Source organism: Paenibacillus ottowii, assembly GCF_006874425.1.
Classification (GTDB): Bacteria; Bacillota; Bacilli; order Paenibacillales; family Paenibacillaceae; genus Paenibacillus; species Paenibacillus ottowii.
Map to the genome: position 1 here is coordinate 1 of NZ_VIJZ01000005.1, position 376,240 is coordinate 376,240.

A 376,240-nucleotide genomic window follows, 5' to 3' on the forward strand; every position below is an offset into this window, starting at 1 on the left:
CCCAAGCAAACGCAATCGGCGGGTAAAGCGCCCGTTAGATTCTGAAACGTATAAAGAGCGACACTTAATTGAATGCTTTTTCAACAAAGTAAAAAACTATCGACGCTTGGCCACTCGCTATGAAAAACAGCGAACATGTTCATGGCTTTTTTGACGCTGCTTTCAATTCGTTTATGGCTCAAATAGGTTTGCGTACAGGCCCTAGCAAAATTCCAACCAATTGTTCCAACTAACATATAAATATAAAATTCGAAATAAAGACCTATTAAATTACTTATAAGTAGATAAAAAGAATAGATCACAAAGAAAAGCAGCCAGCCTTTAATTCCATTCATACTATTCTGAGATAATTGCATTATTGGCTCCTTAATTTTTGTCTTTTATTTCATTGAGCATTGGTTTCAGATAACGTTCCTATATTCACGAACCCTCACACCTTAAGAGACGAAGTCCCGACCGCGACGCGGTTAGGTGGTGCAGGGTTGTTCGCTTGAGTCCGCTTCCCTGTTTATCTCCTCTAGCGAACCAAGGGATGAATTAACCGCAGCGTGAATACGATGTTATCAGATTCCGGCACTTCATTGAATAACATTCAAATGGTTTTAATATTTTTTTCCAGCAACGCGGTAAGCTCAAATCTTCGATAATTTTGGGTTTGTCCGGATCTCCTGTGCCAAAGATAATTCTACCAAGCTCCCAATCCATTAAAATCTTGTTTACTAATTTTGTTACCTGTGTTCTTACGCTTGTTTTTTTTAAAAATAGAGAGCGAGTCCTCGAAATTATCACATATATAATGAAGTGTATTATTTTTACATCGGTGCAAGCTCCCGGAATATATCATGTCATCCTTCAGAAATATTGTAATTGCCAATGAGGGCTGCATTGGGTTTATATATATCGTGCAGATAGAATCTTGCTTCCACGAGGTACTGCTCAATTTCTTAGTTACATTACTATTAATAGTATTACTATAACTACTATTGCAGCATGGACAGTATTCAATCTCTAGTGGACTATCGACCAATAACAACTGTATTTCCTTACCAACCCAAACAATCTCTTCGAGGACTTTATCCAATAATAAATCCATAGGGCCTCCTAATAAATGAAATACACGTTCAAATTCAATTTTTTCGTCATCCCATTGAAAAATTAATCTTAATGAATGGATTCTATCATAGTCCCCATAAGTATTTAATACTGCAAAAACTTTTGGGTTCTTTTGTGAAGCTTCTTTTACAAAGGCTTCCCAAGAACGCTTATACTCTCGAATTTCAACTTCTGTTAATTCAAGATGATTAGGTTCGTTATATGCTTGTGGTCTATGGTGTAGATCGTGATCCTTTACACAGAGAACAGCCAGATTTTCCTCAACTGTATTAGAATTATCACCATCAACGTGATGGAAATGAACACCTAGTCCTCTCTTTTTACAAACACAACAGACACCTACGTTTTTTTGAATCAGTATCTCCTTTAGTTTTGGATTCGGAGATACTCTCATTTAGGCTCCCCTTTTTGCTGGTTTCTGATAACGTTCCTGTATTCATGAACCCCGAAGGGGTTGTCTGCTGAAATGCTTCCCTGAAATCCTTCTCGCAGACCAAGGCTCCAAAGGAGCCGCTGCTTGAATATTATGTTATGTGATGCGACATCTTCTTCGAACTTTCTATCTACAATTATTTATGGATTTGAACCTTGATTTTAGAAACTTGTTTATCTATTAAATTATAGATTTTTTCGATTTCATCTTCTTTGATCTTATTTTTTACCAATTCATTTTTAATTTCTTGTTGAAGTTCAATTAACGCTTCAAGTTTCAATGTTATATACCAGCCTGTCCATTCCGTAACTAGGCTATCATCAAAGCATTCGCCATTGGTATAAAAGAACATTCTATAATAACCTATTCTCTCTTTTTTTTGTAGTAAATGTCTAACGTAGATATAACCTGCTGGGAATAGTGACTGTCTACAATCTGATAATCGGAATGAAAAATAGTTTTATACTCAATTGTATCTATTGAAGGCTTAATATCTTCTAGATTCAATTCATCAAAAAACAAACTAATTTCTTCTGGAGATTCTTTCATGTAGTTATTGAATGTAACCCAAAAACCCTCTAAGGTTCTATCCATAATTTTATGTGTATCAATCCAGCTCTCTAGCGCTAAATTATCCAATTGAATCATCCATCCTTTAAAATCTTATGTGATTTCACATAACATTTCTGTATTCATGACCCAACAAATGGGTGTCCGGCGAATGCCGGACCAAGGGCGTATGCCCGCAGCGTGAATATTATATTAGGCCTCAATGAATTACTTACAAAAATCTTTCAAATAATATTTACTTACCTTGCTAGAAAAATCGATTAGTGTCCCTATAGATTCTTTAATACTTATTATTAACTCTGCTACAGGCAACTCCTGTTCTAACTTGAGTTCATTAGAAGAAAATAATGACCTTAATAAAATTGTATTCTTACGTGCTCTGCAAACAAAAACCTTTGATCTTTTTCTTCATAAAATACAATTTCATTACTCACCTCTTCTAAAGCTTCTGAAAGTTCATTCCTTTGAGGTTTAGAGTAGTGATAAGTTATGTTTCTTGTGTTTGATAATTTTTGCAACAAATCTGCTTTTTCGCCATTTCTAAATAGTAGTTTAAGAATCTTATATATCTGGATTATATGCTCGGGTAAAGAATCAATATATATTCTTACTTCTTCTAATTTCTCAGACTCTTCTAAATAGAAAATAGCTTCTCTTAGGGAGGCAGTGAGAATTTTAAGAATAGATGGTGCTTCTGAAATCAAGTACGAAAGCTCGTCTGAACTTTTGAATAATTTTTTCTTTAGAAAAATAAAAGCGTTATGTATGATTGCCAATCCAACTACCCACTTAGCAACAGCATTATCACTTGGAAAAACCTCGTTCATGCGGATAAGAGCATATTCCATCATTGTAGTCCCCTTTATTTACTCTCTACTACGAGGTTTCGCCTAACGTCTAGTTTATATACTTCGTAGATACCACACATCTTGTATGATATCAGAACTACGTATATGATAATCCATATTGTTACATTTACGAAGAAATAATTGGCGAGCAAGAAATATCTCTGCTAATGGTGAAAGAGCAGGCATTGTAATAGAATTAGAGCACACTCAACTGAAATGCTGAAACAAAAGGAAGGCCTTTCTCCATCCCCTAGGGAATTAGACTACTCCTCATATCCATAATAACTAATTTAAAAAAATCCATTTTTGAAAATATTAATTCTAGTATTTTACAATCTGTATCATAGTATATCACAACTTGTTCCAGATACGAAGACAAGAATAGAGAAAAAACAGCCCCTGAACTGACCTTTTGTTAGACTTCACTAACAAAGTAGGTACAGTTTAATGTCTGGGCTGTTCTTTCGCATGTACTCCAAATATGCAGGATGGATTTCGAAGAGGCATTTATGCAGACAACCCTTTTGGGATTCGTAAATACAGGAAGCGAGAAGAAGCTCAGTGAGAATTTAATTAAAGAATCATGTACTAAATAAAGTGAAATGATGCCTTATGATTGCAGGATAGATGGTATTCTTTACTCATTTCATTTAGTGTATTTGAGGTGGCTTCGAGTGTCCAATTTGGATCAGGGGGTCTTTAAAGAAATCTATCTTTAATATGTTCTTTAACTCTTAAACAAGCATTCTTATAACCTTCACTTCTCATATTGTCCGAAAGAAAAATCATTTCAATTATTGGATCACTTGGTTCAAACTCGTATGCTTTTGACAGCATGTTTTCCCTATGCTATCCCAATACTCATAGTCTCCAAAATGAAGAGGAGACAAGGTGATCATGTAACCGAAAATCAATATAACCTGTGTTTCTATCGAGAAATTACGTATACCTTCTTCTGTAACTTCGCTTAATGTCATTTCAATCAATTCATAATCGTTATCATTAACCCTCTGAGTAACAAACAAATATCCCTAGATTCGACACTAAAATACAAAGATATAAAACCTAAATTCAAGCATATATTCAAATCATAGTTACCTTTATCCCAAACCTTTTTTCGTTGACAAAAGGCTTGATAATTTTTTGGAGGTTTGGCAGATAGATGCCTATTTCATTTGCATTTGTTCATGCCTGCAAGTGTTACTGCGGCAAGTCCAACGCAAAATAGTAAACTAATGCAACTAAGCATGACCTGAGTTGTCGATGCTTCATAGTAGCCAGATATGGTAAATACAGCTGTAATAGGATATAAAGCTTTTAGGGTATTTGACGTACTTGCAAATAGTCCAATAAAAGAATAAAATTCAGTGATAACTAACGCAATCCAATATCCCTTTTTCATGTATGATACCAAAGCAATAATAGGTGAGATTGCAAGAAATATACATATACCATCTAAAAAATAAGCTTTCAAAAAATTCATGACCATCCCTATGGATAAATCAGAAAAATGTAAAGTTGCTTCAGCGAAAAATGTTATAGCAAAGAGTAACAAGTAAAAAAGAATACTATATACAAGGGTTATAATCATTTTTGCGATTGTCAACTTTGCTTCATTCACGGGGATAAGTCGAAGTGAATCGATTATATGCTCCTGTTCTTCACGACAAATCATGTAACTACCTAAGAGAGCAATTACCGCTGGAAGAACGAAAAATGTTGCCAGTGGTTGAGCCACCGCCATATACCAACCTATAGTATCTATATCTCGAACACCGTCATTGTCTGTTAATCCGGATAAAAAAACAATAACTGCTACCATAACCGTCGCAAAAATTGCAATCCAAACAAAACTTAACCGGCGAATCTTTTGATGTTCCGCCCAAAGTAATGTTCGCATTATTACCACCTCACTTTCTTCTTGCTAATGCAACGTTTGCAAGGAGTACAGATACAATCCCCCAGACAAAAATGCTAAGGAACGCCAAGGGTATGCTAATTACCTGTGTATAGTTCAGTCCTGGAATATCTCCGTTTCGAGCAACGATTACTGCCATGCTGGATAACGGATGTATATACATATTTATCGACACTATAATAGAACCAAGAAAAGTATAAACTAGTGTTATAGCAACTGGAAGAATATATCCTTTTTGCGTTGTAGCAATTGCCAAAATCGGCAGCATTGCAAAAGCTGTAATAACACCAATCTCCAAACACTTTCTTATCAAAAACAAAACGTTTTGCCAATCAAATGCGATATCTCCGAGAAGTATACTAAATATAACGGAACCTACAGCTGTAACTAACATGAAGCAAACAGAATAAATCAAAACTACAAAAAATTTACTAAAAAAATATCTCATTTTGCTGACAGGCACAATCCAAAGTTGTTTAAGCATATCGTATTGATTTTCATTGTACATTAGCATTGTGCTTAATATTCCTAAAACAACAGGTAAGACAATAAAAAGTGTAAGTCCGAACGCTGACCATTTATAAAACTGTACAGGGTCACCGCCTGTATCCCACGCATATTTAAATAATAAGTACGCTAGGAATGGCATGATGAGAGCTGAAAACATCATAATCCACACAAATGTTCTGCGTCGTAACTTAAGAAATTCTATTTGAATAAGTTTAAGCAATGCCATCTCCTCCCGTAATTTTCCTGAAATAGTCCTCTAAAGTATCATTACAAAGCTGAGAACTAATAACCAACACATCTCCCAATATTAGTGCCTTATTAACAGAAGCCATATCCAGAGAATTATTATAGATTTGCAACGTATGATCGTCTTTCACAGAATAACTTTTCAAACCGAATTGACGTTCCAAGATCAAGCTAGCTTTAGCAGCATCAGAAACTTGAAGTAGAATGTACTTACCATTTTTTCGTTTAAGTTCCTCCATACTATTTTCTTCTAACAGAATACCCTTGTCGATAATTCCAATATCATCAGCAAGCAATGAAATTTCCGAAAGAATATGGCTGGAAATAAGAATTGTTTTCCCACGTTCAACACTCAAACTCTTAATAAAATCCCTGACTTCTGCTATACCTATAGGGTCCAGACCGTTTGTAGGTTCATCTAAAATCAATAGTTCAGGGTCATGCAAAATAGCATTAGCAATACCCAGACGTTGTTTCATACCGAGAGAATACTCACCGAACAGCTTCTTATCCTTATACGGTAATCTTACAACTTCCAATGCATTCTTCACAGCGTTAGGAGCAGATGTACCACGCAGTTTTGCAAAAATGTTCAAATTTTCTGTTCCAGTTAAGTTTGGATAGAATCCGGGCGTTTCGATAATCGCTCCAATTCTGGGATATAGCTGCTTTTCTCTACCTTTAATGTTCTTACCAAATACGTCTACCTCACCGGAAGAGGTAGACGTTAACCCTAAGATCATTTTCATAATTGTCGTTTTACCGGCGCCATTACGACCGAGCAATCCGTAAATACGTCCTTTTTTTACATGGATATTTACATTATTTACAGCTTTCTGATCCTTATAGATTTTAGTAAGTTGTTTAGTTTCTATGGTATACTTTGTCATATGAATACCTCCTTTATTTAAAGTTTATCAAACAAATCTTGCCAAAATCTTGCCGAAATCTTGTTTGTTTCTTGCTAATAAAAAAGCTTTCAAAAATATTAAAGAGCTTTCGGAAGTTTTACTATAAACGTCGTACCACCAGATAATAAATTTTGAGCATTAATTGTTCCTTTATGTAGATGGACAAGTTCTCTAACAATAGCAAGCCCTAAACCATTTCCGTTAGTCGAACGTGATTCATCACTTTGATACAGTCTATCAAATATATGTGGCAGGTCATTAGGAGAAATCCCTTTTCCATTATCACTTATCTGAACCATAACGTTTTGTTCATTTCCGCTTATTTGTAGATCAATTCTAGTCCCGTCACTATGTGCAATAGCATTTTGAATTAAATTATTAACAATTCTTATATAAGCATTTGGATCTAATCGGATAAAGCATTCTTTGTCAGAAATATCAATATTATATTCAAAATGCTTTTCCTCAAAGGTTGGTATCCAATTTACCAAGATATCACGAGTGAATTCGTTTATATCATGTTCTTCCAGTTTAAACACTTGCTCTTTAGCATCAAGTTTGACCCAATCAAATAAAACTTCAACAAACCCCTTCAAATGATGTGCTTTATTTAAAGCGATTTCAAGATATTCTTCTTTTTCTTTGCCTGTAACAAACTTCTCTTGAATTGCTTCTAAATAGCCAACTAAAGAAGTTAAAGGTGTTCTTACATCATGGGATAAACTCGTCATAAGTCGCTTATAAGCCTGTTCGGATTGCTTTAACTGTATGAGTTGAGTTTGACTATTCATTGCTATATCATTTATGGAATAACAAATTGTTTTAGTGATATCATTTTCATTTACCAAAATACGACGATTCCAATTTCCTTTTTTTATATCGGCTAAAGAATCTTCAATAATTGAAAGTTGTTCAGAAACCTTATACAGTTTTGTTACCAAATAAATGATAACAATAAGACAAAAAACTAGAGCCATAAGTAGAATATAGATCCATTCCATAATTAATTAAGCCTCCTTATTAAAACGATAACCTACTCCATGTACCGTTATAATATAAAATGGCTGTTCTGAATTGGGTTCTATTTTCTTTCTCAACTTACTTATAAAGGACATAATATTATTGTCATCAAAAGAATAATCATCTTTCCAAACTTGTGTATAGATTTGTTTCTTCGTAAACACACGACCCTTATTCGAAGCTAAAAATACTAATAAATCAAATTCCTTGCCTGTTAAATCAATTAGCTTGTCCTCAACATGAACAGTTCTTATTTCTTTATCAATAACAATTCCTTTAAAGGTAAGAATGCTTACAGAATCCCCAGAATTAAAAGTAGTATATCTTCTAATCAAAGATTGCACTCTAGCAATGAGTTCCTTGATACTGAACGGTTTTGTTAAATAGTCATCTGCTCCAAGGCTAAGACCTGTTACCTTATCCGGCTCACTTCCTTTAGCTGTCAGCATAAGTACGGGTACATTACTATATTTTCTTATTTCAGATAATACTTGAAAACCGTCCATATTAGGTAACATTACATCCAAAATAATTAGGGAATAAGAGTCGTTTTCATTCATGACTTGAAGTAATCCTGTTTGCCCGTTATACGCTATATCGGCTTCTAGGTTTACTTGTGATACGCATTTTTTTACTAATGAGCACAATTCCATATCATCATCTATTATGAGTATCCTATTTGTCATAAGGTTTCTTCGCCCCTTTTTTTTCTTTCAAACTAAGTGCAGCTGATTTAACATACTATTTTTCAAAGCTTATATATATCTATGCTTTCCTGAACCTGCAACATTCTTATATTCGTTATCAAAAATTATCCGACACAGGAGATTAGTTAGTACCATGAAGTCCCTTGCGGAAGAGTTAATATCACTACTATTCAAACCTAAGAATTTTCTCAAAACGTCTTTGTATCCATGAAACAACCCAGCCTTAGATAGCTCTTATCTTTGGGTGGGCCGTTTGTTGCCTGATCTTATTCCATTATTTTATATATTTAACTGAGAAACAAAAATACAAATTTCAATCCAATCCTAATTACAGAATAAAAAGGATCAGCGTTTAATGTTATGCCAAAAATACCATTATAGCAAGAATATAGAATCCCATTGTGTTTTAACAGGTCTATAACAAGACAGTAGTGTTAGAATCACTCCACTAGTTCCATTTAACAGCCCTATCTCGTCTTTATTGACCAATTTTCCTTTATCAAATTCTGTGTCTTTAAAACCCAGTGAATTTTGGTCATCGTATGAATTTAGTATATATTCAAATATTCCTGCATACATTTCTTTAAAATATATATCATCCGTATATTCATAAAATTTTCTAGCTAAACAACATATTCCTGAAAGACCGTGACAAAACGTAGGAGATACGACGTCACGTAATCTCTTTAGAGACAACTTCATACTTTGTATTGCCAAATTACGCATTTCATTATCATTTAATATCCTTGAAGCTATCAATAGTGAATATGCAACTCCTGGTGTTCCATAACACCAGGCATCTCTTGACTGTACCGGTTTATCTCCATCAAATCCTATTATTTTTTGAGTTTCCCAAAAAAGTTCATCACCAATTTTCACACAGCCATCAGAGATATAATTTGATAAACACTTTATAGCCTCAAGCTGATCCTCAAAATATATTCCTGACTCATAGGACTTTGATAACACTAAAAGTATTCCAGGTATCCCATGAGATACTCCAAAATTTACATACCGAACCTTAGGATCATTTGCTAAATGGAACAGTTGACTATGATCTGACCTAATCGCAAATTTTGGAATTCCACTTTCATCTGTATTACAGATACTTGTTAAATACTGCAAAATAGACAGCAGTGTATTTTTAACTTTAGTTTCAGATTTAAAATTTATTAAATAATTAGCTGTACCAGCTAATCCATACATAATATCATATGAAAATTCGTTAAATGGTACACTTTTATACTCTGATATATTTTTGTCAGCTATACTCACAATATATTCGTTCAAATTCTCAATGAATTTTTGATAGTACTCACCATTATTAGACATACAATTTGCTGCAAAACCTACGCCGCATAACCCATCAAATAGAGAAATATCCCCTGTACTGATCTTCCCAAGTTCATAATTTACTATCTCTAAATATTTATGGGCAGCTGTATCAAACCCACAGTTTGGAAAATTTAATTCAAGCTCAGAAAATAAAATACATAAAGCTGGATATGAAACTGCAACTGAGGTACTTTTGTATTCTACGGCCTTAGAGCCTAAAATATGTTGAACAAACTCTACATCTGACAATTTTTTTGCTAAAGTTATGATTAAATTGTCTATTTCATGTTTTTTTTGCTCCAATTTATCCATATTCCCCTCCATTTGACATGACATTAAATTCTAAATTATATATTTCCTCATAAGATGGGCAGACCCTCAATAATTCTTCATGTGTGCCTTCTGCCACTATTCTTCCTTCATCTAAATAAATTATTTTATCGGCTAACAGTACATGTGAAATTTTGTGAGAAATGAATATACCTATATTATTTTCAGTTAATTCAAAAAATGTATTCATAATCTTTTTCTCACCTATTTTATCAAGTGCTGCATCAGGTTCATCCAAAATATACAATTGCGCATCTCTTAAAAAGCATCGTGCTAGTGCAACCCTCTGCCACTGTCCACCAGAAAGCTGAATTCCATCTGAAAACCATTTTCCTAATTGCTGATTTAAATCTGAGGAAAGGAAATCAACATCAGCCTTCTTTAGAGATTTTATTATTTGAGAATCATTTTCAATTTCATCAATATTCCCGAACCCAACATTATCTCTAACTGGGAGTTCAAACTTACAGTAATCCTGAAATAATATACCTGTTAGTTTGTGCAGACTTTCCATATCGATATTATTTAGTGAAACTCCATTGATCTTAATCATGTCATCATCGACTAAATAATATCCCATTAATAATTTTACTAATGTACTTTTCCCTGAGCCGTTTCTTCCAAAAATAGCAACTCTTTCACCTTTCTTAATTTTCAAATTTATATTTTTAAGAGCTTTTTTATTTGCATTAGGGTAACTGAAATTCAAATTATTTATTTGAATTTCAGTTATATGACTAAGTTTTTTCGTTTCTTCACTTCTATTATTCGACTTTAATTTATTATCACTTAAAAAGCCTATCAATTTAGACATGTACAAACTATTTTGATTTATGCTGTAAATAATATTCATTATATTGTTAAAATTATCAAACACCATACCGATAACCCTGAGAAGCGCAACTGCACTACCTATTAAGATTTTCCCACTAACTACTGTTATGATTATTAATACCATAAGTGCTGCCATACACAATTGATTAACAAAATCAAATACAGTTGAAATAATCAAACGTATTTTGGAATTATACAAATTCTCATTAATTACACTTTTCTTTAATTTATTATGCCGATCTATAATATGCTTGGCTAAGTTAAAAATCTTAACTTCTTTGAATGACTGATCCTTAGTAAGCAAAAATTCATAATACCAAATGCTTCTAGCTTTTTTGGAGTTCCTTTCTTCCGTTTGGAATTCTCTTTTGTTTATTGATAAATTGAATATTGAAAAAAGCAAAACAGGAGTAATAATAAGTAATACAGATAGAGGCTGCCATATTATTACCATAAAAATGGACGAAAGTATGGTCGTTATTGCAGTAATCATTGCCAATATTGAAGTGAAAATACTATATGGTCTAAAACCAATTTGTTGTTGAATATGCTGCAATTGATCCTGTACTTCAGAATTTTCAAATTCCTCTAAAGACATACTCGCACATTTGTTCATCAACCGATTAAACAATTCAAAATCTAACAGGTATTGATATTTTGCAAACAAAAAATCTTTTATGCTCGAAATGACATCTATTAAAAAACTAATTCCAATATAAACTGCTAATATTTTTAATGAATCATTAAAGTCCATACTTGAAACTGTATTTATCAAAATACCGAAAACGTTTACAGAAACTACAGGAACAATACCAGCAATAATATTTATTATTATGCTAAAAACAAATATTGTCTTATTAGCTTGAAAGAAAATTTTAATAGCTTTTGGTATCACCTTCAGAGATGAAAACAATTCTTTCATCTCCGAAATAGTTAATAGTTTAAATTTTTGCATTCACTTTACCTTCCAATATTCCTGTTTTTTTGTTTCTATGGTAGACACTATAAAATATATGCCTAGATAATGTTCTCATTTTTCTTTCAAATTCGACATTTGGTCCAAACAATCTATTCATATGCATATGCAAAATACTATCAAGGATACTAAATTTAACATTTTTACTTTCCGGATAAAATTTTTCTATTCCTTCTAAATATGTTTCCATCGATGCACTTTTTATCAGCAGTATCCTAAAAATGAAATCAATTTCTGGAGTCAACTTCTCTCCAGATAAAAATTTTATTACAAAATCAAGATAAGAATTCTTATTTTTTTTAAATTCATCTTGTTCTTCTTGATCAAGCTTAATATGCTTTTGACAATTAAGAAAAATAAATATCTCATCTAAGCTCAATCCAAATCTTTTCACATGGAAAAATATGCTTATTACAGCTAAAAGTTCATCTGATATTTTTACATTATTATTGTTTTTCTCGTAAATAATTGATTGAATTGCTATGCTATCTTTGTGAAATACCTCATGAGCATAATCCATCAAATCATATCCGCCATACCTTTCTAATTCTAGATCATAGCAGTCAATACTATATTTGGATATAATTGAATTTTTAATGAGTTGGCTAAAAATGTTTAAAAGCTTGGGCTGAACCATAAGCAGCCGATTATAATCAGCTTTTATTCTCAATCGCAAATGCAAGTCTGGGTCTTTATATTGAATAAAAAAGTAGCTATCTATTTCTTTATTTTCAAGTAATTGCTGCAAAGGGGTGAATAAAGCATCACCTAATAAATAATCTATATTTTCTCCAACTCCATAAATTTTAAAATAAAGCCATTCATCCAGCGGAACTTTAATTCTACTATTTCCAAAATTTTCAGATATCTCAAAGTCATCAATACTTGATTCAACTTCTGAAACTGAAATTAAAGGTATAACCAGTTCACAACAATAAGAATTATCATTATGTTTAACTGGATGTTCTACTTCAACATTATATTTTTCTAATACAATTTCAGATTTAATAAGCATTTTTTGTAGTACTGACAAACATCTGTCCTCTTCAAGATTTAACAATAATTTTTGATCAGCTTCTACAACATTTATCCAACGAGAAATATTTCTACTTTCCAAGTGCTCTCTCAGTTTAATTTTAAATTCATCAAAACTGAAGTGGGCAGGTAAATCTAAATCATCTATCTTTAATATCCATTTTTCTTGCTCTAGTATAAAGTTCTTATATCGAATTGTTGGAAGATAAGCAAATTTTTCAAGCAAGTACTGCCAAGGTTTATTATAAAATTTGATTCCATCAGAAGAAATATCATCAATAAATCTTAATATTTCAGGTTTTAATTGTGGATTAAACATATTCGTTGAGGTCGGAATTATAATTTTGTTATCAATTGCGGATTTTAAATAGAATTTATTGTTTTTAATACCGACTAAAATCTCATTTAATTTTAGCTTACGCGTATTATTTTTAGAATTCGTCGTTCCAAAACTTGTTTCATATGTGGAACCGTGCATATTTCTAATAACATTTGCAGTAACCAAACTATCTGGTAGAAAAGTGAATTCACAAGATTTATATTTATCATTGGAATCGTATACTGCATTGATTTTTTTATAGAAATCAATTGGGTCCTTCATTAGATGAGAGAACCTACCAAAAGATTTCCCTGCAAAAGTTGAACCAAAGATATTGCTTAGATGAAATATATCGTTCCCATTTTCTTTGGTATAATTAAAGTAAATTTCCATAGATTTTGGCAACAATTCTTCATCTAAATCTTCAGACATAAGTTTCTTGATATCTGCGTCTTTTATTTCAATTTCTTGGTTAAATCTTATAGATTCTATATACTTTCTTTCAAAGAATCTAACCCATGGATTTATATATTCTCCTAAGCTATTAAAAGTTCTAGTGTTAGCAGAAGGAAAACCTAATCCCAAATCTGGATCAACGAGTTCAGTTAAAGGGACGCACATAGATAGACCATATTTTTCTATAAATCTATTTTTATAATCATTTAATTTATCAAATGATTCATTAACATTAAATTGTAAAAATAGATTAATGAGCTCATTTATTTTCTTGATATCATTTTTATTTAAATTACATTCTTTATATTCAAAAGATGAATCAACAGTTAAATAATTTTTTGAAGGATGTACTTCCTTCATGCTGTGAAAAACATTAGTTAAGCAGCTTATCTTATCACTTTTATCTCCATTAGTATAATCTTCAATGTGCTTTTGTATAGAAATCAAAGTGTCAGCATTTATATCATATTGTTTAAGCTTATAAATAAAATACTCTAATTGGTTATTTACTGTTAACGGTGGGCGAAGATCAGAAATTAAGTATTCTTCTTTTATTAAAGATTGAACATATTCATGTAAAATAGATTGATCCATGCCAGGATATGCTTCTTCAAGTTTTTCTACAATTTCAACATAACTCAAATAGTCATTTGATATTTTAAAAATAATTTCAAGCGGTTTGGTATAATTTACAGTTTTTTTGTTGATTTTTTCCTTATCTTTGTTTTTTGTACATCCAAATAAAATTGCTTTGTTTCTGTGAATTGCAACACCTTCATTTGGCGTGTATTTAAGTTCTTTTAAATACTTAGCTTCATACATAAAAACCACTTCAAATAACCAATTAGAATCTACCAAAGGTTTTCGTTGTATGTCTGTTCCACTTAATTCAAACGAAGTTTCTCCAGAATTAATATTCCCAAATGCAACAGCAGAAAACAAACCAAACGGAGTACACCTGGAACAGTTTCTGCTGAAATATTTATATAGAGAATTTAATAAATAATTTGTATCTCTCACTTCACTTCCTTTTTCATAATGCCTCATAAACTCATATAAATCATGACTTGCCACCAATATAGCTTCATCAAATTGTTTCTTGTAATAAGGAAAATCCAATAATGGTATAGTATTTTCTTGATTGTCTGCACTATTAATATTGTCTACTAACAAATTAATTGGTAGACTTGGAACCCTTATCATAAATGAACCTATATCTTTAAATAAATGTTTCATATTTTACCCACACCTTCCTCGATTTACTTTTGCATGTGGATTATCGATCTCCGGAACATGAAATGAACTCTCTGAAAACATTCTCGTCGGTAAATTCCAGAAGTAATTCTGCTTACCCTTGTTTATGAATCTCCTGAAAAGGTATCCAGATCATGTTAGTTTGGAAGAAGTTTTGTTAAGTGCAGCCGTCCTCCCATGTTGTACAGATGATCAAACAAAGCTTCGAGACTGCGAAAGGTTGCGACAAATATATACTGCTATAGATCGATATCGATGCTTCTTATCCGTTCCATCCTTGGAGTGGCTGAATGCATGCTTCCGTTGTTTGCCAAGCTCACATGCATATGGTGACAAAAACCAAATCGAACGTAACATTCTCCTGCAAAAAAAGCCGGGACGTGCCCGACCACCGAAAAATGCTAAATGTTCCTACCACAAAATTTTAATCAGAATTCCGTTTCATGCTGGTGATGAATTAGAATCACAATTTGGCCAGCACGTATGTAAGCTCGGCAGCTGCTTAAATCGTCCGCTTTTTACAGCCATCGTTTGAAAAGTGAGTCTAAGGTTCAGGAAATGAAGCAAGTTATCCCACGCTTCCGGTTACATCTTTTGGTGTTAGCCCATGTCGAAATTAAAGTAGTTTTTGAGAAATCAAGAAACGCAACGCCCAAAGTCGTAACAAACGAACAAGAACGTCAGCGGATGCAGAAAATGATTCAGCGATTGATGAATTTGTCATGTGCCAGTATATTCCGATGGGAATTCCCCTACTCGCCCCTTACAGTCTTTAGCCGCTCAATTTATAAAAGTCCATTTTCTACTTATTTTCATAAAAATAATTAAATTCAAACAGGATATGTTCTATGATAATTGAAAATTCTTTGATTCTTTGGCTTCTTAGAGCTATAGAATTTTTCCCCGTTCATTAGATCATCAACTGTATATTTTAAACTATAATCACTCGCCAATTACTTTCTAAAAACATAAACGCCATGCATTCAAGCGTTTGCTTAAATGCATGGACGTTTACATTATTTAACCGCACAACCATGTATTTGTGCAATTTCTTGTCAAACCGCACTCACTTGTTCCACATGTGCTGCCTGTGTTACATCCTGGCGTGCAATATGCAACACTTGTAACTTGTGGTTTAACATCCTTATCAGTACTCTTTGCAATCTTAAGATTCAAATCAAAATCTTTATTCATAGATTTACCCTCCCTTCGATTTTTAGATTTTTTAACTTAAGTAAAATAACTTCTTGCTGCCATATATGGTAATGGTGAAATTAATCACTCTATCACCCAAAACAAAAGAGCGCATAAAAAGGAATAAATAAGAAAATATCACTTTTCTATACCAAATTTACTGTAAATGTTGATATCCCTTTATTTTGAATGAAATATATTAAAAATGTTTATTTTGTTTTTCTAAAGCAATAATATACCAATCATATAGTTTGTGCAACATTTTTTAACACAAAAAACCAAGATTTGTAATAAAATGTGACAATTTTGCAACAACTGTGAGTGAACGCCTGTTTATTATGTAAGTATCTCAACTTTCTCACCTGGAAAATGAACTTAAACCCTTGAGCTCGTAAGAAGAATTCAATAGATTTACTTGTATTGACAAAAAACACCTCGCTTGTTTGGTATCATGGAAGTACGACTAACCATGCCAACAAGAAAGGTGTGTAACTCTATGTTACAACAACATTCCCTGTCTGAACAGTCTCGTTTTTCCAAACTTTTTGCCACGCTTCGCATCGAGAAAGCTCTACGAAACGCAGGTATTTCCAAATCGTTCGGTCTTTCAAGTCTAGCCATCTTTCGGATCGTATTCTCGCTGATCTTCAAAGAAAAAAACTGGTTTCGTCTTTTGGAGAGTGACCAGGGAGCATATCTTCCAGGTAAAGATGTCGTTTACTTGCCCAGTTCCTCCATCACATCCACCACAGAAACAAAAGAAGAGCCCGATTATTTTATTAAGAAATAAGGATAAGCCGCTAAAAAGCCCGCGCTGAACGCGGGCTTTGCTGCATATTAGTCAAAATCATGCCTATACTTGCTACTCCACCTTAAACTGTTTTAATTCGTCTTGAAGCCTATTGGACAATTGGTTTAATTGTTTGGATAGTTCAGCAACCTGTTCGAAGCTCTCCAATTGTTCCTGCGTGCTGGCGCTGACCTCTTCGGTTGAAGCGGAATTCTCTTCTGTGGTGGAAGAGATGATTTCCAGCGCCTGCAAAATCTCATCTTTGTGCTTGTGGACTTTGGAGGTGTTGGTGCTGATCTGGATCATTCGTGATTTCAAATCTTCCAAATCCTTGTTAATGCTAAAGAACACTTGCTTCGTGTCCTCTACCGATCTCGCATTTTCTTCTGCAATTTTCAGACCGTGAACGGTATGCTCAACCGATACGCTGGTTTTTTCCTCAATCACACGGACCTTCTTGTAGATTTCCTGTGTCGCCAGCGCCGTCTGCTCAGCCAGCTTGCGAACCTCTCCGGCAACCACAGCAAACCCTTTGCCCTGTTCTCCTGCACGCGCAGCTTCAATAGAAGCATTGAGCGCCAGCAGGTTGGTCTGTGTTGCAATTTGGTTGACCGTATCCACAATGCCTGAAATCTCGTGACGGCTCAGATCGATATCCTGAATAATAGCCGACATCGCCTGTGTGGAATTATGATTTTCTTCGGCCCATTTGGATAGCTGGTCTACTACTGCAAGCCCTTGCCCGCTTTGCTCGGCCGAAGTTTGTACCATCGATTCGATGGCTTTGGTATCATTGGCAATTTCGTCAATTTGGCCGGATAAGGCTCCGGTTTTTTGTAAAATGTTATCCGTCTCGATGGACTGGTAGTTCGTCGCATTGGCAATTTCATTAATTGCTGTCGCAGTATCGTTCATCGTGATTGCGGTTCTGGAAGAAATGGATTGCAAATCGTGAGAAGACTGATTCAAGACTTGAGCTGAATTTCCCACCATTTGGAGCATGCCTTGAATTTTTTGAACCATATTGTAAACCCCTTGAGAAATTTGCCCGATTTCGTTATAGGAATTCGTATCAAACTGAACGGTCAAATCGCCATTTTCAATCAGCTTGATTTTGGCGAGCAATTTCGGAATGGATCTCAGCAAGTAACGGAGCGTTATATAACAAATTATAACCAGCAGGATGGTGGCTGCGGCAAAACCGCCAATCGTAATCCAGGTAAAGGTTCTTAATTCTGAAAGCGCCTCTTGTTCAGAAATGGTTAAGCCTACGGACCATCCCGTATCTTTACTGGTTGCGTACCCGATATAGCGACGTTCGCCATTATCATTAATTAGCTGTACTCCAGACTCGCCAGCAACCATTTTCTTACCGATCTCGCCAAGATCACCTGTGCTTTCGTTAATCTTTTCTTTCAGCACTTTATTTTGATCAGGGTGATACAAAATATCACCTGTTTTGGATGCAAGAATCGAATAGCCCGTGCTTCCAAGCGAATAGCTTTGCATAACAGCAGGAATGTCTTTGAAAGCAATATCGACAGCAGCAAATCCGATTAATTGGTTACTGCTGTCTTTGATTGGATAGAAAATGCCCATGACCACATTCCCCGTATTGACGTCCTTATAGGGTTCTGAGTAGTATAAACCGTCCGCTTCAACAGCTGGCTTGAAGTATGGGCGTGTATGGATATCGAAATCCGGCTTGGAAGCAGCACCATCATTCTGAAGAAAGAAGCCTTTGCCATGTATCCCTGCAATCCAGGCGTCGGCAAAAGATGGCTCTTCCTTGACAATGGCTGCCAGAGTCGCTTCAGTTTCCGCAGCATGTGGGGAAGTTTTCACCGTCTCTGCTGATTCGGTGGTTTCTATATATTGTCTAAACAAAGTGTTCGTTGACATTTGTTTGACTAGCGAGCCCTTTTCCTTAAATAACGCGTCAAATTGACTGACAGTGGCCTGCGTCTTGGTTTGGAGCATGGCCTCTTGCTGCTTGACAAGCATGCTTTGCGTGCTCGCATACATGAACGTCCCCAAGGTTGCAAAGACGACAACGATAATAACTAACAAGACCATGGCCAATGTATTGGCGATGCTGGATGATCTGAATACGCGCTTCTTCATATTTTGTGACATGCTGCCATCTCCCCGAGGAATATTGAGCGAAAAGCTCTTAGATAATATGTCGGAAGTTTGCAGCTGTTTTAATAGGTTTTTAGTATTTACAATTTAAGGTTTTGCTATCTGATTCCTCATAGATTTCCTCCCAACCTGTTCGGTAACTCTAGCAAAAGATTAGGGTAGCACAAAGAGCCTCCGTCAGGCGTAGGCTCCTTACTAAAAGCTATGTATGAGAACGCAGGGTTATGCAGACTTAAAGTGTACGAGCGATCAGTAAGCTCACCCCCTTTATTCTCTGTCGTTAACCTAGCTTCATCGTTGTAATACATGTATCGTCTTTCTCATATGTAGAGAATTCCGTTTGGGCCGTTTTACCTTCATGATTCACGCTAATGCGGTAGGTTTTGTCCCTTGGCAGCCATAGATCAATAAAACCATTGGGTTGTGATTTCATAGCAGCATTCTCCATAATGACATTCCCTTCGGAGTCGTGAACGGTCACATTGAACTCTCCATTTTTTATTTCGCCTTGGCAGCCGGTTAGACTATGAGTTGCACAAGGGTGCGTCTGGTCTACATATGGCGCTATCGAAACAAAAAACTCGTTGTCAGGCAAATCATAAGTTATGGGTTGTGTATGGTCTCCATTAACAATTAACTGACTGGAATTAATGGAAGCGGATTGGGCTGTTGCCTTGCCTGCGCTGAAATCATGCACCAATTGCTTGATATCTGTTGTCCCGAGCCTGTCCGCTCCTTCTTTTTGCATATTTCCTGCAATCAGGTATGTGCCCAATGCTGCAACAACCAACCCTGATGCGACCAAGATTCCTTTTTTCATCTGGAGTTCATCTCCTTGTCCGTTTTAAATCATTATAATAGAGAACGCGCCGTAACGGACAAAATTCGGCACTAAAGTCACCAGATATTCACATCTTTGCTTGTTTATTCAGACGTATTGGCATCACATTAGACCCAGAAGCAAAACAACATAGACAGCATGGAGTAATGCAAAATACTGAAGTGCCCTCTGCAACTACGAGGTTATGAATAGATTATATCCTACTATAAATATGCTACAATTTCAGAGTAGAACGAACATAATGATAGGGAGGCATAACGTTGAGTATTAGTCTAGTTAAAGGACAGAAGGTAGACCTAACCAAAAATAATCCACATTTATCCGTGCTAAAAGTAGGGCTTGGCTGGGACCCTATGAGGGGCAGATCCATGGATATTGATGCGTCAGCACTGCTTCTTGATGAGAACGGCAAGCTGACTCAGACGAAAAACCTAGTATATTTCGGAAATAAAAATAGCCCTTGCGGGGCCGTCGTACATAGTGGTGACAACTTGACAGGACATGGGGACGGTGATGATGAAGTCATTACCGTATCCCTCCAACAACTACCACCTGAAGTGCATAGAGTCGTATTTATAGTGAATATATTCCGTTTTTTTAGTTTTGGTAGACGTAAGGATTTCAGTATGGTGGACAATGCTTATATTCGAGTATTGGATGCGTCGCAAGATGAAGAGATTCTCCGATACAACTTGACAGAGGACTATAAAGGGATGTGTAGCATCCGTGTAGGTGAAGTCTACCGCTATGGAGGAGAGTGGAAATTCGGTGCCATTGGGGAAGGAAGCACCATTACCTCCCTGAATGAGCTTGTCAAAACGTATGAATAAGTATTTTTGGTGTTAAGGAAAAACCCACGTCTGACGTGGGTTTTTACGCTAACTCTCCTATAGTCACCTGATACAGCAGAGAACCTTCTCGGAGCAGCAGGCGGTCTTTTCTGAAATCCTGTTCGTGCGGCTGAAGGAACTCTTGCTCGTCATTTAAAAATCGAATGTGTTGTCCTTTGCTTAAGCTGCCTGGCTTTACATTCTTTTTCAAGACATATTGTCCGTTCTTTCCATACCCGCCGTCGAACAAAAAGTGAACCCCATCTGTAGCCACCCCGGAGCAGCCGGAAATCCTCGGATTCATAAACGTAAAATTCGTACGGTCGCTACCGGAAATATGTCCTAATGAAAAGTCTGAATAGTAGTAAAACCAGATTTCCTGTTCGCTAACCACGTTCAAAGCATAGCAATCATGAATGTCTGCCGCTTGGTTTTCATATATTTTGTGTCCTTCTTTATTCCAGGCGACAAGGCCGGAGGACCCCACAGGATCATTCCAACCATAATTTCCGAATATACCTTCATCAAAATAACTGGTCCAGATCGTACCTTCTCCTGTAACCTGAACACTCTGAATACCGTCTCCAAGTAGTAGTTCATTCACGGTACGGCCTTCATAGTCAATGATTTTACCATTTAAATCGTATTGGTCGGGTCCATAATAATGACACCGCGCTCCGACGAGCAGTAGATGATGATGTAGAGGCTGTACATAATGATAGTTAAACTGCTGCCCCTCCACACATACTTCTTCAATGTGATCGTCTATAATGAGTATCTTGTAAGTACGTCTCTCTTTAAGAGAGGCAGGCGGGAACATCCCCCGCACTCGTTCTGGGACTTTATCAATTAGCAAAATATACACGCGTCTATCAGGGCCAAATTGGGTCGAAACGATCTCAAACCCTTTCATATAATTGGAAATATCAGCAAATGAATGAAGCTGTTTATCTAGATGTGACAATGTAGTTCCTCCTCTAAAAGATCAGTAAAGTGAAGTATGATTTGTAGTTGACTTCATTTTGTCATAACGACATGCAATTGAGGAGGGTGGAAGTATGGCGATATGGATAGTAACCCTTAGAAATGAGGCATCGGCAAAAATATAGTGAACAAAAAAACAAGCTGGACCTGCTTCATCATAAAAGCAACCCAGCTTGATGTTTATGGATATTCCCTTAAAGTGTCTGGCCCTTGTCGGCTTTCTGCCATAAAGCCTCAGTCAGCTCATCGATCGTCTCCTTCATCGCCAGCTTCTCGCGCCAGTGACTCGGGATACTGCTTAGCCCGTAATAAGCTCCTGCAATTTGCCCATACACCGCCCCAGTCGTATCGGCGTCATCCCCCAAATTTACAGCCAGCAGTGCCCCCTCTTCAAATGAAGCCGAATGGTGAAATGCCCACAGCGCAGCCTCAAGGGAACGAATGACGTAACCAGTTCCTTGTATTTCAGGCGGCTCCTTAACCTTGTAAGATCCCTGAATGATTTCTTTAATGGCTGCCGAATAAGCTGGCTGTTCCTGCCGCCACTTATAGCAAACGTCGGATGATAACATGGATTCTTTGTCCGCTCCCCGCAGACCTGCCACAAGAATGGAAGCAAGCACAGCACAGGCCTCCACACTTTCGGCTGCCCCATGAGTAGTTCGCGAGCTCAGTTCAGCGTACCTCACGGCCTCTTCCGGGAGGTTCGCATAGGCCATGGCAACAGGTGCGAGCCTCATAATCGAGCCATTACCGGCAGTCATGGGGTCAACGGACCCACTATACGGCTCTCCAGTGGCCTCGAAGCGATGCAGTGCTGCTCTCGTCGCACCACCGATATCAAAGCACGTTCCCGTACTACTCATATATCCCAGGTGGTACCAATTCGTGTAACGGCGCATTTGGTCTGCTGGATCAAAGCTATCTTTTTGCACCATACTCTCACCCAAACAGAGCGCCATAGACGTATCGTCCGTCCACTGCCCCGCCTTCAATCCAAATACACCGCCGCCTACAATATCCGTTACAGGTTCAAACGTGCCTGGACTGCTAAATTCTACTGTGGTTCCCAAAGCATCACCCACAGCCAGTCCAACCAGGCATCCCAAAAAACGGTCCTTGATCAGTGTCATTTTGATGTAAACTCCTTTAATAGTTGTTATAGCTAATGCATATTTCCCCATACACCTAGGAGGGAAGAAAGTCCGATACCGTCGTTTATTCGTAGCTTAAGGCTGTACAACGGCTATCCGATTTCAATTCAACGAAAATTCCTGCCTCATGATGGTAAATGAGTGGAAATCGCTCCGTATCTACATGTTCCCGCACACCGCTTGAAAGCCGCCATACCTGAAGCGGGGCCCCTTTTCCCCATAAGAATAATCGGTCGCCGCAAACGGCCATATCGGCTTGGGGATATGGATAAATCCCGTCTTCTTCAGGCTTACAATTTAGAGGCGGGATCGCAGGAAGCACACGTCGGTACCCAGGCTGAGTCATATCGAATAGGACAACCGCCGGTTCCACTCCTTCCTCTCCCCAATCTTCCTCCTCCAGTAAATCGGCATCCATCTGTCCCCATACCGCCAATGTATCGGGTCCTGTCCAGCATACTGGCCCATCCCAATCTATGGTTTGCCAAAGATGGCGAACTGACGAACCATTCTCCGATTCCCATGGGTTCAGCAGCCAATCCGATAAGGACCAAGTTCGAACCACTCCTAAGGGAGCCCATATCCATCCCGTATCCGCAATCCACTTTCCCTCTGGAGAAGCCAGCAGCCTCCCATGAAAATAATCTAGATAATGCTCATCTTTACTTTCATTGTTATAAATAGGGGTTGGTCTTGATGCCAAAAGCATTCCGGTTTCTACATCCGTCAAATCCAAACGATTCCATTCCGTTCCGTGAACAAGGATACATGCACCGTCTTGATGTACAAATGCCAGGGGAAACATACTTTTATCATAGTGGTATTCGTCCCGTGATAATTGCATTTTTTCTTGAGCATGGACTAAATCATACACTGCCGCATGTCGTCCAAATCGATTGGAGATCGCCGCGTACTTGCCATCAGGACTAGTCACCATTTGGACAGGTTGCAGAGGATTAAAATCAGGGATACAAATATGTGTACATAATTCTGCGCTGCCAGAGCGAAGTTCTAGTCTCCACAGTTCTGCCTGTGTGTTCAATGCCAGCAAGGTTATGCTTCCCTGAGAGCCACCTTTTACAGGATGAATGGCCGTAAGACGTCCGATAGTCTGTGGTAAATCGGGTAAAGAAACGTGATGAAATGGCATCATTTAACCCCTTTTAATCTGGATAAATAATAATTTATACCCGTATTTGTGAAGCTGGATTTATCGACAAAAAATCTGAGTTCAAGCAATGCAGATAATACTTTCATAAAAACTCCCGGTTTTTTCTTGCAAAAACATTTAAAATATGTAATTTCGCTAGGATTACTTTTGAGAACAAAATAGGAATAATTCATCCAGATCATAGTGGAGATGAACTGCTCTGTTGGAGATTGATGCTCATTGATACAGTCGATCAGAACCTCTAATACCCTATTTTTATTAGAGTTATAGGCTTGTATAAACATCGTTGCTTCTGCAAACGGCTTGTTAAAATCGTCATACGGAAAATCATACACATCATGACTGCCCAGGATGAAGTTCACCAACTGACCTTGCAAAATTTTTATTTTTCCTAGCGCTGCCCGGGTATCCATATCCATCTCATTTTTGTTAATATGCTCATGCAAAATGTCAATTAGAATGTGCAAATCATACTGCTGTGCGTCTTCCATACTGTACATCAGCTTATTATTTTCAATCGTTAGACGATCATAAATATCATCCCCTAAACCCAGTTCAAATAAGAGCTGGTGAAGAAAAAATAGCCTGTCCTGAGTAAGCGAGAATTCATTGCCTCCCTCTGCTAGATGTGAAACTTGATATTGATAATAAACACAACATAAATTTTTCCGGCTATAAGCAGCATCTTTATGTATATCAAAAACGTTAAACATGAGCGATAGCAATCGAATCAGACGTTCAGCATCCGTTATGCTTAGAATGGGATGATCCATTTTTGTAAATAGCGACCTGTCAAACAGATCGTGCCATCGCACTAAAGAAATATGATCCTGCTCGTTTATATTCAGAGTTAATACTCTTAAATTTTGCTCTTGATCAGGATAGGAATAAAATAGATATTCATGATCTGCATCAGAAATACGCTCATTAAAATAGGCTCTTAATTTGTAATCGTATATTTTAGAAAATGACATTTCTCTCCTCCTTGCATAGCAAGCCAAACTTCATGTTGAACCTGGCATCACACATTAATCCGAACTCCTATATTGTAAAATTAATCTGGATCGACTGGCAAGGCGGCATAAATACAGAAACATATGTTCTTCCTTTCTATATTATGATATCTTTATGCTAGGAATGAAACGTTATGACGAAGATCATAGCCTACGATTAGAAAGGAATGAACACCTATGAAACAGCTAAGCGAAGCTCTGACCCGGTTTGTACAACAACAAAACCTGTATAATGCAACCTACGGGCTGTTCCAAGACCACGACATCCAGCCCCGGACGGAGAACCTGACAGATTGCTGGGACAACCGCATACCTATATCCCCTGAGCTTGAGTACCTATATAGCCATTATGAAATGATCGATGCTAAGGCAGCGGGAACACACAAATTAAAAAATGCAGCCGTTGAAATCGGGGATGCTGCTGTTCTCTTTTTTGTCGCACCAGAACATTTATATCGCCAGCAGCTGGGCTATCGCTTCATTACATCTGGAGAGCTTGTTCATGAGTCATCTTCATGGCCATCCCATCATGTTGTAATTGCCACGTTTAATGATGATCCAGTCATTGTCGATACTAGTGCACCCGGTTCGCCTGTATATGCTGCAATTGAAGGTGGGGCAGCGCAGCAAGTTGCTGACTCTTTAGCTAACTTCTTTATTGCTCTTTCCATCCTGATTGAAGGTGCCTGTACCTTTAAGGGAGAATTGATAGATGAAGATACATACGAACCCAAAGCAGCATATATCGAGCACGTAAAACCATTGCTGCATCATTTGTTGAGCGAAAACCAAACCACGTATTTGCTGAATTACCTATCCTTTTGTTAGAAAGCTATTGGTTAAAGAGAGGTGAGGCTTTTTATGATCTATATCGCATTACTGCGGGGCATCAATGTCGGCGGCAACAACAAGATCGAGATGAAGAAGCTCAAGCAAACGTTTGAACATGCAGGTATGGGGCATGTGACGACTTATATTAATTCTGGAAACATTATTTTTTCCAGTCAGGAGCGGCCCAACCAGGAGCTATCGCTCGTACTGGAACAGGCGATTCTGGAGGATTTTAGCTTACCTATCCGCGTCATCGTCCGTAATATGAAGGAGATTCAGAGCATTATGGAGGCCCTGCCGAATGAATGGGCTAATGATACACAGATGAAAAGTGATGTAATGTTTCTGTGGGATGAAATTAACGATATTTCCGTTCTGGACAAGCTTCCCTTGAAACCGGGAATTGGGCATGTCATCTATACGACCGGGGCCGTTCTGTTTTCTGTCAGCAAGGAACAAGTCACAAAAAGCGGGTTAACGAAATTAGTCGGCACCAAGCTGTATCAGCAAATGACGGTGCGGAATGTGAACACAGCACGCCAGATTTATAAGCTGATGCAATTGGCTGAACAGGAAGAGTTGCAGGATACGAGCTCCTGACGGTAGTCGTGATTAAATAGGGATAGGCAAGATCAAAAACTCGCCAAAACTCATTAAAAAAATTATCTATATAAATCAACAATTTCTGATACTATAGGCATAGAGATTTTGCTAAACTGGAAGGATTCTCAGACGAAGAGGGACACCTATCATAAGCATGAACTAAACACTGAATAATGGGAGAAAAAACACTGTGACAAACCTACAAAATCAAAAACAAGTATATATAATCCACGGCTACACAGCTTCGCCAACAGATCATTGGTTTCCTTGGTTACAAGATAAATTACAGGAAGACGGGGTTTCGGTAAATATACTAGATATGCCCAACTCGCAAGCCCCCAAACTTAATGAGTGGATTGAGCACCTATTGCAAAATATTAAAGCCCTACATAAAGACACCTATTTTATTGGTCATAGCTTGGGTTGTGTATCCATATTAAGATACCTGCAGCAAGTCAACATCCCGGAACCACTAGGTGGCGCCGTTTTCGTTTCCGGTTTTACTGACCCAGTGCCAAGCCTGCCTTCATTAGATGAATTTACAAATGACCATTTAGATCATCAGCAGATCACGGATTCGCTAAAAGCGCGTGCAGTTATAGCTTCAAAGGACGACGCAATTGTCCCCTTTGCACTTAGTAAGAAACTAGCGGAAGATGTTCAGGCTGATTTTCACGAATTAGATCATGGAGGGCATTTTTTACAAAGTGACGGCTTTACCACTTTACCGATCGTCTATCAAGTTTTAATAGAAATGATGAATGAAAATAAGTAGCGTTAAAAACCCGCAAGATAGACCTGGCAAAAAGGGTCCAGCTTGCGGGTTTTACATTTCCCCACTGGATGAATTAGGAAGAATAAAGCGTATGTTAAGTCAAGATATCAATATAAAGCCCATTTTTCTGTACACAGCTCAATAAAAGAATGAGCAACCTGTTCACATTCGTCATATCCCAGACTACCAGAATGAGCAAAAAGAATGGGATATTCGTTATTTCTTTTTTCCTCTCTCATATCAAACATATAGTGGTTTCCGCACCCATCCATCGCAAACGACACGGCACCTGGCATATACTCTGGCAGTTCGTAGGCAAGGTTCATTTCTCTCAAATCTTCGGTATCGAAAAACTGAAAATAACGTTCTCCATTTTGAAATTCGCCGCCGTTAGAGTATTTCAGGAATTCTATGTAACGATCAGGAAATTGTCCTTGAGGCAAGTGCCAGCTAACAGGATCTAGCGGTTTATATTGATCATAAAATGGAGACGATTTCGGAAAAGGGTTCACTTGTCTTTGTTGGATTTCGTGAATCTCCTGCTCCGATAGCTTGATATTCCATGTCTTCAAGAAAGTCGCGATTTGTTCAGCCGTTGCTTCCGGACATTTTACAAACTGTTGCTCAAAGCGAATACTCCACATCATAACCACCCTCCCTACCTTGGTGTCTCTAAGAGTTGTTATTTCTACCTTCCCTATCTTTTTCAACCCATTCAGCCAAACTTTCATGAGGTTGAAGGTTCTCACGTTTATAGTAATAAACAGTTTTGAGCTCGTAATCCCAGCTTTCCGCAGCAATAAAAAATCGGGTGCCAAACGTTTGATCTTCCATACAAATCACAGGCCCCTCATGAAATCCGTAAGAGACGGTTTTTAATAATTCCAATTCCTTGTCATTCGCCAGTCTAAAGCACTCAATTGAAAACACACCGCCTGGACAGGAAAGGAACGAGACCTCGTAAAATGTGATCTCTATGTTGTGATAATAGCTAAAGTCAAAGCTCCCTGCTAGTACCAGCTTGGGGCGACTTGTATAATCATAAATGTAAAAATGATCAATGTTATTTTGAGAAAGTATTGCATTCAGTTGCATCAGTTTGGATGGAATGGAATGATTCATGATCTACGCCTCCTCTCCTTTAGCGGGGTTAGCCCCTATCTATTACCGTCTGCCACGCTTCTGTTACATTTATAGGAGATTTATGGCTGGTCTCTCCGCCACCTTCCTGAGTCCATAGCGGTGGATAATAAGCAAATACCTCTCCTGGCTGAAGTTGCTCCATATCCGCCTGCCAACCATTCCAGCGGAATGTCTGGTAGAATAAGCTCAAATCTCCCTCAGCCAACCAATTCAAGAAACCGGAATAGGCCAGCTCTGTGGATTCCCACTCCAATGTATCCGGTGCAAAATAATAGATATGGCCGCTGCGTCCAAACTTCCCTGTGTCCAGCCCAAAGAAGCCACCTGCTGCATCATAGGCTACAATCAGCATTCCCTCAAGTGCAGAAACGCTTGCTGGCTCTTGCAGCCCATTCCACGAAGTCAAGCTACCGTAAATTCCGGCCCCGCCTGCACCCAGTAAAGTGATCCACCCGTGATCAAATATGATCCCGCCTGTTTCATAGGCCACCGTTCCCAAGTACGATTTTGTACTCACCTGCAAACGGTAGAGCGTATCTACTCTCGCAGATTCCGATTCTGCCGATACAATGCGATATGGATTATCCCCTTCTTGCAGAATATTTTTGACCTCTTCCCATGCATGGTTGTCCTGATCCACCAGCTCATCAACCGTTAACGTACGCATGTTCATTCCCCTTCCTGTATTTCAATGTCCATCTTTCAACCCGTGAACTGATTTTTGAAAACCTGCGTTTGCTCTAGAATCACCCACTGATTCTGCTCGTCGTACCCTTGTACAATCGCTGTGACCTCATGTCTTGGATACATCCACTCGGATGGGGTCTTTTCCGCATATGAATGGGTGTCTGCCAATCCGACTGCATTGTGCTGGAAAATATGAATAAGTGTGCCATGTGGGAAAAAGGCTTCAATATACCCCTTTACCTTAGTCCCAACGGGTAGTGCATTTTTGATTTGCTGCCATTCCTTGTTGAAAGTGCGAAGATTGTTGGACCAGACTTCTTCAAACTCTTTTTTTGTGATTTTCGTATAATAAGGCTCTGTATCATCAATCGCTTTCTCGGCCAACAAGAAATGATACTGCTCATGCTTGCGATTAGAAGCAATATACGTACCGTCATCCTGGATAACAATTTGCCGATAAGCTACGCCATCTGAATCTATTTCAAAGTACCAGGTTCCCATGCCTGGTTCCGGACAATCTTTAAGATATTTCATTCGTACCTCCTAAAAGGATGTATAACCGTGTCATTTCATCTTTCTTTTTCCGCTATAGATTCTTGTCAAATATGCGAGATATTCCGAACGCGTCAGTCCTCCTGTTTGGCGATTGAACTCATCGTACGAAATGTCTTCCGGGAATCCGAATTCGGCCAGTGCTTTTCGGCGCTCTTCCCGATACAACGGGTTATCCAGCGTGTGGTGCCACTCCCGCTCTTCCCAAGGACCAAAACAGTCTGCAATGACACCTGAATATACACCGTTATTTAACAATTCGCGCGAAGACTTGAACACTGTCTTCCCTTCCGGTTTGGAAATTGTGCCCGTTCCCCAGGAGAGTCTATATATTCTTTCTTTACTGCTATCTATGCTACTGCCGTAACCAATCGGAAACACAATATCCTCTTCCGCCAACGATTTATGCCCTATCCGCTCGTAGGACCCTCGCATAAAGGAATCATCCATGACAATCCAGGTTGTATCCGATAACGGGGCGGCCGTGATGGATTCCAAAGTTATTGAACGGTCACGACTTGTACACAAATACGGACGTACGAATAAAGGCATCGTCATGACACTGTTCCATATGCTCTCCTTTGCAAACAGCTGATCCTTTTGCATTTGGCGCAGATCACCGACGACCAGTACATAGCCATCTGTAAAAAGGTCTATTTCCACGCGGAAGATGTCTCCCGGAATGGTTTTATAACGCAGGTTTTTCATATGCTTCAATCGTTCCAGCTTACGATCATAGTCGTTAGGCACAAGCGACGGGTAACGTTGAAGCCAATCGATGATCTCTTCTTTACTATGTAAATGCTCACATCCAGTGATGGGCAATCTTACGCCAGTTTTGCTATTCACAGCAGTAACATAACTAATAGGACGATCTCTTCGGATGCCTGCTGAAAAGGACACACCTTCTGCTGTGATGCTCGAAACACTTGTATAATTCAGTTTTTTCTCTTTGCCACGAGCCGTTTTAGGCAGAACAAATACCCGATCACGGGTAAAAATCTCTACATCCGCTTCTCCATAAGCATCCTCAGTGGAAGAAATTCGCTTGCGAATAACATCTCCATCCATACAAATAAAATATCCTTCTTTAATTTCTACCACGTCCCAATGCTCCTCCAGTGTCTCCAGCCCGAAGTAGGGTCGTAACGCGTTGGTTAACCAACTATTCATCTGCTCCTCCTGTTCCGAGTACCATTCAGTAGACTTCATCTCTGTTATTCCAAAAATTATAACATAATACGGCGTGCAACTCGTTTATTCCTATACTGTTCCAGCTTGAGCCAACTCCTCCTGAATCCAGCTACTGCTGGTAGACAGTTGCAGCAAGTCGTCCGCAATCTGTTTGACCTGTTCTTGCAGCACGTGTGGCTGATCGGTTCCTTCCAGAAAACGACTTAAAAAATGAAGAAATACGTCTACCTTTCTAAGCAGCATTAACACAGGCAAAGCATCAATCTCAGCGTGGCTCAAACGAACCTGGCGGCAGAAGCCTCGGCAAAACTCACGAACAGCTGTCGTCTCCTCCAGTTGTCCCAAAAATCCTGATAAGATGACCGCCGGCTCCATCACCCGAACGTCTAGCGTGCAAAATTCAAAATCAAGCAGTGCAGCGACCTGGCTAGGATCGGAGTCTTTTACCAATAAATTGGAAGCATTCAAATCACCATGTACAAGCTGATGCGGCAACTCTTCCAATGCATGAAGTGAATCTGTTATCTCTTCACATGCTTTTCCTATCAGACGCAGTTCCTTATGTAGATCTTGAAAATGCTCCGATGGGTTGAAACAGAAACCTTGTACCGTTTCTAGGTTACATAATGGATAGGATTGCTGCAAAGCATAATAAGGACGATAGACTGGGATCATACCAAGTTTGAATGTTGCAAGCAAAGCAGATAGTTCACCAGCAGCCTCGCCAAAAGAATAGGCAAAGCTTGCATCCTGCTCGGTTGGAGATATGCCTTCTATGTATTCGAACAGACACACATATTTGCCCCTTTCCTCCTCAACCTGTGCAAGTGTCTCTCCTGTAATCGTTCGGATTGGCATTGGAACCCTGAATGATAGAGAACGCCTGCTCAGCTCCTGCAAAACCGCATGCTCAAATTCGATTTTGTTCCGATCCCTGTGCGTATCGTAGATGCGTAGTACCCCACTTCGCCCACCATTCTTAACAAAATACGTCGTGTTGTTCCAGCCTCCAGCTCGTCTCTGCAATGTTCCATTCCACTCTGGCCAGTTTCGTCTTAGTATCGCTTCCAAGGTTCTCCCCCCTGTACATCCTAGCTTATGAATTTGCAGCTATTATAACAAATAGAGTCACCCATTAGAATTGGACGTCTATCCCATTTGGCACACTCCTCTCACAAAAGGAAATCGCTTGTTTTTTGTACATATGGATTGTAGTATTAAGCCGATCAGTGAAAGGAGAATTACAGTAATGGAAACGAACTACAAAAACCTGCTGGATCAGATGATGGCACCCTATGATGAAATGCTGCAGAGTCTAATAAGTGATCACACCGATTTTTCGAAGGTTGACTATTTGGAGCAACACAGTGAGGAATATGGAAAAAGTGATGCCAATTATACCAATCGTTTGAAGGTGCTTTTGGCTTTGTATAATCGTGAGGATCGAGATTCCCCGCATTACGAACCGATTGTGAGAAGACTGCTCGTTAATGAGATTATAGACAGGGAAACGAACAGTTTTCAGGGGATTGGCGATGCTCTATACTACGCCGTTTTTTTACTGCAAAAATATGAGCGTGAGCAGGACCAAGTTTTGTTCCAGCAGGCCAAGAAAGCCAATTTCGATACATACGCCGGGTTTGACCCTGAGTTGATTTTGGAAACATATTTGTTCAGCAAAGATTCAGCTGATCTTGAAGATTGCATCAATATCGCGAGTGAACTCGGGGAAGATGTATACCTATCTTTATTTATTGATTTGTGGATCAGAGAGCAGACGGATTGGGACAAAGAAAATTTGCGGACACTCGTTTATCATGAGAGATGGCGCAACCATGCAGAAGGTGAAATTGAAGCTCTCAAAAAGCTGGCCGAAATGGAGAAAATAGAAGAAAATTCCAGTAACTACTGTTCTACTGCATCCAGCTTGGCAGAAAAGCTCATTGAAACAGGACAATGGGATGAAGCTCGGGAAACGATGGCAACCATCATTCCGCTTATTACGAAGGAAAAAGAATGGTTCCTGTACGGACTTGGCCGCAATATAATTACAGCCTGTATCCACATCATCATGCATTTTGGAGCAAAAAGCCGACAGGCTACTTCGTTATGGCAAACGATAAAAGGGGTTCTTCAACCTGCCGCTAACAATATGGGGACCATTCAATATCAGCTTGCTATATCCGTTAGCAAATTTATGGGTGATACCAAATTGGAGCAAAAGTTACTCAGGATTCAGAAGCACCGTCAATAATCCAGTTGCCATAAGGAGCCTGTCGCATGCAATGTAAAGAACGAGGCATTTGACCCAGCGGCTCGCTTTCCAGTTGCCCCTCGAAGCGAGGGGCAGCGAAAATACGGATTGCAGTGCATTGCCTTCCTCTACAGATTTCCGGTCACGATAATACCATCTGCTTGCTTCAAATGCGCTCTGACCCATGCTGTAAAGGAATCGATAAATATGCGTAATTCTGGCTCCTTGGCAGGCCAAGCATCCAATTCTGTTAATATTTCATGCCATACCGACGCCTGAATCGGATTATCCCAGCAAGGATCAAAGGCCTCATACGTTTCCCCCGTATCAGGATCGACAAGTGGATATTTGGACTTTAACGCAGACAGCACGATATCAAAGTCATCTGCGTAAATAAAGAGCATCTCTTCCAGCTTTGGCTCATCTATATCCCCATAGCGCAGCGGTTCAAAGGTATATCCAATATTGGCTCGTGGTCCCTTATAGCGATAGATTAGTGTCTCAATCTCTTTTTTGTCCTTCTTACTCAATCTCACCCACTCCTTTCTTCGGCTATAACTCGAACCAATCCGCAGCGCATTTCTCTTCTTCCAGCACCCTGCACATTCCTTCCCTCAACCTCATCGCATCTTCACCCCCGATATGAAATAGACAATAGATATAAGGTTCATTGTCTTCTAACCCTTCAATATTTCTTGCCTCTTCCACTGAAATCTGGAGCGCTTCAGGCCAATCAGAATTATTTTGAAACAGGACAAAGCCATCCTCATCCCTTTGCATCCGATATCCGTCAATCCCAGGCAATGCTTCAGCTAAGCGTTCCATTAGTGCTTTAATATCCTTAACATCTGCGACCTTAATTCCATACTCCCACCCCATCTGCATTCCTCCAATTTTATGAACTCCTCCTTAATTAGGACCACCCCTAAATCGGGTTTCACTTTCTCATTCACCTCAGAAAATTCACTTGGGTTCAGTCATAGTCCGCATATAAGAGGTATTCCTTACAATGGCTGCATTGAAATAAATAGCCTCGGAATGATCCGTCACGTTCCATGCTTTCCTGCATTCGGTTCTTAGCTTCTTCTTCATGACCCAAAGACAAAATAGGCATAAACATCAGGTTGACATCATTTTCTATCCCTCTACTGACAAGCTCCTTCCAGCCCACAAAATCTATAAAAACACAGTAGTCATCGCAGTGATCCAGCCACGCGGCGGTCTGTCCTGCCTCATAACCGGGAGTCCGATGCAGTAGCTCATCCAGTTTTGCTTCCTCTAGTTGTGCACAGCAAGCAGGATCATGAAATGTTCCCTGTAGCATGCTCGCAGCGCTGCCATTCGCAATACACCAAGGACAGATCGCCTCATATGAAATTACTGTATAAAAGGGACCTGAGTACCAGATATCAGTCTGCCGTCCACAACAGGAACACGTTTTTAAAAAGCCTGATTTAAAGACCTGAGTACGTACAGGGTCTTGATGATAAGTAAACACAGGGAGATCGGGAGTTTTCTTGCGCCTCGCTGCTTTGATTAAAGGCTTAATCACCGGCGGTCGAATCGGGCTATCAATCATCCCTTGAATACTCCACTGTTTCTTCAAATCTGCTTTACTTTTCCGATTCATGACAGACATAAAAATCTCTAGTGCCTCTTCGTATTGATGCAGATGAAGATATAACTCTGTTAAAATTCTGGCAGCCTGCTCGCTTCCTAGGTCCTCAAGCTCTTCCTTCAATTGGTACATGGCTTGGATAGCCTCGGGACTGGGTGCATACAAGCTGTGTTTTTTGTTTAAAGCCACCCATTTTTGCTAGATGTCCACAAGCTCTTCACTTCCTTCTGATTTTCCTGAAATTTCTTATAACTTATTATAATAGATATAGGCTTCCGGAGAGTATACCCCGGAAGCCTATGGATTCATCTAACCACTCTTTTATTTACTTAGCCTTCTGAGCCACAGGCTTACGATTTTCGTTTCTTTTTCTAACGCCCAACATAAGAACAGCCATAACAGCAACCAAGGCTGCTATAAGCGTAAAGGGAATATATTTGTCCACTCGATACAAGGTGGTCGTCAAAATAGGAGCAATGATCGCGGAAATTCCCTGTACCGCAGCTACCAGCCCCGCCGCTCCCCCTTGCTGTTCCTGACTGACTGCAAGCGAAGCACCTGCCATAAATCCGGGCATCAGTAAGCCCGTACCTATGCCAAACATAAAGAATGCTGCATAGTAAACAACCAAGCTGGCTGAAATCAGAAATGATACCATTCCAGCAATCAGAAATAGAGAACCGAGCAAAATCATCGGCTTAGGCTGCCATTTAAGCCACTTCATCTGGATGATCTGCACAATCAACATCGCTGCCCCGGAGAACATAAGTCCAAAGGAAACGACTCTTGCCGTTTCGTTGGATGTAAGACCTAACTGATCTTGAAAATAAAAACCACCTATAACCTGAATCGTCACAATACTTATCATTGTAACTAAACCCACAAACAAATACATTCTTAGTCCTGGAAGGAGGGGGTTAATTCTAGCGGGTTTTTGCTGAATAACGGGCTGGGCAGCCGGAATCGCCAGCAGAGACACCACGAATGCGACAGCGGCAATGACAATCCCAAAATATAAGGGCCATAACAGCCCTATTAGAGTAAAAGCACCTGCAATCGCGGGACCAAAAACCAGACCAAGCCCATTGGCCGCACTAATAATAGCCATCCCACTCCCACGCTCTTCTCCTTCCGTTACATCCCCCATGTAAGCTTGATTCGATGACAATACCGCTGGGATAAAACCGCCTATTAAGCCGCGCGTAACAATCAGCAGGATTAACAGCAGCCCCCCACTGAGCCAACCATTTAATCCTGCAAATAGAGTAAGCGTAAATAACAAGCAGCTTACACACATATCTATAGATTTTCTCTATGCAGAAGTATACGGGGCATGCTAAGAAACTACTGCCTGCATACGGAAAAAATTGCGGTTAAACGGATTAAATTTAGCATATAAAACAGCAACCAGGCTTCAGGACTGTAAAGGTAGTCTGCATTCAACCAATGAACGCCGTCGATTATTCACCCCCCCTATATCGTTGTTAGATGAACTTTATTGTTCTCTTCATCGCTGACTATATGAGAGAGCTTAATTTCCTAGCATGATATTACGATATATGATGTAAAGTCTTGTATGCTTTTGAACTACTATAGTAATGGATTGAGTCTGTACATCGATGTCTAAGGGGGAATCGCAGTGAAAACAAAGATAGGATCAAACATGAAGGTGAGATCACTAAGAACGAAGTTAACCATAATGTGCTTGATTATTTTAATTGTACCTACTTTCGTGATTGGAAGCAGTTCTTATTTTGTTTCCAAGAATGAAATGAATGAATCAGGCAAAGTGGCACTTAAGAATAGTGTGCAAATGGTAATTGGTATGATTAGTTTCCTCAATGGGCAAGTCGAAGCCGGTAATTTAACATTGGAGGAAGCACAGGAAAAACTGCGCATCGAGCTCCTCGGTGTAAAAGATGCTAATAATAAAAGACCGATAAAGATTAAATATACAGTAGGTAAAACAGGTTATCCGTGGGCAGTCAACCAAGATGCCGTTTCAGTGATGAACCCTTCAAATGAAGGTCAGAATTTAATGAATGCCGTGTCGGAAGACGGTGTGCAAGTGGGAAAAGAGTTTGTAGAAGTCGGTACAAACGGCGGGGGATTCGTCACTTACAAATGGGCTTTACCTGGTACAGATCAAGTGGAAACGAAAATTTCTTATGTTGAAAAGGATCCTTATTGGGGATGGATCATCGGTTCTGGAGCATATTTTAACGAATTTAACAGCGGAGCGACCAAAGTCCTTTATATTGTCCTGATTATTACGACTGTTGCGGTTATTCTGGGAGCAATTATCGTAGGCTTTGTTTCGGGACGTTTTACGAAGCCTATCATCATGATTGCAAAGCGGCTTAACGCAGTTGCGGACGGTGATTTAACGGTCGAAGAAGTCAAAATTCGTTCAAAAGATGAGATCGGCGAGCTTGCACAGGACTTCAATCATATGATTAAAAATATTAGATTTTTGATCGGTGAGGTAAACCTGTCCACAAAGCAGGTCGCTGCTTCCTCGAAAGAATTGACCCTTGGAGCAGAACACACGGGGCAAGCAACCGAGCATATCACCGTCGCAATTCAGGAATCGGCGGCTGGTGCAAAGGAGCAGCAGTTGATGCTCCAGAAGACAACCAGCTCGCTTGAGGAAATTTCAATAGGTATGCAGCGGATCACAGACAGCTCCTTGACCATCGCTGAATCGTCTGCAGACGCGATGGAAATGGCGAGCCTTGGCGGTACTGCTGTACAACATACAGTGAAGCAAATGGACCTGATTAACCATTCCGTCAATGAAACCGATGCGGTTATGAGGATGCTGGATGAACGCACTCAACAGATCGACACGATGCTGCATGCCATTACGGATATCGCACAGCAGACCAATCTGCTTGCCTTAAATGCTTCGATTGAGGCTGCCCGTGCAGGCGAAGAAGGTCGCGGTTTCTCCGTAGTTGCTTCAGAGGTGAGAAAGCTGGCCGAACAATCGAACCAATCTTCCGGGCAGATTTCCGAGTTGATTCAGAATATGCGCAAAGATATGGAGCATTCGCTTAAGACCATGGAACGCGTAAAACAGGATGTCGACTCTGGCATTAAAATTGCCAATGAGACAGAGCAGCAGTTTAACAAAATTGTGGCATCCACCAATCATATTGCACAGCAAACGGAAGAGCTCTCGAGCATCACGCAGCAAATAACCGCAAGTGTCCAGGAAATTTCGGCGAGCGGAGAGAACGTATCCAGTCTGGCACTCCAAGCGGCAGACAACTCGCAGAATATTGCAGCGTCTGCAGAAGAGCAGCTGGCTTCAATGCAGCAGATCACCGGCCTGGCAACGACCTTGTCAGATATGTCACAGAAATTACAGGAACTAACGGTCAAATTCAAATACTAGCGGATTAAGTTTCTCCAGAACATCACGCTAAACTGTTATTTATATTTATGAGGTCAACCAGTTCTTTGGGGTTGGCCCTTTTTGCATTTGTTCTGAGGAGACGATTTGAATTGGACACGGTTATAGTTGATTTGGTTCAGAATTGGTTCAGAGACATTTAGTATAGTAATTCGGTAGTGTAAGAAAATCATATTAGAAGGTTAGTCATCATGGAGGATCTTAGTAAGCTCATCGTGACACCGGAAAAAACTTATGGAGGAAGTTTATGAGTAAATTCAAGTCTTTTTGTTTAACTTATCTTGCTGTTATCGTCTTATTGGGGACCTGGACATGGAGCTTTTCCGAGAGTGCCGTGTATGCAACCTCTTCACCAGTATCTAGTGTAACGGACGCTGTGTATGCTACTGAAACTACGGTAACGAGTTGGACAAATCCTTCTAACCAAGGTCAATCTGTAACGTTTAGCATCAAAACCATCTCAACCCCACAAATTTCAAAAGATTTAACCGGAACAGTTACCCTTATGGACGGTACGGATATACTAGATACGCTGACGATGAGGCCAAATGGCATTGCGAATGGATATGCCACCGCGACCTACACTACAAGCGATTTAAGTGTGGGAAGTCACCCGATTACGGCTATATACAGTGGGGATGCCCGATTTACCCCCAGTACATCTGAGCCATACATTCAGGTCGTAAATGCGTCTTCACCTTCACCTACTCCTACACTGCGACCTACAGTAACTACAGTGTTGAGTGAGCTGAATCCGTCTAATCACGGTCAAGAAGTAAGGTTTAGCGTGAGGACAACCTCGAACCCTCAAACTTCGGGCGATTTAACTGGAACGGTCATCCTAATGGACGGCACGAATATATTAGATACGCTGACGATGGAGCCGGTGGGCATTTCGAATGGATATGCTAATGCATACTATACTACAAGCGACTTGAGTGTAGGAAGCCACTCGATTACTGCTATATACAGTGGAGATGCTCGATTCGCACCGAGTACATCTGAAGCGTATATACAGGTTGTAAATGAAGATACAGGTACTGGAAATACGGGCGGAACTGGTACTACTAGCAGTAAAAAAGATAAGAAGGATAGTACAGATAGCAGTGAGTCTATTGCTTCCAGCGAAACAACCACACCTTTATCGCCATCGACTTTACCGACAGATTTACCGACTCCGGAAATCACGCCAGTAGAGCAATCAGAGGTGGTGCATGAGAAATATATAACGGGTTATCAGGATGGTACATTCCGACCCGACCAATCGATTACGCGGGCTGAAACCGCTGCGATGATGGCTAGAATTATGAAGCTGGAGACAAAAGAAAATACAACGACTTACAAAGATGTACCTGGCACGTATTGGGCAAAAGATTCGATTATAGCACTCACGACACAGCACCTCATGAATGGATATTCAGATGGAACATTTCACCCAGAGCAACCCATTACCCGTGCTGAAATGGCAGCAATAATCGCATCCTGGAAGCAGCTTAAAGGAACGCAAACCGCAGCGTCTCCTTATACCGATATCGAAAAGCATTGGGCAAGAGATTCCATTGTAGCGCTAGCTAATGCAGGATGGATTACCGGTTATAACGACAACAGCTTCCAACCGAATAAATATATAACAAGAGTAGAAACTGTTACAATTTTGAACACGATCTTAAAACGTGGGCCTCTGGAAGGAACAATTCAGGCTACGTGGAAGGATGTACCAGCAAATTACTGGGCATTTAGAAATATTGAAGAAGCGTCTCGTCCCCATACTTCAACCATCAATTTAGAGGGTACAGAAACTTTTGTAAAATAAGCATCACATAAAAAAGCTGGAATCCTATCTATATAGGCTCCAGCTTTTTGCTTACTTGATATTTTGGGGAATGGTCACAAAAGAAATTTAAAATGCTTTCTTCAAGGACGATGGTTTCACTCCGTATTCCCGGAAAAATTGCTCTGAAAAGGCACTCACATTGCTGTATCCTACAGCCAGCGCAGCTTCTGTCAACTTTCTGACATCTTCTTTAGATAAGCCTTCGGGCATGGAGGTTAAATCAAATAATTGAATCATAAATCGATTTAAAATCTCCAGTGCTGCTGCTTCCATTAATAAATGCGATCTATGCACACTTTTCAAGTCTTTGATCAAATGTTCAATCATCACTATACTTCGGTGATCCAGTTCAAAACCAAGGTGATGGAATGCAGCACCCTTCAGAATTTGATTAAATTCAATAGCTGCCTGGTGACGAGCCGCCAACTGTGAAGCCGCATAATTAAACAACGAAACAGGAATGCCAAGTGCAAATGATCGGTATTGTTCGTTAACTGGAGGATGGAAACGTGCTTTGAAATCCTGTAAAAAAATAAGAGCACCCTGTCCCATCGGGAGTGTATAATCCAGACCGGATATATTACATTTCGTCGTCCCGAAAGTGCAAATTGAAGTTTAATCATTTGTCCTTTGGAAGCAAAATACGTCGGGTACGGCTCGTGATATTGAATGTGCGAATAGACAATCTCGATTCCGCTGTAAGTTGTAACTCGGTAGATATATCCGTTATCCGCTTCCGGTAACATCATATACGTATGCTCATTTTGTTTTCTAAACGGAGTTTTTTCTAAGTAATGCTGATATATTAATGATAACGCATTTGAATTCACAAGCGCACACCTCAAATGTTTTCATTCATTCTGATGATTCAAATGAGAATCGTTATCATTAATATTAACCGAATTTGAATGGTTTGACCAGACTTATTGGAGTATGCTGTAGAGATGTTCGGGGAATCTACTAATCCCAATCCATATAAAACGTTGCCTTCAATTTACCCTTTTCACATGCTGGGCAGCTTAAATGAACATGCGCATTGTTCTCAATGTGTTCCTGTTCCATAACACTCGCGCATTTAGGACAAGCATAAGAAATTTTATAATGTGATGAGTCCGATATCATCTCAATAAACAGTTCATTGCGGATGTCCTGACAGACCGGACATACATATATCGCGTCATAAGCATCATATCTCGTCGAAGGGTTGCCTGTGAATTCTTCTATGCACCGCTTAAGGGCAGCATCCTGCACAAATGAAGCAATAGATTCCAAACTCATATATGAAAAACCGAATCCCACAAATATGTTCTTAGTAAAAACACAGGTATCACAATCCAGCTTGTACGCTTCCCCCATGTTTATCCCTCCACATCACTCATTCTTTTTATAATAAAAAGCCCGCCGTAAGAGACAGGCTAGGCTAATTAGCTCTAAGGCGCGTCGGCTCTTATTCCCTTTATTAAGCCTCTATCTATTTCTCTACAAGACTTGCTGAATGTGTAACCCGGTTTCTCCCACCACTCTTGGAGGCATACAGAGCCAAATCTGCTTGATGAACGATCGATTGTTCCGTATCCGCTTGCGTGACCGTTGCCACACCAATACTCACAGTAATGCTGTATTCTTCCCAATCCCTTGAAGCCGTCATGGTGCGGTATCTTTCGGCTGTACGAATAGCTTCCTGTTGATCGTTGCCGGGAAGGATAATTACAAATTCCTCGCCACCGTAACGAGCGACAATATCCACGTCCCGTGACAGGGATTGTAGTAATTCAGCCAGATGAGTAAGCACCAGGTCGCCCACCGGATGACCGTAAGTGTCGTTAATGCTTTTGAAATGATCAATATCAATGATCAGCAGGGAAAAGGGGATCCCTGTCTCCTGAAAGGAGGCTAGGCTAGCCAGTAACTGATCTTGAAAATATCTTCTATTCTTTAGCCCAGTTAACGGATCGGTTGACGCCATCGTTTCTAGCTGGAGATTGATCCTCACTAATTCCTGCTGCTTGATTTCATATTCTTCGTGCAACCGTTCAAGCTCCTGGTTGGCTTCATTCGTCGCCTGATATAATTCCTGAAGCTTGGTTTTGGTCTGTAGTATATCTTTTTCGTGTTCAATACGCTTACGCATCACAAGCACTACACAGTCAATCACTGCTTCTCCATTTCGTTCATGGCGAATTCCGTTTAGTAGTACAGGCATATCCTGTCGATCACTTGTGCGAAACGAAAAGTACATCTCATCGACACGCCCGTACAACTGAATGTAGGGATAAAAATAAGTATGAAAAAATAGCTTGTTAGTAACAGACATGGTCATTTCAATCGGCCGTCCGAGCAATTGATCGCGTTCATAAAGAAGCATGTCCAACAAAGTTTGATTTACCGATTGTATGATCCCAGCATCCGAAATTGAAAAGTATCCACAGGGAGCTTTATCTAATTGAATATCCATTGCATGACTGCCTTTCATACGATATTACACACTGGCTAAATATTCTTTGATTAAATTGCTTGTTTCTCCTGGTTGGCTTAAATGAGGATAATGTCCCTTTGCTCTCATCTGCTGAAGTCTGCTATTTCTAAGATGGGCATGTAAATAATCCCCTACCTCAATTGGAGCAATACTATCGTCCGAGCACTGGAGAATAAGTGTAGGAACCGAAGCATGCTGAAGATCGAAACGGCAATCTGAAAAGAATGTAACCTCTGCGAATTGCCGTGCAATATGAGGATCTCTGGAGCAAAATGCCTTTTCCAATTCTTCGGTTAAGTCCTGTCGCTCGGGATTCTGCATAGCAATGGGCGCCATATAACTGGCCCAGCCAATAAAGTTCATTTGCATCATATCCAATAATTCATCAATATCACTTTTATCGAAACCACCATAATAAGAAGGCAGGTCATTCACATAGCGTGGAGAAGGACCGAGCATGACAATGCGTTCAAAATATTGAGGGCTGCGGATGGAGGCGAGCATTCCGATCATGCTGCTAACGGAGTGTCCGACGAACATGGTATTTCTTAAGTCTAACGCTTCCATAATATCCAGCACATCTTGGGCATACCCTTGCAAGTCACTGTATTTTTTCGAGTCATAATACTTTATTTGAGAATCTCCGGAACCTACGTAATCAAACAAGACGATTTGGTAGTTGTCGATAAAGCTAGGGACGATATAACGCCACATATCCTGGTCGCATCCAAAGCCGTGAGCAAACACAATCGTCTGGCTACCTGTGCCTAGCACTTTTACATTATTACGTCGGAGAATATCAACGGTCATTGTGAATCACCTCTCTGAGGTAGTATCTGTTCTATGGCTTCTCTTGCCTATTATATCGGAAAAGTTTCGATTATGGATAATGACTCTCATTCATAAATCCAGCGTTCAATGATCCCCTTTACTTTTCGCACATGTTGCTGTGACAAGGGACAAATAATAACTAATTCGTTTTTCCCATTCGTATCTAACCAATAGTGAACGTCATCTTCTTCATGATCCGTTTCATGAATGATTCTGATGGATTTATGATTTATTTTTGATTTAGCCGAAAAAATAGGGTTCATATCTATGATTTTCTGACCATTAGAATAGGTTGTGTTGTAATAAGGAATCACCCAGTTCTCCTTATCCTGATCTTGTACTACATTTAGAAACACACGCACCCAATAATCCTCTAGTTCTGTGTAACTCTGTTCATTTAACTCATTCAAATTCATACATGTATCCACTCCAAGTTATTTATCTCCATAAACTAAAAAAAGTCCCGCCCTGTGATCTACATTACCATGACGGAATGCACAATTCACAGACCGAGACTTTTTTTAAAATCTTTATTTTGCATTAACATCATTCGTGATTTTCTCTATTAAACCTCTCAAACCTTGATTGGTTTCATTTAATTGATCGATAATATTCATAAACTCCGACACAAGCTTGGCTTGCTCTTGGGAGGATACGGTAATCTGCGTGATCTCTTCTTCCATCTTATACACTGATTGTCTAACGGCTTGCAAGGATTGCTCAATGCGCCCTGTTGCTTCCTTGGTGCCTGTAGACATTTTGCGGATTTCTGTAGCGACAACCCCAAAACCCGCTCCTGTCTCACCCACCCGGGCAGCTTCAATCGCAGCATTTAAACCAAGCAGGTTAGTCTGTTCTGAGATTTCCTTGATGTAGCCAGCCACCTCAGTCACGTTACCGGAGTCCTCAACCGCTTTTTTCGTATTGCTTAAAATTTCCTGTGCTGTTGCACTAAGCTCCTCCGAATGGGTCGCCACATGCTGAATCCCTTCAACCAGAGACACACACGAAGCATTAATCCAGCTGTTCTCCATTGGTTTCGATCACGCTCTTATACCAATAGAAGCTTTTCTTTCTGGATCTGGCAAGTGTCCCTTTCCCCTCATTATCCTTATCCACATATATGAATCCATAGCGTTTTTTCATTTCCCCGGTTCCTGCACTTACCAGATCAATACATCCCCAAGGGGTGTAGCCTATTAAATCTACTCCATCAGCAATCGCTTCTTTCATTTGCTCAATGTGTTGCTTTAGATAATCAATTCGATAATCATCCTGAATGGAGCCATCTTCTTCCACGGCATCCACGGCGCCCAGACCATTTTCCACAACCATTAACGGAATTTCATATCGGTTATAAATGTTATTGAGCGACCATCTCAATCCCTGCGGATCGATTTGCCAGTCCCAGGCGCTTGCTTTTAAGTAGGGATTCTTTAATCCCATGGATAAATTCCCACCCACCTTTTCCTGATTGGGGTCTGCACTGACACAAGTAGATGAATAATAGCTAAAGGTATAAAAATCTACGCAACCTTCTTTTAGGACGTCCTCGTCATTGTCCTGCATCGTAATTTGGATATGATGTTCTTTAAAATATCGTTTGGCAAACCCGGGATAAACACCTCTTACTTGAACATCTGAGCATAGGAAATTACTCAAGTTATCCTTTTGTTGGGCCAGCAAAACATCATCAGGGTTACAGGTAAGTGGATAAGAGCACATATAAGCAATCATACAGCCGATTTTAAAATCCTTATTAATTTCATGCCCCAGCTTTACTGCCTTTGCGCTGGCTACAAATTGATGGTGCAATGCTTGATACAGCACCTGCTCATCCTTCACTGTAGCATGGGCGAGCTCTCCATTTCCCTCTGGCATCATCGCTCCGGCCATGAACGCTCCGAAAGACAAGGTTAAGATATTAATTTCATTAAAGGTGAGCCAGTATTTTACGACATCCTTGTATCGGTTAAAGAGCACTTCGCAATACCTTACATAAAAATCGACGACTCTGCGATCAGACCAGCCATTATATTTCTCAGTTAAATGAAACGGTGCCTCATAATGCGAGATTGTAACCAACGGCTCAATGTTGTACTTTTTTAATTCTGCGAATACACGATCATAAAACTGCAAGCCTTGCTCATTCGGCTCGGTATCATCTCCGTTTGGAAATATTCGGGACCAAGCAATCGACATTCTAAAGACCTTAAACCCCATTTCAGCAAATAATCGGATATCCTCTTTATAATGATGGTAGAAATCAATCGCCTCGTGACTTGGATAGTTCATGCCTTCTTCCAACACTGGCGTAATTCTTCGGGAAATGGTATGCGTCCCGGCTGTTATGACATCAGCAGTGCTTAGTCCCTTACCACCCACGTTATATCCACCTTCAAATTGGTTGGCAGCCGTGGCCCCTCCCCATAAAAATCCTTGTGGAAACTTCTTGGTTATATTATTACTCATTGTTTATTCCTCCTAAAATATTGGTAGTTTAAACCATCACCGTCAATAAATCCTCTTTATAACCAATCGTCTTCTTCTCCGTTTCAATGACATCCAAGTAATTAGCCGTGTTGGCAACGATTACAGGGGTAGTCAGAACGTAACCAGCCTCTTTGATCGCCTCCATATCAAACTCCATCAGCAATTGTCCCTTTTTGACGGCTTCTCCTTGTTTTACTTTGGGATAAAAATGTTTGCCTTTTAATTTGACCGTATCCTTGCCTACATGGATGAGGATCTCCACACCTTGATCACTGGTAATTCCGATGGCGTGACCTGACGAAAATAAGGAGGTTAATACACCATCTACAGGTGAAACGACCTTACCTTCAGCAGGCTCAATGGCAATCCCTTTCCCCAGAGCACCTGTCGAAAAGGCTTCATCAGTTACCTCAGATAACGGTTTTACGTCACCCCTTAACGGACTGATCACCGTCTCCTGTCTGATTAAGACTTCTCCTCCTTTTGCTGCACCTGTTGTACTCGCTTCTTTTTTCGTTTCTTTTACCTCATCATCTCTGAATCCACCAAAGAACATAAGCAAGAAGCCTAATACGAAACTTACCAGAATACCAATAACAGCCCCATAAAATCCGCTGTCTATTCCTGACGGACTGATATAGCTTGGAATCGCGAAAATACCCAGGCCACCAATGATATAGCCTTTCGTTCCCATCATTCCGATGATACCGCCGCCTACTGCAGACGCTATACAGCTTAAAATGAATGGTTTCTTACGTGGTAATGTAATCCCGTAAATCGCGGGTTCTGTTACACCAAAAATCCCGGAGATGACAGCTGGAATGGAAAGTGATCTCAGTTTTACGTTTTTGGTTTTGAACAAAATCGCCAGCACCACACCTGTTTGAGCAAAGGAGGCCCCCAGCGTCGCAGCAAGGATCGGGTCGAATTTGAGCACCGCCAAGTTGTTCATAGCGATAGGAACGAGACCCCAGTGCAGTCCAAAAATAACAAATACCTGCCAGAAAGCCCCCATGATAATACCTTCAATAATCGGGCTTAGGTTATACACAAAGAGGGTGGCTGCACCCAGCAGTTGACCTGCCCAAGTCGAGAGCGGTCCAATCACAATCAGAGCTAAGGGAACAATAACTAACAAGGTGAAAAACGGAACCAAAAAAGTTCTTACTACGCTAGGGATGACCTTTTTAAAGAAATTTTCTATTTTTGAGCCGACATAGGTGGATACAATAATCGGAAGCACAGTTGATGCATAGCTCATGAGAATGACCGGAATACCTAAGAAGGTGATATATACCGGTGACTCAAATATGGTGCCGCTAAATAGAGTGTATAGCGGTTTACCCGAGGCTGTTATCGCGCTAAAGGTTGGATAAACAAGTGACGCACCGATCGCCATACCTATAAAAATGTTGGCATTGAACTTTTTGGCCGACGTATACCCCAGGAAAACTGGGAAGAAGTAGAACAAGCAATCTCCTAAAGCATTGAGAATTTGATAGGTACCTGAGGTAACGGTCAGCCATCCTAAAGCTACAAACAAGGCCGTGAAGCCCTTAATCATACCCGTGGCACTCAAGACACCCAGCGTGGGTGTAAATACACCTGAAATGGTATCAATAAACTTATTGAACAAACTCACTTTTTCACCTGATGTTTCTTCTGCATCACCTGCCTGGAAGCCACCTATCGCGGTAACATCCGCATAAACCTCAGGCACATGATTACCGATCACCACTTGGTATTGTCCGCCGCTTTTTACCACAGTGACCACACCATCCATATTTTTCAGAACCTCTGTATCGGCCTTACTTTCATCCTTTAGTTTGAAGCGCAAGCGTGTAATACAATGAGTTAGACTATTTACATTTTCTTTGCCGCCGACATTTCTGATGATGTCTTTTGCTAATGTCTCATACTTCATTGTAACTGCCCCTTTATTTGTATTTATAAAAAAAGGCGGAACCAAAACAGATCAAATTCGATCTAGGTTGGTTTCGCCTGCATTACCAGTAACAATCCAAGGAGTTATTCAATTGGTCATTGAGTTACGCGCTGAATATGAATCGTTATATACAGTTTTTCTTCATCTGACAATACCGTGTCCAAGTATCTCTCAATCTTTAGCATACAGTTGTAGGCTTTTTTGTACTTTGCTTTCACTTGCCTTAATAGAAAATCATCTTCCAGTGCTAATTTTTTTTCTTTTTGAATTAATCGCTGAAAGAAAAACCTTAAATGCGTAATAAATCGTTCATAGCTGGTCGATTGCTCATCCAGAGTAATATTGTAAGAATATTTAATAATATTTAAGATATCCTGTATTTTTTGAGTTTGTTGAGCAACATCAGCTACTTTATGGTAGGAGCTATTGACTTGAGCATTGATTAAATGAAGAGCTATGTTACCTGCCTCATCTTCAGACAATCGTTTACCTGTTTCCTCTTCAATAAAATCTAATGCTTTTAAGCCAACTCCGAATTCTTTAGGATAAAATTTTCTGATTTCCCAAATGAGCGGGTTCGCATTTTTGAACCCTTCATCAAACATTTTAAATGCATTGTTCATGTGATCTGTAAGCGAAACATATACATAGTCACTCAGCTGTGCTTCCAATATGCTTTTTCCATATTCAATGATGTCATAGCATAACGAAACATATTCTGTAGGAACATCCTCTAACAATAATTTAAATTTCTCGGAGGCATCTTTTTGTTTTAGGACAAAAACCTTTTCAATTAAATGCTCTTCTACTTGTTCCCCTGCATTCTTTTTAAAAGCAATTCCACGCCCCATAACAACAAATTCATGCCTTTTTGAATCTTTGGCTATTATGGCGTTATTATTAAATATCTTTGTTATGATCATTCTGGCTGCCCCCTGATCCCGCAATAATTTAAAAAAGGAATTAGATGCTGGGCGATATTTCAGATAGGTCACAAGACGGTAATAGCCGATCAAACTTTCGCTGTAAACCAACCATAATGTGCAGATTTACAACCCTTACCTTGAAAGCGTATTCATAAAGAGAGATAAGCCCTACGTTTTCCCTTTAACCAAGGTCCTACGACATTATTCTGGGCTGCTGTTTTGTTGGTCGACGTTATTACCATTGTTGTTCAGCACTTGTAAGGCTCATCATCACTCACCTTTCTGCGTTACTGCAAACCTGTATTCAAAAAGAAAAGGCAAAACCCAACACATGGAAATCCAGTTCCATGTCCCGGGTTTTGCCTTTTCAGTAACAATCCCAAGATCATAATAACATCAAATTTAAGTTTTGCCAACAAAAATGTTTGCGCTTTCTTTTTTGGGGGCAGCACCTTGAATACGGCACATTGCCATGATAAAAATGTCAGCCGCCAATGTAGGACATGTTAATCTTTTTTCGGTTGTTTGCAGTCTGTTCAGTACGTTCATCGGAATACCGGTCTATGCGTTGCTCCCATACGGAAGTAACGGCATCGAGTAGTTCCTGATCATTCGCCCCGCCACGAAGCATCTGGCGCAAATCAAATCCGTCTGAAGCAAACAAACACGTATAAAACTTGCCATCCGAAGATAGACGGGCACGCGTGCAGGATGAGCAAAACGAATCAGAGACCGAGGTAATAAAGCCAACCTGCGCGTCGCTGTCTTTATAACGGTAACGTTTGGCCACTTCTCCAAAGTAATTCTGATCTATCGGCTCCAGCTCGTACGCATTCTTAAGTTGTTCAATAATCTCTTCTTTGGTAACTACCTTCTTGAAGCTCCAACCGGTATCGTTACCTACATCCATAAACTCAATAAAACGAAGGGTTATTCCCTGCTCCTTAAAATAAGCAGCCATCGGCAAAATTTCAGAATCATTAACACCTTTTTGAACTACCATATTGACCTTGATCTCAAAACCGATTTTTCTAGCATAATCAATCTGTTTCAAAATGAAAGCAGGCTTAATGCCTCGTCCATTCATCCGCCCGAATAGTTCCGGGTTCAGAGCATCCACACTGACATTAAGGCGTCGCAGCCCTGCGTCATACAGGCGCTCTGCCTGTTGCCCTAATAGCAAGCCATTTGTGGTCAACCCCATATCCTCCACGCCGTTGATCGACAAAATACGGGAAACAAGGTCGGAAAGATTGGGCCGCATTAATGGCTCACCGCCAGTGAGTCGGATTTTTTGGACCCCAAGGCCCACAAAGAGCTCCGTAAGTCGATGAATTTCTTCAAACGACAGGCATTCGCTTTTGGGAAGAAAGGCAAAGTCGTCACCGAAAATTTCTTTTGGCATACAGTAGGAACAGCGAAAATTGCAACGGTCCGTCACGGATATACGTAAATCACGGATCGGACGCCGCAAAGAGTCTTTAAGTGGATGTGAACTCATGTGACCACCTTCTTTTTTTCATTAGCTGTAGTTGACGTTGCAGAAATGGACACATGACGAGCATTTTTTCACTAGCCACCGCTGACAGGCGGAATAAAAGCTGCGGTATCTCCATTCTGCAGTACATCTGTTGGCAACGCATATTCTTCATTTACTGCAACTCGTATAGACTCGATCGACATATCCCGATATTTGTCTGTGATCCAACTGCACAATTCTTCCACAGTTTGGCCTGCCAGGTCGGCCATTTCTTCGGATTTTCCCGTCACCTCACGGAGTCCTGCAAAATAGTACAGCTTAATCATGACTGATTTCCCCCGGTTTTTTCTTTTGTTGTCCGACCCATTGCGTGCCGTCTTCCCAAATCTCTCGTTTCCAGATCGGAACGATTTCCTTGATTCGTTCGATTGCATATTCATTCGCTTCATACGCATCCGAGCGGTGTGGTGATGAGACAGCAATGACAACCGCAATATCTCCAATGTGAAGCTCACCAATCCGATGCGCGATTGCTACTTTTGTTCCTTCCCATTTCTGTTCGATTTCGTGGCCAATTTCCGCAAGCTTTTTCTCGGCCATAGGTACATAAGCTTCGTAAGCTAGGGATAACGTCCGTACGCCTTGGGTCCACTCTCTTACATGCCCTGTAAATAAAGTCACTGCTCCTGCTTCCGGTCTTAAGACATAGTCCGCATAGGTCTGTGGGAGAATGGGCTCCGTCACGATTTCAAATACACTCATTTTTTCCACCTTCCAGCCACACGGCACGCTACTTCCCTTTGAAAATTCTATGAACTATTTCTATTTCTTAGATCTATATCTCTTGTTCAGCCGAACAACTGATGATATAACTTTTGGCCCCTGGCAACACTTCCGATCCCGTGAATAAGGAGTCTTCCGTTTTTAAATAAAATCATTCGATGCTTAAAGGCATAAAATTCAACGAAATAAGGAGTCCTTTTGACATGTTCCGCCATAAGCCTACCCATCTTCTCTGCATCGTCCAAAGTGATCGGACGATGAGGGTCTGGAAGAACCTGAACCACATCCCGCCCGCACAGCGCAGCATACGCCGAGCGATGGGGTGCTGTCAGTGCAGGAAATACGGGCTGTTCCCCACAGGTTGGACAATCCGGATTATGGATACGGGAAATCCCTATGTCCATTTGCGTATTCTCCCATAGATCAAATAGATGAACCTTGCTGCGCATCTGATCACGTTTGCCGCTCAGCCACTTCATGGCTTCTGCACTTTGGAGGGCTGCCGTCACTTGGACTGCGGGCGAAATGATTCCAGCCGTATCGCAGGTCTGATTGATTGCTGGCAGCGAGGGCAGAAGGCAGCGAAAACAAGCCGACTTGCCCGGCACGAACGGAAAAACAACGCCTGTGCTTCCAACACAGGCGCCGTAAATCCATGGAATTTCAGCCTTTAGTGCAGCATCGTTTATAAGCAGCCGGGTTTCAAAATTGTCCGTTGCATCCATCAGCAATGTGCTTTTACCAGCAAGCTCTTGAGCAAGCCCGGCATCCAGACTGTCGAGATAGGTATACAAGCGCACGTCTTCTCGTATCGCCTTCAACCTTTTTTCAGCAGCCGTTACCTTGGGGAGCATTTGTGCAGCATCCTGCTCCGTGAATAACTGCTGGCGTTGCAGATTCGACGTCTCCACATAATCACGGTCAACCAGGTGAATCTCTCCGACGCCCGCTCTTACTAATGTTTCAGCGATGGCGGAGCCTAGTGCCCCGCAGCCGATAATGGTAACAATAGCTTCAGACAGATTACGTTGTCCTTCACTGCCGATGGGTCTAAATAAAATCTGTCTTGAATAACGTTCCTTCATCACAATGTCCCCCTAACGTTGAAGAGCGATCGTTAACTTTGTGCTTATTCCTGTGGCTCTCGCTAGAAACGTTAAAGGTGCCTTTATAATTTCTTCACTCTTAATGCTTTACTGCTGAAATTCCTTTTGTTTCTCAAAGCGGTTCTGCTCGGCAGCTACAGGGAAACGTGCTTGATAATATAGCCATATGACGAGAATCAGGCTAGCCAGTGCCACTTGGGAGAGCAGCATGAACCCAATGGAATATTGGCCAGTAGCGGCATGAATCGTCGATAGCAAGATCGGAGGGAAAAAGCCACCCAGGCCACCCATCATGGATACAATTCCGTTCACTATGCCTGCCTGTTTATTAAAATAAAATGGAACTAGTTTGAAAATGACACCGTTCCCGATTCCTGCACTCACAGCGATAGCCAAGCACCCTACGGTATACAAGGTGATGTCTGGTGAAAAAGCCAGAAGAATCGCAGCAACCGTATACACAGCAAACGTACCTACCAGCAGGAACAAGGGCTGAAAACGATCCGCCAGCCAGCCACCGATTGGACGGAAGAATGTAGCAATCGCGATAAAGCCTGCTGTGCGCATCCCTGCATCCACTTTATCCAGTTCAAAGTTCGATACGAGGAAATTCGGTAGATACACCGTAAAAGCTACAAATGAGCCAAACGTAATAAAATAAAAGAGTGAGAAAAACCAAAGCTTTTCATTTTTGTAAACCCCTTTGATTTGCTCCATAATGGGGGTTTTGACTTTAGTTTCATGACGGTCCCCAAAGAAGAAATTCAAAACGATAAAAACAAGCAACAAGATAAGATACAGCTTAACTGTAAGTGCCCATCCTACCTGCGTCGCTACAATCGGAGCGGAGAAGGTCGTTACCGCTGTCCCCAGGTTGCCCACACCATACATCCCATTGACAAAGCCATGTCTTTCCTTCGGATAATACTTAGGCAACGAAGTCACCCCAACCGAGAACACCGCTCCCCCAATTCCAAGGAACAAGCCACCGATAATTAAATCCATCATCGTAGAAGCTTCACTGATATAGTAGACCGGAAACAAAAGCAACACAAAGCTAACGAGAAAAACGATTCTTGCCCCGAAAATATTGGCATAATAACCAAGCGGAATGCGCAGAATCGATCCAAGCACGACCGGAATCGCCGTAACCATAGCCAATTTTCCGGGTGGAATAGCAATATCCTCCGTAATGAACGGCATGAGAGATGAAATGATAACCCATACCATAAATCCAAGAATCAGGTTCAATGTTTGTAGTGGCAACTGCATTTTTCTAATCATTTAACTCACCTTTTCAACTTTATTCTGTCGAATGTTTGATTTGTATTTTTCTGTTCCCATTGTAGCCGCTAGCCCTTCCTTTCGAATATAGGGGACTCCCCTTTCCCGGTCAGGGGAGTCCCTGAAAATAAAAAAAGCCGCTTCTCGTAAGAAGCTGCTTGATTTATTCTAGCTGTATTATTGGATTAAAAATAATTTTCTTCATCAACTAAAAATCCAGCATTTTTTTCTTTAAAGCATATTGGACCAGTTCAGGCCGGCTTTTTAAATTTAATTTCTCCATGATTTTAGCTTTGTTCGCTTCCACGGTCTTGACAGAGATGAACAACTTTTCGGCAACCTCCTTGTTACCGTATCCCTTTGCGACCAGAGGGAGAATCTCCAGCTCACGCTTGGACAGGATCTCATACGGATCCTCTGTTTGTGATGTTGTGTCTTTTTTGATGAACTCACGCACGAGAGAAGTGGCCATTTTAGGATGGATATACGTCCCGCCCCCATGAATGGTGCGTATGGCAAGCAATAGCTCCTCATCGGGTGCATTTTTCAAAACATACCCTGAAGCACCGTTCTTCAAAATATGAAATAGATATTCTTCGTCGTCATGCATGGTCAAAATCAGAATTTTAGTGTCAGGGTGGTCTTCTTTAATTTTGCCTGTGGCAATCAATCCACTTTCGCCTGGCGGCATACTAAGGTCCATAATGAGAATATCCGGCTTATGCTTAGCTACCATAGTATACGCTTCAATACCGTCTGCAGCTGTCCCGACAACCTCCATATCCGATTGGAAGTTGAGGATCATGGAAAATCCGCTTCGTACAATGGCATGGTCATCCGCTAATACAATTTTGATCAAGTTTCTATTCCTCCTCATGTCCAATCGGAATTTGTAAAAAGACTTTGGTGCCTTGACCGACATTCGAAAGGACGCCAAAACTTCCGCCTACCAGCTCTGCCCGCTCCTGCATACCATACAAGCCAAGTCCCGTTCCAATAGGCTTGCCTCCCTTTTCAAAGCCAATCCCATTATCCTCTACAGTCAAACGAAGGGAATGTTCATGCTCGGACAAAGAAACTTTAATGGTATCGACCTGTGCATACTTCAACGCATTAAGCACAGCTTCCTGGCAGACACGGTATATGACTGTTTCTTTTTCACTTCCATACCGCTTTTGGGGAAGATCAGACACAAACTCAACCACTAGACCAAAGCTTTGCTCGATCCGCTTAAAGTGAGAGCGGAAGGCCGCTTCAAGCCCAAAATCATCAAGGGTGGCCGGGCGAAGTTCCACAGACAGGTTACGGATATCATCCAATAATCGGGTCATGGATGCTTCCGTCTGCTTCATGTTTTTAATGAGCTGCTCATCATTCGTCATGTATTTTAGCACTCGTAGTTCAACAACCGCGCTCATCAATTCCTGGGCGACACTGTCGTGCAGTTCCCTGGAAAGCCGTTTTCGCTCATTTTCCTGTGCTTCAATGACATGCTTCATCATTTTGTTTTGATATAATTTTTCCTGTGTCTGAAATTGCGGGGTCAAGTCTCTCAGCATCAGCACCCGGATTCCATTTGTAGAATCAACGGTGTGAAAAGAAGCGGCATAGGGAACCATGCCATTGCTTTTGGTTTCCAAATAGACTTGAAAAGAAGCAAATTTGTCGGATTCAGGCACATTGAAATAACAGTCAAGGCAGGTGCGGGGCTCTGTGTCGCTTGTATAACCCCTGCATGTTCCGCATAAAGCCTTGTCCTGTCCTTCATAGAGTTGAATGAGAACGTCATCGCCTACAATCTCCTCAGCCGCCGGGTTCATGGCTAGGGTTTTCCCTTCCCTATCAAAAAAGAAGATAGCTTCTGTGCTGTTCTCAAACATCTTCACCATTAGCGCACTCAAAGAGTCTGTCCCTATAGACAATGTCAATTCAGATCACTTCCTTCCCGTTCAACTCTCCAAATCCCTCATGTGCCAAGGTTTCCAAATCACGCATCATGGCTTCGGTCATCCGTTGTTCTTCTCGAAATCCACCCAATAGTACGCCCGCGACGCGAGCATCGTTCCACAAAGGCACAGCCCCGAGACTCTTGAGCTTTTCGGATTGAACGATTGGATAATTAAATAGGTTCTCTGCCCCAACATATTGATGAACAGATGGAATAAAGACAGATTTCCCGGTTTTAAACACGACTCCTGCTATGCCTTTTCCAGATTGCAGCACAATCCGCTTAAATCGATCATTTAAATTGCCAGCGGCATTTTTCCATTTAATGACGTACTGATATTCGGCTGGTTCAACCAGAGCAAGTGCCATAAAATCATAACCGAAATGTTCGCGTATTCGCTCAAGCTCCCTTTGATAATCCATCTTATTATTCATCACTCTCTCCTAATAAAACTAGGAAAGAAGGCAGGGCCCGCTTTCCTAGTTCGTTTTATGTCTTCTGTACAGGATATAACTTCTGCGTACATAATTCAACGGAACGCTCCATACATGTACAAGCCGGGTAAACGGCCAGAATGCAAAAATCGCAAAACCCATAAGTACATGTAGCTTGAAAGAGATCGGTACATCTCTCATCAGTGTCGGGTCGACACGGAATATGAACAGACCACGGAACCAGATTGAGATCGTCTCCCGATAATCGAATTCAGGCTGTACCGCATTCGTTACAAGAGTTGCAAACATCCCTAGGCATACAAGAGCTAATAGCAATACGTTTACAATTAAATCAGAAGCTGTGCTTAAACGGCGCACATTACGAATTGTAAACCGTCGCGAGGTAAGTATCAACATCCCAAGGAACGTCATAGCTCCAAATATTCCACCAATATAGACTGCTCCAATGTGGTATAGATGATCGTTTACACCCAGCGCATGCATCCACGTTTTGGGTATACCCAGACCAGACACGTGACCGAAAATAACTGGAATGATCCCCAGGTGGAATAAGAGACTGCCTATCATCAATTGTTTCTTTTCAATAAATTCACTTGATTTTGCCGTCCAATTGAACTGGTCCGTTCTATAACGGAAGATATGACCTACGATAAAAATGACCACGCACATATAAGGGAAAATGACCCATAAAAATTGTTCCAACATCATAGCGTGGCCGCCTCCTGTTCTACGCAAGCTTTAAGCGTTTCGCGCAGTCCCTTGATCAGATGAAAATACGGACTTTCCATTTTTTCCAGTGCCTTAAGCAAATGATAGGTGCCGTCCTCCAGAATCGCGATCGGCATGCGGAAGTTTTCTGTCGTCTTTGCATCCTGCACCCATTCGGCGGCATACAGAAATTCACACATGAGCGGCAGATAATCAGGCAGCTCTCCATCTGGCATTTCAAGACCATACATTTCATAGAGGACCTTTAATTTGACCAGCATTTGTCCTCTTTCTTTTGCATCTTCAAACTTGAAGTAAGTCATATATAGTGCGCAATTTTTTTGAAAATCAAAAGTTTCGGTATACATTTCCTGGATCTCTTCCATACTAAACTCTTGCATCAGAGACCAGTACGTATGAGCATGCGTATACGCAGGATGACTCTGATCAAAGGATGCTTCCAGAAAAGCTGGATGAAAATCCAGCTTTTCTGGGTACATGAGTTGTTGGGCGAAAAACCCGAATGAAGGCTTGAATTCATACAGTTTCGCTACATTAATCACGCCAAATACCCCCGTAGAAGTTTTCTTCATACATTTGCTTGCCTGTTTTCGAAGGCTCTTCCATTCCTGTGGAGCTTCCCAGGCTACAACCGCTACAGCCAGCTCCTTGAACTCCACAACCATCCATATTCCCTAAGGTGTCACCGTATCCAGCAGCTCCCTGGGCGCGATATGGATTGGCATAACCCTCTTTATGCGACGTCGGAATGACGAAACGGTCCTCGTATTTGGCAATGGCCAGAAGCCGGTACATCTGTTCAGCCTGACGTGCTGTCATGCCAGTGCGTTCCAGACGACTTTCATCGAAAGATTGTCCTGTGGACTGGGCACGCATATAGGAGCGCATCATAGCCATCCGCTGCAGCGATTCCTTCACCGTCTGCGTGTCGCCCGCCGTCAACATATTGGCAAGATACTGAATTGGCGTGCGCATTTCTTCGATAGCTGGAAAGATCATATCCGGATTCTCGATAGAATCTTTTCCTTCAAAGTAATTCATGATCGGACTAAGTGGTGGGACATACCAGACCATTGGCAGCGTGCGGTATTCCGGATGAAGCGGGAATGCCAGCTTATATTCAATAGCAAGCTTGTAGACTGGTGAATTCTGTGCTGCCTCAATCCAGTCTTGCGAGACGCCATCTTTTTTGGCCTGTGCAATTACCGCCGGATCGCTTGGGTCCAGGAACAAATCACACTGTGCTTTGTACAGATCTTTCTCATCCTCTTTAGAAGCAGCCTCCTGCACCTTATCGGCGTCATACAATAGAACGCCAAGGTAACGAATTCGTCCAGTACATGTCTCGGAGCAGACGGTTGGCAACCCGGCTTCCACGCGCGGGAAGCAGAAGGTACATTTTTCTGCTTTGTTCGTCTGCCAGTTGAAGTACACTTTCTTGTATGGGCAACCCGTCATGCAATATCGCCAGCCGCGACATGCTTCCTGATCCACGAGCACGATGCCATCCTCGTCCCGCTTGTACATGGCACCCGAAGGGCAAGATGCGACGCAGCTCGGATTCAGACAGTGCTCACAAAGCCGAGGGAGATACAGCATGAACGACTTCTCGAAATTAAATTTAATCTCTTCTTCGATTTTCTGAATATTGGGATCAAGAGGCCCTGTCACATGGGTACCTGCCAAATCATCTTCCCAGTTTGGTCCCCAATTCAGATCCATTTTTTCGCCCGTTACAGCAGATTGTGCACGTGCTACCGGAGAATGCTTCTGCTCTTTAGCGTTGGTCAAATGTTCATAATTGTAGGTCCAGGGCTCATAATAATCCTTCATTTCAGGCATATCGGGGTTGTAGAAAATTTTACCAAGTGCTATCTTGGATAGCTTGTTACCTGACTTCAGTTCAAGCTTCCCTTTGCGAAGCTGCCAGCCGCCCTTATACTGCTCCTGGTCTTCCCAACGCTTCGGATACCCAATACCTGGCTTGGTTTCCACGTTGTTAAACCACATATATTCCGCACCTTTGCGGTTGGTCCAAGTTGTTTTGCACGTCACGCTGCACGTATGGCAGCCAATACATTTATCCAGGTTCATGACCATGGCAATTTGAGCTTTAATTTTCAAGCCAGTTAACCTCCTTCATTTTGCGTACCGCTACGTATACATCGCGCTGGTTGCCAATCGGTCCGTAATAGTTGAACCCGTAGCTAAGCTGAGCGTATCCGCCAACCATCTGGGTCGGTTTGAGATGAATTCTTGTTGGCGCATTATGACTGCCCCCGCGTGTTTCCGTGATTTCGGAGCCTGGCACTTGAATGTGCTTATCTTGAGCATGGTACATAAACATCGTCCCTCTTGGCATCCGGTGGCTGACAACTGCCCGGGCGGTAACGACACCGTTACGGTTGTACACCTCTACCCAATCATTGTCGGCCAGATCGTGGGCTGCTGCGTCTTCGTTATTAATCCATACCGTTGGCCCTCCACGGAACAGCGTAAGCATATGCTGGTTATCCTGATAAGTGGAGTGAATATTCCATTTCCCGTGTGGAGTCAGATAACGAAGCACCAGCGAATCCTGACCGCCCTTGATTTCCCGATCACGCGTACCAAATACCATCGGTGGTAAAGTCGGTTTATAGATAGGCAGCGACTCTCCAAACTGCTGGAAGATTTCATGATCGATATAGAAATGCTGTCTGCCTGTCAAAGTCCGGAACGGAACGAGACGCTCAATATTCGTGGTAAATGGCGAGTAGCGACGTCCCTGTTTGTTAGAGCCACTGAATACCGGCGTCGGTATAACTTCACGCGGCTGTGCTGTAATGCTTTGGAACGTTATTTTCTCGGCGGCGCGATCGGCTGAGATGTCCATCAGCTTCACCCCGTGATCCTTTTCCGCCTCTTCGTAGGCTTTTTGGGAGACACGACCATTGGTTGCCGACGACAGATGGAGAATCGTATCGGCCACTTGGCGAGCTGTCTGGATCTTCGGCAGTCCATCTTTAATGGATTCATCGTAATAGACCCCGTTTAGCTTCTTCAATTCCTCATATTCCTCCGCTACCGAGAAGCTAACACCGTGCGCGCCCGTTTTTCCTGTAGCCAAATTAGGACCGAGCGAGACATACTTATCATAAATTTCCGTGTAATCGCGTTCTACGATACTGAAATTAGGCATAGTTCTACCCGGCACAGCAGCGACCTCACCCTTCGTCCAATCCTTGACAAGACCCATCGGCTGCGAAATTTCGCCTATAGAATCATGTCCAAGCGGTGCAGTTACAAGGTCTTTATATATTCCTGGCAGATGTACTTTGGCCATATTCGAGAAGGTTTCAGATAACTGACGGTAAATATCCCAGTCTGAGCGGGATTCCCAAAGTGGGTTAACCGCAGGATTAAATGGATGTACGAACGGATGCATGTCTGTCGAGGACAAATCCGTTTTCTCATACCAGGTTGCCGCCGGAAGTACGACATCCGCGTACAATGGCGTTGTAGTCATCCGGAAATCAAGCGCGACCATTAAATCAAGCTTTCCTTCTACATCTTCCCGCCAAATGATTTCCTCTGGCTTCTGATCTTCATTCGGCTGGGCCAGCAACGCGTCGGAAGCTCCGAGCAAATGCTTCATGAAATATTCCTGTCCCTTGGCCGAACTGGAAATGAGGTTGGACCGCCAAATAAAGAGTGAACGCGGGAAGTTCTCTGCTGCTCCTGGGTCTTCAATAGCGAAACGGGTCTTGCGCGATTTAATCTCTTCCACAGTGTGGTTGATGATTTCCTCGTTTGACTTCTTGCCTAATTGCGCTGCTTCTTCAGCGAATAGCAGGCTGTTTTTATTAAACTGCGGATAAGAAGGCATCCAACCCAACCGGGCAGCGAGTACATTGTAGTCCGCTGGATGTTGGTAACTGACATCTCCCGCAGTCGGTGATTTCAATGTGTCGGTGCCACTTTCTTCATAGCGCCACTGTTCTGTTGCAAAATAGAAGAATGAAGTAGCATTTTGCAATCGAGCCGGTCCCTGCCAGTCTTTGGCAAAGGCAATCGTTGACCAACCTTCAATAGGACGGCACTTTTCTTGACCTACATAATGCGCCCAGCCTCCGCCGTTAACACCTTGGGAAGCAGTCAGCACGACCAGGTTCAAGATGGAGCGATAAATGGTGTCACTGTTGAACCAGTGATTGATCCCCGCCCCCATAATGATCATGGAACGTCCTTGGGTATCGATGGCGTTCTGAGCAAATTCGCGAGCAACTTGCACGACAACTGATGCCTTGACTCCCGTGATCTTTTCCTGCCAGGCAGGCGTATAATGACAAGCTGCATCATAATAATCCTTTGCATTATGAGGGCTATCATTGCGAGCCACACCATACTGACTCATCATCAAGTCATATACGGTGGCTACGAAACGCTCTGTGCCATCAGCTAGACGTACTTTTTTCGCCGGTATGACACGTTTAAACGTTCCGTTACCTGCGTTATCAAAATAAGGGAATACGATTTCTTCCCATTGCTCGTCATGACCTACCACCGTGAGCGCAGGCTCAACCTTTGTTCCGTCTTCCCGCTCCAGGATCAGATTCCATTTCTTATCCTGCTCCCAGCGCTGTCCCATGGTACCGTTCGGAACCATCATTTCCCCTGCTACTTCATCGAATATGACCGGTTTCCAATCTGCATGCTGTGAAGCATCCCCCAGATCGCTGGCTCGCAGAAAACGTCCGCCTTTCCAGGCTCCTTCGTGGGGATCAAGCAGAATCATGAATGGCATATCTGTATATTGCTTGGCATAGTTAATGAACATGGGTTCCTGGCGTTCTTGATAGAACTCATCCAGAATGACATGCGTCATCGCCTGTGCCACAGCGGCGTCTGTACCTGGATTGGGTGCAAGCCAGTTGTCAGCGAACTTCACATTTTCCGCCAAATCCGGAGCCACGGATACAACCTTGGTTCCTTTATAGCGTACTTCCGTCATAAAGTGAGCATCTGGCGTCCGGGTAAGTGGTACATTCGATCCCCACATGATCAGATAACCTGCGTTGTACCAATCTGAGGATTCAGGTACGTCCGTTTGCTCACCCCAAATTTGAGGAGAAGCAGGCGGAAGATCGGCATACCAATCGTAAAAGCTCAACATCTCCCCACCAAGCAGAGAAATGAACCGAGCTCCCGAGGCGTAGCTAATCATTGACATCGCCGGAATAGGGGTGAAGCCTGCAATCCGGTCAGGACCGTACTTGCGAATCGTGTAAATTAATTGCGCCGAAATCAGGTGCAGAACATCATCCCAAGCCACACGAACATGCCCGCCTTTGCCGCGAGCCGATTTGTAGAGCTTGGCTTTCTCCGGATCTTCCACAATGCTGGCCCATGCGTCTACTGGGTTGCTATGCTCCTTGAGAGCAGCTTGCCAGAGTCGCAATAGCTTACCGCGCATATATGGGTATTTCACACGTAACGGGCTGTATTCATACCAGGAAAATGAAGCTCCACGCGGGCATCCACGCGGCTCAAATTCCGGCATGTCCGGACCGCAGGAAGGATAATCAATTTGCTGATTTTCCCAAGTGATGATGCCGTTCTTTACAAAAACCTTCCAGCTACAGGAGCCAGTACAGTTAACACCATGCGTCGTGCGAATTACTTTGTCGTGAGACCAACGCTGGCGGTACACGTTTTCCCATTCTCTATTTTTTTCTTCAAGGATTGACCAATTTCCGGAATAGCTCTCGATTGGTTTGAAGAAGTTGAGACTGTATTTCTTTTTCATCGGTGATCAACGCTCCTTTTCAGAATGAATCAGTCCATCGCAAGCCCATGGAAAAGATTCATTCGCTTACTCTCATTATGAAATTCATTCATCTCTGTTCCCATTAGGGAATGTCCTATAGCGCTATAGAAAATCCCTCGTTCTATGGAATCATACAAAAAAAGCCCCCTCTGTCAGAGGGAAGCTTGTATGAATAGATTAATTGTTCTTTTGGCCTGTTAACAGGAGCATCATAAAGGAAATCAGTATAATAGAGCATGTCCAAGCCCAGGCCATGGGAAGATGACCAGCATCCACTGCAATATAGATGGCAGTCGGGATCGTTTGTGTTTTACCCGGAATATTCCCAGCAATCATCAGCGTAGCACCGAATTCGCCCAGTCCACGGGCAAAACCGAGTATAAAGGCCGCTTTAAAAGCAGGGAAGATCAACGGAAAGGTGATATAACGGAAGACCTGCCATTCATTTGCACCCATCGAGCGCCCTGCGCTCTCCAAATCCCTGTCCACTGAAGCGAATCCCATTCTCAGTGTCCGGTAGACGAGAGGAAAAGCCACAACTACCGCTGCCACAACCCCAGCCCACCATGAGAAAATAATAGGCTCGCCAAACCATTGCTCCATCAACTGTCCAAACCAACTTTTTCGTCCGAGTAAGATTAACAGTAGAAACCCAACTACAGTCGGCGGGAGCACCAGAGGCAGCATAAGCACAGTTTCAACGAGAGTTTTCCCTTTGAATAATCCTAACCGCGACATGGACCATGCCGAAAACAAACCTAATAGGATCACCAAAATACTGGATAACAGCGCAACCTGCAGCGATAATCGGATTGGAGGCCAATATTCGTTCCAATCTATAGCTTGCATACTCACTTCGGTATGGTAAATCCATACTTAGCCATAATATTCAAAGATTCTTGCGATTGAAGGTATTCATAAAAGTTTTCGGCTTCTTGAATATGCTTGGAAGCTTTGACAATGCCGATAGGATACTCAACCGTAGAATAGGTTTTAGGATCGACCTCAAAGGCAATTTTCGCCTTTTGCGAAGTTAACGCATCTGTCTTATACACAAACCCCACATCAGCGTTACCTGTTTCTACGTATTGCAGCACTTGTCTAACATCTTTCGCCTGAACGAGCTTGTCCTGCAGCACATCCCAAAGCTTTACGTTTGTCAGTGCTTCCTGTGCATATTTGCCTGCAGGAACACTTTCAGGAATACCGATTGCTACCTTTTTCACTTCGTTTTTCGTTAGATCCTTGATATTCGTGATGCTCATCGTCCCATCTGCAGGGACCACCGCTACCAGCTCGTTCGTCAGCCATGTTTTTTGTTGATTGCTATCGATTAACTGCTGATCTACGAGCGACTTCATGTTTTTCTTTGAAGCAGACAAAAACAAGTCCGATGGTGCCCCTTGCTCAATCTGCTTTTCCAATGCACCGGAACCACCAAAGTTGAAATTCAATTTAATACCTTTATGGGATGATTCGTACAACGGCTGGATTTCTTTGAGTGCATCTGTTAAGCTCGCAGCTGCGGAAATGGTCAGTTCAACAGTTTCAGCCTTTTTCGATGATTCCTGGCTGGAGACCTCGTTTTGAGTCGTGCTATTTCCACCTGAAGCTGGTTGTTGCCCCGCGCCGCATCCTGCAAGTACTAACACAATGGCAAAAATAAAAAAGAAGACCTGACTTTGTTTAATAATTTTCTTCATGTTGGATCGGCTCCTTACGTTCTGCCTATCATAAGGGATAGGTTCCATTATGAATGAAGTTGTGCCTGTTTGGTGCGTTCAACCAACGTACAATTCTCAAGCAGAATATGATTATAAATGTCCGCTTCCAGGTCCTCCAAACGCTTCAATACAAGTCGGTGTGTACCACACGCTTCCTGTAGCGGCTCAAAGCCATTGGTAATCAAGCGCAGCTCCTGCAATAAATCCACAACCGCTTGATGCTCACCCTGCAACTCGGACAAATGAAAATGAAGTGCATCCACACGTTCAAATGCCGAGTCTTGAAGAAACGCTTGAATCAACGGAAACAGAAGGTTTTCCTTGAATTGAATATGTGCCGATAGCTTCTGCTTAAGCAAGGTATAAAGTTCATTCACTCGCTTTAGGTGCGAATAACGTTCGCCATGGACCCGCGTTAGTTTGGTAATATACGGTGTGAGCGCCGCTAGTTCTTCACATAATTTTGTGTGATACTCATCCTGAATATAGGCGATTAGTTCTTTGGGTTCCAGCGAGGAAGGCTGCATTTGCTTATGCTGTGCCTGGCTTTCCTCCACTTCATGCACCCGCTCCAGCAGTTCATTAGCATGAAGACCTCGGCTCTCTGCTGCTTCGCGGAGCGGTATTTTCCCGCCACAGCAGAAGTCAATCCGTAGTTTACGGAACAAGTCACTAGTTTTGGGCACTTCTTTCACTATGTCCGCTACCCATGTTTCCACCGTTAGCTGGCTCATTTTTCATTCCCCCATCTTACTTCATTTTTATACTTAATTCTCATTCTATGTTTCTCTCAAGACTGAGCCAATAAGGGTGTTCCCTTTTTCACTCATGGAAACAGCCTGCTTATAAAAAACCTGCGACCAGCTGTTCAGCTGCTTCTTTGCCTTGAGCGATACAGTCCGGAATGCCAACGCCTCCATAACCAGCGCCACACAGAAACACATTCGGAAAATACCGGGACAAATCGTGTCTTACCTTCGCCATATGCTCTTTGTGCCCAATCGGATATTGCGGCATCGATTGAATACACCGACTGACCTCAGTCATTTCAGGTTGAGCCTCGATCCCCATTAAATCTTTCAGGTCTTTGCGGGCCTCTTCCACCAGTTCCTCGTCTGTCATCTGAACCCATTCCTGTGCACCTGCATGACCAATGTAAGTCCGTAAGAGTGTATATCCTTCAGGTGCGGTATGGCTCCACTTTGTCGATGACCAAGTACAGGCCGTAATCATTTTTCCTTCTTTGCGGGGAACGAGAAATCCAGTTCCCTCATAGGCCAAGCGAAGGTCTAAATTTTTATAAGCCAAGGAAATATTCGCTACCGAAACGTAATTGATCTGATGGAGCCAGCTCACACTTTCGATATCGGAAAATAATGTAGCCGCCTCAAAGGCTGGAACAGCGCAAATCACTGCATCTGCCTCTAACATTTGGCCATTATCCAGGATTACCTGATAAGCGTCCTCTTTTCTTACTTCAGAGGCACGCTGTCCCATCACAAATTGAACGGTGTCAAGCTTTTCCTTTAACCGCTCCACGATGGTGGATAATCCTTGCCGATAGGAAAGAAACATGCTTTTCTTGGCAATTTCCGGGTATTTGTTAGATATCCCCGACTTTCTCCCCGCTCCTTTAGCCATACCTATAATCAGACTTCTATGCTTTTGTTCCATCTGCTTAAATTGAGGGAAGGTTGACTTGAGGCTAAGAGAATACGTATCGCCAGCGTAAATACCAGATAGCAAGGGTTCCGTAATCTGGTTCAACACTTCTTCGCCAAGACGCCGCTTGATGAAATCTCCCAAAGATTCATCCATATCGCCTTTCTTGGCTGGAAGGATCAAATCCAGGGCTGCGCGCGCTTTTCCCAGCGGAGAAATTAACCCTGTACGAATGAAGGGAGTTAGCTTTGTTGGAATACCTAAAATAAAGCCCATCGGCATCGTGTGCAGCTTGCCTTTATGCAAAATGGAGGCTGACTTGGCCTTCGGGTTTGTTGATACCAAATCGGCTTCCAGTCCCAACTCCATAGTCAGATCCAATATAGCCGTCTTTCTGGCCAGAAAAGCATCCGGTCCTTTTTCGATCATAAAATGGTTTTGGCGTACCGTTTGCAGTTTTCCTCCCAGACGGTCGCTTTTCTCCACTAACGTAATCTCCACTTCAAGCTGTCTGTCCTCCGCCAGCTTTTTCACATAAAAAGCGGCACTTAAACCGCTTATTCCTCCACCAAGGATCACAACTTTTTTAGCATTTTTATTCATGAGAACACACTTTCCTTCCCACTCCGGGCATATATGCACAATAAGGGTCACTCTCCAAGTAATCTCCGGTGATGGCAAAAGCCCTTGCTCTGGAGCCTCCACAGATTGTATTAAATTCGCAGACTCCACATTTGCCTTTAAGCAGAGATTTATCTCGAAGATTATTCATAATCGGAGAGTGCCTATAAATATGGGCCAAACTGTCATTCCGTACATTCCCGCATGACAGCGGTAGGAAGCCACTTGGGTACACCTCGCCGATATGACTGATAAAAACAAATCCATCTCCATCATTTACGCCTTGGGGAGCGCGACCCAGAACATCTACCCTTTTTTGTTCGGACGTTGCGTTATGCTGTCCTGCTTTATGCTTTTCCTGTAGGACAACCCTTCGATAGTGAGGTGCTTCGGTAGCCTTTACACCGTAGGGCATCTGTTGCTGTATCTGATACAACCACTTCATTACCGCCTCATGCTCATCAGGAGTAATCATATCTTTTTCCATACCACGTCCGGTTGGAACGAGAAAAAACAAGCTCCATAACACCGCCTGCATTTCCTTGACCTTCTCTGCGATTTTCTCCAAGTCATGAAGATTGTATCGGGACACCGTTGTGTTCACTTGGATAGGAATGTTCAATTCCTTCAAATAGCCAATTCCCCGCATAGTCGTATTGTAAGAACCCACGGTCCCACGAAAATGATCGTGAATGTCCGCACATGAACCATCGAGGCTAAAAGCCCATCGTGATAAGCCAACCTGCTTTGCTTTTTCGACTGCTGCTCGTGTCACTTTCGGGGTCGCACTGGGAGTCATGGAAACCGACAGCTTTTTCTCCTCAATGGCATATTGAGCCAGCTCAAACAAGTCGGGACGCGCTAACGGATCTCCCCCTGTGAAAACCACCAGCGGATGATTCATTTCAGCGATTTGATCGAGCAGCTTTTTGCCCTCTTCCAATGTCAGCTGACGAGGGTCAGGCTTATATTGGGCTTCCGCTCTGCAGTGAAGGCATTTTAATGCGCAAGCTCTCGTTACCTCCCAAATGACAATAAACGGGTCTACACGATAATTTCGTGGCGTTTGCAAAGATATCATTGATGTCTCTCCTTTTTAAAAATATAAAAACAGCACAGATACATAGAGCATCAATGAAAATCCAATTTCAGCCATGCCTACATGTTTTGCCTTTAACTCGAATTTAGGAAGCCATATAGCTCGTATGAACAAAATTAAAAATGGAATAATCAAAAACACCTTGATCCAGGCGGCAAACAGCACAATGATCAGATGATAGATAATAGACGCATAATAGTAACGTGGATTTTTTCTTTCACGGATGATCGTTTTAACATAAAGAGCCGTTCCTATGAAATAACACACCAATAGCAAAAACAGCTCTGTAGTCAGTATCCAATCTCCGCCTTCTCCAATATGAACAACAGGATATATAAAAGAACAGAAGAGCAAAATCGCGGTAATGTCATTTAACAGAGCACGCTCATTCTTGATTTTGGCGTAATACATATTAGCCAAAAAAAAGAATAGGAGCAGAACTCCGTACCAGATCAACGCAGGTCTAACCCATACTAGAGAAGCTAAAAGAGGAAGGAGTATTGCTCCGTATATAACAACAGGTTTACGGTATCTTTTACTGTTTCCTGTTTTGATCCATTGGAGAACAGGAAAACTAAATAAATAGATAAAAAACCAGCATACGAATAGAGGTATATGAATGAATTGTTTTGGAGAAGCAGCTAAGCCAAACAAAAATGGAAGGATGAGCATTGCCCAGGCTCCATGCTGATTGGGGATGTATCTACTGGTCCCTTTCAACGTCTTGACCCTTTTTTCACAATGTTTAACACCTTTATAGCTTCGGTTAATCGACTCATCATCCATTCCCCCAAAATTCAATTTTTCACCCTACTTTAATTCTAAGTATTCTGTCCAATTGAACCAATCAGGGAGTTCCCTTTTTTGTTTGGGGGAATAGCCTAACCTGAAGATAAACCTTCACTTTCTTTATAAAAACGCACCAAAGTAATCGTTCAGCACTTCCTGGGAGTATCCGTCATCTCCTTGCCAACTTGCTACGGAATAAAAATCATCATTACCGCCACGGCGTCTACGAGGTGTGTCCCGCGGTACCAGCAATCCCGCATACCCCCACACTTCCATAGCCACATCGCGTTCATTTTTGCTGGATGGGAGCACATCTTTCCAGCGCTTCTCCAATTGTCGTGGACCGTTCTGAGCCTCACAGGCCTGAACAGCTTCCAGCATATTGCGAAGGATAGCCAAATCCTCATCAGAAACCTGAATCTCCTCTTCTTGGCTAAACAATTCAAGGTCCATCCAACAATAAAGAAGGTGATTCAGCCGAATACCACCCCATTTGATTCGTTCAAAATTCAGTACATTCAAATCCGCATTGATGTATTCCTTATCAGACATTAGTTTATGAAAATTACAATCCCCACAGCTACTGTAATTGGGCAAGACGACAGGCCGCTCACTATAGGTGTGCAAAGGCAGTTGTGCGGTTAATGCCCAGCTCGATAAGGCGCTTCGCAAATGGACTTTTTTCGTGGAAAGACTGTGCAAAAACGCTGCGACCACTCGCTCTTTTGTAGCCTTTTGCTGGTGCAGCTCATGTAACCTTTTTATCATCTCATCATGTGTAATGGTGATCGGATCGAACATCAAGCCCTTACTTTTGGCGTATTCAAAATCCTCACCCGAAAAGGGTCCCCGTTCCTGCTTCCAGCCATTGGACGACCAGAAAGTGTTCATGAGTATTTTCTTGGCTTTTTTATCCATCACACTTCTCCTTACTCATCTGACACTCTCACCTTCAACATTCATTTTTATACTTAAAAGCAATCGCCGTATTTCCAGATCGGGGATCAAAATAGGAGCAGATTTTTCCCCAGATTAGTTTATATTCCTTGTAAGGATAGGGCTTGGTTTGTCGGTAGCTTGGCTTTATGGACAAATGCCGCTCTAACAAACGATCATGCTCCCTTTGCCGCTTTCGCTCCCCTTCCTCAGACCAATTATCCCATGAAGTTGGAAATTCATTGCCCTGAAGTGAAATCTCCACAACCATTAGGCTTGTATCCTTAAAGCATACAGACACAAAAAAAAGCCGATCCAGCAAAGGAACCTGATCAAAATGATACCAAATGTACCCATTTCCCAGCTTTCTTACAGAATGAAAATAGTTCAAATAGAAAGCAGTCTCTAACAACTGCTCTTCTGTTAAAGAAGAATCAATCGCGTGTTCATCATTGACCTGGATGATTCCCGATTCCCAGTCATTCATTGCTGCCACTCCCTAAGCTGATATGACGATCTTCTACGGCTACTCTTTGTCCTTATTTATCCACATGGTGGAAAATGGCCTGCCAGGCCCGATCCAGCACACGTGTATGTAAACGTCCGGCATAAATATTTCTCACGATGGCAAGAACGATCACACCCACAAATACAACGCTAAGTATGGTAATAGAGGGAACCCAGTGGTCGAACATGGCATTCGCCAACACTTGCATCAGATCTCGCTCCGGCTGCAAATATTCCACCGCCGCAACGATGCCTGCTGCCAGCAATATAATCACAGATATAATCAAAAGCATTGCATTAATTACTTTGTATCTGGCAAGCCCTTGTTGAAAAATACGAGTGCCGGCATATTGCTCCAGCAAGATGATCTGCTGGTGAAAATCATCCTCCACCTGTTCTACTGGCAGGTCGTGCTTCTGAATCAAAGCATGTGCTTTCTTCAGTTCGGATTGAATAAATAGACTGTTCTGGATGGCAGATCCTAACTGACCTAAAACGTTCATATCTTTTTTACCTCATTTCAATATTTAGTAAAAATCAAAGTAACCTCGCCAGGCCCCTTCATTCTGAAGCTTGGCAAAATAAAAGCAGCCCCCGTCGACAATGTTCAATCCAGCTTTGGCATCTGACGCAATCTGAAACACAAATTCACAGCCTTCGCCAAAGTCGATGCCTGATTGAATAAAGCTGGGATAGCCACCGATTTTGTGAACCACATGGATTCCCTCTACAATGTCCTCAAAATAGTCGGGTTCCTCTTCATCCATGTTGTTGATGGCATCACCATACTCTTCAGGGATGTCTTCCCCGTCCCAAACGGGATAGTCATTCTCTAGGAGCTCAGGGAATAACGGGAATGCCTTGATGTGCATGAATGCTGGACCAAAATCTTTTTCAACCAAATCCTCTACCGACGTATACTCACGAATACACATATATCCTTCCATGTCCTCATGATCCAGTACATCGGGAGACAGGAAGACCGTCAACAGCTTGACATCACGCATAGCTTGAGGAACAAAAGGCATGGCAGACAAATACAATTGCATGATCGGAGCCATAGCATTCCCCTGTACATCAATGGGTTGTTCTTCCGCCGGCAAAGCCACTGTAACTCTGCCAATCCAGCTCTGTTCCAGGGAATCTAACGGTCTGTGGCCCCCTGTATGAAAAATAGTAGCTTTACGCTTTAGAATCGTTCTTAGCTTCTCGATAGAGTTGCTGGACAACGAAATCACCCCTTTCTAGGCTAGAGTAGAAACGCAACAGCATACGAGCCTGCTTTAAATCCAAACTCACTTAATCGGTCTTCCATCTCTTGAATTTGACGAAGATAATCTTCCGGTACAGCTGGCAGATCCTGTTCATTGACTAATGTTCCGCCGAGTCTAGCGCATGCATATTCGGCACTTTTCCACATCGCCTCAAACACAACTTGCGGCTGCACTGTTCTTACCACATCCATACTGAAAATCAAATCTGCAAACTGATCCTCTGCAAGTGTACTCAGCCAAAAAAATCCAGGCTCTGTTCCCGTATGTACGCTAAATAGTTCATCATTGCCTCCCGGGCCGTGATGGTGTGCATGGAAAATATCCATATCTCCCCACTCCATTCCAAGGCTCAGCATGACATCCCAAATGTCCGCTCCACGGTAAGATTGACCTTGATCCGCTACCAGTCTAAGCATGACAGTGTGTTCCCACTCATCTTCCTGATCTGTAAATGCTTGAAGTTTTTCCGCTTTTGCACGAGCATGGGCAGCATCCTCCCGAGGAAGCACACGAATGGTCCCCTTCTCCTGAAATCGCGCCGGTAGTGTGTTCATAAAATCAGCAACCTTGGCTTCTTCCAAACAAATCTGCATCTCTACATTATTGAATACATCCACACAAATACATATTTTATCATAACAGCATTCGCCTTCTAGTCTACGCCCGACGCCAGTCCATATCTGCAAATCTTGAACATGCCCGTATACGATATATCCTTTGAGCAATTGCAAAATGTCTTCATCTGACAACGTAAAATCACAGAATTCCACATCTATCAGCCAGTAGATATTAGAATCAGGCTCCACTTCATGGATTCCTTTTATCATCTTTCTAGGCGCATGATCCAACTCTATGGCAAGAATGCTCGATACGTCCTCACTCCCATACTCAGGCAAATTCAAAACATACTCCTCCTTATTACCTGTTTTTTACTTTATAGTTTCCTATAACTCTCAATATATATTAAACTATAAACCACCAAGCACAAAATAGGTTAAAAGTGCTGGGTTGTTGAACATGACTCGTAGAAACTCAAAGCTTCGAAAGGAGAAACGCATGATGCAAAAACTGTGGCAAAAAGGAAAAGCTCTGTCCCTGCCTATTATCGTGTCGGCATCGCTGATTTCTGGAGCGCTGTCTGTAAGTATACCTGCGGCCAATGCCGCTGCAACCAAGGAATTGCTTCAGCTATCCGGACAGACGACTTACTTCGGAGAGGTTGTGAATGGTCAGCCGCACGGACGTGGTACGATCAAATGGAGCGAATACAAGCAGTATTCGGGCGATTTTGTGAATGGAAAACGCTCAGGAACTGGAAAATATATAAATCAATATACAGATGCAGATGGACAACATCATAAAGTCGTATACAACGGAACATGGAGCAATGACACGATGAGCGGCAAGGGTACGCAGACTGAAAAGGTGACACAAATGGACGGAACGATACGTTCGAATGAGATCCAAGCGGGTACTTTTCAGAACAATGGATTACAGAACGGCTACCAAGTGATCCATGCTGTAGCCGACCCGGACTATAGCTTTACTTATAAAAATGGAAATGAAGTGCTAGCTATTTTGCACACTAATCGTGATCTGGTCCAAAGATGGCAGCAAGGAGAACTTTTCTCCGTAAATTATAAAAATGGCTCCGTCCAAAAGAAATATTCCATTTTCCCTGAAGAAATTGCTGCCAAAGAACGTCAACGACAAGCGGCCATCAAATATCTCAAGGGGATTACCGCCAAGGTCACCCCTCACTTGCAGCAGTTTGAAAAACTGTCCAAGCAGGTCCCTCTGAAATAAGCTAGAATGCCGCACAATTTATAATTAGCCTCTACGCAAAAAGCCCTCTCTTTCTTATGGGAATATCTACAAGAAAGAGAGGCTTTTTCTTTTTCATTATCGAAAACAAGTAAGAACTTCGGATCATAACAACTCCTACTATTCTCCCTGATATACTCTCATGAACTCATACAAATGACTTATTTTTTGCATAAACCCCCTCCTTTTTTTGCTAACTAACGCTAGAATCACTAAAATATTAAGTAATTATTTTAATCATCCGAGGTGGACATCATGGCTAAAATTATGGTTCCTCCTGAGAAACTAGAGGCGGTTTCCAGGCAGTTCGCACAGGCACGTGAGCTGGGGGCACAAATTTGCGGACAACTGTCACAGCAGATCCAAATGCTAGAAAATAGCTGGGCAGGAACGACACAGCAGCGCTTTTATCAGGATTTTCATAAAGCACGTGGACAAATGGACGCTTTCACTCAAACGGTTGGTTCTGTCAGCGCAGAGCTGCGTTCGATTGCAGTAAAATTCAAGGAAACAGATGCCCAAGCAGACACGGGGATTAACCAAGGCGATCAGAGCGGACAGATGAAGAGCAGTGAAGGAACAACTTCCGGAAAAAAAGGAAAAGATCCAGCAGATATAGCCATTAACAGCCTGTCAGAGGCCAACAAGTGGCGGGGGCAACTTGGCTTTGCCGGAACAGCGATTTATAGCGGTCTGGCTTCCACACTTGTACTCACCAAAACAGTAGAATTCAAGAAAAGCCTGAAAAATCCCACTCGGGCGGTTATACATAATGCGGCTTGGGTGAAAGGCAAGGGTAACAATGCTTTTATGCGTAATTTGGGCAAAAGCATAAACCGCCAATTCGCTAAACCAGGTATTGTGATGAAGGGCTTGAAAGGCTTTGATCGTTTAGCTGGGAAGCTACAAATGGGTAAGCTCGGCCTTGGATTTAACAAAGCCAATAGCTTTCCTCAGTGGACACGGAACGTCATCGCAGGGGTAGAAAAAGGCCGTTACGGCATAGCTACACGCCAAATTCCCGGCATGATCGCCAAAAAACTATACCCTATTAATGCCACCATGAATATTGTAGGCGAGGGAATCAACCTGGCTGGAAAATGGAAAAGCGGGACGCTTACCGGAACGGATGTGGCTGTATCCGCTTCTAACGTAGCGATTAAAACTGCCGCGACATATGGCGGTGCAGTTGTTTTGGGGTCCATAGGCGGTGCCATTGGCGGTCCGGTTGGTGCAGCCGTCGGTGCATACGTTGGCGGTACAGTGGGGAGCTGGGCAGGTGGAAAAGTCGCCAAATTCGCCGAAAAAGGGATACGCTGGGCCAGCAAGTTATTTAAATGATATATACACCTAACAGATGGAGAAGGAGCCTGACTATGGATAAACAAACGGTAATTTTAACGCTTGAGGAACTGGGCTTTGCCTTGACCGCACTGGGCGCAGAAGATATGGCTTCTGGTCTGCTCCAATCCTATTACGGGGAACTGACTGAAGATCGCTGGGAATTGCTTTTTCACGCTGCAACACATAGCCTGATATCCAAGGGTTTGATGGAACAGCGGGATGACGAACAACAGCAACTTGAATTTGATGAATTCATTGTTGATATGCTGGCTCATCTGGCACAAAGCCGTCAGATGCTGCGTGGATACAAAGAGCAGCAGGACAAGCAAAATACATTAACGATACACCATGGAAACGAACGTTTTCTATATCATTTTTCCAGCCACAATGAACTCCATTTCTTTCGCTGGTCTTCCCCAGAAGACTGGCATCACGACATTGATCAATTGTTTGGTCTGTCGGCTTCCAGCTTCAATGCCCACAACCAATACGTCGATTTGACAGAAGAGCAGTGGAATGAGCTGACCTCATCCAACTTCACAATGCAGCAATTGGCAACATGGAAGCTTCAAGTGTCGGATCAACTAATGATACAAGACTGGCGAGAGGATTTTAATCGAAATCACTGCAGCCTGGATAATTTGAGCCAGATGGTATACACAGATACAGATAAAGAGGGGCCTTCCGTTACAAATCTGCTATTTGTTCTTACAGGAACGAATCATGTGTGGGTTGTAAGAAATACAGAACTGGATATGCAGGCCACCCCACGTCTGCGCATTGAAAGTGTGACCGAAGCTGACTGGAGAGAACGGATCACTCACTTCATTCAGGCGTTTGTACCCGACGAGGCGGTATTCCGTGGATAAAATTGTATACCGCAGATCTTTGGCATTTTGGAAAGCTTTGGGTAGCTTGATGTTTGTGCTGATTTGTCTGTTTCTGCTGCTGCTCATTTTTATCGACGAAGATATCTCTGCTCTGCAAATCTTTTTCTTTATTACGTCCGCTATGGTCGGAATCCCTTTTTTCGGAAGTTATTTGGTAGTTTGTTTGAGCAGAACACTTCGCAAGAATACCTTCCTGTTCATCTTTGACGAACATAGTATTTCCGATGGTGTCCGAACTGTTCCGTGGTCTGCAATCACTAAAGTCGAATTCGAGGGAGCGTCCATTCGCAAATGGCTGCGTCCTCGCTTCCCCGCCTTTATTTTTCACTTGAATGATCGCAGCACCTGGGAAGTGAGCACCGATTATGTGCTGAACGATATGGAGCTGAATCAGACAAACAAACAACTTCGAAGTCTCATTAATCAGTATGGCAAGCCGAAAACCAAACGTTCCTGAACATTGCCATGGTTGCAGCCAAACAATTTCCTTGCCCTGAGGATGACCCTTATAAAAAATCCCATTCGCATTCCGGGTCATCTTTATCCCTTCGATTTGTGCTCTTTAACCTGCGATTCCTTCTTCCATGGCTCCATAACGCCTATACTCAAAAAGCCTTCACCAATAGCAACCGCAACATGCGCCTCGTCCAATAAAAAGTTTGCAAAGGTAGTCGATGCAGGTCCCTTCGGCATCAGCTGACCCGATTTCCAGGTTTGTGACATATTTTCGTTTCGCAAATACCCCTATGGGGTATAATTGAAATGAAAATACAATCTTAAAGGAGCTATTGAATATGAGAAAACAATGGGCTTTGCTTGCTGGTGCAGTCATGATTATTTTGAGCGGGTGCGGAAACAGTAACACGCCGAACCAGGAGCATACGACAAACAGCAGTCAACAGCACGATACATCGGAAATGAACCACTCCACTTCCAGTGAGCTTCCTGCCGGACTACAAGAAGCTGAACATCCAGCCTTCAAAGTTGGCAGCCAAGCGATTATCCGAGCTGACCATATGCCAGGCATGAACGGCGCTAAGGCCACGATCGTGGGTGCTTATTCGACTACTGCTTATACAGTCTCTTATACTCCAACGATTGGAGGAGAAAAAGTGACTAATCATAAGTGGGTTATTCATGAAGAGATTAAGGATGCAGGCAGCGAGCCCTATACACCGGGAACGGAAGTTATCTTGGCGGCAGATCATATGAAGGGGATGGATGGGGCTAAGGCTACCATAGATTCCGCCGAACCAACGACCGTATATATGGTAGATTACACGCCGACTACAGGAGGAGAGCCGGTCAAGAATCATAAATGGGTGACGGAGAGTGAGCTTTCAGCCAATTAAAACTCTTGTATCACTGGTTGCTTATGACCACCAAAGGGAGCCGGCAATGGCTCCCTTTGTACGGATGGATTGGGGTTTTGACGTGTTCATATTTATTTCCTTGGAGTCAGTTGATTTAACGCGGCATACGCAGAATGGCTGCCTTCAGTGCCTTAATCCCTTCTTCGCTTTTTAAATAATCCGACGGGGTTTCGTGCCAAGTGCGGGGACCTCCAGATCCATCCAAGTCAGCAAATATTCGCCCATGTCAGGCAGCAGCACAATCTGAATCTCCTTTGGAATATGACTTTGGGCCACCTTTGCCCTTATCGCCGGATCTACCTGATCATATCGCTCCTGATAGATCTGGACCATGTGGGCCCAGCTTTCCGGTTTAAACTCTTTCAAATATATCTCTCTCATCCATGAACCCTCCTTATGATCCCAGACAACGCTTCTCGTGCTGGAGCAACCATTCTTTTCTCCATAGGCCCCCTGCATAGCCAGTTAGTTTCTGGTTGGACCCAATAATTCGGTGACATGGAATCACAATGCTCAGCTTATTTTTGCCATTCGCACTGCCAACGGCTCGGATCGCTTTTTCATTTCCAATAGCAAGAGCAATATCTTTATAAGCTGTCGTTTTACCATAACCCACGTTCACCAGCGCATTCCATACTTTTTGCTGGAAGTCTGTACCTTCATAAGCATAAGGAAACGAAAACTCAAAGCGCTCGCCTTTAAAATACTCGTCAAGCTGGCTGGCGCATTCCTTTAATACTTGGACTGGAGCCTCTTCTATAACCCTCGTTGAAGGCTCATTCCGATTAGAGAACATAATAGAATAGACCGCCTCATGGGTGCCCTGTATCTCTATCTCTCCAATCGGTGATACATAACTCAATGCATATAACTTGCTCATCAAAGGATACTCACCTTCCATTTCTAATTCCTATTCTTGTGCAACTTTCTATACTCACTAGGAGAACATTGGTTCAAGCTGCGAAACGACTTATAAAAATTAGAGGGGCTTTGGAAGCCGGTCTCATAGCAAATTTCAAGATTCGTAAGATCTGTACTTTTAAGAAGGTAAGCTGCCTTATCTACTCTTATTTTTTCCAAATACGTACGCGGGGTTTCAGAGGTTTCCTGTTTAAAAATCCGATCCAAATAAAAAGGGCTTATTCCAACATAGTCCGCAATATCCTGCAATACTAGTTTTTCTTTATAATGATTGATTAAAAAAGCAACTACCTTCTGGACAAGCCTGATATACGGCGAATGTTCTGTATGAGGCTGGCATCTTTTGCAAGCGCGAAAACCTGCTTTTTCCACGGTGTTTACATCCAAGTAAAACTCGACATTGATTTTTTTCGGCTTTCGGGATCGACAGGAAGGTCGGCAATATATGCGGGTTGTTTTTACAGCGGTAAAAAACAACCCGTCATATTTACGATCACATGCTATAATTTTTTCCCACATTTCTTCAAAGGAAAGACTAAGGTGAGCCATGATCGAACATTCCATCCTTTCTTTAGTTCATACTCATCTAGTTCAGGATTTTGCAAAATCCTCATATAAATGTGATGTATTTGGTGATATATCTCATTCTAACAAGAGGCTGTATTGGTTTCGTCCTCATTCTTGCGTTTATGGTCTGTGTTAATCTAATTAAAAAACAGAAGATTTGGGCCTATGTATCTAATTGCAACTCACAAAATTGGAATAAAAATGGTTATTCAAGCGCTGTTCTATCCTATGTTTCTTATCTATAATCTTACTAAATCAATTCGAGTTAGATGCTAATCTACGCTGAGGTTTAAAAGTGTAGTTGGTGTTGCTACTTACTACTGACACAGCATCACTTTTTCTAGTTGTAACATTTCTTTTAGCCTTTCACAATTACATTATTAAGGAGGAGCTATATGTTTAAAATCAGCAATAAACTCATTTCCCATAAAACGAAGTTTTTTATGATATTGCTAAGCTTTTCTGTAATCGCCTCATTCTCTAGCTTGTACGGCCCCTCGCCTGCCAAGGCTCTTGCTGAAGAGAACGGAACACCATTACAGGAAACAACTGAAGCAAATATACAGCAAATCCCCACCACCAGCGAGGATACTACTAGCCAAACAGCGGTTACAGCTATTGATCATGATGCTAATTTCTCCCCTTCAACACTTCAGTTTCTGAAGGACAATACAGGACTCGACGGTGAGCAATGGGATAATATTATGAAGCTAGTGAACAAGCCAGAGCAGGATTCTTTAAAATGGACTGAGTTCTATGGCTATGTTGAAGATATTGGCGATGATCGTGGATATACCATTGGTATTTTCGGAGCAACAACAGGCGGTTCCAATGATACGGGACCAGATGGCCCCGCCTTATTCAAAGCTTTTGATGCTGCTAGTGGAGCTAGCAATCCTTCTATTGTAGGTGGACTAGCACGTGCTGGACTGAAGGGAAAAATGAGTGGCTCGATTCTAAAACTTAGCGATACCGATAGTGTAATCAAAAAGAAGATCAAGGCTCTCCAAAATAATGAAGCTTGGAGAGAGGCCATGTGGCGTACGTTTTATGACACCTATATCGAATATAGTGTGCAGCAAGCCCAAAAACGCGGATTTAATACTGCTTTGACGATTGGATCATTTGTCGACACAGCACTCAATCAAGGCGCTACGGGTGATTATGGTAGTCTTGAAGGAGTCCTCTCACGTTCCGGCAATAGTACAAATGAAAAGACGTTCATGACAAACTTCTATGCTAAACGTACATTGGTTGTCGATACCAACGATTATAACCAACCTCCTAATGGTAAGAATCGGGTGAAACAATGGAGTTCTCTTTTAGCTTCTGGCGAAACAGATCTTAAGAACGCAGATGCAGCCATAATCAAAGTAACAAGTTGGGAAATGAAGTAAATCATCATATACGTAATAAGGAGAGCATATCGAATGCCCTCCTTTTTTTATTTTCATGAAATTAACATACCATTCATTCTGCCTCACAGCCCTTCTAATCGTTCTATATGTAGGTCGGTGTACAAAAAGAAAAACTGCTCCAAAAGCCCGAAAGTTGCAAGCCCCTGAAGCAGTCTTGTAAAATGTTTATTGTGTCGAATGGAGTCTGTTAGATGATTCGATAGCCGACAGGCACCCACATCATTCCCGCGAATCAGATCATCCAGGTCGGCGATGCTGTGGTTGCCTCTATACACACGAAAGTTACCTCTAAACCGCGTGCCGGTAAAGAGTACAAGTGTAGCTTTGCTGCTGGTAAAAAAGAAACGTAGACTTGAAAAAGGAACATATGTTCTGTATAATTTAGCTTAGTAATTTGGAAAATCCTGAACTAACGGAGATGCAGACATGGACGATAAGTTTATTGAGGAACTACGTGAAATTAGCAGAAACGATAAGCGAAGATCCGAATTTCTGATTAAGGGGATGAAGGAAACGCTTCAGGAAAGAAAAGAAAAAAACTTTATCGAAAGATGGATTTGGCGGCAAAAGAATAAGAAGCTTATAGCACGGAAGTTTAAATCCTAGTAGAGATATAACAGCAGCACTTCGAAGAACTCAAACGAGCATATGATTGCTCTTTCAGATCAAAGGAGGCCGCAATGTCACCTTCATCACTGGGCCTCCTCTTCACTTATCTATACACTTTACTCCGTAACACCTACTTGCGATTGAACTGAGAATCTTCGTATAAGTAAATACGTAGCCACAATAGCGATACCGACTCCGGCTGCTCCAAACCAGGTGATGGAGGCCAGGGAAACCTGACCAACAACTACACCGCCAATTCCGGCCCCGGCTGCCATAGCAAGCTGCATAGTAGACTGGTTGAGACTCAGCATTACACCTGAAGATTCCGGTACAAGAGTGACCAAGTTATATTGTTGAGTAGGTCCCGTTGTCCACGCTGCGAACGACCATAGGATCAATAAAGCAAATAATGTAATCAGGGAATGCGCGGCAAAAGGAATTAAGAGTAACGAAATACCGTGCAATATCATACCTCCTAATAATGTAAAGGGTATACCCTTTTTATCCGCGCTGTATCCACCGATTTTTGACCCGATCAGGCTGGCGATCCCGAAAACAAGTAATACTGAGCTTAGCATATCCTCTCCTACACCTGATACATTCAACAAGTACGGTGAGATGTAAGTATACGCGAGTGAATAACCTCCTACCCAAAAGAAGGTGATGCCTAATCCCAAAGCAACTTCAGGCTTTTTCAGAAGAGCAAACTGCTGTAGTAAGGGTACAGGTTGATCTCCTTTCAAGCGGGGAAGCGTCATTGCAATAACAATTAGGGCAATAATTCCTGTCAATGCGATACCAAGAAATACGGTTTTCCAACCAAATGCAGAAGAGATCATTCTCCCAAGCGGCACCCCGATAATCAGCGAGGCTGTAAAACCCATAGTGACTGTAGCAATAGAACTAGCTTGCTTGCCGGCTGGGGCTATTTTTGCAGCAATGCTCAGTGCAGTAACCACGACCATCCCCGCCCCGAGGGCCATCAGAATACGGGCAGCAATAAACATTCCAAAACCTGGAAGAGCAAAAGAGAGCACATTGGCTACTGCAAATAATCCGAGGGAACTCAAAAGCAGCTTGCGTCTGTCCCATTTAGCGGTTACTGCCATCAGAATCGGCGTGCCAATCGCGTAAGCAAGAGAAAAGACAGTAATCAGCTGCCCCGCTGCGGGCACCGTAATCCCCATGGTTGTTGCAATCCGATCCAAAATACCTGAGATAATGTACTCAGATGTGCCTACCAAAAAACTGACAATGGCCAAAATGTATACCTTCCACGTGCTCTGCATTTTAAAAAACGCCTCTTTTCTTTCAGTATTTTTATATTTTTATATTTTTACAAATATCGAAATTAAAACTAAAAAAAATTATGTTAATAGGAACGGGGCATATTTCTGTGCTGCTTCCACATCCAAGCTGTAATAAATAAACGTTCCTTCTTTGCGGTATGTGAGCAGTCCCGATTCTGCCATTTGCTTCAAATGGTGTGATAGCGTTGAAATCGCCACACTGTTCAGCTTCTCGCCCAGCACAGAGCAGCATTGACCACTTTCCTCTTTTAGCAGAAGTGCTATCTTGAGACGAGTTGGTTCTCCAAGTGCTTTATATATTTTTACAGCTTGCTGCATCTCTGTTGTCTCTTTCACCCTGTTCGTCCCCCTTCAGTCCCAGTCTTAATTTCGATGTTTGTCGAAATTAACTTAACACAAACTTTAGTAAAAGTAAACTCGCTTATTTTAAAATCACATTTCCTTCTACTCTGCACGTGATCCTCTTTTTCATCTCATAAATAAACCCCATCCTTACAGGATGGGGAAAATGTTTCTAGAGGCAAAGAATAAAATCACGGATTTCATTGCATGAGGTTAGTTCGGACTTGCCGTGGGTCTGACAATGATTTCATTCACATCTACATCTGCTGGCTGCTCCATGGCATATAGAATGGAACGAGCGATCGCATCCGGTGAAATCGAAATACGTCGGTATTCTATCATTCCCTGCCGAGCCTCTTCATCTGAAATACTGTCGGCAAGCTCGGATTCGGTTACTCCTGGTGATACCAGTGTTACACGAATATCTCCTCCAACCTCCATACGCAAACCCTCAGAAATCGCCCGAACCGCATACTTCGTTGCGCAGTATACTGCTGCAGTCGGTGTTACACTATACGCGCCGATAGAGGCAATATTGATAAACTGACCAAAGCCTTGCTTTTTCATAATGGGAAGACCTGCCGCAATTCCATGCAGAACACCCCGTATATTTACATCAATCATGCGATCCCACTCTTCTACCTTCAGGGCTTCCAATTTCGAAAGAGGCATCACTCCCGCATTGTTCAAGATTACATCCACACGCCCGAATCTTTTTTCCGCAAATTTGATGAACGTGTCCATCTGATCCCTCTTCGTTACATCCAGTTGCTGATAATCTGCCGTTCCACCTTTTGAACGAATCTCCGAAGTCAGCGCTTCCAATCGTTCCGTACGTCTGGCCCCTAATACCACATGAGCCCCATAATGAGCAAGTAAACGGGCAGTAGCCTCACCGATTCCACTGCTTGCTCCTGTAATTGCTACGACTTTTCCTTTAATATTCAACATGCTTGTTCCTCCTCTAGTTCAAAATATCACTGAAGCAGATGACTCTTCATTTCTTTGCACTTCTAATTTTTTCTCCATTGCTCATGAGGTGTTGTACCTGCATCTTATTATGAGAGGAATATCCATCACACTGGTAGAAAAATCAGAGCAAATTATTGCCTAATCCTCCAAAGACAATTAATATGAATTCAAATTCATATCCAAAAACAAAGCCCGTCTTAGAGTGTCATTAGCTATTAAAAAAGTGATGATTAGCATATGGTGAAGAAGGGAGAGACATGGTGAAAACGACCGAAATTGAGCATTCTACTATAGAAAAACAAGCCGAATTGGCAAGGCTCATAGAACGATTTTCAAGTCAAGACGGAGTTCATGCTACAGACATATCTTCGCTTTACTTCATCCGAAGTTCAAATACAACCGTCCCGATTTACCAAGTCCATGAACCCGCCTTATGTATTGTGGCACAGGGAAAAAAAGTCGTGATGCTCGCAGAGGAAAGTCACCATTACGGCATATCCGACTACCTCGTGGTATCGGTGGATCTACCCATTTCCGGGCAGATCATACAAGCATCTGCTGAAGCTCCTTATTTGTGTCTTAGACTCAATTTTGATCCACATCAGGTTTTGGATCTGATCAACGAACCTGCTTGCTCTGCAAACCCAAGCACGGGTTCCAGACGTGGCTTGTATGTAAGCCAAACCAACCTCCCGCTGCTGGATGCCGTGGTAAGGCTCGTGCGTCTTTTGGAAAATCCGCAGGACGTTGCAGTGCTGGCTCCGTTAGTCATTCGTGAGATACTGTATAGGATTTTACAGGGGAATCAGGGGGAATCCTTAAAACAACTGGTCATGACCGGCAGCCATTCCAACCGCATTACAGAAGTCATACAGCGGATTAAACAGGATTATGATAAGCCGTTGCGAATTGAAGAATTGTCCCAGCTGGCTAATATGAGTCCTTCGTCGCTACATCGTCATTTTAAAGAGGTTACGGCTATGAGCCCCATGCAATATCAAAAACAATTACGTCTGCAAGAGGCCCGTCGTCTGCTGTTATCTGCATCAGCGGATGCAGCAGATATCGGTTTTCAGGTAGGTTATGAGAGTCCCTCACAATTCAGTCGTGAATACGCCCGCTTGTTCGGTCTGCCTCCCATTAGTGACATCAAGCGCTTGCGTAGAGATCAAGGTCACTGGTCCTATTAGTACTAACCCCAATTTATAAGGACATGTATTCAAACCGCACAAAACAGCCGCTCCTCCAGTAGAGAAGCGGCTGTTGATTTATATCTGCTATGCAATGCACAAGGTCACTTTTTCAGCATCAATACGGATCATCGAGCTTGGCGAACAGGGCACGAATAACATCCTTCTCTGCCGGAGTAAGCTGCTGTCCTGCCTGCCATTGCTGAATCTCTTTCTTGACTTCCTTGGAGTCTCTATAGCTGAGAGCATACCCGATGCCACCTATACCATGTACACGGTTGGTTTTGTCCATATTTGCCAATGCTCGGATCATCGTAGTTTTGTCCCTTGTAAACAAATCTCCCATAAGTGCATCATAGCTTTCAGTCAGCGCTCCGTCCAAGCCAGCAGTGCCCTTGATCACATTCGGGAAACTTTCCGAAGGAATCAAAGCGCGCTGCTTATACAAATAATCGATAATTTCCATGCTTCGATGTTCACTAATTTCGTTCATCTTCCCCCAATGGATACCTGCCAAATGGTCCGTAATATGACGTACTTTGGTGTAGTACAAGCTCCAGAAACGAACACGCTACCTTTTGACATGAACCCACTCTCCTATTCATATCCATTACGCCTAGCCTGCAGCTACCCATCCATGGATATAACGGAGTAGAGATTGGAGCTAGACTTATCTTCTACTCATCATGTCCAACCGTAGGCTTACGGATCACAGAGACGCTGGATTCTCTGACAATCAGGCGAGGCTCGAACTGTACACGCTCATAATCTCCCACGGTCTGTTCCTGAATTCGCTTAAGCAGCAGCTCCGCAGCCAAGCGTGCCACCTCTTCCCCCATGATGGAGACTGAGCTGATCTGCGGAGTCGTTACCGTAGCCCACAGATTATTATCAATACCAACCACCGCAACCTCTTGCGGTACTTTTACACCCAAATCCTTAAAACGGTTCACGATTCCTATCGCCACCATATCATTAACTGCATAAATCGCATCTGGCATATTTTTTAAACTATAAAAATAATCGGCTGCCCGCAGTCCTGTCTCGAAGGAGAAATCATCGCCAAAATACACGAGTGAAGGGTTCACGTGCTGGAGGGACTGCTCGTAAGCGAAATATCTCTCCTCGATTTTATCCTTCGCCGCGCCTGCATAAGCAATTCTTGTTCTCCCGATTTTAAGCAAATGCTCCATCACGAGTCTTCCCTCTTGCCGGGCCAGACTGACGATATCCGCTTTGACGTCTTCACCCAGCTTCTTGCCATAGTTAATAATCGACACCGGAACGCTGGCTTTATTAATCAGGTCTACCAGCATTTTAGGATATGCAAGCGGCATAATGATAAGCCCGTCTACATGCAGCTTCTTAACCTCACGCACCGTTTCAAGCTCCATCCTGGCATTCCCGGCCGTATTAATTTGCACGACACGATAACCATGCTGCTTGGCAGCCTGTTCTACAGACCAAGCAATCTCTGGAATGATCGCGTTCCGGATATCCGGTACAGCCAGCGCAATTTGCCGTGTTTGCCGCACCTTTAGACTTTGAGCTGAGGTGTTGGGTGTAAAACCCATTTCTTCAATTACTTGCAAAATAAATGCCTTCGTCTTGGGACTGATGCCCTCGCTATCATTAATAGCCCTGGAGACAGTTGCAATACCAACCCCTGCCCGCTTGGCTACATCCTCTATGGTTACTTTCTTTTGCTCTGACACACCCAAAATCCTTTCACGCTCGGAATCGTTTTCTCTCTATGCACATAAACTTTCTAATATAGTTATTATACCACAGAATGGGTCTCTAAAAATTGAATTCGTTTTCTTCTAGCCTCTGCTTCACCTGCAAAATTCGCAAAAATTCTTTTGTACTAAGCAACGAGTCAAATATAGCGCCATAGTCACAAGTGATTATATTCACAAAAAAATCAAGTGCTTTTTGCATTATTTTGGTTTGACAATGTGTAAAAATTGTGACATATTATTTTTCGGAAACGTTTCCTTATTCATTTACTTTTATAGCGGCAATGATCATATAATCATCAAGGAGATGACAAGACATGCAAGCATTGAGATGGCATGGAGTAAAAGACTTACGTTTGGAAAACATTGAGCAGCCCGCTGCTCTTCCAGGAAAAGTAAAGATCAAAGTAGAATGGTGTGGCATTTGCGGAAGCGATCTTCACGAATATGTAGCAGGACCAATCTTCATTCCTGAAAATGCTCAGCATCCACTGACTGGCGAAAAAGCTCCGATCGTGATGGGACATGAATTTTCTGGACAGGTCGTTGAAATCGGTGAAGGCGTAACCAAGATTCAGGTTGGCGACCGTGTAGTCGTAGAACCTGTATTTGCATGTGGAAAATGCGATGCATGTAAACAAGGAAAGTATAACCTTTGCGATAAAATGGGCTTCCTCGGTTTGGCAGGCGGCGGCGGTGGATTTTCTGAATATGTGGCTGCTGACGAGCACATGGTTCACAAAATTCCAGAAAGCGTATCTTTCGAGCAAGGCGCTTTGGTAGAGCCTTCGGCCGTTGCTTTGTATGCTGTACGTCAAAGCCAATTGAAAGTCGGCGATAAAGCTGTCGTATTTGGCGCTGGTCCTATCGGCTTGCTCGTGATTGAAGCATTGAAAGCTTCGGGCGCATCTGAGATTTATGCAGTAGAGCTTTCCGAAGAGCGTAAAGCCAAAGCTGCAGAACTGGGTGCTATCGTGCTTGATCCTAAAACTTATGATGTGGTGGAAGAGCTGCACAAACGCACCAACGGCGGCGTAGACGTAGCTTATGAAGTCACTGGAGTACCTCCTGTGCTGACTCAAGCAATTGAATCCACTAAAATCAGCGGACAAATCATGATCGTCAGCATTTTTGAAAAAGAAGCTCCAATTAAACCGAACAATATTGTCATGAAGGAACGCAATCTGACTGGTATTATCGGCTACCGCGATGTATTCCCAGCTGTGATCAGCTTGATGGAAAAGGGATATTTCCCTGCTGACAAGCTTGTAACCAAACGTATCAAGCTCGAAGAAGTGATCGAGCAAGGCTTTGAAGGTCTCCTGAAAGAGAAAAATCAGGTTAAAATCCTGGTATCTCCGCAATCCTAATATCGAAAAAAACAGATGTCTGCCCTGTGCAGGCATCTTTTATTATAAAACCAGGTTGCACGGCAAGAGTTCATGTAAATGAAAAGACAAAACAGCGCTCTCCTACTTTGGTCTCTGCCGTTAAGTAAGAATAGCGCTGTTTTATTATAATCTAGATTATTGAGTTACATTATTTCATTACATTGTTCAGAACATCATCAATCATTTGGCTGTTTGCGATTGTACCTGTATACAACCAGCTGGAATGCTTGCCAAAATCGTATACGTGGCCTTCTTTGACAGCCGGAATTCCTGCCCAGACTGGATCTTTAATAATCTCATCCTTGCTCACATTTTTGCTGTTCACGATAAAGATATAATCAGCGTCCAGCTCAGCTAGTTTTTCCAGGGATAAGTTGCTCCAGTTCGCCTTGGCCGTTTTGGAAATCTCTTGTACGACCTGTGGAATCTTGAATCCCAAATCCTTGTATAATACATCCCCGCTGGATAGATTTTGGTTCACCACATATACGTTTTTATCCGTTACCCACAATGCCGCAGCCGTTTTTTGTCCCACCGTCTGACTCAGCTTGGCTTTCGCTTCTGCCGCTTTTTTGTCATAGTTGCTCAATACCTGCTTCGCTTCACTGCTCTTATTCAGCACCTCACCCACGGTCAGCAGTTCTTGACGCCAATCATTATTCATATTACTGCCTACAACATAGGTCGGAGCAATTTTGGAGTATTGATTATATTTGTCGCCTTCGACCATGCTCGCACTGTCCATAATGATCAAGTCAGGCTTGAAGCTCAACACCGCTTCGAACGGAAGATCCGAAGCGATGGGAGGAACATCCTTCAGTTCTTTTTGCAGGTAAGCCTGAACTGAGTTTTTACCTACCGACCATTGGGCTACCGGTTTAACACCCAGCGCCACCAGATGGTCCTCCAGATAAGAAGCAAGCACACGCTGAGGCTGAGCCGGAATCTTCACTTCATGCCCAAGTGCATCCTTCAGCACCCTTTCCTGTGATGCTGGTTCCGTTGATGTATTATTGTTCCCTTGTGCAGCGCCATCCGTTGCCATAGGACTGGATGAGCCTGAGCACGCGCTTAGCAGCAAGGTAAAACTAAGCAATAAAATAAATGCCATGGAATGCTTTGCATTTCTATTCATTCGTAAAATCCCTTCATCATAGTTTTGATAATGATTATTATCCTCAATAACAGTATGCAGGCCGCTACTTATTGAATCAATGGAACATTCAGACATGCTTGATGGATTATCCAGACGCATATCACTATCAAAAACAGCTGAATATAGGCTATCCCGATAATGCACCGGGGATACCCCGGTATGTTTTTTGAATGCCCGGCTAAAGAAATACACATCCGGATACCCCACACTCACAGCAATATCCTGTAAAGTGGCATCCGTCTTCCGCAAAAGCTCCTTCGCCTTGTCCATCCGTAGTTGAATCAGATACATAATCGGGCTGCAATCCGTTTGTTTTTTAAATAATCGAGTCAGGTGTCGCGGGCTGCATTCCAATAATCCGGCCAGACGTTCCAGTGTGATGGATTCCGCATAATGAGCCTGCATAAATCGAATCGCCTGTGCCACGACATCCCGCGTGGAAGTCCGAGCCTGCGGTTCCTGCCATTGGCGCATACATTCATATGCAAAATCATAGAACCGACCCTGAGCCTGGATCTTCGATAACCCCTCTTGATCCTGCCATGCGTCCGCCAATAGTTGCAGCTTTTGGTATAGTATAACCGGATAGGACGGTATGAAACCATAAGCTGCCGAAGGATGATGATAAACTGTGTGTCCCGATAGAGAGGTCGCTTTATATAGAACAAGAATATATTCGATCCCGCATGGCGCGGGCTTTATGTTCAGTTCAAAACCTTTGCTGCCATGCAGCACATACCCGGAATGGGATGCATCCTTCCAATCACCAGCCAAGTGCACGCTACCCTGTAGCATAAACACAAAAGCATGCGCTGGGAAACAATAGGATTGAACCAGCTCTACAGCTTCCAGTCGAATGTGCCGGACATCCATGACACGGATCGACGAATGGAGCCATACGGACAGCAGCTTGTTCAGCCCATCAGCTTCATGCCCCTTGCTCATCCCGGTATGGGAACCTGCCTGTTTTTGCCGATCCTGCTTCACGTATCCAAGCCTCCGCTTCATAAATATCTTACTTTTTTTTCAAACCAATCTCATTATATATCATAAAGACAGAATGATATCGATCATACAACAATCGTCAACGATATCATTCTTCTGCCTACGTTCCTACAGTTTATCCTCTATCTATTCACAATCTTCCTACCAGATCCTATTTCTTTCATTTCCTAATTGGATATTTTCATGTAGTATAAGTCTAATTGAAGTAACCCTGCTTGGGCTATGCTGAGGCTATATACTATGATGAAGGAGGATTTCATATTGAAATCAAATGAAGAACCCACTCTGCACAAAAAGCTTCGACCACGACATATTACCTTTATGGCTATGGGTGGAGTCATCGGGACGGGGATTTTTAAAGGAAGTACCGAAACGATTAGCTTGGCAGGACCTGGAGTTATTTTGTCCTATGTCTTCGCAGGACTCCTGCTATTGGTCGTTATGGGCGCGATTGCCGAGATGGCTACCGTCTACCCCAACATGAATATGAAGGATTTTATCCGCAAGGCTTTTGGAGAACGGCTTTCCTTTATTATCGGCTGGTTGTATTGCTTTATGTGGCTGGCTGTCTGTGTCATTGAGGTCATTGCTGCGGGGAGCTTTCTGCAATATTGGTTGCCAGATGTTCCTCTATGGCTCCTCAGTTTAGCAAGTGCGGCTTTCATTATTGTCGTCAACATGCTGAGTGTCGGCGGTTTAGGGGAGCTGGAATTTTGGCTGGCGGGTATTAAGATCGCCATGATTATTATCTTTATCGCCTTGGGTGGCTGTATACTATTCGGAATTATTCCCACTGAAACTCCACCTTATCTGAGCAACTACGCGCAGCACGGCGGGTTTCTCCCCAATGGGTGGCTGGCTATCTTTTCGGCGTTACTGGTCGTTACCTTTTCTTACGGAGGGTCTGAGCTGATCGGATTGACGTTGACGGAGACTGAAAATCCAGAAAAGGTACTGCCTAAAGTGGTTAAAAGTTTTATTCTTCGCGTTGTTTTGTTCTATACGCTGCCAATTCTCATTATTTGTGGCTTGATCCCCTGGAATCAGCTGGATGCGAATACCAGCCCATTTGTACAGGTGTTGTCTTCTGTAGGACTTCAAGGCTCGGCTCATGTCATGAACTTTATTCTGATCACTGCTGTACTGTCTGCTGCCAATTCGGGGATCTACGGAGCAACACGTATGCTCCATTCGTTGGCTGTTAATGGGGAAGGTCCCAAGTCACTCGCGCGCTTGTCCTCAAATGGGGTCCCAGTGAACAGTCTCAAACTGTGCGCAGTCATCCTGATTGTTGGCTCCATGGTCGCATACGTCGCTCAGGACGGGCTGTTCCGTATTTTGATGGCTGTACCTGGCTTTGTTGTACTGCTCGTCTGGAGTTGCATCTGTCTGTCCCAATTGAAACTGCGTAAATCTTATCCAGTAGAGCCTACTTTCAAGATATGGGGATACCCTTATATAACGGCGGTAACAGTGGGATGCCTATGGGTCATTGCCTTCCTGTTCTTGATTGACCCGCAAAATCGAATCAGCATAAGTGTATGCGTGTCGTTCATGGCATTTTTGATCATCTGGTCTTTGGTGAAGTTCCGGAGAAAGCAGGCTTAAACAGCTCATGATTCAATCGTATCTATTTCCTGTTTCATATGCTTTTTTAGCCTTCCCAGTTGCTGCGTTATTGTTTACACTTCCGTTCCTTATCGTGCAATATCGCAGACATGGCTATATTCACAAGGCTAGAGCATGGTTGCTTTACTTGATGCTGTTATACTTGATGAACGCCTTCTTTTTGGTCATACTTCCGCTCCCGGCATCACGTCACAATGCGGCCTTGGCCGGGGGAGCGTTGCAATTGATCCCCTTGCAATTCGTGCAAGACATTATAAGAGAAACATCCGTTTCACCTGCTCATCCCTCCAGTTATGTTCATTTGCTGAAGGAGCGTGCTTTTCTGCAAGTCGTTTTTAACGTGATCATGACCTTGCCTTTCGGTATGTTCTTACGTTATTATTTCCGTGCACGATGGGGTTGGTGTCTGATTCTATCCTTCGCCTTGTCCCTCTTCTTTGAGGTGACACAGCTGACGGGACTGTATGGATTTTTTGACCATGCGTATCGTGTGTTTGATGTGGATGATCTGATGGCTAACACATTGGGCGGTATGCTGGGCTTTCTGCTCGGCGAATGGTTTTCACGCTTCCTTCCCCGTTTGGAACATCTGGACAAGCACTTGGATATTACGACCAAACGGGTGTCCTATACAAGACGAGGGGTAGCCTTTTTAGTGGATTCTATCCTTTGGACAGGGTTACTCGGTATCACGGAGTTTCTGCATGTATCTGCTGCTTTCTGGGTTTCCAGCGGGATATATTTTATGGTAGTTCCTTACCTGACCCATGGACGAACTCCAGGGAAATGGCTGGTACGCATACATCTTACAGGGAGAGGAATAAGAGTTTCCCTGTGGGAGCTCATGAAGCGGTACAGTCTCTTGTATTGGTTGTATTTTGGACTGAATTACGTACTAGGTGGATCTGTGCTGGGATCTCATGTGTCTCCTTGGGTCATGATTCCGATTGGTCTTGTGCTGTTGGTGTTGAACGGGTGGTTGTTTCTCCATTTCGTCATACGCCTGTTCAAGAAAGCACCGTTATTTTACGAAGAGCTTAGCCATACTTCACACCAGATTATATGGCCCAAGCGCTATCACCCTCTTCAAAATGACGCCGCTGACTCTGGACAGACTTCGGGAACGGATACAGATCCAAAATAACCGGAAGACCGACAACGTGATAAGCATGGCGTTCTGTTTTCCTATCTAAGCAAAATAAAAAACAGGCGAAGCAAAGGGGAGCCCTTTGTTCGCCTGTTTTTTATTTTGTGTATCGACGTTAATTCATTTTGTTTATTTCCACTGTGCAATTTGATCAATTGGTAAACGTGTGGACGGATGACCCTCGTTGATTCCTTTACCCATGGAAATGAGCATGACAGGAACATAACGATCTTTGTCCAGACCAAAGGCTTCAGCAATTTTATCCTTCTCATAACCGCCGATAGCGTTAGTGTCGTACCCATGAGCACGTGCCACCAGCATAAGCTGCATAGACACCAATCCACCGTCGATCAGGACCGTTTCTCTATTCACAACTGGATCAAGGGCAGCAAAATGGGCTGTTACTTTTTCCTGTTGCATTTCTTTAATGTCTTTTGGCATATAGCCCAGTTCTACAGCTTCTCCGAAGATTTGTTCGAAATTATCAAAGTTGTTCAAATCTCCAAACACAGCGATCACGGCCGAAGATGTCTCTACTTGACGTTGGTTGAAACGAGCCAATGGCGCCAGTGTTGCTTTACCTTCAGGGCTTTCGATGACGAGAAAACGCCAAGGTTGCAGGTTAATGGAAGATGGAGCGCGTGTAGCTTCCGTCAAAATCTCAGTCATTTCCTCGCGGCTGATCTTCACGGACGGGTCGTATACTTTTACCGAACGGCGTCCCAGTGCGATTTCCTTAAAATCATTTGTTTTCACAATATTGGTTGTATTTGTATTACTCATTCCAATCTCTCCTTTGTCCCTCTGGGGAATCGTAATATTCACATGTCGTCAGTCCATATTGGATATATGACTATTCATCACTTGCAGCATATCAGCTAGCTGTTGCCGCTGGGTCTCGTCGAAGCTCTGTAGCAGCTGAGCTACAAACTGCGAGCGCTCCTGCTTAAAGATGACAATGCGTGCACGTCCATAATCGGTCAAGCTTACCAAGGTAACCCTGTTGTCCTCTGGTTTTGTGCGTCGTGTGACCATTTCGGTCGCCTCTAGCTGTTTCAAATGGCGCGTTACGGCCGCACCGTCGATGCCAACCTCTTTTTGCAGCAGCGTTTGGCTAATCTCCTCCACCTGATACAACTTGCACAACAACTGCAATCTGGAGGCGCTGATTCCTGCACACCGCTCAAACTTGGAGCTAATCTGTTTGTTCAGCAGCAGCAGCAGATCAAAAATATACTCAGCCTCGGATGGTGTCTGGGTGATATCAATCTCTCCTCCCTTAAGCATATCGCTGGGCTTTATGATCTAACCGTTGATCCATCAATCATTGATCTATCAAGTAATATACAACTTCTTTAACAATAAATCAAGTCCCTGAGAAAAATAAAGTGCCTCATTCCAAATAAAAGCTGAGCGACTCGCACGGAGCCGCTCAGCTTTTATTTTGCTTTTATACGCTAGGTTATTCAATCTTTGTACAATTAAGATAAGGAAATGGGATGTTGAATTAGATAATTCCGTGAGACAGCATAGCATCAGCCACACGCACAAATCCGGCGATGTTCGCTCCAACCACCAGGTTGCCCGGTACGCCGTACTCCTCAGCTGCCTTCACGCTGTTAGCATAAATATTTTTCATAATATCATGCAGCTTGGCATCCACTTCTTCAAAGGTCCATGACAGGCGCATGCTGTTCTGCGACATTTCGAGCGCCGACACCGCAACTCCGCCTGCATTGGCTGCTTTGGCTGGTCCAAACAAAACCCCGCTCTCCAAAAATACTTCAATGGCCTGTAGTGAGGACGGCATATTTGCACCTTCGCCGATAGCCTTTACGCCATTGCTGACCAACAACTGCGCTGCATGCTCGTCAATTTCATTCTGTGTTGCACACGGCAGTGCGATGTCACAAGGGATTGACCAGATTCCCGAGCAGCCTTCTGTATAGATTGCGCCTGGACGCTCTTTTGTATACTCGCTAATCCGTAGACGATTCACTTCTTTAAGCTGCTTCACCAGCTTGAGATCAATACCGTCTGGATCATAGACATAGCCATTAGAGTCACTACATGCCACGACTGTAGCACCGAGCTGCTGTGCTTTTTCAATCGCATAAATGGATACGTTGCCCGAGCCTGACACGACGACACGTTGTCCTTCAAAGGACAAACCTTGGGCTTGCAGCATCTCGTTGACAAAATACACACAACCGTAGCCAGTTGCCTCCGTACGTGTGAGACTGCCTCCGTAATGAATCCCTTTACCCGTCAGGACGCCGCCCTCATGTCCTCCGCGAATCCGCTTGTACTGCCCAAACATGTAACCGATCTCACGGCCACCTACGCCAATATCCCCTGCCGGAACGTCGGCATCTGGGCCGATATATTTATACAATTCCGTCATGAAGCTTTGTGTAAAACGCATCACTTCGTTATCTGATTTTCCTTTGGGGTCAAAATCCGAACCGCCTTTACCACCACCGATGGGAAGACCCGTCAACGCATTTTTGAAAATTTGTTCAAAACCCAAAAATTTGACGATACCCAGATACACGGAAGGATGGAAACGGAGTCCACCTTTATAAGGACCAATCGCACTGTTAAACTGTACGCGGAAGCCACGGTTGACCTGTACATTGCCTGCATCGTCTACCCAAGGTACACGGAAGGTAATGACACGTTCTGGCTCCACCAGCCGCTCCAAAAGCCCCTGCTGCATATACTTAGGATGCTTAGCCAATACCGGAATTAGCGAATCCAAAATTTCCTTGACGGCCTGATGGAATTCATTCTCATGAGGATTGCGCGCGATAACCTTCTCAAAAACGGACTGCACATATTCGGCTGCTGCTTGTTGACTCTGCTCTGGACGGATCATGGTCATTATTTAATACACCCCTTTTATAATTAGCCCCTCTGTTAAACGACGGAATGACTTTATTCTGCCCCCTCGAGAGTGGAACTTTATGTATTCATAAAATTTAGTTTACTATACATGATTTTTTATAATAATACATCAAAATCGCCTATAAAAGATTTTTGTATCCTTCATTAAATAACTCTATGAACCTACCATTGCCTGTCATATTCCTAAAGCCAAAACCCTTGATTTACGGGCTTTTTTCACGATTTTCCAAGCTCTAACACCTTACTCGATATGGCATTAATATGTGAACAAATTGAAAATAAAACATACATCATATCTGGAAAAAATGGAAACAAGAAAAAGGCTAGCGCACAGGGCGCAGCCTCTTTTCCCATCCGTAAGAAGGTAACAACTCACCATTACAGAAATATTCTATTACGCATAAAAGGCTTCAAGCTGACGCACAATTTCGGCCTCGTCATGCTCTACCACTTGCTGATGTTGCGGCTTGGAAAACAATTGTTCAATTTGTTCCGGGAACTCCTGCTTGATGTCCACCAGACGAATCGCCTCATCGAACTTGGCTGGATGCGCTGTCGCGAAGGTCACACAGACTTCGTCCGCGCCATTATACGCCTCATACGCAGCAATACCGCAAGCCGTATGCGGGTCGAGCAAATAATCATATTCAGCCTTGTATTTCTTGATCAGCTCCAGACACTGCTCATTCGAAGCACCCAGCGCTTCAAAATCTTGCTGAACTCGCTTCAAATCCTCTGCCCCGATCACAATCCGCCCCTCGGTTTTGAGGTTATTCATGTATTCAGATACCTTAGTCGCATCCTCTCCGAGGAAGTAGTACAGGTATCTTTCGAAATTGCTTGCCACCTGAATGTCCATCGAAGGACTGTATGTGCTCTTAAAGTCACCTGGCTGGTATTCGCCTGTCTTCACGAAACGCTCCAAAATATTATTTTCGTTCGTGGCAATGATCAGCTTATGGATCGGCAGGCCCATTTTCTTCGCAAGAAAGCCGGAAAAGATATTGCCAAAGTTGCCGGATGGCACACTGACATTGATCTTCTTCGTACCCGCAGACTCCAGCGCCCGGAAATAAGCATAGAAGTAATATACCGTCTGCGCCAAAATACGCACAAAGTTAATCGAATTAATCGCCCGCAGATGATGTTTGGCTTTGAAGTCCAAATCAGCGAACAGGTCCTTAATCACTTTTTGACAATCGTCAAAGTTTCCTTTTACAGATAGATTCAGCACGTTTTCATCGTCTACCGTCGTCATTTGCAGTTCTTGTACCTTGCTCACTTTTTGATGCGGATGCAAAATACAGATTTTGATGCCTTCCTTGCCTCGTACGCCCTGAATGGCTGCCGCCCCGGTATCGCCTGAGGTTGCTCCCAAAATGTGAATGATCTCATTCTGCTTTTTGGAAACATAGGAATAAAATTCACCCATAAATTGCAGCGCCACATCCTTGAACGCAAACGTAGGTCCATGGAACAACTCCAAAATAGACAGGGAATCGTTGATCTTCTTCACTGGCGTAACTTCCGGATGACGGAAGCTTGCATAGCTGCGCTCTACCAGTTGCTTCAAATCTTCACGAGGAATCTCATCATTGATATACAGCGCAAAAACTTCCAGCAGCAGCTCTCTGTAGCTCAATGTCGCCCATTGCTCCAGCGTAGCTCCCGACACCGTCGGAATCTGCTCCGGTACCATCAGACCTCCATCGTCAGCTAACCCCATGAGCACGGTATCAATAAATCCCTTGGCTTCTACTCGACCTCTAGTGCTTATATATCTCATATACATCCCCCAATAAAAATTCAATTCGAACCTTTTTTCGAATATATTATTGTCTATAATACCCTGTCGCGGTGCTGTAACCAAGCCTTTTTTTCATATTTCAAAGACTTTCTCCTACTTTACCATACCCTGATGCATCAAGCATCTATCATCACTAGTCAATTAGAACGTCAGGAACAGGCCGTAAGTGTGAAAAGGAAGGCTGCTCCAGCCACTAGGAGCCTGAAATCGAGAGTGCAGCCAGCTTGAGCGAAGGAGATGTGCAGCTTCCCGTAAAACGCAAATCGTTGCCAACTTCCTCTACCTGCTGCAATACGTCAAAGAAGTTGCCCGATACCGTAATCTGATTGACTGCTCTGACCACTTGCCCTTGCTCAATCCAGTAGCCCAGACAAGCTAGCGAAAAATTACCAGACGCCGTATTCGTACCTGCATGCAGCCCTTGCAGCTCTACGATCATCAACCCGCGATCCGTCTTGCGAATCATGTCTTCTAACGTAGACGTGCCTGGAGCCACGTACAGATTATGATACGACACCCCGATTTTACCGTTATAGCTACCTTTGGAAGCATGAGAGGTACTCTGCACCCCAGCCTTGCGAGCCGTCTTGCGGTTATGGAAATACGTCCGTAGTTCGCCATCCTTGATAATCTCATTGCGGCGTGTCGCACTGCCTTCAGCATCAAACGTGCTGCCTGCCGGAACGTTTTCCATCAGCGGATCATCAATCAGCGTAATACACTCGCTTGCCACCTTTTGTCCCAGTTTCCCAGCCAAGCGTGAAAAGCCTTTATCCACTGACTCCGCTGAAAATACCGACGTATACGCAGCCAGCAATTGCGCTGCTGCATCATGACGGAAAATGACCGGATAGTTATCCGATTGGATCGTGCGCGCCCCCAGCTTGGAAACAGCCTCTTGTACGGCTTTATGCGCCACATCCGCAATATCGATCTCCTCCACGCTCCGCAGCGAATAATCATGCCAGCCCCCGGTAACCGTCTCGCCATGGTCTGCTGCAATCACATACACATAAGCGGTCGCCAGACTTTTGCGACGATGACAATTCAGTCCTTTAGTATTCACAATCAGGACCTCATTTTCACGAATGCTGACCGAGCAATGCCGAGCCATCACAATCCGTGGGTCTGCGGCAAGCGCTGTACGCTCCATTTCCAGCGCCGCTTCGATCAGAATTTCAGGAACTGTGTCAGCCAACGCTACGGCATAGGCAGGCTGCTCAGGATAGCTCTCAGAGCCTTCAAACAGCTCATCCTGCTCCTCGCTCTCCAATATGTCCGCGTTACTGCGTGCTTCTTCCAATAAGAAGTCGATCACATCCGGTTCCAGCTTTTCTGTAGAGGCATAGCCCATTTTTCCGTTAATGACACCACGAAAGGAAAGTCCACCGTTTTCAACGATGGTATATTGGTCAATCTCTCCCTTTAGCACCTTTACCGAGGTAGAACGTCCATTTACATAGTAGATTTCCATATCCGCATAGCCCATTTCCCGACCTTTGGTGAATAATGCTTCCTGAAATTGCTGAATATTCATCGCCTATTCCCCCTTCCGTCCGCCGACAGTCATCTCGGACACCCGTATAGTAGGCTGTCCGCAGTTGACCGGAAGACTTCCACTGACCGAGCCGCACATCCCCTGACCATGGTCCAGATTGTTGCCGACCCTATCAATATTTTGCAGGGTTTCAATCCCTTTGCCGATCAGCGTTGCGCCTTTGACCGGCTCGGCAATTTTGCCGTTACGAATCATGTACGCCTCTTCGACTGCAAAATTAAACTCGCTCGTCGAGGTGTTCACCGAACCACCGCCCAGCGATTTGGCATAGATGCCGTACTCTGTATCCGCAATGATCTCTTCACGAGTAGACTCACCATTCGCAATAAACGTATTGTTCATACGCGATGCAGGCGCGAATTTATAGGATTGTCTTCGTCCTGACCCTGTCGCAGGTACACCCATCTGGCGCGAACCCATGCGGTCGATCAGATATCCTTTTAAAATGCCGTTCTCGATTAATACGTTGCGCTGTGTCGGCGCTCCTTCGTCATCGATATTGAGCGAGCCCCACGCATTCGGAATCGTTCCATCATCTATAGCCGTGACGAGCGGTGAAGCCACCTGCTGCCCGATCTTATTGGCAAACACGGAAGTTCCATGCGCCACCGCCGTAGATTCCAGCCCGTGTCCACACGCCTCGTGGAAAAGAACGCCGCCGAAGCCATTTTCAATCACGACCGGCAGTCTGCCGCTAGGCGCATATCCTGCTTTCACCATCGTGGACGCAATCCGAGCGGCGTGTCTGGCATTTTCTTCGATATTCAGGTTCTCCAGGAATTCAGTCCCAGCATACGCTCCCGGCCCACGGAAACCGGACTGTCTATGCTCCCCATCCGTCGCAATCGCGCTTATTCTCATGCGGGTATACGTACGGGTATCCTCCACCAGCAGCCCGTTGCTATTGGCGATCAAGACGTTCTGGATCGAGTTGCTAATCCCAACAGAGGTTTGCGTGATGGAAGGGTCATATTGGCTTGCCGCCTCATGCGCCCGTCTCATCATGTCGATCTTGGCACGTTTCTGCGAACCGTCAGGGATGATCGCAATTGGGTGTTGGTTAGGGATCGCATGGGGATGGAGGGTAATGGTGTGTGTACCTGGCGTTCCACCACCGCGAATAGCCTTGGCAGCCGATTTGGCCAGTCGAATCAGGCTCTGTTCGCTCATATCGCTGGTGTACGCATACACCGAAAAATGCTCCTTCATGATCCGAATACCAATCCCAAAATCTCGGCCTGACAGCGCCGTATCCACGACGCCCCCGGTCATGCCCAGTTGTCCATTGGTACGGTCCTCGACGAACACCTCTGCAAAATCCCCGCCCGTCTCCAGCGCGGCTTGCAGCATATCCTGAATCTGTGTTGGATGTATCATCACGTTCCTCCTCGTTTTTGCCATGTTTCATATTGTACGTCTAAGCGATTAAGATCATATGCGGGTACATGTTTATTTCCCATAACTTTACTATACATGATGTTGGGAGTGGGTGTAACTATCTGGGTGGCAAGTGGTTTGGAAGGGAGTGAAAATTTCATGTGTGGGATGGAGGGATTGAAATGAGAAAACCCGACCGGACCGTGAAGGGTCATGTCAGGTTTGCTTGAGTTGCTTGATTACTGGGTGAGTTGAGCAAGTACGTGCCTATGAGGCCGCTACGTAGACGGATCATTCTTCCGATCGCTGTTGACCCCAGATTTTTTTGATTATAGTTTAACAGTAAAAATCCGGTGAAGGTTATACTTACGAAGCAGCTTTCCTACGGAAAGCTTTCACCCAAACGCTCCGCTTCTTCAAAACGATTCCGTCCCCTCCGCTGCTATGCTTGGGTTTACTTCATTTTGTTTGCCAAAATACTTTTTTTCAATCGAACTTTAAACAGTTCTCTTCGTAAATCTAGTTCCATGATATGAAGATGATCGGCCGCTTCTTTGACGGTTTCCATGTGCAGTACACTTGCCTTTTGAGAAATAATAGTTAGCGCATCCCAAATGAGCTTTGTGCATGTTTTAAGTCTCTCTATGTGTTCGTCTTCTTGCTGTACCAAACTTTCGTATTCTTTAGCCGTATTTTCAGATAAGTTTGTATGTTCCACGTTCTTTGGTATCTTGGGTTGGGTATCCAAGGTTATCATCTCCTTTTTATTCAAAGTGTAGCAAAGGATGATAACGGATGTGGTACGTGTATACGTAATATTGGAAGAATTAAATGCTATTCCTTTTATCCAAAGTCCAATGTGCTCCCCAAAACCTTTGTATTCCATTTTACTTAGTTAAAGAGTTTTCACAATTTAATTTACAGGCTCTGTATTCTCCTCAATAAATTAACTTCTACTTTGCCAACAGAAAAAGAAACCCTGCGTTCCCTTAATAATTTCCGGTAAATTTGGTAAAGCACACTTTTAAACTCAGACAAAATAGCATCTTGAATTTTTGATTCAAATATAAGTTTTTCTTCCACTATCTCACAACCAAATTCTTCAATAAAGAATCCTGAATTACCAGCTTAGTTTCGCATTTTTTTCTGCTTTTAAATTCAATAGCAACATCTATATTTTGGGCACTTTCAATATTTTCAAATCTCATAGCGCCATGGAAAAGTAGAATCCGTTGTCTAACGTACCCTTTACAAAACTATTTTCAATAAGATTTTTCCCATCTATTCTATAATTGCTGAGTTTATACCTTGAAGCTGATTTGCGGATATTGAACTTTCCTCCGAGTTAGCTCATCATCATCACGTTTAACTTTCAGTTTTATTATTTCTTCAAATTTCCATGGTGAGTGGTCATGTTGAAAAGATTCATTAAATAACTGAATCCTTTTCTCACAAGACAACATTCTCAAACTTATTTCAGAAAAGTCAAACTTTATGTCATTATTCTTTTGATGGATATAGTTAATTACTTGTGTAACTTTGCTATAATCATTGCTAGCTAAAGTATCGAAATCCAAACTACAAGTATCTTTTTGTTGGTTCACAGTTACTTCTACTCTTCTGTCAGTTCTATCTAACAAATCAATCATACTCGGTTTATATTCTGTATAATTTATAGTAAAATGCTTTTCCTCTCGATAAATTACTACCACACACTCCACGTGTGTTGAGTTAATATTAATGACAAATCAAAAAGATGTGATTACAAAATTATCCCATATAAAAACTAATAGGAGCCTTGACCAAGGCTCCCTTCTACTGAGATAGATACTTCCCCCTAGTGCAAGTACACTTGGAGCATCTGCTATTAATCATAGGCTTTATGATTTGATTATTACAATAATTCTATGCAAAGCATTATAGGAGTTCAGTTTAGTTTACATCCTCTAGAAAATTCCTACACTTAGCAAAAACACTCAGGTACATCATTAGATCCCTTTTGAGACTTATTTTCCTCACCTTCTTCATAGGATATCAGAGCGTTAACTCCGTGGCTGAGAATGGCACCGGCTCGTGTTGATGCTGCCACAAGAAGGGCTTCCATTATCTCTTCCATGGTACCTCCCAGAGCCTTATATTTTTTCACATGAACATCGATGCAATAGGGACATCCCGTTACGTGGGCTACTGTTACGGCAATTAATTCCTTTGTCTTTTGGGGTAATGTATTTGCTGTTTGATAAACTTGATGCTCGAAATGAAAATAAGAAGCGGCCGCCTCGGGACTAAATTTGATTAATTCCGGAATCCGTTGTAGATTAGTTGGGGATAGGTATGATTTCATATCATTTATCTCCTTTTCAATATGATTTGGTAGAGCATGTACGGACGCCAAGAATCCGATAGACGAAGCAGGTACCTAGCAGACTAGTCAGTATAAATGGAATACCTATTAGTCCTACGTATTTCCATGTACTTTCGACAAATACAAGCATTGATACCAGAACAATCCCAATTATGAATCGTATAGTTCGATCCAAATATCCGACGTTTTTCATGTTTTCATCCCTCCTGTGGTCATTTTAAGGGATAAAAACGCTTTGCTTCTGTGACATAATCACTTTACTTGAGCCAACTGTTCAAGCTCGAAGCGCTGAAGCAAATAAATTTTACCTCGTCCCAATTGAATCCATCCAAGCCTCTCAAATTCCTTCAGTACCCTGCTTACTACCTCCCTTGCTGTGCCTAATTCCAAAGACAATGCCTCATGGGTAGCATACAGGGGTGCTTCTGAATTGGTATTGGTATTCGTTTTCCGTAGTAACAGTTCCGCCACTCTGCGGTCCATAGGAAGGAACGTAATATCTTCAATAAGACTAGTAACCGAAATCATTCTTTTAATGAACAGACGGTAAATGAATTGATTTAGCTCTTTATATGTATCCATCCAGTGTTTAAACAAGGCGACGGGAAGTACGAGCAATTCCGTTTCTTCTTCCGTTTCCGCTAACGCTTCGTACCCTGTTTCACCTAGAATGCTGGCCATCATAATGACGCAAACTTCGCCACTTTTCACCCGATACAGTGTCAATTCTTTCCCAGACGGGCTTATTTTGTAGATGCGCACACTCCCCCGTAACACGAAAGAGGCATGTTCGAAAATGTGTCCCTCCTCCAGAACCGGTTGGGCGGAAAGACTTATGATGGAAGCCCCTGTATTTTGCCACTTTTCGAGAGGCACTACGGAGAAGCAGGGGAATTTGGATACAATGTTAGCGAATTTCTCAGGATCCATGCAAAGCAAAACCTCCTAATAGTTTGTTTTTAAACATATGCAAAAACGATAGATTCCATTTTTTCTAAAAAACCCTTCCGTCATTGCAGAAAGGGACTAGGCATCGATGCTTCTTGTTAAACATCTCACCTTACTCGTTTCTGCAAAGCAACCGACTTCACATGTATGGATTACGTATTATTGACAACAAGGATGTGGCAATTACAACAATACAGGATTAGCAGATGTTTTTCCATTTTCAACCTCTGTTTAGTGACCATCATCACATTCCAGCCTATAAGCTAAGGTTAAAATATACAGAACTAGCGTATCCTTTATTTTCATCCATTCCTTTTCGCTCAATTTTCATCGTTTTCAAGTATAAACAACTTTCCATAATGAACTTTTCGTATTCTCTTCTTTAGTGCTAAAGCCGTACTCTTCATAACAATTTTTCAACCAAAACATTATTATTTTGAGAATAAAGAATTGGAATAAAAACAGGGGAAAACTTGAGGTTGTTGGTTTTCCCGTTTTCCTCAATCATTTACCCTGTCAGTGTCAGATGTTTATTTTGAATGTCAAAAGTTTATTGCTTGGCTACACCTTAATTTCATCAGCACCACGCACTCCACATGTGTCGAGACAATGATAGGGATATATTCCTTTTTATTATATATATTACCTATAATATCAAAAGCCGCTCCTTCTCACAACACCCCCTTTTTCCAGATGATACCCGTTTTCCCTTCACTTCTATCGATCCCACTAATTCCATATGAGCCTGTATTTAATTTACCCGAATCCATAATCACAATTAAATCAGCTCAGTTCCTGACTTTGGAAGACAATTGCTCAAAATTACTTTCAGCTTTCTCTCTTCCCATACCTCTCCCTTCCAGTATTACACATAGTAAATACCCCAACGAATGGGTCATTCTGTAAACTAAATCTCTCTTTTGACCGATAAATACATATACTGGACTGTTTATTAAATATCACCTCCTGTTCTTTTATACCTTGAAAGAATACTTACTTGGGACAACTGTATCCGATTAAGAATGTTTTTGTACCCAACAAACTCAATGATACATATTGGTCTTGAGCCAAAGCACCCATCCGTATTCAATAACCAGAACCGAATTAACGATGACGTATTTACTTGTAACCAGCCATCACACCTAGAAAGGAGACATGAACTCACTTGAGCGTATTATCAGATGGGATCGGATATGAAAGCCTACGCTTTTATGGTCCCTTTCAGCCACTACACATCCAACAACTTCAAATAACACGTGCTATCAACGACCATTCCTTTTTACATATCAGTGGGTTGCTCTCTGAAGAACAAGGAGCTGCATGCATCGGACAGGATATGGAGCAAGAGCAGATTGTGATTCGTCAGTTGGATGATCAGGGACAATCGTTGAGAAGACTGTTCCATGGGATTGTTACACGTATGTCCGTACACTGCGTGCGAGGCGTGTATACGTTTGAACTGGAGGCCGCTTCCCATTCGTACCAGATGGATATCAAACGTAAAAGACGCTCCTACCAAGATATTCACCGCACCTATGATGATCTGGTCACTGCGCTGGTTCGAAAGTATCAATATGGAGATGCCATTGATACGGTAAGCAACTATGCCAAACTGGAGACATTTGTTTTACAATATGAGGAGACGGATTGGGTGTTTTTAAAGCGTCTCGCCTCTCGCTTTGGTTCCGTACTTGTGCCAGAGGTAACTGCAGCCTCGCCCAAGGTTTTCTTTGGGATGCCAGAAGGCAAGCAGCATAAGGTGGAGCGGGATGTATTCTATCGGGTACGGAAAACGTTTCATGAACTGGATGCGGAAAAGCTAGGAGAACAACGTGCTGGCTCGTATATCACCTATAGGATTGAAAGTCAGCAATACTATGCGCTCGGCGACCTCATTACGTTACCCATCGGACAAGGAAAAGAACTGGTCGTGGTTCGCGCAGTGACACAGTTAGCGGATGGCTTACTACGTATCCGCTATGATCTTCAAGCTGAACAGGATATTCGCTATGCCCGGTATGAAAACAATCAGGCCATCGGAATTTCGCTGACAGGAACGGTGCTCAAGGTACAGCAGGATTTTGTACAGCTTCAACTGGACATCGACCCGAAACAAGATCCTGCTAAAGCCTGCTGGTTCCCTGTGGCGACTAGATATGTCGCCGAAGAACACAGTGGCTGGTACGATATGCCTGAAATCGGGGAACAGGTGGAATTGTATCTGCCTACCCACCGCGAACAAGATGCCTATGTGACAGATTCGCTACGACAACAACGCCACGCGAATGGACAGCCGAATGTGAAGGTATGGCAACATGTGCAAGGTAGCGGCGTAGAAATGTCTGAGCAAGAACTGACCCTGTCTACCTCTGGGGAATTTTCGATTACACTGCATGAAGTTAACGGCATCACCATCAACAGTCCGGGGAATGTGCAGATTCAGGGTGGTCACGTGAAGCTTGATGCAGGTGAGGAACTTTCGCTCGAAGCTGGAACGGCGCTGTATCTGAAAGGCGGAGCCAGCAGCATGGTACTGGATGGTGAGACGGATACCAAAGCTCCAGTGATTTATCAGGAAGGAACGGTGAAAGCTCCTGTTTTCGTAGCTGACCTCCCTCCTGTGCCTGAGCCGCCACTCATGAGCATAAAAGCCTATGAAGCAGCCCAGTCAGCAGCCAAGGATTCATCTAGCAGCCAAGCCTCTACCCCTAAAGCAAAAGTCACAAGTCCAGCAGAGCTTAAACAGGCGAATGCCTTGATGGGTACGGTGTCCAAGCTATTAGGCTCCATTCCAGTGATGGGAAAAGTGGCTGGTGTTGTAGCGGGTGCGCTAAGTGGACCTGCGGGTGGTGTGATTCTGAGAGCAACCGCTATGATCCCCGTTCGGAGCAAAGGAACAAATCACGCTGTAGGTAGTGCTCCTAAAGGTGGTTTGCATCCACTGAAGCATCTGGCTAGTTTAGCGCTCCAAGGGCTAATAAGCCAATACGAGCATGAACGGGCTAAGGAAGCTTATTATAGCAAGTGGATTTTAGGCAAAGTGTATACGAGTGCACGTCACATAGCGCTTTCGGGTGGCCCACTGGAACTGGTCCAAAACCTGTTAAAAGAGTCAAATGCCATGGCTCATGCATATCAGCAGGTTCCTAAAAATATTCAGGAGAAATGGCTCCGGGATAATGAAGAAAAACAACGTATTCAAGCAGCACAAACACAGAAACATGAGAATTCTAAACTTGCATTATGGCGAGAAAGAAAAACTAGTGAATATACTTCATATTGGAATCAAACTGATTATTTTACAGCAAACTGGTGGCAGGATGAAAATAAGCTAAAACAAGCAGAGCAAGCACTGCGCACTGAAATTACAATGAAGCGCAAACTATCACTGTATGATATTAAAGATCCTAATAAATTGGCCGCGATCCAGCGTATCGTCAACGCAAAACGAACGCAAGTATGGGATGAAGGAACTCTCAATGCCATTGAAGATGGTTTGGTATCGATGGGTGTGGATTCTTCAAATGCTATTGAGTTGGACAAAGAGAAAATGGATGCACTCATTTCTCGATACAATCAAGGCTTCATTGGACAAAAATCTGGAGATTACATGGAAAGGACAGGCTTAAGCGATTTAGTCGAAGACACGACCTATGGAATTGTGGCAACCCGAATCGGTATAGGGAGTGCTGGAAGTTCTCCTGCCAGGTCCAGCCAACCACCTATTGCAGAAAATCCGCCTGGAAAACCCAATCCAAAGGGTGGCCCAGGTGTAAACAGACCCATTGATGAGTTCAATGATTCGGCGGTTTATAATGGGGCAAATTCAAGTAGACCTAAGGAGTCACCTAAACTACCAAATTCGAGCAAGCCTCCTGAGAGTACTGGTAAAGGTCCAAGCAAATATTTAGATAAACCTGCTGATGAAAATGGAACACTAAATATTGGGGCACGAGGTAAACCTACAGAAGGCGCATATAATATTGATATAGACCCTAAGGCTCCTGGTGTTTATTATGGAGATGCAACAAAATTAACTAATATTAAGACAGGGAGTCAGAGTAAAATCATTATTGAAAACCCATATGGCTATGACCCATTGAACCCTGAAGTATTAAGAGGGTTATCAAGAGACGGGGAAATTATAATTACTGGGTCGCGCTCTAATATGAACAAGCTGGTGAGAACATTAGAGGATAAAGGGTTGAAGGTAAAGGGTGAGAGACGAGAAATACCCAATGATGGCAAATATCTAACTACAGATGGGCAAAATATTAAATCACCAATGCTAGATCAGTATACCTTTATAAGAAAGTGAGGTTATAGAGAAATGATACTTACTCTTGATATAAGTAATGAAGAATTTGATGGAATTATAGATGGTGATGGAGAATTTACACCGACTATTTTTTTGAATTTTCCAAGTGATATTAGAGGCATATATGAATTTGAACTCATAAATACAGTGATAGATATTTATAATTTTAAAGATCATATACAAAATCTAGGACTTCCTGTAAAAGATGATTCACTTTTTGTATTTGGAAAAATGAAAGTTCGAATTGAGGGGGTCAAGGGGGCAGATTTCAAACTAATTGAAGGTAACCTCCTTGCAGGACGTGAGCAATATTACAGTTGGCCCTATACAATTGATAGCGGTGATATTGTATGTAAATGCGGGGGGAAGTTATCTTTCCTAGAGGATTGCTACGTAGCATTAATGATTGTTACTGAAAGTAAGCCTAAAATAACATTAACATTTGATATTAAAGAAACAGTTCCTTTTGATTTTATGAATAGCAATAGCATAGAGCAAGCAAATTTAAAAAAAGTAGAGTCTAAACAAATGAGATCTCAAGGGAAGTTGTTTGATTTCGACTTTTTTCAAGAGTATTTTGGATCTGGGAGAAGAGCTATTAAGAGTGAGTAGTTCAAATGTTAAATAAAAGGATCATATAATGGCTCATTCTATCTGAAACGATGAGTAGGAATGAGCCTTTTTTCCACAAAAAAAATAATTTTTCATCCCTCCCTATTATTAGTCTACTAAAAGAACAAATTAAATGATTAAGATGACTTTTAAACTAAGCCTGTGAGGAAGAAATGTATGGTTGAAAAAATTATACAGCTATTAACAAACGCTACTTTAGATGAAGATGATAGTGTTATAGTAGCTGCTCTGAAATTATTAAAGAATGATTGCAATTTAGAAGAATTAGAAGGTGACTACTTTGCTAAACTTGTTAGTATGATTCCTCTGGTTAAAGAACAGAGTACAAAGGCACTTTTAATCGAAACAATTGTGGAATCTCCAGAATTCGTTAGCGACGATACGATACTGGACGAATATGTGAAACTTATATCAGAAGGTGCGACTAACGTTCAGGAAGCTGCAAGATGTTTAGGTGCATTTACCGCCTCCGGCTCTACAAACAATCAGATATTCTTACAATTGGCCAATAAATTAAATAGTAAATTTGCCGTTGAAATACTAGTTTCAATGGGGCGTTCTAATTGGGGAGAAATCCCTCATTACCTAGAATCATTTGCTCAAGAGGTTCAAATAGCACAAAGAATAAAATATCGTTCAGGAATAATTGCAGCTTTTTTATTAATTGCTCATCCTCTGTGTTCAAAATATGCTCATATCAGTTCGTTAGCTTTTGGGTATCCATTTACTGAAGCGGCTGTAAGTGATTGGGCGTGGGTAACTCCAAAAAACACAGAAAATATAGTACAAAAGAAAATAGTAACTTCAAGGGAAGCCGATGTATTAGTGAAATTAGGGGGCTTATTACGATATAATACGAACTTAAATTCAAACGAAGCTGCAAAGCTTTACACCGAATTTTTTGAAGATAAAAATCCATTTGATGTTATTTACACTTTACCAAAATAAAAAAATTAACGCCCAAGAAGCCGCTGCGGGAGGCGTTTCGTTTTCTATTAGACTTAGTCTTGTGTAGGTAAATAGAGGAAATATCCTCGCTCAAATGATTATTGCATCTTTAGCTTATAAGTTCATGTTGTATAATCTGTGTAAGAAATATGAAACATATCATCTTCCACACAAAACAATGACTTGCCATCCCTCCTCATCAGAGTTAACATACACACACTTCAACCACGGGAGGGAATCATAATATGTCAAATTGGCCAGATTGGTTTCTCGAAGCATTGCGTCAACGATTTTATCAACTAGAACTTGCCAGTGAACAACAGGCTTCTTTTTCATCAGAAGATGAGCCTCTGTTCACTCAAATGGATCAATTCAAAATGAACCAAAACGAGGATATCCAATGTCTATTATCTGAATGGGAAGAAGCCATAGGCTATCGGCTAAGTCAGGATAAACAATCCATCTATATGGAAGGAGTAAAAGACGGGATTCGATTGATTCTTCCCGTCATGCAGTCGACAGTTATTCGTTAGCCCATTGATCGTTTTAGCCTATGATTCTATTAGTCCAATATTTCATCTATGCTCATTCCACTTTTCAAGGTAAAAACAAAATGCGCTGGTGAGAGAATCGTGATCTTCTCCACCAACGCATTAAATAGGTTATCATCAAATTGCTTCAGTATATCTTGTCGCGAGCTTAAAAGTTGAATAATTTCATCGATTTGTTCCTTGATTTTTTCCTTCTGATCCTCTTCCTCCTCTAATTTCAGCATCTGTTGCCGTAGCTCGTTGAGTTCACTGGAAAGTCTGTTCGTCTCTTCATCATAAACCGTCTCATCCATCTGATTTCGCAGCTTGAGATTCACTAATTCCTTCAAGTCGGATTTCAATTGTTGCATCTTTCCTTCAATGTCCAATAGCTGTTCTTGCCCTGGTTTGCTGGAAAGTACCGATATAATATTGGCTTTCAGAGTCTTCATGAATCTTTCCTTGTTCTCATACATCCGGTTGAACAATCGTACAAACGCGGAATGTACAACTTGTTCATCGACTGCTTTAGCAGCACATGCTGCTTTACCTTCATTGACATTGGTTCGACATTGCCATACGACCTTCTTGGATGGGTTATTGCTGTTCCAGGTTCGGCGTTTAAAAATGACTCCACAGCGTCCACAATATACTTTACTGCTCAGTGCGTATTTATTCGAGTATCTTTTGCTCTCCCCCATCACACTCCCTTTCAGCTTGGCTCTCCGTTTCTTCTCCTTTTGCACCGCTTCAAATATTTCCTTGGATACAATCGGTTCGTGGTTATCCTCTATAAAATATTGCTGCTCTTGTCCTTTATTCTTGATCCGTTTATGGGTTAGAAAGTCAACAGTTACCGTCTTTTGCTGAAGCAAGGCTCCGTAATATTTCTCATTCGTCAAGATTAATGTAATGGAGGAATCCCACCATCTACTGCCTCCCGCAGCCGTTTTGATGTGATCTCGCATCAATCCTCTAGCAATCGCCTGATAGCTTTTGCCATCCAAATACTCCTCGTATATACGCCGCACAATCTCGGCTTCCTTCTCATTAATGACCAGTTCACCATGTTCATCCTTATCATAGCCAAGGAAGCGAGTCGTATTGCAGAAGACCTTGCCGTTTTGGAAGCCTCGTAATATGCCCCATCGACTGTTTTCAGAAATGTTTCGACTCTCGTCTTGGGCAAGGGAACTCAGGATGGTCAGCAATACTTCACCTGTGGTATCCAGTGTATTAATATTCTCCCGTTCAAAGAATACAGCCACTCCAAGACTTTTAAGTTCCCGTACATATTTCAATAAATCCAGTGTATTCCTAGCAAATCTCGAAATCGACTTGACCAGTATAAGATCCAGTTTACCGTTTCGTGCGTCCTTTATCATGCGATTAAAGTGCGTTCTATTTTTAGTGCTGGTCCCGGTGATGCCTTCATCTGCGAAAATATCCGCCATTTCCCATTCCAAGTTGTTTTGAATGTATTGAGTATAGTGATTCACCTGATTGGTATAGCTCTCCTTTTGCTCCTCGGAATCGGTACTAACTCGGCAATAGGCGGCGACTTTCTTCTTTTGAATAGATTGGATTCCCTCTACGATGTCCATCGTTTTAATGGGAACGATCACGACTTTTTTTGCGGTTGCGGCTTGTGCCATAGACGTTTCTCCTTTCGATATCTTCTTTATACGGTCACATGTTATAATGCGTGCGGTACATCATCAAGTCCATTTCTGTCCATGTGATAGCTACTTGAAAGACTTTTTATTCAGCTCATCAATCGCTATGAACTCTTCTTCTGTAATGACATTTTGTAATCTCAATTGCTTCAATAGACTTAGACTCAGTAAATAATCAATAGATTTTCGTTGCATATGTATGTGCTCCTTTGAAATAAAAATGGCTCACCACGAAGGCAAGCCAATAGATATAAAACTTAGAATAAATTCTTAAGGCTAATGGTCTTTTCTATGGTAATACTAGGATCACTTACTAAGGTGGCTGTCAGTACAAGGGCTTTATTGTTCGCTCCACTACTGCTTCCGGCTTTCACCGTAACACTATTTCCTGTACTCGCTGTCATACTTCCCTTAGTAGGAGGAGTCGAATCATCTTGATTCCGCAGGCTCCACTCCACCGACTGGTCAAACACTTCCGTTCCATGATCATAGATATGGCTGACGTATGAGGTGCTTTGGCCTGTTTTGAGTATAGGATTACCTGTAATGGCTATCGAATAGATATGCGTTCCTGTTTCGACGACTCTCTTTTCAATGGTGCTTTGTACTGCGGGGTGATACGTTAATTTTGCGGTGATGCTTGCTTGTCCCAAAGCGATACCCATCACCTGGCCTTGCTGGTCTACGCTAATTACACTCGGATCACTGGATGTATAGGTAATCGGCGGATGGGCTATCTCATTTCCATTATCCGTAGCAGACACATTCAACGGTATTGTTTCGTTTAAAGGTACATGGGCCATCGTTCCCTGATGAATATGTAATGCATATGTATGAGCAATCTCGTACTTCCATCTATCTGCAATGTTATGTTCCACGTCATCATAAGCTGTATTTATGCTATCCAATGTACAGCTTAACTGGATGATGCCATTCATCGTGCGATCAATTCCAGTCACTTTAAAAGGCTGATGAGTCATATAAAATCGTTGGCTTAATGTAATGCCCCTCGTATCTGTATTGTCTTGTACGGTAATCAGGATGTTGCCCTCTGGCATGGAGATAACTTTACCTGTTTCCGTTGAAAAAGTTCTGGCTTCTACCACAGCATCAAACCATTTCACCTGTCCATTCCAATTTAAAGCTAGTCGTTGATTACATTTTCGCATCTTGCCTCGACACGACTTTTCATTTTGATCCACCTGACTGGTAATTAAATATCGTTCATCACGATAGTCTACGATATCTCCTGTATTTAAAGGTGTTGCTGCCCGAATAATTTTTTCATCGGTCATTTGAATGGTATTTGTCGCATCTTGAATTGGAGCAAGCTGTCGCATACCATTAATATGCACAAGCTCTCCCTTCTCTCGCAGGAAGAAATCCAGCATGGGTCCTAAGCTTCGTGTCACTCCTTCACCTCCAATGCAAAATCCTGCTTGCAGCGATACAGATACAACTCCACATAATCGCTCCATTCCTTCATGTCCAAAATAATAAAGACAGCCTTGCCAATTCGAACATAGCCGTTTAATTGCAATAAAGATTCCAGTGGACAGAAAGCTCGATATGTTGTCTCTAGTATGTAACCATCTTCAAATGAAAAGCTTTTGCGATAAGGTTGTACATCTGCCATCATCGGCAGAACAGGTGTGAAATTGGCGTTATCCAAAATTTCCAGCTTCGTATCGTAGAACATTAATTTGTCCCGACCTTGATTTTAGGTAAAGGAAGAGCAAGCCGTATACTTGTCGGAATGCCTGTTTCATAGGTAGCTGAGCGTTCACCTTCCTGCTTATCTATTAGACCAACCGAATCCCTATTTTTATATAGATATACAGCATAATCGACCATAACGTCATCATATTCCACTGGCAGTGTTACCACGTTACAATAACCCAGAATATTTCCTCTAGCTTTATTCAAATAGTGGATCATGATATCATCCTTGGATATATCTATTAGCTCTATGCCCAAAAACCGTTTAAGTAAAATCAATGAATCATTCATGTGCTGCCTCCTGTTCCTCCTTTACCTGCTCCTTCCCGGTACGCTTCATGCTCTTGGTAGCTTGTACTTTCGTTTGGGCTGCTTCTTGCTTAGTCTCATTTGGTTGAGATTCCTCCACTTGCTCATAATGCCCACTAGTCTGTAACCGCAGCATTAACTCCTGATCTGTGACTTCCCATGTGCAGCCTGTCTCTTGATTCAAAAACCACATCTTATCACCCTCCAAAAATGAAATTAAGGGTATCCAAAACGGACACCCTAAACGTGTTTCTTCTATTATAATGTGTTCTCATATCATCCACTTGCAATTAAGATTTATTGGCTGTGAGTACAGTGAGAGCTTCCGGCTTGATACATTTAGCTCCGAATACCTGCAATCCTTTCACTGCATCTGAAAATTGCTTCTCTGGTCTGAAGGCTTCCACTGAATCCACTTGACCCGCAAACGATATGGCGCTCTTATGACCCGCAATAATTTTATACTTGGCTCCTCCAGTATTCGGCACATTGTTGGATTGTAAACCGTCATGCCATCGATATCTCCGACATAGCCTGTGCGAATAACATTCGGGTCTTTCGTGAAACGAGCATCCTTCAAAAGCAAGCCATAATACCATGCGGGAACCACCACAAATCGTTCCGTTTCAGGCACATTGTTCTCATCCAATAGTACGCCTAAATCAATCAGTAAATCATACGCCGTTGAAGAAGTTGGAATAATGGGCGTTGCATCGTTACCCATCGTATTCTCAGCTTTAACCTCTGTGTAGAATCCAGCAAGATACTGATCCACTACATTGGCAAGTCCATACGAAGCTTCCACGATTCCACCATCCAATAAGTTTACATTCGCTTGAGCAGCATCGACATCATCCACTTGAAAGTTGAAATACTTCGCTTGATCAATCACCAACGTTTTTTGCGTGGCATCCAGTTCCTGCGGATTACCGATCCCTGCAATTTTATCATAATTACCAATCGTTACTGCCCCAATGGAATTGATTTTTACGGTGGAGCCTTGACCTCGGATCTCACCTTCATAATCGGTATTGATCACATTTCCATACACCAGATTCTTCTTCAGACTTTCATTTAAACGTGCGCTCCAAATGGTAGGAATAAAATGTTGTACTGTCATATTCTAATCACCCTGTCCTTTTCTATTGATTATTATTTGTTTTGTAATGCTTGTTTGACTTGATCCCAATGCTGATTAATTTCGTTTGGGGACATCCCTTTAATTGAATCCAATGTAAATGTGCTACTCGTTGAACTAGCCGGGGGTGTATATCCATCCCCTTTGAGCCGTAGCTCGACTTGCTGTTGGATAGCCATTTGCAACGATTGTTCCAACACAGCTAAATTTGCTGTCGTCGCTTCTTCATCTGCACCAATAAAAAAATCCACTAAAGGGAGTGGAAGTTTCTTCTCAGATGCTATTTTTACCGCTTGGCTGGTTAACCGTTCACGCTGCTTCTCTAGCTTCATATTCTCGACTTCGGCTCGTAGCTTCTCAACTTCGATTTCTTTCTCATCCTTCGCCGGGAATCGCTTCTTGATCTCAGCATCCACTGCACTTTCCAGATGATTGGCCTTCCACGTTTCAAGCGATTTAGCGGATCGCTTGTCCACCGTGCTATCGAACCAACTTTTTGCTTCCTTGTTGGATTGGATATATCGCTCTATCCCTTCTACGCTATACGGATTCAAACCCTGAAGATACGTTTGCCATTCCTCGTTTGTTTGGTTTTCCTCAATCAACTGCTTCATTTGTTCTAAATTCATTTTCGTTAATCTCCTTTATTGCCCATCCGACTCCTCAGAACCGGACACGCTTATGTATGTATGGAGCCTTTTTATGTCATGCTCAGGACAGGGATGTTACGCTTTAGAAATCACAAAAACGAGGAAAAGGTACAAACATACCAACTCCCCACTTTTGCCTGTTTTTCATCCTTTGTTTATGCATATTTTGGATAGCCTAAAGCGTTACATCCACCCTATTGCTTACCTAAACCTCAGAAACGTATATGTATGGTGAAACTGTATCATATTGAATATCATGTTCAAGACAATCATGTAACGCATTAGAAAACGCAAAAGTGACGAAAAGGTACAAGCATACCAACTCCTCATTTTCGCCTATTTTTAATCCTTTGTTTATATGACTTTTTCAACCTCTAAAGCGTTACATCGAGCTGTCTTTTTGTCTGAACTTCCGAACACGCGTCCTGATACTTTCTTTTCTCGCCCTACCTCTACACTTGTCACAATATTTCTGCCGATTCGAATTTGCCGAAAATGTTCCTCCACAACGTGTACAGTTCACCCTCGGCTTTGCTGTCTTAGGCTCAGTCTCTACATTACGTTTAAACTTATATTCTTGATCCAGCTTCTCGTCCATTGGCAAAACCCCATTTTCAAAATATGTACAACGGGGCAGAGCATCATTTTGACTAAAGAATATACATGGGCTATCTTGTAAACAGCAATAATTCGGGATGCCATGTTTCGTTCCGAGATAACACGCACAATTATTCTTAACCAGCCGCTTGATGCTATTTTTATTCTGCATTCGTTACCTTCTTATCCGTACCAACTAATCGTTGTTGTTCTGCATGAAATTTATTGAATTCCAGCTTGGGATTCTCTACAAACGGAAGCAACGTCAGCAGTGTTTCCTGTGAGACCACTTCTTTCAGTTTCACAATCACATCTGCCATCCCCACCAAATCTGTTGGCAGGTTCCTTGTGAATTTTACGGCGATATCTCGATAATCATATTGAACGCCTTCTTTAATGTGCAGGAACGTAAAGAAATTTCGTAGACGCTGCTTGATCACCTTTTCCATCAACGCTTCACGCATCGCCACTCGATTCTCCAAATTTAGCAACTTATTTCGCAGTGCCAAGGAGGACGTATTACTGGCCCAATTCTCATTAAAGTTGACCTGATCCATCATGTCGAAGATTTTGCGTTCAATATTGTCCAACTCATTTTTCACAAAAGAATCATTAATCTCCTTCGTAAGCCAACTTACCTTTCCTCCAGCCGGAACCTGAATAATGCCCATCTTCTTCATATTCAATAAGTCCTCAGCTTCCAGCTTGGCATTTTCAATCACCAGATAGGCATTGCGATGATCTGCGATTTCATTGACCAAATCAGAATTCAAAGCGTTATAAGCATCAAATAAAGAAATCACATCATGGAAGCCGCTTTTCCTCTCCGTATTGGCTGGACAAGAGATAAGCGGTACTCTTCCAAAGATGTGTTTATGTTTGCCGATATATTTTAATTCAGATACTTGGTTCGACCTACTCCGATTGTGTTTGTCGTCGTTGCCGATTGTATAATGTAGAATTTCATGGTCGGTATACACGTCCAAATACACTTGCTTATCAAAACGTTTTGTAAATTTATGTAGTCCTAGTAGTACATTTTGTTCTGCTGTTCCATCTTCCAACATATACGCATTCAAAGGAGATAGCACCGTGGCTGAAAACTGGCCATACGAGTCGATATAATTCAACTCAAAGCTCTCTCCAAAGATTTCGGATTGTTTTCGAAGCTGTAGATTATGCTCCTTATCCCAATAACTCATATGTACATCGATATTATGTATGGCTTCATCCTGATCCGACTTGGACACATAGTTTACTGGCTTACCGAGCAGATAACCCACTTCGTTATCTACAAACTTACGTGGAAAATTGAAGATAAGCTTTTGATTACTTCGACTTTCTTGCATCGCATAGTTCTTAAGAATGGCATGCTGACCATTGTAGTAATCTGAATATTTCTGTTTGGCTAATGCAGACGATTGGAGTTGGTTTAGGCACTCTAATATGATTTGTTCGGTTATTTGCAAATAGGTTCTTCCTTTCAAAATAGATAAAGTAATTGTTGCTTAAATACATAAAAGAACCACCTTTAATAAGATGGTTCCTTGTTGAATTAACGTTCTCCGTTAGTTTAGTGAATCAAAGGAACCTCCTCCCTTCTAAACAGATAACCTTTCTAGGTACCGCGCTACAAGGGCCAGTCTCAATTTCACAGTGAGTGAGGCTATAAGGAGAGGCAAAACTGTTTCCCCATGAGTCACCCCCTACCACTGAACCTTTTGATCGCTTCCTCGGTCACCGGCTTGAAGAGGTTAATGAGGTTGCCGTCGGGATCACGAAACAACACAGCACGGTTCCCCCACGGCATCGTGGTCGGTTCCTTTACCCACTCGCCGACAAACGGCTTCAAGCGCTCGTATTCGGCATCGACATCATGGACGAGGAACTCGAGTATGACAGTGCGATTGTCTGCCGCCACTGCGGAACCAATGCCGAACAGCGGCACAGTATGGGAGTGACCGATCGCCAGGGTGCACGATGGCACAACGAGTTCGGCAAAGGCTGCCGCGGGACGTTCCGCTGAAACACCCATGACTCTCTCATAGAACTCTACAAGACGATCCACATCGTCGGTAATGATACGTACAGAAGCAAAATTCATAAAATACCATCCTTTCTATAATAAATGATACAGTATCTTATCAGGGCAAGAACAAGCTATCCACCCCATTATGTTTACCTAATCGATAATAAACTAACGCTACTGACAACGTTATGTCAGTAGCATTTTAACATTTTCGGGTATTCTCTCTGCTAAAGTTGATACCCGTTTATATATTCTGCCTGTTAGCTTAACGAGATTGGGTAAAATAAAAACTTGAGTTTTTAGCAAAACCATTAAAATAACAAGCTGCGATCATAAAACTTTAAACTCTTAACAGACTGAATCAATTGAACAGCCCCATATAAACTATCCGGCGCATCATCGTATGTACAGTTTCGATTATAGTCCTTCACCTGATGGTTATATCTAAGGTTATCTGCATTGAACAGAATATGACCCTTCTTAACCTCTGGTTCCAAGCTAATAATGCGTTCATGCTTCTGTCCCTTGGAATGCACACTTTCTACGGGTGTATGTATCTTCGCTTTCCATAGCTCTTCTTCAAACTTTTGCTTCATATAGCTTTGCGCTTGATTGACTTCAAATCCCAGCTTATCTACAGGATAAAGCTTCAATTTTTCAATAGCCACTTGGAACAAATCATCCGGCAGCAGTTTATAGATATTACCATCAATCACGTACATCTGCTTCGTCTTCCGATGCTGCCCAATAATTGAAACCGCAGAATAGTCATTTTTCTTCCCTGCTTTAATCGCTGGGTCAATATACATGGCAAGTTCCATGTCTTCGAACTCAGGCAACCTTTCCCAATACATCAGATTCTGAAATATGTATTCATCAGTTGAGCGCGGATCATTCTGCAATTCTTTATAGAAGCTCTTTTCGCCCATCGCTTGCTTCTTGCACATCAAATAATAGTAGTCCAAATACTCGCTCCACAGTATTTCCGTACCCTCTAACATTTCCTCCTCATTCGCCATAAAAAAAGACAAGGCCGTATTGATCCTGTCTTCGTCTTGCAAGTTATTATACATTCGTTCCCACTCTGACCACAGATCATCCCGTTCTGAAAATTGAAGCACGGCTGCTTTACGAACACTTCGCACACCTGGGATTTTACCTTTGAGCAGATCGGCCATAATATCTTCTTCATTCAAAATGGTTCCACAGATCAGAATATTCGTATCCCTTGTTCCAATAGGCAGAATAACATCTGTAAATGTATTTTTAATTTGTTCTCGTTTGGCTTCGGATCGTGCAGTGTCCTCCTTGAGTAAATCATCCATTAGAACCAGTGTGGGACGATGATGCTTATAGTGAATACCTCTCAAGCTGCCATCTATGCCACGAATCATAATACATGAGTCCAGCCCACCTTTACTCTTGAGCCATATTTCATTGTTGTTCCAGCGGCTCCCTTTTCGAATCCCAAAATCCTCAATCAGCATCTGATTCGTTTCCAATTCATCTTTGATCATATCCAAGAAGGGTAATGCAATTTGTTCTGTGGCAGATATGATCAATGTAAATTGTGATTTATCATATAAAGTTGCATACAGCGGAAATAAAAAAGAACTGATCGTTGACTTTCCATGCTCCCTTGGGAGGCCGAAAGCCGTAATCAGTCCAGTATGGGCAAGCATATGTTTTAATTCTGAAAATAACTCTTGATGAAACTTGCCAAATGCTCGATCAAAATATTTAGGAAAATAGGCCAATGCAAAAAATTCAATATCCATCTCACCTATAAGCTTCCGTAATTCAGAGAAGGAGAACGTTTCGATCAGTTGTTTCATTTTCGGTGCTTTAAAATGTTTCTCCATGTATTGTTTCATTAATTCGGTTTGGCGTTGTTGTTCTTGGTTTATCGTTTCAATTGTTGCGGCTTCTTTTTATTGATTTGTTGTATTCATTTCATTGTAAAACTTTAAAAATCACACTCATCTATCGTACTGGTCAACTCAGCCCATCTGGCCGATAGCAACTTCGCATAGTCCAAAGAAAACAATCCATAATGCCCTAAGGAATAACCGTCATTAACTTCTACTAATAATGTTTCTCCTTTATCTGTTAGTCCAAAATCCACCGCATACCCTTTAGGAGCAGCTTGAAATTGTGAGACCACATTTTCAACTACCTTATAGTCAAAGTGTGCTCTCCAGTTTCCTTTATACCTTCGAATGTCTAATATATTCCCATACCGAACAAAACATCTCCACTCTGCCACAAAATTCACAATATCTGAACATAATATTTCCGGGTCTTCACCATATGTACTGCAGCCAACTAAATCCTTCGTGCTTCTAACGACAACGCCAGTAAACTTCTTATCCTCGACAGGCTTAATAAAAACATTCCAGTTCTCAGGGTTATTTGCTATGAAACTTAGTTTAGACTTCCAGATCTTCCTGCCCAAGTAAGCTGTTAACTCTTGCGGATAATCAATTTCAGATGCAACAATGTCATGTATATGGAGTGCTGTTCGTACATCATCCACATAGCTAACTACGATATCTTCTTTGTTATGATCAGTTAGCTTATTTATATTTTCAAAATAACGTATTTCAAATCCCATCTGCTTAAACCCATCAAAAGCTGCATAAAAATTGTGATTTGCAATTTCATGATCAAGACCTTTTCTAATATATACCTTCATGAAGACCTCCTACCCATACATTTCCGATGTGAACCTCTTACTCTTATTCAAACAATACAGTCAGTCCTAAAATGATTTCACCATAAATTCATCACAAAAACTTCTTCACTCTTTGCTGGCGGCTTCGTTTTCACCGTTGGAAGCCCCCCCCTGCTAAGCAACGATAAAAAGAAGTGGTTCATTACCACTCAATATTCGACAAAGCCATTTCCATATCCTGCTGTGTTGTTAGGGTATAAATATTGGTTGTTGCTACGTGATCATGTCCAAGGATTTGCTGGATGGTGGTCAAAGGAGTCGTTTTGACCAGCTTATAACCAAGTGTATGTCTCAGCATATGTGGTGTGACCTTAACGTTGATCCGATCCCCGTATTTGTTCAAAATCAGATTAATCGCATTTCGCTCCAAAGGCCCTCGCTGTCCAATAAATAAATATTCTGATTCCACTTGTGGTCTGACTTCGAGATACCGAGTAATGGCTTTTCGCACATCCTTATTCAATGGTATGGTTCGAAAGGAGTTCCCTTTACCGAATACCTTCAATATTCCTTTGCGTTCACTTATTTCAATATCCCTTAGCTTGATACCAACCAATTCGCTTACCCGTATCCCTGTTCCCAGCAACAATTCAATCATACAGATATGCATTCGATTCCCCATACGGTGAATTTCATTTCGTAGCTTCCACAAATCCTTTTCCGCTAACCCTTTGTATTGCCGAACGACCTTATTCCTGACCGCTTCGATATGTATTTCTTCCTTTATATAGCCTTGCTGATGCATCCACTGTGCAAATACATTGATACTGGCGATCTTGCGGTTGATGGTCAGTATCGCTTGATTGGTGCTTTGCAGATATTTCTTGTATTCTACGCCATCCAGTTCAATCCACTTGTTCAGTCCATATTCCGTCTTGCCCCCATACCAGGCTATAAACTGCAATACGTCCCTAATATAACAGGAAATCGTATTTTCACTCCGATCCTTGCTCCGTAAATATGCTTCAAACCCTTGTATATACTTCATTTTCTCCCCCACCTTTCGCTCGTGTGTCACATCATAGCGTTGATTCGGGGGAAAGTCCACTCATTACATAACTTATCTTATGCACTTAGTCTGGGCAATTTACTGGCTAATTCAGGGCTGAAACTGGCGTTTATCTATACAAATACTAACGACATAACGTTACGGCTGCGAATCATCCGGCTCCATATATCCTTCCTCCATCTCGACCGATTCCTCAATAGCTTCATAATCGGCATCCACTACATCGGCTTCAATCATATCCAGAAATAGCTGCTTGCGTTCCTGTTCTAGCGCTTTCGTATTGACCAGCAGTTCACGGCGATCATTCCACTCGTTAGGTGCACGGTTCTTTAAGTAGAAGATCATCGCTGTCGGATTGGGAGGCTGATATCGCTTGACTTTCTCGATACGCGTCTTCTTTTTTCCATTTTTGTCCTCTTCAATAATCGTTTTTATTTCTTCATATTCATACCCCGTAGCAGCTTTCAAAAGTGAATTTTCTACGTGTGAAATAGGGACAGATCTGCTCCATTTGACTAGTTCAGCCAGCATCGGATGTTTATTAATATACTCGTACCAAGTCGTTTTACCAATATCGAGTTTCCTGATTATGTCCTCTGCATTCACGCCTTCTTCGAACCATTGCTGAATCTCCGCTAACCGAGGATATACATGGGTCTCCCACTTGGTTGGACGTTCTAATGCTTCAGCAAATTTGGGATGCTTTCTACGATAATCGCCTAATGTCCAAATATGAATATTTAATCGTTTCGCAATCTCCTCATCTGTTGCTCCTTCACGTACCCAAACGGGAATATCCCTGAGCCTTGGCACAACAAATTGATCATACTTGGTCAATATCTTTGGCCTGTTTCTTTTTGGTTTGTCATTATTTTTGCTCATTCTGCTCACCTCCAGCACGAAAAAAGGGAACAGCCAAATATCGACCATTCCCCATATGTATCAGCTTATCCTTCTAACTCAGCCTCGTAAAACAATTCGATATCCTCGATCACCTTTTGAATCAACTCATTGTCCTCCGTAGCTTCCACAGCCCCTAGCACACTTACCTTTTCGATTTGCATGCCTTTTAGGAATCGAATCACCATATTCACTTTTGCCTTACCCAATTCAATCACCCTTTCGGTTTAGTCAGCACATGATACCTCTGACCTTGCCGACTCAGCAACCACTTCCTGATAGTCATACTGCTTACCATCTCGGATCAAATATACGCCGTTATCGCTGCCAACATGGGCAATATATCGCCTCACAATCACATCTACATATTTGGGATCAAGCTCACAGGTATAGCAAATCCGACCCGTTTCCTCACAAGCAATCAACGTTGAACCTGAACCACCAAAAGGATCAAACACGATATCACCAAGCTTACTGGAATTTTTAATTGGGTAGCTAATCAAGGGAATCGGCTTCATCGTGGGATGATATTCATTCCGAAATGGGCGATCAAATTGCCATAATGTCGTTTGCTTTCGATCACTATTCCAATAGTGTCCACCTGTCGGCTTCCAACCGTACAATACGGGTTCGTGCATCCAGTGATAATCACTTCTGCCCATTACCATCGCTTGCTTAGCCCATATACAACACTGTGCCAGTTTGAATCCAGCTTCGATAAATGACTTCCTAAAATTCAAACCTTCACTATCCGCATGGAACACATAAATACTTGCTCCGTCATCTGCTACTTCAAACATTTGAGTATAGGCAGCCAATAGGAAATCATAAAACTGGTCATTGTCCATTTTATCGTTCTCTATTTTCAATGCAGCCTTCGCCTTGCCCGTATAGTCCACATTATAAGGTGGATCAGTTACAATAAGCTGAGCCTTCTTACCATCCATCAATGTTGCGATATCCTGCGGATTAGTCGAGTCACCGCATATGAGCCTATGCTTACCAAGTAACCAGATGTCACCTTTACGAGTGATCGGATGTTCAGACAATGCTTCCTCTACATTAAAATCATCCTCATCATCGGCTGTTTCTTCATGTAATGTATCCAGCAACTTCTCACACTCGCTCATATCAAATCCAGTTAGAGAAAGATCATAATCAGCCAGCTTTAATTCTTCCAGTTCCTGCGCCAACAATTCAAAATTCCAATCTGCATACTCAGCCGTTTTGTTATCAGCTATTCTAAAAGCTTTGACCTGTTCTGGTGTTAAATCATCAACCAGTATTGTTGGGACTTCCTTTAGTCCGAGCTTCTTGGCTGCTAACAGTCGTGTATGTCCTGCTATGATTTCATGATTGCTGTCAATTAGAATGGGATTTTTAAATCCATAACTTTGAATACTCGTTGCTACATAATCTACAGCTTTTTCATTATTTCTGGCGTTTTTTATGTACGGAATTAACGTTTCTACGTTTACGAATTTGATTTCCAATCCACTTGATCCCCCTTTCTACCTTCATTTTTAAAAAGGCTGCAATCCACATCCAGGTAAAAAACACACCAACCGCAGTGATAAATCGTAATATTTCTATGATTATTGCTTGTAACATTAATAGCATTGTTGTTGCTCCTCTCTAAATAAAAAAGGAACCCTAGCTCATAGCCAGAGTTCCCGTGTAGCCTAAATTGTAATTGTAAATCTGCTCATTGTGTCACGTGACACATTTTACTCTTTGTAAGCTCGACTTTTTCAATTTTAAAATTTTGCAAATATAAACGTACATTCAACAAGATTAATTTCAATCTGTAAAACGAGAATTTTAAAATAAGCAGCCTGACTACAAATGAATATATGTCTTAGACATGAGGTAAAGACCATTTCTCCATTTCATTCTTTCTAAGTTTAGGCTATATCAATGGACTGACCTCAGTTTCCCCTATATATAGAAAAGTAGGGCCACGTCCAATCAATCACGTTCAAGAAAAATAAAATGAAGACAGCCAACGATGTTGGATGGCTACGGAAAGAAATAATTTGTTTACAAATTTTTGTTGACGGCTTCTTTTGATCTTAACGTTTGTACCCACATAAAGGGAAACTCTCTCACCATCTCGATAAAAACCACTTCGCTACGCTTCGTAAACGGTATTCATCGACCTGCCGCCGTTTCCCCTCTTGCCTTCGGCAATTCACCCTTTTGCGGCTCATTATGAACAATTTATTTGCAAATTTATCATAAGAGGAAGAAATCTTCCCTTAATATTAGGGAGAAAATCTTCCTTTCCACTCTATGATAGTTTACGATAATGCTCGCTAACCACGTGATCGGTGAATGCATCTTGATCCACTAGCATAAACAACCAATATTGTCGTCCAACTTTTGAGGTTCTTTCATATAACAATATATTATGATTCTTTAACTCACTCAAAATGAATTGCTTTCTATTTCCCTTCCAATTATCTCTAAACCACTGATATAGTGCTTTTCCACCTATTTCCTTAGCGGTAAGCTTGATATTCTTTTTGCCCACCATGAGCTTAACCATTTCGATCATTTTCTTGGAACAAGCTTTCTTAAATCGAAGCTCATTATGTAATTGATGCATATGGACTCGTTCATCCGGCAATCTAAATTCCTGTTGTACTAATGTTAACCATTCTGTCCGTTTCGAGTACATCACAATATCCACTTCTTCGGGTAAATTTACATTGCGTAGGGATGTTCTATGAATAATTTGCGAGAGATTAGCCAGCACATCTTCTATACATAGTTTTTGTATTCTCTCATCTGTAAACCAGTTCCCTTTATTTCGATTCTCATTTAAGGATATATCGATGTCTACACCATACATGGCTACAGCGATTTCCCGATAATGCCTAGGTGGGCGAATGGGAACACCAAACAAGGCCATCGCATTAAAGCTAGAAAAATCATTATTACCTACCACATTGAAAAGATGTTTCCTCATATCATCATCTGGCTTCTGCTTGATTGTGAAAAATTGCTTGAGCTGCTCGTCCGTAATTACACCCTCAGCGTGATAAAATGCGATATCATCCTGTTTAGGTAATGCAATCATTTTGAAATTTGGACGTTTTTCTTGTAGTTTACTTTGTATCTCCAAGAAATCTCCTGCTATTGCTTCCTTGACTTCTTTCAGTTCACGGTAAGATAATGTTGTGGACGTATTTATATTTTTCCATCGAATATTCAACCGCTCAGCATATCGATGAACATTTGTCATGGGGATCAGTTCAAATCCAGAACGCTCATATATACTTTGGCTGATATGTGCTGTCCCGTCCAAAGTCAGCATATGGGTATGTAAACGACTATAGTCCAGCCACTCTGAACAAATAATAGCTTGCTTATTCGTTCGTTCTATACAGCCGATATGATCCTTTGAATACATCTTCATAAACCACGTGTATCTTCTCATATCCTCAAGTTCACCTTTAGCATCAGCCAATTTAGCCAGGATGGTATTGAAGAACCGTTCTCTTTCTGAACCCTCTATAAATCGATTCAATCGTAATGTTGAATGGGAAGTTACATTGTCCTTTAATTCCAAATTGATCAACTCACTCAGGATATCTCTAGCTTCCTTAAATTCTCGATTACTTAAATGAATGCGGTCTGCCAAATGCTCAAACCAGTCAAATGAATTATCTTTACTGCCAATATCCCAGACACAACTGTCGTAGTAAATAGGCATCTCGTCTATGATCACCAATCGTTTCCACTTATGTACTTCTTTTTGTCGAGCATCATCTTTCGTATTCTTAGCTCGCTGCGGGTAATATAATAAATAGTTATTTATGTGCTCATCATCTAACATCAAATCTCGAAGTCTCTGCTGAGGAATACATAAAATTTGATATTTTCTCATGGTATCTATCATTTTATGAATCTCATCAGAATTGACATATGCAATAGCGTCTGGTATTTCATGTTGCTTGGCAAATTCAGAGACATCCTTGTATACATTATTCTTCATCGTGTCGTTATTATTAAACACAAGCAATAGCGGATACTTTTCATGTTGATTTGAAGCATTTTTCTTTAATAGACTCTTGCATAGAACATTTAATGCTGTACTTTTCCCTGTACCGGGAGCAGAATTAACTACCCATGACAAATAGGATTCTTCACGTTCAGATTCATCCATATTCATTTGATATCCCTTATGTATAAAACTCGTTAATGCATGATATGTTTCCATAAACGCCTCTTCGTGGAGACTGTTCATATGCGAACGAGAAATATAAGCTTCCAGATCGCTCCATTGATTCACTGCCAAATCAGATTCACTCTTTATATTTTCAGTTGCTTAATTTCCTCTAAAGCCTGTTGAAATTCTTCATTAATAGCATACAACCAAAACTTTTGATGCTTATCAATCGTCAAAGCGCGAGTAATATACCGGATATTTTTATCCTGTAATTTCCGCATCATCTGACCATCATAACAATAAAAATAGCTCATTCAGATTCACTCCTCTCATTGTGGAATTGCATCCATATATTAGGTGTCACCCAAGCGCCCGTGTTAACAGGCGCATAGCATGGCCTAAGAATGTGTCACGTGACACTATTTACTCCATGGCCAGCAAGTCATCCAGTATGTCATCCGTTGAAACATTATTCTCTTTGGCAATATGATCTAATTGTTGCTTATAAAATTTGATTTCTTCCGTTATCGTTTCCAATGATTTATCCTCTAAAGAAGCGCTGTAATTTTCGCACTTTTTCAATTCATCTTGAAAACGATTTAGATTCCATTTTTCTTCTATATTAATATCAGAGTGAAAAAGTTCATTACGGATATCATCCCAAAATTTCTCAAGCATCCACGGTCTTACTTCAGAATTAAAATGTTCTTTACAACGTTCCATATCATAACCAATTGCAAAATCAATATCTTCTTCTGCAATGTTGGAGATATGAAGATGATTGATGATACAATCCATTTGAGCCGTTAAAGCGAATCCTCTATTTTTAGAAACAACCATAGAACCAAGTCTCTTATAATTCAAAATAGGCGAGATTATTAAACCGTAATGCCAACCATCCACCCAACTCTTGACTTCGTTTACGGTTAGCTTTTCTTTTTTTATGTCATGCTTCTCCCAAAATGAACTATGAAATTTCAATTGATAGTTTTCAAAATGACTTTTTCTTTCTGTGAACCGTCTTCATGAATGAATTTTGATGTCGGTTTGTTTTTTAGCAATCTGTTCAAAAACGATTCCATTTTCAATAATTGCTTGGCATGACCATCTGAAATATACCCCTCTGCAATCCAATCGTGAATAAAAGGTAATAGTTTCAATAGTCTTAAGCGGCTTGTAACAAAGGCTCTGTTTTTGCTCACTTTTTTGGCAATTTGGTCATGCGTGTATCCTCTTTGTACATACTCATAAAATGCGTGAGCTTCTTCAATAGGCGTCATTTGTTCCCGTTGGATATTTTCAATGACAGATAGATGAAAAGCTTCTTCATCGCTCAATTCTTTTACTTTCACTGCAATCGTATCCAGTCCAGCCATTTGACTTGCTCGATATCTGCGCTCCCCTTGAACAATTTCATACTGACTTCCCAGTGGTCTGACCAATATGGCTTCTTGTAAACCATCGCTTACAATGGATGCTGCAAGTTCCTGCAAAGACTCCTCGTTAAAATGCTTGCGTGGCTGATTTGGATTGGTAACGATCTGGCTTAATTTTAATGTGATGTTCAAATGATGATATCTCCTTTATTTTTGGATTCGTATATATAACGTTCTAGCTGTCACCCAAGCGCCAGTGTTAACAGGCGCCTATCATGACAGACAAATGATTCACGTTAGTCGATATGGACTATAGCCTTAAAGCTCGATTTCGTGACTTTCTCGATAGATAAAAATTCAATTTCTGTACCATCAAAATCCAGTAAGGATAACCCCTCATCTCGGCGAATGACCTGATCTCTTGGAATTATACATTTTAATTCCCCCTGCTCATCCACAATATGAACATATCGGTACTCGACCACCTGAATTTGCAATTTCTTACCCAATACATCGTCAGCTATCAACTGTGATTCTTCCTGAGACTTTTTCAATGTGCTGAAGCCAAACGAATAATTCCTCAATGTTCGTCTTGTACTTTTTCCATCCAGCAAAGAAGGCGTATGACTGGTTTGTACTACGCTTTCCCGTTCAGCTTCATACCATATGAAGAACTGTCCCATAATCTCAAATAACGAATAAACACCGTCCGGCACATGGAGTGGAAACTCCAGATCATCTATTGTAGCGATGCCAACTTGAACGGTAAGCTCCTTACCTTCCACATTTCGATTCGTAAGCCGGTTCACCTTTCGTACTTCCCTCTTCAAAACATTTTCACGCTGCTTTAGATTTTCCAGTAGCCCATCTACAAACAGCCATGCAAAGGAGTACGTTCTGTAGTTTTGATATGCGATCTCAACAGCAACACTCGCAAGTACCGAAGGATAAGGGCAGATCTCTTCACACCGAGTTTTGTATTCCTCTCTTAACCTGGCGTATTCTGCGCTGATTGCTTTTCGGGTGTCATTATCCCGTTCCCATTTTTTCAGTTCGTTAAATTCCTTTTGGCGATGATCAACTGTTTTTTTCTGCTCGTTGTATTCTTTATACAGTGGCTCAATACGAGCTAAATAGCTCAGAAACTTGGGCTGACTAACCTTGCTCATATCCTGTAACAATTCTTTCGTACTCTCGATGCTGAAAATAGACTGATCCAATTTCCCATCTTTCATGTTAAACGTGTCATCTATGTACTTTTCTGCCACAACGCAAAATTGATTAAATGGTGATTTCTTCGAGTGCTGATAATCCTCGGCTTTGCCACCATTCACAAAACGGAAGAAATACGGCATCTGAATAGCCAGACGATCCAGTACATATGGAATCTCTACCTCTAGTCCATTTTTGGTCGCATCAATGATTTGACCTTGGAGAAATTTTAAGACCGAGTTTTCTAAAACGCGTCCTTGAAGGCTACCTTCCTCCAAAGCCAGATTCTGAAAATACGTATTCACATTCGTACATCTGCCCGTCAGGTTATGTAGACTTTTTAGCTCCATCTTGACGATGCTGTCCATATTATTGGATACAGGTGCAGCTACTTTTTTATCATCTTCATTGATGATGGTAGGCGCATCGATCACTGCTGAGAGTATGGTAGGATCGTTGGTACATAGAGCTGTATCTCCGTCCACATCTCCTAGTCCGAGCCTTGCAAGTGTTAAATCACAACAGTTCAGAACAATCACATTCTCTAAATGACGCATATATCGGTTATGTACGTGTACAAAATCTAGCTTACCGACTTCATTAAATATCGTTAACGGTGAACGGAATAGCGCATGCATTCCACGTTTCCGATTCATAAAAGCCTGGTTCTTCTTCAGCACACCTTTTACTGAATATCCGCTAGCATGCTCCATAAAAGCTATTGGATCATTGGTCAGATAAAAGTAGCTACCGCGAATCGGGATGCGACCTTTCAACATATCCTGTACTTTCAGCATCGCTTGCTTCACGATAAATTTGCGAACGTTTCCGTCATACAGCATCAGTTCATTTAGATCAATAGCTTGGATAATTTCATTGATAAACTCTTTCTTCTGACCCCGTTCTATTTCATTTTCCTGTTCATCGGGTTCTTCATCTATATCTTTGGGTTCATCGTCTTCTTGGACTAGCATATGTAGGAACGCTTTCGTGTACGCGATATCTCGAAGCCACTTTCCATGGATGTCATTCTTTTGTCCATGTAATACTCGTTTGACGACATCCATTAGAGGCGTAGCTAATTGATATAAATCGTTCAGTGTAAGATTCAGCGCATGAATATATTGGTATGTCAGTGGTGTATAGGCGTTCATCTGGTATGCTGGTCTCGCATAATTGGCGACCCAGAAATTGTTATGATTATGTACTCTCAGTAATTCTTCATATTCCGTTATATTTTCAAACAAACATTTAGGCTTAGCTTCTCCCTCACTGTATTGATGCCATGCTTTGAAGCAGGATTTGGTGAGGATGAGATCAATAGGACGACCCTGTTTGTCGATGATCGGTTGTGATTCACCAAAAACATCTATTATTTGTGTTACGTTGTTTTCCTTAAACCATTTCATCAAATCGAATCGGATAAAGTTACCTTTGATATATGGAAGTCTTCCCTGAACTGCATTAGGTGAATAGGATAGGTTCAGATGTTGTCCAATACGCTCTGCAAACTGGAAGCTCATTAAACCTTGACCATCAAAAAATTGGACATTCTTATTTTCATACTGTAGGTACTCCACTCGCTTAAATCCAATGGACTCTTCATTGATCGCTATAACTGGGATTTCTTCTGTTTGCTCGATGGAATAGCAAGGGTATAGTTCGTCATTATACATAACCGAACGAGCAGGAAAAGGAATTGCTTCTAGTTTCACACGACGATTCTGGTTATTCCACCCATTGAAGGTTTTATAGTCTTTTGGATTGGGAACAGACTTCGTGCGACCATTCCACGAGATCGTTTTATTCTGTATACGTTCTAACTTATGTAATTGTTCCTTGGATGGCTTCAATTCTTTCTTCGCTTTGAAATATTCACGTTGCTTAGCCTTTTCATCAAATATCAACTTCTGTTGCTCCAAATTTTCAGCACACTTTTCTACTTTCCATACATCCTCAATGATCGTTTCCTTTTCATAATCTGGTATGACGATAATACGTGGAATATACGGGACTGGTTGTGCTGCCGAACGACTCACACCCAAGGCTGCTTCCCACTTATGGATATTGGTGAGTGGTGGCATTTTACCGAGTGTAATGTGGTTATATAGATCAGCAACATACTTTTCTTGGATGAATTCTGTTCGCTGTGTACGTCCCATAGCAGGTGACTTGATCGAACGAACATATTTTCTTCCATTATAGTAGATGCCCTCTCGTAACATACGTTCAAACAGAGCAAGTTGGGATGGATCGTCTTCGTCAATTTGATCAGCTTTGAGCATAAAGGTGACTTCGGTAACATCGGTGGAAGGATCACGTTCTGCTACGACTCGCTTGAGTTGATCAAAGTAGATGCTGTCTGATACGGTGATGGTACGAGTACTGGATTGTGGTGTGTAAAGTTGATCGTCTACAATAGTGATCTCATTAAAGTGGAACAGTTTGATTTGGTATTGATTTCTTGTTGGATTAGTGGACAAGTTTTAGCCTCCTGTTTGTTGGTTTGAGTGATATCGTTGTGAACGTTCTATCCTAATGGGTCTTGTCTATACGAAATAAGTAGAAACAAATGTTCGTATATACTATATCGAATATACGTTCTAGTTTCAAGTGAACACTGAATATTGATTATAAAGAGGAGGAAGAAAATTTTTGGAGGAACGTAAAAGAACCAAGAACAATGTGCTCTCGGCTCTGATTAAATATCATTATATCTGAACGTAGCAGTATCTAGCTACCCCAATCTTATGGTGGTACTGCACCAAAAATAATAAAAAAACTCACTCGAAAATAGTCTAAAATGCATGTTTAACCCCTGTTTTAACTGGTGCTTAATTTAGGGTTGCCGCTTCAATAGCAGTAGAAACCCTCCTAAAGTAAATTTGGTTGACTTCACTTTGAATAAGAGGCATAAATCTATTTATTTTTTAAAACTATTAAAACGGTATTTCGATGTTTTCACATATTCCTCATCAATTTCTGAAGAGATCCAAAATCGTGCCGTTGATTCCGCAGCTTCCCCTGTTACACAACTTCCACCAAATGGGTCAAATATCACATCCCCTGGTTCAGTAAGAAAATTAATGAAAAATAACGGTAACAGCATAGGGAACCTTGCAGGGTGAGGAGGTATTCCATTTTCTTTACACTTAGTTAAATATTTGTCATTCGATATGGTGTTAGCAATTTCAAGCAAATTATCTTGTTGCATCATGTCTATTAATTCATTGTAACAAAGTAAATTGGGAGGTATGGCTCCACCATTATCTTTTCCCCATTGATCAGATACATTATGCCCAGATGGGCGCGGTCCTTCGTTGTAACCCTCTTTCATCAGTTTCTTCATACTGGCTTTATAAGGTGATAAGACTCTTCTATTGTCTGCCTTAGGATTTTCAGATTTCGAGAGCCACCAAATAGGATTAATTGAATCTTTTACTCGCACTCGATCAATATTAACCCACTGAGCGGGACTTGGCATTTTTGCAGGATTGTACCAATAAAATTCTTGAGCAAGATTAAATCCAACATCTTTAGAACAAAGTTTGAGTAGCATCTCAAAATGGTAAAGAGATCTAGTAGGATTACCTTGATTCCAAGAACCACCGATATCAATAACTAGACTTCCAGATGGCTTTAATATTCTCTTAAACTCCGCGGCAAAATTTTTAATAAACCATTCCACATAATTATCCGAGGATTCATTCCCGTAACTTTTTTTCTTTATTAGTGCAAAGGGTGGAGATGTGACAATTAAATCGACACTTTCTTTCGGCAAGCTTTTTATAAATTCTATGGAGTCTGCAAAGAAGGCTCTACCGAAATCTGTTTTATAATACGGCTTAAAATTTTTGAAACGAACCGGAAATCTTTTCATATTCACCATTCCACTTATCCTCTTTTTAATATATGCATAATTCATCTTTTCATCTAAGAGCTCCCAACATTATAACACAGTAGAAAAATATGCTCTACAAAAAGAATTTCTATTACTAATTGCCTATTTCTAGTATAATAAATTTACGTGCTTCAGTCCCATAACTATCTTATTTTAGGAGGAACTATGAGCCTTATTACTGCTATAAAAAAACTTGCAAGTGTCGATATTTTCACACAGGCAAAACAACCAGATAAATTTGTTGGTCGCCCATTTAGTTTAGATTACGATAGAGCTCTATTACTTGTGGCTGATTCGTGGAAATACAATGTAGGCGGAATTGCACAAGGGTCATTTTTGTTAGCTTTTTATGAAAATGAAGATATAATCAGCGAAGCATTACTTATCCGAGTGATTAAACCCACAAAGTTACCTACTGACAACGACGTAATTAGTTCAATGATCGAATACTATAAAGACAATATGAAAACTAGCGGAAAAGAAAGTAAATTGGACGAATACACCAGATATGAATTTAGTTTTTCCGGAGTTGAATGTAGAATATTAGGAACCTTTTATAAAGACGATAATGATAAAACACTATTTGGTGCTGATGTCGAAAACTTTTACAGCGCTCATAATTACAGTGTCTATAAGCCGACTGAAGACGTACTTGAATTTATTGCAAATCTGAGAGATGGAGATAAAATTCCTGGATCAGAATGCGATATTAAAATTGGCAAAGTACGTTATAGTTCAAGTTCTCGATTCCAACAAAAAGCCACCGATGTACCAGTTTACGTAAATTCCCAAGACTTTTTAGGGAAAAGGACTGCCATGTTCGGGATGACTCGGACAGGTAAATCCAATACAGTTAAAAAAGTTATTCAATCTGTTGAGGACTTAAGCCAAAAAGCCGACTCTGATATAACAAAAGCCCACGTAAATCCAAATAATAACCTTGATCCTTTTGATGATCGTGGAATCCCAAAATTCCCTGTAGGGCAAATTATATTTGATATAAATGGAGAATACGCAAACGCAAATATGCAAGATGAAGGTACAGCAATATTTGAATTGTATAAAGATAAGGTCGTTAGATATAGCGTTTTGGAAAAAGAAGACTTTAATATAATGAAAGTTAATTTTTTTGCTGATATAGAATCGGGTTTTGGATTAATTGGAAATCATTTTAAGCAAGTAAATGAAAAAGCTGATTATGTCAGTAGTTTCCTTTCTGTTAGTTTAGAAAAACCGGATGATTATGATCAGGATCGTTCAGTAAAAATACGCTATGACAGAAAACTGGCTGCATACTTATGCTGCCTTTATAAGGCTGGCTTCCCACTTCCAAATAATTTTAAGATTCGGTTTCAAGGTCAAAAAGATTTAAATGAACTTGTTCGAAAAGTACCTATTACTCCTGAAATTGGCATCAGTCCTGATGAAGCAACAATTTGGTTTAGCCAAGTGTGGGAGAACTATAAAACTTTGGAATATTTCAAAAAGTACTCTTCTGATAAGGGACGTGAGTGGGCTGACGAAGAACTAAAAGCAATTTTAGGTTTTTTGACAAGGCATAAAGAGCCAGGTACATCTTCACTTGTAAGTGGCTATTTAAAACTAAAACCACTAATAAAACTTCACTCCGAAAAATCTAATAAATCCTTCGAAGAGAAAATTTCTACAGAACTTAGACAAGGGAAAATAGTAATTATTGATTTATCTCAAGGAGATCCTGAGATACAAAGACTTTATTCTGAAAGAATTTGCCATAAGATTTTCTCAGAGTCTATGAGTAATTTTATTAATAATAAACCCAATAATTTTATACAGTTTTACTTCGAGGAAGCACATAATCTGTTCCCTAAAAAAGATGATAAAGATCTAAGCCAAATCTATAATAGGATTGCAAAAGAAGGAGCAAAGTTATATTTAGGGTTAACATATGCCACACAAGAGGTAAGTTCTATAAGTTCGAATATCTTAAAGAATACTCAAAATTGGTTTATAGCTCATTTAAATAACGATGATGAGTTGAAAGAATTAAGAAAATACTATGACTTTGCTGATTTTACTGATGGATTGGTTCGATTCAGTGCTGGCAGCGACAAAGGATTTGTTCGAATTAAAACTTATTCCAATCCCTTTATTGTTCCAGTTCAAATAGATCGATTTTCAGCGAAAAAGGTGAAATGATATGGGATATATGAGCAAAAATGGTAGGAGACCTAATGAATTAGCAAGTAAAACATCACATATTCATATTGTTAACGACCCAGTCGTTGAAAGTTTTATAAATGACTGTGTCTTGCCTAAAAGTGGTGATGAAGTAGATTTTCCATCTTATAACATGCATTCAGTGCAAAGTGACGTTAAATCACCTATTAATCATGTTTTTGCTATTGATGGAGGGTATACGGAAATTTTTGTGAAAAATGAATTTCCTTCCTCAAATATAAGTTTTTTTCAGTTTGGAGCATCAGGTTTTAGTATGGATGATTTGAATGAGATAGCTAACAAAGCATTTATTAGTCCTGATGATATTTCAAAATTAAAAAATATTGAACGTTTTAAATTAGTGTTACCTACAAAAAATATTATCATTAAGAGTGAAAAAAATCTAACAAACTCTGTTAGAACAACGATTTACAATTTTTTTATGAATGAGCCAAAAGAACAGGGAGACTCTAAGAAGAGTAATTTCTTAAAAACTTTATCATGGTTTTTGTTTGAAGAGTATAGAGAGAAGGAACTACAGATTAATAAATGGAATTTATCAACTTGCCCATGTTGTGGCAGTTCAAATATAAATTTAATAAAAGAAACTATGTCTACATCATTTACTTTCCAATGTACCGAATGTAAAGATACTATTTACTTAACTGATGTCTTTAGATTGCATGAGGCTATAGATAACGAGTTAGGTGCAGGTGGAATTTTAGGCTACTTAACCAACCTTCTTGAACACGTTATTCTAATTCACCTAATTAAAACTGTTCTAGAAATTAAAAAAAGCTTGCTTAATGAAATGCTATTAATTAAAGATGGTCCATTGGGGTTTTTCGGACAAACAGCTAATTTGCATAAGCCAATGCGATCTCTAACCAATTATCTGTTAACAACACATAATCTATTTTTGGCTGGGCTTGAAAAAAGCGGAGCATTTGTTGAGCATGCTAATGAAATCTCAAAAGAAATGAAGCCAGATACTTTTTTGTTACTGAATAATAAATACATTTATAAATACATTATACCTGGGGACCCAGAAAGCAAAGAACCGTACGCACGAACTTCTTATTATAGTGGCAAGCTCATATATAAATCAAAAGATGATCGGATGTACGTTGTAACAGTTCCTATTGATAATGCTGAAATTTTGATTGCTCCTAAGATAACAGATTATAAAAACATTGACGTCATATTAAAGAGCATTGAAAAATTGAAATGTGATATGTATGACAATGCTTTAATCCCAATAGCATTGGTTAATAAACTAGTCTCTTTATCGAATCATCCAAGTTCAGTCATTCTGGAAAAATTCGCAAAAAAGTCTATTGGATGAGCCACTATTAATAGTAATTTCAACCCACAATTTTTTATTTAATTTTTAAATATTCCCCCAATAGTAAGAGCAAACATTTTATAGGAAAAACAAAAATAAAATGAATAGAAACCCTTAAAGAGAACGAACCTCTTTAGGGGCCTTCACCCTGACATTTTTGGAGGTCATCATGAAACAATTATCGAAAGAAATTATTTTAGATTTTAGTGAAGTTACTACATCTCACAGCGAAGGATTTTCGATTGATGATCTAATTTATGACACTTCATTTTTCATTAAGACTTCAAAAAAATTCAAAAAATGGTCAGTAAAAAATATAGATATGGCATCTAACGATCAGATCAATATAATAAATAATATTAAACATATCAAAGAACAGTATGTAGAAGAATATAAATCTGAAGACCGCGATCCCGAATTTATTTATAAATACAATATAGCAGGCTTATTATTAAATACTAATAGAATCCAAAGCTTTTTTACTGACAAAAATTTAGATTCGTCAGACACTACTGATGAACAAGTCAACACATCTGTTAGTTCTTCTGATTCAAATGAAATTATTGCTAAAAAGTTGTCTCACGAAGAACTGGTTATCGAGAACTATGAAGGAACTGGTTATCCCCCAAGTGATGAGGTCAATTTGATTATTCATAGATTGAAGCTTAAGGGGTCAACTTTACTTGTATTTTGTAACCAGTCTAGGACTTCATTAGCAAAAACGGATCTACGAACAATTATAAACAATAAATTAACTAGTGTCGAAAAAAAAGGGTTTTACAAAATTAATAATGATATTTCATTTATTCTTACTCCCGAAAATTATTATATATTGTCTATGGATTTTTTTGAAAAGATTTTTTGTTTTGAAAACTACACAAAAATAAAAAAACAGATGGCTATGGAATCCCTGAGTGAGTCAAATGTAATAATAGGTTATAAAAAACTTGAAGTAGAATTAAATAAAGGCTACATGGCTCGTTCTGTAGCAAAAATATCTTTAAATAAAAATGAGATACCAACCTTTATTATAAAAAATAAAGAAGCAATTTCAAAATACTGTGAAGGCTATAAAGTTGGCCTGAATTTTAATAAACATACAAATAATTTTACTGTTACTGATGAAAAAATCGCCCCACTTTTTATAACTTATTTATTTTCAGAAAGAGTTGCTGAAAATATTATAGGTGAGCTAGTTTATTATAAAACATTCAATAAACTAAATAAAAATTAGAAATTCAGGAACATAGGTTCCCACTCTTTGCGTAATCATGATATAATAATTATATTATTAAATGGAGATAAAGAAAGGGGGTTGAACTTTATCTATTTCATTTTTTATTTCTTGTATTTAATAGCAGCTCAATTCCCTCTCTTCCTTCTTTTGATAATAAGAAACATGAATGAAACACACAATCTATTTCTATCTCTTTTTATATTATCAATTTTAATATTAATTATTCTAATATTTTTCTTAAAGTTGAGAATAAAAAACAAAAAGCAACCTAGCTCCAATATCATAATTAATTCAGAAAACTTAGCAAATAACACAATGAGTGAATTTTTCTCTTTTTTTCTACTTCCATTTTTCACTTTTAATTTAAATTTATCTAATTCCCTTTCACAACAGTTAATTGAAATTTCTTTTATTTTTGTTATCCTCACCATTTTTTTGTATCGTAGTGGTAACTTATTAATTAACCCAATATTGTTTATGTCATTTAATTTATATAAAGGACATTCAAATGGCGCAAATTACACTATATTACTTCCTAAAATAAGAACTAGTAGTAGTGTAGACAGCGATAAAGAGCATTTTATTATAATAACAAATAAAATTGTTTACTTTTATTATGACACCAAGGACTATGAAAACACTTTAAAATTTTTAAACAGGACAATACTCGCCTTAATCTCTTTATTGGTATTTTGTACCTTCTTTACATTTTAAAAATTCAAAAAAACTCTTTTGATGCTAAACAGCCCCAACATGTAAAGGGCAAATATACCATTTTGAGATGACATAATCTAATTTTTTGTGTATTTATTAACTTTTTTGTACTATGTAATAGAATTTAACAATTAAATCAAAATGGTTTGCAATCGTCCTCGCAAAGCCAGCATTTCTATTTAAATGTAGAGGTGACTGACTTCCATAGTTATGCTCTCTAAGGCTTTTTTTACAGCCTCTACCAATTCAATGCTATTTTACGTCCATTGTGTAACCCAAACTTCTTAATAAGTTTGAACTAATTGTAATTTGATTAACTCTGATACATCCTAATTACTTCGAAAATATCAATACCATCGACTTCACGTACCTTCTGTATGTAAATAAAATATGTTCCCGCACTCAACCCTAAAGCATTTTTTGAATGCAGGAACATATCCAAGTTACTCTTAAACCCTAGTCCATCAATGCTTCTGATCTCGATATATTACTACCACGCACTCTACATGCCTTGAGTGTACAAAAATGATGACCCTAAGGCCTGGTCGCCCCTTGGCGGAAAATCTATCGTTTTTAGATCAGAGTCTTATGTCTTTCTTTTTTTATTTTCTACTGAAAGTGTCCCTCCTGATCCATCTGCCCCAAGGCAGTCTTGGTTTTTCTGACTTTCTGACAATCCTGTCAAACATAAAACCAGTAAAATAATTTATTGCTCAACTACCCCAAAATCATCCACATAAACATATGCTGTACCAGGATTCTTGTAAGCATACACTGTTGCCCTGGTAGCGCCTGCTCCGGTTGTAAAAGGAATGTTTACCATTGTCCAGGATGTACTGTCAGATGTTGCGGATGCATCCGTTCCTTCAAAGCCATTAACGCCAATCTGAATCCGCTCGCCTATGTCTGCCTTAACCCAGGCGGTACACATATAGCTGGTATTAGGACTTAGCCCCGTAAGTACCTGCTCGATACCATCTTCTCCGGGTCCCAATCTAACACTCTTAGAGCCGCTTCTTGGTACCGATACACTTGCAGCAGTATCTGAATATGTTGCTGCCCATGGTGAGATTATTCCTTTCTCGAAATCAGATTGCCTTACGTTATTAACATAAGGTAAGCTGACACTCTCAAAAACCGGGTCCGGAGGTGAAGAAAAATCATGCCCGGCAGTCCAGTCAGTTCCACCGAACTCATATGCTCCAATATCCGGTGCCGCACCAACATAATCATTCGTGATTCCAGATATTACAACCCCTGCATTAATAGCTGGAGAAGTAGACTGCAACCTGAAATCATATGCTGTGGGATTCACAAATAACGGATTGGTTTCTGAGGTAATATTATTTCCCTCTATATGAGTACCAGGCAGTGTAAAGGCTGTAGTAAAGATATTGTTGAAAATTCTGTCACCGTACATATCTGACTGAAAATTACTTCCCCAATATCCTACATTTCCGTTACTGTAGGTGGTATTGTTATAAATCAGGTTAAAATTACTGGGTGTATTCAATCTTATCCCTGTATAGTTTCCCCATACAACATTATGATGCACAATATAGCCCTTGCTACCGTTATCCAGATAGATACCAGTGCCGGAATAATTCTTTGCCAGATTATCATGGATGTAATTATGATGAATTACCGTCCCTTGCCCATCCCAAGCAAATTCATAGAGTATTCCGCAGTCTTTTGTCAGCTTTCCTGCATTGTACAGATTATTATATTGTATCTGGCTGTTTTGGGTAGGCATAAATATCAGATGACGCCCAGCGTTATATACCGTATTATGACTGATTAGATGGTTTGCCCCCAATAGATAGATTGCCGGAATATCCGCTGCCGAATAATTTGCTTCATGAATAAGATTATTAATTACCTTATTTCCTGTTCCCTCTATACTCACCAGATTACCGGAACTGTAGGTCAAAGTACTGTCTCTAAGCTCATTATTGGTACCGGACATAAATATCCCTGTACTGTATTGTCTGGTAACATCCGAATCATGACTGACATATTCCGCAATCATATTAGAAACTTTACAATAATTAGAATTAGACATTTTAATGCTGGAGGCAAAGATATTAATTCCGGTAATATTTATGTAAGAGCGGGAACTTAAATCAAATGCATAAGTCCGCTTCTTTGCTTCTACTGTCAAAGTATTCGGATCAACTCCACCAGGTGCCCATAAATAAAGTCTGCCAGTAATGCTGTCATAATACCATTCTCCCGCACTGTCAAGATCTTCAAGATTACCAGTAATATAATAGCTGTTACCGCCTGTCGCTGCAGTATCTATTTGATCAAAGGTAATGGAGCCGTCACTTGAGCTGGTAATGGTACTTTTATAAGATTTGTAGCCTGTTCCCGGAACACTCCAAACCGTTTTGCCAACCCAGTATCCAGGTGCCTGAGTTAAGTTTCCATCCTTGATGGTTGTAGTGGAACCGGAATCAACTGTTGCATATTTTGAATTTAAGGGATCAAGTGTTGGTGAATTGGGCCATCTGGCTTCAAATTGCATTTGCTTATTAACAAATAGCTGATTTTTTGTTCCAAGGGAACCCTTCATTTCCGCATAATAGATGGATCCGGAGTAATTTTTCCAGCCAGTAACCGGATCGGCACCGGATACCGTTACGTTCTCTCCTGTATAAGCCTCAAAGTTTATGGGTTTTGCAGAAGTTCCGGAAGTATGAAGTGTTACTGTTTCTCGGTATGCACCACCTCGTATGATGCAGGTATCTCCGGCTGTCATGGTATCTGCTGCCTTTTGTATGGTTTTCCATGGATTTGATAGTGTACCGGTTCCAGTGATGTCATTCCCCGTTGTAGAAACATAATATACGGAATTTGCCTTTACAGTTTCCACACCCAGATTAAAAGTAAATACATAAATCATCATAATTACAACTAAAAATCTAAAGCCTGTTCTCTTATTCATAGCTTACCTCCTGGAATGAATTCTATTTTTAGATACGGCTTCTATGCCTGGGCCTAAGTTCACTGCTAGGTATGTTCTAATATAGAAATTTGTGTATATATAAGCCCTTAATTATTTAATCGACTTATACCGACTTAAAGTTTATGATTCTTTCGGCGAAGCTTCTCCGATAATGAACCCATCCAGCTATTTCATTGACCATGCATGGTATTATTTTCTTTCCGAAATGGGTGCATGTGCATCCAGAGATTAAAGTACGCTATCAAAATGATTTCATCCCTCTGATGGAAGAATCGCGTGAAAAGTATGAGACTTATCCGAAGCATGTAGTTCCTGAATTCGCATATTACTTTCATTGAAAATGCAGGTGTGAACAACGAGAAGTTGATTGTCCAGGCACCTTACGTAGGCATGACAGATGATATTCGTGCGGGTAAGTTGCAAGCATAGTCATCAAGACGAATTGAACTAAAAGGACTGAGCCTGTGTCCCATAACGTAAGACAAATTAAAAAACCTACCAACTTGGTCATACCCTGTCTACTTGACAGGGGTATGACCAGGTTCATAGGTGCCCAGCGTTCAATTTCCTTCTATTTCTTTTTCAGCTAAGCTAGCATGCTCTCTTTTTAGCAAAGAATAATGATATTGATCGCATATCGAACCATCACTAAACCAGTAATGCTCTCGATAAGTCCCTTCCAGCTTAAAATGGAATTTTTCTAATAATTTTATGGATACTTGATTACACGCTGCAACCGTCGCGTAAATTTTATTCAACTCTAAATCCTTACGTTCAACATTGTGCTTAAAAATAACTCAAGTAATACATTTGCATATCCTTGCTTCCTATGCCTTAAAGGCAAGTAGTATCCGATCTCGGCACTTTTATTCCGAGAATTATAGTCAAAAAGCTGTATCTTTCCTATCCGCTTATTACTGTTACTTTTATCAACCAAGATATATATTAATTGCCCATTTGCAAGCCTTTTCAGTACATTCTCTTTATAATTGTTATATGGAGGAAGTTCGATTATGGGTCGGCAAGTATGTTGCTCTTTTTCGCTTTCAGTATGACTCCACTCATATAAGTCTGGTAAGTAATCTTCAATATTCCCACCAGTTAAAAGTACAAGTCCTCTTATCATTCTATCACTCCTTTATTTTTAAATTTAGATCGTTTGGATAGGGCATCATTTTAGTTTTAAGTATCTGTTTTGGCAGCATGAAAAAGCATTGAAATAGCAAACCATGTGGCGTATTACCATATTCCTATATTAACTCATGTTACACTTCCCTCTCATCCTCCTACTTCCAAAAATAAACATATTAAATCCCCCAACCAATGGGTCATTCTGTAAACTAAATCCTTCTTTTAACCGATAAATACATATGCTGGGTGGTTTATTAAATATCACCTCTCGTCCCTTTAAAGCGTACAAACCTTGTAATACATATCTATTTTGACTCACTGTTGTACTCATCTGCAGCTTCGATAATTCAGAAGCAAATGCAAGATGACGTGCTTCACTTGGAAATACCCATCGCATCTAGAAAGGAGTCATGAACTCACTTGAGCGTATTATCAGATGGGATCGGATATGAAAGCCTACGCTTTTATGGTCCCTTTCAGCCCCTACACATCGAACAACTTCAAATAACATGCACCATTAATGATCATGCCTTTTTACATATCAGTGGCATGCTCTCCGAAGAACAGGGAGCAGCTTGTATCGGTCAAAATATGGAGCAAGAGCCCATTGTGATTCGTCAGTTGGATGAGCAAGGACAATCGCTGAGAAGGCTGTTCCATGGGATTGTTACACGTATGTCCGTACACTGCGTGCGAGGCGTGTATACGTTTGAACTGGAGGCCGCTTCCCATTCATACCAGATGGATATTAAGTGTAAAAGGCGCTCCTATCAAGATATTCACCGTACTTATGATAATCTGGTCACAGCACTGGTTCGAAAATATCAGTACGGAGATGCCATTGACACGGTAAGCAACCATGCCAAATTGGAGACATTTGTTTTACAATATGATGAGACCGATTGGGCGTTTTTAAAACGTCTCGCTTCTCGCTTTGGTTCCGTACTTGTGCCAGAGGTAACCGCAGCCTCGCCCAAGGTTTTCTTTGGGATGCCAGAAGGCAAGCAGCATAAGGTGGAGCGGGATGTATTCTATCGGGTACGGAAAACGTTTCATGAACTGGATGCGGAAAAGCTAGGAGAACAACGTGCTGGCTCGTATATCACCTATAGGATTGAAAGTCAGCAATACTATGCGCTCGGCGACCTCATTACGTTACCCATTGGACAAGGTAAAGAGTTGGTCGTGGTTCGAGCCGTGACTACGCTAGCGGACGGCCTACTGCGCACCCGTTATGATCTTCAAGCTGAACAAGATATCCGCTATGCGCGGTATGAAAACGATCAGGCTACTGGAATTTCGCTGATAGGAACGGTACTGAAGGTACAGCAGGATTTCGTCCAGCTTCAACTCGACATTGATCCCAAGCAAGACCCGGCTAAAGCGTGCTGGTTCCCTGTAGCCACCCGTTATGTTGCCGAAGAACATAGCGGCTGGTACGATATGCCTGAGATCGGGGAACAGGTGGAATTGTATCTGCCAACACACCGCGAACAGGATGCCTATGTAACGGATTCGCTGCGACAACAACGCCACACCAATGGACAGCCGAATGTGAAGGTATGGCAACATATCCAAGGTAGCGGCGTAGAAATGTCTGAACATGAACTGACCCTATCCACCTCCGGTGAATTTTCCATTACACTGCATGAAAGTAGCGGCATTACCATCGACAGTCCGGGGAATGTGCAGATTCAGGGTGGTCATGTGAAGCTGGGTGCTGGGCAGGAGCTTTCACTTGAAGCTGGAATAGCACTGTATTTAAAAGGCGGAGCCAGCAGCATGGTACTGGATGGTGAGACGAATACCAAGGCTCCAGTGATTTATCAGGAAGGAACGGTGAAAGCTCCTGTTTTCGTGGCCGACCTCCCTCCTGTGCCTGAGCCACCATTAATGAGCATCAAAGCATACGAGGCGGCGCAAGCTCCATCAGCAGCTAAGACATCATCAAGTAGCCAAGCCTCTCCTCCTAAAGCAAAAGTCACCAGTCCAGCAAAGCTTCAACAGGCGAATGCCATGATAGGGATAGTATCCAAGCTATTAGGCTCCATTCCAGTGATGGGAAAAGTGGCTGGCGTTGTTGCAGGAGCGCTAAGTGGACCTGCAGGAAGTGTGATTCTGAGAGCAACCGCAGCGATCCCTGTTCGGAGCAAAGGAACCCCTTCCGTTGGAGGCAGTAAGGGGAACGGCATTCATCCGTTGAAACACTTGGCTGGTTTGGCTATACAAGGGTTGATTAGTATACACGAGCATGAGAAAGCTAAACAAGCCTATTATAGCAAATGGATTCTTGGGAAAGTGTTTACGAGCGCCCGTCATATAGCGCATTCCGGAGGCCCATTGGAACTAGTACAGAACCTGCTTAAAGAATCGAATGCCATGGTTCATGCGTATCAGCAGGTTCCTGTAGATCTGAGACAACGTTGGAGAGCCAATTATGACAGCTACATGGCAGCTGAAAAAGCCAAAGTATCCTATAATTTCGATGAGTATGATAAAAAATTTATGGGTACTATGTGGGTTCTCAGTAAAAATGGAGTTACCGATCAGAAAGCAGCTCAAGCCACTCTTGCCTATAACGAAGCTATCAAAAATGGGGAAATCAAATTAAATCACGAACCAGAAAATGTGGATATTTTTATAGAACAGATCAAAGCAGCTAGAGAAGGAAAGAACTATTGGACAGGCGAAGAAATCCCAAAATGGCAGGCAAATGCGATTATTGTCAGCAGCGTATTTTCTGAATTTCAGATGGTTGGAAGTTTATACGGTGCTAAATTTGGTAGGAACATAAAGATACCTTCTAAATCAATTAAAACTCCAGTATCTATCGTTGAAGAACCAGGAGTCGTAAAATCTGCGCCTTTTAAACCTATTGAACCACCCAAAAGTGGGGGAGTACCTAAACAAAGCCGTTTGGAGGAACTAAGAGCTAAATATGGGAAACTGAGTTCTACTGAACTTCATCAACGAATTAATTTGAGGGGAGCAGTGCACGAGGAACTAGACAGGGTAAAAAAGACAGGATTAAGTAAAAATGAGTTAGGTCCAGCCTTAGCAGGGGTATTAGATAAGAAAACAGGGCAGTACTATTTTGATATTAATAATCCTAAAGGAGATCTACCTTCGAAACAGCACAAAATAATTAACGAAAGAATTACTAATATGCCTGCAAAGATAAAGGAAGAATATATAAAGACGGCTGGAGCAGGATCTCATGCAGAAGTAAAAGCCTTAAACAGAGCTTTATTGAAAAGGCCAGATGCCCGATTATCTGATTTTATGATCTTTGTTATTTCTGCCAGAAAAATAAATAAAAAAATGCCTATAGGGACCCCTATGCCACGTTGCCCTCATTGCGAATATATAACACAGGGAACGAATTTTATACCGGAGGTTTTGAAACATAATCATGGAAAACAAAAATGAATTATACACTTTAGATTATGTCAAGAAAAATGGGGTGGATTTTGAAGACTTGTGGTTTTCTTCTACTAGTGATGAAATTTTGGACAACCCTGAAGATGAGGGTGGAACTCCTTTTACAGGATTAGCCTATGAATTATACGATAACGGTCAATTACGATATTTTAGTTTTTATAAAGATGGTTTTAAACATGGATTACTTCGAGAGTTTTATAATACCGGGGAGAGAAAATCTGAAGAAATTATGCATTATGGTCAGACGAAGGGAAAAAGGACTCAATGGTATGAGAATGGACAACTTAAATCGGTAAGCGAACACGAGTTGGGGGTGGAGTTAAGTTATCAGGAATGGGACGATAAAAACAATTTGATTAAGTCTAGTAAGTTACAAGAAACAAGTGAGATTTTTAATTATTTATTAACCAAAAGAAAGCTGAATAGTAAATTAGGAAGAGACTAGAATAATTCTTAAAAGTGTTTATCTTCTCCGAATTTCGGTTGCTGTATCAGTTGATCACTATGTACAAAATTAGCTTTATCGTGATGGGCGTTTAGCTATCACGATAAAGCTAATTAGTCTATTAATATATCTTTGATAAAACTTTTTTCACCAATTGGTCAGCTTGTCGAGTTGTTTCTGGTAAGCGATAACGTGGAGAGAGCTTTAGAATCCAATTGCAGGCTGTTTCTAATGAAATACGATGACCTACGGATACAAAAAGAGGTTTAATGTTTTCTTGGGTTCTTAATACACTTCCGATGATTTCCTCACGGTCCATTAATAATGAACATGCACCTCTTTCTTTAGATGGTTCTTGGAAATCCCCCAATAACTTCGTTTTGCCACAGCCAATTGTAGGAATATCAAAGATTACTCCTAAGTGACTGGCTAATCCAAATCGTCTTGGATGAGCAATTCCTTGACCATCGCAAACTACAAGCTGAGGAAAGGTCTTTATTTGTCTAAATGCTTTAACTATAGATGGTAGCTCCCTGAATGAAAACAATCCGGAGATATAAGGGAATTGCACAGAATCTTCAACTATTACTGATTCCACTATATTTAAAGAGTGTGCTTCTAAAATAACGATTGCTGCAACTAATAAATCACTTTGTTCACTATATGCCACGTCTACCCCAGCCACGTAATGAATTTCAGGGAATTGATCCTCTTTTGTAACTTTTTTAGATAACTCCTGTTGTAACTTTATCGCTTCCGTTTCAGCTAAATCCCAATTATGCTTTAAGACTGGTTTCATTTTGTTTTCCCCATTTTTAGAATATTAGATTTAAAATTAATGAAAAATGAAAGATGTTAAACATGCAAAAAACTGGATGATTTTATGCCAACTACTGCTTATGAGATGGCAATCCAAAAAAAATGATGTCTGATGCTTCAGTCTGTATTATCCTGATATCATTAAATAATTCCAAAAATTTACAATAAAACCGGAGAAATTTCTGTTTATTATATTAATGATTACGTTAATCCGAATGGGAAGAAGCTATAGGATATTAGCTAAGTCAGGATAAGCAATTCATCTATATGGAAGGGGTAAAAGACGGGATTCGCTTGACCCTCCCGTCATGCACTTCACAAATATTCTCTAGCCTATTGATCGCATTATCTAAGATTTTTTAGGTTTACATTTTAAAAGCAGATCGTACACTGCAACAAACTAGACATACTACAACTTAATAAGCGCTTATTTTATATTGCAAGAAATTTTAATGCTGATCAAGGATGACGACCCAGATTTATATTTAGATAGGGCTAATTCTCTATTAGAAAAATTAAGTTAAAAAGGGGATCTGGCTGATTTACATACACACAGTTAGCTCTATAATAGATTTCGCAAAATATTGTCGTGATCACAATCACGGTTTAGACTGTAAATTTAAGTTAAAATACAAACAATTTTAAATTTATTTCAGCTGAAACCAAAGATACTGTGATCGATCACAAAGAAAAAACAAGGAAGTGTACAAAGATGAAAAGAACTGATTTACCTCTTGTCTATTCTTGTTCTGGATGTTCCTCCGCAGCACAAACCGCTAACATGATCGCTATACAAATGGATCGAGAAAAAGTCGCTGAAATGTCCTGCATAGCTGGTGTTGGTGGTGATGTCAAACCCCTTGTCAGAACAGCCAAATCGGGACGTGACATCATTGCAATTGACGGCTGTCCCTTGTCCTGTTGCAAGAGTTGCTTAGCAAGGCATGAGGTTCAACCCAAACACCATTTCCTGCTGTCTGACTTTGACGTACCCAAGATCATAGGAGAAGATCCTAACCCCGATCATTATAGGAATGCTTACACACAAATCTTAGAACAAATTGGACAATAATTCTTAGTCAAGATTAAGGTCTGTATCGAAAGATAGCTTTTATTATGTAACAATATCATAAATAGTTTGTACTGGTGGCTCCTAATACATCTTTAAGGGCCACCAGTATTTTTTTACTCCCAGTTTAAACATTGGATATAAAAATCCAAAAAAATTTGGAGCTCTAATTAGTGTCATTTTTCAAATTCTTAAGCAGCTCATTTGCAACATATGGCAAAGCGTTTTCGAACCCTTTTCTTACAAGTGACTATACATTCTTTTTTTAATACTTTTCAGATAACTAAGGTTCCCCCTCCTATATTCAAGCTCCCCCGCCTCCTTGCTGCCTTGTAAAATTAAGTCGTTACCATCCAATCAACACAGCAACTATGTATCTGCCTGCTTACCAGGTTTGAGTCGGAGTACTATATCGGTTCCCAACATCACGTTTCCAGCATTTGCACTGAACGGCGATTTTACAGCCATCTTTGCCCTTGAAAATTACTTTACGTAATAGCGAAGTGCATAAAAATAAACGTAATGATGAAATCGGTAAATATCACAAAATGACAACAGATGTTATATTATACTTTGGTTGAAGTTAAACAAAGGAGATGCTTATGATGAATCAAGAACCAAATCAGCAATTAGGTGAGATTATTGAGGAGTTCATACATTCATACATGGCAGAAAACAATAACATTCGATCTCAAAAAGTAATCAACATTGCAGATGAGGATACAATAGCTCATTTAAGGGAAATTGGCTTTCCCAAAAAAGGAAGACCCGTAAAAGAGGTTGTCGATGAAATGAGGAAAAACGTCTATCCTCATCAAGCCTTCATGCAACACCCTCGTTTTTTTGCAATGGTTCCTAGCCCCGTGTCTGTTTACTCTTGGTTAGGAGATATCATGACCTGTGCGTATAATACCCACGCCGGAAGCTGGATGCAGAGCTCGAGCGCAAGCCTTTTAGAGGGGGAAGTGATCCGATGGATGTGTGACCAAGCAGGATATCCTGATACTGCTGGGGGCTTATTTCTGTCGGGCGGATCACTTTCGAATTTGACCGCTTTAGCCGCTGCACGTAATGCAAGGTTATCCGAGCAGGAATATGCCATTGGAACTGCTTATGTTTCAGATCAAACTCATTCATCGGTCGCCAAAGGGCTACGCATCCTCGGATTCCGTAGTGATCAAATCAGAAAGGTTCCAAGTGATAAAAATTTTCGTATGGATGTTTCAGCCTTAGAGAAAAAAATAATGGATGATCAGGCGGCTGGCATGAAGCCTTTTGCGATCATTGCCACGGCGGGCACAACCAATACAGGAAGCATTGACCCGTTAAACGAAATTGCTGACCTATGTGAAAAACATAATATTTGGTTACACGTGGATGGAGCTTACGGTGCGTCGATTTTGGCTTCTTCGAAATATAAGTCTCTTTTGAGCGGGATATCGCGTTCAGATAGTATCACCTGGGATGCACACAAATGGCTAATGCAGACCTATTCCTGTAGCGTGGTTTTAGCCAAAGATAAGCAGCAACTCAAAAACTGCTTCAGCACACGCCCAGAATATTTGAAGGATGCCGAGTCTGATGAAGAACATATTAATTATTGGGATTTGGGGCCTGAGTTAACCCGGCCTGCTCGAAGTCTGAAACTATGGGTGACACTGCAAGCTTTAGGCACGAATGCTGTCGGTGAAGTGATAGAGCATGGAGTTCAACTCGCAGAATGGGCTGAAGATGAAATCAAAAAACATAATCATTGGGAAATTGTATGCCCCGCGCAATTAGCGATTGTTAATTTTCGATATGCACCACCTGGGCTATCCGACCAGGAATTAGATTCACTCAATAAAAGGATCTCCCAAGAAATGGTGACCAACGGGTACGCCACAGTGCTTACGACACAACTCAATGGAAAGACTGTTCTCAGAATCTGTGCAATTCACCCGGACACTACGGAAGATGAGATAAGGAATACAGTTCAGCTTTTATCGAATATAGCAAGATCATTGAATGAGAAAAAAGTTTTTTTATGATGTTCAATTGTGAAAATGAAGTGCTGCACTTTCTGTAAATAAATAAAAATGCTCAGCATTACGAAAATAAGAGGGGCGCGCCGCCCCTCTTTACTGTCTTTCCTGTATATCTTCCAAATTATTTGCCATTGTGTAATGCAGTAACAGTGAACAGCACTCAATCCTAAAACGTACGCACTCCACATGCGTTCAAGAAGGACAAACCTATCACTGCTCCAAAGCAAACATGCGATTTTATACAACCTATCTCAATTCAACGGAGGGTGAAAAATGAAGCGAAAATATTTTTATAGCACGGCTGTAGTATCCTTTGCAGTTCTTGTGAGTGCTATATTTGGAACCTCTTCTTATAACGCTAATGCAGCACCGATTAATCGCTCTATTCATGTCAATGGAACCTCTTTGCTCAAAGTGAATGACTATGACGTTTTGTACTGTACACCGATTGGTCCCTACGTTAATGAAGAAAAACGTCTTATGGTTCCGCTTCGTTCCGTTGCCGAGCTTCTTGGCGCAAAAGTCGATTATAACACTAAACTTCAAGAAGCAAAAATCAGGTGGAGGTCAAATGAAATTGTTTTTCAAAAGGGAGCAAAAACATATAAACTGAACGATACTTTAGCACAGATGGACACTCAGCCCGAAGTGATTCAGGATGCCTTTGTCATTCCGCTTGGAGTATTGCTGAGAAGTATGAATATCCCGTTTGAGTACAGGAACAACAAAGTGATTTTAAAAAATCCGTCTTTTGACCAAAGCAAGATTTTTCAAAAAGTAATAGAAGCGGACCGAGGAAGCTTCATTCTTGACAATCCTTCTGCACTGGATATTCAAAATTTCAGGCTTGTGGAAGAGAAAAACTCAGCAGGCGAAACCAGAGGGAGTATTACGGAGAGTGGATTAAATCGGACAGGCTCTACGATTAGAGAAGGGAAAGAAGATTTGCACATCATTTGCTTATTTAATCAAACGTTGGATATGGATGCAGACTTCGCGTCTATAGATATCCCGGATCGAAAACGTCCAAAAGTTAATCCGGAAGACAGCGTGTCTCAAAGTCTGTCGTATCTCAAAATAAATGATGACCCTTTGCAGTATATACTAACTGCCGGAAGAACATTAAAAACGAAGAATGAACGAAAATAGGAATATTGGAGAAGTTTAAACTCAATACAAACACTTGAAAGTCGGCAGAGTATGCATACTTAAATCACGGGAGGGCAAAAACCCGCTCAAGAGCGGGTTTCACGGCCCAAGACTTAAAGAAGCAATTAGTTTGTTACCCATTCCCAAGCAATCAAGTATTATTTTTCAATGTCAACATGTAATGTTCCATTGACTGTCGTTGTATTTACTGTAGCTCCCACAACTTCCGAAACAAATCTAAGAGGAACCATAACCCGATTTGGATATTCTTGCATAACGGGAGCATTCGGCATCATCTTTTCTTCATCGTTCACGTATGCAACTTTGCTACCCACGGTTAATCGTATAATTGTACCATTCTTCGATTTAATTGTAACTTCTTGTGTAGGCCTGTTCCACGAGACAGACTCTCCCAAACCCTCAGATATGAATTTAATAGGGACGTATACTGTGTTGGTGGATTTCTCTATATACGGACTGGTGTCTGTTGTCAAAGTGCTATTATTGGGATTTGTGGATTTCTCTCCAAATGGATTTAATGTCAAAACATTGTTATTTACAGCAACTTCAACATTATATCTAAATTTAGATCCCGCATGCGCGCTCTCAACTGAAACAGAAGAAACGAACACAAAGATAACAGCTAAGGGTAAAATTATACGTTTTAACATGGCTTATTACCTCTCCCCATTTATCAACTAGACACATATCGAGGAACTAAAACACTGATACATCCTGTTATTCTCCACTAAAGCTTTTGGCCCATTCAGCAACCCTTCGACTGCTTTCTTCTTCGGACAAATCCTCGATCCTGGTCATAATCGACCATCTTACTCCACAGGGATCCAATATACTTGCGAATCGATCGCCTGAAACAAAGTTTGTAACGGGTTCCCTTACTTTCGCTCCTCTTGCTACCGCATTTTCAATGACCTGATCCACATTCATTACATAAATTCCGAAAGAATAACACGCATTTCCTTCATCTGGCGGCAAGACCAATTGATATGTCGGATTCGCTGCCCCCAGCTGCAAAAAACCATTTCCAAAATCTAATTCCGCATGAACAATGATTTTATTGCCATTCTCATCAGGATATCCAGTAATATCCTTAACTCTTGCATTAAAAACCGCTTTATAAAACTCTATCGCTTCTGGAGGATTCTTCACGGTTATAAACGGGGTAATAGATGTAAAGCCGTTGGGCACCCCCTTCTTTGTATATTTACCTGACACTCCCATGTGTTCTCTGCTTTCAGTCATTTTAACTCCTCCTTTAAATGCTCGTAACAGTTCAGTTTAATACTTATACCTTCATTGAATTGAATCCATCAACTCATAGTAATATTTGGGTGCACGTGTCTTATTAAGACTATACCAGGCTTCTAATGTTTTAGAAGAAAACACACCCAGAGCTTTCAAAACGTGTACGGAAAATTCCAACGGAGCCGTTCCAGATGCAGTGATCAGTCTTCCATCCGTCACAGCAGACTCTATTTTGTAATACTTTCCGCCCGTATAGGTGGGACAGATCATTTTAAGGTATTCCAGATCATTGCTTGTATGCCAACGTGCATTCAGCAGTCCTGCCTGGGCAAGTCCGATGGTAGCACCACAAATCGCCGCCACCCATATACCTTCCTCTAAACATCTCTCAGCAATTTTTAAGATCGGTTGATGAATGGTTTCTGTCCATGTATTTCCACCGGGTAAAATCAATGCATCTGTGCTTTCAATACTGCACTCATCCAGTTTGATGTCAGGCAGGATTTTCAATCCGCCCATGGTAGTGACAGGAGTCTTCTCCATTCCCACGGTAACTATTTTGGATGGGACCAGCCCCTTTTTATAATATCTCCCCGAGTTCAGTTCGGCAGTTAAGTAACCGATCTCCCAGTCTGCCATAGTGTCAAATACATAAAGATATACCGTCCTATTCATTCACAGGTTCTCCTTATTTTATAATTTATCAAGTGATACCAGCCCTCGGTAACCCGTGATTATCCCCATTATAAAAAAGCTTCACTGACATCTACTGTCAGTGAAGCTTTTAGCGTTGATAATATTCTATTAACTCCGACGCAACAGCAACTAGTTTTTCCTTCAAGCTCTGTGGCTCGATGACTTGAATGGATTTCCCGTAGGGTAGGAGTAAATAAGGGACATATGTATGAAGTGATTTTTCCTCAAGCAAAAAGATGGCTTGGTTAGCGGTTCGCTCTTTCAGATGATGCCCCAAAAACCAATGCAAACATAAGTCATCCAATGCCTCTGACCTGCCTTTAATCGTTAAAGAAATTAAACCATCCTTACCTACTAAATCAGGTAACAGATTTTGCATAAAAAATTCACGAGCCGAAAAAGCCTCAGGACGCTTAAATAGGTTTGGAGTACGCTTGATCTGTAAAATCCGCTCTGCCCTAAAACTACGGATCTCATTCCTTAGGTGACAAAATGCAACAGTATACCATTTGTTGTTCCAGTACACCATCCCATAGGGGTCTATCACCCTATTCTTGGGTTGTTCTTCATGACCTGTGCGATAATCCATTTCAACAGAGAATTGGTTGGCTACAGCCTGCTCCAATTCGATCAATACCGGCTGAAGAGAAGGATCTCCCATGCGGTTTATCACTTCAAATCCGGCTAAATGACGGCTAAGTATACTTTCCTGCTCTTGATTCGAGTACATTTTCAACTTTGACGTCGCACTGCTTAATGCCTCACTTAAAGGATATCCAGCCTCTTTTGCAAAAACAGCAGCATGAAGGAGTGCCTTTTTTTCCTCCATATCAAATAGTAAGGGTGCTCTAATATAATTATTCAGCAAGCTATACCCGCCATGATGACCCGTGTCGGATATTATAGGCACTCCACTGGCACATAGAGCGTCAATATACCGATAAACTGTCCTTATATTGATTTCTAACTTTTCGGATATTTGTTTTGCGGTCATTTTTACACCCGAATTCAGCATCCATAAAATGGCCAGCATATTATCGTTTTTTGGCATAACCTGAACCCCCCTCTCTCATTAAAGCTCAATCTTTTATAAATAACTCTTTGGAATCTTCTTACCACCTATTATATGCTTTTTTCCATTTTATACGTCCCTCTCATAACTTCCAATTCCAGATTTACACATAGTAAATACCATAATGAATGGGTCATTCTGTAAACTAAATCTCTCTTTTAACCGATAAATACATATGCTGGGTTGTTTATTAAATATCACCTATCATTTCTTAATACAAAACACCCCCAGAATACATTACATATCTATCTTGACTCACAAATTATACTCATCTACTGCATCTGTAATCAGAAGCGAATGCAAGATGACGTACTTTACTTGGAAATACCCATCGCATCTAGAAAGGAGTTATGAACTCACTTGAGCGTATTATCAGCTTGGATCGGATATGAAAGCCTACGCTTTTATGGTCCCTTTCAGCCATTACACATCGAACAACTTCAAATAACACGTACCATTAACGATCATGCCTATTTACATATCAGTGGCATACTCTCCGAAGAACAGGGAGCCGCTTGTATCGGTCAAAATATGGAGCAAGAACCGACTGTGATTCGTCAGTTGAATGATCAGGGACAATCGCTGAGAAGGCTGTTCCATGGGATTGTTACACGTATGTCTGTACACTGTGTGCGAGGCGTGTATACATTTGAACTGGAGGCCGCTTCCCATTCATACCAGATGGATATTAAACGTAAAAGACGCTCCTATCAAGATATTCACCGTACTTATGATGATCTGGTCACTACGCTGGTTCGAAAATATCAGTACGGAGATGCCATTGATACGGTAAGCCACTATGCCAAACTAGAGACATTTGTTTTACAATATGAGGAAACTGATTGGGCGTTTTTAAAACGCCTCGCTTCTCGCTTTGGTTCCGTACTTGTGCCAGAGGTAACCGCAGCTTCGCCCAAGGTTTTCTTCGGGATGCCCGAAGGCAAGCAGCATAAGGTAGAACGGGATGTATTTTATCGTGTACGAAAAACGTTTCATGAACGGGATGCGGAAAAGCTGAGAGAACGTGCTGGCTCATATATCACCTATATGATCGAAAGCCTGCAATACTATGCGTTGGGCGACCTCATCACGTTACCTATCGGGCAAGGAAAAGAACTGGTCGTGGTTCGAGCCGTGACAACCTTAGCAGATGGCTTACTGCGTACCCGTTACGATCTTCAAGCCGAACAAGATATCCGCTATGCACGGTATGAAAACGATCAGGCTACTGGAATTTCGCTGACAGGAACGGTGCTGAAGGTACAGCAGGATTTTGTACAGCTTCAACTGGACATCGATCCGAAACAAGATTCTGTCAAAGCCTGCTGGTTTCCGGTGTCTACCCGTTATGTCGCCGAAGAACACAGTGGCTGGTACGATATGCCTGAGATCGGGGAACAGGTGGAATTGTATCTGCCCACACACCGCGAACAGGATGCCTATGTCACTGATTCGCTGCGACAACAACGCCACACAAATGGACAGCCAAATGTAAAGGTATGGCAACATGTGCAAGGTAGCGGTGTCAAAATGTCTGAGCATGAACTGAACCTATCCACCTCCGGTGAATTTTCCATAACACTGAATGAAAGTAATGGAATTACGATTGACAGTCCCGGGAATGTGCAAATTCAAGGTGGTCACGTGAAGCTTGTTGCTGGACAGGAACTTTCACTGGAAGCTGGAACGGCGCTATACTTAAAAGGTGGAGCCAGCAGCATGGTATTGGATGGTGAGACAGACACCAAAGCCCCAGTGATTTATCAAGAAGGTACGGTAAAAGCTCCAGTTTTCGTTGCTGACCTCCCTCCTGTTCCAGAACCTCCATTGATGAGCATCAAAGCATATCAGGCGGCGCAAGCTCCATCAGCAGCTAAGACATCATCAAGCAGCCAAGCCTCTCCTCCTAAAGCAAAAGTCACCAGTCCAGCAAAGCTTCAACAAGCGAATGCCATGATGGGGACAGTATCCAAGCTATTAGGCTCCATTCCGGTAATGGGGAAAGTGGCTGGCGTTGTTGTAGGAGCGCTAAGTGGACCTGCGGGAGGTGTAATTCTGAGAGCAACCGCAGCGATCCCTGTTCGGAGCAAAGGAACCCCTACCGTTGGAGGCAGTAAGGGGAACGGCATTCATCCTTTGAAACACTTGGCTGGTTTGGCCATGCAAGGGTTGATTAGTATACACGAGCATGAGAAAGCTAAACAAGCCTATTATAGCAAATGGATTCTTGGGAAAGTGTTTACGAGCGCCCGTCATATAGCGCATTCCGGCGGCACATTGGAACTAGTACAGAACCTGCTTAAAGAATCGAATGCCATGGTTCATGCGTATCAGCAGGTTCCGGAAGAAGTAAGAAAACGCTGGAGAGCCGATTACGACAGTCGCATGGCACAGCAACAGCCTAAACAACAAGCTGAGAAGCCTAAGTCTTGGTGGGATCGTTACCTGGATTATACAGGTAGCAGCGCGATGATAAAAAGTCAATTAGCCATGGAGCAGGCACATGCTTCTCAAAAAACAGCAAACAGCCTAGCTGAATTATACAAAGGCATAGAGCAGGCTAATAACGTAAGGTCTCAAAATCAATTAAACTCCATTGGTGAATTTTTAGATTATTGGTCATTTGGTATACCTAAAGGATTGTATCAAGCCTATATGGAGCGCGCACGTAATCAAGGTAACTCTGGTAGTGACGCAATCAATTTTGCTACATTTGGAATAACAGAAGCTATACGCGGAGCTTTGACACCTGAAGACCCTTTGTCACCAGACCATTTGTCCAATATCATTAGTGTAGCAGCGATCGTTGAGGGAGCCGGTTCATTTTTCAAGCCGAAAACTATACTAAATCCGCCAGTTAAAGAACCGGTTTATCCAAGACCTAAAATTATAAACGAAAAAACAGAGTCACCCCACCCTTCAAATTCAAAACCTAATAAAGTTGAGAAGCCAGGCGGTGTTGCTCAGGGAACAGTAAACAGATTTCCAACTAGCCGAATCGATTCTGTAATGGATCAACATTTTATTGATGAGGTCGCGAAGGCTAGAGGTCGATTGTCAAACAAATACAAAGAAACAGGTAACTTCGCATATGCAGAAGTGAAGGTGTCCGGGGTTAAGAAGGAAGACTTTTATGCCCATAGTAAAATTCATAGCTCTGCTAAAAAAATACCTGGAACTGAAGAGTTCTCTTTCAAACCCGACAATCCAAAATTCAAGGCAACTGAAGCTCCAGATGCAGAAGGAAATATATATATGAGAGATGGGGATACAGAGTATAAAATTTTAAATGATGTAGCAGATCGATTAGGTGATAACCACAATGCATCAGGAAATATCAAACTCTTCACTGAAAAAGATACATGTGGAAGTTGTAACGAAATCATCCAACAATTTGACAAAGAATATCCTAACGTTAAAATTGAGGTTATCCATAATAATAACATAACTATTAACCCTAAATAATTGAATAAGGTGGTTAAGAAATGGCTTGGAATTATGATGAGTTAATTGATAGTATTCTTGAGAATTACCAGGATTATAAAAACGAGGAAATGATGAGTAGTAAAGAAGCAATTGCAAGAACATTCTATGATTTTGAAGGATTGATGAATAGAAGTGAAACAGATAAGGCTTTAATTAATGTCGTTTACGGGGAGATATTATTAACTCTTCCAAGAGTTTTGTATACTGTTAAAAATAATTTAAGCAAAAGATTATCTGAACTGGATTTTAATTTAATTGAGCAAGAACAAAAATTAACCACTGAGCAATACAGTGACTTATTTAATCGTAAGAATTTTGTATTACAAGAGTTGGAAAATAAGATGTTAGACTATTATCCAAGAGTATGTTGGTATTACGGTGAATTGACAAATGAAGTTAATGTTTTCTTTAACCAAATTTACGAAGAGAATGTCTTGCCCGATGAAATTTTTTCTAGTGTATTTCAGCGATTTGAACGTGATTGTAAAAATACATTAAGTGAAAAAATAATCGTGTATACCACACTAGCTGAAAACTTATTAAACCAAAGACTACCAAAGATCGATGGATTAAAACTAATTAAACAAGAATTACAGCAGTTTAACATAGCAGATATTTTTGAAGAACAATTGCTAGAAAAAGAAAAATTAGAACTAGAAATGCGAATTAAAAAAGTATTAAGTCGACTTTCCTAATAGTGGAATAACTCTTTTAAAAATCCATTGAAATTTCCCCATAACTAAACGAAATTTCACGAAGCTTATTCCAACTTGAATCTTAAAAGTAGGAACGAGCTTTTTTGGTACAATCGAAATCTAAGACAAAAAAGTAAAATAGTCCAGCTTGTCTGCAGACAACGATAAATTTCCATTCCTCTCTCTTAACACATGGGAGAGAGATAACGAAATGTCAGATTGATTTCTCGAAGCGTTACGCAAACGATTTTATCAAAAAATGGGAATTTTTTCCTTATTTTAAACAAAAATAGGGAATAAACAATTAAAAAAAGATGAACTTGGACTAAAAAATTAATCCTTAAATGAAGTTCCACATCCTAATAAAGAGGAATAAAAATGGATCATAAAGAAATTGAGAATTTACCCTATCTATTACCAACAGAAACATTAGCGTTGATGTTTCAATACGTATTGAATGAATTTGATACTGGTAAAATTGAGAAAAAGGATTTTTTATTAATTCTTAGTCAATTAACAGATAGACAAGTTATGACCTACGAATTATTGAAATCGAAGTAAGAAATAGTATAGATAAGGTGCTTCACAGGTTGTGGAATACTGACTCTTATGATGATGTAGATATCATTCTTTCAATTGTTGTAAACCTCGGACTAAAAAATTGCTTTCAAAAAATTAAAGATTCAATAAATCAAGATAAGGATATAGACGAATTAATTTTAAAAGAAATTATAGAAACAATTGATGAAGTTGGTGGAAATATTTCGAATCCATATCATAGTTTAGAAAGATTCAAATAAGCCATGTCAATAGTTTGTCGATAAATTCGGATAATTTTTCTAAAAAGGCTTAACATTATGGGTTTTCTACTTCATTTTCCTTCAACTCAACTAAACTCAACAAAAATGCATCCCCTAGCATTCATCGGACAAACCAAAAGGTTTGATCCAATGTCTACACTAGGGGGTGCTCTTCTAATCAGGGAAAATTTGATTTACCCCTTAACCGATCCGGCTGCGATCCCTTCCACAATCCGGTCACTCATGATGAGGAACACGAGCAGTATGGGCAAAATGCTGATCATCAACGTGGCTCCGATTGCGCCCCAGTCGGTCGTATATTGTCCGATAAAGTTCTGAACGCCGACGGTCAGTGTTTTGTTTTCGTCCGAGCTGATAAACGTATTGACGAAAATAAACTCATTCCAGTTGTAGATCATGTTAATAATAGACGTCGTTGCCATGACGGGGGTGGTCATAGGCAGTACAATGCGGAAGAACATCCGGTTGACGGAGCAACCATCCATAACGGCCGCCTCTTCCACTTCACGGGGCAGGGCATAATAGAAGCCTAGCAAGATCATCATCGTTGTCGGCAGATTAAAAGCGACATACGACAGGATGATGGATACCGAAGTGTCTGTTAAATGCAATTTGAGAAACATACTGAATAGCGGAATCAAGGTGGAATGGACTGGAATCATGAGTCCGACCATAAAAAGCCCTAGAACCAGCTGACTCCCTCTCCACCGCATACGTGTAATGGCAAACGTAACAAAGCTAGCCAGCAGCACTGTCAACGCCACAGATATGACTGTGATCCACACACTATTGAAGAAATACTGTCCGATATTGCCGCTGGTCCACACATTCATATAGTTCTCCCAATGCGGCTGGGATGGGAGTGCAAACGGTGGAAGGTTAAACACTTCCTGATTATTTTTAAGCGAAAATAGCATCAGCCACACTAGTGGCAAAAGCTGTGTCACCGCCAAGATGATTAAAATGATATACAAAGCGGCATAACCGACCCGAGTTAACATTTTGCCGCGGGTAGCGACTCCAAGCGGATAGTTGGCGGCTGCCTGGGTTTTCATATCCGTTCCTCCCTCTTTCTGTCCTCTGTTACCCCTGATCTAATGGCATGAGTGTTCTATGAATACTGGATGGTATCATTAGTAGCGGTCACCTTACGAATCACCCACGTAGCAATCAGGCAGATGAGCAGCAGAGCAAAGGCTGTAGCGCTGCCATATCCGAAATCAAAGCTGCGGAACGCCTGGTGGTACATGTACGAAGCCATCACTTCACTGGCGCCGTTTGGCCCACCGTCTGTCATGACGTAGATCAGGTCAAAATATTTGAGCGAGCCGACAATGGACAATATGATCGTCACGTTAATCACCTCGCGCAGCAGAGGCAATTTGATACGCGTCGCGATCTGCCAAGCACTGGCTCCGTCGATGCGGGCAGCCTCCATCAGCGTTTCGGGAATGTTTTTCAGCCCGGCATAATAGATCAGGATATAAAAGCCTGCATATTGCCAAATAATCGGGATGAACAAGGCAAGCAGCACCAGCGACGGATTAGCTAGCCACTCGGGCGGGTTGTGAACTCCGACTGACGTCAGCAAAGAATTTAGCACGCCGTTGGTCGGATGATACATTTTGAGCCACAATTGAGCGATTGCTACAGAGGACAGCAGCATGGGAATCAAATAAATTTTCCGCAGCAGGTTCGCTCCCTTGATTTTTCCTGACAAAATCATTGCAACGACCAGATAACCGATCAAGCTAATGCCTGAAAACAAGGCTAATAGCAGCGAATGCCAGGCACTTTGCCAAAACGCCTTGTCTGTGAACAAATGTTGATAGTTATCCAGCCCTACGAAAGTCATAGCGCCGATTCCATTCCACTGATTCAGACCGTAATAGCCGGTCAGTACGATGGGCACATAAATCACGGCAAATAACAGCAGCAGGGAAGGCAACACATAGAGAGCAATGACGAGCTTATTAGACATGACCTTATCCACGGTCAGACCTCCTCAGGTGGTCAATTTCAATTTCCTTTCTCGATGGCAGCCTTATGCTGGTCGGCAAATTGCTGCGGTGTCACCGCTTTACCAAACAATGCCTGAATCATGTTCAAATGCACTTGCGCCGCATTCGGCTTCATCTGTACATCGGCGAACAATGTAATGTTGCTGGCTTGGTTCAGCCCATTCAGCAGATCGACATACAGCTTGGGCAATTTTTCTTTGGAGGTGTCCACTTTCGTCGCTGGAATAACGCCTGCCTGTGTGACCGATTGCTCTCCCCATTTTTCTACGAAGTATTCAACGAACGCTTTGGCTTCTTCTTTCACTTTAGAATTTTCCGAAACGAACAAGCCGACTCCCGGGCCTCCTACCCAACTGTTCTCGTTACCCTTGCCGCCTGCAACCATCGGGAATTTAAAGAAGCCGACTTGATCTTTAAACGCTTGCGGGATTTCGGGATTAGTCGTAAAATTCGGCAGCTCCCAAGTAGCCATCAAATACATCGCCGCTTTGTCGTTCATAAACTCGGATTTTCCTTCATCATTGGACAAGCCGTTAAATCCTTTGTTAAAGGCATTCATATCCACCAGGGTCTGGATTTCGGAGGCCGCCTGGATTAAACCAGGGTCATCGAACGAGCCTGAGCCGTCAATTGCTTTTTTCAGCGTTTCGCTACCTGCTATACGGTCTGCCAGATACATGTACCAAAGCGAACCCGTCCAGCGGTCTTTATTGCCCAATGCAATCGGTGCAACTCCATGATCTACAAGTGTCTTCACCACCTGCTTAAATTCATCAAATGTCGCAGGCACCTTCAAGTTGTATTTTTGGAATATGGCTTTGTTGTAATAAATGGGGGTTATGTTCAATTCGATTGGAAGCGCATATGTTTTGCCGTTCAGCGCATACGCTTCGGTCGTTCCTGGTACGAATTTGTCTTTCAGCTTGGAAGCTTGCAACAGGTCATCCAGCGGCGTAAATAATCCACCTTTAACGTAAGGCTCCATAAAGCCCGCTGCCCAGGTGATGCCGATATCCGGTAATTCATTGGAAGCTGACAGCACTTTGAGTTTATTTTTATATTGTTCATTTTCCAGCACTTCCTGCTGTATGACGACATTCGGATGATCCTTTTCGTATTGATCTATAATCTGAGTCACAAGCTTACTTTGCTGTGCCGAGCTTCCCTCTGGCCACAGGTGCATCATTTTGAGTGTAACCTTTCCTCCTGCTCCGCTGGAACCACCTTGACCATCCTTACCACCACAACCAGACAGCACTAGCATGAATGACAGCAGCAGGGTCAACCCAGCAACCCATTTCCGGTGAGAGCGCTTACGCAAAAAAGACTTATTGGACATCGTTAGACCTCCGTTTGTTGTAATATATTTTTTGTAACCGTTATCATTTGTAAGTTTAGCACTCCATTTTTGCTTCCGACAGGGTACGCTCATTGGGTATAATTCCACTTTTATTGGATTGTGAGCATCCGCTACTGTCAATCGATATTCTCCGGTCCTGTACGCATCTGCTGTCTATACCGGCTGGGACTGACTCCCTCGGTCGCTTTGAATACTTTAATAAAATATTTATCTGTCCGGTAGCCTGAGCGCTCGCCGATTTGGGCAATTGTTAACTGAGTATGCAGTAGCAGCTCCTTGGCTCGTTGAATCCGTAGCCGGTGCAGATATTCGCTAAAGGACAAACCACTTTGCTCCTTAAACAAAACGCTAAAATAGCTCGCATTCAGGTGTGAATGCGCCGCAGTCTGCGCCATCGTAATGGGCTCGTGAAGATGCTCCGCCATATAGGCAAAGGCTTGCCGTACCGGATCACTAAGCGTAGCTGTTTGGAGGTCAAGCTCCAGCAGAACAGGGTCAGCCAGCTTGTCCAGCTTCTTGTACCGCTGCCGTTCCTCTTCCAGCTGCAGCGCTTCATTCACCGCATTCAGCAGCTCCTGCTTATCAATCGGCTTGAGCAAATAATTAACGGCTCCGAGACGAAGCGCCTGCTGGACATAATCAAACTCCGCATATCCCGAGATCACAATGATCGCTGGTCGATGTGAATCCCGTTCCAGAGAACGGATTAAATCCAGCCCGCTGAATTCCGGCAACCGGACATCTGTAATCAGCAGATGCACCTTCTCTGCTTGCAGCATATGTGATGCCTCCAGGCCATTACCTGATGTCATAATCCGGTATTTCCCGGCGGCCCACTGCTCCAGTGTTTGATGTATCCCCTGACGTGTTCTTTGTTCATCATCTACAATGACAATGGTCTTGGATGAAATGCTCATGCCTATCGCCCTCCATATTCATCAGGAATTTCAAAAGTAACCACTGTTCCTTCCTGCACAGCACTATGGATCAGCACGCCGTCTGTTCGATAAGCTGCGCTGTCATAGTAGAGAGCAAGCCGACGCTGCACATTAACCAGCCCCATACCGGTTCCCTTGCTCTGGCAGGCAGCCCCCTCCATCAGTGCTGTACGCACAGCTGCAAGTCCCTCCTCTGTCATTCCAGGTCCGTTATCTGTAACCTCAATTTTGGTCCAACCCAATCTCTCCGAAGGAGTGACTCGAATCTCAACCCGGCCGTTGCCGATACGATTTTCGACGCCATGTAAGATTGCATTTTCAAGAATCGGCTGGATCAACAGTTTTGGAAGCGGAATTCTCGCCGCCTCTGACGGCATATGAATTTGCCAGCTCAGGCGTTCACCCAGACGCATCTCCATCAGTTCCAGATAACGACGGACTTGTGCCATTTCTTCCCCTAGTGTCACCCAAGAGTCATGATGAGCCGGTTCGATCACATAACGAAACAGCCGCGACATGGACACCATCAGCCCGGCAAGCTCCTCTTCCCCCTTCTCCTGTAGCGACCAGTTAAAAGCATCCAGTGTATTAAAAAGAAAATGCGGATTAATCTGCGCCTGCAGTGCTTTAAGCTCGGTTTGGCTTTGCAAAGCCTCCTTTTCACAAATGACGCGGATCAGATCATTGATATCAACAATCATCGTGTTGTACTCTGCGTTTAATTCCCGTAATTCAACTGCTGCTGCAGGTTCTGGATTCAAGACTAACGCCCCTTCCCGTGAACGGCGCATCGCCTGAATCAACTGACCTATCGGTCTTGTAATCAACGTGGACAGCATAAAGGACATGAACAGGAATAATACGGCCCCTAGAGACGCAGAAATAATAAGTGTCGTCCGTAAAACCGTAATTCCGTCTGTGACGACGCTAACCGGAATCAGGATCAGCAGCGACCAGCCTGTCCGCTCTGACTGCTGAACCGCCTTGACATATTCCCGTTCCCCAATATGAACCGTCTGTGTCTTGCTGTGCAGAATATCTAATAAATTGGTTCGATCCATAGGCTCACCCGACAGCAGCTGCCCTCGGCGATCTATAAGCAGCATGGTTTCATTCGCTTCTTCATTAGTTGCTGGTGCACCATTCAGCCCAAAATAACTTCGTTCCATGCGGGTAATCAGATATCCGCCGCGTGAAAACCAGCGATCCACCAGGCTCACCTGCCGGATTGCCAGCAGTGACCGAGGGTCCTCAGGATCTATGCCGATCCAGACCAGCCTGCCTTTCATTTGATTTGCTTCCCGGATGTCCGCCTGTCCGATCCGATCCTCCAGGCTGCCCTCTCGAATTGGAAACAACATCTTCCCTTCGGCGGTGTACAGCTCCAATGAACCAACACTCGGCATGTAGGCCTGATAGCTATGCATCACTTGCAGTAGCGATTGGCGCTGTTCGAAAGTCACCTGACTCCCATTGCGTTCCTCCAGCAAAATATGCTGAACAGACGGGTGATTCGCCACCTGCTCGGTCAGGCTGTCCATCTGGCCGATTAAAGCATCCAGCCTGCCGCTTGCTTGTACTGCAGTCTGACCAATGTGCCGCTCTGCGCTGTCCTTTAACAAGTGAGAGACATTAAGGTAAATGAACGCCCCCGCCACACTCATCATAATGAGCATCACCAATATAAAGCCGATAAAAATTTGATTACGCAACGTGTTGAATGGTTGAAACCTTGAACGCATATGCCGTCTCCCCCTGAATCATCGCAGAAAAGCCGATAATGATAACGCTTTCTATTTTTCTATTCTAGCGCATCGTTCTCCTTTGTTGGCATATTTTTAGCAGAGTTGGATCAAACGGACAGCTCTCCTTGGAATTATTTCGCTTAATGTATTGGGAAAATAAAGTATTAGACTTCCGATGCGTCCTTAAGCTAACGAGCAGCCAATGGCTTGAACTATGCGATGGTTATTATTTGTGAGCCGCAAAAAGCTTCTTGTGACGGAATTTACGTCCCAAGAGCTTTTTCACTATTATACGGTTAGATGTTAATTCTAAGACGTAATTCCGCCATCATAGCCTCAGCTTGCTGTGGATCTTCATTCAGCAGCTTCCTGTATGTCAGCATCCAATTCAGCGTTACATAACATAACTGGGTGATTATCTGCACCCTTTTTTATTGACATTACTTGGATGATGCATTATTATAAGTATACATATAATAAGTGAACTTATAAAGGAGTTGTGATAATGAAAATTGGGATTAAGATTGCTTTTAATGCACCAAGAGAGAAAATTTGGGAACACTATATTGACAAAGAAAAACGTGCTTTATGGGAGGAAGACTTAGAAGAGCTTCAATTTGATGGGGAAATAAAAAATGGCACTACTGGGCGAATGAAATTGAAGGACATGCCAGCAATGGAATTTGTTTTATCAAAGATAGTTGAAAACGAAGTCTATCACGATAAGTATACTATCCCAGACGCAGGTACATTTTATTTTTGCCATGATATCACCGAAGAAGACGGACAACTATTTGTAAAACATTCAATTTCTTCTGATGAGGATAATGAAATTGCATTAAATGTTTTGACTCAAATTTTTTCGGATTTCCCAAAAGTATTGTGGAAATTTAAAGAAGTAGTTGAAGCTTAATGGAATTTAACTCCATGTTTAAGAACAATGCTGATGAATCAACTGGATTGCTGTTTGTTAAAACATATAATAAGTGGCATGGCAGAATAAAGTCAGCATTAAGCAATTTAGGAATAACCCATCCTCAGTTTGTTGTGTTGAGTACTCTTAATTATTTAAGTCAATTTGAAAAACATATAACGCAGGCCAAAATATCGAGTGTTTCAGAAATTGATGTAATGACAGTTTCACAAATGCTCCGTACACTTGAAAAAAATGGACTTGTAAGTAGAAAGCAAAGTCCTATAGATTCAAGGGCCAATTCCATTGAAATTGTCCAAAAAGGTGTAGAAATTATCAGTAAAGCTGTACCCATTGTTGAATCTATAGATTTAGAGTTCTTTGGGACATTAGGGCCTGAATTGGCACAGTTTAAAGATTCTCTACGAAAATTGGTTAAATGATTATATTTTAAAAACATAATGCTGCAGCAAAAGGGCAGGATACTTTCGAGTATTCCTGTCCTTTTTAAATATTTACCTTTTATTTATTCGATGAGCCCGAGTTCTTCATATACTGCTCCTGCAGGCTCACGACTGGATGGCGTGAACGACGAAGGCATTCCCGTTCAGCGACATTGCCGGCGTCATCGGTTGTCACCTGGATGTGCCTGTAGTCAGCATCCCGCGTGAAGAGGCACATGCGATTTTCAGTTTTCTAGGCATGGTCGCGTCACTTGACTTAGCAAGATCAAGTGATGGGACGAAGGAGTTGCTCGGCTGGAAGCCTGTCCAAGATGGACTTCTCGCAGATCTGGAGCAAGGACATTATTTCACAAAATAGCGTTAGATAACTTGTCCTGTAGACTAATAGATAAACCGATTCGGTATTTGGATTACCGGTATCATTTTGTACTTTTTATGGCCTTATTTGGATCTTACCGAATTTGGTCCTGGATTAGACAGGGCAAGCTATAAACACACAGATCATTAAGCTATCGTAGGAACGTTAGTTCAATGAAACAGCGACAGTCTAGGACTTTATTTTCTCGTTCTTAGCTGTCGCTGTTTCAATTTCTAAGTCAGTCTAACACTTATTTTATGGAGTCTGGCGGTGTTACAATTCGAAAAAACGCGTGAAATAAAGAAATCTAGTCTAATACTTTATTTTCTGCTGACACTTGATAGAGCTACTACCCCCGCTGTTCCTCCAAGTTTATGTATAGTTTGTTTCTCATTTTTTTCTTCCGAATATTAAAAAGCCTTAACAAAGATATACCCTAATCCTTGTTAAGACTTGGTTTGCATTAGCAACAGTAATAGCAGTCCTCAGAAATACATCAATGGCAGGGTTCAGGCATTATCTTGTCGATAACGAAGCCCATTTTTGTTCTAGCCACTGATCAAATTCAGCACCCTTGTTGCCTTCATAGATATCATAAATATCGACTCTCATCTTACGCAGCTTCTCGCGAAAATCGTTATAGGTATGGTCGGCTGGCAGACTTTTTTTAATCCGCACCAGGATCTTCGTCAACCCCTTAACAAGCTCACCCTCTTTGCGCACAGGCGGCTGTACATTCTCGCCCCATTCCTGAAGTGTGCGGTAAGCGGCTTCCTGCACAGCATATACTGTATCATTGTTCAAACGGTGTGTCAGCAAGTCAATCGTTTGCTGGTTTTTCCATGCCCCTAGTTCATTCACCGCAGCTAGACGCGTTTTCCAATCGGAGGTGCGGTTTGCAGCTACTTTAAGCTGCTCATATACTTCTGTAAATTCCTGTTGCGTTTCATTGTTTTCCAAAATAATCTCATCCTTTTCTAAAAATCACTATATATCTGTTCATCACGATTGCCGTTTGTTAAATATAACATACTTGCAGGTCTTCTTCTAAAAAAGATTATCATGAAATGTGTAGGGGAAAACTTAACCTTCCGTTGTTAAAAATCTAATGAGTTCGAACAAAATCTTAAAAATATACGAATTTTATGAACTTGTCTGATGGAAGATTTGAACATAAAATGAAAATGTAATCGGTTACAAATAAATTTAATCAAGGAGGAAGCAGAATTATGAAGAAAAAAGGGTTAAAAAAAACATTTTTCGTCATTGCCTCCCTCGTCATGGGCTTTACGCTGTATAGCTACAGTCCCCCTTCAGCAGATGCAGCCAGTGTGAAAGGATATTACCACACTCAAGGAAACAAGATTGTAGATGAAACCGGGAAAGAAGCTGCATTTAACGGTCTGAACTGGTTCGGTCTGGAAACCCCTAATTACACCTTGCATGGACTGTGGAGCCGCTCAATGGACGACATGCTGGATCAGGTGAAGAAGGAAGGCTATAATCTCATCCGTCTGCCTTATAGCAATCAGCTATTCGATTCCAGTTCCCGTGCGGACAGTATTGATTACTACAAAAATCCTGATCTGGTCGGATTGACCCCGATTCAAATTATGGACAAGCTGATCGAAAAAGCTGGACAACGCGGTATCCAGATTATCCTTGACCGTCACCGTCCAGGCTCAGGTGGGCAATCGGAGCTCTGGTATACCTCCCAGTACCCTGAGTCCCGCTGGATTAGTGACTGGAAGATGTTGGCCGAACGATATAAAAACAATCCTACCGTTATTGGTGCAGATTTACACAACGAGCCACACGGTCAGGCAAGCTGGGGGACAGGCGATGTCTCCACAGACTGGCGTCTTGCGGCGCAGCGTGCAGGGAATGCCATTCTGTCCGTGAATCCGAATTGGCTGATTCTCGTAGAAGGTGTGGATCACAATGTCAAAGGCAACAACAGCCAATACTGGTGGGGCGGCAACTTGACAGGTGTAGCTAATTATCCTGTCGTTCTGGACGTACCGAACCGTGTCGTCTATTCTCCACATGACTACGGCCCTGGTGTGTCTTCACAGCCATGGTTCAACGACTCGACCTTCCCATCCAACCTGCCAGCGATCTGGGATCAAACCTGGGGCTACATCAGCAAGCAAAACATTGCCCCAGTGCTGGTCGGTGAATTCGGCGGCCGCAATGTTGATTTGTCGTCCCCTGAGGGGAAATGGCAAAATGCGCTTGTTGACTATATCGGTGCCAACAACCTGTACTTTACGTATTGGTCCCTCAATCCGAATAGCGGCGACACAGGCGGTCTACTGCTGGATGACTGGACTACCTGGAATCGTCCGAAACAGGACATGCTGAGCCGGATTATGAAGCCTGTTCATTTCATAGCAGAGCAAGCAAAAGCAGCCGCCGAATAGGCATAGGACTTCACTTTGTTTATTCAAAAAGCCGATTTTCCTCCTTCAGGTCAGATTATGCTGAGACTATGAAGAGGTGGAGAAACGGTTTTTTTGTTCTTCCAGTTTTACACATTGTAAATCCCACATTGAATGGGGCATTTTGTAAACTAAATCTCTCTTTTAACCGATAAATACATATGTTGGATTTGAAATTTATTTCGACGCAGGACGCACCATGAACGTAAACTAATCAGAAAGGAAGTTTGCAAGTGATTATTTGGAAGGGTTTCGGTATTTTAAACGTCATTATTCCAGCAATTTTATTTTTTATTGTCGGGAGTTTGGTATCCGCTCTAGGGCTTGACTCTATAGATTCAAGACTGCCAATGGCTTTTGTGTTCATTGTGTCAGGAGTTATTATCTGGCATTTGGGAAAAGCACTCAACGCCGACTCAGACAAAGTGCTAGTTGATATGGAAACAGGGCAACGCTATCGGATGGGAACTCAACACAGTTTGTTTTTTATCCCCATGCACTATTGGGGCCCTGCCGGTCTAGTGATCGGATTTGTTTTAATCGTTGCATCCATATTTATATAACGTGGATTGGAAAACATGAGTGATTCCAAACACCGCAATGCGAGCTAGTTGCTCCCCTTGCGGTGTTTTTCTTTTTGAAGTCAATCTAGCCTTTTCGCTACATTCGCCGTTCGAGGATCAGCGAAGTTAGCTGATACCGAGCTGTTAAGGAGGAAAGGATCAGCACTGTGTTTGATTATTGGGCCGAGTCATAGCCTGTTATGGTTTTCGTCTCCAAACATTCCTCCAGCCCATGTAATCCGTATTCTCTGCCGATACCCGATTGCTTGAATCCCCCGAACGGTGCCTTCATTTCAAAACCTGCTCCGTTAATGAGTACAACACCAGCAGCAATTTGGGCTGCCACTTCATTGGCTTTTTTAATGTCCGAGGAACTCACGTAGGCACCGAGGCCATACTCTGTATTGTTAGCCATTTCGATGGCTTCCTCTTCCGTCTCGTAAGTTAAAATCGATAAGACGGGACCAAAGATTTCTTCCTTGGCGATCGTCATGTCTTCTGTCACCTGAGCGAAAACTGTTGGTTTAACAAAATATCCTTGTTCCAACCCCTCTGGATGCCCTACACCTCCAATGACCAGTTCAGCACCCTCATCAATACCAGACTGAATATATCGCTGAACCTGATTGTATTGCTTCTCTGTTACGATTGGACCAAGTTCAGTGCCTTCTTCCCAGGGATTGCCGACTTTAATGCGTTCCACAGTTTCTTTAGCTACCTGTTTCACTTCTTCCAGCCGTTGCTTGGGGACCAAAAGGCGGGTCCCTGCAACGCAGGCTTGCCCATTATTGTTATAACACTGTCTTACTGCGGTCGGAATTGCCGTGGAAAAATCAGCATCATCTAAGATGATGTTCGGCGATTTGCCGCCCAGTTCCAGCGTGACCCGCTTCATCGAATCTACAGCACCTCGCCGAATTTCCTTTCCTGTTCGAGTGGAACCAGTGAAGGTGATCATTGCAATATCCGGATTGCGGGTCAGTTCGAATCCAACCGTTTGGCCAAGACCATGAACTACATTGATAACACCAGCTGGAATATCAGCCTCATGGAAACATTCAGTAATCAGATGTGCCTGAATCGCGCTAAGTTCACTTGGCTTGATTACCACTGGACAGCCAGCAGCTATGGCAGAAGCTAGCTTTGCAGTAATCTGAGAATAGGTTGCATTCCAGGGGGTAATAATTCCAATAACTCCAATTGGCTCTGCTACTACTTTCGCTTTCCCGATATACTTAAAGAAATTGAATTCCTCAAGTGCTTCTTTCGTGTCCAAAAAATTTGTAGCTGCCAGTTTGACTCGGCCAATGGCAGCGGGCTTCGGAGCACCATATTCATTGATGTTAGCCTCCATCATTACTTCTAATTTTGTCATCACCGCGTCATGTAGTCTTTGCAGCATTTGACTGCGCTCCTCCACTGAAGTTCGTGAGAAAGTCTTGAATGCTTTCTTTGCTGCCGCGATTGCTCGTTTGGCATCCTCTTCGTTCCCTAAAGTAACACGTCCGATGATTTCTCTAGTTGAAGGATTAATAAGTTCTTGTACCTCTGTGCCATAAGGCTTTACAAATTCCCCGTTAATATAAATTCGATTAATTGTTCTCATTTAAAAAACTCCTTTGAATTCATTTAGGATGTACTATTCTCGAACCCAGAATCGGCATATACAGCATAGAGGTGAAGTGAAACAATATCCTTTCCCGCAAAACCTCATATAAAAACAGAATTGCTACCGTAAGTGCAGTATAGCAACCCGATCTACTGGCCCATTCTTTGAAGCCCCCTTCGCACTCTGCTAAAAAGAATGATAGCACACAACAAAAACTAAGTAAACAAAATACATATAAATTGTCTATAATGTATAATTTGTTTATGACCTATTGGAAACGTGTATAATAGAAGGAACAGATAAAGGGGGAGCGTAAATGTCAATGGAGAATCAGCAAGATAAAGTAAAAAACAAGCTGCTGAAAAAACTGATTCCGTCCCTCATGAAAGACGGGTTTCAACAAATGAGGATGGACGATATTGCTAAATTTATGGATGTTAGCAGGGCAACGATGTACAAGAATTTTTCTTCAAAAGAGGAAGTCATCGAGGGTGTCGTTCGCATTTTTGTTGACTATATAGAGCAGCTAGAGGACCGTACCAATGAGGATGACGATCAATCATTTGGGGTTTGGTTTCAGCAATTGTTTGAACAATCGGTATCGTTAGTTGGTAAAATATCTGATGTGTTTCTGAAGGATTTACAAACGGTATTTCCAGATATGTACGATGTTTTGAAGACTGCGTTGGATAAAAGGGAACAGCAGACCCTTAAATTTTATCAAGATGGGAAGAACAAGGGGGTTTTTAATCCGATTAATGAGAAGTTCATTTTACTTCAAGACGATATTTTGCTCCGGGAAATCCTGAATGTGAAGTATTTGCTTTATAACCAAATAACCATTCAACAAGTCCTCCATGATTATTACCATTTAAAAAAAATTCAATTGTTTAAACCGGAAAAGATGTCCTTAGTGGACGACTCACGAATTCACCCTGTCATTGAACATTTTGTCGAGAAATTCAATCGTGCTTTATAAATCAAGAGGCTGTCCCAAACTACCATGGCTTTACGGCCACCACCATGAATGAAAATGAACTGGGCCTGTGAATCTGTATGTTCCATACTGGAACTGTAGGTCACAGGCCGTTACTTTTGAAGTAGGACAAACACGCTGGTCCCCAAACCGGCTGACTGTATCACGAGCACGCCTATTATCGCTACGAGCACGTGTATAAACATTCTTATCTCTGAGGGTACATGACCCTGTACTATTACAAGAGTGATACGCGGGATACAGGCGAATTTGGAAAAGTGTGCTGGACTTGAAGTATACAAGAGACAGTGGTTGCCTGTCCGGGCAGACCACACTTCTCAATCTGCTGCTGGCGAGCTTGTTTTTGAGGAAGAACCGTTTTCTACTCATTGACAGGCCGACCAACCATCTGAATCTGCATGCTCGGAAGCTGGTCAGCGATTATTTGAACGACAAGTGCTGTTTTATTTTGGTGTCGTACGACCAGGCGTTTCTCGACAATTGCGTGAACCACATTCTTTCGATCAACAAGACCAACATCGAAGTCCAGAATTAAATTGTAGCTTCCCAAAAGCTTATAGGTTAATGGATCAGCGTATTTGCTATTGTGATGCGAAAACTTAGCTCATGCTTCGACCTAGCTGCTCGATCTTGCTCAGCCACTCGTTACGCTGTTGGTCTGTCCTCTTATTCATGAGGTCAATAGTCGTAGCACGTACCGGCTTGACACCGCATAAATGTAACGTGGAATCCTTCATCATCCGGTGCCCAGGCTGTCCCTGAAAAAGTCGGTAATACCAGTGCGGACCATCCATCGTGCTGATCAGGCGGGCCGTTCTTCCCTTTAAGAGCCTGTCAGGCAGGGGTTTTCCTTTTTGATATTTAAACGCAAATCCTGGCATAAAGGTACGGTCAATAAACCCTTTCATTAATGCAGGCAAGCTGCCCCACCAGATCGGAAAGACAAATACGAGATGTTCTGCCCATTTAATCCATTCCTGTGCTTGAATTAAATCAGGCTCTAGCGCCAGCTTATTCCGATAACCTCCTGATAGATTGGGATTAAACTCCAACGCGGACAGCTGCAACAAACGAACCTCAGCTCCCGCACCTTCCGCTCCTTTTACATAGGATTGAGCCAGCGCTTCTCCGTAACTGTCAGCGATCGGATTCCCCTGAATCACCAGTATTCTTTTAGACATATAAGCCACTCCCTACTCCATATAATAATTTTGGTTAGAAAACACTAACTTTATATTCAAAAGAAAAGGCCACTACTGACCTTTACTTAATAAAGCCGTTAAACGTTGTTTGATCTCTGCTGCCAATGGAACTAGCCGCTGTGGCAGTTCACCTTCCAGGCTGGACACGGACAAGCGTGTAATGGCTCCAATCACGAGCACGCCGGATAGCTGAGCATCCTGCTTCGGCAGTTCACCTTGTTGAATCCCCTGTTCGATAAATTCAGTCAACGCCTCCAGCGGCTGACGTACATTCTGACTCTGGCTTGCTTCGACATACAGCTCATGATGCTGTGACAGTAAAAGCAATCCATATTGGTCCTCATCATGCATATTCAGTACTTCATCCACCAGTTGGTGGAAACGACTGAGAAAGCTCCCACTTTGCTTGCGATAAAAGTCAATTAAAGTGGTGTAGCTATTGCAATACTGTCCGAATACTTCCAAAGCCATTGCGTCTTTACTCTTAAAATGCTTATAAATGGCGGCATCCGTCACACCGGCAGCCTCTGCAATTTCTTTGACCGAAATCCCGTCAATTCCTTTGGTTGCAAATAAACACATCGCTGCCTGCAGAATATCCTTCTTTTTGCTGTCTACATGAGTTTTCTTATTCATAGGATAATAGTAAGTGATTACTAACTAAAATGCAAATCTTATTTATGCATATTCATCCTGTCTGTATGCTTTAATTTAAAAATCCATTGGAATGAACCTAAAATATCATGTTTTTATAAATGAATGGTCATGAATACGTTAAATGATACGTGTATCGCCTCGTTTTATTCCTATAAAATATATATGTAACCGAATAAAAGCGGGCGTTTTGAACCGTTAATAAAAAGGAGTAAACTAATTGAGGACGCAAGGACTCATGGTCTCAAGAGGCTGCTGTATCCGCCTCTGGTTTGCCTCACCACGAACGGGCGACCTATGCGCTGTCTATAACACAAATCCATGAAGTACTGATCACGAGCGATGTCATGCACTATAGAGCACACTAAATTGAACAATTTCCACAATAATAGGTGTACCGGAAGAAATGGTCTCCCCTTCGCCGAGGTGAATCGTGAGCGATGAAGGTGTCAAGCTGAACAATGTCCTTTCTTGTAACATGCCATTAATGTACAGATTGGCGTAACTATTGCTTCCGACATGAAACCGCTGAGAAGGCCCCTGCACACCATCTACAGAAAATTGATCCGCCATAATCGTGACTGAAGATTCAATCGGGTCAGGAGTAAAATAAAAATACCGCTCAGCTGTAGGGACAATTTCAATATTGGAGATGTCAGGTGCCGGACCGGTTGGACCAGTTATACCTTGGGCTCCCGTTGGACCGGTTACACCCTGGGCTCCGGAAGGACCGGGTATGCCTTGGGCTCCGGGAGGACCAGGCATGCCCTGGGCTCCGGGAGGGCCTGGTATACCCTGTGCCCCGGAAGAACCGGGTGCGCCTGCACGACCTGGAGCTCCAGCTGGACCGGGCACTCCGGGTGCTCCCTGTATTCCTGCTGGACCCTGTATTCCTGGTGCTCCCGCAGTTCCCGGTACGCCTGGCGCTCCTGTCACCCCGGCTTCGCCCGGCATTCCTGCTGAACCCGGTAGACCTTGCTTTTCTGTCTGCCCCGATCCCCTCCTCCGCTTGGCAGAAGTATTTTTGAAGCGCGGGTGTATAATAATTAGCTTTGGATGCTTTCGGGCATGCAACCCTGTTTTTGTTTTACCTTTGGATGGATGCCTGGATTTACACTTTTTACATTTGTTAATCTTGCAATGTATCGTCCTCTTTCCCTGCCTCCTTAGTGATGCATCACGTCTCCTCATACCAGCCGTATCCCCCTCCTCTCATGCTTATGTATTGTATGCACATCTCCCCTTAGAGTCTTAGGCATTTGTAGCATACAGATACCAAGTATTCGCTTACATTTTTGGCGCAGCAAATTAGGGCCTTCTTCATTTACCCTATTATTAATTAGGAAGGTTCATATGCCGTTTCCGAATTGGTTGAAAAATCATTTATTGATTAAGAGCCACTTAGTGGCTCATACCAGTATAGAAAGGAGATGAGAACTATGCCAATCATAAAACCTGTGTACACAGCAGTAGCTACTGCTCCCGTAGCAACGGGTGGTGCTATAAGCACGACTGTAACCCCAGCCGTGACTCGTTTTTTTGCAACAATTACAGCCGGGATGATCGGAGCAACAACAACAACTATTCCTGCTGCCAGCTTCGTAGATGACTCCGATACTCCAGTTGTTGCTTTGCCAACATTAACGGCTACTGATTCTGCTAATTATTATATTAATGGAGTTATTCAGCAGAGCTCCTTATTCACCTTAACCACGGCAAGTCTGGTCATTGCCTCCGTAGATATTACACCAGGTGTCCCCGCTGTCATAGAAATATCTGATTTTAGCGGCACAACCTCCACCATCACAACCCAGCCTACCATCTCTGCCCCTACCGTAACAATTATCACATAAGGCGTTTCAATAATGTTGAACCTACCTGGACTGAATGGTGATTCATGCTGGACACTACCCCGAATAAGCAAGAAAAAGACCGATTCAGATGTTAATATCTGCATCGGTCTTTTAAATTCTCAATAATCTAGTCTATTTTCAAATTGACTGGATACTGCATGATTAAGGCAAAATGGCAAAAGAGCGCACCGGAAATCCGGGAGAATCCTGAATGCTCGGAACAATATTATAAATGACTGCACCCGTCGGGGGCAGCTTGTCCAAATTCTTCAGCACCTCAACTTGATACCGATCCTGCTCTAATATGTAGTATTCTCCTACCAGCTTGCCCGCTTTTCGATAAGCTACAGAGGAGTCAGTATCCAGTGTTTCATGTCCGATCGCAGCAACATTTCGTTCCTCTACCAAAAAGCGCAGCGCATCCAGCGACCAACCCGGGCAATGTGCGTCTCCGGCGGTGTCTTTGTTCGAGAAGGCATCAGGGTCAGGCCAACGCTTGCTCCAATCACTGCGAAAGGCGACAAAGGACTGATCGGCAATGCGTCCGTGCTCTTTTTCAAAATCCAGAATATCAGCAACCGTAAGCTCATAGTCGGAATGGGCTGCCACGGCTGCTGAACGGTCGATAACAACGAGCGGCAAAACTAGCTCCTTCAACGAAAGCTCATGTAAATAACGTTTACCCTTCACAAAATGAACGGGAGCATCGATATGAGTTCCATACTGCCCTGGAAAGCAATATTGTTTTACAAAAAAGCCATCGTCATGGGTAAACAGGGTATCCACCTGAACATTATCAAAAACCGGAAAATGAGGGATTTCGGGATAAAAGGCGTGAGACAAGTCCACCCACTCTTTCTGCTTCAACAACTTCAAGATATCTGCTAAATGCTCTGCCATAATGCCCATTCCTCCTCAGCTTGATTAAAAGCATTGTACCTGAGGATTCTACAAAAATCCATAATTCCCCTGTCATTTTTTTTCGCATTTTGACTTGAAATCGTTAACATTACGAGAAAAATGATTCTATCTTTATTCACCGAAAAATTCCATATAATCATATATACAATTCTTATTTCGTGTGATTGTTAACGTTTTCATTCTTGTATATGCGTTTTGATTGAAAAAAACAGGACTATATTGAATTATATAAAAAATTAGACAAAAATTTTAGCATGTAACTTTTATTATATTAACAAATACTGGAACACAAAGTATGATAGAACATGTAGAAACTACAGGAGTACCCGGGACTCCCTTCGTTCGTCTACTCTATTAATTCAATATACGGAGGTATTTTATGAAAAAAAGATGTTCACTCGCCATCGCAGCCGTGTTACTGTTCGCTACTCTGGCTCCTATGGATGCACCTGCACATGCAGCCAGCGATATCGGCAAGGAGACACTCGGCAGCAAAAACGGCTGGGCCGCCTTTTCTACGGGTACAACAGGTGGAGCTGCTGCTACTTCCTCCAATATTTTCACCGTAACGAACCGTAAACAACTTGTCGATGCCTTAGGTAAAAGCAGCAACACTACGCCTAAAATCATTTATGTTAAAGGCACAATCAATGCCAACGTCGATGATAACAATAAACCGTTAGGACTGAATGATTATAAGGACCCTAAATATGATTTTAACGCATATCTCAAGGCGTATGATCCATCTACATGGGGGAAAAAGGTTCCTTCCGGTACATTAGAAGACGCACGTAAGGCTTCACAGAAAAATCAAGCCAGTCGTGTCGTTATTGATATCCCCTCCAATACAACGATAGTTGGTCTGGGCAATAACGCCGTCATTAACGGTGCGAACTTCCAATTGAAAAAGGGTACAGACAACGTTATTATCCGTAATATTGAATTTCAGGACGCCTACGATTATTTCCCGCAGTGGGACCCAACGGATGGCAGCACAGGCAACTGGAATTCAGAGTATGACAGCATTACAATTAATGGAGCTACACATGTATGGGTGGACCACAACACGTTCAACGACGGGTCTCACCCCGATAGCGGAAATGGCACCTTCTACGGTCAAGAATACCAGCATCATGATGGACTGCTCGATGTGACTAACCAAGGCGATCTGGTTACTATTTCATACAACCACTTTTACGATCATGACAAAACATCCATTATCGGCAACAGCGACAGCAAAACAGCAGATGAAGGAGCTTTACGTGTAACCCTGCATCACAATTATTATGAGAACACAGTACAACGAACACCGCGCGTACGTTATGGACAGGTTCATCTATATAACAATTACTATTCAGGGGATGTGAATCGCTCTGAATACCCTACGCTGTATATTTGGGGTGCGGGCAAATCCTCCAAAATCTTTGCTGAAAACAATGTCATTGACGTTGCGGGACTATCCGCAGCCAAAATTGTGTCTGTTTTTGGTGGAACCGCCTTGTCAGATACGGGCACACTTCTGAATGGACAGGCCGTTAACGCAGGCTCCAGTGCGGGTCTTAGCTCCTCTGTTGGCTGGAAGCCATCCTTGAATGATAAAATCTCCCCATCCGCCAGCGTGAAGGCAGAAGTCACTTCCCAAGCCGGTTCTGGCAAGTTGTAAGTGGTGCCGTATAATACAAAGCACCACAGGCCCATGTAGCCTGCGGTGTTACAGCAAAAAGGCTGTTTCTCCGTAATATGAATCCACATGGAGAAACAGCCTTTTTCATTTATTATTTGAGATTATTTACAAATTATATCGTACCTTAACTGCCGTATTGTTCAACTAAAACTGGCTTTTCAAATGCATTATCCAGCTTGCGAAGTTTAGCCTTCACCGCTTCTGGTGGCTCAACCGCAGGTGCATCTGGATGAAGCAGCCACGATTTCACAAAGTGTGTATCGGACAATTGATAGAGTGGTGGCTCTTTCTCAAAGTCAATTTTCATAGCATACGAACTACGGGCTGCAAAGGCATCCCCTACAGGTGGGTGAAGCAGATCCGGTGGTGTTCCCGGGATCGCAGCCAGCTTCTGACCATGGCTGTCCAAACTAGGCATGGAAGCGAGGAGTCCCCATGTATATGGATGTTTCGGGTTATAGAAAATTTCATTAACCGTACCTGTTTCCACGATTTGTCCTGCATACATAACAGCTACACGATCTGCCATCTTTGCCACAACACCAAGGTCATGAGTAATAAAGATGATAGAGGTATCGATCTTTTTCTGAAGGTCCTTCATCAGTTCCAAGATTTGAGCTTGAATGGTTACATCCAACGCAGTCGTCGGCTCATCGGCAATCAGAAGTTTAGGATTAGCAGCCAAAGCCATCGCAATAACGACACGTTGACGCATACCACCACTGAACTCATGCGGATATTGGTTGAAACGCTGTTCAGGGTGTGGAATACCTACCAGGTTCAGCAACTCAATGCCCCGCTTGCGAGCAGCATCTTTAGATATCTTTTCATGCTTGAAAAGCACTTCCGTGATCTGCTTGCCGACTTTCATCGTCGGGTTAAGCGAAGTCATAGGGTCCTGAGAAATCAACCCAATTTCCTTACCACGAATTTTTTGCATTTGCTTTTCCGTTTTATGAATCAACTCTTCCCCGTCAAACAAAATTTGACCCTTTTGATAAACGCCCGGAGGAGTTGGGATCAGCTTCATAACAGCTTGCGAGGTTACACTTTTGCCTGAGCCGGATTCGCCGACAATCGCCAGCGTCTCTCCTTTATTGACATGAAAGTTTACGCCACGAATGGCCTGCACTAGTCCCTGACGGGTCTTGAAAGATATCGTTAAGTCCTTCACTTCCAAAAGGCGGTTCATCTCATCACTCTTTCATTTATTATTCATCATTATTATTGACCACTATCTAAAAAAACGACGTTCATGAGTCAAGGTATATACGAATAATTTTACTCATTTTAGTGCTCGCCAGTCAAGCAATATCTAAAATATCACCAAAAACCTGACATGATACGTCATATTAGCGGTATATTTTAGCGATAAATTGATCATTTTTAACCATTTTTGCCTCATTTATAACATGTGTCATGACATGCGTTGAATGTAGCTGAAGCGTGCCCCACCTAATGGCGACCGTGTACAAAGTAATTCTCCATTCAGTCGGGAGGCTATTTGACGGCAGATAGCCAATCCTAGACCCGTGACACCATTTGATCCCGTATAGAATCTTCCGAACACCTCGGCTGCTTCAGACTCGGTTAGGCCTTTCCCATCATCATCTACATGCATAGCCCACACAACCTCCGGTGTTGTCCCTGTCTCCAAATGAATGACAACCTCCGTAGAGGTATGTCGAACTGCATTTTGCAGCAAATTCAATATCATGCGGAATAATTGCTCGGCCGGCACGGCCACATGCAGCCCCTCTCCCTCCACTCGCAGCGAGATAGAGCGTTCACTGGCCATCGGCATCAACAGATGAACAGCGTCCTCTGCCATACTTCTCAGATCAACCAGAGAGACAGGCCATTCCTCAGTTAGCGCCTCCAGCCTCGATAGCTGAAGCAACTTTTCCACCATATCAATTAATCGCTGGGATTGCACTCTGATAATGCTCAGTCCCTCATCCTGAGATACCACTTGATCCTGAATGGCATATACATAGCCTTGAATGGACATTAACGGTGTCCTTAACTCGTGTGATACATTTTGTAGAAATTCAATTTGGCTGTGGTGGTGCTGCTGAATGCGGGCGGACATGGAATGAAAGGTGCCAATCAATTCGCCAATTTCGCTTTTGTCCGCCTGTGGAAAATCACTATCCTGTGGCTGATTCGGCTCATAGTTGCCTACCGCCTCCTTCAATCGTTTGAGCGGACGTACCAGACGTGAAACAACCAACAGACCAATAACGAGAATCACCAGAAAGCTCGCGATGATCGACAGCAGCGTAGTTCTCATTAACGGTACATAAAGAGCTCTTAAAGAAGATAAGGGTGAATATACAAAAATACGAAAAGGTTGCCCGGGCAATTCTTCATTCGTAAACAGTATCTTTTTACCTGAAAGGACAGCAACGCCTTCATGTGTAGTAACCAAATCGTGGGCAGACGGATGGACCGATGCAAAAAAGCCCTGGCGGACCAAAAGCAAACGCTCGAGCTTTTTGCCTTCCATTCCAGCGACGCTGGAGTCGATGATGCGATTATCCGTGCTTAAAATAAAATAATCGGCAGATAAAAGCACACCCTTGATAACATAGTGAAATTCAGCATTATCCAGCCGATCAAATCCTCCGTCACTCATAATATGGACGGCTTTCCGTGCCTGATCATGGAGCTTGGATTTGGCCTGATTCACCAGAATGTCATCAATGAGCCTAATGAACAAGACCACCGTTATACAGACCGTAATCAGCATGGCAATGGAGAGGGACAGCAGAATTTTAGCTCTCATCGTACGCATGGCTTACTTCTCCTGAACCGTTGCTTTATATCCGAAGCCCCATACCGTGTTAATGACGAGTGTGGAGTGGTATTCTGCCAACTTTTTGCGAATCCGTTTGACCAGATCATCTACGACCCTCACATCTCCTATAAAATCATAGCTCCACACCTGCTGAATCAAATGCTCTCGGCCAAAAGGTCGTTCCAGATGATTCGCAAGAAACAGCAGTAGATCGAATTCACGTGAGGTCAAATTCACCGCTTGTCCGTCTACTGTAACTTTACGAAAGTCAGCAAAAATGCATAGATTGCCCGCATGGCAAAGATTTGCGCTCTCTGTTACTTGCTTGTCATCAGATGCGGACGTGCCCGCCTTGCTAAGCCTCAGCATCGCTTTGACCCTTCCCACCAGCTCTCTTGGATTAAAGGGCTTGGTCAAAAAATCACTGCATCCCAATTCCAGCCCGTGGATGCGGTCACTTTCCTCTCCGCGTGCGGAGATCATAATGATTGGCATTTCTGTAAACTCACGAAGCTGAGTCAATAGAGAAAGCCCATCAATGCCTGGCATCATAATATCAAGCACGAGACAATCCGGACGGTTGGTTCGGATATGCTCTACCAGTGTTTTCCCACTGGAAAAGGAAGTTACCTCATAGGACTCTTTTTTCAAATATTCAGATATTAGTTGTAAAATGAACACATCGTCATCCACTACTACTATTTTTGTCATAGCCTTAACCCCTTGCTGTTGTTCTGAATGCTAGCATCCTTTCCTAAGCTTAACAGAAGCCCCGCAGAATAGACAAAAGACGGGTATACCGTTCCCGGTCCCGTCTTTTCTTATCATGAATCGCTGCTGTATATGCCAGGTGAACTGAAAGCTAACTAACTTCTACCTTCTACCTTATTTTTTGTTTGTTACTACTTTAGCTGCTGCTTTTGGAGCTGTTTTCACCGTTTTTGGAGCTGTTTTTGCTGGAACTGCTTTTTTTACTGGAGCTTTATGGGTCACTTTTTTAGCTACGACATGGTGTGCACGGGTTTTATGTGCTGCTGCCTTGCGTTGAACAGCTTTATGTTTTTTTGCATGATGTTTAACTGTGCGGTGTTTTGCTTTCACTGCTTTTACTTTGTGGCTTGCCACTTTTTTCGCAACGGCTTTTTTGGCAGGAGCCTTTTTGGCTTTAGTTGTTGCTTTATGAGCTGTTGCAGCTTTTTTAACAGGTGCTTTCACCTCAGGGGTTTTCGTTACAGGTGCTTTTGCCGGTGTTTTGCTAGCAGGAGTCGTAACCACAGAAGCTTTGGCGGCAGGTGCAGTGGTGGCTGGAGTTGTAGTTGCTGTAGCAGCGAATGCACTGCTTGCTCCTCCCAGTACGCTTACTACGGTTAATACGGCTGCTGCATTTTTAGTCCATTTTTTCATGATTGAATCACCTCTCCTTTAAAGTATCTTTAGCTTATCAGGAGAATTCGGGATAATTGTGGAAGAAATATGTGAAAAGTATATGAAAAAAGCGTACAGCTCTGTATCTGAAAAATACATGAGTCTGCACGCTATAAGTGTTACATCATTACCTACGCTAACCGATGGCAATCCAGGAAACAATCCCGTAGTTATGCGCGGTTTCACTCCACTTGGTTACGACGATCACCGCTCCGTGAGTCGTCTGAGATTTCAGCGTCGCATGAAAGAGAGGATGGTTCGTCATCGCTACCAATGTGTAGTCCGGGTTCACAAACGGCTCCCCAAATACAATGGTTACTTCTGTCTCTCCTTCGCTTCCTTTTAAAAGAAACGGCGCTCTACCAAACTGCTGCAATGCAGGCTGATTGGCACAAGTACGGACCGGGGTGATGCTCAAATGCTCTGGCTTCACTGCGTTCAGTTCCAGCTCACGTGAGCCCACGGAACCTTCTACCAGATGATGACCTTCGATGCTCTGTTCTGCCACATGATGACTTTGTACCGCAGCAGCCTGTAGATGCTCTGGACCTACAGCTTCTGGACTCAGCACCTCACTGTCGACGACCTGAGCTTGCAGATGACTGCGGGATATACTGTTCGCCTGGAGTCTGTCGCCACTGACCCCTTCCTCCGGCAAAAGCCCCGAGAGATGAATATCTGTGGACAATTGCGCCAGTGTCACCGAGCCGGGTTTCAGATGATGCGAATCAATGACTTCCTCTGCAATATGACGGCCTTCAATTGCCGCTTCAGCCACATGGCGGGACTCCACCGTTCCAGTTGCGAGTTTGCCGGACGTCACTGCTCCATCTTGTATAGTTTGCTCTGACACCGCCTGCCAGCCGATATGCTGTGATTGAATAGCTCCTGCTTGCAAATGCTCGGACTGGACAGAATCCGGGGCAATGTGCCGGGACTGCACAACCCCCTCAGCCAGTGCTGACTCGTGAACCGCCCCATCGAACAAATGCTGGGAGTGGACGGCATGCTCTGTCAAATGCACGGAGCCTACGCTGGCTTCCGCCAAATGCGAAGCACGTACTGCCCGAAGCGCGAGCTTCTCAGCGTTCACGCTGCCTGCCTGGAGCGCGTGAACAGATACACTCCCTGGCGCAATATGCTGGGTCGTCACTGCTGAAGGCTGCAAGTGGGCTGAGGTGACACTTTCCGGCGCCAAATGGCTCGACTGGATCGTCTCTTCTGCCAAATGATGGGCTTGCACCGCTTCATCCGTAATGTGCCATGGCTGTACAGAATGTGGAGATATTTTGGCGGCAGTCACGACCTCATCTGCCAGTTTGTCGGATGTAACGGACGCATCCTGTAATGTATCGGTTGATATGGCCTGGGATGCGATATGTTCTCCGTAAATGGTTCCATTTTGCAGATGATGGGGTTGAATCGATTCCGGAGCAATATGCGCAGACTTCACTGCACCCTCGGCCAGCGCTGTGTCCTGTACTGCTCCAGCTGCCAAATGTTGGGCGTGGACCGACTGTGCAGACAAATGTGAAGGACCCACGCTGCCTTCCGCCAGATTTGTTCCTTGCACCGAGTGGGCTGCCAGCTTCTCCGAGGTGACGCTTTCCGCTTGTAGCGCACGACTGGATACACTATCTGGAGCCAGATGGCTCGCAAGTATAGTCGAAGACTGCAAGTGAGCTGAGGTGACACTTTCTGGTGACAGATGGCTCGACTGAACGACTTCTTCTGCCAAATGATTGGCCTGCACCGCTTCATCCGTGATATGCCATGGCTGTACGGAATGTGGAGATATTTTGGCAGCAGTCACGACCTCATCCGCCAATTTATCAGACGTAACGGACGCATCCTGTAATGCATCGGTCGATATGGCCCGGGATGCAATATGCCCTCCCTGAATGGTTCCAGCGTGCAGATGGTGCGGCTGGATCGATTCCGAGGCAATGTGTACCGACTTCACTGCTCCCTCGGCCAGCGCTGTGTCCTGTACTGCTCCGGCCGCCAAATGCAGGGTGTGGACCGACTGTGCAGACAAATGTGAAGGACCCACGCTGCCTTCCGCCAGATTCGTTCCTTGCACCGAGTGGGCTGCCAACTTCTCCGAGGTGACACTTTCCGCTTGTAGCGCACGACTAGACACACTATCTGGAGCCAGATGGCTCGCCAGTACAGCCGAAGACTGCAAGTGAGCTGAGGTAACACTTTCTGGTGACAGATGGCTCGACTGAACGACCTCTTCTGCCAAATGATGGGCTTGCACCGCTTCGTCCGTAATGTGCCACGGCTGTACGGAATGTGGAGATAAATTGGCGGCAGTCACGACCTCATCCGCCAATTTATCGGATGTAACGGACGCATCCTGTAATGCATCGGTCGATATAGCCTGGGATGCGATATGCTCTGCCTGAATGGTTCCAGTATGCAGATGATGCGACTGGATCGATTCGGGGGCAATGTGTACCGACTTCACTGCACCCTCGGCTAGCGCGGTATCCTGTACTGCTCCATTCGCCAAGTGCTGGGTGTGCACCGACTGTGCGGACAAATGCGAAGGACCGACGCTGCCTTCCGCCAAATTCGCCCCTTGCACCGAGTGGGCTGCCAGCTTCTCCGAGGTGACGCTTTCCGCTTGTAGCGCACGACTGGACACACTATCTGCAGCCAGATGGCTCGCAAGTACAGCCGAAGACTGCAAGTGGGCTGAGGTGACACTTTCCGGGGACAGATGGCTCGACTGAATCGTCCCTTCTGCCAAATGATTGGCTTGCACCGCTTCATCTGTAATGTGCCACGGCTGTACCGAGTGCACTGACAGCTTAGCGGCAGTCACGCCCTCATCCGCCAATTTATCAGACGTAACGGACGCATCCTGTAATGCATCGGTCGATATGGCCTGGAATGCGATGTGTTCGTCCTGAATGGTTCCAGTATGCAGATGGTGCGACTGGATCGATTCTGGGGCAATGTGCACGGATTTCACCGCCCCCTCGGCTAGCGCGGTATCCTGCACTGCGCCGTCTGCCAAATGCTGGGTGTGGACCGACTGTGCGGACAAATGCGAAGGACCGACGCTATCTTCCGCCAGATTCGTCCCTTGCACCGAGCGCGCTGCGAGCTTCTCCGAAGTGACGCTTTCCGCTTGTAGCGCATGACCAGATACACTATCCGGCGCCAAATGGCTTGCAAGTATCACCGAAGACTGCAAGTGTGCTGAGGTAACACTTTCCGGGGACAGATGGCTCGACTGAATGGCCTCTTCTGCCAAATGATGGGCTTGCACCGATTCATCTGCAATGTGCCACGGCTGTACCGAGTGCGCCGACAACTTGGCGGCAGTCACACCCTCATCCGCCAATTTATCAGACGTAACGGACGCATCCTGTAATGCATCAGTCGATATCGACTGGGATGCCAGATGCTCGCCCTGGATGACTCCAGTGAACAGATGGTGGGACTGGATCGATTCTGGAGCGATATGCACGGACTTCACTGCTCCCTCGGCTAGCGCCCTATCCTGTACCGCTCCGGCTACCAGATGCCGGCTGTGTACGGACTGAGCAGACAGATGTGACGGGCCGATGCTGCCTTCCGCCAGATTCGTCCCTTGTACTGAGCGGGCCGCCAGCTTTTCCGAGGTGACGCTTTCCGCTTGTAGCGCATGACCAGATACACTATCCGGCGCCAGATGGCTCGTAAGGACTGAGGAAGCCTGCAAATGGCGAGAGGTAACAGATTCCGAGGCCAGATGGCTTGACTGGATGGCTTCTGCTGCCAAATGATTGGCTTGCACCGCTTCATCTGTAATGTGCCATGGCTGTACCGAGTCGACTGACAGCTTGGCGGCAGTCACACTCTCATCCGCCAATTTATCAGGCGTAACGGACGCGTCCTGCAACGCATCAGTCGATATGGCCTGAGATGCGATATGCTCGCCCTGAATGATTCCAGCGTGCAGATGATGCGGCTGGATCGACCCCGGGGAGATGTGTACCGACTTCACTGCACCCTTCGCCAGCGTTGTATCCTGTACTGCGCCAGTTGCCAAATGTCGGGCGTGTACGGACTGTGCAGACAAATGTGAGGGGCCAACGCTGTCTTCCGCCAGATTCGTTCCCTGCACCGAGTGGGCTGCGAGCTTCTCAGAAGTGACGCTTTCTGCTTGTAGCGCACGACCAGACACACTATCTGGCGCCAGATGGTTCGTGAGCACTGACGCGGACTGCAAGTGGGCTGAGGTGACACTTTCCGGCGCCAGATGGTTTGACTGAATGGTCTCTTCTGCCAAATGATTTCCCCGCACCGCTTCGTCTGTAATGTGCCACGACTGTACCGAGTGGGCCGACAGCTTGGCGGCAGTCACACCCTCATCCGCCAGTTTGTCAGATGTCACAGACTCATCTTGTAAAGCATCGGTCGATATGGCCTGGGATGCAATATGCTCTCCCTGAATGGTTTCAGTTTGCAGATGGTGCGGCTGGATCGATTCGCGGGCAATGTGCACCGACTTCACCGCTCCTTCTGCCAGCACTCTATCCTGTACCGATCCAGCTGCCAAATGCCGCGTGTGTACAGACTGCACAGATAGATGTGAAGGGCCAATACTGCCTTCTGCAAGGTTCATTCCTTGTACCGAGCGGGCCGCCAGCTTTTCCGAGGTAACACTTTCCGCTTGTAGTGCACGACCAGACACACTATCCGGAGCCAAGTGTCTCGTAAGCACCGAGGAGGCCTGTAGGTGCACCGAGGTGACCGCTCCAGATGCCAGATGTGTCGAGTCTACAACCGCCACGGCCAAGTGATTGCTTTGTACAGCTTCGTCCATAATATGCTCGGACTGCACTGCATGGGCTGACAGCTTGGTGGAAGTCACACCCTCATCCGCCAATTTATCGGACGTAACAGACGCATCCTGCAAAGCATCAGTTGATATGGCCTGCAATGCAATATGTTCTTCCTGAATGATCCCGCTTTGTAGGTGCTCTGATTGGACGGATTCTGCTGCAAGATGCTCTGACTTCACAGCATTCTGGGCTAATATCGTCTCCTCTACTGCTCCTGCGGCCAAATGTCTGGTCTGTACGGCCTGTGAAGCCAGATGTCCAGGTCCCACGCTATTTTCTGCCAGATTGGAAGCCTGCACAGCCCGAGCCGCTAACTTCTCGGAAGTGACACTTTCCGACTGAAGTGCATGGCCGGACACACTATCTGGGGCGAGATGTTTGGTTTGGATCGAAGCAGATTGCAAATGGTTGGAGGTAATGGATTCCGGAGCGAGATGAGACGCCTCCACTGCCTCAACAGCCAGATGGTTGCTCAGCACTGCTTTATCTGTAATATGCCATGGCTGCACCGAACGAGCAGACAGCTTGGAGGAAGTGACACTGCCCTCAGCTAGCTTAGGCGCAGTAATCGCCAAATCATTAATTTTATCCGTAGCCACACTTTCCGGCGATAATTTCAACGAAGTAACGGCATGATCCTGCAAATGGTGGGAGTATACCGCTCCGCTGGCCAAATGCGCGGTTTGAACAGCGCCTTCGCCTAGTATGTCTGCGGTAACGGACTGTTCCTGCAACGCTGCGGTTCCGACACTGTTTTCCCCAAGATGCTTGCTCTGTACAGAGCTTTGGGCCAAATGGGTCGAATCAACCGCTTGAGGCTGTAACGCCTTTCCACCCACACTGTTGTCGGCAAGATGGTTTTCACGGATGACTCCGGATGCAATGTGTACGTGGGTAACGGCTTGAGACGCAATTTTATTGCTGGTGACCGCACCTGTACCAATTTTAGTTTCTATCACTGCTTCATCAGCGATTTTGTCAGATTTAATAGCGCTCGGAGCAACGTGATTTTCCTTGACAGCCTGATTTGCCACATGATGATCCAGAATTGCACCCTTCCTTATTTTCTCGCTTGTCACAGCCCCGGTATGCAAATGTTGCTCCGTAACCGCCTCAGGTGCAATATGATCTTTCCGAATAATTTCGGATTGAAGATGCACGGAAGAGATCGCCTCCGGAGAAATCTGAGCTCCTTGTATAGCTGCTGTTGCAATATGTCTGGTAAGTACTGCCTCATCGGCAATTTTGTGTGGGAGAATGCTCTGATCCGATATTTTGGATGAAGTGACGGATTGATCCACAATTTGCAATGAGCCTACAGACTGATCTGCCAGTTTATTGGATTGAATACTCCGATCTGCGATATGCCGGGCTGTCACTTGGCCCGTTCCAAGCTGCTCTTCCCCAATGGAGCCAGGACTGAGATGCTTTCTTTCAATCGCTCCTGCCTGAATATGCACACTGGTGACTGCCTCAGATTCCAGATGACGCCCGCTGACAACACCTTCTTCCAATTGTTCTCTGCCCACAATTCCGTCGGTCAGCTGCTGGCGATTAATCGAACCAGGAGCTAGATGCCGGGCATGAACGGCATGCTCGGTCAGGTGTGCGCTCTCAATGCTGCCTGCCTGGATTTTAGTTCCATCCACAGCCCCATCCCGCAGTTTGGAGGTGGTCACAGACTGATCGCCCAGCTTGGAGCTGTCGACAGCTTCATTTGCCAAATTGTTTGATTGAATCGTACCGCTGCGAATTTTATCAGAGGTGACCGACTGATCTTGAAGCATATCTGAGGACACGATCCATTGCTTGAAATGACGGCTCTCAATCGAGCCATTTGCAATATGATCGCCGCTGATAATTTTATCCGCCAGCTTTTCTGGAGTGATGCTGCCATCCCGAAGTTTTTCACCACTGATGGATCGATCCTGCAATTTACTGCCTGCCACAGATGCGTCCGACAAATGTTCGACCGTAATGGAGTCGGGAGCAATCTTCGAGGCAGTCACAGCACCGTCAGCTATTTTAATTGTATGAACAGCATAATCTGCTAGAAATTCCGTTTGGATACTCTCTTGTTTCAGCTTGCTGGAATCTATGGAAGCGGGAGCGATCTTTTCACCTGTCACAGCGAAATCACTCAAATCGTCTGTATAGATGAAAGCGTTGTTTACATGCGGAGCTTTCTTATTGTTCAAAATTTCTTCCACATCAATTGGATCTGGTTCTGGTTCTGGCTCCGGCTCAGGTTCTGAGACTGGTTCTGGTTCTAGCTCAGGCTCAGGCAGTGGGGATTCCTCTATCGCAACTGGAATCTCCTCCGTATCTGCAACCTCAATCTCCTTCTCGTGCAGAGCCTCGACATCAGGCTCGACAACTGTCTGTAGCTCCGACTCCTCTGTAGTTGGGGGAGGCGGAGAAGCAACTTGATGAATTCTTGCTTCTGTCTCCCTCTCCGCAGGCAGTGGTTTTGAGCGTTGTATCATACTTAACTCATTCATATCCGGGTCAATTACACGATAGAGCGGCTTTTTGTTTCTATTGGTTTTGCGGCTCTTGTTCTTCAAGCAGCTCTCTCCCTTCTCATGTTTATCGTTACAGCATCATATGCAGACTCTTAGGCACTTGCCACCCTGTACAGGGATTCACTTTTGGGCAAAAAGAATACTCACTGAAATCCACGTTTGAAAAAAAATTGTTAAAAGTTAAAATAGTAAGGGTGAAGATTGCTACAAGAAGAGAGGAACTACAATAATATGATTATCAAACCAAGAACACGTGGCTTTATCTGCACCACTGCTCATCCGGTGGGCTGTGCCCAACATGTTCAGGAGCAAATTGACTATGTACAAGCCCGTCCGGCTATCCAGGGACCTCGTAATGTACTTGTGATCGGGGCATCTGCCGGATATGGGTTGGCTTCTCGAATTACGGCTGCTTTTGGGGCGCGTGCCAATACAATTGGTGTATATCGTCCTAGCAATGCTACGGCTACACGCACAGCATCTGCAGGCTGGTACAATTCTGCTGCATTTGAGAAAGCTGCTCAGGAAGCCGGACTTAAATCTTTGAGCGTGACCGGGGATGCCTTCTCGGATGAAGTCAAAGCCAAAACGGTGGAAGCCATTCGCGAAGAACTGGGACAAGTCGATCTGGTAGTTTACAGTGTTGCTTCAGGTCGCCGCATCAATCCCCGCACAGGCGAAACATCTAATTCCGTGCTCAAGCCTATTGGTAAACCCTACACGAATAAGACCGTTAACTTCCACACCGGTGAAATCAGCAGCGTGACGCTTGAACCAGCTACAGAAGAAGAAGTACAAGGGACTGTAGAGGTTATGGGCGGCGAGGATTGGAAATTGTGGATTGACGCCCTACGTGCAGGCGGTGTACTCGCAGATAACGCCACTACCTTCTCTTTTTCGTATATCGGTTCAGATATTACCCAAGCCATCTACCGAGAAGGCAGTATCGGAAGTGCAAAAGATCATCTGGAAGCGACAGCACGTCAGCTGAACGACCAGCTGAAATCTACAGGGGGACGCGCCTTTGTCGCAGTCACCAAAGGACTCGTGACCCAATCCAGCTCTGCCATCCCTGTCGTTCCTCTGTATATTTCCGCTTTATACAAGGTGATGAAGGAAAAAGGGCTGCATGAAGGGTGCATAGAACAGAGCTACCGTCTGTTTGCCGAGCGTCTGTACGCACCAGAAACGGCTGTAGATGAAGAAGGTCGTATTCGCATTGATGATTGGGAACTGCGCGAGGATGTGCAGACAGAAGTAGCGAAAATATGGGAGGAACTGACGACCCAAAATATCTATGAATTGTCCGATCTTGAGGGATATCGTCGCGAATTTTTCCAACTGTTCGGTTTTGAGTTCGAGGGTGTGGACTATGAGGCTGATATTGATCCTATCGTAAATATTCCTAACGTGCGCTAAGTCCTTTAGTGCCGCCATTCGATTGGAAAAACAAAAAAAGCTGTCTCCAGCAGAAGAGCATTTCGTTCTGCATAGGGACAGCTTTTGTTTTACTGCTACATGACGTAACATTGCAATTTTAAAATGGTTTTGATATTGTACGGGTAGGCATAGCAAAATCCCTCTTCTTGCCAAGAGGGTAGACACAGTTGGACAAGTCCTACCTTGACTGACTGTGATTGTATTGCTCAGCCCATCACATCCTTACAAGGAGGTGAACAATATGGCAAAAGACGTTCTGTGCGAAGTCAACTCATGCACGTACTGGGCTCAAGATAATAAATGCAGCGCAAGCTCCATTTATATCGTAAGCAACAAGCCTGCGGACACTCACACGTCCGAAGAAACAGACTGCAAAACCTTTGAAGCAAAGTAGACCTTAGTTTTAGTTTTTGAACCAAACTATAGCTTTATAATGAGGGAGCCCCTGCCAGGGTTCCTTCTTTCTTATCATTCTAACAAGAATGATAATTATTATCAAGTCCCTTTTGGCCTATGTATAATGCTATTCGAAGTTTTTCGACTTCGATCAAGACAAAAAAAAGAAGCGTCACCCTGAACGAGTCGCTTCTTGTGCTTGACCTTTTGTAATTGTTCCTGCTTAGTTGGCTTCATTCGCGTGTGCTGTGAAATCTCTGCATAATGATCGTTTGTTTTGCGGCTCTGTGCCGGACAATAGATCCCCGCGCGCTTCGCCTTGCTCAACGCCTTTTGTGTTTGAGTACGTGCCATACAGCTTCACTCTCCTTAATTGGACTCCTTTTATCATAGCATCCAATAGGCAAATCGTGAATGGTTTGTCTAACTCAAGCATTCATAATTTATTAAATGTCTGAAAAAATATCCGAATCGCCACTGGAGGCCGCCACAACAACCACGATAACCAAGAAAATAATGATCAGTGCATATATCAGTGTGCCGATAATACTACATACCAGTCCAGCGATGGCCATACCTCTGCCTTGCTCACCATATCGATTAATTTCCTTCAGGGAAAGACTGGACAAAATAATGCCCACAATTCCGATAATCAACCCAAGATAGGGTATGACAACAGATAAAATCCCGAGCACCATCGAGGCAACAGCTTTACTGTTAGTAGGTGGGACCACCGGGGGCTGGTTAAATGGGGCGTTATAATCGTTCGACTCCTGAAAAGGATCGGAAGATCGAGGCTCCTTGTACAAGTCACTCATCTGTTTAATTCAACTCCATTATGTAAAATAGCAATATATACGTTCTAGGGTACCACAATCTTACAAATCAGGACAGTACTTATTTCAATTTTTCAACTGAGAACGCTAAAAGGAAGAAGCATAGCATCTGAGCACTTTTTGGGATAACCGGGCATACAGTATACCTAATTACAGATAAAATGTGCTCCATGAGAGCATCCTGCCAAGGAGGACGGAGCTATGCCATATCGTGGAACATCTCGCAAGAAGGGCTCACCTCACCAACGCTTACATGCAAAAACACTTCAGAAAATATCCGCCGCCATGCTGCCATTTTACAAAGCTATCGCAATCCGCCGTACTTTTGCCATCCAATGGTCGCGAGCTGTCGTTCAAGGCAACCTGGATCGGATGAAATCCCTTCTTTGCTCGGTAGCGCCGTTTGCCGCCAAACAAGGCTTAGGCACGAATGGCATCGGCTACTTTATTTCCTTTTTCACTCAGCCACCGATGCTCTATTATACGAACGGTACGACGATTCCACCGGGGACGGTGCAGTTTACATTTGAACCGAAGGTTCATCGCGCTATTGCCAAAGCCGTTTTTCCGCTGTATCGCGAATTGGCACGCAATCAAAGCTTTGCTTCTGCCCTAGCCAAAGCGATCAACAGGCAAGACCAGCGGGCCGTTCATGTCATGATCCGCAGTTTAATTCCCTCCTCTGCGCTAAAATCCGTACACATTGAGGATGATGGCTTTGCATTGCTTTTTAAATACCCCTTTAGTAAGTATCCCTATCGCCATCTACTCTTTCGGGAGTTCACTTAGAAAAGTCTCTATAAGCGTGCTCGCTTAAGTTCTTCAATGAGCTCTTTTCCCAATTGTATAGCCATATCTGTCAGCACTCGGATTTCGTCCTTGGTGGCATGATCCAAATGCGTCCCGCAGCAAATGGCAAAGTTGCCTGCAAACTCTTTTCGCAAGCGGACTGCAATTTCTTCGGTAATATAAAATTCCTTGTGGTTTTGTAATTGAACGGTTTGAACCGGCTCAAGCCTAGCCCCTGCTGTAATCGTTCCCAAGTGAGGCTGATCACCGCCTGATATGAGCACCACGATATCTTCCCCCATAAAATAGGCATCCAGCATAAGACGGATACGTCCGCTTTCTTTTTGCAAATGAATCAATATGATCCTCTCCTGCTAAAAAATATTGTTGTGAAACGATTCACTTCATAGATTAATGTTCATTGTATCGCTTCCCGGGCTGTTCGACAATTTAAAAATAGCCCACAGCAGTCTCTATGAATAGGGACTTGCTGTGGGCTTGCTTGCATTGCTGTTCTAAAAAGGGAATTTCATCCCTTACTGCTAGCGGATTGTGATGGTATGCACTGCCTTACCGCTTGCGCCGTCATTATCCGTCACCGTAAGCTCCACGGTATACGTTCCGGCTGTGGTGAATTTATGCTTCACCTTCGAACCAACCCCTGTATCGCCATCGCCAAAATCCCAACTGTAACTGACGATTTCACCATCTGCAGCACGGGAAGCTTTGGCGTTAAATTGTACATTTTTGTTTTTCTTGGCTGAATCATTCGCCTGAATAATAGCTACCGGCTTTTCATTCGATGTAGGTGGATTCGGATCAGGGCCCTCTCCTCCGCCAGGGGTTACATACAATCTTCCAGGCGCCTCCGTCTCCACTTCATTCCCCGCTGCATCCCTTGCCCGGATCACGATGACTCCGCCTTCCAGGTTCAGAGAAGATGAAGTGAGATACGTACCTTCATAGTGGCCTGACGAAGTTTCATTTAATGGAATTTCGTTGCGGGCCAGAGTGGATAGGTTAAAGGGCAGCTCCACATGGAAGGACGCCTCCAAGCCAGACGCACTGTCAAAAGATACTCGTACCGGCTGCCCTGGTATGATACGTACATCCTCGGCAGGATTAATATTTTCAAGCTTCGGCAGCGCTGTATCGACATACACCGAGCGTGTAACAGTCGTTTCATTTTCGGCAAGATCTTTGGCCGTCACTGTAATTTGATTTTCACCTTCGTTAATAAGCAACCGCTTGTTAAAGCTGCCGTCACTTCCGAATTCAGCAGGCTCGCCGTTAATCGTCAATTCGCTAAGGAACTCGTCGTACACCGTACCGGTTACACTGACGACACCCGCATTCGTACGGGCTCCTTCAGCCGGTGAAGTCAGGATCAGACCCGGTTTGGTCTGATCGAGCGTCACAACCACTGGCTCGGAACGATCTGTTACTTTACCGTATACCGCCGCTTGGACACTTAGCAGATTAGCACCTGGCTGAAGATCAACCGCCAAACTGAACTGACGATCCTTCACTTTCGTTGTGCCGGCCAGCTCCTTGCCGTTAAAGAGCTGAATATCGGCTCCTTCAGCCGGAGAAGTCCCTGTGACGGTAATCGTATCCTCCTGTGTATACGTTGCCTTCGTAGGAGTCGTAATCGTTGGAGCATTCACCGGATATCTGACGATCGCCCGGATCATGTAGTTCCCTTCCGCTTCGGGTGATTGACTCCATGTGCCGCTTACACCTTGCCAGCTGCGAAGCGCATTGGGACTGTTTTCATCTGTAGCAAGACCCGGTGACTGTGTGCCTACAGCAGACTGCGTATATACAATGTAGAAATCGCCTTGAACCGTCACCGGCTCTGGAAGCTGTACCGTCGTCCACTGTGTCTCATCCCGAACGGCAGTCCCGTCGAATGGACCAGCCAATAGTCGTCCAGGTGCTCCTGCTGCACCAGAGGCGTCATAGACAGAATATTGGAATGCCGTTCCTCCCGGATTCGGGAAGGCTGAGTTCCAGAACAGTAGCGATGCCCCTGTTACTTGTGCCACTTTGGACTCAGGTGTCATTCTCACTGCCCATGAATTACCTGCTGCGTTAAAGGCTCTGGCATTTTCCCCCGTCCCGTCATCATAGGCGATGCCTCCTTGGAAGCCGATGAAAGGCTTCAACGTGACATTCGCTTCTACACTGCTGTTGGGAGGAGCCGTAACGGAAATACTGTCACTATAATAATTTTCGGCCGCAATGGATAATGTGTATGTTCCCTCCAACACGTCCAACGTGAATTCTCCAGCCTCATTCGTCTCTACCGGAGCAACACGTGCATCCTCCAGCACCAATACCTTCGCTTTTTGGATCGGTTCACCGGACTGCTTGTCGGTAATAACCCCGTGAATCGTACCATGAGGGACAGCTTGGAGACTAAAGTTTGCTCTGATGACTTTATTATTCTCAATCGTAACTGCTTTCGTCTGAGGCACGTAGCCGTAGGCTTCGGCCTTTAGCGTATAGTCACCCGCTACATGAGTGAAGCTGTATTTGCCTGTGGTCGGGTCTGTTTTCACCGAACGTCCGGTTTCCAGTACTGTAACCGTAGCACTAGCTGGAAGACTATCGAGACCAACACGTCCACGCTCCATGGATGCTTCTGCCGATTTCACCTTCTCTTGGAATTCGCTCTTTTCAGTGCTTGTAATTTTGAACAATGGGAATTGTTCTTCCGCTTTTTCCGGCTTGATCTTGGACTCAGGTACGATATCCTTGGTCACGGTCGAAGCTGGAACACCCAGCACACGAAAATCGTCAATATACCAGCCATTTTTGTTCACACTGTTGTCCGATTTCAAGTGGAAGCGAACTTGAATTTCATTGCCAGTATAGCTATCCAAGTTGTAATAAACAGGGCTCCATTTTTTGCCATTGGTATTATGCGAGAATTTGCCCAGCTCACTCCATGTGTCGCCATTATTTTTGGACACTTCTACATATCCATAATCATAGCCGCCTTCAATTTCAAACCAGTGATTGAAGGTCAGTGTTGCGTTGCGTATACCATTCAAATTAATTTTTGGAGAAACCAGTGAAAAGTCGGCACCATTCTCATAGTTGCCGTCAAGATCAGTGGCCCACACATTCGGTTTGGACAATGCGCTCTCCGGTCCTACTTCCTTAGGAACGCCGCGTTCCCACTCATCCTTGGTACCGGAATGAGTCCAGCCATTGTCTGAGCTGCCGTCAAAATGATCGCTATACAGCGTATCCGGCACGTCCACTCTTAGTGAAGCCTCGTTCGACTTTGCACTTTCGTTACCGCTGTAATCCTCGGCCGACACTGCATAATGATAGGTCGCACCACTGACGGTGATTGTATCTGTGTAAGTCAGTCCAGAGGTTGTACCGATAGAAGTATAATTTTTGCCGGACTGGGTAGAACGATACACCTTATACTGCTTCACATCCTCATCAGAGGAAGCATTCCAAGCGAGTGTGACGTTACCTACCGTATCTGCCTCTGCCGTCAAATGACCAGGTGCAGCAGGCGCAACAGCATCTGGCTCCTGAATGGACAGGTCGTCAATGTACCAGCCATCTTTCACGATTGTATTGTCACTAGTAAAGTTGAACAGGAGGTATACCTTTTGACCCGCAAATGCTCGCAAATCAAGATATTGTGTTTTCCAGCCGTTGCTGGTGCCAGTAAACGATAAAACCTGTTCAAACGCATTCTGATTGTTTGTGGTCGCTACATACACTTTGCCGAAATCAGAATTATTTTCAAGATCATACCAATGCTTGAAGCTGACCAGCGCCCCCTTGGAACTCTTGGTCAGATCAATGGGAGGGGCCATAAAATAACTGTTGGTATTAGTCTGGTATTGGCCTTCGAGATTGGTCGCAATGACCTTTGTACCCGAATGTGCGCTTTTAGGGCCGCTTGTCGGGGTTCCCCATTTCCAAACACTACCTTGACCCCCGATATTGATACCGGCGATGTCTTTTTCAAAGTCTTGCGTGTAGCCTGGTGTAACACCCTTGGAGACATTCACCTTATATACTTCCGTTTCAAAACCGTTATTACCGTAATCATTTACACGGATATAGTATTCCAGACCTGCGCTATCCACCAAAAAGGTCGGAATGGACGCTTGATATGTACCGTCTTTGCTGTCTCCGGAGGTCCGCTCCAACGGAATATATACATAGTTTGACGAACCCGCTGTTTTGGCAAATGCCTCAACGGCTGTCACGCCGACATTATCTGTTACATGAGCCGTCAAAGGTATATCAAGACCATCGAATGCAGCTGCAGGCGGGGTATGCTCAAGAACAGGTGCTTCCAGATCGTCGCCGCCCGTTACGACTTTACCGGATACGGAGCCTAGACCCTGGATAACAGATCCGACTGCATCGAGTGCATTAATGACACCATGTCCATATCCATTGTTTGGCGAAGTAGGATAAGTGCTGTCCGTGCGTGGTGTAGCTGTGTTCATCAAAATTTCCTCCAGCTGGTCTACTGTAAGAGAATGATTCGCTTGCAGTAATAGAGCAGCAAGACCGGCAACATGAGGGCCCGCCATGGAAGTACCATTATACCCGCCTTTATAGCCGCCACCGGCTACGGATGATCGGATATTTACTCCTGGCGCGGAAACTTCGGGCTTGATCTCACCATAAGGTGAGGGTCCCAGCAATGAAAAACTGCCTAGTTTGTCATTGATATCGGTTGCCCCAGTGGCAAAGGATTCCGGATAGTTGGCTGGATTGGCTACTGATCCAGGTCCACCCGGATTGGAGAGAGAGGTATTCCCTGCGGAGAATTCAGGGAAGATTTGAGCATCCCGCCATGCCTGAACTACAGGCCGGAACCATTCGTCAAGGCCCGGTCCGCCTCCCCACGAGTTGTTCACTACGTCTGGAGCAAGCTCGGGATGAAGATTACCTTGTGCGTCTTTTGGCGCAAGCAGCCATTGACCGCCGTCCAGTATAATCGCATCCGTCGTTTCCGGATTAAAAATCCGAACCGCAATCCACTTCGCACCAGGGGCAACGCCCACTCGGTTCGTTCCATTTTCCTCGGAGCCGACCATCGTGCCCATCGTATGTGTCCCATGGGAATCGTCTTCTTGGTCGACCGGAAGCGGCGCATGACTATGCGGATCGTACCAGCTCAGCTCAGGATTCACGATATTGCCTGCCGCGTCCAGACCACGCCATTTGCGATGCAGGGCCGGATGCGTGTAGTCAACGCCTGTATCGAGATTGGCGACCACGATTCCGGTTCCGTCAATTCCCTTTTCCCACACTTGAGGTGCGTTAATATGGGATATGTTCCATTCCACCGTAGATGGGTCTACAGCGTTCTTACCTGTATTGCCAGGCAATGCCGATGTTTTGCCATCGTCCTTTTTCGGTTCTACAGCTTTCTGTGCTGTGTCAGACTTTGCTGTTCCTGCTGTTGCTGCCGTTGCTGTTTCAGCCGCTTTGGCGCCTGTGTTCTCTGACTGCTTATCAACCGTTACCTTTTGCAGATAACGTGTTTCATTTGGCAAAATTTTATCAACTTCGGGCAGCTTCGAAATATGATCCAGCACCTCCTTGGTGCTCGTGACAGCCAAAGCATTGACTATAAAATAGCTTTTATATTCCTTTACTCCGCCGCTCTCCGATTGCTTGTCCAAATAACTTTCAAGCCCATATTGGGTTCTGGAAGCCGTTTCACGCAGAGAGCTGATTACATGGCTGCGCGCAGCCATTTTGGCAGCGGAAGGTGTTATTTTCTCAAGTGAGGCCTTTTGGAGAGCATTTTTGGAAACCTTATTGGTATCAACCTGTTCTTTTAATTTGACCAAATAAGTAACATAGTTGTTCTCCTCAAACTGTTGGGTCAGTTTCGGGGACACCTTCGCGGTCGTGACCTTGTGTGAGGCTGATTTCAGCTCCAGCTTGGAGCCATCCGGGGTGTTATTCGCTAAAGCGGGTTGAACAAATGAAAAGGCCATAAGCAAAGAGAGTCCAATAGACAACGGTTTCTTGAAACGTCTAGGTTTAATCAATTACTTCTCCACTCCTTTTACTAGGTTTAATGCTTCCGAAATAACCTGTACAGAGTCAGACCTCATGCCTTGCACATCAAACACGCGGGTTGCGCAATACGATGTGTTGGCGACCACCTCCTTCATAGATTATAGTGAAACACAAAACTATTAGGCGATTCATAGATGGAAGTACTTCATAGGTGAGTTTAAAATCCAATAGAAAAGCGATAAAACTCTAGTAGATACCTAGGAGAAAGAGCAGGAGCGATTCGAAGAAAAAAACATGTTATATCATTACATTTTATATTAAAAATTGATATAAAATCATATATTATGGATAGTATAAAGTTACCAAAACAGATATACAAGTCATTTTTTTGCATTTTTCTTGAAATTCTATGACTTTTATGTTCATTTATGTACGAAAACCCCTTTTAAGCCGCTACGTCATGATTGCAACACACGGTTAGCCGTTGCGTGCAATCCTTATACGAGCCACCAAAGGGATTTTCGGGGATCTTTCTTTAACCTGTCTGATTATTTTTAGTTAAGTACGGAATTCACCGCAGCAAGCGCATCGATCAGACCATTTCCATAGCCGTTGTTGGGTGAAGTCGGATACTGGCTGTCAGTCAGCGGTGTTGCGGTTTTCGAAATCACATCCTCCAGTTGATCCACCGTCAATGATGGTTTGGCCTGAAGAAGCAGCGCCACCAATCCGACTGTATGCGGACCTGCCATGGAAGTACCGTTCCATCCCCCCTCATACACTCCACCCCGTACAGAAGAACGGATGTTGACACCAGGAGCCGAAATTTCAGGCTTCACTTCGTCATAAGGAGAAGGACCGCGCAGCGAGAAGCTGGCCAGCTTGTTGTTAACGTCCGTGGCCCCTGTGGCATAAGCCTCCGGCAAATTCGCCGGATTGGCTACAGACCCGGCTCCGCCTGGATTTGACCATGTTGTGTTCCCTGCGGAGAATTCGGGGAATATCTGAGCCGCTCTCCACGCCTTGATCATTGGGCGATACCATTCGTTCAGGCCAGGTCCACCACCCCAAGAATTATTCACCACATCCGGGGCAAGTTCAGGATGCTTTTCGCCGTTTTTATCTACAGGTGCAAGAATCCACTGCCCACCATCCAGCAAGATGGAATCTGTGGTAGATGGATTAAATACTCGCACGGCAATCCACTTGGCCCCTGGGGCAACACCGATTTGATTCGTACCGTCGCTGTCTGAGCCAACGATTGTCCCCATCGTATGTGTACCATGTCCATGGGAATCGGTTGGCAGCGCTGCGCCTCTCACCGCATCATACCAGCTCAGCTCTGGATTTACGACTTGACCAGAAGCATTCAGCCCGCGCCATTTTCTTTTCAATGCCGGGTGAGTATACTCAACACCTGTATCCAAACTAGCAACGACAATGCCTTTGCCGTCAATACCTTTGGCCCAAACCTCTGGTGCTTTAATTTTAGAAATATTCCACTCCACACGACTTGGCGTTACCGCATCTTTATATACGGATTCTTGCACCGATTTTTGTGCATTCTCTTCCGTCACAGCCGGGTCGACAGCAGTTTGATCTGCAACTGCTTGATCTGTTGTTGATTGCTCCCCTGCCGGCTGGGCATCCTTATTGATTTCTACCTTTTGCAGCTCGCGCTTTTCATCCGGTAAAATTTTGTCGATCTCAGGCAGGGTGGCGAGATTATCCATGACCTCTTTGGTACTGGTTACCGCAAATGCATTCACGATAAAGTAACTCTTATACTTTTTAACGTTTCCGTTATTGACTTCCTTCTTTAAGTATTCTTCCACGGAGGGTTGAGTTTTCTCTGCGGTATCCATGAGAGAATTAACAACCGTTTTACGTACAGAAAGCTTGGCAGCAGCGGGGGAAATCTGCTCGGCAGAAGCCTTCTGAAAAGCATGCTTAGCCACAGACTCCGTATCTACCTGATCTTTTAATTTAACTAGATAGGTGACATACTCGCTGGTACTGAATTGTTGATTCAACTTGGCTGAAACCTTGGCGGAAATCGTCGATGCCCCTGCTAAAGAAGTTGTGCTGGAATCCGCATACACCGGAGAAATCAGAGAAAAAGCAAGAATAGCGGTAAAACTGGCCGACAGCGTCTTTTTGATACGTTTCGACTTAATCAATACTTTTCATCTCCTTATACTTGTTTTTTGTTTCTCAATGACAGCCTTAAGGGCAGCAACGTAAAAAGCCAACAAATAGCCTCTGGTACTCACCTCCTTTAAAAATATAGATCCCGAGGTGAAATCATAGGTCATATTCTGAGGTGAACCATCTTTGGCGCAGACCGCAAGGAAAGACATTCGATTAAGAATTGTGAACAAGTCTAGGAAAAAGCAAGTGAAAAAGCTGAAGAAAAAGGTAGGGTAAAATACTAGAAGTGATCGAGGAGGTTGATATAACATATACTAAAATACAATTTTAAACAAAAGTATGAAACAATTGGTATCTTTTGAATCTAGTATAGTGTCATAAAAACAGATATTCAAGCTTTTTTTGAATTTTATTCCTTTTTTTCTTGAAAGAGTGAAAAACCTCTTCTATGATCCGAAACCAAATGCAACGTGAAGACTCGCATTTATTTTCGAAAATGGAAGAGGTTTTTAGCCAATCAGCAACAATTGTAGAAGAACGCTATCTGCCGCTATTTACAGGTATGGGAACCGAAACGGCTCCTTCTGGAAAGGAAGATTTGGTTTCCTGGGTTCTGCGGCACAGGCCCGTACATTCTCGAAAAGCCATTTGCCTGCACCCCCTGCACCGATCCTGATTTACTATTGCAAGAGCTGCCGTCAGAGCCTCCCCTGTATGTTCAAAAAAATGATTTTGCCCGATCATGTCGTAGCATCCGGTTTTCTGTAGTAGTTCTAGCGGTTGAGGCTGGAGTCCGGACACAAGCACAGTCCCACCAGACTTGCGGTATTTTTGTATTAATGCAGTAAAGTTAGCTTCTCCCGTCATATCCATAAAAGGGACCTTTCCCATTCGCAACAACAAAATCCCCTGCTGGTGGCCAGTCTGTCCCCCTACCCCCGAGTTTTCCAACGCCGAGGCTGCACCGAAAAATAGGGGACCTTCCACATTGTAAATAGCCACCTGCGGGCAATCGTGCTGCTCTGTAACCATATGTGCACCTACTTTTTCATGCTTCACAGAAGGGTCGGGAAGCACCTTATCGACCGAAAGTGTACTGCTCATACGTTTGACAAACAATACAACTGCCAAGATCAGACCTACCTCCACAGCCGTTGTCAGTGTCGTAAAAACCGTCAGCAAAAAGGTGACGACCAGCACAATTGAGTCCGCTGTCCGTGTTTTGAGAATGTGCGCAAAATGCTTGCGTTCACTCATATTCCAGGCGACTACCATCAACACGGGTGCCATACTGGCCAATGGAATATTAGATGCATAAGGCGCAAAAAGCATCAGAATGAGGAGCACAACGACCCCATGCACAATGCCTGACATAGGAGAAACTGCGTTGTTGCGGATATTGGTTGCCGTACGAGCAATCGCCCCTGTCGCAGGAATGCCGCCAAATAGTGGTGTCAGCAAATTGGCAATCCCTTGTCCAACCAGTTCGCGATTGCTGTTATGGCGGGTACCCGTCATCCCGTCAGCTACCACCGCTGAAAGCAGCGATTCAATAGCCCCCAGCATCGCTATAACCAGTGCTGGCGGCAACAGCTTCACGATTAATTCCCACGTTATCGCAGGAATATGCAGCTCAGGCAAAGATGCCGGAATTGCGCCATAAGCAGAGCCAATCGTAGCCACCTGCCCTGGAAAAAACAAGGCTGCCACCAGCGTTGACAAGAGTAGGCCGACCAGCGAGCCAGGTATCTTGGGCCATTTTTTAGGCACCACAATAAGCCCAGCAAGACAGATGCAAGCTGTCAGGATGCTGTACACATTGAGTGAAGGAAGCCGATGGATGATCTCTGCCATCGAAGGCAGAAAGGTTTCATGTCGCTCTACCCCGCGCAAGCCGAGAAAGTTAGCAATTTGACCACTGAAGATCGTCACGGCAATCCCGGCCGTAAAGCCAATGGTTACAGGCTTGGGAATAAATTTGATCAATGCCCCCAACCTTAGAACACCCATTAAAATGAGTATAATACCTGCCATAAAACCAGCTATCAGTAAATTCTCATAGCCGTACTGCATGACTATAGCGAGCAAAATCGGAATAAACGCGCCTGTAGGGCCTCCGATCTGAAATTTAGACCCCCCCAGCAGTGAAATCAAAATTCCCGCTATGATGGTTGTGTACAGACCATATTCCGGCTTTACCCCCGATGCAATGGCGAACGCCATACCGAGCGGGATCGCCACAATTGCTACGATGCTTCCAGAAATTAAATCCTTTCGTAAAGCCCCTGCGTTATAGCCTTCAAACCTTCCTCTCCACTTCATCCCTGTAACCCTTCTTTTCTGTAGTAGCATTACTTCTCGTTACGTATGCCTTCCAGCAACGAGATCGCTTCGACTAAATGATTGTCAAAAATTTGCCGCGCCACCGCTAGCAGCTCCGTTAAGAGCGGATCACGTAGTGAATACACGACCGTTGTGCCTTCCTTAAAGCTGTTCACCAAATTTTTAGCCCGTAAAACAGCCAATTGCTGCGATACGGCAGAACCTTCGGAACCAAGCGCAGTCTGCAGCTCGTTCACATTCCGTTCCCCTTCACTCAGCACCTCCAAAATGCGGATGCGCAGAGGGTGAGCCAATGCTTTGAAAAAATCAGCCTTAAACTTCTGGAGATCTCCTTCCATGCTGCGCCGTCCCCCTTCACAGAATTGTTTTCATAACGATCAACAATATCTGAATATTTGAATATTCAGTACAATAACAGCTTTGGGTCAATTGAACTATGATGTTGCTCACACTTCACCATGCGCATAGTCACATTTTTCCACCCTTTTATCTTTTGGGGTTGACAGCTTCCACAGCTTTCCATTAACATAGCAATTAACTTTAAGAAAAGGGGGCCGACAGACATGACCAAGCTTTACACGCTAATGACGATTAGTCAGCATGATCCAATCATATATTCAAAATTTCGTCTCATCGGCCCCGTTCGGGCGACATGATGGGGGTATCACGCTGTCTGGCGGCGTGATGAACCAGGCTTTTTTAATTTTGTATGCTATTGAAAGAACAGGTTATTTATGTTTTTATGATGTATTGATCATAAAATGTAATGACACTTTCGGTGCAGGAAGCCGTAGACGACAAGTCTGCGGCTTTTTTTGTTTTTTAATCTTTCTATACGATGTTATGAATTTACATGAAGAAGGGAACTACCCATTTATTATGAATACACAATCTACGACCGACTCATTTTTTCCTGAAGGACCATACAGTCACCTGATGAAGCTTCCAGCTGGGGATCTGACGGTGTACGCTTCGCAGCAACTTTTCGCCTCACTTGATTACAAAGTGTTCGAGATGGCTAATAACAATTTACAAATTCCAGGTATCCGCTATATGGGATACACACCGGATGTACATGTAGGCGTCGGAACCTGCATCGGTACAACTGCGGTATGGGGGATGGAAGACGGCTATGTATCTCCCTCCATCGTCGGAAGCGATATCGGCTGTGGCATGCGCGTACACCTGACCAATCTGCACAAGGATGCTTTGAAGGAAATCAAGCTGCGCCGCAAGCTGGTTAAGACGATCGACAAATACTTGCCGATGGAAGCCCACCAACGCGGACATTATTCGGATATACGACTGGAGCATATTGTACGCAAAGGCCTGCATGGCTTGCCTAATAAATATATTCCGGATAGCTACACTCCTAAAAAATCCACCTCACTGACCCATGTAGAGCACAGTAAGTTCTCCTTTGACGAGGAAGTGTTGAATCTCGTCGAAGACCGTACTTGGCACCGCGCTCATCGGCAGCTGGGCACGCTGGGTGGAGGCAATCATTTCGTCGAAATTCAGGCGATTGAAATTGCGGAAGAAAATAGAGAAATCGCTGAAGCTTGGGGGATGTTCGATGGTCAAGTGGCTGTGATGATTCATTCGGGATCACGCGCTTGGGGTGGAGCAGTCAGCCAGGCCAGTTCATCTGCCATTGCCAAAGCGATGAGTCGTCTCGGTCTCGGCACCTCCGACCCGCGACTGGTATTCGCACCGCTGGATCATCCCGAGGCAGCACATTATGTGAATATGATGTACTCAGCGCTGAATTATGCTGTGGTGAACCGACATCTGATTGCATACTCCGTGCGAGAAGCCTTCCGCGATGTCTTTGGTACAAAGTGCGAGTTGCGCACTCTGTACGATCTGATGCACAATTATGCTTGGGATGAGTCCCATCCGGATCATGGCAGCGTGTTTGTACATCGTAAAGGTGCGACGCGCGCGCTTCCAGCAGGACACCCCGACAATCCGCGACCCTATCAGGCGACAGGGCATCCGGCGCTGATCCCTGGTTCGATGGGGACTGCCTCTTATATTATGGTAGGTTTACCGGGTGGTCAGGATAACTTTCATTCCATTTGTCATGGAGCAGGCCGTATTCGCTCACGTTCTGCGACCAAACGGCTCGTGAGTGTAGACGATTTTGCAGGCGCCCTGGGTGTAGGGACGGACGACGAAATTGTGGTGAACCAGGCCTCTCTGGAAAGTATTATCGACGAATCTCCACAAGCCTACAAAAATGTAGATGATATTATCGAAAGTGTTACCGGGGCAGGACTCGCAGCTGTTGTAGCCAAATGCAAACCGCTGGCCGCCCTGAAAGGAGCAAAATAATGTTGAGTATAGACACCCCAGCTATTTATGAATTTGACGAACGTACAGATGGACGCATTACCGGTTATGCTGCTTATGCCCGTCTGATCGACGGTATCAGTGAAGCACTTTATAACCGCTATGGCGTAAAATACGAGCTGTATGCCAGCGACGATCCCAATATTGAATATTGGGATCTGCTAGAGGAGGATATTCGTTCAGGCAGCCCTGAGCTGGAGCATGTGGCACGAGTCTTCGATCGTTTGGAGGAACGCACTATCCAGTATGACGATGACGGACCGACTCCTGAATACGGTGTGCATCTGTCGATGCGTAATAATGTATTTGCCTATCCCAAGTGGGGGATTGCACTGGCACGAGTTCCCTTTTTCCGTGAGAATGGCGTATACAATGAAGATTACGTATTTGCTACAGGCGACCAGGAGCTGCAAAGCTTCCTCGCAGGCGTACGCGGGCGTGAACGCAAGCAAAATATGAAGCGTGTCACCGTCTTCACCGATACAAGCCGAGGACTCTCCCGGCAGGCAGAGCCGATAACCCGTGCCATTACTCGGGATGATGTGATTTTGAAAGCGGAAATCAAGCGGGATATCTTCCGATCACTCGATCAGTTTTTTGAAGCGGATCGTACCTTCTATCAGACTTATAACATCCCTTACAAGCGTGGGATTCTGCTATACGGCCATCCGGGCAACGGTAAAACAACTCTTGTGAAATCTATTGCCAGCAGTGTACCGGGTCCGGCCGCTTACTGGCAAATTACCGAATATACAACCAGCGAATCGGTCAAAGAGGTGTTTGAGGCAGCGACTCGCCTAGCGCCGATGGTGCTGGTCATTGAAGACATCGATTCCATGCCTCAGGAGGTTCGTTCCTTTTTCCTGAATACGCTTGACGGCGCTACATCCAAGGAGGGCATCTTCCTGATTGGAACGACCAATTATCCAGAAAAAATCGACCCAGGTCTGATGAACCGGGCAGGTCGCTTCGACCGGGCTTATGAAATCAGTTTGCCTGACGAAGAGCTGCGACTCGCGTATCTCAAGCTCCGTAACTTCCTTGTTTTTGCAGGTGAGACAGGTACACAGAAGGCAGCTGCGATGACGGACGGCTTCTCCCTGGCTCAGCTCGGAGAACTGTATGTCAGTACGGCGCTGGAATGGCATGAGCAAGGAAAAGCCGATATTGAGCTGATTATTAAGGGCATGCGAGGCGAGCTTGATAAAAGCCGCAAGCAGGACTGGCTAAAAAATGCCTCCGAAGGTCGAGTTGGGTTCTTCTGATCAAACCTTTTATTTCCTTATTATCAAATTTATGTCACAATAATAAACAATAAAGTATGAAAGGGTGACCTTAAGCCAATGATCTACTAATCCTATTTCCAAAGAAAAACGTAATCTTACGAATTTTCTGGATAGGATTAGTGTAGGCTTTTGGGGATTAACAATAAGATAGATCATTGCCTCGTTGATCGGGAGCAGTGTGTCTTCTTGTTCGCATGTCTGCCTCCTATCCAGAAACCAATGGATAAGGAGGTTTTTTTGTATGAAAAGAATACTCGCAATTCTCATGATCAATATATTTATTGTGATGGTCGGCGTTGGCTTAATTACCCCTATTCTGCCTGAACTGATCATTGAATTTGGTGCCAGTGGGCGGGCCATCGGTTTATTGGTAGCATCCTATGGCATAACGCAATTCCTGCTCTCGCCCATGACTGGGCAGCTGTCTGATCGATATGGGAGAAAAGTTTTTATCGTCGTAGGTGTTATTGTTTTTGCTGTAGCTAAATTTATGTTTGCTATTGGAGATGAGCTGTGGATGCTGTATACCTCAAGACTTCTGGAAGGAGTGGCAGCAGCCCTGATTATTCCGCCCATGATGGCATATGTAGCTGATATCACTACAATCGAAGAACGTGCCAAAGGGAATAGTCTACTAGCAGCAGCGATGTCATTTGGATTTGTTATTGGTCCAGGACTTGGTGGCCTTCTTGCAGCATATGGAACGAGAGTACCGCTGTATACAGCAACAGGTGCGGCTATGATTGCAGTTATTTTTTCAATTGTTTGTTTACCTGAAAGTTTATCCAAAGAACAAATGAAGGCAGCACGGGCAACAATTCATCAAAGAGAGTCTATTTTCAAACAGTATGCAAGGTCTTTAAAGTCAAAATATGCGATGTTCTTTATCATTGTCCTGGTGATGACTTTTGGACTCGCTAACTTTGAATCCGTTCTTGGCTTATATGTAACGAACCGCTTCCAATTCTCACCGCAAAATATTTCAATCCTTCTAACCGCAGGGGCTGTGATCGGTGTCGGTATGCAGGCATTGGTTGTTGCTAAAATGATCAAGCAGTTTGGTGAAAAAAGGTTGATCAAAGGCTCGCTTCTCTTCACCTCTGCTGCTTATATTTTATTTCTCTTCGCCAAAGACTTTTGGAGTATCTTTCTTGTGACTTCCCTTATTTTCTTTGCCACAGCTACGCTTCGTCCAGCTCTAAATACACTATTGTCGAAGATGGCAGGCAATGAGCAGGGATATGTAGCTGGTATAAATAATGCCTATATGAGTGTCGGGAATATTTTAGGCCCCACTCTAGCGGGTTTTTTATTTGATGCGAATATGTTCGCTCCATTTTTAACAGGCTGTTGTATTCTTTTGATGACCTTCTTAATTACATTAAAAATGAAAGTAAAATAAAAGAGGATCACTGATGAAAAAAAGGCAGCTACTGACCTGGGGGCGTTATTTTTAACCCCCGGCTATAGCTGCCTGTCTGTTCAGTTTATTCCGTTTCCCCACTCAGTCGATCCAGAAACTGGATAGCCCGTGGACTGGTAGGCTGCTCCAGCACCTGATATGGCGTACCCTGCTCAATGATCACGCCCTGATCCATTAAGATTACATGGTCCGCTACCTCTGCCGCAAATTTCATTTCGTGGGTGACAATAACCATCGTCATCCCTTCGGCAGCCAATTGCTTCATGACCTTGAGCACCTCACCTACCAATTCGGGATCAAGAGCAGAGGTGGGCTCGTCGAACAAAAGCACCTCTGGTTCAACCGCCATTGCCCGGGCAATACCGACCCGTTGCTGCTGTCCTCCCGACAATTGATGTGGATAGGATTCGGCTTTCTCAGCCAAACCTACCTTCTTCAGCAGCACCAATGCCTGTTTGCGCGCCTCGTCCTTGCTCTTTTTCTGAACCGTGACTTGCCCCTCCATCACATTTTGTACGGCAGTCATATGCGGGAAGAGGTTGTAGGATTGAAATACCATCCCTGTCCGTTTACGCAGCGCCAAAATGTTTTCTTGCCGGAGCTTCGTTCCTTTCGCAAAATTCAGGGCAATATCACCTACCTGAATTTCTCCCTGGTCGGGAACCTCCAGTAAATTCAAGCAGCGTAAAAGCGTTGTTTTACCCGAACCGGAAGGACCGATAATCACGAGCACTTTCCCTTTATCCAAGGTCACGTCAATCCCCTTAAGCACTTCCAGCGAGCCGAACGACTTGTGTATATTCCGAATTTGGATCACCGGTACAATCTCCTTTATCTAACGGAAAAACGGCTCAGGCGCTTTTCCAAATAATTTTGCAGCACAGTCAATATCGTGCTAAACAGCAGGTAAATAACTCCAGCCTCAGTATACACTAGTAACGGTTCGTAGGTGGTAGCTACAATCTGATTAGCCGTTCTGAACATTTCCACATAGGTGATGGTGGCAGCCAGTGAGGTATCCTTTACCAAGCTGATGAATGAATTGGCCAGCGGAGGTACGGACACTCGGGAAGCTTGAGGAAGCACGATCCGCCGCAGCACTTGCCAGCGTGTCATCCCCAAGGAATATCCCGCCTCCCACTGCCCCTCCTGAATGGAAATAATAGCCGCACGCATAATTTCAGAGCTGTAGGCCCCAACGCTAAGCGTAAATCCGATCACGGAAGCAATAAAGGGGTCCAGTGTAATACCCACAGAAGGTAAACCGTAGAAAATAATATACAATTGCACCAGCAAAGGAGTTCCTCGAATCACCCATACATAGAAGCCGAAAATCAGCTTGAGTATTCTCCATTTGGACAACCGGGCGAGTGCAGTGATCAGCGCCAGCACCAGTCCCAGAGCAAATGAGATCAGGGTGAGCGGAATCGTAAAAGAAACCCCTGCTTTTAGCAGAGGCAATAATGAATCCATAATAATTTGTATTTGGCGATCATCCATTGTACAGACATCCTTTAAAAAGAAGGTTTGGTCTTCATTTATTATTTGGAAACGTCGGCTCCGAAATATTTCTCGGAAATTTTCAAGTACGTACCGTCAGCCTTCATATCAGCCAATGCTTTGTTGACTGCCTTGATCAAATCTTCGCTGCCTTTATTAAATACAGCTGCACTGTGTGACGCATCCGCAGATTCGTCCACCTTTTTGATCGGAGCATCAGGCTTTTGCTTTTTCAAATCCAGATAGGATAATCCGTCGTTGACGGTTGCGTCTACCCGTTTGGAAGTGAGAAGATCAATAGCTTGGTTGAAGCCTTCGGTTGCTACAATTTCCGCCCCGTTGCTTTTCGCGATTTGAGTCAGGTTGCTGGTCAGGGATTGTCCTGCCTTTTTACCTTTTAGGTCAGCAAATTTGTGGATGTCGGTATTATCTTCACTCACGATCAGAACCGCCTTGGAGACGATGTACGGATCGGAGAAATCATATTTTTGCTTACGCTTATCTGTAATGGACACTTCATTAAATACCGTGTCAAACCGCTTGGAGTTCAAGCCTGCAAAAATGCCGTCCCATTGTGTCTCGATAAATTCCGGTTGCACACCCAGACGCTTACTTACTTCAGTTGCAATATCAACGTCAAAGCCTGTCAGTTTTCCAGTAGCATCATGGTACGTAAACGGAGCATAGGTACCTTCAGTACCGATTCTCAGCTTGCCACTCGCTTTGACAGATTCAAGCGTTGCCGCAGCAGTTGTATCTGCTTTTCCATTATTAGAACCGTTCTCTCCAGTAGATGCATTATTCGTGCTAGCGCCCTTATCATTGTTGCCGCAAGCCGAAACCAGCAATGCCATCACGAGGAGTACAATCGGTAAAAAATTAAGTTTTCTCATGTTATCCACACTCTTTCCTTTTTCTTAATAACCTAGCGCAGGCTGGTCATTGAATATTACATCATTCATTTTCACACGTCAATGCTTTTATCCAATAATCCCTATCCAAAAGGTTTGTTATATTATTTTTATCATGCAATACGATTCTAGGTTGACTCAATCATAGGTAGACTATTCATTTAAGCTCTCTTCGCAGTAACTTTTTGTGTACCATTACATAAGAGATTTCGTATAATAGGTTTTAATATGCAGATTAGAAATATTTACCGGAGTGTGATTATGGATACCCAAAACTCAACTTTATCCCCCGAAGGAAGGCACTCAGCCTGGGCTACCTTTACTTCACCATTAAAGCAGTCCAAAGCGTTCACCCTCTTGTGGCTTGGACATTGGATCGCTATGTTAGGGAGCTCCGTCACGACAGTCATTTTGCCACTGGTTATCTATTCTCTGACAGGCTCGACCACCATCATGGGACTGGCGATGACGGTTTATATGCTGCCAAACGTACTTATTCTTCCTTTCGCAGGAATGATTGTGGACCGAATTGACCGGATTCGTCTCCTTCTGTTCACGAATATCGCCCGCTTTGGTCTGATGTTCGTTGCAGCTGTGCTGATGTTTACGGGCGGAATGAAATTGCCGTTTCTATTCGTAGGCCTTGCATTGTACGGATTGATGGATGGTATCTTTAATCCGGCTTATTCGGCCTTACGTGCACAGATCTTCACACCGGACATCCGCAATGCTGCCAATGCGCTAAGTCAAATCAGTATACAAGCCGTTCGTTTACTCGGTCCTCCGTTAGGAGGCTTTATTGTATCCTTTTCCTCCCCAGGTGTCGGCTTTGGACTGGATTCTATCGCTTATCTAGTATCCTTCTCCTGTTTTTGGATGCTAAGCGCTCATTTGGCCTCCGTCATTGGCAAACGTCAATCCGATTCAGAACAAGAGGATCAGGGTGGACAACATTTTCTCAAGGATTTTATAGCAGGCTTCGCTATTCTCAAAAGCCATCCTTGGCTATGGATTACGATTCTTGCCTTTTCCTTCATTAATATTTGTTATTCCGGTATTATCGCTGTACTCATTCCGTGGCTGTTCAAGGTTCATCATGGCTATAATCCAGTCGTATATGGCACGGCAATGGCAAGCAGTGGTATTGGTGCCATGCTGGGAGCCTTTGTGTATGGATCACGCAAGCATTGGAAGCACCGCGGCCTGCTCGCTTACTTAGGAGCTTTTGTCAGCGGTCTTGCCTTGCTGCTGTTGTCTATAGTCACCTGGATGCCAGGATTGATTCTAAGCATGATGCTCGAAGGATTTGGCATTATGATCTTTGCGATCATCTGGGAGACAAGTCTGCAAGAATTAGTTCCCGCTGAATCCTTTGGACGTGTAGCGAGTCTGGATCTGATGTTCTCCTTTGCACTGCTTCCTGTTGGCTATCTGGCCGTAGGTGCCGTGGCGGACAAGCTTGGGGGTATCCTCACCATTGCCATGTTTGCAACCATCGGCATGTGTATCGTATTGGGAGTTCTAATTGTTCCTCATATCAGGCGTTTTCAATAGGAAACTATATAAACTCTTCGCAAAAAAAGCTGCTCCCACAGGTCATTTGTAAACCTTGTGGAAGCAGCCTTTTTCATTTTGCCTGCGCCCCATAGGGCACGTCTATTCACTGATTCGTAAAGTTAGCCTCTGCTCCGTCCAACGGAACGGAAGATCAAGCTTACAATTACGACCAGCACAATCGCACCAATCAATGCAGGAACGATGTAGAACGATCCGATTTCAGGACCCCAGTCACCCAGAATCAAGCTACCTAACCATCCACCGATAAAACCAGCGATGATGTTACCAATCACACCACCCGGAACATCACGACCTGCGATAATTCCTGCCAACCAACCAATAATACCACCAACAATCAATGCCCATAACCAACTCATTTTGCGTCACCTCGTTTTAGTTTTTATCGTTGTGTTCTATTATTAACCACTCGAACTCCTTTTGAATACACAGAGACCAATTGGTTAATATTACCACTCAATGGAACGCTGATTTGGAAGCTCGATACCATCCTACGTTCCCCCCCAGACTATTTATGCTCTTTGTGTGGAAAGTGTGTCTCCTATCCGTTTTATCCTTGTATTCCTGCCTTTTTTGTGCCATCCTCACATTATGGCTTCATTGAAGTCACTTCATGCATAAGGTACAAAAATAACAGATTAGAAGGAGTGACCCTATTGGAGTGTCGAGTAGGATGTGCTGCATGTTGTATTGCCATTACAATTTCTTCCCCCATACCCGGCATGCCAAATGGAAAACCCGCTGGTGTTCCTTGCCCTCAGCTCACGCCCGATTACCGTTGCCAATTATTCGGCAAACCTGAGCGACCCGCTGTATGCAGTGGCTTTCATGCTGATGAGGATACATGCGGAAATACTAATGAACAAGCATTTGAGCTGCTAAGAGAGCTGGAGAAGTCCACTTTACCGAGTAAAGCATAAGTCGAACTCATTCGATATGAAGGAGAATTTTTGATTATGAATGTTATTGAAAAAAGAATTGCCGAATTGAAGCAGTATGGTCCTGATCTTACCACCCCTAAAGATATGCATTTATTCTGGGACAAAACACTGGAGGAAGTTCAAGCCAAACCTGTACGTGCGTTCAAAACGCCCATAGAAACACCGTATCCTCATATGACGGCCTATCGGGTTACTTTTGAGGGGGTCGATGATACGCCTCTGCATGCCTGGTATGTCCGCCCCCGATTTGCTGGAGATCAAAAGCTGCCGTGCATCGTTCTATTTCATGGCTACACAGGCGGAAAAGGCTATCCTGAAGATTATTCATCCTGGCTAATGCTGGGCTTTGCTGTATTGGCGGTAGATGTCCGTGGTCAGGGAGGAGAAACGGGAGATCATCGGAAAGATCCTCACGGGACGGTTAAAGGCTGGGTCACAAAAGGAATATTGGACAAGGATACCTGCTACTACAAAACGATTACAACCGATGCCCTTAGAGCTGTAGATTGGGCGGCGGAGCAGTCCGATGTCGACTCAGCTAAAATCGCCATTAGCGGCGCGAGCCAGGGCGGTGGGCTTGCATTAATGGTGGCTGCGCTCAGCGATAAAGCTGCAACTACAGTAGCAGACATTCCCAATATGTGTCATATGGATTTTGGTATGATGAATTCTACCAGTTCACTGACCGAAGCTGCCGAATTCGCAAACCGCTTCCCCGAGCATTTGGAGCAGGTACTACATACATTAAGTTATTTTGACGTGATGAATCTGGCTCATCGCATTCGTATCCCGGTCATGGTATCTGTAGGGCTGAAGGATACGGTGTGCATGCCAGAGACGATTTTCGCCGCTTATAACCGCATTGAATCACCCAAAACGATTGAAGTTTATCCGTTCACCGGACATTGGGTTGAAGGTTTCCACAGACGCAAGACGGCTGAATTTTTAGTTCAAACCCTAGCATTACATTGAGTTAACGGTTTCCCCCGGGTTTTCGGTGCATAAAAAAAAGAAAGAACACCACGCACCATCTGCGCAATGTTCTTTCTACTGCATCGGAGCAAGTCCCGCTTCCACAGACAGGAGACAAAAGACAAACTCCTATGGCCCTCACAACAAAACACCTCTACCAGGTTTACGATGCAGTTCGCTGTTCTGCTGCCGAGTCCCCTGTCCATTTTCTCACCCAAACAAAATCCATAATCATTAGACCAAACGGAATGAAGGAGGCAAACATAATAAAAAGAGGTCTTCGTATAGACCAATGCAATGCGGTTTTTCCATAGATCAAAGCAACGAGGAGCAACAGAAAGCTCACCCTGTATATGTTACCAATCACCATAACCGCCTGGGTCATGCCCGCAGCTTGCAGCGGCTGGTGGGTGAATAGTATCGCCAAATACGCTATAGCTTGAATCCAGAGCATGAGCCGTACACGCCCCAAAGGTGTTCTTAACACAAATTCAATCCCCTCTCCATGAGCAGGGATGTTCTCTCATCCCTTATGCATCTTTTATTATAACGAAAAGATCCTCAAACTCCAACCTATCCATTTTGGGTTTTGACCTAATGAGTTGTGTTTGATACAGTTGTGTAAGAGGTGATTGCAAAATGCTTAAACTGGGTATACTGGACCAGTCTCATATTCCTGAAGGCGGTACCGCTCAAGATGCATTATCTAATACAACCCATTTAGCACGTGAAGCTGATCAACTGGGGTACAGCCGTTATTGGGTATCCGAGCATCATGCGTCCAAGACACTAGCGCACTCCAGCCCCGAGGTGCTGATCGCGCATTTGGCTGCTCATACATCGCGCATTCGTGTGGGTTCAGGCGGGATTATGCTTCCACACTATAGCGCATATAAAGTAGCTGAAAATTTCCGCTTGCTGGAAGCGCTCCACCCAGGACGTATTGACTTGGGAATAGGGCGTGCTCCAGGCGGCTTGCCACTGGCTACCCGCGCTTTGCAGGAAGGGAAATACCAAGCTGTCGAACAATATCCGCAGCAGATTTTAGATTTAATAGACTACTTCCATGATTCGGTGCCTGACAATCATCGGTTTGCCGGTCTTCACGCTTCCCCGATGATATCGACCGTACCTGAGTTATGGTTGCTTGGCTCCAGCGGGGAGAGTGCCCGATTGGCCGCCATGATGGGCGCCTCCTATGCCTTTGCCCAATTTTTTGGTACTCCGGGCGGCATAGAAGCTACTGCGCGTTATCACGAGCAATTCATGCCTTCGATCTTAGGAGATAAGCCCCATTCCATGGCAGCAGTTACAGTAGCCTGCGCTGAAACCGAAGAGGAAGCTGAACAGTTGGCGTCCAGTGCTAGTTTGTATTTCCTTTTACTCATGCAGGGTAAAGAAATGGATTCTCTTCCGTCGGCGGAAACAGCCATGTCCTATCCATATACAGAATTTGATCGTGAGCGGCTGCGTCAGTCCGCAGCATCGCGTGTTGTGGGTACACCTGAACAGTGTAAGGAACAACTGCTGAGACTGGCTGAGCAGTATCGTACTGATGAGTTACTGATCGTTTCATCGATTCATGACTTTGATAAGCGTGTTCAGTCCTATCGGCTGCTGGCCAAAGCTTTTAATTTGGTATAAACAGAAGGTTGAACTAAGGCTAATTTTCAGCACATTAAAACCCCCGCCTGCCTATAATGGCAACAGCGGGGGTTTGTTGTAGAGGATCGGTTCATTAGAACCAACCCATCCGTACTATAGAAGTAGTGTAGACACCACTAAAGTTGAATGCCGTATGGTACTTTGGTAGTATATACCATACACCAAAGGCGTACACACTGTACTTCATATCTTCAAAAGACCGCAACCAAAAGTCCTATATATCTTACTCGTTCAGTAGTTAGTAGTAGCTACAGCATATCCTAGGGTTCTATGCCCCATACCAGCTTACCTTGCTGATATACGGTGCCGTGGTCCCAGTCTGCAAATGCTGTTTGGGTTGCTCCATAGGAGTAATCGTTAGTCTCATCAAAATTGCTCCAATTCGCTGCGTGAATACGAGATTGAATTTCTCCGGTTTCGCCGCCGGGCTGAATCGTTCCCGCTCCATCTGTGAAGGAAATCTCCACATATTTATCAGCCTTGGACTTCGGATTTGGCAAAGTTACAAAAGTTGCTTTTACCTTTTCATTACCAATCTTGGCCCAATCTACAAAAAACTGCTGAGCTTGTTTGCTCTCATCTGTGTAATAGTAGCGAATTTTCAGGTCACTCAACTTCACAGCTGTTTTTCCGGTATTTTTGATATTAAATTGAGGCCGGATTGCATTATCCTTGGCGTTCGTGTCATCGGTGCGATATTGAAGCACAATCCCTTCATTATTACCGCCTGGTGTACTTCCACTGTGATCGCCACCGTTATTTCCACCATTGTTATTACTACCATTGTTATTACCACCATTGTTGCCATCTCCGCCGCTATTCCCGCCGTTGCTTCCTCCACCATGATTGCTGGAGCCTTCCAGAATCGCCTGTTTTACAAATTTGCCGGAAGCCGTTAATTGTGAATCAGGCCATCCACCCTTGCGGTCGGCACCAGGCAACAGGGCAGCAGAGGTCTCATTTTTGTCGGAAAGCGACCAATTGGCCCAACTGATTTTGCGACTGGCCATAAAATCAGTCCATACTTTGGATTCATTCAGGAACGGACCACCGTTACCCGAAGCGTCACTTGTACCCCACTCGGTAGCAAAAATGCCTACACCTTTGTTCAGGGCATAATCAATCCGATCACGTAAAGATTGTCCATGTGTACCTGCATAGAAATGCACGGTATACATTGTATTTTTATCTGGAAGCGGATGGTCTGCTGCATCTTGTACATCCTGGCTCCAGGTACCTGTTCCTACAATAATAATATTATCCGGATCCTTAGCGCGGATCACCTGAGTTACCTCAGATGCATAAGGCCGGATTTGATTGTTCCAGTTCACATTCCCATTTGGCTCATTAGCGAGTTCATAGATAACGTTGGGCAAATGACCATACTTGGTGGAAAATTCATTAAAGAAAGCTTTCGCTTCATTTTTATGAATGTTCGGATCGCCATCAGAGAGAATGTGCCAGTCAATAATGACGTACAGACCCAGTTTCTGTGCTGCCTCAATCGCTTCCTTCACTTTGTTTTTCAATGAAGGGTTGGCAATATATCCGTTTTCTTCAGTGTACAATGCAACTCGAAATACGGAAATGCCCCAATCGTCCCGCAACCATTTCATGGTGTCCTGATTTACCAGATCCCCAAACCACTGTACGCCATGAGAACTAATACCTTTGAGCTGTACAGGTTGTCCATTTTTATCCACCAATTTACCGTTCTTTACTGAAAGTTGTCCGTAACGTTCCACTGGGGTCGTCCCGGCCGCCGCTGCTGTTGGCGCATTCCAATTGAATCCATTCGTTAATGTTAATAGCATCACTGCTGTTAACAGTACTGCTACTCTTTTTGCGATCCTTGGCAGGACCCATTGCCTGTTCATCATTTACACGTTCCTTCCTTTTTATAAATTAGATGAGACTTATCAGTGCGTTGTTCTCTGCTTTTTCACCCCCTCCTTCGTACAATAAGAGGATCAGGTCCAACATTCGCTGTCACTTACCTGTATATGGATGCTACTACTATTATAGTTATTTCTATATTGTATTACGACTTTATCTCAGAAAATGAATAAGAAGTCACGGTTTTGGGATATGTATCCCTTGGTTGGCTCCTGTAGAGTACTAAAGGGACAAAAGCCTCATAGCCTATTGAAAAATTTGGCTAGTCTTAGCTGATTAAATGGCTAAAAAAAGACTGCTTCCCGATGCCTAGGCCCGGTACAGCAGTCTTGTCATGATCTTATATGTGAGCGAATAATGTAAAAAATATCGTCTTATCGTGTGATGTCCCTATTACCCCTTAGCGGCAGCTTGAGGTTCTTGGGTTGCCTGATCTTCGTTCATCTCGCCGCCATCCGTCGCTTGATCTGTCAGTACAGTCTCAGATGAGTTACCTATTACCTTGTCTATAAGTTGTAGCCAAGGTTCTTCACTTCCTCCACAGCTCTCAATATCACCGAGCAGGGATTCTAGTGTGGTTCCTTCTTCTGGCAAATCAATAACTAAACTGTCTTCGTCAACTTGGATGGTGCAGCAGGTTTTCATTGTAAATCCCTCGCTTAATTCTTATTTGAGCATGCAGTAGGCTTGCTCAGATGGGATAAACTCCCTCGGATTCACGGATAAGCCCTTTGAATCCGTCTGAAATTATAACGCTAATGCACCCCAATTGCAATGAACAAACCTTGAATTTTTAAGAATTAGCGAGTATAGAAGAACGAAGGGTTCATGGCAGTAATTTGGATATATAGACAATCAGCTCAAACATTCAGCAAGCTCTGTAAAAATTACTCCAAGCGCATAAGCCCCCGCATCTGGATAACCAAGACTTCTCTCTCCGACCGCTCCGGCACGTCCCATACGTGCCACGATGTCTTCTGTCTTTTTGGCCCCCAGTACAGCAGCTTGAGCACCTCGTACAAAGGCTGCCTTCACGTCAACATTTGATTTCGCGCTCTCTATCCAGCTATCGGCACAGGGCACTAATGCATCAATAAGCGTTTTATCACCAACGACGGCTCCTCTCCCGAAAGAACGTTCACCTGTCGATTGAATGCCTTGCACCGCAGCCTGCATCATATCTGCGAATTCGGCAACGGTCAGTTCGCTTCGATCGCCCGCAGATCGTGCCGCCGCGCGAAATGCCGAACCCCAGATTGGACCCGAAGCCCCACCACAGTATTCCATGATGACGAGCGAGCATGAATGTAGAAAGGTTCCCATCGTCAAAGATTCTTGGTCCAGGATGTCTCTCCATTCCCGTTTCAGCTGACGAAATCCCTTCGCCACACTCATGCCAAAGTCGCCGTCGCCTGCATGAGAATCAAGCTCGCAGAAAGGCACCTCATTCTTGATGATAACCGCACTCATTTTGTCAACCAGATAGATTAGATTGTTCAATGTAACTTTGTTATTCTCAATAGCCGCAAAATCAGGGGCGGTTTCCACCTCGAAAGATACCTGCCGATGTTCGTCTGCTACAGTTGAAAGATCCGTGAATTCAACGTGATCTACAGGTCCGGTTACCTTGAACGCAGGCGCGCTGCTTTCCTGGGAAAGTAGCGTTTTCAGTTCGTCGTCCAGCTTCATGATCGAAACTGAGATGCCCGCCATATCGATACTCGTCATATAATTGTTGACGAAAGCTCGATTGGTCTTGACCCCCTTCGCTGCTAGTTTGCGAGTGACCGCATAGTTGAAAAGGTACAGTTCTTGCAGAGGGGTACCTCCAAAACCATTGATTAGCAGAGCGATTTCCCCGCTGAATCCGTTTTCGATCTGCATGTCTCGAAGGAGATCACTTACCATTCTGTCTGCCAGCGTATCCGCATCCGTCAGCTTTTCCCGTCTGATACCAGGCTCACCGTGGATGCCGACGCCGTACTCCATTTCATCATCCCCAAGCTCAAACGTTGGCGAGCCCTTCGCCGGCACGGTACATGATGTCAAGGCGAATCCGATACTACGTACATTGGCCGCTGCTTTCTCGGCCACTGTTTTGACTTCCGCCAGACTACGCCCCTCTTCAGCCGCTGCACCCGCGATCTTATGCACAAGCACCGTACCTGCTACACCGCGCCGCCCAACCGTGTATAGGCTGTCTTCTACAGCGATGTCGTCTTCAACCTTTACATAATCCACTTCCAGACCGTCTTCAGCAGCGAGATGAGCGCCGTTTCTAAAGTTCATGATATCACCACTGTAGTTTTTGATAATCAGCAGTGTGCCTTTTTTCCCAGCTGTTGCTCGGATGGCCTGATACACCTGAATTTGCGAAGGCGAGGCAAAGACATCACCACAGACCGCCGCATCGAGCATCCCTTTGCCGACAAAGCCGGCATGTGCAGGCTCGTGCCCACTGCCGCCGCCGCTGATGAGCGTTACTTTCTCCGCGTTCAGTTCCTTTTTCTTGAGTACTTTATATTTGGGCAGGAATTCCAACTCGGGATGCGCGAGCGCAATACCGCTGCACATCTCAAGGACCAAGTTCTCCGTACGGTTGATGACTTTTTTCATGCTACTTTACCTCCGCTTTGTATTGGCTGCCGATTCGATCGGCCTCAGCAATGGCCGCCGCAACCTGCTCCACCGTGATCGGAAACGGCATCGCATGAATCGATTCCTCCTCAATGCAGGCCTTGGCAGCCACTTCCATCAGTTCTTCCGGACTGATATGATCAACGCCGATATCAGCCAGGCAGACTGGCAAACCGACAGTTAGACAGAAATCTAGCACCTGATGCAATTCCTCTGTCGGTGCGTTTTCGAGCACCAGCTGTGCGATCGTACCGAAGGCGACTTTCTCTCCATGGTAATAGTGGTGCGTACCTTCCAAAATGGTGAGTCCATCATGAATCGCATGGGCCGCAGCAAGTCCGCCGCTTTCGAAGCCAAGGCCTGAGAGTAAAATATTAGTTTCAACGATATTTTCGAGTGCTTGTGTAACTTGATTTTCATCGCATGCCGCTTTGGCTTTGGCGCCGTCTTTTAAGAGCATTTCATAACATAACGTTGCAAGTGCCATCGCCGCATTCGTCCCTACGGCTGGAGCACACTGACCTTCGCATACTCCGTTAGGTAGTCCGGCGTTAACCCTGGAGTAAGAACGGGAGGTCGCACGGGCTTCAAAGTAAGTCGAAAGTGCATCCCCCATACCTGATACGAGGAATCGGGTTGGTGCATTAGTGATTACAGTGGTGTCGACTAATACGACACTTGGGCTTTGTTTAAAATAAGCGTAATCGTCAAAGGCGCCTTCCGGGGTATAAAGAACGGCCGAATGACTTGTGGGCGCATCCGTCGCAGCAATCGTCGGACAGATAATAAGCGCTTCCCCTTGTGCCACACATTTCGCTGCATCAATCGCTTTGCCACCACCGAGACCAACGATGCAATCACATCCATTCGCAGTGGCGATTTCCTGAAGTCTAGACACTTCCTGTCTGGAACACTCACCCATAAAACCGCTTTCAACAAAGGTTACGTTATACTTTTCCGTAGTGGAATCAAGCTTATCTTTCACCCGTGCCACATCAGCAGGATGCGCGATCAGTAAAGCAGATTTGCCGAAAGTGCTCACATAGTAACCCAAATTCAACAATTCGTTTTCACCTTGTACATATTTGCTTGGGCTAATAAATGCTTTTCTCATCTATAATTCCTCCCTTTATTGTGTTGGTTTCGTTCTGAATTAAACTATAAACGAACCGTGTAAACTTTACATTGGAGGAATCAAGGAATATATTATAATCTGCAATCGTATTTTTTTGCACTGAAGAATGCAAATTGTACTTTCTTGTTGTTGCTTACAGGATAATTTACCACTAAGGGATGAGAAGCTTGCTACGTGAACATTTGAGCATCCAGAAAATCTTTGATTTGAAAAAGTGGGAGCAGTTGCAGGATTCATTGGCATCCGTTACCAAATTGGCCATTCTCACCGTCGATTATAGAGGAAATCCGGTAACCAGCCACAGCCAATGCCAATCGTTCTGCAAGAAGGTTCGCCAAGATGAGAATCTCCTTCCTTATTGCCAAAAATGTGACTCTCGTGGTGGACTTGAGGCCGTGCGTTCTAACAAACCTTACATTTATCTCTGTCATTATGACATCGTTGACATCGCGGTACCGATCATTATCGACGATAAGTATATCGGCGCCGTCATGGCAGGCCAGGTTCGCCTAGCCGATCCTTCGAGCGCTTTACATTTGGAACAGATCCTCACGTCCAAAAATGAAAAGCTGTACAGCTCCAAATGGGAGGAACTTAAGGACTACTACGCCGATCTGCCGACAATGACCTATCAGGAAATTCAGATGATCTCCAACATGTTATCCTTATTATGTAATTATATTGTTGAAGAAGCGATGAACAAAAATCTTCTTGCGGAAATGTTTGAAAAGGCTTCGGCCATCAAGTCCACTCCGCAGTTGTCCGAGATCCTTCCTGGCTACTCGCTGAAGCATATCGAAAGCCTTAAGAAAGAAATGAATAATATCTTAGCAGATGCCTATCTGAACTCCTCAGGGGATGAGGATATTCTGTGCGGAAATCCTGTACTCAAACCCGCCTTTGAATATATTTACGAGCACAAGGGTGAAAATTTTTCTCTAAAAGCCATGGCTGACTTGTGTCACATTAGTCCAAGCTATTTTAGCCGGCTGTTTGCCAAAGAAACGGGCGAAAATTTCTCCAGCTATCTTTCCCGCTTGAAGATGAAATGGGCGAAGCAACTGCTCGAAGCTACAGATATTCCGGTATCACAGATCAGTAGCGAGCTCGGCTTCAATGAGCCGGGGTATTTTATTAAAATATTCAAAAAGTATGAAGGTACGACACCTGCGGTGTACCGAAAGTATTACAAGGGATAAATAAACGAAAAAACAGATGATTCATGGGTCTTGTCATCACCAGAATCATCTGTTTATATTGGTCTTGGCTAAGCTTCATAATCTGTGTGTACTGATCAGACTGCCTGAGCCCGAGCCAAATCGGTAAGAATGGCATGAGAATGAAGAATAGCAAAACGTTTATTATCCAATTTATAAATTTGCTTTTTCCCATCATCATGAACGGACATCTATATTCCCCTACTTATAATGGCGTGTTTTCTTTATTGCTACTGTAAGGTTCTGACTGATCCTGAGCATTCGGTTCATTGTGCATGGACTCAGTTTTTTTCTTACGGAATAATTTAGCAAAAAACTTACCTATCACACCAAACACACCTGCACAAGCCGCACCAATGAGTACGAGCACCTTAATTCCTGCGCCCTTAAAAAAAGCAATGATTAATGCCAACAAGCCCACCTTTTTAGCTACTGCCAAGCCGGCTCCTCCCAAGATCAGTCCAGTCAGACCATACTCAGAAATTTTGTCGGTTGATGCATTAAAATCCTCGTATCGCTCCCCTGATTTCACGGTCAGCTTGGGTAGTATGCTATCATTCAAAAACTTCTTATCCGCATCCAAATGCGCAGGATCGGATACTAATATGGCAGAGATATAACCCTGACGAGTGAGCACACGAACGTTATAATTGATCAGCTTTTCCTTGTTCCCATCTTCGGCCAACATAGACCAGGTCAGATTATGGGTCGCTTCATTATAAAAAGGCTCCACATCCCAGCCCTTAACATACAGGCGATCACTTTCGGCTTTTTCCTTGTTACTCTCTTCTGTACCTTTTTTATAACTATCTAGAATGGCATCTGCGTCGATGTCTTCTTTTTCATCATCCTTGATGTGTCCAAGTTCATAGTATTCAAAAATAACTTCCCAATTTTGATTTTCATCCTTCGGAAATATACTTCCAATCTCCTTGCCAGATGGTTTCTCGTGATTCATCTCACTTACTTTTGCTGTGTTAGCCGCATCCAAGAAAAGAAGAGATGAGTCCAGATCAACCGTAGCCATTTTTCCCAGGTCTACCTTTCGGCCACCCTCAATCCATTTTAACTGTTCACTGGACGAAGCCCACGCATGACCCCCACTGAGTAATACCAGACTAAGCGCCAACAACGCTCCAAAAATCGTTTGGCCCCATCTCATTTTGTTGTTACATCTGTTATCTAGTCTCTTGTTCAAAACTCATTACCCCTTTTTAAATTCCAATATCTCCCGTGTCCCCAACCATATTATCCACTGTATTACATTTTGTCAATTCACAGTAGCAAAGGGAGTTTCTGAGACTTAATACTCATTTTTATACATATGTATGCAAATCTTCTAATCTAATCGAACTGATTTTACAAGGCGTGGATGAGCGATATGAAAAGATTCATAATGGACAAGCATAATTGCGCAATGGCACTACTTATCCGTTACAGTGTCCTTTTTTATAGGCTCCTAAAAGGGATTATTCCTTGATACGACAACCCCGTTGATTTCAAGCTTAATCTCGAACACATTCATCTAGCATAAAAAATGTCGAATTTCAGCAGATTAAGGTATGCATACTTCACCAAACAAGCGACTATAGTCTTAGTGACTTTCTTCCTGTTTTTAAACATATGTCATCTTTTTTATTTAAAAGAATGTATAGGCTTTCAAAGGGGATAATTATTAGAAATAGGGAATTATAAATAGACAGCCCCTAAGGGGTTCATAGACACAAGGTTGTCCTATTGCCGCATTAGGGGCTTACTGACTGAATTTTAAGACTAATCTGGTTTGAATAAGAATAAAATTTATAAACTCACTAAACTGAAAAATAAAGATTGATTTACATTAGAATAAGCATTTGAAATTTATCTATTAAAACTGAATTCATTTATTACCTATTTGACTTGTAAAAACACTATAATTCATTCCTTACAAATTATCTTTAGCTCTTTACTCTCACATAAATTATTCATAGCTTCATATACATTATTTCCAAATATAATAGTCGTCTATGATACCGTATACTTTTCCTATCTTAGACATAAACATAGTTGCATTACCGTCATATGCCAATCCGATTAGAACTAGCTCTTCTCCAATTATCTTTTCGTACCTGCTATAGTGTTTCCTTTCGATTCCTTCCCTTAAAAATTCAGGGTCTATCTGAAAGTCATCTGATTCATCACTAGGCACTGAATACTTTAGCCCTCCGAAATGTTCAAATGCCTTTTTAGCAGGATAAAATACTTCAAATTCTCTTTTTTCTAAGAAGTTTATTGTTGAGCCGATCTCTATTTTTCTTACGGGATACCAACCAGCATCCTTTAAAATATTAATAGTTCTTGTGGAAAAAATCATTCTGTGCGTACAACTCAATTCGTAACTAATTGGATTATATCCTTTATACAAGGTTAAGTGGCTCATTGAGCACCGCATAACCTTTCTCATGTTGCCAAAGTCTTTGATAAATGACTGAACTTTATTATTCTATTTCTTCCGGTTTCCTAAATAAACAAAGAGTGTCTAGTGCCTCCAAAATGTTATCTCCGAACTTAAATAATGAATACCCATTTTTCCCAAATACCTTCCCTGATTTCGAGATAAACATTATTAAATTCCCACGGTATGCCTCTCCAACTATAACAAGCGGCTCTTTCACTCGCGCCTCAAATTCCTCAAAGTCTTCTTTTTCATAGTAATCCCCAACAGCTTCTTCAGGGATAAAATGAAACGTCTCTAAACTTCCATCCGGATGCTTAAATTTATATTCAATTCCACCAAATAGACTTAATGCTTCAATAACTGGATTGAATACTTCATATCCCATTGCCTCCAAAAAACTAACTGTCTCGGTTAAATCAAGCTTATTATTTGGATTCCATCCTGCTTGTAGCAGTATTTCTCTCGTTTCATCTGATATGTTTCGCATGAAGCAACCTCCTATTTATTCAAAAATATTATTCATGAAAATCATTAATGAAATCGAAAAATGTCTTCTGACAGTTTTTACATGGTGGTTTATATTTTCCTTTACCGTTAACAGTACTTATCAGTATATCTTCTATTTTTGAACCTGACCATAAAAGCTGATTGACCGCCTGAATTTCAGCACAATTCTCAACATGCCATAGCTCGAAACTTTCGTCGTCTTTGTACGGATTATTAGGGTCGTTTTTAGCTTTCTTCCTTGTCTCTTTTGCTATGTCAGCTAAGTCAGGATGCAGTTCCGTTACACTTGGATTGAATTGTCCTTCTCTAGCCCCGTTATAGCCAAATTTTATTTTAGTTTTTTTACTACCTACCGTTGTTATGTCTACTGCGGCACTTATTACGTCCGGTTTATATTTTCCGCCACCAAATCCATTTTCATCAAGAGGTTTTTTTATTCCACCGTCCTTAATGAACTGAATATGCTTGTCTAACTGCTCTCTAGCAAAATCTTTAGAATCCTCTATTAGCTTTTGCCTGCTAGCAGCATCACCAGCGCCCTCAACCTTTTTCGCTGCTTTTTCTTCCATTTCCTTCATGACCTTATTGTAATTCTTCTGGACATCCGTCTGCGGAAGTGGTCCGCTGTCTATCTTATTAACGTGCGGAACTGGCGCTCCGTTGGCCGTAGCTAACTTCCCGTGGCTAAGGCCGTCTGCCATTTTACTCAGTTGCTCATTAAATTTCTGACCCAGTTTACTACCAGCCTGCTCCAGCTTGTTTACAGCTTTGCCAAAGCCTGCCCCGACTGCATCTACACCCTTGCTAATCCATTGCGGTGTAACCTTACTGCCTACCTTTTCCGCGAATCCGCCGATAGCCTTGCCTACTTTGGAGTCCAGTAAGCCTACGGTGACAAAACCCAAGCCCGCATCTTTCGCTACTGAACCCCAGTTAATCTTTTCACCACTTAGCACCTGACTCGCCAGATTTTCTGCTGCATTTGTCACACCGCCGATCGCTGCTTTTCTTAGCAGTGTTCCTCCTACACCGAGTGGACCAAAAATCGCTCCAGACACTGCCCCGATCCCCGCTTCTCTTAAGCCGGTCAGGGCATAGTCACTAAAGTCACTCACTTCCCCTCGGGCAATATCTGATGCCGCCAAACTGGCTACACCCAAACCTCCCGCCAGCATCGCTCCTCCGGCTACAGCCGCAATGACTACCGTACCCGCTCCAAGCGTAGCTACTGTAACAGCCGCTACTACAGCCACAGCTGCCACGACCGCCAAACCGCCCAATATATTCATCCCCAGCTTTCCCCAGTTAAACGGTTCAGGGGGAGGCGGCGGTGGAGGGGGCTCTCCTTCTTTTGGTTCATCATCAAATGGAGGATACGCGGTTCGGTCGCTGCCATCAGCCCAGACGTTTCCTCCTAACACGTGGTATTCGTTCTCTACCGAAACCCCCGTGCTTCCTCCCGTCTGGTACGCCATGACCTGGCTCGTTCCATTAATAATGATTTTCTTAGGCGTATTTAGAATAATTTCCTGCTCTGCTTCTAACGTCAGCTTTTTGGGACTGGTAATTTCAATGCCAACAGCATCATCCAGACTCATCTGCAATGCCCCACCCGGATCACCTATGATATGGATGCGATCCGGTGCCAATTTCAGCTCACTACCATGCTCTGTACCAAAATATCGATCATTGGGATTACTCGTCTTAGCACAACTGTCACCATTTGTACGAACCGCACCCAAAATCATTGCTCTGGAACCAGATGCATCCGGAAAATACAGGCTCGCCTGTGTCCCTACCTTCGGCATGCTATACATCGCGCTTCCTGTCGGGGGAGCAAACGGGTACCAATGCGGCTCGGATACCCCATCGTCCTTATCAATCGCCAGCCGCAGCTTTACTTCCTCTCCCCGAACCGCGAGAACCTCTCCTTCCAGTGAAATCCCGATCATTTTGGGATTAGGGATGAAATCACTGCGTATACCCTCCGCACGAGCCAACACATAACTGAATAGCAAATGACCCCTTTCCATTCGACTCCACAATTCAGTTACAATCATCGTTTTCTGACGAAATTGCACTTCATCTCCAAGAGCATACCGCTCTCCGCTTTCAATCTGGTATTTGAAAAAGTCGGTATCATGTAGCCCGGCTGACGTCCCGCCTGCCCGCTGATAGCCCCTTAAATCTTTACTTGCCGTATAAGGCGTATCCTGCCGAATCGTTCGCTGTGTGCCAGCAGGCATTCCGAAATACAGCTTCGGCGATGCGGACTCCCATATGTCACTGACCACCACTGTATGTAAACGGCTTGCCATCCGTTTCATAAGCTCCCAATCGGTTTCATCATATTGTAAAATGGCTTCGTCTACCGACTGCTCTCCGGTCTGGTATAGGACATCACTTTGCTCATAGCCTTGAGCAAGCTTATTTATTAACTGTTTATATGTTTGTTTTTCTTCAGGGAAAGACCGCTTTCTTTTGACAATATCCAATTCAAACGAAGCGCTGATTCCTTCCAATGTAAATGTATATACTCCATTACAGTTCTCAACTTCCACTGTATGGACGATACCCTTAAACAAGCTGATTTCCTCTTGTCCATCCTGCGCATACACATGTAGCTGGTCCTCTGAGGTCGCATCCAGCGCAGCTGTGACATGGCTAGACTCCTTGCATATGCCTGTGAGTGTAATTCGCCCATGTTCACCAGGCTTCCACTCAATTCGAACATCCTGTAAGACCTGAATAGGGTAAGGCGAATCTATTCGAATCTGATCATATCCTATCATGTTTTCAAACCTCCCTTCCAGCTACTCCTCCTGCTGGCCATTCGTATGAAATTCGATAAATCCATGATATAAACAAGTCTGAAAAGAGGAGGTCGTCAAGGCTGGTAGCCCTCCCACCTTGGTCTGTTCTTTTGTATTTTTCCATGTATCCGTCAGCATCGGCAGACATGGCTTTCCTGAGATCGTAGAACCATCTTCTGCGATCAGGTATATAGTCTCGGTACTTGGTTGCTCCGAACTGCTGCAAATTCCAAAATGAGGGACGTTTTCTGGAGAATAGTCGCCTTCATTCATCATGGGTTTACCATTAACATATGCCCCGTGGCTGTTCGGCAAATTGATCTTCCGAGGATGAGTCCCACATGTACAACGCATACAGGCTCCCCGTACCACATAATACTCATTGCCTGACATGTTCTTATCCCTCCTTATTTCACCCGGACTTGTTCCAATGAGATCCCGGTAAAATCACGCCGCAATATGCTTTCCGCCACGTCTAGACGGACGACGATCAACGGGGCAGCACTCTCCTGAACTCTAAATATCTTGTGCCCTCGAATAGCATCTGCGTGTAATACCAGATTTCTAATCACATTTTGATTCACATTCCATTCGCTTTCCGGATGTACAGCTTTCAGCTGCGCTATAAAAGGAATATAGTAATTCTTCTGTATCTTCTGTTCGATCTGTGTAAGTATGGTTAATTTCAAGGGCAACTCCGGCATATAGGCTTGGATAAGGCGTTTTAAAGCATCTGAAAAGAGAGGAATAGGCCCTTCTAAATAATCAATAAAAATACTTTCTGCATCCGCCTTCACATGGAACATCAATGGTTTGACAATATCCTCGGGCCGTAAATCATACAGTTTCCAAGGATCAATCGTTTCTCTCACCTTGAGTAGCGCAGGAACATTGGTATACCGCACGTCCTGCTTTAAGAGGAAATAATCCATGAAGATCCCCCCTCTCGCTTCTCGGCTCCCCCATCACTTGTAAACCGGCATAATATTTTGCTATCATCGCGAAACTCTCCAGCAAATATCGTGCATACCTCAGCTTTCGGCATCCTTGCTAACGAAGGGGAAACAACAAAGACTGGCATCTGACTTTTTAAAAACTCAACAGTAAGCAGATGGTATTTGACCGCCTCAATTTGTTGAATTTGTTCAATGTCCATCGTAGTGATCTTACGAGCATAATTTGATTTAAGTTGTTCCAGTTTAGCCATGCGGTTGAACAAAGGCTGGAAAATAAAGCCTGCCGACCATTCGACAGCGCATTCAGCCTCATCCAGAAACCAATTCTCATCATAGGCATCAATACGGTAAATCGCTCTATTTTTCATAACACGGGTTCTGAGCAAAGAGATATAAATATATCGAATCTTCCCTTTTCGACCTTGTTCATGCTGTACGGTAGCAAGCTGGCATAACGACTCTAAAGCTGCTATAAGCTCATCTTCAATGGCTTGCTGGCGTGACAGAAAGTTGTTTTCAATAAGGGCCAAATCCTGTATCCATTCCGTGAATACGTGTTTTTCCAGTAAATCTTGCAATGCAGCATCCCGATCCATGAGCTTCATTCAATGTTCACCTTACCCCCGGTTAATCTCACATCGTCTATGATGTCGAGTTTGGCTCCAGATTGAATGAAACTTACGCCTTCTTTTCCCTCCATAATAATTTTTGTTCCACCCGTAATTTGGATATCTTCCTGAGCAGACAGGGTTATTTTTTTGTTACTGTTAATCTCGATCCCGCCTTCATCCGTCAGGCGCATGAGCATTTGTCCACTGTTGATAATTTCGACTGCACCTGGTTTGAAAACGACTTGTTTGCCGTATTTGGTGCTAATACTTTTGACCGCAGGATCACTTCTTTTAACAGGATCAGAGGAGGCAAGATCGACAGAACTAGCAGCAAAGGCATGCTGTTCGCGTTCATCTGGAAAGTACAGACGAATTTGATCCCCTACTTCCGGCATAACATACCAGCCGCTTCCATCAGGAGATGAATAGACAGTAGAATAGGGGAACCACATAGCCCCAGATGCAGTTGAGCCTTGGTCAATTTCCAGCTTGATTTTCACTTTTTCTTTGGAAATATCAATCACCTTGCCAAACAGAGAGGCTCCTGATAAATCATAGGCATAAACGGTTGGGCATTTTAACCCATGTGCATCCCGTAAAATGTAACGATTCACGATCAGATTTCCTTCGGTGACCGTCTCCGCCCTAGCTATGTAAAGCGTTCTTTTATGAAAAATAACAGAACTGCCAAGCTCTAGAATTTTGTTGCTGGTCACTTCGTAGCTCAAACTGTTAGACTCGCCATATTCCGGCAGTCCGTTACGAGACATAAGCTTATGCTCTTTCAAGTCTTTTTTTATGGAATAATTATGTTCGTTCAGCGGTTGAGGGGAACTAGAATGAGGGACACCAATCACATATTTTAATCCTTGTTGCATCGTAATTGGAATTAAGGCAGCATGCAGCCGAGAAGCAATTCGTTTGATAAAGGCCCAGTCTGTTTCATTGTATTGCACCAATAATTCACCGATCGCTGCGCCACGAGAAGCCTCATCTATCACTTCTGCATTAGTATATGAACTTGTAACATACGAAAATAGATTGTTATAGGATTCCGCTGTTTTTTGGAACGAACGACGTTTAGGGCGAATGTCCATCATTAAGGTTTCACTGCTAGCCTCAATCGTAAGCTCGCGTACTCCGTTTACAGCTTTTACAGCAATATTCGTCACGATTCCCTGGAAAAACCGAATCTCCTTACCTTCACTTTTTAAGAAGATTTCGATGTGTTCATCTTCATCTGCTTTCTCTACGTATCGATCCAGCTTGTCTTCCGAAACAATGCCACGTATGCAGAAGCTTACATGTTCGTTTAACTGTTTAATAAGATGAATACTTAATACACGCTGAAACTGATAAGGGGCCACCTGAACATCTGCTGTGGTGTAAATGGGGTTACTCATTCATTTCCCTCCTTTTCTGCCTCGTCAACCGTTTGAATGGTACGAATCATCTGCAAGGCAACATCTCGCCATTCAGCATACTGCTTATACGGACAACAAAATGTTCCCATGACCGTCTGTCCTTCCAGCTCAAAGTAGAACATATTGTGGTATATGGGCTGGTCCAGCGCAGGACTTTTAAAGTCAAAGTAGCCAATTTGCTTTCCATGAATCTCTTCCACATTTTCTTCATAAAACACATGGGCTGGATTCATATTTTTCATCATTGCCTTCATTCCTGAAGTGAGTTGTTTCACCCATTCATCTTGTAATGTCTGATCCACCCGATTGAGCGTAACATCCACACTTCCCAAATCATTTGTCAAAATTATTTCTGGACGTTGCTCATGAGGATATTTAATCTTTTGTAAATGCTTGGGCATAGGAGTAAAGTTAGAGGGGACATGCATTTTTAGCCGGTCGCTAAAGAAAGATCGCTCTTCAAACCTATAGGATTGACCGTCAATGATTAGGGGACATGCTAAAATATCGCTAGGCCTCTTCAGCTTCTCCATCTCGTGGAGCAGATCCAAAATTTTCTCATCCTCGTATTTCATAACGCACACTCCTCTACCTAATTTTCTAATCCACAATCATCCGTCCGGCTCCGCCGCCCTGCCAACGGCCTGCTGCTCGTTTTCCACGTCCGGCGCCTTCTAAAATTAGGACTAACTGTCTATGCAACTGAGCATGAGAATACTCTCTGTATTCCGTAGCGTTTCGGTTTGCAATATAATGCTGAATGGATTCCCTGCCTACAACTTCCGAGTTTAGGCACATCAACGCAAACATACAATCCATCGGATCTGTTGCACCACTTTTAAGCAGCTCGGATGCGAAATAGCGTATCGTTTCCGGTCGCAATGTACTCTGCTTCAGGCCTGCAAAGGGGGCATGGATATCACTCCATGTATTGAATTCTGTAGCCATGTCGGCAAAATCCTGATACTTCGAGCGAAGCACGGCACCGTCTTTAAGTTTGAATCGGCCGAGCTCCAATTCATCCAGACTGAATTCTGCCTCTTCCTCCAGCACGATATCTGCATGGTGAGCGACGAAATCCGGACGATCTGTTGGCTCTAAAAAGTGCAGCTTCAACACCGACAGCCTTCCCGTGGCTGCATACGGCACTTCGTACTCCTGCTCCAGCAGGTACAATTTATCGTTGTGCTTCACAATGCCTCTGCCTACGGTCAGCGTGTGCTCCCCGACAGTTACGTTCATCCCTGTAATGATGCCATCCGAATAATCCTGATACCGGATATCCAGAAAACTACGGGGGTAGTCCCGCAGGTTTTCCAGCATCTCGGTTTTGAGAATACGACCTTTTTCAAACTTCGGAACGATATGCGTTAACAAGGTACTCTCCTCCTTTCTTTCTCTAATCTTCTTTATTCAGGGGAACAGATAGCCGATTCACACCGGGCGCGGGAGGCGGTACCGTTACCTCCGGAATCTGTGAGTTAAGCTTTTTGCACTCTGAGTAATAGAGCCATTTTTTGTTTACCACATAGGAACAAGCGATTTTGTCATGCAGTGCCTGCTTTTTAGCCGTGAAGGCCACCATAATGTAACCGGCAAGAATAGTGACTAAGCTGACGATTTTACTCCAGTAGCGGGCGTTGGCCCGACCAAAAGATATTTTTTTATTATTTTCATCTACAATAACAATCCCTGCAGCCAGCTTACCTACCGTTCCTCTGCAATTTGATGATTCCATGATCGTATGGTATAGCCAATCCAATAGAAGAGGGCCAAAAAGAGTAATAGCTCCCACAATTCTCAACGATTCATCGTCTATGAGTGAACCATGCTCCAAAAACTTTGGCACTTTTAAGAAGGCAGATACAAATCCTATCGCTACAAATAGCAATGTAGAAAATAAACGAATAATCACAAATAAAATGGTATAATCTAGCAAAGTGGCGAAAAACCTTTTCCAAAAACCAGCGTACATCCTGCTGCTCCCCCTGATTGAAAACTACAGTTCATCGTAACCTTTGAATCTGTTGATATCCTTACATCCCGGCTGCACGTTGCTCCTGCTCGCGAAGTATATAATTCAGCTCGCGTTTATCCAAAACATAGGTGCGGGCGATTAGATCGTGAAGGGCCTGTTTTCTCGCCGTAAAGCCTGCCATGATAAAGCCGACGAACAAAATGATGAACGATAAAAGCTTACTCCAGTAGCGTGCACTTGCCCGTGCAAAGCTAAGCTTGTGGTTAAACTCATCGAGCACAACAATGCCGAGGGCCAGTTTGCCCACTGTGGCTTTGCATTTGGACGATTCCATGAGCGCATAATACAGCCATATAACTCCCCAGTTCAGCAATGTCCGTCCGACCGTTTTCATTGTCAAAATAAAATTCGCTCCATCTGACAGCAAAGAGGTTTCTGCGGGGGATGGTATCCAATCTCCCAAAGCCCGAATCACAATCCAGATCAAGCCAATGATGAAAAATACAAATCCTAAAAGAATGCTATCAATGATATAAGCTAAGGTTCGTTTCCAAAAACCTGCATACAGCACGTTATTCCCTCCAAGCGTTGTGTATATTTCTGATTCGGCATTTTGCAAAATCTTAATTTCCTACTTAGTACCATCAAAGAAATCCAGCTCGGAGAGATCATTTTCGAAGGCAAAAAAGCGCTTGGGACCCAGATACAGCAATTCATCACGGCGGGTAATCGGCACTACATAAAAACCCCAACGGCTATCCCCGACAAAAACAAAATATTTCGTCTCCTCATTGCGAATGGAGTCCGTATCATCCTGTGGGATATCCTGCCCGTACAGCCCAGCAATTTCCTCATACGGCATGGGTTCAAAAGCATCTGGCCGACTGCGGTACACATGACGCTGACGCAACTTGCCGCCGTTGGCCGTTAGAAAGAATTCCACTTCGGCTGCTTGAGACGGCCGGGAAATCGAACCGCGTACCCGATTGCTTTCCAAACTCGCAATCAGCTCCTTCTCCCGTCCCGTATGTGTCCATGCGCTGACTGTATACGGAATAGATGGAATATGATTGGTAATGACAGGCTCAATCGTCCCCATTTTTTTCGCGTTCAGATAGCGGATAGCCCCGCGCAGACAGGCCATTTTCAACTCAGGTACCCGGCTCAGGTCTTCTGCCTTTTGTCGGAACTCAATACTGCGCCCTGGCACAAATTCCTTGAGTGCTTCGCGGAACACGTCTATCCGGCAGGACTGTCCGGTCAGTTTGATAATCGAATAATCCTGCAAGCGTCCCTCCAAATAAAAGTCATCCAAAAACTTGCGCACAATATTATAGATATCTGCCTTAAGAAGCTGCTGTATTTCCCGAATGTTAAACACCACGTCAGGCAAGCCATATTCATCACGGAACCGTCCGTTCTCGATGACTGAGACCAGCCAACGATCCATGACTGCAATGTTCAGGTCGCTTTCAGCGGATAATACCTGCTCGGATTCGAAGCGGCTGCGCAAGATCCCTGTACGTAGAAAAAATTCCTTTTTCATATTTTCTGCTGCACTCCACAACAGTTGAAAATTGCTCAGCACCCGCTGATATTCATCCCGTGTAGCATGCTCATACCGTTTGTACGCGGTAGGCAAAATCGCCTCTGCCTCACGGTAGCGTTCCTCCAACCCTGCATAGACAGCATCTACACCAAACTCATCCACATGACGGTACAAATCTCCCGAAGGAATGCCGATCAGGGCATCAATATCCGTGTCAGGCAAACGCGTCTCGGCAGCATAATACCCTGCAAATACAATTTTCATAAACTGCATAATCCGATACGTCAGATTGTTGCCGCCAAAATTGGTATCCCCGTTTTCATACGTTGTGTGAATATCCAGCTTGTAGGCAATCCGTCCGTCTTCAATCCGGAAGCGACAGGAAGACAAATCTGTAGTCCCTCCACCACAGTCAATGACAAGTGCCTGGTACTCCTCACCATCAGCGAAAGTTCCTCGTTCCATCTGGTCTGCCAGCGTGTTGTACAGTACGGCCAGCCCTTCGTCCAGCGCATCCTCCGCTTCAATCCGGTAATCAGGCAAAATATCGCTAAACATTTCAATAAATTGGGGCTGCAGCTTGACCGGAGCAGAAAAGTGAAGGTTGCGAAATCGACACTTAAATTGCTGCTCCGCAGTAGCAATCACATAACGGATAAACGCCGCCAGAATATCGCTGCGGGAAGCGGTTGCTGTATTCCCCTCAGAATCCATTAACTCTTCGATTCGCTTATAGTCATTGACCCAACGCTTGATCCCGCGCAATACCGTGGCACGGCTGCCTGCCACATCGCTTCCACGTAGTGCCTCTTCCCCAAAACCATAAACGATATGCTCAGGATTGGAGCAGTCCGCGACGCGAATGGCGGTCGGCAACACTTCGATCCATTCGCCTTCCGTACCCTCCGGTCCGGGGAATGATACATAATTAATGGCGTTCAACCTTACCGTGCTGCTCAAGCCTGTATCAGGAGCCGTAACGTAGGAACTGTCCAAATAAGCACCTGCCGTGGTGTTCGAGGTACCAAAATCAATCGCCAGTACCGCATCGGTTGTTTCCGTGCCCCGAATAATCAGTTCGGCCACCGGAATGCGGTGAACTTGAAGCTTCAGCGGCAGCATCGGCTTATCTCCATAGTAGAGGTTATAAAAGTATTCTGATTCCTGTCTTCGTAGAAACAGCAGGCTATAACTATGATTGGATGTCTCTCGCAGTTCAGCATCGCGATGACGAGAAAGATAATATACGCCTGCTCGCCCCTCATCCTTCACCAAATTCAAAACACCGCACAGTTCTCCTGTCGCATTTACCAGCAGCACATTAGAAGAGCTCAGCCACGGCAAATCGGACTCGATCCGGTAGTTGTCCATGCGACCTGTGCGCACTCCCTGATACAACGTGATTTTGGCGGGAACCCGGATACCACCGCTTTCCTGCCGGCGGTCATTCCAGTTGCGTTGTAGTGCCGATTCCATACGTTCAAAACCGCCAGGATTCGGCCTTGTGATGAGTAGATGCTCCTCTGCGCTTCGAAATCGCAAAATCACACGAATTAATTCTTCACGTGCCAGACGATTCGCAAAGCCCTCGACCAGTCGCTCCTTATCACATATCCCGCGCAACTGAAAGGTCGTCATTTGCTCCAATTCCGCCCGCGTGTATTTCGTCATACTGCGGACGCTTTTTCGATCGGTGAGCGGGTCTAGCAACCTGTATGTATAGGGTCCGTTCATCGTTCACATATCCTTTCTTAGCCATTCAGCCTTAATAGAGGGCGATAGCGTCTATTTTCATCGTAGGATCTTCCTCCAAAATGCCAAAATGGCTTGTCCAATACAATTCCGTCGTAAATCGTGCCGGGAGAAACAAATCCAGAATCAAATCCACCTTGATTCGCGACAGCGTCGTCTCCTCCTGGCCGATATATATGAGCAGTTCGTCTTTTTCCTCACAGTTAGTGTAAATGATCGAGCGATGGAAAACGCGGCGCAACGTTTGTTTTAGCAGATGCACGGCCTCCCCTGTTTCATAGAGACGCAGCAGTCCTTCCCCAATCGCATCCCGATCCTCACGGTTTAATTGGCCAAAGCCTTCTTTTACCTTCGGCCCAAAGATACCGTCCGCAATATCACGCTGAACAAACCTTATATGATACTCTCGTCGATTCATCCCTTGATACAAATCGATTTCCGCCAAAAAATGAATCATGATATCAAATAACGATTCTCTCAGTTCCAGACACTCTGCTGCATCCGGTGGAAACAAATCCCGAAAAATAGAATAAAAGCGGTAGTATGGATTAATCTCTACTACCTGCTCCAAATGGGACGTATTCAACTCTGCCAAACTAAGCTCCATATACGGGGAGTAGCTGACAGCGGGTACAAAGCGGAATTTATCTACATCCAGTCCCTGTTCCCTCGCCCGCATGAGCAAATCCCAGACGTAATTCACACCCATTCTCCTTCACACTTGTACTCGGGAAAATACATTTGCACTTCCGATACTAGAAAGCTCATTAAATCGGATAACATGTAAGCAGGTGCGAGGGGCAAAACATCCTCCGTGCCACGTCTAAACCCCAAACGCATGATCTGCTTGCCATCTTCTGTGCGTACATTATCGCTGACAAATGGATTAAGTGGGTAGGTCTGGGTTTGGGTTACAAGGTTGCTTATATCATTTCTTCCTGCGCCTCCCCAGATGTTCACACACTCCAGTTCAAGCCCCTGTGCCGCTTCAAACGAATTGACGATGCGTGTGATCTCTGCTTTGGCACGGACAATCACGGCCTGTTTCCCTGCATAGCGGCCCAAAAAGCTGTCCTGCCGCCGATTGGACAATACCGGGTAAGTCTGACGACTAAGTTTTGTGGTCATTGGTTTCGTAACCTTCAGCACATTCCATTCGCCAGATTTATCACGTGGCGTAACAATCGTCATTTCTTCTTCTGTCCGCTTGATATAGCGAATATCGCTTTCAGTCCCGTCAACCAGGTAGCCATGCTCTGGTCCTGTTTTACGCAAAGGCAGCACATGCTCATAGTTCACACGATCCATAGCGGGTATAGGAAAACCGCTGTTCTTTAGAGCCAGCCTTTCAATGTTCCACAGCGGAAAAACATCGGCTTTCTTAAAATTGTCGAATTCCTCCAACGAAATCGTAATTTCATGAATTTCCTCATGGGCAGCCAGCTCGCCGTCCCCACCAATCAATACACAATCCACAAATTTATAAGCGTATGGGTGATTAATCGTTTTCCACGGCATGCCGTTTTGCATAAACGTATGATATAACTGCTCAATCTCCAAAATATAAGAGCGGTTATGCTCCAGACGAAAACGAATCGGATAGTGTCCGGTTTCCGTGACCAGCATTCCTGAGAAAATTCGTTTACTGCGTACCAGTGCCGAGATTCGTTCGGTCTCCATCTCAAGAAAAAGCGTAAAGAGCGGCATCTCCCCGCCCTCGCGAACCACTTCTGCCACCTGACTGATGTCTACCTGTTTTTCTTCTGCATCAGAAGGCAACACAGGATATAAAAATTCATGAATCGGGTCATAGTCCTCACGTGAAGTCAATGACACATACACATCAAACTTTTCTTCCGTATTCTCAATTTCCTCAAATACCCGCCGTTCTAGCTGGCGGGTCATTTCTTCCTGATATTCAACGAGGTTCATAAATACCCCGGCCATCATGTTTTTCAGCAAACGTCTCTGCTCTAAATCGTCCATCTTGCTCAAACGGTCCTGTACCAGCTCTTTCACGACGTCTCACTCCTTTCCGGCTCCAGCATTCATTGAACATTAAAAACTTTATTTCCCGTCAGCCGCAGGCCGATCCTGACTTGGTGGATCAGATTCCCCGGCTGCTTTAGCAGCGGAATCAGCAGTTCCTTGCTCTTTGCTGGTGTCCGCCTTGGTCGAAGAGGCGTTGCCATTTCCCGTACCACTGCCCTTTGCAGCCGGAGAAGCTTCCTTTTTAGCGGGCGTCGTACCCGCTGAAGCTGTCGGCGCAGCCTTCGTTTGCGATGCTGTGGCCGGGGTTGCCGCAGCGGAAGATGGAGCTACATTCGCCGCGCCCCCTGCGTCCATTTCATTCATCGCTCCGTCAGACAATCCCAACCCAGCAGGAAGCTGACCATTTTTCTGCTGCTCTGCGCTCTGCTTTTCCTCCGCTTTGGCTATGCTCCGCTCCATTGCCAGAACGCTTTCGAGCTTATCAATCTCCTGATAAATCTCCTGGGCTCCGCTATAGGCGTCAATGGCTCCTTCATAATCGAGATCCTTCATCATCCGATCCCCTTTGGCCTGAAGCTTGCCAGCTTGAATCTCCTTGAGCTGCTGCTGGATGGATGTTAATTTGTCGTTGGTCTCGGTTATTTTCTTTTCCAGCTCTTTTTGTGCGGACGTATAACCAGATTCCATCGCTGCCTTGTTTGCTTTTTTGTACAGCTTAAGCGCATTGGTATAATCGCCACCCTGGAATTTTAAATCTCCGTCCTTCATCCAACTCGCGGTCTCAGCATAGCTGTCCAGTTGGTCGATTTTATGCTCAATGTCCTTCACATTAAACGGTGGATATAGCCCGGCACTTTTCCGTGCTTTCTCGTAGCTGGCTTCAGCTTTGGTAAAGTCCGCCTTTTCCACATAGCCGTCTCCATCAACCATCAATTGAGATACTTTCTGCTCAGCTGTATACAGTCGCTTGTGAATTTTATCGTTAATCTTAATCGCCGCATTTTTCGCTTCACTGTAGGATTTGAGCGCTTTCGCATAATCCCCCGTCCTTGCGTAATCATCTGCAGCCTGGGCTGACTCGATCATCGCTTCCAGCGCAGCCGCCTTATTCGCAGCCATACGTGCCAGTGTAATCCATGCTCCCGTGCCCATCACAATAAAAACAAGCAATGCAATCAGAATTCGTTTGATCAGCTTGCGGCGATTTTTAGGCTTTTCCTGAAACACTTTATTGACATAAATAGCGGCAGCTGTGTAATTATTCACCGTCCGGCGCTGCTTGCTCAGCAGAACCTCTTCCAATGTATCCGTCAGCATGACCGGGTCCTTCGCTTCCTCCAGCGCACCCAGCATTTCCGCCAGCTCAACGTCCTCCCACATCCCAGATGTTGCAAGCAGCAGGACATCGCCATCTGCAAGCTGTGTCTTTTTGGCATAATGGGCATGAACCCCATTCGGATTTCCCAGGTATTCCAGCAGATTGCCTCGTTCCTCATGTGTACTGGTCGCTTCATCTGGAATACGTCCATCATCTGCCAGTGATTGAGCCAGGCTATGGTCCTTACTGCGAAAGTTAAGTCTTCCATTGCGAAAATGATATAGCCGCACATTACCGCACGAAACGTACACCATTTTGTTGTAGTTGGTTACGACCATCAGCAAACTGGCCTTGAGCCGAACGCGACGACTTTCAAATTGCAACCATTCCTGCGCTTCACGCAGATCTCTCATCAAGCGCCGTTTGGACATGGTGGGCTTCTCCATGAAGTTTTCCAGCACCGTTTTGACAGCCATTTCTGCGCTGCGCAGCTCTTGATCCGAATCCAGACCGTCTGCGAGGACATAACAGGCCATGTCGTCCGTCTCCATGAATGCAAAATAGTCCCGGTTGTCTATGTAAGAGCCCGCTTCCGACACAAAGGCGGTACTAAAATCGCTGTTGTCCTTGCGCATCGCTATCCCCGTCTTTCTTGTTTCATCCTATCGCCAAAATAAGTACTGTCGCATTATCCTGACTTTTATAGCCTTTATCATTAATAGCGTCGATCATGGCATCCGCCGCTTCCTGCGGTGTTCCACCCCTGCGCATGATCTCTTCCATTTCAATCTCCGTTAGCGCCTCCTGAATACCGTCACTACACAGCAGCACATGATCACCGGAATACAGACGAATGGGTGCAGTCCCTAGTTCCATGCTCTCAAAGCCTTCATAGCCCAAGTAGTTGACCAGCTGATTCCGTACAGGACTCGTTTTGGCCTCCTCCGAAGTCATTTGTCCAGCAAGCACTCGCTCCTCCAGCAGTGTTTCCGCTGTATGCTTGGAATTGACTGTCTGAAAATGACCATTGCGGTAAATGGTAATCAGGCTGTCGCCCACCGCTCCGTAATACAGCTGATAGCCGCACACAATGACCGCCGCCAGCGTCGTTCCTCCGCCCTGCCCGTTTAAATTTTGCAAAATGCCGCGATTGCTTTGAGTTGCCGCCTCGGCAAAATATCTGTTCAAATTCGTTGCATCATCCAGCTTGGCAAACGCCTTCGTAAAAGTCGTCACAGCCAAGGTACTGGACATGCGTCCATTGGCCAGCCCGCTGATCCCATCTGCGACAACAGCCAGCGTACCGACAGGGGTGGTCATACTGGAAAAATAATCATCCTGCTCACTTCGACTCCCGATCGTTTGACCATTTCCGATCTCAATTCCACTCATGGTACGGCTGCCAGAACTTCGCGTCAGTCGTATACGGATGATGAGAAGAACGGCGAATAGCACCGCAGCTCCACATACAACAAAATAAGGCTGCATATCGTTACCTCCCTGCACCATTGCCTACTTCCGTTCTAGTTTTCGTTATCCCACTCAAAATGAGCACCACACAGCGGAATAAAAATAAATTTGCTGCGCCCAAGCTGAATCACATCATAAGCAGCCAGCTCCACTGGTGAATATACCGCCTCGTTATTGTGATACGCCAAGCCTGACGAATCGCCTGGCAGCAGGTAAAAGTTGCGTTTCTTCGGATCATACACAATGACCGCATGATTTCTGCGGGAAATTGTGTTGTCTCCGATAATACGAACATGCATTTCCTCAGCGCGCCCGATAAAGTTTTTTTCCGCCATAATGCGATAGTCCTGACCCACCTGTGCGCCTTCGATGCATACCAGCCACCCGGTTACCGGATGAATCCCCACCGTCTCGCCTAGATATGGCATGGTTTTGTCATCGTCTCCTGCCACATTTGTTTTCGCTGCTGGTTCGGCGTTCTTGGGTGCGGCTATATTTACTACTGTATTGCAATAGGGACACGCATTTCCGTGCTTTCGTGTACTAAACATGTGTCCGTTCGGGCATCTTGTCAAACTCATAGTCGTTTCCTTCCCCCATTGTCATGATTGTCTTCACAGCGATCTAAGGATGTCGCAACTTCTTCATCTATTTAACGAGCAGTCTGGTATTGGCAATATATAATAAATCACCTGAGTAAATTCGGTAAGGCTCGCCACTTTCCAGCCTCTTGGTGACACTTTCGTTTGCAGACCGTAACCCGGTCCCATTGCCGGAATCCACATCCTCCACAAACCAGTCGCTGTTTACCCGGTTGAGTACCGCATGCTCCATACTTACCAAGGAGGCATAATCTGTACCTGCTAAATCAATATCCGCCTCAGAGCGCGATGTTGTTTTGCCGATTAACAGCGACGTTTCGCCTTCGATATACCATTCTTTAATGGACTCACCTTCTTCATCAATCAACACCAGCTTGGCAATCCGTTTACGCTCTGTCTTGGGCTTGGGCACAGGTACAACGGACACCAGATTGCGCAGTATGTATACAAGCACGCTGATTCCAATACCGATCGCGACCACGGTCTTCAAACCGCTGTAGCCTGTACGATTAAACACATAAAAGGCGATCGCCAGCATCAGCCCGAACATGGCAACATCTATGATGAAAACCCATCTGCTCTGTGCCTTTTTCACTGCTTGCTTCCCCCGTTTCTATCCTGAAATCATCACTTCTTACGAATACCAAAAAATTGGTTGAACATCGCCGAGGTATCCGTCGGATCACCGGATTTTTTCGTTTTCTTCCCTGGTGAGCCCTCCTTGGTTTTCGGATGAAAGCCGAAAAATTGCTCAAAATCAGTGCCAATGTCAGCCGGATTGAATCCTTTAGTCGTCTTGCGCGTACCGCCAGAAGGTGCTGCCCCTCTCGCTCTCTCCTGCCGTTCTCCGCTAGTCCCCGTTGCTTTTCGGATGAGCTCAGCATCGTATGCCTGCCGCAATGCTTCGTCACGCAAGGTATTGTAAGCCTCGTGAATCAGCTTGAACTTGCGCGTTGCTTCCTCGCTTCCCTGGTTCGTATCTGGATGATACTGTTTGGCCAGTTTACGATAAGCCTTCTTAATCTCTGCCTCCGAAGCATCCCGGCCGACACCGAGCAGCTCATAGTAGTTGGTCATTGTGTGATGTTCCCCTCTCCGAAAAAATAAATATTAAGAGACCCGTAGGCCTCTTAATATTTATCCACCCTGCACTTGTGTGCCGGGTGAGTGTGTGTGTTTAAGCTGCGCTTAACGTTAAGACGTTAAGCTTAAACTGGATAACCGCCGTCGATAGTAGCCAACTCGGTTTTGTCTTTCTTTTGTTTGATGTAGAGTGTAAATGCACCTACACCTTCTGTGTCGCCGAAGTGTTCATTGTAGTCTACAACGAACGCATTCGGGAAGTAGATTTTACGAACCACTTGGTCCGCTGCGATAACTTCCAGTGTTACTTTACGGTAGCTGTCTGCTTTTTCAGCAGGGACCAGAGACCACAAAGCCAGTTTCAGCGTGTCATCTGCGCTGTCACCATCTACTGCTGTGATGATTTTACCGCTGATGCGCAGCGTGGAGCCTACGTCAGTGGAGCGTGCATTGGAATCGTCCGGTGTATCGGTGTCATAAATAACCGTTTGGATGTTATCCAAGCCCAGCTCGATTGTTTCTTGTCCTTCTACTTTCAATCTGAATCCCATGTGTGTTGCCTCCTTGAAATTAGGTAATATAATGGCGGAAGAAGCAGAGCTTCTTCGCGATTTATGTATAAAGGCGGTCCTGGATAGAAACGCCTCTAACATCTTTCGTAGTGCTCGGATCATGATTTGACCGAACTGGTTCCCTTAGTGATCATGACTTCCAGGTTCTTCACATTGCCATTGAAGACCAGATCGATATGACACATATTGCTTTTCTCATCAATAATGAAGCTCATATCGTCTCCGTCCTGAATGATCGAGTTCACAGATCCTCTGCTGCTCAGCCACTTGCTCTTCTGGCTGCTCGGATTGTTACTGAAGAAGCGGACGATATTCTCGTGCTTGAAGTCTCCTGTTTGGTAGCGCAAAATACGCTCAATGTACGTGCTGACCAGCGTCTTGTAGATGGAGTCAAAGCCATCCTCAGACATCGCCATGCTTCTCGCCTTGTAGACGGTAATCCGGCGGATATCCTTTTCCTGAATCTGTGCATTCTCGGATGAGAATACAAAGCCAAAGTTTTTACGGTTGATGGCATCCTTGATCGTGTTGGTGAAGCCGGTGATTTCCTTGGCCATCGTTGTTACCGTGCGCAGACTGTTGTCTCCCGCTTCGATGTCAAAGCGTACGCCAGGGAAGTTTTTATTGACCGTCTTGAACGTTTCACGCAGGTATTCAGGACACTGATAGGCAGCGACCAAGCCAGCGGCCACGTAGGCAGCGCCCACATATACGCCCTCGATCCACAGCTTGAGAATATCTTCTTTCTCCTTGGAAAGCTGCACACCGTCTTCGGTCTGTAGCATTTTGCTATCAATAATGACACCCGATTTATCCTTCGGAATAATCGTAAAGTTTGGTACACAAGGAATCGCAAATTCACTGTATTCTCTGCGTACAAGGCTTGCACATTTATCGACATATTTGTCGATGCCTGCTGTCGCCATACTGTTGAAGGTCGTCTCTTCACCGGATTCAAAGTTAAAGAACATTTGAATTTTGTAATCCTTCACGACCTGCAGCAGCATCGAGAGCGATTCCATTGAATTTCCGCCTTGCTTCACGACTTTCTCGTTGCCCTTAAAGCGTTCACGAGACACCTTCACCTTACCAGCTGCTTCCAGCTCAATCGATGGAACGATCCCGAACCAAATGGTGTCGCTGAATTCATTTTTGGCATTTACCGTGTTCAGGTAGGTTTCCAAGCGCGGGATATTGCTGCTTTTCACCAGCATGTCCAGCTTGTTATTCGCCACCAGCATTGTTGGCAGCATTCCTTTGCTCTTCGTCGCATATTGGTCAAAGAACATTTTGACACCGAGGATTTTTTCTACCAGCGGCTTAACCGCCTTCACGAAATCATCCTTGGCATTTTTATAGAACTCCAGATACGTGTTGTAGTTCTGAACTTCAACCGCTGTGTCAACCTTGGTCTGAACGGCTGGAAGTGGCACAAACGTGCGAACCACCAAGTCCTTCACATAATCAGAAGGCGTATCTGTGATAGAGTTGTAATCTTCTTCGAATACTTGAGAGAGATCACCAGTGCTGTTCTCATCCAACAGCATCAGCTCAGTACTTTCGCTCTTCGGCGCTTCAATAATTTTCAGTTCGCCGCTTTCCCCAATGGAGAGCATACCCACCTGGATCAACTCACCCGCATTTTCCTCTTGGGCGCCCCCGAGCAGAAGTCGGGTTTTGATGTCCTCAATGGCCAGCGGCAGCATAGCCATGACGTTGTTATAGTTCTGGCTGGCTTCCTCGAACATGGCATTCAGCTTGTCACCCATGTCGAGTTTCTTTGGATCGCCATCATCCAGCTTGTCGTATTCACCGTACATATAGTGAATTTCTTTGCGGACTTGACGAATATCGTCCATAACCTTTTTCGGTGAGATCATATCCAGCAGATTTTCAAATTTGAAATCTACATTGGTAATTCCCTGACTGCGTTTGGTATCGATGAGCGTAAACAACATTTTCAGAAAATCATTACTTTGGTTTATACGAATCTCTGAAATGCTGTCCTCATCAATCCCCTCAGGCTTTTTAAGGGTGTAGACAACTTTTTGATTGGCCGCGTTAAAAAACGAATACACGGTCGGTGAAAACTTATCCAGAAATTCATCAAAGCTGCGCACCAGAAGGTGCTGATTAATTTCCTTGATCTTCTCATCACTCAAGCTGTCGATACCCTTCACATCACCTACAATGGTGATCAGGTCCAGCTTTTCCGGGTTAATCTCTTCAAAAAGCATAGTCCGGTTGGTTTGATAAATGATTTCCATCGCTGTCGGCAAATGAATAAAGTATGAGTTATAGGTCCATTGCTCCAGATACGGACATGGAATGTCCAATTTGAAACAGACGAATACCCATTTTTAGTTCTTTTGCCTCCTCCCCCCTACTTAACATTTAAATTCGCCAAAGGATTGAGCTTATACCACATTTACGGTACAGGCATGTAACCTCAAAAATCGTTCCGAAGTGTCATTCGGCTTTTAACGGCAGGCATATAAACGAGATATAATTTCAAAATCAAAAGTCAGATAACACAGAAATTTCAAATTTATGATTTCGTATTCCTAACTTCAATCCCAATTTTTGCCGTTGATACGAAAGCTATCATACAAAGCACCCTTCAGTTTTGTCAATTTCTGTAGTCTCAGATTGAAACAGGGCATTTTGACTCATTTTATGCGTACATACGTAACTTTTATGATATGTTAGACCTGTTTCTTCAGGGAAATATTCACAAATGGAATCCAATGACCGATAGAAGTTCATTGGATATTTCTGAGAGGCGTAAAAGTATCAAATTCATGGCTAATGTGAGGTTTTTCAGCTATTTCGGTCCTTTATCCCTTATATCCCAAGGATTGGGAGAGTTGGCACACCCGTATCGGCCTCGCTGAAGGAGGAGCTTATGTTCAGAATAAGGAAACTTGGAATTATCATTTTCATGACTTTTGTACTATTTTTTCAAAATGGCTTAAATGGGGTCATTTGCCCTGAGAATCGGGCTGGTGCAGCATCTTTAGGAGCAGTCCCGATCGAGGGTTATGATGCGGTGTTTGTATTGGATACCAGTTATTCCATGCGGGATACCGATCCTGAGGGGATTGCCGCCGAAGTCATCAGTATGTTTATGGACTTGAGTGATGCAGACCGTACACGCGTGGGATTCGTTGCTTACAATCACCACATTGTCGCCTCCAAACCACTGACCTCGATTGGCGTGGCGGCGCAAAAATCCCAGATCCAGCAGGAAATCAGAACCCTTCACCGTTCCGGCTATACAGATTTGGGACTCGGACTGCGCAAAGGCTCGGAACTGCTAGCCGCAGGAGCATCCCAAGGGCGTCAGCCTTTTATAATCTTATTATCAGATGGAGAAACTGATTTTGGTGCCTCTTCTGGTGCTCGTTCCAAAGGTGACTCCAATAACGATGTATCCTCTGTCATCAAATCTGCACAGACCAAGGGATACCCGGTGTATACGATTGGTCTGAACCATGACGGCACGGTGAACCGACAAGAACTCGAACGGATCGCTTCTCAGACGGGAGGAGCTTCTTTTATTACAAGCAGCGCCGAGGATCTGCCGGAAATTCTGAACCGGATTTTTGCCAGTCAAATTCGCTCCAAGCTCGTTCCCGTTGCTGCAATTACGACTACTGGCGAGATGCAAGAGCTAACGGTGACTCTACCGGATTCTAGTATGGAGGAAGCCAACCTGGTGCTTTTGTCGGAGCATCCCCTTCTGGAAACCCAGCTCTACTCCAATTCAGAAAATGTCCGCAGGTACAAGTCGAGCCGATATGCGATTTTGAAAATTGAGCATCCACAGGCAGGTAAGGTGAAGCTGAAATTGCGGGGCATTCGCGGGGATCTAGTTAAAATCAATTTACTTGGCAGCTATCGCCTGGAAGCTGAAGCTACTATGGGGGGAGCGCAAGCAACAGCAACTCATGGCGACAAGCCTATACCATTGCTGAAAGGACAAGCGACACCATTTCAAGCTCAGCTCCTGTTACCGGATGGGCAAAAGCTTACAGATGAAGCTGTTTATACATCTCTCCAAGCCCATCTTATAGTTACCCCTGTAAAGGGAGGTACAGCTAAAAAGGTGCCTATGACCTATAAGTCAGGAGCCTTTCATACCGAATATGCGTTCCCACAAACCGGTGATTATACATGGCAGCTATCCCTAGATAGTCCGCAGTGGTACCGTAAGGGAACAGTACATAAGGTTCATGCCATCAATGCAGCACCCCAGGCCTTAAAAGACCTGTCGATTCGCCTGGTAAAAGAAGACGGTGATTCCCGTCGAAGCTTATCGGATTTTATTGTTGATCCCAATCACGACAAGCTGAGCTATAAACTCGATTCAGAAGCCTCCGGGGATGCGATTCATGCTGAGATTAACGGTAATGACCTGCTGCTATCCGAGCTTCACACTGGTGACACGAAGCTAAAGATCACCGCTACAGACCCGGAAGGAGCGTCCAGCAGCGCTATACTGACCGTATCTGTCCAATCGCGGTATACAGCCATTAAATGGACGATAGCTATCAGTATTGTGATCGCCGCTCTTCTGTATTGGTACTTGCGTCCGAAGCCGCAGTTTGCCGGAAGAATCGAAGGATATTTTCTCGCTACAGCAAGTGGACAGGAGATTCCGGTAAAATCTTGGCCGCTCACCTCCTTTCCGGGCCGTAAGGTCAGCTTGCAGGAGTTGTTCCGTACCCTTGACGTTCACGAACCCTTGCCAGAAGCGGAACGTATCCTGTTCTCCGCAGGTAAGAAAGGGACTCTGATCGTGAAGCATGATACACGCTGCGCCCTGCAGCATGGAAAAGTCAGATTGACCCGCAACAAAAAAGCGGTCATGGCGTATGGTGATAAGCTGTACATCACGTTTGAGGACGGTGTCACTGAAATTGAGCTGCGCTACAAAGCGATTAAGCCGAATACTTCAGTCTACACCGACCATATTCAAGCTCCGACAGGATAACGTCCATCCGAAAAAAAGAGAAGCACCGTCTCTTACGATTAACGAACCGTAAGAGGTGGGCGCTTCCCTTTTTTTATCCAATATTCCGCACGTAGGGCGGCTTTAAACCATCGAAGTGAGCGGCAACGCTTGGTAGCCTGTACTTCCAGACCGCGCCGAATGACATACGGCAGTAATGAAATTCCTGCATTTTCGATCCGAATCCGTTCGGTCCGGTCTGCAAATAATCTGCCAGGCACATCCGGTGGCGGCGATCCTTTTTGGCAATAATACAGCGTGGCGGCCAAGCTATAAATATCCGACACCGGTCCCTGCCGTGAACGGTTAGAGTAAAATTCCAGTGGAGAATAGCCTGCCGTGGTGAAGATTGGATGCTCCTTGCCTTCAAAATGTACAGCAGAGCCAAAATCAATCAGCTTGATGTTGCCATTGTCCCCAATCATAATATTGCCTGGCTTAATATCCCGATGAATAATTCCTTTGCTGTGAATATACTCCAGGGCATCGATTAAAGGCAGCAGCGTTTGGTATAAAAAAACAGGATCAGACGTAGGCACCGCCTCTTCTTTCATCATTCGGTCCAGCGTCTTGCCTGCACAGTATTCCATGACCAGATAGGCAGTTCCATTTTCCTCAAAATGATCTATGTAACCGACAACCCCCGGGTGATTTAATTCCTTTAACATCTGCCCTTCACGCAAAAAATAATGCATAAACTCCACATATTTGGATTGCATCGAAGCGCTGCAAGTGACCGTTTTTCGATCCAGCCCCCGCAAAGCCAGCGCATTCGGAAAAAATTCCTTTACAATGACCTTTTCTCGATTATCCAACAGCCTTGCCGTATACACGATGGCCAGCTCACTGCGGGACAAGGCGCTTCGAATTTGATATGTATTTCGCAGCTTCGTATTGCGGGCAAGCAGATTCCCGCTTGTATCCACGATCATGACTCGTCCTCCTGTCAGGTTCTTAGCTTATGTCTTTTGTATATATCGGCTTATTACACGTCTTTTTATTATACCGTAAATTAAGTTATACGAAAAACAAATAACCTGCCATAATCTCCCTTAGAGAAATGATGACAGGCCTTTTGGCTCTTATCTGGTCCTATTTTCTCAAATCATTTAACCTAATTTTGTACCTGGCTTCATACTGCGCACACCGTTGGTATTTTTCTTCCGTTCGCTGCGCAGTTTGCCTTTACCTTGTTCGGGAGTGCGAATGGTGAGGGCAATCAGGAACGATACGACACACAGCACAGCAATCGTGGTAAAGGTCGGGATGAATCCGCCGAGCAAGGCTGCGATACATGATCCCGCCAGCGCACCAAGACCAAAGCCCTGATACACAATCCCATAGTTTTTGCTCTGGTTCTTCAGTCCGAAGAAGTCAGCTACAATGGCAGGAAAGACTGTAATGTTGCCGCCAAAGCAAAAAGCAATTCCTGCTACACAGGCAAAGAACAAGCCAAAATTTAGCGGTACCAGACTCAGTACTGTAACTGCAATTGCCGTTGTTAAAAGTGCACCTGCTACCACTTTCAGACGACCTACCTTATCAGATAGCGCACCCAAAATAATCCGACCCGCCGTATTGAAAATAGCGACCATAGCGACCGCATTAGCAGCTGTGGCTACATCTAAGCCGGCCATCCGTACGCCGATATCTTTGACCACTCCAATCAAGTAGAGGCCACTCATACAAGCGGTAAAGAACATGACGAACAGCAGGTAGGCCTGCTTGGTGCGCAGCATTTCTTTAACGGTGTAGTCCCGCTGTACAGCTCCATCTTGTACCGAAGGTTTATTCAGAACTACTGCTTCTTTCACTAGGAAAGAACCACCTACAATCATGATCAACACGATGATTCCCCAATACAAAAACGCTTGCGATACGCCAACGGACTGAATCAGCGACCCGTTAATATATTTGAATACCAGACTGCCTGTTCCGTAGGCCCCAACTGAAATACCGGAAATAAGTCCTTTTTTCTCAGGAAACCATTTAATCAAATTCGATAGTGATGTAATATATGCCGTTCCATCCGCAAAACCTACGACAATACCTGCCAAAATGTAAAGCAGGGATAACGAAGTTACCTGTGAACTGAGCATGAGCCCTGCCCCTAGCACCACACCTGCACACAAAATCAGACGACGAAGTCCCCATTTATCCTGTAGCTTGCCTGCGAATAACGTAGCAAACGCTAGGGCAAAGCTGGTAATTGAAAATGTAATAGCGACTGAACTGAGGTTCCAGCCAAAGCGGTCTACTAACGGTTGATTAAATAAACTCCATGTATAAATGGTACCTAACCCCATCTGAACAATAATTGTTCCAAGCACGACCAGCAGGCGATTTCCGCTGTTTGATTTCATTATAATCTCCTCTTTTCATTCCGGCTCTACAGCATCAATTATCATGGATTCTCTCTACACGGGTTATTATAACCCTGCATGTCAGCCAGAAATCATTTGAGGAATGAAATGCACCTATTGCGGAATGAAATGCCTTTAAAGTCGCATAATTTGCCGAAATTCCTTGGCCTTACTACGGCTTACCGGAATTTCAGCTTCTAGTCCACGCAAGCGCAGGAGGTACGTATGATTGAACCAAGGTACAATTTCACGGATCTGCGACAGATTCACCGTGTAAGATCGGTGACAGCGAAAAAAATCCTGCTGCGGCAGCCGGGCATGAAATTCCGAAATGCTCATCGGCATCGTATATTCTTCGTGCCTTGTAAAGACACGAGTTACCTTTTCCTGCGCACACGCATAGTAAATATCGTTCGCATCCGTTACGATAATTTTGTCATTTTTCAGCAAATTAATACGTCCCGGAGCAACAACGGTGTTGGTTTCAGCCACGCGAGTTTGCCCAGCCTGGACAGGCTCCTGTATTTGAGCGTTCCGCTGTTCATAAGCATTTTCCAGCTTACGTAACATCGATGCGATCCGTTTTTCATCATAGGGTTTGAGAATATAGTCAAATGCCTCCAGTTCAAAGGCCTGCGCCGCATGTTCTTTATAGGCAGTCGTAAAAATAATATAGGGCTTTTTGACAAATTTGCTAATGTTCTGCGCCAACAGCATCCCGTCCAACGAAGGAATGTTAATGTCCAGGAAGATCGCGTCCGTCTCCTGATCTTGCAGAAACCGGAACACATCCAATCCATCCTCAAAACTGTCGGTCACCTCAATGCTGCTATGCGTCTGAATAAGATACTCCAGCTCTTCACGCGCCGGAAGCTCGTCTTCCACAATTATGGCCTTCATGACTTCTCCTTTGGTATGTCAAAATAAACTTCGGTGCCCGGATCATGTTTAAGAATAATAACTCCTTCACCATACATCAGCTTGAGTCTTCTGTGCACATTGTACAAGCCGATCTGTTTAGCCGGAACCTGATCATGATAAAGGTTATCCACCACATCGTCCCGTATACCCACCCCGGTATCAGCTACAGAAATACGCACTTTTTCGCCACGGTCCTTTACAGAAATGGTTACTGTACCTGGCCCCTTTTTCTTGAGAATTCCATGGTTAATCGCATTTTCAACCAAGGGCTGGATGATTAGGCTTGGAATACGCACGGAAACCTCATCCATTACATACTCCACCTGAAGCCGATTACCGAAGCGGGCTTTTTCAATTTCCACGTAATCGGATACCTGCTGAAGCTCCTTATGGATTTCGATCAAGTCATCATTCAACTCCAAATTATATCGCAGATAGCCTGACAAATTAATAATCAGTTCGCGCGCTTTATCTGGCTTAGTGCGTGTCGTCGAGGCAATAGCATTTAACGCGTTGAATAGAAAATGAGGATTGATCTTAGTCTGGAGTGCCTTTAGCTCGGCCTTATTTGCCGCTTCCTTAATTTGCTCCACACGCGACACTTCCATTAACGTAGATATGATTTGAGACAAGCCAATCGCCATCGTCTGCAACGGATACGTGATTTTATAAGCTTTTCGGTAGTAAATCTTCAGGGTCCCGGTCACTTCTCCCCGCTCCTCTAAAGGGATAATGAGCAGAGACTGGATTTGGGGCGTTTTATCGTCAGCAATATGGTTACGGATCGTGATTTTACCGCTGCGGATCGTCGCTTTAGTCACATCGCTAATGATTTCATCCCCAATATGATAGCGTTCTTCGCCAAAACCGACATAAGCCAGCACGTCTCGGGTATCCGTAATCGCCACCGCGTCAGCCTTGATGTCTTCTTTTATAATCGAGCAAATCGTATGCAAGGATTCCGCATTAATTGAACGAAAATAAGGCAGCGTCTTGTTGGCAATATCCAATGCCAGCTTGGCCTGTCTGGCTGCGATATTCTCCTTTTCCCCCTCCACACTCTGGATCAACAGAACAATTAAGCCAATACTGACTTCTCCGATAATCATCGGTAAACCGATCTTGGCCACAATGTCCACTCCAAGGCTATGGGGTTGTGCCATCACCAGAATGAGCAGCATCGTCAACGCTTCGCAGACCATACCTGCGGCGATACCGACCAGCCATCTCTTAGAACGATTGACCCGGCGACCGATATATCCTGACACCACGCCTGCCAGAATACTTGTAATCAGACACGGAATCGAGGTGATTCCCCCGATATCTATCAGATAACGGTGAATCCCCGATACAATACCTGTAATGATCCCAACCCAGGGTCCAAACAAAATACCGCCCGCCATAATTGCGATGATGCGAACGTTAACCAGCGAACCTTCGACTTCAATCCCGGTGTAGGTGCCAAACAATGCAAACATGCAAAAAATCAATGTTAGGATCGTCAGCTCCGCTGGTGAATGACTGTTCTTCTGCAAGGTTTCCTTAAATCGGGGGATACGTGTAATAAAAAACAAACAAATCAGCAACAATGCTGCGCGTTCAAATAGCTGCATCAGCATTTCCAACAAGGCGTTCACATGCGTTCCTCCCAAATCAAAACAGATATGCCTACCACTACTCACATATTTCAATACTCACCCTGTCACTATAAGCCCGAATAATCGCCTTCCCGCCAATCGGGTATGTAAACTGCGGCGTGGTGTGGCCAAAATCGGCATCTGCAATCACAGGAATAGAGGCCAATTCTCTTTTTGAACTAATGATTTGCCTCAGCAACTCCTCTGTCATATGCGACGCCTTCTGAAACCTACCTATGATAATCCCCTTGACCTGATCAAATTCAGGCTGGTGCAACAATGATTGCAAATCCCGGTCAAATGTAGCGGGTGAGCTTTCGTAATCATCCTCAACAAATAGAATGGTTCCTTTTAGACTAGGCATGTACGGGGTTCCCTGTAACAAATTCAGAGTACACAAGTTTCCCCCCACAATCGTACCCTCTGCTTCTCCTTCATGAATCGCATATGGACCCGCATTGCGGTGAAAGCTTCTTCTATCCTGATCCAGATACCAAGTATCGTCACTCCACTCTGGCGAAGATTGGATTTGAATGCTACCCTCCCCCAACATTAACCGTTGAAAATAAGTCGTTGTATAGTCATTTCCTCGCAACATAGCGAACGTCAAAAAGTGAGGTCCTGCATATGTGATAATCCCCGTTTTAGCATAAATCGCATGACTTAACGCCGTTATATCCGAATAACCACATAATCGTTTAGGATGAGCGCTGATCAGCTCATAATCCAAATGGGCAAGGAGCTGATTGGCATTATAGCCCCCAATCGAAGTCAGGATGCCCTTTACCTTTGGATCAATAAAAGCTTCATGCAAATCTGCTACTCTAGACTCGATCGAAGAAGATGCAAAGTCATCGTTTTCCAGCACATGCTGCGAAAAGCTCACTTTAAATCCAAGCCCCTCCAGCTTATTCAGGGCAATCAGACGATTTTCCTTAGAAACGATAGACAAGCTTCTGGACGGTGAAAGAATGCGTATCTCGTCTCCAGCTTTTAATTTAGGTGCTTGCTTCCCCATGATCATGGTCATTCCCCCCTGTTACAAAGCGTTTAAACTGCAAACGGTTCGATTATTTACTATTGCTGATTTTGGTAGGTTTGCTATTCTCATTCTGATCATGAACCAGTTCTTTCAACTGAATGATCAATCCCTCCAGTTCACTAAATCCAGCCACCATATTGGAGGTTATATTTCGTTGCTCCTCAACTCCAGCCAATATTTGTTCTGATGCTGCACTCGCTTGTTCTGTCACACTGGAAAATTCCATCATCTCTTGAACGACCTGAGACGAGAATTGCTGCATACTATTCGTACTGGACTCTACCTCCACGGCCTGCGTCAATACTTTACTGGCATTTTGCAGGATATCCTCTAGTACAATTTCGGTCGAATGTGCAGACTCCATACTTTGCTGTAGTCTTTCCTGTCCCATATCGAATTGGCTTACGACGGAATCCATCTGCATTCTCAGCTGGTTCAAAATACCTTCCATTGCTACCGAGGTGTTCCCAACCATTTCAGCCAAATTGCGCACTTCTCCAGCTACAATTGCAAATCCTTTTCCATGCTCTCCCGCTCTGGCGGCCTCAATGGATGCATTCAAGGACAGCAAATTGGTTTGCTTTGAGATTTGAGTAATATCTTTAAGCATGGCAGACATATTGTCACTCTGCACTTTAAACTCATCCAATTCTTCTTTGGTACGACTCATCACCTGACCCAAATCCTTAATTTGAGACGTTAATGCAAGCAGTTGACTGCTCCCTCTGCTCCCGGCACTCTTCGTATCCTCGGAGAGCTGCTTCAACTCTCGAGAATGATCGGCAACCTCGCGTACGTGCCGGTCAGACTGAGCCAAGTTATCGGTTACCTCAGTGATATTCGAAGCTTGCATCTCTACCCCTTTGGCAACCTCCTGAAACCCGATGGCGACTTCATTCGTCACGCTACCTGTAGCATCTACTTGATTCCTGAATCGCTCTGTAAAACTATGTAATCCCGTTACCGCTTGTCTTACCTGCTCAAACAGAAATTCAATACGTTGCCTTGTGGCATCCATATTTTTATGTTGTTCTTCCGTTATCTTAAACTGCTTTTGATTTAACACCGATACCACTAGCAATAGCAACCCAATCAGCAATACAATAATAAACTCATGCACATAACGCAAAGAACCGGTAGCTGGCAGAGTTGCAGGCGTACCGATCGTAATTTGTACAAATATATTACATAGATTTAAAGTCATAGCTGCCGAAAAATATCGGTAAGATGGGTAGAGCAGCAACAATGAACAAATAAAGATCGTAGTCACTACCTCCACGCTAGATAAGTTCACCAATATACATATTAATGCACTATAAAATGTAATAATCCAAGGAATAAGCCGGATTCCCATCTTTTGTATATTCAAAATCATCAAAACTGCCGCGACTACAAATCCTACACCGCTAGATATCCACATCGAGGGATTAGATACTGCCGGGACGATGCTGCTCAAAGTCATAATCCAAAAAATAATGATCACCAATTTGTTTCTTTGCCACAACAATTCATTCGTTCTGTCCATGATTGTGTACGCGCTCCTTAGAGAGATATATTAGGTATTCATAAAATAAATATGTAAATGCCTACTATATATATCGTCATATCATTACGCGTATTGAATGAATGGTCGTGCTTTCAAGAAAAAACCGCACCCTAACAGGGAGCGGTTTTGACTTATGGTTGGATCAACTTCTTAAATTAGCAGACGTTCATGTCCCCGCTGATTATTTAGGATTCCTTGTTTTCGGAAGCCTCTCCAGCACCTTCCGTTGCCGCTGCATCACCTTCCACAGCAGCGTTCTCTACCTCGACTGCACGCGGAACGATCACAGATGCCAGCAGTTCTTCTTCAGAGACATGCAGCGTCACACCTTTAGGAAGCTTCAAGTCGCTTGCGCTCAGCTTGTCCCCAATATCCAATGCGGATACATCCACTTCAATCGTGGACGGCAAGTCAGAAGGCAACCCTTCAACTTCGACCTCTGTTTCTTGAATTTGCAGAATACCGCCTGCTTTTGTACCTACAGGTATACCCTGATAATCAATAGAGACACGCACGCGAAGTGGTTTGTTTTTGGAAATCTTTAGAAAATCAGCATGCAACCATTGGTTGTCACGCTGTTGATAATCTTTAATAATAACCGGAATCGTGTCTCCGCCTTCCACTGCGAGGTTAAACACCTCTGAACGTCCGGTTTTGACTACTTTGTTAAATTCCTTGGCATCCACATGTACAGGAGTACCCTCAATCTCAGAGCCGTAAACCACAGCTGGAATCCGTCCTTTTAACCTTAGTCCACGAATGGCCGAACCCTTCTTCTCTGTTCTCGGCTGGGCGGTCAGTTGAATACTTCCTCCATTAGAACTCATGATTACAACCTCCTTTAGGTTACCTTACAAATGTCTTTCTCCAAGAATCTTGCTTGTTTACCAGTTATACTACAGAATATAAGCCAGCAAGCTGGCAAAACTAAACAAGTCCATAAATCTATTTTACCCCTTTTTTCTGAAAGTGAAGCACGTTTGCAAAAAAAATAGCATCTCTCGAATTGATCGAAAAATGCTATTTTCTCGTGTATATATGCAACCAGGCCTACAAATCTATCCCGCCCGGTTATCGTTAACCAGTAATAAATATTCTTCTCTGCCACTATGAATCAACACCTGCATCACCGACCGGGTCAGGTCTACATCAATATATCGATCTGCCTCCACATCCTTGGCATCCCAGTGATTCAGACGGACAATGTAGCCTATTCGCTGGACATCAGGAGCCACCTGAATATGGGCTATTGCCCGACCGTCATCTAAATCTTGAAATTCAACATGTCCGTCACGATACCCAGTGCCCCATACCCACACGTTCCAGCCGGAGTATTGCCGGTCTGCACGCTCGTAGATCAATTCAATTGTGCGAAACGGGGTAGCTCCTCCATCATTTTCAAGGAGACTCTCTGCCCGCGCAGTACCTGCAATTTCCAGATCTATCTGCTTATCCAAACCTTTTGCTTCATTATCCGTCTGCTGATTGGCTTGATTTTCTTCAGTTACAGAGAAGACTCGCGCAGGTTCTTCCTGATCGTACAACACCATCATAGACCAACGGGATACCGTCACACGATGGCCTACCACTTCATATCGTGTCTCATTCCCGGCCCCGTGTGCATCCACGACTACATGCCAACGATCCGATTCCGCAGGCAATAATAGGGTCTGCTCTGTATCCGAGCCGTTATAAATCACCACAATATGATTCCAGGCATCGCCGTTAGCATGATGCCTCAATGCAAAAGCCACCACATGCCCACTGCTTTGCAGGACTTCCATATGCTGCTCCACGAGCTCACGACGATCCATGCGGAATGCCGGGTGATTTCGCCGTAAAGCAATTAAGCCCTGGTAGTAATCAAACACGGGGCGAAACCTTGCCTTGTTATCCCAACGGATAGCGTTCACCGCATCAGAGCTTCGATAGCTGTTGTGATCTCCATATTTGGAGCGCAGCAGTTCATCTCCTGCATGGATAAAAGGAATGCCTTGCGAGGTCAAGACCATGCCGTTAGCCAACAGGGACTTGCGTACAGTTTCGTTTTCAAGCAGATTACTTTCATCCAGTTCCTGATAGGGATCAGCTTCGGCTACAGCTTGCTTAGCTGTTCTTCCATCTTTGGGGTTCCCCTGCTCCCATTGCGGAAAACGGCAATTCTCCCGCAAATGTCTAACCGTCAAAATTTTATCCCACAGATTGAGATTATCGTGGGCCGTTACATAATTGACGGTCTCTGATGGCTGAGCTGTGAAATCATAAATAGCTCCAAAAGCACCTTGCAGTACCCGATCCTCCTGATTTTCTGCCCCTGTGGCAAATCCGCTTCCTGTACCGTCGCTATCTCCCTTAATGGCAGAGCGGTAATTGTCGTTAAAAACGGCAAAACCTTTGTCCCGCTGCGTTCCTTTTAACGTAAGCAAAGGCTGCGGGGACTCCCCTCCTGTCCAAGGCTCACCATAGATCAGCAGATCGGGACGTATTTCAGAGCGAAGCTCTCGTGTAAGCTGCTCTACAGTCGGTGTATCAATCAACGCCATCAAATCAAACCGGAAGCCATCTATGTGATATTCTTCTGCCCAAAAGCGTAATGAATCCTTAATATACTTGCGCACCATAGGACGTTCGGTTGCAACCTCATTACCTACACCTGATCCATTGGTAAGCTTCCCTTGCTCATCCGTACGGTAATAATACCCTGGTACTACAGGCTCAAATGGACCCTTTTCCACCGAATACGTATGATTGTACACGACGTCCATAATGACACCGATGCCAGCCGCATGCAGAGACTGTACCAGCTGTTTCAGCTCGCGTATACGCGCCTCCGGGTCAGCTGGATTGGAAGAGTAAGACCCCTCCGGCACATTATAATGCTGTGGATCATAGCCCCAGTTATATTCCGTTCCTAATTCCACAAAGTCATTCACCGTATGAAAATCAGCCACTGGAAGCAAATGAACATGTGTAATACCCAGCTCCAGCAAGTGATCCAGTCCGATACGGTTACCCTCGGAATCCGTTAAGCCCGTATACGTAAAGGCTGCAAATCGCCCTTGAGCAGCAGATAAACCTTTTATACCCGTATTAAAATGAGGGTCCATCGAGAAATCACGCACATGAAGCTCATAGATAATGGCGTCTGTCGCACGCTCAAGTACAGGTCCCTTATCCCTTTCCCATCCATTCGGGTTGGTTTGATCCAAATCAATGATAGCTGTACGCTGCCCGTTGGCTGATACCGCTGTGGCATATGGATCGGCAGCATAATGAACAGTGTGGTCTGCCCACTCCAGCCTGTACATGTAATAATATCTGTTCCAGTCGCCTTCCAGTTCTATAGACCAGACACCTTGACCATCACGACTCATGGGAAATTCCTGACCCCCGCCGTGCTCCTGAACGATTCCTTCCTGATCGTAGACCCCCGCGTCGTTATACAACGCTATATGAACCTGCTGGGCAGTCGGTGCCCATACCTTAAAATTGCTGCCTGCAGGCGTATAAGTAAGACCCAAATCATTGCCTTCATATATGGGATATGCTGTGTGCTCAAGCCCCTTGAGCTGATTGAAATCAGACATTCCTGTTCACCACCCATTTTTATACATCGGCTTATAGCCTCTGTTCATCCATCATTTATGATGTTTATGACTTGTCATTATACCTCAGGATTTGCAAAATCCTCACCTCATAGGCTATCAAAATAAGACAAGCTTGAAAAGCTGGATGATTTAAATAAGGATGACGCTCCATTTTAGCACGTACACTCCATTTTATGACAAAACGATGAACAGGCTACAGCTTTCGCCTTTAAAACATCACATTTATTTCCTTGCTTTTATCACTTAAAGAATAGGCAGAAAAAAGTATGCTATAACATGCAAAATTCTCAGGAGAGTCGACGGTGATCCATTTGAAAAATTTCGTCAGCTATTCGCATAGTAGAGCTTCGATGCGAAACAAGAATAATCGTTTCATCTTGCTGCTGTTCTTTTAGCGATTTTAAAATAATCGCTTCATTCAGACTGTCCAAATTGCTAGTAGGTTCGTCCAGCAGTAGGAGGGGCGCATCATGGACAAAGGCTCGGGCTAGCCCCAAGCGCTGACGTTCTCCACCAGACAGCCTGTCCCCCAGCTCTCCGACCCGGCTGTCATATCCCTGAGGCAATGTCATAATAAAATCGTGCACTGATGCCTTACGGGCAGCTTCTACAACCTGTTGATGTGTAGCATCAGGCTTTCCAATTTTGATATTAGCTGCAATGGAATCATCAAACAGGAATGTATGCTGATCGACGTAGCTCTGCAAGCTTCTCAAATGCCGGGTCTCAATGTCCTTCAAATCGTGTTCAGATAGCAAAATCCCACCTTGCTGCGGGTCCCTGAATCGCAGCAGCAACTTGAGCAACGTTGACTTGCCGGAGCCGCTTTTACCCTGAATCCCTATAATTCGCTTATGCGGGATTGTGAGACTTACATTATTCAGTACCGTTTGACCATCATATGCAAAAGTCACCTTGTCTAGCCGCGCTCCAGCAAAGCCAACATTCATTCCATCGATATTTTCTTCTACCTCCGGGGTCTCCTCTAGCAGACTCAGCACTCGCTCCCCGCTTGCCAGCGTTTGAAGCAAATTGTTGGACAAATTGCTCAGCGAAACTACCGGGCCAAATGAACTGAACAGGGCAATGACTGAAATCAGCATACTTGTAACATCTATCTGTCCCTCAGACATGCCATACAATCCAGCTAGCAGCATCAAAAATGAAAATCCAACTACAGCCGCATCTGTGACCGCTCTTGTGATGCCTTCATGATGCTTCAAGTCCTTCTGTTTGGCATCCAACTGATCCGTGCGACGGTTAATCTCATTCAATCGTTGCTCCCCTTGCCCATATTGCACAATTTCCTTCATCCCGCGTAAGCTGTCCAAAAAATAACTACTCAGCTGACCGAAGCTACTTCGGTATTCCATCCCCTGACGCTTGCCCATACGTGACGTAAGCAGGGGAATGAACAAACCAACGGTTATGTATGCAAGCGCAGCGATCCCACCTAGCAGAGGCTCATAAGAACCTATAAAAGATACCATGAGCAGTGAAGTGAGGATGCCGATCATAACGGGCGCAATCGTATGCGCATAAAACACTTCCAACAGCTCAATATCACTTGTAATCAGTGATATCAGATTCCCTTTGTCCTTGCCTTCGAGCTTGGCTGGAGCCAATCTACGCAAAGCTAGAAGCACCTTATCTCGCAGCACGGCCAATAGCTTAAAAGCGAGATAATGACCACTCATTTGCTCGCCATAACGAAATATACCGCGCAATACAGCACATAGCACGATGATAGTCAGCAAAAATGTTATGCTGTAGCCTGTCGCAATGCCTGTTGCTGTCAATAGGGCAAGCACCCCGTATACAATAATGCCAATAGCACACACAAAGCCAAGCACTCCTGTAGCGATCGTGATGAGCAGTACAGGTAAAAGAGGTCCCGCCAAGACCAACAATTGACCCATGATCCGTAAACCGTGTCTACGCATATACAGTCCCCCCTTTTACAAACTGTTCCATCCTATGCTGACTAAGATACATCTCCGCATAATGTCCCTGCTGTCTCAATAGCTCCTGATGCGTTCCGGATTCTGCCACCAAACCATTTTGCAGCACATAAAGAGGTCAGTTCAGTTCCTCCAATCGTCAGGCTTCCTTGATACCCTCCATGATGTCCAACGATCAATCCGGCTACTGTACTTTTACCTGAGCCTGATTCTCCAACAATGGAAACAAAGCTGCCTTGAGGAATATTCATGGATATATTACGCAAGGTATCTCTTTCGTCGTAAGCAAAACTTACCCGTTCCAATCGAATGTCTGTGGCTTGTATGCTTTGTTGTCCCTGTACAAGGTCCTCTGTATTCAGCATTTGAAATATTTGGTCGCTTGCTGCCATTCCGTTCATGGCGATATGAAAGTAAGAACCGAGCAAACGCAGCGGAATGAAAAACTCTGCTGACAACAAAACAATGATGAGCGCTCCTGCCAAGCCGATGTGACCCGAAGAATATTCGCTTATCGCGACCAGTACACCAGCGGCAGCGCCGCCAAATGCGATAAGATCCATGACAGCTACGGAGTTTAACTGCATAGTCAGCACTTTCATTGTCATTTTGCGAAAATCCTCAGCCGCCGTGTTCATCTCTTGATGTTTATCCTGGTCTGTCCCGTAAATTTTGAGCGTGGTCAGACCTTGTACATTTTCCAAAAAGCTGTGGCCCAGATTGACGTAGCTGCCCCAATATTTCCGAAACAGCTTTTTAGCCATCCTCATAATGACAATAATGGACACTGGAATTAAGGGAACACAGATCAATAAAATAATGGCCGCTTTGAAGCTGACAAAAGAGAGGGTAATGAACAACGTTACGGGTGCAAGCAGACTGTAAAATAGCTGAGGCATGTATCTTCCAAAATAGGTTTCAAGCTGCTCCACCCCTTCTACAGCAACCTGAATAACCCCCGAGGTGGAGGTATAGTCCGTATATGAGGGTCCCAGCTTTAGCAGCTTGCTGTAAATCTGCGAGCGTAGCGTTTTCTTGGCATTGATTGAAGCCCGATAGGACAGCATACTGGCTGCATAATTACTCAGGAAACGAACGGCAATAGCAGCCATAACAATGACCGTTATGGATAGAATTAGCTTGCGAGTCGCTTGTCCTTCCCATGCCTGCTGTATCCCAAAGGCCATAGACAAAACAGCGGCTATACTCCCTAAAAGTCCAATCCACTGTACAAGCACACCCAGGATGATATATTTTCGAGAATGTTCCACCAGGCCTAGCAGACGACCGTCGACCATTTTAGATCTTTTTTTCGGAAGAGGGGTGGCTTCAGTTGAAGAAGGAGTTTCCGTCGCACCTTCCCTCAAAGTTCCGACTCGAAATATAAAATAATAATATTTGAACAGGATGACCAAGACGATAAGCGTTTTGCCCCATATATTAGGCGTAAAGATAAAGCCTGCAATCAGCATAGCTGACGCCAAGCCCAATGACGTAATTTTTGTAGACAGCTTCAACGACCTGGTTTGAACAAAACTCTCCAAATATTTTTGATACAGTGACGTATTTGAAAACCACTCATGAATCCTTTTAGACCCCCGCATAAAGAAAAACGTTGATAGCAGCAGAAACGGTGTAGTCGGCAGCAACGGTACCACTACGCCAATAACTCCCAGCGCCAAAAATAAAAACCCTAAGGTAATATAAATTGGTTTCACAGTAAGCCCCCTAATATATATAGTTGATAATATTTTATAGATAATGATAATCATTATCAATATATAAAATTTAATCAGGTTGTTATGTGATGTAAATCACGCATTAAAAAATCCTCCTGAAGTTCAACTTTACAGAACACTTTAGTGTGCATGTAGAAGTTTTGACTTCAAGAGGATAATTAAAATGAGTGCGTGTTATTACGTTGTTTTATGAATTTATAATATCATATTTCTCCACAACCTGCCGAAGTAACGGGTCATCTGCAGGTATGGATGTATATCGTGTCAGCGCCACGCTCACTCCATGGCTGCGAATCACCTGCTGAAGCTCAACTGCTTCAGGGTCTTCCGTAATATCAAATTTACAGGCAGCTGCCATTCCTAATGCCAGATGATCAGTTGGAATGCCATACTCCTGCGCTTGCAGCGCGGGACGTACAAGACGGTCATTGGGAGACAGCTTGCGCAGCGGTGATCGTCCGACCCGAGTAACCTCGTCTGTCAGATTTGGATTGCGGAAGCGATCCAAAATCTTGGCGATGTACTTCTTATGCTCCCCTTGATTCAAACCGAAACGCCTCACAAGCACCGCTCCTGTTTCCTCCAGCGCCCCTTGGATCGAATCCACCACCTTCTTATCCTTCATAGCTTCCTGGATCGTGGCATAACCTGCGATATAACCAATATAGGCCGCCACGCAATGCCCCGTATTCACCGTGAACAGCTTGCGTTCAATATAAGGCTCCAGATCCTGCACATAAAGAATGCCCTCGATTTCCTCATGGTCAGGAGCCATTTGCGAGCGATCCACAACCCACTCGTAAAAAGGCTCTACCTGCACATGCAAGGGGTCCTCATGATGCTGGATCGGCACAATCCGGTCTACCGCAGCATTGGGGAAATATACCAAAACCTCTGCCTTGGCACGAGTCGCCTCATCCAGTAGCGCAAAAACATGCTCTTTCAGTTGGGCGCTGCCTCCGATTGCATTTTCACAGGCGATAACATGCAGCGGGCCCGCCCCTCGTGCTACTCGCCTTGCTATCCCCTCGGCAATACCTGCGGCAATATGCCTGAGGATGCTGACACCTACCGCGGTCGTTACCAGATCGGCATGGTCTACCGCATCCGCTACAGCGGATGCATCTTTGCCATCAATTGCGGTTACATTCGTCACCGTCTCCGTATCCTTCGTATCATTCGCCAACTCTACCGTATATTGCTTGCGGCGGCGTAACTCGGATACAAGAGTTTCATTGACATCTGAAAAGACAACCTCATAGCCTGCGCGCGACAAAATCAGCCCAATAAAGCCACGACCGATATTTCCTGCTCCAAAGTGGACGGCTCTCATAGCTCCAGCTCACTTTCGAACAGATCAATAATTTCCTGCGCAGTCACCGCATTGCGAAGTTTTTCCATATTCTCTTCCTCCGCACATACTACAGCGATATTAGTCAAAATCTCCATATGATCGCCACCTTGGGCTGCAATGCCGATCACCATGTAAGCTTTTTCTTCCCCGAAATCTACGCCTTGCGGGAACTGAACGATGGAGATGCCTGTAGACTGAACAAGCATCTTGGATTCCTTGGTACCATGTGGAATCGCCAGCCCATTCCCGATATAGGTGGATACAATCTCCTCGCGTTCAAGCATCTTGTCAATGTACTCACTTGTAATATGTCCTGCATCCAGCAGGATTTGCCCTGCCATACGGATCGCCTCATATTTGTCTTTGGCGGTTGCGTTCATTTTTATTTTGTCTATCGTCATAATACTCACGTTAGATTCCTCCCTGTCCCTAATTTACTGTGAAAAAATTCAGCCAGTTCACTCGATATATAATTGGCAATCTGATCCCTGCTACCATGTTCCAGTAGCGTAATCATGTCTTCCTGCAACAGTAATGCACTAATCTCGCTCAATACCTCCAAGCTTTCCTTCGGCAACTCACGAGGTCCCAACATCAGCAGGACGCATTCTACCTGCTCATCTACATCCGCCAGCAGCGGCTCAGCCAACCTATACAAGGTCAGCGAAGGCTGGCGAACATAGGGACTGCGCGTATGAATCAAAGCAACGGAAGTATCAGAAATCACCTGACTCCCTTGACGCTCTCTTTCTATAAGTTGTTCAGCAACAACAGAAGGCTCTGTGACATTTCCCCGCACTGCCTCCATCATGCAGATAGCCTCTATAGTAGCTGACATATCCATCCCTTGGTTTTCCAGCGGGTATACTTGAAATTGCTGTACAATGTGTACAATCTCCTCAAGGCTTTTCCGTAGACCGGTAAGCCATTCCATGCCCTGGCCGGACTGAACGGCCTGTTCCTGAGGATGGTCATTAAGTTGATTGAGTGTAATATGCTGGATGAAATGACGCAGACGGTCACTCTCCTCTTGCGTCAGCAGCGGACTGATTTTGAGATAACGATCCGGTTCAAGCGGTAGCTCCACTGTCGAAATGATCAGATCATAATCCTCCTTCGGAATCCGCGTCGCCTCGTACCATGAGGCTCTATCCACGATTTTGATCTGTGGCAACTCCTTGGCCAGTCTTGTTGCCAGAAGTCTGGAGGAGCCAATTCCGCTCGTGCAGACTACGATGGCTCGAACCTCCCGCTGCAATTGTCGCAGCCGCTCCAACGAAGCGCCAAAATGCATGACCAGAAATCCGATCTCTTCATCCGGTACTTCCATTTCTGTCATATCCGCCGCAGCCTTTTTGACCGATTCGAACAAGCTACCGTAATCCTTGCGGATTTGCTGAAGGAGAGGGTTGCGGATGGACTTCCCCTCCCTCAAACGTTTGAGTACCGGAGCCATATGGGCTATCAGTCCTTCACGCAAAACGCGGTCCTCGGCAAGTAGTGTGCCTGTCTCTGCCTCCACACGACGAATCAACTCATGAACCAACTCCAGCAGTACAAGATCATCCAGTGGCAGCAACCGTGTGGAATGATCCTCAGCATCACGGAACAGTAACCTGAAATAACTTCGTTCCTGGTCTGGAAAGTCAATAGCCAGCGCCGCCGACAACTCTGCGCATATGCGTTCTACCATAGCTGTGCGCAGCATGATATTCTCCTCCGAATCTGTCTTCAAATACGGGAGGGAGGGACGATGTTCTACAACGTACCCGAGTCGCAGACGTGCCAGCGACACGCAAATTTGAATCAGTAACTCCATATATTTGCTTTCCACCATGTTTTTCAGCCATTGATCATGAGGCTGCCAGAGGGCGTTCTCCACGGTTAGCAAGTTCTCCCTGCCAATCATCTCCAGCAACTTTTCAGTGACACGTGTCACCGGTCGAAGCTCCTCACGACCAGAAAACAGATCCGATTCATCCAAATATTCGAGAGCCAGCTCAGAAATCGCCCGTCTTTTGTCTATTTCCCGTCCTGTAATCTCGACACCGTATCCCCGTCTGCGCACAAGCACGAGTCCTCGATCTTTGATCCATCCTTGTAATTCGTCCAGATCATGACTGACCGTAGTTACTGTGACTTTCAAATCCGATGCCAGCGCCAGCAGCTTGATCGGCTCCTGTGTGTCCAGCAGCATGCACAGAACTACAATCTTTCTCTCCTCAGCCGAGTAATCGTCTGACTTCGTATACAGCAACTGCTCTCGTAGACTTGCAAGCTGAGTCGGGTCGACATCCACATAGATACCGATCCCTGATTTTTTCTCCAGCTTTACCTCATGAGCCGCCAACCAACACTCGACTGCGCCAAGTTCCCGATGGACCGTCCTTGTGCTGACATTGATCTTCTCGGCAATTTCCCCGGCTGTAACCTCATGGGGCTGCTCCAAAAGATACTCCACGATGTCAGATTGTCGTTTCGTAATATTCATAAGCGCATACCGTTCCTTCCCAAGCTCTATTCCCTTTCAGCAGGAAATACAAACTGTACACAGACGGCTGACTTTATAGGGATTAAGAGTCGGATTTCAGACGGTCAACCAGCGCTTCGTATTCAGGGCTTTTCAGAAAATTGTCAATGGAAATGTGCTCAGCATTCGGGGCTACCGTTTTAGCCCGGTCTGTCAACGTTTTTTGCGTAATGACAATGTCCGCATCCTGTGGAATTTCACTGATTGCCGTATTTGTTACCGTAACGTCCACGCCCGCCTGTTTCATTTTCTTGCGTAAAATGGAAGCTCCCATGGCACTTGAGCCCATACCTGCATCACAGGAAAAGACAATTTTGTTCACTTCGGATTTATCCTTGAACAGCCGATCTGTAGCAGCCTCGACAGTACGACCAGATGCTTGGTTACTTTCCGCTACAGTGGCGCTAGCACTTGCACCTTTGCTTTGATTTTTCATATCTTTCAGGCGGGATGCAGCTTCCTCCAGCCCCTCTTCCTTCTGCTTACCTGTCTTGAGCAATACTGCGGCCACAGCAAAGGATACGACCGCAGCAGCGACCACACCGCTCAGCATCGGCAAATATCCACCTTTTGGTGTCATCAGGAAATAAGCGATGATACTGCCTGGTGAAGGAGCAGCAACCAGTCCGGCACCTGTCAACATAAAACAGAAGGTTCCCACAACGCCCCCTGCTATAGCAGCAAGAATCAGAATCGGCTTCATCAAAATGTAAGGGAAATAAATTTCATGAATCCCGCCGAAAAAATGAATGATGACTGCACCAGGAGCAGACGACTTCGCAGAGCCTTTACCAAACAGGCAATAGGCCAACAAAATACCGAGGCCCGGCCCAGGATTGGATTCAAGCATGAACAAAACGGATTTCCCGCTTCTTGAAGCTTCCTCCAGCGCAATCGGACTCAATACTCCGTGATTCAATGCGTTGTTGAGAAATAATACTTTTCCGGGCTCAATAATGAGATTGACAAGCGGCAAAAGCCCTGCATTTACGAGAAACTGTACCCCTGCCGACAATACTTGGCTGATGGTTTGTACGACCGGACCGATGCCCACATGAGCGAGTAGTGCTAGAATGGCACCGATAATCCCAGCCGAGAAATTATTGACCAGCATTTCAAAACCGGATTTGACTTTGCCTTCAACGGCCTTATCGAACTTCTTCAATATCCATGCAGCCAGCGGACCAGCTACCATTGCGCCCAGGAACATCGGGATATCGGCCCCCACAATGACACCCATCGTCATAATGGCACCGATCACACCTCCACGCTGTCCGTGAATCATTGTGCCTCCTGTATAACCAATTAACAGCGGCAGCAAATAATTTTTCATTGGATCAACCAGTTGTGCAAAACCCTCGTTCGGGAACCACCCGGTCGGAATAAAGAGTGCTGTAATTAATCCCCACGCAATAAAGGCTCCCATATTCGGCATAACCATACCGCTGAGAAAACGGCCAAAACGTTGTACGGCAACACGAGCGCCACCGCTTGAACTGGACTTTGTGTCCACTGTGCTCATATTCATATCCTCCTTGTGAGTAAATAGCATCACTACCTTTTCTTAAAATTCATACTAAATGACAGCGCTATCTTCATCAACGAAATGAAAACGTACTTTCGTCATGAACGTTGATGACAACATTTAAATTTAAAGTAACGCCAAGGCATTATCCCTGCATAATTCTTCATAATATGGCCGATAACAATAGAAATTAGTCGAAAAAACATAGTTGTAAATCTGCATAGTTTTTAATGGGACACCCTTCTAAATCTGAGGAAATGACGCAATTACGTCTTCTAAAACAACAAAAAAATAGCCGCTATGTCAGGTCATAGCGACTATTTTATACAAAAACCGAGCGGACTCACGATGCTCTTATTTAATTCAAGATCCATACAGAAAATCAAAATAAAAGGTAGTAATTCATGCTGTATTACTTATTACTGCTCATCCGAAATCAACTGTTCGTACTGCTCCGCAGACAGCAGCTTGCCCACAGCTTCCTCGACATCATTGTTCAATTCTACTTCGATCATCCAACCCTTTTCATAGGGAGATTCATTCACCATTTCAGGTGTGCTTTCCAGAGCTTCATTCACTTTCATAACGGTTCCCGCCACCGGGGCAAAAAGATCGGAGACTGTCTTCACCGATTCAATTGTGCCGACCTCCGCCCCCTGTTCAATCGTTGTTCCCACCCCAGGTAATTCCACAAAAACAATATCACCCAGTTGATGCTGTGCAAAGTCTGTAATGCCGATTCGCAACGTTCCATCCGCTGTGCGCTGGACCCACTCATGTTCGTCTGTATACCAAAGTTCCTGTTTCACTTCACTCATCCGTTTCGCCTCATTTCCACATGAATAAAATGCTTTTGATCACTTGTATTAGACAGGTTAAGATTATGACAACAAGAACATCCATGTCAATAATACTAACAAAAATACTTCATACCAACCTATATAGCATAGTCTATCAAAAATAATAACTTGTAACAAACGCTTACATATCCTTATTTATACATTAAATGTTTTTCATATTGTTTCATATGACATTTTTATTGACATTTTGAATGAATTTGCGTATTAATGGGTTATAGCAAATGCTTTTGGAAATACATCGACAACTGCAAACGCGGATGAACGCGGAGGGAGAGACTGCCAAAAGGATTCTCATAGCTGTTGTCGTTTGTGAGACAGTTATGCACGCGAATCGGATCCAAGTTGTTACCTGCAGGACCGGGTAGCATACCATTGATCCAAAAGGTAGCGCCGAAGGAGTAAACTTGCATTGCAGGTGAATCTCTCAGGCAAAAGGACCTCTGCCGGACGCATCTCTGGAGAGCATTCGCGATTAGAGCGGATCACCCAAGGGGAAACCCGGTACATGCCGGGGTAACTTTCTGGTATCAAGGACAGAGCTGAAAAAAGAGTATGGACCGCCGTCTATACGTTTCTTTCAGCCTGTCTTTTTGTTTTGGCCGATTACACTGGATAGGAGTGGAAAAATGTCTAATTTGCGAAGAACACCACTATATTCGTCCTACGGGACGCAACCCGGAGTTCGTTGTATTGACTTTGGCGGATGGGAGCTCCCCGTTCAGTTTAGCGGCATCCAAAAAGAACATGAGGCCGTCCGCCAACGCGCGGGCTTATTCGATGTCTCGCATATGGGCGAGTTTTTGGTTGAGGGCAAAGAAGCCGAGGCTTTTTTGCAGCGAGTAACCACAAATGATGTCAGCCAGTTGGAACCGGGTCAGGCACAATATTCACTCCTTTGTTACCCCGACGGAGGCGTAGTGGATGACTTGCTTGTATATCGCAAAGGACCAGAGCGCTACATGCTCGTTGTGAATGCTTCCAACATCGACAAAGATTGGGATTGGCTTATTCGCCACGCACCTGCATCGGTTCATCTGGAGAATGTGTCTGACGCAATAGCATTGCTGGCATTGCAAGGACCAGAAGCAGCACGTATTGCCGCTGCCGCGACAGATACAGATATAACGAATCTGGCATCTTTCCGATTCCAGGAGAACGTGCAATTGTTTGGAGCAAAAGCGCTTGTCTCGCGAACCGGATATACCGGCGAAGACGGCTTTGAATTTTATATACCTGCTGAGGAAGCACCTGCCGTCTGGGATGGTTTGCTTCGTTGCGGTGAGTCGTATGGGCTGATTCCTGCTGGACTTGGTGCTCGCGATACGCTGCGCTTTGAGGCGCGGCTGCCGCTGTACGGGCAAGAGTTATCTGCGACCATTTCACCGCTTGAGGCTGGTTTAGGTTTCTTCGTCAAGCTGAACAAAGGAGATTTTATCGGCAGGGAAGCACTGCAACGCCAGAAAGAACAAGGAATTCCTCGCAAGTTGATTGGGCTGGAAATGATGGACCGCGGCATCCCGCGCGCTCATTATCCGGTATTTGCTGAAGGCCAACACATCGGTGAGGTCACCACCGGCACCCAATCGCCCACCTTGAAGCGCAATCTAGGGCTGGCCCTGGTGGACAGTCGTTATAGTACCCTATCTACACCGCTGGAGGTCGAAATTCGTGGTAAACTCCTACGTGCGGAGGTGGTCGCAGCCCCCTTTTATAAACGGCCACGCTGATCTTAAACTCTCTTCATTCCTGAAAAAACGATCATATCGTATATGAAATTCTGGATTTTCCAATTCCGTTTATGTATTAGCTAATTTATTATCTAAATTTTGCTTTTCGAAAGGAGCCAGAACCTATGAAGCAGCATCGCTATCTCCCCATGACCGAACAAGACCAAACCGAAATGCTGCGTGTGGTAGGCGTATCATCCATTGATGAGCTATTTAGTGACATTCCAGAGGCTATTCGATACCAAGGGGAACTCCCTCTTTCCTCTCGGCTCGACGAAAGAGCCTTAACCCGCCACATGGCCAGACTGGCCGGACACAATGCCAATACAGATACACATGCCAGCTTTCTTGGTGCAGGCATTTATGATCATCATATTCCGTCCGTTATCCAACACATCACCTCACGATCCGAATTTTACACAGCCTATACCCCTTATCAGCCGGAAGTAAGCCAGGGCGAGCTGCAAGCCATCTTCGAGTTCCAGTCGTATATTTGCGAATTGACAGGCATGGCTGTAGCTAATGCCAGTATGTACGATGGGGCGACAGCTCTGGCGGAAGCAGGCTCATTGGCTACCGCAGCCACGCGCCGTAAACAGCTCATCGTATCAAGGTCTGTCCATCCAGAGGCACGTCAGGTATTGGCAGCCTATGCACGCGGATTGGATTTGGACATCGTGGAGATTGGCTGTTCAGACGGCGTAACGGATGTCGATGCGCTAGCCGCAGCTATATCGGAACAGACAGCGGCTGTTTTGGTTCAGAGCCCCAACTTTTTCGGAGCCGTCGAAAATTTGAAGCCGATGGCTGAACTCATCCATGCGCAGCAAGGACTTATGGTTGTCAGTGCCAACCCACTGGCGCTTGGCTTATTGGAGGCACCTGGCAAGCAAGGCGCAGATATTGTGGTAGGCGACGCACAGCCGCTTGGGATCTCGTCCTCGCTCGGCGGTCCGACCTGCGGTTACTTTGCCGTGTCACAGGCGCATATGCGCCGTATCCCTGGACGGATTGTAGGCCAAACCACAGACCGTAACGGCAAACGCGGTTTCGTGCTGACCTTGCAAGCGAGAGAACAACATATCCGCCGCGAAAAGGCTACCTCTAACATTTGCTCCAATCAAGCGTTGCTTGCTTTATCGGCATCAGTGTACTTGTCCGTCATGGGAAGACAGGGTATCCAGGAAGTAGCCGAGCTGAATGTGCATAAAAGTCGCTATGCATTAGAGCAATTGCTGAGCTTGAAAGGCGTAACTGCCTCGTTTCATGCACCGACCTTTAATGAGTTTGCCCTTAGACTGCCTGAAGGCACAGATATGAGCAAACTTCAGGACAATCTGCTGGCTGCCGGATTTATTGCAGGCTATGATTTGGGCCGGGACTATCCGGAGCTTGCTGGTCATATGCTGATTGCCGTAACGGAGCAAAGAACCAAAGAAGAGATCGACCAATTTGTACACACCTTGGAGGGATTGCTATGACACACGCCGGACAGGATCAGAAACAAGAGCTGTTGCAGGAACACGATCAGGCGCTCATTTTTGAATTGAGCCGTCCGGGTCGCATCGCCTATTCCCTTCCTGAGTGCGATGTCCCTCGTCGCCCGGTAGCAGAGCTTTTGCCAGATTACGCGCTGCGCAGCGAGCCTGTGGCACTACCCGAGGTATACGAAGTAGATGTTATTCGCCATTATACCGCCCTGTCCCAGCGTAATTTTGGCGTCGACAACGGATTTTATCCGCTTGGCTCCTGTACGATGAAATACAACCCGAAGGTGAACGAGGATGTCGCCCGTTACGCAGGCTTTGCTAAAATCCATCCCTATCAGCCGGAGGGTAGCATCCAGGGTGCTATGGAGCTGCTGTATACGCTCCAAAACGATCTGGCTGCGTTGACCGGCATGGATGCCGTCACGCTTCAGCCCGCTGCTGGCGCCCATGGCGAATGGACCGGGCTGATGATGATCCGCTCGTACCACGAAGCACGTGGTGAGCGACGTACCAAGGTGCTCGTGCCGGATTCCTCGCACGGAACGAACCCCGCCAGTGCAACTGTCGCGGGCTTCGAAACAGTCACCCTACCCTCCACCCCAGAGGGGCTGGTGGATCTGGATGCGCTGCGTCAAGCCGTAGGCAACGACACCGCTGCGCTCATGCTGACCAATCCAAACACGCTGGGCCTGTTTGAGAAGCAAATTACTGACATTGCCGCGATCGTGCATGACGCAGGTGGTCTGCTTTACTATGACGGGGCAAATTCCAACGCCATCATGGGAATTACCCGCCCCGGGGATATGGGCTTCGATGTGGTGCATCTCAATCTGCACAAAACGATGAGCACCCCTCACGGCGGAGGCGGCCCTGGCGCGGGACCTGTCGGCGTAAAGCAGCGACTGATTCCCTATTTGCCCAAGCCGCTTGTTGTACGTGATTCGCAGGGGATGTACCGCTGGGACCGGGAGCAGGGAGATTCTATTGGACGGGTCAAAGCCTTTTACGGCAACTTTGGCATTCTCGTCCGTGCCTATGCCTATATCCGCAGCTACGGTCCTGATGGCTTGAAGCGAGTATCCGAATGCGCTGTACTCAATGCCAACTACATGATGCATCGGTTGGCTCCGCATTTTGACCTGCCTTACCCTGGGCATTGCAAACACGAATTTGTCATGTCAGGGCGAGGCTTGAAGAAATTTGGAGTGCGTACGCTGGATGTAGCCAAACGATTGCTTGATTTCGGTTATCATCCACCTACCATTTATTTTCCGCTAAATGTAGAGGAATGCATCATGATCGAGCCGACGGAAACAGAAAGCAAAGAGACGCTGGATGCTTTTGTCGACACTATGATTCAAATTGCGCGCGAAGCCGAGGAGAATCCTGAGCTGGTGCTCAATGCACCCTATACCACTCCCGTCACGCGCCTGGATGAAACCACTGCAGCCCGTAAACCTGTGTTGAATTGTGCATGTAGTTAAAAATAAATTTCGACCTAGTCACCCAAAGCATACAAAAAAGCCGGTATCTGTTTAGATACCGGCTGCTGTATGTATACAGCAATTTTTGTTGGAAAAAGATATAACCTTTGAAAATGTGATACCCTTCCTTATGCTTCGATGCTTTGAACCAATTCAACAACTTGCTCAGCTGTTTGCATATCCAGAGCTTTTGCAGCCAATTTCTCCATGTCTGCACGGGACAATTTGGAAATTTGGCTACGTGCTGGCAGAATGGAAGTTGCGCTCATGCTGAACTCATCAAGTCCCAGACCCAGCAGCAACGGAATTGCTGTTGCGTCTCCTGCCATTTCACCGCACATACCAACCCAACGTCCTTCACGGTGAGCGGCATCAATAACCATTTTCACCAGACGCAGAATGGATGGATTGTATGGTTGATACAGGTAAGATACTCGTTCGTTCATTCGATCCGCTGCCATTGTGTATTGAATCAGATCGTTAGTACCGATACTGAAGAAATCCACTTCTTTTGCAAATTGGTCAGCCAATACTGCAGTAGAAGGAATTTCAACCATGATGCCCAACTGAATTTCTTCAGATACGGCTACACCCTCGGCTACCAACTTTTCTTTTTCTTCCAACAAAACAGCTTTCGCTTCACGGAATTCGTTCAGCGTAGCAATCATTGGGAACATAATGCGCAAATTACCATGCACGCTTGCACGCAACAAAGCACGCAATTGAGTGCGGAAAATATCCTGGCGATCCAGACACAGACGAATCGCGCGGAATCCGAGGAACGGGTTCATTTCTTTTGGCAGATCCAGATAAGGAAGTTCTTTGTCGCCACCGATGTCCAAAGTACGGACTACAACTGGCTTACCTTCCATTTTTTCCAGAACGGTTTTGTAAGCAGTGTACTGTACTTCTTCGGATGGGAGCTTGTCGCGTCCCATGTACAAGAACTCCGTACGGTACAAGCCGACGCCTTCACCACCGTTGTCCAGAACACCAGCTACATCGTTAGGCGTACCAATATTGGCTGCCAGTTCGACATGAACACCATCAACGGAAACCGTAGCTTCGCCACGCAGCTTGCGCCACTCTTCGCGTTGCTTGTCATAGGCTACCTGTTTAGCGCGGTATTCCGCAACAATTTCTTCGGTAGGATTCACGAATACATGACCATCCAGACCATCGACGATAATCAAATCTCCGCTTTTCGCTTGAGACAATATATTTTTTGTTCCTACAACAGCAGGAATTTCTAATGAACGAGCCATAATAGCCGAGTGCGAAGTGCGTCCGCCGATGTTTGTTGCAAAGCCTTTAACAAATTCACGGTTCAGCTGAGCTGTATCGGAAGGTGTCAAATCTTCTGCAAGTACAATTGTTTCTTCGGCAATTTCTGCAGGGCTGACAAAATGAACACCAAGCAGATGATTGAGCACCCGTTTGGTTACATCACGCATGTCCGATGCGCGTTCTTGCAAATACGCACTTTTCATGTTTTCAAACATGGAAATAAACTGTGTAGCTACTTCATCCAAAGCATAGTCAGCATTGAGCTGCTCGTCTCTGATTTTAGCTTTAACCGGATCGATCAATTCAGGATCGTTCAGGATCAGCAGGTGAGATGCAAAAATTTCTGCCTTCTTCTCACCTAGCTCCCGAAGTGTTTTCTCCTTAATCGATTCCAATTCGGTTTGAGATTCAGCCAAAGCCGCATCCAATCTTGCGATTTCAGCTTCAACATCACCAACCGCGCGTCTCTCTACAGCGTAATTCGGATGCTCCAAGATAAACGCCCGGGCAATGGCTATGCCTGCCGAAGCGGCAATCCCGGAAATTTTAAGCATGAACTTCGCCCAGCCCTTCGTTAACGATTACATTTTCAAGAGCTTTCAATGCTTCAGCAGCTTCAGCGCCTTCGCAGATAATGTTAATAGTATCACCTTGTTCCAGACCCAGAGACAATACACCCAGAATGGATTTCAAAGTTACTTTTTTACCGTTAGCTTCAGCGAAAGATTCAGCACCGCTGAATTTGTTAGCTGTATTTACCAGCGCAGTTGCAGGACGTGCATGGATACCGTCTTCATCCGTGATTCTAAAAGTTGTTTGCATAATTTGTTCCTCCCACTTTCCTAAAGATAATATTTGTTTACACGCAGTATACCGGACAGATGACCAGGCGGCCTAAGCCGCCTCATCAACTAAACCGAAACACATAGAGTTTATTTTATCGTAATTATACCATCTTCGCCAGCCTTCAATACTCCAGTTTTGTTTAAAGTTACCGAAGAACCTTCTGGAAGGTTGGTGAAAATGACAGGTGAAATGATGGATTTAGCGTTGGCCTTTACATATTCCAGGTCTACTTTCATGATAGGCTGACCGGCTGACACAAGATCGCCTTCGTTCACCAAAACGTCAAATCCTTGGCCTTTAAGCTTCACTGTATTTACCCCGATATGAACAAGCACTTCTTTACCACCATCGGATTGAATACCCACCGCATGCTTGCTTGGGAATACATTGAATACTTTACCATAGACAGGGGAAACAATGGTTCCATCATTTGGCACTACCGCAAAGCCGTCACCTGTCATGCGTTCTGCAAAGACCGGATCGGGAACGGTCGAGATGTCAACCAATTCACCGTTAACTGGCATTACGATATCTTCTACAACAATCGTTTGCTTTTGTTCTCCGGCTTCCTTTTCCTCCTGTGGAGCTGGCTCTGAAGGAGCAGGTGCAGGTGTACGTCCTGCCATGATATCAGCCATTTGAGTTTTAATCGTATCGGAACGAGTACCGAAGATCGCCTGTACATTGTTACCCACTTCAAGGACACCCGATGCGCCCAGTTGTTTCAGACGAGCTTTGTCAACGTTTGATTTCTCATTAACTTCGATCCGAAGACGTGTAATACATGCATCCAGATGCTTGATATTCGATGAACCACCGAAGGCAGCCAAAATGTTATGTGGAAGCTCATCACTGCTACCGCTTGCTGCACCATCCACATTTTCTGTAGCTTCTTCACGTCCTGGTGTTTTCAAGTTGAACTTCCGTATGATGAATCGGAAACCGAAGTAGTAAATAACCGCCAAAATCAGACCGACGATAATTACATACCACCATGGCGTACGGGTTGGAATAATCCCGAAAATCAGGAAGTCAATAAATCCACCAGAGAACGTCATACCGATTTTAACATTCAAAATTTGCATCGTCATAAATGACAAACCTGCAAATACACAGTGTACTGCGAACAGCAATGGAGCTACGAACAGGAAGGAAAACTCCAGTGGCTCCGTAATACCTGTCAGGAACGAAGTCAATGCAGCTGAACCCATGATACCTGCTACATATTTTTTGTGTTCCGGTCTTGCTTCATGATACATCGCAAGTGCTGCTGCTGGTAATCCGAACATCATGAATGGGAACTTACCTACTTGGAACGTACTTGCTGTCAGTGCTACGCCGTCGCGAAGCTGACTAAAGAAGATCTGCTGGTCACCGTGAACGGTTTGACCTGCTTTGTTAACATATTCACCAAACTCAAACCAGAATGGTGAGTACCAGATGTGGTGCAGACCAAACGGAATCAGCGCACGTTCGATAACACCGAACAGGAACGCCGACAAGGTCGGGTTGGAGTATACCATAAAGTGAGATACTGCATTAAGTCCTTGCTGAACTGGAGGCCAGATCAGGACCAGTGCCAATCCGACAATCAGTGAAGATACTGCCGTTGCAATTGGAACAAAGCGCTTACCCGCGAAAAAGCCCAGGTACGAGGGAAGCTCGATTTTGAAAAAGCGATTGTACATAGCAGCGGCCAGTATACCAATGATGATTCCGCCGAACACCCCGGTTTGAAGTGTAGGAATACCCAACACATTCGCATAACCCGGTATTTTTTGAGCAATCAGACCAGGTGTAACTCCCACAGCTGTACCCAGCGTAATATTCATTACGAGGTAACCGATGATCGCAGCCAAACCTGCTACACCTTCGCCACCCGCCAAACCGACGGCTACGCCGACTGCAAACAACAGCGCCAGATTATCAAAAACAATTTGTCCGGCATTCATCATGATCGTCGCTACCGATTGAACCCAGCCCGCATTTAATGCCGGAATGTACTGGAGAAAATCAGGATTGACCAGCATGTTGCCGATACCCAATAAAAGCCCCGCAGCTGGCAAGATGGCTACAGGAAGCATTAATGCTTTACCGACACGCTGTAAAACGCCGAAAAGCTTTTTAAACATACCTTCCACATCCTTCTCTGAAATTTAGAAGAGAGGTAAAACAACAAAAAAGGCATGAGCCGATTTAAGTATGTTTGAACACAACCTTGGGATATAGCTTACCCCAGTAGGCTGTAAACAATCATAACTTAAAGCAACTCATGCCTGATCGAATCAGTAACACGTTAAATGTTTAGTTGTTGTCTTCCTCATTGCAGAATTGATTATAGCACCACGCTAAATGCGAGGCAATACTTTTTTATTCAGGTTTTATCACGGTTTGTTATCTCCTTGCTCCTTGCGCTGGGACAAACGCTGCAGATGCATCGTCAAATAGCTAACTTCAGCTGGATACACTGGTTTTCGCAGCCTCTTCTCCATAATCTTCGTAAGTTTCCAAGCTAGCATATACATTTCTGGGTATTCTTCGTTCAAAAGCTTGTCCAATCGGTAAATCTCCTGCACAATCTCTCCTCGACGTACACGTTCAATCGCAAATCTCAGATGGGTCAACAGACGAGAATAATCAAGGGATTGGAGAGGAATTCGGTAATCCAGCGTCGTCTCGACGACCTGAACCATGTCAGCAATCAGACGAGAATCTTTCCTAACCTCGGAGATATGCTGGTTTGTCATCGCGCTATAAATATGCAGAGCTACGAATCCGATTTCATCTTCTCCCAGATCCACGCCCATCTTATCCTTGATTAAAGCAACAGCTTGCTCAGCCATCTTGTATTCCTGGGGATATATTTCCCTAGTTTCATACAAGAATGGATTATGAATCGTAATCCCCTGTTTATGACGATTAATGGAAAACGCAATATGGTCGGTTAAAGCAATCAATATGTGCTCATTAAGAGGCTTTTTGGCTTGAAGCTGAACAAGATGAAGCACCTCACCGATGACCTCAATGAGCTTTTCATCCAGCTCAGGAAGCAATCGTTTGTATTGCTCCTGCTCTTCATGGCTTTTTAATATAAATAATTTTTCAACTGAATCCAACGGCATTAGATCGCCGGGTTTGCGATTGAAACCGATTCCTTTTCCAATCACGACAACCTCATCATGCTCGGGATGCATCCCTATAATCACATTGTTATTCAGCGCTTTGGCCACTTTTAGGCTGCTCACATCCGCACCTCTTTTATCAGAACCTTGATCCTAAGAATTATAGCATGAAGCTCAGAGGAATCCACGTTAAAGTACCAAATATTCCGCTAAAGGTCAATAAAAAGAAAACGCTTTTCATCACATTTTCCAGGAAATGCTGTGATGAAAAGCGGTCTTTTGGGTTCTGAAAGTTTTACTTCCCAAAGGCTTATCGTTATTCTTTATCCGTTAGTGCTACCTCAACCGGGGTTGGATGGTGCAGCTTGTTTGCATCATCGGAGGAGGGTACGGGATGAATGCTTTTTTTTCCAGTGGTTAGTCCCTTGATCAACTGCTCTACATCGATACCCGATACACTTTTAAGCATCTCGGGAGCCGTTGCCATCAGTTCTGTGACATAATTGCTGACACGCGTTGCTCCTTCCCCTTTACCTGTATCCACAACAGTCAGTTTATCAATGGATGCTATCGGTTCGGCAATGCGTCCAGCCAAATCCGGCAGCATTTTCACGATAATATCGAGCACAGCGGCCTCTCCAAACTTCTGGAAAGCCTCTGCCAATTTTTCCTTGGCCTCGGCTTCCGCGAGACCACGCAAACGGATGACGTCCGCATCTGCCGTACCCTTGGCCCGTTCTGCATCCGCTTCTGCTTGCCCGTTCAGACGTTTTTGTTCAGCTGACGCTTTAGCCTGTGTTTCAATCGAGTATTGCAGCGATTCCGCCTCACGCATTTTACGCGCTTTGTCGGCTTCCGCCGCTTGTTCTACCGCATATCGATCCGCTTCCGCCTTCTTCTTCACTTCCGCATCATATTGCTTTTCACGTACCTGTATTTCCTTGGCTTGAATATCAATCTCCCGTTCCTTACGTACCAACTCGACCTTCATCTGTTCCTCGACAGCAGTCTGCTTGGCACGGGCCTCCTGAATGTGATAAGCCTGATCGGCTTCCGCCCTGGCTGTATCCTGTTCTTTCTTAAACGAAGCCACTTTCAGTTCCTTCTCCTTGGCTGCCTCGGCGATATTCGTATCCCGCAGCAGTTCGGCCTTCTGACCTTCCTGTTCTGCCTGCGCCTTCTGAATTCGGGCATCCCGCACAGCCTCGGCTTCTGCAATCTCTGCATCCCGTTTCACAGCAGCAATTCTCGGCTTACCGAGCGCATCCAGATATCCATGTTTATCACGTACATCTTTGATGGTGAAAGAGACGATCTGCAAACCCATCTTTTTCAGATCGCGAGCAGCTACGCCTTGCACTTCCTGCGCAAACCGATCCCGATTACGGTATACTTCCTCCACTGTCATGGAGCCGAGGATTGCCCGCAAATGTCCCTCCAGCACTTCCTGAGCCTCTCCTCTAAGAGCTTCCAGCGGCTTTCCGATGAACTGTTCGGCTGCTGTGGCTACATCCTCGATGGAACTGCCGACCTTGATAATTGCCACACCATCCGCGATGACGGGCACTCCCTGCTCTGTATATACTTCCGGTGTGGTTACGTCCAATTTGTGAGATAACAGAGAAATAAATTCGGACTGCTGGAAAATGGGCCATATGAAGGCCCCGCCACCACGTACAATTTTAATCTTGCGGCCTGATTCATCCTCGGAAATATTTTTATTCCCCAGAAAAGAACCGGTCACAATCATTCCTTCATCCGGTCCTACCGTTTTATAACGGGCCCAAAAAGCGATCCCTAATATGACGATAACAATGACAACAATTCCAGGGACCAACACAATATCCTGCAAATTTGACACTCCCGATCACGCTCCCTTCAAGTTAAGCGAATGCGCCGTCTATGTGTCCAGGTACGCTACGCGGACGACGCCCTCTGCGACCTCAACCACGACGATACGGGTTCCCGCAGCTAGCGGTTTGTGATCAAAGCTCGATGCTGTATGTATGGTGTTGCCTGCACCCAAGCGGATCATAACTTCCCCGTAACCAACCTCAGGTACAGGAATGGTGACCTCACCGATTCTGCCAGTCAGTTCACGCATTGAGAAGCCGCTGGATACCTCTGAATTGGCCATGGGCTTGATAAATGCAAAAAATACTAGCACTCCAATCACAAATGCAATCCCTAAAGCTAGCACAACGACCCAGCCCATGTTCAACCCGGTATACTTTGTAAGTAGTACCCCAGCTCCGCCAAAAGCAGTCAAAGCCCCAAGCAGAACGACAGGTCTAAACCAATCAAGTCCCGGTAGCTCCAATGCCCCATGCAGCCAGCTACCGAGTACATCCCCGATCAACACACTGACCACAGTAAAGATTGCGCCTCCTGCCAACAACCACCAAAATAAGGTTTCCATACGACTCCTCCTTCCATGTACCTTTTCAGCCTGGTTTCCAGTCTATAACTATGTTTACGTATTCAACCTTAAAAAGTTTCAAAATTTTCCTCTTATATCTCAACTTAAACCCAAAAAAGCACGTTCGTACGTCTAATGACGTACAAACGTGCCTACAGAGCTTCGAAGATCGTTTACAGGGATGCTTTGTAAATTTCAACTACATCTTCGCGATTGAGCTTGTTAAAGCCACCAAAAGGTCCAAATTTCACAGCTTTATCAGCCATTACGTCAATTTTGGACGCATCAATATCGTAATCAGCCAGACGGCTTGGTGCACCAATCGAGTTCCAGAAATCACGCAACGCCTGAATACCTTCCAACGCTACTTCTTCATCACTTTTACCTTCTGGGTTTACGTGGAACACATTCACTGCCAGTTGCTTGAAGCGTTCAGGCTTGACATGCAGATTGTGTTTCATCCAGTTCGGGAACAAAATAGCCAGTCCTCCACCGTGTGGGATATCATAAACAGCAGACACAGCATGCTCAATATTATGAGTAGCCCAATCACCTGCCAGTCCCATGTTCAGGAAACCGTTCAGTGCCATCGTACCACAATACATAATCGTTTCACGCAGCTCATAGTTTTCCAGATCGTTGACCAGTCCTGGAGCCGCATCTATCACTGTGCGCAAAATCGTTTCACACCAGCCCAGTTGAACCGGAGTATTGGATTCCAAATGGAAATAATGCTCCAGCGTATGTGACATCATATCCACAATTCCGTAGACAGTTTGATTTTTGGGCAGAGAGTATGTGTTCACCGGATCAAGAATGGAGAAAGCAGGAAACGCATGTACACTACCCCATCCCAATTTTTCCTGTGTTTTTTCGTTTGTAATTACAGAACCTGCGTTCATTTCAGAACCGGTTGCCGCCATAGTCAAAACCGTACCTAATGGCAAGGCTGCTTGTGGAGTTGCTTTACGCTCTGCAAAATCCCACATATCGCCATCATATTTTGCACCAACAGCAATAGCTTTGGAGCAATCCAGTACACTGCCACCGCCTACAGCCAATACAAGGTCGATCTGGTTGGTTTTACACAATTCAACGCCTTTATGTACTGTAGACAAGCGTGGATTTGGTTCTACACCAGCCAGTTCGGTTACCTCTGCACCGATTTCACTAAGCAATTTTATTACATTATCGTACAAACCGCTGCGCTTAATACTGCCGCCGCCATATACAAGCAATACACGTTTTCCGTATTTAGGAACTTCACGCTTGAGAGCCTCCAATTGTCCTTTACCGAAGATCAATTGTGTAGGATTATAAAATTCGAATGCTTTCATCGCAAACGCTCGCCTCCAATATTTCTAAAGTTTAATGTTAAGAAACTACTCTATTATAACCTTTACGGTTACAGGAAACAAATTGCATTCATTTCAGAAAAAAAACCATACTCCTTAAGGAGTATGGTTACATTCACATCTTGGGAGGGTTCTCGTATTGTATTATGTGCAGTCTAAAGCTACATTATTCTCCCAAGGTGTATCCCAATCGTTTCATAAAGCGACCAAACGCCTGCTGACCGGATGGATTCCGTTTATATACTCCTGCATGCTCCAAAATTTCACTGAATTTCAGTCCAACCTCATTTTGAACGGTACGAACAGCCGTCTCCTTGTCAGACAGACGACCAAACCGGGTATTCAACTGGTAAATCCAGTCTGCATGTTTAAACAGTGGATGTCCTTCTTGCTGCATAGCCACGGCCAATTCATCGTTCCCACACAAAATATCAGCAATTCCATCCAGCTCATCTTTGAGTCGTCCCGGTAGGATGGCAAGTCCCATCACTTCGATCAGACCGATATTTTCCTTTTTGATATGATGCATCTCGCGATGGGGATGAAAAATACCTTCCGGGTACTCTTCACTCGTTCGGTTGTTGCGCAGTACGAGATCCATCTGATATCTTCCTTCGGAATCCCGGCGTACAATCGGCGTTACTGTATTATGCGGAATCGTTTCCCCCTCCGATTCGGTATGAGAGAGAACGTCTACCTCTGGATCACTATACGCCTTCCAAGCTTCAAAAGCAGCATTTCCCGCCTTCAATAGTGCCTCGGCATCTGTTGACGTGAAACGAATGACCGACATGGGCCAGTTTACAATCCCTGCCGTAACCTGCGGAAATGCTTCATTATGGTATACGTCGTCCACACCCGCTTTTTCAATCGGGAATGTATGACGACCACCCTGAAAATGATCGTGAGTCAGGATCGACCCACCGACAATGGGCAGGTCCGCGTTAGAGCCAATGAAATAGTGCGGAAACGCTTTCGTAAAGGCCAGCAACCGCCGCAGCGTATCCTTTGTAAGCTTCATCGGTACATGATCGTGATGAAATACAATGCAATGCTCGTTGTAATACACATAGGGTGAATATTGAAAGAACCACGGTTCCCCATTCAATTCGACCGGTATGATACGCAAATTTTGACGGGATGGATGATTTACCCTTCCGGCATATCCAACGTTTTCACGGCACAATTGACATTTGGGGTAAACAGGCGGCGGCAAAAGCTTCGCCATGGCAATTTCCTTAGGGCTTTTTTCTGGCTTGGACAGATTAATCGTAATTTCCATATCACCATAAGGTGTTGCCTGATTCCAGTACACATTGCTGGCTACCCGATCCATACGAATGTAGTTTGAATTGATGGATAATTGATAAAAAGCATCTGTAGCCGCCTCTATCCCATGTGCTGCCTCCGTTTGATGAAAGTTACGGATAACTTCAGACGGTCTCGCCATAAGCAAACCCATGATTTTGGAATCCAGCAAATCACGATACGTATCCGTGTTTTCAGGAATAAGCCCAATAGCAAAACCATAATCGATCAATACATTAAGCACAGGCTGGAGAGCTTCGGGGGCAATCATGCCCCCTGCTTCCCCACCGGAGTAAGGTTCCGAAAACCCGAACTGCTCTAAAAGCAGATTACGACTGTAATCTGTATCTTGCGGACCGATCAAGCCCCTCTTCTGTGCGAATGCAACCAGCTGTTCCACCGCATATAGAGCCGATTGCTGTACAGCTTCGTCGATGTCATGGACCAGAGGCCGGGAAAGTTCCTGGTTTTGGCCTTTATCTACGGATTGGCGCTCGCTCATATGTCATCGTCTCCTGTCTATTCGTCGCCGTAGCCTTGAGGGTGCGACTGATGCCATCCCCATGCTCCGCTAATAATATCCTCCAGTTGAGTACGTTTTGGGCTCCAGCCCAGTACCGAACGGGCCTTGTCAGACGATGCAACCAATATCGCTGGGTCGCCTGCACGGCGAGGTTCAACAACAACTGGAATGTCGAGCCCAGTGACCTTGCGTGCCGTTTCAATCACTTCCTTCACCGAGAAGCCCTGTCCGTTGCCAAGGTTGAATACGTTGCTCTCATTACCCTCACGCAAGTAATTTACTGCACGCACATGAGCATCCGCAAGATCACTTACATGAATGTAATCACGGACACACGTTCCATCCGGTGTGGCATAATCCTCGCCAAACACAGCGATATGCGAACGCTGTTTCAATGCTGTCTGGAGCACCAATGGGATCAGATGGCTTTCTGGTCGGTGATCTTCACCGATCTTGCCGCTTTCATGGGCACCAGCCGCATTAAAATACCGTAAGGATACGTATTTGATGCCTAATACTTTATCAAACCAGGACATCATGCGCTCCATCATCAGCTTTGTTTCACCATACACGTTGGTTGGCTCAGTCCGGTCGCCTTCTTCAATCGGCACCTTTTCCGGTTCGCCATAGGTAGCCGCAGTAGAGGAAAATACGATCTTGCTTACGCCGGCATCTTTCATCGCCTCCAGCAAGCTCAACGTGCCAAATACGTTGTTGTCATAATATTTTCCTGGATTTTGCATACTTTCCCCAACCAGCGAGTTGGCTGCAAAATGAATAACGGCGTCAATATTGTTTTCAGAGAACAGTTTGGACAGAAGTTCTTTATCCCTCAAATCCCCTTCATACAACTTGCCTCCAAGCAATGCTCCTTTGTGTCCAGTTTGCAAATTGTCCAATACAACAACTTCTTCTCCAAGATCCAACAATTCTGCTACGGTATGTGAACCGATATATCCAGCTCCGCCTGTGACTAAAATGGCCATGTTATTCGTCCTCCTTCAGTTCTTTAACTCCGTCCCCTGCCTTGCATACATAAAAGCTGGCTTCCAGCCCTGTACGGGTCTGATAAGCTTCTCCAACTTCCTTCACAAAACGTTCCACATCGTCCTCATGAACCAATGAAACCGTACAACCTCCAAACCCAGCGCCTGTCATACGAGCACCCAGCGTGCCCGGAATGCGTCGTGCTTCTTCGACCATGACATCAAGCTCAGTACAGCTGACTTCATACAAGTCGCGTAGTGAATCATGCGAGGCGTTCATCAACTGACCGAAAGCTGCAAGTTCATTCGCTGCGAGAGCATCGACTGAGGCCAGCACACGAGCGTTTTCCTCCACCACATGCTGTGCCCGGCGGCGCACGGTTTCATCTGCAATATGATGCTGAAGCTCTCCAAACCGAGCTTCATCCAGTTGTGCCAGATACTCCAGTGACGGCTCCTGCTGCTGCAAAATGGACAGTGCTTCGGCACATTGACTGCGACGCTCGTTATAGGCTGAATCCACCAATCCGCGGCGCTTGTTTGTGTTGCCGATTACGAGCTTGTAAGACCCCGTGCGGAATGGCACTCTGCGGTACTCCAGCGTATCGCACATCAGCAGGATTGCATGATCAGCCGCTCCGTTCGCTACAGCGAACTGGTCCATGATGCCGCAATTGACACCCACGTAGTTGTTTTCAGCCCGCTGGGATAACAAAGCAATTTCGACTGTGTCGGTTTTTTGCTTCTCGGTAGTCAGAAACGCGTAGCCTGTCACGACCTCAATCGAGGCTGAGGAAGATAATCCGGCTCCGTTCGGGATTTCTCCATGATAGAGCAAGTCGTATCCTCTAGATGGGTAAACTCCCTTTTCAGCCAACTCCACCAGCACACCCACCGGATAGTCCACCCACTCATCCGTCTTGCTTTTACCTATCTCTGTGCGGGGGATCGACACTTCATACGACAGGTTTGTGGAAGCAAAATGAATTTGATCATCATTGCGTGCACGAAGGATCAGCGTCGTACCAAATTCCAGCGCAGCCGGGAGTACATAACCACCATTATAGTCGATATGCTCTCCAATGAGGTTAACACGCCCAGGTGCATGAAATATCAGCAGTTCATTGCTGCTTTCACCATATTTTTCAATAAAATGTTTCTTTAATTCAGTAGAGTTCATATCCGCATCCACCTCATTCACCGTTAGTAAAAGTCTCCCTGATTTCCCTGTAATACCTTAATCAGGTTGACATCTCTTATGAGTTCAGTATAAATGAAAGCGTCACCCAATGTAATGCATCCATGTGTTTAAGCTATGGATAAATGTGACTTGGATATGTACAATGTAAGTATAACGCATCTACTAAACTATTCACAAATGCAGGAAGGATGACCCTATTTTGCAAGCGTATTCATATAGTTATGCTGTCGCATCTAATCCGGTGTTTTATGAAAATAGCCCGCTGCATGTGCTTTTTGCAGGAGAGAGCCAAACCAAATCTGGTCATGCTGTGGGACCGAAAATCTATGATTATTATCTGCTTCACTTTGTGGAGTCAGGCAAAGGTATCTTTCGAACAGAACAGCATACGTATCAGCTTAAAAAAAACGATTTTTTTCTTATTCATCCAGGTCAACTGGTGAGCTATACCTCTGATGAAGAGGAACCGTGGCGTTATCGTTGGTCTGCCTTTACTGGACACCATACGGAGCAAGTTGTGCAAGAGGCAGGACTGCGTGTACATCAACCTGTTTTCCATGCTGCCGATCAAAGTCCCATTCCCGGTTATCTGGAGCAAATGCAATTGGCCTTTTACAGCAGAAAATCTAGCTCTCACCTTTCAGCATTAGGCTATTTGTACCTGATTATGGGAGAAGCAAGCAATTACCTGAGTGACTGGGCCGATCCGTCCGGAACTGATTCGCAAATTCGACGCACAGTCAAACAAATGGTCCAATATATGTCCACTCAGTATGCACACCCTGTTTCCATTGAGCAAATGTCTGAAGGGCTTGGTTATAATCGTGCATACTTATCACGAATATTCAAAAAGGAAACGGGTGTCTCCCCCGTCACCTATCTGCTTAAGCTACGGATTGACAAATCACGTCAACTGCTGCGTGAGCGTCCTGAACTGTCGGTTGAGCAAGTGGCTGCTTCTGTCGGATTAACTGATGCTTTATATTTCTCACGTCAATTCAAACGCTTCTGCGGTCAGTCTCCAACCGAGTACCGGAGCAAGGTTAAGCAGTATCCACACTCGTAAAGTAAGCTTTAACAGGCTTCCCTAGCTCCCAGCCATGACGCAAACAGCCCGCATTCTTCAAACGAATGCGGGCTGTTAAGTAATATATCATACAAGAGTATGTGAATTAGGTTAATGACTCCAGGTTATCTTTTGTCATTAGGCTGTGCCACCGTCTTGTCCGTGCCCGGCATTCAGGATCGAATCAATCCGATCCAGCTCCTCCTGTGAAAACTCCAGATTAGATAGAGCTTTAACATTTTCTTCAATTTGGCTTACACGGCTAGCCCCAATCAGGACAGAGGTCAGACGTTCACCGCGTAGGGCCCATGCCAGTGAGAATTGAGCCAAACTTTGACCACGTGCAGCAGCCATCTGATTCAAAGCGCGCACCTTGCGCAGCGTTTCTGGTGTCACATGGTTCTCATTCAGGAAAACCGATGTGCTTGCTGCGCGTGAATCCTCGGGAATTCCGTTCAAATATTTGTTGGTCAGCAGTCCCTGAGCCAGTGGACAAAAGGCAATGCTGCCTATCCCGTTTTCATCCAGTACATCTTGCAATCCATTTTCAATCCAGCGGTCAAGCAAAGAGTATCTCGGCTGATGGATCAACATGGGTGTTCCAAGCTCCTTCAAAATGCGAGCTGCTTCGGCCGTTTGCTCTGCACTATAATTAGACACACCCACATACAGCGCTTTACCCGAACGTACGATATGATCCAGTGCTCCCATCGTTTCTTCCAGCGGCGTATTGGGATCGAATCGATGCGAGTAGAATATATCGACATAGTCCAGCCCCATTCGCTTCAAACTCTGATCCAGGCTGGATATCATATACTTGCGAGATCCCCAGTCGCCATAAGGACCTGCCCACATATGGTAACCCGCTTTAGTAGAGATGACCAGCTCATCCCGGTACGGTTTCATATCACTGGCTAACACTTGTCCGAAAAATTCCTCGGCTGAGCCTGCAGGAGGACCATAGTTGTTAGCTAAATCAAAATGCGTAATGCCCAGATCAAAGGAGCGAGTAATCATGCTGCGACCATTCTCTGCGTTGTTAATTCCGCCGAAGTTGTGCCACAAGCCCAGCGAAATAGCGGGCAGCTTAAGACCCGATCTGCCGGTACGGTTATATTTCATACTTTCATAACGATCTTCGCCAGCTAAATAAACCATGCTATCACAGCCTCTCTCGAAACATTGTTATGTCCATCACAACATCATCATAGCGCTTTTATCCGGGCATTGACAAGAAAACGATTACAAGCCCAATTGATGAGCGAGTTTTTCCATAACCTTACCGATCGGTTCAGTGAGCAAAAGATCCGCCTTGTGATCATATGAGGTGGGATCTGTATTTAGCAGCACCGTATGTTTACCGCGAAAATAAGTAATCAAGCCTGCCGCAGGATGGACTGTCAGTGACGTCCCTCCAATTAACAGCAAATCTGCTTCAGAAATGGCTTGAATGGATTGAATAAGGGTGTCGTGATTCAATTCCTCTTCATATAAAACAACATCCGGTTTGATAATTCCTCCATCTACCGGACATTTAGGTACAACCTCGGAGCTGCTCATCACTTCATCCAGACTGTAAAAGCATCCACATTCCATACAGTAGTTGCGATGTACCGAGCCGTGAAGCTCCAGTACATTTACGCTGCCTGCTGCCTGATGTAATCCGTCAATATTTTGCGTCACAACCGCTTTAAGACGGCCCTGCTTTTCCAAAGACGCAAGGAAATGATGACAGCCGTTCGGCTTCGCCTCGGGATGCAGCATTTTACCGCGATAGAAGTCGAAAAAGACTTCAGGATGCTTCACAAAAAAAGAGCGGCTAAGCATAACCTCAGGGGAATAAGGCAATTTTTCCTCACTCTGATACAAGCCTGCTGCCGAACGAAAATCTGGTATACCGCTTTCCGTTGATGTCCCTGCTCCGCCAAAAAAAACAATATTCTGCGATTCCTGTATCCATTCGACCAACGTATTTTCTTTCATGCTCTACGCACCTCCAGCTCTTCATATCCACGAACAACCTTATCCGCATCCAGCAAATGTCTGGAACGTTCCGGTTCAGGCGCAAATCCAATGGCTAACCTTACTCCGGCACGCTTGCCCATCTGCATATCCCCATTACTGTCTCCGATCACTACCACGTCCAACGGCGATAGCCCTAGTAACTCGCAAGCTTTTTCAGCCATTTCCGGGTCAGGTTTGCCGTATGTAACCCTATCATGTCCGATGATCACATCAAAATAGGGTGTTAGCCCCATCCATTCCAAATGCTCTTGTGCAGCCTCTGTACTATCAGAGGTCACAACCGCCAGCTTCATTCCGGCGCGGCGACTTTGTTCCAATAAGGTCCGTAGCCCCGGGAACACCTTTGCTGCCCGCTGTCGGCGGACGTCAGCCATCGCTGTTTTATTAAATTCTCGAACAAGCTGCACAGCTTCATTCCACGGTATACCCGCAGTATAAAGCTGCCAAGCCAGTACACCCGTGCTTTCGTCTACCGTCCCCATCGCCAGCGGGCCAGAAGGATCGTAACCAATCACGCGTCCCTCCTGATCGTGAACAGTGCCTAGAACGTCGCCTTTTTCCATCGTGAAACCGGCTCCCGCTACAGCCAGATGCTGCTCCATCATATCCAGTATAGAACGAGCCCAAGGGCCCCACAACTGAATAAAATCCAGCAACGTGCCATCTTTATCAAATAAGATGCCACGGCATGGATACCGCATTCCCTGCACGATCAGCTCAGACATGCATCATACCTCCTTTACGGGTTCTTAGAAGCTGAATCTACACTTTCTTTCATCCAGTCCTGTAAAGCAGCTACCGTTTGGTTCCATTGCTCAACGGCACTAATTTGCGCGGGATTATCCCCTTTCTGGGCACCGTAACTGCCAAATTGGGCATGGTTCCCCCCTTCGACTGTAAAATACAGCGTGTTGGCGGGTAAATAAGTTCTCCCGCTTTGGACATTTTCCATCTGAATGACCCCATCATCACTTCCTAGTAAAGAAATCACTGGCAGATTTTTATCCTTTAAATTACCCTTGTTATCCGGATAGGAAGCAAGGAAAAATACACCTTTGACCTGATCAGAATGTGCAGCTGCGTATCGGGCAGCCATCACACCACCTAACGAATGGCCGCCAATAACAAATGCTTCTTGGGGATACGCCTTTAGCACTTCATTCGCCAAATCCGGAGAGATCAAGGCTAGGTTCAGTGGCATTTTTCCAATGATCACATGATGACCCTTTTCTGCCAGAAGGCGTGCCAAGGGCGCATAACTTTCGGGCTTAACCAACGCCCCTGGGTACAAAATGACGCCTGCTCCGCTTCTCTTGGCAGGCTCAAAACTTATCCAGTGCTCTTGCTCATTTACTTTCACAGTATCCGCTATGTCGGCTAATGCAGCAGCAGCCGCCTCATCAGGCTGGTAGGGCGTAAATACCTTCCAGGCTCCCCAACCGGCAAATAGCACAATGACAATCAGGAAACCTAAAAGAATTTTCCATATTTTCCGAGAACCGCGTGTCCCATAAGCATTGTATGATCTTCTTGTTCTTCTTCTCATTATAAAAGTTCCTTTCGCCTTTCGTACCTCGTGATTCTTAGCTTGAATGTAAAAGGTTTCGCTGTATTCGTTTAGCATAACTATAACCTTGTTAGGGTAACATCGTTGCACATACAGGGTCAAATGAGCACATGTTTCCAGGCGTAAGCCCATCTTTATCGTCTGTTCAAGCTTTCGCCATATAAAAAGGATATGATAACGCTTACTAATGTGAATAAAATCACAATGTTAAGGTCCTGAGTATCGTACCTTGTTCCTTGTAAAGATTATTTTTTAAATAGTTTAGTCGGCAGAAGCCGTTCGGAGGGAGACACATGACGACAAGCCATGATGTACAAGGGGAAAGCTTCTTTCTCAATTTGCGATTTCTGTTGATTATATGCGTATTTGCAGGAAACGCTTTGGAGCCATTAGTCGCTTCACTTCAGCTTGCCCAACAGTGGTTTAGCTGGATATTCATGTTTCATATGCCGTTATTTGTACTCGTTACAGGCTACTTTGCCAAAACATCTTTGACAGGTCTCGCAGGACAAAAAGTTCTGCTTCAGATCGGTATGCAATATTTGATTTTTCAATCCCTTTATTCCATTTTGGATATCGTAATCTTCCACGTTCCCCATATCCATCATTCTTTTTTTGCACCTTATCTGTTACTCTGGTTTCTCGCAAGTCACATCTGTTGGAGACTGCTGATGCTGTCTTTTCAGAAGATTCCACCTGTCGTCCAGTTGGGTATATCCGTGCTACTGGGGATCCTTGTCGGATATCTTCCCGTAGACGGCATATGGCTAAGCGTATGCAGAACCTTTGTTTATCTTCCTTACTTTGTAGCAGGCTATCATTTGAAATATGTGGACATTCGCCGCTTCTTCACAACACCCGTCCGTATAATCGCCGGCATTGTATCTCTTCTGTTAATGGTACTGGCGGGAACGTCCTATTTTGGCATCCCGGCTGGCTGGCTGTATGGCAACATGACTTATGGTGAACTGGGCCATACCGAATGGTACGCAGGGATTTACCGTATCGGCATTTATGGAGTTCAATGGATAGCATCTCTGGCGTTTCTAAGCTTTGTTCCAACCGTCACAGGACGTATAACCGAGATGGGACGGCGTACATTATATGTCTTTTTGCTCCATGGCTTAATCGTCCGTACCGTTGTGGCAAAAGGAGTTTACGAATATATAGATACCCCTGTGGAAGTCCTGTTGATTCTAGTGTGTGCTGCAGGTCTGTGCTGTCTGTTGACCATGCCTTGGGTTCGAACTGCAACACGACCTCTGATTGAGCCACAGGTAGAATGGATGTTGAAGCCCACTCCTTATCTTTTTAGACGGTCTGCATAATTTTTTATTACATCTTTATTTCCCGATCAACACACGACAACCCGCTTACGGACGAGAATGGAGGTGGTTATACCCTTCTTTACTTGGCGCATAGTGCCTGTTTCATACAGACAAAATGTGGTAAGTAAAAGATACGCGCAACAAAAAACAACTTTTGAATAAGGAGTGATTTGTAATGGCACGTAATCAAAATCAGGGTAAAATGAGTCGCGAAGAAGCAGGCCGTATGGGCGGAGAAGCTACTTCCAAGAAGCACAATAAGGAGTTTTACCAAGAGATTGGCAAGAAGGGCGGACAAGCAACCGCCAACTCACATGATAAAGAATTTTATCAGGAAATCGGTAAAAAGGGCGGCGATGCTACAGCTGAGTCGCATGACAAAGATTTCTACAGAGACATCGGACGTAAAGGTGGCAGAAATTAAAAGGTAGCCTCAATATTCCGCCCTCTTTTCATATAAAAACAAGCAGGAGCCCATCCGTTTGACTACGGAATGGGCTTTTTCTATTTTTTCCGAACCGCCAGCAGATCAGAAAAAGAGAGTCTCGAAGAATTAGATTCAAATCCTCGCAGATGCAATATATAGATTAAAAAAACTATTCATATCTATATATTGTTGCTTACAGTACAATTCAATCCTCTTTCAAAAATCCTTATATATGTAGAAAAATGCGCACAACTGTGATAGACTCTTTAGAAAACATCTGCGCTACTACGGTGTTCATTGAACGCCATACCATTTTATACTTTGGGGGGAAACCAGCATCATGACAGCTAAGACGAAAATGCGTTCCGATATGATTAAAAAAGGCTTTGACCGCGCTCCTCACCGCAGCTTGCTGCGCGCAGCGGGTGTCAAGGAAGAAGATTTTGACAAACCGTTTATTGCGGTATGCAACTCGTATATTGACATCGTACCGGGCCACGTCCATTTACAGGAATTTGGCAAAATTGTCAAGCAGGCCATTCGTGACGCAGGCGGTGTACCTTTCGAATTTAACACTATCGGTGTAGATGACGGTATTGCCATGGGACACATCGGTATGCGTTACTCTCTGCCAAGTCGCGAAATTATTGCAGACTCTCTGGAAACTGTCGTTTCCGCTCACTGGTTTGACGGCATGGTTTGTATTCCTAACTGCGATAAAATTACCCCTGGCATGATGATGGGGGCATTGCGTGTTAACATTCCAACTATTTTCGTCAGCGGCGGTCCTATGAAAGCTGGGAAAGACAAGAACGGACGCTCTATTTCCCTGACTTCGGTCTTCGAAGGTGTAGGCGCTTATCAGGCTGGTAAAATCGATGATCAAAGTTTGCTTGAGCTGGAACAATACGGCTGTCCAACCTGCGGCTCCTGTTCCGGAATGTTTACAGCGAACTCCATGAACTGTCTTGCAGAAGCATTGGGTCTGGCAATGCCGGGTAACGGCACCATCCTCGCAGTAGCAGAAGAACGCAAAGAATTTGTTAAACAATCTGCACGCCAATTGATGGAATTGATTAAGCTCGATCTTAAACCACGTGATATCGTGACCAAAGAAGCGATTGATAATGCATTTGCACTGGATATGGCAATGGGTGGTTCTACGAACACCGTATTGCATACATTGGCACTTGCCCATGAAGCTGAAGTTGACTACCCTATTGAACGCATCAATGAAGTTGCAAACCGTGTCCCTCATTTGTCCAAATTGGCCCCTGCTTCCGACTATCACATTGAGGATGTCCATAATGCAGGCGGCGTAAGCGCAGTGCTGAATGAACTGTTGAAAAAACCTGGCGCATTACATGGTGACTGTATTACAGTAACCGGAAAAACTCTTCGTGAAAACGTAGAGGGGCAGGAAATTCTCGACACTAACGTCATCCACAAATTGGACAACCCTTATTCCGAGCGCGGTGGTCTGGCTGTATTATTCGGAAATTTGGCACCAGAAGGCTCCATTATTAAAGTCGGTGCGGTTGATCCTTCTGTTGGCGGTTATCACAAAGGTCCTGCCATCTGCTTTGATTCACAGGACGATGCGCTGGCTGGCATCGCTAATGGTAAAATCGTCGAAGGGCATGTTGTTGTAATTCGCTATGAAGGTCCTAAGGGCGGGCCTGGTATGCCTGAAATGTTGGCGCCAACTTCACAAATCGTGGGCATGGGACTTGGTGCCAAAGTGGGTCTGATTACAGACGGACGCTTCTCAGGTGCTTCCCGTGGTATCTCCATCGGTCATATTTCCCCCGAAGCAGCAGAAGGCGGACCAATCGCTTTTGTTGAGGACGGCGATATCATTGAGCTAGACCTGAACAATCGCAAGATTGAGCTTCATATTACGGACGAAGAATTTGAACGTCGTCGCGCCAACTGGAAAGGTTTTGAGCCGAAAGTGAAGACGGGCTACCTGGCACGTTATTCCAAGCTGGTGACGAACGCAAGTAACGGCGGAATTATGAAAATCTAGATGCATTGCCAAGCTAGGATATTTTGATAAAACACTGAAAAGCCTCTCGACTCCTAACCAAGGTTCGAGAGGCTTTTATTATGAAGTCAATTGCCTGATCCTGTATCGGCTGTTTTTGAAGCCCGGATTGAAGCGTGAACAGCGTCTTCTTCGGCCAGTTCATTGTTACGTGTATGAACTACATCCCTTTGATCTGTCGGATCAAAAGCATGGTCTGTCTGATGTGAATCTACTTGTTGGAAACGATCAAATAAGGTGTCAATGGGCATTACGATTAGCTTTGGTACCATGACCTCTTTTTTTTCAATCAATTGCTCCGAACCCGAAGGGTGGATGATACGAAATAACAGCTTTAAATATACCGTAGACATATGCTTAAACAGTCCTTGGGGGATCTCTCGAATTTGAAATCCTAATTTTTCAGGCCCTCGATGAATCATACTTACTGCATAGATCGCCTTGACACCCTTCATTCCAGAGTCATGCACGACCCGTTGGGCAAGATCAGGTAGTTGTGTTTTCACAATCCGAATCAATTGAATAGCTAAATGTACCATGGACTTTGCCGTCGATCCCAAACGAAACAACACTTTATTGTCAAAATGAAGCTCAATGATGGGGTCCCCTTTTTCCAGCCACCTACCGTTCTCCATATTTATATTGGGGCCATGATAGATACGGCGACGATAATAAAAGATTGTATTATTCTTGCTGACAGGACGAAGACGGAACAAGGCATGAAATAGCCGCTCGTATTGTAGCCATCCGAACACCATCGTTTTTTTCATCCAATCCCTACTGGACAAGCTGGAGACAGTCGATTGATTTCCAGACTGGCGGCAAAGTAGTGTATCCACGCGTACACTACGTAATTGCCGTTCCTGGGCGACCATCAGTAGCTTCTCTAGCGCAATTAGCATATTCCTTGGCGCTTCTGCATCTGCCCCCAATGTTGTACCACAGTCATGGAGTAGCATGACCTCGCCACCCCTCAGCTTTTTGAGCATTCTTTCCGCTAGTTGTTTCGCTCCAACGCTGGCCTTCCAGTCACCAAACATGGAGGACCATAATACGATTCGACGACCATTGTTTTTGGAAATATCAAATAAGTTCACAATCCCCCAAGGTGGACGATAAAAGGTCGTCCCTTCGCCAGTTACTCGACGAATGACTGACTCCGTCTGGGCAATTTGTTTTCTAACCGTAACAGGCCGCATGAGCCAATTCGATTTGTGCACATAATTGTGAATACCAATCAGATGACCTTCATCATGCATGCGTTTCAAAAGCTCAGGATGCTTTTCGGCATTTATCCCTACAACAAAAAAAGTGGCCTTGGCATCAAAACGCTTGAGTAAATCAAGCAACTGCGATGTATAGACTGGATCAGGACCATCATCAAAAGTGAGTGCATATTCTCGTTCACTTTTGCCGCGCCGGAACACCCGGAAACCAAATATACGACTTACCAGCGCCGGAATAAAAGCATAAAAAGTTGAAATGTAAAACATCCATAACAGCAAAGTCTGCACGTTTTATCCCCACTTTTCTATTCTGAACTTCCAAGCAGGCTTCCTGAGGAAAACTCACTTACTTATATGTTATCACAATGACGTAAGCATGCCGAGATTTTGCTGTTGCATAGGGTCAGGCACCAAGGTCCAATTTAGTGTACAATAAATAAAAATCTTAAAGGAGTCGTTGTATACATATGCTTCCATTGTACAAAAAATATTGGCGTACTGTTTTTGATATCGGTCTGATCGTCTTAACCGTGTATTTAATTATGTTCGTCTCCAGCAAACTTTATCAGCTAGCCGCACCTGTGTTCCTTTCATTCGTCGTATTTTGGTGCATTGAACCTGCTGCTCGTTATTTTCACCGCAAAGGCATGAAAAAGCCCTTTGCCTCCGCACTCTCCGTCTTGTTGTTTATCATCTTATTACTGGCTATTTTTTTCGGATTGGGCCTGATCCTGGTGACCCAATTTACAAAAGTCGCGCAAAACCTCCCACATTATACCCAGATTATCCAAACAGAATTCACGCGGTTTCTTCATCTTTCTCAAGATAAAATCGCTGCATTACCTCCGGGTGTGACTGAACGTGTAAATGAGTATTTTGCGACTGCTACCACCATTGCTACAAAGTGGGCACAGCTAGGGTTATCTTTTTTCATACAATTCCTCAGCTCTTTCACTGTTTTTATGGGCAACTTCGCGGTTGCAATCATTTTAGCGTTCTTTTTGAGTATGGAAATTAATCTCTGGAAGGGGATTGCCCGCAGTAAAACACCTAAGACACTAAAAACGGCGTACCTTTTTCTGAAAAATCACGTACTCAAAGCCATTTCCGCCTTTCTCAAGGCTCAAGCTTTACTGGTAGGAATTACCTTTATCCTCGTATTTATAGGTTTACTCATTTTACAAGTGGATAATGCCCTATCGTTGGCGCTCGTAGCAGCTTTATTTGATATCCTGCCGTTGTTGGGTGTGCCTGTTATTTTTATTCCATGGGCCGTGTATTTGTTCATCACAGGCAACACTGGCTTGGCGGTAGGTTTGCTTATTGTCATGGCTGTCACTGTGATTGTGCGCCAGCTGGCAGAACCTAAAATTACTGGTAATTCTATCGGCGTTTCGTCTGCCTATCTAATGCTTTCCTTTGCCATTATATCGTTATCTATCTTCGGATTGGCCGGATTAATTCTGTCCCCCATTCTGATCATTTTGCTCAAGGAATTGTGGCAACAAGGTTACCTGCAGCAATGGATTCGGTTTCCGATTGAGGAATTTGACGAGCCTCCGTTTATCGTCAAAATTCAGGAGGAAGAGCGTGCAGCTACTCGTGGAACTCAAGAGGATTGAGCTAGCAAATCCATTACTTGACCGAAGAGTGCTGTGGCTCGATTCGCAGCACGCGTTGAAGCATTTTGCACAAGAACGGCAACTGCATAACGGGGCCGTTCTATCGGACCGTAACCAATAAACCACTGGTGATTTATGGGACGGCCGTTTTTTAAAGCTTGAGCCGTACCCGATTTACCAGCCAGCCTCCAAATTTTATTGCGCAAGGAGGCACCAGTCCCCTGTGCCACAACCTGTTCCATTGCATCACGAAGTGTATGTGCTGTGGATGTGTGAATCGAGCGGCCGCCTTTGAGTAAAGGTGCAGCATGAGCAGGTAGTTCCAGCAAGGTGCGTCCATCTGCGTAGCTGATGCGTTTTACGATGCGCGGTGCATGTACTTGACCATCATGCAGCAAGGTAACCATGAGGTTGGCTGCTTGAAGAGGCGTCACCAGTACATCACGCTGACCGATAGCTGTCTGTACACGTACGCCCGGGTCAGACGTATTCGTATGGGAGCCAAATACGGCTCCCTTTTCTTCGTGATCCAGCGGTCTGAATTGAGGTAGCCCTGCCAGGTTGCGGTCTTGCCAGCCCACAGTTCGACTCAATCCCAGTGCGGAGGCTGCGGCCTGAATTTGCTCCGCGTTAAGCCGTTCGCCGAGATGAGCGAACACACTATTACAGGATACGACAAGCCCTTCCTCCAGGTTCAGGGTGCCGTGTCCTTCTTTTTTCCAGCATGACAATCCATACTTGCCATAGGCTCCATGACAATGAAATTGCTCCTGCGGTTGAACCACGCCTGATTCAAGCGCAGCCGCAGCTGTAACCAACTTGAAAATGGAACCAGGCGTTACCGCTTTGAGAGCACGATTAGACCAGTCTGTTTGTTGCTGCGGATCCACATGCGCGGGATTATAAAAGGGGCGAGACACCATTGCCAGCACATCCGCGTTACCTGCATCAAGCACAACCACTGCCCCTTCTGCCAAATGATTCGATTCTGTCAGTTTCTCAACCTGCTCCTGCAACGGGAGATCAATCGTAGTCTGCACCTGTAATGGATAATGAGCATTAGATGGGGCACTGACACGAAGCGGCATATGAGCCAATGGCCGACGTTGCGCATCTACAGACCGAGAGACGAACGTCTCGCCAACACCGCTCAGCAGCGGCTCCAGCGTTCTTTCCAGACCAGCTGCTCCCATCGGAAGTTCACCTGCTCGTTCGCCACGTTCATACAGAAAACCAAGCCATTGTCTGCCATTGGGCAAGTTCGTATAACGTTGCGCATACGGTACAAGCTCTATGAGCGAAGGGGCCAACTTCAGCAGTTTGCCCGCTTCATTCGGATGGATTTGCACGGGCTCTCCGCGCCCATCGCGCCATATAAGCGGGGATTGCAGCCCCTTCCAACGCGTCAGCAATTGCTCCTTCCTTGTATGCAGCAGCTTGGCCAGTTCCTGACCATGCATGGCTGCTTTGCCATCTACATCGGGAAAAAGCACTGGCGTCCATACGATCCCACCCGTTAAGGGTTGTCCATGTCGGTCCGTAAACTGTCCACGCCCAGAATCAATGGCGATTCCTTCCTGTCGCTGACGTGCTGACATTTCTTTAAGCGAATGCCCTCCGTAAAATGACAAATGAATGCCCGCTGTCGCCTGAATCCAAGCCAATCGGAAACATAAGATCAGCAGCAATACCATGATCCCCAAGGCTATGTATGCAATTCGACGTTGACGTATGAAACTGCTATGACGCCTTAACACATTCATCCTCCTTTCATCATTTTTCCAGTAGTATGTCCGGTGATGGAAAAAGAAAACCCACTCAACATGTAATGTTGAATGGGTTGCCGAATTATTGATAGCTAATGATGTCTGTTTCTGGGCTCCAATCTAGAATTTCGTCTAACGAATAATAGACTGTTATAAAAATAGTAAGGGCTAGAATCACCCAAGCTACCTTTGTATTTGTATGCATCCTTCGCTTTCCTTCTTGATAGATTTTGATACTACGGGGATCAAATGACTGACAATCCTGATTTCCTCGGTTTTGCGACACCTACACTGTAAATCTTGAAAGCTGTTCTTTCAAATTCACCGATACCCCTTCCAGCTTATCAGACAAGCCTACCAGCTGATTACCGATATTGGCCTGCTCAGTACTGAGAGAAGCGACTTCCTGCGAAGTAGCAGAAGATTGCTCAGCTACCGCGCTTACATTCGTCATGGCCTCGGACAAAGTAGTCTGCGATTCACTTAGATGATGAATGGAGGCGGTGACCGTGCCCAACCGAAGCGCGAATTCTCCCATTTGCTGCTGCACTGATTGGAAGATGTCTGTCGTATCTTGTACGGCCCCCATCTGCTCCCGGAACAGTGGGTACACTTGAGATAACGCTTGCACCGTTTCATTCATCTCATTAACGATGTTATTCGTAATACCGGTAGCCGTACGAATGGCTTGACGTGATTGTTCAGCCAACTGACGAACCTCATTGGCTACCACCATAAAACCACGCCCGGCTGTTCCCGCTCGTGCTGCTTCAATGGTCGCATTCAGTGATAGAATATTCGTTTGTTTAGCAATATCCTGTAATACGTCCAGCACCTTAAAGACATCGGAAGTTGTCTGCTTCAGTTCCTCTACTTTACCCACCAGAGCATGCGTAGTTTCTTCTGTAACCTTAGTCTTGCTTAATAGATTTTTCAGTTGAATTGTCCCTTTTTCACTGGATTGTTCAACTTCTTGTGCAACCAGACTCATTTCATAATTGGAAGTCATCACCGTATCCATTTGCTGTGATATATTGCCAGTAAGCTCGCTGCCACGTTCCGCCTCTGTTGCCAAACTGGCGGCGCCATGAGCAATCTCTTCTGTTGCGGCAGCAATTTCTTTAGCTGAAAGGGCTGTCTTCTTCGAGGCATCACTCAGTTCCGTTGCTGTATTCAGTACCTCCTGTGCTGATGCATTTGTCTGTTCTACCAGCAGTGTAATTTGCTCCATCATCGTATCAAAACTTTCAGACAACTGTCCAATTTCATCCTGCGCCCTATACTTCGTTCGGATTTGCAAGTTGCCTTTAGCGCCTTCAATCATTAAATTCTTTAGGTGTGTCAGTGGGCGAGCCACAAGACGTACCATCCACAGACCAATGAACAATGCAATCAGTGCCGCTACCGCAGCAAATATCCAGGTTGTGGTAAGAATCCCCCTCGCGTCTCTCACCAATTCAGATACAGGTACTACACCCACGAGAATCCACTTGGAAGTTCCCAATGTATTATGAACTGTAAGCACACTTTGCTTTTTTCCATCTGCTTCCTGCTCCATAATTTGATTCCCTTCGACCCCTTCAAGCTTGGAAACGTAATCCAGCTTTGTCTTTCCTCCTGCCAAGCTCTCATTGTTAGAGCCTACAAACTCACCCTTGTCTGTCACAAGGCTAATCATACTACCTGAGCCCAAATTAACACCTTTCAACTCGTCCTCCACCGCACTGGCCTTTAAATCCATAACCAGAACATAAGTCCCTCCTAACCCGGACATGCTGTTCATGGAGCGTGCCAGACGAAAGGTCTTGCTGCCATTGTCATTCACTTGCGTAGGTAGCCAAACCATTCCCTTGTTTTTTAAAATATCCTTAAACCACTCTTCCTGCCGTACATCCTTCTGTGTTCCGGTACCCATTGCAGCTAAACTGGTTTCTTCCGGGTACAAGTACAATGAATCAATCGCTTTATTTGTAAAAGCAATATTTGTTAATTTCTTGTTTACTTCGCCCATAGCAACAAAAGATGCAAAGGGATTTTTATCTTGCTTTACAGCCTTTTGCAATTGATCACTTAATTCAGTATCGAAAAATACCTGTGTCGATGTGTCTTGAAAGCGCTCTAAAATAATATCAAGCTTTTCCGAAGTTTGCTGAACGGTTTGCTGATACGCGGTAGCTGCATTTTGTTCAATCGTACTTTTAGCTTTGTAGTACGAAAGCATCCCCAGACTGACCACGAATAACATAATGGCTGCAAAAAAGATCAGAAACAACTTCATCCCAACCGAACGGATTGGATTATAGTTTTTGACCAAATGCATAAAATCCTTACTGTATCTTTCAGGCTTAAGTAAACGCTTTAAATTGTATGTGCATTTACGTAAGGCCTTAGCTAGCCAGGGAGTATCCTTCGAAGACATCACAACCGTCTCCTCCCCTTTATCCGTTGTTACTTTACTTCCTTTCAAGCCTTTCATCGGATCCGTTTTCTTAGATTGCCTGTTTGTTGTATTCCTCTCTTTTTTCCAAAAACCCATTCCTCTCACCTACCACCATATAATTAGTTTCCTATTCCACGTTATCCTTTATGTATCTATTATCTATATAGTCTCTATCGGAACTATTCGACAAGGAATGTAGCTTTCCTTTGAGTACCCACTAAATTTTGTGAAACTTTTTTCCTAGAAAACTATTCAAAAAAAAGCCTCTCCAACCGATAGGAGAGGCTTTTGAATCTTTTCACCTGTGACTTAAGGCTTATTTACTTCTTTTTACGCATCATATCAAAATACGATACTGGCTGATCTACCTTCATTTTAATTCGTTGAAGCGGGTGACGTGCAGCATCTAATTCGTTGCCTTCCTCATCCCAGATCGTTCCGACCGTTTGTTTGAAAAACGTTCCGTTCGGACCAAAAAATTCAATCTCATGTCCTGGTTTAAAATGGTTGCGTTGTTGAATCGTTGCGATCCCACTTGCGGCATCATAATCCATCACCAGTCCGGCAAAATCATAAGGGACTGCTTTTTCTTCCGGTTCATAAATATGATCCTCATGATCTGGGGTATCATAGAAAAATCCTGTATTCAACGGACGATTGGCAGCCTTGTTAATTTCTTCAATCCATTCTGGTTTGAGGACATAATTTTCCGGATCAGCCATATAGGAATCAATTGCTTGACGGTAGACATTCACGACCGTAGCCACATAGTGGATGGACTTCATACGTCCCTCTACTTTAAAGCTGTCTACACCCACATCAATCAGATCAGGGATATTCTCAATCATACACAGATCCTTAGACCCCATAGAAAAAGCATTATCACTCTCTTCAAACAATGGAAGCTGGTTAACGCCGAGCTGGAACTGTTTTAGTACATTGTTATCCTGTGCCTCTTCCTCAGATATCCAAACCTCACCTGGGCGGGCATCTTCAAACAAATCATATTTCCAACGGCAAGACTGACAACAACCACCACGATTAGAATCCCGGTCTGTAAAGTGATTGGACAACACGCAGCGACCGGAGAATGAAGAGCACATCGCACCATGGACAAAAGCTTCGATTTCGATATCCACATGCTTTTTAATTTCTTCGATTTCCTCCAAGCTGGTTTCACGTCCTAGTACCACACGCGGCAGTCCCTCGTCTTTCCAGAACTTTACCGCTTGCCAATTCAGCGTGGACTGCTGTGTGCTCAAATGTACTTCCAACCCGGGAACTGCCCGCAATGCCACAGATACGATGGCCGGATCAGCAACGATAACCGCATGAATTCCCACTTCGTACAGATTACGCAGGTATTCCTCGATTCCGGCAATATCTTCATTGTGAGCATAGATATTAGTCGCCACAAGCACCTTCGCACCGTACTTGTTGGCGAATTCTACACCTTCACGCATTTCTTCAAAGCTGAAATTATCGGCGTTAGAACGCAGACCGTATTTTTGCCCACCAATATATACAGCATCCGCGCCATAGTGAACGGCAAACTTCAGCTTTTCTAGATTTCCGGCAGGAGCCAACAGCTCCGGCTTATCCAAACGATTTCGTTTACCTGTATATTTTCTCGTTTTGGTGATCGTTCCCATGACGTTCCCCCCTCTGTAAAATATTTTTGTAATTAATAAACCTGCTCTTTGTAGAAAAATCCGAAGGAAAGTTCCCGTTCAGGGTCTTGCAGACGGCGCACTTCATCCAGCCAGCTTTCATCATAAACATAAGCATCTGGGTCGGCTGTATAACTATCTATTGCTTTACGATAAGCACGGACAACTGCCTCATTGTAAGCGGTAGGTTTCAACAAGCCCTCGATTTTAAAGCTATGCACGCCCGCCTCCATCAAAATATGCAGGTCCTCCATAATACAAAAATCATCCGAACTCATAATATGTGTACCGTTGATATCTTCATAAATCGGGAACTTCTCTTCCTGCCGCTCCGCTTCAATCAGAAACAAACCACGTCCTCTGCCGAGATCACCTTCTACCGTGCGACCCTGGTGCAGCATATAGCTTTGAACAAGCTTACGCTTGGAGTGATAAATATTAGTCATTCCATGTACCTGAACCTGTGCTTCTATATTCAACTTTGGAATCATTTCCGTAATTTCATCCATACTGAGCTCACGGGCCAAGATGACACGTGATGCCCCTTTTTCGCCCCAATAGTTGGCGGTTGCGAAGTTGGTTGAAATCATCTCTCCGTTCCAGAAAAGTTTCAGATGAGGAGCATGTTCCTTCACCGCCATGAGCACTGCTGGATCGTTAAACTCAATGGCGTCTATGCCGCATTCAGCTATGGTCTGCACATACTTCGGAAGAAGTGGCAACAGCTCGTTCGTCATCAAATTCGTCATAGATACATATACCTGTGCAGCATGCTTCCGTGCTTCTTCCACAACCTCACGGATTTGGTCCGGTGTAAAATTTCCTGGCAACCGCATTCCAAAGCGGTCATCTCCAATCAGCAATGCATTAGCTCCAGCCTCCAGCATATGGCGGGCATCCTCCGGAGAGCTGGCAGTTGCCAGCAGTTCGGGTTTGTAAGCCATAGGCTCACCTCCTAATTTGTCTTACGGTTACTTACCTAAATGTTATGCAAATGTTCTTTATACGTTTTGGCAAACAAATGTTTATGTGTTCCATCTTTTTTAGTCACATAAAATAAATAATCTGTAGCTTTCGGCTCTAGAGCTGCCACTACTGATTTCAGACTGGGACTTGCAATCGGTCCTGGTGGAAGTCCCTCATGCATATACGTATTATACGGACTTTCTACAGCCAAATCCTTGTAATACAGTCGTTCCTTTTGCTTGTCCAGCATATATTGAACTGTAGCATCAATTTCCAGCTTTTTATCCTGTTGTAGACGGTTATAAATAACTCCAGCTACGATAGGCCGCTCATCATCTACAACCACCTCGCGCTCTACCAGAGAAGCAACCGTCAGCAACTGATGCAGTGTTTCACCTCGTTGCTGCAGGTGAGCATCCAAGTCAGAAATAGTATTCAGGCGTTTTTGCGTCTGCTCTAGCATCGTCTGAATAATATCCTTGGTCGTGCTTCCTTTTTTCAGTTCATAGGTTTCTGGGAAAAGATAGCCTTCCAGCGCATAGCGAAGCCCCGCCTGCTTGGGTATGTCCCGCACTAGCGCGACGTCAAAAGCGGACGGATCGTTGGCTAGCTGCAAAAATTGCTGCCGGTCTGCCAGTCCTTCCTTTTGCAGCTTATCAGCCATCTGTCTAATCGTAAAACCCTCCGGAATTGTAAAACGAATCATTTCCTCTTTGACTACGTCCCCGGCCGATAGCTTGGCAATCAGCTGATCAAAGGTTACGCCAGGCTTCGCCTCATATTTTCCAGCCTGAAATGCATTGCCTTGCTGTTTGAATTTTACATAAGCCTTAAACACAAGCGCGTTACGTATAAGTCCTTTTTGCTCCAGCGTATCTGCAATAGCCGATGTTCCCGTACCCCTTACCACCGTAAAAGCAACGGGTTGTGTTTTCGGCTGAACAGGCTGCATGGCATTCCATATATAGAGGGTTGCACCTCCTGCTATACAAACAAGCAGTAGAAGCAACGTAAGCATCCTTGTCCTTCGCTTCACATCCACCCAACTCCTTCACAGCCAAAAAGGGCGGACTGGTCTCCGCCCTTTCAGGTTTGATCTCCTCGTTATCCAGACTTACAGCTCTTCCGGCAACGTACATTCGTCGTACAGCTCGGAAATATCTTCCCATTCATCGTCATCTTCAATGGTGGTGATGGAGATTTCGCCGTCTGTGGATGAGCTTACATGATATAATTCATGTTCGCCAGCAGCAGCACCAGGTCTACGCAAAACGGCGTACCGTTGCTCGCCTACCTTGAACTCTGCTTCCAACTCCATGCGTATCGCATGCCCCTGTTCATCCTGCAACTCTACATCGCCGTCAAACGCTTCCTTCAAATCAGAGGTCCAACTCAGGTCTTCACGTGAATAACTCGTCATTTCCCGTCTTCCTCTTCTTCTTCCTCTACAAATGTATTAAAGGTCTCTTCGACGATTTCCCATTCGGCATCGTCTTGGATCACAAACAATTTAATATCATCGCCTTCTTCTTCGTAGCGGAAGGCGTACACATCGGACTCATCAGCTTCAGGGTCCACTGGCGCAACCATCATGTACTTTGCTTCGGAACCATCTACCTCAAACTTCATAATGACCTCGAACTCTTCCTCGTTGCCCTCGTCATCGGCAATATAAATAATTTCCGGCTCTTCTTCCATACCCACTTGATTTTCAGCCATTACGAAATCCCCCTCACCTTGTACTGTGTGCGTCCAAATAATTTTGCAAGATCAGGCTTGCGGCCAGCTTATCTACCACCTGCTTGCGTTTTTTGCGGCTGACGTCGGCCTCCAGAAGCGCACGCTCTGCCGAACGCGTCGTCAGCCGTTCATCCCAAAGGTGAACGGGTAAACCCAGTAACTCCTTGAGCCGGTTCGCAAACTCAATGCAAATCTCACCGCGTGGACCCACGGTTCCGTTCATATTTTTCGGCAAGCCTACAACTACCTCGCCAATTTCATGTTCACGAACCAAATTTGCAATTTTACCGAACTCGCTGTCGTCACCACGTCGTTCTATGACTTCCAATCCTTGGGCGGTCCAGCCGAAGGCATCACTTACGGCGATCCCAATTCGGCGATCCCCGTAATCCAATCCCATTACTTTCATGCCTGTCTCCTAACGGTGCTTAGCGAGATAGAAACGAACCAGTTCTTCAATCAATTCATCGCGTTCTTTTTTACGCACCAGGCTTCTGGCATTATTATGCCTTGGCACATAAGCCGGATCACCGGATAGCAAATACCCGACGATTTGATTGATCGGATTGTATTCTTTTTCTACCAGCGCATCATATACGGTCAACAAAATCTCCTGAGCAGAAGCTTCCTTCTCATCCGCCTTGACATTAAATTTGACCGTTTTGTCCATGGAATCCATTGTTGACACCTCGCTTTTACAAAACATGTGTACATGTTTATGCCAGCTTATTCTTTTATATCATACCATAAGCAAAGCCCTTCAAGTAAATGTCTAAGTCCGTTTTTTTCCAAAAACCCGCAAAATTTATCGAACTTTATCCTTGTGAGGCCGCTGACACTAGTTCATGTGCACGTTGAAGTGCTTGATCCAGCTTGCTTGCATCCTTGCCTCCGGCTTGCGCCATGTCAGGCCGTCCGCCGCCACCGCCGCCACATACAGCCGCAATTTCTTTTACGAGTTTGCCTGCATGAAGCCCTGCCTTGGTAAGCTCAGCCGGGACAGCAACGACAAAATTAACTTTGTCGTCCATTGCAGCGCCTAACACCAGCACAGCTGTAGGAAGCTTACTCTTCAGCTCATCAGCAATAGCACGTAGCGCATCCATGCTCGAAGCCTGCACGCGTGCAGCCAACAACTGTACTCCACCAGCCTGCACAACCTGATCGGTCAGCTGACCTGCCTCAATAGCACTCAGCTTGCTTTGCAGTGATTCATTTTCACGACTGAGGTCTTTAATTTGTTGCTGCAAAGATTCGATGCGTTTTGGCACCTCGGACAGCTTGGATTTAACAAGCCCAGCCGACACTTTCAACAGCTCCAATTGACCTTCCATATACTCAAATCCAAAACGACCAGTCACTGCTTCAATACGACGCACACCTGATCCGATGCCGCTCTCGCTGACAAGCTTGAACAAGCCAATTTGCGAAGTATTGCTGACATGGCATCCTCCGCACAGTTCGATGCTGTAATCGCCAACTTTAACGACCCGTACGATATCACCATATTTTTCACCAAACAGCGCCATCGCTCCAAGAGCTTTGGCTTCATCAATTGGCTTCAGTTCAATCGTCACATCCAGCTGGTTCCAGATGGCACGGTTAACCCGCAGTTCAATATCCGTCAGCTCTTCTGGAGTAATGCTTCCAAAATGAGAGAAGTCAAAACGCAGACGCCCAGGTTCTACCAAGGAACCCGCCTGATTGACATGGTCACCCAGCACTTCTTTAAGCGCTTTGTGAAGCAGATGCGTAGCCGTATGGTTTTTCTCAATTTCTCCACGTGAAGCCTGATCCACTTCAGCTTTTACCGTATCACCTACATTCAGCTCACCGGCTTCTACGACAACCTGATGCACATGCTGACCTTGCGGCGCCTTGAACAATCCTTCAACCTTCGCGGTTACCGTTCCGCCACGCAGTAAGCCATGGTCACTCACTTGCCCGCCGCTTTCAGCATAGAAAGGAGTCACATCCAGCACAACCTGACAGGACTTTCCTTCACTAACACTGTTCACCAGCATATCATCATATACAATCGCCACAATTTTTGACTCAGTTACGAGGTCATTATATCCAACAAAATCACTTTTAACCGCTAGATCCGCCAAAGCTCCGCCCTGAATCTTCATGCTGGCATTGTCTTGGTGAGCATCACGCGCACGTTGACGCTGTTCCTGCATCGCTTCATCAAAGCCTTCACGATCTACTTTCAAGCCCTGCTCGTCCGCATAATCCTCTGTGAGGTCAAATGGGAACCCATACGTATCATACAGTTTGAAAGCATCGGCTCCGCTAATGACATTGCGGCCTTCGGCCTTTGCCTGAGCACTGATATCGGCCAAAATAGCTAATCCGTCTGTCAGTGTTTCATGGAAACGCTCTTCTTCTGTTTTAATCACTTTGATGATGAAATCACGCTTGTCCACGACCTCAGGGTAGTATACGCCCATGATATCCCCCACGGTTTCCACCAGTTCAAACATAAATGGACGGTTCATGCCCAACATTTTTCCATAACGAACAGCCCGGCGCAGCAAACGGCGAATGACGTAACCCCGTCCTTCATTGGAAGGAAGAACACCGTCACCAATCGCAAAAGTAACGGTACGAACATGATCGGCAATGACCTTGAGAGCCACATCACTGTCTACATTGTCGTTATATTTAACGCCTGCCATCGCAGCCGTTTTCTGGATTAGTGGCTGGAAAATATCCGTATCAAAGTTGGAATCGACATTTTGCAAAATGGATGCAAACCGTTCCAAACCAGCCCCTGTATCTATATTTTTATTGGGAAGCGGCGTGTAGCTGCCATCTTTGTTATGGTTGAATTGTGAGAATACGAGGTTCCACACTTCCAGATAACGTTCATTTTCTCCCCCTGGATACATTTCAGGGTCTGTCATGTCGCTGCCATAGGCTTCGCCACGATCATAAAAGATTTCCGTACAAGGTCCGCAAGGGCCTTCACCGATATCCCAGAAGTTGTCCTCCAGCTTGACGATACGTTCAGCCGGAAGTCCAACTTTTTCGTTCCACAGCTTGTACGCTTCTTCATCCTCAGGGTATACCGTTACAGCCAGACGTTCCGGATCAAAGCCGATCCATTTCGGGTCTGTCAGAAACTCCCATGCCCATGTGATGACTTCTTCCTTAAAATAGTCGCCAATGGAAAAGTTACCGAGCATTTCGAAAAACGTATGGTGACGGCGCGTTTTACCAACATTTTCGATGTCGTTCGTCCGAATACATTTTTGCGAATTGGCGATACGTGGATTTTCTGGTTTTACACGTCCATCAAAATAAGGCTTAAGCGGCGCCATACCCGCATTAATCCACAGCAGGGAAGGATCTTTATGTGGAACAAGCGGTGCGCTTGGTTCAATCACATGCCCTTTGCTTTCAAAAAACTCCAGCCATTTGGAGCGGATTTCACTAGCTTTCATATAAGTAGCCTCCTAATTATGGTGTCACTGGTTTCTGGCACAGGCCATAAAAAATAGAAAAACGCCCCTGAACGGATCAGGGACGATTGTATCGCGGTACCACCCTGGTTATCGCCGTCCCTTCTGTACGAAATGCCACATGTGCAAGCGCACACCAACATCTGCTTAACGGACGATCGATCGCCTTGTTTTCACTGGTAACGGGAGCATCCCGGCGGGTTCAGCCCGCACTCCGAAATGAGCTTTCCCTACTGGATAAACACATTTAAACATACTCAATTCAGTATATCCGTGTCATTTAGCCGTGTCAACGCGATTCAGACAGCATGCATACGGGCTATAGACGAAACTAGATCGTTTTTCGCTTCACATAATAGGCAAAAAAATGCTGCAGCCCTACCTTCAAAACCGCCATCACAGGAACTGCCAAGATCAAGCCAGTGACTCCTGCAATTTCCCCACCCACTAGCAGCGCGAAAATAATAGATAACGGATGCAGATGCAGCGTGCGTCCCACCACTTGGGGAGATATCACATTACTTTCCAACACTTGAATACAGGCATTAACGACTACGACTAATAACACCATTTTTAAGGAAACCGTAGAAGCCATAATAACTGCCGGTGCAGCGCCCAAAAAGGGGCCTAAATAGGGAACAATATTAAAAAGAGCCACCACTCCGGCCAGCAGCAATGCATAAGGCATGCCAATCAGCATATATCCGATATAAGCCATCACGCCAATAATGACACATACCAGCAATTGGCCCCTCACATAGTTGCCAAGCGCCTGATCAATTTCTTTAAGCACCGATACAATCGCCTTACGACGAGACCGCGGGAGATAAGATACAATCGTCCGTTCAAATACGTCAAAATCCTTTAAAATATAAAAAATAAGAAAAGGAACAATGAACACATTGAACAGTATATTGATCATCCCACCGATGTTGTCCATAAAATTAGAAATCCCAGTAGCCATCCGGTTCTCCAGTTGAAAAAACCATTGGTTCATCCCGGTCCGTACTCCTTGAGGTAAAATACCGTTGTCTATATTGGTCATGAGTCCCTGTGCATGCATAGTCAATTCAGGCAGATGCTCGTTCAGCTCATCCAGTTGTTCAATGAACATTGGAATCAGATTCATCAGGATTACAATAAGACTGGTCAAAAACACAGCGTATATGAGCAGAACAGCTACACTACGAGGCACCTTTCGCCCGCCCAGCATACTAACTACAGGATTAAGTACATAGGAGATGATCATCGCTACTGCAAATGGAGCAATGATTGTTTTCAGAAAATCATACAAATGCAAAAACAAAGGTCTCAGCAGCCAGATAAAATATAGAATGACAAGTCCCAGCAGCGTCCATATGCCGTACCGGAACAGTCTACTTTTCGTTAATTGGTCCATTTTGTGCCCCCTTACTGGACTAGCCTCCTTTAAGTATATGCCTGTACCTCTACTTTAATCCTTCCCGCCAGTCCGAGATATCCCATAAATAACCATTGTGAAAAATTGATGAAAATGGATGAAAACAATAAACAAAGTTATACGATCTGACGATATAAGTACAAAGCACTATCCTAAGCTTTCACATTTTTGAAACATCGGGGGGTCGTTACATGAACTTAAAAATGAAGCTTATTCTTCTTTTCACTTGCATTGTAATCGTTGCAGCTGGGCCTTTATCCGTCATTAGCATGACAAGTGTTAAAAATCAGGCCAATCACGATATCCAAGATCTTATGAACAGCAAGGCTTCCGAAACTGTTAATCAGCTTGATGGATGGATAGGCGGCAAAGCCGCAATTATTGAAACATTAGCTGCGAGTCTGCAAACCAGCGATATTTCATCAGATGCCAAATTAGCATCTCTGAAAGCAGCTTTTCGGAACTATAAGGATCAAAATATTTCCAACGTCTATGCAGGCTTTGAAGATGGTTCTTACTGGGATGGATCTAGCTGGTTCGAAAAAGGTTATGATCCTCGCACTCGTCCGTGGTACAAGGACGCCAAAACTAAGGGAGAAATGTATTATTCCTCACCCTACGCTGATGCAGGCAGCAACGACTTCACCATTTCCATTGCCAAACCCCTTAAAGATTCCAACGGCTCAATCACCGGCGTAGTCAGCGAGGATATTATGCTCAACGACATGACCAAAATGATCAAAGGCATAGACCTGAACGGATTGGGCTACGCATTTCTGATTGACCAAAAGGGAGTCGTAATCGCGCATCCAGACAGCAAGCTGGCTGGCCAAAACCTCAAGGAGACCCCGGAGTTAGGATCATCCACCGTGACCCTGCTTAGCACAGCCTCGGGAAAAACAGACTATAGCTACAACGGCAGTGACCGTCAGCTTTATTTTAAAAAAATGCCTAGCACAGGCTGGATTGTAGGCCTGTCTATTTCTAAAGATACTGCTTTTCAGGAGTATTACTCCACTCGTAATCAGTTGATTATTACGGTTGCTATCATTTTAGTCGTTGCTATGCTGCTGGCGACCTGGGCGGCCAACAACTTTATCAAGCCGATTCGCAGACTCCAAGCCAATGTCAAACGGATAGCTGAAGGCGATATGACCGCTCGTGTGGATATTAAGGGTAAAGATGAAATTGCCAGCCTGGGGACAGATTTTAACCTCATGTCAGACAATCTCACTCACCTGTTGCGTAAGGTATCAGATACAGCTAGCGATGTCAGTTCCGCTTCCCATGATATGCATCAACACGCCAAAGATACGGGAACCATTGCCTCACAAATTTCCAGTGCAGTTCAGGAGTTGGCTCAAGGAGCAAGCGACCAAGCTGAGGCCGTGTATTCCGGTTCTGAAAAGCTGACACACATGACAGGCTCCATCAACCAGATTGGCGAAAGTGTCAAACGAACCCAAACTGCTGTATTCGAAACAGATTCTGCTGTGCTGGCCGGATATGAAACGGCAGAGCGTCAAGCGAAATTGGCAGCCGAGTCCAGACAAACCACCACTGCGGCAGGAGAAGCGGTAGATTCACTCACGCTGAAAACTCAGGATATTGAGCGGCTGGCCGGAGCCATCCACGATATCGCTGCCCAAACAAATCTGCTGGCCCTCAATGCATCCATCGAAGCGGCACGGGCCGGGGAACACGGACGAGGTTTTGCCGTCGTCGCGGGAGAAGTGAGAAAGCTAGCCGAACAAGCGGGCAATTCCAGTGACAATATCATGAGTAAGCTGGAAGAAATTAAAATTGCGGGAGTACAAAGCGCAGAGGAAATGAAGAAGGCTCTTGCTGTTACTGTAGAACAGGAACATGCTGCTATCGCAACGAGACAGGCGTTTGAATCCATACGTGGGGCATCTCAGCATATGCTTGCCCAAATTGAGGACGTTTCTGCCGCTGCAGATCATCTCCGTGTGAATGCCGGGCATATTTCCGATGTCATCTCCAGCGTTGTCGCTGTCTCTGAGCAAAGCGCAGCCTCTACCGAGGAAGTAGCTTCCTCCGTGCAAGAACAAGGTCATGCCATGAACAAAATTGCCGACCTTTCTGCCAAACTTGATTCTCATGCAGACCTTCTATTAGAAGAGGTCAAACGTTTTAAATTGTAGAACTAGCCGTTTTTACAAAAAAGGATACACAAAAGAGGGTGTCCCTAGGCCAATAGGCCGTCGGGACACCCTCTTCATTCTTTATCAAGCATGATCCAATCCATTAAGCTCTATTTTTAAGCATTAGATGGTAGATCACACCTCTTCATAAGCAGCCTGTCCACTTCTTGTGTCAAGCTTAGGAAGAAGCGTGAATTTGCGGCAAGTCCTGTTGTGCCATCTCATCTCCAAAGAATAAGTCGTCCAGCGAACTAAGCGTTCCATCTTCTTCCACCTGGTAGACAGACATTTTTTCACCATTCACCTGAAGTTCGATAAAGCATCCCCAGCAATAAAATTGATGGGAACCAATTTTGCCAATATCTTTGGAATTACAATTCGGACATCTCAATAAACTCACCCTATCCATTAACAGAATATATGGCTTTTTCCAGACGCTGCTCGCTTAACGGGGGAACCATAACAGCATTTTCCCCGATGGACATATCTTCGGTGCAGGGCAGCCATTTCCGCCCTTCTATAATATCCGATACAAAACCATCGCTGATTTCCAAGCCTATTATGTTATTGCCCATTTCCTGGTCAAAATAAACATCCGAGATGTGCCCGAGCATAAGCCCTTCCTCCGTTAGCACGGATAAATCCTTCAGTTTACCGGGTCCAAGCAAGTACGTATGTTGTATATCATGAGCCTCTGTTTTACGAACAGCCTGCTGATTGCGAATCATGATCGCATCCTCGCCATAAGCAACGATGTCATCCCAAGCCACCATTTTGACATGAGATGAAAAAAGTCCTTTACCTTCCAGCTCGATTCCTGTAATTCGCCAATCAGCTGTCAGCATAAAGTCATGTATTTTGCCAATCTGCTTTCCGTCCTCAACATCGAAAACAGCAAGTCCAATCATATCTTGAAGCTTCATATATAGGGTCCCTCCTTACTCTGCAGTCCGAACGAAGGTGCGGTGCTTTTCCTACATGCCTGTCAATACCTTGCTTCCGTTCATGCAATGAAATGGAAACCGCTCCTCCCTTCTTCTAAAATGCGGAGAAATCCCTAGTACCTAGTACGCAGCCGCTTCCATATGGTTTCAATTTTCTTGGCCGTGTATTCCATTTCTTCCGTAGTATTACCCAAACCGAAGCTAAATCGAATCGCCGAATTCAAAACATCTTCAGGGAGATCCATCGCCTGTAATACATGCGATAGTTCTAGAGATCCAGAAGTGCATGCGGAGCCGCTGGCTGCTGCGATTCCTTCCATATCGAGATTCATCAGCATGGTCTCTGTACCAATGCCTGGAAAGCTAATATTTAGCACATTAGGCACAAAATATTCAGGATCGCCATTGATTATAAACTCATCGCTGCCCAGAGAGGTTTCCAACGCTTTGAGCAGCGTTTGACGAAGAGCGGTATCGTGCGCCCTACGCTCCCCAATGGAAGCATTGGCAAGAGATGCGGCTTTAGCCAGCCCAGTAATGCCAGCGATATTTTCCGTTCCGGCACGACGTTTCTTCTCTTGAAGGCCTCCATGCATTAGCGGCTGAATGCGTGTACCCTGACGGATATACAATGCACCCACCCCTTGCGGCCCGTTGATCTTATGGCCAGATACGCTAAGTAAGTCAATCGGGAGGTTCTCGCAGTCGATGGATATATGCCCGAAGGCTTGAACAGCATCAACATGAAATATGATCCCATGTTCTCTCGCAATCTGTCCTACTTCTTGGACTGGCTGAATGACGCCCACCTCATTGTTGGCATACATCATGCTGATCAAAAAGGTATCTGGACGAATAGCTGCCTCAATATCCGCAGGGTTCACACGCCCAAAACCATTGACCGGGACATAGGTCACCTCGTATCCCGCTTTTTCCAGCTCATCGCAAGCATGAAGCACGGCGTGATGTTCAATCGCGGTTGTAATGATATGACCGGAAGTACGACCATCTGCCGTAGCCGTCCCAAACAAGGCCAGATTATCGCTCTCTGTCCCTCCGCTTGTAAATATAATTTCTTCAGGCTTGCAGCCCAAAGAGGCCGCAACGGCATCCCGCGCTGCGCTGACGGTGCGCTTGGCATCACGGCCAAAGGCATGGACGCTTGAAGCGTTGCCAAATTGACCGGTCATGATGTCCATCATAGTCTGCGCAACCTCAGGATGCATAGGAGTCGATGCGGCATGATCCAGATAAATTCTGTTCATGTTATCCACCTCAAATATAGAACATGTAATTATCCAATTCATCATGTTCTTGGTATGTGATCAAGTCCTTAAGTGTAGTAGAATCCAGCACTTCAGCAATGCTGTCACGAATTCGCAGCCAGAGCTGGCGTTTAGCTGGATCGTCTTCTTCCGTAAAATCGACCGGAGAAATCGGACCTTCCAGTACACGAATGATGTCTCCCGCTGTTACCCCAGACGGTTCATTCGCCAAAATATAACCGCCGTAAGCACCACGGATACTTTTTACCAAACCTGCATTACGCAATGGCGCAATGAGCTGTTCCAAATAATGCTCTGATAGCTGATTTTTTTCGGCAATACTTTTCAAAGAAGTTGGACCTTCGCCAAACCTGGCTGCAAGCTCCATCATAATGGTCAGGCCGTAACGGCCTTTCGTTGATATTTTCAATTGTGGCACCTCGCTTATAGTAACAATTCCGTTAAACACGCGGAATAATTGGAGTTGTAAACCTCTCTATTCCGATCCTAACCCTCAGCTTATGTTAACATATTAGGGCAGGTAAAGGGAAACATTACGGTAACATTCTTAAAAAAAGTTGTTTTCGAGCGATTAGGAACAGTTTTAACCCGTTTTATATAGCTTTCTTTCATCGTTCGCCGTGTCGTTTGTTCGTCCAAACATCGTAACTTATTATCGTTTATGTTATAATAGGTGGGTTCTACAACAATATTGAAAGAATTGGGTGATGACCATGGCTAAAGCCAATCATGAAACCCGTGTCGTCGTCGGCATGTCCGGTGGCGTCGACTCATCCGTTACCGCGCTGCTGCTAAAGGAGCAGGGCTATGACGTAATCGGCATCTTCATGAAAAATTGGGATGACACGGATGAATTTGGCCGTTGTACGGCTGAAGAGGATGCGGAGGATGTGCGCCGCGTCTGTGAACAGATCGACATTCCTTACTATACAGTCAATTTTGAAAAAGAATACTTCGATAAAGTATTCTCCTATTTTCTTGATGAATATAAAGCTGGACGCACACCCAATCCGGATGTCATGTGCAACCGGGAAATTAAATTTGGCGAGTTTCTGAACAAAGCGCTGGATTTGGGAGCAGATTATGTCGCTACTGGACATTATGCACGGGTTGTGGAAGAAGACGGCCGCTTTACTTTGCTGCGAGGTGTGGACAGCAACAAAGATCAGACTTATTTCCTGAATGCATTAAGCCAAACACAGTTGTCGCGAACCATGTTCCCAATCGGTCATCTGCCGAAACCAGAAGTACGTAAGATTGCAGAAGCTGCGGGACTTTATACAGCCAAGAAAAAAGACAGCACGGGTGTATGTTTTATCGGCGAGCGCAATTTTAAGGAGTTTCTGAGCGGGTATCTGCCTGCAAAAGGTGGAGATATGGTGGATATCGCTACAGGTGAAGTCAAAGGACGCCACGATGGTCTGATGTACTATACACTGGGTCAACGACAAGGCTTGGGCATTGGCGGCTCAGGTTCAGGCGAACCGTGGTTCGTAGCAGATAAGGATCTGGAGAAGAATATCCTGTATGTGGTACAAGGTGATCGTCACCACAGCCTGTATTCTACCAGCCTGATTGCAACGGATGTGAACTGGATCGAAGGCGCAGATACACGCCCAACCGGCGAATTCCGCTGCACAGCCAAGTTCCGTTACCGTCAGCCTGACCAGCAAGTCACTTTACAATGGCTTGCGGATGGAACCGTGCATGTCGTGTTCGATGTACATCAAAAGGCCATTACCCCTGGGCAAGCAGTTGTATTTTATGACGGGGAACGGTGCCTGGGTGGCGGAACCATTGATAAGGTTGAAAAACTCCAGCCTGAAACAGTTTAAATGAATGGCTATTAACATTGAATAGCCATAATTAAAAAGTCGTCTCTCCAGTTTTGGGAGAGGCGACTTTTTCTGTTAGACGTTAATAGTCCATGCTTTGGAGAGAATTAACGATCTGCTCTTTATGATGTCTGTCATGCTGGACAAACATTTCATGTAAAAAGGTTTCCAAAGTGTATATGCTATTAGGAACTGGACGCATAAAATCTGATTCTGATACCATTTGGAGTTTGACAATCATTTGCTTATGCTGAGCAATAGCTTCATTTAGCAAATCATGTGGTTTCATAGTTCTACTGAGCGCTACAGATGAATCACTGAATGCCTGTACATCGGGATCCTCCTTGAGCATGACTTGTCCCTTATCGATAATCTGTATAAGCGCCTTAGTGAAGTTTTTATCCCAGCCCATAACATGACTGACCACATCTTGAATCGACCATTTACCTGCTATAGGTTCACAAAGTAACTCATCTGAGTACGGAGATAAAGCAGCAAGAAATGCAATCCATCCTTCTAAATTTTCAGAAATCTTAGCTATCGTAGCCAAGTGAATTTCTCCCATCTGATAGGATTAGCATGGATACTTAAGTACTACCAACACTTCTTTTTAACTTCATGCAAATAGTAGCTTCATTAGATACAGCAATCAATAGCTCTTTTATTTCATCATTTATTTTCCATTATCAAGTAGAACTCCTCATACAAAAAAAGCCTAACTATGGACTTCAAAAAATGAACACTAACTTATTCCCTCTGTAATTCTTTCAACTATTCCTTTATCAAAATCGTCGAGTTCAGACATTAACAGCTCGTACTGTTTTATAGATTCAGAAGTGTTCAATACTCGAAGCACAGCAATACTATAGTGTCCAAGCGTATCAATACCAAAAAGCTTATTTACCTTAGGGTCTCTGAACTGGCTAATATGTTTCAATTTTTTGATTATTTTCTCATTGCATAGTTTCTTTTTAGCGATCTGACTCATTGCATTCAACTGTACCTGATTATGTTGGATATCCAAACACTCGACCAATTGATCGTCGCCTATTTTTCCCTCTCGTATTTCCTTTGATAAAGTAAGTAGCTTCATTTTGTTATCTCCCATCAATCTAGTTTAACTGGCCCATAATTCTCTAAAAGATACTGCCGTTCATCTCTGTAATTGTTCCAAAGGTGTTCTGCAAGGTCCTTATTTCCAATCCTCTCTGCTTCTTTTATCTCGACCATATAGGCTCTAAGTTCCATGATAATCCTATTTTTGAATTCATATGTTACATCCAAACTAGGAAAACCTTTAGCTTTATCATCAAGAAAATGTTGATACTCATGCCGCAGTGCACTAATTGAAGCATCCTCATATATATTCAATTGCCCAGGCTTTCCTGATCCTTTGGGTGCATACGCCATAATATCTCTATCTAGAATTCTAACTTCTACCCCAGCTTCTTGCGTATTCTTAATAATGGTGCTCCACTCTTCTGGATGAGAAAGTCGTCCAGGACCATATATATCCCTAAATGGATCAGCATCATTCTTACCTAACATCGTATCAGATAATCGATTCGAAGTCCCTTTAACTTCAAGACTAGCCCCAGATTTCACCCCATATTTCATTGACGAGCCCAATCCAATCTTAGGCTTAATTACTGAACTGACTCCCCCAAATATTCCCGCTGTACCGATCATGTTAGCCCAATGTTCCTTTGACCATGCATTTGTAGGAAACATTGCTTCTCTGATTGTTCCATGTACACCAAAAGTCCAAAAGTTTAAAAAATCATTCCCTGAATCAAACTGCTTGGATGCACGCTCTGCATATCCTTGATACAAACCTTTCGGAATTCCAAACGTCCAATAGTCTAAAAATCCGCCTACAGAGTCATAGCGTTTTTCGTACCTGTCCTCCGCAGCAGACATAAAATCCCCACCAAGTTCTACCAAACTATCTGCTGATTTTTCCAAAGCATTTCTAGTATCTGGAGCAGGGGGAGCACATGAATTAGGTGGAGGTGGTAAGCAGCTTGAATCAATATTACCTGCTTCCAGCAAATCAGCTAACCTGAATTTATCCGCATGACGACGCAATTCTTTTGCAACAGAATCTGTCAGTGTAACAAAGCCATTCATATTCTTCTGAGATGTTTGGAAACTATAATAGAACTGCTCTTTGGTCACTCCATCCCAGAATCGTTCCATAGATGAAATTTGTTGTATTAAATTTCTGTTCATTTGGGTCACTTTTTGCTGTGCAAGTTCAAATTGCTTGGAGATAGTCATAAGCTGCTCAGGTGTTACTTTAATAGTTGTCATATTATACCTCTGTTGAGAGTTCGTCATGACATAATAACACTCTTCAACTTTATGGAGAACCTTCTTAATTCCTAATTGTTATAAGAAATATTAACCTTACTGCCTATGTCTAAAGACTTAAAACTTAACTTTTTAATTGTTGAACCTGAAAATTTCGTGACCAGAGGCCTCACCAGTAGAAAAATCGCTAATAAAGACCATACATACGAAATTTTTGATAACGCCCCCATTTGGGTATATGATGTAGACAGAATCATTACTTCAATTGAAAAGGAGCGTGCCTTTATGTCTGATTCACTAGGAATGTTGACACCGGGTAAAAAAGTTTCTTTGAAAGAATGGGACCCCAAGGATACGGAGAATATAAAAAATAAAGAAGAAATCCGACAGGAAACAGATCAATTGAAGGAACGCTTCGCGGAATTACAAAGTAAATTATTTACAGAGAAAAAACAAGCTGTTTTGTTTGTATTCCAGGGTATGGATTGCAGCGGAAAAGATGGCGTGATCAAGCAGGTGTTTTCCAACCTTAACCCTGCTGGGGTGACTGTACACAGCTTTAAGTCACCTACAACTGAGGAATTAAGCCATGATTTTCTATGGCGTGCGCATAGCGTAACTCCAGGACGAGGATATATCGCAGCATTCAATCGTTCTTACTACGAGGATGTGCTAATCACACGTGTTCACGGGCAGGTATCCGATAAGCAGGCCAAGCGGAATATAAAGCACATCAAGCATTTTGAACAGTTGCTGCTGGATAGTGGTGTAAAGGTGGTTAAAATCTTTTTACATATTTCAAAGCAATTCCAGCTGGAAAAGCTGATTGACCGGATTGAGAAGCCCCACAAAAACTGGAAGCTCGACCCGAGTGATTTGCAGGAACGGAAATTTTGGAAGCAATATACCCAATACTATGAGGATGTGCTAGAGCTGAGCGCAACCAAGCAAGCTCCTTGGTATGTTGTTCCCTCAGACAATCGTTGGTACAGAGATTATACTGTACTGCGAATTGCCGTTCAAACGCTAGAGGAAATGAAACTGTCTGACCCTGATCCAAGACCTGAACTCAAAGCCCTTTTACCTGAATTATACAAAGAACGAGATAAAAAATAGTTAAATAGGCACAGCACTAAGCTTCCAAACTTCCTATTGCCAGCTGACAACGCGCTGATTGAGGGTTTGGAAGCTTTTATTGTGTGCTTACATGCCACTTCGAAATTTATAAGGTATAACTTACATTGTACCCGATGGCCGCAGCTATAACTCCTACTATTACAGAAGAAAGTAAATACATAACCATACGTCGGTATTTTTTATGTTCCATCAGTTGAATAGATTCATAGCCAAATGTGGAAAAGGTGGTGTAGCCGCCACAAAAACCCGTTCCTAGCAGCATCCAGAGTGCAGGAGACAGATGATGTTGTGTAAACTCACCATACAGCCAGCCGAGCAACAATGAACCGCTAATATTAATAATCCAGGTCCCCCACGGAAATACAGTACCCAACCTTTTTCCAGCCCACATGCCAAGCCCGTATCTCGCTATTGTACCTACCATTCCGCCCGCTGCCGCCCACCAGATCATAAGCGTTTCTCCTTGGGGGCAGTCTGCGTCATCTGTGTGCCTAAACGGATACCTGCCCACGTGAAAAACAAACCCACGCCTACGCTCAGCAGCAGGTACAACACTGCCGTCAACATACGATCATGAACCGTGAGGCGTACAGCATCCACCGCAAAGGTGGAAAAGGTGGTAAATCCTCCTGTAAAGCCTGTTCCGATGGCAAGTCGCCAGCGTGGGTTGATCCGCCATGATCGCAAGGTTACCGTAAAGAACCAGCCGAGAAACAGGCAGCCGAGCCAATTTATTAGCAACACACCAAGCGGAAAATCTGCCCCAGCCGCAGGCAATAGTACTTGCAGGCTATAGCGAGCAGAGGTTCCGATCGCTCCACCTGCGGCGACGAATAGTACGTCTTTCATTTTTTTATTCCCTTCTTCGCTATATTAAAGTCACTGATATTAAGACTGTGAATCCCGCCAACGCTGGTTTTGCCTGATTTTAGACTCATTTCCCTGCTCAGTGGCCTGGTAAAAGGTCTGATCTGCTATCGAATCGGGCAAATATTGCTGCCTTACATAGTGATTCGGAAAATTATGCGGATATTGATAGCCAACATGGCCGAGTTTTTCCGAGCCTTTGTAGTGTGCATCACGCAGATGCAGCGGCACCTCGGCCGATTTCATATCGTCCATGGCCGACATGGCCCGTGAAATCGCCGTGTATACGGCATTCGACTTGGGACTTTCCACAGCGAACAAAATGGCTTGTGCAATGTTCAGTTTGGCCTCGGGCCAGCCGTTATTGCGGTAGGCTTCAAGCGCGCTCACTGCTTGGACCATCGCCTGCGGATTCGCCAGGCCAATGTCCTCACTGCTGGCTGCGATGAGGCGTCGAATAAAGGTCATCGGGTCCATGCCGAGCTTTTCTACGGCATACAGGAACCAGAACAACGCTGCGTCACTGGAACCGCGAATGCTTTTGTGAAAGGCGGACAGTACGTCATACTGTGTAGACTCGTCTGCCTTGACGATCGGGCGGCGGATGGATTCCTCTGCCACTTCCAGCGTCACATGAACTGTGCCGTCTGCCAGTGGAGGTGTCGTGAGCGCCGCCAGTTCCAGCGCGTTCAAAGCACGGCGGATATCACCGTTCGCCATCGACGCGATGTGATCCAGCGCAGCTTCGTCTACCCGAAGCTGCATATAACCGAGGCCCTTGTCCGCATCGCTCAGGGCACGGCGCATAGCAGCCAGCGAATGCTCCTGGGTTAGCGCTTCAAGCTGAAATAACGTAGAACGACTCATTAAAGCGCCGTTGACGTAGTGAAAGGGGTTTTCCGTCGTGGCGCCAATAAACACGATTGTTCCCTTTTCCACCGCAGGCAGCAATGCATCCTGGCGCGAACTGTTGAAACGATGTACCTCGTCAAGAAACAGAATGGTCTTTTTGCCATACATCGATTTATTCGTCTGTGCAAGGTCAATCACTTCCCTTACATCCTTTACAGAGGCTTCTACTGCATTTAGGCGGACGAAATCGCCTTGTGTGTGTTGAGAAATGATATGTGCCAGTGTCGTTTTGCCGCACCCGGGTGGTCCGTATAGCAATATAGAAGAGACCTGATCTGCCTCTATAGCTCTTCGCAGCAGCTTGCCTGGACCTACAACATGCTCTTGTCCAATATATTCATCCAGCGAAGTCGGACGCAGACGATCTGCAAGCAATCGATTGTTGGGCGTTGACTCCTGGGAATATGAAAATAAGTCCATTCCATTCACTTCCTTATCATTTATGAACGAACACGTTCTTTTTCATTAAAAACCTATCCGTCCATACCGTTAAAAGTATCAAAATTCAAGTCATCTACTACAGTAAAATGATCATAAACCGCTTCTTATTCTACCATATCGGTTAACAGGTTGCAGATAGCCTGGTCACGGTATAACTGTTGCCTTACATGTGATTCATCCTAAAAAAGAAAGAACAGCCTGGGACGAAAAGTGAATTTCGTGGCTGTTCTTTGGTTGGCATGACATACAGCGTTTTATTTACTCCGTTTGCGCCTGTACGTAACTTGGAAGTGGACCATCATGCAAGAGCCACAGCTCATGCAGCGCACGCGTACATCCTACATACAACAGCTTGGCATCCCATGTCCGTTCTCCATAATGACCCTGGTCGGCATCGGCTACAATAACTGCATCGAACTCCAGACCTTTGGACAAGTATACAGGCAGTACAGATAAGCCGCCTTCATATTGCTTTTTACCACCGTCAATCAAATGGACATCCAACCCCGCACTTGTGAAAATCTCATGCAGCTCCGCAGCTTCTTTTAAGGTACGTGTCAGCACAGAAACCGTACGATACTCCTTGGAGGAAAGCTCTTTTAGAGCGGTAAGCAAGCTCTGCTCACGTACGGACGAGTCGTAAGACACAGTACGCACCGGATCACCACTACGAAATACCGGAACTGCTGTAATACCGCCACGCACTCCCTGCTCCAAAATCGTATTTGCAAATTCTATAATTTCCAAAGTTGATCTATAACTCCGTGTAAGTGCAAAATACCCCGTTTGTTCAGACGCAAAAAGAGAACTCATTTCCTCCCATGCATGTACACCACGATATTCATGAATTCCCTGCGATAGATCACCCAATATGGTAAAGGAATGCCCTTTTACAAACAAATCCAGCAAGGCGATATGGAATGGTGAGAAATCCTGCGCTTCATCAATGACCACATGGTCAAAACGCTGTGATGGATCTACCTCATGAACCAGCACGTGAAGATATACCAATGCAGTCAGATCCTCTTCACGGATGATCTGATTTCGTAAGTCCGATTGTGTAGCCTTAAAAATAGTCCCCGGCAGAGAAGCTTTCATCTCCGCAGCAGTATCCGCGGGTAACCCTTTAGCTGCCTGAAAAAGCTGCTTGTAAAGCGTCAACGCGTCGTATTGAGGCCATTTTTTAGCATACGCCTTTTCACGAGTTCCTGCTTTTTTCTTCCGATCCTTGAGCGCAGCCGCCGAAGGTGACTTTTTCAATTCCATTTCGATCCAGCGATGGACTCTTGCCAGCACACGCTCCTTCCGTTTTGCGAGCGGATAGGGCTTATATTCCTCATTGAACCAATTCAAAATCTCAGCTCGTGGCAGCACCGCCCCATCCCAAGGTGAAAAGTCGCCTTCAGGCACCGAGATAGGCTCTAGCCGTTCTACGAAAGCTTGCAGCAGCTTCATAAAGTGAATCGAACCCTTAAATCGACCCGGTGCCTCATCCATGGATTCCGTTCTCAAGTCGCCACTCTCAAACCAATAAGCTAACGTTTCGGCAGGGTCTGCCAGCGTTAAATCCAGCCCCAACAAACCCAGCGCCCAGTCTGCAAATGTACTTTGCTGAATATTTCCGACCCCCAGCTCTGGAAGCACATCTGAAATATAATCGAGAAACATATGGTTGGGTGCAAAAATAACCATTTTGTCTGCTGAAACCTGCTCCTTGTATTGATACAGCAAAAATGCGAGTCGATGCAGCGCTACTGTCGTCTTGCCACTCCCCGCTACCCCCTGAATAACAAGGGCAGTATTTTTAGCCGCGCGGATGATCTGATCCTGCTCCGCCTGAATGGTAGATACGATATCCCGTAAACGGTTGTCCTTGTTTTCTCCCAAACGATAAACGAGAAACTCATCGGAAACGGCTGGCTCGTCGCTTTCACGGTTGTATGTATCCGCTACCCGTTCCAGAATTCTTTTACGGATGACCACGTTGCGCTTCAGATACACCAAGCCCTCAATCGTTCCCTCAGGGGCTTCATACGAAGCGGTTTCTTCTCCGCCAGTAAAGGAGTAAAACAAGCTGGCAATCGGTGCACGCCAATCAATCACAAGTGGGTACGCTGATGTTTCTTCCCGCTCTACCCCGACTTTACCGATATAAAGCTGTTTGCGCTGCCCTCTACCGCGTTCGTCAAAATCCATACGTCCAAAATAAGGCTCCTGCGAGCTTTTGGCCAAAGCCTGGCGTTTTTCCTCCCGTGCGGATTCCAGTACTTGCTCCGTAAAATCATGCCCAGTGTACACTGGCGTATTGCGAAGCCGTTCCAATCTCCGATCAATTTCCTCCATAGCAAGCGACAGCCTGTGCTGTTCTTCTTGATAGGCACTTTGAAACTCATTCTCCATTTCAGTTACCTCCTAAGAATATCAAGTCTCGATTTCTGCATCTTATTCACTTGCTCCGACACAAAAAAAGGAAAGTAAGCGTAACACATTTAGCCATAAAAATCCAATCTTATTTTCTTTATACGCCTGTTTTCTTATATGAAAGACCTCTAACTAAAACACAAACGAATAGTTTACATAAAAAAGTCCCCCTTACAGCAGCAGGTTTTACAAAAAACCTTTCTGGTGTAAAGGGAACCTTTCACTTTGGGGAAGACAGCCCTTTTAAACTCTCCAACATGATTGTGACTGCCAGTAAATCAGCGGAGCCACCAGGACTAACATTTTGCTGCACAAAATCATCGTTCATCTGATGAATCATGGCGACACCTCTTTCAGACAAGATACCGCCCGCCTCTAGCACCTGCTTGGCATATTGCTGGACATAGGCTAGCATCTCCCGGTCGTGTCTGCCAACAATATTCGTATCTTCGTTGACAACCATCAGTTGTAAGAGTGTTTGAACACAGATATCATTCACGTGGTAACATTGTGATGAATTCAACTTACGATAGATGGGCAGAGCATACGCTCGCACGGTAGGAAAGCCTGCTTCCACCTCGCCACGTATGCCCATCATCCCCCACTCCTTATACAACCGTTCGCCGACCGTTAAGCCTGTTGATTTTTTTAGGGATGCAAGCTCTCTCGCACATAAACCTTTGGTCATCTGAGCAATGGTCTTACAAATGACTTGTTCATCCAGCCTGCTAACAATTGCTCGTGTCGTACAACAATACGCGGCGGCGGCACAAATAATACCTAGCGAAAAAATAAGACCTTTATGTGTGTTTACCCCACCAGTTGCGGCAAACATAGCCCGTTCCGCTTCCTGTCCCAAAGGGCGCAGGTTCTCAAATAGTATACGGAGATCCTGTCCATGAAAGGAATCTCCCGCCTTTGCACATCTTTCAAAATAGCCGGAAAGTGAGGCCGCACTAGACATAAACGTAAAGAAGTCCATATCCTTGTGGGCACCACGATCCAATCGGTCTACCAGTCCCGGTTTTGGGCTGGCAGAGACTTCTGTTAGCAGCGCAAGGACAGCCTGTTGAGCAAGGCTTTCACTTAATAGGCTTGTTGGCATCATAGTTGCTCCTCGCCGTTCATACTCGTTTGACCACTTGACGGTTTCGCATATAACTGTCCACCAGTGCTTTGATAGCTTCCAGTAATTTGGGAAGTTCGTGCGCTCTACTCCGTCCACATATATGCGCAGCTTGCCCGCACATGAGGCATTTTCGCTTGTCCAGGCCAAGCTCATCTCTGGAGATTGCCCTTCCATTGGGTCCAATCACATCCAGATCCAGTAATCTTCCTAGTGGATGTTCATTTTCAATCGCAATGGCCCACTTTTTCAATATTTGTGTGTCTGCCTGAACGGCAATATATGCTTCTGGACCTGTCGGCAGATGATACGCTTCACGGTGCAGCGGTGTCATTTGGTTCACTGCCAGTTGACACATCAAGATACGGTAGCCTTCATGAAAAACGTATTTACTAGTTGGAGAGGACTTCTGTGGTCCTGGGATATTGATCGTCATGCTGAGCAAAGGTACCGCGTACCTGCTGATCAGCTGTCTTTGTCTGTTTGCCCGGTTTTCGCGTGCCTGTAGCATTTCCTCAAGGGTAACCTCATACGAATACATGTTATGACATCCTTCTAATACGCCTGATGATTTCTCCAGCTTCCCCTGACAATAAAAACCGATAGGTTGTGTCCGGTACAAGCTGCTTCACTTTTTCCATGTGACCCAGACGAATATATTTACGAACTGCAGAGGCGCTAATGGCCTCCCCTTCCCGTAGCAATCGCGGTATTTCCTCTACGTCGATTCCAGTGGAAGGCAGTAATTTTTTCATGATCGTGTTGTACCTTCGGGTCAAGACACAGTTTGGCTCCTGACCAATATACCGTTTTTTAATATTTAGCAATGGAGCCATATACTGGATAAAAATTTTTAAATCAAGTGATATATGCGTGCTTGCCGCGTCTTCATCATTTTTAAAGAAGTAAGAAGGAAACGTTGCGCCGGAGATGATATAGTCTTTGCCTTTGTGCAGGACCACATTGTCCAAATGCCTCACGCCTTCTTCAACTAGTCTGTATCTAACAGCTGATGGAAAAATGGATCGATCCTCCCAGACTACAAACAGATGTACCTTTTCCCAAACCGCTGCTGCATACTCGACTAAGTGCAAATGTCCCAATGTGAATGGATTACAGTTCATGACAATCGTAGCCGAAGGCACGAGATCGCCCGATTCCTGCAAAAGCTCTTGCTGATACTGCCTGACACCATCCCAACGGTTTTCCAACAGGACAGCCTTGAAGGATTCCTCCACGATTGGATAAAAGCCAAGATCCTTGAAAATTTGTTTATTTAGTGGCTTTGTATAAATAAACAGGTGATCCCTTCCCCGCCTATATTCTTCATTTACTAAATGGCTAACAATTTGTGCAGATAGCCCCTGATTTTTATAAGCTTCATCCACAGCAATACACTTCAGTACACTGCCTGAAAAGGAACCCGTAGCGGCAATGTCGCCGCCATCTACAATTTCCATCGTATATTCAATTGGATGGTCTATTCTAAGACCTTGGCGCTTAAGGAAATCGCGAAGCTTTCTTTGAGCGTCTTCAGAGGCTGGATTTATAATCTCTTCACGCAAATGTTCCATCCACATAGCCATCATGATCACCGTTTTTTCTCGATGGTTTTATTTTCTTACGACACCGCTTTGTTCTGCGACGATTTTTACTGCTTTACTAACCGCAGCACTTACTCTTTTGTCAATCGCATCTGGAACGATATAGGTATCGTCAAGTTCCTCATCTGTTACCAGAGCTGCGATGCTTCTGGCCGCCGCTAATTTCATTTCCAGCGTGATGTCCGTAGCTTTGGCATCAAACGCGCCTCTGAAAATACCGGGGAATGCCAGCAGGTTATTGATTTGGTTGTGAAAATCCGATCTGCCGGTCGCAACAATTCGTGCTCCGCCTTTGTATGCTTCCTCCGGCAAAATTTCTGGAATCGGATTGGCAAGGGCAAAAATGATGCTTTCATTGCTCATGGTTTGCACCATTTCTTTGGTCATCACATCTGCAACCGATAATCCAATAAAGATGTCCTTGTCCTTGATGACTTCTGCAAGGCTGCCGGTTTCTTTATCACGATTCGTCAGCTTGGCAATTTGCTGCTGAGGCTTATTGAGAGAGGTGTCTCCTTCGACCAGGGCACCATTTATATCGCAGAGAACCATATGCTTTGCTCCTGCAGCGAGCAATAGCTTGGCGGTGGCGATCCCCGAAGCTCCCGCTCCATTGATGAGAATTCGCACATCCTCCACTTTTTTGCCCACAAGTTTCAAGGCGTTCAATAACCCTGCAAGCACAGCAACTGCCGTTCCATGTTGATCATCATGATAAATCGGAATGTTCAGTTTTTCTTTTAATTTGTCTTCAATATAAAAGCATTCCGGGGCCTTGATGTCTTCAAGATGAATGCCTCCAAAACCTGGGGCAATTACTTCAACCGTGCGCACAAACTCGTCTGGATCAGTGGTGTCGATACAAATAGGGAACGCATTCACCCCACCAAATTCTTTGAGCAACAAGGCCTTGCCCTCTATGACAGGCAGCCCTGCCTCGGGGCCAATATCCCCCAGGCCCAGCACTGCTGTCCCATTCGTCACAATCGCTACGCTGCTCCCTTTAATCGTGTATTCATAGGCTTTGCTCTTATCTTTGGCGATTTCCTTGCATGGTTCGGCAACACCAGGTGTATAGGCTATCGCTAAGTCCTGTTTACTTACAACCGGTACTGTTCCTGTAATCTCCAGTTTACCGTTTCTAAGGCGGTGTGCCTGTAAGGCGGCTTCTTTTATACTCATAAGTTTGTTCGTACTGAGCAGTTGCTCAATACTTCCTCCCCTTGGTTTATAATTTTAGCGTCCTTGTTTCACTTGACGAATGACATCAATTACAGAACCATCACGATATTTAACAACACCTACAATTTTATCTTCCCATTGTATCGGCTCCGGTTTGCCGACAATCCATGTTGCCTTCTCTTGCATCTCTTCGATCGTGAAGACAGGGAGCTTGGCTGCTTTTAAGTTAGCCAGGAGATCTTGGCGGGTAGGGTTCACAGCGATGCCTTGATCCGTAACAAGTACGTCAACCGTATGGCCTGGTGTGATAATGGTATTGACACGATCAAGAATAGCAGGCATTCTTCCGCGAATCAGCGGAGCGACGATGATCGATACTGCAGCACCTGCGGCAGTGTCGCAGTGTCCGCCGGAAGCTCCCCGGATGATCCCATCAGACCCGGTAATTACATTCACATTAAAATTCAAATCAATCTCCAGCGCACTCAGCACAACAACATCCAGTTGGTGAGCAGCACAGCCTATATTTTCAGGGCTTGCATAATATTCCGCACAAATTTGTTGATGGAATTTATTCTTTCTCAGCGATTCTACAGCACGCAGGTCAAAGCTCTGCACGTCCAAAAGCTTTTCAATCAATCCTTCTTCATGCAGGTCAACGATTTGTTGGGTAATCCCCCCCAGGGCAAAGCCTGCTTTGATATTGGCGGCAAGCATTTTTTCCCGCAGAAATCTGGTTGTTGCAAGCGAAGCCCCCCCGGACCCGGTTTGCAATGAGAAACCATCCGTGAAATATCCGGATGCTTCAATCACATCTGCCGCGTTTTTAGCAATTAACAGTTCCTTCGGATTCTTGGTGTAACGGGTAGCCCCTGAGACAATCCCCTTCTGATCACCGATGCGATCCACGACGACCACATAATCCACCAGAGTTTCAGGAATGGCGAATGGAGTGTTCGGATAAGGGACCAAATGGTCAGTAATCATCACAACATTGCGCGCATACTGTGCATCTACCATGGCATATCCCATGGAGCCGCATGCCGATGGAGCTTCGTTTATGCTGCAAGTTCCGTTTGCATTGCCGTATGCATCGCAAGAAGGAGCGCCCAAAAAGGCGACGTCAATCGGGCATTCTCCTGATGCAATCGCTCTTGCGCGGCCACCGTGAGAGTTAATCGTCACCGGAATATCAAACCATCCATAGGAGTATGCCTGAGCCAGCTCACCTCTGAGGCCACTGGTCTCAATTCTGCGGATGACACCGTTTCGCACGTGCTCTATCAATGGGGCATGGATATCTGTCAAGGAGCTAGCTGCCAGGACAAGATCACGAATCCCCATTTTGGCGATTTTATCCATGACCCTATTCACGATAAAATCCCCATTGCGAAAATGGTGGTGGAAGGAGATCGTCATCCCACTGCGCAAGCCAGTAGCTTCAATGGCCTTCTCTATCGAATCAATGATTTTATTTTGGGCAGGATTTTGCTGGCGGTCTTTTAACCGCTCTGTATTTTTAAATTGCCCGTAAGTCGATTTGCGATCAAAGGGAGTTACCGCATCAAGTCCTTCAATAGCTAAAGGAATTTCTCTCCCAGCACCGTTTAGCATAACACTCACCTTACTCTACGTTTATTTTTGCCGCTTCCGCCAGATCAAGTACTCTGCGTGCACGTTCTACAATCGGACGGTCAATCATTTTACCGTCGAGACTGATCACACCTGAGCCATTTGCCTCCGCTTCGAGGCTGGCCTCAATGATCCGCTTTGATTTTTGGATCTCTGTTTTTGTCGGCGTATAGATGCGGTTTACAATCTCGATCTGACGTGGGTTAATAATGGATTTGCCGTCAAAGCCCAGCTGTTTGATCAACTTCACCTCGTTAGCAAAGCCCTCCTCATTATTTACATCTGAGTAGACTGTATCGACAGCAGCAATGCCAGCAGCTCTTGCCGCAAATAGTATAAGGCTTCGTGCTGTCAATAGCTCAATGCCTTCTGGCGAGCGCGTTGTCTTCAAGTCTGTGACGAAATCCTCCGCTCCAATGGCGATGCCGATTAGTCGCTTGCTGGCAACCGCAATTTGCGCTGCATTCAATGCGCCCTTACCACTCTCAACCGCTGCAAAAAGCTTGATCGTCCCAAGCTCCATGCCGATCTTTTGTTCAATTCCGGTAATCAATTCATCCGCCTCCATCACATCATCGGCGGTCTCTGTTTTCGGTAATCGAATAGCAGTTGGCTTCGCTCGTACAATCGCTTCAAAATCGTCTCTGCCGTATGGCGTATTGAGCGGGTTGACCCTGACCAGCACCTCGATGCCTCCGAAATCAAAGGTTTTCAAAGCCTGGTAAACCAGCAAACGTGCTGCATCTTTTTCGTATAGGGAAACGGAATCCTCAAGGTCGATCATAATCGAATCTGCCCCATAGATATGGGCGTCCCGGATCATCCCTGGGTTATTCCCGGGTACATACAACATGGTCCTTCTCAGTTTCTGCATCTATTCCGCCTCCCATGGTCGGCAGCCACCCTCGACCACTCTGTTTACGGCTGTCATGACTCTAGCTTTAATGGCACAATCTAGTGCCCCTTTATCATTCGCTTGGACATATGCGTGTTCAATGCCCATTTCTTGTAATGTTTCGAGAATCACTTTGCGAATCTGGTTCCCAAACTGGTTCTCTACCGTACTTTTTAACTCGATTTCAATCCCCTTCGTGCCGTTCGGCTCAATGGAAATCATAATATCGCTTGATTCCAGTGTGCCGGCCATGCCTACTTGCTGAATAATCAATGTCTACACCTCTTTTTCCAATTGGATGGTAGATACTCTCCATCTTCAGGATTGCAGAACCTTATAAATCATTTGTGCCATATCTGAACCTGCTGCAGGCTTACACATATATTCATCAATGATCAATCTCTCCTTGTATGCCACCACATGATCCTCGACGTAACCGGTAATCAGGATAATCTTCATACTTGGATTGATTACCTTGATACGTTCAGCCAATTCCGTACCCGTCAGATAAGGCATAGCCTGATCCGTAATGACCAGATCGTAGTGGTTTGGAGACTTTTCAAACCGCTGTAATGCTGCCATGCTGTCTACTTCTGTCTCAACCTGGAAACCATACAATTCCAGCCCTTTTCTCATCGCTTTCAACACACGCTGTTTATCATCGACCAGAAGGATGCGCTTTTGTTCAGTAAACACAGGGCTCTTATCGATCTCTGTATCTTTGGCTACAAACTCCGTTTTCGGCAGATATACCGTAAAGGTACTACCCTTGCCCAGCTCTGAATCCACGGCAATAAATCCTTGATGTTTTTCGAGAATGCTTTGAACGATATACAATCCAAGCCCCGTACCCTCTCCTGCCGGTTTGGTTGTGAAAAAAGGATCAAAGATTTTCTGCAAGGTTTCGTCACTCATCCCTTTGCCCGTATCGGAAACAGATAAAGTAACGTAATCGCTGACTTCCAGAACGCTCTCCCGGATTTTTTTCACTTCTTTCAGGGGCATGGTATCCAATATAATTTTTAGTTCGCCCCCGGTTGTTTTCATAGCTTGATAGGCATTGTTGCACAGGTTCATAATGATTTGATGAATCTGTACTTTATTTGCAAAGATAACGGCTGACTCTACCTGTTTTTTGAACACAGCTTTCACGCTGGGCGAGAGAAAGGATTTTATGAGTCCCAGCGCTTCTTCGACCTGCTCTTCTACTTTGACCGGAGCGTTTTTCTTGACCTTCCCACTCTCCAGCCTGCTCAATAGCAGGATTTCCTCGATTATTAATCTTGCATTCTCGGAAGCATCATAAATCTCACTGACGTAATCATAAATTTCTTCAGTAGGTTCTATACTGCTGAGCATAATTTCTGCATAACCTTTGATAGGAGTCAAAAAATTATTGAAATCATGAGCAATTTCCCCTGATAGCGTGCCGATTAACTGTAGCTTTTGCGAGTGCTGCAATTGAAGGTCCTTTTTCCGGAGCAGCTCGTTTTTGTTATTCAGTTCCCGCAAATATCTTGTCTCATATTCCAAAGCCTCTTTATTTTTCTTCGTCTTCATGATGATATAAACGGCACAAGCCAACGTCAGGACGATCATAGAAAAGATTTCAATGGTTTTAGTTCGATTTCGTGCAATCGGTTCTCTCACATCTTCGTAGTTCATGGCCGCGGCCACCACCCAAAACGAGTCACCCAGATGAACACGGGAAAAGGCCTCAATCTTTTTCGTCTTGGTATAGCATTCGTCCCCCCACCAATACGAATGGTAGAAAGCTGAGCCTTGTTCCTGGGTAAGCTGCATTTTGAACAGTTTTTCCAGATCGCCGTAATCAAGCCCCGGGTGTTTGTCCTTCATCGCTGATAGCGATAGCCCGATATTTTCTTCGCTTGGGTGCATGAGATAGTGGCCTTGCTGATCCTTGACATGAATATAACCCTTGCTCCCAACACGAATCGGCTTCAACAGCTTCTCATACACCGCGTTTAGATTTACCACACTGATCAGCGCACCTTGAAATTTCCCATCAAGATAAACAGGCTGAAACAGATGCACAATATAATTGCCTCGCCTCTCCAGCTTGGCCCTTGCGATGAACGGTTTTTTTTCTCGCAGCATCCTTTGAATATCATCCTTGATAAATTCATAGGCTTTAATCGCATCTGTACGATTGCGCTTCGGAAAAGTGTGTACTACTCTTCCTTCCAGGTTCACCTGGCTAATCTGATAAATGCTATCTTTTTTGGCGGTATAATAAGCAGATAGGTTTTCGTCAATCACAGTTTCATTTTTATTGGATATGGCGAGCGACATCTGCTGGTTTCCTGCTAATATTTGCAGGGAGTGCATTTGTTCGTCGAAAAAGGACTCAATAGACATGCTGTTTAACTTGGCAATCGTCAGCAATTGCTGCTGCTGTTGTTCAATTACGGTACGTTCTCCGTCCATATACGAGCCATAGGCCATCCATAGAAGAACTAGAAAAGAAATCGGAAGCACTAGCATAGTGAGAAATGAAAAATGGCTTCGATAATGAAATAGTATCTCTCGTGAACATCTCATCCTGTTTTACCTTCTCCATCGAGCTAGTAGCCCATCAGTCCCTAACCCTAGTACTAGGGCCAGTTCGCTTCCGAGTATATCAGTTATTCACGTTCGCCTACTAAATGGTGTCTCAAGACAACTTCATTGTAATAACAAGATCTTAAAGTACCCTGTAAAATTATTAATTTTTTTTAAGATTTCACCACTTTAGTGTGTAAGGTATCGCAGCAGGAAAATAGCAAGTGTTACCGTTGCTGCTCCCCCGAGACGGGTGGATACCTGGGCAAATGGCATGAGTACCATTCTATCGGCTGCAGAAAGAATCGCAACATCCCCTGTTCCACCTTGGCTGCATCGAGTAGAAGTTATAATCGCGGCTTCAACTGGGTACATTTTCATCCACTTGCCAGCAAAATATCCACCCACAACCACAGCTAATACAGTTACTAAAATGGTGATGAAATAAGCAGGGCTAATTACAGAAATCAGTGCCTCCCATGGTGTTTTGGCTACACCTACGGCAAGCAGAAGCGGGTACGTTACAGCGATAACAAAGAAACGTTGCATTTGTTGCGCTCCATCTTCAAGGAATTTTGGCAACCAGCCAAAATATTTTGCCAAAAATGCCGCAAAAAGCATTACAATCGGACCAGGTAGACCAACAAACTCAGCGGTTAAGGTACCTAACATGAAGAACCCGAAAGCTAAAATTGCTCCAGCGGCCATTTGGTAAAGATCAAGCGGCTTTTTATTTTTATCCTCTGCAAGTCCCAAAACATCGCTATCCCCTGTTTTGAGTAGCGTGCCGTTACCAGTAAGCTCCGGTCTTCTATCTCCCAGTTGTTTCAACAAGCCGGACAAAATAATAGCACACAAGCTACCCAGCATGACCGCAGGAATAACCATGGCAAATTGCTCACCTTGAGTCGAACCCAAAATTTGGCTGTAGCCGATAGAGAGTGGAATTGCACCTTCACCAACGCCTCCAGCCATGATAGGAACAAGAATGTAAAACAAGGTATCATACGCTGAGATTCCTAAAGCCACACCTGTAAGCAATCCGACGCCTGTTCCGACAATAGATCCGACCGCCAAAGGGACTGCCAATCTAACGACCGCTTTGATCATGAGTTCCCGGTTCATGCCAAGGATACTGCCAGCGATAACAATTGCGATGTACACATACAGAAAATTGGTATTATCCATAAAAACAGTAACAGAATCAATGGCTGACTGCGGGAGAAGATGAGCATACACCATGTATGAAGGTACAAACGTTGCCATAATTGCAGCGCCGCCGATATCCTTTAGAATAGGGATGCGCTTTCCGATTTCCGCCAGAATAAAGCCATATAAGACCATGACAGATACAGCCCCAGGCATATCACTAGCGAGCTTTCCAGTGTTCATCAGCATGTAGACAACAGCCATAAACGGGATATAAAGGCCTACAGGAATGACTCCTCCAATCTTGTAATTCAACACCTTTTGCCATTTGGACTCTGTTGGCGGCTGTAGCTTAAGTTCTGCGGCTTCTTGTAGATTATTAGTGACCACTTCATCGCCTCCTAGATAATCAATCTGCTTTTATCCTCGAATCAATCGCTCGCCCGGGTTTTTACAAGATTTTCAGTAACGCTCTCGCTCATTGGATGATTCGAGATAACTAAATTGTAAAAAGTAAATCTTAAAGTATTCTGAGTAATCCTTAAATGTTTTTAAGAATCCTGTGACAAAAATATGTCAGCGCTTTCAAAAACAAAAAGTCATGATTTGTGTGAGGGTGATGCCACGCCCCAAAGTTATGTATCCCCTTTTATACCTAAAATAGAGATGGTGTTAAAAATCATCACCTATAAAAAAAGCTCCCCGAACCATCGGGGTGCCTTCGAGAGAGCGTATACAATTAGACAGAAGTATAGAGTTAATCTATCTTTCAACGGAAAAACGATATCCGATTCCCCAAACGGTTTTGATATATTTCGGATTCGTGGGATTTTCCTCAATTTTGGTGCGCAGGTGCCTGATATAAACCATAATCGTATTATTATCGACAACCGTATCATTCCAGATGTTTTGATATAGCTGTTCTTTCGAGAAAACCTGATTGGGGTGTTCCATAAAAAATTTCATAAGTTGTAATTCTTTTGATGACAACGCGATTTCTTGATTATTTTTTTGAAACGTAAAGGTATGATGATTGAATAGAAATGGTCCCAACGCAATGCGCGAAGCTTGTTGTTTTGATTCCTGAAGCTGGCGATATCTTTTAATCTGGTTCTTTACCTGAGCACAAAGCACAGGAGGACTAAACGGCTTGGTAATATAGGCATCTGCCCCAAGTCCAAGTCCAATGATCTGATCTGTGTCTTCTTTTTTCCCGCTCAGAAAAATGATTGGCGTATGGATGCCCATATTACGTGATTGACCTAGCACATCATAGCCATCCATATCTTCCATCATAATGTCCAAGAGGACGAGATCGAATGGTTCCTCGCTAATCATCCGCATCGCTTCCGTGCCATTTTCAGCCTGAAGCACAACCATCCCATCGGCTTCAAGAACTGTTTTAATCAATTTTCTAACAGCCCTTTCGTCATCAACGACCAATACTCTCGGTTTGCTCATTCTTCTTAGCCCATTCCTTTCTAAAAAGTCCTCCTACGAAAACCCTTTATATCAACACAAAAAACATAGCTTTACTATTTATAACCAACATTTTTCAGATATTTGCTATATAAATGAGTTTATTCTCGCTTCTCATGTTCACCTTTTAGTCTAGCATCATTTTAACTAATCCTATATGTTGTATGTCATACAAGTTAAAAAAACTAAATCCTTGTCAAATATCTTTGTAAATCCTTTTCATTAATATTTTGGAAAAAATTTTTATCTCACTTGTTGTTGTGAGTGAACATCTACCTCATGGTTCAGTGAAATTGATCTTCCCTGCCCTTTCATGAGGCAACAGCGATCGGAGGATCATATCACTCGCGCGGAGAAGCCTCTAAAGCTCCCACTTTTTCTCCGATCTCCACAAACTGCTTTTGAGCTAGCTCGCGGTACACCTGATGGGTCTCTAATAACTCGGTATGGGTTCCTGCACCAGTGACATTGCCCTTGTCCAACACAATAATTTGATCAGAGTGGACCACCGTAGACAAACGGTGAGCAATGACAATTGTCGTGCGTCCTTCCATCAAGTTCGCCAGGGCCTTCTGCACCTCATGCTCGGATGAGCTGTCCAGGCTAGAGGTAGCCTCATCCAGCATGAGGATGTCAGGGCTGCGGAGAAGCGCACGCGCAATGGCGATCCGTTGACGCTGGCCGCCGGACAGTTTCATTCCCCGCTCCCCTACCTCCGTATCGTAACCTTGAGGCAGATCCATAATAAATGTATCCGCATACGCCATCATGGCGGCTCGTCTCACTTCGTCCAGATCGGCTTCGCGCCCCAAGCCATACGTAATATTATCTCTGACCGTTCCGGTCATCATTGAGCTTTCTTGCGATACATACCCAATTTTGGAGCGCCAGGAGGAAAGTGTATATGATGATATCAGTTCGTCTCCATAACGAATTTCACCTGTATCTGGCACATAAAAGCGCTCCAACAATGAAAATAAGGTAGATTTCCCACTCCCACTCGGTCCCACGAAGGCTGTCGTTTGATTAGCTGGGATGACCAGGTTTGCCTGATGAAGAACCTCTTCACCTTCAGTATAGGAAAAAGCAACGTCATGAAACACAATATCTCTGCTCTCTTTTGCCGCTTCCTGCTTCAACTCTAGCGGTTCCTCTTCATGGTCTAAAATAGTCTGAATCCGTTCCGTGGCTCCAACCACCTTTTGCAGACGTGAATACAAGGTCGTGAATTGGGCCATCGGTGTAATCACCTGAAATAGGAGTAGAATAAAAGCCACCAAGTCTCCCGCGGTCAGTACACCCGATGCGACGCGAACACCGCCAACACCCAATATAATAACCAGCACTGCAGTCAGCAAAAAGGTAGAAATCGGACCTACCAGAGCCAAAATACGTGACTCTTGCAACCCGAAGCGGAACATACGGTAAATGCGATCTTCCCCAGCCTGTGCCTCTCTGCTTTCTGTTCCGTAGGCCTTAACCAGTCTGATTTCGCCGATCACCTGACTCAATACTGAGGTCAGATCTGCCATCTCATCCTGCTGTTTTTTGGAGATACGATACATTTTTCTGCCTACCGGAAATAAAATTAGTGCTGTTAGCGGAACAATGGTCAGAATAATGAGCGTCATCACCCAATCCAGATAAAATAACAACGCAATCCCACCAATAATCGCGATCACATTAGAGATCAGATTGACAAGATATTCGGTAATTAAGTTCATAATCAGGCTTGTATCATTCGTGACGCGGCTCATCGTATCTCCTGATCGATTCCGGTCAAAGTATGGAATGGGTAGAGATAAAATTTTATGCCATAAGCGTTTGCGCATATTAGCCACTATTTTATGCCCAGCGTAGTTCAACATATAGATGGAAACTGCCGAAGCCACCGCTTGAAGAACAAAAGCACCGATTAGACCGATAATGACCATACGATTTAGAGAAGAAAAGGTCAAACCATCGATCAACCCTTTGGTCATCATCGGTACGATTAAACCAGCGATCGTCTGAATCAGGGTCAGAATCAGGGCGATGATCAAAATGGCCTTGGGCGGATGCGCACTCGCAATTAATTTGATAAACCGACCCATACCAGCTTTATCCGGTATTTTACCCGACTTTTCCTTCATTTGGTCCTTCTGCTCATCTTGCTGCATATGTTGTTCTTTTTCCATAAACCATCAACCTCGCTTCCTGTCTGACCATTCTTGTTCAAACAACAACACCCGCGCTCAAGCGCGGGTATGAACAGTACAATCTATCTTCGAGTTTACTACACCAGGGAATGAAGCACAAAGTTAGCCACAAACAGCACTGAAATGATATATAATGCGACTGGCACTTCCCTGCCCCGTCCTGCTGCCAGCTTGGCTACGGGGTATGCAATAAAACCAAATGCCATTCCATCTACAATACTGTAAGTAAAGGGCATCATCACCATGATCAAAAACGCAGGAAACGATTCGGTAAAATCACTGAAATCCATTTCTCGCACATTTTGTACCATTAAGCCCCCGATAATGATTAATACAGGCGCAATGGCACTGTCAGGAATATAAGCCAACAGTGGAATAAAGAAAAATGTCGCACCGAATAAAATTGCAGTTACCAGCGGTGTCATTCCCGAGCGTCCCCCTGCGGCAATACCAGCCGTCGATTCCGCAGCGGCTACTGCGGGACTGCTGCCCAGAATACCAGCAAAGATATTGGTGACAGCCAATACACGCAAACTGTTCTTAAAAGTATCCGGTCTTCCAATCATGTTGGTCTGTGCAGTAATCATTCCAACATTCTCGAACAACACAATTAATAACAGCAAAAAAACAGCGATCCAAAAGGCTACCGAAACGATGCCTGAAAAGGAAAGCTCCCCAAACAATTGCCCGTATTGACGTACTGTTTCAGAGGTTCGCACCGCGCTTACTGGCTCTACAGCTCCCAGTATGTATGCAAGCCCGGTTCCTACCAAGATACTGATAAGCAAACCTCCCTGAACGTTGCGCACAAATAATACAATCGCGAGCAACAATGTTACACAGGCTGTAATCACCTTGGGATCATTAAAATGACCAATAGCCACAAAAGTGGTTTGATGTGCAATCACAATCCCGCTTTTTTGCAAGCCTATGAAGGTTAAAAACAGACCAATGCCGACCGTAATTCCATGCTGCAGATTGTGGGGAATCGCCTGACTTATTAGCTTGTACAATGATGTAAATGCCACAATGGCGAATATCATCCCTGTGACAGCAACCACCATCAACGCTTCCTGCCAGCTCAGCTTCATGGAATGTACGAGCGTGTACGTAAAAAAGGCATTAATCCCCATCCCTGGTACAACAACCATGGGAGACTTTCCGCCAAAAGCCATCAGCAGACAGCCGATAATGGACGTGAGCAGTGTCCCTAGCATCGCTCCTTGCAGCGGAATCCCTGCATCCGCCAAAATAGTTGCATTAACCATCACAATATATACAACAGAAAAATAAGAAATGGCACCCGCGGCCAATTCCTTTTTCCAATAGTGCTCAGGCTTAAAACCGAGACTTCTGGACCATAGTCCATCCTTCATACCAAAACCTCCAGCAAGTTGTTCAATCTGTTGCAGTAAGCTGCGTTTTTTCAAAACAAAAAGAGCTGTAGTCTACTGTGACACCAAGTGAAGTGATGCACAGAACTACAGGTCTTAAAGGGAACACACACTACTGTAATCTATGGGTGTACTGTCATGCTATTTTTCCAGCTTACACACCAGCGCGCTCTAACAAATCCTTCACGGCCACACTCACCATGATCAAGCCTACTACCGGAGGTACATAAGCATTGCTTGCAGGCGGCTGCTTTGCTTTCCGAATTTCAGGCGCGTTGGCAGGTACAATTTTTTTGGTAATGTCTTCGCGCGGCTTCATTGGCTCCTCATCAGAGAATACAACCTTGACGCCTTTGGTAATCCCTTCCTTGCGTAGCTTGGTACGGATGACACGGGCAATCGGGTCCATTCTTGTCTGGGAAATATCAGCAACTTGAAAACGACTTGGGTCCATTTTGTTCGCAGCGCCCATGCTGGAAATCATCGGAATTCCCCGTTTCAAGCATTCCTTAATCAAATGGATTTTGTAAATAATCGTATCCGAAGCATCCAGCACATAATCCAGGTCGTACTTGAATAGCTCCTCATATGTTTCTTCTGTATAAAACATGTTCAGTGCAATCGCTTCACATTCAGGATTAATCAGCTTCACGCGCTCAACCATCAGATCAGCCTTTTTTTGCCCTACGGTCGTCGTCAGCGCATGAATTTGGCGATTAATATTGGTAATGTCTACGACGTCCTTATCAATCAAGATAATACGTCCAACACCGGTCCGCGCCAGCGCTTCCACTGCAATCGAGCCGACACCGCCGATACCCAATACAGCTACCGTGCTATTTTTCATAACCTCCAGACCTTCCGTCCCGATGGCCAGTTCCGTGCGTGAAAATTGATGCAGCATATGGTAATCCTCCCTTACTGGTTTAAACTCTATACTTGAATTCCACCGTACAAACCACGAACCCATTACCCATAAAGGGTAACGGGTTCACGGCATTTTATAATCTATTTACATGCCAATAGAATGGCACCTGCAAGGTCCAACGTTTGTTTTAAGCTTTAGGCGCAACAGGCTTCGGTGCAAGACGAATATGAAGCTGGTCCAACTGAGCTTGATCCACTTCGGCTGGTGCATCCATAAGCAGGTCGGTTGCGCTGGCTGTTTTCGGGAATGCAATGGTTTCACGAAGATTTGTACGACCTGCAAGCAGCATGACCAGACGGTCAAATCCGAAGGCAATACCGCCATGTGGAGGCGTACCATATTCGAAAGCATCCAGCAGATAGCCGAATTTATCCTTCACTTCTTCCGGCGGCAGGTTGAGCGCTTTGAACATTTTCTCCTGCACTTCACGTTTGAAAATACGCATCGAGCCGCCACCCACTTCGTAGCCGTTCAGCACGATATCGTAGGCCTGAGCACGAACTTGACCTGGATCTGTGTCCAAGAGGGCCAGATCTTCTTCCTTCGGACGAGTGAACGGATGGTGCTCCGCTACATAACGTTTTTGCTCTTCGTCATAGCCCAGAAGCGGGAAGTCTACGACCCAGGCAAATTTGAATTGGTTATCGTCGATGAGCCCCAAATGACGGCCAATTTTCAAACGAAGCGCGCCCAAAACATCGGCAACTACTTTTTTATTATCTGCAGAGAACAGCAATAGGTCGCCCTCTTCGGCTCCCGTACGCTCTTTAAGTGCCTCGATTTCTTCTGGGGTGAAGAATTTAACGATAGGCCCCTTGAATTCGCCTTCTTTCACTTGAATCCAAGCCAAGCCTTTAGCTCCATAACGTGCTGCAAAAGGACCCAGATCGTCAATGTCCTTACGGCTCCATGTACCGCATCCTTTGGCATTAAGGACTTTAACTTCGCCACCCTTTTCAATTACGGAAGCAAATACTTTTACCCCACTGGTTGCCACGATATCATTGACATTGATCAACTCCAGACCAAAACGCAGGTCAGGCTTGTCAGAACCATACTTGTCCATTGCCTCGGCATGTGTGATCCGTTGGAATGGGGTTTCCAGTTCTACCCCAATTGTTTCTTTGAACAACTTCACCATCAGACGCTCCATCATAGGCAGCAAGTCATCCTGTTGCATGAAGGAAGTCTCAATGTCGATCTGCGTAAATTCAGGCTGGCGGTCAGCACGCAAATCTTCATCACGGAAACAACGTGCAACTTGGTAGTAGCGCTCCAGGCCGCCCACCATCAGCAATTGCTTGTACAATTGTGGCGATTGCGGCAAGGCAAAAAATTCGCCTTCATGCACTCGGCTAGGAACCAGATAGTCACGTGCGCCCTCTGGGGAACTTTTCGTCAAAATCGGTGTTTCCACTTCAATAAAATCTTCGCCGTCGAGGAAGTCGCGGAATACTTTTGCTGCTTTGGAACGCAGCTTCAATGTCTGATGCATTTCCGGACGACGCAGGTCCAGATAACGGTATTTCAAACGCAACGACTCGTCTACTTCTACGCCATCTTCAATGAAGAATGGAGGTGTTTTGGATGCATTCAATACTTCGATTTCAGTAACACGTACTTCAATTTCACCTGTAGGCAGATTTGTATTGATTGTCTCTGCATCACGTTTGACAACGGTGCCAGTAACCTCAAGCACATATTCACTGCGGACACGGTCTGCAATTTGCAGTGCTTCACCGGAATAGGCCGGATTAAACACAATTTGTACAATTCCACTACGGTCACGCAGGTCTATAAAAAGTACGCCCCCCAAATCACGACGGGTCTGTACCCAACCGTTCAATGTAACTGTTTCTCCGATATGCGCATGAGTCAATGCGCCGCATTGATGACTCCTTTTCATAATACACACTCCTGTTTATGTTTAGTAGTTAATGCTATATGACAGCCAGAGGGAAGCTCCCCCTGACTGATGTTACATCCTGTTATTTAACCTAGTTCTTCTACCAGCTGATCCAGCTTAATGGTACGTTGCTCACCGGTTTCCATGTTTTTCAGTGCAATTTCACCTTTAACAAGCTCATCGTCACCCAGAATCGCTGTATATCTTGCTTTAAAGCGATCTGCCGATTTCATCTGCGCCTTCATTTTACGTCCCAGATAATCTCGCTCTGCGGAAAATCCAGCTTGCCGCAACTTGAACAGTTGCTTGGTTACTTCCGTTTCTGCTGCCTCACCCAACGCCACCATATAGATATCTAGCGGCTTGGCTTCGTTCAAGTTGACTCCCTGATGCTCCAAGATCAGCTGAATTCGCTCCAGCCCGATACCAAAACCAATCCCCGGCTGGTCGGGTCCGCCCAGATCGCCAACCAATCCATTGTAGCGTCCGCCTCCACCAATCGTGTCAATAGCCCCAATTCCTTCGGCTTTGAATTCGAATGCTGTCAGCGTATAATAATCCAGCCCCCGTACCAAGCGGGGGTTCACTGTATATTCCACGCCCATCGCATCCAAATTTTGCTTTACTTTCTCAAAGTGCGTGCGGGATTCCTCATCCAAACTATCCAGAATGGAAGGTGCCCCGCCAAATTTGTCCTGATCATCTTTGCTATCCAGCACTCGCAGCGGATTACGCTCGATACGTGCTTGGCTTTCCTTGGTCAACGTATCCTTGATGGGCATCAGGAAATCCACCAAATGCTGCCGATAAGCAGCACGGCTGGCAGCATTACCGACAGAGTTAATTTCTACCTGTACACCTTTCAAGCCCAGCTCACGGCAGAACTGGTACCCGAAAGCAATAACTTCTGCATCCAGCGCCGGGTCCATCGCCCCGAATGCTTCAATGCCAAATTGGTGAAACTGGCGCTGACGCCCAGCCTGTGGACGCTCATACCGGAACATCGGACCAATATAATACAGCTTGGTCACATCCGGCTCACCGTACAGCTTGTTCTCCACATAAGAGCGGACAACCCCTGCCGTTCCTTCCGGACGCAGCGTCATGCTCCGTTTGCCTTTATCCTCAAAAGTATACATTTCCTTTTCCACCACATCGGTCGTTTCACCCACACCCCGAATGAACAAATTCGTTTGTTCAAACATCGGTGTACGGATCTCACGATAATTAAAGCGGCGGCTAATTTCGCGGGCTTTTTCCTCGACCACTTGCCATTTTTCAACACTGCCTGGCAGCAAATCCTGTGTTCCCGTCGGTTTTTGAAAGGCCATTAACGTATCCCCCCGTCGTTGTAGTTCTTATTGTGCGCTTTTCTACTTACTCCAATTTCAATATAAAACAAAAAATCCCTCGCCCTGTTAACATCAACAGGGACGAGGGATTGTCGTTTACAAACCACCCGTGGTACCACCCACATTCCGGAGTTACCCAGACACCCGCATAAGAATGACTTCGTGTCCGTCAGCATTGCGCTGACTCCGCTCATACGTATAACGCCCGTAACGCGCAGTACGGCTATTATGCAGGGTAGTCTGCTGTTGGGCATATGTTATGCATTGCTCAGCAGAAATTCCTCATTGTTCGCCGCCTGTTCTCGGGGAGGTCATTCGTCCGCTCATCAAGGGAATTTTTACAGCCTGGAAATTCCTCTCTGCGCTTGTGGGTTCGGAGTACTTGGTCCCGTCATCAAATCATTTTTCATTATTTTATGATTTTAATGAACTGCTTCGACAAAGTCAAGAGATTCCTCCTAGAATCAGACAAATAAGTCTTATAAAAAGAAAATAACCTGCGGAAACGGTCCGCAGGTTTAAAAAGATATATCAAAAGGGGGTCATGCTGTTATTATAAACAACGAATATTAAGGAATGATGTTTCGAATATTACAATTATATTACAGTCATGCTAGTGGACAATTTCCTCGGGTATCGACAATCTTGTGCCACTCGCTCGTCTTTAATCTAGCTGCGCCACATAGGCGCGATTGGAACGAAGCTTATAGATGATCTCTTCATAATCGGCCTCATTCACCTTGGCAGACAATACATACCGCAATTCATTATGATCACCGTTAATATACACATCTGTTGCCCGAAGCAAGCCTCCGTCATGATCTGTTGTTCCGCTCCGATCTTCATTGAGATCCCTTTGGGCAGCACCAGAATTAACCTCGTCATACTTCGCACCTGGTAGAATATTCTCCCCATAGGCCCCTGCGGCTGGGATTGCCGCATCAGCAGAACCTCCTGTGCTCACAGAACCAGTATTGTTATAGGGAATAAGCGGAATTAATACCCTCGTCTCGCGACCGAGTGCCTCATCCAGAGCACCTACTTCCAAATGTTCAGTTCTATAAGCTTGAAGCGAAGCTCTGGCACCCTCAGCTTCATCTTCTGTGCGGAAATAAGCCTGAATCTGTTTAGCCATCTCAAATCCTCCTCGTATGGGAATTGTACTGGCATAAATCTACAGAAGCATTCACGGTCAAATTACAATGCCTTTAACAACTCACGTACAAAGGCTGGCTCATCCTTAGGCGTCCGAGAGGTAATAAAGTTGCCGTCCACGACCGCCTCTCGATCCTCAAAATGAGCACCCGCATTAATCAAGTCATCTTTTAATGGAGGGTAAGCTGTGATCGTTCGGCCTTGTAACAAATCGACGCTCGCCAAAATTTGCGGTCCGTGGCAGATAGCTCCAATCGTTTTTTTGGACTCGTTCATTTCAGTTACAAATTTCAGGATATTCGCATCCAGACGCAGATTTTCCGGAGATGATCCACCAGGAATAACCACTGCATCGTAGTCACTTGATTTCACATCAGCAATGGATTTCTCAATGGTGTAGCTTACTTTGCCTTGTTTGCCGTTCACTTTTTCACCTTGTTTTAGCCCAATAATATCTGCCTCGTGTCCAGCCTTTTTCAGTTCATCATAGGGGACCTTCATTTCGGAATCCTCGAATTGGTCAGCTAACAAGAATGCAATTTTACTCATTATCGTTCAGATCTCCTTTCCGATTATCCTCAGAGCGAGCTTAAAGTTAGGTTTGTTTACCACGCTTTGTTATTACCCGCATGATCTGTGTTTATAACAATTCTCAGCAGTGAAAATAAAAAAGGAGCCCTTTTGGCTCCCCTCTGATTTACTGCCACATATTTTATTTTCGACCTCTTTATAAATGCTTAAGACAACACGTTGTTAAGACTTTAAGGCTACGTCTACCACAATTGATTCTTGTTGTTACCTACGTGGCAGGGCACCGCGTCCTGGCTTGTCCACAGCTGTAGCAACATGCTGTAATAACGCATCAGCATTACGAGTAAGGCTGATTGCCTCCCGTATACTGCCAGGATACAGCAGCACCGAGCTTCGAAATCCGTCCATTTTTGGGGTCTGACGCATCACTTCGTCTCTCCTGTCACCCTTAAAGCTTACCAGATGGCTTGCCACCAACCGGGATGACATTAGGTTCCCTCTAAACGGTTATTTTATTCTTTTCTTCTGCTCAGGTGCTCAGATCATACCTAATCAATGTTGAACTACGAACGTTCGCTATCCAAAATCAACGTCACTGGGCCCCAGTTGGTCAGTGAAACATCCATCATAGCCCCAAAAATTCCTGTCTCGACCTCCAGGCCTTTGGCTCGAAGCTGGCTGTTGAAGAAATCATACAGCTTCTCCGCTTCCTCAGGTTTGGCCGCTCCCATAAAGTTGGGTCTTCTCCCTTTACGGCAGTCACCGTACAATGTAAATTGAGAGACTGACAAAATAGCTCCACCGACGTCCAACACGCTATCGTTCATTTTGCCTTCAGCATCTTCAAATATACGCAATCCTGCTGTTTTATCCGCCAAATAAACGGCATCGGCTGCCGTATCTCCCTGACCAATACCAACCAGCAGCATTAATCCGGTTCCGATCTTGCCGACCACCTTTTGATTCACCGTTACCTGAGCGTCTTTACAGCGCTGAATTATGATCTTCATCGCCTCTCCGCTGCCCCTTTACTTTTCCCCTTAAAAGGTGTTCATAGCCGTATCACAGCTCTTTTAAGTCCTCTGCGAGCCTTGAACTCAAGCTGTATTACAAACACTATATAACCTACATGTACGCTTAAAAAGTTAAGTTATTGCATAATCCGATGCACGGTGTATACATCCTTCACCCGTTTGATCCGTTCGACAACGGAATGCAAATGATCCGTGTTACGAATGAGAATTGTAATGTGAATCATTGCCATTTTATTTTTATCTGTACGTCCTGTCACAGCCGAAAAGCTGGTTTTGTTCTCAGAAATGGCTTGAAGCACCTCGTTCAACAAACCGTTGCGGTCATGGCCTGTAATCTCAATATCGACGCTATAATTAACCTCGGCTGCTTCTTCCCACTCGACTTCAATCACGCGCGCCTGATCTTCACCCATACCCGAAGGAATATTCGGGCAATCCGTACGGTGAACAGATACGCCGCGCCCACGCGTTACGTAGCCGATGATATCGTCACCTGGTACAGGGTTACAACATCGTGCAAAACGAACGAGCAAATTGTCGACGCCTCTAACGCTGACACCGTTGGTCGGTGCTTTTTTTCGTTCAGCCTGTGGTTTGTACTCCTTGACCTCGGTCGTTAGTTCGATCAGCCGAGCCTCTTCTTGTTCCTTGCGCAGCTTCTCTGTCAGACGTGTACAGACCTGCGCTGCGGTTATACCGCCGAACCCAATCGCTGACAGCATATCTTCAGAATCATTGAAAGAGAACTTTTGCGCCACTTCCTGAAGTTTGTCCTCGCTCATCCACACCGACGGCTCAATATCACGCTTCCTTAGCTCACGTTCCAGACTTTCGCGGCCTTTTTCGACATTCTCTTCACGTTTTTCTTTCTTGAACCACTGCTTGATTTTACTGCGCGCGTGAGAGGACTGAGCAATTTTAAGCCAGTCCTGACTAGGTCCATATGAATGCTTGGACGTCATAATTTCCACGATATCGCCAGTTTTCAGACGATAATCCAAAGGAACAATTCTTCCATTTACCTTAGAGCCAATTGTCCGATTTCCAACTTCGGTATGGATACGGAAAGCAAAGTCCAGCGGAACCGATCCAGCCGGCAACTCAATAACCTCTCCCTTAGGCGTAAAAACAAACACAAGGTCTGAGAAAAAGTCCATTTTGAGTGATTCCACAAATTCCGACGCATCCTTCGCCTCGTTTTGCAGCTCCAGAATTTCTCGGAAAAAGGTGATCTTATCCTCAAAGTTCGTGTTATTTGCCCCGTTGTTTTCTTTATAAGCCCAATGGGCGGCAATCCCGAATTCAGCGGTGCGGTGCATATCCACTGTACGAATTTGTACTTCTGTAGGCTCTCCATTGGGACCCACTACGGTCGTATGGAGAGACTGATACATATTAGCCTTAGGCATGGCGATATAATCCTTAAACCGCCCCGGCATCGGTTTCCACAACGTATGGATAATCCCCAATGTGGCATAACAGTCTTTAATGTTATCTACAATAATTCGAATAGCCAGCAAATCATATATTTCATTGAATTGCTTGTTTTTCGTTGTCATCTTTTTAAAAACACTGTAAATATGTTTAGGACGTCCGGACAAATCAGCCTGAATGCCCATCTCTTCCAGCTTTTCTCTGATACGCTGTATGACATTATCAATAAATTGCTCGCGCTCTGCCCGCTTCTTATGCATCAAATTAGCGATGCGATAATACTGCTGAGGATTCAGATAACGCAAAGCAATATCTTCCATTTCCCATTTAATTGCTGAAATACCCAATCGGTTTGCAACCGGACAGAAAATCTCCAACGTTTCATAAGCAATTCGACGCTGGCTTTCTTCCGATTGATATTTCAGGGTACGCATATTGTGCAGACGATCTGCCAACTTAATGACGATGACACGAATGTCCTGCGCCATCGCAATAAACATTTTTCGATAATTTTCGTTCTGCTGTTCTTCCTTGGATCGGAACTGGATACGCTCCAGCTTCGTTAGACCATCGACAAGCATCGCACATGTATCGCCAAAATGCTCGCGAATCTGCGCTAAAGACACTGTCGTATCCTCCACAACGTCATGTAAAAGAGCGGCGATAATGGAGATGGTATCCATCTGCATATTAACGACGATATCAGCAACCGCAAGCGGATGCAGAATATAAGGTTCACCGGACTTACGAGTCTGGCCGGAATGGGCCTGCTCGGCAAAATCATAGGCGTCCCTGATGCGGATAAGATCTGCTTCTCTGGTATAAGCCCCGGCCTTTTTAAGTAATTGCTCTATCCCCATTCTGCTCTATTCCGTGTCCTTTCTATGCAAAATGGAACCCGCCGATCAATGTCGCGCAAAGGTTCCCTTTTTAAAAGTGATTTCCTACAATTATGACGCTTAGCACGCCACACGTCAACTATTACAGGTTTGGCACTGTCGCATTATTTTGTCACACATGGATAAGTAAAATCACGATTATTGGCGAAATGGAACGAATTATATTGAAAAAATTACGAAAAGTAATTAATGTATATAAGAATAATTGAAAGAACTAAGGAGTGAACTGCGTTGCAACGCGAAATTCAAGTTAATGAAAAGCTTCCAGCAGGGCCTGGGTTCCTGCTCAGCGTACAGCATTTGTTTGCCATGTTTGGCAGCACCGTGCTGGTGCCCAATATTTTCGGCGTCGATCCCGGCATGATTTTGCTCATGAACGGTATTGGAACATTGTTGTACATATGGATTTGCCGTGGCAAAATTCCTGCGTATCTCGGCTCCAGCTTCGCTTTTATCGCTCCCGTCAGTCTTGTGCTTAAAAGTAACCCTGGCAGCAGTGGCTATGCAATGGCCTTGGGTGCTTTCATTGCTACAGGTATTATTTTCTGCCTCGTCGCCCTGATAATCAAATATGCTGGGACACGTTGGCTGGACATCGTTTTTCCACCGGCTGTCATGGGCTCCATCGTAGCTTTAATCGGTCTGGAGCTTGTACCGGTTGCAGCAGGCATGGCAGGCATTATCAATGCCGATCCGACTAAAGCCTGGACACCTGATCCCAAAACGATCACCCTTTCCCTCGTTACACTGGGTGTTACGGTTCTAGGAGCGGTATTGTTTCGTGGGTTCGCCAAAATTATTCACATTTTGATCGGTATCGTGGTAGGCTATGTGCTTGCTTATTTTATGGGAATGGTCAATACACAGGCCATTGCGGATGCTCCTTTGTTCGGTCATCCCACAATTACTACTCCAACCTTTGATGCCTCGGCTATGCTGACGATTCTTCCTGTTGCTCTGGTGGTCATTGTAGAGCATATTGGTCACCTGCTTGTTACTAGCAACATCGTCGGACGCGAGCTGTCCAAGGATCCTGGTCTCCATCGTTCTCTGCTGGGTAACGGGATTTCTACCATCATTTCCGGCTTTGTAGGTTCTACACCTAATACGACTTATGGTGAAAATATCGGTGTTATGGCATTAACGAAAGTGTACTCTGTATGGGTTATTGGGGGGGCGGCTATCATTGCCATCCTGTTGTCCTTCTCGGGTACGTTCTCCGCGATTGTTTCTAATATTCCGTCCCCAGTTATGGGTGGCGTATCCTTGTTATTATTCGGTGTGATCGCTGCCTCTGGTCTTAGAATCTTCGTTGAGCAAAAGGTTGATTTCGCTAAGCCAACCAATATGCTGCTCGCTACCATTGTGTTGGTTGTCGGAATCAGCGGTACTACGTTCACTTGGGGTGCTGTTACCCTGAAAGGTATGGCACTGGCTACAATCATTGGGATTATTCTGAGTCTGTTCTTCAAGCTGATTGATGTGCTCGGCTGGTCGAACGATAAAACGCAGGAACCTTTAACTGAAAAAACACCAGATTGATATCTGTCTTCAATTTAAAAAACGCCGCTCCATGTAGGTTAGAATCAACACGCTCAGGCTGTGTAGGCAAGCGTGTAAGTATCCTTCTTACATGGAACGGCGTCTTTTTATGCATTTTATTTATTTGGCAATATCACACTTGAAAACGGGATACGACCTGACTAAGGGTATCAGAGACACCTGTAAGCGACTTGGCGGAGCTATTCAGACCTTCCAGGTTCTTTAGCTGCCGTTCGGATCGTTCCGAAGCTTGCCCTGCACGTTCAGTTGAAGCTTTCGCAATATCTGCAAGATAACCAATAGATGCCGCAACTTCTTCCGAGCCTGCCGACATTTCTTCAGAGGCAGAAGAAACCTCCTGTACCTCTGTCGCTACCTGCTGAATATCCTGATTCATCGCTATAAAACGTTCTTCCACCTCACGTAAAATAGACACTCCCTCATCCATCTCCAGAGCCCCCTGCTGCATTCCTTCCAAGGCTAATTTGGTTTCTTCCTGCATGGCTCGGATTCGACTCGTAATTTGCTCCGCAGACTCGCTTACATTAACGGCCAGCTTGCCGATTTCTGAAGCCACCACAGCGAACCCTCGGCCATGCTCCCCGGCACGGGCGGCTTCAATGGAAGCATTCAACGACAGCAACTTGGTCTGTCCACTAATTTCCTGAATCATTCCAATAATACTACCAATTTGGGCGGACCGTTCATTTAACGAACTTACTACTCTGCCCGCCTCATCCATAGACAGTTTCGCTTTATACATTCCTTGGTTGACCACGTTCAACCGTTCATTTCCTTGTTGTGCTTTATGTTCAATCTCGGTGGTTGACTCGGATACATGCTGTATAGATTCAGCAATGCGCTGTATGCCAACAGCCATTTGTTCCATCGCAGTCGCACTCTCTGCTGCGGCAGCCAATTGAAGCTCGGCTCCTTCCTTCACCTGTGCTAATTCTTCTGCATTATGGTGCGCATCTATAGCAGCCCCGGAAATCTCTTGGGACATTTTTGAAGATACGCCTGAGATCACGTTCGACTCTTCATTCAAGCGCAATGCCATCCCTCTAGTTACACCTATCACCTTATTGATCCCGTCAGCCATTTGACCAAACTCATCCTTACGTCGGTGTGCTAGTTCAACGGTGTAATCCCCAAGAGCCATGCGATTGGTCATCTGCATTATTTTTTTAATCTCTTTGATCATACCTGAATTGTTAATCAATACCGCTCCTATAATTAGTAAAATGCCTATAACACTCACCATTAATAGAAGTTTAAGCATTTCATTCGCAGAGCGATTCAAATCCGATTCTGGCAGTAATACACCGATTTTCCATCCGGTTTGTGGAAGTGTTTCGTACATTATCCGGTAATCCTTATTATCAAGGGGTACGGATAGTTGTCCAGACATACCACTTTGAATAGATTGTGCTGCTTCTGCATTCATCGTGTTTGTTAACGGCTCGCCTGCTTTTAAGGATGGGAGGCCGGATGACAGAATAGCTCCGTTCTTATCCAACAAGATTGCACTACCTTGAGTACCAAACTTCATTTTTTCAATATACGTCTGGATACTTGACATATTTAGGTCGCCTGTAATGACACCTAACAATTTTCCCTGTCTGTCATAAAATGCTTTCCCTGCAGTAATCATATTGATGTTCAGCTTGCTATCGTAAAAAGGCTCTGTGAAATTTATATCTTTACCACGTTCTACAGCTTCTGTATACCAAGGCTGCGTTAAATAATCATATTGCGGATCGTCATATTCAGTCGTTTGCTTGACCAGCTCGCCATCTCTGTGCACATATATTGAACGGTAAGTCACTCCCGGATCATATGCACCCTTAGCAAAATAAATACCTAACCCGTATGACATATCATTTAAAGCCAGCTCTTGTTCAAAAAAACGTCCATAGCCCTCAATGTTCATTCCTGTTCCCAGTTGTTCCGCACTCTTAGTCAGCATCGAAACAAGTAAAGCATGGCGATCTACATTTGCCGCAATATCAACTTTAGCCCTTGTCAAAGAATGAACAGCATTTTGGCTTATTTCCGTATCTAGCTTCTGCCTGGCAAAAAAATAAGACAAAAAACTGATTAAAATCAGTGTTATAAGTACGATTGGAACCAAGGTAGAAAATGTACGTGCTTGTAAGCTCTTAAATTGAAATATACCCAATATATATCCACCTCTGTTTCTTTTTTAATCTTTATCGACATTTATTTTATTTTTTTATAACTCTTTTCCAATAAAACCCGTGGTAATTTGTTACAATAAGGAAATTCAATTTAATTACAATCAAAAAATAGCCCGATGGACCAACTCTTTAGATAAAGAGATGTTCCATCAGGCTATTTAAACAATCTATACATAAAATATTTCCCGGGAAACCCCGGTTCCGAAATACTTAATACTTAATCAGGGTGAATACATCTACGTCAGGTAGCTTCGCCCGTCCGTTGAGATCAGACAGCTCGATCAGAAAAGCAGCTCCTGCCACATTACCACCAAGTTGGCGTACCAAGTTCACGGATGTAGCGATGGTTCCACCTGTAGCAAGCAAATCATCGGCAATCAGAACATTTTGCCCCGGCTCAATCGCATCCTTATGCATAGCCAGAGTATCCTTACCATATTCCAAACCGTATGCTTCCTCAATGGTTTCTCCAGGCAACTTGCCACTTTTACGGATAGGAATAAAACCAACCCCCAATGCATAAGCCAGAGGTGCACCCACAACGAATCCACGTGCTTCCGGACCTGCAATCAAATCAATTTTCAAATCAGATACCAGTTCCTTCATATCGTTGATAGCCTTGCGGTACAGTTCACCATTTTTCATTAGGGTTGTAATGTCCTTAAAACTAATCCCTGGTTGTGGAAAATCGTTAATCACCCGAATATATTCTTTGTAGTCCAACTTAGTTCCTCCTACTGTAAACTTCTAATTAGTATATACATTTTACAAAACTGCAAGGTAGTATCTCAAGACGCACCCTTCATAAGCGACATAATCCAGCTTGTCATTTGGGTGGTGTCTGCGTCCAGTAAATAGCGCTCCATCTCAGCCATATTATACAATTCCTGATAGCGCGGAGAAGCAGTTAAATCCCGCTTGGGCGGATTGGATACAAAACGAAATTGACCCTCTGTACGCGTCAAAAACTCAAGATCCTCGAAGATGTCCAATACTTTGGATAACATACGGACTGAACAGGAGCACTGCCGGCTAAGGGCAGGCAGCATTGCTTTTTCATCAATTAGCTGTGTTCCCATTCGGGAAAGCACAATGTAAATACGCTTAAACAGCTCCCTATCGGGACTTACGAGCCGGCCGCCACGCTCACTGGGCGAATGAAGAAGAAAAACGTTCTCTACATTCTCAAAGGTAGACCATAAAGCATGAAACTGCTCAGGGGTATCTGGCGGCTCCAGTACGAACAATGACTTCACAGAGTGCTGTGTATTTTTTTGACCATCACTGGGAGTAACGCAGCCATTTTTATCGTATAACCATAAGGATTCAGCATCCACAGCGCTCGATGGACGAAGCCGAGATGAGGGATGGATCAACACTGCTACATCGTTCTTTCTATCCTCTAAGCTTGGATGAAAGATCTTTAGCCCTCGCTCCAGTTCGGCAAGAGGGTCCGATACTCCACGGTAATCAAAAATTTGCGGAGCCTGCACACGAATATCCTGCAACATCAGCTGAAGGGATCGTTTACCGTTCCACTCGTTAATTGATAATTCACCCAACAGATCTATGTCCGTATCCTGCTGTAAAAAATCAGCCAAATCGCCACGTCGGAAGGCAACTGCTTCCAGCGATAAACCGTTCTGCTCCAGTACTAGCTTCACATGGTTTTTCTCACGTCCCATTTTACGAGCCTCACGCAATTGAAGCCCCTGTAATACGAATCGTGGCGAGGGATTTCCCATACCAAAAGGCTGGAGCAATTCGAGTTCTTCAACTACTTGTAAAGATACCTCATCCAGACGACAGACCATATCAGCCTCAGCTACAGGAATAAAATCTTCTGGTGTGAGAATGGAAGCTGCATAGCGGTTTAGCCGTTCTTCAAATAATTGAAGATTGTCACAGGACAATGTCATTCCCGCCGCCGAAGGATGTCCACCAAAATGCTCCATGAGCTCATGGCAATCTGTGAGAGCACTGTAGATATCCAATGCAGGAATAGAGCGAGCAGAACCCTTGCACATGCCTGTCTCCGCATCTATGCCTAGAATAATAGTTGGCCGATAATAGCGATCCAACAGCTTGGATGCCACAATCCCGACGACACCAACATTCCAGCCTTCACCAGCCAAAACAATAACGGATGGAAGCTTGCCTCCATTGATTTTGGATGCTAGTTGCTGCTCGGCTTGCTCCACAATGCGTTCGACCACTTGTTGACGCTCACGATTGAGCAGATCCAGCGCATGCGCAAGTTGGTCTGCTTCCTCCTCTTTTTCTGTCGTTAGCAGGGAGACAGCTCGTCCCGCATGATCCAGTCGCCCGCTCGCATTAATCCGCGGAGCCAATGCAAACGCGATGTTGACCGAAGTCACTGTGGATATCTCCACACCCGCTAGATGAAGTAGCGCCCGAATCCCTGGGAATGCAGAGTTTCTCATGGATTGAATCCCTCGGCGTACTATCGTCCGGTTCTCACCATGTAGTGGCATCAAATCAGCTACTGTACCAATAGCGGCAATTTCAAACCATTCCTCGGGTACTTCACTCAACAACGCCTGAGCCAGCTTCAGAGCAACACCAACGCCTGCAAGGCCTTTAAATGGGTAGGGACAAGCCGGCAGCTTCGGATTGATCAATGTATAAGCCTCAGGAAGTACAGCAGGCGGTTCATGATGATCAGTCACAATTACATCGATCCCTAAGGAAGTCGCATAAGCAACTTGCTCTACTGCACTAATTCCCGTATCCACCGTAATAACCAGCGTAACTCCTTGCTGATGTGCCCAATCCAGAGCATGGTTGTGCAGACCATATCCCTCATTCGAACGATGAGGAATGTAAATATCATAAGATGCCTTCAGAAAACGCATAAGCTGAATCATCAATGATGTACTGGATACGCCATCCGCGTCATAGTCACCATAGATTAGTATATGCTCGCCACGCTCCAGGGCCTGGCGAATTCTCGGCACAGCCTCTTTCATCCCAAGAAGCAGATATGGGTCGTGTACATCGTCCACACTTCCGTACAAAAAGCGGTTTGCTTCCCCGGCTGTAGTGACGCCCCGGTTTACTAAAAGCCGGGACAACAATGGTGAAATCCCCAGCTCTTCTGTTAACGGCTGAGCCGCTTCCAGGTTAACCTCCGGGGTCTTCCATCTGTACTGCGAATGAAGCAATCCTATTCACCTTTCTTTCATAGTCGGCCTGCCTCATTGAAGCAAGGACGACGCATCATTATCAGGCAGTTCATGATTGGATTTATAAGGATACCCGGCTTGGTAAGAAATGAACTGCATTTGTACATGAGTCACCTGTGGAAAACGGGCTAATAGCAAATTTTTAGCTCGATCGGCAATTTCCTGTGCTTCCTGCACCGTAATCCGCGGGTTAACACTTATCGTAACATCCACTGTTATGAAATGGCCCGTTTCCTGAGCATGTAAGTGTTCCACCGTTACAATACCATATACTCGTTGAATCGTCTCCATAAAGCGCTGGGAGTCTTCCTCCCGCAAGGGCTGTGCAGGAGCTTGGTACACGGTATTCATCACCATCAGATATCCTTTACGCAACACCAGACAGGCTACCAGCAAAGCTGCAGTTGGATCAAGATACAATAGTGCAGGCCATTCCATTGCTTCGCCAGTCATTGCACCGATCATGCCGATCAATGCAATCAAAGATGAATACAGCGAGTACCGTTCATGGTTAGCATACCGGTCTGCTTCCGCTTTAAGGCCATGTTTTATCGAGTAGCGATATTGAAACTGAAATAATGCTTCTCTCAACACCAAAGCAATTAACACGGTAATTAAAGCATACAGACCGGGAGCCTGCGGCTCCGAACTACTTAATGAACGAACAGCAGAAATACCTAGCTGAAGCCCGCTCATCAGCACTAGGATAGCCAGCACCACAGATATGACCGTCCGAACTTTTTCACCGTTCCGCAACCGCGCCAGCACTCCGTGATCTGTACTTGCCTTGGAAAACAACAGCTCTTGCAAACGGGAAGCACTATCCGCAGCCGTGTGCAGTGCATCCCCCAACAACGCTTTGCTGTTTGCCGCATAACCGACGGTTCCCTTAAGAACAGCCAACACGAGATTACCTACAATCCCGCTCAACGCCGCAGTTTCTAGTGATCGGCTGCGTTCGCTACTCACAACGTTTCCCCCTCAATCCTGAACTAACCCTTTCCCGATAAAGCTCCATTCCAATTAACCGGATTTCTTCAAATAAAACTTTTTATGAACGCCGTGTCTCACTATTAACCCCAAACATAAGGTAAATATTAAAACCTTAGAAAACCGCGCCTAAGCAGACGCGGCTTTCTCTTTAATTTTATACTACTGGTATTTGCGTAACTTAAGACTTTGCAGTTTTGGCTGCTCCACCAGCTGTCGGCGTCTTTTGTTTTCCCTTCAGAGCTACCCACAACGGGCTGGCAATAAAGATGGAAGAGTAAGCACCAAACAGCAAACCGATCACCATCGCAAGCGAGAACATCCGAATCGATTCGCCGCCAAATATGAATAGACAAACGGACGCAATAAACACTGTAAACACAGTTGCGAGTGAACGCGTCATCGTTTGTGCAATACTGTGATCGACTACTTGCTCCAAATCAGCTCTGGACTTTTTCTTTGCAAATCGTAGATTTTCCCGAATACGGTCAAAAATAACGACGGTATCGTTAATGGAGAAACCGACAATTGTCAAAATGGCCGTAATAAAGGTCAAATCGACCTCAAGTCGGAAAATCGAGAAAATACTGATGACAAGAAACGCATCATGCAGCAACGAAACAATCGCAGCAACCGCAAAACGCCATTCAAACCGAATCGAAATGTAGATAGCAATGGCCACAGAGGCTAGCAAAACCGCCCAAATTGCATTTCGCTCCAGCTCTTGCGCCATTTCCGTATCCACCGTATTGACCTCAAATGATGCCTTTGGATCAAGCTCTTTGTTAAAAGAGGTTTTGAAATCATTCACTTGCTGATCCGTCAACACTTGTGAAAAACGAATGCCGAATCGCTCTTTACCTGGTGTATAATCTACCTCTTTGCCGATCCCGTTCTTGTCCAGCAAAGTTTGAATCTGTTTTTGTGTAACTACCTTGGTCAAATTAACATCCACGTTGGAACCGGAACGGAAATCAACCCCGTAATTCAAACCGAATATCGACAAGCTCAAAATACCAAGCAACGTGACAATAATCGAGAATGTATAAAACCACTTGCTCATCTTGACATATTTGTAGTCCCAATTAAAGCGCACTAATATCACTCTCCTTCACACCAAAATACTTGGCCTTCTTCACAGCATCCGCTTTAACCAGCAGATTGAGCAAGAAGCGCGAGAAGAAGATATTTGTCAAAATACTAACGACAATATCAACGATGAGCACGAGAGCAAATCCTCGAACGGAGCCTGTACCCAGACCAAACATGACGGCTGCCGCTATGATTGTTGTAATATTGGCATCCATAACTGTACGGAACGATGCCTTACTGCCTGCGATGACAGAAGAACGAATCGTTTTGCCTGACTTGATTTCTTCTTTAATCCGTTCATACGTAATAATGTTGGCATCCACCGCCATCCCGATCCCGAGCACGAAGGCTGCGATGCCCGGAAGTGTGAGCACAAAACCGCCCAAATAAAAGATCGCAAGCACCAACCAAGTATGAACAATGAGACAGAAGCTAGCGATCAGTCCCGGTACACGGAACATTGCAATCATAAAGATTAGAATGATGACCGAGCCGATCAGACCAGCACGGATTGTCTGATCCAATGACAATTGACCCAGTGTAGCCCCTACACTCTGAGAATATTTTTCCGTAAGTTTAAGCGGAAGAGCACCCAGGTTGATGGTATCTGCTAGCTTGTTCGCTTCATCACGTGTGTAGTTACCTGTAATCGAAGCACTGCCATCCGTCAATTCACTGCGGACTGTAGGTGCAGACAGTAATTCATCATCCAGGAAAATAGCCAACTCTTTATTCATAAGTCGCTTTGTGATTTCCGCGAATTTGGCTTTGTCCTTTACTTTAATACTAATCTCAGGTTTATTCAGCTGGTCATAGCCAACAACAGCGCCATTCTCCACAAAATCATTACCACGGAGCTCAATTTTACTGTATTGACCCGGCTTTTTAGCATCTGCTGCCGTTGCACTACGGAAGGTTAACTCTGCGGGTTTTTTCAGCATGGAGCGGACTTCTGCCTCATTAGAGACACCAGCAAGCCGCACCCGAATCCGATTGCTCCCCTCTGTTGTTACCTCCGGCTCAGTCGTACCAAGCGCATTAATCCGTCTTTCCAGACTTTGTGCTGTTTGTATCAGAGACTGGCTGGTTACTTGCTGCCCGGCTTCCAAAGGCTGGGCTTCATATAAAATTTCAAAGCCTCCCTTTAAATCGAGGCCTAGTTTTAAACTTTTTAGTAGGCCCGGGCTTGTCCCGACCATAACACCAGTTGTTATGAGCACGACCACGATGAAACTTAGAATTCTCTTCATTCCGTCCCATGTTCCCCTTTCATTCTCAATATTCCTATTATAGCTACCCCTCAAAAAGCAGTCAATTTGAACGCAAAAAAAGACCCCCTTCTATTCGAAAGTGGAGCCCCGTAATGCGGACATCGTCAAATAGTTCATAAAGCTCGTCGCTTTAAGGGAAAGTATATCGTTAACGAGCTTGTGCAGCGGAGGAATACCCTCCTTTTCATATTTATGGCTGACGCAATTCCACACGTCCTTACTGGTGACATGTTCATAGCCTACAAGAATCAGCTCATCCGCCTTACTTTGACAGAGTATCTCAATTGCGTCAACCCAATCCTGCTCATCCAGCTCTTCCATACCCACGATGGCCGTTCCTCCTCCCAGCGACTATCGGTTCCGCAGATCAGTAATTAGCGGGGTTGTTGACTGCTTTATAGAACATTTCTGTCCTGATCTTGGAAAACCCTTCTTTTCGTCGAAAATAGCCGTAAATCAACAATATATGCATTCATTTCGCTCGTCAATAGCAGAATTCCCCACTCTCCCTCTTGTAATCTGGATCACCTTATTTTCAAGCTGAAAAGCTTGTCATGAACATGGACAGGTCCGGCATATCTTCTAAGGAACATATAGATGCTGAATTACATTTTGGGGAAGAGGGAGTTGCGATTGAAAAAGCAGACGTTCATTCATGGAGCAATTATTTTATTGGCAGCGGGAATCATCAATCGGCTACTGGGTTTTATTCCCCGAATCGCACTCCCGCGTATTATCGGTCCCGAAGGAGTAGGGCTCTACCAGCAGGGATATCCCTTTTTTATCGTACTAGTGACTCTTATTACTGGGGGCATCCCTCTTGCGGTGGCCAAGCTTGTAGCTGAAGCTGAAACGGCAGGGCAACCCGAAATGTCACGGCGTATTTTGCACACAAGCTTGCGCTTCACCATTACACTCAGCCTGATTGCCATGGCAATCTGTCTTGTGTTTGCACCTTGGATCACAAGCCATCTCCTGACCGACAGCCGGGTATATTATACATTTGTGAGTATGAGCCCAATGATTGTCATTGTTGCTGTTTCCTCAGCTTATAGGGGCTATTTTCAAGGAAAACAAAATATGATTCCGTCCGCGAGTTCCTCCATTGCGGAAACCGTCATGCGCATTTTTTGCGTCATTTGGTTTGCTTACTTGTTACTTCCCCATGGGATAGCCTACGCTGCTGCAGGTGCCATGCTCGGTGCTCTGGCGGGTGAATTCATTGGCATGGTTGTGCTGCTATGGCAATACGCCTGGAACCAGCGAAAGGATTATACTCTTCAACCGAAGGCTCCTTTATCTTCAGAGGTCTATACCGAGCAATCATCTATTTTGTCACGTCTTATGTCTATATCCGTTCCCGTCACGGCTGGTAGGCTTGTTGGTTCCTTATCATATCTACTCGAATCGATCTTGTGTATGCGCAGCCTCGCCATAGCGGGCATTGCAACTGGTGTGGCAACCGCACAATATGGAGCCATGCAAGGAATGGTTATTCCTGTTTTATTACTACCGGGGGTCCTTACCAGCTCGTTGGCTGTTTCACTTGTGCCTTCGTTATCCGAAGCCGCAGCTAACGGACATATTACCGCCATTCACAAACGTTTGCATCAATCGCTTCGTCTTGCTCTAGTCGCAGGAGCCCCATTTGCCGTTATTATGTATGTATTGGCAGAACCGCTGTGTTTGTTGCTCTACAATAATGGCGATATTGCAAGCATGCTTAAACTTATGGCCCCATTTGCTCTTTTTATGTACATTCAGGCCCCGCTTCAGGCAGCACTTCAGGCATTAGACCGTCCTGGAAGTGCCTTATTGAATACCTTTATCGGAGCCATTATCAAAATTGGTCTGATTGTATGGCTTGCTTCCCAACCTCAGTACGGTATTTACGGAGCTGTCATTGCCATCTGTATTAATAATGCTATCGTTACCCTCCTACATGGCTTCAGTGTCAGCAGACTGCTTCGTTTTCGTGTACGTTTACTTGACTTTTGGAAAACCGGGATGGGAATGATCATTATGGCGGCAGCGGTATTATATACCTACAGGCATTTAACGATTTTCAATCAAATATGGCTCCAGTTTATTTTTGCCGCAGGAATAGGAATTATTCTCTACCTGTTCCTGATGACCATAATCAAAATGATCGATTGGGACAACCTCACCCGCATTCCAATTCTTAGAAGGTGGTTTAAAGCATAAAGAAGCTATTCCAGAGATTCTCCATAGGCTGGCGGTGTAATGTACACATCCCCTCTATGGTTAACCGAGCATAAGAAAACATCCTTAAAATCTTTGTGTCCCTTCGCTTGAATCTGATTTTTAAGCCAAAAACGGTTCATATCCATCCGTTCCAAGTTTCGATCCAGCACCTTTCCGTCCATAATTAATGGAATAGGCAGTCCCTCATATCTAAACTTTCCGCCAATTTGTGGAGAAGGATGAACTTTATTTTCCTGTTTCTCTTTGTTTATCAGTTCATTTTCTCTTTCATCCTGCTTATTTTTTTCGTGTTTAGCTTCATCGTAATTTTCCTTGCTAATAACCGTAAGTTTACCTGTTGTCTCCAAAATAACATACTCAACTTCGTCCAAACTTTCTATATTTTGTTCACGAAGTTGTAACATCAAGTCGTCTAAGTTGTAACGTTGCTTCTTCATTTCGTCCTTGTATAGTTGTCCATTTGAATACAAAACACTGGGCTTACCATCGAATAGTAAGCGCAAACGCCGACTTTTCAGACTGAAATAGGAAATTCCAACTTGCAAAACCAACAGCACTCCTAAAGGAATCAACCCTTCATAAAGTGGACGTTTTATATCCTCCAGGCTGAATACAGCAATTTCGGCAATCATAATGGATATGACGAGATCGAATACAGACAATTTTCCAATCTCCCTTTTACCCATCAAACGCATCACCAGATATACAATAAAATACATGAGCAGCGTCCGAAAAATATGAGCAAAAATATCGTGACTCAATAGGCTCGCCTCCTCTCCTGTACTTGACAAGACATTAGCCGTTCATTGTACACGTATTCTGACCGTTCTTCACTTGGCTCATACAAAAAACAAAAGGCTAAATTATTGAAATAAAGAGAAAGACTGCTTACGACTTGGTACTAAGCTAGGAAGCTTGGCCATAGAATGATAATAGTTCAAACCTTGGTACAGGAGGAATTATCCATGGAGCTCATTCGCCGCTGGTGTTCGTTTCGTCTGGCCCATCCCGTTTTATCCGGCTTATTTTATGCTTTTGCATGGATGCTGTTAGGCGCATTGATTCTCTCACTACTCTTGTGGATGACACAGATGCAAGAACAGGATTTATCATTGTATACGTACATCGTCCACGCATTCGCCATGCTATCTGGCGGCTTCGTCGCCGGTAAAAGATCCACGAACAAAGGCTGGTATCAAGGCGGTATTACAGGCATCCTGTATGGGCTAATCATTCTTCTGGTCGGTTTTTTGGCATTGGATGCAGGCATGAACGGTAAGGACCTGATGCACTTAGGAATCGCGTTTGTCATAGGAGCAGGTGGGGGGATGTTTGGCATTAACTTCCGCAAGTAAATCGACATGTATACCACACACAAAAAAACCGAGCCTCCTCAAAGGCTCGGTTTTTGCATAATAATCGCATACTACGATTTAGAAACAACTTCCTCAGAAGCAGTGTCTTTTGCAATCGCATTACTGATCGCACTACGATCAAAGGTCAGCTTCGTTACATCATTCACACGCAAAACAACTACATCGTCTGTAATCTCCACAATTGTACCGTGAAGACCTCCGATTGTAATCACTTTATCTCCCTTTTTCAAAGCTTGAAGCATCGATTGACGCTGCTTTTGTTTCTTCTGATTCGGACGAATCAGCAAGAAATAGAAGATTACAAACATCAGAGCCAGCGGCCAGATCATTTGAAAAAGTCCCCCAGCTCCACCAGGTGCAGCCGCAGCTGTAGCAAAATGAAACACATTAAATCCCCCTTTCGAATACTCTCCCCTAAAACTTAAAAGCCTTTATCATTATCATGAAGACCGTACTGCTCAAAAAATTCATCGCGGAAATCAAGCAGCCTGTCATCCATAATCGCTTGTCTGACATTACGCATCAATTGTATTAAGAAATGCAAGTTATGATACGTTGTCAGTCGGAGCCCGAAGGTTTCATCTGCTTTAATTAAATGTCGCAAATAAGCACGTGAATAATTACGACAAGTGTAGCAATCACACGCCGGATCAAGTGGCCCAAAATCGCTTGCATAATTCGCATTCCGAACGACAAGGCGTCCTTGACTTGTCATCGTTGTCCCGTTGCGAGCAATTCGAGTTGGAAGCACACAATCGAACATATCCACACCACGAATAGAGCCTTCAATCAAAGCATCCGGCGAACCTACGCCCATCAAATAACGTGGTTTGTTGGTAGGAAGCAGAGGAACCGTATAATCAAGCACTTCATACATCAAATGCTTAGGTTCACCTACACTCAGTCCACCAATAGCATACCCCGGGAAATCCATGGAAGTCAAATCTGCCGCACTTTGCTTGCGCAGATCTTCATGCATGCCTCCTTGTACAATGGCGAACAACCCTTGGTCATGAGGACGGGCATGTGCCTCCAAACAACGCTCTGCCCAACGGCTAGTGCGCTCCAATGACTTTTTCACGTATTCATACTCAGCTGGAAAAGGAGGACATTCATCGAAGGCCATCATAATATCCGAGCCAAGCGAGTTTTGGACTTCCATTGCCACTTCCGGAGAAAGGAACTTCTTATCTCCATTTAAATGAGAGCGGAAATGAACTCCCTCCTCTGAAATCTTACGCATTTCACTTAGGGAAAACACTTGAAATCCGCCACTGTCCGTTAAAATAGGACGATCCCAATTCATAAACTTGTGCAGACCGCCCGCTTCACGGATAATATCATGACCAGGACGAAGAAACAGATGGTACGTATTACTCAAAATAATTTGAGCATCCATTGCTTTCAATTCCTCAGGGCTCATTGTTTTAACAGTTGCTTGAGTTCCCACGGGCATAAAGGTTGGAGTCTCAATCACTCCGTGAGGTGTGTGTACACGCCCAAGACGAGCTCCAGATTGCTTACAGGTCTTAATATGTTCGTATCTTATTGCTGGTGCCATATTTTCTACCATCCTTAATTAATAAATGAACATTGCGTCCCCGAAGCTGAAGAACCGATATTTTTGGTCAATCGCTTCCTGGTAAGCATGCATAATATTCTCTCTGCCAGCTAGTGCGCTGACCAGCATAACCAAAGTGGATTTAGGCAAATGGAAATTCGTAATCATTGCATCCACCACACGGAATTGATAGCCTGGATAAATAAAAATCTGTGTCCAGCCACTGCTGGCCTGTAGCACACCATCTACGAGGTTATTGCCCACCGTCTCCAGCGTTCGGCAACTGGTTGTTCCCACGGCCACAACTCTACCGCCACGCGCCTTAGTTGCATTGAGTATATCTGCCGTTTCCTGTGACAATGAATAGTATTCTTCATGCATAACATGCTCTTCAATCGTATCCACCGACATCGGTCTAAACGTTCCTAAACCAACATGAAGTGTGATAAAGGCAACGGTAACGCCCTTCTCTTTAATTTGGTCCAATAGTTCTTCTGTAAAATGTAACCCTGCCGTCGGAGCCGCAGCAGAACCCTCGTGCCGAGCATAAACGGTCTGATACCGCTCACGATCATCCAGCTGTTCCTTAATATACGGAGGAAGCGGCATCTGCCCTAAGCGATCCAGGATCTCCTGAAAAATACCATCATATGAAAATGAAAGTACCCTTCCGCCCATATCTCCTTCTTCCTCAATAACTGCTTTCAGTTCATCACCGAAAACGATAACAGCTCCCTTTTTCAGCTTTTTGCCGGGTTTCACCAATGCTTCCCATCGGTCTCCCTCCAGTTGTTTAAGCAGCAACACCTCGGCCTTAGCGCCAGTGTCTTGCTTGATGCCAAACAATCGTGCAGGAATTACTCGGGTATCATTCAAAACCAGCGTATCCCCTGGCTGAAGATACTGCACAATATCCGAAAATGTATGATGTCCCACTTCACCGTTGTTTTTGTTTAACGTTAATAATCTAGAAGCGGTCCGCTCAAGCAAAGGCGTCTGTGCAATTAATGTTTCAGGTAGTTCAAAATCGTAGTCATTTACGTTCATATATTGGTCAGTCCTTAACTATATCCACATTTTTATAATAGTGTTGCAAAATTTTCTTGTAATCATACCCCTGCTCTGCCAAACCGTTGGCACCCCATTGGGATAAGCCCAAACCATGACCATTCCCTTTACCTGTAAAAATAAAGCTTTGCGTTTTGTCAATGACTCGTGCATGGCGATCTTCATTCATGACGACCACCCCGTTACCACTTGAAGTGCTGGTGCCAGATGCCGACAGAATTTGGGTACCTTGTGTGCCACTTACATGAGAAGTAGCTCCATCTGCGCCTAATACAGTATAACTGCCGGTACTCGCAATATCAAACAGTGTGCTCGGCAGTCCCCTCATCGCTGAGCGATACATATCCGGATATTTCACTTTTAAAGGGGCTCCATCTGCTTCAACCTCTAACACTCGCCCTGACGGTCCCCGTTTAGTGACATCGAGGTGATTAATAGAGGATGGTACCGTCCCGGTTATTTTCCCTTGCAAGGACTTAGCAATTTCAGCTGCTGTAAAGGGCCCCCTAACCCATGCATAATCTCCGGATTGAGGCACCTTTTCCAAAACAATCATTTCTTCGCCCGGCTGTACCTTTGCTATGGGTGTAACCGTAGATTGAATTTGGGGAATAGGACGCACATTTGTATTTTCTGCTGTAACAGTGATTTTGTCTAATCCTGCTTCTGTGACTCCCTCCAACTCCTTAGCATTATCCTCGCGAATATAACCTGTCTTGCCATTGGAGAGAAGCACATGATACCACTCCTGTGCACCTTTTTGTGCTGAAGTATCTCCCGAGCTGTCTACGCTGGCAAACGCTTCGCCACCACTATTCCATACCTCGGAAGCATCTGCTGTCACACCGCCTGCATTAGAGGAAAATACAGCTTCGACCACTTTGCCGCCATTCTTAATCACCTCACCAGCTGTTGCATCTACAGCCTCGTTGACATTCGCATGCTCCGAGCTTTTACCGTTGTAAGCCTGGCTTAGAGTGCCGTCTACTACATTGCCAATCTGAAACCGATTGCCTTGAGCAAGTGCATAACTACGAGCCGCTACCGCTTGAGCTTTAAGTGCTTCAGCTGGCCATGAGGAATAGACCTCTGCTCCAACTACGGAATACAAATACTGTTCCAAAGGGACTTCATTTACAAGCGCCAGCTGTCCTGACGTCGTGCTAATTTCCATGTCACCGCGATATGTACGTTGTGATCTTTCGACCACTTGGATTCCATTATTACCGCCGTTGACAATTACCTTACCATTATCAGACCCACTTAGCATGTAATGAGACATCACCTGTGAGCCTGTCGTTACTCCTGCTTCCTGCCTTATGATGAGACCGGTTTGGTTTACCTTGGAAAGGGTGAGTTTGGGTTGCTTGCTCTCTAGCTCTGTTTTCAAGGCTGACAGCTTGCTGTCATTGCTCTCTTCTCCAACCCATACAGCATACTGTCCCCTTGATTGAATCACAGTAAAAGCATCAAAACCTGCAGCAGCAATAGTTGTGCGAACAAGATTAGCCTCCTGCTCGGTTCCATAGCTTCCCGTCGACCAATGCTTGTTACCCTTAACTTCGGCCTGAGCTCCGGTTACTGAAGAAATCCGCTGTACAGCAGCCTGCGCAGACTGTTCACTAGCATATATGCCCGCATACACTTGATAGACAGAACTACCGTTTTTTGAACCGATAAAAACGGTAGGCTTGTCATTTGTCTTTTGCAGGGCTTGAGCCGCTTTTATCGCAGCCGCTTCATTTCCTTCAAGCACCTTCACCCGATAGCTGTCTACACTAAAACGAGCTGTACTGTCCGGCAGTCCCATCCAAGCCTGATAGCTGCCTCCACTATTCTGGCCGACACTCAGGCTCCCTGATGATTTCAAAGTTACAGCGGGGACTGTCGCTTTATATTTACTACCTAGATCCGCAAAGATCACTACGCGAATATCCTCTTGTGCGGCAGCAGCCTGAACACCTGAAGACCAGGGTATGCAAGCTGTAGCTAATACCATAATTAATGCCGCTCGTTTGACACGGCCTGTCCAAGCTTTGGACTTCTTATTTTGGTTCAATGTATATCTACTCATTTCTAGCTCCCCCAATTCTAGCTGACTAGCACTTGTATTACGTGATTTATCGGGATCTTGACCCGCGTCTATCCCTTTAAATACATCGGCGGAATAAAACAAAATGTGAACCCGCTCGAATCGGGCTTCCACACTTTCTTACCTCAATTCATCTGCCTATCCATTTCATTCATATCCCCTGCTTGCGAACAACCAGTCATTGATTTTTATGAGTACACCATGGTTTCCTTAGTTACCGTGGATCCGTTGGCATGGGAATTCCAAGGTGGGCATATGCCGCCGGGGTTACCGTTCGTCCCCGAGGTGTTCTTTGTAAAAGACCAATTTGCAACAAATAAGGCTCGTACACATCCTCAATCGTCTGGCTCTCTTCACCAATGGTCGCAGCGATGGTATCCAATCCTACAGGTCCGCCCCGGAATGAATGAATCATGGCTTTAAGCATTTTATGGTCAATTTCATCCAGCCCGAGTGGATCTATTTGAAGCCTCTTTAGTGCCTCTGTCGCCAATTCTGAATGAATAATACCGTCTCCAACAACTTGGGCAAAATCACGCACCCTTTTTAACAGTCGGTTGGCAATCCGCGGTGTCCCCCGTGAACGCAATGCGATTTCCTCCGCTGCGTCCCCGACAATCTCCATTTCCATAATATCCGCACTTCTAGACACGATGTAAGCCAGCTCGTCTTTCGTATAGAACTCTAATCGACTAATAACACCAAAGCGGTCACGTAATGGCGCAGAAAGCAATCCAGCGCGTGTAGTAGCACCTATAAGGGTAAAGGGCGGCAAATCCAAACGCACCGAACGGGCACTTGGACCTTTGCCAATCATAATGTCCAGTGCAAAATCCTCCATCGCCGGATACATGACTTCTTCCACTGTACGATGAAGGCGATGAATCTCATCAATGAACAAAACATCCCCCTCTTGAAGATTGGTTAGCAATGCTGCCAAATCTCCCGGTCTTTCAATGGCAGGACCTGAAGTCGTACGTAAATTAACCCCCAGCTCATTGGCGATAATGTTAGCCAGAGTGGTTTTCCCCAATCCAGGTGGTCCGTACAACAAAACGTGGTCCAATGCTTCTTTACGCATCTTGGCCGCTTCAATATATATTTTCAAATTTTCTTTAACCTGATTTTGCCCGATATATTCATTTAGATAACGGGGGCGAAGGCTTAGCTCCGCCGTCTGGTCTTCCATCATCAAATTGGCGGAAATAATCCGGTCATCCATATTCCATCGCTCCTCTTTTTACCAGACTTCTCATCACGGACAACAGCGTCCTATCCGGCAAACAACAGTTGCAAAGCCCGTTTCATCAATATGTCGGCAGAATCATCAGGTTTCGCATCTTTCTTCATTTTGCTCCACACCTTATCTAACTCAGCATCCGTGTAACCGAGAGCTTTAAGCGCCTCACGCGCCTCACTCCAATACGAACCTTCACCTTCTTCTACAACGGGCTCCGCAAACAATCCGGTAGCCATTCCCAACGATCCAATACCGTCCAACTTGTCTTTCAAATCTAGAATCATACGTTGTGCTGTCTTCTTACCAATCCCCGGTAATTTGGTGAGGAATGTGATATTCTCCTGATAAATCGCCGTCACCACATGCGCAGGCGTACCGCCTCCCAAAATACCAAGCGCCACACGCGGTCCAATACCAGATACATCGATCAGTTTACGGAATAATTGCTGCTCCTCACGGGTTGCAAACCCAAACAGTAAAATAGCATCTTCCCTTACATGATGGTGAGTGTAAATAACCACCGGTCCTTCCGTTTTGGCGAACGCGTAAGGATTCGGACAAAATACCCGATACCCTACACCTTGCACATCCAAAACGACATATTCATTTTCCAAGTGAGCTACAGAACCACGCAAGAAATCTATCATTTTCGCAATACCTCATTTAATTTTGAATTTAACCCATAGGAATGCGCATGACAAATAGCCACTGCCAAAGCATCCGCTACGTCATCCGGTTTGGGTACAGCCTGGAGCTTTAGAAACATTCTAACCATCTCCTGTACCTGCTTCTTCTCTGCCTTGCCATACCCTACAATAGCCTGCTTTACCTGCATCGGCGTGTATTCCCCTATAGGCAAATTACGTTGTTTGGCAGCCAACACCAGTACCCCACGTGCCTGACTTACGGACATAGCTGTTGTAACGTTGCGATTAAAAAAGAGCTTCTCCAAAGCTACTGCATCCGGCTTATACTTATCAATTAATTGCAACATGCCTTCATACACATGAAGTAGCCTGTCTTCTTCTGGTGTATGGGCTTCCGTCTGAATACAGCCATATTGCACTGGAACCACCTTACTGCCGATCTTGTCTACAAACCCGAAGCCCACAATGGCTATACCCGGATCAATTCCTAGAAAACGCAAGAAAATCTCTCCCCTATCGCTCAAACATGGCGCAACTAACCAACAGTCAGCACCATCGTCAATTTACATGACCTAATCCCATATAAAGCGAACATATGTGTCGTTCATTTCATTATAACAAAACTTTGTATCTAATAGAGGAAAAAGTTTAACCCATGAGTGAAAACATAAAAAGAGACGCTACAACTTCACCCCGTGGCCAAAGTCTAACGTCTCCGTACTTGTAATCAATAATGCTGCTTTAATACTCTCTGTGTTCGCTCCACTGCAAAGTCACTAAAAGTGGAGATTACACTGTTATACTCATTTATATCCTGTACACGGATTCCCTGCTGAAGTTGTTTATATACCCCTTCTGGCAAGGCTGTCTCCATGGAGCCTAAATCCAATTGAAAAAAGGTACGAATTACTTTCTCCTTTTTGGGCAGCCCCTCAAACAAAGTAAGCTGGCCATCAGTGCTCAATCCCATGTATGCGCGCTCTTTGCATGACTCCGACAAATCTTCCACCTTGCGCTCCAGCCACACTTCTCCTTTAGTATTAAGCCTTCCCTTCCAGTCGGGATGTTGTTCCAGTAAACTTTCCAGTTGCTGTGAACTTAATGTTCCCAAGGAAGTGGTCTCTGTACCACATACGTAGGTAGTTAACAAACGAGTCTTCCTGCTTATGCCAGAAGCACGAATACTTTGCAATAGCTGCATCTGCGAGGAACGATCTTCGGTAGAAGTATAATTTGATGACTCCCCCTCCACCTCTGCCATAACGGGAGTAGCCAGTGGTTGCGACAGCATAGCCTGCATATGATTCGAAAACAGAATGCCCAACGCTGCCAGTAAGCAAGCCGCACCCGAAATAATACATGCCCACACTGTTCTTCTCCACTGTTTCCAGCGCCGTTTCATCTGTTTTTTCCAACTTAATCGCTTCACAGTAATCCCTTCCGTCCCACTTTTTGTGTTAGTGTGACCTGGACATTACTGATTTATGCAAAAAATAATAACATAAAACAAAAAAGCCGCTGCTTCCAGCGACTTTCCTTTAAATCGGGATGACACGATTTGAACATGCGACCCCCTGGTCCCAAACCAGGTGCTCTACCAAGCTGAGCTACATCCCGAAATACATGCCGGTGAGAGGACTCGAACCTCCACGGTTTCCCTCACGATTTTGAGTCGCGCGCGTCTGCCAATTCCGCCACACCGGCTTATGAAGTTAATGGCGCGCCCTGAGAGATTCGAACTCCCGGCCTTTTGATTCGTAGTCAAACGCTCTATCCAGCTGAGCTAAGGGCGCAAATATGGAGCGGACGACGGGAATCGAACCCGCGACCCTCGCCTTGGCAAGGCGATGCTCTACCGCTGAGCCACGTCCGCAATACAATTATATCCATGACATATAAGTGCATGAATGGTGAGCCATGAAGGACTCGAACCTTCGACACCCTGATTAAAAGTCAGGTGCTCTACCAACTGAGCTAATGGCTCCCAACAGGGTAATGTAACTTTGTGAAAATGGCGGAACTGACGGGATTCGAACCCGCGATCTCCTGCGTGACAGGCAGGCATGTTAGGCCTCTACACCACAGTTCCATAATAAATTATTAAAAGTTAGTTGGTTGCGGGGGCAGGATTTGAACCTGCGACCTTCGGGTTATGAGCCCGACGAGCTACCGAACTGCTCCACCCCGCGATATAAACTATGGTGGAGGCTGAGGGGATCGAACCCCCGACCCTCTGCTTGTAAGGCAGATGCTCTCCCAGCTGAGCTAAGCCTCCATATTACTATGACCCGTAGGGGATTCGAACCCCTGTTACCTCCGTGAAAGGGAGGTGTCTTAACCCCTTGACCAACGGGCCGTGCTAAAAAATAATTCTGGCGGAGAGAGAGGGATTCGAACCCTCGAGACGCTTTTGGCGCCTACACGATTTCCAATCGTGCTCCTTCGGCCAACTCGGACACCTCTCCATATGGCTCCCCGAACAGGACTCGAACCTGTGACAACTCGATTAACAGTCGAGTGCTCTACCAACTGAGCTATCAGGGAATAATAATTATAAAACTCGCTTGGCGGCGTCCTACTCTCCCAGGACCCTGCGGTCCAAGTACCATCGGCGCTGGAGGGCTTAACGGTCGTGTTCGGGATGGGTACGTGTGGAACCCCTCCGCTATCGCCACCAAACATGAATTCACACCGTAAATTCTTCCGTAGGGTTATTCGGTTCATCACAGATTGTGTGAATGAATAGCCTTACGCTTGTCGTATGTACTTCTACATACCTTCAAGGTGTTACACCCTGAAAACTGGATCCGAAACTTCTTTGCGCTTTATCTTTAGGATAAGCCCTCGACCGATTAGTATTGGTCAGCTCCATGCATTACTGCACTTCCACCTCCAACCTATCTACCTCGTCGTCTTCAAGGGGTCTTACTAATTGGGAAATCTCATCTTGAGGGGGGCTTCACGCTTAGATGCTTTCAGCGCTTATCCCTTCCGTACATAGCTACCCAGCGGTGCTCCTGGCGGAACAACTGGTACACCAGCGGTACGTCCATCCCGGTCCTCTCGTACTAAGGACAGCTCCTCTCAAATTTCCTACGCCCACGACAGATAGGGACCGAACTGTCTCACGACGTTCTGAACCCAGCTCGCGTACCGCTTTAATGGGCGAACAGCCCAACCCTTGGGACCTACTTCAGCCCCAGGATGCGATGAGCCGACATCGAGGTGCCAAACCTCCCCGTCGATGTGGACTCTTGGGGGAGATAAGCCTGTTATCCCCAGGGTAGCTTTTATCCGTTGAGCGATGGCCCTTCCATGCGGTACCACCGGATCACTAAGCCCGACTTTCGTCCCTGCTCGACTTGTAGGTCTCGCAGTCAAGCTCCCTTCTGCCTTTGCACTCTTCGAATGATTTCCAACCATTCTGAGGGAACCTTGGGGCGCCTCCGTTACTTTTTAGGAGGCGACCGCCCCAGTCAAACTGCCCACCTGACACTGTCCTCG

319 protein-coding genes, 11 tRNA genes, 2 rRNA genes, 7 pseudogenes and 2 riboswitches are annotated in these 376,240 nt (G+C 44.2%); of the genes and pseudogenes, 71 read left to right on the forward strand and 268 right to left on the reverse strand.

Going from position 1 to position 376,240, the window contains the following annotated elements; translation table 11 throughout:
- Window positions 1-685 precede the first annotated feature (685 nt).
- The 13 genes from FKV70_RS13110 to FKV70_RS13165 form a co-directional block, all read right to left on the reverse strand.
- The gene (locus FKV70_RS13110; RefSeq protein WP_142613111.1) at window positions 686-1,507 is read right to left on the reverse strand and encodes a hypothetical protein; all 822 of its coding nucleotides are present in this window, start codon (window positions 1,505-1,507) and stop codon (window positions 686-688) included.
- Between the two features lie 175 nt (window positions 1,508-1,682).
- Entirely contained in the window at window positions 1,683-1,898 is a 216-nt protein-coding gene (locus tag FKV70_RS26575; protein WP_244310730.1) for a hypothetical protein, read from the reverse strand.
- A gap of 11 nt (window positions 1,899-1,909) precedes the next feature.
- Window positions 1,910-2,185 carry a hypothetical protein gene (locus FKV70_RS26580; protein ID WP_244310731.1) on the reverse strand — a complete coding sequence of 92 codons (276 nt, stop codon included), beginning with the start codon at window positions 2,183-2,185 and terminating at the stop codon, window positions 1,910-1,912.
- A gap of 284 nt (window positions 2,186-2,469) precedes the next feature.
- Window positions 2,470-2,967, reverse strand: coding sequence for a hypothetical protein (locus tag FKV70_RS13120; protein ID WP_244310732.1), 498 nt, complete (start codon window positions 2,965-2,967; stop codon window positions 2,470-2,472).
- A 1,168-nt stretch (window positions 2,968-4,135) separates the two neighbouring features.
- Window positions 4,136-4,864: an ABC transporter permease gene (locus FKV70_RS13125; RefSeq protein ID WP_063208593.1), complete on the reverse strand. Its 729-nt coding sequence runs from the start codon at window positions 4,862-4,864 to the stop codon at window positions 4,136-4,138.
- Window positions 4,865-4,874: 10 nt separating this feature from the next.
- Window positions 4,875-5,612, reverse strand: coding sequence for an ABC transporter permease (locus FKV70_RS13130; protein WP_063208590.1), 738 nt, complete (start codon window positions 5,610-5,612; stop codon window positions 4,875-4,877).
- Window positions 5,605-6,528 carry an ABC transporter ATP-binding protein gene (locus FKV70_RS13135; RefSeq protein WP_063208588.1) on the reverse strand — a complete coding sequence of 308 codons (924 nt, stop codon included), beginning with the start codon at window positions 6,526-6,528 and terminating at the stop codon, window positions 5,605-5,607. Before FKV70_RS13135 ends, FKV70_RS13130 begins: the two co-directional genes overlap by 8 nt.
- Window positions 6,529-6,626: 98 nt before the next feature.
- Window positions 6,627-7,550, reverse strand: coding sequence for a sensor histidine kinase (locus FKV70_RS13140; RefSeq protein ID WP_142613112.1), 924 nt, complete (start codon window positions 7,548-7,550; stop codon window positions 6,627-6,629).
- 6 nt (window positions 7,551-7,556) lie between these two features.
- Window positions 7,557-8,255: a response regulator transcription factor gene (locus FKV70_RS13145; protein ID WP_063208584.1), complete on the reverse strand. Its 699-nt coding sequence runs from the start codon at window positions 8,253-8,255 to the stop codon at window positions 7,557-7,559.
- Between the two features lie 396 nt (window positions 8,256-8,651).
- Complete coding sequence (locus FKV70_RS13150; protein WP_162305668.1) at window positions 8,652-9,923, reverse strand: lanthionine synthetase C family protein; 1,272 nt, start codon at window positions 9,921-9,923, stop codon at window positions 8,652-8,654.
- A complete protein-coding gene (locus FKV70_RS13155) occupies window positions 9,916-11,730 on the reverse strand; it encodes an ABC transporter ATP-binding protein (protein WP_142613114.1) in 1,815 nt (604 codons plus the stop codon). Before FKV70_RS13155 ends, FKV70_RS13150 begins: the two co-directional genes overlap by 8 nt.
- On the reverse strand, window positions 11,717-14,797 hold the full coding sequence (locus tag FKV70_RS13160; RefSeq protein WP_142613115.1) for a lantibiotic dehydratase: 3,081 nt from the start codon (window positions 14,795-14,797) through the stop codon (window positions 11,717-11,719). The genes FKV70_RS13155 and FKV70_RS13160 overlap by 14 nt, the downstream gene beginning before the upstream one ends.
- A 1,038-nt stretch (window positions 14,798-15,835) precedes the next feature.
- Window positions 15,836-16,009, reverse strand: coding sequence for a gallidermin/nisin family lantibiotic (locus FKV70_RS13165; protein WP_082825202.1), 174 nt, complete (start codon window positions 16,007-16,009; stop codon window positions 15,836-15,838).
- A 496-nt stretch (window positions 16,010-16,505) separates the two neighbouring features.
- Here FKV70_RS13165 and FKV70_RS13170 point away from each other — a divergent pair.
- A pseudogene (locus FKV70_RS13170) lies at window positions 16,506-16,730 on the forward strand (IS4 family transposase); the annotation flags it as partial.
- Between the two features lie 141 nt (window positions 16,731-16,871).
- Here FKV70_RS13170 and FKV70_RS13175 read toward each other — a convergent pair.
- Window positions 16,872-18,935: a methyl-accepting chemotaxis protein gene (locus tag FKV70_RS13175; RefSeq protein ID WP_142613116.1), complete on the reverse strand. Its 2,064-nt coding sequence runs from the start codon at window positions 18,933-18,935 to the stop codon at window positions 16,872-16,874.
- Window positions 18,936-19,221: 286 nt separating this feature from the next.
- Window positions 19,222-19,761 (reverse strand): CueP family metal-binding protein, encoded by a 540-nt coding sequence (locus FKV70_RS13180; RefSeq protein WP_142613117.1) that lies wholly within the window; start codon window positions 19,759-19,761, stop codon window positions 19,222-19,224.
- Window positions 19,762-20,042: 281 nt separating this feature from the next.
- On the opposite strand from FKV70_RS13180, the gene FKV70_RS13185 reads away from it, so the two are divergent.
- Window positions 20,043-20,612 (forward strand): TerD family protein, encoded by a 570-nt coding sequence (locus FKV70_RS13185; RefSeq protein ID WP_142613118.1) that lies wholly within the window; start codon window positions 20,043-20,045, stop codon window positions 20,610-20,612.
- Window positions 20,613-20,655: 43 nt separating this feature from the next.
- On the opposite strand, the gene FKV70_RS13190 is transcribed toward FKV70_RS13185, so the two are convergent.
- The 4 genes from FKV70_RS13190 to FKV70_RS13205 all read right to left on the reverse strand — a co-directional run bounded on the left by FKV70_RS13190 (window position 20,656) and on the right by FKV70_RS13205 (window position 24,895).
- Window positions 20,656-21,576 (reverse strand): hypothetical protein, encoded by a 921-nt coding sequence (locus tag FKV70_RS13190; RefSeq protein ID WP_142613119.1) that lies wholly within the window; start codon window positions 21,574-21,576, stop codon window positions 20,656-20,658.
- A gap of 214 nt (window positions 21,577-21,790) precedes the next feature.
- The gene (locus FKV70_RS13195; RefSeq protein WP_142613120.1) at window positions 21,791-22,729 is read right to left on the reverse strand and encodes an ADP-ribosylglycohydrolase family protein; all 939 of its coding nucleotides are present in this window, start codon (window positions 22,727-22,729) and stop codon (window positions 21,791-21,793) included.
- Between the two features lie 85 nt (window positions 22,730-22,814).
- Complete coding sequence (locus FKV70_RS13200) at window positions 22,815-23,903, reverse strand: hypothetical protein (RefSeq protein WP_244310733.1); 1,089 nt, start codon at window positions 23,901-23,903, stop codon at window positions 22,815-22,817.
- Window positions 23,900-24,895 carry a hypothetical protein gene (locus tag FKV70_RS13205; RefSeq protein WP_142613122.1) on the reverse strand — a complete coding sequence of 332 codons (996 nt, stop codon included), beginning with the start codon at window positions 24,893-24,895 and terminating at the stop codon, window positions 23,900-23,902. Before FKV70_RS13205 ends, FKV70_RS13200 begins: the two co-directional genes overlap by 4 nt.
- Window positions 24,896-25,111: 216 nt before the next feature.
- Here FKV70_RS13205 and FKV70_RS13210 point away from each other — a divergent pair, with 216 nt between their 5' ends.
- The 3 genes from FKV70_RS13210 to FKV70_RS13220 all read left to right on the forward strand — a co-directional run bounded on the left by FKV70_RS13210 (window position 25,112) and on the right by FKV70_RS13220 (window position 27,143).
- On the forward strand, window positions 25,112-25,762 hold the full coding sequence (locus FKV70_RS13210; protein WP_142613123.1) for a hypothetical protein: 651 nt from the start codon (window positions 25,112-25,114) through the stop codon (window positions 25,760-25,762).
- A 33-nt stretch (window positions 25,763-25,795) separates the two neighbouring features.
- Window positions 25,796-26,365 carry a DUF1697 domain-containing protein gene (locus tag FKV70_RS13215; protein ID WP_142613124.1) on the forward strand — a complete coding sequence of 190 codons (570 nt, stop codon included), beginning with the start codon at window positions 25,796-25,798 and terminating at the stop codon, window positions 26,363-26,365.
- A 193-nt stretch (window positions 26,366-26,558) separates the two neighbouring features.
- On the forward strand, window positions 26,559-27,143 hold the full coding sequence (locus FKV70_RS13220; RefSeq protein ID WP_142613125.1) for an RBBP9/YdeN family alpha/beta hydrolase: 585 nt from the start codon (window positions 26,559-26,561) through the stop codon (window positions 27,141-27,143).
- 107 nt (window positions 27,144-27,250) lie between these two features.
- On the opposite strand, the gene FKV70_RS13225 is transcribed toward FKV70_RS13220, so the two are convergent.
- The 6 genes from FKV70_RS13225 to FKV70_RS13250 form a co-directional block, all read right to left on the reverse strand.
- On the reverse strand, window positions 27,251-27,787 hold the full coding sequence (locus tag FKV70_RS13225) for an SMI1/KNR4 family protein (protein ID WP_142613308.1): 537 nt from the start codon (window positions 27,785-27,787) through the stop codon (window positions 27,251-27,253).
- 28 nt (window positions 27,788-27,815) lie between these two features.
- Complete coding sequence (locus tag FKV70_RS13230; protein ID WP_142613126.1) at window positions 27,816-28,265, reverse strand: hypothetical protein; 450 nt, start codon at window positions 28,263-28,265, stop codon at window positions 27,816-27,818.
- A 28-nt stretch (window positions 28,266-28,293) separates the two neighbouring features.
- The gene (locus tag FKV70_RS13235; protein WP_142613127.1) at window positions 28,294-28,953 is read right to left on the reverse strand and encodes a DUF2625 domain-containing protein; all 660 of its coding nucleotides are present in this window, start codon (window positions 28,951-28,953) and stop codon (window positions 28,294-28,296) included.
- 35 nt (window positions 28,954-28,988) lie between these two features.
- Complete coding sequence (locus FKV70_RS13240; RefSeq protein ID WP_142613128.1) at window positions 28,989-29,507, reverse strand: hypothetical protein; 519 nt, start codon at window positions 29,505-29,507, stop codon at window positions 28,989-28,991.
- 30 nt (window positions 29,508-29,537) lie between these two features.
- Entirely contained in the window at window positions 29,538-30,698 is a 1,161-nt protein-coding gene (locus FKV70_RS13245) for an immunity 26/phosphotriesterase HocA family protein (RefSeq protein WP_142613129.1), read from the reverse strand.
- Between the two features lie 90 nt (window positions 30,699-30,788).
- Complete coding sequence (locus FKV70_RS13250) at window positions 30,789-31,790, reverse strand: phosphotransferase (RefSeq protein WP_142613130.1); 1,002 nt, start codon at window positions 31,788-31,790, stop codon at window positions 30,789-30,791.
- Window positions 31,791-31,968: 178 nt separating this feature from the next.
- Here FKV70_RS13250 and FKV70_RS13255 point away from each other — a divergent pair, with 178 nt between their 5' ends.
- Complete coding sequence (locus FKV70_RS13255) at window positions 31,969-32,973, forward strand: hypothetical protein (protein ID WP_142613131.1); 1,005 nt, start codon at window positions 31,969-31,971, stop codon at window positions 32,971-32,973.
- A 128-nt stretch (window positions 32,974-33,101) separates the two neighbouring features.
- Here the strand turns inward: FKV70_RS13255 and FKV70_RS13260 are convergent, their stop codons facing one another.
- The 4 genes and pseudogenes from FKV70_RS13260 to FKV70_RS13275 all read right to left on the reverse strand — a co-directional run.
- Complete coding sequence (locus FKV70_RS13260; protein ID WP_142613132.1) at window positions 33,102-33,503, reverse strand: hypothetical protein; 402 nt, start codon at window positions 33,501-33,503, stop codon at window positions 33,102-33,104.
- Between the two features lie 22 nt (window positions 33,504-33,525).
- Window positions 33,526-33,852, reverse strand: coding sequence for a hypothetical protein (locus FKV70_RS13265; RefSeq protein WP_142613133.1), 327 nt, complete (start codon window positions 33,850-33,852; stop codon window positions 33,526-33,528).
- Between the two features lie 94 nt (window positions 33,853-33,946).
- Window positions 33,947-34,723, reverse strand: coding sequence for a CbrC family protein (locus tag FKV70_RS13270; RefSeq protein ID WP_244310734.1), 777 nt, complete (start codon window positions 34,721-34,723; stop codon window positions 33,947-33,949).
- Between the two features lie 193 nt (window positions 34,724-34,916).
- Window positions 34,917-35,894, reverse strand: a pseudogene (locus FKV70_RS13275) (MFS transporter); the annotation flags it as partial.
- Window positions 35,895-36,230: 336 nt separating this feature from the next.
- On the opposite strand from FKV70_RS13275, the gene FKV70_RS13280 reads away from it, so the two are divergent.
- Both FKV70_RS13280 and FKV70_RS13285 read left to right on the forward strand, forming a co-directional pair.
- The gene (locus FKV70_RS13280; RefSeq protein WP_142613134.1) at window positions 36,231-37,991 is read left to right on the forward strand and encodes a methyl-accepting chemotaxis protein; all 1,761 of its coding nucleotides are present in this window, start codon (window positions 36,231-36,233) and stop codon (window positions 37,989-37,991) included.
- A 265-nt stretch (window positions 37,992-38,256) separates the two neighbouring features.
- Entirely contained in the window at window positions 38,257-39,822 is a 1,566-nt protein-coding gene (locus FKV70_RS13285) for an S-layer homology domain-containing protein (protein WP_142613135.1), read from the forward strand.
- 87 nt (window positions 39,823-39,909) lie between these two features.
- Here FKV70_RS13285 and FKV70_RS27015 read toward each other — a convergent pair.
- The 32 genes and pseudogenes from FKV70_RS27015 to FKV70_RS13445 all read right to left on the reverse strand — a co-directional run bounded on the left by FKV70_RS27015 (window position 39,910) and on the right by FKV70_RS13445 (window position 71,622).
- Window positions 39,910-40,673 (reverse strand): annotated as a pseudogene (locus FKV70_RS27015) (helix-turn-helix domain-containing protein).
- Window positions 40,674-40,803: 130 nt separating this feature from the next.
- Complete coding sequence (locus FKV70_RS13295; RefSeq protein ID WP_142613136.1) at window positions 40,804-41,199, reverse strand: hypothetical protein; 396 nt, start codon at window positions 41,197-41,199, stop codon at window positions 40,804-40,806.
- A 115-nt stretch (window positions 41,200-41,314) separates the two neighbouring features.
- Window positions 41,315-42,298 (reverse strand): sensor domain-containing diguanylate cyclase, encoded by a 984-nt coding sequence (locus tag FKV70_RS13300; RefSeq protein ID WP_142613137.1) that lies wholly within the window; start codon window positions 42,296-42,298, stop codon window positions 41,315-41,317.
- Window positions 42,299-42,322: 24 nt separating this feature from the next.
- Window positions 42,323-43,129 (reverse strand): alpha/beta fold hydrolase, encoded by an 807-nt coding sequence (locus FKV70_RS13305; RefSeq protein ID WP_142613138.1) that lies wholly within the window; start codon window positions 43,127-43,129, stop codon window positions 42,323-42,325.
- A gap of 86 nt (window positions 43,130-43,215) precedes the next feature.
- Window positions 43,216-43,566: a hypothetical protein gene (locus FKV70_RS13310; RefSeq protein ID WP_063208524.1), complete on the reverse strand. Its 351-nt coding sequence runs from the start codon at window positions 43,564-43,566 to the stop codon at window positions 43,216-43,218.
- A gap of 114 nt (window positions 43,567-43,680) precedes the next feature.
- Entirely contained in the window at window positions 43,681-44,184 is a 504-nt protein-coding gene (locus FKV70_RS13315; RefSeq protein ID WP_244310736.1) for a methyl-accepting chemotaxis protein, read from the reverse strand.
- Window positions 44,165-45,622, reverse strand: a complete 1,458-nt coding sequence (locus FKV70_RS13320; protein WP_063208522.1) for a glycoside hydrolase family 1 protein — start codon at window positions 45,620-45,622, stop codon at window positions 44,165-44,167. Before FKV70_RS13320 ends, FKV70_RS13315 begins: the two co-directional genes overlap by 20 nt.
- A gap of 28 nt (window positions 45,623-45,650) precedes the next feature.
- On the reverse strand, window positions 45,651-47,567 hold the full coding sequence (locus tag FKV70_RS13325) for a beta-glucoside-specific PTS transporter subunit IIABC (RefSeq protein ID WP_142613139.1): 1,917 nt from the start codon (window positions 47,565-47,567) through the stop codon (window positions 45,651-45,653).
- Between the two features lie 116 nt (window positions 47,568-47,683).
- Complete coding sequence (gene licT / locus FKV70_RS13330; protein ID WP_142613140.1) at window positions 47,684-48,511, reverse strand: BglG family transcription antiterminator LicT; 828 nt, start codon at window positions 48,509-48,511, stop codon at window positions 47,684-47,686.
- 487 nt (window positions 48,512-48,998) lie between these two features.
- Entirely contained in the window at window positions 48,999-50,015 is a 1,017-nt protein-coding gene (gene moaA, locus FKV70_RS13335; protein WP_142613141.1) for a GTP 3',8-cyclase MoaA, read from the reverse strand.
- A 71-nt stretch (window positions 50,016-50,086) separates the two neighbouring features.
- Window positions 50,087-50,320 carry a molybdopterin converting factor subunit 1 gene (gene moaD, locus FKV70_RS13340; protein WP_142613142.1) on the reverse strand — a complete coding sequence of 78 codons (234 nt, stop codon included), beginning with the start codon at window positions 50,318-50,320 and terminating at the stop codon, window positions 50,087-50,089.
- The gene (locus FKV70_RS13345; RefSeq protein WP_142613143.1) at window positions 50,313-50,756 is read right to left on the reverse strand and encodes a molybdenum cofactor biosynthesis protein MoaE; all 444 of its coding nucleotides are present in this window, start codon (window positions 50,754-50,756) and stop codon (window positions 50,313-50,315) included. The genes moaD and FKV70_RS13345 overlap by 8 nt, the downstream gene beginning before the upstream one ends.
- An 86-nt stretch (window positions 50,757-50,842) precedes the next feature.
- Window positions 50,843-51,862, reverse strand: a complete 1,020-nt coding sequence (locus FKV70_RS13350; protein WP_142613144.1) for a ThiF family adenylyltransferase — start codon at window positions 51,860-51,862, stop codon at window positions 50,843-50,845.
- 108 nt (window positions 51,863-51,970) lie between these two features.
- Window positions 51,971-53,167 (reverse strand): nitrate/nitrite transporter, encoded by a 1,197-nt coding sequence (locus tag FKV70_RS13355; RefSeq protein ID WP_063208510.1) that lies wholly within the window; start codon window positions 53,165-53,167, stop codon window positions 51,971-51,973.
- Between the two features lie 208 nt (window positions 53,168-53,375).
- Window positions 53,376-54,023, reverse strand: coding sequence for a response regulator transcription factor (locus FKV70_RS13360; RefSeq protein WP_040103856.1), 648 nt, complete (start codon window positions 54,021-54,023; stop codon window positions 53,376-53,378).
- Between the two features lie 7 nt (window positions 54,024-54,030).
- The gene (locus FKV70_RS13365; RefSeq protein WP_142613145.1) at window positions 54,031-55,095 is read right to left on the reverse strand and encodes an ATP-binding protein; all 1,065 of its coding nucleotides are present in this window, start codon (window positions 55,093-55,095) and stop codon (window positions 54,031-54,033) included.
- 1 nt (window position 55,096) lies between these two features.
- Complete coding sequence (locus tag FKV70_RS13370; RefSeq protein WP_063208506.1) at window positions 55,097-55,549, reverse strand: GAF domain-containing protein; 453 nt, start codon at window positions 55,547-55,549, stop codon at window positions 55,097-55,099.
- Window positions 55,550-55,594: 45 nt separating this feature from the next.
- The gene (gene narI, locus FKV70_RS13375) at window positions 55,595-56,278 is read right to left on the reverse strand and encodes a respiratory nitrate reductase subunit gamma (RefSeq protein WP_064796963.1); all 684 of its coding nucleotides are present in this window, start codon (window positions 56,276-56,278) and stop codon (window positions 55,595-55,597) included.
- The gene (gene narJ / locus FKV70_RS13380; RefSeq protein WP_142613146.1) at window positions 56,275-56,841 is read right to left on the reverse strand and encodes a nitrate reductase molybdenum cofactor assembly chaperone; all 567 of its coding nucleotides are present in this window, start codon (window positions 56,839-56,841) and stop codon (window positions 56,275-56,277) included. Before narJ ends, narI begins: the two co-directional genes overlap by 4 nt.
- The gene (gene narH, locus FKV70_RS13385; RefSeq protein ID WP_142613147.1) at window positions 56,834-58,423 is read right to left on the reverse strand and encodes a nitrate reductase subunit beta; all 1,590 of its coding nucleotides are present in this window, start codon (window positions 58,421-58,423) and stop codon (window positions 56,834-56,836) included. Before narH ends, narJ begins: the two co-directional genes overlap by 8 nt.
- The gene (locus FKV70_RS13390) at window positions 58,413-62,087 is read right to left on the reverse strand and encodes a nitrate reductase subunit alpha (RefSeq protein ID WP_142613148.1); all 3,675 of its coding nucleotides are present in this window, start codon (window positions 62,085-62,087) and stop codon (window positions 58,413-58,415) included. The genes narH and FKV70_RS13390 overlap by 11 nt, the downstream gene beginning before the upstream one ends.
- A 198-nt stretch (window positions 62,088-62,285) precedes the next feature.
- A complete protein-coding gene (modB, locus tag FKV70_RS13395) occupies window positions 62,286-62,963 on the reverse strand; it encodes a molybdate ABC transporter permease subunit (RefSeq protein ID WP_142613149.1) in 678 nt (225 codons plus the stop codon).
- Window positions 62,960-63,811: a molybdate ABC transporter substrate-binding protein gene (gene modA, locus FKV70_RS13400; protein ID WP_142613150.1), complete on the reverse strand. Its 852-nt coding sequence runs from the start codon at window positions 63,809-63,811 to the stop codon at window positions 62,960-62,962. The genes modB and modA overlap by 4 nt, the downstream gene beginning before the upstream one ends.
- Window positions 63,812-63,858: 47 nt before the next feature.
- Window positions 63,859-64,566 (reverse strand): DUF542 domain-containing protein, encoded by a 708-nt coding sequence (locus tag FKV70_RS13405; RefSeq protein ID WP_063208492.1) that lies wholly within the window; start codon window positions 64,564-64,566, stop codon window positions 63,859-63,861.
- Between the two features lie 109 nt (window positions 64,567-64,675).
- Window positions 64,676-66,097 (reverse strand): protoporphyrinogen oxidase, encoded by a 1,422-nt coding sequence (gene hemY / locus FKV70_RS13410; protein WP_142613151.1) that lies wholly within the window; start codon window positions 66,095-66,097, stop codon window positions 64,676-64,678.
- Window positions 66,090-67,196, reverse strand: a complete 1,107-nt coding sequence (locus FKV70_RS13415; RefSeq protein ID WP_142613152.1) for a TIGR04053 family radical SAM/SPASM domain-containing protein — start codon at window positions 67,194-67,196, stop codon at window positions 66,090-66,092. Before FKV70_RS13415 ends, hemY begins: the two co-directional genes overlap by 8 nt.
- Before the next feature lie 15 nt (window positions 67,197-67,211).
- The gene (locus FKV70_RS13420) at window positions 67,212-68,000 is read right to left on the reverse strand and encodes a YwiC-like family protein (protein WP_142613310.1); all 789 of its coding nucleotides are present in this window, start codon (window positions 67,998-68,000) and stop codon (window positions 67,212-67,214) included.
- A 123-nt stretch (window positions 68,001-68,123) separates the two neighbouring features.
- Window positions 68,124-68,921, reverse strand: coding sequence for a hypothetical protein (locus FKV70_RS13425; protein WP_142613153.1), 798 nt, complete (start codon window positions 68,919-68,921; stop codon window positions 68,124-68,126).
- 34 nt (window positions 68,922-68,955) lie between these two features.
- Complete coding sequence (locus tag FKV70_RS13430) at window positions 68,956-69,426, reverse strand: hypothetical protein (protein ID WP_142613154.1); 471 nt, start codon at window positions 69,424-69,426, stop codon at window positions 68,956-68,958.
- A gap of 52 nt (window positions 69,427-69,478) precedes the next feature.
- Window positions 69,479-69,949, reverse strand: a complete 471-nt coding sequence (locus tag FKV70_RS13435) for a DUF6097 family protein (protein ID WP_142613155.1) — start codon at window positions 69,947-69,949, stop codon at window positions 69,479-69,481.
- A gap of 24 nt (window positions 69,950-69,973) precedes the next feature.
- The gene (locus tag FKV70_RS13440; protein WP_142613156.1) at window positions 69,974-70,675 is read right to left on the reverse strand and encodes a DUF1963 domain-containing protein; all 702 of its coding nucleotides are present in this window, start codon (window positions 70,673-70,675) and stop codon (window positions 69,974-69,976) included.
- Window positions 70,676-70,695: 20 nt separating this feature from the next.
- Window positions 70,696-71,622: a cell division protein ZipA C-terminal FtsZ-binding domain-containing protein gene (locus FKV70_RS13445; RefSeq protein ID WP_142613157.1), complete on the reverse strand. Its 927-nt coding sequence runs from the start codon at window positions 71,620-71,622 to the stop codon at window positions 70,696-70,698.
- A gap of 157 nt (window positions 71,623-71,779) precedes the next feature.
- On the opposite strand from FKV70_RS13445, the gene FKV70_RS13450 reads away from it, so the two are divergent.
- The 4 genes from FKV70_RS13450 (at window position 71,780) to FKV70_RS13465 (ending at window position 75,235) form a co-directional block, all read left to right on the forward strand.
- Window positions 71,780-72,526 (forward strand): MORN repeat-containing protein, encoded by a 747-nt coding sequence (locus FKV70_RS13450; protein ID WP_142613158.1) that lies wholly within the window; start codon window positions 71,780-71,782, stop codon window positions 72,524-72,526.
- A 273-nt stretch (window positions 72,527-72,799) separates the two neighbouring features.
- Window positions 72,800-73,885 carry a WXG100 family type VII secretion target gene (locus FKV70_RS13455; protein ID WP_063208472.1) on the forward strand — a complete coding sequence of 362 codons (1,086 nt, stop codon included), beginning with the start codon at window positions 72,800-72,802 and terminating at the stop codon, window positions 73,883-73,885.
- A gap of 35 nt (window positions 73,886-73,920) precedes the next feature.
- The gene (locus tag FKV70_RS13460; protein ID WP_142613159.1) at window positions 73,921-74,757 is read left to right on the forward strand and encodes a hypothetical protein; all 837 of its coding nucleotides are present in this window, start codon (window positions 73,921-73,923) and stop codon (window positions 74,755-74,757) included.
- Window positions 74,750-75,235, forward strand: coding sequence for a DUF5381 family protein (locus FKV70_RS13465; protein ID WP_142613160.1), 486 nt, complete (start codon window positions 74,750-74,752; stop codon window positions 75,233-75,235). The genes FKV70_RS13460 and FKV70_RS13465 overlap by 8 nt, the downstream gene beginning before the upstream one ends.
- An 83-nt stretch (window positions 75,236-75,318) precedes the next feature.
- Here FKV70_RS13465 and FKV70_RS13470 read toward each other — a convergent pair whose 3' ends face one another.
- On the reverse strand, window positions 75,319-75,501 hold the full coding sequence (locus FKV70_RS13470) for a hypothetical protein (protein WP_142613161.1): 183 nt from the start codon (window positions 75,499-75,501) through the stop codon (window positions 75,319-75,321).
- Window positions 75,502-75,572: 71 nt separating this feature from the next.
- On the opposite strand from FKV70_RS13470, the gene FKV70_RS13475 reads away from it, so the two are divergent.
- Window positions 75,573-76,130, forward strand: a complete 558-nt coding sequence (locus FKV70_RS13475) for a YdhK family protein (RefSeq protein ID WP_142613162.1) — start codon at window positions 75,573-75,575, stop codon at window positions 76,128-76,130.
- 171 nt (window positions 76,131-76,301) lie between these two features.
- On the opposite strand, the gene FKV70_RS13480 is transcribed toward FKV70_RS13475, so the two are convergent.
- Genes FKV70_RS13480 through FKV70_RS13490 form a run of 3 tightly spaced genes read right to left on the reverse strand, consistent with a single transcriptional unit; the run spans window position 76,302 to window position 77,621 of the window.
- Window positions 76,302-76,532, reverse strand: coding sequence for a hypothetical protein (locus FKV70_RS13480; protein WP_244310737.1), 231 nt, complete (start codon window positions 76,530-76,532; stop codon window positions 76,302-76,304).
- Between the two features lie 13 nt (window positions 76,533-76,545).
- Window positions 76,546-77,031, reverse strand: coding sequence for a methylated-DNA--[protein]-cysteine S-methyltransferase (locus FKV70_RS13485; RefSeq protein ID WP_063208604.1), 486 nt, complete (start codon window positions 77,029-77,031; stop codon window positions 76,546-76,548).
- 23 nt (window positions 77,032-77,054) lie between these two features.
- A complete protein-coding gene (locus tag FKV70_RS13490; protein ID WP_082825200.1) occupies window positions 77,055-77,621 on the reverse strand; it encodes a bifunctional transcriptional activator/DNA repair enzyme AdaA in 567 nt (188 codons plus the stop codon).
- A gap of 413 nt (window positions 77,622-78,034) precedes the next feature.
- Here FKV70_RS13490 and FKV70_RS13495 point away from each other — a divergent pair, with 413 nt between their 5' ends.
- Window positions 78,035-79,036 carry a chitosanase gene (locus FKV70_RS13495; RefSeq protein WP_142613163.1) on the forward strand — a complete coding sequence of 334 codons (1,002 nt, stop codon included), beginning with the start codon at window positions 78,035-78,037 and terminating at the stop codon, window positions 79,034-79,036.
- Window positions 79,037-79,119: 83 nt separating this feature from the next.
- Here the strand turns inward: FKV70_RS13495 and FKV70_RS13500 are convergent, their stop codons facing one another.
- Window positions 79,120-79,332, reverse strand: a complete 213-nt coding sequence (locus FKV70_RS13500) for a hypothetical protein (RefSeq protein WP_142613164.1) — start codon at window positions 79,330-79,332, stop codon at window positions 79,120-79,122.
- Between the two features lie 151 nt (window positions 79,333-79,483).
- On the opposite strand from FKV70_RS13500, the gene FKV70_RS13505 reads away from it, so the two are divergent.
- Complete coding sequence (locus tag FKV70_RS13505) at window positions 79,484-79,663, forward strand: hypothetical protein (RefSeq protein ID WP_013311365.1); 180 nt, start codon at window positions 79,484-79,486, stop codon at window positions 79,661-79,663.
- A 119-nt stretch (window positions 79,664-79,782) separates the two neighbouring features.
- Here the strand turns inward: FKV70_RS13505 and FKV70_RS13510 are convergent, their stop codons facing one another.
- The 3 genes from FKV70_RS13510 to FKV70_RS13520 all read right to left on the reverse strand — a co-directional run bounded on the left by FKV70_RS13510 (window position 79,783) and on the right by FKV70_RS13520 (window position 82,269).
- The gene (locus FKV70_RS13510; protein ID WP_063208456.1) at window positions 79,783-80,955 is read right to left on the reverse strand and encodes an MFS transporter; all 1,173 of its coding nucleotides are present in this window, start codon (window positions 80,953-80,955) and stop codon (window positions 79,783-79,785) included.
- A 78-nt stretch (window positions 80,956-81,033) separates the two neighbouring features.
- Window positions 81,034-81,312 (reverse strand): ArsR/SmtB family transcription factor, encoded by a 279-nt coding sequence (locus FKV70_RS13515; RefSeq protein ID WP_063208454.1) that lies wholly within the window; start codon window positions 81,310-81,312, stop codon window positions 81,034-81,036.
- A 219-nt stretch (window positions 81,313-81,531) separates the two neighbouring features.
- Window positions 81,532-82,269 (reverse strand): SDR family oxidoreductase, encoded by a 738-nt coding sequence (locus FKV70_RS13520; protein WP_142613165.1) that lies wholly within the window; start codon window positions 82,267-82,269, stop codon window positions 81,532-81,534.
- A 278-nt stretch (window positions 82,270-82,547) separates the two neighbouring features.
- Here FKV70_RS13520 and FKV70_RS13525 point away from each other — a divergent pair, with 278 nt between their 5' ends.
- On the forward strand, window positions 82,548-83,480 hold the full coding sequence (locus FKV70_RS13525; protein WP_208738403.1) for an AraC family transcriptional regulator: 933 nt from the start codon (window positions 82,548-82,550) through the stop codon (window positions 83,478-83,480).
- A gap of 118 nt (window positions 83,481-83,598) precedes the next feature.
- Here FKV70_RS13525 and FKV70_RS13530 read toward each other — a convergent pair.
- Both FKV70_RS13530 and FKV70_RS13535 read right to left on the reverse strand, forming a co-directional pair.
- Window positions 83,599-84,021, reverse strand: a pseudogene (locus FKV70_RS13530) (hypothetical protein); the annotation flags it as partial.
- A 136-nt stretch (window positions 84,022-84,157) separates the two neighbouring features.
- Window positions 84,158-85,195: a LacI family DNA-binding transcriptional regulator gene (locus FKV70_RS13535; protein ID WP_063208450.1), complete on the reverse strand. Its 1,038-nt coding sequence runs from the start codon at window positions 85,193-85,195 to the stop codon at window positions 84,158-84,160.
- Window positions 85,196-85,536: 341 nt separating this feature from the next.
- Between FKV70_RS13535 and FKV70_RS13540 the strand changes: the two genes are divergently transcribed.
- On the forward strand, window positions 85,537-86,589 hold the full coding sequence (locus FKV70_RS13540; RefSeq protein WP_142613166.1) for a 2,3-butanediol dehydrogenase: 1,053 nt from the start codon (window positions 85,537-85,539) through the stop codon (window positions 86,587-86,589).
- Between the two features lie 169 nt (window positions 86,590-86,758).
- Here the strand turns inward: FKV70_RS13540 and FKV70_RS13545 are convergent, their stop codons facing one another.
- Window positions 86,759-88,753 carry an AraC family transcriptional regulator gene (locus FKV70_RS13545; protein WP_142613167.1) on the reverse strand — a complete coding sequence of 665 codons (1,995 nt, stop codon included), beginning with the start codon at window positions 88,751-88,753 and terminating at the stop codon, window positions 86,759-86,761.
- A gap of 279 nt (window positions 88,754-89,032) precedes the next feature.
- On the opposite strand from FKV70_RS13545, the gene FKV70_RS13550 reads away from it, so the two are divergent.
- The gene (locus FKV70_RS13550) at window positions 89,033-90,379 is read left to right on the forward strand and encodes an amino acid permease (RefSeq protein WP_063208446.1); all 1,347 of its coding nucleotides are present in this window, start codon (window positions 89,033-89,035) and stop codon (window positions 90,377-90,379) included.
- Window positions 90,380-90,386: 7 nt separating this feature from the next.
- Window positions 90,387-91,544, forward strand: a complete 1,158-nt coding sequence (locus FKV70_RS13555; RefSeq protein WP_142613168.1) for a VanZ family protein — start codon at window positions 90,387-90,389, stop codon at window positions 91,542-91,544.
- Between the two features lie 132 nt (window positions 91,545-91,676).
- On the opposite strand, the gene FKV70_RS13560 is transcribed toward FKV70_RS13555, so the two are convergent.
- From FKV70_RS13560 to FKV70_RS13610, 11 genes are all read right to left on the reverse strand, one after another.
- Window positions 91,677-92,330 carry a nitroreductase family protein gene (locus FKV70_RS13560; protein ID WP_063208441.1) on the reverse strand — a complete coding sequence of 218 codons (654 nt, stop codon included), beginning with the start codon at window positions 92,328-92,330 and terminating at the stop codon, window positions 91,677-91,679.
- A gap of 48 nt (window positions 92,331-92,378) precedes the next feature.
- Window positions 92,379-92,834, reverse strand: coding sequence for a MarR family winged helix-turn-helix transcriptional regulator (locus tag FKV70_RS13565; protein ID WP_231887366.1), 456 nt, complete (start codon window positions 92,832-92,834; stop codon window positions 92,379-92,381).
- Window positions 92,835-93,054: 220 nt separating this feature from the next.
- Window positions 93,055-94,431: an NADP-specific glutamate dehydrogenase gene (gene gdhA, locus FKV70_RS13570; RefSeq protein ID WP_142613169.1), complete on the reverse strand. Its 1,377-nt coding sequence runs from the start codon at window positions 94,429-94,431 to the stop codon at window positions 93,055-93,057.
- Between the two features lie 417 nt (window positions 94,432-94,848).
- Window positions 94,849-96,240 carry a threonine synthase gene (gene thrC, locus FKV70_RS13575; RefSeq protein WP_142613170.1) on the reverse strand — a complete coding sequence of 464 codons (1,392 nt, stop codon included), beginning with the start codon at window positions 96,238-96,240 and terminating at the stop codon, window positions 94,849-94,851.
- Window positions 96,241-96,454: 214 nt separating this feature from the next.
- Window positions 96,455-97,798 (reverse strand): TldD/PmbA family protein, encoded by a 1,344-nt coding sequence (locus FKV70_RS13580; RefSeq protein ID WP_142613171.1) that lies wholly within the window; start codon window positions 97,796-97,798, stop codon window positions 96,455-96,457.
- 3 nt (window positions 97,799-97,801) lie between these two features.
- Window positions 97,802-99,196: a TldD/PmbA family protein gene (locus tag FKV70_RS13585; protein ID WP_142613172.1), complete on the reverse strand. Its 1,395-nt coding sequence runs from the start codon at window positions 99,194-99,196 to the stop codon at window positions 97,802-97,804.
- Between the two features lie 454 nt (window positions 99,197-99,650).
- Window positions 99,651-99,944 carry a hypothetical protein gene (locus FKV70_RS13590; RefSeq protein ID WP_244310739.1) on the reverse strand — a complete coding sequence of 98 codons (294 nt, stop codon included), beginning with the start codon at window positions 99,942-99,944 and terminating at the stop codon, window positions 99,651-99,653.
- Window positions 99,945-100,497: 553 nt separating this feature from the next.
- Complete coding sequence (locus tag FKV70_RS13595; protein WP_142613174.1) at window positions 100,498-100,908, reverse strand: hypothetical protein; 411 nt, start codon at window positions 100,906-100,908, stop codon at window positions 100,498-100,500.
- A 251-nt stretch (window positions 100,909-101,159) separates the two neighbouring features.
- Entirely contained in the window at window positions 101,160-101,540 is a 381-nt protein-coding gene (locus FKV70_RS13600; RefSeq protein ID WP_142613175.1) for a carboxymuconolactone decarboxylase family protein, read from the reverse strand.
- Between the two features lie 16 nt (window positions 101,541-101,556).
- The gene (locus FKV70_RS13605; RefSeq protein WP_142613176.1) at window positions 101,557-101,754 is read right to left on the reverse strand and encodes a YgaP family membrane protein; all 198 of its coding nucleotides are present in this window, start codon (window positions 101,752-101,754) and stop codon (window positions 101,557-101,559) included.
- A 59-nt stretch (window positions 101,755-101,813) separates the two neighbouring features.
- Window positions 101,814-102,491, reverse strand: a complete 678-nt coding sequence (locus FKV70_RS13610) for a Crp/Fnr family transcriptional regulator (RefSeq protein WP_142613177.1) — start codon at window positions 102,489-102,491, stop codon at window positions 101,814-101,816.
- A 1,183-nt stretch (window positions 102,492-103,674) separates the two neighbouring features.
- Here FKV70_RS13610 and FKV70_RS26590 point away from each other — a divergent pair.
- The 4 genes from FKV70_RS26590 (at window position 103,675) to FKV70_RS26250 (ending at window position 108,941) form a co-directional block, all read left to right on the forward strand.
- Entirely contained in the window at window positions 103,675-106,827 is a 3,153-nt protein-coding gene (locus FKV70_RS26590; protein WP_244310740.1) for a contractile injection system protein, VgrG/Pvc8 family, read from the forward strand.
- A 12-nt stretch (window positions 106,828-106,839) separates the two neighbouring features.
- Window positions 106,840-107,439, forward strand: coding sequence for a hypothetical protein (locus FKV70_RS13620; protein ID WP_137079019.1), 600 nt, complete (start codon window positions 106,840-106,842; stop codon window positions 107,437-107,439).
- A gap of 177 nt (window positions 107,440-107,616) precedes the next feature.
- Window positions 107,617-108,408: a hypothetical protein gene (locus FKV70_RS13625; RefSeq protein WP_142613178.1), complete on the forward strand. Its 792-nt coding sequence runs from the start codon at window positions 107,617-107,619 to the stop codon at window positions 108,406-108,408.
- A 245-nt stretch (window positions 108,409-108,653) separates the two neighbouring features.
- Window positions 108,654-108,941 carry a hypothetical protein gene (locus FKV70_RS26250; protein ID WP_208738404.1) on the forward strand — a complete coding sequence of 96 codons (288 nt, stop codon included), beginning with the start codon at window positions 108,654-108,656 and terminating at the stop codon, window positions 108,939-108,941.
- A gap of 29 nt (window positions 108,942-108,970) precedes the next feature.
- Here the strand turns inward: FKV70_RS26250 and FKV70_RS13635 are convergent, their stop codons facing one another.
- From FKV70_RS13635 to FKV70_RS13730, 22 genes and pseudogenes are all read right to left on the reverse strand, one after another.
- Complete coding sequence (locus FKV70_RS13635; RefSeq protein ID WP_142613179.1) at window positions 108,971-110,593, reverse strand: recombinase family protein; 1,623 nt, start codon at window positions 110,591-110,593, stop codon at window positions 108,971-108,973.
- A 90-nt stretch (window positions 110,594-110,683) separates the two neighbouring features.
- Window positions 110,684-110,809 (reverse strand): SHOCT domain-containing protein, encoded by a 126-nt coding sequence (locus FKV70_RS26900; protein WP_256873800.1) that lies wholly within the window; start codon window positions 110,807-110,809, stop codon window positions 110,684-110,686.
- A gap of 62 nt (window positions 110,810-110,871) precedes the next feature.
- Window positions 110,872-112,026, reverse strand: a complete 1,155-nt coding sequence (locus FKV70_RS13640) for an Ig-like domain-containing protein (RefSeq protein ID WP_142613180.1) — start codon at window positions 112,024-112,026, stop codon at window positions 110,872-110,874.
- Window positions 112,023-112,313: a hypothetical protein gene (locus tag FKV70_RS13645; RefSeq protein WP_142613181.1), complete on the reverse strand. Its 291-nt coding sequence runs from the start codon at window positions 112,311-112,313 to the stop codon at window positions 112,023-112,025. Before FKV70_RS13645 ends, FKV70_RS13640 begins: the two co-directional genes overlap by 4 nt.
- Window positions 112,313-112,624: a phage head-tail connector protein gene (locus FKV70_RS13650; RefSeq protein ID WP_142613182.1), complete on the reverse strand. Its 312-nt coding sequence runs from the start codon at window positions 112,622-112,624 to the stop codon at window positions 112,313-112,315. Before FKV70_RS13650 ends, FKV70_RS13645 begins: the two co-directional genes overlap by 1 nt.
- Window positions 112,617-112,835 (reverse strand): hypothetical protein, encoded by a 219-nt coding sequence (locus FKV70_RS13655; RefSeq protein ID WP_142613183.1) that lies wholly within the window; start codon window positions 112,833-112,835, stop codon window positions 112,617-112,619. The genes FKV70_RS13650 and FKV70_RS13655 overlap by 8 nt, the downstream gene beginning before the upstream one ends.
- A gap of 97 nt (window positions 112,836-112,932) precedes the next feature.
- Window positions 112,933-113,762: pseudogene (locus FKV70_RS13660) on the reverse strand (phage major capsid protein).
- Between the two features lie 32 nt (window positions 113,763-113,794).
- A complete protein-coding gene (locus FKV70_RS13665; protein ID WP_142613184.1) occupies window positions 113,795-114,409 on the reverse strand; it encodes a DUF4355 domain-containing protein in 615 nt (204 codons plus the stop codon).
- Window positions 114,410-115,188: 779 nt separating this feature from the next.
- Complete coding sequence (locus FKV70_RS13675) at window positions 115,189-116,496, reverse strand: phage portal protein (RefSeq protein ID WP_142613186.1); 1,308 nt, start codon at window positions 116,494-116,496, stop codon at window positions 115,189-115,191.
- Between the two features lie 230 nt (window positions 116,497-116,726).
- Window positions 116,727-117,131: a VOC family protein gene (locus tag FKV70_RS13680; protein ID WP_142613187.1), complete on the reverse strand. Its 405-nt coding sequence runs from the start codon at window positions 117,129-117,131 to the stop codon at window positions 116,727-116,729.
- Window positions 117,132-117,367: 236 nt separating this feature from the next.
- Window positions 117,368-118,918, reverse strand: coding sequence for a phage terminase large subunit (gene terL, locus FKV70_RS13685; RefSeq protein WP_142613188.1), 1,551 nt, complete (start codon window positions 118,916-118,918; stop codon window positions 117,368-117,370).
- Window positions 118,919-119,022: 104 nt separating this feature from the next.
- Entirely contained in the window at window positions 119,023-119,751 is a 729-nt protein-coding gene (locus FKV70_RS13690) for an ATP-grasp domain-containing protein (protein WP_142613189.1), read from the reverse strand.
- A 181-nt stretch (window positions 119,752-119,932) separates the two neighbouring features.
- Entirely contained in the window at window positions 119,933-120,778 is an 846-nt protein-coding gene (locus FKV70_RS13695; RefSeq protein ID WP_142613190.1) for a tyrosine-type recombinase/integrase, read from the reverse strand.
- Window positions 120,779-120,937: 159 nt separating this feature from the next.
- Complete coding sequence (locus tag FKV70_RS13700) at window positions 120,938-121,681, reverse strand: transposase (protein ID WP_142613191.1); 744 nt, start codon at window positions 121,679-121,681, stop codon at window positions 120,938-120,940.
- Between the two features lie 65 nt (window positions 121,682-121,746).
- Window positions 121,747-121,908 carry a hypothetical protein gene (locus FKV70_RS26155; RefSeq protein ID WP_167669730.1) on the reverse strand — a complete coding sequence of 54 codons (162 nt, stop codon included), beginning with the start codon at window positions 121,906-121,908 and terminating at the stop codon, window positions 121,747-121,749.
- Window positions 121,909-121,926: 18 nt separating this feature from the next.
- The gene (locus FKV70_RS13705) at window positions 121,927-123,192 is read right to left on the reverse strand and encodes a DNA modification methylase (protein WP_142613192.1); all 1,266 of its coding nucleotides are present in this window, start codon (window positions 123,190-123,192) and stop codon (window positions 121,927-121,929) included.
- Between the two features lie 797 nt (window positions 123,193-123,989).
- Window positions 123,990-126,002, reverse strand: a complete 2,013-nt coding sequence (locus FKV70_RS13710) for a hypothetical protein (protein ID WP_142613193.1) — start codon at window positions 126,000-126,002, stop codon at window positions 123,990-123,992.
- Window positions 126,003-126,016: 14 nt separating this feature from the next.
- Window positions 126,017-126,187, reverse strand: a complete 171-nt coding sequence (locus tag FKV70_RS26160; protein ID WP_167669731.1) for a hypothetical protein — start codon at window positions 126,185-126,187, stop codon at window positions 126,017-126,019.
- 109 nt (window positions 126,188-126,296) lie between these two features.
- Window positions 126,297-126,713 (reverse strand): hypothetical protein, encoded by a 417-nt coding sequence (locus FKV70_RS13715; protein WP_142613194.1) that lies wholly within the window; start codon window positions 126,711-126,713, stop codon window positions 126,297-126,299.
- Window positions 126,714-126,850: 137 nt separating this feature from the next.
- Window positions 126,851-127,441, reverse strand: a complete 591-nt coding sequence (locus FKV70_RS13720; RefSeq protein ID WP_142613195.1) for a ParB/RepB/Spo0J family partition protein — start codon at window positions 127,439-127,441, stop codon at window positions 126,851-126,853.
- 104 nt (window positions 127,442-127,545) lie between these two features.
- Complete coding sequence (locus tag FKV70_RS13725; RefSeq protein WP_142613196.1) at window positions 127,546-130,944, reverse strand: RNA dependent RNA polymerase; 3,399 nt, start codon at window positions 130,942-130,944, stop codon at window positions 127,546-127,548.
- Window positions 130,945-131,384: 440 nt separating this feature from the next.
- Window positions 131,385-132,350, reverse strand: a complete 966-nt coding sequence (locus FKV70_RS13730) for a DNA-methyltransferase (RefSeq protein WP_142613197.1) — start codon at window positions 132,348-132,350, stop codon at window positions 131,385-131,387.
- Window positions 132,351-132,527: 177 nt separating this feature from the next.
- Here FKV70_RS13730 and FKV70_RS13735 point away from each other — a divergent pair, with 177 nt between their 5' ends.
- From FKV70_RS13735 to FKV70_RS13745, 3 genes are all read left to right on the forward strand, one after another.
- Window positions 132,528-134,540, forward strand: coding sequence for an ATP-binding protein (locus FKV70_RS13735; RefSeq protein WP_142613198.1), 2,013 nt, complete (start codon window positions 132,528-132,530; stop codon window positions 134,538-134,540).
- Window position 134,541: 1 nt separating this feature from the next.
- Window positions 134,542-135,906, forward strand: coding sequence for a DNA double-strand break repair nuclease NurA (locus FKV70_RS13740; protein ID WP_142613199.1), 1,365 nt, complete (start codon window positions 134,542-134,544; stop codon window positions 135,904-135,906).
- Window positions 135,907-136,075: 169 nt separating this feature from the next.
- Window positions 136,076-137,140 carry a Kiwa anti-phage protein KwaB-like domain-containing protein gene (locus FKV70_RS13745; protein ID WP_142613200.1) on the forward strand — a complete coding sequence of 355 codons (1,065 nt, stop codon included), beginning with the start codon at window positions 136,076-136,078 and terminating at the stop codon, window positions 137,138-137,140.
- Between the two features lie 1,423 nt (window positions 137,141-138,563).
- Here the strand turns inward: FKV70_RS13745 and FKV70_RS13750 are convergent.
- A complete protein-coding gene (locus FKV70_RS13750) occupies window positions 138,564-140,804 on the reverse strand; it encodes a right-handed parallel beta-helix repeat-containing protein (protein ID WP_142613201.1) in 2,241 nt (746 codons plus the stop codon).
- A 200-nt stretch (window positions 140,805-141,004) separates the two neighbouring features.
- Between FKV70_RS13750 and FKV70_RS13755 the strand changes: the two are divergent.
- A pseudogene (locus tag FKV70_RS13755) lies at window positions 141,005-141,254 on the forward strand (phenolic acid decarboxylase); the annotation flags it as partial.
- Window positions 141,255-141,385: 131 nt separating this feature from the next.
- On the opposite strand, the gene FKV70_RS13760 reads toward FKV70_RS13755, so the two are convergent.
- Window positions 141,386-141,583, reverse strand: coding sequence for a GNAT family N-acetyltransferase (locus FKV70_RS13760; protein WP_142613202.1), 198 nt, complete (start codon window positions 141,581-141,583; stop codon window positions 141,386-141,388).
- A 2-nt stretch (window positions 141,584-141,585) separates the two neighbouring features.
- Window positions 141,586-141,951, reverse strand: coding sequence for a GNAT family N-acetyltransferase (locus FKV70_RS13765; protein ID WP_142613203.1), 366 nt, complete (start codon window positions 141,949-141,951; stop codon window positions 141,586-141,588).
- A 425-nt stretch (window positions 141,952-142,376) separates the two neighbouring features.
- Between FKV70_RS13765 and FKV70_RS13770 the strand changes: the two genes are divergently transcribed.
- Both FKV70_RS13770 and FKV70_RS13775 read left to right on the forward strand, forming a co-directional pair.
- Window positions 142,377-145,385 (forward strand): YwqJ-related putative deaminase, encoded by a 3,009-nt coding sequence (locus tag FKV70_RS13770; protein ID WP_142613204.1) that lies wholly within the window; start codon window positions 142,377-142,379, stop codon window positions 145,383-145,385.
- A complete protein-coding gene (locus tag FKV70_RS13775; protein WP_142613205.1) occupies window positions 145,369-145,842 on the forward strand; it encodes a toxin-antitoxin system YwqK family antitoxin in 474 nt (157 codons plus the stop codon). The genes FKV70_RS13770 and FKV70_RS13775 overlap by 17 nt, the downstream gene beginning before the upstream one ends.
- Window positions 145,843-145,963: 121 nt before the next feature.
- On the opposite strand, the gene nfi is transcribed toward FKV70_RS13775, so the two are convergent.
- A complete protein-coding gene (nfi, locus tag FKV70_RS13780) occupies window positions 145,964-146,641 on the reverse strand; it encodes a deoxyribonuclease V (protein ID WP_142613206.1) in 678 nt (225 codons plus the stop codon).
- 732 nt (window positions 146,642-147,373) lie between these two features.
- Here nfi and FKV70_RS13785 point away from each other — a divergent pair.
- The 3 genes from FKV70_RS13785 to FKV70_RS13800 all read left to right on the forward strand — a co-directional run bounded on the left by FKV70_RS13785 (window position 147,374) and on the right by FKV70_RS13800 (window position 150,906).
- Window positions 147,374-147,733, forward strand: coding sequence for a putative zinc-binding protein (locus FKV70_RS13785; protein WP_013311396.1), 360 nt, complete (start codon window positions 147,374-147,376; stop codon window positions 147,731-147,733).
- A gap of 599 nt (window positions 147,734-148,332) precedes the next feature.
- Entirely contained in the window at window positions 148,333-149,760 is a 1,428-nt protein-coding gene (locus tag FKV70_RS13795) for a pyridoxal phosphate-dependent decarboxylase family protein (RefSeq protein ID WP_142613207.1), read from the forward strand.
- A gap of 270 nt (window positions 149,761-150,030) precedes the next feature.
- Window positions 150,031-150,906, forward strand: coding sequence for a copper amine oxidase N-terminal domain-containing protein (locus tag FKV70_RS13800; protein WP_142613208.1), 876 nt, complete (start codon window positions 150,031-150,033; stop codon window positions 150,904-150,906).
- A 158-nt stretch (window positions 150,907-151,064) separates the two neighbouring features.
- Here FKV70_RS13800 and FKV70_RS13805 read toward each other — a convergent pair whose 3' ends face one another.
- From FKV70_RS13805 to FKV70_RS13820, 4 genes are all read right to left on the reverse strand, one after another.
- On the reverse strand, window positions 151,065-151,577 hold the full coding sequence (locus FKV70_RS13805) for a copper amine oxidase N-terminal domain-containing protein (RefSeq protein WP_142613209.1): 513 nt from the start codon (window positions 151,575-151,577) through the stop codon (window positions 151,065-151,067).
- A 67-nt stretch (window positions 151,578-151,644) separates the two neighbouring features.
- A complete protein-coding gene (locus tag FKV70_RS13810; RefSeq protein ID WP_142613210.1) occupies window positions 151,645-152,169 on the reverse strand; it encodes a VOC family protein in 525 nt (174 codons plus the stop codon).
- Window positions 152,170-152,220: 51 nt separating this feature from the next.
- Complete coding sequence (locus FKV70_RS13815; RefSeq protein ID WP_063213176.1) at window positions 152,221-152,847, reverse strand: type 1 glutamine amidotransferase family protein; 627 nt, start codon at window positions 152,845-152,847, stop codon at window positions 152,221-152,223.
- Between the two features lie 109 nt (window positions 152,848-152,956).
- A complete protein-coding gene (locus FKV70_RS13820) occupies window positions 152,957-153,919 on the reverse strand; it encodes a helix-turn-helix transcriptional regulator (protein WP_063213177.1) in 963 nt (320 codons plus the stop codon).
- 381 nt (window positions 153,920-154,300) lie between these two features.
- On the opposite strand from FKV70_RS13820, the gene FKV70_RS13825 reads away from it, so the two are divergent.
- The 4 genes from FKV70_RS13825 to FKV70_RS26600 all read left to right on the forward strand — a co-directional run bounded on the left by FKV70_RS13825 (window position 154,301) and on the right by FKV70_RS26600 (window position 158,921).
- Window positions 154,301-157,405 carry a deaminase domain-containing protein gene (locus tag FKV70_RS13825; RefSeq protein WP_142613211.1) on the forward strand — a complete coding sequence of 1,035 codons (3,105 nt, stop codon included), beginning with the start codon at window positions 154,301-154,303 and terminating at the stop codon, window positions 157,403-157,405.
- Window positions 157,406-157,425: 20 nt separating this feature from the next.
- Window positions 157,426-158,121 (forward strand): Imm3 family immunity protein, encoded by a 696-nt coding sequence (locus FKV70_RS13830; protein WP_063211204.1) that lies wholly within the window; start codon window positions 157,426-157,428, stop codon window positions 158,119-158,121.
- A gap of 378 nt (window positions 158,122-158,499) precedes the next feature.
- Complete coding sequence (locus FKV70_RS26595; protein ID WP_244310741.1) at window positions 158,500-158,682, forward strand: hypothetical protein; 183 nt, start codon at window positions 158,500-158,502, stop codon at window positions 158,680-158,682.
- Between the two features lie 29 nt (window positions 158,683-158,711).
- Window positions 158,712-158,921, forward strand: coding sequence for a hypothetical protein (locus tag FKV70_RS26600; RefSeq protein WP_244310742.1), 210 nt, complete (start codon window positions 158,712-158,714; stop codon window positions 158,919-158,921).
- 194 nt (window positions 158,922-159,115) lie between these two features.
- Here the strand turns inward: FKV70_RS26600 and FKV70_RS13840 are convergent, their stop codons facing one another.
- The 5 genes from FKV70_RS13840 to FKV70_RS13860 form a co-directional block, all read right to left on the reverse strand.
- A complete protein-coding gene (locus tag FKV70_RS13840) occupies window positions 159,116-159,997 on the reverse strand; it encodes a carbohydrate ABC transporter permease (RefSeq protein ID WP_063211208.1) in 882 nt (293 codons plus the stop codon).
- Between the two features lie 56 nt (window positions 159,998-160,053).
- Window positions 160,054-160,935, reverse strand: a complete 882-nt coding sequence (locus tag FKV70_RS13845) for a carbohydrate ABC transporter permease (protein WP_142613212.1) — start codon at window positions 160,933-160,935, stop codon at window positions 160,054-160,056.
- Between the two features lie 26 nt (window positions 160,936-160,961).
- The gene (locus FKV70_RS13850; protein ID WP_142613213.1) at window positions 160,962-162,302 is read right to left on the reverse strand and encodes an extracellular solute-binding protein; all 1,341 of its coding nucleotides are present in this window, start codon (window positions 162,300-162,302) and stop codon (window positions 160,962-160,964) included.
- A 137-nt stretch (window positions 162,303-162,439) separates the two neighbouring features.
- Window positions 162,440-163,240: a response regulator gene (locus FKV70_RS13855; protein WP_063211212.1), complete on the reverse strand. Its 801-nt coding sequence runs from the start codon at window positions 163,238-163,240 to the stop codon at window positions 162,440-162,442.
- Window positions 163,241-163,242: 2 nt separating this feature from the next.
- The gene (locus tag FKV70_RS13860; RefSeq protein WP_142613214.1) at window positions 163,243-165,003 is read right to left on the reverse strand and encodes a cache domain-containing sensor histidine kinase; all 1,761 of its coding nucleotides are present in this window, start codon (window positions 165,001-165,003) and stop codon (window positions 163,243-163,245) included.
- A gap of 508 nt (window positions 165,004-165,511) precedes the next feature.
- On the opposite strand from FKV70_RS13860, the gene FKV70_RS13870 reads away from it, so the two are divergent.
- The 3 genes from FKV70_RS13870 (at window position 165,512) to FKV70_RS26605 (ending at window position 166,741) form a co-directional block, all read left to right on the forward strand.
- On the forward strand, window positions 165,512-165,919 hold the full coding sequence (locus tag FKV70_RS13870; protein WP_063211216.1) for an SRPBCC family protein: 408 nt from the start codon (window positions 165,512-165,514) through the stop codon (window positions 165,917-165,919).
- A gap of 14 nt (window positions 165,920-165,933) precedes the next feature.
- Window positions 165,934-166,362 (forward strand): MarR family winged helix-turn-helix transcriptional regulator, encoded by a 429-nt coding sequence (locus tag FKV70_RS13875; protein ID WP_231116844.1) that lies wholly within the window; start codon window positions 165,934-165,936, stop codon window positions 166,360-166,362.
- A gap of 202 nt (window positions 166,363-166,564) precedes the next feature.
- Window positions 166,565-166,741 carry a hypothetical protein gene (locus FKV70_RS26605; protein ID WP_244310743.1) on the forward strand — a complete coding sequence of 59 codons (177 nt, stop codon included), beginning with the start codon at window positions 166,565-166,567 and terminating at the stop codon, window positions 166,739-166,741.
- Window positions 166,742-167,257: 516 nt separating this feature from the next.
- Here FKV70_RS26605 and FKV70_RS13885 read toward each other — a convergent pair.
- Window positions 167,258-167,701 carry a HEAT repeat domain-containing protein gene (locus FKV70_RS13885; protein ID WP_142613215.1) on the reverse strand — a complete coding sequence of 148 codons (444 nt, stop codon included), beginning with the start codon at window positions 167,699-167,701 and terminating at the stop codon, window positions 167,258-167,260.
- Window positions 167,702-167,970: 269 nt separating this feature from the next.
- Here FKV70_RS13885 and FKV70_RS13890 point away from each other — a divergent pair, with 269 nt between their 5' ends.
- Complete coding sequence (locus FKV70_RS13890) at window positions 167,971-169,164, forward strand: glycoside hydrolase family 5 protein (protein WP_142613216.1); 1,194 nt, start codon at window positions 167,971-167,973, stop codon at window positions 169,162-169,164.
- Window positions 169,165-169,415: 251 nt separating this feature from the next.
- A complete protein-coding gene (locus FKV70_RS13895; RefSeq protein ID WP_063211224.1) occupies window positions 169,416-169,745 on the forward strand; it encodes a hypothetical protein in 330 nt (109 codons plus the stop codon).
- Between the two features lie 175 nt (window positions 169,746-169,920).
- Here FKV70_RS13895 and FKV70_RS13900 read toward each other — a convergent pair whose 3' ends face one another.
- Window positions 169,921-171,351, reverse strand: a complete 1,431-nt coding sequence (locus FKV70_RS13900) for an aldehyde dehydrogenase family protein (protein ID WP_142613217.1) — start codon at window positions 171,349-171,351, stop codon at window positions 169,921-169,923.
- Window positions 171,352-171,670: 319 nt separating this feature from the next.
- On the opposite strand from FKV70_RS13900, the gene FKV70_RS13905 reads away from it, so the two are divergent.
- Together FKV70_RS13905 and FKV70_RS13910 are read left to right on the forward strand one after the other, a co-directional pair.
- Window positions 171,671-172,333, forward strand: a complete 663-nt coding sequence (locus FKV70_RS13905; protein WP_064796921.1) for a TetR/AcrR family transcriptional regulator — start codon at window positions 171,671-171,673, stop codon at window positions 172,331-172,333.
- Between the two features lie 337 nt (window positions 172,334-172,670).
- Window positions 172,671-172,880, forward strand: a pseudogene (locus tag FKV70_RS13910) (P-loop NTPase family protein); the annotation flags it as partial.
- Window positions 172,881-172,950: 70 nt separating this feature from the next.
- Here FKV70_RS13910 and FKV70_RS13915 read toward each other — a convergent pair.
- The 3 genes from FKV70_RS13915 to FKV70_RS26905 all read right to left on the reverse strand — a co-directional run bounded on the left by FKV70_RS13915 (window position 172,951) and on the right by FKV70_RS26905 (window position 175,398).
- A complete protein-coding gene (locus tag FKV70_RS13915; protein WP_063211230.1) occupies window positions 172,951-173,532 on the reverse strand; it encodes an NAD(P)H-dependent oxidoreductase in 582 nt (193 codons plus the stop codon).
- Between the two features lie 72 nt (window positions 173,533-173,604).
- Window positions 173,605-174,189 carry a TetR/AcrR family transcriptional regulator gene (locus FKV70_RS13920; RefSeq protein WP_063211232.1) on the reverse strand — a complete coding sequence of 195 codons (585 nt, stop codon included), beginning with the start codon at window positions 174,187-174,189 and terminating at the stop codon, window positions 173,605-173,607.
- 363 nt (window positions 174,190-174,552) lie between these two features.
- Complete coding sequence (locus FKV70_RS26905; RefSeq protein WP_142613218.1) at window positions 174,553-175,398, reverse strand: DUF4183 domain-containing protein; 846 nt, start codon at window positions 175,396-175,398, stop codon at window positions 174,553-174,555.
- Between the two features lie 248 nt (window positions 175,399-175,646).
- Here FKV70_RS26905 and FKV70_RS13930 point away from each other — a divergent pair, with 248 nt between their 5' ends.
- On the forward strand, window positions 175,647-176,060 hold the full coding sequence (locus tag FKV70_RS13930; RefSeq protein ID WP_063211236.1) for a DUF4183 domain-containing protein: 414 nt from the start codon (window positions 175,647-175,649) through the stop codon (window positions 176,058-176,060).
- A 162-nt stretch (window positions 176,061-176,222) separates the two neighbouring features.
- Here the strand turns inward: FKV70_RS13930 and FKV70_RS13935 are convergent, their stop codons facing one another.
- Entirely contained in the window at window positions 176,223-176,960 is a 738-nt protein-coding gene (locus tag FKV70_RS13935) for a cyclase family protein (protein ID WP_142613219.1), read from the reverse strand.
- Window positions 176,961-177,360: 400 nt separating this feature from the next.
- Between FKV70_RS13935 and FKV70_RS13940 the strand changes: the two genes are divergently transcribed.
- Window positions 177,361-178,644 carry a pectate lyase family protein gene (locus FKV70_RS13940; RefSeq protein ID WP_142613220.1) on the forward strand — a complete coding sequence of 428 codons (1,284 nt, stop codon included), beginning with the start codon at window positions 177,361-177,363 and terminating at the stop codon, window positions 178,642-178,644.
- Between the two features lie 145 nt (window positions 178,645-178,789).
- On the opposite strand, the gene FKV70_RS13945 is transcribed toward FKV70_RS13940, so the two are convergent.
- From FKV70_RS13945 to FKV70_RS26255, 5 genes are all read right to left on the reverse strand, one after another.
- Complete coding sequence (locus tag FKV70_RS13945) at window positions 178,790-179,857, reverse strand: ABC transporter ATP-binding protein (RefSeq protein ID WP_063211243.1); 1,068 nt, start codon at window positions 179,855-179,857, stop codon at window positions 178,790-178,792.
- A gap of 225 nt (window positions 179,858-180,082) precedes the next feature.
- Entirely contained in the window at window positions 180,083-181,462 is a 1,380-nt protein-coding gene (locus tag FKV70_RS13950) for a sensor histidine kinase (RefSeq protein WP_064796793.1), read from the reverse strand.
- Window positions 181,463-181,465: 3 nt separating this feature from the next.
- Window positions 181,466-182,176 carry a response regulator transcription factor gene (locus FKV70_RS13955; protein ID WP_064796794.1) on the reverse strand — a complete coding sequence of 237 codons (711 nt, stop codon included), beginning with the start codon at window positions 182,174-182,176 and terminating at the stop codon, window positions 181,466-181,468.
- Between the two features lie 174 nt (window positions 182,177-182,350).
- Complete coding sequence (locus tag FKV70_RS13960) at window positions 182,351-182,869, reverse strand: hypothetical protein (RefSeq protein ID WP_063211249.1); 519 nt, start codon at window positions 182,867-182,869, stop codon at window positions 182,351-182,353.
- A gap of 157 nt (window positions 182,870-183,026) precedes the next feature.
- Window positions 183,027-190,301 carry a WIAG-tail domain gene (locus FKV70_RS26255; RefSeq protein WP_208738405.1) on the reverse strand — a complete coding sequence of 2,425 codons (7,275 nt, stop codon included), beginning with the start codon at window positions 190,299-190,301 and terminating at the stop codon, window positions 183,027-183,029.
- A 189-nt stretch (window positions 190,302-190,490) separates the two neighbouring features.
- Between FKV70_RS26255 and fabV the strand changes: the two genes are divergently transcribed.
- Together fabV and FKV70_RS13980 are read left to right on the forward strand one after the other, a co-directional pair.
- On the forward strand, window positions 190,491-191,678 hold the full coding sequence (gene fabV / locus FKV70_RS13975; protein WP_142613221.1) for an enoyl-ACP reductase FabV: 1,188 nt from the start codon (window positions 190,491-190,493) through the stop codon (window positions 191,676-191,678).
- 262 nt (window positions 191,679-191,940) lie between these two features.
- Window positions 191,941-192,093 carry a DUF1540 domain-containing protein gene (locus tag FKV70_RS13980; protein ID WP_142613222.1) on the forward strand — a complete coding sequence of 51 codons (153 nt, stop codon included), beginning with the start codon at window positions 191,941-191,943 and terminating at the stop codon, window positions 192,091-192,093.
- 101 nt (window positions 192,094-192,194) lie between these two features.
- Here FKV70_RS13980 and FKV70_RS13985 read toward each other — a convergent pair whose 3' ends face one another.
- Both FKV70_RS13985 and FKV70_RS13990 read right to left on the reverse strand, forming a co-directional pair.
- A complete protein-coding gene (locus FKV70_RS13985; protein WP_064796797.1) occupies window positions 192,195-192,449 on the reverse strand; it encodes a hypothetical protein in 255 nt (84 codons plus the stop codon).
- 92 nt (window positions 192,450-192,541) lie between these two features.
- A complete protein-coding gene (locus FKV70_RS13990; protein ID WP_063211257.1) occupies window positions 192,542-192,913 on the reverse strand; it encodes a DUF4190 domain-containing protein in 372 nt (123 codons plus the stop codon).
- A 219-nt stretch (window positions 192,914-193,132) separates the two neighbouring features.
- Between FKV70_RS13990 and FKV70_RS13995 the strand changes: the two genes are divergently transcribed.
- Window positions 193,133-193,720, forward strand: a complete 588-nt coding sequence (locus tag FKV70_RS13995; RefSeq protein WP_142613223.1) for a hypothetical protein — start codon at window positions 193,133-193,135, stop codon at window positions 193,718-193,720.
- 8 nt (window positions 193,721-193,728) lie between these two features.
- On the opposite strand, the gene lpdD is transcribed toward FKV70_RS13995, so the two are convergent.
- The 5 genes from lpdD to FKV70_RS14020 form a co-directional block, all read right to left on the reverse strand.
- Window positions 193,729-194,079, reverse strand: coding sequence for a prenylated flavin chaperone LpdD (gene lpdD, locus FKV70_RS14000; RefSeq protein ID WP_063211262.1), 351 nt, complete (start codon window positions 194,077-194,079; stop codon window positions 193,729-193,731).
- A gap of 183 nt (window positions 194,080-194,262) precedes the next feature.
- Entirely contained in the window at window positions 194,263-199,776 is a 5,514-nt protein-coding gene (locus FKV70_RS14005; protein ID WP_142613224.1) for a S8 family serine peptidase, read from the reverse strand.
- Window positions 199,777-200,301: 525 nt separating this feature from the next.
- The gene (locus FKV70_RS14010; RefSeq protein WP_142613225.1) at window positions 200,302-201,927 is read right to left on the reverse strand and encodes a S8 family serine peptidase; all 1,626 of its coding nucleotides are present in this window, start codon (window positions 201,925-201,927) and stop codon (window positions 200,302-200,304) included.
- A 511-nt stretch (window positions 201,928-202,438) separates the two neighbouring features.
- Window positions 202,439-204,220 (reverse strand): SulP family inorganic anion transporter, encoded by a 1,782-nt coding sequence (locus FKV70_RS14015; protein ID WP_142613226.1) that lies wholly within the window; start codon window positions 204,218-204,220, stop codon window positions 202,439-202,441.
- 29 nt (window positions 204,221-204,249) lie between these two features.
- Window positions 204,250-204,579 carry an ArsR/SmtB family transcription factor gene (locus tag FKV70_RS14020; protein WP_016818694.1) on the reverse strand — a complete coding sequence of 110 codons (330 nt, stop codon included), beginning with the start codon at window positions 204,577-204,579 and terminating at the stop codon, window positions 204,250-204,252.
- 541 nt (window positions 204,580-205,120) lie between these two features.
- Here FKV70_RS14020 and FKV70_RS14025 point away from each other — a divergent pair.
- The 3 genes from FKV70_RS14025 (at window position 205,121) to FKV70_RS14035 (ending at window position 209,284) form a co-directional block, all read left to right on the forward strand.
- A complete protein-coding gene (locus tag FKV70_RS14025; protein ID WP_064796870.1) occupies window positions 205,121-206,578 on the forward strand; it encodes an RtcB family protein in 1,458 nt (485 codons plus the stop codon).
- On the forward strand, window positions 206,578-207,861 hold the full coding sequence (locus tag FKV70_RS14030) for an AAA family ATPase (RefSeq protein WP_063211270.1): 1,284 nt from the start codon (window positions 206,578-206,580) through the stop codon (window positions 207,859-207,861). The genes FKV70_RS14025 and FKV70_RS14030 overlap by 1 nt, the downstream gene beginning before the upstream one ends.
- 262 nt (window positions 207,862-208,123) lie before the next feature.
- Window positions 208,124-209,284, forward strand: coding sequence for an MFS transporter (locus FKV70_RS14035; RefSeq protein ID WP_142613227.1), 1,161 nt, complete (start codon window positions 208,124-208,126; stop codon window positions 209,282-209,284).
- A gap of 85 nt (window positions 209,285-209,369) precedes the next feature.
- On the opposite strand, the gene FKV70_RS14040 is transcribed toward FKV70_RS14035, so the two are convergent.
- Genes FKV70_RS14040 through FKV70_RS14050 form a run of 3 tightly spaced genes read right to left on the reverse strand, consistent with a single transcriptional unit; the run spans window position 209,370 to window position 211,698 of the window.
- A complete protein-coding gene (locus FKV70_RS14040) occupies window positions 209,370-210,122 on the reverse strand; it encodes an amino acid ABC transporter ATP-binding protein (protein WP_142613228.1) in 753 nt (250 codons plus the stop codon).
- Between the two features lie 14 nt (window positions 210,123-210,136).
- Window positions 210,137-210,805 (reverse strand): amino acid ABC transporter permease, encoded by a 669-nt coding sequence (locus tag FKV70_RS14045; RefSeq protein WP_025676010.1) that lies wholly within the window; start codon window positions 210,803-210,805, stop codon window positions 210,137-210,139.
- Window positions 210,806-210,846: 41 nt separating this feature from the next.
- Window positions 210,847-211,698 (reverse strand): amino acid ABC transporter substrate-binding protein, encoded by an 852-nt coding sequence (locus FKV70_RS14050; protein WP_142613229.1) that lies wholly within the window; start codon window positions 211,696-211,698, stop codon window positions 210,847-210,849.
- A 279-nt stretch (window positions 211,699-211,977) separates the two neighbouring features.
- Between FKV70_RS14050 and FKV70_RS14055 the strand changes: the two genes are divergently transcribed.
- Window positions 211,978-213,270: an MFS transporter gene (locus FKV70_RS14055; protein ID WP_142613230.1), complete on the forward strand. Its 1,293-nt coding sequence runs from the start codon at window positions 211,978-211,980 to the stop codon at window positions 213,268-213,270.
- 122 nt (window positions 213,271-213,392) lie between these two features.
- Here the strand turns inward: FKV70_RS14055 and FKV70_RS14060 are convergent, their stop codons facing one another.
- Window positions 213,393-213,650 (reverse strand): GlsB/YeaQ/YmgE family stress response membrane protein, encoded by a 258-nt coding sequence (locus tag FKV70_RS14060; RefSeq protein WP_013372531.1) that lies wholly within the window; start codon window positions 213,648-213,650, stop codon window positions 213,393-213,395.
- 297 nt (window positions 213,651-213,947) lie between these two features.
- Between FKV70_RS14060 and FKV70_RS14065 the strand changes: the two genes are divergently transcribed.
- Together FKV70_RS14065 and FKV70_RS14070 are read left to right on the forward strand one after the other, a co-directional pair.
- Complete coding sequence (locus FKV70_RS14065; RefSeq protein WP_208738406.1) at window positions 213,948-214,211, forward strand: YkgJ family cysteine cluster protein; 264 nt, start codon at window positions 213,948-213,950, stop codon at window positions 214,209-214,211.
- Between the two features lie 36 nt (window positions 214,212-214,247).
- A complete protein-coding gene (locus tag FKV70_RS14070; RefSeq protein WP_142613231.1) occupies window positions 214,248-215,204 on the forward strand; it encodes an acetylxylan esterase in 957 nt (318 codons plus the stop codon).
- A 163-nt stretch (window positions 215,205-215,367) separates the two neighbouring features.
- On the opposite strand, the gene FKV70_RS14075 is transcribed toward FKV70_RS14070, so the two are convergent.
- Complete coding sequence (locus tag FKV70_RS14075; protein WP_016324638.1) at window positions 215,368-215,691, reverse strand: DUF3817 domain-containing protein; 324 nt, start codon at window positions 215,689-215,691, stop codon at window positions 215,368-215,370.
- 152 nt (window positions 215,692-215,843) lie between these two features.
- Here FKV70_RS14075 and FKV70_RS14080 point away from each other — a divergent pair, with 152 nt between their 5' ends.
- Window positions 215,844-216,848, forward strand: a complete 1,005-nt coding sequence (locus FKV70_RS14080; RefSeq protein ID WP_142613232.1) for an LLM class flavin-dependent oxidoreductase — start codon at window positions 215,844-215,846, stop codon at window positions 216,846-216,848.
- A 281-nt stretch (window positions 216,849-217,129) separates the two neighbouring features.
- Here the strand turns inward: FKV70_RS14080 and FKV70_RS14085 are convergent, their stop codons facing one another.
- The 4 genes from FKV70_RS14085 to FKV70_RS14100 form a co-directional block, all read right to left on the reverse strand.
- Complete coding sequence (locus tag FKV70_RS14085) at window positions 217,130-218,749, reverse strand: cellulase family glycosylhydrolase (protein WP_142613233.1); 1,620 nt, start codon at window positions 218,747-218,749, stop codon at window positions 217,130-217,132.
- A gap of 409 nt (window positions 218,750-219,158) precedes the next feature.
- Window positions 219,159-219,410, reverse strand: a complete 252-nt coding sequence (locus tag FKV70_RS14090) for a hypothetical protein (RefSeq protein ID WP_063211285.1) — start codon at window positions 219,408-219,410, stop codon at window positions 219,159-219,161.
- 210 nt (window positions 219,411-219,620) lie between these two features.
- The gene (gene dhaK, locus FKV70_RS14095; protein ID WP_142613234.1) at window positions 219,621-221,381 is read right to left on the reverse strand and encodes a dihydroxyacetone kinase subunit DhaK; all 1,761 of its coding nucleotides are present in this window, start codon (window positions 221,379-221,381) and stop codon (window positions 219,621-219,623) included.
- 1 nt (window position 221,382) lies between these two features.
- On the reverse strand, window positions 221,383-222,516 hold the full coding sequence (locus tag FKV70_RS14100) for a glycerol dehydrogenase (protein ID WP_142613235.1): 1,134 nt from the start codon (window positions 222,514-222,516) through the stop codon (window positions 221,383-221,385).
- 188 nt (window positions 222,517-222,704) lie between these two features.
- Between FKV70_RS14100 and FKV70_RS14105 the strand changes: the two genes are divergently transcribed.
- Entirely contained in the window at window positions 222,705-223,736 is a 1,032-nt protein-coding gene (locus FKV70_RS14105) for a PocR ligand-binding domain-containing protein (RefSeq protein WP_142613236.1), read from the forward strand.
- A gap of 223 nt (window positions 223,737-223,959) precedes the next feature.
- On the opposite strand, the gene FKV70_RS14110 is transcribed toward FKV70_RS14105, so the two are convergent.
- The 22 genes from FKV70_RS14110 to FKV70_RS14215 all read right to left on the reverse strand — a co-directional run bounded on the left by FKV70_RS14110 (window position 223,960) and on the right by FKV70_RS14215 (window position 247,085).
- Window positions 223,960-224,916 (reverse strand): DUF2167 domain-containing protein, encoded by a 957-nt coding sequence (locus FKV70_RS14110; RefSeq protein WP_142613314.1) that lies wholly within the window; start codon window positions 224,914-224,916, stop codon window positions 223,960-223,962.
- A gap of 819 nt (window positions 224,917-225,735) precedes the next feature.
- Complete coding sequence (locus FKV70_RS14115; protein ID WP_162305669.1) at window positions 225,736-226,158, reverse strand: SUKH-3 domain-containing protein; 423 nt, start codon at window positions 226,156-226,158, stop codon at window positions 225,736-225,738.
- Window positions 226,159-226,231: 73 nt separating this feature from the next.
- Window positions 226,232-226,678 (reverse strand): SUKH-3 domain-containing protein, encoded by a 447-nt coding sequence (locus tag FKV70_RS14120; protein ID WP_064796813.1) that lies wholly within the window; start codon window positions 226,676-226,678, stop codon window positions 226,232-226,234.
- Window positions 226,679-226,706: 28 nt separating this feature from the next.
- Window positions 226,707-229,490, reverse strand: coding sequence for a hypothetical protein (locus FKV70_RS14125; protein ID WP_244310744.1), 2,784 nt, complete (start codon window positions 229,488-229,490; stop codon window positions 226,707-226,709).
- Between the two features lie 21 nt (window positions 229,491-229,511).
- Entirely contained in the window at window positions 229,512-229,904 is a 393-nt protein-coding gene (locus tag FKV70_RS14130; protein ID WP_142613238.1) for a DUF4280 domain-containing protein, read from the reverse strand.
- Between the two features lie 14 nt (window positions 229,905-229,918).
- The gene (locus FKV70_RS14135; RefSeq protein WP_064796815.1) at window positions 229,919-230,443 is read right to left on the reverse strand and encodes a hypothetical protein; all 525 of its coding nucleotides are present in this window, start codon (window positions 230,441-230,443) and stop codon (window positions 229,919-229,921) included.
- On the reverse strand, window positions 230,425-231,072 hold the full coding sequence (locus tag FKV70_RS14140) for a hypothetical protein (protein WP_142613239.1): 648 nt from the start codon (window positions 231,070-231,072) through the stop codon (window positions 230,425-230,427). Before FKV70_RS14140 ends, FKV70_RS14135 begins: the two co-directional genes overlap by 19 nt.
- On the reverse strand, window positions 231,069-232,481 hold the full coding sequence (locus FKV70_RS14145) for a phage baseplate assembly protein V (RefSeq protein ID WP_142613240.1): 1,413 nt from the start codon (window positions 232,479-232,481) through the stop codon (window positions 231,069-231,071). Before FKV70_RS14145 ends, FKV70_RS14140 begins: the two co-directional genes overlap by 4 nt.
- The gene (locus FKV70_RS14150) at window positions 232,478-233,077 is read right to left on the reverse strand and encodes a hypothetical protein (protein WP_142613241.1); all 600 of its coding nucleotides are present in this window, start codon (window positions 233,075-233,077) and stop codon (window positions 232,478-232,480) included. Before FKV70_RS14150 ends, FKV70_RS14145 begins: the two co-directional genes overlap by 4 nt.
- Before the next feature lie 25 nt (window positions 233,078-233,102).
- On the reverse strand, window positions 233,103-233,879 hold the full coding sequence (locus FKV70_RS14155) for a DNA and RNA helicase (protein WP_142613242.1): 777 nt from the start codon (window positions 233,877-233,879) through the stop codon (window positions 233,103-233,105).
- A gap of 22 nt (window positions 233,880-233,901) precedes the next feature.
- Window positions 233,902-234,477, reverse strand: a complete 576-nt coding sequence (locus FKV70_RS14160) for an RDD family protein (RefSeq protein WP_142613243.1) — start codon at window positions 234,475-234,477, stop codon at window positions 233,902-233,904.
- Between the two features lie 61 nt (window positions 234,478-234,538).
- The gene (locus FKV70_RS14165; RefSeq protein ID WP_142613244.1) at window positions 234,539-235,051 is read right to left on the reverse strand and encodes an RDD family protein; all 513 of its coding nucleotides are present in this window, start codon (window positions 235,049-235,051) and stop codon (window positions 234,539-234,541) included.
- Window positions 235,052-235,111: 60 nt separating this feature from the next.
- On the reverse strand, window positions 235,112-237,763 hold the full coding sequence (locus FKV70_RS14170) for an Hsp70 family protein (RefSeq protein WP_142613245.1): 2,652 nt from the start codon (window positions 237,761-237,763) through the stop codon (window positions 235,112-235,114).
- 31 nt (window positions 237,764-237,794) lie between these two features.
- Window positions 237,795-238,484, reverse strand: coding sequence for an iron-dependent peroxidase (locus FKV70_RS14175; protein ID WP_142613246.1), 690 nt, complete (start codon window positions 238,482-238,484; stop codon window positions 237,795-237,797).
- A complete protein-coding gene (locus FKV70_RS14180) occupies window positions 238,481-239,800 on the reverse strand; it encodes a normocyte-binding protein (RefSeq protein WP_142613247.1) in 1,320 nt (439 codons plus the stop codon). Before FKV70_RS14180 ends, FKV70_RS14175 begins: the two co-directional genes overlap by 4 nt.
- 48 nt (window positions 239,801-239,848) lie before the next feature.
- Entirely contained in the window at window positions 239,849-241,726 is a 1,878-nt protein-coding gene (locus tag FKV70_RS14185) for a PP2C family protein-serine/threonine phosphatase (protein ID WP_142613248.1), read from the reverse strand.
- A gap of 22 nt (window positions 241,727-241,748) precedes the next feature.
- Entirely contained in the window at window positions 241,749-242,579 is an 831-nt protein-coding gene (locus FKV70_RS14190) for a PP2C family protein-serine/threonine phosphatase (protein ID WP_142613249.1), read from the reverse strand.
- A 35-nt stretch (window positions 242,580-242,614) separates the two neighbouring features.
- A complete protein-coding gene (locus FKV70_RS14195; RefSeq protein ID WP_142613250.1) occupies window positions 242,615-243,142 on the reverse strand; it encodes an FHA domain-containing protein in 528 nt (175 codons plus the stop codon).
- A 67-nt stretch (window positions 243,143-243,209) separates the two neighbouring features.
- Entirely contained in the window at window positions 243,210-243,758 is a 549-nt protein-coding gene (locus tag FKV70_RS14200) for an FHA domain-containing protein (protein WP_142613251.1), read from the reverse strand.
- Window positions 243,759-243,790: 32 nt separating this feature from the next.
- The gene (locus FKV70_RS14205) at window positions 243,791-244,240 is read right to left on the reverse strand and encodes a J domain-containing protein (RefSeq protein WP_142613252.1); all 450 of its coding nucleotides are present in this window, start codon (window positions 244,238-244,240) and stop codon (window positions 243,791-243,793) included.
- A 131-nt stretch (window positions 244,241-244,371) separates the two neighbouring features.
- Complete coding sequence (locus FKV70_RS14210) at window positions 244,372-244,797, reverse strand: hypothetical protein (protein WP_007431573.1); 426 nt, start codon at window positions 244,795-244,797, stop codon at window positions 244,372-244,374.
- Window positions 244,798-244,916: 119 nt separating this feature from the next.
- Window positions 244,917-247,085: a transcriptional regulator gene (locus FKV70_RS14215; protein WP_142613315.1), complete on the reverse strand. Its 2,169-nt coding sequence runs from the start codon at window positions 247,083-247,085 to the stop codon at window positions 244,917-244,919.
- A 638-nt stretch (window positions 247,086-247,723) separates the two neighbouring features.
- On the opposite strand from FKV70_RS14215, the gene FKV70_RS14220 reads away from it, so the two are divergent.
- Window positions 247,724-249,814: a vWA domain-containing protein gene (locus FKV70_RS14220; protein ID WP_142613253.1), complete on the forward strand. Its 2,091-nt coding sequence runs from the start codon at window positions 247,724-247,726 to the stop codon at window positions 249,812-249,814.
- Window positions 249,815-249,852: 38 nt separating this feature from the next.
- Here the strand turns inward: FKV70_RS14220 and FKV70_RS14225 are convergent, their stop codons facing one another.
- The 15 genes from FKV70_RS14225 to gcvH form a co-directional block, all read right to left on the reverse strand.
- On the reverse strand, window positions 249,853-250,764 hold the full coding sequence (locus tag FKV70_RS14225; protein WP_064796824.1) for a serine/threonine protein kinase: 912 nt from the start codon (window positions 250,762-250,764) through the stop codon (window positions 249,853-249,855).
- A gap of 177 nt (window positions 250,765-250,941) precedes the next feature.
- Window positions 250,942-252,195 carry an L-lactate MFS transporter gene (locus FKV70_RS14230; RefSeq protein WP_063212069.1) on the reverse strand — a complete coding sequence of 418 codons (1,254 nt, stop codon included), beginning with the start codon at window positions 252,193-252,195 and terminating at the stop codon, window positions 250,942-250,944.
- Between the two features lie 135 nt (window positions 252,196-252,330).
- The gene (locus FKV70_RS14235) at window positions 252,331-253,095 is read right to left on the reverse strand and encodes a LytR/AlgR family response regulator transcription factor (RefSeq protein ID WP_142613254.1); all 765 of its coding nucleotides are present in this window, start codon (window positions 253,093-253,095) and stop codon (window positions 252,331-252,333) included.
- Window positions 253,092-254,753 (reverse strand): sensor histidine kinase, encoded by a 1,662-nt coding sequence (locus tag FKV70_RS14240; RefSeq protein ID WP_208738407.1) that lies wholly within the window; start codon window positions 254,751-254,753, stop codon window positions 253,092-253,094. Before FKV70_RS14240 ends, FKV70_RS14235 begins: the two co-directional genes overlap by 4 nt.
- 37 nt (window positions 254,754-254,790) lie before the next feature.
- Window positions 254,791-255,777, reverse strand: coding sequence for a S66 family peptidase (locus FKV70_RS14245; RefSeq protein ID WP_142613255.1), 987 nt, complete (start codon window positions 255,775-255,777; stop codon window positions 254,791-254,793).
- A gap of 46 nt (window positions 255,778-255,823) precedes the next feature.
- A complete protein-coding gene (locus FKV70_RS14250) occupies window positions 255,824-257,320 on the reverse strand; it encodes a methyl-accepting chemotaxis protein (protein WP_142613256.1) in 1,497 nt (498 codons plus the stop codon).
- 206 nt (window positions 257,321-257,526) lie between these two features.
- On the reverse strand, window positions 257,527-258,168 hold the full coding sequence (locus tag FKV70_RS14255) for a 50S ribosomal protein L25 (protein WP_142613257.1): 642 nt from the start codon (window positions 258,166-258,168) through the stop codon (window positions 257,527-257,529).
- 231 nt (window positions 258,169-258,399) lie between these two features.
- Window positions 258,400-260,928, reverse strand: coding sequence for a type I pullulanase (gene pulA / locus FKV70_RS14260; RefSeq protein WP_142613258.1), 2,529 nt, complete (start codon window positions 260,926-260,928; stop codon window positions 258,400-258,402).
- 308 nt (window positions 260,929-261,236) lie between these two features.
- Window positions 261,237-262,892, reverse strand: a complete 1,656-nt coding sequence (locus FKV70_RS14265) for an amino acid ABC transporter ATP-binding/permease protein (RefSeq protein WP_142613259.1) — start codon at window positions 262,890-262,892, stop codon at window positions 261,237-261,239.
- 41 nt (window positions 262,893-262,933) lie between these two features.
- Window positions 262,934-264,628 (reverse strand): DUF454 family protein, encoded by a 1,695-nt coding sequence (locus FKV70_RS14270; RefSeq protein WP_244310746.1) that lies wholly within the window; start codon window positions 264,626-264,628, stop codon window positions 262,934-262,936.
- Window positions 264,629-264,836: 208 nt separating this feature from the next.
- On the reverse strand, window positions 264,837-265,982 hold the full coding sequence (locus FKV70_RS14275; protein WP_142613260.1) for a mannitol-1-phosphate 5-dehydrogenase: 1,146 nt from the start codon (window positions 265,980-265,982) through the stop codon (window positions 264,837-264,839).
- Complete coding sequence (locus FKV70_RS14280) at window positions 265,979-266,413, reverse strand: PTS mannitol transporter subunit IIA (protein ID WP_142613261.1); 435 nt, start codon at window positions 266,411-266,413, stop codon at window positions 265,979-265,981. The genes FKV70_RS14275 and FKV70_RS14280 overlap by 4 nt, the downstream gene beginning before the upstream one ends.
- Window positions 266,410-268,494: a BglG family transcription antiterminator gene (locus FKV70_RS14285; RefSeq protein WP_142613262.1), complete on the reverse strand. Its 2,085-nt coding sequence runs from the start codon at window positions 268,492-268,494 to the stop codon at window positions 266,410-266,412. Before FKV70_RS14285 ends, FKV70_RS14280 begins: the two co-directional genes overlap by 4 nt.
- Before the next feature lie 82 nt (window positions 268,495-268,576).
- On the reverse strand, window positions 268,577-270,055 hold the full coding sequence (locus FKV70_RS14290) for a PTS mannitol transporter subunit IIBC (protein ID WP_064796833.1): 1,479 nt from the start codon (window positions 270,053-270,055) through the stop codon (window positions 268,577-268,579).
- Window positions 270,056-270,477: 422 nt separating this feature from the next.
- Window positions 270,478-270,876 carry a glycine cleavage system protein GcvH gene (gene gcvH, locus FKV70_RS14295; protein ID WP_142613263.1) on the reverse strand — a complete coding sequence of 133 codons (399 nt, stop codon included), beginning with the start codon at window positions 270,874-270,876 and terminating at the stop codon, window positions 270,478-270,480.
- A gap of 391 nt (window positions 270,877-271,267) precedes the next feature.
- Window positions 271,268-271,368: riboswitch (glycine riboswitch) on the forward strand.
- Window positions 271,369-271,465, forward strand: a riboswitch (glycine riboswitch).
- Window positions 271,466-271,544: 79 nt separating this feature from the next.
- Between gcvH and gcvT the strand changes: the two genes are divergently transcribed.
- The 3 genes from gcvT to gcvPB all read left to right on the forward strand — a co-directional run bounded on the left by gcvT (window position 271,545) and on the right by gcvPB (window position 275,619).
- A complete protein-coding gene (gene gcvT / locus FKV70_RS14300; RefSeq protein ID WP_063212087.1) occupies window positions 271,545-272,645 on the forward strand; it encodes a glycine cleavage system aminomethyltransferase GcvT in 1,101 nt (366 codons plus the stop codon).
- Between the two features lie 125 nt (window positions 272,646-272,770).
- Window positions 272,771-274,126 (forward strand): aminomethyl-transferring glycine dehydrogenase subunit GcvPA, encoded by a 1,356-nt coding sequence (gene gcvPA, locus FKV70_RS14305; protein ID WP_142613264.1) that lies wholly within the window; start codon window positions 272,771-272,773, stop codon window positions 274,124-274,126.
- Complete coding sequence (gcvPB, locus tag FKV70_RS14310) at window positions 274,123-275,619, forward strand: aminomethyl-transferring glycine dehydrogenase subunit GcvPB (protein WP_142613265.1); 1,497 nt, start codon at window positions 274,123-274,125, stop codon at window positions 275,617-275,619. The genes gcvPA and gcvPB overlap by 4 nt, the downstream gene beginning before the upstream one ends.
- Before the next feature lie 128 nt (window positions 275,620-275,747).
- On the opposite strand, the gene ptsP is transcribed toward gcvPB, so the two are convergent.
- From ptsP to FKV70_RS14360, 10 genes are all read right to left on the reverse strand, one after another.
- Window positions 275,748-277,460: a phosphoenolpyruvate--protein phosphotransferase gene (gene ptsP / locus FKV70_RS14315; protein ID WP_063212056.1), complete on the reverse strand. Its 1,713-nt coding sequence runs from the start codon at window positions 277,458-277,460 to the stop codon at window positions 275,748-275,750.
- Complete coding sequence (locus tag FKV70_RS14320; protein WP_013372579.1) at window positions 277,453-277,728, reverse strand: HPr family phosphocarrier protein; 276 nt, start codon at window positions 277,726-277,728, stop codon at window positions 277,453-277,455. The genes ptsP and FKV70_RS14320 overlap by 8 nt, the downstream gene beginning before the upstream one ends.
- A 110-nt stretch (window positions 277,729-277,838) precedes the next feature.
- Complete coding sequence (gene ptsG / locus FKV70_RS14325) at window positions 277,839-279,884, reverse strand: glucose-specific PTS transporter subunit IIBC (protein ID WP_025676128.1); 2,046 nt, start codon at window positions 279,882-279,884, stop codon at window positions 277,839-277,841.
- Window positions 279,885-280,136: 252 nt separating this feature from the next.
- Complete coding sequence (gene glcT / locus FKV70_RS14330) at window positions 280,137-280,997, reverse strand: glucose PTS transporter transcription antiterminator GlcT (protein ID WP_063212055.1); 861 nt, start codon at window positions 280,995-280,997, stop codon at window positions 280,137-280,139.
- A gap of 193 nt (window positions 280,998-281,190) precedes the next feature.
- Window positions 281,191-282,726, reverse strand: coding sequence for a flotillin family protein (locus tag FKV70_RS14335; RefSeq protein ID WP_142613317.1), 1,536 nt, complete (start codon window positions 282,724-282,726; stop codon window positions 281,191-281,193).
- A gap of 48 nt (window positions 282,727-282,774) precedes the next feature.
- Window positions 282,775-283,293, reverse strand: coding sequence for an NfeD family membrane protein (locus tag FKV70_RS14340; protein WP_142613266.1), 519 nt, complete (start codon window positions 283,291-283,293; stop codon window positions 282,775-282,777).
- Window positions 283,294-283,466: 173 nt separating this feature from the next.
- Complete coding sequence (locus tag FKV70_RS14345) at window positions 283,467-284,630, reverse strand: iron-containing alcohol dehydrogenase (protein WP_142613267.1); 1,164 nt, start codon at window positions 284,628-284,630, stop codon at window positions 283,467-283,469.
- Between the two features lie 184 nt (window positions 284,631-284,814).
- On the reverse strand, window positions 284,815-286,458 hold the full coding sequence (locus FKV70_RS14350; protein ID WP_142613268.1) for a UDP-glucose--hexose-1-phosphate uridylyltransferase: 1,644 nt from the start codon (window positions 286,456-286,458) through the stop codon (window positions 284,815-284,817).
- A 17-nt stretch (window positions 286,459-286,475) separates the two neighbouring features.
- Entirely contained in the window at window positions 286,476-287,465 is a 990-nt protein-coding gene (gene galE / locus FKV70_RS14355) for a UDP-glucose 4-epimerase GalE (RefSeq protein ID WP_063212050.1), read from the reverse strand.
- A 1-nt stretch (window position 287,466) separates the two neighbouring features.
- Complete coding sequence (locus FKV70_RS14360) at window positions 287,467-288,645, reverse strand: galactokinase (RefSeq protein WP_142613318.1); 1,179 nt, start codon at window positions 288,643-288,645, stop codon at window positions 287,467-287,469.
- A gap of 220 nt (window positions 288,646-288,865) precedes the next feature.
- Between FKV70_RS14360 and FKV70_RS14365 the strand changes: the two genes are divergently transcribed.
- Entirely contained in the window at window positions 288,866-289,732 is an 867-nt protein-coding gene (locus FKV70_RS14365; protein WP_142613269.1) for an AraC family transcriptional regulator, read from the forward strand.
- A gap of 138 nt (window positions 289,733-289,870) precedes the next feature.
- Here the strand turns inward: FKV70_RS14365 and mgrA are convergent, their stop codons facing one another.
- From mgrA to FKV70_RS14385, 4 genes are all read right to left on the reverse strand, one after another.
- Window positions 289,871-290,890, reverse strand: coding sequence for an L-glyceraldehyde 3-phosphate reductase (gene mgrA, locus FKV70_RS14370; RefSeq protein ID WP_064796841.1), 1,020 nt, complete (start codon window positions 290,888-290,890; stop codon window positions 289,871-289,873).
- An 84-nt stretch (window positions 290,891-290,974) separates the two neighbouring features.
- Complete coding sequence (locus FKV70_RS14375) at window positions 290,975-291,715, reverse strand: NAD-dependent protein deacylase (protein WP_142613270.1); 741 nt, start codon at window positions 291,713-291,715, stop codon at window positions 290,975-290,977.
- Window positions 291,712-292,482, reverse strand: coding sequence for an HAD family hydrolase (locus tag FKV70_RS14380; protein WP_142613271.1), 771 nt, complete (start codon window positions 292,480-292,482; stop codon window positions 291,712-291,714). Before FKV70_RS14380 ends, FKV70_RS14375 begins: the two co-directional genes overlap by 4 nt.
- Window positions 292,483-292,496: 14 nt before the next feature.
- The gene (locus FKV70_RS14385; RefSeq protein ID WP_142613272.1) at window positions 292,497-293,303 is read right to left on the reverse strand and encodes an alpha/beta fold hydrolase; all 807 of its coding nucleotides are present in this window, start codon (window positions 293,301-293,303) and stop codon (window positions 292,497-292,499) included.
- A 314-nt stretch (window positions 293,304-293,617) separates the two neighbouring features.
- On the opposite strand from FKV70_RS14385, the gene FKV70_RS14390 reads away from it, so the two are divergent.
- From FKV70_RS14390 to ilvD, 3 genes are all read left to right on the forward strand, one after another.
- Window positions 293,618-294,652: an acyltransferase family protein gene (locus tag FKV70_RS14390; protein WP_142613273.1), complete on the forward strand. Its 1,035-nt coding sequence runs from the start codon at window positions 293,618-293,620 to the stop codon at window positions 294,650-294,652.
- A gap of 175 nt (window positions 294,653-294,827) precedes the next feature.
- Window positions 294,828-295,076 (forward strand): KGG domain-containing protein, encoded by a 249-nt coding sequence (locus FKV70_RS14395; protein ID WP_063212044.1) that lies wholly within the window; start codon window positions 294,828-294,830, stop codon window positions 295,074-295,076.
- Window positions 295,077-295,419: 343 nt separating this feature from the next.
- Window positions 295,420-297,108 (forward strand): dihydroxy-acid dehydratase, encoded by a 1,689-nt coding sequence (gene ilvD / locus FKV70_RS14400; protein WP_063212043.1) that lies wholly within the window; start codon window positions 295,420-295,422, stop codon window positions 297,106-297,108.
- 86 nt (window positions 297,109-297,194) lie between these two features.
- Here ilvD and FKV70_RS14405 read toward each other — a convergent pair whose 3' ends face one another.
- On the reverse strand, window positions 297,195-298,640 hold the full coding sequence (locus FKV70_RS14405) for a polysaccharide deacetylase family protein (RefSeq protein ID WP_142613274.1): 1,446 nt from the start codon (window positions 298,638-298,640) through the stop codon (window positions 297,195-297,197).
- 179 nt (window positions 298,641-298,819) lie between these two features.
- On the opposite strand from FKV70_RS14405, the gene FKV70_RS14410 reads away from it, so the two are divergent.
- Complete coding sequence (locus FKV70_RS14410; protein ID WP_142613275.1) at window positions 298,820-299,974, forward strand: AI-2E family transporter; 1,155 nt, start codon at window positions 298,820-298,822, stop codon at window positions 299,972-299,974.
- On the opposite strand, the gene FKV70_RS14415 is transcribed toward FKV70_RS14410, so the two are convergent.
- The 11 genes from FKV70_RS14415 to FKV70_RS14465 all read right to left on the reverse strand — a co-directional run bounded on the left by FKV70_RS14415 (window position 299,962) and on the right by FKV70_RS14465 (window position 313,422).
- Window positions 299,962-301,737: a peptidoglycan D,D-transpeptidase FtsI family protein gene (locus FKV70_RS14415; protein WP_244310747.1), complete on the reverse strand. Its 1,776-nt coding sequence runs from the start codon at window positions 301,735-301,737 to the stop codon at window positions 299,962-299,964. The two genes, FKV70_RS14410 and FKV70_RS14415, sit on opposite strands and share 13 nt — an antisense overlap.
- Before the next feature lie 289 nt (window positions 301,738-302,026).
- Entirely contained in the window at window positions 302,027-304,276 is a 2,250-nt protein-coding gene (locus tag FKV70_RS14420) for a methyl-accepting chemotaxis protein (RefSeq protein ID WP_142613277.1), read from the reverse strand.
- Window positions 304,277-304,500: 224 nt separating this feature from the next.
- Window positions 304,501-305,832, reverse strand: a complete 1,332-nt coding sequence (locus FKV70_RS14425; RefSeq protein WP_013372602.1) for a peptidase U32 family protein — start codon at window positions 305,830-305,832, stop codon at window positions 304,501-304,503.
- A gap of 32 nt (window positions 305,833-305,864) precedes the next feature.
- The gene (locus FKV70_RS14430; RefSeq protein ID WP_090738510.1) at window positions 305,865-306,794 is read right to left on the reverse strand and encodes a peptidase U32 family protein; all 930 of its coding nucleotides are present in this window, start codon (window positions 306,792-306,794) and stop codon (window positions 305,865-305,867) included.
- Between the two features lie 35 nt (window positions 306,795-306,829).
- Window positions 306,830-307,834, reverse strand: a complete 1,005-nt coding sequence (gene mltG, locus FKV70_RS14435; RefSeq protein WP_142613320.1) for an endolytic transglycosylase MltG — start codon at window positions 307,832-307,834, stop codon at window positions 306,830-306,832.
- Window positions 307,835-307,930: 96 nt separating this feature from the next.
- Window positions 307,931-308,236, reverse strand: coding sequence for a DUF1292 domain-containing protein (locus FKV70_RS14440; protein WP_013372605.1), 306 nt, complete (start codon window positions 308,234-308,236; stop codon window positions 307,931-307,933).
- Window positions 308,233-308,535, reverse strand: coding sequence for a DUF1292 domain-containing protein (locus FKV70_RS14445; RefSeq protein WP_013311523.1), 303 nt, complete (start codon window positions 308,533-308,535; stop codon window positions 308,233-308,235). Before FKV70_RS14445 ends, FKV70_RS14440 begins: the two co-directional genes overlap by 4 nt.
- Window positions 308,536-308,548: 13 nt before the next feature.
- Window positions 308,549-308,965: a Holliday junction resolvase RuvX gene (gene ruvX / locus FKV70_RS14450; RefSeq protein ID WP_063212034.1), complete on the reverse strand. Its 417-nt coding sequence runs from the start codon at window positions 308,963-308,965 to the stop codon at window positions 308,549-308,551.
- 9 nt (window positions 308,966-308,974) lie between these two features.
- Complete coding sequence (locus FKV70_RS14455) at window positions 308,975-309,235, reverse strand: IreB family regulatory phosphoprotein (protein ID WP_007431624.1); 261 nt, start codon at window positions 309,233-309,235, stop codon at window positions 308,975-308,977.
- Between the two features lie 136 nt (window positions 309,236-309,371).
- Window positions 309,372-312,005 carry an alanine--tRNA ligase gene (gene alaS, locus FKV70_RS14460; protein ID WP_142613278.1) on the reverse strand — a complete coding sequence of 878 codons (2,634 nt, stop codon included), beginning with the start codon at window positions 312,003-312,005 and terminating at the stop codon, window positions 309,372-309,374.
- Between the two features lie 349 nt (window positions 312,006-312,354).
- Complete coding sequence (locus FKV70_RS14465) at window positions 312,355-313,422, reverse strand: AI-2E family transporter (RefSeq protein WP_142613279.1); 1,068 nt, start codon at window positions 313,420-313,422, stop codon at window positions 312,355-312,357.
- 212 nt (window positions 313,423-313,634) lie between these two features.
- On the opposite strand from FKV70_RS14465, the gene FKV70_RS14470 reads away from it, so the two are divergent.
- Window positions 313,635-315,608: a methyl-accepting chemotaxis protein gene (locus FKV70_RS14470; protein WP_142613280.1), complete on the forward strand. Its 1,974-nt coding sequence runs from the start codon at window positions 313,635-313,637 to the stop codon at window positions 315,606-315,608.
- A 178-nt stretch (window positions 315,609-315,786) separates the two neighbouring features.
- On the opposite strand, the gene FKV70_RS14475 is transcribed toward FKV70_RS14470, so the two are convergent.
- From FKV70_RS14475 to cymR, 4 genes are all read right to left on the reverse strand, one after another.
- Window positions 315,787-315,999 carry a hypothetical protein gene (locus tag FKV70_RS14475; RefSeq protein ID WP_013311529.1) on the reverse strand — a complete coding sequence of 71 codons (213 nt, stop codon included), beginning with the start codon at window positions 315,997-315,999 and terminating at the stop codon, window positions 315,787-315,789.
- Between the two features lie 10 nt (window positions 316,000-316,009).
- Window positions 316,010-316,531 (reverse strand): PRC-barrel domain-containing protein, encoded by a 522-nt coding sequence (locus FKV70_RS14480; protein WP_013372611.1) that lies wholly within the window; start codon window positions 316,529-316,531, stop codon window positions 316,010-316,012.
- 134 nt (window positions 316,532-316,665) lie between these two features.
- Window positions 316,666-317,817, reverse strand: coding sequence for a cysteine desulfurase family protein (locus FKV70_RS14485; RefSeq protein WP_142613281.1), 1,152 nt, complete (start codon window positions 317,815-317,817; stop codon window positions 316,666-316,668).
- Between the two features lie 10 nt (window positions 317,818-317,827).
- Window positions 317,828-318,247 (reverse strand): cysteine metabolism transcriptional regulator CymR, encoded by a 420-nt coding sequence (gene cymR / locus FKV70_RS14490; RefSeq protein ID WP_013372613.1) that lies wholly within the window; start codon window positions 318,245-318,247, stop codon window positions 317,828-317,830.
- 304 nt (window positions 318,248-318,551) lie between these two features.
- Between cymR and mnmA the strand changes: the two genes are divergently transcribed.
- The gene (mnmA, locus tag FKV70_RS14495) at window positions 318,552-319,673 is read left to right on the forward strand and encodes a tRNA 2-thiouridine(34) synthase MnmA (RefSeq protein WP_167669732.1); all 1,122 of its coding nucleotides are present in this window, start codon (window positions 318,552-318,554) and stop codon (window positions 319,671-319,673) included.
- Between the two features lie 82 nt (window positions 319,674-319,755).
- Here the strand turns inward: mnmA and FKV70_RS14500 are convergent, their stop codons facing one another.
- The 3 genes from FKV70_RS14500 to FKV70_RS14510 all read right to left on the reverse strand — a co-directional run bounded on the left by FKV70_RS14500 (window position 319,756) and on the right by FKV70_RS14510 (window position 321,986).
- The gene (locus FKV70_RS14500; protein WP_244310748.1) at window positions 319,756-320,223 is read right to left on the reverse strand and encodes a DinB family protein; all 468 of its coding nucleotides are present in this window, start codon (window positions 320,221-320,223) and stop codon (window positions 319,756-319,758) included.
- 192 nt (window positions 320,224-320,415) lie between these two features.
- On the reverse strand, window positions 320,416-320,766 hold the full coding sequence (locus tag FKV70_RS14505; RefSeq protein ID WP_142613283.1) for a hypothetical protein: 351 nt from the start codon (window positions 320,764-320,766) through the stop codon (window positions 320,416-320,418).
- A gap of 14 nt (window positions 320,767-320,780) precedes the next feature.
- Entirely contained in the window at window positions 320,781-321,986 is a 1,206-nt protein-coding gene (locus tag FKV70_RS14510; RefSeq protein ID WP_142613284.1) for a WXG100 family type VII secretion target, read from the reverse strand.
- A gap of 285 nt (window positions 321,987-322,271) precedes the next feature.
- Here FKV70_RS14510 and FKV70_RS14515 point away from each other — a divergent pair, with 285 nt between their 5' ends.
- Window positions 322,272-323,102, forward strand: a complete 831-nt coding sequence (locus FKV70_RS14515) for a PPK2 family polyphosphate kinase (protein ID WP_063213019.1) — start codon at window positions 322,272-322,274, stop codon at window positions 323,100-323,102.
- Window positions 323,103-323,208: 106 nt separating this feature from the next.
- Here FKV70_RS14515 and crcB (FKV70_RS14520) read toward each other — a convergent pair whose 3' ends face one another.
- From crcB (FKV70_RS14520) to FKV70_RS14635, 24 genes are all read right to left on the reverse strand, one after another.
- Window positions 323,209-323,574 (reverse strand): fluoride efflux transporter CrcB, encoded by a 366-nt coding sequence (gene crcB, locus FKV70_RS14520; RefSeq protein ID WP_142613285.1) that lies wholly within the window; start codon window positions 323,572-323,574, stop codon window positions 323,209-323,211.
- Window positions 323,571-323,972: a fluoride efflux transporter CrcB gene (crcB, locus tag FKV70_RS14525; RefSeq protein WP_063213017.1), complete on the reverse strand. Its 402-nt coding sequence runs from the start codon at window positions 323,970-323,972 to the stop codon at window positions 323,571-323,573. Before crcB (FKV70_RS14525) ends, crcB (FKV70_RS14520) begins: the two co-directional genes overlap by 4 nt.
- 39 nt (window positions 323,973-324,011) lie before the next feature.
- Window positions 324,012-325,322, reverse strand: coding sequence for a replication-associated recombination protein A (locus tag FKV70_RS14530; protein ID WP_142613286.1), 1,311 nt, complete (start codon window positions 325,320-325,322; stop codon window positions 324,012-324,014).
- A 279-nt stretch (window positions 325,323-325,601) separates the two neighbouring features.
- Window positions 325,602-327,743, reverse strand: a complete 2,142-nt coding sequence (locus tag FKV70_RS14535; protein ID WP_142613287.1) for a HelD family protein — start codon at window positions 327,741-327,743, stop codon at window positions 325,602-325,604.
- A gap of 241 nt (window positions 327,744-327,984) precedes the next feature.
- Complete coding sequence (gene citG, locus FKV70_RS14540) at window positions 327,985-328,872, reverse strand: triphosphoribosyl-dephospho-CoA synthase CitG (protein ID WP_142613288.1); 888 nt, start codon at window positions 328,870-328,872, stop codon at window positions 327,985-327,987.
- A 16-nt stretch (window positions 328,873-328,888) separates the two neighbouring features.
- Entirely contained in the window at window positions 328,889-329,431 is a 543-nt protein-coding gene (gene citX / locus FKV70_RS14545; RefSeq protein ID WP_142613289.1) for a citrate lyase holo-[acyl-carrier protein] synthase, read from the reverse strand.
- 1 nt (window position 329,432) lies between these two features.
- Window positions 329,433-330,479, reverse strand: coding sequence for a [citrate (pro-3S)-lyase] ligase (gene citC, locus FKV70_RS14550; protein ID WP_142613290.1), 1,047 nt, complete (start codon window positions 330,477-330,479; stop codon window positions 329,433-329,435).
- A gap of 24 nt (window positions 330,480-330,503) precedes the next feature.
- Window positions 330,504-331,676 carry an NAD(P)-dependent malic enzyme gene (locus tag FKV70_RS14555; protein ID WP_142613291.1) on the reverse strand — a complete coding sequence of 391 codons (1,173 nt, stop codon included), beginning with the start codon at window positions 331,674-331,676 and terminating at the stop codon, window positions 330,504-330,506.
- Between the two features lie 54 nt (window positions 331,677-331,730).
- Window positions 331,731-333,290 carry a citrate lyase subunit alpha gene (gene citF, locus FKV70_RS14560; RefSeq protein WP_142613292.1) on the reverse strand — a complete coding sequence of 520 codons (1,560 nt, stop codon included), beginning with the start codon at window positions 333,288-333,290 and terminating at the stop codon, window positions 331,731-331,733.
- Between the two features lie 10 nt (window positions 333,291-333,300).
- Window positions 333,301-334,182: a citrate (pro-3S)-lyase subunit beta gene (citE, locus tag FKV70_RS14565; protein WP_063213010.1), complete on the reverse strand. Its 882-nt coding sequence runs from the start codon at window positions 334,180-334,182 to the stop codon at window positions 333,301-333,303.
- Window positions 334,183-334,476 carry a citrate lyase acyl carrier protein gene (gene citD / locus FKV70_RS14570; RefSeq protein WP_013311548.1) on the reverse strand — a complete coding sequence of 98 codons (294 nt, stop codon included), beginning with the start codon at window positions 334,474-334,476 and terminating at the stop codon, window positions 334,183-334,185.
- A gap of 45 nt (window positions 334,477-334,521) precedes the next feature.
- Complete coding sequence (locus FKV70_RS14575) at window positions 334,522-336,765, reverse strand: sensor histidine kinase (RefSeq protein WP_142613293.1); 2,244 nt, start codon at window positions 336,763-336,765, stop codon at window positions 334,522-334,524.
- A 189-nt stretch (window positions 336,766-336,954) separates the two neighbouring features.
- Complete coding sequence (locus FKV70_RS14580) at window positions 336,955-338,304, reverse strand: 2-hydroxycarboxylate transporter family protein (RefSeq protein WP_142613294.1); 1,350 nt, start codon at window positions 338,302-338,304, stop codon at window positions 336,955-336,957.
- 372 nt (window positions 338,305-338,676) lie between these two features.
- Window positions 338,677-339,375 (reverse strand): response regulator transcription factor, encoded by a 699-nt coding sequence (locus FKV70_RS14585; protein WP_063213007.1) that lies wholly within the window; start codon window positions 339,373-339,375, stop codon window positions 338,677-338,679.
- A 359-nt stretch (window positions 339,376-339,734) separates the two neighbouring features.
- Complete coding sequence (locus FKV70_RS14590) at window positions 339,735-341,570, reverse strand: ABC transporter ATP-binding protein (protein WP_142613295.1); 1,836 nt, start codon at window positions 341,568-341,570, stop codon at window positions 339,735-339,737.
- A 98-nt stretch (window positions 341,571-341,668) separates the two neighbouring features.
- Window positions 341,669-342,967: an NCS2 family permease gene (locus FKV70_RS14595; protein WP_063213005.1), complete on the reverse strand. Its 1,299-nt coding sequence runs from the start codon at window positions 342,965-342,967 to the stop codon at window positions 341,669-341,671.
- Between the two features lie 172 nt (window positions 342,968-343,139).
- A complete protein-coding gene (locus FKV70_RS14600) occupies window positions 343,140-343,889 on the reverse strand; it encodes a tRNA threonylcarbamoyladenosine dehydratase (protein WP_063213004.1) in 750 nt (249 codons plus the stop codon).
- Between the two features lie 151 nt (window positions 343,890-344,040).
- Complete coding sequence (gene aspS / locus FKV70_RS14605; RefSeq protein ID WP_063213003.1) at window positions 344,041-345,819, reverse strand: aspartate--tRNA ligase; 1,779 nt, start codon at window positions 345,817-345,819, stop codon at window positions 344,041-344,043.
- An 86-nt stretch (window positions 345,820-345,905) separates the two neighbouring features.
- Window positions 345,906-347,150, reverse strand: a complete 1,245-nt coding sequence (hisS, locus tag FKV70_RS14610; RefSeq protein ID WP_142613296.1) for a histidine--tRNA ligase — start codon at window positions 347,148-347,150, stop codon at window positions 345,906-345,908.
- Between the two features lie 685 nt (window positions 347,151-347,835).
- A complete protein-coding gene (locus FKV70_RS14615; RefSeq protein ID WP_142613297.1) occupies window positions 347,836-348,306 on the reverse strand; it encodes a hypothetical protein in 471 nt (156 codons plus the stop codon).
- Between the two features lie 62 nt (window positions 348,307-348,368).
- Entirely contained in the window at window positions 348,369-348,875 is a 507-nt protein-coding gene (locus FKV70_RS14620; protein ID WP_142613298.1) for a type 1 glutamine amidotransferase domain-containing protein, read from the reverse strand.
- Between the two features lie 246 nt (window positions 348,876-349,121).
- Entirely contained in the window at window positions 349,122-349,346 is a 225-nt protein-coding gene (locus FKV70_RS14625; protein WP_142613299.1) for a hypothetical protein, read from the reverse strand.
- A gap of 74 nt (window positions 349,347-349,420) precedes the next feature.
- Window positions 349,421-349,867 (reverse strand): D-aminoacyl-tRNA deacylase, encoded by a 447-nt coding sequence (dtd, locus tag FKV70_RS14630; RefSeq protein ID WP_013372633.1) that lies wholly within the window; start codon window positions 349,865-349,867, stop codon window positions 349,421-349,423.
- A 140-nt stretch (window positions 349,868-350,007) separates the two neighbouring features.
- Window positions 350,008-352,185: a RelA/SpoT family protein gene (locus tag FKV70_RS14635; RefSeq protein ID WP_142613300.1), complete on the reverse strand. Its 2,178-nt coding sequence runs from the start codon at window positions 352,183-352,185 to the stop codon at window positions 350,008-350,010.
- 270 nt (window positions 352,186-352,455) lie between these two features.
- Between FKV70_RS14635 and uraA the strand changes: the two genes are divergently transcribed.
- Window positions 352,456-353,766 carry a uracil permease gene (uraA, locus tag FKV70_RS14640; RefSeq protein WP_063212997.1) on the forward strand — a complete coding sequence of 437 codons (1,311 nt, stop codon included), beginning with the start codon at window positions 352,456-352,458 and terminating at the stop codon, window positions 353,764-353,766.
- A gap of 133 nt (window positions 353,767-353,899) precedes the next feature.
- Here uraA and FKV70_RS14645 read toward each other — a convergent pair whose 3' ends face one another.
- The 7 genes from FKV70_RS14645 to FKV70_RS14675 form a co-directional block, all read right to left on the reverse strand.
- Entirely contained in the window at window positions 353,900-355,948 is a 2,049-nt protein-coding gene (locus FKV70_RS14645) for a methyl-accepting chemotaxis protein (protein WP_142613301.1), read from the reverse strand.
- Between the two features lie 229 nt (window positions 355,949-356,177).
- Window positions 356,178-356,690, reverse strand: coding sequence for an adenine phosphoribosyltransferase (locus tag FKV70_RS14650; protein ID WP_063212995.1), 513 nt, complete (start codon window positions 356,688-356,690; stop codon window positions 356,178-356,180).
- 65 nt (window positions 356,691-356,755) lie between these two features.
- Window positions 356,756-359,152 carry a single-stranded-DNA-specific exonuclease RecJ gene (gene recJ, locus FKV70_RS14655; RefSeq protein ID WP_142613302.1) on the reverse strand — a complete coding sequence of 799 codons (2,397 nt, stop codon included), beginning with the start codon at window positions 359,150-359,152 and terminating at the stop codon, window positions 356,756-356,758.
- 33 nt (window positions 359,153-359,185) lie between these two features.
- Window positions 359,186-360,142 (reverse strand): cation diffusion facilitator family transporter, encoded by a 957-nt coding sequence (locus FKV70_RS14660; RefSeq protein WP_142613303.1) that lies wholly within the window; start codon window positions 360,140-360,142, stop codon window positions 359,186-359,188.
- A 202-nt stretch (window positions 360,143-360,344) separates the two neighbouring features.
- Complete coding sequence (secF, locus tag FKV70_RS14665) at window positions 360,345-361,259, reverse strand: protein translocase subunit SecF (protein ID WP_063212992.1); 915 nt, start codon at window positions 361,257-361,259, stop codon at window positions 360,345-360,347.
- On the reverse strand, window positions 361,249-362,505 hold the full coding sequence (secD, locus tag FKV70_RS14670) for a protein translocase subunit SecD (protein ID WP_063212991.1): 1,257 nt from the start codon (window positions 362,503-362,505) through the stop codon (window positions 361,249-361,251). The genes secF and secD overlap by 11 nt, the downstream gene beginning before the upstream one ends.
- A 90-nt stretch (window positions 362,506-362,595) precedes the next feature.
- Window positions 362,596-362,853, reverse strand: a complete 258-nt coding sequence (locus FKV70_RS14675) for a post-transcriptional regulator (RefSeq protein WP_063212990.1) — start codon at window positions 362,851-362,853, stop codon at window positions 362,596-362,598.
- Window positions 362,854-363,159: 306 nt separating this feature from the next.
- Here FKV70_RS14675 and spoVB point away from each other — a divergent pair, with 306 nt between their 5' ends.
- Window positions 363,160-364,731 (forward strand): stage V sporulation protein B, encoded by a 1,572-nt coding sequence (gene spoVB / locus FKV70_RS14680; protein WP_142613304.1) that lies wholly within the window; start codon window positions 363,160-363,162, stop codon window positions 364,729-364,731.
- Window positions 364,732-364,736: 5 nt separating this feature from the next.
- On the opposite strand, the gene FKV70_RS14685 is transcribed toward spoVB, so the two are convergent.
- Complete coding sequence (locus tag FKV70_RS14685) at window positions 364,737-365,513, reverse strand: YetF domain-containing protein (protein WP_142613305.1); 777 nt, start codon at window positions 365,511-365,513, stop codon at window positions 364,737-364,739.
- Window positions 365,514-365,717: 204 nt separating this feature from the next.
- On the opposite strand from FKV70_RS14685, the gene FKV70_RS14690 reads away from it, so the two are divergent.
- Complete coding sequence (locus tag FKV70_RS14690) at window positions 365,718-366,107, forward strand: TIGR04086 family membrane protein (RefSeq protein WP_063212987.1); 390 nt, start codon at window positions 365,718-365,720, stop codon at window positions 366,105-366,107.
- 71 nt (window positions 366,108-366,178) lie between these two features.
- Here FKV70_RS14690 and yajC read toward each other — a convergent pair whose 3' ends face one another.
- From yajC to FKV70_RS14795, 21 genes are all read right to left on the reverse strand, one after another.
- A complete protein-coding gene (gene yajC / locus FKV70_RS14695; protein WP_013372646.1) occupies window positions 366,179-366,514 on the reverse strand; it encodes a preprotein translocase subunit YajC in 336 nt (111 codons plus the stop codon).
- Window positions 366,515-366,549: 35 nt separating this feature from the next.
- Window positions 366,550-367,689 carry a tRNA guanosine(34) transglycosylase Tgt gene (tgt, locus tag FKV70_RS14700; RefSeq protein WP_063212986.1) on the reverse strand — a complete coding sequence of 380 codons (1,140 nt, stop codon included), beginning with the start codon at window positions 367,687-367,689 and terminating at the stop codon, window positions 366,550-366,552.
- A gap of 18 nt (window positions 367,690-367,707) precedes the next feature.
- Window positions 367,708-368,736 carry a tRNA preQ1(34) S-adenosylmethionine ribosyltransferase-isomerase QueA gene (queA, locus tag FKV70_RS14705; protein WP_063212985.1) on the reverse strand — a complete coding sequence of 343 codons (1,029 nt, stop codon included), beginning with the start codon at window positions 368,734-368,736 and terminating at the stop codon, window positions 367,708-367,710.
- Window positions 368,737-368,743: 7 nt separating this feature from the next.
- Complete coding sequence (locus FKV70_RS14710) at window positions 368,744-370,831, reverse strand: SpoIID/LytB domain-containing protein (protein WP_142613306.1); 2,088 nt, start codon at window positions 370,829-370,831, stop codon at window positions 368,744-368,746.
- A 232-nt stretch (window positions 370,832-371,063) separates the two neighbouring features.
- Window positions 371,064-372,071 (reverse strand): Holliday junction branch migration DNA helicase RuvB, encoded by a 1,008-nt coding sequence (gene ruvB / locus FKV70_RS14715; RefSeq protein ID WP_064796867.1) that lies wholly within the window; start codon window positions 372,069-372,071, stop codon window positions 371,064-371,066.
- Between the two features lie 50 nt (window positions 372,072-372,121).
- Window positions 372,122-372,736 carry a Holliday junction branch migration protein RuvA gene (ruvA, locus tag FKV70_RS14720; RefSeq protein WP_063212983.1) on the reverse strand — a complete coding sequence of 205 codons (615 nt, stop codon included), beginning with the start codon at window positions 372,734-372,736 and terminating at the stop codon, window positions 372,122-372,124.
- Entirely contained in the window at window positions 372,733-373,236 is a 504-nt protein-coding gene (gene ruvC / locus FKV70_RS14725) for a crossover junction endodeoxyribonuclease RuvC (protein ID WP_025675038.1), read from the reverse strand. The genes ruvA and ruvC overlap by 4 nt, the downstream gene beginning before the upstream one ends.
- Window positions 373,237-373,463: 227 nt before the next feature.
- Window positions 373,464-374,165: a BofC C-terminal domain-containing protein gene (locus FKV70_RS14730; protein ID WP_142613307.1), complete on the reverse strand. Its 702-nt coding sequence runs from the start codon at window positions 374,163-374,165 to the stop codon at window positions 373,464-373,466.
- A gap of 114 nt (window positions 374,166-374,279) precedes the next feature.
- Window positions 374,280-374,353: transfer RNA gene (locus tag FKV70_RS14735), tRNA-Pro, on the reverse strand.
- A 7-nt stretch (window positions 374,354-374,360) separates the two neighbouring features.
- Window positions 374,361-374,440, reverse strand: a tRNA-Leu gene (locus FKV70_RS14740).
- Window positions 374,441-374,452: 12 nt separating this feature from the next.
- Window positions 374,453-374,529, reverse strand: a tRNA-Arg gene (locus tag FKV70_RS14745).
- 5 nt (window positions 374,530-374,534) lie between these two features.
- Window positions 374,535-374,609 (reverse strand) — tRNA-Gly (locus tag FKV70_RS14750).
- Window positions 374,610-374,644: 35 nt separating this feature from the next.
- Window positions 374,645-374,720, reverse strand: a tRNA-Lys gene (locus tag FKV70_RS14755).
- A 28-nt stretch (window positions 374,721-374,748) separates the two neighbouring features.
- A tRNA-Asp gene (locus FKV70_RS14760) sits at window positions 374,749-374,825 on the reverse strand.
- A 23-nt stretch (window positions 374,826-374,848) separates the two neighbouring features.
- Window positions 374,849-374,925 (reverse strand) — tRNA-Met (locus tag FKV70_RS14765).
- Window positions 374,926-374,935: 10 nt separating this feature from the next.
- Window positions 374,936-375,011, reverse strand: a tRNA-Val gene (locus FKV70_RS14770).
- A gap of 9 nt (window positions 375,012-375,020) precedes the next feature.
- A tRNA-Glu gene (locus FKV70_RS14775) sits at window positions 375,021-375,092 on the reverse strand.
- Between the two features lie 17 nt (window positions 375,093-375,109).
- A tRNA-Ser gene (locus FKV70_RS14780) sits at window positions 375,110-375,201 on the reverse strand.
- A 3-nt stretch (window positions 375,202-375,204) separates the two neighbouring features.
- A tRNA-Asn gene (locus tag FKV70_RS14785) sits at window positions 375,205-375,280 on the reverse strand.
- Window positions 375,281-375,298: 18 nt separating this feature from the next.
- Window positions 375,299-375,415 (reverse strand): 5S ribosomal RNA (gene rrf, locus FKV70_RS14790).
- Between the two features lie 153 nt (window positions 375,416-375,568).
- Window positions 375,569-376,240, reverse strand: a 23S ribosomal RNA gene (locus FKV70_RS14795); the annotation flags it as partial.

Coding starts and splice junctions, on each gene's coding strand:
- FKV70_RS13110 (WP_142613111.1), bottom strand. CDS start 1,507: ATGAGAGTATCTCCGAATCCAAAACTAAAGGAGATACTGATTCAAAAA.
- FKV70_RS26575 (WP_244310730.1), bottom strand. CDS start 1,898: ATGTTCTTTTATACCAATGGCGAATGCTTTGATGATAGCCTAGTTACG.
- FKV70_RS13120 (WP_244310732.1), bottom strand. CDS start 2,967: ATGATGGAATATGCTCTTATCCGCATGAACGAGGTTTTTCCAAGTGAT.
- FKV70_RS13125 (WP_063208593.1), bottom strand. CDS start 4,864: ATGCGAACATTACTTTGGGCGGAACATCAAAAGATTCGCCGGTTAAGT.
- FKV70_RS13135 (WP_063208588.1), bottom strand. CDS start 6,528: ATGACAAAGTATACCATAGAAACTAAACAACTTACTAAAATCTATAAG.
- FKV70_RS13140 (WP_142613112.1), bottom strand. CDS start 7,550: ATGGAATGGATCTATATTCTACTTATGGCTCTAGTTTTTTGTCTTATT.
- FKV70_RS13145 (WP_063208584.1), bottom strand. CDS start 8,255: ATGACAAATAGGATACTCATAATAGATGATGATATGGAATTGTGCTCA.
- FKV70_RS13150 (WP_162305668.1), bottom strand. CDS start 9,923: ATGGATAAATTGGAGCAAAAAAAACATGAAATAGACAATTTAATCATA.
- FKV70_RS13155 (WP_142613114.1), bottom strand. CDS start 11,730: ATGCAAAAATTTAAACTATTAACTATTTCGGAGATGAAAGAATTGTTT.
- FKV70_RS13160 (WP_142613115.1), bottom strand. CDS start 14,797: ATGAAACATTTATTTAAAGATATAGGTTCATTTATGATAAGGGTTCCA.
- FKV70_RS13165 (WP_082825202.1), bottom strand. CDS start 16,009: ATGAATAAAGATTTTGATTTGAATCTTAAGATTGCAAAGAGTACTGAT.
- FKV70_RS13175 (WP_142613116.1), bottom strand. CDS start 18,935: ATGTCACAAAATATGAAGAAGCGCGTATTCAGATCATCCAGCATCGCC.
- FKV70_RS13180 (WP_142613117.1), bottom strand. CDS start 19,761: ATGAAAAAAGGAATCTTGGTCGCATCAGGGTTGGTTGTTGCAGCATTG.
- FKV70_RS13195 (WP_142613120.1), bottom strand. CDS start 22,729: ATGACACTGATCAAGGACCGTTTTTTGGGATGCCTGGTTGGACTGGCT.
- FKV70_RS13200 (WP_244310733.1), bottom strand. CDS start 23,903: ATGATGCCATTTCATCACGTTTCTTTACCCGATTTACCACAGACTATC.
- FKV70_RS13205 (WP_142613122.1), bottom strand. CDS start 24,895: ATGTCATTTTCTAAAATATACGATTACAAATTAAGAGCCTATTTTAAT.
- FKV70_RS13210 (WP_142613123.1), top strand. CDS start 25,112: ATGAAACAGCTAAGCGAAGCTCTGACCCGGTTTGTACAACAACAAAAC.
- FKV70_RS13215 (WP_142613124.1), top strand. CDS start 25,796: ATGATCTATATCGCATTACTGCGGGGCATCAATGTCGGCGGCAACAAC.
- FKV70_RS13225 (WP_142613308.1), bottom strand. CDS start 27,787: ATGTGGAGTATTCGCTTTGAGCAACAGTTTGTAAAATGTCCGGAAGCA.
- FKV70_RS13230 (WP_142613126.1), bottom strand. CDS start 28,265: ATGAATCATTCCATTCCATCCAAACTGATGCAACTGAATGCAATACTT.
- FKV70_RS13235 (WP_142613127.1), bottom strand. CDS start 28,953: ATGCGTACGTTAACGGTTGATGAGCTGGTGGATCAGGACAACCATGCA.
- FKV70_RS13240 (WP_142613128.1), bottom strand. CDS start 29,507: ATGAAATATCTTAAAGATTGTCCGGAACCAGGCATGGGAACCTGGTAC.
- FKV70_RS13245 (WP_142613129.1), bottom strand. CDS start 30,698: ATGAATAGTTGGTTAACCAACGCGTTACGACCCTACTTCGGGCTGGAG.
- FKV70_RS13255 (WP_142613131.1), top strand. CDS start 31,969: ATGGAAACGAACTACAAAAACCTGCTGGATCAGATGATGGCACCCTAT.
- FKV70_RS13265 (WP_142613133.1), bottom strand. CDS start 33,852: ATGGGGTGGGAGTATGGAATTAAGGTCGCAGATGTTAAGGATATTAAA.
- FKV70_RS13270 (WP_244310734.1), bottom strand. CDS start 34,723: ATGTACCAATTGAAGGAAGAGCTTGAGGACCTAGGAAGCGAGCAGGCT.
- FKV70_RS13285 (WP_142613135.1), top strand. CDS start 38,257: ATGAGTAAATTCAAGTCTTTTTGTTTAACTTATCTTGCTGTTATCGTC.
- FKV70_RS13295 (WP_142613136.1), bottom strand. CDS start 41,199: ATGGGGGAAGCGTACAAGCTGGATTGTGATACCTGTGTTTTTACTAAG.
- FKV70_RS13300 (WP_142613137.1), bottom strand. CDS start 42,298: ATGGATATTCAATTAGATAAAGCTCCCTGTGGATACTTTTCAATTTCG.
- FKV70_RS13305 (WP_142613138.1), bottom strand. CDS start 43,129: ATGACCGTTGATATTCTCCGACGTAATAATGTAAAAGTGCTAGGCACA.
- FKV70_RS13310 (WP_063208524.1), bottom strand. CDS start 43,566: ATGAATTTGAATGAGTTAAATGAACAGAGTTACACAGAACTAGAGGAT.
- FKV70_RS13315 (WP_244310736.1), bottom strand. CDS start 44,184: ATGGAGAACAGCTGGATTAATGCTTCGTGTGTGTCTCTGGTTGAAGGG.
- FKV70_RS13320 (WP_063208522.1), bottom strand. CDS start 45,622: ATGAGTAATAATATAACCAAGAAGTTTCCACAAGGATTTTTATGGGGA.
- FKV70_RS13325 (WP_142613139.1), bottom strand. CDS start 47,567: ATGAAGTATGAGACATTAGCAAAAGACATCATCAGAAATGTCGGCGGC.
- licT (WP_142613140.1), bottom strand. CDS start 48,511: ATGATCATAACAAAGATATTTAATAATAACGCCATAATAGCCAAAGAT.
- moaA (WP_142613141.1), bottom strand. CDS start 50,015: ATGAGTTCACATCCACTTAAAGACTCTTTGCGGCGTCCGATCCGTGAT.
- moaD (WP_142613142.1), bottom strand. CDS start 50,320: ATGATTAAGCTGTACTATTTTGCAGGACTCCGTGAGGTGACGGGAAAA.
- FKV70_RS13345 (WP_142613143.1), bottom strand. CDS start 50,756: ATGAGTGTATTTGAAATCGTGACGGAGCCCATTCTCCCACAGACCTAT.
- FKV70_RS13350 (WP_142613144.1), bottom strand. CDS start 51,862: ATGAAGGAACGTTATTCAAGACAGATTTTATTTAGACCCATCGGCAGT.
- FKV70_RS13355 (WP_063208510.1), bottom strand. CDS start 53,167: ATGATTAGAAAAATGCAGTTGCCACTACAAACATTGAACCTGATTCTT.
- FKV70_RS13370 (WP_063208506.1), bottom strand. CDS start 55,549: ATGAATAATAAGATGGATTATCAAAGGGAGCTTGAGCGAATACGCGAA.
- narI (WP_064796963.1), bottom strand. CDS start 56,278: ATGATGTTGGAACAATTTTTATGGGTCATTTTCCCTTATATGTGCGTG.
- FKV70_RS13390 (WP_142613148.1), bottom strand. CDS start 62,087: ATGAAAAAGAAATACAGTCTCAACTTCTTCAAACCAATCGAGAGCTAT.
- modA (WP_142613150.1), bottom strand. CDS start 63,811: ATGAAGAAAATTATTAAACAAAGTCAGGTCTTCTTTTTTATTTTTGCC.
- FKV70_RS13405 (WP_063208492.1), bottom strand. CDS start 64,566: ATGAGCCAGCTAACGGTGGAAACATGGGTAGCGGACATAGTGAAAGAA.
- hemY (WP_142613151.1), bottom strand. CDS start 66,097: ATGAATAAAAATGCTAAAAAAGTTGTGATCCTTGGTGGAGGAATAAGC.
- FKV70_RS13415 (WP_142613152.1), bottom strand. CDS start 67,196: ATGATATCTTTGCAAACGCCACGAAATTATCGTGTAGACCCGTTTATT.
- FKV70_RS13420 (WP_142613310.1), bottom strand. CDS start 68,000: ATGGATGATGAGTCGATTAACCGAAGCTATAAAGGTGTTAAACATTGT.
- FKV70_RS13425 (WP_142613153.1), bottom strand. CDS start 68,921: ATGGATAAAAAAGCCAAGAAAATACTCATGAACACTTTCTGGTCGTCC.
- FKV70_RS13430 (WP_142613154.1), bottom strand. CDS start 69,426: ATGAATGACTGGGAATCGGGAATCATCCAGGTCAATGATGAACACGCG.
- FKV70_RS13435 (WP_142613155.1), bottom strand. CDS start 69,949: ATGAACGTTTTAGGTCAGTTAGGATCTGCCATCCAGAACAGTCTATTT.
- FKV70_RS13450 (WP_142613158.1), top strand. CDS start 71,780: ATGCAAAAACTGTGGCAAAAAGGAAAAGCTCTGTCCCTGCCTATTATC.
- FKV70_RS13455 (WP_063208472.1), top strand. CDS start 72,800: ATGGCTAAAATTATGGTTCCTCCTGAGAAACTAGAGGCGGTTTCCAGG.
- FKV70_RS13460 (WP_142613159.1), top strand. CDS start 73,921: ATGGATAAACAAACGGTAATTTTAACGCTTGAGGAACTGGGCTTTGCC.
- FKV70_RS13470 (WP_142613161.1), bottom strand. CDS start 75,501: ATGTCACAAACCTGGAAATCGGGTCAGCTGATGCCGAAGGGACCTGCA.
- FKV70_RS13475 (WP_142613162.1), top strand. CDS start 75,573: ATGAGAAAACAATGGGCTTTGCTTGCTGGTGCAGTCATGATTATTTTG.
- FKV70_RS13480 (WP_244310737.1), bottom strand. CDS start 76,532: ATGAGAGAGATATATTTGAAAGAGTTTAAACCGGAAAGCTGGGCCCAC.
- FKV70_RS13485 (WP_063208604.1), bottom strand. CDS start 77,031: ATGAGCAAGTTATATGCATTGAGTTATGTATCACCGATTGGAGAGATA.
- FKV70_RS13490 (WP_082825200.1), bottom strand. CDS start 77,621: ATGGCTCACCTTAGTCTTTCCTTTGAAGAAATGTGGGAAAAAATTATA.
- FKV70_RS13495 (WP_142613163.1), top strand. CDS start 78,035: ATGTTTAAAATCAGCAATAAACTCATTTCCCATAAAACGAAGTTTTTT.
- FKV70_RS13505 (WP_013311365.1), top strand. CDS start 79,484: ATGGACGATAAGTTTATTGAGGAACTACGTGAAATTAGCAGAAACGAT.
- FKV70_RS13510 (WP_063208456.1), bottom strand. CDS start 80,955: ATGCAGAGCACGTGGAAGGTATACATTTTGGCCATTGTCAGTTTTTTG.
- FKV70_RS13520 (WP_142613165.1), bottom strand. CDS start 82,269: ATGTTGAATATTAAAGGAAAAGTCGTAGCAATTACAGGAGCAAGCAGT.
- FKV70_RS13525 (WP_208738403.1), top strand. CDS start 82,548: ATGGTGAAAACGACCGAAATTGAGCATTCTACTATAGAAAAACAAGCC.
- FKV70_RS13540 (WP_142613166.1), top strand. CDS start 85,537: ATGCAAGCATTGAGATGGCATGGAGTAAAAGACTTACGTTTGGAAAAC.
- FKV70_RS13555 (WP_142613168.1), top strand. CDS start 90,387: ATGATTCAATCGTATCTATTTCCTGTTTCATATGCTTTTTTAGCCTTC.
- FKV70_RS13560 (WP_063208441.1), bottom strand. CDS start 92,330: ATGAGTAATACAAATACAACCAATATTGTGAAAACAAATGATTTTAAG.
- FKV70_RS13565 (WP_231887366.1), bottom strand. CDS start 92,834: ATGCTTAAGGGAGGAGAGATTGATATCACCCAGACACCATCCGAGGCT.
- gdhA (WP_142613169.1), bottom strand. CDS start 94,431: ATGACCATGATCCGTCCAGAGCAGAGTCAACAAGCAGCAGCCGAATAT.
- thrC (WP_142613170.1), bottom strand. CDS start 96,240: ATGAGATATATAAGCACTAGAGGTCGAGTAGAAGCCAAGGGATTTATT.
- FKV70_RS13580 (WP_142613171.1), bottom strand. CDS start 97,798: ATGAATATTCAGCAATTTCAGGAAGCATTATTCACCAAAGGTCGGGAA.
- FKV70_RS13585 (WP_142613172.1), bottom strand. CDS start 99,196: ATGATACATCCAACACAGATTCAGGATATGCTGCAAGCCGCGCTGGAG.
- FKV70_RS13600 (WP_142613175.1), bottom strand. CDS start 101,540: ATGAAATCATACCTATCCCCAACTAATCTACAACGGATTCCGGAATTA.
- FKV70_RS13605 (WP_142613176.1), bottom strand. CDS start 101,754: ATGAAAAACGTCGGATATTTGGATCGAACTATACGATTCATAATTGGG.
- FKV70_RS13610 (WP_142613177.1), bottom strand. CDS start 102,491: ATGGATCCTGAGAAATTCGCTAACATTGTATCCAAATTCCCCTGCTTC.
- FKV70_RS13620 (WP_137079019.1), top strand. CDS start 106,840: ATGATACTTACTCTTGATATAAGTAATGAAGAATTTGATGGAATTATA.
- FKV70_RS13625 (WP_142613178.1), top strand. CDS start 107,617: ATGGTTGAAAAAATTATACAGCTATTAACAAACGCTACTTTAGATGAA.
- FKV70_RS26250 (WP_208738404.1), top strand. CDS start 108,654: ATGTCAAATTGGCCAGATTGGTTTCTCGAAGCATTGCGTCAACGATTT.
- FKV70_RS13635 (WP_142613179.1), bottom strand. CDS start 110,593: ATGGCACAAGCCGCAACCGCAAAAAAAGTCGTGATCGTTCCCATTAAA.
- FKV70_RS26900 (WP_256873800.1), bottom strand. CDS start 110,809: ATGCAACGAAAATCTATTGATTATTTACTGAGTCTAAGTCTATTGAAG.
- FKV70_RS13645 (WP_142613181.1), bottom strand. CDS start 112,313: ATGTTCTACGATACGAAGCTGGAAATTTTGGATAACGCCAATTTCACA.
- FKV70_RS13650 (WP_142613182.1), bottom strand. CDS start 112,624: ATGAATGATTCATTGATTTTACTTAAACGGTTTTTGGGCATAGAGCTA.
- FKV70_RS13655 (WP_142613183.1), bottom strand. CDS start 112,835: ATGTGGTTTTTGAATCAAGAGACAGGCTGCACATGGGAAGTCACAGAT.
- FKV70_RS13665 (WP_142613184.1), bottom strand. CDS start 114,409: ATGAATTTAGAACAAATGAAGCAGTTGATTGAGGAAAACCAAACAAAC.
- FKV70_RS13680 (WP_142613187.1), bottom strand. CDS start 117,131: ATGAATTTTGCTTCTGTACGTATCATTACCGACGATGTGGATCGTCTT.
- terL (WP_142613188.1), bottom strand. CDS start 118,918: ATGGAGAAACATTTTAAAGCACCGAAAATGAAACAACTGATCGAAACG.
- FKV70_RS13690 (WP_142613189.1), bottom strand. CDS start 119,751: ATGAAGGTATATATTAGAAAAGGTCTTGATCATGAAATTGCAAATCAC.
- FKV70_RS13695 (WP_142613190.1), bottom strand. CDS start 120,778: ATGAAGTATATACAAGGGTTTGAAGCATATTTACGGAGCAAGGATCGG.
- FKV70_RS13700 (WP_142613191.1), bottom strand. CDS start 121,681: ATGAGCAAAAATAATGACAAACCAAAAAGAAACAGGCCAAAGATATTG.
- FKV70_RS26160 (WP_167669731.1), bottom strand. CDS start 126,187: ATGAGCTATTTTTATTGTTATGATGGTCAGATGATGCGGAAATTACAG.
- FKV70_RS13715 (WP_142613194.1), bottom strand. CDS start 126,713: ATGGTTGTTTCTAAAAATAGAGGATTCGCTTTAACGGCTCAAATGGAT.
- FKV70_RS13730 (WP_142613197.1), bottom strand. CDS start 132,350: ATGGTGAATATGAAAAGATTTCCGGTTCGTTTCAAAAATTTTAAGCCG.
- FKV70_RS13735 (WP_142613198.1), top strand. CDS start 132,528: ATGAGCCTTATTACTGCTATAAAAAAACTTGCAAGTGTCGATATTTTC.
- FKV70_RS13740 (WP_142613199.1), top strand. CDS start 134,542: ATGGGATATATGAGCAAAAATGGTAGGAGACCTAATGAATTAGCAAGT.
- FKV70_RS13745 (WP_142613200.1), top strand. CDS start 136,076: ATGAAACAATTATCGAAAGAAATTATTTTAGATTTTAGTGAAGTTACT.
- FKV70_RS13750 (WP_142613201.1), bottom strand. CDS start 140,804: ATGAATAAGAGAACAGGCTTTAGATTTTTAGTTGTAATTATGATGATT.
- FKV70_RS13765 (WP_142613203.1), bottom strand. CDS start 141,951: ATGATAAGAGGACTTGTACTTTTAACTGGTGGGAATATTGAAGATTAC.
- FKV70_RS13775 (WP_142613205.1), top strand. CDS start 145,369: ATGGAAAACAAAAATGAATTATACACTTTAGATTATGTCAAGAAAAAT.
- nfi (WP_142613206.1), bottom strand. CDS start 146,641: ATGAAACCAGTCTTAAAGCATAATTGGGATTTAGCTGAAACGGAAGCG.
- FKV70_RS13785 (WP_013311396.1), top strand. CDS start 147,374: ATGAAAAGAACTGATTTACCTCTTGTCTATTCTTGTTCTGGATGTTCC.
- FKV70_RS13795 (WP_142613207.1), top strand. CDS start 148,333: ATGATGAATCAAGAACCAAATCAGCAATTAGGTGAGATTATTGAGGAG.
- FKV70_RS13800 (WP_142613208.1), top strand. CDS start 150,031: ATGAAGCGAAAATATTTTTATAGCACGGCTGTAGTATCCTTTGCAGTT.
- FKV70_RS13805 (WP_142613209.1), bottom strand. CDS start 151,577: ATGTTAAAACGTATAATTTTACCCTTAGCTGTTATCTTTGTGTTCGTT.
- FKV70_RS13810 (WP_142613210.1), bottom strand. CDS start 152,169: ATGACTGAAAGCAGAGAACACATGGGAGTGTCAGGTAAATATACAAAG.
- FKV70_RS13815 (WP_063213176.1), bottom strand. CDS start 152,847: ATGAATAGGACGGTATATCTTTATGTATTTGACACTATGGCAGACTGG.
- FKV70_RS13820 (WP_063213177.1), bottom strand. CDS start 153,919: ATGCCAAAAAACGATAATATGCTGGCCATTTTATGGATGCTGAATTCG.
- FKV70_RS13830 (WP_063211204.1), top strand. CDS start 157,426: ATGGCTTGGAATTATGATGAGTTAATTGATAGTATTCTTGAGAATTAC.
- FKV70_RS26595 (WP_244310741.1), top strand. CDS start 158,500: ATGGATCATAAAGAAATTGAGAATTTACCCTATCTATTACCAACAGAA.
- FKV70_RS13840 (WP_063211208.1), bottom strand. CDS start 159,997: ATGAAAACCCAGGCAGCCGCCAACTATCCGCTTGGAGTCGCTACCCGC.
- FKV70_RS13850 (WP_142613213.1), bottom strand. CDS start 162,302: ATGTCCAATAAGTCTTTTTTGCGTAAGCGCTCTCACCGGAAATGGGTT.
- FKV70_RS13855 (WP_063211212.1), bottom strand. CDS start 163,240: ATGAGCATTTCATCCAAGACCATTGTCATTGTAGATGATGAACAAAGA.
- FKV70_RS13860 (WP_142613214.1), bottom strand. CDS start 165,003: ATGCGTTCAAGGTTTCAACCATTCAACACGTTGCGTAATCAAATTTTT.
- FKV70_RS13870 (WP_063211216.1), top strand. CDS start 165,512: ATGAAAATTGGGATTAAGATTGCTTTTAATGCACCAAGAGAGAAAATT.
- FKV70_RS13875 (WP_231116844.1), top strand. CDS start 165,934: ATGTTTAAGAACAATGCTGATGAATCAACTGGATTGCTGTTTGTTAAA.
- FKV70_RS13890 (WP_142613216.1), top strand. CDS start 167,971: ATGAAGAAAAAAGGGTTAAAAAAAACATTTTTCGTCATTGCCTCCCTC.
- FKV70_RS13900 (WP_142613217.1), bottom strand. CDS start 171,351: ATGAGAACAATTAATCGAATTTATATTAACGGGGAATTTGTAAAGCCT.
- FKV70_RS13905 (WP_064796921.1), top strand. CDS start 171,671: ATGTCAATGGAGAATCAGCAAGATAAAGTAAAAAACAAGCTGCTGAAA.
- FKV70_RS13915 (WP_063211230.1), bottom strand. CDS start 173,532: ATGTCTAAAAGAATACTGGTGATTCAGGGGAATCCGATCGCTGACAGT.
- FKV70_RS13920 (WP_063211232.1), bottom strand. CDS start 174,189: ATGAATAAGAAAACTCATGTAGACAGCAAAAAGAAGGATATTCTGCAG.
- FKV70_RS26905 (WP_142613218.1), bottom strand. CDS start 175,398: ATGAGGAGACGTGATGCATCACTAAGGAGGCAGGGAAAGAGGACGATA.
- FKV70_RS13930 (WP_063211236.1), top strand. CDS start 175,647: ATGCCAATCATAAAACCTGTGTACACAGCAGTAGCTACTGCTCCCGTA.
- FKV70_RS13935 (WP_142613219.1), bottom strand. CDS start 176,960: ATGGCAGAGCATTTAGCAGATATCTTGAAGTTGTTGAAGCAGAAAGAG.
- FKV70_RS13940 (WP_142613220.1), top strand. CDS start 177,361: ATGAAAAAAAGATGTTCACTCGCCATCGCAGCCGTGTTACTGTTCGCT.
- FKV70_RS13945 (WP_063211243.1), bottom strand. CDS start 179,857: ATGAACCGCCTTTTGGAAGTGAAGGACTTAACGATATCTTTCAAGACC.
- FKV70_RS13950 (WP_064796793.1), bottom strand. CDS start 181,462: ATGCGTACGATGAGAGCTAAAATTCTGCTGTCCCTCTCCATTGCCATG.
- FKV70_RS13955 (WP_064796794.1), bottom strand. CDS start 182,176: ATGACAAAAATAGTAGTAGTGGATGACGATGTGTTCATTTTACAACTA.
- FKV70_RS13960 (WP_063211249.1), bottom strand. CDS start 182,869: ATGAAAAAATGGACTAAAAATGCAGCAGCCGTATTAACCGTAGTAAGC.
- fabV (WP_142613221.1), top strand. CDS start 190,491: ATGATTATCAAACCAAGAACACGTGGCTTTATCTGCACCACTGCTCAT.
- FKV70_RS13980 (WP_142613222.1), top strand. CDS start 191,941: ATGGCAAAAGACGTTCTGTGCGAAGTCAACTCATGCACGTACTGGGCT.
- FKV70_RS13985 (WP_064796797.1), bottom strand. CDS start 192,449: ATGGCACGTACTCAAACACAAAAGGCGTTGAGCAAGGCGAAGCGCGCG.
- FKV70_RS13990 (WP_063211257.1), bottom strand. CDS start 192,913: ATGAGTGACTTGTACAAGGAGCCTCGATCTTCCGATCCTTTTCAGGAG.
- FKV70_RS13995 (WP_142613223.1), top strand. CDS start 193,133: ATGCCATATCGTGGAACATCTCGCAAGAAGGGCTCACCTCACCAACGC.
- FKV70_RS14015 (WP_142613226.1), bottom strand. CDS start 204,220: ATGAAGTGGAGAGGAAGGTTTGAAGGCTATAACGCAGGGGCTTTACGA.
- FKV70_RS14020 (WP_016818694.1), bottom strand. CDS start 204,579: ATGGAAGGAGATCTCCAGAAGTTTAAGGCTGATTTTTTCAAAGCATTG.
- FKV70_RS14025 (WP_064796870.1), top strand. CDS start 205,121: ATGAATACACAATCTACGACCGACTCATTTTTTCCTGAAGGACCATAC.
- FKV70_RS14030 (WP_063211270.1), top strand. CDS start 206,578: ATGTTGAGTATAGACACCCCAGCTATTTATGAATTTGACGAACGTACA.
- FKV70_RS14035 (WP_142613227.1), top strand. CDS start 208,124: ATGAAAAGAATACTCGCAATTCTCATGATCAATATATTTATTGTGATG.
- FKV70_RS14045 (WP_025676010.1), bottom strand. CDS start 210,805: ATGGATGATCGCCAAATACAAATTATTATGGATTCATTATTGCCTCTG.
- FKV70_RS14050 (WP_142613229.1), bottom strand. CDS start 211,698: ATGAGAAAACTTAATTTTTTACCGATTGTACTCCTCGTGATGGCATTG.
- FKV70_RS14055 (WP_142613230.1), top strand. CDS start 211,978: ATGGATACCCAAAACTCAACTTTATCCCCCGAAGGAAGGCACTCAGCC.
- FKV70_RS14060 (WP_013372531.1), bottom strand. CDS start 213,650: ATGAGTTGGTTATGGGCATTGATTGTTGGTGGTATTATTGGTTGGTTG.
- FKV70_RS14070 (WP_142613231.1), top strand. CDS start 214,248: ATGAATGTTATTGAAAAAAGAATTGCCGAATTGAAGCAGTATGGTCCT.
- FKV70_RS14080 (WP_142613232.1), top strand. CDS start 215,844: ATGCTTAAACTGGGTATACTGGACCAGTCTCATATTCCTGAAGGCGGT.
- FKV70_RS14085 (WP_142613233.1), bottom strand. CDS start 218,749: ATGATGAACAGGCAATGGGTCCTGCCAAGGATCGCAAAAAGAGTAGCA.
- FKV70_RS14090 (WP_063211285.1), bottom strand. CDS start 219,410: ATGAAAACCTGCTGCACCATCCAAGTTGACGAAGACAGTTTAGTTATT.
- dhaK (WP_142613234.1), bottom strand. CDS start 221,381: ATGAAAAAAGTCATCAACCGTACGGAGAACTTGGTCCTTGAGATGTGC.
- FKV70_RS14100 (WP_142613235.1), bottom strand. CDS start 222,516: ATGAGAAAAGCATTTATTAGCCCAAGCAAATATGTACAAGGTGAAAAC.
- FKV70_RS14110 (WP_142613314.1), bottom strand. CDS start 224,916: ATGAGATGGGGCCAAACGATTTTTGGAGCGTTGTTGGCGCTTAGTCTG.
- FKV70_RS14120 (WP_064796813.1), bottom strand. CDS start 226,678: ATGCGAAACATATCAGATGAAACGAGAGAAATACTGCTACAAGCAGGA.
- FKV70_RS14125 (WP_244310744.1), bottom strand. CDS start 229,490: ATGATAGGATATGATCAGATTCGAATAGATTCGCCTTACCCTATTCAG.
- FKV70_RS14130 (WP_142613238.1), bottom strand. CDS start 229,904: ATGTCAGGCAATGAGTATTATGTGGTACGGGGAGCCTGTATGCGTTGT.
- FKV70_RS14135 (WP_064796815.1), bottom strand. CDS start 230,443: ATGGATTATTTCCTCTTAAAGCAGGACGTGCGGTATACCAATGTTCCT.
- FKV70_RS14140 (WP_142613239.1), bottom strand. CDS start 231,072: ATGAAGCTCATGGATCGGGATGCTGCATTGCAAGATTTACTGGAAAAA.
- FKV70_RS14145 (WP_142613240.1), bottom strand. CDS start 232,481: ATGAGTAACCCCATTTACACCACAGCAGATGTTCAGGTGGCCCCTTAT.
- FKV70_RS14150 (WP_142613241.1), bottom strand. CDS start 233,077: ATGAAATACGAGGATGAGAAAATTTTGGATCTGCTCCACGAGATGGAG.
- FKV70_RS14160 (WP_142613243.1), bottom strand. CDS start 234,477: ATGTACGCTGGTTTTTGGAAAAGGTTTTTCGCCACTTTGCTAGATTAT.
- FKV70_RS14170 (WP_142613245.1), bottom strand. CDS start 237,763: ATGAACGGACCCTATACATACAGGTTGCTAGACCCGCTCACCGATCGA.
- FKV70_RS14185 (WP_142613248.1), bottom strand. CDS start 241,726: ATGCGCAAGGACAACAGCGATTTTAGTACCGCCTTTGTGTCGGAAGCG.
- FKV70_RS14190 (WP_142613249.1), bottom strand. CDS start 242,579: ATGCAGCCTTATTTTGTTGTATGTGGAGCTGCGGTGCTATTCGCCGTT.
- FKV70_RS14195 (WP_142613250.1), bottom strand. CDS start 243,142: ATGAGTTTGACAAGATGCCCGAACGGACACATGTTTAGTACACGAAAG.
- FKV70_RS14205 (WP_142613252.1), bottom strand. CDS start 244,240: ATGACCAACTACTATGAGCTGCTCGGTGTCGGCCGGGATGCTTCGGAG.
- FKV70_RS14210 (WP_007431573.1), bottom strand. CDS start 244,797: ATGGGATTCAGATTGAAAGTAGAAGGACAAGAAACAATCGAGCTGGGC.
- FKV70_RS14215 (WP_142613315.1), bottom strand. CDS start 247,085: ATGGAAATCATTTATCAAACCAACCGGACTATGCTTTTTGAAGAGATT.
- FKV70_RS14220 (WP_142613253.1), top strand. CDS start 247,724: ATGTTCAGAATAAGGAAACTTGGAATTATCATTTTCATGACTTTTGTA.
- FKV70_RS14225 (WP_064796824.1), bottom strand. CDS start 250,764: ATGATCGTGGATACAAGCGGGAATCTGCTTGCCCGCAATACGAAGCTG.
- FKV70_RS14230 (WP_063212069.1), bottom strand. CDS start 252,195: ATGAAATCAAACAGCGGAAATCGCCTGCTGGTCGTGCTTGGAACAATT.
- FKV70_RS14235 (WP_142613254.1), bottom strand. CDS start 253,095: ATGAAGGCCATAATTGTGGAAGACGAGCTTCCGGCGCGTGAAGAGCTG.
- FKV70_RS14245 (WP_142613255.1), bottom strand. CDS start 255,777: ATGATCATGGGGAAGCAAGCACCTAAATTAAAAGCTGGAGACGAGATA.
- FKV70_RS14250 (WP_142613256.1), bottom strand. CDS start 257,320: ATGGACAGAACGAATGAATTGTTGTGGCAAAGAAACAAATTGGTGATC.
- FKV70_RS14255 (WP_142613257.1), bottom strand. CDS start 258,168: ATGAGTTCTAATGGAGGAAGTATTCAACTGACCGCCCAGCCGAGAACA.
- pulA (WP_142613258.1), bottom strand. CDS start 260,928: ATGTCTGATTTCAATCAGCTCAAGGGGCTTGAGCACACAGCATATCCC.
- FKV70_RS14265 (WP_142613259.1), bottom strand. CDS start 262,892: ATGCGTAGACACGGTTTACGGATCATGGGTCAATTGTTGGTCTTGGCG.
- FKV70_RS14275 (WP_142613260.1), bottom strand. CDS start 265,982: ATGAGAGCCGTCCACTTTGGAGCAGGAAATATCGGTCGTGGCTTTATT.
- FKV70_RS14285 (WP_142613262.1), bottom strand. CDS start 268,494: ATGAATATTACGAAACGACAATCTGACATCGTGGAGTATCTTTTGGAG.
- FKV70_RS14290 (WP_064796833.1), bottom strand. CDS start 270,055: ATGAGCACAGTGGACACAAAGTCCAGTTCAAGCGGTGGCGCTCGTGTT.
- gcvH (WP_142613263.1), bottom strand. CDS start 270,876: ATGAGTGAAGTGAAACAGGAACTTTGGTATACAGACGAACATGAGTGG.
- gcvT (WP_063212087.1), top strand. CDS start 271,545: ATGTCTAATTTGCGAAGAACACCACTATATTCGTCCTACGGGACGCAA.
- gcvPA (WP_142613264.1), top strand. CDS start 272,771: ATGAAGCAGCATCGCTATCTCCCCATGACCGAACAAGACCAAACCGAA.
- gcvPB (WP_142613265.1), top strand. CDS start 274,123: ATGACACACGCCGGACAGGATCAGAAACAAGAGCTGTTGCAGGAACAC.
- ptsP (WP_063212056.1), bottom strand. CDS start 277,460: ATGCTTAAAATTTCCGGGATTGCCGCTTCGGCAGGCATAGCCATTGCC.
- FKV70_RS14320 (WP_013372579.1), bottom strand. CDS start 277,728: ATGCAAACAACTTTTAGAATCACGGATGAAGACGGTATCCATGCACGT.
- ptsG (WP_025676128.1), bottom strand. CDS start 279,884: ATGTTTAAAAAGCTTTTCGGCGTTTTACAGCGTGTCGGTAAAGCATTA.
- FKV70_RS14340 (WP_142613266.1), bottom strand. CDS start 283,293: ATGGAAACCTTATTTTGGTGGTTGTTGGCAGGAGGCGCAATCTTTACT.
- FKV70_RS14345 (WP_142613267.1), bottom strand. CDS start 284,630: ATGAAAGCATTCGAATTTTATAATCCTACACAATTGATCTTCGGTAAA.
- FKV70_RS14350 (WP_142613268.1), bottom strand. CDS start 286,458: ATGAGCGAGCGCCAATCCGTAGATAAAGGCCAAAACCAGGAACTTTCC.
- galE (WP_063212050.1), bottom strand. CDS start 287,465: ATGGCCATTTTAGTCACAGGCGGAGCTGGATATATCGGTTCACATACC.
- FKV70_RS14360 (WP_142613318.1), bottom strand. CDS start 288,645: ATGAACTCTACTGAATTAAAGAAACATTTTATTGAAAAATATGGTGAA.
- mgrA (WP_064796841.1), bottom strand. CDS start 290,890: ATGGTTTATTTAGCTGGCGAAGATCGTTATGAAAGTATGAAATATAAC.
- FKV70_RS14375 (WP_142613270.1), bottom strand. CDS start 291,715: ATGAAAGAAAATACGTTGGTCGAATGGATACAGGAATCGCAGAATATT.
- FKV70_RS14380 (WP_142613271.1), bottom strand. CDS start 292,482: ATGTCTGAGCTGATCGTGCAGGGAATGCGGTATCCATGCCGTGGCATC.
- FKV70_RS14385 (WP_142613272.1), bottom strand. CDS start 293,303: ATGAGAAGAAGAACAAGAAGATCATACAATGCTTATGGGACACGCGGT.
- FKV70_RS14390 (WP_142613273.1), top strand. CDS start 293,618: ATGACGACAAGCCATGATGTACAAGGGGAAAGCTTCTTTCTCAATTTG.
- FKV70_RS14395 (WP_063212044.1), top strand. CDS start 294,828: ATGGCACGTAATCAAAATCAGGGTAAAATGAGTCGCGAAGAAGCAGGC.
- ilvD (WP_063212043.1), top strand. CDS start 295,420: ATGACAGCTAAGACGAAAATGCGTTCCGATATGATTAAAAAAGGCTTT.
- FKV70_RS14410 (WP_142613275.1), top strand. CDS start 298,820: ATGCTTCCATTGTACAAAAAATATTGGCGTACTGTTTTTGATATCGGT.
- FKV70_RS14415 (WP_244310747.1), bottom strand. CDS start 301,737: ATGAATGTGTTAAGGCGTCATAGCAGTTTCATACGTCAACGTCGAATT.
- FKV70_RS14420 (WP_142613277.1), bottom strand. CDS start 304,276: ATGGGTTTTTGGAAAAAAGAGAGGAATACAACAAACAGGCAATCTAAG.
- FKV70_RS14425 (WP_013372602.1), bottom strand. CDS start 305,832: ATGGGAACGATCACCAAAACGAGAAAATATACAGGTAAACGAAATCGT.
- FKV70_RS14430 (WP_090738510.1), bottom strand. CDS start 306,794: ATGGCTTACAAACCCGAACTGCTGGCAACTGCCAGCTCTCCGGAGGAT.
- mltG (WP_142613320.1), bottom strand. CDS start 307,834: ATGCTTACGTTGCTTCTACTGCTTGTTTGTATAGCAGGAGGTGCAACC.
- FKV70_RS14440 (WP_013372605.1), bottom strand. CDS start 308,236: ATGACGAGTTATTCACGTGAAGACCTGAGTTGGACCTCTGATTTGAAG.
- FKV70_RS14445 (WP_013311523.1), bottom strand. CDS start 308,535: ATGGCTGAAAATCAAGTGGGTATGGAAGAAGAGCCGGAAATTATTTAT.
- ruvX (WP_063212034.1), bottom strand. CDS start 308,965: ATGAAAGTAATGGGATTGGATTACGGGGATCGCCGAATTGGGATCGCC.
- FKV70_RS14455 (WP_007431624.1), bottom strand. CDS start 309,235: ATGGATTCCATGGACAAAACGGTCAAATTTAATGTCAAGGCGGATGAG.
- alaS (WP_142613278.1), bottom strand. CDS start 312,005: ATGAAAGCTAGTGAAATCCGCTCCAAATGGCTGGAGTTTTTTGAAAGC.
- FKV70_RS14465 (WP_142613279.1), bottom strand. CDS start 313,422: ATGGACCAATTAACGAAAAGTAGACTGTTCCGGTACGGCATATGGACG.
- FKV70_RS14470 (WP_142613280.1), top strand. CDS start 313,635: ATGAACTTAAAAATGAAGCTTATTCTTCTTTTCACTTGCATTGTAATC.
- FKV70_RS14480 (WP_013372611.1), bottom strand. CDS start 316,531: ATGAAGCTTCAAGATATGATTGGACTTGCTGTTTTCGATGTTGAGGAC.
- FKV70_RS14485 (WP_142613281.1), bottom strand. CDS start 317,817: ATGAACAGAATTTATCTGGATCATGCCGCATCGACTCCTATGCATCCT.
- mnmA (WP_167669732.1), top strand. CDS start 318,552: ATGGCTAAAGCCAATCATGAAACCCGTGTCGTCGTCGGCATGTCCGGT.
- FKV70_RS14505 (WP_142613283.1), bottom strand. CDS start 320,766: ATGAAGCTACTTACTTTATCAAAGGAAATACGAGAGGGAAAAATAGGC.
- FKV70_RS14510 (WP_142613284.1), bottom strand. CDS start 321,986: ATGACAACTATTAAAGTAACACCTGAGCAGCTTATGACTATCTCCAAG.
- FKV70_RS14515 (WP_063213019.1), top strand. CDS start 322,272: ATGTCTGATTCACTAGGAATGTTGACACCGGGTAAAAAAGTTTCTTTG.
- crcB (WP_142613285.1), bottom strand. CDS start 323,574: ATGATCTGGTGGGCGGCAGCGGGCGGAATGGTAGGTACAATAGCGAGA.
- crcB (WP_063213017.1), bottom strand. CDS start 323,972: ATGAAAGACGTACTATTCGTCGCCGCAGGTGGAGCGATCGGAACCTCT.
- FKV70_RS14530 (WP_142613286.1), bottom strand. CDS start 325,322: ATGGACTTATTTTCATATTCCCAGGAGTCAACGCCCAACAATCGATTG.
- FKV70_RS14535 (WP_142613287.1), bottom strand. CDS start 327,743: ATGGAGAATGAGTTTCAAAGTGCCTATCAAGAAGAACAGCACAGGCTG.
- citG (WP_142613288.1), bottom strand. CDS start 328,872: ATGATGCCAACAAGCCTATTAAGTGAAAGCCTTGCTCAACAGGCTGTC.
- citX (WP_142613289.1), bottom strand. CDS start 329,431: ATGTATTCGTATGAGGTTACCCTTGAGGAAATGCTACAGGCACGCGAA.
- citC (WP_142613290.1), bottom strand. CDS start 330,479: ATGATGGCTATGTGGATGGAACATTTGCGTGAAGAGATTATAAATCCA.
- FKV70_RS14555 (WP_142613291.1), bottom strand. CDS start 331,676: ATGAGTATAAAAGAAGCCGCCTTACAGGCACACCGCCTTAGAAACGGT.
- citF (WP_142613292.1), bottom strand. CDS start 333,290: ATGCTAAACGGTGCTGGGAGAGAAATTCCTTTAGCTATTGAAGGACTT.
- citE (WP_063213010.1), bottom strand. CDS start 334,182: ATGCAGAAACTGAGAAGGACCATGTTGTATGTACCCGGGAATAACCCA.
- FKV70_RS14575 (WP_142613293.1), bottom strand. CDS start 336,765: ATGAGATGTTCACGAGAGATACTATTTCATTATCGAAGCCATTTTTCA.
- FKV70_RS14585 (WP_063213007.1), bottom strand. CDS start 339,375: ATGAGCAAACCGAGAGTATTGGTCGTTGATGACGAAAGGGCTGTTAGA.
- FKV70_RS14590 (WP_142613295.1), bottom strand. CDS start 341,570: ATGGAAAAAGAACAACATATGCAGCAAGATGAGCAGAAGGACCAAATG.
- FKV70_RS14595 (WP_063213005.1), bottom strand. CDS start 342,967: ATGAAGGATGGACTATGGTCCAGAAGTCTCGGTTTTAAGCCTGAGCAC.
- FKV70_RS14600 (WP_063213004.1), bottom strand. CDS start 343,889: ATGCTGCATCAATTTTCACGCACGGAACTGGCCATCGGGACGGAAGGT.
- aspS (WP_063213003.1), bottom strand. CDS start 345,819: ATGAAAAGGAGTCATCAATGCGGCGCATTGACTCATGCGCATATCGGA.
- hisS (WP_142613296.1), bottom strand. CDS start 347,150: ATGGCCTTTCAAAAACCGACGGGAACACAGGATTTGCTGCCAGGCAGT.
- FKV70_RS14615 (WP_142613297.1), bottom strand. CDS start 348,306: ATGGCTAAACAGATTCAGGCTTATTTCCGCACAGAAGATGAAGCTGAG.
- FKV70_RS14620 (WP_142613298.1), bottom strand. CDS start 348,875: ATGAGTAAAATTGCATTCTTGTTAGCTGACCAATTCGAGGATTCCGAA.
- FKV70_RS14625 (WP_142613299.1), bottom strand. CDS start 349,346: ATGTCATCCCGGTTGGTGGCAAGCCATCTGGTAAGCTTTAAGGGTGAC.
- dtd (WP_013372633.1), bottom strand. CDS start 349,867: ATGAAGATCATAATTCAGCGCTGTAAAGACGCTCAGGTAACGGTGAAT.
- FKV70_RS14635 (WP_142613300.1), bottom strand. CDS start 352,185: ATGGGGATAGAGCAATTACTTAAAAAGGCCGGGGCTTATACCAGAGAA.
- secD (WP_063212991.1), bottom strand. CDS start 362,505: ATGAAGAGAATTCTAAGTTTCATCGTGGTCGTGCTCATAACAACTGGT.
- FKV70_RS14690 (WP_063212987.1), top strand. CDS start 365,718: ATGGAGCTCATTCGCCGCTGGTGTTCGTTTCGTCTGGCCCATCCCGTT.
- tgt (WP_063212986.1), bottom strand. CDS start 367,689: ATGGCACCAGCAATAAGATACGAACATATTAAGACCTGTAAGCAATCT.
- queA (WP_063212985.1), bottom strand. CDS start 368,736: ATGAACGTAAATGACTACGATTTTGAACTACCTGAAACATTAATTGCA.
- FKV70_RS14710 (WP_142613306.1), bottom strand. CDS start 370,831: ATGAGTAGATATACATTGAACCAAAATAAGAAGTCCAAAGCTTGGACA.
- ruvB (WP_064796867.1), bottom strand. CDS start 372,071: ATGGATGACCGGATTATTTCCGCCAATTTGATGATGGAAGACCAGACG.
- ruvA (WP_063212983.1), bottom strand. CDS start 372,736: ATGATAGATTTCTTGCGTGGTTCTGTAGCTCACTTGGAAAATGAATAT.